Consider the following 460,358-nt stretch of genomic DNA (forward strand, 5'->3'; position numbering starts at 1 on the left):
TTTTTGCATCAGGTGAGCAGGGCTAAGCGGAGTTTTGCCTTCATTTCCGGGTCGGCATCCTTGAGCAATTCCAAAAGAGCCGTCATGGAGATGGTGGGGTCGCCTGCGGCGGGTACAGCCTGCGGGCTGGGGGTGTCGGGCTTGGCATAGAAGCCGCTTTCAAACTTTTTGCCCAGCTCCACACGGGAGGACTGCTGGATGTGCGCGTAGGTGTTCACCAGCATATCCGCACTGGCGTGTCCTGTGGTTCCCTGCACCGCCTTGATGTCGCCGCCGGAGATCATCAGTTGGTAGGTGGCACTGGAATGCCGCAGACCGTGAAAGACGATGTGTGGAAACTCCGGGTGCGCGTCCTGCCATTTCAGGAACTTTTTGCGGATGAGCACCGGCTCCACCGCCAGACCGTTGGGCAGCCGCAGTAGTATCCCACTGTTGCGGTACCGCTCCAGGTCGAGGGCTTCTTCCCTTTTCAGCCGTTCTAGCCACTGCTTCAGCTCCTCCCGCAGGGCAGCGGTCATAAAGATGGTGCGGCAGGAGACCTCGGTCTTGGTGTCTTTCAGGATGAGGGAGGTCTTGCTGCCCTCCAGCTTGTCCGGGAAGATGCGGAGGATGCAGCCCTTGTCCACCTGTGCCAGCGTGTCCTTCCGCACCCGCTGCATGGACTTGTTGATACGGAAGGTTCCGATGCCATCTGCTGCATCAAAATCAAGATCCTCCGGGGTCAGACCCACGATCTCGCCCTCTCGCAGTGCGCCCACCAGTGTGAGGTGGACTGCCAGATGCAGGATGGGGTCCTCCATGCTGTCCAGAGCCGCCCGCATTTCCTTTACCGTCCAGATGGTGCGCTCCTGCGTGGACTTCTTGGGGCTGTCCACGGGAACAGGACTTTTGACGAGAATGCCCCATTCCACGGCATACTGGAACGCAGTACCCAGCAGCCGATGCACCTCGTGGATGGTGGTGCCGGAAAGAAACCGCTGCTTTTGCTTTTCGGTGAGCTCCTGCTTCTTTCCCTCGATATACGAACCGCAGGGCGTTTTGCTCAGGGTCGTGTAGAGGTTCTCCATGTGGTAGGGCTTGAGCTTCTGCATCTCCATGCTGCCGATATAGGGGATAATCAGGTTCTGGATGGTAGATAGATTGGATTCGTAGGTCTTGGGTGCCCACTTGTGTTTGCTGCATTGCTTGGGCAGCCAGTCCATGAGGAACTCTGCCACCGTCACCGAGGACGGAATCAGGAATGTGCCAGCGGCCAGTTCATGTTCGATCTGCTTCTTTCGGTTCGTTGCCTCCTCTTTGGTGGGAAAGCTCTCCCATTTGTCGCAGCTCTTGCCGTGCTCGTCCTGATAGGTGTAGCGGACACTGTAAGAACTGCCGCGTTTCGTGATATATGCCATAGATTTGCCTCCTTATCAAGCTGCCCGGTGGAGCCACGCATCGAAGCTGTCTTTCGGGATGCGGATGCTTCCGCCTGCCCGCAGGACACGGAACTCGGTGGTGCTGTTGCACAGGTTATAGGCAGAGCGCAGGCTGATGGCCAGCATTCGTGCGATCTCTTCCACCGTGTACACCAGCTTCGTGGTTGCTGGGCTGTCAGTCGGAGACTTGACGGCATTGGTTTGAGTGACCACCTCCATTGTAGCCGGATCAGAGTCCGACTGCAAGAACTTTTTCGTATAATCTAAAGATTTCACATTCTCGTACATTTTATTACACATAAGCATTGCTCCTTACTTATCGTGGCGCATCGCAGGCTCCTGCGTGCGGTTCTCATAAAAACGAATGACCTCCGGCGGAATGCTGTCCAGCGTTTTCAGGGCAGCTTCATAGTCCTGCCGCAGCTTGGCATCCTCCAGACGCTTCAAGACGCTCCCTTCCTTCGCTTTGTCCAGCGAGGCAGAGAGCGTCTTGTTTTTCTTTTTCAGTTGTCTGTTTTCGATAGCCGTCTCCGTAAAAGCGACCTGATAGCGGTTCAGCTCGGTGCGCATTTTGGACACTGCCGGGATATAGCTGTCCAGCACCTTGCTGATCTCCGCCGCACGGCTCTTGCCGTTGAAGGGGGTGATGCCCACCAGCAGAGCATCCAGCTGCTCCTTCTGCTTGGTCAGTTGGGTCATCTCCTTGAAGATGCGGGGCGGGATGTGCTCCAGTCCGGTCTGGCTGGCACTTTCGCCACGCTCCAGCTCCGGGTACTGCTTGACCATGTGCTGCCAGAACTCGTCCTGCCACTTCACAAGATTCTTGCGGTTGCCGACGATTTCCTTGGCGCTCAACCGTCCATCAGCAGTCAGCGGCACAAAGCAGAGGTGCAGGTGGGACGTTTTCTCGTCCATGTGGACAACAGCCGAGATGAAGGTTTTGGAATCCTGCTTGCTTCTCAGGAACTCCAAGGCGTACTCGAAATACGCCTTGATCTCGCTGCGCGACTTGCCCTTGAAAAACTCCGGGCTGACGGTGACAAGAGCCTCCACCACCCGCACGCTGTCCTTGCGGACACGGCAGTGGGCGGCAGCTATCATGCGGTCGGCTTCTTCCCGGTACCTGCCCTGCGGCTGCACCAGATGGAGGTTGTAGCGGCTCCGGCTCACATCAATATCCGGGTTGCTGGCGTACTGCTCCTTGGTGCGCTCGTTGTGGGCTTCGATGGGGCTGATGGCAGGCCCCTTGTACTTTTTGAACCTTAAAATGCCATATTGGGCTTTCATAGACCACGCTCCTTCTTGGGGTGTACAAAAAATCTGTACGGACTTCAAATAACCTGTACGGTTCGTACGGCGTGCAGAAATTCAAAATACAAACGATAACACGTTTTAATTTGATTCTGCTTGCCGTACGGGTGCGTACGGGTACAGACCGTACAGGTTGTACGAACTTCTTCCGTAAAAAAATGCACTTTTTACGGACAGGGGTGGACAAGCGGCTCGATGCCCACAAAGCCACGCACCCTGCGGCCACCGGGCAGGTAGATGTTGTTGGTGGCTTCAAGGTTATAGCGGCGGTCATTCTGGCGCAGCTCTGCGCTGAAGCGGATGGCCGATACGCTGTGGCAGGCGTTGTCCTCGCACCACTGCTTGTAAATGTCGTAGAACTCCTTGGAACTGATGGAGTAGTCCGCCTTGAAACGGAAGTAGCCCTCGGACTCCATGAAGTCGATGACATTGTTGCTGCTGCGCTTGATGGTGTCCACATTGGCAGCGGCACGTTCGCTGACGGTAAAGCGGAAGTTGTTCTGCACCAGCCGGTGTAGCCCTTCCAGACACCACAGCAGAATGCCCTCCAACTCGGCGCACATCTTCTCGACCAGAAATGGGTCGTCCGTGCGGTCGGCGGGCTTGTCCTTGGTGGTCAGGATGAGCTGACGGCGAAAGAAGCCGTCCGAATGGTCATACAGCGAGGTCAACGCACCGTTGCCGAAGCAGAGAAACCGGGCGTAGATGTCCCGCTGGTAGCTCTGGACACCTTTGCGCTCCAAGTCCAGCTTGGCTTCGGCGGTCACGATGGTCTTGATATAGTTGGTCTTGGGCAGGGCGTTCATGTCCATGTCGTCGTCGATCATCAGCAGGCGGCGTTCCAGATCGGCACGGGCAAAGCGATTGTTCTCCACTTTCTGGACGCTGCCGTTGCTGGCGGCATCTCCCATGAGCCGCTTGAGCACCAGCCCAATGCGGGATTTGCCCTCGCCGCCCTTGCCAACGATGAGCATCATCTTCTGGCCTTTGGTGCTGGGGATCAGGCAGTAGCCCAGATATTCCTGCAAGGTAGGAATGTCGGCATCGTCCAGCAGTTCGTGCAGGAAGGTCAGCCAGCGGTCAGGGGTGGGGGCTTTTGGGGCATACTTCACAGGCAGGCGGTTCTGGCAGAACAGGCGGCTCTCCTGAAAGGTGCCGTCCGGCAGATGGTACACGCCGTTCTGGAGGTGGATGCAGTCCTGTTCGATGGGGAACGGGTCGGAAAAGGCCAGCAGTTTGATGGTCTCCAGAATGTTGGTGACCTTTTTGGACAGGCCGGAGGTGACATATTCCTCGATGTTCTCCAAGATGCGCTGCTTGATCTCGCTCTCGTCCTCCACCGGACCGTCCAGCGTGTACAGCGTACCGTTGACGCATTTCAGCGGCCACTGTTCCAGAAAGGCACGTCCAAACTGGACTTCGTCAATTTTCTTGCCGTTGTACCAGTCCGGCCATAAGGGGTTGCGGGAAATGTTTTTCTTCATAGGGTGGTTCTCCTTTAGAAAAGTGAAGTGGTGGGTCTCACGGTGAGACCCACCACTTCGGGTGAATAAATTATCAGGCACACTTTGCCAGAGCAAGGCGGTCGGTGCGCTCCTCAAGCATCAGCAGGTACGACCCGGACAGCAGCTGTGCGGCGGCAGCGGCCTTCTGCTGGGGCGTCCCAAATGCAACGCAGTCCGTCAGGTGCTCGATGGTCTCGGTCATGTGGAGGGCTTCCACGAACCGCTCGTCCAGCGGTTCTTCCGGGCTGGCGGGCTTGTAACGCTCTCGCCAGTCGTGCAGCAGGTCGAGATAATCGGTCAGCACCCGCAGGCAGTAGGCGATGTCTGCCCACTGCTCGTCCGTCAGGCCACGCCTTGGCGGCGTCAGGGCGATGGCATTGGCGGGCGGTTTGTCCGGGTCAAGCCCGAAGTCGTGTATCAGCTTCTCGGCGGCTTGCCGGGGGTTCAGGTCGAACAGCTTGGCGGTGAGGTCGATGGCATCTCCATTGGCCCCACAGCCAAAACAGTAATAATAGGTGTCGTTCAGCTTCATGCTGGGGTCGCTGTCAGAATGGAACGGACAGCACACCATGCCATGGCGGTCGGGCTCCATGCCGTACATCTCTCCCACCTGCCGAACGGTGATGGCGGACTTGATCTTTTGATATAAACTCAAAATTTCTCCTTTGGTCAAAGGTTTTGGTACGAATCAATTTGATCCCTGCCACGTTCAAAGCCGGTCTCCCTTGCTGCCTCCCGACAGGAAATCTTTTTGGACTCTGTGTCGGCCCCATGCAGGGCGCTCGCTCCCCCGATGGGAGGTCTTGGCGGTCTGGGCAGTTCGGACGGTCATTCTGTTCTCAAGGTTCGGTTATATGATTCGGGAGGGCTTTTACGGGAAGCCCTTAATATGTTCGCTGCTGGGGAGTGATATGTTTTCCTTCTGTCTATAGGATAGCACCTCCATGGCTGCTGTGCCGTATATCCATAATGTCGGAAAACAGGTGCAGAAACTGCAAAATTCCACGCTTATGGACAGGAACCGCCGGAAGTGGTATACTGTGCAAAAAACATCGGAGGTGCGACCATGAACATCAAGCTGACACTGGGAGAACGGCTCAAAGACCTGCGTGTGGAGCGGAGTCTGAAGCTGGAAACGCTGGCAGAGCAGACGGGTCTGTCCAAATCGGCATTGTCGAAATACGAGAGTGACGATGTGACCGACCTCAGCATTTATGCGGTGACAACGCTGGCTGAGTTCTATGGCGTGACCACGGATTACCTGCTGGGCGTGACAGAAAACAAAAAACGCCCAGATGCAGTCCTTTCGGACTTGCATCTGAGCGACGGCGCAGTGGACGTATTAAGGAATGGAAAATTCAATCATCGGCTGCTGTGTGAGCTGATCGTGCATGAGAATTTCCAGCGGTTCATGACCGATCTGGAAATCTATGTGGATGGATATGTCAGCGCAAACATTCAAAACCTCAATGCCGGTCTGGAAGCAACGCGGCAAATGCTGAAAAAGAAGTATGCAGCAGATGAAAATGATCTGTACATGAGCACCTTGAAGCTGGGGCAGATTGATGAAGATGAGTACTTTGGCCGGGTCCTGTATGATGAACTGGTGGATATCCTGAAGAACATCAAGACGGAACACCGCAAGGACAAGACCACTTCGGATGGTGCAATGGTCGATAACTTGATGAAGGAACTGGAGGATGCACAGAAACTTGAAGGGTCTGCGGATGAAAAGAAGATCCGAACAGCATTGAAGGCAATCGGCATCAACTACGATAAGCTGACAGAGGATGAAAAAAGCTGATAAAGAAGATTCTTTATAAAACGGCAATGCTAAAACCGGGGACACTTGCAGGCAACCGGGGCAAGCACAGACGCTGATCATTTGCCCTGCGCCTTATAGGGGAAACGCTGCTGCGGCAGGACGGGAGAACGTACACCATTGGTTCCTCCGCAAGTCTGCGCTGGGTGGGCAAAGACCGTCAACTGCCACGCCCATCCGCGCATCCTTCTGCCGCAGAACAGGTGCTTGCCGGAGCCTCTCGCAGCCCCTTTTCCGCGTCAGCCGGAACCAAGGTGTAACACACTAGACTTTGCAAGCAAAGTCGTGTGCCAAAGGGGTGCTGCGGCCCCTTTGGAAACCCAAGAGAAACGCCCATCAACTGCGCTGCTCATACTCGGCCAGTGCGCTGATCCGCTTGCCCATGGCTTTGACCAGAGGAACGACAAGCGCATTTCCCATCGTGAAATCGCGCGTCCGTTCCGGCATCCCGGCTGTCCAATCATCCGGGAAGCCGTTGAGCCGTTCGCATTCGATGGGCGTTAGCGTACGCAGACGTTGGGTCCGGGGGTTTGCGACTACATGGGTGCTGCGGGATACAGAGCCTTCGCTGGTGAGCATCGTGCGGGCAGGAAGGTCGGAACGATCGGGGAATGCCATGGAACCTTCCGAAAAGAAATAAGTAGAACTGTTTCTGCGGTGGCGGGTCTCCTGCACGGAGCGGAGCTGCTTAAATGCAAAACAGACCAAACCTATTTGTATCGGTTTGGTCTGTTTTGTCATAAAATCAGAACGGAGAAAGATTCTGAAAAAGTGGGATCTGTCGGTAAAGATGAAAATCAGAAAGGGTGAGATCTGCCGCAGAGACGTCCTGACGGATGGAGCTGCCAGTATAGCCCAGCACGGTACAGCCGGCGGCCTTTCCGGCACGGATGCCTGCGGGAGAGTCCTCGATGACCAGACAATCGCCGGGGGCAAGCCCCAGAAGCTGCGCTGCCCGCAGATAAGGTTCCGGATCGGGCTTACGCCGAGTGACCATGTCGCCACAGATCACCACATCGAACTGTGAGACCAGATGCAGGCGGTCGAGTGCTGTCAGAATGAGCTGTGACCGGGTGGAGGAGACTACGCCGGTGCGAATGCCCTGTGCGCGAAGCGCAGAGAGAAACTCCCGCAGACCGGGCTGCGGATGCAGGTCGGCACCGTTTTCGTAGTAGTTGCCGCGGCGTGCGCGTTCGGTCTGCAGCTGCTCCAGAGTGACCGGCATTTCTGCCCGCTTCAGCAGTGCCTCAAGCAGAGAGGAATCATTGATGCCGACCAGTGCGCTCCGATCTGCTTCTGTCAGTCGGACCCCGAAGTGTGCAAGAGCGGCGGCAAGATAGTCAGCGTTCCGTCCCTCGGTATCGGCGATCACACCGTCAAAGTCAAAGAGGACACATCGGATCGGCATAAAAAGCTCCTTTTCACTCTGCGAGGATCTTACGTGCACGCTCCTGGATGTCGGCGATCTGAGCAGCGGTCAGGTCGGCAAAGTCGCTGTTTTCCATAGAGCAGTTGGAGTCCTGCACATAGATCACCTTGGTGTCTTTCTGCGTGATGGAGTAGAACCAGCACTCGGCGGGAACATTGTATACCTTGCCCTGCTGCATGGGGGTCAGCTCGATATTCTTGAAGCTGCCGCCCTCGCGCTCGGCGGTGATGAGAATCGCCTTACCGGCGGCAAGGATGAACTGCTCGTCGGTGGAGTGATGGACCTCCAGATGAGCGATGCCAGCAATGTCGTTGTCAGGCTTCCAGTTCTTGATGCAAACCAGCCATTTGGGGTTCTTATAAACGCAGAGGATGCCTTCTGCGTTGTTTTCATACTGATCAGGTCTCATGAAAATGCCTCCTGTTCTATTTTACAGTTCAGTGCGTCCCACGATGGGGGTTCCGTAGCCGAATGCGCCTTCCTTGGCGCACATTTTTGCAGCAAATGCTGCGCCGATCTGCATGGCTTCCTGCAGATGCGCGGCGTTTTCTTCTTCGGTGCCTTCCAGCAGAGCGCCGCTCTTGGAAGACTTCAGCAGCGAGCAGAGGAAAGCAGCAAAGTAGGAGTCGCCGGCGCCCATGGTATCAATGACGTCATCTGCGTGCACGGCGGAGGCGTAGTAGGTCTTGCCGTTGTACAGCACATAAGAGCCGTCCTCACCGATGGTGCCCAGCACGATGGAAACGCCGTGGTCGGCGGCCTTCTGCATCTCGCGGGCGCGGTCCTCGGCACTCAGGTGTGCGCAGGACAGGATGGCCACGGTGACATAGGGGCAGACCTTTTCCAGATAGGCGTCGGTCCATCGGGTGGAAAAGTCATAGGCGATGGGCACGCCGGCCGTGTGCAGGAAGGGAAGATCCTCTTCGATATAGCTGTTGAGGTTGGTGTAGATCAGGTTGAAGCCTTTGATGTACTCCAGATCTTCCTGCGTGAAGTCGAAGCTGTGCTCTTTGGCGACGCCGCCCTTGTTGGAGCCAAGAAAGACGCGGTCGTTGCCCTTGAGCGTGACCATGGCAAAGCCGTTTTCGCCCTCAAAATGGCGGCAGTGGCTGATGTCGATGCCCAGCTCGTGCAGGATCTTCTGGTTGTAGGCGGCGACCTCATCGCTGCCAAACTTGCCCAGATAAGCGGAAGGCACACCATTTGCTGCGGCATAGGCGCAGGTGTTAACGCACTGGCCGCCGGGGTACATCTTCCCACGGGAAAGGTATTTGTCACACACATTATCGCCGATGGCGATGATCTTCACTGCGCTCATCGTATCAGATCCTTTCCGTCTGTATCAGTATGCGACCTTCCACATATAGCGGCGGGTGGTCAGCGGATGCTGGCGGGTCTCAGCGAGGGCGTGGTTGTAGATGGGATAGACATTGTTGAACAGGGAGTGGTTGAAGTAGTCCACGACAGCGGGATCGATGACCGACAGGCCCAGCTCCTTGGCGTCCAGCACCTCGATGCGCTTTGCATAGGTGTGCAGGAACTTGAGGCAGCGCTCGTCCAGCTCACGGGTAGAACCCTCGGACACCTGAATGACGAAGGGGGTGTTGGCGTCGGTGACTTCGAAGGGACCATGGAAGAACTCACCGGTGTGGATGGTGCCGGAGTGGATCCACTGCATCTCCATGAAGATGCAGATGCTCTCCATGTAAGCGGCACCGTAGCCTGCGCCGCTGCCCATGGTGTAGATGACGGAGTCGTTCTTGTACTCCTCGGCAAAGTCCAGAGCACGCTGGGCCACATGAGCGCGGGCCTTGCGGATCACGGTGGTGATCATGCCGGCACCCTGCTGGAACTTATCGTAGTTGCTGTAGCCCTCGGTCTGATTCAGCAGCTCCACGGCGACCTGCAGGGCGCACATGGTCTTTTCACCGGCGTAGTCGATGTCACCGGCGAGGTGATCCGGGCTGGCGTCGAAGGAGTAATGGATGATGTAATCGCCGAACTCGATGATCTCAGACTCTTCCAGCCAAGTCAGGATGATGACAGCAGCGCCCATCTCCTTGCCCAGCTTTGCAGCGGCAATGGTCTCGGGGGTGTTGCCCTTGTGGCAGGCAAGGCAGATGATGGAGTTCTTGCCGAAATCGCGGGGCGTGCTGTGGACGAACTCGTTGCTGCTCACCCAGCCGGACTTCAGCGTCAGGCTCTCGCGCTCCATAAAGGTCTTTGCAGGGTACAGAGCACCCAGAGAGCCGCCGCAGCCCACGAAATAGATGTTCTTGACGCCGCCCTCGTCCTTCTTGTTCTCCAGAATTTCAGCGACGATGGCCTTGATGTCAGTGTACTTGTAATGCATTGTATTACCCTCCTGCATTTCATATTAAACTGTCTCGATTCCTTCCGGTGGTTTCCGGAGGAACTTTCCTTGACATGATGATAATACAAAGCAATACAAATGTCAATACCGAAAATAGGGTAAAAAAAAAAAATTGTGCATTTTTGACAAGGAACGAAATGTGGCGGACTTCCTATATAAATAAGGGGGTGCTGGAAAACGGCCCTGCACAGACGCAAGGGAGAAAAAATTTGTTTTTCCTCTTTACGCACGGATAAAACTTATATATAATAAGTTTGTATTGTAACATATTTGCGGGGCACGCAAAAAAGTAAATTGAAAATAAACCGTATTTCGTGATAAAAATAAGAACGGGAGAATATACCATGAGTTTGGATAATACAATTTCAACACCGCTGTTTCAACAGCTCGCCGCAACACTGCGTGCGGCTATTGATGCGGGCGAGTATCCCCCGGGCAGCCGCCTGCCAACGGAAAATGAACTCTGCGAGCGCTATTCGGTCAGCCGCGTCACGGTGCGTAAAGCACTGGATGAGCTGTCTCAGGGAGAATTTCTGGTGCGCAAGCCCGGCAAGGGCACATTTGTTGCGGAAAAGAAGATCCAGCGAAAGCTGGATGGCGTGCTGAGCTACACCAATATGTGTTATATGATGGGATACCAGCCCGGCGCAAAGACGATCAAGATCACACTGGAACAGCCCACGGAGGAAGAACGGGGGCAGCTTGGGCTGAAAAAGGACGAACAGACGCTGGTTGTGGAGCGTCTGCGCCTTGCGGACGGCAGACCGATGCTGTTGGAGACCAGCAAATTTCCGGAGAGCTTTTTCTTTCTGTTCAATGCAGATCTGACCAATACCTCTCTGTATGAGACGATCCGAAAGGAAACAGGCATCGTATTCACACGCTCAGATAAAGTCCTTGAGATCGTGTTTGCGAACCATCAGGAGGCAAAGTATCTGGGTGTGGTAAAGGGCTACCCGCTGCTGTCCATCAAGAGCGTGGTGCACGATCAGAGCGGGGAACACTGCTATCTGAGCCGTCAGCTCTGCATCGCGGATAAGTTTAAGCTCATGGTCTGAGCTGTCAAAGATGGGTACAACAAAAAGACGTACCTGTGTAAAAAAAAAAAAAAAAATAAAAAGAGAGCGTCCCTGAAGCAGAATTTCAGGGGCGCTCTCTTTTTGTATTATAGAAGTAAGAGACAAAACGGGAGCAAATGAGGGCAGAAGGATACAATAATTTGGTGGTGATTCACAAAACAAGAGCACGTTGATAGGAGGTTTTGACGAAAATGCTTGAATGCTGTTGACAAGGAGATGCTTGCATTATATTATTGCATCATAATACAAAGCATAACATTTCGATGCCTAATACAAAGACAAATCGGGATGGATTGCTTGTAACAGAGAATGTGCGCATCTTTCTGATGAAAACTGACGGAAACGGGCCCGGGGCGGCAGGCAAAGAAAGCGTCATGAACTTGCTGGGTATGCGGTCGCTGGGAAAAATCAAAGAAAAAGGAGAAAAAATCATGTTCTGGATTGAGCTTGTCATCATGCTCCTTCTCATCTTCTGGGGCGTTCGCAAGGGAGGAGTTTTCCTTACGCTTGCCGGTGCGGTCGGCGCGTTTGTCTTTACATTTATCTTTAAGTCACCCATGTCGGATCCCCCGCTCACGGTTTTGCGAATTATTCTGGCCGTGGTTATTGCGGGTGGCGCGATGCAGGCTGCGGGTGGTATTGAGTACCTGGTGGCTCTTGCGGAGAAGATCTTGAGAAAACATCCTAGATCAATCACCATTCTGGCGCCCATGATCAGCTGGCTGTTTGTTTTCTGCTGCGGAACCGGCCACATTCTGTGGAGCCTGCTGCCCATCATCAACGAAATTGCCATCGAGAACGGCGTCCGTCCCGAGCGGCCGATTGCCGCTTCTGTGGTTTCCAGCCAAAATGCGGTCTGCGGCACTCCGCTTGCCGCCGCTACCGCCGCGCTGGTAGGATTTTTGGAGGAGTCGGGCAGCGTAGATATGATTACCGTCCTGATGGTTGTCATTCCTGCTACCCTTCTTGGCTCTCTGGCTTCCGGCCTTATTATGATGAAGCGAGGCAAGGAACTTGCAGATGACCCCGAGTTCCAGCGGCGTGTTGCCGATGGCACCCTTGTACTGCGTGGGCACAAGGAAGAAAAAGTGGTCGACACCTCTTCTTTCAGCAAGCAGTCCAAGATTTCTGTCATCGCCTTCTTGGTTGCGATGGTAGCCGTCGTTCTTCTGGGTGTGGTCAAATCCCTGCGTCCTGTTTTGGCTGACGGCAGCACTATGGGCATGACCGACATCATCCAAATCTTCATGCTCTGCGCCGCTGCGGTAATTTGTCTTGTGATGGACAAAAAGGCCGATGCTATTCTTGAGATGCCCGTTTTTAAGTCCGGTGTGTTTGCGGCCGTCATCTGTCTTGGCCTGTGCTGGATGGTCAATATCTTCATCGGCGCGCAGTCCACCTTCCTGACCGAGACGGTCTCGCAGTTCACCAATAAGTACCCTTGGGTATTCATTATTGCCTGCTATTTGGTGGGTAATATCACTACTTCGCAGGGTTCCACCACCGCAATCGTGATTCCGCTGGGCTTGGCACTCGGCATCAGCACTCCCGTGTTGCTGGCTGGCTGGGTCACCATCGGATCACACTTCCTGATTCCCGCTGCCTCCGAGAGTCTGGCCGCCATCGCTTTTGATACGGCGGGAACGACCAAAATCGGCAAATTCGTATTCAACACCAGCTATCTGTTACCCTCTCTGGTTATGGCCGTCGTGGATGCCGCAGTAGCGTTCCTGTTGGCAAGTGTAATCCTGTAATTTTTATGCCGCGTCGGGATTTGGGCGGTGGGCTGCCCTTGTGCAGATCCACCGCCCAATCCATACGCAGTGATTTTAGGGAGAAAGTATCCATGAAATTTACCCTGATGAGCTATCACTATCTCCGATATCCTATACGAAAGTATCTTGACAAGATGGAACGGGTCGGCTTGGATGGAATCGATATCTATTGCACCGGCCCCCAGCTTAACCCATTTGATTATTCTTTGGGTGCGCTGATTCAGTTGAACCGCGACATTCGGGATCGGCACCTGACCCCCTATGTTCTGACAGCCGAAAATTGCGTCTATCCGGTTAATCTGGCCACATCGGATCTCCTGACATGGGAATCGACTCAGCGATACTATCAGCGCCTGATTGACACGGCTCAGTTTTTGGAATGTCCTCATATCCAGATTTGCCCGGGAACGGGATATTATGATGCTGACAAGGATGAGGCATGGAAACGTCAGGTTGAGGCGGTGCAGCTTCTGGCGGAGTACGCCAAAAAGAAAGGCGTCACCATCTTTATGGAGACCTGTAAGATAACCACCACCAATCTGGTGGTTACCAGCAAGGAGCTTAAACAGTTTATCGATGATGTGGGCGCGGACAATCTGCTGGGTCTTTCCGACACCGACCAGATGTCTCAGGCCGGGGAGCACATCAACGATTACTTTGACAATCTGGGCGATAAGTATGGCTTTGTCCATTTCAGTGACCTGAACCATACGATCCCCGGAACCGGCGGGCTGCCCATGAAGGAGTATTACGACACCCTTGTCCGCAGGGGCTATCAGGGCTGGTGTTCCTGCGAGATGTGTAGCCGAGACTATTATCTGGATCCGGACAAGGCTACCGATGCGTATATCGACTATATCCGGAATGTTTTGAAAGCCTGAACCTATTCGGGGCAGAAGCCCGTAGAAATCGGGCTGCCTGTATGGAAGAGAAAGGAATGGTCTTTTATGAAACTCGCGCCCATGAGTTATCACTATGTACGCTATCCCATTGAGAAGTTTCTGGATAAGGTCGAGCGGTCTCCCTTTGACAGTATCGATCTCTATTGCAGTGCGCCTCAGTTGAACATGTTCGACTATCCGGTCAGCCGTCTTTTAGAGCTGGATAAGAGTATTCGCCGTCATCACCTTTCAGTTATGGCCATGACCCCGGAAAACTGCGTTTATCCAGTGAATTTCTGCACTCAGGATACCCTGACCCGGGAGTCCAGCATCCGCTACTACCAGCGTGCGATTGATACCGCCCAGTTTTTGGAATGCCCCGCGATTCAAATCAGCACCGGGTTTGGATACTTTGATATGCCGCGCGAGGAAGCCTGGAAATTCTGCCGGGAGAGTGTGGGGACTCTGGCTGCCTACGCCGAGCGCAAGGGGGTTACTCTGTTGCTGGAGGAGTTGAAGGTAACCACTACTAACGTCCTCATTACCAGCAAGGATCTGGCAAAGATGATTGCTGAGATCGATTCGCCCGCTGTTGTTGGTATGGTGGATATGGATCAGATGACCTACGCAGGAGAGACCATCGATGACTACTTTGCCAACTTGGGTGATAAGCTGCAACACATTCATTTCAATGACCGGGGCCATACCGTACCGGGAGATGCGGACTTCCCCATGAAAGAGTATTACGACCAGATCAAGGCGCACGGCTATGAGGGAACCTGCTCCTTCGAAATTTGCGACCGCCGCTATTACATCGACCCGGACAAGGCCATTGACGACACCGTGGCGTGGATGCGCGCCAACACGCACGAACTGGATTAAAACGGAAGGATATAAAGGAGAGCAATACCATGTGGACTCAGGAAATGTTTGGTGTTGAAAAACCAATCATTGCGCTTTTGCATCTGGATGCCCTGCCCGGCGACCCCGGCTACTGCGGCAGCATGGACACCGTGCTGGAACACGCCCGGCAGGATCTCGTGGCGCTACAGAACGGCGGCGTGGACGGAATTCTGTTTGCGAATGAATTCAGCCTGCCCTACCAGCCGGTGGCGGATGTGGCGGTGATCTCAGCGATGGCCTATATCATCGGTGCTCTGCGCCCGCTGATCCGGGTGCCTTATGGCGTCAATGTGGTCAAGAATCCGATCGCGACCATCGACCTTGCTGCTGCCACCGGCGCAAGATTTGCCCGGAGCTGCTTCTCAGGTGCATACATGGGAGAATATGGCCTTTATACCTCCAACAGCGGTGAGGCAGTCCGCCACCGCAAGGCGCTGGAGATCCCGGATATGAAGCTGCTGTTCAAGGTGAACCCCGAGGCAGACAGCTATCTGGTGCAGCGGGATATTCAGGTGGTGGCAAAGTCTATCATGTTCGGTGGCTTTGCAGACGGCTTGTGCGTGTCCGGCGCTTCTGCCGGCAGCGAGCCGGATGATTCCATCCTGAACAAGGTCTACGAGGTGGCAAAGCCCCGCAATGTGCCGGTGTTCTGCAATACCGGCTGCCGCCACGAGAATGTGAGAGAGAAGCTGAAATACTGCGATGCCGTCTGCATGGGCACTGCGTTCAAGAAGGACGGCGTGTTCAACGGGCGTGTGGACGAAGAGCGAGTGCGCAGCTTTATGGAGATCGTGTACGACATCCGCGCCCGACTGTGAGAAAGGAGAGCAGGATGAAACGCTATTTTCTGGGCATCGACATCGGTACCTTCGAGTCCCGCGGCATCCTGATCGACGAAAGCTTCCGAGTGGCGGCGGATGCCTCGCTGCCCCATGGGATGAACAACCCGCAGCCCGGGTGGTTCGAGCAGGAGGCCGAGGCGGTCTGGTGGGGCGATTTGTGCAAATTGTGCCGGACCCTGATAAAACAGAGCGGAATCCGGCCGGAGCAGATCGCCTGCGTGGGCACCAGTGCATTGGGCACCGACTGCCTGCCGGTGGACGAACAGTGCCGCCCGCTGCGCCCGGCCATCCTCTACGGCATCGACGCCCGCGCATCAGAGGAAGCGGCGTGGCTGACAGAGCATTACGGACAGGCGCGGGTGCAGGAGCTGTTCGGCCATCCCATCTGCTCCGGCGACACAGCCACAAAGATCCTCTGGCTGCGGCGGCATGAGCCGGAGATCTACGCAAAGACGGCCTATTTCCTCACGGGCAGCTCCTTTTTGACGGCGCGCCTGACCGGGAAATATGTCATCGATCAGTCCCTTGCCAAAGGCTCGTTCCGACCGCTGTACCAAGCGGACGGCGGTGTGAACGAGGCAGAGTGCGGGCTGTACTGCCGCCCGGACCAGATCGCGGCGTGTGCATGGTCCACAGACATCGTGGGCACGGTCACACCGGAGGCTGCGGCACAGACAGGCCTTGCCGCGGGAACGCCGGTCATTACCGGTACCGGTGACTCCACGGCAGAGGCCATCAGCGTGGGTCTGGTGGAGCCGGGCACGGCCTTTTTTCAGTATGGCTCCTCGATGTTCTATTACTATTGTACGGACCACTTCGTGGGCAGCTATGTTTCGCCGCAGGGCAACGGCGCCCTCAAGGGTGGGAAGGCCTTTACCGTGCCGGGCACCTATTGTCTGGGCGACGGCACCAATGCGGCGGGCACATTGACCCGCTGGGTGCGTGACCTGCTGTACAGCAAAGAGCTGGACGCCGAAAAGCAGGGCGGCGAAAACGCCTACGCAGTCATGGCGCGGGAGGCGGCTGCTGTGCCGCCGGGCAGCGACGGACTGATCATGCTGCCGTATATCTACGGTGAGCGAAGCCCCCTGCAGGACGCAGAGGCCACCGGAATGCTCTTCGGGCTGAAAGGAACGCATGGACGGGCGCAGATCAACCGCGCTGCGCTGGAAGCCGTAGGCTATTCCACCTATCAGCACCTGCTGCTGTTTGAGGAACTGGGGGTGCCGCCCCGGCGGATCATCACAGCGGGCGGCGGCACGAAAAACGCTGCATGGATGCAGATCATCTGCGACATGGCGGGAATGCCGCTGACCATTCCGGAGCCGTTCCAGTGCTCCAGCTACGGAGACGCCATGCTGGCGGCATTGGGCGTCGGTGCGCTGGAAAGTTTTGCCGCCCTGCGCGCCGCTTTACCGCAGGGCAGGATCTTGCAGCCGGACCGGAAAAATCATGAATTTTATCAGGAGCATTACCCGATTTTCCGGGATCTCTATCTGGAAAATCGGGACAGGATGCACAGAATGCAAAAATAAGGAGGAGACTATCCTATGGTCATTGATACTCATATCCATCCGGCACTGTTTGCACCGATCTGTGAGGATCAGGAGCGCTTTCGCCGTCGCTGTGATGCCATGAATTATCATCTGATGAAGCCCTCCGACATGGCGCTGCTGCGCAAGCAGTATGCGCTTGCAGACATCGGACGGGTGGTGCTACTGCCGGAGGACTGCTCTGTGGAGTCGGGGATGGTGGAGATCTCCAACGATGAGATCGCAAAGCTGGTGGCGCTGGATGCACAGTTCTATATCGGTATGGCAGCGGTGGACCCCCGCCGCCCCGATGCTGTGCAGGAGCTGGAACGTGCCTTTGCTGAGCTTGGGCTGGCCGGACTTGCAGTGAACACCGCACGGCTCAAAATGTACCCCATGGACGAGCGCCTTGTGCCGCTGTATGATCTGTGCCGCAAATACCACAAGCCGATCATCTTCCACGCCGGCTTCTGTCTGGAAAATAACGCGCTGGCAAAGTATGCCCGCCCGATGGAATTCGAGGAGGTGGCGCTGCGCTGGCCGGAGATCAACCTCTGCCTTGCTCATTTCGGCTGGCCGTGGGTGCAGGAGACGGCGGCTCTGCTGCTCAAGTATCCCAATCTCTACGCAAACACTGCACTGATGAACTTTGATGGTCCCTACCAGCTGTTTCCCAAAGTGTTCAAGCAGGACATGGGCGAATACTGGCTGGATCATAATCTGGCCGATAAGGTCATGTTCGGTTCGGACTCGCCCCGTATTCGCCCGGTGCGCAGCAAGCGGGGAATGGACAGCGTGGAGATGCTGCCCGAGACGAGGGAAAAGATCTACTGGAAAAATGCAATGCGCTTTTTTGGATGGGAGGGCCAGAACAAATGAGATTTGAGCTGAAGGAAGTAAGCATCTGCGCAGAGAAGGAGTTTGAGCTGATCCGCATCACCGACCCGGTGCGTGAATTTGTGGCACAGACCGGAGTAAAGAACGGCGTCGTCTATGTCATCACGGAGCACACGACCACCGGCATCATGGTGAACGAGAGCCTGCCCTGCGTGGAAAAGGATATTATGGAGACGCTGAACCGGATCGCGCCGGAAGACTATCCTTACCATCATAACCACTATCTGCCCACCTACGGCACCATCGGCGGCAATGCACCCGGCCATCTCAAGAGCTTGCTCACGGGGAACCACTGCGTTTTTCCGATCGCAGAGGGCAAGATCAAGCTGGGCAGCGCAGCTGATATTTATTTCTGCGAGTACGATGGCATCAAAAACCGCAAATATATGATCTACGTCATGGGCGAGTAAGGGGGCTGCGGAATGAAAAAAGCAATCGCAATGGCAGACAACTGCATTGATGTCTACTACCGGATGGACCGGTACTATCTGACAGGCAACAGCATCGACTTCGCCCTCAACTACAAGGCGCAGGGCGGCGATGTGACCGAAATGACCGTGCTGGGCAACGATGTCTTTGCGGATGCGCTGGTGGAGCGGCTGAAGCAGCGCGATATTCCGCTGCGGGTGCTCAAAAGGATCGACCGCCCCACCGGTATGGCAAAGATGGACCTCGTAGACGGGGACAAAAAGCATCTGGAATTTCACGGCAACGCCATGGAGGAGATCGAGCTTTCCGCGGAGGATATGGAATTTGTCAAGGGCTTTGACATCGTGTATGCAGAGCGCTGGGCAAAGGCAGAGCGCTATATCGCTGCGCTGCGCCAGCCGGGGCAGATCTGGGTCTACGACTTTTCGAAACGACTGGAGCAGCCCTCCAACGACGCGCTTCTCCCCTATCTGGATTACGCCTTTTTCTCCTACGACAAGGATGATGACTATATCCGGGAATTTATGCGCCGCACGAAAGCGAAGGGCGCAGGCTGTGTGATCGCCATGCTGGGCGAGCATGGAAGCCTTGCCTACGATGGACAGAGATTCTATCATCAGGCGGCGGAAAACGTGCCGGTGGTAAATACGGTGGGAGCAGGCGATTCTTATATTGCGGCATTCACCTATGGCGTGAGCCTTGGGGAGAGCATCCCGCAGTGCATGGCACGGGGCAAGGCCCTCGCGACCCGGATCGTGCAGCAGTTTGAGCCTTATTTACAGGAAAAGGAGCAATAACGATGGAACTTTCACAGTTGTGTGCAGCAAATTATCATTACAAGCGCTATACGTTGGATTATTTTCTGGAATCTGCCGAGCGGCTGGGCTATCAGTCTATCGAACTGTGGGCATCCGGCCCCCACCTCCATCTGGAGGATTTCGACGCTGCCCGTCTGGCTGAGCTGAACCGCAAGATCAAGGCACATCATCTTGCTCTGCGCTGCTTTACGCCGGAGCAGTGCGTGTATGCCATCAGTGTTTCTCATCCGGATAAGGTCTATCGGGACCGCACCGTGGACTTTTTCAACCAGCACATCGAAGCGGCCGTGCAGCTGGACTGCGACCACATGGTGGTATCTACCGGCTTTGCTTATCTGGATGTGGATGCAGAGGACGCGTTTGGCTGGTGTGCAGAGGCAATGGGACGCATTGCCCGCAAGGCAGAGCAGGAGGGCGTGACGCTGGCGGTAGAGCCTTTTACCAAGTACACCACCCACATCTGCAATGAAGCAAGCCAGCTGCGCCGTCTGCTGCGCACGGTCAACAACCCGCGCCTTATGGGCTTGGCGGATACAGATGTCATCGCCACGACGGCGGTGGATACCTTCTCCACCTTCCTTGATGTGATCGGCCCGGAGAATCTGGGACACGTCCATTTTGTTGACGGTAACCCCGGCGGGCATCTGGTGCCCGGCGATGGTGTTCTGGATCTGGACGGGGCACTGGAAAAGCTCAAGGCAATCCATTATACCGGTGCGCTGGGTCTGGAAGTGCTGGACCGCCGCTATGTCTTTGCCCCCGAAGCTGCGATGAAGCAGGCGATGGACTGGTACAAGGAAAGGATATAAACGCGCGCTGCGCGATTAGCATTTTTGCCGCGCGTTTTCTAAGGCTCAATCCTCCAGCCTGCCGTGGTCACACCCCAGCGACAGATAGTGCCCCATCTCCCCTTTCAGCACTATCTGTGCATACTCCAAGGGCTTATTGTACAACAGCCAGTCCAGTTCTGCCCGCTGTGCTAGGGTGTTGCCGTACTCGTCCTCAATGGCGATGCAGTCAATGGCAACGGCAGAACCGTCAGCGAACCGGGCTTCTACACGGTTGGTGTCCATGTTGTAGCGGCAGGAAAGCAGTTTGTTCATAATCGTATCCTCCAAGACTTGATTTTTGATGAGCGGTCACTCAAATCAATGCCGTCAAGTCGTTGTTGGATAGGTCGATTTCATTTGTTCCAGAGTAAGTGCACGGTTTCTGCACGGATTTTGCACGGTCACACAGGATGCACAGGTGGATTTTCGTTGCAAAATCCGACAACAGATGCAAAAATCACACTGTTAAAAATTGCAGTGCATCGAATTAAAATGGCGATATAACGCAACTTCCATAAATTGAGATATGTGCCGGCGTGCGCTACGAATCAGTAGGCCGGGGGTTCGAGTCCCTTCCATCGCACCAGAAAATGCCGTGAAATCGAAAGATTTCATGGCTTTTTTGTTTTGTAAACCATGGCTGCACGGTTTTTGCACGGTCGGTGTTATCCATGTCCGATTATGTAGGGCGCTGTATTGCATTGCAATCAGTGCCCTTTTTTGCATCAGGTGAGCAGTGCCAGGCGCAGCTTTGCCTTCATTTCCGGGTCGGCATGTTCGATCTGCCTCTGACGTTTTACCGCCTCCTCGTTGGTGGGAAAGCTCTCCCATTTGTCGCAGCTCTTGCCGTGCTCGTCCTGATAGGTGTACTATTTTTCAATTTCCTCTTGCAATTTACAATTGCAGTTGTTATGATACGGGCAGGAATAGAATGTGCAAAAAGTATTCTGCACAAGGCAGCAATGCGATTTTTACATGGAGGAGGCAGGCATATCATGTATGTGGATTGGGAGTATTACAAGATCTTCTATTATGTGGCGAAGTATCAGAACTTTACCAAGGCCGCGCGGGTGCTGGGCAACAATCAGCCCAATATCACCCACTCGATGAACCGGCTGGAAAGCCAGCTGAACTGCGTGCTGTTCATCCGCTCCAATCGGGGTGTGACCCTGACACCGGAAGGTGAGATGCTCTACTCCCGCATTGCTTCGGCGGCGGTGCAGATCCAGGATGCCGAGGAGGAGCTGAGCGCCAGTGCCACGCTGGAACACGGAACCATCAGCATCAGCGCCACCGAGACGGCGCTCAACATTTATCTTTCCAAAAAGCTGCGGGATTTCCATACCGAATATCCCGGCATCCGGCTGCGCATCTCGAACCACTCCACCCCGCAGGCGGTGCAGGCCGTGAAGAACGGCGAGGTGGACTTTGCCATTGTGAGCACCCCGGCGGAGATCGAGTCGGGGCTGAAAATGGTGGAGCTGAAGCCGTTTTACGAGGTGCTGGTGGGCGGCAGAACCTTCACCGCGCTGGCAAGTCAGAGCCTGACCCTGAAAGAGCTGCGGAGCTATCCCCTCATCTCCCTCAGCGACGAGAGCGTGACCCGCAGCCTGTACCGGCAGTTCTTCCTGGATCACGGCGCGGTCCTCAAGCCGGATACGGAAGCCGCCACCACCGACCAGATGCTCACGCTGGTCAAAAGCGAGCTGGGCCTTGCCTTTGTGCCGGAACCCATGGCGAGGGATGGCCTGGAGCGTGGCGAGCTGGTGCAGCTCCACCTGCAGGAGATCATCCCGACCCGTTCGATCTGCCTTGTTTACGACCGCCACCGCCCGCTGAACACGGCGGCGCGGAAATTCCAGCAGATGCTGACCAAGGCAGATCCGCCCCGCCCGGCCGAATCGAAGCAGACTGAGAGCATCTCTTTTGTGTCCCAATAAAATGCTGTCAAGATGAGGCCGAGTGTTCGCGGCGCTGCCCCGGCTTCTGCCGGCTTTTCTAAGGCATAAAATGACCCCGGAGCGTTTGCTGTGATGCATCGCTCCGGGGTTTTGTGATGTTATGGGTTACTGGCCGCAGGAGTGCCCGCCGCAATGATGCTCACCGCAATGGTGGCCCTCGCCGTGGTCGTGGTGGTCGCAATGGGCGTTGGGGTCAAAGCGGAGCTTTCCGGCCAGATAATCTGCTACTGCCGCGTCTGCCGGGCCGCTGATCCCGCCGAACAGCCGGATGCCTGCCTGTGCAAGGGCGTTCTGTGCCCCGGGGCCGATGCCGCCGCAGAACACCACATTGGCATTGTGCTGGGCCAGAAAGCCCACCAGTGCGCCGTGGCCCTGCCCGTTGGTGGAGACGACCTCGCTGGCCGTCACCTGTCCGTTTTCGACCTCGTAGAACTTGAACTCTGCCGTGTGGCCGAAGTGCTGGAATACCATACCGCTTTCATAAGGGATTGCGATCTTCATGGGGGATGTCTCCTTTTTTCTTTTATTATAACATAATCCGGGAGACAATAAAACCCCGGAACACGGGGCGATTTTGCGGAGCTTTCCCTCAATTACAGTTCTCCCGTTTTCAGCTTGGCCAGCACCTCGTTCAGGCTGGTGCATTCCATGGTATACAGGCCGCGCATTTCATCGTCGGCGGGGAGCAGATCGGGCACCATGACGGTGACAAAGCCCCCGGCGGCACCGGCGCGGACACCGTTGTAGCTGTCCTCCAGCACCAGCGTGTGGGCGGGGTCGGTGCCCAGCTTTTCCGCCGCCAGCAGGAAGATCTCCGGGTCGGGCTTGGAGTGTTTGACCTGCTGGCCGGATACCAGCGCCTTGAAGTAGTGGGTCAGCCCCCAGTTGTTCAGGTTGCCCTCGATGACATGGACCCGGCTGGAGGAGGCCACTGCCATGGGGATGTGGTTGGCATCCAGCCAGGCCAGCAGCTCGTCCAGCCCCGGCTTTTTGGGCACCGGTTTCTGGAACTCCTCATCGGCCACCCGGTGCAGGCTGTCGATGATGGCGTTGGCATCGCAGTCCTCTCCGTAGAACTGCCGTACGATGTTACGGGAAGTTTCGCCTGCTGTGCCGCGTTCAGCCTCGGCAAGGCCCTCCTTATACTCCAGACCCAGCGCCGCCAGCGCCGGTTTCCAGAAAGTAGCCCACATCCGCTCGGTGTCGAACATCAGGCCGTCCATATCAAAAATCACGCCGTTGATCATAATGGATTGGTTCCCTTCTTGATGAGATAATACTTTGTCTAACCTCTTAGCCATCGCTATCGCTCGGCAGGCCCGGGTTGCGGCTCCCAGCATCCACTTCGTGTTGTAAACAACACTTATGTCTTGCTGGCCGCGGCCCCAACAGCAACGCCCTTTATCCGCCACTGGCGGCGGTTGTTGCTGTTGCTCCTAATAGGGGAGCCTTTGGCAAAACTGGAAACCTGCCCGGACTGCCAAGGCCTCCCCTACTAGGGGAGGTGGCAAAACCGATAGGTTTTGACGGAGAGGTTTAACAGCAGGGGCCGCTGTGGGAGAAGCCCTGCTTACAGCAATAATATCACAATTTGCGACAACTTACAGCCCCCAAACATGAAAGATTTTGCGTTTCCTTGCAAATCCGGCTCATGCTACTATAATAGAAAACAACATTCGGCATTTCAGGTGCGGGCGCGTGCCGCGCAAAATCTGCTGTGTGAGATCAGAAAAGAGGGAAATATATCATGTTGGATATCAAGATCACTCGTACCACTTCTCCCAAGGAGAAGCCCCAGGACGAGACCAAGCTGGGCTTCGGTAAGAAATTTACCGACCACATGTTTGTGATGGATTATACCGAGGGCGAGGGCTGGCACGATGCCCGCATCGTCCCCTATGCACCCTTCCCGCTGGACCCGGCCACGGTGGTGTTCCACTATGCGCAGGAGATCTTTGAGGGCATGAAGGCTTACCGCACCGCGGATGACACCATTCAGCTGTTCCGCCCTGATTGCAACGCAAAGCGTTTCCAGGATTCTGCCGACCGTCTGTGCATCCCCAAGATCCCGGAGGAGGATTTTGTGCAGGCTGTTGAGGCTCTGGTGGATGTGGAGCGCGACTGGGTGCCCCATACCGATGGTGCTTCCCTGTACATCCGTCCCTTCATTTTTGCAAACGATGTGGGTCTGGGCGTGCACGCTTCCAAGCACTATATCTTCTGCATCATCTGTGCTCCCTCCGGCGCTTACTACGCCGAGGGCATCAACCCCGTCCGCATCTACGTTGAGGATGAATACATCCGTGCCGCTCCCGGCCTGACCGGCTTCACCAAGTGCGGCGGCAACTACGCTGCTTCCATCAAGGCCGGTGAGCTGGCCGAGGAGCAAGGCTACGCACAGGTGCTGTGGCTGGACGGTGTGGAGAAGAAGTACGTTGAGGAAGTCGGCAGCATGAACATCATGTTCAAGATCGACGGCAAGGTCTACACCGCTGCAACCGTCGGCACCGTTCTGCCCGGCGTTACCCGCCGCAGCTGCATCGAGCTGCTGAAGGATTGGGGCTATGATGTCATCGAGGGCAAGCTGGCCATTGCGGACATTATGCAGGCCGCCCGCGAGGGCAAGCTGGAAGAGGTCTTCGGCACTGGTACCGCCGCAGTCGTCTCCCCTGTCAAGGAGCTGGTCTGGAAGGGCGAGCACGCCTACATTGGCGATGGCAAGATCGGCCCTGTGACCCAGAAGCTGTACGACACCATGACCGGGATGCAGTGGGGCAAGATCCCCGATACCAAGGGCTGGATCGTTCCGGTTGAGAAGAAGTATTGATCCTTCCCGCGCTTCTCTCTGTTCAGAATTTTTGCAAACGCCGCCGGGTGGGGAATGCCGCCGGGCGGCGTTTGCCGTATCATAGAACCTCTCAGCCGCCTACGGCGGCAGCTCCCCTAGTCAGGGGAGCCAAGTTTACGATACCGTTTTCTTGCCTCTCCTGCTAGGAGAGGTGGCAATGCGAAGCATTGACGGAGAGGTTTTGTTCCCCGATTGCTTTTCCGCCTGCACAGTGCTAGACTATGTGCAGAAAAACAGAAACGAGAGGGAACTGGAATATGGTCAAAAAATGGAGCGTCAGCTATCCTGCGGTGAACGGCGTGGAGCAGCGCCGGGTGTATGTCTACCTGCCCACCATGTACGAAGCCGACCCGGAGCGCCGGTATCCGGTGCTGTATATGTTCGACGGCCAGAATGTGTTCTTTGATGCGGATGCCACCTACGGCAAGAGCTGGGGCGTGGCGGATTATCTGGACTACACCGATACCCCGCTCATCGTGGCGGCAGTGGAGTGCAATGCAGGCCCCAACAACGAGCGCCTTGTGGAGTATTCGCCCTACCGCTTCGATGACCCGACCTATGGCCACTTTGACGGCAAGGGGCAGGCGACCATGAGCTGGTTCATCCACCGGTTCAAGCCCTTCATTGACCACAATTTCCGCACCCTGCCGGACCGGGAGTACACGTTTATTGGCGGCAGCTCCATGGGCGGCCTGATGAGCCTGTATGCTCTGCTGCAGTATAACGATACCTTCAGCCGCGCGGCAGCCCTGTCGCCGTCGATCTGGGTGTCTCCTGAAAAGCTCAGCGGTCTGGTGGGCCGCGCAAAGCTGGAGCCCGGCACGGTGCTCTACATGGACTACGGCTCCCAGGAGATGGGCAGCCACGAGGGGATGCGCAGGGAATTTGCCGAGATGTGCAGCAAGATCATGGTCCGGGGCATCCACCTGACCAGCCGCCTGGTGCCCGGCGGCACCCACAGCGAAGCCAGCTGGGAAAAGCAGCTGCCGTTCGTGTTCCATACTTTGATGTACGAGTTGGACTGAACCTCTCCGTCATCCCTTCGGGATGCCACCTCTCCTGGTAGGAGAGGCGCGGAGCGCCTGAGAGGTTTTTATAGAGGAGGGAACTACATGGAAACACAATACTTCAAGGATTACAGCCCCGCACTGGGCCGGGAGATGGAATGCAAGGTCTACGGCCACGCAGGCCGCCCCATGCTCTTTATCCCCTGTCAGGATGGCCGTTTCTTCGACTTTGAGGACTTCCACATGGCCGGTACGCTGGCACCGTGGATCGAATCCGGGCAGATCATGGTCATCTCCATCGACACCATCGATCAGGAGACCTGGTCCGACACCAACGGCGACCCCTACTGGCGGATCCGCCGCTATGAGCAGTGGATCCGCTACATCGTGGAGGAAGTCGTGCCCAAGATCCAGTATATCGCCAAGGAGCGCAACGGCTGGGACAGCCTCCCCGGCGTGATCGCCTTTGGCTGCAGCCTGGGCGCGACCCATGCCGTCAACCTCTACCTGCGGTTCCCCTATCTTTTTGATGGTTGTCTGGCCCTCAGCGGCATCTACACCGCAAAATACGGCTTTGGCGATTACATGGACGAGGTGGTCTACCAGAACTCCCCCGTGGACTATATGGCCAACTTCCCCACCGACCACCCCTATATGGACCTCTACCGCAGCAGGAAGGCGGTCATCTGCTGCGGTCAGGGCGCTTGGGAGCAGCCCGATACCACCCGGCAGCTCAAGCAGATCTTTGAGCAGAAAGGCATCCCTGTCTGGGTGGACCTGTGGGGCTATGATGTCAAGCATGACTGGGATTGGTGGTATCAGCAGGTCGTGTATTATATGCCTTATATTCTAGGATAAAAGAGGAATCATCAAGCTATGCAGAATTTTATCTTTATCTCCCCCAATTTCCCCACCAACTACTGGCAGTTCTGCCGGGAGCTGAAAAACGACGGCATGAACGTGCTGGGCATCGGTGACCAGCCCTATGATGAGCTGAAGCCGGAGCTGAAAGACAGCCTGAACGAATACTACAAGGTCGGCAGTCTGGAGAATTATGACGAGGTCTACCGTGCGGTGGCGTTCTTCGCCTTCAAGTATGGCCGCATCGACTGGCTGGAATCCAACAACGAGTACTGGCTGGAGCGGGATGCGGCCCTGCGCACGGACTTCAACATCAAGTCCGGCTTCCAGACCGAGGATATGCCCCGCATCAAGTACAAGAGCAAGATGAAGGAGTATTACCAGAAGGCCGGCATCGCCACCGCCCGTTACCACATGGTGGACGACCTGGAAGGCTGCAGGAAGTTCATCGACGAGGTGGGCTATCCAGTGGTGGTCAAGCCGGACAACGGTGTGGGTGCCTCCGATACCCATAAGCTGTCCAGCGATGAGGAGCTGAAGCGCTTCCTGCTCTACAAGAGCACCTATCACCCCGACCTCTCCTACATCATGGAGGAGTTCGTCCACGCCGAGGTCAACAGCTACGATGCTATCATCGACGGCAGCGGCAACCCCATCTTTGAGGCGGGCAACGTCAGCCCGGTGTCCATCATGGACATCGTCAACGACAACGATAACTCCATCTACTATATCATCAAGGACCTGCCCGAGGATACCCGCGCCGCCGGACGTGCCGCCGTCAGGAGCTTTGGCGTGAAGAGCCGGTTCGTCCACTTTGAGTTCTTCCGCATGACCGAGGATCAGGTCGGCATGGGCAAAAAGGGCCAGCTCGTGGCGCTGGAGGTCAATATGCGCCCCTGCGGCGGCTTTACCCCGGATATGATCAACTTTGCCCGCTCCACCAACGTGTACAAGATCTGGGCGGATATGATCGCCTTCGGCGGCACGGATATGCCGGTGGGTGAGCACTACTACTGCCCCTTTGCGGGCCGCCGCGATGGCAAGAACTTTGTGTACAGCCATGAGCAGATCATGCAGAAGTACCAAAAGAATATGCGGATGGTGGACCGCATCCCCGAGGCTCTGTCCGGTGCCATGGGCAACCAGATGTACGTTGCAACCTTCTTCACCCGCGAGGAGATGGAGCAGTTCTACTCCGATGTGTTGGCTGTGAACGACCCTGTCAACGCCAAGGTGCAGAAGGAGCTGGCCGAGGTGCTGGCACTGGGCGAGCCCACCACCACCGCCCTCACCGAAAAGCCGAACCTCTCCCCCGCCGTGAAGCCCACCACGGCTGTGACCAAGACGCGCAGCCGGAAAAAGTAAGTGCATAGAATTTAGCTTGAACCAGGAGCTGCCGGACATTTCTCTGCCCGGCGGCTTTTTGCTACACTTTTTTCACGGTGCACAAAAAACAATACGCTTTTTTGGGTATCGTGCGAATAGACACAGCAAAGAACCTTTGGTATTATAAATTCGTAAAAACAAGACGTTACTCCTCGGAGGCGCTACTTGCATCGAATTCCCTTTCTAAAACAAGGGGAGTAGTGTGAGCTGCTGCATTCGGGGTTTTTCTTTTTGTCCGAAAATTCGATGCAGGGAGTAGAACGGTATGAAAATCATCCGACAGATCAACAACAATGCCGCCCTGGCACTGGACGGAAACGGCAAGGAGCTGGTGGTGCTGGGCCGGGGGGTCGGGTTCCCCAAAATGCCTTACGAGCTGACGGATCTTTCCCGCATCGAGCGAACGTTTTACGACGTGAACCCCAAATATTTTGGCATGGCGGCCGATCTGCCCCGCCCGCTGGTGCTGGCCTGCGCCGAGATCACGGAGCGGGCTGAGATCGAGCTGGACTGTGCGCTGAACCCAAACCTGCCCTTTACCCTGGCCGACCACCTGAACTTTGCGGCGGAGCGGCTGCGCAAGGGCATCGAGATCTCGACCCCGCTGGCTTACGATGTGCGCCACCTGTACCCCAAGGAGACAGAGCTGGCCAAACAGGCACGGGAGCTGCTGGCGCGGGAAGCCGGGCTGAAGCTGCCAGACAGCGAGGTGGTGAACATTGCCCTCCACCTCATCAACGCCGAGGCGGAAGCGGGCGATATGCACTCCATGATGATGACGCTCAAGGCCCTTTCGGACGTGGACGGCATCGTGGAGAAACAGCTTGCTATTACGCTCAACAAAGAGAGCTTTTCGTATTCCCGGTTTTCCATGCATCTGCGCTACCTCATCCAGCGGCTTGCCTCCGGCAGGCAGGTGGAGGAGCGGATCAGCGGGATGCTAGCCCAGATGCGGCGGGACTATCCGCAGGCGTATCAATGTGCCCGCGCTATCGCGGACTATTTCCGGGCCGCCTGGAACTGGCAGTGCAACGATGAGGAGATCGTGTACCTCATGCTGCACATCACCCGCCTGCAGGAGAAGAACGAGGCCTGAACCGGCCCGCTTCCCTGCCCACCTTTTTGCATGAATCCACCCAATGGCGCGCGTTGGGCGGTTCAGAAGATATTGACCGAGAGGGAGGTCCTCTGCCATGGATCGTAAACAGTTCCTGGAGCAGCTGGCTGCTCCGGCCGGCGGAAAAGAAAACATAGGCCTGTGTGATTTCCGCAGCGGTTGTCTGTCCGTTACCGTAAAGGACCGCAGTGTGATCGACCTCAACGCGATCCGCGGGCTGCCCGGTGTGGCTGACGCAGAGCTTCTGCGCAGCAGGCTCCGGATCACCCCGGATCAAACCATCATGGAGGAATTGCAAATGGCAAAAAAAGAAGATTACGGCGCATTGGCAAAACAGATCCTCAGCCTGGTGGGCGGTGCCGAGAATGTGAGCAACGCCACCCATTGTGCCACCCGTCTGCGCTTTAACCTGAAAGATGAATCAAAAGCCGATACCGATGCCATCAAGGGCCTGGCCGGTGTTGTGGGCGTTGCCCAGGCAAACGGCCAGTATCAGGTGATTATTGGTGCCGAGGTCACGCAGGTGTACGAGAAGCTCAGCGGGATGCTGGGCACCGCCCCTGCCGCCGCAGCCCCCGCCCCCAAGGGCAAGTGGTACGACCGTGTCATCGACACCCTGACCGGCATCTTTACCCCTATCCTGCCCCCGCTGACCGCAGCAGGCATGATCAAGGCCGTGCTGGCCATCCTGGTGGCGTTCAAGCTGGTCAGCAATACGTCCAGCACCTACCAGGTCATCAACTTCATGGGCGATGCCACGTTCTATTTCCTGCCTATCCTGCTGGCTAACTCGGCGGCGAAAAAGCTGGGCTGCAACCCCTACCTGGCCATGATGCTGGGTGGCATCCTGATCCACCCCAACTTTGTGAACCTGGTGGCTGCCTCCAAGGAAAGCGGCGAGGCCATCACCATCTTCATGCTGCCCATCTATAACGCCTCCTATTCTTCGTCCGTGATCCCCATCATCCTGGGCGTGCTGCTGATGTCCAAGGTGGAACCCTGGGCTACCCGCATCTCCCCCAAAGCCATCCGCTTCTTTACCGCTCCGCTGCTGACCATGTTCATCTGCGGCATTGCCACCCTGTGTGTGCTGGGCCCGGTGGGCTATGTGGTCTCCAACGCCCTGGCCGCTGTGATCAATGGCCTGAGCACCCTGGCACCCTGGCTGGTGCCCACCATCGTCGGCGTGTTCCTGCCGTTCCTGGTCATGACAGGTACCCACCACGCCCTGACCCCCATTGGCATCAACAACCGTATGACCATCGGCTTTGACACCATCATCTATCCGGGCCAGCTGGCCTCCAACGTGGCACAGGGCGCTGCTGCTCTGGCCGTTTCCATCAAGACCAAGGACCCCGAACTCAAGCAGCTGACCTCCGCCACCGGTATCACCGCCGTCTGCGGCATCACCGAGCCGGTCCTGTTCGGCGTTACCATGAAGATCCGCACCAACATGATCGCAGCCATGGCTGGCGGCGGCGTGAGCGGCTTCTTTATGGGCCTGATGAACACCAAGAACTACTCCGGCGGCTCTCCCGGTCTGCTGACCCTGCCCAGCTACATTGGCCTGGATACCCCCATGACCAACTTCTACTATGCCTGCGCCGGTGCAGCCATTGCCTTTGTGGTGGCCTTTATCGTCTCGTTCGTCCTGTTCCGTGACGAGAAAAAGAACTGATCCCCGGACGCTGCAACATTAGGGAGGAACCTGTATGTATTTCCCGAGAAATTTCCTCTGGGGCGGCGCAACGGCCGCAAATCAGTGCGAGGGTGCCTATCTGGAAGATGGCAAGGGCCTGTCCATCCAGGATGTGCTGCCCAAGGGCTTCAAGGTCATCACCGAGGAGCCGACCCCCGACAACCTCAAGCTGAAAGGCATTGATTACTACCACCGCTACAAAGAGGACATCAAGCTCTTTGCGGGCATGGGGTTCAAGGTCTACCGCTTTTCCATTGCGTGGAGCCGCATTTTCCCCACCGGCGAGGAAGCACAGCCCAACGAGGCGGGCCTGAAGTTCTACGATGATGTCATTGACGAGTGCCACAAGTACGGCATCGAGCCGCTCATCACCATTTCCCACTACGAAACGCCCCTGGCCCTGGCCCGCAAGTACAACGGCTGGAGCAACCGCATCATGATCGACCTGTACCTGAAATACTGCCAGGTCCTGTTTGAGCGGTACAAGGGCAAGGTGAAGTACTGGATCACGTTCAACGAGATCAACTCCATTTTGCACCAGCCCTTTGTCAGCGGTGCCATCCTGACCCCCAAGGCCCAGTTGAGCAACCAGCAGCTGTATCAGGCCATCCACTACGAGCTGGTGGCCAGCGCCAAGGCTGTGCAGCTGGCCCACAGCATCGACCCGGAGTACAAGGTGGGCAGCATGATCCTGGCCGTTACCATCTACCCGCTCACCCCGAACCCCGATGACATCATCGAGGTGATGGAGCTGGACAACGAGGTGTACCTGTTCTCGGACGTGCAGGCCCTGGGTGCCTATCCCTACTACGCCAAGCGCGTGTTTGAGGAAAAGGGCGTGCAACTGGAGATCAGCGATGAGGACCGCGAAGCCTTGACCCACACTGTGGACTTTGTTTCGTTTAGCTACTATTCCAGCAACTGCGCCGCCGCCGACCACTCGCTGGGCGAGCCCACCGGTAGCAACATGGTCCCCACCCTCAAGCGCAATCCGTATTCCAAGGTCAGCGAGTGGGGCTGGCAGATCGACCCCAAGGGCCTGCGTTACACCCTGAACCGGCTGTACAGCCGCTACCACAAGCCCCTGTTCATTGCCGAAAACGGCCTGGGTGCCAACGACACCCTGGTGCCGGACGGCCACGGTAGCTTTACGGTGGAGGATGATTACCGCATCCGCTACATGAACGACCACCTGGTGCAGGTCAGCGAAGCGCTGCACGACGGCGTGGACGTGATGGGCTATACCAGCTGGGGCTGCATTGACCTGATCTCCTGCTCCACGGCGGAGATCAAAAAGCGCTACGGTATGATCTATGTGGACCTGAACAGCGACGGCTCCGGTACGCTGGAACGTTACAAGAAAAAGAGCTACGAGTGGTACCGCCGCGTGATCGAATCCAACGGCGAAAACCTGGAGATCGACCCGGAGAAACCCATCGTCCTGTAACACACGCTTCTCATAAGGTGCCCTGAAACGGCACTTCCTCCTTTCAGACCCGCTGTGTGGCGTATGCTGCCCGGCGGGTCTTTGTTGTGCACAAAAATTTGTCCCCTGCTTCAGAATGTGATATACTGTTCCCAAAGAAAGAGAACGAGGTATTGCTGTTATGAAAATTCCTGCAAATGGATTTACCCACGCCGGCAAGTTCCATGCGGACGACGTGTTTGCAACGGCGCTGCTGCAGATCATCCGGCCGGACATCAGGATCACCCGCGGCTTTGTGGTACCGGACGATTTCGACGGCATCGTGTATGATATCGGCTTTGGCATGTTCGATCACCATCAGGAGCCCCGCGAGTACCGTGCCAACGGCATCCCCTATGCGGCCTTCGGCCTGCTGTGGCGGGTGCTGGGCCCGGGGCTGGTGGGGGAGCGTCAGGCCCGGCTCATCGATGAAAACTTTATCCAGCCCCTTGATCTGAACGATAACACCGGCGAGCAGAACAGCCTGTGCGATGCCATCGGCTTTTTCAACCCGGTGTGGGACTCCAAGGAGGATCAGGACACCTGCTTCTTCAAGGCGGTGGCTGTGGCAAAGCAGATCCTGGAAAACCAGATCGAGAGCGCGAACGCCGTGAACCGCGCCGACGAGAAAGTGCAGCAGGCCTATAAGAATTCCCGGGACGGCATCGTGATCCTGCCCTGCTACCTGCCCTGGAAGAATGGCCTGTACAAGACCGATGCCCTCTTCGTCATCTACCCCAGCCAGCGCGGCGGGTGGAGCGCCCAGTGCGTGACCGACCACAAGACCAAAAAGCCGAAGCTGCCCTTCCCCCAGAGCTGGGCGGGCCAGCCGCAGGAGGTCATTGAGCAGAAGAGCGGCATCGAGGGCATCAGCTTCTGCCACGCCAGCCGGTTCCTCATCACCGCAAAGGATAAGGAAACGGCGCTGGCCGCCTGCCGTCAGGTGCTGAAAAACAACGGGAGACTGTGATATGAGCGGGGAAGCGGAGAAGACGGAGCGGGCCTATGTCTATATGGTGCGCTGCGCAGGCGGCCAGCTCTACACGGGCTGGACAAATGACCCGGCCAGCCGCCTGCACGCCCACAAGAGCGGGAAGGGAGCCAAGTGCACCCGTGCGCTGGGGGCACAGCGGTTCGCGTATCTGGAACGGTGCACAGACAAATCTGCCGCCCTGCGCCGGGAAGCAGCCCTGAAAAAGCTGACCAAGGCGCAGAAGGAAACCCTGTGCGCCGAATGGGCTGAGAAGAACCTGCCCCGGCTCTCGCTGGCCACCCGGGCCGATGCGGCGGAGATCCTGGACATCTACAACTGGTATGTCCTGCACCATACCGCCACCTTTCAGGTAACGCCCTCTTCCCTGCCGGAGTATGAGGACTGGGTGGACAGCACCCGTACGCTGATCCCTCTGCTGCTGGCCCGGGATGGGGAAGGTAAGCTGCTGGGCTACGCCTGTGCCCACCGCTACCACCCCCGTGAGGCCTACGACTGGGCTGTGGAGAGCACCATCTACTGTGCCCCCGATGCCCGGGGCTTTGGTGTGGGGGATACCCTCTACCGCGCCCTGCTGGATATTCTGGACGGGATGGGTTACTGGAATGTCTACGCCCTTGTGGCAGACCCCAACCCCGCCAGTGAGCGTATCCATGCCCGCCTGGGCTTCACCTGTGTGGGCCGTGAGCCCCACACTGCCTATAAGTTCGGCTGGCTGGGCCTGTCCACCTGGTGGCTGCCCCTGCGCAGGGGCAATGAAAAGCCGGAGCCCACCCACCCGCTGACACAGGAACAGGTGGAGGAGATCCTGGGAAGATATCAGGCATAAAGAAAGCGTCCTTCGGGGCGCTTTTTTGCAGTTCATATATACATTTTGAATGCATAAAAATTGAATATAAACAAATGATACTGTATAAACATACAAAGTGTAACAAATCCTGCCGCAAATGCGCGGCATGTTTGGCAGTTTTCAGCATTGACGGAAAAGCCGCGCTGCGTATAATAAAAGCATCAACCGCAAATCAAAGACAGAGGATGCGAAGGGAAAGTGCGCATCAGGATACAAAAGTGTATTTTTATTAAAAGGAGCGCGTTTATTATGAAAAAGGAAAACATCAAAAAAGTCGTTCTGGCCTACTCCGGTGGTCTGGATACCTCCATCATCATTCCCTGGCTGAAGGAAAACTACAACAACTGCGAAGTCGTCGCCGTTTCCGGTGACGTGGGCCAGGGCACCGAGCTGGACGGCCTGGAGGAAAAGGCCAAGGCTACCGGCGCTTCCAAGCTGTACGTTCTGGATCTGAAGAAGGACTTTGTGGAGAACTACATCTTCCCCACCCTGAAGTTCGGTGCAAAGTACGAGGACTACCTGCTGGGCACCAGCTTTGCACGCCCCTGCATTGCAAAGGCTCTGGCCGATATCGCCATCAAGGAAGGCGCAGATGCCATCTGCCACGGCTGCACCGGCAAGGGCAACGATCAGGTGCGTTTTGAGCTGACCCTCAAGGCCCTGTGCCCCGATATGGCCATCATTGCTCCCTGGCGTGAGTGGGACATCAAGAGCCGTGACGAAGAGATCGACTACGCCGAGGCTCACCACATCCCCCTGAAGATCAACCGCGAGACCAACTACTCCAAGGACAAGAACCTGTGGCATCTGAGCCACGAGGGTCTGGATCTGGAGAGCCCCGCCAACGAGCCCCAGTACAACCACCCCGGTTTCCTGGAGCTGGGTGTCAGCCCCGAGCAGGCTCCCGACACCCCGACCTATGTGACCATCCACTTTGAAAAGGGCGTTCCCACTGCTGTTGACGGCAAGGAGATGGGCGCTGTGGAGCTGGTGGAGTACCTGAACAAGCTGGGCGGCGAGAACGGCATCGGCCTGCTGGATATCGTGGAGAACCGTCTGGTGGGCATGAAGAGCCGCGGCGTGTACGAGACCCCCGGCGGTGCCATCCTGTACAAGGCCATCAATGTTCTGGAGACCATCACCCTGGACAAGGAGAGCGCACACCTCAAGGAGCAGCTGGCTCAGAAGTATGCCGACATCGTCTACAATGGCCAGTGGTTCACCCCGCTGCGTGAGGCTCTGGATGCTTTTGCCAACAGCCTGGCAAAGACCGTGACCGGCGATGTGAAGCTGAAGCTGTACAAGGGCAACATGATCAACGCCGGTGTCACCTCTCCGTTCACCCTGTACGATGAGCAGACTGCTTCCTTTGGTGAGGACGAGGATTACAACCAGGCAGATGCAGCAGGCTTCATCAACCTGTTCGGCCTGTCCATCAAGGAGCGCGCAAAGCTGTCCAAGAGCTGGCCGAAGATCGAAGACTAAGCGGCTGATCCACCGGGATCACACAAAGCCAACTTTCTCTCCGGTGTGTTTTCTACACTTTCACAACGGAGTTCCAAAACCGGCATAGTTGCCGGCGGCACCGCCGCAGGAGCGTTTTCCCCTGCGGCGGCTTTGCCGTTTTTAGCTGTTTTTATTTACAAGATAAACATCCTCGCCCTCTCAGGCCGCTTCGCGTCCAGCTCTCCCAAAGGGAGAGCCTCTGGCGAAACCGTAAACTTTGTGTGGATTGCCAAGGCCTCTCCCTTTGGGAGAGGTGGCATTGCGCAAGCAATGACGGAGAGGGTGAGCCGCCTATCAGTAAAGGAAAAAAATATGGCAGAACAATTATGGAAGGGCCGCTTCTCCAAGGCGGTCGATTCGCGCGTCAATGATTTCAACTCCTCCATCCGCTTTGACCAGCGGATGATCGCGCAGGATATGCGCGGCAGCGGGGTCCACGCCGCCATGCTGGCCAAGCAGGGCATCATCTCCGAAAAGGACTGCGAGGATATCCTCAGCGGGCTGGCCTCCATTGCCGACGATCTGGCAAGCGGTGCGCTGGAGATCGACCCCAACGCCGAGGATGTGCATACCTTCGTGGAGCAGACCCTGACCGCCCGCATCGGCGATGCAGGCAAGCGCCTGCACACCGGCCGCAGCCGCAACGATCAGGTGGCGCTGGATATCCGCCTGACCCTGCGGGATTACAGCCACACCCTGCAGGCTTACATTGTGGAGCTCATCAAGGTCATCTGCAGCAAGGCGGCGGAGAATACCACCGCTGTCATGCCCGGCTACACCCACCTGCAGCGCGCCCAGCCCATCACCTTTGGCCATGCGCTGATGGCCTACGCCTCCATGCTTCTGCGCGACCTGCAGCGCTTTGAGGATGCCACCGCCCGCATGGATGCCCAGTGCCCGCTGGGTTCCGGCGCTCTGGCCGGTACCACTTACCCGCTGGACCGTCAGTTCACCGCCGAAAAGCTGGGCTTTGCCGCCCCTTGCGCCAACAGTCTGGACGGCGTTTCTGACCGCGATTTCTGCATTGAGCTGGCCAACGCCATCTCCATCTGCATGATGCATCTGTCCCGCCTTTCCGAGGAGATCATCCTCTGGTGCAGCTGGGAGTTCAAGTTCATCGAGCTGGACGATGCCTTTACCACCGGCTCCTCCATCATGCCCCAGAAGAAGAACCCCGATGTCACCGAGCTGATCCGCGGCAAGACCGGCCGCGTCTACGGTGACCTGAACACCCTGCTGGTGATGATGAAGGGCATTCCTTTGGCTTACAACAAGGATATGCAGGAGGACAAGGAAGCCATCTTCGATGCAGTGGATACGCTGGAGCTGTGCCTCAAAACTGTCACCCCCATGCTGGACACCATGAAGACCCTGCCTGCCAACATGCGCCGCGCCGCCGCCAAGGGCTTTATCAACGCCACCGACTGCGCCGACTACCTGACCAAGAAGGGGATGCCCTTCCGGGATGCCTACAAGCTGACCGGCTGCATGGTCTCCGACTGCATCGCAAAGGATAAGACCCTGGAGGAACTGACCCTTGACGAATTCAAGGGCTACAGCGCCCTGTTCGAGAACGATATCTATGATGCCATCGACCTCATCAAGTGCTGTGAGGGCCGCACCAGCTACGGCGGCCCCAGCGAGGCCAGCGTCAACAACCAGATCCGGCTGGCTATGGACCAGCTGGCCGCATGGGAGGCGAACAACGCATGAGCGTAAAGGTCTTTATCGACGGCTCCGCAGGCACCACGGGTCTGCGCATTGCCGACCGTCTGGCTGCCCGGCCCGAAATTGAACTGCTCTCCATCTCCGAGGAGGGCCGCAAGGACGTGAACGAGCGGGCAAAGGTCATCAATTCGGCTGACCTCGCCTTCCTCTGCCTGCCGGATGCCGCCTCCAGAGAGGTCATGCCCCTGCTCCGCCCGGATGTCAAGGTGCTGGATACTTCTACGGCTTTCCGCACGGATCCCAACTGGGTCTACGGCTTCCCGGAACTCAGGGGCCAGAAGGAAAAGATCAAAAATGCCTGCCGCGTGGCGGTGCCCGGCTGCTATGCCAGCGGGTTTATCAGCATCATGCGGCCTCTGGTGGAGCTGGGCCTTGCCGGAGCGGGTGATTTTTACAGCTGCACCGGTATTTCCGGCTATTCCGGCGGCGGCAAAAAGATGATCGCCGATTACGAAAGCCCCGACCGTCCGGCCCACAGCAAGCTGGATGCACCCAAGAGCTACGGTCTGAGCCTTGCCCATAAGCATCTGCCCGAGATGCAGAAGATCAGTGGGCTGGCAAACCCGCCCGCCTTTGTGCCTGTGGTCTGCGATTATTACAGCGGGATGCAGGTGCTGGTGCCCTTCCAGCCGGTCTGGGGCGGTGCCGAAAAGGTGGCCGCAGGGCTGGCGGAGTATTACAGGGATGCCGCCACCATCAAGGTGCACGCCCTGAACGAGCCTTTGCCCGAGAACGGCCTGTACTCCAACGCCATGGCCGGTACCGACCGCATGGAGCTGTACAGCACCGTGAACGCCGCCGGGGATCAGATGATGCTGGTCTCCCTGTTTGATAATCTGGGCAAGGGCTCTTCCGGTGCGGCAGTCCAGTGTATGAATCTGATGCTGGGGCTGCCGGAGACCCAGGGGTTGGAATAAAAACTCCCTTCGTCTGCTCACGGTGTTCGCATCCACCTCCCTCAAAGAGGGAGGCTTTTGCAGCTGACGGTTACGCAAAGGCTCCCTCCGTGAGGGAGCTGGCACGGCGAATGCCGTGACTGAGGGAGTATTTCTTTGTGGGAAAGGAGAATCTTTATGCAGTATCAAGAAGTTGCGGGCGGCATTTGTGCCCCCAAGGGCTTTGCAGCGGCTGGCGTGCATTGCGGCATCCGCGCAAATCATAATGAAAAATACGATCTGGCACTCATCAAGGCGGAGGTGCGCTGTGCCGCCGCCGGTGTCTACACCACCAATAAGGTCTGCGGTGCGCCCATCAAGGTGGACCGTGCCCACCTGAAGGACGGCTATGCACAGGCCATCCTTGTGAACAGCGGCAACGCCAACACCTGCGCCGCCAACGGCGTGGCTCTGGCCGAGGAGTGCTGTGCGCTGGTGGGCGAGGCACTGCACATCCCCGCCGAGGATGTGCTGCCCGCCTCCACTGGTGTCATTGGCCAGCCCATGGTCATTGACCCCTTTGCCCGGGGAATCCCCGCCGCTGCCGCAAAGCTAGCGGCCACCGCGCAGGGCAGCACCGATGCAGCCACGGCTATTATGACCACCGATACCCACAAAAAGGAGTATGCCATCCAGTTTGAGCTGGGCGGCAAGACCTGCACCGTGGGTGCCATTGGCAAGGGCAGCGGCATGATCGCCCCCAACATGGCCACCATGCTGGCCTTCTACACCACCGATGCCGCTGTTTCCCCCGCTCTGCTGGAAAAGGCTCTCAAGACCGTGGTGCCCGGCACCTACAACCAGATGAGTGTGGATCTGGACACCTCCACCAACGATACCCTGATCATCATGGCCTCCGGTCTGGCCGGAAACCCCGAGATCTGCGAAGAGAACGCCGACTACGATGCCTTTGTGGCGGCCCTGACCGCCATTGCCGAGCACATGTGCGCCGAGCACGCCGGTGACGGCGAGGGTGCCACCCACCTCATCACCTGCGAGGTGACCCACGCCCCCGATCTGAAAACGGCCCGTGCCGTCAGCCGCAGCGTGGTCTGCTCCAACCTGTTCAAGGCTGCTGTCTTTGGCCGCGATGCCAACTGGGGCCGCATCCTCTGCGCCATCGGCTACACCCCCGGCGATTTCTCCATCGACAAGGTCTGTGTCTGGCTGAGCAGTGCCGCCGGTGAGGTCTATGTCTGCGAGAACGCCGCCTACCACCCCTACAGCGAGGACGAGGCTGCCAAAGTTCTGGCGGAGCATGATATCCTTGTCAAGGTGGATATGGGTACCGGCGATGCCAGCGCCAAGGCATGGGGCTGTGATCTGACTTATGATTATGTGAAGATCAACGGGGATTATAGAACTTAATGGAACTCCTCCAGTCGCCTGCGGCGACAGCCCCCCCGAAGGGGGAGCTTTAGGAACGAACGACAAGCAGCAGATTTTAATTTTATGGAGCAAGTGACCCATTCGACAAAAGCTCCCCCTTTCGGGGGAGCTGGCAATGCCGCAAGGCATTGACTGAGAGGGTTCAGAGGAAAGATATGAAAAACGAAGAAATGGCCCTCCTGTTTTCGGAGGCGACCCCTTACATCCAGAAATACCATGGCAAGACCATGGTCATCAAATACGGCGGCAACGCCATGATTAACGAGACGCTGAAAAACGCCGTGATGAACGACCTTGTCACCCTGACCCTGCTGGGGGTGCGGGTGGTGCTGGTGCACGGCGGCGGCCCGGCCATCAACGAGATGCTGAAAAAAGTCGGCGTGGAGAGCCATTTCAACAACGGTCTGCGTGTGACAGATGACGCTACCATGGAGATCGTTCAGCAGGTGCTGGCCGGTAAGGTGAACAAGGACCTTGTGGCAAAGCTGCGCGGCCGCGGCGTGGGCCTGTGCGGCATGGATGGCCAGATGCTCCGCTGCACCGAACTGGACCCTGCTCTGGGCCATGTGGGCGAGATCATCCATGTGGACCCCACCCTGATCTCCACCCTGCTGGACGGCGGCTATATCCCCGTGATCGCAACAGTGGGCATGGACGATCTGGGCCAGGCCTATAATGTCAACGCCGATACCGCCGCCGCACAGATCGCCATTGCCCTCAAGGCCGAGAAGCTGGTTTCCATGACCGATATCGCCGGCCTGCTGCGGGATAAGGACGATGAGACCACCCTTATCCCCGAGGTGGAGGTCAGCGAGATCGAGGGCTACAAGGCTGCCGGCATCATTGCGGGCGGCATGATCCCTAAGATCGGCGGCATGGCCGATGCCATCTATCAGGGAGTCCACGAGGCGGTCATCATCGATGGCCGTGTGCCCCACTCCATCCTGCTGGAGCTGTTCTCCAACCGGGGCTCCGGCACCCGGTTCTACCGCCGCAGCCATCAGGAATAAGGCTTGCTGAAAATTATATCGGGCGATATAATAAAGATGAATAGGCTCCCCCTTTGGGGAAGCTGGCGAGCGAATGCGAGACTGAGAGGGCGAGGACGCTAACCAAGGAGGGTATATCTATGGATTCCGAAAAAGTCATCAAGCGGGACAACGAATATGTCCTGCACACCTATAACCGCAATCCCATTGCTCTGGAAAAGGGCCACGGCCTGTATGCCGAAGGCCCTGAGGGCCAGAAGTATCTGGATTTCACCAGCGGCATCGGCGTGAACAGCCTGGGCTACTGCGACCTGACCTGGGCCGAGGCTGTCTCCGAGCAGGCCCACAAGCTGCAGCACACCTCCAACCTTTACTACACTGCCCCCTGCGGCAAGCTGGCCAAAAAGCTGTGCAAGCGCACCGGCATGAGCAAGGTATTTTTCGGAAATTCCGGTGCCGAGGCCAACGAGGGTGCCATCAAGGCTGCCCGCAAGTACAGCTTTGACCACTACGGCAAAGGCCGCGATGTTGTGATCACGCTGGTCAACAGCTTCCATGGCCGCACCATTGCCACCCTGACCGCCACCGGTCAGGAGGTGTTCCACAACTACTTTGGCCCCTTCAACGAGGGCTTTGTCTATACCACCGCCGGTGACATCGAGGGCCTCCGGGAACTGGTGGACCGCCATACCTGCGCCATTATGCTGGAGCTGATCCAGGGCGAGGGCGGCGTGATGGCGCTGGACCCTGAGTATGTGCAGGCTGTGCGTGCTCTCTGTGATGAAAAGGACCTTGTCCTCATCGTGGACGAGGTGCAGACCGGCGTGGGCCGCACCGGCACCTTCCTGTGCTGTGAGCACTACAACCTCAAGCCCGATATCGTCACGCTGGCCAAGGGCCTGGGCGGCGGCCTGCCCATCGGTGCCGTTCTGCTGAACGAAAAGACCGCCGAGGGCATGGGCCCCGGCAGCCACGGTTCCACCTTTGGCGGCAACCCGGTGGTCTGCGCCGGTGCCAACGTGGTGGTGGATCGGATGGATCAGAGCTTCCTGGCCAATGTCAGTGAACGGGCCGTTCAGCTGCGCGCTGGTCTGGCCAAGCTGCCCATGGTCAAGAACCTTTCCGGCATTGGCCTGATGGTGGGCATCGAGTTCTTTGGCGGCATCCAGGCCGCGGACGTGCTGGCCGCCTGCCGCGAAAAGGGCCTGCTGGTGCTCACGGCCAAGAGCCGCCTGCGCCTGCTGCCCCCGCTGACCCTGACCGCCCACGATGTGGAAAAGGCTCTGGGCATCCTGAACGAGGTGCTGACCGAGATGGAGCAGAAGGCTCCAAAGGAGCAGGCATGAAACATCTGCTGAAAATGAGCGACCTCTCCCCCGCTGAGCTCCATCACATCCTTGATGTGGCGGAGGAGCTCAAGGCAGAGCAGAAGGCCGGGACGACCCCGGCGCTGCTCAAGGGCAGGAGCGTGGCGCTGATGTTCTCCAAAAATTCCACCCGCACCCGCACCAGCTTTGAGGTGGGTGTCTACCAGCTGGGCGGTCTGGGCAATTACATGAACGCCGCCACCGAGCTGCAGTCCGGCCGGGGCGAGCCCCTCAAGGATACCGCCCGGGTGCTGGGCCGCTACTACGACTGCGTGGTCTGGCGCACCTACCGTCAGTGCGATCTGGAAGAGTTTGCCGAGCTGGCCGGTGTGCCCGTGATCAACGGCCTGACCGACTACGCCCATCCCTGCCAGGTGCTGGCCGACCTGATGACCATCCGGGAACGCCGGGGCACGCTGGAGGGCCAGAAGCTCTGCTTTATTGGCGATGGCTGCAGCATGGCAAACAGCCTCATCGTGGGCGGCCTGCTGGCAGGGATGCGTGTGACCTGCGTCTGCCCCGAGGGCTACCGCCCTGCCGCCGACGTGCTGATGTTCGCCCACAAGTATGGCGAAAAGTTTCACCTGCTCACCGACCCCGCCGAGGGTGTGAAGGATGCCGATGTGGTGGTGACCGCCGCATGGAACACGGCCCCCGGTACCCCCGAAAGTGAGCGCCGTCTGCGGGATTTCGCGGGCTTTCAGGTGACCAGCAGGCTGATGGAGGGTGCAAAGCCCGATGCCATGCTCCTCCACTGCCTGCCTGCGCACCGGGGTGAGGAGATTTCCACCGCTGTCTTTGAAGAGCACGCCGACGAGATCTTTGACGAGGCCGAGAACCGTCTCCATGTGCAGAAAGCCGTGTTGGCCATCCTGTTGGCCGGTCTGTAAAAACGAGAAAGAACCCCGGAGCTGCAGGAAACTGCAGCTCCGGGGTTCTTATGGTTTCTCTCAGGGTCTGCGGCTCAGGCCGGGGCCCTCATCAGACCCTGCCAGCGCCCTTGTCCAGGATCTTATTGAACTGGAGGAAGAAGGTGGTGGCGGTCACGGCAGCGGCGATGATGTCACTGACGGGCTCGGCAAGGAACACGCCGAACACGGGGTTCGCGACCACATGGGGCAGGATGAAGATGAGAGGGATGAGCAGGATGAGCTTGCGCAGGCAGGCCAGCAGCAGGCTGACCTTGGCCTGACCCAGCGCCATAAAGCTCTGCTGGCAGGCGATCTGGACACCGGTGGAGAAGATGCCCGCCATGTAGATGCGCATGGCCCAGGTGGTGTAATCGATCAGGGAGGCATCCGAGGTGAAGATGCCAGCCACTGCACCGGGAACCAGCATCATCAGCAGCCAGAAGATGGTGGTGTAGCTCAGGCAGAGGGTCAGCTGGAAGCGGAATGCCTGCTTGACGCGGTCTTTCTTGCCTGCGCCGAAGTTGAAGCTCATCACCGGCTGGCCGCCCTGGCAGATGCCCGAGATGGGCATGGTGCACAGCTGGGAGGCGCTGGTGATCACGGTCATGGCACCCACGGCCACGTCACCGCCGTAGCGGGCCAGGCTGGAGCTGAAGCTGATGGACAGCAGGCTCTCGGTGGAGAGCATGACGAAGGTGGAAATGCCCAGTGCCAGCACGGGCATGATGATCTTCCCTTCCAGCTTCATGTCCTCTTTGCGGATCTTGAGGATGGTCTTGGGGCCGGTGAGGAAGCGGATGACCCAGATGGCACCCACTGCCTGGCTCAGCACGGTGGCAATGGCAGCACCCTTTACGCCCATGCCCAGCCCAAAGATGAGGATGGGGTCCAGCACGATGTTGATGACCGCGCCGATAACGGTGGTCAGCATACTGATCTTGGCAAAGCCCTGCGCAGTGATGAAGGTGTTCATGCCAAGCACGATCAGCACGCAGATGGTGCCCAGAATGTAGATGCGGCTGTAAGCCAGAGCGTAGGGCAGGGTGGTGTCACTGGCACCAAACAGCCGCAGCAGGGTGGGTGCGGCGGCGTAAAAGACGATGGTCAGGACGACCGAGAAGAGCAGCAGCATGGTAAAGCTGTTGCTGACGATCTTTTCTGCCTGCTTCTTGTCGCCCTGGCCCATGGCGATGGCGGTGCGGGGCGCGCCGCCGGAGCCGATGAGCATGGCAAAGGCGTTCAGGAGCATCAGGATGGGGGTAAACAGGCCCACGCCGGTCAGAGCCGCCGCGCCGATCCCCGAGATGTGGCCGATGTAGATGCGGTCCACGATGTTGTACAGCAGGTTGACCACCTGCGCCACAACGGCGGGGATCATCAGCTGGAGCAGGAGCTTTTTCACGTCACCCGTGCCCATATCCTGCTGTTTTTTCTGCGTTTGTGCCATGGAAAGTGTCTCCTTTGGTTTGAGCGAGACGGAGAGGGCTGCCCTCAGAACGTCAGGCCGAAGTTCATCTCGTAGTAGTTGCCCGCGGCATCACGGTAGGCGTAAGCCTTGCCGTTCTCGTCCTTCATGCTGTCGGGCATGTAGGCATCCTTTGCAAAGCCGGGCACGTCGTTGGGGCTGATGCAGACACCGTCCGCGTTCACAGCCAGCACCTCGTCGCCCTTGGGCAGGGTCAGGGGCAGTTTGCCAACGGGAGCAAAGCGGCCGAACATCACATCCAGCGTTGCGGAGGGGTAGGTGTCAAAGCCGACGGTCAGAGCGTCGGAGACCTTCTCCACATTGCCGACCTCCCAGGCCAGCGGGCAGTTGATGTTGGAAACGACCTTGCCGCCGTGTGCGTGGACCGCAGCAGCGATACCGGCCAGACGGTTTGCGCCCACCAGAGTGGTCTCCTTGTGGGTCTCGGTGGTGGGCTTGCCGCTCTCATCCACGTTGCAGACCGTCTTGTCCTCGCAGATGTCCAGCTCCAGGTAGCCCGGGGTGGCGTTGAAGTATGCACCGGACTGGGGGCTGACCATCAGCAGGGCCACCTGGGCCTCATCGGGGGTGTCCACCAGAGTGACATTGCCCAGCATCTCGCGCAGGGCCTTGGTGGCGGCCTCACCGGCCTCGGCGCTCTTGCCAAAGGCCTCAGCGTAGACCTTGGTGCCGTCCTTCAGGGGCAGGGTGCCGTCGTTCTTCAGCAGGACAACGGACTCGCGGTGCACGCGGGAAGCTTCCTCCCAGTCGGCCTTGGTGGCAACGACCTCGGCGGCCTTCCTGGGGTCGGCGTAGGTGTCCTCGAACATGCCCTGACGGAACAGCTCGGTCAGGGTGCGGCTGACAGCGCGGTTCAGGCTGGCATCGGTCAGCACCAGATCTTCCTTCTTGAAGCCGGCGGGCACCGCGTGGGTGTCGTAGTAGTCGTTGGTGCCGCGGGCGTAGCTCTCCTCGCCCAGCTCGTTGTCCAGCAGGCCGGAGATCAGGTCCACGCCGCTCTGGGTGACAGCATAGCCGATGCGCTCGGGCTCGTCCAGCATGTCAACGCCCCAGCACATATTGTGAACAATGCCGGTGTCGGAGTTGATGTAGCCCTTGAAGCCCATCTGGCCGCGCAGCAGGCCGTCGATGAACACCTTGTTGTAGGCAAAGCCGTAGGGCTGGAGCTCGATGGGGTTGCCGTTGAAGTCCTCCTGCGGAGCGCTCTTCTCGGCGCTGGGCTTGGAGTAGTAGGGCATGATGGACTCGGCATTGTGGCGGATGGCTGCACGGAATGCCGGGATGTGGTACTTCTGCAGGGAGCCGGGGGTGGCGTAGATGTTCCACTGGCCTGCTGCATAGTGGGGGTCAAAGCCGTTCTCACGGGCACCGCCGCCGGGGAAGTGCTTCACAGTCATGGAAACACCCTCGGGGGTAACGCCGTTGCTGCCGCCCTGGATGCCGGGGATCAGGTGGTCGAAGATCTCCTCGATCAGTGCGGGGTCCTCGCCAAAGGTGCCGAAGGTGCGCTGCCAACGGGGGTCGGTGACGCAGTCGGCCATGTACATGTAGCCCTTCTTCAGGCCGCAGGCGTTCCACTCGCGGCGGATGGTGTCGGCGAACTTGTCGATGATGTCGATGCGTGCAGTGCCCTTGACGGCAGCAGCAATGCCCAGGGTACCGGGATAGGTGGCAAACACGCCGGTGGCATCGTTCATGCCGAACACGACCTCGCCGTTCTCGTTGCGGCTGTTGGACATGACCTGCATGGGAACAAAGTGATCACAGGTCTCGGTCAGGTACTGCAGCTGGTTCAGGTAATCTGCCAGATCCTCGGGCGTGGGGCTCTCGCGCAGGATGACGTGGCGGTTGAAGCTCTTCTTGACCATGTCAGAGGTGCTGGGCAGGGACTGGGAGCCGAAGATGCTGTCGGAGACGTTCACGGGTGCCTCGTCCAGCAGGCCGCTTTCGTCCGCCACGGGCTTGTGGCCGTTGGCTGCCAGACGGGGGGAAGGATACTTGGGGCCCATGCGCCAGTCGGAGGTGAAGATCTGGCCGATCTTCTCGCTGGTGGTCAGAACCTTGACATAGGCCTCGGCGCGCTCAGCCGGGGTCAAGCGCCAGTCGTTGACTGCGCTGACGGTGCCGGTGCCGTCGATGTCCTTGAAATACAGGCCGTCCTGCTCGATGACCTTGCGCTCCACGGTGCTGATGGTGGGGCCGTTGGGGTTCTGGTAGCGCTTTACACGCTCGGATGCTTTCACTGCCATAGTGTTTTCTCCTTTTCTTTTGAACGCAGCGGCCCATGCCACAGAGCCGCAGATGCTATACCTATTATAATAGGCCGCCGCGCGGAACAACTAGAAAATTTTTTGGATATTTCCGCACTTTCCTTGTATTCTTTTTTTGCGCGCGGTTGGAATACAAGTCTGTTTTGTGGAATGTGCTGTACTAGTATCTTACAATCATGTGCAAAATGACGAACGCTGTTTTTTAAAACTGTTGATTTCGCCCAAGGAGAGTAAAATTGTCCTGTTTTCCCACAAAATTTTACTAACAGAAATTTGAGGGATAGTTCATAATGTATACATAAAAATCCCCCGGTTCGCGATGTGGCAGCCGCAGCCCACGGGGGACCGAATGAAAGGCCGGAGTGAGTGGCAGCACACCGGCCGCAGAATTGAAAGGAGAACCCTTCTATGGCAAAGGTCAAACAGCCGCTTGAAGAAAACGGCATCCACAGAGCGAAAATGTGGGAGATCATGATGTACGCTCTGAATAACACCTCCACCAACACCTACATGATGGTGGTCGGTTACATCAGCTACTTCCTGATCGGTATCGTCGGTCTGGCATCCGTGCTGGCCGGTTCTATTGTTACCATCATGCGTGTCTGGGACGGTGTCACCGACCCGTTCGTTGGTATGATGGTCGATAAGACCAACGGCAAGTTCGGCAAAAACCGTCCGTTCATTGTCATCGGTCAGATCATCATGTTCGTCACCACCTTCGTGATGTTCAACTTCATCCCCAAGATGGGCACTGGTGTCCGCTTTGTTGCGTTCATCATCATCTACATGATCTACATCCTGGGCTACACCTGCCAGTGCGTTGTCACCAAGTCTGCTCAGACCTGCCTGACCAACGATCCCAAGCAGCGCCCCATCTTCGCAATGTGCGATACCGTGTACAACATCATCCTGATGAACATTCTCTTCCCCATCATTGTCACCGATGTCCTGGTGCCCAAGTTCACCCTGACTGCCGAGGCCAACGCTGCCGAGATCGCTTCTCTGGTGGCACAGAACCCTGCTCTGGCAGGCATCGTGGAGAAGTCCGGCGGCAGCCTGTCCGCTTTCTACAACCCCGGCCTGTTCACCACCATGCAGCTGATGTTCGGCGGCCTGTCCGCTGTCTTTGCAGTCTGCGCCATCATCGCCCTGTGGCGTAAGGACAATCCGAAGTACTTCGGTCTGGGCACCACCCAGAAGGTCGGCATCAAGGATTACGTTGACACCCTGGCTCACAACCGCGCCATCCAGATGCTGGTGGTCTCCGCATCTACCGATAAGCTGTTCATGTCCACCAAGAGCAACGCTACCGTTATGATCTGCCTGTTCGGCATCATCTTCGGCAACTATGCCGCATACTCCAGCTACTCTCAGATCACCTCTATCCCCATCTGCCTGATCTCCATCCTGCTGATGAACAAGATCGCACGTCAGATGGGCCAGAAGGCATCCATGCTGGTGGGTACCTGGGGCGGCATCATCGGCTCCATCGCCATCACCCTGTTCCTGTTCTTCTTCAACCCCAAGGGCGATGCTTCCAAGTTCTCTCTGCCCGCATTCCGCCTGATCCGTCCTGACACCTGGGGCACCCTGTTCACCGGCTGGACCACCACCGCTTTGATCTTCGTGCTGCTGGTCATCGCATGGTCCGGCGTGCAGGCACTGTCCTCCTCCATCGTTATCACCATGACCGCTGACTGCGCTGACTACGAGGTCTACCGTACCGGTAAGTACGTTCCCGGCCTGATGGGCACCCTGTTCAGCTTCGTGGATAAGCTGGTCTCCTCTTTGGCTGCTACCGTTGTGGCTCTGTTCTACTCCATGGTCGGCTTCAAGGACGCTCTGCCCGACACCATGACTCCGTACTCTGACGGCATCTTCTGGGCAACCATCGGCTGCTTCGTCCTGCTGCCCATCGTTGGCTGGCTGTGCAACGTTGTTGCCATGCACTTCTATCCCCTGACCAAGGAGAAGATGGAAGAGATCCAGGCTGAGATCGGCCGCATCAAGGCTGAGGCTGCTGCAAAGCAGGCTTAATGCCAACCATCTCCCTGCGGAAATTTTGAATCCGGGACAGCGCCGCTGTCCTGCATCGTAACCGGAAATGTCCTGCGGCGGGCCATCCTCTGCCGCAGGACTTTCTGATACCCTGAGACCCGGAAGGAATACCACTATGGCAGAAGAAAACAAGCTGAACCAGACCCCTGAGATCACCCCGGCCCCCTCCGCTGAGGCCCCGGAAAAGGCCCCCACCACCGGCGAACTGCTGGGCGATGTGGAGCACTACGACGAGGAAAAGGACGATTGGAGCACCGGCTATTACGGCACCGGCAGCCGCCAGCAGGTAACGGACGATGTGTTCCACAAGCTGGAGACCGGCGAAGAGTTCACACGGGATGACTTTATCAAGGCGGAGCTGGCGCTGCAGGATGCCAAGCTGGAAGCCGGCATCGATCTCGAAAAGGAGAAGAGCCCGGGCCTCATTGGTAAGTATCACGATTGGAAAAAGAACCGCGTAAGGCACAAGGTGAACAAAAAGAAGTACCTTCTGCTCTGCCTGTTTCTGGGCTGGTGCGGCGGCCACCGCTACTATGAAAAGCGGTATGCGCTGGCGGCCTTCTACACCCTGTTCTTCTGGAGCATGGTGCCCTTCTTCCTCTGCGTGACCGACCTTCTCATTGCACTGCCCATGCAGGCCGATGAGAACGGCGACATCCTGATCTGACATCTTCCTCTATTCATTCATTTACCTCCTAGCGCCAGAAAGGGCCTGCGGCATTTGCCGTGGGCCCTTTCTGGCGTTTGCAGGCCCGTTCTCCGGCGCAGAACATAGTGGCAGCTAACTGGCGTTGTGCTATACTAGTATATCAATTGATTGTGCAATAAGCACAATAGAATTTTTCACATTCGTGAAACTTTTCCCATAATCGTAAAATTGACCTGTTTCACCTTAAAATATTACTAACAGATAGATCAAAAAGCGTTCATAATATAGACATAAAGTTCCGGACGGGCTGGTACGCAGTGGCAGCTGTAAGCCCCATGGAGAAAACGGAGAATGTTCCTGTGTGAACAAAGGAGAGAATGAAATGGCAAAAACCAGAAGTCTGCCGGATAAGTTCTATGATAAGGACTATGAGCACAACGGCATCCACCGCGTTCCCCTGTGGCGTATCGCAGGCTACGCGCTGAACAACACCGCAACCAACGTTTATCTGATGATGATGAACTACGCTACCTTCTACCTGATGGGCTGGGTCGGCGTTGGCATGATGGTCGCTTCTTCCCTGACCATGATGATGCGTATCTGGGACGGTGTCACTGACCCGTTCGTCGGCTTCATGGTCGATAAGACCAACGGCAAGTTCGGCAAGAACCGCCCGTTCATCGTGATCGGTCAGATCATCCTGTGCGTGACCAGCTACATCGCTTTCCATGTCACCCACAAGCTGCCTCAGGGCGTGCGCTTCCCCTTCTATGTGGTCGTTCTGATGGTCTACTACCTGGGCTACACCTGCCAGTGTGTTGTTACCAAGTCTGCACAGAGCTGCATGACCAATGACCCCAAGCAGCGCCCCATGTTCGCTTCCTTCGACGGCGTGTTCAACACCCTGCTGTTCGCCATTCTGGGCATCATCATTCCCCGTATCGCCAACAGCTACAACGATGTGGGCGGTTACGCATCTCTGGAGTTCTTTGACACCCTGTGGAAGATGACCGCTGTCATGTCTGCGATCTTCACCATCATCGCTGTGATCTCCATCGCTCCCAAGGATCGTTCCGAGTTCTTCGGCACCGGCAAACCTGTCAAGGTCGGCCTGAAGGATTACTGGGATACCCTGAAGAACAACCGCGCCATCCAGATGCTGGTCCTGTCCGCATCTACCGATAAGCTGGGTTCTTCTGCAAAGTCCAGCGCCGTCATGGTCGCCATGTTCGCCTGCATCGCCGGTTCCAACCTGCTGCAGAGTAATGTTACCGGTCTGGTCACCATCCCCAGCACCATCGTGTGCTTCCTGTTCATCAGCTTCTTTGCTACCCGTCTGGGTCAGCGCAAGGCTATGCTGATCGGTTCTGTGGGCGGTCTGATCACCAATGGTATCCTGGCAGCTCTGTGGCTGTTCGGTGATCCTACCACCATGACCTCCAACCCCGAGACTGGTGCTCTGAACTGGGGCTACTTCCTGATCATCTATCTGGTCTTTACCATCGTCACTGCTGGTTTCCAGGGTATCTCCGGTAACATCGTTATCCCCATGACCGCTGACTGCGCTGACTACGAAGTCTACCGTACCGGCAAGTACGTCCCCGGCCTGATGGGCACCCTGTTCAGCTTCGTGGATAAGCTGGTCTCCTCTTTCGCTCCCATGGTCGCCGGTATCATGTTCAGCATGTGCGGCTTCACCGACCACAACCCCGTTATGGGTGACCCTGTTACCCCGGGCCTGCGCGGCGGCGTTGTCTTCTGCGCATACGGCATGATCATGATCGGCCTGGTCTGCAACCTGATCGCTATGAAGTTCTATCCCCTGACCAAGGAGAAGATGGAAGAGATCCAGGATGAGGTCGCTCAGATCAAGATGAAGACCATGGCTGAGAACGCCTAATTGGTACTTGCAATTTTCTGCGGAAACCTGTAAAATCAAATAGGAAAACCGCTCGCCCTTGCGGCGGGCGGTTTTCTGCTTTTGGAACAAAATTCAGACAAGAGGTACATCGTAAATGGAAGAAAAGACACAGTGGGGAAAGGACCCGGACCATGGGTTCATCTGGAACACCATCGACCACCTGTTATACTGGAGAGAACACCGTGAAAAGCACTGTGTCAGCCGTAAGAAGTATATGCGCCTGTGCATTCTGGGCGCGTTTGGTGCGCACCAGTTCTATGCCAAGCGCCCGGTGCTGGGCCTGCTGTATCTGGCAACCTTCTGGAGTGGTTTCTCTGCCGCTATGACCATCGTGGACTTCATCATTGCCGTGCCCATGAAACCGGACGAAAACGGCAACATCTGGCTGTAAAAAGCCCTCTGGCGGCCTGCTGGGCCGGAAAGGAAAACACCCTATGGATAATGTCATGCAGTTTCTGTTCAACACCAACCACGAGCAGCCCAGCATCCTGGTCTGGATCCTGCTGATCGTGATCGCGGTCGTGATTCCCAATTACGTCAGATATCGGATGGAACAGAAGCACTCCAATGATTCTGTTCCCACCCAGAACCCTGCCCGTTCTGCCCCGCGCAAGAAGAAGCGCAGCAAGAAGCGCTGAGCCGCAGGCTGGGGCAGCATAGTAAAGATGCTTTGCTATTTCATGATCTCCCATAACCGAAAGGGCCCTGCAAATGCCGCAGGGCCCTTTTGGTTTGCAAGAGAGTGTGGGAGATGAGAAAATAGATTGACGACTGATAGCAAATGTGCTATCATAAGGCTGAGGGATAAGCCGCACATAGAAGAGGAACATGAATGTATACAGTCGAATTTTACGAGAACGACAGAGGCGTTTCCGAACTGTGGGACTTTTTGGAAGAGCTGCGGATAAAAAGCGCATCCAATAAGGATGCGCGAATACAGTATAAACAGATCGTGTTGTATATCCAGCTGCTGCAGGACAACGGAACACGGCTTTCCGAGAATGTGACGAAGCATCTGATGGATGGCATCTGGGAGCTGCGTCCGGGAAATAACCGGGTATTCTACTTCTGTTGGCGGGGTGACCGGTTTGTGCTGCTGCACCAGTTTCGGAAGAGATCGCAAAAAACACCGCGGCGTGAAATTGAACGAGCAAAAGCGGAACGTGATGATTGGCTTGCAAGAAAGGGTGAATGAATATGAGGACCTGGAACGATTATAAGGAGCATGTGGCAGCTGTTGACCCGGACATTGCAAAGGATATCCGGGAAGCGGAAGCAATGTCTGCAATCGTGAAAGCAATGGTAGAGCAGCGCAATGCGATGGGATTGAGCCAGCGGGAACTGGCAGCGAGGTGCGGTATTCCGCAATCCTCGGTGGCACGGATCGAATCCTTTAAAACGATGCCCAATCTGGATACCCTGCTGAAGATCTTCCAGCAGCTGGGTTTGAAATTGACCATCTCAGCGGCCTGATTCATCTTGCCATTTGCCGCATACAAAAACCGCCCCGGCGGCTGCTTTGTGCAGTGCCGGGGCGGTTCGTTCGCTTTTGGTGTTCAGATATAGGAAGTACTTACTTCTTGATCTTGATCAGCTGTGCGTTCAGGCTCTCGATAAAGCCGTCGGGCATGTTGATCATCTTGGCCATAGCCTCAGGGGTCATGCGCTTCATCATATCCCACATGCCAACGCCGGGCTTGATGTCAAAGTTGGTGGCCAGCTTGACAGCCTTGGTGGCGAGAGCCAGAGCCTCTTCGTTCTTGGAGAGATCCTCCATGCTGTCCTTGATGCTGTAATAGCCCTCGGGGAACTCCATCGGAGCTTTCAGATCCAGGCTGCCGACCTGCTTGAACCAGTTGGCAACGCCCTCCTGACGCTCGTTGAACTCAGGCAGAGTGTAGCAATCAGGCTCCTTCTCGACCTTTTCCAGCGTGATGGAATCCTTCACGTCACCGGCAACGGCCAGGATGGTGTTGAAGCCCTCTTCCAGAGCAACGTTGAACTTGAACACGCGGTGTGCAGTCTGCTGGCCGGCTTCCTTGCCGTTGACGTACAGCACAACGGTGTCCTGGTTGGAGTAGACCTTGATCTCGGTGGTCTCGCCTGCGCGCTGTGCATGGCGGCGGCCAGCGATGTGGACCATGGGCTGCTTGGACCAGTATGCCTGGTAGACAAAGTAGCTGTCCTTCTTGGTCTTGCGGTCAATGGTCATCAGGCCCTTGTTGTTGCGGCCTGCAACGCCGCCCTCGTTGCGGGCAGCACAGCCAAAGTCGAACATGTTCCAGCAGTGGGTAGCCCACACCCAGGGACGATCCTCGAACACCTGAGCCAGATGCTCGTGGTACAGTGCCTGATACTCCTCGGTGTAGTCCTTGCACTGGGGATCGTTGCTGTGCCAGTTGATGATGCCCTCGGTGCCGTACTCGGAGATGCCGATGCAGATGTCGGGGTGCTCGGCGTGGAACTTGTCCAGCCAGGGGCCGTTCTGTTCCATCTTGCCGCCGTACCAGCCGAAGTAGTGGTTGTAGCTCTCTACATCAGTAATGTGATGCATGGGGCCGTCAACAGGGGTGTTGGAGACGTGGGCAATGGTGGTGAGACGGGTGGGATCCAGCTCACGCACCAGCTTCTGCAGGTCGTGGTGGTTGTCCACCAGCTCCTGGCAGATGCCGCCGATCAGGATCTCGTTGGACAGGCCCCAGAACATGATGGAGGGGTGGTTGTAGTTCTGGATGATCAGTTCGGTCATCTGGTGACGGCAGTTCTGGTGAGCGGAGGGGTCCTTCTTAAAGACGCTGATGAAGGGGATCTCAGCCCAGACGGCGAAGCCCAGCTCGTCACATGCGTCGTAGAAGTCCTGGCTGTGCTGATAGTGGGCCAGACGGATGGTGTTGGCACCCAGCTCCTTGATGAGCATGGCATCCTCGTAGTGATCCTCAGCGGTCAGGGCGTTGCCCTTGTACAGACGATCCTGATGGCGAGCCACGCCGCGCAGCGGGGTGGGCACGCCGTTGATGGAGAAGCCGTCGTTCGGGGTCACAGTATAGCTGCGGACACCCACGTTGGCGTAGATCTCATCAAAGGTCTCGTTGTTCTTCTGCAGGCGGGCGGTCACGGTGTACAGGTTGGGCTCGTCCATGCTCCACAGCTGGGCATCGGGAACGTACAGGGTGACCTTGGTGCTGTCGCAGGGGCGCACGCCGGAAGCAACTTCGTTGCCGTAGCAGTCCTCGATGCTGTACATCACGGTATAGGCCTCTTCGCCGTTGGTGACCCAGCTCTCGATCTCAAAGGTGGCACCGCCGTCCTCGGTGGGCTTGGGGGTGACCTTGATGCCGGGGCCGCCGAAGTAGTCCAGGTCAAAGTGGGTGCCGGGCACACTGATCAGGTTCACGCCGCGGTACAGGCCGCCGTAGAAGGTGAAGTCGGCGGAAGCGGGGTACATGGAGGGGGTGTCCTCGTTGGAGACCTCGATGGTCAGCTCGTTGTCGCCCTCGTGGCACAGGTCAGTGACATCGGCACGGAAGATGGAGAAGCCGCCCTCGTGGGTGGTTGCCACCTGGCCGTTGACCTTCACGGTTGCGGCCAGAGCAGCTGCCAGCACCTCAACGTAGGTGCGGCCGCCAGCCAGAGGCTGCTTGGGCTGGGTAAAGGTGCGGGTGTAGACACCGGTGGTGCGCAGATAGCTGCCGTTGCCGTCCATGCCGTCCACAGCATTCCAGGTGTGGGGCAGGGTGACCTGCTCGGTAGGACGCTCGCCCTTGGGGAAGGACAGGGTCCAGTTTTCGTTCAAGGAAATGATCTCTCTCATCGATACTGCTCCTTCTGGTTTTCTTCTTTGTTTCGGCGGCCTGCATGGCAGAAGAAATGCCGGAAACAGGCCGGTTGTTGATTTTAGTATAGCACATCAGAGGGGGGCAGAGTTTGTACAATCTTTTGGCAAAATAGTAATATTTTGTGAAAATCCAGACGATGATTCCACGATTTTACAATCTGGCCCTTGGAAATGACAGCACAGCATGAAAAAGATGCCCTGAAGCAGAGAGGAAAAGGAGGTTGTACCTCTCCGCAGAGGGCGGCAGCGGCTTCCGCTCATCCCTAACCAGAAGGCCTCTTTGGCGCTGTGGGTCCCTCCGGCAGAAAGTGTTGACGGAACGGCGGCTTTTTGCTATAATTATATAGCTATGAATATGGAGATGTATCGAAGTGGTCGTAACGAGAACGACTCGAAATCGTTTTGTCCTTAATCGGGCACGTGGGTTCGAATCCCACCATCTCCGCCAACAAAAGGCACCGGCTCAGGCTGGTGCCTTTTTTGCGGCAAAGATGGTGCGGATGAGAACAGGGCGGCGGCCCGCAGGCCGCAAGCAATCAGCCCTGCGAGCTGTTGCTTAGCCCGCGGGAGAATGCCCACCATCTCCGCCAATAAAAGGCACCGGCTCAGGCTGGTGCCTTTTTTGCGGCAAAGATGGTGCGGATGAGAACAGGGCGGCGGCCCGCAGGCCGCAAGCAATCAGCCCTGCGGGCTGTTGCTTAGCCCGCGGGAGAATGCCCACCATCTCCGCCAATAAATGGTCATGTGCGTTCCTCCATCACCCAGCGAAAAGCCTTTGCCGTACGCAAATCAGCGTCCTTAAAGTGTCCACCGCTGTTCCATTCAAGGGTGCAGTCTGCGCCACGCTCTGTAAGCCGACTGTGCAGAGTGCGGATATTATCCCCTACCGCAGCCATGATGGTGTTTTTCGTGCGCTCTTCCTTGTCGCCAAGGCTCAGATAAATGTGCTGCACCTGTATCGGGTGCTGCTGTTCAAACTCCATCCAGCCCGGAAACCACACAGAGGGAGAAGCGGCGGCGACACCGTAGAACAAATCGGTCTGGGTGGATGCCCACAAAGCGAACAGCCCGGCCAGCGAGTAGCCGCCCAGAATGATTTTGACGTTTTCCGGGAGACGAAACTGCTGCTCCAGTGTGGGAATGACCTGTTCCGTCAGAAAGCGCAGGGTGTCCCCGGCTTTGCCGCCGAAGCCTTGCTTTCCCCACACGGCAGGGGCTTTCCACGGAGAAAGCGCATCGTTCCAGCTTTCCACCGGGATAGCCGCAAACAGAAAATTCCGGCTGCTTTGTGCGATGGCCGCCACTTCATAATCCATACTTTGCAGCTCATGCTCACCTGTCATTTGGAGCAGCAAGTATTCTGCATTAGCCCCGCCGTAAATGCGGCAAGGTCTGTTCCCGATTGGCATTGTCTGTGCTGTCACTGCGGCATCCTCCTGAAAAAAATTTGATAAGCCCAGTATAGCAACTAAAAAATCTTTTTGCAATTCAAACGGTTTTCAGAGCAGGCGCAAGCGGCACAGAGGTACATTCCCCTCTGCTCTCTGGCAAATTACAGCACGGATGTGATATAATGGAGAAAAACCACCGGAGAACGGCACAAAAGAAGGAGGCTGGCATGATGGGGCAGAGGCAGCGAGAACAGGTTCAAAGAGGCTGTGCGGTGGGCACCGTGGTGCTGCTGGCATGGCTGTGCCGGGTGCTCCCGCTGGAGGGCCTGCCCTCCGGCCTGCAGGAAGCCTGCGGCATCCTCCGGCTGTGCAACCGGCAGATGTTCCGGGTCTACCGTGCCCTCTCCGGCCGGGATCTGCAATCGCTGAAGGAGCTGTACCAGCAGGTGTGGGCTCCCGCCCCCGAGGCTCCGGTGCTGCCCGTGGTGCAGGATGCAAGACCTGACCCCGCTCCCGCCCCGGCCCCCGCTCCCGCTCCTGAGACCCCGGTGCTCCCGGCGGTGCAGGATGCCAAGCTGATCCAGACCGGCACCAGCGGCTGGCTGGCAGACCTGATGCTGGGCGCAGGCATGGTGCTGTCTGCAGCGGGATATTGGATGGAGCGCAAGCGCAAGGCCATGTTCTACAAGTCCCAGCACTGAACCCCAACCCCCAAAGGCCCCAGGCAGCCACCCCGCTGACCCTTTGGGCCATGCATCACATTCCTTAACGATTCCCCCAAAAAGTTACTTTCCAGAATCTCCTGCCAATCGCTATTCCCTGAGGCAGCGGGCCCGCACGCCGCTGCCTCGCCCCGGAGGGTCCCGCAAGCCCTCCGGGGCTTTTTTTGTTGGCCGCATGGCCCGTTCCGGCAGAAAAAAACAGGGCTGCTCCACATCTCTGTGGGGCAGCCCTGTCTGGCTGTGCGGGGTCGGCGCACGGGCTTCCGGGGTTTCCGGAAGGGTGCGGCTCAGCGCGCGGTTTTCTTTTCCTCCGGAGCCTCCGGGTTGTTTTCCAGGTTCAGCTCGGGCATCAGCTCGTTGCTGATGATGGTCAGCATCTGTTCCAGCTTCTTCACGTCCTCTTTGGGGAAGCGCTTGTTCACCCGCTGGACCACCGTGCTCAGGTAGGAGTAGCTGATGTTGTAGTAGTCGATATACTTCTGGGTGGGCCGCAGGTGATACTCCCGGCGGTCGGTGGTGGACTGGATCTTTTCCACATAGCCCTTGCGCACCAGCGAGCCGATCTTATACGCCGCGTTGGGGGTGGAGATCTGCATCATCCGGGAAAACTCCGCAATGGTGGGCTCCCCCATGGCCATAATGCCCTCCATGCAAAAGGATTCCACCGTGGTCAGGGTCGCCTCACGGGTGGCAAAGCGCTGGAACACGTTCTGGTAGAAATGGAGCTTGAACTTGGTATAGACATCGTTGAATGCTTTTTCCAGCATGGTACGGTCTCCCTTCGAACACTCAATTTCCTTTAGTATATCACGCTTTGGTCTTTTTGCCCAGCTTTACGCGCAGAATGTTCAGCACCACCAGCTCCAGCACAATGGCAACGCCCAGCAGGATCAGCGAGGTCCACAGGCTGGCGCTGCTGCCCAGGAACATCTGGGTCAGGCCGGTGATCACATAGCACGCGGCAGAGCAGGAAGCGGCGGTAATGGCGTAGGGCAGCTGGGTGGAAACATGGTTCACATGGCTGCAATGCGCACCGGCAGAGGCCATGATGGTGGTGTCGGAAATGGGAGAGCAGTGGTCGCCGCACACAGCGCCGGACAGGCAGGCCGCAATGGAGACCACCAGCATCTCGCCCTGGGGGAAAGCGTGGCAGACAATGGGGATCAGGATGGAGAAGGTGCCCCAGGAGGTGCCGGTGGCAAAGGCCAGGAACACCGCCACCAGGAAGATGATGACCGGCAGCAGGTACTGCAGGGCGGCAGCGGAGCCGCCCAGCAGGTTGGCAACGTAATATTTTGCACCCAGCAGGTTGGTCATGCCGGAAAGCGTCCAGGCCAGGGTCAGGATCAGCATGGGGCTGACCATGGCCTTGAAGCCCTCGGGGATGCAGGCGGCAAAATCCTGGAACGTCATCACGCTGCGGACACGGTAGAACACAAAGGTGAACATCAGGGCAATGCTGCTGCCCAGCACCAGACCGGCGGAGGCGTTGCAGTCGGAGAAGGCGGTGATGAAGTCCACGCCCTCAAAGAAGCCGCCGGTGTAGATCAGGCCAAAGATGCAGGCCGCGATCAGCACCAGCACCGGGGCCACCAGATCAATGACATGGCCGTGGGCATCGTCCTCGGCATCCACATCGTCGCCGTAGGGGCGGTCGGCCGTGGTGAAAAGGTCACCGGCCCGGGCGTTGTCCTCGTGCTGCTTCATGGAGCAGTAGTCCGTGCCCGTGAAGATGAGGAACAGGCTCATCACAATGGTCAGCAGGGCGTAATAGTTATAGGGGATGGTGCGCAGGAACATGGTAAAACCGTTGATGCCGGAGCCCTCGGGCACGCTGGAAGTAACGGCGGCGGCCCAGCTGGACACCGGCGCAATGATGCAGATGGGCGCGGCGGTGGAATCAATGAGGTAGGCCAGCTTTGCGCGGGAGACCTTCTGCCGGTCGGTCACGGGGCGCATCACAGAGCCAACGGTCAGGCAGTTGAAGTAGTCGTCCACAAAAATGAGCATACCCAGAATCAGGGTGGCAAACTGCGCCCCGGCCCGGGTGTGGATGTGGGTGGAAGCCCAGCGGCCAAAGGCGGCGCTGCCGCCGGCCTTGTTCATCAGGGCCACCAGAATGCCCAGCATCACCAGAAAAACCAGAATGCCCACGTTGCTGCTGTCAGAGAGCTTGGCAACCATGCCGCCGTCCTCGTTGAAAAACAGGGTGTTGAGCGCCAGCTCCAGGTTGCCGTTGGCAAAGAGCAGCGCGCCGGTGGCAATGCCCACCAGCAGGGAGGTGTAGACCTCCTTGGTGTTCAGGGCCAGCACAATGGCCACCACCGGCGGCAGCAGGGAAAGCATGGAGCTGTACACCGCGGGGGCGTAGCTGGCCGGGTCGGCAATGGTGCCGGGGGTGGCTGCGGTGCACCACAGCAGCAGGGCAAACACCAGCAGTGCCCCCACCCAGGAGAGATTTGTCTTTTTCATAAATGATTCCTCACTTGATTTTTTGTCCCGGCCCGGGGCAGACTATCCCTATTGCAAACGGAAAGGGGGCCGCCGCCACGCCGGATTATAAAGCGCTGTATTTTGAGCTGTTCCGCGCCAACGAACAGGCCATCCGCCTGCTGACCGCCGCCCAGCAAAAGGCGGAAGCGCAGGTGATGGAAGAGGACAGAGTGCCGCTGTATCTGCACGGTCAGCCTGCCCACAATGCCAAAGGCTCCCCCTTTGGGGGAGCTGGCAGCGCCAACGGCGCTGACTGAGAGGGCGAGGCCGTTACCCCTTTTTGCTCTCTGCCTTTGCGGCAAACTTGGCGTTGTTGATGATGAACCGCTCGTGCACGCCGCCGCCCACAGGGCCTTTCTCGTCGTGCAGGGAGACCTTGAACACCAGCTTGCGGCCCTCCACGGCGGTCAGCTCACTCTCGCAGGTCACGGTCATGCCCACAGGGGTGGGGGCGCTGTGCTCCAGCTCCAGCCGGGTGCCCACGGTGCCGCAGCCCTCGTCCAGCGCGGCGGCAACGCTCATCCAGCAGGTCTTTTCGGCCAGTGCCACCAGCGCGGGGGTGGCAAACACGTCCAGCGTGCCGCTGCCCATGGTCTTTGCGGTGTTCTCGGAAGTAACGGCGACACTCTGCTCGCCGCGGATTCCAGCTTCCAACATAAAAATACGTCCTTTCCAGATGCCCGAAGGCGAAAATTTTGAAAATACATTGTTAGAATACCACACTTTTGGCACAGATGCACCTGTTTGGGCGTTTTTTTCTGCAAATCTCCCTCCGTTTGGGCGTTTTTTGCGGCTTTTTTCGATGATTTTAAGAGGAATGCGGAAATCTTTGCAAAACCCCTTGACAGAAGCTCTTCTGCATGATAATATGAACACATGAGCAGACGTTCATGTAAAACGCAGCAAAAGGAGAACGGACATGATCGGATTGGAGCAAATGACCCCGGCGGGGCAGGAAAACACGGAACCGGTGGTGATGCCGGATGACGAGGTGCTGTATGAGCTGGCCGACCTGTTCCGGGTGTTCGGCGACTCCACCCGCATCAAGATCTTATATGCGCTGCATGACAATGAACTCTGCGTGCAGGACATTGCCAATGCGGTGCAGCTGAGCCAGTCGGCAGTGAGCCACCAGCTCCGGGTGCTCAAGGATACCAAGCTGGTGCGCTTCCGCCGGGATGGCAAAACCGTTTACTATGCACTGGATGATGACCATGTGAGAAGCATCCTCTCGATGGGCATGGACCACATTGAGGAGTAAACGGAAAACGCAGTACAAAGCCTCCGGGCGCACAAGGCGTGCCTGAGAGGTCCATATAAAATAAAGAGAGGTACTTATAATGAAGAAGAGCTACAAGATCGAAGTTGACTGCGCAAACTGCGCCCAGAAGATGGAGGATGCCGCCAACACCGTTGCAGGCGTGGCACAGGCTACCGTCAGCTTTATGACCCAGAAGATGAAGGTTGAGTTTGCTGAGGGTGCAGACCCCCACAACACCATGGTGAATGTTCTGGCTGCCTGCAAAAAGGTCGAGGACGACTGCGAGATCTTTGATATCTGAGGAAACAGGGGTTTGTAACTCCAGTGCGGCTCCCCTGCGGGGGAGCTTTTTGTGACGCATTTTTCGGGCAGAACGGCCCAAAAGCCGGTGTAGGAAACTGTGGAAAAGAAAACGGGTTTTCAACAGTTTCCACCGGGTTTTCAACAGCTTCTGCGAAAAAGTGCAAAAAGAAACGCGAAAAAGCAGGTTTTCTCCGGGAAAAGTCCGTGGAAAACTCAGGGGAAAACGTGGAAAAGTCTATCCCGTGGGGAAAACCTGTTGAATCCACCCCGCCCGCCGCGGCGCATTGCGGCCCAGAACCCAGAAAAAAGGAGAGTACAGATATGAATAAAAAGCAGAAGAAGAACCTGTACCGGATCATTGCTGCTCTGGTGCTGGTGCTCATCCTCAAATTGCTGCCCCAGTTCCCCACGCCGGTGGAGCTGCTGCTCTACTGCATCCCCTATCTGGTGGTCGGCTGGGATGTGCTCCGCAAGGCACTGCTGGGCATCAAGAACCGCCAGCCCTTTGACGAGTGCTTCCTGATGGCCGTTGCCACCGTGGGCGCGTTTGCGCTGGGCGATTATGTGGAGGGCTGTGCCGTTATCATCTTCTACCAGATCGGCGAGCTGTTCCAGAGCGTGGCCGTGGGCAAGAGCCGCCAGAGCATTTCCAGCCTGATGGATATCCGCCCCGATTACGCCAATGTTGAGGGCGAGGACGGCAGGCTGGAGCAGGTGGACCCCGATGATGTGGAGGTGGGCACTGTGATCGTGGTCCAGCCCGGCGAGCGGGTGCCCATTGATGGCATCATCGTGGAGGGAACTTCTGCCCTGAACACCGCCGCCCTGACCGGCGAGAGCCTGCCCCGGGATGTCCGTTCCGGCGATGAGGTCATCAGCGGCTGTGTGAACATGACCGGCCTGCTGAAGGTGCGGACCACCAAGGAGTTCGGCGAATCCACCGTTTCCAAGATCCTCGACCTGGTGGAAAATTCCAGCATGAAAAAGGCCCGCACCGAGAACTTCATCACCCGCTTTGCCCGGGTCTACACCCCCGCCGTCTGCTACGGCGCACTGGCGCTGGCCTTTGTTCCCCCCATCGTTCTGCTGCTGATGGGCCAGCCCGCCCGCTTCGGTGACTGGGTCTACCGCGCCCTGACCTTCCTGGTCATCAGCTGCCCCTGCGCTCTGGTCATCTCCATCCCGCTGAGCTTCTTCGGCGGCATCGGCGGTGCGTCCGCCTGCGGCATCCTGGTCAAGGGCTCCACCTATCTGGAAGAGCTGGCCCGCACCGGCATCGTGGTGTTTGATAAGACCGGCACCCTGACCCAGGGCACCTTCAAGGTGGTGGGCATCCACCCCGAAAACGGCGTGACCGGGGATGCCCTTGTGGAAGCCGCCGCACTGGCCGAGAGCTGGTCCAAGCACCCCATCTCCCTGAGCATCAAGAACGCTTACGGTAAGGACATCGACCCCAGCCGTGTGACCGATGTGCAGGAGCTGGGCGGCCACGGCGTGACCGCAAAGGTGGACGGAAAAACCGTCGCCGCCGGCAACGCCCGCCTGATGGCAAAGCTGGGCCTGACAGTTCCCGAGATCACCGAGCCGGGCACCATCGTTCATGTTGCTATGGAGGGCAGATACGCAGGCTATCTGCTCATCGCCGATGTGGTCAAACCCCACAGTGCTGCTGCCATCAAGGGCCTGAAACAGGCCGGTGTCCGCAAGACGGTCATGCTGACCGGCGACGCAGAGCCTGTGGCAAAGGCCGTTTCCGCCGAGCTGGGGCTGGATGAATACCATGCAGGCCTGCTGCCCGGCGACAAGGTGGACCAGATCGAAACGCTCCTCGCTGCAAAGCAGCCCAAAGAAAACCTCGCTTTTGTGGGCGACGGCATCAACGATGCCCCGGTTTTGTCCCGTGCCGATGTGGGCATCGCCATGGGTGCTCTGGGCTCCGATGCTGCCATCGAGGCCGCTGACGTTGTCCTGATGGACGATGACCCGGCCAAGATCGCGCTGGCCATGCGCATTGCCCGCCGCACCCTGCGCATCGTGTATCAGAACATCGTGTTTGCACTGGCGATCAAGTTTGCCTGCCTGGTGCTGGGCGCGCTGGGTCTGGCCAGCATGTGGACCGCCATCTTCGCCGATGTGGGTGTGATGGTGCTGGCTGTGCTGAACGCCACCCGTGCCCTGTACACCAAAGATCTTGCAAAAAAGAGTGTGCAGTGACCGTGCTTTCTGCCCCCGCCTGAGTGCTGATGCCCCGGCGGGGGCTTTTCGCTGCCGGTGAATTGCATTCTGCCCGGAGTGATGGTACAATAAGACACAGTGACCCCCGCCGCCGGACGTTTTTCCGGCAGATAGATGATAGATGGAAGAAAGAAGGCTTTTTGTTATGAGCATGAACACGGTTCCTGAGCGTCTGGCTGCCCTGCGGGCTGCCATGAAGGCCAACGGCGTGGACGTTTATCTGATTCCGGTGGGTGACCCGCATTCCAGCGAGTACCTGCCCGACCATTACACCTCCCTGACCTATTTCTCCGGCTTCCACGGCGAAAATTCCAACTTCGTCGTCACCCCCACCGAGAGCGCTGTCTGGGCAGACGGCCGCTACTTTGTGCAGGCCGAAAAGGAAATCGCCGGTACCGAGATCCAGCTGATGCGGATGGGCGAGCCGGGCGTGCCCACCGTGGAGGAATACTGCGGCAAGGTGCTGCCTGAGAACGGCGTGCTGGGCCTGTGCGGCCTGACCGCTTCCTGCGGGCTGGTGCGCGGCGTGCAGAAGAAGCTGGATGCCAAGAAGGGCACCATCAAGACCCTGAACCTTGAGGATGAGCTGTGGACCGAGGGCCGCCCCGCCCGGCCTGCCACCCCGGCATGGATCCTGCCCAAGGAGTATGCAGGCTTCTCCCCTGCCGAAAAGCTGGAGCGCCTGCGCGGCAAACTCAAGGAACTGGGCTGCACCGCACAGCTGGTGGGCAAGCTGGATAATCTGGCCTGGCTGCTGAACCTGCGCGCCATGGATATCCAGTGCACCCCCTATGCCATGTCCTACTGCTATGTGACCCCGGAGCGCGCGGTGCTCTTCATCAACACCGCACGTCTGGGCGAGGAAGCTGCCGCAGAGCTCAAGGCCAACGGCGTGGAGATCCAGGAGTACGATGACGTGCTCAAGTTCCTGGCCGCTGAGACCGAGCCCCAGACCGTGCTGGCTGACCCTGCATCCGTGAACTTTGCCGTTTACGAGACCCTGCAGAACAACGCCGCCCTGACCGTGAAGGATGAGGCCGACCCCCTGCTGCCCATGAAGGGCGTGAAGAATGAGGTCGAGCTGGCTCACGACCGCGAAGCCCATCTGCGGGATGCGGTTGCCATGGTGCGGTTCCAGAAGGAGCTGGAAGAGCGTCTGGCTGCCGGGGAAGAGCTGACCGAGCTGACTGTGGACGAGATCCTCCACAAGTACCGCTCCGCACAGGACAAATTCATCGTGGAGAGCTTTGGCACCATTGCCGCCTACGGTGGAAACGCTGCCATGATGCACTACCACGCCACCGAGGAGGACCATGCCAAGCTGGAGCGCAAGGGCTTCCTGCTGGTGGACAGCGGTGCCACCTATCTGGACGGCACCACCGATATCACCCGCACCTACCCGCTGGGTGAACTGACCGAGGACGAAAAGCTGTTCTACACCTGGACCCTGCAGTGCCACATCGACATCGCAAAGGCTATCTGGCTGAACTACTGCGACGGCCACATGCTGGATACCATCGCTCGTGAGCCGCTGTGGCAGCACCTCATCAACTACCGCTGCGGCACCGGCCACAGCGTCAGCTTTGTGGGTAACGTCCACGAGGGTCCCCACGCCCTGAACGGCCGCAACACCACGGTGTTCCAGCCGGGCATGATCATCACCGATGAGCCGGGCGTGTACGAGGCTGGTCAGGTGGGCATCCGCATTGAGAACGAGCTGGAGTGCTACCACAAGGCCGACAACCAGTACGGCACCTTCCTGGCCTTCCGTCCGCTGACCTTTGTGCCCATTGCCACCTCTCCTGTGGTGCCCGGTGTCCTGACCCGGGACGAGCTGGACTGGCTGAACGCCTACCACCGCGAAGTGTTTGAGAAGCTGGCTCCCCGCCTGAATGAAGAAGAGCGGGATTGGCTGGCAAAGAAGTGCGCTGCCATCGGAGCATAACCACAAAAAAGGGAGACCCCGCAGGGGGTCTCCCGATTTTGGTTTATTCTTTCCGGTTTTTCCAATATTCCTTGGCTTCCTCAATGATCTTTTTGAAGGGGCCGGAGGGGTAGGTGCTCTCGGCGATATCCACCAGGAACTTGTACAGCTGGGGCCGCACTTCCTCGTACATCCCAAGACGGGTGTAGAGGTCTTTATAATACCGGAACGTCTGGATCTTGTTCTGCACGATGGAGGCCGGGTTGATCTGGGTGTGGCAGATGCTCTGGGGATTCTGGACGTAGTAGTAACCGGCTTTGTCAATGGAAACAAAGGTCTCGGCATACTGGATATACTGCATGTTGAACACCAGATCCTCGGCCCATTTCAGCTCGCTGGTGAACTGGATGTCATTGCCGGTGAGCAGGATGCGGCGGTAGAGCTTGTTCCAGAGCACACTGTAAAAGTAGGAGGCAGGCTTGTCCATCAGCCGCAGGGCAAAGGTGTCCTTGTCGTAGACCCCGGCGGGCAGGAAACCGTATTCCCGCACCTCAGGGGGCCGGGCAACACTCATCACGCCCAGATTGTCCTCCAGCTTTTCCAGCACCTGCTCGGGCTTTGTGGCCCCGGCAGGGATCACCATCTTGTAGGGCGCAATCACAAGGTCTGCGTGGTGCGTCTCGGCGGCTTCCACCAGATGCTGGGTGAAGTCCGGGTCAATGTAGTCATCGCTGTCCACGAACTGGACATACTCGCCCCCGGCCAGCTTCAGGCCCAGGTTGCGGGTGTCGGACACGCCGGAGTTCTCCTTGTCCACCAGCACGATGCGGCTGTCCTTGGCGCGGAACTCCTCACACACGGGCAGGCTGTGATCCTTGGAGCCATCGTTCAGGATGATGAGTTCAATGTTTTTATAGGTCTGGTTCAGGATGCTGCCGATGCAGCGGCCCAGATGATTCTGAGCGTTGTATACGGGCAGGATGATGCTGACGAGCGGCTGATCCATGGCGGTGTTCCCCATTTCTTTTTTCGTCCATAATACTCCCTCATGGCGCAAAAATCAAGCGCTGTGCAGAGAGAAAGGAGGAGCGGATATGATCTTTCACATTGCGGTGTGCAGCCCGGACCCTGTGCTGCGGGGCCGGGTGCAGCGCCACTGCATGGAATATTATGCCCGCCGGGCCGATGCCTGCATCGTGGAGCAGCTGGAAAGCACGGCGGCCCTGCTGCGGCAGGAGGAAGCTGGCTCCCGGTACGAGCTCTACCTCATCGAGCTGCCCGCCGCCAACCCGTGCAGCGGCCTGCAGGCGGCTGCAGAGCTGCGCCGCCGGGGTGTGCGGGCCCCGCTGGCCTTTCTGGCCCACACCACGGCCTATGCCTACGAAGCGTTCCGGGTGGACGCGATGCAGTACCTGCATATCCCGTTCCGTCCGGAGCAGCTGACAGCCCTGCTGGACCGGGCCACTGAGCCGGAATACGGCCCGGTCATCCCGGTCACCACGGCCATGGGCCTGCGGGCCCTGCCCTTTGCGGACATCGAATATCTGGAGTGCACCCACCATGTGGTGCACTACCACCTTGCCAGCGGCGAGGACGTGGCCTCCCTCTCCCTGCGGGTCCCCTTTTCCGAGGTGGCAAAGCCCCTGCTGGCCGATGCCCGTTTTCTGCAGCCCCACCGCTCCTATGTGGTCAACCTTGCCGCCGCCGCTCAGCTCTCTTCCGGGGAGCTCTGGATGCGCAGCGGTGCCCGGGTGCCCATCCCCCGGGGGCGTGAGCCCGCCGTAAGGGCGGCGTTCCGGGCGTTTCTGGAAGGATAGGTCTATCATACAAAAAGAAAGCGGCCTGCTTCTGCGGGCCGCTTTCTGCATGGTGCAGGGGTCATACTTTGTCCCAGTCCAGCTCCTTCCAGTCGGTCAGGAACTGGTCGCTGACCTCCCGCAGGGCGGGCTCATCGGACTTGCTGGCGGCATCGGCGATGCCGATGACGTGGAAGCCTGCATCGTGGGCGGTGCGGGCGGCGTAGAGGGAATCCTCACAGACAACGCACCGGTCGGGGTCAGTGCCGCCCAGGCGTGTAAGGGTCTGGAAAAATACATCCGGCCTGCTCTTGTGGAGCGCCCCCTGTGCCTCCACATAGAAGTCGAAATATTCATCGATGCCCAAACGGGTGAGCACGGTGCGGCACTGGGCGCTCCAGGTGTTGGAGCAGATGCACATGCGGGCACCCTCGGCCTTCAGGCGGGCCAGCAGCTCCCGCACGCCGGGCTTGAGCTCCACGGTCTCGTAGAGCTTGGTGATAACATCCCACATCACATCGTTGTAGTCTTCCATTTTCAGGGGCAGGTCATACTCCCGGATGAGGTAGGCCGCGCCATCGGCCATGCCCATGGTCAGGAGCGTTTTGTGGAGGTCGGATTTTGGGGTGCGGCCATAGCGGGCCAGCAGGGCATCGGGCGCACCCTCCCATACCACGGTCATGCTGTCGGTCAGGGTGCCGTCCATATCAAAGATCCAGTTGTTGCAGTGCATTGTTTTACCTCCACCATCGTTTCACACAAGTTAACAAAATTATACCATGGATTTTGTTCCAAAAACAGGGAGAATTTTTCCGGAAAATATGGTATACTTTTGACAGATTTCCAAAGAATGACTAGGAGGCGTTCCAGATGGCACAGAATGATACCCCGGTCAAGGCACTGGTGCTGGCAGGCGGCGGTGCGCGCGGCAGCTATCAGGTGGGTGTGTGGCGTGCCCTGACCGAGCTGGGCTGGCGGCCCCAGATCATCACCGGCACCAGTGTGGGCAGCCTGAACGGTGCCATGTTTGCGCTGGATCTGTACGAAACGGCCCGGGATATGTGGATGAGCATCCGCAGCCAGGACGTGATGGAGCTGCCGGAGGAAAACGCCGACCTCTCTGAACTGCACGCCTTCCTGCGGGAAGTGGTGCGGGACGGCGGCATGGACGTGACCCCGCTGGAAGAGATCGTGGAGCGGGTGCTGGATGAGGATGCCCTGCGGGCTTCGCCCATCCGGTTCGGCCTTGTCACCGTGGAAAAGCGGGGGCTGAAGCCCCGGGAGCTGACGCTGGAGGATATCCCGGCGGGCAAGGTGAAGGATTATCTGCTGGCCTCGGCCGCCTGTTTCCCCGCCCTGCGGGCAAAGCAGATCGACGGGGTGCAGTTCCTGGATGGTGGCTACCGGGACAATATGCCCACCGCGCTGGCCCAGAAGATGGGCGCGGAGGAGCTGGTCTGTGTGGATCTGGAAGGGGTGGGCATCACCCTGCCCAACCGCACCGGCCTGCCCACCACCATGATCCGCAGCTACTGGGAGCTGGGGGACATCCTCCACTTTGACCCCGATACCGCCAGACGGAACATGGAGCTGGGCTACTACGATACCCGCCGCGCCATGGGATACCTGCGGGGCTGCGCCTATGCTGTTTCCACCAGCGCCGAGAGCTGTGAGGATGCCGCCGCCTTTGCGTGGAAATTCCAGCAGGTGCAGAAAGCGGTGCGGGAAAAATACCCCGTGACCCTGACAGCGGATGCGGCCCTGCTGCTGGCCAACATGAAGGATGCCCAGCTGGCCCCGCTGGAAGCTGCCGCCGAGGATGCGGGCGTGGACCCCACCGTGTTCTATACCACCCGGACACTGGCGGAAGCCTTTTTGGAAAAATGCGACCGGGAGCGCATCGAGAGCTTTGCGCCCCTGTTTGAGGGCAGCGGCAATGCGGCACAGGCCGCACGGGCCGCTCTGCTGCCCAATACGTTCTTACAGGCATTGGTCTGCCGTGCCCTTACCGGGCCGGTACTGCCGGAGGTGATCAAGGAATGAAGGTCTATCAGGGACGCAGCGCCTCGCCGGGCCTTGTGATGGGAAAGGTGAGCCGGCTGGAGCGCTGGCACGAAAATTTTGCCACCGGGCCGTTCAACGCGGAACGGGAACAGCGCCTGCTGGAAAACGCTGTCCGGACAGCCCAGCGTGAGCTGGACGGCATGGCAGACCGCAGCGGCCCCACGGAGCAGGCCATCTTCCTGTTCCAGAGCATGATGCTGGAAGACGAAGGCTTTATGAACGAGGTCAAATTCCAGATCAAGGCGGGCATCAGCGCTGCCGAGGCCATGTACCGTGCGGGCAACCGCTATGCAGAGCAGCTTGCGGCCATGGAGGACAACGCCTACATGCAGCTGCGCAGTGCGGATATTCTGGATGCCGCCCGCCGCGTGGTGAACGTGCTGACCAACCGTCCCCGGGTCTGGCTGGCGCTGGATCACCCGGTGATCCTGGCGGCAGAGATGCTGATGCCCAGCGATCTGTTCAGCGTTCCGGCGGGGATGATCCTGGGCATCATCACTTCGGAGGGCAATAAGCAGAGCCACGCGGCGATCATTGCGCGGGCCATGCACATTCCCTGTGTGGTGCAGGTGGGGCAGGCGTTTCTGGACGACTGCGATGGCCGTACTGTGGTGCTGGATGCCAACAACGGCGAGTGCATCCTGGACCCGGATGCCAACACCCGCCAGCAGGCGGTCAGCCGCATCTGCGAGCTGCAGTGGGAGAGCGCGGAAGCCGCCCGCATCAGCGTCCTGCCCAACCGGACAAAGGATGATGTGCCGTTTGAGCTCCTGGCCAACTGCTACGGGCAGGAGGATATTGAATCGGCGCTGCAGGCAGGCGCTTCCGGCGTGGGCCTGCTGCGCAGCGGCTATATGATGCTGCCGGGCCGCCCGGTGGACGAGCAGGAGCAGTTCGTGTTCTATCAATCCTGCATTGCCGCCGCAAAGGGCGGTGTGGTGACAGTGCGCACCTTTGATTTTGGTGTGGACCGCGCCATGGCCGATATCCATAGGGGGCTGGAATCCTCCAAGCTGGGCCTGCGGGGCATCCGCAGCAGCCTGCGCCAGACCCATCAGTTTGAAACGCAGATCTGCGCCCTGCTCCGGGCGGCAGCCCACGGCCCCCTGCGGGTCATGTTCCCCATGGTGACCAACCTCGAGGATTGGGATGAGGCCATGCGGCTGGTAGCGCACTGCCGCCAGCTGCTGCGGGAGCGGGGGGAGGAGTTTGACCCGGACACGCCCTTTGGCGTGATGTTCGGGGTGCCCTCGGCCTGCCTGACGGCAGAGGAATTCGTGGAGCACGGGTGCGATTTCTTTGTCATCGAGACGAACGACCTGACCCAGTACACCCACGCGGTGGATCGGGATATCTCCATTGCCGAGCGCTACTACCGCCCGGCCAGCCACGCAATGAAAAAGCTCATCCGCATGGTGGTGGAGGCTGCCCGGGAGGGCGGGATCCCCGTGACCATCTGCGGCAGCGCGGTGGGCAATCCGGCCAACACCCTGCAATATCTGCAGCTGGGCCTGCGGAGCTTCTCGGTCAGCCCGCAAAACCTCATTGAGGTGAAAAAAGCGCTGATGAACGCGAAAATAAAGTAAACAAAAAGGACGGCATGCGCCGTCCTTTTTGTATATGTGGAAATAAAAATTACTCCAAGTTACCCGTCAGGGTCATCACGGCAGAGAGCACCGCCAGCGGGGCGGTCTCGCACCGGAGGATGCGGGGGCCGAGGCCGACCGTTTTCACACCGGCATTGGCGGCCATTTCAGCCTCTTCCACGGCAAAGCCGCCCTCGGCACCGGTGATGAGGGCGATCTTCAGCCGCTGGCCGTCGGCAGGCTGTGCGTCTGCCAGCAGCTGGCGCAGGGGCGCGCCGCCCAGCTCGTAGCAGAAGAGCACGAGATCGTACCCTTCCAGACTGCGACAGAGGGCCCCGAAGTTGGGCAGGGGCAGGGCGACATCCGGCAGCACGCCCCGGCCGCACTGCTTGGCGGCTTCAAAGGCGATGCGGTTGTAGCGCTCGTTTTTCTGCTCCTCCTTTTTGGGGGCGGCCACGCAGTACCGGCTGAAGAAGGGCACAAAGTGGGTGCAGCCCAGCTCCACGCCGTGGCGGATGACCTGTTCCAGCTTGCCCTGCTTGGGGTAACCCACGAACAGGGTCACTTCCACGCTGGGCTCGGCGGCGCTGGGATAGCCCGGCTCCACGCTGAACTCCACCGTCTCCGGCCCAAAGCCGGTGATGGTGGCGGTGTATTCCACGGCGTTGCCGTCACATAAGATGACAGTGTCCCCCAGCTTGCCCCGCATCACGCGGGAAAGATGATGGGCATCGGCCCCCCGCAGGGTGGCGGTGCCATTGGAGATTTCGGTTGTAAAATAACGGTGAGGCATAGTGTTCTCCTTAAACGTCCTCGCCCTCTCAGTCTTTGCTTCGCAAATCCAGCTCCCCCAAAGTGGGAGCCTTTGGCAGTCCACGCAAACTTCATCTTTTTGCCAAGGCCTCTCCCTTTGGGAGAGGTGGCACCGAAGGTGACGGAGAGGGTAAGCCAGCTGAAAGAAATCATGAAAGCTTCTGCAATTACGCTTTTTTGCAGACGATACACTCCCAGCCGCGCTTCTCCTTCACTTCCTGCACGGTCAGGCCGGCGGCTTCCAGAGCGGCGATCACCTCGTCCTTGCGGCTGTCGATGATGCCGCTGGCAATAAAGGTGGCGTTTTCGGCCATCAGGCCGGGCACGGCGGGGGCAAGGCTGATGATGGCGTTTGCCACGATGTTGGCGGTGATGATATCGTACCTGCCGCTGGCCTTGTCGGACAGGTCACCCACCAGAACGGTCAGCTTGTCGGCCACGCCGTTCAGGGCCGCATTCTCGCCTGCGGTGCGCACGGCCACGGGGTCGATGTCCACACCCTCGGCACTGCCTGCGCCCAGCTTGAGGGCGGCAATGGCAAGGATGCCGCTGCCGGTGCCGATGTCCAGCACCCGCTCACCGCCCCTGACCCGCTCGTCCAGCGCTTCCAGGCAGAGGCTGGTGGTCTCGTGGCCGCCGGTGCCAAAGGCAAGGCCGGGGTCAAGGATCAGCTTGACGCGGTCGGTGTCGTACTCCTGCCAGGAGGGCACGATGGCCAGCCGTTTGCCAATGTCCATGGGGTGGTAGTATTTGCGCCAGCCGTTCTGCCAGTCTTCCTGCTCCACGCCCTCGGTCTCCACGGTGTAGGCGATGCCTGCCGCTTCCATCCGGGCCTGAATGAGGGCCAGCGTCTCCACGGGGGAAGCGCCCGGCTCCAGATACATGTGGATGATCACAGTGTCGCGGGGCTTGTCCAGCAGCTCCTGCTCGATCAGATCCACATGGGCGATCTCGGCCACCTGCTGCTCGATGTCGCTGTAATCCTCGATATAGATGCCGCCTTCGGCGATCATGGTGGCAACAGCCTCGGCGTTGTCGGCATCGGCCTTGGCCACGGTCAGGCGGATATCAGTCCATTCCATAAAAAGAACCTCCCTGGGTCTTGTGTTTTCTATTTATAAGTATAGTACCCGATTCCGGCGCGGGATGCAAGCGGTTTGGGGAGAAAGGGCAAAAGAAAAGTTTTTTCAAAATCCTGCTCCGAAATGCGCAATAATTCCAAAAAGTTTTTCACGAAAGATGCAAATTCAAGGATTTTTGGTGCAAAATTGCGAAAACGGGCGTGAACCCTATTTCTTTTTTTCGGAGGATGTGTTAAAATATTGTTACGCAATTATGGACAGCCTGCAACCAGAGGCCTCCATAACAACAACATTCTTTAAGGAGGAATGTGTCTTATGATGAAGTATCTCCAGAAACTGGGCAAAGCTCTGATGCTTCCCGTCGCTGTGCTGCCGATCTGCGGCATCCTGATGGGTCTCGGCTATGCTCTGGCCCCGGGTGTCATGGGTGTCCCCGGTGCTGCAACTTCCGGTGCAGCTTACACCGTTGGCTTCCTGCTGGTCAAGGCAGGCGGCGCTCTGATCGATAACATGGCATGGCTGTTCGCCATCGGCGCAGCTGTGGGCCTGGCTGATGACCACGACGGTACCGCTGGTCTGGCTGGCCTGGTCAGCTACCTGATGATGCAGCAGCTGCTGAGCCCCGGCGTGGTCAGCATGGTGCGCACCCTGGAAGAGGGCACCGCTACCTACATCGCTTTCCAGAAGGTGGCCGGCAACTCTTTCATCGGCATCCTGGCCGCTGTGGTGGGTGCAGCCTGCTACAACAAGTTCAAGAGCACTCAGATGCCTGACTGGCTGGCATTCTTCTCCGGCAAGCGCTTCGTTGCAATCGCCACCGGCCTGATCTCCATCGTTGTTTCTGTCGCTCTGCTGTTCGTCTGGCCCGTCATCTTCGATGCACTGGTCGCCATTGGCAGAGGCATCGAAGGCATGGACGGCATCGGTGCTGGCATCTACGCCTTCCTGAACCGTCTGCTGATCCCCACCGGCCTGCACCACGCTCTGAACAACGTGTTCTGGTTCGACACCATCGGCCTGGGCGACCTGTCCCACTTCTGGGCAGGTGAGACCTCTGCTGATGTGGGCTGGAGCCTGGGTATGTACATGTCCGGCTTCTTCCCCTGCATGATGTTCGGTATCGCCGGTGCTGCACTGGCTATGGTCCGTACCGCCAAGAACAAGAAGGCTGCCATCGGTCTGGTTCTGTCCGCTGCTATCTGCGCCTTCGTCTGCGGCGTTACCGAGCCCTTCGAGTTCGGCTTCATGTTCCTGTGCTTCCCGCTGTACGTTGTGTACTCTGCTCTGTACGGCATCTTCACCATCATCACCTACTACTCCGGTTTCCGTGCTGGCTTCTGCTTCTCCGCAGGTGCTACCGACCTGGTGTTCTCCGCTTCTCTGCCTGCAGCTGCTAAGACCTGGATGATCATTCCTCTGGGCATCGCTGCATTCGTGGTGTTCTACTTCGTGTTCTACTTCGCCATCACCAAGTTCGACCTGAAGACCCCCGGCCGTGAGGACGAGGATGCCGAAGAGGCTGAGAAGAAGGTCGTTCTGGCCAACAACAACTACACTGAGGTTGCTGCTGGCGTGCTGAAGGCCATCGGCGGCAAGGAGAACGTCTCCAGCGTGGACTACTGCGCTACCCGCCTGCGCTTCACCATTAAGGATTACACCGCTGTGGATGAGAAGGCTGTGAAGGCTGCCGGCGCTGCCGGTGTCATCCGCCCCGACAAGACCACCTGCCAGGTCATCATCGGCACCAAGGTGCAGTTCGTGTATGATGAGCTGAAGAAGATGCTGTAAGCATCCTTCTGAGCACGTTTCCGTGCGGAAGGCTGGTTGCTTCCGCATCCATTCCCAAACTGTAAAAATGCCGCTGAGGGCGGGCGTTTACGCCCCGCTTTCGGCGGCATTTTGTTTTGTTCACAAACCGGCTACCCTTTTGGCCGGAAAATATGCTATACTGAAAACAACAAAGCAAAATAACAGGAGGTTCCCCATTATGAAGATCATTCGTGCAAAAGATTACAAGGACATGTCCCGCAAGGCTGCCAACATCATCTCCGCACAGGTCATTATGAAGCCCAACTGCGTGCTGGGTCTGGCGACCGGCGGCACCCCTGTTGGCGCATACGCTCAGCTGGTGGACTGGTACAACAAGGGCGACCTGGATTTCTCTGAGGTCACCACCGTCAATCTGGACGAGTACCGCGGCCTGCCCAAGGAGCACCCCGAAAGCTATTGGAGCTTTATGCACAAGAACCTGTTTGACAAGGTCAACATCCGCCCCGAGGCCATCCACCTGCCCGACGGCACCAACCCCGATGCTGTGGATGCCTGCAAAAAGTACAACGAAATCATCCACAGCGTGGGCGGCATCGACCTGCAGCTGCTGGGCCTTGGCCCCAACGGCCACATCGGCTTCAACGAGCCGGGTGAGGCCTTTGAGCTGGAGACCCACTGCGTGAATCTGACCCCTGCCACCATCGAGGCCAACAAGCGCTTCTTTGACGGCAACGAGGATCTGGTGCCAAAGCAGGCCTACACCATGGGCATCAAGACCATCATGCAGGCCCGCAAGGTGCTGGTGGTGGCCAACGGTCTGGCAAAGGCCAAGGCAGTCAAGGCAGTCGTCTCCGGCCCTGTGACCCCCGAGTGCCCGGGCTCCATCCTGCAGATGCACCCCGACTGCATCCTTGTGGCCGATGAGGAAGCACTGAGCCTGCTGTAAGACAAAACCTCTCCGTCTGCGAAGCAGACGGAGAGGTTTAGGAGGCATTAAAATGATCATCAAAAATGCTCTGATTTATACCCCCCGCCACACCTTTGAGGAGGGGAGCCTGACCATCCGGGAGGGGCGCATCGTGCCCTTTGCACAGCCGGAGGAAGGCGAAGAAATCGTGGATGCCAAGGGCGCTTACGCTCTGCCGGGCCTGGTGGATATCCACTTCCACGGTGCCATGGGCAAGGATTTCTGTGACGGCAATGAAGAAGCCATCCAGACCCTGGCCGATTTTGAGGCCGGTAAGGGTGTGCTGGCCATCTGCCCCGCCACCATGACTTTCTCGGAAGAGATCCTGAACGGCGTGATGGATGCCGCCGCCGCCCATCAAAACGGCAGAGGCGCAGACCTTGTGGGCATCAATATGGAGGGGCCCTTCATCAGCCCCAACAAGGTGGGTGCCCAGAACCCGGAGTATCTCCACAAGGCGGATGTTGCAATGTTCCGCCGCCTGCAGAAGCGGGCAAACGGCCTGATCAAGCTGGTGGATATCGCCCCGGAGGAGCCGGGTGCGCTGGAGTTCATTGCCGCCTGCCATGACGAGGTGCGGATCTCCATTGCCCACACCTGCACCAGCTACGACACCGCCAACGCCGCCTTTGACGCAGGCGCGACCCACATGACCCACCTGTACAACGCCATGCCCGGCATCACCCACCGGGAGCCCGGCCCCATCATTGCGGCGCTGGAACGGGGCGCGGAGGTGGAGCTCATCACCGACAACGTTCACATCCACCCGGCCATGGTGCGGTTCACCTTCAACACCTTCGGGGATGACCATGTCATCCTGATCGCCGACAGCATGATGGCCTGCGGCCTGCCCGACGGCCAGTACAGCTTGGGCGGTCAGGCGGTCACGGTCAGCGGCCCCCGCGCCACCCTGACCGAGCACCCCGGCACCATTGCGGGCAGTGCCACCTGCCTGTACGACTGCATGAAGCGTGCCGTGCTGGAGATGAATGTCCCGCTGGAAAGCGCTGTCCGCGCCGCCAGCGAAAACCCCGCCAAGAGCATTGGCATCGACAATGATTACGGCAGTCTGGCTGCAGGCCGCTACGGCAATGTGATCCTGGCGGACAAGGAACTGAATATTCAGGCTGTCTACCAGAAAGGAACCCGTATCGTATGAACCCCGAGAGCCTGACCTGGCGGCTGCTGACCGCCGAAGAGCTGACGAACGTTTACCTGAACGAGATGCGCCGGGATTTTCCTGCCGGAGAGCTGAAGCCCCTGAGCATGATCCTGAACAGCGAGGCCGCCGGTACCGCCCACACCTGGGGCGTGTATGAGGACGACGCGCTGGTGGCGTATCTGTTGATGGTGCGGCCCGTGGGCTGTGAGGTGAGCCAGCTGGACTACTTTGCCGTTCTGCCCCAGTATCGGGCCGGCGGCATCGGAGCCGCTCTGCTTGCCGCCCTGCCTGACCACGAGAAGGGCGCGCAGGCCATCCTCATTGAAGCGGAGTGCCCCGAAAAAGCCGAGGATGAGGCCATGGCTGTGCGCCGCCTGGGCTTTTACGCCCGGTGCGGGGCCAAGGACACCGGCTGGACAGAGCATCTCTTTGATGCCTGGTTCCGGGTGTTGGTGCTCCCCTGCTGCGGCGGAAAGGTGCGCAGCCCCGAGGAAGCCGTGCGGCAGCTGGCAGACTGCTACCGCCGCACCATGGGCGAGCCCCAGTGGCGCAGGAACGTCACCTTCTACCGCCCCGATGGCGTGGAGGTGCAGTTCTGAGAGGTTGAATTCTGTCCCTTGACAGTCTGGGTAAATATGGTACTATGGTAATAGGAACAAACCAGATCTGAGATGGGAGGAATTTCTGATGCGTAATGTTTTTTCCCGCCGTGATTTTCTGAAAGCATCTGCCGCCGCTGTGCTGGCCGCTTCTGCCGCTGGTGTCCTCACCGGCTGCGATGGGGGCGGCAGCGAGATCCCGTCCGCAACCATCGGGCTGGGTGAGTTTGAAGTGACCATGACCGGCAACATGACCATCACTGGTGATGAGGTCGTGGGCAATGAGAACGCCAACGGCTACCTCTGCAAACCCAATGTGCGGATTCGGTACAATGGTGCAGCCAGCGAGATCAAATACAATTTTGCCGGTGTCTTTGTGGCAAAAATTGATAAGACCGCGCTGGAACTGACCAATGGAAAAGAGGAAATCTCCTCTAAACTGACAAAGACTTATGTGCCGCAGTTCCGTGCAAAGGCCAGTGGGTACGGTTCTTTTAAGCAGGGCGTACCCTTCAAGATGTATGTGACCCTGCAAGGCAAGACAGCCGAGTTTGCTCTGACGAGTGACGGCAAAGTGACAGTCTCCGCTGTCGATAAAGTCTGATATCCCCCAAAAAGCCCGAGGTGCACCCGCACCCCGGGCTTTTTTGCGCCCAAATTTTACATTGGGGCAAAAACATGTCCAAACAATTTACCTCGATTTTTCCCGCTTGTGGTCGAAGCGGCTTACCGACTGGGATACAATAGTGCCGTACCCAAGGAAAACACGAAAACAAGAGCCGGGAACGGAAAGCCCGGATGTTTGGAGGACAAATATTATGAAAAAGATCACACGTCGTTCGTTTCTCACTGTCTGCGGTGCAGTTGCTGCCGCTGCTGCCCTGACCGCCTGCGGCGGTTCTGCTTCCTCTGCTGCAGCTTCTTCCACCTCTACTGCTGCAGGCTCTGCTGCATCTTCCACCGCTGCTGCCCTGTCCGGCAACGTTGCTACCGGTGGTTCCACCTCCATGAAGAACGTCATCGCTGCCCTGACCGAGGGCTTTGCTGAGGTTGAGCCGGGTGTCACCGTCAGCTACGACCCCACCGGTTCCGGCGCAGGCATCACCGGTGCTACCGATAAGACCCTGGACATCGGCCTGTCCTCACGCGCCCTGAAGGACGACGAGAAGGCTGACGTGGATGGCACCACCATCGCTCTGGACGGCATCGCCATCATCGTCAACAATGCAAGCAAGGTCGAGGATCTGACCGTTGACCAGCTCAAGCAGATGTTCACCGGCGAGATCACCAACTGGTCTGAGGTGGGCGGCGACGACGGCGAGATCGTTCTGATCGGCCGTGAGGCTGGCTCCGGCACCCGTGATGGCTTTGAGAGCATCGTGGATGTCAAGGACAGCTGCAAGTACGCGCAGGAGCTGACCGCTACCGGCGCTGTCATCAGCGCTGTGGAGGCCAACCCTCTGGCCATCGGCTACGCTTCCCTGTCCGCTGTGGGCGACACCGTGAAGATGGTCACCGTTGGCGGCGTGGAGTGCAGCGAGGAGACCGTCAAGGACGGCAGCTACGAGGTGCAGCGCCCCTTCGTGTTCGTCACCAACAAGTCTGTCACCCTGTCTGAGCAGGCACAGGCTTTCTTCGACTTTGCCACCAGTGCCGATGCTGCTGACCTGATCCGCACTGCCGGTGCTGTTCCTGTGAATGAGTAATTGCGGAAAGCCATGATGCTATGAACAACAAAAAGATTTCTCTCCCCAGAACCCCTGCTGAGTGGCTGGAAGCGGTGATGAACTTCATCTTCTTCCTCTGCGGCATTCTGGCGGTGGGCTGTGTGCTCCTGATCTCGGTGTACATGGTCCTCTCCGGTGTGCCTGCCATCCAGAAGATCGGGCTGTTCCGGTTCCTGTTCGGCACCCGGTGGGCTTCCACCGCTGCCGACCCGGCCTACGGCATCCTGCCCTTCATCCTGTCCAGCGTTTACGGCACGCTGGGTGCCACCGTGATCGGTGTGCCCATCGGCCTGCTGACGGCGGTGTTCCTCTCCAAGGCCGCAGGCCCGAAGGTGCGCACCGTGGTCGTGACCGCCATTGAGCTGCTGAGCGGCATCCCCAGCGTGGTGTTCGGCCTGCTGGGCATGCAGGTGCTGGTGCCCGCCGTGGCCAGGACCTTTGGCAAGGCCTCCGGTGCCTGCCTGCTGAGCGGCATCGTGGTGCTGGCGGTGATGATCCTGCCCAGCATCGTGTCGGTGTCGGTCACAGCGCTCAACGCTGTGCCGCCGGAGTATGAGCAGGGCAGCCTGGCTCTGGGCGCAACGGATGCCGAGACCTGGTTCAAGGTCAGCGTCCCCGCTGCCAGGAGCGGCATTGCAGCCGGTATCGTGCTGGGCATCGGCCGCGCCATCGGCGAGGCCATGGCCGTGATGATGGTGGCTGGCAACAGCCCCAACATGCCGGACAGCCTGTTCCGCAGCGTCACCTTCCTGACCACCGCCATTGCCAAGGAGATGAGCTACGCCAGCGGCCTGCAGAAACAGGCGCTGTTCAGCATTGCGCTGGTGCTGTTCGTCTTTATCATGGGCATCAATATCCTGCTCAATGTGGTGTTGAAGGGAGGAAAGCGCGATGAATAACAGTGCTTCTGCCTCCCGCCGCACCTGGAACCGCGTGATGAACGCTCTGGTCTGGGCTTCGGCTGTGCTGGTCATCGTACTGGTGGCGGGCATTCTGGGCATGGTGCTGGTGCGCGGCATCCCGCACATCAGCTGGAAATTCCTGACCACCACCGCCAGTGTGCTGAGGGGAACGGACGGCATCCTGCCTGCGATCCTCAACACGCTGTATGTCATCCTGCTGACGCTTTTGATCGTACTGCCGCTGGGTGTGGGCGCGGCCGTTTACCTGACCGAGTACGCCCAGAACCGCAAGGTCATCTCGGTGATCGAGTTCACCAACGAGACGCTGGCGGGCATCCCCAGTATCATTTACGGTCTGGTGGGTATGCTGGTGTTCGCCCAGACGCTGGGCTTCCAGACCTGCCTGCTCTCCGGCAGCCTGACGCTGGTGATCATGAACCTGCCCACCATCATCCGCACCACCCAGGAATCCCTGAAAACGGTGCCCCAGGGCTACCGTGAGGGCGCGCTGGGTCTGGGCGCGGGCAAATGGCACATCATCCGCACCATCGTGCTGCCCTGCAGCATCGACGGCATTGTGACCGGCTGCATCCTGGCCGTGGGCCGCATCGTGGGCGAAAGCGCCGCGCTGCTCTTCACCGCCGGTGCCGCCGAGGTCATTGCCAGCGGCGTGCTCAAGGCCTACACCTCCAACGGTGCCACCCTGTCGGTGCTGCTCTACCTCCGTGCCTTTGAGGACGGCGATTTCGACTCCGCCTGGGCCATTGGTGCAGTGCTGTTGGTGCTGGTGCTTGCCATCAATCTGGCAGCCCGGCTGGCCAAAACCAAACTGAAACAGAAGCAGTAGATAAACCCCACCGTCAATGCTTCGCATTGCCACCGCCCCTAATAGGGGCGGCCCTGGCGCAGCGTGAAGCACTGCAAGTTCCCCTCTATGCCAAGGGCCCCACTACTAGGGGGGCTGTCGAGCGTATGCGAGACTGAGGGGTTTAATACACGAGGAGATCTCGAGGAAAACTATGGAAAACGTATCACCCATTATCACAGCCAGAAACCTGAACCTCTGGTACGGGGATTTCAAGGCGCTGAAAGATATTTCGCTGGACATGGGCGAGCGGGAGATCACGGCCCTCATCGGCCCCTCCGGCTGCGGCAAGTCCACCTTCCTGAAGACCCTGAACCGGATGAACGACCTTGTGCCCGGGATCCGCATCGAGGGCGATGTCCGCCTGAAAGGGCAGGATATCTTTGCCCGCGAGATGCAGCCCACCGAGCTGCGCCGCCGGGTGGGCATGGTGTTCCAGAAGGCCAACCCCTTCCCCATGAGCATCTACGATAACATCACCTACGGCCCCAGGCTGCACGGTGTGCACAACAAGGCAGAGTTGGACGAGCTGGTGGAAAGCTCCCTGAAGGGTGCCGCCCTCTGGAACGAGGTCAAGGACCGCCTGAAAAAGAGCGCTCTGGGCCTTTCCGGCGGCCAGCAGCAGCGCCTGTGCATTGCCCGCGCCCTGGCTGTCAAGCCCGAAGTCCTGCTGATGGATGAGCCCACCAGTGCCCTGGACCCCGGCTCCACCATGAAGGTGGAGGAGCTGATGAGCGAGCTGAAAAAGAACTACACTGTGGTCATTGTGACCCATAACATGCAGCAGGCTGCCCGTATCAGCGACCGCACCGCCTTCTTCCTGCTGGGCGAGCTGGTGGAAGCCGGCCCAACGGCGCAGATCTTCAGCACCCCGCAGGATAAGCGCACCGAGGATTACATTTCGGGCCGGTTCGGCTAAGGAGTAAAACGCAATGAGCAACCGTACACAATACGAAAACGACCTTGCCGCCCTGAAAACGGCCCTGACCGAGATGGGGCAGAGCGCTGCCGATGCCGTGGAAGCTGCAATGGAAGCCCTCTGCACCGCCGATGCCGAGGCTGCCGCCGCCGTGGCGCAGGGCGATGGCCGCATCAACAACATGGAGCGGGACATTGAGCACCGCTGCATGACCCTGCTGCTCCGCCAGCAGCCGGTGGCAGGCGACCTGCGCCGCATCTCCACCGCCATGAAGGTGGTCACGGATGTGGAGCGCATCGGCGACCATGCCTCCGATATCGCGGAGATCATCCCCCATCTGGTCACTGTCCGCAAGGAGGGTGACCCTGCTGTGAGCCAGGCCATCAAGATGGGCCAGAAGGCGCACAAGATGATCCTGGATGCCCTGAATGCCCTGACCTCTGAGGACGAGCAGGCCGCCCTCAGGGTCATTGCCGCCGACGATGAGGTGGACTACGATTTCAACGCCATCAAGCATACGCTGGCGCAGGAGATCGCCGCCGACCCCGGCAAGGTGGATGCCGCCCTGGATCTGCTCATGGTCATCAAATATCTGGAGCGCATCGGCGACCACGCCGTGAACCTGGCCGAGTGGGTGGAGTTTGTCCGCAGCGGGCGTTATCATAACGAAAATATGTTCTGATCTTTTGTTTCTGTAAAAATTTGAGCTATTTGCAATTATTTCTGTGACCCGCCCGTATTATAGGCAGAAAGGCTTCCCCAGAAAGCCTGATGAACTGGCTGCGGCGGGTGTCCGGCATCCCCCTGTCCCCGCCCGCCGCTGCCGCAACGGAGGGTTTTACGCTATGGTACAGACCAAGAATTTTCCGCTGGAAACGCGCGGCGAGGCGGTCAGCCGCGAAGCGCTGGTCCAGGCGGCATTACAGGAGATCACCCAGAATTACCGCGAAGCAAGCCTTTCCAATGTGGCCCGCAGCTACGGCGTTTCGCTGGCGTATGTCAGCGAGTGCGTCCGGGCCCAGACCGGAAAGACCTATAAGGAGCTGCTGCAGAAGCACCGGATGGAGACCGCCGCCCGCCTGCTGCGCCGCAGTGACCTGAACATCCAGCAGATCATCACCCAGGTGGGCTACGAGAACACCAGCTACTTCTACCGCCTGTTCCATGAGCGGTATGGCCAGAGCCCCCGGGAGTACCGCCGGGCACGCAGCCAGCGCACATAAGCGCATCAGTGAACGACCCTCTCCGCCTTTGCAGCAGGCTTTGACGGAGAGGGCCGTTTTGTGTTATATTAAGGCAGAACGATCAGGGCGGGCAGCGGCCTGCCGGAAGAGAGGTTGGATGACGATGTTTCGTGGAGCAAGACGTGCAGATCTGGATGCGATCCTGAAAATTTATGCCCGCGCCCGGCAGGCGATGGCGGATTCCGGCAACCCCACCCAGTGGGGAGATCATTTCCCGCCGCAGGAGCTGCTGGAAGAGGACATTGATTCCAACCGGCTGTTCCTCTACCTTGTCAACGGCGAGCTGGAGGGCGTGTTTGCCTTTATCCTTGGCCCGGACCCCACCTATGCCCGGATCGAGGATGGCAAGTGGCTGAACGATACCCTGCCCTACGGCACCATCCACCGGCTGGCTTCGGCGGGCAGGCACCCCGGCGTTGCCGCCGCTGTGATCACCTGGTGTCTGGAGCACTGCGAGAGCCTGCGGGCCGACACCCACGCCGACAACAAGATCATGCAGCACCTGCTGGAAGAAAACGGCTTTACCAAGTGCGGCATCATCCATGTGGAGGATGGCACGCCCCGCATTGCCTACCAGAAAATGTCCCTTACCCTGCCTTTGCGCCGGGATTGAACCGCAAAAATGCGCCGCCCCACCGGAAACGATGGAGCGGCGCTGTTTTTATGTGGTTCTGTCAGGCGTGGAAGGGAGCGGGTGCGCCTGTGCTCAGGAAGCGGCAGCTGCCGGAGCTTCCGGGGCGGGCTGCTCTGCCGCAGTTTCTTCCGGCGTGGGCTGGAAATACTTCTCGTACAGCTCCATGCCGATGCGGTAGCCCTGCCACACGATGACCGCCGTGCCTGCACCGGCCACGCCGATGATGGCGGCAGTGCCCAGAATGCTGGGCTCGCTCTCGATGGTGGCATCCCGGTACTGGGCTTCCACGGTCACGGTGCTGCCCTTGGCCACGCTGCCCGCCGGGATGGTAAAGCTCTCCTGGTTGTAGGCGACCGCCGGGTTGCCCAGCAGGCTGGCTTCATCCATGGCCCACAGGTCGAACACCATGCCCTCGGGCACGGCGCTCTGGTTCAGCGTCACCTTGACCTCGGCATCCACCGGCACGCTGGCGCTGGTCATGGCTTCGCCGCCGTTGTAGGTGAACGTGCCGCCTTTCACCGTCAGGGTGTAGGTGGGGGCTTCGGGTTCGGGCTCGGGTTTGGGTTCGGGCTTCGGGTCGGGAATCTTTTCCCAGTTGGCGTAAAGGGTGAACTGGCCGGTAGGAGCAACAGTGAAATCATAAGGCTTGCCATCTTTGGTGCGCCAGCCCTTGAACTCATAGCCAACCACGTTGGGAAGCGTGGTGGGAGCTGTCAATGTCCCGCCCGTTTTGACGAACACTTTTATCATTCGCTCTGCTTCAGGCACTTTGTCGCCATAGTCGAAGGTGACGAGAGTGGGGGCATAGCCAGAAAGAGCAGAAATAACGCTTTCACTTGTGCCAGAGTAGCGGATGTCATTCAGGCTAGTACAACCATCGAAAACATACGGGCCAATTGAAGTTACGCTGCCGGGAATCGTGATACTAGTCAGGCTAGAACAATTCTTGAAAGCCTCGAGGTCAATAGTTGTCACACTATCAGGAATCGTGATACTGGTGAGCTTAGTGCAGTTACAAAAAGCAGCCAAGCCAATTGAAGTTACACTGCCGGGAATCGTGATACTGGTGAGGTTGGTGCAATCTTCAAAAGCGCTGCTACCAATGGAAGTTATATTATTTGAAAGTGTGATGCTGCTTAAGTTTGTGCAATGGAAAAAAGCCAAGGGTCCGATATATGTGACACTTTGCGGAATTGTAATGTTAGTAAGGCTGGAGCAATAATAAAAAGCATCCCAGCCAATGGATATTACACTATCTGCAATGTCAACATGAGTTAGCTTAGCAAACCGGCTAAAAGCGCATTGTCCAATCGAAGTTACGCCGGGAGAAACGACAACAGAGGTGATTTGATCGTGGAAGCTGTACCATGGCTGATAGCTACCAAATGGAAAATCTTCCATTGCACCACTGCCGCTAATCGTCAACTTATAAGTACTCGGATCATCTGTGTTTTCGGTCAGCTGCCAAGTGACACCAGACCCATCTCCAGCTGCGCCGCCGGTCAGCTTGGCACCGGATTCAACCACCAACTGGACATTCGGGTTCAGGGGGCGCAGTGCGTTTTCCTCACCGGAAAAATCATAATCTCCGCTTTCCAGCGTCAGCGTGTTATTGCTCGCATCAAACTTCCAGCCGTTGCCGGTATAATTCGCCCGGTTGCCGTTCAAATCCTGTGCAGTGGCCGGGTAACCGTCCTTGTCAATCACCAGCCAGGTCAGTGGGCTGATGGTTACGGTTGAGCCTTTTGCAGGCGGTGCGGTAAAGGTAACGTTATAAGCGTAATGACCATCGAACTCAATCTTGGGATTGCTCTCACACCAGTCGGAAAGAAGCGTAGGCTGTGCATTATCAATGGTTACATCAAGGGGTGGAAGATTTTGGAAATTGATCGCAGGCTCAAAATGATAGCTTATATCAACAGAAACGGATGCCTGATTCGGGATGATATAACATGAATCACGATACTCATTGACCAAAACCCCTTCATAACCGGTGGGTGTTTTTGCTTTGAGGGTATAACCCGGTTCTATGCCACTTCCGGTTAGCTCATCTTTGAAGGTGCCGCCGTTGATCGTGCCGCCATTGTTTGTAACGGTGCACGAAGAAGCCCGATCACCAAACTGACCATTTTCAATCTTGCCGTTAGATTCATTGGAAACGGAAGAAGAAAAAAGCCGCCGGTAATAGTACCATGATTTGTAACAGCACCCCAAAAAAAACCATCGGTTACGGTTGCATGTTGACCGATTATGAGGTTGCAGTCTGTGTTATTACCCGGTCCGGTGTGAATGCCATTATTGGAAAAATCATAGTTTGTTGGGGTGCTGGGGCTTAATGTCAAAGTTCGGGTGTCCTTATCATAGCTCCAGTCTGTTCCGGAGCAGGACTGACTACCGCTATTAGAGCCTTCTGGGTAGCCGCCCTTTACAATTTTTAATTGGCCGCCTCCCTCCGCCCACGCTGTGATTGCCGACACAGGCAGGAGCGTTACCGCCATGCACAGCGCCACCAGAAGGCTGATAAGTCGTTTCTTCATAGGGGGTCCCTCACTTTCTTTGGGCCGGAAGTGGAGCTCCGGCAAAAATGGATGCTCTTACTTCCTTAAATACACGCCGCGCGAAATCCTTTCACCCTTTTTCAAAAAAATTTGAAAAAAAAAAAAACAGACGGCAGTCTGACAGTGGTGGATATCCCTTGACAAATCGTTTAAAATTGACTATACTACAAATAGAAAAGGTGCTGACGAGCAATGTTTGGTCAGCTTCCCGTTTCTAGTGGATCAAAAAAGATTGACCGTTTGAGTTGGGGAACTGTGGCGGTCAATCTTCTTTGTTTTTATCGCTCTTCTCGTGAGAAATCTTCCAGCCAGCATCAAATGCGGCTTTCGCAACCGTGACAAGCAGGCTGATCGAGCGCTCCCGGATACTTCTGATGAAGTATGCGGGGGCGTTTTTTCGTGGAACTGGGGGCTTGTGGAGCGGGGGCAATCGTTCTATAATACAAGCTGTGAAATGAATCACAAAAGGGGTGGAACGTATGGACAAAAAACTGAACGAGGCCGTGGCGGCGCTGCGGCCCCAGATGGTGGCGGCGCTCCAGCGGCTGGTGCGCAGGCGCAGTGTGGAGGCCGACCCGCTGCCGGGCAAGCCCTTTGGCGAGGAGGTGGATGCCTGCTTTGCCGAGGCGCTGGCCCTCTGCCATGAGCTGGGCTTTGAGACCACCGATATGGATCGGTACATCGGCTGGTGCGAGATCGGCACCGGGGATGAGATGGTGGCGGTGCTGGGGCATCTGGACGTGGTGCCCGAGGGCGAGGGCTGGCATCACCCGCCCTACGCCGCCGAGATCGAGGGCGGCAGACTGTATGGCCGGGGTGCCATTGACGACAAAGGCCCGGTGGTGGCCAGCCTGTTCGCGCTGAAGGCCATCCGGGATCTGGGCATTCCGCTCAACCGCCGTGTCCGGCTGCTGTTCGGCCTGAACGAGGAGACCAACGACCGGGACGTGCTGTACTACAAGGCCCACGGCGGGGAGATCCCGGTGCTGGGCTTCACCCCGGACGGCGAGTATCCGCTCATCAACGGCGAAAAAGGCATCCTGAACGAAAGCTATGCCGTGCAGCTGCACCAGACCGGTGCCTGGCAGCTGAGCAGGGTGCAGGGCGGCGTGGCCGGCAATGTGGTGCCGGACTACGCCTGCGCTGTGCTGACCGCCCCGGCGGGGGCCGCCCTGCCGGATGCGGAGCACATCACCGTGACGGCCGTCCCCGGCGGCTATCAGGTGGAAGCGGTGGGCGTTTCGGCCCACGGCAGCCACCCGGAGCAGGGCGAAAACGCCATTGGGCGGCTGGTGTGCTACCTTGACCGGCTGCCGCTGGAGGGGGATGCAAAACAGGCCGTGCACTTTCTGGCGGAGAAGCTGGGCACCGACCCCTACGGCGAGCGCCTGCTGGGCCACCGGCTGGAGGATGCGCTCTCCGGCCCCATGAGCTGCAACTGGGGGCTGATCGAGGGCGACGCGCAGCATCTGTGGGTCAAGCTGAACTACCGCTATCCCGTGACCATGGAACGGGCAGACTGCCAGCCCGCTGTGCAGGCCGCCTTTGAGGCCGCAGGCTGGGCGCTGGATGGGCAGGTGCACAAGGAAAAGCTCTACTACCCTGCCGAGACCCCGCTGGTCAGCGCCCTGCTGGAGGTTTACCGGGATGCCACCGGCGACAATGCCCCGCCCAAGTGCATCGGCGGCGGCACCTACGCCAAGATGCTGCCCAACGTGGTGGCTTTTGGCCCCCTGTTCGCGGGTGACCCGGTCACAGAGCATCAGCCCGATGAATGCATCGATCTGGAACGTCTGGTGCAGAACGCCCAGATCATTGCAAACGCCATTGTCAAGCTGGCAAACCTGCCGCTGGAATAAGAAGGAGGACGGGACTATGAAGATCACACAGGTGCGGCTGGGCCGCATTTCCACCCCGCTGCGGGTGCCGTTCAAAACGGCACTGCGCACTGTGAACAGCGTTGAGGATGTTATCGTGGAGCTCCACACCGATACCGGTGCGGTGGGCTACGGCGAAGCACCCCCGACCGGTGTTATCACCGGCGACACCACCGGGGCCATCCTCGGTGCCATTCAGGATCATATCGCCCCTGCCCTGCTGGGCCGCGACCTCGATGAATTTGAGGATCTGACCGCCGCTGTGCAGAAGGCGCTTGTCCACAACACCAGCGCCAAGGCCGCTGTGGACATGGCCCTGTGGGATCTGCTGGGCCAGAAGTACAGCGCCCCTGTTTACCGGATGCTGGGCGGTGCCCGCAAAAACATCGTGACCGATATCACCATCAGCGTCAACCCGCCCGAGGAGATGGCCCGGGATGCCCGCACCGCCGTCCAGCGCGGCTACGACTGCCTGAAGGTCAAGGTTGGTATCGACCCTGAGCTGGATGTGGCCCGCCTTGCCGCAGTGCGGCAGGCCGTGGGCCGGGACATCAAGCTCCGCATCGATGCCAATCAGGCCTGGAACGCCAAGCAGGCGGTCCGCATCCTAAACCAGATGCAGGAGAAGGGGCTGGATATCGAGTTCGTGGAGCAGCCCGTGCCCGCCGCAGACCTTGAGGGGATGCAGTATGTCACCCGCCATGCCGATGTGCCCGTGCTGGCCGACGAGAGCGTGTTCAGCCCGGCAGATGCCCTGCGGATCATGCAGACCGGCGCGGCCGACCTTGTGAACATCAAGCTGATGAAGTGCGGAGGCATCACCAATGCCCTGCGCATTGCCGCCGCCGCTGAGGTGTACGGCGTGGAGTGCATGATCGGCTGTATGCTGGAAGCAAAGATCTCGGTCAACGCCGCCGTGGAGCTGGCCTGCGCCAAGAAGATCATCACCAAGATCGACCTCGACGGCCCGGTGCTCTGCAGCGAGGACCACATCCTCGGCGGTGCCGTGTTCGACGAAAAGAACATCACCGTCTCCGACGCGCCCGGCATGGGAATTCAGGGCTTTGTGCCCGGCAAGGTGTCCTATCTCGACTAAAACAGGAACAGACCGCATCCCGAAACACACGGGGTGCGGTCTCTTTTTGTGAATCTGTATTTCATATACGGACAGTGAAAAAAGCTCGTGTCTGTATATGTTGAAATGAAAAACAAAAAAAGCGGGTAAAATCTTTGACTTTTCGGCCTGCGAGGCGTATAATCGTACTTGTTCCGTGTAGAGGAATGGGAAAACTGTGCGCAATAGGCGCACAATCTGGATAGGGGAGTAGAAAAGTTATGAAAACGTTGAAAGCGGTTGCGGCAAGGTACAACGCCACCAGCCTGATCCTGCGTATCGTCATCGGCCTTGCGGTCGGTGCGGTGCTGGCACTGGCGGTGCCCGGTGCGGGCTGGGTGGAAGAGTTCGGCAGCCTGTTCGTGGGTGCCCTGAAGGGCATTGCCCCGGTGCTGGTGTTCATTATCGTGGCCAGTGCGCTGGCGCAGGGCACGTCCAGGCTGGACCGGCGCTTTGGCACGGTCATCTGGCTGTACATGCTCACCACCTTCCTGGCCGCCGCCATTGCGGCGGCGACCAGCTTCCTGTTCCCTCAGACCATCGTTCTGGCCGAGGCGGCAGAATCCGAGGTGGTGCCCCAGGGTCTGGGCGAGGTGATGAACACCCTGCTCACCAACTTTGTGGCAAACCCCGTCAGTGCCCTGCTGAACGGCAATTACATCGGCATCCTGTTCTGGGCCTGCCTGTTCGGTCTGGCCATGAAGAAGTACGGCGCGGACAGCACCAAGCTGTTCCTGGCAAACACAGCGGATGCAGTCTCCCAGATCGTCCGCTGGATCATCAATCTGGCACCCTTCGGCATCATGGGCCTTGTGTACACCAACGTGTCCAGCAACGGTCTGTCCATCTTTACCCAGTACGGCAGGCTGCTGCTCCTGCTGGTGGGCACCATGCTCTTTATGGCACTGGTCGTCTCGCCCTTTATCATCTTTGTGTATCTGCACTGCAACCCGTATCCGCTGGTGCTCCGCTGCCTGCGTGAATCCGGCCTGACCGCCTTCTTCACCCGCAGCTCTGCCGCCAACATCCCGGTCAATATGGATCTGTGCGAAAAGCTGGGGCTGGATAAGGATATGTATTCCGTCTCCATCCCGCTGGGCGCTACCATCAATATGGATGGTGCCGCCATCACCATTACCATTATGACGCTGGCTGCGGCCAATACGCTGGGCATTCAGGTGTCCCTGCCCGCCGCCATCCTTCTTTCGGTGATGAGCGCTCTGGGTGCCTGCGGTGCTTCCGGCGTGGCTGGCGGCTCCCTGCTGCTGATCCCCATGGCCTGCTCCCTGTTTGGCATCTCCAATGATATCGCCATGCAGGTGGTTGGTGTCGGCTTTATCATCGGCGTGGTGCAGGATTCCGTGGAAACTGCCCTGAACTCCGCCGGTGACGTGGAATTTGCCGCCACTGCGGAATATCACCAGTGGCGCAAGGAGGGCAAGCCCCTGCCGGCGTTCCTGTGCAAGTAATGCAAAACTGAAATGGCTTTTCAAAGGCTGCTGTGCTGCTGGCACGGCGGCCTTTTTGTTTGGAACTTTTTTCTGGGCATTTTGCACAGGAAAGACCTCGTCCTGTTTGAAATTGACGGATTCTGACGGATTTTGCATGAGAGCATCCCCTTTTTCAGAAGAAATTCTGGGCAAAACGGAGAGAAAATCTGAAAAAACTTTCCAAACAAGGTTTCAATCGTCCATGTATACAAGAACTTTATTTTTCATAAAAAACGTTTTGTGCTAGTTGCGCAAAGAACGAAAGAACGTTAAAAATGTATCACTAAATTCATAGTTTGTTCATAGAATTTATAAAACGATTTCATAATTGAGTGGCATAATATGGCCGTCCTCAGAGAGGGGAACAAAAGAACGAAGGGTTCTGAAAGGTTCCGCTCTGAGGATGCAGGGAGATAGAGGCCCTGCCCAAAAACACAATGACATTTACCGATATACGGAGGATATTTATTATGATGAACAAGAACACTGCTATTCTGGACAACACTATGATGGACGCTTACCTGACTGTCACCGAGGGCGTGTCCGATAACTGCGGCATTGGCCTGGCTTTTGCAAGCCTGCTCGAGAGCGCAAAGAAGAACTTTGTCAACCAGAGCAACCGCCGCGCTGTCAATGCAAGCTTTGCCGGCTGATCTTCTCCAATTTGCCGGTTGAAGATTCTCCTTCTTTTTTGTTACAGCTGCTGCCACACTGTAATATGAACTGAAAAGCCCGGAACCACCTGCCGCCATAGCAGGTACGGTTCCGGGCTTTTTTGCTGTGCGGGTTCGGTCAGCGCAGGGATTTTAAGCCGTCAGCTTTGCTTTCTGCAGCGCGGCCACGATCAGCGGAATGAGGATGAGCTGTGCCACGATACCGGGCACGGCAGTGAGCACCGCACCGGACAGGAACGCGCTGAACGGGAAGCTGGAGCCGGACAGACCGGCCAGCACAAAGCGCACCGCACCCCAGACAAGGCGGCCTGCCACCATCGAGGTGACAAGGGTGGCGTAGATCATGGGCAGGGTGTGCTGCACCTTGCGGTACATGAAACCGGCCACAGCGCCGTATGTGGCCAGCTCAAAGGCCATGGCGATGGCAATGGGGTACATGGGGGGCATCCCGAACAGCACCGAGCGGAGCAGCGGGGCGGCAAAGCCCAGTGCCAGGCCCCAGGGGCCGCCCAGCACAAAGCCTGCCAGCAGCACCGGGAAGTGCATGGGGCAGAGCATGTTGCCGATCTGAGGCACATGGCCGGTGATCATGGGCAGCACAAAGGCCAGTGCCAGAAACAGTGCGGCCAGCACCAGATCACGGGTGGTGGAACGGGTCTTGGTATTCATCAATGATTCCTCCTGAAAATGCACAGACAAAAAGGGCCTGCCGCCAGCACGCGCGCCAGCGGCAGACCCCTTCATGGTGTCTGTTTCAAAATAATGTTTGCGGGGAGAAACACGGGCTTCGGCCCGCAAAGCCCCGGCTTCAGCCGGGAATTGTGCAAAAAGTATAGCAGATGCAAAGCCGCCTTGTCAAGCTCAGCGGATGAGGATGGTTACGGGGTGGTGTTTGCGGATTTTTGAAATTTGTAGATGTAATAAAAGGAATCTTCACCGGGGCCTTCTGCAAATGTACTGTTACAGACATTGACGTGAGAATAACCATTGTCGGAGGCTGCATTCAATTCGGCATCAGAAAGCGCATGTTCCATAAAGAGCCAGATCTCAGGATCGGAAAAAGTGAAGCACTGAGAAGTATTGGAGGATTCGATTTGAGCATGGACACGTCCCGGAAAGTAATAATCAAAGAGTGTCCAGTCTAGGAAGTAGTTCGTTGTATAAAGAACTGCATCCTGAGAGGGGGTAATAACTTCCAGACACTGGGTGGTCGCAAGGTCGATGCGCTTTTCCCGCTGATAGGTTTGGTAGAAATCCGGTAGACTGCACACCAGCGTGCCCAAAATCAGAATACTGGACAGAATGGTTCTCCAACGGACTTTAGACAGAAGAAAGCCAAAAACTAGGTAAACGACTGCGGTGAGCGGATAAAGGTATCGAACGAGAAAAAGCGGGCGAAAGGCATGTGAAACGATCAGCCCGACTGCGGAGGTGCCGGCGGCAGAAAGCAAGCCGGTCAAAAGCCAGATCGTATCAGGGGCGAAGAGCCAGTTAGAGGACGATTTGGCCTGTGCTGTGAAATAAAGAAGGAATGCAAGACCGAAAATGAGGACTGTCCAAGAAGGGTTGAAGAAGAATCCGATACAATTGATCGGAGAAGGAATGAAGGTGGACCACCAGTCTGCCGCAGCACGTTTGAAAGTGGGAAGCAATACCAGAAGCCAGGGAAGGTAGACGACCACTGCGGCACAATAAGTGATAAGGATTTTTTTGAAGCTGCTCTTATCCTGCGGAAGCAGAGAAAGCAGAGCCAGATAGAAAAATGCAACGGAAATCAGGGCATAGTAGTGCGTATAAGCGGCACAAAGAGAGGCGACGCTGAAAATAACCCAATCGGAGGTTTTACCGGAATGAAGAATGTTATGGAGTGCCAGATAGGCCGCTAACACAAAGAAAGCGCCGAGTGAATACATTCGGGCCTCGACATTGAACATGATAGCGGTATCAGTCAAAGAGGCAAAAGTGGAAACAACAACTGCGGGAATCAATCCGAACTGTCTGAAAATCACTGTACAGGCAAGAATCAGAATGAGTCCATAAGGAATCAGAGCCGACAGATGATAGACATATCCGTGATTGCCCAGAAGATGATATAGGAGTTGCGTGAAAAGATAGTACAGCGGCGGATGGTTATCTGCCGCTGTGACTTGGAGCATTTCAAAAACATTCATTTGGGCAAGGCCGATGCTGAACCCCTCATCTCCCCAGAAGGAGTTGTCAAAAATGCGGACAAAGTGCATGGCGAACAGCACAAGGGCATACAGGTACAGCAGCCAGGGCAAAATCCTGCGGCTGCGCTGTGCCCGGGATGTGGGTGCGGAAAAAGACATAGGAACCTCCCAAAATGATAAAAAAAGCAAACAAATTCATCTTATTATATCATACAGCGGCAAAAGATGATATTGCAAAGCAGCCAAAAGCTGCAAAAATGTTTTGCGGGGGCAAAATGAACCTGCATTTTCAACAAAAACGGGAACATTTACAAGCGATTTTGCCAAGGGATGTACATTTTGACGAAAGAACCTTGACGTTTTTGCATAGAATAGATAATATAGACTTGAGAAATAGCGCATCGGGGCGTACGGCCCGGGTGCGTACCATATCCGATGCAAACGCTGAGGTTCATACGGGAGGACCAAAGATGACAAATGCAGAAAAGCTTACCCTGGCAAAACACGCCTGCCACATCCGCATGGGCGTGATCGAGGGCACTCACAGCGCCAAGTGCGGCCATCCGGGCGGCAGCCTGGATATCGCCGAGGTGCTGGCGTACCTCTATTTCGTAGAGATGAAGGTGGATCCGAAGGAGCCCAAGAACCCTGACCGCGACCGTCTGGTGCTCTCCAAGGGCCATGCGGCCCCGGCGCTGTACGCCGCGCTGGCTGAGCGTGGGTTCTTCCCGGTGGAGGACCTCAAGACCCTGCGCAAGATCGGCAGCTACCTGCAGGGCCACCCCAACATGAACAGTGTGCCGGGCGTGGATATGTCCACCGGCAGTCTGGGTCAGGGCGTGAGCGCCGCCTGCGGCATGGCACTGGGTGCCAAGCACGCCGGTAAGCCCATCAATGTTTACACCATCCTGGGTGACGGCGAGGTGGAAGAGGGTGAGTGCTGGGAGGCCTTTATGTTTGCTTCTCACTACGGCCTGTCCAACCTCTGCGTTATGCTGGACCGCAACCATCTGCAGATCGACGGCACCACCGAGACCGTGATGAACAGCGCCCCGCTGGAGGAGAAGCTGAAGGCCTTCAACTTCAACGTGCTGACCATCAACGGCCACGATCTTGATGCCATTGAGAGCGCCATCGCCGCTTTCCACGCTGAGAACGAAAAGCCCACCTGCATCATTCTGGATACCCTCAAGGGCAAGGGTGTTTCCTTTATGGAGAACTCCGTTGACTGGCACGGCAAGGGCCCCAACGATGAGGAATACGCACAGGCCATGCAGGAGCTGAATGCAGCTTACGCCGCGCTGGAAGAGGAGGACAAGTAAGATGGCAGAAGTGAAGAAGATCGCTACCCGTGACAGCTACGGCAACACCCTGAAGGAGCTGGCCGCCGAGGGCCACGACGACCTGGTGGTGCTGGATGCTGACCTGGCTGCCGCCACCAAGACCGGCATGTTCCGCAAGGCGCACCCGGACCGTCACTTCGACTGCGGCATTGCCGAGGGCAACATGATGGGCGTAGCCGCAGGTCTGGCCACCATGGGTTATGTTCCCTTTGTTTCCAGCTTTGCCATGTTTGCCGCAGGCCGTGCCTTTGAGCAGATCCGCAACTCGATCGCCTACCCCCGCCTGAACGTCAAGATCGGTGCCACCCACGGCGGCATCTCTGTGGGCGAGGACGGTGCTTCCCACCAGTGCTGCGAGGACTTTGCCCTGATGCGCAGCCTGCCTGGCATGACCGTGATCTGCCCCGCAGACGATGTGGAGGCCCGCGCCGCTGTGCGTGCCGCTTACGCCATGCAGGGCCCTGTTTACCTGCGCTTCGGCCGTCTGGCTGTGCCTGTGTTCCACGATGAGGCTACCTACCACTTTGAGCTGGGCAAGGGCGAGCAGATCACCGAGGGCAGCGACATTGCCATCATCGCCACCGGTCTGATGGTCAACGAGGCCCGTCTGGCTGCCGAGCAGCTGGCTGCCGAGGGCATCCACGCCCGGGTCATCAACATCCACACCATCAAGCCTCTGGACGAGGAGATCGTCCTCAAGGCCGCCAAGGAGTGCGGCAAGGTCATCACCGCCGAGGAGCACAGCGTCATCGGCGGCCTGGGCGAGGCCGTCTGCGCCGTCCTGAGCGAGAAGCTGCCCACCCCTGTCCGCCGCGTGGGCGTGCAGGACAAGTTCGGCTGCTCCGGCCCCGCATGGGACCTGCTCAAGCTGTACGGTCTGGATGCAGCGACCATCTGCAAGACCGCTCACGAGATGCTGGGCTGATCCAGAAAGTCAATAAAAGCCGGTCGGCGTATGCCGACCGGCTTTTTGCGTGCAATTACCGTAAAAATTCGTGATTTTTCCGCACGATATCCGGGGAAACGTGCTGGCTGCTTGCACCCGGCGGCAAAGTGTGTTAAAGTGGGACCAGATAAAAATTTTGAGAGAAGGAGCACCGCTATGAAATACGATTTCACTTCCATCATGGACCGCCACGGCAAGGATGCCATTGCAGTGGATGGCCTTGGCACCGGCTTTGCCCCCGCCGCCCCCAAGGAGGGCTTTGATGCCATCCCCATGTGGGTGGCCGATATGAACTTCCCCACCGTGCCCACCATCCAGGAAGCCATTATCGAGCGCACCAACCACCCCGCGTTTGGCTACTTCAACCCCACCGATGAATACTTCGATTCCATCATCCGGTGGCAGGCAAAGCGCAACGGCGTGCAGGGTCTGACCAAGGAGTGCATCGGCTACGAGAACGGCGTGCTGGGCGGCGTGATCAGCGCCCTGAACTGCGTCTGCTCCAAGGGCGACAAGATCCTGATCCACAGCCCCACCTACATCGGTTTCACCATGAGCCTGAAGAACAACGGCTACGAGGCTGTCCACAGCCCGCTGGTCAAGGATGAAAACGGCGTGTGGCGGATGGACTTTGAGGACATGGAAAAGCACCTGAAAGAGGAAAAGATCCATGCCGCCATCATGTGCAACCCCCACAACCCCTGCGGCCGTGTGTGGGAGCGCTGGGAGCTGGAAAAGGCCATGGAGCTGTACAAGAAGTACGATGTGTATGTGGTCTCCGATGAGATCTGGTCGGACATCATCCTGAGCGGAAACAAGCACATCCCCACCCAGTCTGTGAGCGAGGATGCCCGCCAGCGCACCGCCGCTTTCTATGCCCCCTCCAAGACCTTCAATCTGGCTGGTCTGGTGGGCAGCTACCATATCGTTTACAACAGCTGGTGGCGTGACCGCATGGAAAAAGAGTCCAGCCTGAGCCACTACAACATGATGAACGTTCTCTCCATGCACGCCCTGATCGGTGCTTACAAGCCCGAGGGCTACGAGTGGACCGACGAGCTCTGCGAGGTGCTGACCGGCAACATCGACTTTGCCTGCGATTACATCGAGAAGCACTTCGAGGGCGTGACCGTCTCCAAGCCGCAGGGCACCTACATGCTGTTCGTGGACTGCACCGACTGGTGCAAGGCCCACGGCAAGACCATTGAGGATGTGGAGCACGCCTGCTGGGATGTGGGCGCTGCCATCCAGGATGGCACCATGTTCTTTGGCCCCTGCCACCTGCGCATGAATCTGGCTTCTCCCCGTTCCCGCATCGAGGAGGCGTTCCACCGCATGGACAAGTACGTTTTTAACGCATGATCGCTTAAACACAGCAAAAAGTCCCGACCAGAACGGCCGGGACTTTTTTGCGTTTAATTCAGATCGAAATTGCCCACCAGCAGGTAGTAGAGCGCCTCTACCACCAGCGCTGCCGAAAGCTGGGAAGGCATCATATCGCTGGCAATGCGCTGGATACGGTTGGAGGCCAGCAGGGTATAGCTGGCGTGGCCTGCCAGCGCCGAGCGCTTGTCGCAGGTGATGAGGATGACCGGTGTGCCGTTCTTCTTGGCGGCACGGGCGGCCGTCTCCAGCGCCTCGCAGCGGCCTGCGCTGGAAATGAGCAGCAGGGCATCTTTTGGGGTCAGTGCCGAAGCGAAAGACCGTGCCTTTTCTGGCACCGGGCTGATCATGCAGCGCTTGCCCAGACTGCCCAGCTTGAGCGAAGCATCCATGGCAACGGGCAGGCTGCTGCCGTTGGCTTCGATCTCAATGATCTCTGCCGCCCGCAGAATGGAAAGCACCTTTCTCAGCTGGACAAGGTTCAAGGCCTGAATGGTGGCCTGAACCTCCTCCTGACGGTTGTTCTGAAGATCGAGCAGGGCCTGATGCAGCGGGTCATTGGGGGGCCTTTTGCGGGCCTCCGTTTCCTGTTGCTCCAGCACATCTCGCGCAAGCTCCAGTTGGAATTTGCGGTAATTTGCGTAGCCGAGCTTGTGGCACAGCCGGGTGACCGTGGCTTCGGACGAGTGGCTGGCCTTTGCAAGCTCCGCAGAGGTGGCGACCGAGGCCCACTTTACATCTGCAAGAATGCAGTCCGCAATGCGCCGTTCGGCGCTGTAAAGCTGAAGCCCGGAGCACAGCTGGGTGACGACACTTCCCGGGGAATCGTGCATAGCAATACCTCCCTGTGCGCGCTGTGCATTGGGCACAACGCACAGTACTCTGGAAATAGTATACCGATTTTTTGTTGAAAAATCAATTGAATCTGGCAAGAAAATGCATATCATTCCAAAATAAACCGGGATCCCGCCAGAACCCGCTGCCTGTCAAATTCTCCAAACCGGAATAAGCTGCGCTGAAATTACAAAAAAGGACTGCTCCGCTGGAGCAGTCCTTTTTACGTTTTGAGGGGCGGGAAGGTGCGATCAGCACCCTTCCTTTTCGGCCAGCTTCCGGCCCATGAGCACGCCCATGACGGAGGCCATCATCAGGCCGCGGGTCCAGCCGGAGGAGTCACCCAGGCAGTGCAGGCCCCGGATGTTGGTGTCGAGGTTCTCGTCCATCTTGACCTTGTTGGAGTAGAACTTCAGCTCGGGGCTGTAAAGCAGGGTCTCGTTGGCGGCAAAGCCGGGCACGACCATATCCAGCATCTTGATGAATTCGATGATGTTGGTCATGGCGCGGTAAGGCATGGCGGCGGTGATATCACCGGCCACGGCATCCTTCAGGGTGGGCTTGACGTTGGATTGCGCCAGCTCCTTGGGCCAGGTGCGCTTGCCGTCCAGAATGTCGCCGTAGCGCTGGACCAGGATGTGGCCCGCGCCCAGCATGTTGGTCAGCTCACCCACCTTCTGGGCGTAGGCGATGGGCTGGTTGAAGGGTTCGGTGAAGTTGTGGGAAACGAGGATGGCCAGGTTGGTGTTCTCGCTCTTCTTCTCCTTGAAGCTGTGGCCATTGACCACGGCCAGGTCGTTGTCGTAGTTCTCCTGAGCCACAAAGCCGCCGGGGTTCTGGCAGAAGGTGCGCACCTTGTTCTTCCAGGGCTTGGGGTAGCCGATGAGTTTGGACTCGTACAGCACCTTGTTCACCTTTTCCATGACCTCGTTGCGGCACTCCACGCGCACGCCGATGTCAACGGTGCCGGGCTTGTGGGCGATGTGGTGCTCGGCGCAGATCTTCTCCAGCCAGTCGGCACCGCGGCGGCCCGTGCCGATGACCACAGTATCGGCATAAACAGCATGGGCTTCCTCGTCCTTGGGTCCCCTGATGAGCACGCCCTTGCACTCCTCGTTCTCCAGAATGATGTTCTCGCACTCGGTGCTGAACAGCATCTCCACGCCGTTGTCGGCCAGATAGTTCTGGATGGCCAGATACAGCTGCTGGGCCTTCTCGGTACCCAGATGACGGATGGGGCAGTCCACCAGCTTCAAACCGGCGTGGATGGCGTTCTTGCGGATCTCCTTGATGTCCTCGCCGGTGTAGATGCCCTCCACATGGGGGTCGGCACCGAACTCGAGGTAGATCTTATCGGTGTAATGGATGAGCTCCTGTGCGAACTCCTCGCCGATCAGGCTGGGCAGGTCGCCGCCCACCTCATAGGAGAGGCTCAGCTTGCCGTCCGAGAACGCGCCTGCACCGGAGAAGCCGGTGGTGATGGCGCAGGTGGGGCGGCAGTTGACGCAGTGGCCCAGCTCGGCCTTGGGGCAGTGGCGCTTTTCCACCGGCTTGCCCTTTTCCACCAGCAGGATCTTTTTCTTGCTGCCGTGGCGCAGCAGCTCTACAGCGGTGAAGATGCCGGCCGGACCGGCACCCACAATGATCAGATCGTATTTTTCCATCTCTAGTTTTATCCTTTGCTATTAGTTACAAACTCCCTCAGTCGCCTGTCGGCGACAGCTCCCTCGGAGAGGGAGCCTTTTCTCGGAGGGAAGCTTTATGGGGGTGGCCAAAGCCTCCCTCATGGAGGGAGGTGGCATCGCGCAGCGATGACGGAGGGAGTTTAATCCTCTTCCTGCTCCACTTCCGCGCTCTCATCCACATGATCCAGCTCCACGGCGGAGGCTTCCACGTCGGCAGGGGCGATGTCCGGGGCGATCACGCCGTCACCGTTCAGATCCTGACCGGTCAGGGATTCCAGCATGGACTGGGTCTCGGGGTGGAGCTTGGCAAAGCGGCGGATGGCCAGCACGGTGTACAGGGCACTGAGCAGGTTGATGGCACCCTCGATGATGAGGATGATGCCAATGGCCATGACCAGCGTCTCCATGGTGCCGAAGGGGTTCAGGATCATCACCACGCCCAGCACCACGCTGAGCACCGGCAGCAGAAGGAAGCCCTTCCAGCTGGGGTACTCACAGCGGCGCAGGTCCAGAGCGTTCTGGATGCGGCCCAGACTGTCGAAGATGACGAACAGGCCGAACACGATGGGCAGGATGCGCACCACGATGTCGCTGCGGAGGATCAGGAACGCGCCCAGGCCCAGGCAGATGATGCCCGAGATGAGGGTGAGCTGGCTCTGAAAGATGCCGCGCTCCACGGCAAAGTAGCGCACCAGCTGAACGGCGGCGCACACCAGCACCACGCCGCCCAGGGCGTAGCAGACCACGTTGAGGGCGGTGGAGGGCCGCATGAGCAGGAAGATGCCCAGCCCCAGGTAGAGCACGCTCATCAGGATCAGATTCCATTTCAACTTCTTTGCCATAAGAGGTCACGTTCCTTTCTTGTGCCGGACGGGTTTTGAAACGGTTTACTGTGCAGCGGCAGCGTTGTCGTACATGGGCTCGATGATCTTCTTGTCCAGGCGGGCAAAGAACACAAAGCTCAGGGTCACACTGACCAGCTCTGCAATGACGAAGGACCACCACACCATATTCACGTTGCCGGTCTTACTCAGCAGCCAGGCGGCGGGCAGCAGGACCACCAGCTGGCGGCAGACCGAGATGATCAGGCTGAACATGCCGTTGCCCAGCGCCTGGAAGGTGGAGGACAGGATGATGCTCATGCCGGCCAGCAGGAAGTGGAAGCAGATGATGCGCAGGGCAGGCTTGCCGATGGCCAGCATGGCCTCGCTGGCGGAGAACAGGCCCAGCAGCTTGTCGGGCAGGAACTGGAACAGCAGGAAGCCGACCAGCATGATGGCCTCGGAATAGAACATGGCGCACTTGATGGTCTTTTTGACGCGGTCGGGCTTGCGGGCACCGTAGTTGTAGCCGATGATAGGCACCATGCCGTTGTTCATGCCGAAGATGGGCATGAACACGAAGCTCTGCAGCTTGAAGTAAACGCCGAACACGGCCACGGCGGTGGCGGTAAAGGCCATCAGGATCTGGTTCATCAGGAAGGTCATCACGCTGCCCACGCACTGCATGGCGATGCTGGGCAGGCCGACAACGTAGATCCGTTTGATGGCTTCGGCGCTGGGGCGGAAGCCCTTGAAATCCAGCTGGATATCGGGGTTCTTGCGGAGGTTGAGGTAGAAGGAGACCCCTGCGCCGCAGAACTGGCCGATGACGGTGGCCAAAGCTGCACCGGTGGTGCCGGACAGAGCCTCGCCGCAGTAGCCGAAGATGAAGATGGGGTCAAGGATGATGTTGACGATGGCACCCACCAGCTGGCTGATCATGCTCAGGGTGGTGCGGCTGGTAGCGGCCAGCAGTTTTTCGTTCATCACCTGCATGAACATGCCCAGGCTGAGCACGCAGCAGATGGTCAGGTAGCGGATGCCCTGCTCGGCGATGTCGGCATCGGCAGTCTGGGCGTAGAAGTAGGGGCGCACAACGGTCAGGCCCAGCACCAGAAAGACCAGGTAGCTGCACAGTGCCAGGAACAGGCCGTTCTCGGCGGTCTTGTTGGCGCGGTACTGGTTCTTTTCGCCCAGGCTCTTGGAGAGCAGGGCGTTGACACCCACGCCGGTGCCGATGCCCACGGCGAACATCATGTTCTGCAGCGAAAAGGCCAGAGAGACGGCGGTCAGAGCGTTCTCACTGACACGGGCGACAAAGATCGAGTCCACCACGTTGTACAGTGCCTGCACCAGCATGGAGATCATCATCGGGATGCTGAGCTTGATCAGCAGCGGGTTGACATCCATGGTGCCCATGATGTTTTCGGGTTCGGAAAGATTGAGCTGTTTGTTTTCCACGATTTCTCCTTTTGACGTTGAATGATAGACGAGGGTTTATGCTTGAACAGGAGGGCGTTGCCGTTGCCCAAAACGTGGGCAGAGCACAAAAGCACCCTACCCACGAAGCAGCATTGTTTTTTGGGCCGTCCGGCCCGGCGGGGATCACTCAGCCATGGTCTTTTCCTTGGCGGCGACAGCGTCCAGGATCATCTTGACGCAGGTCTCGCGGCCCAGGGCGGCGTTGATGGCCAGATCATAGTTGTGGGCATCGCCCCAGCGGTTCTGGGTGTAGTAGTTGTAGTAGGCAGCACGGTTGCGGTCGGTCTTTTCGATCTCTTCCTTGATGCCCTTCTCATCGTGTGCTTTGACCAACGGGTCGGTCTTGGCCAGCTCACGCCGCCATTCCACCGGTGCGTAGATGAACACGCGCAGCACATCCTTGCGCTCCCGCAGCACATAGTCACCGCAGCGGCCCAGAATGACGCAGGGGCCTTCCTCGGCCAGCTGCTTGATGATGCGGCTCTGCAGGATGAACACCTGATCACCCAGCGGGAGCTCGTTGCCCATGGTATACAGGCTGTACAGCAGGCTGTGGGTGCGGCGTTTTTCGCTGGCGGCTACGGCTTCCTCCGAGAGGCCGGAGTGCTTTGCGGCCATGGTGATCAGCTCCTTGTCGTAGAGCTTGATGCCCAGTGCGTTTGCAACATCCTCTGCGATGTAGTTGCCGCCGGTGCAGTACTCACGTCCAATGGTGATGATCGTTTTTGCCATAATGTGTTCCTCCCTATGTTGTGGTTTCTATCCCGAAAAGCGCTTTGCGCTGCCGGCTCAGAGGCCGGGCTGCACGGTGCTTGGGTCCTGTTGGGGTGCGGCAGGCTCTGCCGCGGGCTTGGGGGGCGCGGGGAGACGGACTTCCGCCACCCGCATCCGCCCGGTCTGGTCCACCGCGTACACGCTGCAGCGGCCGCCTGCGGCCAGCTGTTCGGGCGGGAAGAGCAGCCCGCCCTCGGGCGTGCGCTCCATCCGGCGGAAGGTGCGGTGGGCGGTGGTGGCGTGGGCCACGCCATCGTGGACGGCATAAGCCGCCCAGCCGGAAAAATCCTCCGGCAGCGGGTCCTGCTGGCCCCGCTGCTCAAAGAAATAGCTGCCATCCTCGGCGCGGGTCAGGTCGCATCGCACCCGGTTGGGCAGGTCGGCGGCCACTTCCCGCAGCTTGGGCCGCAGGGCAATGGCCCGGCCCGTGAAGTATCGCATAAAATCCGACAGCGCCATGGTGCAGTTCACGGCACCGTCGCTGTCGGCAGTGGGGTCGTTCAGCAGCACGAAATCTGCCAGAACGGCATCATCGTGCCCAAAGCCCCGCAGGCCCATCCAGACCCCCACGGGGTCCCGCTGGCCCCGGATGCGGCGCTCCACCCGGACTGCGATGGAGCAGTCATCGTGGATCTGGGCGCGCAGGTCGGCCAGATCCATCCAGGCCTGCCAGCAGGGGTAGCCGCAGCAGCCCGCCGCCGCAGCCGCAAAGGCGGCGTTGCCGGTGGAGCTGGTGGCTTTGTCCTCCATGGCGTAGGCAACTTCTTCGGGCAGGATATCCTCGCCGTAGCGGTTCATCAGGGCCGCCATCACAAGGGGCAGGTCCATCTCACGGCCAAAGCTGGGGTCGTGGGCGCTCAGACAATATTCCGGCAGGTAGAGCCGCCGGTTCAGCGGGTGGCCGTTGTGCTTCTCCCAGGCAAGGGGGCGTGCGGCGGCGGCCAGCAGCCGGACAGCCGGGGTTGCCTTGTCATCGTTGGTGGAAAGGTTCACCTGCAGCTGGATGCCGGTGCCGCCGCCCGGTGTGGCAACGGTGACGGTGTCCCCCATCAGGAACACCAGCCCGTCCTCGCTCTGGGCTTTGATGCTGCAGCGAGGGTAATCCGGTGCCCACTTGCCAAAGCTGAGCCAGCCGGTCCAGGTGTTCCCGGCATAGACCCGGCAGCGCACCTCGACCATGGTGTTGTGGGGGGCGCTGGCGTTCCAGCTGACATTCAGGTTGCAGAAGGCCGGCATGGCGAACTCCGGGGTGGTATAGCTGCCGTAGGGCAGATAGCGGCCGGCGGAGGAATCCAGCACCACCGCGCCGCTTTCCAGCGCCACATTGTCCAGTGCGCCCCGGGAGAAGGTCTCGGTGCCGTGCAGCACCAGATTGTTCCGTTGTTCCATCCGCACTTCTCTCCTTTGCGCGCTGTGGACGGCGCAGTGTTATTCTTCGGGGGTGTCCTGGCCGCGCTCGGCGCGCAGCTCCTTTTCCAGCTGGGCATCGTGGAGCTTCTGGATGCTCTCCTCAATGTGGAACACCCGGTTCAGGTCGCCGTAGACGATCTGGCAGCAGATCTCGCACTGGAACCAGAAGCCGAACACCAGCATTAGCAGCAGGCCCAGCGGCATGCACAGGATCACCAGGCCCCAGAACAGGATGGTGACCAGCGCTGCGGCCAGCGCGTGGGGCAGGAACGCGATCATGCAGTTCAGGCTGTTTTTCAGCGTCAGGCGCAGGGGCTGATCCAGCAGCACGATCTGGGGCCACATGTAGGAAAACAGCATGTGGAACAGCACAAGGTTCAGCACCGTGGCCACCCACATGGGAACGCCCACGTTGGTGCCGTGGTACAGCATGTTGAAGCAGAAATAGACCAGGAAGATCTGCACCGTGACGACCACGCAGTACAGGATGCCGGGCAGGATGCTGGCCTTGAAGTTCTGCCGGAAGGCCCGGCGGTAGGTTGTCCACCAGTAACCGGCCTCGTCACGCAGGGCGCGCAGCACCGTATCATATACGCCGGCCAGCGCGGGGCCTGCAAGGATGCCGCCCGCAATGGCGCTGACGATCATCACGGTCAGGTTGTTCATCAGGAAGCCGATGTACACCAGGCAGATCACCGGCAGAAAGCCGATGCAGGTGAGCAGGTTTGCAAGGAACATGCTGCTCATATCGCGGCCCACCAGCTCAAAAAAGCGGCCTATGCCCGTTTTGCGGGGCGTGTCCTTTTCAACGCCCGGCCCGTCCTTGAAATCTTTAGAAGAAGGAAATAAACCCATTTGTTCCGGAATACCTCTCTTTTGTAATGGGCAGCAATGCCATTGTGCTACCTTTCTGCTTATAAATATACCCGGATTTTGTGGATTTTGCAAGCTAAAAAGCACGTATTTGTAAAAAAAGTGTGTTCTCTCCCATTTTGTCCCAAAGTATGTTACAATGATACTGGCCTTTTTGGCCGGAAGGAGGAAAGGAATTTGAGCATTTTACGCACCATTGCGTTATTCGTTTATCTGTTTGGCTATATGATCGTGCACTATGCCACCCTGCGCCGGGCCGAGCGTGCCCTGGCTGCCGGGGATCTGGACACGGTGGAGCAGATCGTCAAGGCCAACATCCCCCGTTGGAGCCGGGGCATCCTGCGTGTTACGGGGGCCCGGATGACGGTGGAAGGGCAGAAGAATATCCCGGCGGGGCCCTGCGTGTTCGTGGGCAACCACCGCAGCTACTATGATATCCCCATCCTGCTGACCGCGCTGGACGCGCCCCACGGCATTCTGGCAAAGGAGGAGCTGGAAAAGATCCCCCTGCTCAACCGCTGGATGAAGCTGCTGGGCTGTGTGTTCGTCAAGCGGGATGACATCCGCGCTTCCGTCAAGGCCCTGAACGATGCCACCGCCATCGTGGAGAGCGGCCGGAGCTTCGTCATCTTCCCCGAGGGCACCCGCTACAAGGGCGAAGAGGGCGGCGCGGGCGAGTTCAAGGCCGGTGCCTTCCGCATTGCCATCAAGACGGGGGTGCCCGTGGTGCCGGTGGCCATCTCCGGTGCGCGGGGCCTGTTTGAGGGCCACGGCCTGCGGGCCACGCCCGGCGATATCCGGGTGCGCATCCTGCCCGCCATCCAGACCGCAGGCATGAGCAAGGCGGAACAGAAGCAGCTGCCCGATGCCGTGCGCCAGACCATTCTGGCCCAACTGTAAGGAGAACTATGGCAAGCTATCGTTACGAGCGGGACATCGACCCCGCAGACCTTGCCCCGCGGGCGGAAAAACAGTATACCCGCAAAGAGCGCTGGGCCAACTGGTGGGATTATAACCTCAAGTGGGTCCTCCTGATCGGCATTGCAGCGGCCTTTGTGGCTTACAGCTTCATCGGGCAGTATTTCTTTACCACCAAGCCCGATTATAATGTGGCAGCGGTGGCCCCCTACTACCTGCCGGATGACACCGTGACCGCCCTGCAGGAGCAGCTGGCCCGGTACGGCGAGGACCTGAACGGCGACGGCAAAACGGTCGTGACCCTGAATGTCTACACGCTGGATTATTCTGCCGGGGATACCCAGACCGAGAGCGATGCCTACCTGACCATGGCGGGCACCACCAAGCTGGCCACAGATGTGGCGGGCGGCCTGAGTTCGGTGTTCCTGCTGTATGACCCGGCAGGCTTTCAGGAGAGCACCGGCTCCCTGCGGTATCTGGACGGCACCCTGCCCGAAGCCGGAAGCGACAGCGACTGGTGGAACATGGTCTACCGCTGGACGGACTGCCCGGTGCTGACCGGGCTGGACCTGGGCGAGTACCGCGCCGACACCACCCACGCCCAGGGCGGCGACAGCCAGACCTATCTTGCGGATTTCTACGTCGGGATGCGCGGAGCCTGGAACACCGGCACCGAGGAGAACCTTGCGGGAGGCGAGGAGCTCTGGCAGGCACTGACCGCCGGGGCAGTCTCCACCGTGGAAGCGGAGAGGTGAGCCGATGCGGTTTCGTATCCTGCGCCGGGAAAAAGGCGCGCCCCGCCGCCCGGCCCCCGCGCCGGAACCGCCTGCCGCGGCTGTTCCGCCCCGTGCCGCTGAGCTGGAAAACCCCTATGGGAGATACTATGGAACGGCGCGAAGCCGGGAAGATCTGAAACGCTGAAGAGGTGCTGCCACGGGCGGCACCTCTTCAATTCTATTCGCTTTTTACAGGTGCTAGTTGAAAAGTTGTCCACCCTGAAACCGTGCGCCCTTTGTTGTTTCCGTGTCCGAGTTATGGTATACTAATCCAGTATCACGAAATGCAAAGGATGTGGAATGATGGACGCACTGGAACAGGCCCGCCGGGAGATCGACACGGTGGATGCCCAGCTGGCTGCCCTGTTTGAGCGGCGGATGAAGGCGGTGCTCAGCGTGGCGGAATACAAAAAGGCCCACGGCCTGCCCATCTTTGATGCCGCCCGCGAAAAGGTGGTGCTGGACAAGGCCGAAGCGCGGATCGGGGACCCGGCCCTGCGCCCCTATTACCGGGACCATGTGCAGAACATGATGGACGTGGCCAAGCAGTACGAGGCCGAGGTGCTGGGCCGCAACCGCGCCGCCTATCAGGGCGTGGAAGGTGCTTTTGCCCACATCGCGCTCCGGGCGCTCTTTCCCCATGCCGAGGCTGTGAGCTGCCCCACCTGGGATGAGGTGTTCGATGCCGTGGAAAAGGGCGATGCCGCCCACGGCGTGGTGCCCTTTGAGAACAGCCACGCGGGGGATGTGTCGGCGGTGCTGGACCTGTGCTATAACCACCCCGGGTTGTGGGTGGTGGATGTCTACGACCTGCCCATCTCCCAGAACCTGCTGGTGCTGCCCGGCACCCAGCTTTCCGACCTGACCCGTGTGTACAGCCACCAGCAGGCCATTGCCCAGAGCGAGACCTTCCTGAAGCAGTTCGGCCTGCCCGCCACGGCCATGCCCAACACGGCCATGGCGGCAAAGTTCGTGGCGGAGAGCGGCGACCGGACCAAGGCGGCCATTGCCAGTGTGGAAACTGCCGCCCTGTACGGGCTGGAGGTGCTGGTGCCCAGCATCAACACTGACGGCGACAACACCACCCGCTTCATCGTCCTCAGCCGCGAAAAGCCCACGGCGGGCAACCGGTTCTCCCTGCTGTTTACGCTGGACAACAAGCCCGGCAAGCTGGCCGAGGTCATTCAGGTCATCGGTGCCAGCGGCTACGATATGGAGTCCATCAAGAGCCGCCCGCTGCCCCACGTTCCCTTTGATTATTATTTTTATGTCGAGCTGGTGGGAGACCCCGCCGCCGAAAAGACCGCCGCGCTGCTGCGCGAGCTGAATCATGTCTGCCGCACGGTACGGCTGTTAGGAGTGTATACGAAATGAGCGATTTCATCGGGACAAAGCTCACCATGAATCTGGGCGAGCGCAGTTATGATATCATCCTGAAAAACGGTGCACTGGAAAATCTGTACCAGTTTGCCCGGCTGGACCGCAAGGTGGCCGTTGTCACCGACAGCGGCGTGCCTGCCGAATATGCCCAGCGCGTGGCCGACCAGTGCCGGGAATCCACCATCATCACGGTGCCGCAGGGCGAGGCCAGCAAGAGCTTCAAGATCCTGGAAACGGTGCTCCGGCAGATGCTGGAGTTCAACATGGGCCGCGGCGACCTGGTGGTGGCCGTGGGCGGCGGCGTGGTCGGTGATCTGGCCGGATTTGCCGCTGCCACCTACATGCGGGGCATCGATTTCATCAACTGCCCCACCACTACCCTTTCCATGATCGATTCCTCCATCGGCGGCAAGACCGCTGTGGATCTGGGTGATACCAAAAACATCGTGGGCGCGTTCTGGCAGCCCAAGCTGGTCATCGTGGACCCGGCCACCCTTTCCACCCTGCCCCGCCGCCACTACATCAACGGTCTGGCAGAGGCGGTCAAGGCGGGCCTGCTGGCCGACCCCGAGCTGTTCGCCATCTTTGAAAAGGGCGACATCGACACCCAGATCAGCGAGATCATCTACCGCAGCCTGCGGTTCAAGAAGAACGTTGTGGAGCAGGATGAGACCGAGCGCGGGATGCGCAAGGCCCTGAACTTCGGCCACACCATCGGTCACGGCATCGAGGCTGTCAAGGGCATCAAGGGCCGCCGCACCGTGGGCCTGTTCCACGGCGAGTGCGTGGCGCTGGGCATGCTGCCCATGATCGAATCCAAGGCGCTGCAGAAGCGGGTGCGGGCGGTCTACCGCCGCATCGGCCTGCCCACCCGCACCACCTATAACAAGGAAAAGGTGCTGGCCGAGATGCTGCACGATAAAAAGGCCCAGGGCGGCCAGATTACGGTGATCAAGGTGCCGGGTCTGGGCTGCTGGCGGGCCGAGACCATCCCCGTGGAGGGCCTGCGCCCCCTGCTGGGTGTGGAGGAGTAAGCCATGAAAAACACCTTTGGCAGCGACCTTTCGCTGACCATTTTTGGCGAGAGCCACGGCAGGGCCATCGGCGCGGTGCTGGACGGCATGGCGGCGGGCGTGCCTGTGGACGAAGCCTTTCTTGCTGCCTGCATGGACAAGCGCCGTGCCCGGGGCGACGGCCTTTCCACTCCCCGTGTGGAGGGGGATGCGGTGCAGTTTTTGTCCGGCGTGGTCAACGGCCGCACCACCGGCACCGCCATTGCTCTGATGATCGAAAACCAGAACACCCGCAGCGGCGACTATGCCAAAACGGCTGACCTGCTGCGGCCCGGCCATGCGGATTACACCGCCTACGCCAAGTACCACGGCTATCAGGATGCCCGGGGCGGCGGCCACTTTTCGGGCCGCGTCACCGCCGCGCTGGTGGCGGGCGGCGCTCTGGTGCTGGGCGCTCTGAACCGGGCCGGGATCGAGATCGTGACGCACATCGGGCGGTGTGCCGGGATCAGCGATGCCCCCTTTGCGCTGGATGATCCCGCCGCGCTGGCGGCGCAGGCCGAGGCACTGCTGAACAAGTTCGAGGGCTTTGCCCTGTTGGACGGCAGTGTGGAGGAACCCATGAAAGCTGCCATCCGTGCCGCCGGTTCCGAGGGCGACAGTGTGGGCGGCGTGCTGGAGACCGCCATTCTGGGCCTGCCCGCAGGCGTGGGCGAACCCTATTTTGACAGCGTGGAGAGCAAGCTCGCTCACCTGGCTTTCTCCATCCCGGCGGTCAAGGGCATCGAGTTCGGTTCCGGCTTCGGCTTTGCGGACCAGAAGGGCTCGGAGGCCAACGATGCCTTCCGGATGCAGGGGGAGCGCATCGTCACCGCCACCAACCACAATGCGGGCCTGAACGGCGGCATCTCCAACGGGATGCCCGTGGTGTTCCGCACGGCGGTCAAGCCTACCCCCAGCATCTACAAAACGCAGGACACGGTGGATTATATCGCAAAGAAGGACGCGGAGCTGTCCATTCAGGGCCGCCACGACCCCTGCATCGTGCCCCGGGCCGCCATTGTGCAGACCTGCGCCGCCGCGCTGGCCGTGGGCGACCTGCTCACCGCAAAATACGGCATGGCCTGGATGGAGGACCCCACCGGCTACCGCAAGGAGGTGCTGTAAATGGAATACGGACTCATCGGCGGGCGGCTGGGCCACTCCTACTCCAAGGTCATCCACGAGATGCTCTGCGGCTACCGGTACGACCTGTGCCCCCTGCCCACGGAAGAGGAAGTCCGGGCCTTTATGACCCGGCGGCAGTTCAGGGCCATCAATGTCACCATCCCCTATAAGCTGGTGGTCATGGAGTACTGCTCCTACATCGACCCCCACGCCAAGGCCATCAACGCCGTGAACACCATCGTCAACAGGAACGGCCTGCTCTACGGCTACAACACCGATTACCCCGGCTTCTCCTACCTGTGCGATGCACACGGTGTGGAGTTCAAGGACAGGACCGTGCTCATTCTGGGCACCGGCGGCACCCACAACACCACCTGGGCCGTGGCCCATGACCGGGGCGCGAAACAGATCTATACCGTCAGCCGCCATCCCGACCCCGAAAAGGGAGAGCTGACTTATGCTCAGGCCCTGACCACCGGGGCGCAGATCATCATCAACACCACGCCGGTGGGCATGTACCCCAATGTGGGCGTGAGCGCCCTGGATATCACCTCCATGCCCGGGCTGGAAGCCGTGATCGATGTCATCTATAATCCCGATAAGACCGAGCTCATCCTCCGGGCCGAGGAGCTGGGGGTGCCCGTTGCCGTCGGCGGTCTGGAAATGCTGGTGGCGCAGGCAGTGTACGCGGCAGAATTTTTCCTCGACCGCAAGTTTGAGGATGCCGGTGCCGAGATCGCCCGTGTGACCAGCGAGCTGCGGCGGGAACAGCTGAACATTGCCCTCATCGGGATGCCCTCCTCGGGCAAATCCACCCTGGGCCGCGCTCTGGCGGAACGGCTGGGCAAGCGGTTCGTGGATCTGGACGAGGAGATCGTCAAGGCCGACGGCCGGAGCATCCCGGACATCTTTGCCGCTGAGGGGGAGGCAGGCTTCCGGAAGCTGGAGGCCGCGCAGACCGCCCGCTTTGCCAGGGAGAACCGGCAGGTCATCTCCTGCGGCGGCGGCGTGGTCAAAGACCCGGCAAACCTCCGGGCGCTCCACGCCAACGGCATCGTGCTCTTTATCGACCGGCCGCTGGAAGATCTGCTGGTGGGCGGCGGAAGGCCCCTTTCCACCAGCCCTGAGGCCCTGAAAACCATGGAAGCCCAGCGCCGCCCGCTCTATCTGGCGGCAGCGGATGCTGTGATCCCCAACAAGACCACCCCTGCGGATGCCGTGACGGCGGCAATGGAGGCGCTGGATGAAATTTTTAGTCATTAACGGTCCCAACCTCAACCTGACCCAGTTCACGGAGCCGGGCATGGAGGGGCAGATCGATTTCAATACACTGCTGGATTATATCGAGGCGGGCTGTGCCCAGATGGATGTTCAGGTGGACTTTTTTCAGTCCAACCACGAGGGTGACCTCATCGATGAGATCCAGTCGGCGGCAGGCCGGGCCGATGGCATCATCCTCAACCCGGGCGGCTACGCCTATTACAGCGTGGCCATTCTGGAAGCGCTGCAGGTGTGCGGCGTGCCCGCCGTGGAAGTGATGCTGGCCGACCCCAGCGGCAAGGAGCCCTTCCGCAGCGTGGATGTGGTCTCCTTTGGCTGTCAGGGCCGTTTTGCAGGCGAGGGGGTCAGCGGATATCTCCATGCCTGCGCCTACCTTGTGCAGCTGCTCCGGCTGGATGGCGGCGCACAGACGCACCTGGTGCAGTAACAACCCTCTCAGTCTCGCATTCGCTCGCCAGCTCCCCCGAAGGGGGAGCCCTTGGCAAGTAGGGCAGGCTGTGCAGCAAAACTGAAAGCATAGAGACAAAACAGAAGGGAAAAGAAACAAGATGATCATTTCGACCAAAAAAGGCACCCCCAAGGAAGAGCTGGAAAAGATCGTAGACAAATTCGAGAAGCAGGGCCTGGATGTGACCCTGATCACCGGCAAGGATTACAATGTGTTCGGTCTGGTGGGCGATACCACCAAGATCGATGAGCGCGACGTGCTGGCCAACCCCTGGATCGACAACGTCACCCGCGTGTCCGCCCCCTATAAGCGGGCCAACCGCCTGTTCCACCCCGCCGATTCCATCATCGACTGCGGCGGCGTGAAGATCGGCAGGGGCGAGAAGATCGCCGTGATGGCAGGCCCCTGCAGCATTGAGGGCGAGGAGCAGGCACTGCGCATTGCCAACGGCGTAAAGGCGGGCGGTGCAAGCCTGTTCCGCGGCGGCGCTTATAAGCCCCGCACCTCTCCCTACTCCTTCCAGGGTCTGGAGACCGAGGGCATCCTCGATATGGTCAAGGCACGGGAGGCCACCGGAATGCCCATCGTGTCCGAGCTGATGAGCGAGGACCGGATCCCGGAGTTTGAGGAATATGTGGACGTGGTACAGATCGGTGCCCGCAACATGCAGAATTTCCAGCTGCTCAAGGCCGTGGGTAAGATGCACAAGCCTGTTCTGCTCAAGCGCGGCCTGTGCAACACCATCGAGGAGTGGATCATGTCCGCAGAGTATATCATGGCCGGCGGCAACGAGCAGGTCATTCTCTGCGAGCGGGGCATCCGCACCTTTGAGAAGTACACCCGCAACACCCTCGACCTCTCCGCTGTGCCTATCATCCACGAAAAGACCCATCTGCCCATCATCGTGGACCCCAGCCACGCCACCGGCAAGGCCAATCTGGTTGAGCCGATGATGATCGCCGCTGTGGCCGCCGGTGCCGACGGTCTGGAGGTGGAAGTCCACTATGATCCCCGCCACGCATGGAGCGATGGCGCACAGTGCCTGACCCCGGATGCCTTTGCACAGGCCATGGCAAAGTGCCGTCAGGTCGCATGGGCCATTGGCCGGGATATGTAAGATGGATGTGGTGGTAAAACGCGCCCGCGCAGTGGCGGGCAGGATCGCCGCGCCGCCCAGCAAAAGCATGGCTCACCGGGCGGTGCTCTGCGCGGCGCTGGCAAAGGGAACCTCCCATCTCCATCATCTTGCTTTCAGCAAGGATATCTCCGCCACGCTGGGCGCGGCGGCCCGGCTGTGCGCCCGTGTTACCACCGGTGAAAACGACGCGGTGGTGGAGGGGCTGGGCCGCTTTCTGCCGGTTGATGCCCCCGTGGACTGCTGTGAGAGCGGCAGTACCCTGCGCTTCCTCATCCCACTGGCCGGCCTGACCGGGCAGGAAGTGACTTTTACAGGCCGTGGGCGGCTGATGGAGCGGCCCCAGTCGGTCTACAAAACGCTGTATGAGCAGCAGGGCCTGCGTTTTGAGCAGGGCGCGGACCGCCTGACTGTGGAAGGTGCCCTGACCCCGGGCGAATACGAGCTGGCGGGCAACGTGTCCAGCCAGTTCATCAGCGGGCTGCTGTTTGCCCTGCCCCTGCTGGGCGGCACCAGCGCCCTGCACCTCATCCCGCCCGTGGAGAGCCGGAGCTACATCGATATGACCCGCGCGGTGCAGCACGCCTTTGGCGTGGAGAGCCGCTGGCTGGATGAAAACACGCTGGAAATTCCCGGCGGGCAGCACTATCTTCCCGGTGATTACACCGTGGAGGGCGATTACAGCCAGGCGGCTTTTCCTGCCGTGCTGGGCGCTGTGACCGGCGGTGTGGCCATCACCGGCCTGTCTGAGGAGACCCTGCAGGGCGATGCGGCCATTCTGGAGATCCTCCGGCGGTGCGGCGCAAGATTCACCCGCACCGGGCAGGGCGTGGTGTTTGAAAAGACCCCGCTCCACGGAACGGACATCGACCTTGCCGACTGCCCCGACCTGGGCCCTGTGCTGATGGTGCTGGGCCTGCTGTGTGAGGGAACCACGGTCATCCGCAACGCCGAGCGTCTCCGCATCAAGGAGAGTGACCGCATCGAGGCCATGGAGACCGAGCTGCGGGCCTGCGGTGGGCAGCTGGAGAGCGAGGGCGGCACCATTACCATCCATGGCTGTGCCGGCGCGCTCCATGCCCCGGAGCAGCCGCTTTCCGGCCACAACGACCACCGCGTGGTGATGAGCCTTGCGGTGCTGGCGCTGGCCGCCGGGCTGGCCCTGCCCATCAGCGGGGCCGAGGCCGTTGCCAAGAGCTGGCCGGATTTTCTGGAAGCCATCAAGCCTTTGGGCGCGGAGGTGGAACATGTTGGATAAATCAAAGCGTTATCTCATTGTGGGCCTGGGCCTGCTGGGCGGCAAGTACGCCTTGGAGCTGAGCAGGGCCGGGTTCCATGTGGACGGCATCAACCGCAGCGAGGGCCATCTGCAGTATGCCCTCGACCACGGCTATATCGCCAGCGGCAAGACCCACGATTTTGAGGATCTGGTGCGTCAGGCCGATCATATCATCTTTGGCTTGTACCCCACGGCCCTGATCGAGTGGTTCCGGACCTATGGCCACCTGCTGAAGGAGGGCTGCATCTTTACCGATGTGTCGGGCGTAAAGACCGGTCTGGTGGAGCCGATCCAGGCCATGTGCAGGCCGGGCGTGGAGTTCATTGCCAGCCACCCCATGGCGGGCCGTGAGACCTCCAGCGTGGAGCACGCCGCCGAGGTGAATTTTGCCCCGGCCAACTTCATTGTGACCCCCACGGAAAAGAACACCCCGGAGGCCATTCAGTGGGCCAGGGAGCTGGCCGAAGTGCTGGGCTTCAAGCATATCTGCACCCTGACCGTGCAGGAGCATGACAGGATGATCGGCTATGTCAGCCAGCTCTGCCATGCCATCGCCGTCAGCCTGATGTGCGCCAACGACAATACCTCGCTGTGCGAGTACACCGGCGATTCCTTCCGGGACCTGACCCGCATTGCACGCATCAACGATAAGATGTGGGCGGAGCTGTTCCTCTGGAACAAGGAAAACCTCATCTCCGAGATCGACCAGTTCAGCGGGGCGCTGAACGAGATGCGCAACGCCCTTGTGGCCGATGACCGGGAAAAGCTGGAGGAGATGTTCCGCCTGTCCACCCAGCGCCGCGCGGCGTTTGATAAGAAAGCGCCGTAACCTTTTCAGCACACAGCACTGCTGTTTTTTCTGGCTCCCCTGCTGGGGAGCTGGAATCGAGACTGAGAGGTTTGGCACAACACGAAAAAATGAGGTGTACCGAATGCCCAAACAGGAAGGCCAGAAATCCAAGCTGCTGGCGCTATTGCGCATTTTTGAGCAGCAGACCGATGAAAACCACCTGCTGAACGTGCCGCAGCTGGTGGAGCTGCTGGAGGCGCAGGGCATCCGCTGCGAGCGCAAGAGCGTGTACAGCGATATTGAGGCACTGGGTGCGCTGGGCTATGACATCAAGCTGCGCCGGGGCCGGGGCGGCGGGTATTTCCTTGCCAGCCGCACCTTTGATCTGGCGGAGCTCAAGCTGCTGGTGGATGCCGTGCAGGCAAGCCGGGTGGTATCCGGCACCACGAGCAGGCGGCTGATCCACAAGCTGGAAAAGCTCTGCTCCAACTACGAGGGCAGCCAGCTGCAGCGTCAGGTCTATGTGGAGGGCCGTCCCAAGACCGACAGCAAGAGCCTGCTGTACAGCATCGATGCCCTGCACGAGGCCATCAACAACGGTAAAATGGTGGAGTTCCTCTACAGAAAAGCCGACAGCCGCGAGAAAGAGAAAAGGACCGTCAGCCCGTGGCAGTTGGCCTGGGAGAACGGGTGTTACTACCTCATTGCCTTTGCCGATGAAAAGGGCATCCGCCATTACCGGGTGGACAAGATGAGCGGGGTCCGGGTGCTGGATGCGCCCCGGCGGGGTCAGGAGCAGTTTGCGGATCTTGACCTGCCTGCCTATCTGCGCAAGCACTTTGGAATGTACGGCGGGCCGGAGCATCGCGTTACCCTGCAGTGCACCGCGGATCTGGAAGGTGCCATGCGGGAGCGCTTTGGCGCAACGCCCGTGTTCCTGCCCGAGGAGAATGGCTGCTTCCATTTCGATGTCCCCATCTGCGTCAGTGACCAGTTCTATGGCTGGGTCTGCGGCTTTGGCGGCAAGATAGAAGTGGTTGCCCCGCCCGAAGTGCGGCAGGGAATGCGGGAGATGACCGCCCGGCTGGCAGAACAGCATCAATAACAAAAAAGGACTGCGAAAGCAGTCCTTTTTTGCGTGTTTACGGTTCTTTCAATTCCAGATCACTGGGCAGGATCAGATCCAGGGCAGCGGCGGGCTCGGCCACAAGGCGGCGGCTCTGGTGGAAGATGGCCTTTTCCAGTGTGTTCCGGGCAAGGCGGCCATTGCCGGCGGTGCGGGCATCGGCTGTCTGCCAGCGGGCATAATAGCCCAGCAGGGGTTCGGTACAGGCTTCGGCCAGGGTGTAGCCCTTGTTTTTGGCAAGGACCTGGGTGATCTGCAGCAGCTCCACGGCGGTGTAGTCCGGGAACTCGATCCGGTTGGGAAAACGGCTGGCAAGGCCGCTGTTGGCGGTGAGGAAGGTCTCCATCTCCCTGGTGTAACCTGCCAGAATGACCACCAGCTCATCCCGATGATCCTCCATCCCCTTCACCAGCGTGTCGATGGCTTCCAGCCCGAAGCTGTCCTGTTCGCCGCGGTAAAGGCTGTATGCCTCGTCAATGAAGAGCACGCCGCCCAGGGCGCTCTCGATGACGCTGTTGGTCAGGGGGGCGGTGTGGCCGGTGTAGCGGCCCACCAGATCGGCACGGGTCACCTCCACCAACTGGCCGCCCTTGAGGGCACCGATGGCTTTCAGGTATTTCGCCACCAGCCGGGCAATGGTGGTCTTGCCGGTGCCGGGGTTTCCGGTGAAGATCATGTGCATCGAAAGGCTGGCAGTCTTGAGCCCGGCGGCGGCCCGGCGCTGCTGCACCTGCAGGTTGTCGGCCAGACCGAACACATATTCCTTGACCGGGGCAAGGCCCACCAGCTCGTTGATCTCGGCGCGGATGGCATCCAGCGCACCGGTGTAGGCGGCGGGCAGCAGGTCGAACAGGGGCTGGTCTGCGTCGTCGTTCAGGCGGAACAGCACCCCTTCCGGCCCGGCGGTCAGGGTCACGGTGCCGGTAAGGGTTTCATCGGTCCGCAGGCAGTATTCGCTCAGGGCGCGGAAGATGCGGTCAGTGCACGCGGAAAGGCCTGCCGCACCCTTCTGTGCGGTGCACTGAGCTGCGACATAGTCCCGCACGTCGGCCCCGGCGGAAAGGGTCAGCCCCAGCCGGGTGCGGATCTTCTGGGCCAGCCCGTTGAGCTGCTGTGCGGCAAGGGCGGCCAGATCCTCCCGGGTGTAGGAGGCCGTCTCGCAGACATCCCCCAGTGCCGACACCAGCGCCGCACCGAATTTGTCAGCCAGTGCCTCCCGGCCCTTGTGGGAGTAGAAGATGAGGTATTTGCCGCAGGGGTCGATACGGCTGACGGCTCCCGGGGCCAGCGCCGTGCCTGCATCCACAAGGATGCCCTCTTTGTTCACGAGATACCGGCTGGACAGGGGGGCGCTGCCCTTGACGGCCAGATCAGACAGGGTCTTCAGAAAGCCGGGATAACAGCTCTCGTAGTGCTCAAAGGCAAGGATCTCCCCGGGTGCGTGCAGGGCGGCGTAGAGGTCCTGCAGGAAGAGCTTCTCGGCTCCGGAATTGGGGTAAAGGGCCAGATCCAGCGTGGCGATCCTGTCGCTCTGCAAAAGACCCCGGGCCGCCATGCAGCGGGCGGTTTCTTCCAGTGCAAAATGCCTGCCTGTGCCTGCCCCGCCTGTGAGCAGAATGACGTTGCGGGCAGCGGGGGCTTCGGTGCCAAGCACAAAGGGGCGGCGCATGGCCCGCACCACGCTGTCCACAAAAGCATCCTGCCCCAGCACCGTCTGCTTGACCTCGGCGGCAAGGCCTTCAAAGCTGCCCAGGTGCTCCGGCTTCACGTCGGTGGTGCCCCTGGCCAGCAGGCCTTCGTCCTCCATGTCCCGCAGCATCTGGCGGCTGCTTTCCAGCGCGGCGGCGGTGGCATCGCTCTGGGTCCTGAGCTGGGCGTTCTGCTGCTTCAACAGCTCGTCCAGCCGTTTCTGCTGTTCCAGAAGCGCCGCGTTCAGGTCAGGCAGGGCGGCGCTGCCGCCTGTTTTGGGTGCAGAAGTGCCGGGGGCGGCCTTGAATCTGCCCCCCGGGCCGAACACGCCGTTCATCAGACTTTCCCAATCATCGGTGTATGCCATAAAACTTCCCTCCGTGCAGTGCTTTTTCTTTCAGTATAGTGGAGTCTGGTACGTTTTGCAAGGAAAGGGTTGAAATAAAGGACAAAGTTCGTTACACTATTGTCAAATGAAAGGATGAATTGCCATGGAGCCAAGAACACCTGCTGAATGGAAGACGCTGTTTGAGAGCGAAGCCTTTGCCCGCCAGACGGAATACTACGGCCCGCTGGGGGTGGAGTATACCCCCGCCGGGACACACCTGCGCCTGTGGGCTCCCACGGCAAAACAGGCAGCAGTGAACCTGTACCGCCGGGGCACCGGCGGGGCCTGTGTGGGCACCCTGCCCCTGCAGCAGCAGGACAAGGGTGTGTGGAGCATCTATCTGCCCGGCGACCAGCACGGAAAATACTACGATTTCACCCTTACCACCCCGTTTGGCACCTGCAATGCAGCGGACCCCTACGCCCGCGCGGCTGGGGTGAACGGGGTGCGCAGCATGATCTTTGACCCGGCCCGGGTAGACCCGCAGGGCTGGGAGCGGGATGTGCGGCCAGTGATCCCACCGGCCCGCCGCAGTGTGTGGGAGGTCAGCGTCCGGGATTTCTCGCAAGACCCGGCCAGCGGTGTGCACACAGCCTGGCGGGGCAAATTTCTGGCCTTTACCCAGCAGGGCACGACCCTGAGCAGCGACGGCATCCACCCTACCTGCCTGAATTACCTCAAACGGCTGGGGGTGAGCTATGTTCAGCTCATGCCAATCTTCGATTTTGGCAGCGTGGATGAGAGCCGCCCCCTGACCCGGCAGTATAACTGGGGCTACGACCCCACCAACTTCAATGTGCCCGATGGCAGCTACTCCACCGACCCCACCCGGGGTGAGGTGCGGGTGCGGGAGTGCAAGCAGATGATCGCGGCCCTCCATGCGGCGGGCATCGGCGTTGTAATGGACGTGGTGTATAACCACATGTACCGCTCCGACAATGTGCTGAACCGGGTGGTGCCCCTCTACTACTTCCGCCAGAACGACGACGGTTCCCTCTCCAACGGCAGCGGCTGCGGCAACGAGTTTGCCTCCGAGCGGCCCATGGCCCGGCGCTATCTCATTGATTCGGTGCTCTACTGGGCACGGGAATATCACATCGACGGCTTCCGGTTTGACCTGATGGGCCTGTATGACGTGGAGACCATGAACCTCCTCCGGGCTGAACTGGACAAACTGCCCGGCGGGCGGGATATCCTGATGTACGGTGAGCCGTGGCAGGGCGGCTGCAGCGCCCTGCACCGGTACGAGGCCAACAAGAACAACCTGAATATGCTGAACGAGCGCATCGGCATCTTTTGCGACAACACCCGGGATGCCATCAAGGGCGGCTGCTTCGATGCCCGGGAGCCGGGCTTTGTGGAGGGCAAGCCCGGGAGTTTCTGGGATATCGGTGCTTCGGTGGCAGCGTGGTGCCGCAGTGAAAAGCTGCCGCCTCACGCCCCGGGGCAGATCATCAGCTACGTTTCGGCCCACGACAACTTCACCCTGTGGGATAAGCTCCTGATGGTGCGCTACGCCCGCCCGGAGTTTGCCGCTGTGGACAAGACCGCGCTGGCCCAGAACCGGCTGGCAGCGGGCATCTACCTGACCAGCATGGGCCTGCCTTTCTGGCAGGCGGGCGAGGAGTTTGCCCGCACCAAGAAGGGGCAGGGCAACAGCTACCGCTCCAGCCCGGCCCTCAACCGGCTGGACTGGCACCGGGCCGAGCAGTTCCACAGCCTTGTGGATTACTACCGCGGGCTCATTGGTCTGCGGGCGGCGTTCCCCCGGCTGGGCGCGCTGGACAAGGCCAGCCCTGCCGCCATCGAGTTCTTCCCGCTGGAACAGCCTCTTGTGGGCTGGCGGCTCCCTGCCCAGTGGGGCGACGGCGCGGCATGGAGCGCCCTGTGCGTCTACTATAACCCCACCGAAACGGCGCAGGTCGTCACCCTGCCCGGCGGCAGCTGGAAGCTGCTGAGCGACGGCATCTCCTCCAGCCTGTGGCGGGGCAGCAGCCGCATCTGCACCGGCCAGACCGTCCTCCTGCCCCTGAGCGCCACCGTGTTCGGGCAGGTATAAAAATACGGTCTGCCGTTGCTTGACAAACCGTTAAAAAATGACTATACTACAAATAGAAAAGGCGCTGGCCCGCAAACGACTAGCTCCTTACCTGGTGATCAAGAAAAATGACCGTTCAAGTTGGGGAACTGTGAGGCGGTCATTTTTTCTTGCGTTTTTTATCGCTTGTGGCGATTTTCCATGTGATCTGAAACGTTACGAAGATGGTTCCGCCGATCAGCGTTAGCAACACTGCAACATCCGAAAAACTCATGGCTCTCACCCCCTTTCTGCCCGTAAGCGTCCGGGGAGTGGCAACTTCTCAAGAAAAATGCCTTACCCGGCGTTTGGGCCGGTAAGGAGCAGCCGCCTGCGTTGTGGACACAGCGCCTTTGCTGTCATCTCTGACAGCGAGTTTAGTATACCATAACTTTCGACAACCTGCAATTGAAAATCCCCTGACTAGTTCAACGCCGGTCAGGGGATTTTTGATTTATTGATCAGGAAAAAGATTGGGGAGAATCAGGAGTTTTTCTGTGCCTGCTGGGTCTGGGCATTCTTCTCGCCCAGAGTCAGGCTGACAGTCTGCATCTGGCCTTCCCGGGCCACGGTGATGGAAAGGGTATCACCGGCGGCATGCTGCTGGATCAGGGTGCCAAGGTCGTCCTTCTGGGCGATCTCAGTGCCGTCGATGCTTACGATGCGGTCACCGGTCTTCAGACCGGCCTTGTCGGCGGGGCCGCCCTGCACAACATCCACAACGTAAACGCCGTAGGCAGTGACGTTGAGCTGTGCGGCGGTCTGGGCATCGGTCACAGCCAGATAGGTGATGCCCATGTAGGGGCGGCCGGAGACATAGCCATTCTCCAGCAGATCTTGTGCCACCTTGATGGCATCGTTGATGGGGATGGCGAAGCCCAGACCCTCCGCATCGCTGGAGGAAGACTTTGCGTTGACCAGACCGATGAGCTCACCGTTCATGTTGAACAGGCCGCCGCCGGAGTTGCCGGGACTGACAGAGGCATCCATCTGGATCAGGGACATGGTGTTGGTGGAGCTGGTGCCCTGGATGGTCACGCTGCGGTTCAGGGCGCTGACGATGCCGCTGGTCACGGTGCCGCCCAGCTCACCCAGCGGGTTGCCCACGGCCAGCACGCTCTCGCCCACGGCAAGGCTGTCGCTGTTGCCAACGGTGGCGGGGGTCAGGTCAGTGGCATCGATCTTGAGGACAGCCACGTCGCTGGTGTCATCCTCGCCTACCACGGTGGCGGGGTAATCGGTATCGCCGATGGTTACGGTGATGTTAGATGCGCCGGACACAACGTGTGCACAGGTCAGGATATAGCCGTCGGAGCTGATCACGACACCGCTGCCTGCGCCGCTCTCCACCTGGTTCTGGCCGTACCAGGACCACTGGGAGTAGACCACCTGCTCGGTGGTGATGACCACAACGCTGGGGCTGACCATCTCAGAGACCTGAGCGGTGGTCATGCCGGAAGCGGTGTTCACCGCAGAGGCAGAGCCGGAATCACTGCTGGACGTGGAGGAAGGTGCCACCTGCTGAATGACCACCTTGCCGCCTGTGTTGCCCACCCGGGCTCCCACAAAGCCGCCGACAAAGCCCATGGCTGCGGCCAGCACCAGCGCAACTGCACTGCGGGCGATATCGCCGTTTTTCCGGCGGCGCTTCTTGGGGGGCTGTTTGGGGCTTCCCTGTGCGGCCTGATACCGGGGGCCTTCCGGAGGCGGCACCGCGCCGCCATCGCTGCCGCTGTTCGGCTCGGCCTGGGGGGCAGCCTGTGCGGCCTCGCCGTAGGTGCCTGCCGTGTTGGCGGTGTTCATGCCGGAGGAGCCAACGTTGGGGTAGCCGGTCTCGCCGGTCTGGCTATGTTCAGAGGAATAATCGTATTCCCACTTGTTCTCGTTATCCATACTGGTTACTTCCTTTCTCAAAGGGAATGGTTCGGAGGGGGCGCTTCTGCCGCACCTCCTTGGAACTGTTTCTATTGTATCCGGTAATTGTGAAAAGGAATCGCTGACCGGGTGAAGAATATGTGAAATAAGGTCGCAGCGGGAAGCCTTGACAGCGGCGCGGGGGCTTGGTATTTTAAGAACGACCCTCTCAGTCATCGCTGCGCGATGCCAGCTCCCCCGAAGGGGGGAGCCAACACATCTGACAGGCGAGCAATCGCTGATTTGCAGGGGCCTTATTCGGAGCCACAATAGGCTCTCCCTTTGGGAGAGCTGTCTGCGAAAGCAGACTGAGAGGGCAAGCTCGCGAAAGGAGCAAATTATGAAACTGGAAAAGACCCCGGGCGGTTATGCCCTGTATAAAGAGAAAACCATCATTGGCACCTGCCAGGCCCGGCCCACGGAGCAGGGCGCGGACATCGCTGCCCTGACCATTGTGCCGGAATGGCGGCGCAAGGGCTACGGCTCCTACCTGTTAAAAGAGGTATTGCGCAGCCTGGGCGGCTATGACAAAGAGAGCGCCACGGTGTTCACGGCTCCTCTGCCTGCCGATGCGGGGGAGCGGGCCTTCTGGGCAAAGTTCGGTTTTGCGGCAGAGGGCAGCGGGCTGTGCCGCCGCCGCACCCCCGACCTGACGGCCGTGAAGCTTGTGCAGGACTTCCTCGCCGCGCGGCTGGCTGACCCCAGGCTCTGCATCGATGCCACCTGCGGCAACGGGGGCGACACGGCCTTTCTCTGCCGCCTTGTGGGCGAAGGGGGCCGGGTGCTGGGCTTTGACATCCAGCCTGAAGCCATTGCCTCCACCCGGCAGAACCTTGCACGGAAGGGCTTTGCGGCAGAGCTTCACTGCGACAGCCACGCCAACCTCTTACAATATGTGCAGCCCGGCACCGTTGATGCCGTGATGTTCAACTTCGGCTGGCTGCCCGGTGCCGACCACGGGGTGTTCTCCCACGCCCAAAGCAGCATCCCGGCGCTGGAAGCTGCCCTCGAGGCCCTGCGGCCCGGCGGGGTGCTCAGCGCCATCCTGTACAGCGGCAAGGTCATCGGCTCCGACGAAAAGACCGAGATCCTCCAGTGGATGCGCTCCCGGCCCCTGAAACAGTGCACCGCCCTTGTCTGCGGCTTTGCCAATTGGGCCGATACCGCCCCCTTGCCCTGCTTCCTCCTGAAAAAATAACAAAAACTCTTGCATCTAGGTGGAATTGCTGGTAAAATATAAGTTGTGTGTAATTTTGGCATCCTTGCCCTCTCAGCCAAAGCCTGTCGGCTTTGCCAGCTCCCCCGAAGGGGGAGCTAACGCATCTGGAAGGAGAAGTGCTGCAGATCTGCAGGGCCTGTACCTGGAGCAGCAACCGGCTCTCCCTTTGGGAGAGCTGGCTGCGAAGCAGACTGAGAGGGCAAGCCAGTTTACGGAGAATCACCAATGTAACGTGAGATTGACCGAATAAAGAGCCATTCTGATTCAGGAGAAATCAATATATGACAAATCGTGAAGAGATCGAGCGCCGCCGGACGTTTGCGATCATCAGCCACCCCGATGCCGGCAAAACGACCCTGACCGAAAAGCTGCTGCTGTACGGTGGAGCCATCAATCAGGCCGGTTCCGTTAAGGGCAAGCAGAGCGCCAAGCACGCTGTGTCCGACTGGATGGATATCGAGAAGCAGCGCGGTATTTCTGTCACTTCCTCTGTCCTGCAGTTCAACTATGCAGGCAAGTGCGTGAACATTCTGGATACCCCGGGCCATCAGGACTTCTCGGAGGATACCTACCGCACCCTGATGGCAGCGGACTCCGCTGTCATGGTCATCGATGCGGCAAAGGGCGTTGAGGCCCAGACCATCAAGCTGTTCAAGGTCTGCACCCTGCGTCACATCCCCATCTTCACCTTCATCAACAAGATGGACCGCGAAGCCCGCGACCCCTTTGAGCTGATGGAAAACATCGAGGAGATCCTGGGCATCAAGACCTACCCCATGAACTGGCCCATCGGCTGCGGCAAGGAGTTCAAGGGCGTGTTTGACCGCAACACCCGCAAGGTGCTGGCTTTCTCCAGCGACGGCCGCGCCAACGGCGTGAAGAAGGTCAACGAGACCGAGGCCGAACTGGGCGATGCCGCACTGGACGAGCTGCTGACCCCCTACCTGCACCAGCAGCTGGTGGACGAGATCGAGCTGCTGGACGGCGCTGCCGAGGAATTTGACCTCGACAAGGTGCTGCGCGGTGAGTTGAGCCCTGTGTTCTTTGGCTCTGCATTGACCAACTTCGGCGTGGAGCCCTTCCTGGAAAACTTCCTGCGGCTCACCCCCACCCCGCTGGCCCGTGTGGACAGCCTGACCGGCGAGCCGGTGGATCCCTGCCGCGACGAGTTCTCGGCCTTCATCTTCAAGATCCAGGCCAACATGAACAAGGCCCACCGTGACCGCATCGCCTTTATGCGCATCTGCTCCGGCAAGTTCGAGCGCGGCATGGAGGCTTACCATGTGCAGGAGGGCAAGAACATCAAGCTTGCCACCGGCACCCAGCTGATGGCGCAGGATCGCGCCATCGTGGATGAGGCCTACGCGGGCGATATCATCGGCCTGTTTGACCCGGGCATCTTCTCCATCGGCGACACCCTGTGCACCGGCAAAAAGAAGGTCGAATTTGCGGGCATCCCCACCTTCTCACCGGAGCATTTTGCCCGCATCGAGCAGAAGGACACCATGAAGCGCAAGCAGTTCGTGAAGGGTATGGAGCAGATCGCCCAGGAGGGTGCCATCCAGATCTTCCGCGAAGTGGGCGGCGGCATGGAGGAGGTCGTGGTCGGCGTGGTCGGTGTGCTGCAGCTGGAAGTGCTGGAGTACCGCCTGAACACCGAGTACAATGTGGAGATCCGGATGCAGCAGCTGCCGTTCGAGCAGCTGCGCTGGGTGAAGAACGACCCCGACACCTACAACCTGCGCGACCTGGATCTGACCAGCGATACCAAGGCTGTGGAGGATATGAAGGGCAACCGTCTGCTGCTGTTCACCTCTGATTGGGCCGTCCGCTGGGCCGAGACCCACAACGACACGCTGGAATTGAGCGAGTTCGGCAATATCTGATTGGAAAAAAGAGAGCTGCTGTGCGGAGCTGACTCGCACCGCAGTTCTCTTTTTTATAAAAAAGCAAAAAATACAACAAAAGATGCCAGCCTCTGTATGAATGGTTCCCATTGCGGGGAACACTGCTGGCATGGAGGGAAACGTATATGGAAAACTTGAACATTGGCCGCAGCGGCATCGAAGTGCCTTTTCTGGGCATGGGCACCTGGGCCATCGGCGGCGGCAGCTGGTGGGGCGACAACGATGATGCCCTTTCGGTCAAAGCCATCCAGACTGCTGTGGAGCAGGGCATCCGGTGGATCGATACCGCGCCCATCTACGGCCTGTACCACAGCGAGACCGTGGTGGGCGAGGCCCTGAAGCACATCGACCGGGACAAGGTGGTGCTCTCCACCAAATGCGGCCTGGAGTGGCGGCATGAAACGCCGGTGCTCCACAAGGTCGTGGACGGCACCGCTGTCTACCGGGACCTCTCGGCGCAGAGCATCATTGAGGACGTGGAGGACAGCCTGCGCCGCCTGGGCACCGACCACCTGGATGTGCTGTACACCCACTGGCAGAGCCCGGACCTCGGCCTCTATCCGCTGGAGGAGACCGTGGAGGCCATGATGAAGCTGAAGGAGCAGGGCAAGATCCGCGCCATTGGTGCGTCCAACGTGACGGCGGATCTCATCCGGGGCTACTGCCGGTACGGCCAGCTGGATGTCATTCAGGAGAAGTACAGCCTGCTGACCCGCCGCATCGAAAAGCAGCTCCTGCCCACCTGCAGGGAGCTGGGCGTTTCGGTGCAGGCATACTCCCCGCTGGAGCAGGGTCTGCTCACCGGCAAGGTCACCATGGAGACCACTTTCCCCGAGGGCAGCACCCGGAACAGCAACCCCAGCTTCCAGCCCGCCCGCCGGAAGCAGGCGCTGGACCTGCTGGCCAAGTGGGACGACCTGACCGGGAAATACGACTGCACCATGGCCCAGCTGGTCATTGCCCTGACGGCCCGGATGATCCCCGGCCTGCATGTGCTGTGCGGTGCCCGCACCCCGGAGCAGGTGCTGGACAATGTCGGTGCACTGAATATCAAACTGGATGGCGCGGATGCCGTCCGCATGAAGTGGGACGTGGATGCCATTTCCTGAGCCGGTGCTTCAGAACAAAAGCAGATAACCAAAAAGGGACGATGCCGCAAAAGCATCGTCCCTTTTTGGTTATTTGTGCTCCTTCAGCTGGCAGAGGAAGTCATCGGCTTCGATGGCCTCCGGGGTGAAGGAATTGTTCTTCCACCAGCTGACCAGCGCGGTGGCAATGGTCAGGCCGGTGGAGACCAGCTGCTCCAGCTCTGCCGATTCAATGGGCAGGACACGGTGGCCGGTGGCGCTGAGCACCTGATTGGTCAGCGCCAGTGCCAGCGCCGCCGTGCGGGCCAGCGTGGCGGGAGAGATCTTGCATTTCTTCATGGGGAACTCCTTTCTTTTATAAAATGGTACGGTCGAGCCCCGCCCGGTGGAGCAGGGCGGGATAATCCTTTTCGGTGCGGCTCAGGTCTACGGGGCCGGAGATGCCAGGCACCCTGCCCCTGCTGGTGTACTGCCACATCCCGTGCCTGCGGGCCGGGCGTTTGCCCCGGTAGTCCGCCAGCCAGAGGTCGAAGGGAGCCAGTGTGTCCATGTGCAGGGCAGTATCTGCAAAATGGGTGTAGGTGTATACCATGGCGTACAGGCCCCAGTGCTCCAGCTGCCGTGCCGCCCCGGCAGCAAGGGCGGAGAGCGCGTCCGGTGTCAGGGCACGCAGACAGGCATCCTCCACGTCGATGGCAGTAGGCAGCTGAAGCCGCTTTCCCCTGAGGGCATCGTGCAGGAGGGCCAGCTCGGCATCCCGCTGTGGGGCGGTAACGGCACAGCTGTAATAGTAGACCCCCACCGGGATGCCCAGCCGGGTGCAGGCAGAGTAGTTTGTTTCAAACATGGGGTCGATGTAGGGCGTGCCGTTCCTGCTGCCCAGTGCGCGCAGCATCACGCCGTGGACCCTGCCGCTGGCTTTTACGGTATCCCAGTCTATGCGGCCCTGCCAGCGGGAGACATCCAGCACCGTGAACATCAGGTGGCCTCCAGCAGGGTCTTGAGGGCGGCGGGAGTGACGGTGTCCACCACCAGACTGCCATCGCTGCGGATGGACAGCACCCGCAGGAGGGCACCGGCCTGCGGGGCCACCGGGGCAGGCAGCGCGCCTACGTCCTGCGCGTCCAGCACCACCGCGCCGCCCTTGCCGTTGACACTGAGCAGGGTGCCGTCCTCGGGCGCAAAGGATTCGGCGCGCAGGGCGGCGCTCTCGGCGCGGGAAGCCGAGGTCGCGGCACGGCTGCCATTCAGTGCTGCCCGCTCGGCAGCGTCGGCAGCGGCCTGCGCCTGCCGGGCGGCATTGGCCTCACTGGCGGCACTGTTCTGGGCCGCCTGTACCGCCGCATCGGCCTGCCCCGATACCTGGGCGATGAACTGTTCGTACACCGAGGGACTGGGCTCCTCCTCGGTGCCGTCGGTGGGCAGAATGTCGTAGACATCGTACCGGCCCGGGCGGGTGTAAGCGGTATAGCCGCTGCCGTCGGTGGCGGCCAGCATCCATTGCCCGGCGGGCCAGCCGGTGAAGCTGCGGCCCACGGGCGCGCTGTGCGCTGCATCCAGCACAAGGGGTGCGGCAAGGGTGCCGTCGCTGTGGCGGATGTGCAGGGTGACGCTGCACCCGGCCCATTCCGCAGGCAGCTGGAACACCAGCCGGTCCACGCCCTCGGCGTTCTGTGCGCCCAGGTGCAGCCGGGCGGGCTGGGCTGTGAATTCGGTGCCGCCCAGCGTGCGGGGAGTGATCTTGATCTGCATAAAAACCTTCCTTTCTTCTTTTTGACCCCATTGTACCGGTTTGCGGCAGGGCGCGGAAGTGTGGTCTTTTTTTATGGCTTTTTTTACCTTTCGGCATTTTGCTGGAAGCCGTTTTTTGACAGAAACTGCGGAGAAACTCCCCGTTATTTCCGGCAGGAAAACAGCGGGGAATTTGTGCCGCAAAATGTTGGATTATGCATGATTGATGCGCCGGAATGTGCAAAAGAGCCCGGCGATTTCTCCCCGGGAAACAGACTTGAAATGTTAAAAAATTATGAACGAATACGACCAATTTTTTGGGAAAATTTCAGAAGGAAACGCCCGAAATCATTCTGAATCAGGGAAAACAATGTACAGATTGCACAAAAAACTATGTGAAACAATTGTCAAGCAGAAGCGCACAGATTTGACAAATGGGCCGTCGTCTGCTAAAATAGTGCCCGCTCAACGGATCATACACACGTTGGAGCGTCTAAATTTTATTTCTCAGGAAGTAAAATGCCGTATAAAAAGACGGCCCTTTGCAGGGAAAAATGCCCTGCGCTATGCGGGCAAAGGAAGAGCCCGCCGCATTCCAAAATGATGAAAAGAGAGGAGTTGTCTCGTATCGCTTCCGTCAAATTTCAAAAAGCATTGTCTGACCGCGCTCGTGCGGTCACACCCCGTGTGCTGGCGTTCTGCGTCATGGCAGTGAGCCTTGTGTTCACTTTGGCCGTGACCGCCGCGAATCTGCGGCTGACCTACGTCACCGACTCCGATGGTGCGCGTCAGCTGGTGGTCAGCAGTGAGACTGACCCTGCCCGCGTCATGAGCCTTTCCGGCATTGAGGCCGAAGAGGGCGACCACGTTTACTACACCGCGTTCAGCGGCAATCTTGCCACCCTGAACATTGAGCGGGCCTTCACCGTGAACATCCAGGCCGACGGCCAGGAGTACCCGGTGAAGATGGCCTTTGGCACCGTTGCCGATGCGCTGGAGCGCGCCGGCATCACCCTGGAGGCAGATGACTACACCGAGCCTGCGCTGGATCAGCTGGTCACTGCGGGCAGTGAAATCACGGTGCACCGGGTGGACTACCAGGACAAGGTGGAGACCCAGACCATCCCCTACGACACCCAGTATGTCTACACCAGCCTGTACTTCCGCAACACCGGCCGGGCCACCACCCTGCAGCATGGGGCGGAGGGTCAGCAGACTGTGACCACCCGCGAAAAGTATGTGGACGGCGAGCTGGAAAACAGCATGGTGGTGGATGTGACCACCACGGTGGAGCCCACCGACCATGTCATCAAGACCTATGGTGCCGGTGCGCCCGTTTCTCCCCTGACCGGGCCGGACGGCACCACCAACGCCCCCGCCTCGTACAGCCAGGTCCTCACCGGCAAGGCCACGGGCTATTATTCCCGCACGGGCAAGGGCTCGTCGGGCCTGGGCCTGGGCTACGGCACCGTTGCCGTTGACCCCAGCGTCATTCCCTATGGCACGCTGCTGTACATCACTTCCACGGACGGCAGCTTTGTTTACGGTTATGCCGTTGCCACCGACACCGGTATCGCGGTGCAGAAGGGCCAGATCCTGGTGGATCTGTTCTATGAGACCTACGCAGAGTCGGTCATCAACGGAGCCATTCAGGTCAACGTTTACGTTGTAGGCTGAACCGCATAGCACACGGAAAAATTTGAAAAAGCACCCGCTTCAGTTTCCTGGATTTGCAGGAAAAATGAGGCGGGTTTTTCTTTTTGCCCTATATTCTGTAAAGTTTGCCGAGAATTCTTGTGTAAAATTGGATAAGTTGACCACAATGAAAAAATATTGACGAAAAGATTATAGTAGATTTTGACGGAAAGCCCTTGAAAAATTGGACAAAATTCTTTAATATAAGAGAGTACAAAGGTATAGGCTCACTGCGGCCTGTACGGGGAGGAGCTGTTTATGAGACCGACGGAAGAAAAGATCCAGAAAGATCCCTCGGATCTGCCGATTTATCTGTTCAAGCAGGGCAACAACTGCGAAGCATACCGTTACTTTGGTGCACACCTTGAGACCCGCGCCGGAGAGTCCGGTGTGGTGTTCCGTGTTTGGGCACCCCATGCAGCCGCCATCAGTGTGGTGGGCGATTTCAACAGCTGGAAGCCGGGCAGCCACCCGATGCGCAAAGTGGATGGGGATTCTGTCTGGGAGCTGTTCATCCCCGGCGTAAAGGAATACGATGTCTACAAGTACTGTGTGACCACCCGGGGCGGCGACCTGATCTACAAGGCCGACCCCTATGCGTTCCACGCGGAGACCCGGCCCTCCAACGGCAGCAAGGTCTACGATATCACCGGCTTTGCCTGGCACGATGATGCCTGGCAGACTGCTCAGAAAAAGGCGGACGTGATCAACGGCCCGATGAACATCTACGAGATGCACGCGGGCAGCTGGAAGTTGAAGGACGAGAAGGTTCCCTATAATTATTCCGAGCTGGCCGACGAGCTGATCCCCTACATCCGGGAGATGGGCTACACCCATGTGGAGCTTCTGCCCGTGATGGAGTATCCCTTCGACGGCAGCTGGGGCTACCAGGTCACGGGCTATTTTGCCCCCACCAGCCGCTACGGCACCCCCAAGGATTTCATGGCCTTTGTGGACAAGATGCATGAGGCCGGCATCGGTGTCATCATGGACTGGGTGCCCGCCCACTTCCCGAAGGATGGCTTCGGCCTGTACAACTTTGATGGAGAAGCCTGCTACGAGGACCCCAACCCCAAGCGCGGCGAGCACAAGGAGTGGGGCACTATGGTGTTCGACTTCGGCCGCAGCGAGGTGCAGAGCTTCCTGATCTCCAGCGCCCTGTACTGGCTGGAGCAGTACCACATCGACGGTCTGCGCGTGGATGCCGTGGCCTCCATGCTGTATCTGGATTACAACCGCAAGCAGGGCGAATGGGAGCCCAATAAGAATGGCGGCAAGGAGAACCTGGAAGCAGTGGCTTTCCTGCGCAAGCTGAACGATACGGTTCTGGGCCGCCACCCCCACAAGTGCATGATCGCGGAGGAGTCCACCGCATGGCCCATGGTCACCAAACCGGCCAGCGACGGCGGCCTGGGCTTCAACTTCAAGTGGAACATGGGCTGGATGAACGACATGCTCAGCTACATGAAGACCGACCCGCTCTTCCGCGCGGGCAACCACAACAAGGTCACCTTCAGCTTCTTCTATGCCTTCAGCGAAAATTTTGTGCTGCCCATCAGCCACGATGAAGTGGTGCACGGCAAGGGCAGCCTGATCAACAAGATGCCCGGCGAGTACGATGCCAAGTTTGCAAACCTGCGCACCTTCTTCGGCTACATGATGGCCCACCCCGGCAAGAAGCTGCTGTTCATGGGGCAGGAGTTTGGCCAGTTCACGGAGTGGAACGAGGAAAAGCAGCTGGATTGGATGCTGCTGGACTACGACAAGCACACTGAGCTGCAGAACTACGTCAAGACCCTGAACGCCTTCTATAAAGAACACCCCGCCTTCTGGCAGATCGATTACAGCTGGGAGGGCTTCCAGTGGATCGTGCCCGATGACTCCAAGCAGAGCGTGATCGCCTTCCTGCGCAAGGACGCAAACGGCAAGCAGATCCTGGTGGTCTGCAACTTCAACCCCGTCCTGCGCGAGGGCTATGCCCTGGGCGCACCCGTGGCAGGTACATACAAGGAAGTGCTGAACAGCGATGACGAGGCCTTCGGCGGTTCCGGCGCGGTCCATAACAAGTCCGTGCGCACCCACAAGAAGCCCCTGCATGGCTTTGAGCAGAGCATTACCATCACCCTGCCGCCCATGAGCACCCTGTATTTTGAGGTGCCCACCAAGCGCACCCGCAAGGCGGCAGATCCGGCCAAGACCGTGAAAAAGACCGCTGCCAAAAAGACAGCCGCCAAGACCACGAAGACCGCCAAGGCTGAGCCTGCCGTGAAGGGGGAAAAGCCCAAAAAGACCTCCACCCGCAAGGCAAAGGCAGAAACGGAACCTGCACCGGAAAAGGCCCCGGCCAAGCGCGGCCGGAAGCCCAAGGCAGAAGCCGCTGCCGCACCCGCCAAGCGGGGCCGCAAACCCAAAGCCGAGCCCGCTGAAGCTGCCCCCGCGGCAGCCGAAAAGCCTGCCCGCAAGCCCCGCGCCAAAAAGGCCGCCAAGACCGAGGAGTGACCGGGGCGCATCCGCACAACACAGTCAAACCATTTCCAAATCCAATAAATCCGGAAATGTGTAAAAGGGGAGAATAAAGCTATGGCAAAAGAAATTGTGGCAATGATCCTTGCCGGCGGACGTGGCTCGCGCTTGTACGCGCTGACACAGAAAACGGCAAAACCTGCAGTGGGGTTCGGCGGCAAATACCGCATTGTGGACTTCCCGCTGTCCAACTGCGTCAACTCCAACATTGATACTGTGGGCATCGCAACCCAGTATCAGCCCCAGAAGCTGAACGAGTACATCGGCAACGGCCAGCCTTGGGATCTGGACCGCCTGTACGGCGGCGTGCACACCCTGCCTCCCTACGAGCAGGCAAAGGGCACCGACTGGTACAAGGGCACTGCAAACGCCATCTACCAGAACATCAGCTTCATCGACAGCTATGATCCCGAGTACGTCATCATCCTGTCCGGTGACCAGATCTGCAAGCAGGACTACGCCGACTTCCTGCGCTTCCACAAGGAAAAGGGCGCGGAGTTCTCCGTGGCTGTCATGGAGGTCGATTGGAAGGAAGCTTCCCGCTTCGGCCTGATGGTGGCAGACGAGAACGATAAGATCACCGAGTTCCAGGAGAAGCCCCCGGTTCCCAAGTCCAACCTGGCTTCCATGGGCATCTACATCTTCAACTGGGATGTGCTGAAGAAGTACCTGGAAGAGGACGAGGCTGATCCCAACTCCAAGAACGACTTTGGCATGAACATCATCCCCGCTCTGCTGCGGGATGGCCGCAAGATGTATGCTTACCACTTCAACGGCTACTGGCGTGACGTGGGCACCATCGACAGCCTGTGGGAAGCCAACATGGAAGTGCTGGACCCCGAGAACTCCGGCATTGATATCTTCGACAAGAAGTGGAAGATCTACAGCCGCAACCCCGTGCTGCCCGCCCAGAAGATCGGCCCCCGCGCCGTGGTGCAGGATTCCCTCATCACCGAGGGCTGCCAGATCTATGGCCGCGTCAAGCACTCTGTCCTGAGCGCAGGCGTTACCGTGGAAGAGGGCGCTACCGTTGAGGATGCTGTCCTGATGGATGGCGTTGTGGTCAAGGCAGGTGCCGTGGTCAAGCGCTGCATCCTGGCTGAGGACGTTGTGGTGGGTGCCGGTGCCAAGATCGGCGGCGAGGGCCCCATTGCACATGTGGGTACCGGCCTTACCGTTGGCGCAGGCGCTACCGTAAAAGAGGGTGCCAAAGTATTTGAATCCGTCAAGGAGGGCGAGGAAGTATGCTGAGCCAGAACAACAATGCGTTGGGCATCATTTTCCCCAACAGCTATGATAACACCGTACCGGAGCTTGTGACTGAGCGCACCATGGCTTCGATCCCCTTTGCAGGCCGTTACCGCATGGTGGACTTTATGCTGTCCAGCATGGCAAACTGCGGCATCTCCAATGTCTCCATCGTGGTGCGCAAGAACTACCACTCCCTGATGGATCATCTGGGCACCGGCCGTGAGTGGGATATGGCCCGCCGTCACGGCGGCCTGAACATCGTGCCTCCCTTTGCAGAAAAGGGCGTGCGCATTTATTCCGGCCGTGTGGAGGCTCTGGGCTCCATCCTGAGCTACCTGGAGAACCAGAAGGAGAAGTACGTTGTGATGAGCGATGCCAACATCGCCATCAACTACGATTTCAACGCCCTGCTGGCTGCCCATCAGGCAAGCGGTGCAGATGTGACCATCGCCTACCAGAAGACTGAGATCCCCGAGGGCCGCAAGAACGACAACTACACCCTGACTGTGGATGCCGATGGCCGTGTGACCGAGCTGCTGTTCAACGATTACCGCCCCGGTGTCCAGAACCTGGACCTGAACATCTACGTTCTGGAGCGCGAGACCCTGATCAAGCTGGTCAAGGATGCGACCTCCCGCGGTCTGATCTACTTTGAGCGTGACATCCTGGCCCACAACGTCAACATCCTGAACATCCGTGCTCTGGAGTACACCGGCTATGTGGCCCATGTCTGCGACATGAAGAGCTACTTTGATGAGAACCTCAAGCTCATCGATGAGAAGAACCTGAACGCTCTGTTCCCCAAGGAGAGCCCTGTCTACACCAAGATCCGTGATGACAACCCCGTGCGCTACGTCAACGGCTCTTCCGTCAGCAATTCCCTGCTGGCCGATGGCTGTGTCATCGAGGGCACCGTGGAGAACTGCGTGCTGTTCCGCGGCGTTCGCGTCAAGAAGGGTGCTGTGGTCAGAAACTGTGTCCTGATGCAGGATACCGTTGTGGAACCAGGCGCTCAGCTGGACTGCGTTGTCACCGATAAGAACGTGCGTGTGACCGCCGACAAGAAGCTCTCCGGTACCGAGAGCTTCCCGGTCTATGTTCAGAAGAACCACACCGTCTGAGCCTGATACACTGAAACTTTCACAGGGGCGGCTCCCCTCCCCGGTAGCCCCTCTCAAAGAGGGGCGGGGGCCTTTGCGCCCCCGCCCGCTCTTTGTGTATCCGCCCTTTTTTCTGGAAAGGAGAAATACTATGAAGATCCTGTATGCCGCTTCGGAAGCGACCCCCTTTGCCAAGTCCGGCGGTCTGGCCGACGTGGCAGGCTCCCTGCCCAAGGCTCTGGTCAAGGACGGCGTGGATGCCCGCGTCATCATGCCGCTGTACGGCGACCTGAAAATGCGCGACAAGCTGGAGTATGTCACCAACTACTCGGTGCCTGTGGGCTGGCGCAGCCAGTACTGCGGCCTGTTCAAGGCTGAGGTCAACGGCGTGACCTACTACTTCCTGGACAACGAGTATTACTTCAAGCGCCGCGGCCTGTACGGCTTCTACGATGACGGCGAGCGCTTCGCCTTCTTCTCCCGCGCTGTGCTGGAGACCCTGTTCTACATCGACTTCACCCCCGATATCATCAACTGCAACGACTGGCAGACCGCACTGGTTCCCGTTTACCTGAACCTGTACTACCGCCATCTGGATAAGTTCAACCGGATCAAGACCATCTTCACCATCCACAACATCGCATATCAGGGCAAGTACGGCACCGATATCCTGGAGGATACCTGCGGCATCGGCCACCGCGACCAGCACATCGTGGAGTACGATGGCTGCGCCAACTTTATGAAGGGTGCCTTTGAGACGGCAGATAAGATCACCACCGTAAGCCCCACCTACGCACAGGAGATCCTGGACCCCTGGTTCAGCTACGGTCTGGATGCCCTGCTGCGGGAAAAGCAGTATAAGCTCTGCGGCATCCTGAACGGCATCGATATGGAGGCCAATAACCCTGCCACCGACCCCAAGATCCCCTTCAACTACGATGTGACCAACGTTGAAGAGGGCAAGGCAAAGTGCAAGGAGGCCCTGCAGGACAAGTTTGGCCTGCACAAGGATGGCAGCCCCGTCTTTGCCATGGTCAGCCGCATGGTCGGCATGAAGGGCTTTGACCTGGTGCAGAGCATTGCTGACGGTCTGGTGGATCGCGGTATCGAGCTGGTCATTCTGGGCAGCGGTGAGAACCAGTACGAGACCTTCTTCTCTGACCTGTGCGCCCGTCACCCGGGCCGCGTGGGCACCTACATCGGCTTTGAGCCGGCCCTCTCTCAGGAGATCTACGCTGGTGCAGATGTGTTCATCATGCCTTCCAAGAGTGAGCCCTGCGGCCTGGCACAGATGGTGGCCTGCCGCTACGGCACGCCTCCCATCGTCCGCGAGACCGGCGGCCTGCGGGATTCCATCCATGACTGCACGCTGGGCGAGGGCAACGGCTTTACCTTTGCCGGTTACAGCGCCCATGAGCTGTACGATGCCTGCTGCCGTGCACAGGATCGCTACTACAACAAAGAGGACTGGAACAACCTTGTCAAGCACGACATGGAATGCGATTTCAGCTGGGACCTCTCTGCCAAGAGCTACGAGGGCCTGTATAACGAGACCGCAAACCTCTGGTAAATCATTTTCAAAAGTCTGCCTTTTGCCGCCCGGTTCGCAGGAGCCGGGCGGCTTTTTTGCGGACTTCCACACATATTTTACAAGAATCATCCGCAAAAAGCAGCAAGGCACCTTTGCACTTCCGACAGGGCTGTGCTACAATGAAAAACATTGACAGCTCTTTCCTGTTTTTGAAAAAATGGCAGAGTAGATAAGGAGAACGATATGAACTGGAAACGTGTCATCAGCGGCGTGCTGGCAGCAGCGATGCTGTCCGCTCTGCCGGTGCAGCTTCTGGTGTCGGCGGAAGGCACGGAGGCGGTCGGGCAGACCGATGGTTGGGAGGAACTGACCACTCTGGAACCTCTTGACGAAAGCAACACTTTCTTTTACAGCAAGGACGACCAGACGTTTGAGAAAATCACCCACCCGGAAAAGGATGTCAAAACCGCAGACGGCATCGTGGATTATCTGGGAGACGGTGCGGTGGCGGTGGTGACTGACCCGGAGGATGCTGCCTACAACGCCGGTGACCGGGGTCAGAACTACGCATGGTCGGCGGTCGGCTACGGCGACTGGCTGTATGTGGGCACCTGCTACGCCGCCATCGGCAACACCCTCTCCCTGATGAAGAGCAGTCTGGGCGACGAATACGACGACAAGGTGCTTGCCGCCACCTTCGATGCCCTTTACAACGGCACCTTCTTTCTGACCGAGGAGGATGGCGGCCGGCCCAAGGGCGTGCTGGTGAAGATCAACACCAAGACCGGCGAGACCAAGGTGTTGATGTCCGGCTCCTACAACGGTTACACACCCCTGTTCCGCAACGCATTGGAGTATAACGGCAAGCTGTACTTCTGCGGCAGTGTGGGTGGCGGCGGCATCGGCTTTCTGCCCAGCATCTGGCAGGTGGACCCGGCCACCGATGAGTGCAAGCCGGTGTATATCGGTCTGAACAGTGTGCAGGATTATGCCGCGGCCTACCAGCAGGGCATCTCCGTGGGCATCCGCGGTATGTGCGTCTACAAGGATCAGCTGGTCGTCAGCAACGTGACCATGGATGCCGCCACCGGCAAGAGCAGCGCCGCCCTGCTGATCTCCTCCGATCCGGAAAAGGGCTTTACCCAGATCGCGGATTCCGACAGCCTGTTCAACTACCCCGCCTATCACTACGCCGACAGCATCTACGGCGGCAGCATCTGGGATATGGCTGAGTTCAACGGCCGCCTGTATGTTTCCATCTGCACCGGCACCGAGGACAATATGCCGGACGACAACACCATGCAGTCCTTTGCACTGGTGCGGGGCAATCAGAACCCTGACGGCACCTTCACATGGACACCCGTGGCAGGCGATCAGGAAAAAGATGGTGCCCGTTACACCTTCGGCATCGACCCGGAACGCACCCGCTCCGGTGCGGCGAACCTGATCGTGTACAACGACCACCTCTATATTGGTGAGTACAACGACGAAGAGATCGCACTGGAGCGCATCCTCTTTGCCAAGACCGGCAAGAATGCCGACGGTCAGTTTGGCGGCGGGCTGGACTGTCGGTTCATCAACGCCAATCTGGAACAGTCAGTGAACCTGTACCGCATGGACAGGGACGAGAACATGGAGCTTGTGGTGGGCAATGCCACCAAGATGTTCCCCTCCGGCAGCCTTTCTGGCTTAAAGTCCGGCTTTGGGCGCAGCGAGAACCAGTACATCTGGCGGATGCAGGTGTACGATGGCAAGCTGTATGTGGGCACCTTTGACACCAGCAGCATGCTGGAGTGCGTTGGTCAGTTCGTCAACGGCAACCTGCTGACGCGCACCCCCGCGCAGTGGAAGACCCAGTGGGAATATCTCAAGACCCTGATGAAGGCACTGCAGGCGACGGACCCCGACGGCAACGGGAACCCCGACACGCTGGCCCAGACCATCAAGTTTTCCTACAAATTCGTGTTCGAGAACATCACGGTCAGCAACATTGCCAGTGCCATCCGGCTGCTCAACTACATGCGCAAGGCAAAGCAGGGCTTTGACCTGTATGTTTCGGAGGACGGCGTGAACTTTCAGACCATCACCGTGGACGGTTTTGGAGACCCCTACAACCATGGTCTGCGGGCATTCGCCACCACCGACCAGGGCCTGTGCCTTGGCACTGCCAATCCCTTCTACGGCACGCAGGTGTGGATCAAGCGCAAGGACAGCTGACCCCCGTACTTCCAGGATAACGCCGCCCGGCTCTCAAATGAGCTGGGCGGTTTTTGCGTTTTGCACAAGAAACCTATCATATTTTTGGTATGGATGCTGCCGGAGACGGACATACTCCACCGTGGACGTACAATTATGGCGTTAGTGTGAACGAACTATGAAGTTTTACCAAAAATCGGTGGAAAATTGATTGAAAAGTTCAGTGAATTGAATTATACTATCCATATGAGCTTCTTTACTGGAGCGAAACCATTGCGAAAGGGTGCGGCGGGCTGCTGGTTCGGGCCTGCGCACAGAGGGAGGGCGACACCGCATGAAGGGCTGGTACAAGGCGCTGGAAGATCTTGTCTGGCTGACCCAGCTGGGCCTGAATATGCTGCTGCCGCTGGTCATGTGCCTGGGCGGTGCCTGGTGGGCGGTGAACAGCTGGAGCTGGCCGGAATGGGTGTTCCTGCCGGCCATCCTGCTGGGCCTTGCCTCCGGGGCGCAGAACTTCTGGTATTTTGCCAAGGAGCACCTGGACCGCGCCAAAAAGGAAAAACCGAAGCGGGTGGGGTTCAACTCACATCAGTAAACATCACAGGAGGTTCCCCTTTATGAAACTACAGCCGGAATCCAAAAAGGAGCTGACGCGCATCGCCTGCGGCACGGCCATCTGCACCGCTGCCCTGTGGGTGGCCTTTGCGGCGCTGCACCTGGTTGGCTGGGTGAAATTTGATTACACTGTCGTTCTGGGCAGTCTCATCGGCGCGGCCGTGGCCATCGGCAACTTTGCGGGCATCTGCATCGTGTGTCAGAAGGTCATCGACGAGCAGGATGAGAAGCGGCGCAAAGCCACATTACAAGCTTCCTACAACGTCAGAATGCTTTTGCAGGCGGTGTGGATCATCGTGTCCATCGGGGCACCCTGCTTCCAGCCCTTTGCCAGCGTTCTGCCCTTGCTGTTCCCGCGTGTTACGATCTACTACCTGCAAATAACCGGCAAGTACAAGCCCCTTGCACCGGCCGGGCCCTCGGTGGATGTCTCTGTGGAGGACGACCCCGAACCCGCCCCGGAGCCGGAGGCTGAACCCCGTGACGAAGGGGGTGAAACGTAACAAATGGAACTGAACGGCGCAAAGATCCTGTATACCATCCATACCGATATCCCCCTGCTGGGCGATCTCAAGATCACCCAGACCCTAGTCACTACCTGGATCGTCATGGCGCTGCTTTCGGGCCTGGCCATCTGGCTGGGCAGCAACCTCAAGCTGGAAAATGTCTCAAAGCGGCAGGCCGCGGCCGAGTTCATCGTGGAGCGGCTGGATCAGTTCGTGCACGACAACATGGGGTATCACTTTGACAAGTATATCCCCCTGATCGGCTCGATCTTCGCTCTGAGCATCGGCTGCAACCTCATCAGTGTCATTGGCCTGTGGAGCCCCACGGCCGACCTGAACACCGAGGCTGCGTGGGCCATTGTGGTGTTTGTGCTGATCATGTACTACAAAATCAAGACCAACGGCATCTTTTCCTATCTGAAGGGCCTGCTGGACCCGATCTTCATCATGGCACCCATCAATGTGCTGTCGGAGATCTCGACCCCCGTCAGCATGGCGTTCCGTCACTTTGGCAACATCCTGTCCGGTACTGTCATTTCCACACTGCTGTACTGGGCGCTGGCAAGCCTGAGCCATGTCATCTTCGGCTGGCTGCCCGGCTTCCTGAGCCAGATCCAGCTGTTCCAGATCGGCATCCCGGCCTTTACGGGCCTGTATTTCGACTGGTTCGGCGGCTGCATTCAGGCGTTCATCTTCTGTACCCTGACCGCAATTTTCATCAAACGTGCTGCCGGTGAGGATTAAGCCCTCACAACGGCATCTCCCAAAACAAAAACTTTTTTGGAGGACAAAACTTATGACTGACTTTCAGTACCTTGCTCGTGGTATCGCCCTGGCAGGCTGCGGCATCGGCGCAGGCTGCGCACTGATCGCAGGTATCGGCCCCGGTATCGGCGAAGGCAACGCTGCCGCCGCTGCCTGTGAGGCCGTGGGCCGCCAGCCTGAGTGCAAGAGCGACGTGACCAGCACCCTGATCCTGGGCGTTGCACTTTCCGAGACCACCGGTATTTACGGCTTTGTTACCGGCCTGTTGCTGATCTTCCTGGCACCCGGCATGTTTATGAAGTTCCTGGCATAAGCGGAACCTTTTACAAAAGAACGAAAGGAGACGCTTATGGAACTGTACCAGGCGTTGATCACGCTGGACGGCTGGACCTTTCTGGCCCAGATCTGCAACCTGATGATCCAGCTGCTCATCTTCAAAAAGTTCCTGCTGAATCCGGTCAAAAAGGTGATCGCCGAGCGCAAGGCCAAGGCGGACAGCCAGATCGCCGATGCTGCAAAGCTGCGCACGGAGGCTGAGGCCATGAAAGCGGAGTACGAGCAGAACCTGCAGAATGCCCGCGCCGAGGCCAACCAGATCGTTGCCCGTGCCCAGAAAACGGCCACCGCCCGCAGTGAAGAGATCGTGGGCGAGGCCCGTGCACAGGCCGCTGCCCTGAAGCAGAAGGCGGAGGCTGACATTGCGCAGGAGCGCAAGAAGGCCGTGAACGAGGCAAAGGACGAGATCGGCGGCATGGCCATGGAGATCGCCTCCAAGGTGGTCGAGCGTGAGATCAAGGAAGCCGACCACAAGGACCTGATCGACGAATTTATCAAAAACGTGGGTGAAGCATCATGACCGAGACAGCAAGGATGTACGGCGGAAGCCTGTATGACCTGGCAGCGGAGGAAGGGCTGGAGACCCGCATTCTGGGCGAACTGGACGAGGCCGTGGCGCTTTTTAAGGCAAGCCCGGAGTACCTGCATCTGCTCAGCACCCCCAGCATCCCCAAAAAGGAGCGCTGCGGCCTGCTGGACGAAGCGCTGCGGGATCGGGTCCACCTCTATGTGCTGAACTTTTTGAAGATCCTGTGCGAGAAGGGCACCCTGCGGGAACTGCCCGGCTGCGCCCGGGCCTACCGGGTGCGCTACAATCAGGCACACGGTATTCTGGAAGCAGCGGCAACCACTGCAGTGGCAATGACGGAGCAGCAGGTGAAGAGCCTGCACGAAAAGCTGGAAAAGCTCACCGGCAAGACCATCGATCTGAAAACAAAGGTCGATCCGGCTGTGCTGGGCGGCATCCGGCTGGATATCGAGGGCACCGAGCTGGACGGAACGGTTCAGAACCGTCTGGCGGCGCTGCGCAGGGATATCGCTTCCGTGACACTGTGATCCATCGAATTTCCACCCGAAAGATTTTAAGAATTGAGTGGTGAATACAAGACAATGCAACTGAAACCTGAAGAGATCTCCAAGATCATCCGTGCCCAGATCAAGCACTACGAGAATGTCATCGAGCAGAGCGAAGTCGGCACGGTCATCATGGTAGGCGACGGCATCGCCCGGGCCAGCGGCCTGGAAAAGTGCATGGCAGGTGAGCTGCTTCAGTTTGACAACGGCGAATACGGTATGGCCCAGAACCTGGAGGAAAACACGGTCTCCATCGTTCTGCTGGGCTCCGATGTCGGCATCAAGGAAGGCAGCACCGTCAAGCGCACCGGCAAGGTCGTTTCCGTGCCCGTGGGCGAGGCAATGATCGGCCGCGTGGTCAATGCACTGGGCCAGCCCATCGACGGCGCAGGCCCCATTGAGACCACCGAGTTCCGGGCCATCGAGAGCCCGGCCCCCGGCATCATCGACCGCCAGCCGGTCAAGGAACCCCTGCAGACCGGCATCAAGGCCATCGACTCCATGATCCCCATCGGCCGCGGCCAGCGTGAGCTGATCATCGGCGACCGCCAGACCGGCAAGACCACCATTGCATCGGATACCATCATCAACCAGAAGGGCAAGGATGTCATCTGCATCTATGTCGCCATCGGCCAGAAGCGCTCCACCGTGGCAAACCTGGTGCAGAGCCTGACCGAGGCCGGTGCCATGAGCTACACCATCGTGGTGTCCGCCACGGCCTCCGAGCTGTCCCCCCTGCAGTATATCGCCCCCTACTCCGGCTGTGCCATGGGCGAATATTTCATGCACCAGGGCAAGCATGTCCTCATCATCTATGATGACCTTTCCAAGCACGCGGTGGCCTACCGTGCCCTCTCGCTGCTGATCCGCCGTCCCCCGGGACGTGAGGCTTACCCCGGCGATGTTTTCTACCTGCACTCCCGTCTGCTGGAGCGCGCGGCCAAGCTCTCCAATGAGCTGGGCGGCGGCAGCCTGACGGCTCTGCCCATCATCGAGACCCAGGCGGGTGACGTTTCGGCCTACATCCCCACCAACGTCATCTCCATCACCGATGGTCAGATCTTCCTGGAAACGGAGCTGTTCCACTCGGGCGTTATGCCCGCTGTCAACCCCGGCATCTCGGTGTCCCGTGTTGGCGGCAACGCCCAGATCAAGGCCATGAAGAAGGTGGCCGGCACCCTGAAGCTGATCTACTCCCAGTACCGCGAGCTGCAGTCCTTTGCCCAGTTCGGTTCCGATCTGGACGCGGACACCAAGGCCCGCTTGGCACAGGGCGAGCGCATTGTGGAAGTGCTCAAGCAGAACCGCTCGGCCCCCGTGCCCGTGGAAAAGCAGGTGGCGATCCTGTATGCCACCATCCATGATCTTCTGGTCAAGGTCAAGGTGGCTGATGTGGCCGAATACGAAAAGGGTCTGTACGAATATCTCGAGAATGATGCCGCCGGTGCCGCTGTGATGGAGACCATCCGCACCACCGGCAATCTGGACAAGGACACCGAGGAAGCACTCAAGGGCGTTCTGTCCGCTTACACCGAGAGCTTCGTCAAGGCGCACTGAGGGAAGGAGGCGTAACGCATGGCAGGTTCCATGAAGGACATCAAGCTGCGCATCAAAAGCGTAGAGAGTACCATGCAGATCACCAAGGCCATGGAGCTGGTGGCTTCCTCCAAAATGCGCCGTGCCAAGGAGCGGGTGGAACACAGCCGCCCCTACTTTGAAACGCTGCACGACACACTGACCGGCATTGCGGCTGCAGACCCCCGGGCCCGCAGCCCCTACCTGCGCCGGGCAGAGATCAAACGCACCCTGCTGGTTGTGATTGCAGGCGACCGCGGCCTGGCCGGTGGATATAACTCCAACGTGCTCAAGCAGGCGGAGGCCCAGCAGGGCCCGGTCACGGTGCTGCCCATTGGCAAAAGAAGTCAGGAGTACTTCGCACACCACGAAGCCGACCTGTTCACCGAAGAGGTGCTGCTGGCGGCGGATGTTTCGGTGGGTGAGTGCTTTGCCCTCTCCCGGAAGATCACCGAGGGCTACCTGAAGGGCGATTACGACGCAGTGAAACTCTGCTACACCCGGTTTGACTCGATGATGACCCAGACCGCTGTCACCATGGAGGTGCTGCCCCTGACCATTGAGCCCACCGAGGAGCAGAAGGCCGCTGCCCGCCGCAGTCAGATCCTGTACAAGCCCAGCAGCGAGGAAGTGTTCCGCGCCATCATCCCCGAGTATGTGGCCGGTATCGTTTATGGTGCCGTGTGCGAGAGCGTGGCCAGTGAGCTGGCCGCCCGCCGCACCGCCATGGATGCTGCCACCAAGAACGCGGGCGAAATGATCGACCATCTGAATCTGTATTACAACCGCGCCCGTCAGGCTGCCATCACGCAGGAGATCACCGAGATCGTGGCAGGCGCAGAAATCTAAAAAAGGAGTTGTAGCCTATGTCCGAAAAACACATCGGCAAGGTGATCCAGGTCATCGGCCCGGTGCTGGACATCCAGTTCAAGGATGGCGAGCTGCCGGACCTGCTCAACGCCATTGAGATCGACAACCACGGCCAGAAGCTGGTGGTGGAGGTCGCTCAGCTCACCGGCGACAATGTGGCCCGCTGCATTGCCATGAGCAGCACCGATGGCCTGGTGCGCGGCACGGATGCCGTGGACACCGGCGAGTCCATCCGGGTGCCTGTGGGTGACCAGTGCCTGGGCCGCGTGTTCAACCTGCTGGGTGAGCCGGTGGACAACAAGCCTGCCCCCACCCCGGAGGCCTACTGGCCCATCCACCGCCCTGCCCCCAGCTATGAGGAGCAGCAGTCCACCACAGAGATCCTGGAGACCGGCATCAAGGTCGTTGACCTGATCTGCCCCTACGCAAAGGGCGGCAAGATCGGTCTGTTCGGCGGTGCCGGTGTCGGCAAGACCGTCCTGATCCAGGAGCTGATCTATAACATTGCCACCGAGCACAACGGCTACTCGGTGTTCACCGGCGTTGGCGAGCGCACCCGCGAGGGCAACGACCTGTACGGTGAAATGACCGAGAGCGGCGTTATCAACAAGACCGCTCTGGTCTACGGCCAGATGAACGAGCCTCCCGGAGCCCGTATGCGCGTGGCTCTGTCCGGCCTGACCATGGCGGAGTACTTCCGCGATGTCAAGAATCAGGACGTGCTGCTCTTCATCGATAACATCTTCCGTTTCACGCAGGCAGGCTCTGAGGTTTCGGCTCTGCTGGGCCGTATGCCCTCTGCCGTGGGTTACCAGCCCACCCTGGCCACTGAGATGGGCGCTCTGCAGGAGCGCATCACCTCCACCCGCAAGGGTTCCATCACCTCGGTGCAGGCTGTCTACGTTCCCGCCGACGACCTGACCGACCCGGCCCCTGCCACCACCTTCACCCATCTGGATGCCACCACGGTCCTGAGCCGTGACATTGCATCTCAGGGCATCTACCCCGCTGTGGACCCGCTGGATTCCACGAGCCGGATCCTCAGCCCCGAGGTCGTGGGTCAGGAGCACTACGAGATCGCCCGCGATGTCCAGAAGGTGCTGCAGCGCTACAAGGAGCTGCAGGATATCATTGCCATCATGGGTATGGACGAACTGAGCGAAGAGGACAAGCTGACCGTCAGCCGCGCCCGCAAGGTGCAGCGCTTCCTGAGCCAGAGCTTCCATGTTGCGGAGCAGTTCACCGGTATGCCCGGTCAGTATGTGCCGCTGAAGGAGACCCTGCGCGGCTTCAGGATGATCCTGAACGGCGAGTGCGATGACCTGCCCGAGAGCGCCTTCCTGTTCGCGGGCACCATCGACGATGTGTTCGCCAAGGCGAAGAAAGGGTAAACCATGACGACCTTTCATCTGACGGTGGTCACGCCGGACGGCTGTGCCTTTGACGGTCAGGCGGAACGGGTGGTCTGCCGTGCCATCGACGGCGACCTTGCCATTCTGGCAAAGCATGGTGATTACTGCACCGCGCTGGGTATGGGCGAAGCCCATATCGTGGACGCGGACGGCCAGCGCCGCCGCGCCGCCTGCATGGGCGGGATGCTCACCGTGCTGAACGGGGATGTCCATCTGGTCGCTACCACCTGGGAGTGGGCCGAGGAGATCGACCAGGCCCGCGCCGAGGCCTCCAAGAAGCGCGCCGAAGAGATCCTGGCCCGGAAGGACCTGGATGAGCGCGAATATGAGCTGGCCCAGGCCCGCCTCAAGCGCGCCCTCGTCCGCACCTCTGTCCACTGACCCCGGAGCGCTGGACAAATCAGCGCCGCTGTGGTATTCTGGTATCAGAAAAATCAAATCAACAAAGGCTCCTTTGGAGTGCTGCAAACAGGGACCCCCCTGAAACCGGGGTTACGTGCTTGCGGGCATTCTGAAGGAGCTTTTTTGATGCAAAGGAGGATGTGCATGAAGAAAAATCTGGATATGACAGAGGGAAAGCCGATCTCCCTGCTGTGGGCCTTTACCTTTCCTACATTGATGGGCAACCTGTTGAATCAGGTCTACTCCATCACCGACAGCATCGTGGTGGGGCGGTATCTCGGTCAGACAGCTCTTGCGGCGGTGGGTAGCACCATGCCGGTGATCCTGCTGCTGGCAGCTCTGATGATCGGCATCAATGTGGGCGTGGGGATTATCATCAGCCGGTACTTTGGCCAAAAGAACGAGGAGCTGATGCGGAGGGCCTTTGTGAACAGCCTGTATCTGGGGCTGTTCCTGTCGGCAGGGATGATGGTTCTGGGCCTGACCTTCTCCGGTACCATCCTGCGGTGGATGGGGACCCCGGAAGGCCCCCTGCAGGAAGCCACCGCTTATCTGGAGATCAGTTTCATCACCATGATCTGCCCCCTGATGTATTATTTGTTTTCCAGTGCATTCCGGGGGCTGGGAGACAGCCGGACAGCGCTGTACTGCCTGATCGTCTCCGTTCTGAGCAATATTGGCCTGGATGTGCTGTTTGTGGCTGTGTTCCGCTGGGGAGTGGCCGGGTCTGCCTGGGCCACGGCACTGGCGCAGGCCCTGTCGGCGGTGGTGGCGGCGGTGCTGCTGTTCCGCAAATATCCCATGATGCGGATGCGGCGGCAGGACCTCCGGCTCCATGGAAAGCTGCTGCGGCAGATCACGGTGCTGGCCATTCCCATTGCGGTGCAGTCTGCCTTCAACAATCTGGGCAATCTGGTGGCACAGAGTGCCGTCAATCTGTTCGGCGAGGCCACCATGGCGGCCTACACTGCCGCCAGCCGCATCGGAACGCTGGCCCTGATGCCGGTGGAGACCATCGGTTCCTCCCTCAGCGTCTATGCCTCCCAGAACCACGGAGCCGGCAAGCCGCAGCGCATCCGGCAAGGGGTACGGGCCTCCCTGCAGCTGTCTCTGGTGGTCAGCACCGTGCTGGGAGTGTTTCTGCTGCTCTGCGGCCGCCAGATGGCGGGGCTGTTCCTCGCAGAACCGTCTGCGGAGATCCTGACTGTGGTGCAGCGGTTTCTGCTGATCACGGCGGTGCCGGGGATCCTGGCCGGTGTGATGCAGGTGTATCAGCAGGTGCTCCGCGGCATTGACAGGGCAAATCAGGCACTGATGGGCGGCGTGATGCAGCTCATTACAAAAATTGCGGTGGTGGCTGTGGGCGCATGGGGAATGCAGAATCTGGATGTGGTCTGGCTTGGCTGGCCTGCCTCCTTTGTGGCCGGAACCGTGATCCCGTACTTCTGCTTTCAGAAGATCGCGCGGGAAATGGAAACAGAATAAAACAGAAAGCGCCCCCGGAAGGCAGATCGCTCTCCGGGGGCGCTGTGTATTGATAGATCAGTTGAGCCGCAGGCTGTCCAGCACAGCGTTGACCACATCCAGCCCTACCTGACCGGGGGCGCTGGCCGTGCCGGGATTGGCAAAGGTCATGGCAGAGCCAAAGGCCTCGCCGCAAAGGCGGCTCACGGCACCCAGTGGGCCCATGCTCATGGTAATGACGGGCGTTTCAGGGTGGTGGTCGGTCATCTCGGCGGTGGCGGCCAGCAGCTCCAGCACATCGGCACGGCTCTGGGGCATCACGGCCAGCTTGGGCAGGTCGGCCCCCGCCTGCTGCATGGCCACCATCCGGGAGAGCATCTCGGCCTTGGGCGGGGTCTTGGCAAAGTCGTGGTTGGAGCACACGACCTTGACCCCGGCGGTGTGCGCGTCCTGAACCAGCGCGGGTAGGTCTGCACCCGCGGTGAAGAACTCAATATCAATGAGGTCAGCGCAATCGGTATCCAGAACCGTGCGGAGAAAACGGAGATATCCCTCATGGCTGACCGGTATGCTGCCGCCCTCTTCCTTCGTGCGCAGGGTCACAAGCAGCAGCTTTTCCTTTAAGAGGACCCGCAGCTTCGCCAGGCAGTGCACCACTGCCCCGGGGTCAGCGGCTGCTTCAAACAGATCGACACGCCATTCCACACAATCGGCGCACAGTGTGGAAAACACAGCGGCCTTTTCCAGGATCGCAGCCTCGGTGCGCTCTACGATGGGCAGAATGACTTTGGGGCGGCCTTCGCCGATACGGCAGCCGCGGACAGGAACACAGGACATGGCGCTTCTCCTTTATATTAAAGTATAGCTATCTCATACAGGATACGGGATGACTCCATGATACGTTCTGCCCGCCGCCTTGTCAAGAAAAGGCGGCTATTATAATAAGAGAAAAACAGGGGGATTTTTGCCTTGCGCAAAGAATTTGGAAAAAAGATGTCAGAAAGTGTTGACAAGAGCACCGGGGTGTGGTATTATACTTGAGCGCCAAGCGCTGAGACAAAAGAATGACTTCTGAAAGCTCGGCAGGAAGCCCTTGAAAAGAACCAATAGACGCTGAAAAGTTCCGGCTGATACCGAGAAACTTAAAGTGCTCCAAGTTCGCAAAACTTCAAAAGCTTCTCAAAAATAAAGCTTGACAAAAAATCACTTCTGTGGTAAAATAATCAAGTCGTCAGCCGCTAAGGTTGAGGCGCACAGGACCTTGAAAATTGAACAATATCGAAAAACTTGTAACGGAACCTATTTTCGTGTTGGAAAAACACGTTAAACAATTCCAAACAAAGTAATTCACACAGGACGCAAGCGATTGCGTGCTGAGCGAAACAAGATTTAACACTTTTTAAGTGATAAATATCATTTATAAAGAGTTTGATCCTGGCTCAGGACGAACGCTGGCGGCGCGCATAACACATGCAAGTCGAACGAGCGAGAGAGAGCTTGCTTTCTCGAGCGAGTGGCGAACGGGTGAGTAACGCGTGAGGAACCTGCCTCAAAGAGGGGGACAACAGTTGGAAACGACTGCTAATACCGCATAAGCCCACGGGTCGGCATCGACCAGAGGGAAAAGGAGCAATCCGCTTTGAGATGGCCTCGCGTCCGATTAGCTAGTTGGTGAGGTAATGGCCCACCAAGGCGACGATCGGTAGCCGGACTGAGAGGTTGAACGGCCACATTGGGACTGAGACACGGCCCAGACTCCTACGGGAGGCAGCAGTGGGGAATATTGCACAATGGGGGAAACCCTGATGCAGCGACGCCGCGTGGAGGAAGAAGGTCTTCGGATTGTAAACTCCTGTTGTTGAGGAAGATAATGACGGTACTCAACAAGGAAGTGACGGCTAACTACGTGCCAGCAGCCGCGGTAAAACGTAGGTCACAAGCGTTGTCCGGAATTACTGGGTGTAAAGGGAGCGCAGGCGGGAAGACAAGTTGGAAGTGAAATCTATGGGCTCAACCCATAAACTGCTTTCAAAACTGTTTTTCTTGAGTAGTGCAGAGGTAGGCGGAATTCCCGGTGTAGCGGTGGAATGCGTAGATATCGGGAGGAACACCAGTGGCGAAGGCGGCCTACTGGGCACCAACTGACGCTGAGGCTCGAAAGTGTGGGTAGCAAACAGGATTAGATACCCTGGTAGTCCACACCGTAAACGATGATTACTAGGTGTTGGAGGATTGACCCCTTCAGTGCCGCAGTTAACACAATAAGTAATCCACCTGGGGAGTACGACCGCAAGGTTGAAACTCAAAGGAATTGACGGGGGCCCGCACAAGCAGTGGAGTATGTGGTTTAATTCGACGCAACGCGAAGAACCTTACCAAGTCTTGACATCCTGCGACGATGCTGGAAACAGTATTTTCCTTCGGGACGCAGAGACAGGTGGTGCATGGTTGTCGTCAGCTCGTGTCGTGAGATGTTGGGTTAAGTCCCGCAACGAGCGCAACCCTTACTGTCAGTTACTACGCAAGAGGACTCTGGCAGGACTGCCGTTGACAAAACGGAGGAAGGTGGGGATGACGTCAAATCATCATGCCCTTTATGACTTGGGCTACACACGTACTACAATGGCGTTAAACAAAGAGAAGCAAGACCGCGAGGTGGAGCAAAACTCAGAAACAACGTCCCAGTTCGGACTGCAGGCTGCAACTCGCCTGCACGAAGTCGGAATTGCTAGTAATCGTGGATCAGCATGCCACGGTGAATACGTTCCCGGGCCTTGTACACACCGCCCGTCACACCATGAGAGCCGGGGGGACCCGAAGTCGGTAGTCTAACCGCAAGGAGGACGCCGCCGAAGGTAAAACTGGTGATTGGGGTGAAGTCGTAACAAGGTAGCCGTAGGAGAACCTGCGGCTGGATCACCTCCTTTCTAAGGAGTCAGGCAGATGGAAGAACATCGAAGATGGTCGACATCTGGAACAGGTGACAGATACAAGCAGAGTAGATATTGTTCGATTTTGAGGGCCCTGAAAAGGACACTCAAAGACGTACCTTGAAAACTGAATAATAACTGCGAAACAAAGATTATAGTAAGTTCTTTTAAGAAATATTGCAATTTCAAAAGGAAGGGTAACAATAATCTTCGTTGGCAAAAGAGAATCAAGAGGAAATACAAGCCATTCTCGAAAGAGAATAGTTTGAATGGTCAAGCGAACAAGGGCGCAGGGCGAATGCCTTGGCACTGGGAGCCGATGAAAGACGTGATAAGCTGCGATAAGCTTCGGGGAGCTGCAAATAAGCATTGATCCGGAGATCTCTGAATGAGGAAACTCACCTGGGTTCATACTCAGGTACAATACACTGAAATTTAAAATAGGTGTATTGAGGGAACCGCCTGAACTGAAACATCTAAGTAGGGCGAGGAAGAGACATCAAACGAGATTCCGTAAGTAGTGGCGAGCGAACGCGGAAGAGGGCAAACCGAGAGTAGAAATACTTTCGGGGTACGGACTGCTTTTAAGACTCAATCTGTTAACCGAACGGCATGGGAAGGCCGGTCAGAGAGTGTGAGAACCACGTAGGTGAAAACGGAGAGAGCTGCGCAGGATCCAGAGTACGGCCAGACACGTGAAACCTGGTCGGAATACGGGGGGACCACCCTCCAACCCTAAATACTACCCAGTGACCGATAGCGTATAGTACTGTGAAGGAAAGGTGAAAAGCACCCCGGGAGGGGAGTGAAATAGAACCTGAAACCCTGTGCCTACAAGCACCTAGAGCACGTCAAAGTGTGATAGGGTACTTTTTGTAGAACGGTCCGGCGAGCGATTGTATGCAGCAAGGTTAAGGACTTAAGGTCTGGAGCCGAAGCGAAAGCGAGTTTGAAAAGGGCGTTAAGTTGCATATAATGGGCCCGAAACCGGGTGACCTACCCATGGTCAGGTTGAAGTGGAAGTAAAATTCCATGGAGGACCGAACCGACCTCCGTTGAAAAGGCGGCGGATGAACTGTGGGTAGCGGAGAAATTCCAATCGAACCCGGAGATAGCTGGTTCTCCCCGAAATAGTTTTAGGACTAGCCTCAAGTTAGATACCTGGAGGTAAAGCACTGAATAGCCTAGCGGCCGAGAGGTTAGCGAAGCTTATCAAACTCAGAATGCCAGAGTATTGATGCTTGGGAGTCAGACAGTGTCAGATAAATGTCATTGTCAAAAGGGAAACAGCCCAGATCTACAGCTAAGGTCCCAAAGTCAGGTTAAGTGGAAAACGATGTGAAGATACGCAGACAACCAGGATGTTGGCTCAGAAGCAGCCACTCATTCAAAGAGTGCGTAATAGCTCACTGGTCGAGCGTCTTTGCGCGGAGAATTTAACGGGGCTAAACCTGACACCGAAGCTTAGGCAATACAGTAATGTATTGGGTAGGGGAGCGTTGTATACGCGGAGAAACAGTAGCGCAAGCGGCTGTGGAGTGTATAGAAGTGAGAATGCCGGAATGAGTAGCGCGAATGCAGTGAGAATCTGCATGGCCGAAAGCCTCAGGTTTCTGGAGGAAGGTTCGTCCGCTCCAGGTTAGTCGGGAGCTAAGGTGAGGCCGAAAGGCGTAGCCGATGCACAGACGGTAGAGATTCCGTCACCACCAAAAGAGTTAAGCACAGGGACACATATGAAGTCTCAGAGCCGGGTGTTGGTTCCGGTAGAGATCGAGGGAAATTAGTACCGAAGTCTGAGATGGAAGATGGCGAGAAAAGCTGTGTGTATTTCTGAGGTGCCCGTACCGCAAACCGACACAGGTAGGTAGGAAGAAGATTCTAAGGCCAACGGGAGAAGGGTTGTTAAGGAACTCGGCAAATTGACCCCGTAACTTCGGGAGAAGGGGTGCTCCAGAGATGGAGCCGCAGAGAATCGGCCCAAGCAACTGTTTACCAAAAACACAGGTTTGTGCTAAATCGAAAGATGACGTATACGAGCTGACGCCTGCCCGGTGCTGGAAGGTTAAGAGGAGATGTGCAAGCATTGAATCGAAGCCCCAGTGAACGGCGGCCGTAACTATAACGGTCCTAAGGTAGCGAAATTCCTTGTCAGGTAAGTTCTGACCCGCATGAAAGGCGTAATGATTTGGGCACTGTCTCAACAGCCCGCCCGGCGAAATTGTAGTACCGGTGAAGATGCCGGTTACCCGCGACAAGACGGAAAGACCCCATGGAGCTTTACTGTAGCCTAATATTGGGTTTCGATGTTGCATGCACAGGATAGATGGGACTCTTGGAAACCAAGGCTTTGGCTTTGGCGGAGAGGCCGTTGGGATACCATCCTTGCGATATTGGAATTCTAACCTGCGGCTCTGAATCGAGTCGGGGGACATTGTTAGGTGGGCAGTTTGACTGGGGCGGTCGCCTCCTAAAGAGTAACGGAGGCGTTCAAAGGTTCGCTCAGCTTGAACGGAAATCAAGCAAAAGAGTGCAAACGCAGAAGCGAGCCTAACTGCGAGACTGACGGGTCGAGCAGTAACGAAAGTTGGAGTTAGTGATCCGGTGGTATGTGAGTGGAAATGCCATCGCTCAACGGATAAAAGTTACCCTGGGGATAACAGGCTGATCTCCCCCAAGAGTCCACATCGACGGGGAGGTTTGGCACCTCGATGTCGGCTCATCGCATCCTGGGGCTGTATTCGGTCCCAAGGGTTTGGCTGTTCGCCAATTAAAGCGGTACGCGAGCTGGGTTCAGAACGTCGTGAGACAGTTCGGTCCCTATCTGTCGTGGGCGCAGGATATTTGATGGGAGCTGTCCCTAGTACGAGAGGACCGGGACGGACGTACCTCTGGCGCACCAGTTGTTCCGCCAGGAGCATAGCTGGGCAACTACGTACGGATCGGATAAACGCTGAAAGCATCTAAGCGTGAAGCCGACCCAAAGATAAGATATCCCACTGATTCAATCAGGTAAGATCCCTTGTAGACTACGAGGTTGATAGGCACGATGTGTAAGTGGAGCGATCCATTCAGCAAGTGTGTACTAATAGATCGAGGGCTTGACCACAATTCGCTTGAATTCTCAAGTCAATGATAAAATGTTAGCAGTGATTATTCAGTTTTGAAGGCACGTCCTTCTAAAAACACTGGACAAAGTAAAACAGAAATGTTATACTGAACCAGTCATATTGGTCGGTGACGATGACGGTGAGGTTCCACCTGTTCCCATTCCGAACACAGAAGTTAAGCTCACTCGTGCCCAAGATAGTTCGCTGGAAACGGCGCGTGAAAATAGGTAGTCGCCGACTTGAACAGAACGCTTCAGGATTTTTCCTGAGGCGTTTTTTGTTTCGTAAATTTGACGAAGTGCACTGAAATAACATTCGGATTCGTGTTCTATACAAAGGGAGGAATGTGCCGTGAGATGTGGAGCAGTGGCAGGGCGGTGACATCGTGATCTTTGAAAAGCATATCGGCATCGTTTCTGATCGGCGGAACTGGGACGGTGTGCCCTATGTGATCCATCATAACGATCCGTGGCAGACTGCTTACGAACAGGACATTCTGGAAAAGCGAACGGACATTGTGGGACATTACCGTATCTCCCAATAACGGCATAAAAAGCGGCTCCACCGCGCTGGGAAAACCAGCGTAAGCGGGGCCGCTGTGTTTATGTCGGAATATCAGTGCGCGTTTGTTGCACTTTTGCACGGCTTCCGGTATAATGAAAGAAACTACCGCGAGGGAGATGAAACGATGGACTGGGTCATGTGTCTGCTGCCAATGGCAGTGTGCTTTGTGGGCGTTCTTTTTTCGGTGAAAGTGAGCAAAAAGCACAAGCGCATTCTGGCGGCTGCCGGGGTGATGCTGTTTCTGTGCGTGGCATTCGGCTCCCTTGCAGTGTACCGGGTGCAGAAGATTACCAAGCCCATCCGGGAAAGCGATACGCTTGCCGTGGCGGAAATGAACCTGAATTCGTTCCGGGGCGATGTGGAGATGAACGATCTCCAGACCGATGCTTCGACGGAGCTGTATCAGGCGCTCGAAGAATATCTAGGAAAGAAACTCTACCTGCCCTGCATCAATCAGGATACCTTCGATGCGGGTGGGCAGGATGTGGTCCTTCAATTCGGCGGCGACGACGAGGCGAAGGTCTGGCTTGCGTTTTATGCGGACAGCCGAATCTGTTTGGTCAACGGGAAAAAGGCATACGTTTTTCCGGGAGGAAAGGCAGTTTATCAGGAAATCGAGGAAATTCTAGCGTCAGTCAGCACCTATACGGCAGTTACCGTCACTGCAATTGACGAGAAAAATGATTTTCTGATGGCGGAAGAAAAAAACGGGAAGCTATATGCGTTCCACAAGGTTTCAGAAAAGCTGCGGACAAAAAGTGGAAAGCAAGCAAAGCTGGAAGACCTTGCGGTAGGGGATGAACTTACGGTGTTGTCGGATGGCAGGGTGTTGCTGAGTGACCCGTATCAAATTGAAAATATCTATCAGATTTATACATAAGGCTTCCTTCCGCTGTCCCTGCAAAAGAGGCGGCGGATTTTTTCTGCAAAAGCCTTGCATCCCGCCCGCCGGTGCGGTATGCTTAACCAATAGAGCATTGCAGAGGGAGGGAGACCCCGGATGGACATGGAAGAGATCCGCTACCTGCTGGGCGGCACGGTATTCGCGCGGGCCAAAGCCTACACGGACCGGATACAGGATCTGAACTGCGAAGTGGCCGGGAACGGCGTGCGCCACCTGAGCGCCGACGTGCGCGGCGGCGGGCGGAGCCTGTACCAGACCCAGGTCTGGCTGCGGGAAAATGGCAGCTTTGTCAGCGCCAGCTGCTCCTGCCCTTACAACGAAAACGGCGAGGGGCCCTGCTGCAAGCACATCGGCGCGCTGCTGATGTGGGACAGCGAGAGTCAGGGCCTTTCCGGCAGAGCGCCGCAGAAGTCCTCGGAGAGCCCGGAGAGCATCCCGGGCGTGGTGCGGGGCACGGCCAACCTGCAAACGCCCCAGCCTGAGGAGCCGCCCCGCAAGGACAGCTATGCCTCCAGCCTGGAAATGCTGTTCGGCAAGAAGTGGCGGGGCGAGGAACCGGAATCTGACTACGAGGCACGGCGGCTGCTCCGGGCCTATCAGGAGGGAGCACTGGCCGAGGTGGACGGCGGGACCGGCCACGCAGAGCTGCGCCCCCACTCCGCAGAGCTGGAGCCGGAGCTGACCCTGCTGCCCGGGGAGCTGCCCTGGCTGCGGCTGCGCATCTCGGCAGACGGCGGGCGGCAGTATGTGGTAAAGAGCATCCCGGACCTGCTGCGGGCCGTGGAGAAGCACGGTTTCATCAGTTACGGCAAGACGCTGGAATTCCAGCACAGCTGGGAGGCCTTTGCCCCGGAGGCACAGCAGCTGCTCCGCCTGCTGCGGCGGCAGCTCAGCGCAAAGGAAGGAGCCGAGGCGGCCCTGCGCAGCTACGGCAATGCGCCCCGCAGCGGGCCTGCCGGGGGCATCCCGCTGAACGGCGAGATCTTTGACGGTCTGGTGGCCCTCTATGCCCCCACCGGCAATCTGGGCGGCTACACCCTCAAGACCGGCATCCCGGCCCTGACCATGCGGGTGGAAAAGCGCCGGGGCGGCGTGGAGGTGTCCGTGACCCCCGCGTTGGGATGGAAAACGGGTTTAGACAACGACTATTTATACAGTGAGGATACGATTTGGCAGCTGGACCGGGCCGAAAGCGCCCGGATGCGGCCCGCCCTTGAGGCATTGTGCGGCAAGAGCCTGTTCTTTACCACCGGGGATGCCACCGCCTTTTGCAGCTACGTCCTGCCGGAGCTGGGCAGCAGGGTGACCATTGAGGACCCCGAACGCCTGCTGCTGAACCAGATTCCGCTGGAGCCGGTGGTGCAGTTTTACCTTGACGCGCCCACGCGGGAAACGGTGCGGGCGCACCTTGAATTTTTGTACGGCGAGGACCGCGTCACACCGGAGGAACCGGGGCCTGCCGGTCTGCTGCGGGATGCCCGTGCCGAACAGCGGGCCGGGCGGCTGCTGGGGCGGTACCTGGAGCCGGGGCCGGACACCATGGGCAACGGCCTTGCCGCCCACTACGATGCCTATGAGGAGGATGAAGTCTACCGCTTCCTCGATGAGGGCATCCCGGCCCTGCTGGCCGAGGGCGAGGTCTACCTGACCGATGCCTTCCGCAGTATGCAGGCCGCACCGCCGAAGATCTCGGTGGGGGTGTCGGTGCACGGCAGCGTGCTCGACCTGGAGGTGGACACGGGGGAGTTCCCGGTGGGGGAGCTGAAAGCCCTGCTGAAATCGCTCCACCAGAAAAAGCGCTACCACCGCCTGCGCGATGGCCGTCTGCTCCGGCTGGACGATTCCATGGAGGCGCTGGACGAGCTGAACGAGACGCTGGAGCTTTCCGGGGCCAAACTGGGCCAGGCCCACGCCCGGCTGCCCCTGTACCGGGCCCCCAGTCTGGACTGGGCGCTTTCGGGGCAGAACGGCATCCGCTTCAACCGGGACGATGCCTTCCGCCAGCTCAGCCGGAGCTTCCACGCGGTGAAGGACAGCGAGTATACACCGCCCACGTCTCTACAAAAAGTTTTGCGAAAATACCAGCGGGACGGCTACCGCTGGCTCCGCACGCTGGATGGCTACGGCATGGGCGGCATCCTTGCGGATGATATGGGTCTGGGCAAGACGGTGCAGGTGCTCAGCTATCTGCTGGCCCTCCGGGAGCAGGGCGGGAACCCCCTGCCCAGCCTCATCGTCTGCCCGGCCTCGCTGGTGCTGAACTGGGCCGAGGAATGCCAGAAGTTCACGCCGGAGCTGAACTGCGTTGTGGTGGACGGGGACGCCGCCCACCGGGCCCAGCTGGCTGAGCAGTGGGACGGGGCCGACGTGGTGGTGACCAGCTACGACCTGCTCCGCCGCGACGAGACCCTGTACGAGAACCAGAAATTCTACGCCTGCATCCTGGACGAGGCCCAGGCCATCAAGAACCACACCACCCAGAAATACAAGGCGGTGTGCGGGGTGAACAGCCGTGTCCGTTTTGCACTGACCGGCACCCCCGTGGAGAACCGCCTGGGCGAGCTGTGGAGCATCTTCTCCTTCCTGATGCCGGGCTACCTGCCGCCCTACAAGAGCTTCTGCAGCCGGTTTGAAAAGCCCATCACGCAGGAAAATGACCCGGCGGCGGTGCGGCGGCTGAACCAGCTCACCGGGCCGTTCATCCTGCGCCGGATGAAGTCCGAGGTGCTGAAGGAGCTGCCCCCCAAGACAGAGAATGTCTACCGCATCGAGCTGGAGGAGGAGCAGCGCAAGCTCTACCTTGCCGCCGTGGTGGATGCCCGGGAGAAGCTGCGGGCCGCCAAGCCCGAGGACAAGATGGCGGTGTTCGCCGTCCTCATGCGGCTGCGGGAGATCTGCTGCGACCCCCGGCTCATTGCCGACAACTGGACAGGCGGCAGCGCCAAGCTGGATGCCTGCATTGAGCTGGTCACCAGTGCCGTGGAGAGTGGGCACCGCATCCTGCTGTTCAGCCAGTTCACCTCCATGCTTGAGCTGCTGGCCAAGCGGCTGGACGCAGAGGGTGTGAGCCACTTCACCCTGCAGGGCTCCACCCCCAAGCCGGTGCGTGCCGAGCTGGTGCGCCGCTTCAACGGCGGCGAGGCCAGCGTGTTCCTGATCTCCCTGCGGGCAGGCGGCACCGGCCTGAACCTGACCGCCGCCGATATCGTCATCCACTACGACCCGTGGTGGAACGTGGCAGCCCAGAATCAGGCCACCGACCGTGCCTACCGCATCGGCCAGCAGAACCCGGTGCAGGTGTACAAGCTCATCGCCCAGGACACCATTGAGGAAAAGATCGTGGAGCTGCAGCAGGCCAAGCAGGATCTGGCCGAGACCGTCACCGGCAGCGCGGATGGTGCCATCCTGCGCATGAAGCCGGAGGAGCTGCTGAATTTGTTGGAGGGAACCGAATGATGCAATACGCCATATTTGCCCGGCCTGTCGTGACCATTTACGACCTGCCCCAGACCACCAAACAGAGCGAGGCGGGCCTTGTTTCCACCATCGGGGACGAGGGCCTGTACGGTCAGGCCTGTCAGGTGCGCACCGCCCCCGGCGGCGTGACTGCCGAGGGAGTGCCCCTCTCCCCGGAGGTGGCCGAGGTGGTCACCTTTTACGGCTACCACGGCTTTGTCCGGCAGGATGCGCTGAAATTTGTCCATGAGGATACACTGCGGGACTACCTGTCCCAGCCGCTGGTGCTGGTGGGCCGTGCCACCGATGTGCTCAGCCTGCCCAAGGTGCAGGGGGTGCGGATGCTGGAGCTGGAGCGGGGCTGCCTGCTCTGCCGCCTGCCCGAGCCGTCCGAGGAGGCCGAAGCCCACACCGGCTGGGCCAGGGTTGCCCTGCTGGATGGCCGCACCGGCTATGTCCGGGACGTGGCGCTGGAGCCGGTGCGGTTTGAGATGACCGCCGTGTTCTCCCAGCGGGAGGGGCTGGCCTTTGATGACGCGCTGGCCGAGGCCCGGAATGTCACCGCCGGGGAGCTGGTGCCGCAGGCACTGCAGGCGTGGTACGACGGCAGCGAGGAAGCGTTCCGGGATGCCGTCTGTGCGCAGGCGAAAAAATATCTGGGCACCGAGTACCGCTGGGGCGGCAAGTCGGGCCGTGGCATTGATTGTTCCGGCCTTGTCAGCAGCGCCTATATGCAGTGCGGCGTGCTCATCTACCGGGATGCCAGGATCGTGGAGGGCTGGCCCATGCACCAGATCCCCTTTGCAGACAAAAAGCGGGGCGATGCCCTCTATTTCCCCGGCCATATCGCCCTTTACCTTGGCGAGGGCCGCTACATCCACTCCACCGGCGCGTCCGCCAGCGGCGGCGTGGTCATCAACAGCCTTGACCCCGCCGACCCGCTGTACCGGGAAGATCTGGTCAAGAGTCTGTATGCGGTGGGGAGTGTGTTCTGATAAAGTAACTCACCCTCTCCGTCATCCCTGCGGGATGCCACCTCTCCCAAAGGGAGAGGCACTGGCAATTCCCCCGCAAGGTTTCGGGAAACCGCCAGAGGCTCCCCCTTTGGGGGAGCTGGCAAAGCCGTCAGGCTTTGACTGAGAGGGCGAGGATGTTATAGGAGGAAGAACGATCCATGAAAGTTTTTGATCTACATTGTGACACCCTGAGTGAGCTGCGGCGCGCGGAGATGCGGGGCGACGGGCAGACCTTTGCCCACAACAACGGCCACATCGATCTGGAAAAGCTGGAGAAGGGCGACTACATGCTCCAGTGCTTTGCTGCCTTTGTGAATCTGGCTGACCCCACCCCGGGCGCGGACCCGCTGGTGACGGCGCTGGAAGAGATCGACGTGTTCAAGCGGATGATGGAGCGGTATTCCGACAGGATCGCCCCTGTCTACCGCCCCGAGGATATCCGCAAAAACGCCGAGGCGGGCAAGATCAGCGGAATGCTGACCATAGAGGAAGCAGGCTGCTGCAAGGGCAGTCTGGGTGTGCTGCGCCGGATGTACGAGCTGGGCGTGCGGATGATGACCCTGACCTGGAACCACGAAAACGAGCTGGCCAGCCCCAACGTGGTGCCCGGCAACGGCCCCATCTGGCCCTGTATGCCCAACACCGAGACCGGCCTGAAGGAGAAGGGCTTTGAGTTCCTGGCCGAGATGGAGCGCCTGCACATCATTGCCGATGTGAGCCACCTGTCCGATAAAGGCTTCTGGGACATTGCGGAGCACAGCACCCGCCCCTTTGCGGCCAGCCACTCCAACTGCCGCGCCCTGGCCCCCCACTGCCGCAACCTGACCGATGAGATGATCCGGGTCATGGCGGAAAAAGGCGGTCTGGTGGGCCTGAACTACTGCGCGGGCTTTCTGGATGACCAGCCCAGCCCCGACCTGTGCCGCAGCACCACGGCCCTGATGGCCAAACACGCCGCCCATTTCAAGCAGGTGGGCGGCATTGAGATCATCGGTCTGGGCAGTGACTTTGACGGCATCGGCGGCAAGCTGGAACTGAGCGACTGCTCCAAAATGCCTCTGCTGGCCGATGCCCTGCGGAAAGAGGGCTTCACCGAGGATGAGGTGGAAGCCATCTTCTTCCGCAACGCACAGCGTTTCTTTGAAAACAACCTGTAATCACCGTTGGTATCTCAGAATTTGTTGAATTTGTTGATTTTGTTGTAGTTGAGAGAACACATGCAACAAAAACAACAGAATCAACAAAAATAATGTCTTAACGGTAAGGATAAAGTATAACGGAAAGTATAGAAAAGTTGAGGGATTCCAGATGGATCAGAATATGACATTGGAAAAGCGCATTGCCGCAGAGCTCTATTCCTATCAGGGCAGGATGAGCGTTTTTGTGGATGACCTGCGCGGCAGCACGGTGGAGATCGGTGCCGACGAGGAATTTGAGACGGCCTCCACCATCAAGGCATTCATTCTGGCGGTGCTGTATCTGCAGGCCAGCCGGGGCAGGGCTGACCTGGAAGAGGAGATCACCTACGAAGCCAGCCAGTTCGTGGACGGCTCCGGGATGCTCCGGGCCCTGGGCGTGGGGGCAAAGCTCAAGGTGAAGGACACCGCCACCATGATGATCATCTGCTCGGACAACATCGCCACCAATATGATCATCGATTACCTGGGGCTGGACACCATCAATGCCTGCATCCGGGAATTGGGCTTTGGGCACACCGTCCTGCACAATCCCCTCCACTTTGACCGCTACGACAAGCTGGGCACCACCACGCCCCGGGACTACGCCGCCCTGTTTGCGCAGGTGGCAAAGGGCACGCTGGTCAGCAGGGAAGCCAGTGCTGCCATGCTGGGCATCTTCCGCCAGCAGCACTACAACACCATGCTGACCCACGATTTCCCCCAGTTCTATCTGGACTGCGAGGAGACCGGCGAGCCGGAGCTTATCTGGGTGGCCAGCAAGAGCGGCAGCATGAACGCCTGCCGCAATGACGGCGGCATCATCCACACCCCCTACGGCGAGTATGTGATCGTTTTGATGAACAAGGAGTTCCATGACATCATCGAGTACAACGACCACCCCGCAATGGTCTATGGTGCCCGGGTGTCCCGGATGATCCTGGATCAGATCCTGGCCTGCGAGGGAAAGCTGTATCTGAAGTAAACGAAAGAGTGGGAAAGTAGAACGAATGGAAATTACATTATCATTGCCAATGCTGCTGTTTCTGATGCTGATGACCGGGTTTGCGGGTTTTGTGGACTCGGCGGCGGGGGGCGGCGGTCTGATCAGCCTGCCCGCCTACCTGTTTGCGGGCCTGCCGGTGCATTACACCTACGGCACCAATAAATTCAGCGCGGCCTGCGGCACCACCTTTGCCACGGCGCAGTTCTTCCAGAAGGGTGCCATGAACATCCGGGTCGGCCTGCTGGCGGCTGTGGGCAGCTTTGCAGGCAGCGCGCTGGGCTCCCACATCGTGCTCCTGCTCAGCGATCAGGTGCTGCGCACCATGATGCTCATCATCCTGCCGGTGGCGGCGGTGCTCATCCTCTGGCGGCGGGACCTGCCCGACGAGAACCGGGACGACGGCACCCTGAACGCCAAAAAGGCGGTGCTGGCCCTTGCCATCGGGCTGGGCATCGGCCTGTACGACGGCATCTTTGGCCCGGGCACCGGCACCTTTGCCATCATTGCCTTTACCACCCTGATGGGCTTTGATCTGCGCACGGCGGGCGGCAACGCCAAGGTGCTCAACCTTGCCAGCAACTACGCCAGCCTTGTAACGTATCTTTCCAGCGGGCTGGTGGTGTTCTCCATCGGCATCCCCTGTGCCATCAGCGGCATTGTGGGCAACCTGCTGGGCTCCCACTTCGCCCTCAAGAACGGCGCAAAATTCATCCGCCCCATGATGCTTGTGGTGCTGGTGCTCCTGCTGGGCAAGATCGTCTCGGACGCGGTGCTGTAATGAACGGATCTTCGGCAAAAAACAATTGACGTTTGCAGGAGAATGGACTATAATAGGGCCAGAAACCCGCAAGAAAACGAGCACTGAGGATGATGTTATGAAGATCCGCTACTCGAAGAACGCCATGAAGTTCCTGAACAAGCTGGACAAAAAGTCCGTGCTTCGCATCGTTGCAGGCATTGAGGGGCTGACCCTGAAACCGCCGGCAGGTGATATCAAGGTGATGCAGGGACTGAAGGATGGAACGATGCGGCTTCGGGTCGGAAGCTGGCGCGTGCTTTACCGGTACGGTGAGGAAAACGCGCTGGAAATTCTGTTGGTGCTGGATATCGGGAATCGTGGCGATATCTATAAATAAGGAGGTGGCAGGATGTCTGAAATTGCAATGAATGCAGCACATATGATCGATATGCTGCCGGACCCGGACAAGAACCTTGCCTACGAGCTGATCAAAAAGCTGGTACTGGCATGGGATCCGGATTTCACCAAGCTGACCACAGAGGAAGCAAAGCAGCTGGAGGAAGCGAAGGACAGCGGCTTTGTGGATGCCGAAGAAATTGACTGGTCGAAGATCGGACACGAATGACCAACAAAAAAGAGGAACTGCCGGGAAAGCAGTTCCTCTTTTTGATTGGGTAAGATCAGAAGGTGAAGCCTTCATCGAGGAAGGCCAGGCCGAACGCGCCGGGGCCGGCGTGGGTGCCGATGACGCAGCCGATCTGGCGCACAAGGGCCTCGCTCCGGCCCAGATTCTCCTGCAGGTAGGTCTGGATGGGCTGCACCTCGCGGGGGGCGAGGGTGTAGCCGGCCAGCGCGTCGACGTAGGTGCTGATGCCGCCCAGCTCCTCGATCTTCTTGAACAGGGCAACGTAAGCGCCGGGCAGGCCCCGGGCCTTGCCCGCCATAACGACCTTGCCCTCCTTGATGGTGATGAGGGGCTTGATGCCCAGCATCCCACCGGCCACGGCCACGGCGGCGGGCAGGCGGCCGCCCTTGCGCAGATACTTCAGGTCGTCGATGACAGCCACCAGATGCAGATGCTCCTTGGCGTGCTCAAGGGTGGCGGCGATCTGCCCGGCAGTCTTCCCGGCATCCCGCAGCTGAACAGCCAGCCGCACCAGCAGGCTCTCGCCCAGGCAGACGCTCTCGGAATCCACAAAGAGGACATTGTCCACATTGGCCATGTCTGCGGCCAGCCGGGCGCACTGGCAGGTGCCGGACAGCTCATGGGAGAGGAAGATGCCCACCACCTCGTCCCCGGCGGCAGCCGCCTCAAGGAAGAAGCGCTGGAACAGCTCGGGGCTGGGCTGGCTGGTGGTGGGCAGCTTGTGGCAGCGGGCCATCACGCCGTAATACACGGTGGGGGTCATGTCCACACCGTCCCGGAGCACGGTGCCGTCCTCCAGGGTGACGTTCAGGGGGATGACGGTCACACCCAGCTGCTCGGCTTCAGCGGGCAGGATGTCGGATGCGGAATCGGTAAGAATGCGGATCATAGTAATACCTCCAACGGGGCCAAGAACGGATAACCCGACCAAATCAATCAAAAAGTCGTATAGGAATATACCAGAGACGACGGGAAATGTCAATTGTTTGAATCAATATTTCTTCGTATTTTCGCAATTCCGCTCCGTTTTCTTGCACAAACGGGCCGGAACATGATACAATGGGCATCAGGCATTGCGGGGCGGTGCGCTGTGCGCCCGAAGCAGCGGGACAGCGCGGCCCCAAACGGAGAGGGGACGGAGAAGATGTCAGAGCGGAACCGCCGCCTGCGGGCGGCAGGCATCGCGGCACTGGCCTGGGCCGGGCTGGCGGCGGTCTGGTGTGTGCTGGTCCCCGGCGGGGCGGCAGAGCTGCCGCAGGGCGTGCCCGGTACGCTGCGCAGCCTGCTGGTGCTGCCGCTGGCCGAGGAGCTGGTGTTCCGGGGGGCGCTGCTGCGCCTGCTGCGGCCGCTGGGGGAGCACCCGGCAAACCTCTGCCAGGCTGTGCTCTTTGCGGCCCTGCACGGAACGCTGACCGAAAAGTGCTACGCGCTGGGCATGGGGCTCATTTTCGGATGGGCCGCAGAGCAGACCGACAGTCCTGCACCCGGGGTGGTGCTGCATATCCTGAACAATGGGCTGGTGCTGGCCCGGGCGCTGGCAGAAAGGGGATTGGGATGACCGACTATGAGCTGATGGGCGCGGCGCTGGAGGAGGCCGCACGGGCCGCCGCGCTGGGCGAAGTGCCCGTGGGCGCGGTGGTGGCCCGGAACGGCGAGATCATCGCTGCTGCCCACAACACCCGCGAGACCGAGAAAAACGCCCTCCACCACGCCGAGCTGCTGGCCATTGACGCGGCCTGCAAAAAGCTGGGCGGCTGGCGGCTGTGGCAGTGTGAGCTGTTCGTTACGCTGGAGCCCTGCCCCATGTGCAGCGGCGGCATCATCAACAGCCGGATCAGGCGGGTGGTGTACGGCGCGGCGGATACCAAGGCCGGATGCTGCGGCAGCGTGACCGACCTGTTCGCCCTGCCCTTCAACCACCATCCGGTGGTGGAACGCGGTCTGCGGGCGGAGGAGGCGCAGGCGCTGCTGCAGGCGTTTTTCCTCCGGCTGCGGGAGCAGCGGGCCGCAAAGCCCCGCTGGAAACCGCCCGTGACCCCCTGAGAACGTGAAAAAAAGTGGGAACTGCGTGAAAAGACGGCGGTTCCCACTTTCTTTTTTCGTCGAATTGTGTTATATTATTTAATGGTATCTTGTCGAAACCACTCGCACAGACCAGCGGGCTCGCCGCAGGACCGGCCTTGACCGGAAAGAGGAGCAGAGCGCAGCCCATGGGTGCGGTGGAGGGCGGGACCTTCCTGCCTGCGGGATTTTTTGCAGGCAGAGAACAAACGGCAGGAGGGCTGACTCTTGTACGATGATGAATTTGAATTGACCTTTGACCTGAGCGATGAGGACGAGGCATCCCGGGCCCCTGCGCCGGAACAGGAGCCGGTGCAGGAAGCTGCGCCGGAACCGGCCGCGGAAACAGAACCGGCTGCGGAAACGGAACCACCGGTGGAGGCTGTACCGGAACCGGCAGCCCCTGCGGCCAATGGGCGCTGCGTGCTGATCTCGGGCGGCGACCGGGGCATCGGAGCCGCGGCGGCCCGCGCCTTCTGGCAGGCGGGCTACCGGGTGGCGGTGCTCTACCACACCCACGCCGAGGCGGCGGCGGCGCTGGAAAAGGCGCTGCCGGGCCTGCTGGCGGTCCAGTGCGACGTGGCCTCCCGCGCCAGCTGTGAGGTGGCGTTCCACACCGTGGAGCAGGCCGTGGGCCATGTGGATGTGCTGGTGAGCAACGCGGGCATTGCCCAGCAGAAGCTGTTCACCGATATCACCCCGGAGGAGTGGCAGCACATGCTGGACGTGAACCTGAGCGGCGCGTTCCACCTGTGCCAGTTGGCCCTGCCGGGCATGATCCGCCGCAAGGCGGGCCGCATCCTGACCGTGAGCAGCATGTGGGGCCAGACCGGCGGCAGCTGCGAGGTGCATTACTCCGCTGCCAAGGCGGGCCTGATCGGCCTGACCAAGGCCCTTGCCAAAGAGGAGGGGCCCAGCGGCATCACTGTGAACTGCGTGGCTCCGGGTGTCATCGACACCGATATGATGGCTGCCTTTACGGCAGAGGATAAGGCTGCGCTGGCCGAGGAGACCCCCGTGGGCCGCCTGGGCAGCGCGGACGAGGTGGCGCAGCTGCTGGTGTTCCTGGCAGGCGAAAGCGCCGGTTACATCACCGGGCAGGTGTTCGGTGTGAACGGCGGCCTGGTGATTTGAACCATCCCGCAGCGGCAAAACTTATGATACGATATCACTTACGGCGCAGCCAGCGCCGCGGTGAAAAGGAGAGAGCGAAATGGGCATGACTTTGAAGGAACTGTTGACGAAGGGCGAAGGCACCCTGACGGCGGGCGAGGCCAAGACACTGGCTTCCCAGTGCCGGATGGATGTGGAAACGCTTTACACGCTTCTGGAGGAGCGCGGCATCAAAATTCTGGATGACGAGGCCGACGGTGACACCAGCCTGGATGTGGAAGGCATCATGGCAGAGGTGGAAAGTGCCGAGGCAAACAGCGATGAGCTGGGCCTGGGCGATGAAAATGAGGACGACCCGGCAGAGGAGAACCCCGCAGACCTGAAGGCTGCCATGGATGAGCTGCTGGATGATCCTGTGAAGAACTACCTCAAGCAGATCGGTCAGATCCCGCTGCTGAGCGCGGAGCAGGAAGTGGACCTGAGCAAGCGCATCCACGCCGGTGCCGAGGCTGCCCACATCCTTCAGGCCGACCGCCAGAAGTACGGCGCGCCTGAGTACATCAAAAAGAACAGCGCCCGCTTCTCGTTCGAGGAGGACGAGAACAGCCGGAGCTATACCGAGGATCTGGACGAGGACGGCAACACCAAGTCCAGCGAGGACGACGAGGAAAAGGCTGCCGAAGAAGAAGCCATGGAGGCCGTGGAGAACGGCCCCCTGACGGAGGAGCGCCGCCAGGAGCTGCTCAAGATCCGCCGCGACGGCCTGAACGCCCGCCGCAGCCTGAGCGAGGCCAACCTGCGTCTGGTGGTCTCCATCGCCAAGAAGCATGTCGGCCACAACCTGGCGTTCCTGGATCTGATCCAGGAGGGCAACATCGGCCTGATCAAGGCCGCCGAGAAGTTTGACTGTGACCGTGGCTTCCGCTTCTCCACCTATGCCACCTGGTGGATCCGTCAGGCCATCACCCGCGCCATTGCGGATCAGGCCCGCACCATCCGCATCCCGGTGCACATGGTCGAGACCATCAACCGGATGCGTCAGGCCACCAACCAGCTGGTCTACCAGAATGGCCACGAGCCCACCCCCGAGGAGCTGGCAAAGGCCATGGATATGAGCGTGGAGCGCGTGCGGGAGATCCAGCGCATGGCGCAGGAACCCGCCAGCCTGGAAAGCCCCGTGGGCGAGGAAGAAGATTCCTCCCTGGGCGATTTCGTGGCCGACGAGAACGCCGAGGCCCCCGGCAAGGCAGCAGACCGCGCCATGGTGGCCCAGCAGATCAATCAGGCCCTCAAGAGCCTGACCCCCCGTGAGGAAAAGGTCATCCGCCTGCGCTTTGGTCTGGACGATGGCCGCCCCCGCACGCTGGAGGAGGTGGGCCGCGACTTCGGTGTTACCCGTGAGCGTGTCCGCCAGATCGAGGCCAAGGCCATCCGCAAGCTGCACAGCCGCAAGTGCCTGGCCCTGCTGAACGGCCTGATCGAGTGATCCTGAACTTACCGCTATGAGAAAGAGCCCCCGCCGGTCTATTCCGGCGGGGGCTCTTTTGGTGGTGTACAGGTCAGCAGCTGCGCAGCAGAAAGGCCATATAGAGGGGAAGGGTCAGGAGCGGCCCGGTTTTCCCGATATTATAGTCTCCGAGCTTGATCGCATGGGATACATGATATTTTTCAGGGTGGTTGAGGATCGTCTTTGTGCGTTTGACATTTCCGGAGCGGGCCTTTACCTCTACAAGGGTGCATTCCCCCTGATAACGGATCACAAAATCCACCTCGAGGCCGGAATCCTTGTGGAAATAGTAGAGCTTGCGCCCCATCTTGGTGAAGATATCGGCGATCAGGTTTTCAAAGATAGCGCCTTTGTAGCCATAGAGGTCGCCCTGCAGGATGTCAAACTGCGTTCCGTCCTCCAGCATGCTGACGAACAGGCCGGTGTCGCACATATAGACCTTAAAGGTATCCTCTTCCGCGTTCCCATCCAGAGGCAGCTCGGTAATGGACAGATTGTGGCACCGTGTGATGATGCCAGCATCCTCGATCCATTGCAGGCTTCCGGCATATTTTGCGGAGGTGGAGCCTTTTTTTACAACGGAATACTGGAATTTCTTGTTTTCCTTGGCAAGCTGGCGGGGAATGGACTGGAAACACTCCTTGATGCGGGACTTATCCTTTTTCTCCGCGTACTTTACCATGTCGTCCTCATAGGAACGAACGATGTCCCGCTGGATACGCAGGACCTCATCCATCTGCCTGCTGGTCACAAAGGTCTGGACAGCATCCGGCATTCCTCCCACAACGGTATATTGGAGCAAAAGCTGCCGCATCCGGTTGTGCAGCGCTTCCGGCACAGGGGAACCGGAGTCCAGAGAACTTTGCAGCAGCGCAATGACAGGTTCGGTGATGTCATTGGCCCATAAGAATTCTTCAAAATCCAGTGGGTACATTTCAAGAACCGTCTCCGATCCGACAGGAACGGATCTTGGCTCCTTGCCGTAGCCCTTTACGCCCAACAGGGAGCCGGTGCCGATCACGTCATAGCGGCCGTCGATGCGGAAAAATTTCAGGGCCGTCCGGGCTTCCGGGCAATCCTGGATCTCGTCCAGGATCAGGATCGTCTGGCCCGGCTCAAAAACAGCATCCTTGCCAAGAAGGGCAGAGAGCATCATCACAATGTTGTCGATCTCCAGAGAACCGGAAAAGACAGAAGCATAATCCGGATTCTCGAAGAAATTGAGGTACACTGTGTGTTTGTAATTCTTTCTGGCAAATTCCAATACAGAAAAGGTCTTGCCGCACTGACGGCAGCCCTTGATGATAAGCGGCTTCCGGCCGGGCGTGTTTTTCCATGCAAGCAGCTGGTCTGTGATCTTTCGCCTTAACATACCGTTTCACTCTCCCGAAAATAAATGATGCTGCATCTATTATAAAAGATAAAGATAACTTTTTCAAGGGACTTCTTTGTAAGGATTGCAACTTTTTCAAGCGACTTTTTAGCAGAAGAAACAACTTTTTCAAATGACTTCTGCGCGGGAAAGTGGATCTGCCGCAGCGCGGTTATAATTCCTCTGCCCGCCCCATATATTCTTTTCAGAACAAAACGGGTGGGAGGGAACGGCATGTTTGTGGTAACGCTGAACAAGACGAGCTTGAAAAAGGTGGGGGCCGGTGCGCTCTGCTGTGCGCTGGTGATCTTCAGCGCCTTTCTGGGGCGGTACATCAGCACCCGCACGGTGGCGGTAGCGGCCGGGGTGAACCGGATCGAGAGCGCGCAGGACATCCAGACATGGTTCACGGGCTACGGGCTGGATGTGGACGGCACGTCCATCACGGCGGATAAGGTCAAGATCCCCCGCAAGTGGGACGACAGCTTTTCGGCCTTCAACGGGGTGGTGCAGCAAAGCGGGATGGATCTTACCCGCTACAAAGGGAAAACCGTGGAAAAGTGGACCGCCCTGATCCCGGCGGCCAGCAGCGGAGAGACCAGCCGCTATGGCGTGCTGCTGGTCTACCGTAAAAAGGCTGTGGGGGCCTACCTGCTGGAAAAGCCGTCGGGCACGGTGATCGGCCTGAAGGATGCCCAGACCGCAATGGCGCAGGCTGAGCAGCAGGATGCCCAGCAGGTGTCCGGTGAGGATTACAGCGGCGACTGGGGAGAGCGCCATGATGAGGAGCTGGGCGCGGCCGGGCAGAGCCAGCAGACCAGCGGAGAGCCGGACTCCGTGGTGCCCGAGGAGGCGCAGTACACCGACCTGCCCCTGGATGCCGAGGGGTACCCTGTTGAATGAATCTGGTGGAAAAATGGGGGCAAAACTTCTGTTCAATAGCACCAAAATTTCTGGCTAAAAATCAGCAATATGGGATGATGAAAAAATAACGAAGCGGGTTTATAATAATAGTAGCATCCCGCAGCAAAATCGGCTGCGTCCGGAGTGGCAGGACCGTCCGGATCTGAAACGGGATGAAGTAAGGAGAAAATGATCATGAAGGAATTCCAGTATACTGTTAAGGATGCATGCGGCATCCATGCACGTCCGGCCGGTCTGCTCGTGAAGGTGGCCAAGGGCTTTGCCAGCACCGCTACCCTGGAAAAGGACGGCAAGAGCTGCGACCTGCGCAAACTGATGGCTCTGATGGGCATGGGTGTCAAGCAGGGCGACACCGTGACCGTGAAGGTGGAGGGCGACGATGAGGCCGCCGCTGCCGAGGCCATTCAGAAGTTCCTGACCGAGAACGTCTGATCTTTGAATCTGCGGACAAAAGCCCTTGCGGGAGACCCTGCGGGGGCTTTTTCGCACTAAATTCTCAACAAAGGAGAGAGAACGATGCAGGTAGGAACCGGTAAAAGCATTCTGAACGGCATTGCCATCGGCAAACTGAAGATCTACAAGAAAAAAGATACCGTGATCTCCACCGCCCAGGTCGCGGACACGGCGGCAGAGGAAGCCCGCTTTGAAGAGGCCCGGGCCAAGGCCATTGACCAGCAGACTGCCCTGTATGAAAAGGCACTGGCCGAGGCAGGCGAGGACATTGCCGAGGTGTTCAACATCCATGCCATGATGCTGGATGACGACGATTTTGTGGATGCCATCAAGGAGATCATCAACGGCCAGCACATGTGTGCGGAGTATGCCGTCAAGAAAGCGGGCGACAACCAGGCCGCCGTGTTTGCCGCCATGGACGACCCCTATTTACAGGCCCGCAGCGCCGATGTCATCGACATTGCCCAGGCTATGCTGGACATCCTGCAGGGCGTGGACAATGCCACCCTGCAGGGCACGGAGCCCAGCATCCTGGTGGCAGAAGATCTGGCACCCTCGGAGACGGTGCGGATGGACAAGAGCCTGCTGCTGGGCTTCATCACCCGGGAGGGAAGCTCCAACAGCCACACCGCCATCCTGGCCCGCAGCATGAACATCCCCGCCCTGATCCAGTGCAAGGAGATCCAGGAAGATTGGGACGGCAAGATGGCTGTGGTGGACGGCTACAACGCCTGCGTGTATGTGGACCCCACCCCCGATCTGCTGGAGAGCCTGAAAAAGCGCCAGCAGGAGGACCAGAAGAAGCTGGCCCTGCTGGCCGAGCTCAAGGGCAAGCCCAACACCACGCTGGACGGCAAGACCGTGCAGGTCTTTGCCAACATCGGCGGCATGAGCGATGTGGGCGCGGTCCAGCAGAACGACGCGGGCGGCGTGGGCCTGTTCCGCACCGAATTCGTTTACCTGAACTGCACGGATTACCCCACCGAGGAATACCAGTTCGAGGCCTACAAGCAGGTGCTGGAAAGCCTGGCTCCCAAAAAGGTGGTCGTGCGCACCTGTGATATCGGCGCGGACAAGACCGTGGACTACATGAAGCTGGACCACGAGGCAAACCCCGCGCTGGGCTACCGCGCCATCCGCATCTGCCTGACCCGCAGGGATTTCTTCAAGACCCAGCTGCGGGCCCTGCTGCGCGCTTCTGCCTACGGCAACATGAGCATTATGTTCCCCATGATCACCAGTCTGCGGGAGCTGCAGGATGCCAAGGCCGTGCTGGAGGAGTGCAAGGCAGAGCTGACCGCCGAGGGCAAGAAGTTCAGCGACAAGATCGAGGTGGGCACCATGATCGAGACCCCCGCCGCGGTTCTGGTGGCGGACGATTTGGCCCAGGAGTGCGATTTCTTCTCCATCGGCACCAACGACCTGACCCAGTACACCTGCGCGCTGGATCGCCAGAACGCCAAGCTGGAGCCCTTCTTTGATCCCCACCACCCCGCTGTGCTGAAGGCCATCCGGATGACCATTGAGGCGGGCCACCGCCACGGCATCTGGGTGGGCATCTGCGGTGAGCTGGGCGCGGATACCGCCCTCACCGAGACCTTCCTGCGGATGGGCGTGGACGAGCTGTCCATGAACGCCAAGAGCATCCTGCCCGTGCGCAAGATCATCCGCGGTGTGGATCTGAGCAAGCCCTCTGCCAAGAATGTCTGAGTTCCCCTGACGGAACCGTAAAAGGGGCTGCTGCGGCGCTCTCTGCCAACCAAAGTGTTGGCAAAGGCGCGCGGCAGCTCTTTTTTGATTGCAACAAGAAGCAAATTCACAAAACTGCCGCCTGACAAGCCGCAGTTTCATGGGTGAACGCTTCACAACGGTAAAGCTGGGTGCTATACTATACCTAAGTCGTATTTTTTGAACGCACTTCTGGAGATGAAAGATAGATATGACGCAATTCCTGATCCGCCGGTTCATCCGGCATCCCAATGATACCCAGAACCCCGCCACCCGCACGGCCTACGGCAACCTTGCCAGCGGTGTGGGCATGGCCTGCAACCTGCTGCTCTGCCTGGGCAAGCTGCTGGCAGGCACCCTGTTCGGCTCCATTGCCATCATGGCGGATGCTTTGAACAACCTCTCGGACGCTTCGTCCAACGTGGTCAGCCTCATCGGTTTCCGGCTGGCCGCCAAGGCCCCGGATGCCGAGCATCCCTACGGCCACGCCCGCTATGAATATCTGGCCGGTCTGGTGGTCAGTGTGACCATCCTGGGCATCGGCTTTTCCCTGCTCAAGGAATCGGTGGTCAAGGCGTTCCACCCCACCCCCGTGGTGTTCAGCTGGCTGAGCGTGGGTGTGCTGGCCGCATCCATCCTCGTCAAGCTCTGGATGAGCGGCTTCAACCGCACCATCGGCCGCACCATCGGCTCCGAGACCCTGATGGCCACCGCCGCCGACAGCCGCAATGACGTGCTGACCACCGGCGCGGTGCTGATCTCCACCGTGGTCTGCAGCCTGACGGGGTGGGCGCGGCTGGACGGCATCATGGGCGTGGCCGTGGCAGCCTTCATCCTCTGGTCGGGCTGGGGGCTGGTCATGGACACCCTGAGCCCCCTGCTGGGCGAGAGCCCCAGCCCGGAGCTGGTGGAGCACATTGAGCAGACGGTCATGGGCTATCCCGGCGTGCTGGGGATGCACGACCTCATGGTGCACGATTACGGCCCGGGGCATCAGTTCGCCTCCCTCCACATCGAGTTCCCGGCAGAGACCGACCCGCTCAAGGCCCACGATGTCATCGACAACATCGAGAACGATTTTATAAAGCGGGACGGCCTGCAGGTGACCATCCACTATGACCCCATCGTCACCACCGATGCGGCGGTGGGTGTGCTGCGCACCCGCCTGATGGAAAAGGCCCGCCAGCTCGACCCCTGCCTTTCGATCCACGACCTGCGCATCGTGCCGGGGGATACCCATACGAATGTCCTGTTCGATCTGGAGTTCCCGGCGGGCTATACCGGGAACAAGGACGAGATGCTGGCCGCCATGTGCCAGTTCGTCCATGAGCAGGACCCGAAATACAGCTGTGTGGTGAAAGTAGAGCAGAGCTATGCGTCTGCTGCCCACGAAAAATAAATTTGTGTTTTAGAGGGGAAGGAACTTATGCTGAACGAGACTTACCGCGGGATGCTGGCCCACAAGAGTGTCATCCGCGAGACCTTTATGTACGGCAAGCAGCGCGCGGCCCAGATCGGTTACGAGAACGTGTTTGATTACTCGCTGGGCAACCCCAGCGTGCCCTGCCCGGAGCAGTTCACCGCCGCCATGCAGGAGCTGCTGGCACAGGAGGACCCGGTGGCCCTGCATGGCTACTGCCCCAGCCAGGGCGACCCGGAGTTCCGCACCGCCGTGGCGGCCCACCTGAACAGGACCTTCGGCCTGCCCTATGCGCAGAAGGATATCTTTCCTACCACGGGCGCGGCGGGTGCCATTGCCCACGCCCTGCGCGCCGTGACCCGGCCCGGGGATGAGGTGCTGACCTTTGCCCCCTACTTCCCGGAGTACGGCCCCTATGTGGAGGGCACCGGTGCCCATCTCAGGGTGGTGCCGCCCCAGGCCCCGGCCTTCCAGCCCAATCTGGAGGCCTTTGAGCAGATGCTGACCGAGAAGGTCACCTGCGTCCTCATCAACACCCCCAATAACCCCACCGGTGTGGTCTACTCTGCCGACACCCTGACCCGGCTGGCGGAGATTCTGACCGAGAAGAGCAGGGCCTACGGCCACAACATCTTCCTTGTCAGCGACGAGCCCTACCGGGATATCGCCTTTGACGGCAGGGCTGTGCCCTACCCGGCAGCGTTCTACCCCCACACCCTGACCTGCTTCTCCTTCTCCAAGAGCCTGAGCCTGCCCGGTGAGCGCCTGGGCTACGTGGCCGTGCGCCCCGGCTGTGAGGGAGAGGAGGTGCTGGTGGATATGATGGCCCAGATCTCCCGTTTTACCGGCCACAACTGCCCACCCAGCATCATCCAGCGCGCCGTGAGCCGCTGCCTGGATGTGACCAGCGACCTGAGCGTCTACGAGACCAATATGGATCTGCTTTACAACAAGCTGAAAGCGCTGGGCTTTGAGGTCGAGCGGCCCGGCGGCACCTTCTATCTCTTCCCCAAGGCGCTGGAGGAGGATGCCAACGCCTTCTGCCGCAGGGCCCGGGAATTTGACCTGCTGCTGGTGCCCAGCGATACCTTTGGCGTAACGGGCTATGTCCGCCTTGCCTACTGCATCGACACCGAAAAGGTAAAGCGCAGCCTGCCCGCGCTGGAAAAGCTGGCGGCCGCGTATCAATAAAGCCGAACCTCCCGGCAGAGCATCTGGCAGTGCCGCCGGGGGTCACAGTATTTTTTGAAACAGAGGAAAGGGAAACTGTTATGGAAAAGATCAAGATGACCACGCCGCTGGTGGAGATGGATGGCGACGAAATGACCCGTGTGCTCTGGAAGATCATCAAGGAGGAGCTGATCCTGCCCTTTGTGGATCTGAAGACCGAGTACTACGATCTGGGTCTGCCCAACCGGGATGCCACCCAGGATCAGGTGACCATGGATGCCGCCCTTGCCAACAAGAAGTATGGCGTGGCAGTCAAGTGTGCTACCATCACCCCCAACGCCCAGCGCGTGGAGGAATACCACCTGCACCAGATGTGGAAGAGCCCCAACGGCACCATCCGCGCCGTGCTGGACGGCACCGTGTTCCGCGCGCCGATCATGATCGACAGCATCAAACCGGTGGTCAAGAACTGGACAAAGCCCATCACCATTGCCCGCCACGCCTACGGCGACGTGTACAAGTGCACCGAGTTCCGCATCCCCGGCCCCGGCAGGGCGGAGCTGATCTACACCGGCGACGACGGCTCCCGGCAGGCCGCCACGGTCTACAACTTTGAGTGTGCCGGTGTCCTGCAGGGCCAGTATAACAAGGACACCTCCATCTACAGCTTTGCCCGCAGCTGCTTCAACTATGCGCTGGAAAGCAAACAGGATCTCTGGTTCGGTGCCAAGGACACCATTTCCAAGAAGTATGACCACACCTTCAAGGACATCTTCCAGGAGGTGTACGATGCCGAGTACCGGGAAAAGTTCGAAGCCGCAGGCATTACCTATTTCTACAGCCTGATCGATGACATCGTGGCCCGTGTCATCCGCAGCGAGGGCGGCTTTGTCTGGGCCTGCAAGAACTACGACGGCGACGTGATGAGCGATATGGTCTCCACCGCCTTTGGCTCGCTGGCCATGATGACCAGCGTTCTGGTCAGCCCGGACGGCAACTATGAGTACGAGGCTGCCCACGGCACCGTGACCCGCCACTACTACAAGTACCTCAAGGGCGAGGCCACCTCCACCAACCCCATGGCCACCATCTTTGCCTGGAGCGGTGCCCTGAAAAAGCGCGGCGAGCTGGACAGCCTGCCCGCGCTGGTCCGGTTTGGCGAGGCGCTGGAGGCCGCCAGCCTGCAGACCCTCAATGACGGCATTATGACCAAAGACCTCTGCGGCCTGGCGGAGGGCATCACCCCCACCCAGGTGAACAGCGAGGAATTCATCCAGGCCATCCGCACCCGGCTGGAAGCAAAACTGGCATAAGCGCTGCATCACGGCCCCTGCCCCGGAACCCCGGCGGCGGGGGCTTTTTGCGCCTATACAAGGCGGTTGGCCTGTGCTACAATGGGAGCAGAAAAGGCGGTGACAGTATGCAGCATCATCCTCTGCCCGAATACCCCCGCCCGGCCCTGCGGCGGGACAGCTACGAGAACCTGAACGGCCTGTGGCAGTACGCCATCACCAGCTCTGCCGGGCTGCCCGCAAGGTGGGACGGCGACATTCTGGTGCCCTACTCCCCGGAGACGAAAGCCTCCGGCGTGGGGCGCACCCTGCAGCCCGGGGCGTGGCTCCACTACCACCGGAGCTTTGTCCCCCCGGCGGGCACCGGCGGGCGGGTGCTTCTCCACTTCGGGGCCGTGGACTATGCCTGCGCCGTGCAGGTCAACGGCCATCTGGTGGGGGGCCACCGGGGCGGCTACTGGCCCTTTGCGCTGGATATCACCGATGCGCTGAATCCTGCCGGCCATGACCGGCTCTGGGTAGCCGTGCAGGACCCCACCGGCACCGGCGTGCAGGCCCGGGGCAAGCAGACCCTCCGGCCCGGCGGGATGTTCTACCCGGCCCAGAGCGGCATCTGGCAGACCGTCTGGCTGGAGCGGGTGCCGGAGAATTACATCACGGAGCTGACCGTCACCCCGGACTATGATGCCCGCACCGTGACCGTGAAAGCCCATACTTCCCTGCCCGGCGGGGCGGCGAACCTGTGGGCCGTGGTGCGTGCCGGGGGCGTGACCGTTGCCGAGGACTGGGGCAGCGACGAGGCCGACCGGGACGGTGCGGTGACCCTGCACATCCCGGAGGAGCATTTCTTCCCGTGGAGCCCGGACAGCCCGTTTTTGTACGACCTGACCGTGGGCACCACGCAGGGAGAAGAGGAGCAGCGCGACACCGTGCACAGCTACTTTGCCCTGCGCAAGTGGAGCTGTGCGCCGGATGTCCACGGGATCATGCGCTTCTGCCTGAACGGCAAGCCCATCCTGCTCAACGGCCTGCTGGATCAGGGCTACTGGCCCGAGGGCCTGTACACCCCGCCCAGCGATGGGGCAGTGGTGCGGGAACTGCAGACCATAAAAGAGCTGGGCTTCAACCTTCTGCGCAAGCACGCCAAGATCGAGCCGCAGCGCTGGTATTACCACTGCGATAAGCTGGGCCTCATCGTCTGGCAGGACATGGTGAACGGCGGCGGGCCCTACAAGCTCTGGTTCGTGACCTACCTGACCAACGTGTTTCAGCCGCTGCTCCGCCGCCTGCCCGACGCAAGGCCCCTTTGGGGCCTGCTGGGCCGCGAAACGGAAGCGGGCAGGGAAGAATATGCCCGGGAGCTGGAAGCTACGGTAAAGGCCCTGCAGTGCCACCCCTGCGTGGGCTGCTGGGTGCCCTTCAATGAGGGGTGGGGGCAGTTCGATGCCGCCGGGGCCGTGGAGGCCGTCCGCAGGCTGGACGATACCCGCCTTGTGGACGAGGCCAGCGGCTGGTACGATCAGGGCGGGGGAGATGTGGATTCCCTGCACAACTATTTCTATCCGCTCCGGGTCAGGCCCCGGAGCCGGGTGGTGGCCCTGAGCGAATACGGCGGCATTGCCTGGCCCATGCCCGGCCATGAGCCGCCCCGCAGGGCGTATGGCTACGGCACGGCAAAGAGCCGGGCCGAGCTGACCGCCCGCTGGAAAAAGCTGCAATTGGAAACGGTGCTCCCTCAGCTGAAAAAGGGGCTTTCGGCCCTGGTGTACACCCAGGTGAGCGATGTGGAGGACGAGGTGAACGGCCTGTTTACCTACGACCGCGCCGCCATCAAGCCCGACCCCGCCGCTGTGCGTGCCGTGAACCAGGCGCTGGAAGCGGCGTTTGAGAAAGCGACAGAATAAAAATAGAAGGCTGTTACCCTGTAACTCCCTCAGTCACGGCTTCGCCGTGCCAGCTCCCTCTCGAAGGGAGCCTTGGCGTAACGGTGAACTGTGAAAGCCTCCCTCTCAGAGGGAGGTGGCATCGCGTCAGCGATGACGGAAGGAGTTTAGGCAACAGCCTTTTTGCATATCAATAAAAACTTAGTTGGTGCTGCTGTTCACGATCTTGGAAGCGGGCATCCTGTTCATGGCGGAGCTGCTCAGGTTGTGCTCCAGAGAAGCGCCGTAGGCGGTCAGCGCCTCGGAGAGCTCCTCCCCCTTCATATCGTTGAGCACCTGTCCGCGCAGGTCGTCCAGCGCCTTCAGGCTCAGGGGGTCGAGCCGCAGGGCGGCCATCAGGGCGTAGCTGTTGTACTTCACAGCCGCTGCCTGCCCGATGGACAGGCCCCGGATGGTGTCGGCGGCACCCTCTGCGGTAAAGGCAGAGGTCACGGTGCTGTCCCCGATGAGCTCCAGAGAAGGTGCATTGGAATCGGAGGAATAGGTGGAGCCCAGCACGGCGTAGACCTCCGGCAGGGCGGAGGTGACCACGCTGGAGAAGTAGCCCAGCAGGGCGCTGCTGAAATCGGAATCGCTCAGGCCGGTCAAGGAAGCAGCGTAGGCATTGGTCTGATCCACGGCATCCTGTACCAAATCCAACATCTCGCTGGTCTGGTCCTCATCGGCAGAGGCATAGGTGCTGGTGTTGTAGAGCGGGATGGTGTAATAGGCCAGCTCATACATGTTGTTCTCCAGATGGCTGGTCAGGTCGGCATCCGACACCGGGGTCTCGCCGTCCACGCCGTAGACCAGCTCCAGCAGGTCGGTGCTCTTGATGAGGATGCGCTCAAACCGCTGGACGGTGTTCAGGCCGATGCCGTTGGCCTTGTAGGTGTCGCCGTACTGCTCCATCAGCTGGGAGGCGTAGCTGTCGGCCTGTGCTTCCTCTTCTGCGGTCAGCTGGCCGCCCAGCTCCTCAAAGCGGGTCTCGATGGCGGCGTAGGTCTCAAGGTTCTCCATGGTTTTCTGGCTCACATAGTCGCTGACAGTGGCGGTCTCGCCGCTGTCGGCATCCACGGTGATGGTCTGCTTCAGGAAGGCCTTCACATCGGTGGCATCCTGCTCCGAGGTGGCCAGATCAGCGGCCTTCTGGTAAGCGTCGTACTGGGCCAGCAGATACAGGCCCGAGGTGATGTCCACCGTGCCGATGGTGCCCACCGAATCCGGGGTGGAGCCGCAGGCGGCAAGGGAAAATACCATTGCCACGGCGGCAAGAAGTGCGATCAGTTTCTTTTTCATTGTTATGCTCCTGTCGTTCGGATCGCCCGCCCTCTTCGTCAGCGCAAGCGCGCTGCCACCTCTCCCAAGGGGAGAGGCTTTGGCAATTCCCCGCAAGGTCTTGGGGAGCCGCCAGAGGCTCCCCCTTTGGGGGAGCTGGCAAAGCCTATTGGCTTTGACTGAGAGGGTGAGGCCGTTAATCTTTCAAAATATCCTGCATCGCCCGGAGGATGCTCTGCAGCAGCTCCAGCGGCTTTTCCTCTTTTTGCAGGGTGACGGAGAGGTAGGGCTTTGCGCCGGCCCCGGTGACAACGCGGCCGTTGAAGGCCACCAGCAGGCCCTGGATCATCCGGAGGTCCAGCTGCTCCACCTGCAGCACCAGGGTGTCCTTTTTCTGGGTCACCTCGTACACGCCCACAGCGGTGGCCTGCACCCGCGCCAGCGAGACATTGACCAGATCGCTGACTGAGGGCGGCGGGTCGCCGTAGCGGTCGATGAGCTCGTCCAGCACATCGGCGGCATCCTCGGGGGTCTGGATGGCTGCGATCCGCTTGTAGGCTTCAATGCGGCCCGGCCCGTCGGCAATGTACGTTTCGGGGATGTAGGCATCCACCCGCAGGTCGATCAGGCACTCGCTCTTGTCGCGCTGCACAGGCTCGCCCTTGGCCCGGGCGATGGCCTGCCCCAGCATTTTTACATAGAGGTCGTAGCCCACGGCCTCCATGTGGCCGTGCTGGCTGTGGCCCAGCAGACTGCCTGCGCCGCGGATCTGGAGATCGCGCATGGCGATGCGGAAGCCGGAGCCGAAGGCTGTGAACTCCCGGATGGCGGAAAGCCGTTTCTGGGCGATGTCGGTCAGGGTCTTGTCCCGCCGGAAGGTGAAGTAGGCATAGGCCTTGCGGCCGGAGCGGCCCACCCGGCCCCGGATCTGGTACAGCTGGGCAAGGCCCATCCGGTCGGCATCCTCAATGATAAGGGTGTTGCAGTTGCGCACATCAATGCCCGTTTCGATCAGGGTGGTGCAGACCAGAATGTCGATCTCGCCGTTGAGCAGATGCTGCCAGACCGGGTTCAGCTCCTCCTCGGTCATCTTGCCGTGGGCAATGCCCACCCGGGCACCGGGCACCAGCTGGCTGACATGGGCGGCGGTGGACTCGATGTTGTCCACCCGGTTGTGCAGGTAGTACACCTGACCGCCCCGGGCCAGCTCCTTTTTCATGGCTTCGGCAAGGATGACATCGTTGTACTCCAGCACAAAGGTCTCCACGGGCTGGCGCTCAATGGGCGGCTGCTCGATGGTGGACAGGTCGCGGATGCCGCTCATGGCCATGTTCAGGGTGCGGGGGATGGGCGTGGCCGAGAGGGTCAGCATATCCACGCCGATAAAGTTTTCCTTCAGCTTCTCCTTGTGCTTCACGCCGAACCGCTGCTCCTCATCGATGATGACAAGGCCCAGGTCGTGGAAACGCACATCCTTGGAGAGCAGGCGGTGGGTGCCCACCACAATGTCCACACTGCCGGACTGCAGGCCCCGCAGGGTCTCCTTTTGCTGTTTCGCGGTGCGGAAGCGGGAGAGCATCCCGATCTTCACCGGGAAGGCCTCCATCCGGGAGAGCAGGGTGTTGTAGTGCTGCCAGGCCAGCAGGGTGGTGGGGGCCAGAAGGGCGCACTGCTTGCCGCCCATCACGCACTTGAAGGCCGCGCGCAGGGCAACTTCGGTCTTGCCCACGCCCACGTCGCCGCAGAGCAGGCGGTCCATCGGGTAGGGCTTTTCCATGTCCTGCTTGATCTCGGCGGTGGCGTGGAGCTGGTCGTCGGTCTCATCGTACTCAAAGCGGGTCTCAAAATCATTCTGCCAGTCGCCGTCGGGCGGGAAGGCGTATCCCTGTGCCTGCCTGCGCCGGGCGTACAGCTCAATGAGCTCCTGGGCCATCTCCTCGGTGGCTTTTTTCACCTTGGCGCGGGTGCGCTGCCATTCGGTGCCGCCCAGCTTGGCCAGCTTCACCTTTTCCTCATCGCCGGGGGCGGTGTAGCGGCTGAGCAGGTCCAGCTGGGTCACAGGCACATAGAGCACATCGGAGCCGGAATACTGGATCTTCAGGTAATCCTTGATGGCACCCTGCACTTCCAGCCGCTGGATGCCCGCATACATGCCGATGCCGTGGCTCTGGTGCACCACATAGTCCCCGGGCTTGATGTCCGAAAGGCTGGACAGGGCATTTTTGTTCTTTTTGCGCTTTTTGTTCTCGGCGGCGGTTTCCTCGTCCAGCCCGTGCCGCCGGGAGGAGATGACCGCCGCGTGGGCAAAGGGGAAGGTGCAGCCTGCGGTCAGGTGGCCGGGCAGCACCTGCACGATGCCTTTGGCCGGGCGCACGTCCCGGCTCATGCTCACGGAGTAGCCCTTGTCTGTCAGGTCCCGGGTCAGGGCGGCGGCACCCTTGGGGGTGCCGGAGAAGAGGGTGATGGCATAGCCCTGGGCGATCAGCGGGTCAAGATCCTCCCGCAGGGAGGCCAGGTCGCCGCCCCAGTTGGGGGCCGCAAAGGCCTCCACGTTGATGAGGTCTTTCAGCTTGAACTCGTTCATCCCCCGCAGGAAGTTCTCACACAGCAGGGTGCTCTGTTTCTGGGCCGCGATGGCAAGGTCGTCCATGGTCTGGTAGAGCACGTCCAGCCCGGGGCAGAGCACGCCCTCCTCCAGCAGGCCGGTCAGCTCCTCGCCCCGGCGGTACTCGGTGGCCTTCTGGGCATCCCGGATGCCGCCCACCTCGTCCAGCACGAAGATGGGGTTGTCCAGATGGTCCAGCAGGGTGGCGGGCTGCGGGTAGCGGATGCCGTAATACTTGTCCATGGCTTCGGGCATCAGGCCGGAATCCAGCTGAGCAAGGTCGGCCTCTGTGGCCTTTTCCATGGCGGTACGCTTTTTGCCTCGCGCCTTTTTGATGGCTCCGCGCAGAGCCTCAGCCGTCTCGGCGGTGCTGCCGAACAGCACCTCGCGGGCGGGGGAAAGGTAGATCTTTTCCAGACTGCCGTCCCGGCGCTGGGTCAGCAGGTCGAAGGAGGCCAGCGAATCGATCTCATCGTCCCAGTATTCCACACGGGCGGGCTGGTGCATGTCCGGCGCGTAGATGTCCACGATATCGCCGCGCACACTGAACTGGCCCGGGCCGTCCACTTGACTGCGCCGGACGTACCCGGCGGCAAAGAGCCGCGCCACCAGCGCTTCCCGGTTGTAGACCATGCCGGGCTTGAGGGTGAGAGTGTTCCGCAGGAACTCATCCCGGGGCACCGTGTATTGCAGCAGCGCCTCGGCGGGCACGCAGACGGCGTTCAGCCGCCCGCCCGCCAGCGCGCCCAGCACCGAAAGGCGGCGGTACTCGTACTCACGGCCCGCGCCCTCCACCGGCCGCAGCATGAAGTCCCGGGGCGGGAACACCGCCGCGGTCAGGCCCAGCGCCTTGAGGTCGTCTGCAAAGTGGGTAGCCTCGGCCTCGCCGGGGGTCACGATGCACAGCACCCGGTCAAGGTCCTTTTGCAGGGCGGCGTACAGCAGGGCACGGCCCGCAGGCGGCAGGCCGAACAGCGCCGCCGGGCCCGGGGTGTGCAGGCTCTCCGCGATCTTCTGATATTCCGCTGTGCTTTTCAGCAGCGCTTCGTACATCGTAGACCTCCTCTCGTCTAAACCTCTCAGCCTTCGCTGGCGCTCGGCAGCTCCTCTATTAGGGGGGCTTGGCATATCGTCGTGTTTTCGAGCCCCGGCGCTTCGCTTCTGTTTGCCCGCCGGCAGATGTTCGTTTTGGAGCCGCAGGCGATCATATCGAAAAATAAACCCTATGCCAAGGCCTCTCCTACTAGGAGAGGTGGCATTGCGCAGCAATGACGGAGAGATTTATCCTCCCTCACCCATTATACTTGCTCTGCGCCAGACCCAGCTTACCGTCCATGATAAGCTTTGTGGCGGCTTCAAGGTCGGGGGAGCGGTCAGCCATGGCCTTTGCGTCCTCCGGCGGGAACTTGCCCAGCACCCAGTCGGCAAGGTCATAGTCCGGGCGGGGCTTGGCACCCACGCCGATGCGGATGCGGGGAAAGTTCTCCCCGCCCAGCCGGGCAATGATGCTCTTCAGGCCGTTGTGCCCGCCTGCCGAGCCGGAGGGCCGGATGCGCAGCTTGCCGGGGGCCTGGGTGATATCATCGCACAGGACGATGACGTGGTCGGCAGGGATCTTGAAAAAGCCCGCCAGCGGGGCGATGGAATCGCCGGAGAGGTTCATGTAGGTCAGGGGTTTCAGCAGCACCACCTTGTGGCCATCCACCTCGCCCTGGCCCCACAGGCCCTGAAACTTGGTTTTGCTGACGCTGATGCCCCATTTGCCCGCCAGAGAGTCCAGCGCGGCAAAGCCCGCGTTGTGGCGGGTGCCCTCGTATTTTGCTTCGGGGTTGCCAAGGCCCGCGATCAGCCAGATGTCGTTTGCATTCATAGTTGTTGTTTTGCCTTTTCTTTTTTGCTTAAAATAATGTGTGGTACAGTTCTTTAGTATAACATACGCGCGAAGAAAAAGAAATCTGTTTTGCGGGAAAAACACAAAGCCGCCCTATATCAGTACAGATACAGGGCGGTGCTTTTTGTATAATACCTTATAAGGTGGCGGGAGAGTTACTTGTTCTGCTCCTCCTCCAGCTTCTGCTTTTTGGCGATATAGGCCTCCATCTTGGGGGCGGCCCAGCCCTCAAGGTTGGTCTGGCGGTCGCGGGCGATGCCCAGCGCCTGGGCGGGCACATCCTTGGTGATGGTGCTACCGGCGGCGGTGTAGGCACCGTCGCCCACCTTGACCGGAGCCACAAGGTTGGTGTTACAGCCAATGAAGCAGTAATCGCCGATCTGGGTGCGGAACTTATCCTTGCCGTCGTAGTTGCAGGTGACGGTGCCGCAGCCGAAGTTGCAGTACTTGCCCACATCACTATCGCCGATGTAGGTCAGGTGGCTCACGGTGTTGCCCCGGGCAAAGTTGGAGTTCTTGGTCTCCACATAGGCACCCAGATGCACGCCGTAGTCGGTGACAGTGTTCACTCGCACATGGGTGAAGGGGCCGATGTTGTTGTGGGGGCCCAGATGGCTGCCGTAGACCTGGCTGGCGTTGACAGTGGTGCCCTCGTCCACGATGCTGTCCTCGATCAGGCTGTTGGGGCCGATGACGCATCCTGCGCCGATGACCGTCTTGCCGCGCAGGATGGTGCCCGCCAGAATGGTGGCTCCCGGGGCGATGACAACGCCTTCGTCGATCTGGACGGTACGGTTCTCAATGTTCACGCCGTTGGCGATGTGAAAAAGCAGGATGTTCTCGCGCCGGCTTTCGGCAGCGTCCAGTTTGGCGCGTGCTGCGGCCAGAGCTTCGTTGGAAATGGTTTCCATAAATAGTGTCCCTCCTTGGGAAGGTGTGGTATTTTGTTGTATCCATGAGGGAGAAATTCCGGCCCGTTCCGCAGGTGGAATTCCACCGAAAATTTTAATGGATAACAGCATGTATCCCAGATGCGGAAAAATGGCTCTGTAAAACAAAAAACCTCTCGAACTTTCTCCCATTTTATAATAGCGGAAAACTGGGTAAATTTCAAGGGAATTGCACAAAATTTATCAAACAAATTCGGTGTTTTGCCCGGTGGCAATGTGGGAATTTTCTGGTATAATAGTTTAGCATTCACAAGACAATGTTCATCAGCTTTGAGAAAAAAGTGCGATGAGACCGCCGGGCGTGGCACCGGGGGTCACCAAATGGGAGGTAAACACGCATGAGCAAAAAGTATCTGTACTACTTCAGCGAGGGCAACGATGCCTTCGGCGGCGACAAGGTCACCATGAAGAATACTCTGGGCGGCAAGGGTGCCGGTCTGGCAGAGATGACTGCTGCCGGTATGCCGGTTCCCCAGGGCTTCACCATCACTACGGATGCCTGCACCCAGTACTATGCAGACGGCCGTCAGATCAATGACGATATCACTGCTGACATCTTCGAGCATCTCAAGGGTCTGGAAGAGATCACCGGCAAGAAGTTTGGCGACAACACCAACCCCCTGCTGGTCTCTGTCCGTTCCGGTGCCCGTCAGTCCATGCCCGGCATGATGGATACCATCCTGAACCTGGGCCTGAACGATGAGGCTGTGGAAGGTCTGGCCAAGAAGACCGGCAACGCCCGCTTCGCATACGACTGCTACCGCCGCTTCGTGCAGATGTTTGCAGACGTTGTTATGATGGTCCCGAAGAGCCTGTTCGAGGTCGAGATCGACAAGATGAAGGAAGCCAAGGGCGTTAAGAACGACGTGGACCTGACGGCTGACGACCTGAAGGAACTGGTGGGCGTCTTCAAGAAGATCTACGAGGAGAACGAGGGCAAGCCGTTCCCCCAGGATCCCCGTGATCAGCTGATCGAGGCAGTCAAGGCCGTCTTCCGCAGCTGGGACAACCCCCGTGCAAATGTTTACCGCAAGATGAACGAGATCCCCTACGAGTGGGGCACCGCTGTCAACGTGCAGCAGATGGCATTCGGCAACTCCGGCGACCGTTCCGGCACCGGCGTTGCATTCACCCGTGACCCCGCCACCGGTGCAAAGAAGCTGATGGGCGAGTACCTGATCAATGCACAGGGCGAGGACGTCGTCGCAGGCGTGCGCACTCCTTCTCCCATCAGCCACCTGAAGGATCAGATGCCTGAGGTGTACGATCAGTTCGTTGAGATCGCAACCCGTCTGGAGAACTACTTCCGCGATATGCAGGATATGGAGTTCACCATTGAGGACGGCCACCTGTACATGCTGCAGACCCGTAACGGCAAGCGTACCGCTCAGGCCGCTCTGCAGATCGCATGCGACCTGGTGGACGAGGGCATGATCACCGAGCAGGAGGCTGTCCTGCGCGTGGAGCCCAAGCAGCTGGATACCCTGCTGCATCCTCAGTTCGACGCCGCTGCCCTGAAGGCCGCCGAAGTCGTCGGCAAGGGCCTGGCAGCTTCTCCCGGTTCCGCCTGCGGCCAGATCGTCTTTACTGCTGAGGAAGCAGAGGAGATGGTCAAGTCCGGCAAGATGAAGAAGGTCGTTCTGGTCCGTCTGGAGACTTCTCCCGAGGACATCGTGGGCATGCAGGTGTCTCAGGGCATCCTGACCGTCCGCGGCGGCATGACCAGCCACGCAGCCGTTGTTGCCCGTGGTATGGGCACCTGCTGTGTCTCCGGCTGCGGCAATGACAACGAGGTCAAGATCGATGAGGAGGCCAAGACCTTCGAGATCAACGGCCACAAGTTCGTTGAGGGCGACTGGATCTCCATCGATGGCTCCACCGGCAACATCTACGGCGAGCAGGTCGCAACCGTGGCCGCTACCGGCAACAAGAACTTCAACCGCTTCATGGGTTGGGCAGACGCAGCTCGTCAGCTGCTGGTTATGACCAACGCCGATAACCCCCGCGATGCACAGCAGGCCGTTGACCTGGGTGCTGAGGGCATCGGCCTGTGCCGTACCGAGCACATGTTCTTTGCTGAGGACCGCATCAAGGCTGTCCGTGAGATGATCTGCGCCCGTACCGTGGAAGAGCGCGAAGCTGCTCTGGCCAAGGTCGAGCCGTTCCAGCAGGGTGACTTCGAGGCCATGTACCGCATCATGGGTGAGCGCCCGATGACCATCCGCTACCTGGATCCCCCTCTGCACGAGTTCCTGCCCACCAAGGACGAGGACATCAAGGAACTGGCTGCCGATATGGGCATGACCTTCGATGACCTGAAGAACGTGGTTGCTTCTCTGCACGAGTTCAACCCCATGATGGGTCACCGTGGCTGCCGTCTGGCTGTCACCTATCCCGAGATCGCTGCTATGCAGACCCGCGCTGTGATCAAGGCTGCCCTGAACGTCTCCGCTGAGACTGGCTGCATGATCACCCCGCACATCATGATCCCGCTGGTCGGCGAGGTCAAGGAGCTGAAGTTCGTCAAGGATGTTGTCGTCAAGGTCGCTGATGAGCTGATCGCTGCTGCTGGCGTTGACATGAAGTATCAGGTCGGTACCATGATCGAGATCCCCCGTGCAGCCCTGACTGCCGGTGAGATCGCCAAGGAGGCTGAGTTCTTCAGCTTCGGCACCAATGACCTGACCCAGATGACCTTCGGCTTCAGCCGTGATGATGCTGCCAAGTTCCTGGGCGCATACTACGAGAACAAGATCTACGAGAGCGATCCGTTCCAGCACCTGGATCAGATCGGCGTGGGCAAGCTGGTCAAGATGGCCGCACACGATGGCCGTGAGACCCGTCCCGACCTGGGCCTGGGCATCTGCGGTGAGCACGGCGGAGATCCCACGAGCGTGGAGTTCTGCCACAACGTCGGTCTGGACTACGTCAGCTGCTCTCCCTTCCGTGTGCCCATTGCACGTTTGGCTGCTGCTCAGGCTGCGATCAAAAATCCCAGAAAGTGAGATTGTTGCATGAAGATGCACTAATCGCGCAAAACATGGGAAGATAAACGTATGATAAACCCTCCCCGGTGAAACTGAATGGTTTTGCCGGGGAGGGTTTTGGTTTTAGAAACTTAAATAAATTTTAGGAGGACTTAAGTAGGATGAAAGTCGTAGATCATGAAACAAGCAAAGAAGAAAACCAAAAATGGGGCAATATAGCAAGAATAAGGGCTATCGATCCAGATTTTAATGCGGTGATTGAAGCGTTAGAAAAAGAAGCAAACGAAAAAATAGAAGTTAAAAAAGTAGAAGTAGAAGGGTTAATGAGGGATGTTAATAGAGAATATAAAAAAGAAGTGTCTAAAATTGAGTCTCAGTATATGAAAGAAAAGCAAGAAATTGATGAGAAGCACAGGAATAAGGTACTTGAACAGTATGAAGTGTGGATACAGAAAAAACATGGAAATAGCATTTATAAAAAATTGAAGGAGCAAAGGTATTTTATATCGCTTAGACAATATCTGATTTCAAAATGGTTGGAAGAAAAAGGAGTTGACTGGGATCCATTTGAGGAAAAAAAATCAGATGAAAAATTGCGAGAAGATTATAATATAGAAGCAGAAGTTGTTTTGGATGATGCAATAAAACCCCTTAGAGAGAGGTTATACAGAATATTGGATATTTTGCTTGGGAAAGTTATCTCTCTGCAAGAGGGAATTTTAAAAGTTCGAGATATTCTGTCGATTAATAAAGAAATCCAGTTGACAAGAGCAGTTAAAGATTTTTTTGATTTGCTTCTTTTTGAATCAGAGGAAACAACGAGTGAGGAAATCGTGGATGAAGAAATATTGAGTGACTACGATATTATTGGTAATATCAGGTGTGGAAGAACAAATAGATTGGATGAGCGCGTTATTGACCAAGTTAAGACGGGAATGCGGTCATTACTTCAAATTCCTGGAACACAACTTACTGGAGACATCATTGAAGAACGGTTGGGAATTTTGTTTGGAACAAAAAAAGAGGAAGCGATTAGAGTGTATAGTAATATATCTTTCTGCATTACGCAAACGGAAGGTTTTCTAACGGAGCGAGAAAAAGTTGTTTATTTTTCATTGGTGAAAAGGATATTGGATGATGCAGAGAGTGCTATTAGGCAGCTAGATGATGAAATGAAAAAACTTTTGAAGAATGAGGAAAGCAAGCAAATAGACAATGTTGGAAATAAGATAGAAATAGAATACGCACGCATTAAGGCGGAAATGAAAAGCTTCTAAATAACAAAATCCACGGAGAAAGGAAATGATTTTACTTTTCTCCGTGGATTTTTCTGTTTGGAAGAGAATTTTCAACATCAATCAACATCGGTAGTGAGAATGTTAATAAAAATTTAATAATTTTATCCCGAAAATCAAACGAAACTATGATGATTTTCTGAACGCAAATCCTAACGCTGTGAATGCGTGACGTGATATCATACAGCCAGGCCCAAGGGATAAGTCCAAAGGCAATATAAATTATATGGAGGTCATATTATGACACAAATCAAGAACATCAACGCTATGCAGGAATTAACAGAAGTGCAGGAAGACATGGCGGACACCCACGATAAGTTTCACAATAAGAGTCTAAAAGGCAAAAAAGGATACATCACCTTTGCACGAACGAAGGAGGGAATGTTCATCTGCGGTGATGGAGAAAGCAGCGTAATCAAAGGAATCCAAGCCAGAGTTCTAGTTGGCAAAGAAGTCCTTGCAGATTGCTACTGGACTGAAAAAGAGGGGATAAATCTGTGCCCGATTACGTTTAGTACCTACACCGATGATGAAAACGATCAAATCATTGGCAGCGTTTTTATTCAGGGTGGGTCAATGAAATCGCCAGTCATTACAGATTCCTTTAAAGACATCAAACCTGATGCTGAGTACAAAATCATGGTCCATGTCTGGAACAATGATTTTGGCTATCTTTGGACGAATATCAATCGACCCAATGGTTTGACACGGATCGATTACCTAATTATGAGTGGTGGTTGGGGTCAAGAAAACCCCGTCCAAAATCTGGTGGAACAGTGCTACTTCAAGAAAGGCAGCGTGGAGGAAACTAGCCATGAGCAAATCTAAAATCGAGGATAGACTTAACACAATGCGCCATAAACAGGCACAACCGACAGATAGTTTAATCCTTGCAGAATCAGCTGAGGGAAAAGATTTTTCTCAAGAGCTGTCCAAAGCGCAACCTTTTGATGAAATCCCTTCTTTGACTGAGAAGCAGGTAGCGTTTGGAATGTGCAATCCACAAGCACATCTTGATGCAAAACAAGAAAAACTTGAAAGATTTAAGAAAAAACGAGCGGAGAAAAAGTTGGCACTCGCCATCGACAAAAGTTCGTTCCCGAATCCAACGGAAGATTACGATGCACGCTCTGTTGCAGCACCGAACAACCCTAGTTTTGAAGAACTGCTGGAGATCGGGATGAAACTTCAAAATCAGCCTGCTCCGCCCTCTCCTGAAGAACCAATTGTCAAAAAGGGACCCAAAACACAGTCTCTTGTGGGAATGACAAGGGAACTCCAAAAGAAGGTCTCGATCATCTCTTACCATGGCGCACTCTACTTCTTCAATGGGCGTTATTACGAATATCTGGACACAGATCGATTGTTAATGCTGTACCGCGAGTATGTGGACTACGACCTTAACCACGAATCGAGTCTGTATGGGCATAAAGACCTTTATCAGTGCTGTGCTACCGATCCGGAAATCCAGCGCGAGGAGCCGAAAGGTGAGCCGATTTATGCACCACTGAAGAACGGCATTTTCGTCCTTGGAGAGGAAAAACTGTATCCACATAGTCCGGATCAGCTGACATTTACCTGCATCAAGGCCAAATACGATCCACAGGCAAAATGCCCGGTATTTGACCGTTTTCTGTGGCAGATCACACATGGAAACCCGCAGCTTCTGGAACGATTCTGGATGGCAATCGGCTATCTGTTTATCTATCCGGCTCGTGGAAAATTCTTCATCCTCATGGGCTATGCCAGAGATAGCGGCAAGAGTGTTTTGGGAAACTTTATTCAGCGGCTTTATCCTAAGGAGTCAGTCAGTAACCTGCGGCTCAGTGAGATGAAGGGAACGTTTGCGCTGATGCCCTTACTCAGTTCCGTTATCAATTTTGAGCTTGATATGCCAAACACAAAGCTCAATGCGGAGGCCATTTCCCGCCTTAAACAGATCACAGGAGGTGACTCAATCGATGTTCAACGCAAATACCTTAGTTCTGTGGTGCTTACGAGGCGAATCAAGTTCGTCTTTGCCAGCAACCATCCTCCTTGCATCGAAGGCGAGGACGATGCTCTGCTCAAACGTATCGTTTATCTCCCGTTCGACACATCCATTCCAGATGACCAGCAGGACCCGAATCTTGAGGAAAAAATCTGGAAGGAACGAAATGCCATTGTCACAAAGGCACTGCGGTATGCTCAGAAACTGGTGGAGTTAAACTACAGATTTCCTGAAATTCCGCAGGTGGACCGGGCAAAATGTTCGACGAAGGACTCTTACAGCAGGAGCGTGAAGCCATTTGTAGAGGAATGCTGTGAAAGGTGTGATCCGAGTGTATCCACATCACTGGAAGACTTGTACAATGCTTATCTTGGCTACTGCAAGGAGAAGGACGAATGGGCATGCAGCCAATCAGATTTCAGGGAAACCTTGGAAAAGCTTGGTCTGGAGCATCATCGTTCGCGGTGTCCGAACAGCGGTATGACGATATACACGAATCCTGTATCAGCATTCAAGGGCATTCGGCTTCTTCCGTAATGCTGAAATTTTCGATGATATGTTATATCACCGAATCCAAGCATAACAACGAACAGGAGGTGTCACAAATGCTGGAGGTTGACGACAAGGCAATGGCCTACTATCTGATTGAGGCTCTCTTTGCAGGGGGATATATCAACAACCCTACATATCAGAACTTCCTTCAAATGAAGCATGAGCAGGAGGAAGAGGAACCGCCTGCAAAGGCTTCCTAAACCGCAGCGAAAGGCTCTGATGGAGGATTTTCCATCAGAGCCTTTCTTTTTGCCTGAAAAAGCATAAAATCAACGGAGGTATGTATGAGAGCTGTAGTGTATGCGCGTGTTTCAACAGAACACGAGGCACAGATCAATGCACTGGAAAACCAGCTGGAATGGTATAAAATCGAAGCTTCACGCCATTCCGACTGGGAAATTACAGAGGTCTATGTGGATCAGGGCATCACAGGAACGCAGGCGCAGAAAAGGCCGGAGTTCCTACGTATGATGGAGGATGCCAGAAAAGGTAAATTCGACCTGATTATTACAAGAGAAGTAAGCCGTTTTGCACGAAATACGGTGGATGCTCTGTCCTATACCCGTGAACTGAAGGCAATGGGGGTCAATGTGTTTTTCATCAATGACGGCATCAATACGGCAACCAACGATGGAGAACTCCGTCTGACGATCATGTCCTCTATGGCGCAGGATGAAAGCCGGAAGATTTCAGAGCGAGTAAAGGCTGGGCAGAAAATCAGCCGGGAAAAACACGTTTTGTATGGCAGCGGAAACATTTTGGGATACCGCAGGGAGAACGGAACCTACATTCCGGACCCGGATCAGGCCGAAACTGTGAGGCTGATTTTCCAGATGTATTCGGATGGCGAAAAAGGGCTTACTAAAATCGTAAACGAGTTATATCGGTTGGGACGACTGGATGCAGGCGGTCATGTATCATGGGACGCTTCCAAAGTGAGCCGTGTTTTGCACAATGCAACCTACAAAGGCTGCATCTGCTATAACAAATCCCACAGTGACGGCTATCTGACGCAGAAACGTGTGAAAAATCTGGACGAGAGCAGCTACGTCTATGTGAAAGGGGATTTTGAGCCGTTGGTATCAGAAGAGATGTGGGACAGATGCCAACAGATTCTGCTGGCACGGTCTGCACGGGTCATCGATGAGAACGCCAAAAAGCACAAATATATGCGTAATACGCCAAAATCTGTCTGGACAGCAAAGCTGCGGTGTAGCTGTGGAGCGGGCTTTATCCAGTTCAAATGGAGAGTAAACCGTGACGGGGCAGTTGTTCACGGGTTTCAGTGCTACCGCCGTACACGCAGGCCAAGCATCAGCTACTTACAGGAACATGGTCTGGATTTGGGGATCAGCTGCCAAATCAAAGCCATCAGTGAATGGAAGCTGAATCTAATGGCATCTAAGGTATTCCAGAATCTGACGTTTGATAAAGGTAAGACCGTCAAAGAGGTATACCGGATTCTGAACCGCTGCATGGCAGAGGAAAAGACTGTGCGTATTTCCAGAAAGGCAATGCTGGAAAACAGCATCGCCAAACAAAAAGAACGGCTGGACAGGTATATTGACCTGTGTGCTGACGGAGTTATCACGAAGCAGGAGCTGATGGAACGCCGCAAGGGACTGGACGAGCAGATCGCCGAGTTACAATCCCAGTATGAGAGCATCGAACAGGAGGATGAACGCAGTGGGAGTATTGATATGAAGCTGATTTCCCAGAAGCTGGACGAGTGGCAGAAAGCGGCCAAAACGGATGTCAGCAGGGAACTTATTAACAGCTGTGTAGCACAGATCACGCCTGTAAGCAATGAGGAATTTCGGTGGGTACTGGATTTCCAACTGTCCGAGGTAAAAGGCATCAATATGACATCTTGTACGATGGACGGCTTTATGGAGCTGGCTCGCTTCGTGATTCCATTTGAAGATGCCAAAGCGTTCAAGGCTTCGCGGAACCAGAAAATCCATAGAAGGGATTGGACTGATCTCACCGTAGTAGTAGGAATCCGCTCGAAAATTCATCCGTAAGGGAGTGTGCCGGTTGTGTCGAGTGTGTCAGTGTTTTCAAGAAAACTTTATTATACTTTTATCAGACTATCTATCTCTCTTTCTATACAGACTATCGCTTCTGTTAAAAACAAGAGAAAAGTAAAGAAAAAATGGGAAAATATGGATGATGATGATATAAAAAGTTTGTTATGAACTTCTGACACAACTGACACACTCGGCACGAATTAAAGCGTATTTCGTAGGATTTTATTTATATATTATCTTATTGAAAAGACCTGAGGAAAAGTTTCGCACTGTCCTCAGGTCATTTATTTTACTGAAAAATGGGAGGTAATACCAATGGCTGAGATCATCGCAAAAGTATCCTTTGAGGCAGCAAAAGCAATCGGAAAGGCCGCTGCTGCACTCATCATCTGGACCGCACATCAACTCGAAAAGAAATAATTATCCATCAAAAACAGGAGGAACTTATTATGCCTGCAAATGTTGAAATCATGTTTTCTGTCCGTGAGACCCCTTGGCATGGCCTTGGCCGCATCGTTATGGAAGCCCCTGCAAGCCGTGAAGCCTTGGAACTGGCTGGCCTGGATTGGCAGGTCGAGAGTCGTAACATCTACTCTGGCAACGGAGCTGTGATCTCCGGCTATCGTGCCAATGTCCGCAGTACCGATGATGCCGTTCTCGGCGTGGTGTCTGACCGCTATCGCATCGTGCAGAACGAGGAAGCATTCCAGTTCACCGACGATCTGCTGGGCGAGGGTGTTACCTACGAAACCGCAGGCTCCTTGCAGGGTGGCAAGAAGGTTTGGATGCTGGCAAAGCTGCCTGAAAAGTACATCATTGCCGGAGACGAAGTGACCCCATATCTTGTGTTCTTCAACAGCCATGATGGCAGTTCTGGTGTCAAGGTCGCAATGACCCCTGTTCGGGTGGTCTGCCAGAACACCCTGAATTTGGCTCTCGGTTCTGCAAAGCGTATCTGGACGGCAAAGCACACCGAAAACGTCCTGCTCCGGGTGCAGGATGCCCGCGAAACTTTGCAGCTTGCCAACAGCTACATGGCAGAACTTGGAAAGGGAATCTATGACCTGACCAACATCAAACTGTCTGACCGCAAGGTGCAGGAGTTCATCAATGAGTTTTTCCCGATTACAGAGGATTTGTCCGATGGCCAGCGGAAGAATAACCTGCGTTTGCAGGAAGATTTGAAGGCCCGCTATTACAATGCTCCTGACCTGTCCTGGGTCGGCAAGAATGGTTGGCGGTTTGTCAATGCCGTATCGGACTTTGCCACCCATGCAGATCCCATCCGTAAGACCCGGAACTACAACGAGAATCTGTTCCTGCGTACCGCAGAGGGAAATCCCATGATTGACCGCGCCTATAAGATGGTGCTGGCCGCAGCATAAAGGAGGTTTCTATGAACGATGTAAACAACCGCATTTTCTACGAATTTTCTGAGTTCCTGAAAGAAACCGAAAGTGTTCCACCTGAGATGCGGGTTTCTCTGGCTTACGAAATTACAATCAAGAGCACCATTGCAAGTGCGCTGATCGACCTTGCCAGCGAAAACAAGCTGGACGAACGCTATTGGAACCATCTGCGGGTGCAGCGGAATATCTTGGATTTTCTGTATGCTCTGTGGCTGGACGATAATCGCACCTTGGTAGGTGAGTTTTCCACGATTCTGAAAGACTTGGTGGAATACGATTTCTCCATTGCAGACGAACACATGAAAGAGAGGTTGAATATTGCATGAAACGTCTTGTATCTACACTGAATTTGAGCAAAGAAGATTGGCTTCGCTACCGCAAATGCGGCATCACCGGAACGGATGCCGGTGCGATTCTGGGCGTGAATCCCTATCGCTCCGCATTTCAGGTCTACCACGACAAAATCAGCGATACCATTGAGGACATCGACAATGAGGCCATGCGGCAGGGGCGTGACTTGGAGGACTATGTGGCGCAACGATTCTCGGAGGAAACCGGGCTGAAAGCCCGCAGGGCAAATGCCATCTACCAGAGTGAAGAGCATCCGTTGCTTCTCGCTGATTTCGACCGCCTGATCGTCGGGCAGAAGGCTGGCTTGGAGTGTAAAACGGTTTCTCCGTTCTCTGCGGACAAGTGGGCCAACGGCAAGATTCCGGCGCATTATCTGGCACGGGTTGACCATTATCTCGTTGTCAGTGGCTTCGACTGCTGGTATGTGGCAGCTCTGATTCTGGGAAAAGAGCTTATCATCCACAAAATTGTTACTGATAAGCAGGTGCTTGCTGACCTTATCGACAAGGAGGAACTTTTCTGGACACGCTATGTTGTGCCCCAGATTCCGCCTGCACCGAACGGCAGTGAGGGTGACACCCAGCAGATCAACCAACTGTATGAGGTTGACAATCGTGACAAAAATGCAGACCTGACCTCTTTGCGTGGTCTGCTGGACAAGCGGCAGGAGCTTTCCAGTCAGATCGAGCAGTTGGAGCAGGAGAAAACCGCCATTGAGCAGCAGGTCAAGCTGGAAATGCAGGATGCAGCGTATGGAACGGCTCCCGGTTATAAGGTGTCTTGGGTGTCCTCCGAAAGTAAGCGGGTGGATTCCCAGAGGCTTCGGAAAGAACAGCCGGACATCTTCAACCAGTACAGCAAAAATGTGAGCAGCCGCAGGTTCACCATTGTTCATGCGGCATAAATTTGTGGTTTATGGCGGCAGGAAGTGATTTTCCTGCCGTCTTTTTTCATGGAGGTATCTTTATGGTAACCGATAATCCGTTTGTAAAATTATCTGCCGTGGATTTCAAGGATCATCTGGAAGTCAAGAAATCCGGCAACACAGAGTTGAAATATGTGAGCTGGGCCTATGCATGGGCGGAAGTGAAAAAGCTCTATCCTGCGGCAAGTTACGAGGTCAAAAAGTTCAACGGCCTGCCCTATGTCTATGACCCGATCACAGGCTTCATGGTATACACTACCGTTACCATTGAGGGCATTTCGCACGAAATGTGGCTTCCGGTTTTGGACAGTTCCAACAAAGCGATGAAAGCAGTTCCGTATACTTATACTACGCCAAAGTGGGATTACAACCCGCAGACCCGCCGCAGAGAGAAAATCGGCATGGAGGAACGTACAGTAGATGCTGCATCCATGTTTGATGTAAACAAGGCCATTATACGTTGCTTGGTCAAGAATCTTGCTATGTTTGGTCTGGGTTTGTATGTCTATGCCGGAGAGGATTTGCCGGATGATGTTGTGCAGCCTGTGGATGATTCCCAGAAGCCAACCAAACAGAAAGCTGCAACTACTCCCAAACCGGAACAGCCGCCAGTCCCTTGCATCTGCGCCCGCTGCAATCAGCCTATTAAACGGGTCAAGTTGAAAGATGGAACCATCATGCAGGCCGCAGAGTTTGCAGCCACCCATGAGGGAATGTGCGCAGACTGCTATAAGGCCACAAGGTTTAACGTAGCATAAGGAGATTTCAGGATGAAAGAAGCAAAAATCAAAGTCCTTGCGCTCCTGCCAATGGAGCCGCCCAAAGTGGTTGAATTGGATTATACCCTTGAAGCTATGCAGAAATTTGTGGGCGGTAACATCGAATGCCTGCCTCTGTGTGACCTCGGCGCAGAATTCACGTTGGTCTGCAATGATGAAGGCAAACTATTGGAATTGCCGCCGAACCGGATGCTCTGGGGCGGCGCAGATTATCTGGCTGGTTCTGGTTTCATCGCCGGAACAGACAGTGAGGGCAACATGACCTCACTGACAGCAGAAGAGATTGCTTACTATACCGAAAAATACCGGGCATTTTTAATTGCGCTTTAAGGAGGGCGCACACTATGACCCACGATGCTATGACCGAGCACTACGAAGAAATCACTGTCTGCGGCAAGCCCGCACTGTTCACCAGCATCCGCATCAAGAGGGATACCGTACCCGAAGGGCTGTATGCCTATGATGTCCGGCACGATGATGAATGCCGTGGTATCCCCTGCGAAATCGCACCTTTTATCATGGTCAACCAGTGGGGAACCATCATCTTGACTGAACCGCTGGAACTGCCGGACGATGGGCGGCGATATATTGACGAAGAAACTGACTGGAACTATGATCCATTCGGCGGAGCAGAGAAAAAACAGAAGCCCTGCACGACCGTGGCAGAATTTATGAATACATACATGACTCGCAGATAAGAGCAAGCGGTGTCACGACGCAGCACGCTTTTGAATTTGGCTGAAAGGGGGACGGCATATACCGTCCCGCGAAAAGTCAAATTCAAAGGTGGGCGAGGAGCGACACTTAGCTTGCTTGGAGTGTATTAAAAATGCCGTGCGATAATTGCGTATCAATTTTAGGCCAACATGGGCGATTTGCACGGTCAAATCGCCCGATTAAAGATGACGTTCGTCATCTTTGAGACGACGAGGAATTTTATGAGCATTTATGGCTATTGCAGAATTTCGACTGCAAAACAAAGCATCGACCGCCAGATACGAAACATCCAAGCGGAATATCCGACTGCCCATATCGTGCAGGAAGCCTATACCGGGACTTCGATAATGCGCCCGGAGTGGAACAAGCTGTATCGGATTTTGCAGGCGGGGGATATGGTAGTTTTTGATTCCGTGTCCCGAATGTCCAGAAATGCAGAGGAAGGATTTGCCCTATACGAAGACCTCTACCATAAGGGTATCTGTCTTGTATTTCTGAAAGAGCATCACATCGACACAGAAACCTACAAAAAGGCCCTGTCCGGCAGCATTGCCATGACAGGGACAAACGTGGACTTCATCTTAAAGGGCATCAATGAATATTTGATGGTTTTGGCAAAGGAGCAGATCAAGCTGGCATTTGAGCAGTCCGAAAAGGAGGTGGCCGACCTGCACCAGCGTACCCGTGAAGGACTGTTGACTGCCAAGCTAAACGGAAAACAGGTTGGCCACAGAAAAGGTGATGGGTTTGAAACCAAGAAAGCCAGAGAAGCCAAGCGGGTGATAAGCACGCACTGCAAAGCATTTGGCGGAACATTGGACGATGCCGAGTGCATGAAGCTTACAGGGCTGGCTCGCAATACCTATTATAAGTATAAGCGGCAGATTCGGGAGGAACAGGAAGCGGCAAAAAGTATGCGGCCGATGGAGTAATGCCTGCCAAGGAAAGAACATGACGGATCCTGAAAAGGAACCGTCATGTTCTTTTTTGATGAATTTACTGGTATTGGCTCATGTAGTGAATTAGATTCTGCTTGTAAATCTTTCGGATTTTTCCCATCTTGAAAGCAGGAATTTCGTTGCTATTCAGTAGACTCAGAAGGAGGCTCCTGTCAACATGCCTGATTTCGATTACGTCGCAATGTGAAGTGTCTGTTCGATTAAAAACAGAAAGCTGAAGGTATCTAGCCAACGGACCATTACAGAGAAACAATACTGCGTTGGACAGAGACTCGTCGATTGCCATCGTCGTTCCAGTCGGCAATAACGCGACTGATTGGATAAACATCATCAAGTCCTTTATCGACAGAAAGGTTTATTGTTTCCGAGAAAAACCAGTTTCTGGAAAAGGAGTATTGATGCTTTTCTGTTTTAATGATAACTGCCATATCAAAAGTGATAGCGTATTCATCATCGTTTACAATGACAGTATCGCTGACAATGGAGACTCCTGTTATTTTTTCATTAATTGGTACTGTTTTCCACGGTTCCTCACAAAACGGTTCGAATATAGTACCCGCTCTTTTGAAGATACAAGAAAAGCAAGAGACATCTTCAACTTCTGAAAAAAGAGAAAAGGGATGAACCTCGTTTCGAAGTTCTACAGAAAAATGCTCTGTATTAAGCTGTAGATTTCCATAAGCCGTTTGATTCATAATAGCTCCGTCATAACTGACGAAGGATTCACCAATGAGTTTCCTCAAGCAGTCAATCATTTCAGATGTGAATTTGGCCTGTACCATTGTGTTAGTCCTTTCTGATGAAATGGATTTTTTGCTTTTTGACTGGGGATTCAATGTTAACCGTTATATCTACAGCCGGACTATCAGGCGTAGAAGTTATGACCCGGTAGACAATCCGAGTGCCATCTTCAAAAACAGTTTGGACCCCCTTTCCGTTAGACAGCTGAGACTCTTTTCCGCCACAGCTAATAGTTTTGTAAAAGTCCACGGAGGTTTCAATGGGATTGTCACTTACAATCACACGATGGTTCTTTCCCTTTTCTCCAAAATATCCACTTGGATTCAGCGGATATTTTTTGGAAACTTTCTCTACATTTTTAGAAAAGGTACAGAAATCCGTTTTTGTATCACTGGGATTATATGTTCCTATGTACAGTCCGCCCTTTCCACCACCCATTAGCAATCACCTCCATGCATACGGCTCGTCCAATCTGGGAACGAAACAAACTTTGCATAGCGAAGGTAGTCGCCAAATACAGAATCAGGCATAGCACCGTACACAAGTACGACCTTCGGGTTCAAAGCATCCATCATCGCGTCGAGTCCAGCTTTGTATTCGTGCTTGTCTTCACGGCTGCTAATACAGCCATATGTTCCAAGGCACACAATGCTGTGCTTCGGAATACCAAGAAAAGCAATGCGTTCTGGAAAGTACCGGGTCGTATAGGTCAGTTCGTTGCCCCAGCGAACCAGCGGATAAACATTGCAGCCATTGCGCTGGTAATAGCTGCCAAGTGCTCTGCTACGGTAGAGATTCGCTACCTGAACAGCCAGTGGTGCGTCCCGATAGAGAGAACAATCAACCGGCAGCAGAAAGCGGAACCTTCTGAAATCTTCAACATAAGACGAGGGATTAATAAGAACCTTGGAAAATACAGGGTCTTTTTCAAAAAATCCAACGGCCTCATCGGTTCCAATCGCTTTCTCCCGCTTGGAAAATGGCGTGATGCCGGATGGAATTACGATTTCTGCCGGAGCATGAATAACAGGAATTTCGAGTTCTCCGTCAAACACCGCACCTGCAACCAACTCCGGGCTGCAACCATCATCAAGGTTTGCTTTACGCTTTACCATCATTATAACAGATACCTCCTATAATGTCTTGATTTAAGATAAAAATACATTTCGCTTTCACTCCAAAAAAGAAAGAGCCGCAGCAACATGTACGCAGAATCAGACACTGAAAATGTCTAGAAGTTCTGCAATATAGCACGTCACTGCGGCTTATTTGCAAGCAATATCATTTTCTCAAAGCATTAAGGTGGTGGCTTTCCACCGATTGTGACCGGAATATCTTCCTTTTTGGCAACACACTTATGCCAAACAGTAATTGGTTCCTCTAGCATCGCAGCTGTTTTAAGGATAAAACAGCGTTTTCCAATCGGACAACTTTTATTACAACGGTAGACAACTCCATTTGAATTCATAATGTTCTCCTCGATTTTCTATATAAGCGTGTTCGCTTAAACATAACACCTTGCTCTAAAATGAAGGGAGTCGAAACTCCCTGAGTTTTGATTAGGTTAAGTAAGCTGTTGTAGGCGGGACAATGAGCTGAAGATTCCTCAGCCGATACCTCATTGCCTGTCTGGATACCTGATAGACCTGGGCGATTTTCCGAATATAATCTTCCGTCCGATAATCTTCATGTGCTGGCCGATCAAATCCAGAAATCGAGCGCCACACGGTTGGAACCGTTTTCCTTGGCATAAGAAAATCTGCTGCACAGGTATTTGCTTGATACTCGATGTGATCCAGTGCGGTGACTAGTTTTTTCTTCTGCCCGAATAATGTGCACTTGGTCGTCTGGTGTACATAGTCAGGTGGTTCCCGCCGGAAACAGTCTTTGTGCAAAACCTGATGAAAAACTTCGTGCATCACCGTAAAACGTTCACGCCCAATATTGTTTCCCTCGGTCAAAGTGGCATCAATTAAAATCGTGCCCTTTTCAAGGTAGATCCTTTCGGGCTGAATCCCTTCATAAAGATGCGGTGCCGGAGAAACCCAGATATAGCCAGGGTTGAAAGCAGTCAATCCAAGGATCGCTTGATCCGGGCGGATGTACTTCCAATCGTAATCAACACCGAGGCATTCCTCGATCACACGGTACACATCATATTCTTTCGGCTTTTTCAGCAACTCCGGGTCAAACTTCTGAAGCAGCTGTTCTGCTGCGCGTTCCAGTTGTTCCGGTGAATAACGATAGTAAAACATCAGGTACTTTCGCCACGCTCCTTCTTTTCCATCATCTCGATCATCTTCTGCCAGAGATCATCCCCGGCATCCGTATCGCGCGCCATCCTGAGTGCAACACGGACCTGTTCGTTGCCCATGATGTACTCCGGGAGATCCGGAGAAACCGTGTTCTCCTTTGCATTCGCAGCAAGATCGAACATTTTATCCCGATCGTCTTCGGACAAATGTAGCGTTGTAGCAATTGCATAAAGTTTGTCCTTATCCGGTGGGTAACGGTGTCCCTTCTCAATGTCGCTCATATAGGCAGGCGCAATGCCGATTTCAGATGCGAGTCCCCGCAGCGTAATGCCACAGGCTATTCGTTTCTCCTTGATAAATGTCCCGAATTTTTCCTCCGTAGGCATAGGGCTTCCTCCTTTTGTTCAAAATCAGCGTGTTCGCTAATTTCTAACACCATTATACCCCATTTCTGCGCATTGTCAAGAGCATCGCACAAAAATTTTGGAAAGTTCTCTATCTGGAATGTATTCCTATCTGGACGAAAATAATGTATAATCGTTATGTAAAATGAGAGTTACTGTTCTATCCGTGACAGCATAAGAAGGAGATTATACCAATGGAAAACGCAAATTTCAATCAGCTGGTGTCGTTTGTATTCGGCATTGCCAATGACTGTCTGGTTGATGTTTACGATGTAGGCGACTACCGAAAAATTATTCTGCCGATGATCGTGTTACGCCGCTTTGACGCAGTTCTGGAACCGACAAAACAGGCCGTTCTTGCCATGAAACAAAAACTGGATGCCGCAGGCATTATGGAGCAGGATGTTGCATTGTGTTCCGTTGCACACGAGGCGTTCTGCAATAGTTCGCCTTTTACACTGTCCGATTTGAAATCCCGTACAAATCAGCAGCAGTTGAAGCAGGACTTCATTCTATATCTGGATGGATTCAGCAAAAATGTACAGGATATCATCACAAAATTTGAGTTTCGGAACCAGATTGATAAGCTTTCCGAGCATGACATTCTGGGGCTTTTGATTTCCAAGTTTGTTGACCCGTCCATTAACCTCAGCAGCCGTCCTGTGCTCAACCCGGATGGCAGTGTAAAACTGCCGGGATTGGATAACCACACGATGGGGACCGTGTTTGAAGAAGTTATCCGAAAATTCAATGAGGAAACGAATATCACCGATGCCGGACGTCATTTTACGCCCCGTGATATTGTGGAACTGATTGCTGATCTTGCCTTTGTGCCGATTGAAGATCAGATCAAGAGCACGACTTACCGCATTTACGATGGCGCTTGCGGCACCGGCGGTATGCTGACGGTTGCGGAAGAGCGCATTCAGAGGCTTTCCCAAAAGGCCGGTAAAAAAGTTTCCATCCATCTGTATGGTCAGGAGAATGCAGACGAAACCTACGCGATTGCGCGCGCCGATATGCTTGTTAAGGGTGAAGGCTCCCAGGCGAATAATATTTTCTTTGGCTCGACCATTTCTAATGATGGCTTTCCCGGAGAAACTTTCGATTTCTGCCTGTCAAACCCGCCGTTTGGTACGTCATGGAAAAAGGATCTGGCCGCATGGGGTTTTACCAAGAAAGATGATATCACGGACCCACGTTTTCAGGTCACCTATCGTGGGGAGGATTTTTCACTCCTGCCGGACATCGGCGACCCGCAGATGCTGTTTCTTGCAAACAATATCAGCAAAATGAAGCAGGATACCCCTTTGGGCAGCCGTATTGTAGAGGTGCACAACGGCTCTTCACTGTTTACCGGCAAGGCAGGGCAGGGGCCTTCCAATCTGCGTCAATATATCATCGAGCAGGATCTGTTGGAAGCTATCGTGGCGCTGCCGGAGAAGATGTTCTACAATACCGGCATTGGCACCTATCTCTGGGTGCTTTCCAACAAAAAGAGTGCTCAGCGTAAAGGTAAGGTGCAACTGATCGATGCAACCACCATGAAAGCTCCTCTGCGCAAGAACCTTGGTGAGAAAAACGGCGAAGTCAATGCTGCACTGCGCAAAAAGATTCTGGACCTGTATCTTGCATTTGACAAGGCAGACCCGGAATACAGTAAGGTTTTTGAAAATCACGAATTCGGTTATTGGCAGGTGACAATGCAGCAGCCAAAGCGCGATGAAAACGGCAAGATCCTGCTGGACAAAAAGGGCAATCCTGTCATTGACAAGGAGCGCAGCGGTGACACCGAGATCATTCCTTTTACCTACGAGGGCGGGATCGATGCCTTTATTCAGAACGAAGTACACCCCTATGCGCCGGATGCGTTTGTGAAACCGGGCAGTGAAAAAGTGGGCTACGAGCTGAGCTTTACCAAATATTTCTATAAGCCGGTGCAGCTGCGGACGCTGGACGAAATCGCAGCGGATATTCGCGCGATTGAGAAGGAAACCGACGGCCTTCTGGACGAGATCATTGGAGGCTGAGATGAGATACGAAAAATATAAAAAATCAATCTCTCCCTTTTTGGAAGAAATTCCATTTCACTGGAAAGAAACTTATCTATCGCATGCATATAGTTTGTCTAGCGATACAGGACATACTGAAGAGCAACTTTTATCTGTTTTTTTGGATAAGGGCGTTGTAAGTTATTCGAGTACAGATCAAAAGCAGGTTCATAAGCCAAGCGAAGATATGTCTAAATACCAGCTAGTAAATCCAGGAGACTTTGTTATTAACAATCAGCAGGCGTGGCGCGGTTCTGTTGGGATTTCACGTTACAAAGGTATTGTCAGTCCAGCATATTATATTTGGAGACCGAGGAAAGATAACAATCCGTATTATATGAATTATCTATTTCGTGACCACTACATTATAGATCAATTCGTTTTGGCCTCGAAGGGCGTTGGCTCGATTCAGCGTCAGGTCTATGTTCCGTACATGAAACGTATAATTCTCTCCATCCCTCCTCGCGAGGAGCAGAACCAGATTGTGCGGTATCTAGACTGGCAGGTGTCCAAAATCAACAAGCTGATTCACGGCTACCAACGGCAGATCAAATTGCTGGAAGAGCGGCGGCAGACTGTCATTGACCGAGCGGTAACAAAGGGCGTTCGGCATGGTCGTCAAATGCAGAGCATGCAGGCAAACTGGATGGGAGATATTCCTGCCGATTGGAAAATGATTCCGTCAAAACGGCTGTTCCTTGAAAGTAAGGAGCGCAAGCATCCGGATGATAAACCCGCAACTGCAAGTCAAAAATACGGAATTATTTTGCAGGAAGACTACATGAAGAGCGAAAACAAGCGCATTGTGATTGCGACGCAAGGGCTTGATGACTGGAAGCATGTAGAACCAGACAATTTTGTGATTAGCTTGCGTAGCTTTCAAGGTGGCATCGAGCGAAGTGAAATTTTTGGATGTGTGACATGGCACTATATCGTCCTATTGCCGCAGAAATATGTGGTGCCAAGATACTTCAAGTGGTTACTGAAATCCAAGAGTTATATCAAAGCTCTTCAAGGCACTTCTGAATTTATTCGCGATGGACAGGATTTGCGCTATTCAAATTTTGTAAAAGTTGATTTGCCGTTGATTCCCACCAGTGAACAGGAAGAGATTGCAGATTATATTGAACAGGAAACCGCTAAAATCGACCGCGCGGTTCCTGTTCTGGAAAAAGAGATTGAACTCCTCAAAGAATACTGCACTCGTTTGATTTCCGATGTGGTCACCGGGCAGATGGACGTGCGCAATGTTGAGGTGCCGGAGTATACGCCGGAAGAAGATATTGCAGAGGAGGCTCCGGAAGAACAGGAGGTGGAGATGGATGCCGACTAATGTAAAAGAAAACGGCTTTGAATCGTCGATTGTGAGCTGGCTTGTGCAGCACAACGGCTACGAGCAGGGCTCCAATGCGGATTACAATAAAGAAATCGCGATGGATGAAACACGTCTGTTTCGTTTTCTGAATACCACGCAGGCGGACAAAATGAAGCAGCTGCGTCTGGAAAACGACCCTCTGGAAAAGGAAAAATTCTTGCAGCGGCTGGATCAAAGTCTCCATACCAATGGCGTGATCGACCTGCTGCGCAAGGGGTTCCGTTATAAGCACTTGGTATTGGATATGTTTTATGTGCGTCCGTCTCCCGGCAATGAAACTGCCGCCAAACTCTACGCACAGAATATTTTCAGTGTGACCCGGCAGCTCCAGTATTCCCGCCAGAATCCACTGCTGGCACTGGATGTATGCCTGTTTCTGAATGGCTTGCCCATCGCTACCATGGAGCTGAAGAATCAGCTTACGAAGCAGAATGCAGCGGATGCTGTAAAGCAGTATAAAGATGAACGCACTCCGGATGAAGTTCTTTTTGGCTTTAAGCGGTGTATCGTTCACTTTGCTGTAGATGACAATGAAGTGCGGATGTGCACCGAGCTTAAAGGGCAAAAGTCGTGGTTCCTGCCGTTCAATAAAGGTTACAACGATGGTGCGGGCAATCCACCGAATCCGGACGGCATAAAGACAGATTATCTCTGGAAAGAAATCCTTCGCAAAGATGATTTCTCCAACATCATTGAAAATTATGTGCAGATCATTTGCGATGAGGATGAAGAAACGCATAAAAAGAGCTACAAGCAGATATTTCCGCGCTATCACCAGCTGCAACTGGTTACTTCTCTGCTGGCGGATGCCAAGCGAGATGGAGTTGGAAAGCGATACCTGATCCAGCACAGTGCGGGCTCTGGAAAGTCTAATTCCATTGCATGGCTGGCGCACCAGCTGGTTACGTTGAAAGACGCAACCGACCACAATATTTTTGATACTGTGATCGTTGTTACGGATCGCGTTAATCTGGACAAGCAGATTCGGAATACGATCCGGCAGTTTATGCAGGTTTCCTCTACAGTCGGCTGGGCCAAGGACTCATCGGAACTTGGAACACTGCTGGAAAAAGGTACAAAGATCATCATCACCATTGTACATAAGTTCCAGTTCATTCTGGAGGATATCTCCAAGCTCCACACCAACCGGAGCTTTGCAATCTTGATCGACGAAGCTCATTCCAGTCAGAATGGCGACCTTTCCACAAAAATGAACATCGTTCTGTCCGGAAGCGAGTACGACAATGACGATCTTCTGGAAGATAAGATCAACACCCTGATCGATGGCAAAAAGCTTGCAAAAAATGCCAGCTATTTTGCTTTTACTGCCACGCCCAAAAATAAAACGCTGGAAGTGTTTGGCCGGGAAGAAATTCAGCCGGACGGAAGTAAGCGTTTTTTTCCGCATTATGTCTACACGATGAAGCAGGCTATTGAGGAGCACTTCATCATGGATGTCTTACGCTATTATACTCCGATCCAGAGCTTTTATAAGCTCTCCAAAACGGTTGAGGATGATCCGCTCTTTGATAAAAAGAAGGCGCAGCGGTTGCTCCGCTATTATGTGGAATCCAATCAATATGCAATCGAGCAGAAGGCGGGCATCATTGTAGAGCATTTCCACACAGAAGTGATTGGTCGTGGAAAAATTGGCGGTCGAGCCCGTGCCATGGTGATTACCAGTGGAATCCCGCGCGCCATCGAATACTATAAAGCAATCAATGCTCTTCTGGAACAGCGTAAAAGTCCTTATAAGACGATCATTGCCTTCTCTGGCACAACCAAGTATGAGGGCAGGGAAGTTACCGAAGCGGATCTGAATGGTTTTACAAGCTCCAAAATCGAGCGTACCTTTAAGAAAGACCCTTACCGGATTCTGATTGTTGCGAATAAGTTTCAGACCGGTTTTGATGAACCTTTGCTGCATACGATGTATGTGGATAAGGGGCTTTCTGATATTAAAGCAGTTCAGACACTTTCCCGTCTGAACCGCAGTGCACCAGATAAAAATGATACGTTTATTCTGGATTTTGTAAACGATCCGGGTGTGATTAAAGCAGCTTTTGATAAATACTACAAAACAACGATTCTGTCTGGCGAAACAGATGTCAATAAACTGAACGATCAGATTTCGGAAATGGAATCGCTTCAGGTTTACACCCACGAGGATGTGGATTCCTTTGTCGAGGCATATTTGGATAATGCGCCTCGTGAGGAACTTGATCCGATTTTGGACAGATGTACAGAAAACTACAAAGAGCTAATCCCGGAAGAACAGATTCTCTTCAAATCCAATGCCAAAGGATTTGTTCGGACATACAATTTTCTCTCGGCGATTTTGCCCTACGGTAGCGTAGAGTGGGAAAAGCTGTCGATTTTCCTGAAGCTGCTGATCGGCAAACTTCCGTCTCCCGCTGAAGATGACAATATCAGCGGTCTACTGGAAGATATTGATCTGGAAAGCTATCGTGCAGTGGCACAGGATACCATGCGGATTCAGCTGGACAATGAAAATGGTGAATTGAATCCGATCCCCGTCAGCAGGGATGTTGGTATTTCGGTGCCAGAGCTTGATCCTCTGACGCAGATTCTGAAGGAATTCCATGATGCGTTTGGAGGCATTGACTGGACAGACGAAGATAAAGTGAAAAAGCAGGTTGCTGATCTGCCCGCCATCGTCAGTAAAGACGAAGCCTATCAGAATGCTATAAAAAACTCAGATGCACAGAATGCTCGTGTTGAAAGCGACCGTGCAACGATGCAGGCGATTCTCGATTCCATGAGTACGACGATTGAACTGTACAAGGCAGTGAACGAAAACCCGGCACTCTGTAAGTGGATTCAGGATATGGTTTTTGCCAACACGTATCAGACTTCGCCGCCTGCCAAAGAAGATCAGCCTGATTTCGATTGAAACACCAAAAGATATGTGATAAAATCAACTTATGATAGGGGATTATGCCCATCGCCGGGTGCTCGGCCTATCAATTTGCATGAAATCTGGATTTTGGAAGGAAGCAGCTATGCGTATTGACAATCTGACCTTGAAGAATTTCAGGAACTTTGAAAATGCCGAGATTCCGCTGAATCCTAAAATGAATATTGTGATCGGCAACAATGGCAGTGGAAAAAGTTCTCTGCTTATGGGGGCATTGACCGCTGCCAGCACTTTCTTCCTTGGAATTGACTATGCTTCTCCTCGCAGTATCAAAACGGAAGACGTTCGCCATGTGGCGTATGAAACCAATAAAATTTATCAGCAGCGCGAAGTTTATCCGGTTGAGGTGTCCTGTCAGGGTGTTATAAACGGTAATGCTTGTACATGGTCTCGCTCTCTGAGTGGACCAAAATCCAACACTACCTATGGTGCTGCATCGGATCTGAAAAAAATTGCATCTGAACTTCAAAAAGAAGCAGCAATTCCTTCTTCGCAAACGGTACTTCCGCTCATTGCTTACTATGGTACGGGCCGCCTGTGGGCACAAAAGCAGGCGAAACAGAAGGAAAAACAGAAGCTGAAGTCCCGCTTTGAAGGTTATCAGGACTGCATCGCTGAGCAGGCTACGGACAAGCAGCTTATGGAGTGGTTCAGTGACATGACCCTCCTTGTCAGTCAGGAAGGACCTATTCCGCAGGTGAGTGCGGTTCAGCGGGCGTTGGAACGCTGCTTTGCGGATTTGATCGACCACGATGAAACGCAGCATGTTAAGGTGGAATATCGTCAGAGATATCGGGCGATTGTTGTTGAATACGTTAATCGGAATGGCGAACATGAGCTTCATCCGATGTCTGAGATGAGCGATGGATACCGGTCTGTGCTGAATATGGTAGCAGATATTGCGCACCGGATGGCTGTTTTGAATCCTCAGCTCGGCGATTCTGTTTTGGAAACACCTGGTATCATCATCATTGATGAGATTGAATTACACTTGCACCCCGGCTGGCAAAAGCGAATCCTGAATGATTTGACAACGGTTTTTCCCAATATTCAGTTTATTGTATCCACGCATTCTCCGGAAGTGATTACTTCCTATAAGGATGCAAATCTTATTCTGCTGAAACACGAGGGCAGTGCAACACAAATCGATTCTGCCTACGGCAAGGATGTAAACACTGTTCTGCGAAGTATCTTGCTGGTTGGGGATCGTCCGATTGAAATTGAAAAGCTGTTTGATAAATTCTCGGAGCTTCTCCATAAGGAGGATTATGCAAAGGCCAAAGAGGTTCTGGAAAATCTGGAACAGATTTTGGGATATAATGATCCGTCCGTCTATGATGCCAGAAACAGTCTGGAAATTGAGCAAATGGAGTGGCCGGAATGAGGTATATCAAAAAGTCAGAGATTGAACCGCGAGATTTGCGAGAGTATAAAAAGAACTGCCGCAAAGCATCCCCGCCGTTAAAAATTACTTATAAAGATATGCCAAAGGACGGTACACGGCAGCAGTTGGCACGCGACCAAGGTTATCTTTGCGCATATTGTATGCGCCGCATTAGTCTCGATCCGGCGGACCAACTCAACTATCTGAATATTGAACACCTTGACCCGCAAAATCAGTTGCCGGATGAGGCAACTACAGATTTTTCAAATCTTCTGGGCGTGTGTCCCGGAAATCGGAGTTCTACGGAAAATGCAAAAAAGACTTGCGATGCCTACCGTGGAATCTTGGAAGAAGATCAGCAGACAATGCGCTTGAATCCGCTGGATGAAGCTCAGATGGATACAATCTTCTACCAAAGAAATGGTGAGATAGGATCAACCGACACGGAACTTAACAAGGAGCTTTCCGACAAGCTCAACCTGAACAGTGAAGCGGCCTACTTACCGCAAAATCGTGAAACCGCTTACAGTCAGTTGGTAAGATTTCTGAAAGCCAAAAAGCCCATAGGTGAATGGTCAAAGCCATTTCTTCAGCAGGCATGGCAGTTGTTTTGTACGCCGGACAAAACAGGGGCCTATCGGGAATATGTTGGGGTCTATGAATACTGGCTCAAGCATTGGATGAAGAAGTGATTTCGTGCTAAGTGTTAGGCTTATGTGCCGCTGCTTGACGCACAACGTCTGCTGCTAGGTTCAATATCATGTGTTTTATAGCCTGCTTAAAATGCAAACAACGTACCACCGTAAATCCGAATGCCCTGCAATTTTGGCTGCTGCTCAGGCTGCGATCAAGACCCCCGCAAGTGATTGCGTGAGGGCTTGAGAAAGCACAAATAATGCAAGTGAACCGCCCCGGTTTCCGTAACAGGAGATCGGGGCGGTTTTTATATCATGGATTATATTTATTTTACATATTTACACAAAAAGATTTGAAAAGAAGCGGAGGCGGTGACTGGTTGAAAATTTAAGAGCGACTGAGTATAATAAAACTGTAAAATGCTTTATTTAGGAAAAGAGGTCTGTATGGCAAAGTTTGTACCATTTATTATAAAAACAGACGGCAGTCAGAATATCAGTGTGAAAATCGTGCGCATGAAAAAGTCTGATGCGGTACAGACTGAAAAAGAACCCGTCTGGCAAACAAGCTGGTTGTCAGATTATATTCAGGATGATGCCTTTGAAAAGTATGCCTTAAAGACGGGTAATGGCGAATTGGTTGCGCTGGCTGCATACGAAATATTGGAAAATGACGTGATGGTTCATATTACCTACATTGAGAGCCAGCCGGAAAGCAATCCGACAATTGTCGGGCATTCTAAAAAGTATCAGGGCATTGGCCGGGTGTTGATTGCGTACGGAATCAAGCTGTCGATTGACCATGAATGCGGCGGGACGGTTACGTTCGAGGCAAAGGTTCCGGAGCTGGCAGAGCATTATGTCCGGGACTATGGAGCTTGTCCATTGCCGAGTTTTGGTGGAGCACCGCGTTATGAACTTTCTGGTGAGGCAGCAATGAACATCTTTGTAACTTACTTGAAATGAGGTGTGTTTGATGAGTGCAAAAGAATATTTTCAGCGTGATGCAGAGCGAGAGACATTTTATCGCACATTTTATCAAATTTGCAGACGCTTTAATGTCACATGGTCAACAGCAACGCCGGAAGTCCGAGCTTTTATTGAGGAAGTTACCCGTGTGACTTATGAACAGGAAAAAGCAAAGCGTAACGGAGTTTCTCTTAGTACAGTGAAGCCGTTCTTTGGAGATACAGCGTGTTAAAGAAACGGCAGAACACTGTTCCGAACGCCCTGTAATTTTAGCACCCGCTCAGGTTGCGATTAAGTCTCCCCGGAAATAAAATCTGGTAGGGTAAAGAAGATAAAAGCTCTTGGCTTCTGTAATGGAGGCCAAGAGCTTTTTGCATCTTGTTTTGTAAGCGGAAAGAGGTTACAATAATAGAAAAGAAAGCGTATATCAGTCGAATAAGGTGGTAGGCCTATGAAGTTTTTCGAAGTGGTTCCCAGTGAACTTTTCTCGCCGCTGGCTTCGCCCAACCGTATTTTATATGCGGATGCACTGGACGTACTGTACGCAGCATACCAAGAAAACTTGAAAATACGGGAAGATGTCTTGTATTCAATGCTGCGCGGCAGGCTGGAGCAGGAACTGGCGGATGCTACGTTTGAAGATGAAGACATTGACGAAGAGGAACTGAGGGATATCTCTGGCCGCGCCCGTTTTTTGATCCGCAAGCTGTGTAGTAAGGGGTGGTTTGAGAAGGAACGTGGGGATGATTTTGAAGAGTATATCACGATTCCTAATTACAGCAGCCGCTTGCTGGAATTATTCCACCAACTCCGCGATGATAGCCCGGCTCGTGGATATTCCTATGTGTTCGGAACGTTCTCTGCATTAAAGGTCGCTGACGATAGCGACAATGCTTACGAAAAAATGACGGCGCTTTACAGTGCCTACGATAACACAACGGCACTGATTAGTTTGTTGCAAATGGTCTATCATAACGTAAAGCATTACTTTCAGATGCAGATCGATATGCAGGATGTCAACCAGGTGCTGGCTGCACACTTCAATGACTTCGGACAAAAAGTTGTGGAGGCATACATCCGTCCGCTGAAAATCAAAGACTCAGTGCCGAAGTATCGTGTCCCAATTCAATCTATACTGAGACGGTGGGAAGAAGATGACGCGCTGCTGATGACGATGGCAAATGAAGCATTGCGTGATAAGCGGGGCAAGACATTGGAAGACTGCCGTGCCGATCTGCTGAGGAAAATTTTCTGGATCGAAGAACGCTATGACAATTTAGAGAAGGACTATCTTGAAGAAATTGATACGCAGGTCCGGCGCTATACCAGGGCAGCAACACAGAAAATCGAGAACCTGACGAACCGAGATCAAAGCGTGCGCGGCAATTTGAATGTTTTGCTGACGGCACTGTCCAGAAACCGCAGGGCATCTGAGCTGGTGGACCAGATACGACCGGCATTTCAATTGTATGAGCAGTCTTTTTTGTCAGAAAAAAGTCTGTGGTACCGTAAGCGTCCCGAAAAACGGACAAAAACCGCGTCGGTGCTGATACAAGATGATCAGGCACCGAATACGGAAGAACAGGTCAGAGCGGCACAGTTACTGCAATCGAAATATGGCCGGGCAGCAGTAAATGCTTACGTGCAGGGATGGCTGGGAGACGCTGACATTCGTTGCTCGGAGGAGCTCTCGCTTGAAGAGGACAAGGATTATATCATGAGTTTGCTGGCAATCCTTGGAAGCAAGGATACATCTGCCGGTTATGTGGTCCAGGAACTCGATGGCATTTTTTGCAAAAATGGCTATTCGATCCCGAAAATGCAGATCCGGAGGAAGGAGAAGAAGCCGTGAATTTTGATTTTGTTACCAATGCAACGGCAAAAGAACTGGAACAATTCAAATCTGTCTGCAATCAGCTGCTCAGCCGCACATACATTGTGCGAACCATCTACCAGCCGGGAAAAGGCAGGGTGGATAACCCAGACTATCTTTTTCTATCACGGCACTATGAGGCTGTACAGGAGTACCTGAGTCTGCTGGACTGGGATTTGCGCAGGGATGAACTGAACGGATACTTTTATGTGTTGAACACAGACGAGGCTAACCGTTGCAACCTCAATAAAAAAGAAACGGCGATTTTGCTGGCATTACGGCTGATCTACGAAGAAAATATGGAGCGTTTGGGTTTGGAGCAGGATGCCGTATGTACTGTGCGGGATGTGCTGGAAAAAGTGGTGACCGACTATCCAGTTTTTCCGGCTAAGCCGAATATGGAAGAGGTCAAACGCGCGTTTACGGTACTGGAAAACCATTCTGTGATTCAAAGACTGGAAGGAAAATTCAACCAGGGCAGCTGCAGGATCGCAATATTGCCAACCATTCTTTCTGCGGTCTCCAGCGAAAAGCTGAACTTGGTTGTGTCTGTTTTGAAAAAGGAGGAAACAGATGAAGAAGCTGAAGAAGATCCTGCTGATCAACTGGCTCTATTTCAGTAAGGAACTGATTGAAGTGGGCGACATCAATTTCCTGACCGGCAAGAACGGTGCCGGAAAGTCAACGGTCATCGATGCACTGCAGATCGTGCTGCTGGGCGAGACAAATTCCCGCAATTTTAATCAGGCAGCCAACGAAAAATCGCAGCGCACATTGGAAGGCTATCTGCGCGCCGACATGGATGATAACAGCCCGTATTCCCGCCGTGGTAAGGACTTTTCTACCTATATTGTCTGCGAATTTCAGGATGAGATGGAGGGCAGCAACTTTGTGACGGGCGTTACCTTTGACTGCCGTAGCGATGGAAGTTACCGTGATACATTCTTTATTTACACGGGGACACTGCCGGAAAATTGCTTTATTGAACAGGGCGAGGCAATGGAGATTTCTGCACTTCGCCGTTTTTTGAAGCAGAACTATGCACGGGCAGAATTTTACGATACCCAAAAAGAGTATCGCCGCAATATGCTTGCAAAGTGGAACGTTCACAACGAGCAGGTCTTACGGATGATGAAGAAGGCTGTTTCGTTCCGGCCAATTGTGGATATCCAAAAATTTATTACGGAGAACATCTGCGATATTCCGGATAAGCCCAATATTGAGCTGATGCAGCAAAACATCCGGGATTATAAACGGCACGAATTGCTGGCGCAGCGTCAGCAGGAAAAGCTGGATGCGCTGCAGCAAATCAGCAGGCTGTATCAGGAGATGAACCAAGCCATAGACCGCTGCCAAATTCAGAAGTTTCTGGTACGGTGGGCAAAAAAAGAAGCTGCGCAGACAGAGATCGACCAGAGGGAATTGGAACGAACTGAATGCAAGGAGAACCTTGCAAATGTGAATGAGCAACGGGAGGAGCTTGAGCGGCAGATCGAACAGAAAGAAACGCGCCGCAGTGAGCTTGAGCTGGCCTGCAGGCAGAGCAACGTTTTCCAGGAGGAAGAGCGTCTACTCAACATGGAAAAGGCTCTGAGAGATGAGCAGAAAAAGCTGGAACAGGGTCTGCAAAATCTTGAAGTGGAGATTAAGCGGGAAGCACGGCGTTTGCAGAGATTCTGTGGGAAGATACAAGAACTGGAACCGGAAGAACTTCTCATACCGGTGCAGGAAGCGGCGAACACTGCGCAGAAAGCATATGCTGTATTTACTGGTGACGAGAAGGGATTGTTTGCCCGGCCTGTGGAGTTGTTTGAAACGGGGCAGCAGGCAGCGGCCGAATTGTCGGATGCTGTCCGCAGTGCGGCTCATAAAACAGAGGATCGTATTGCAGAGCTGAAGAAGCAAGCCGACCAGAAAAGTGCGGTGCTTGCAAATCTGCGCAGGAACATCAAAGATTATCCCCATGGGCTTCTGCTGTTCAAAGACCGGCTGGAAAAGGATCTGGCGGATAAAACGGGGCATGCGGTTCCCGTTTATATTCTGGCTGATGTGCTGGAAATGGCAGATGAGCGCTGGCGTGGAGCGGTAGAAGGCTACCTAAATAACCAGAAATATTATCTGCTGGTGGAGCCGGGACGTTATCAGGATGCACTCAACATTTACGACCGGCTGAAGCAGGAAGCAGAGTACCGTGCGTTTGGTCTGGTAGATATCGGAAAACTGCGGGAAAAAGAAACACTTCGACCGCTGCCCGGCAGTCTGGCAGAAAAGGTGGAGACAGAAAACAAGCTGGCACGCAGCTATGTGGACTATCTTCTGGGTCGGGTGATATGCTGCGACACGGCAGAACAGTTGCGCTGCTATAAGACGGCAATTACGGCAGAAGGAATGCTGTATCAGGGCTATGTGGCCCGCGCACTTCGGAAGGGCTGGATGGAAGACGCCTTCATCGGGCGGCGTGCGGTGCAGTTCCGCATCGACCATCTGGAAAAGGAACTGACCTGTCTGCAGGAAGAGCTGCGGCATTGGCAGCCGCTCCAGAAGCAGCTGACCGGCCTGCAGGAGCCGCTTTTTACCCAAAGATTCGTCCGAATCGATGTGGCGCAAAAGCAGGAGGACTACCAGCGCGTCCAGACGATCATCAAGGAAATCGCAGAAGTCAAAAATCAGCTTTCCCAGCTGAATCTGTTCTGGTTGGATGAGCAGCGGCGCATCATTGAACAGTTGAAAGAAGAGATCCTTGCATTCAATAAGGAAAAAGATGCGAAAAATGTGCAAAAAGGGAAGTTGGAAGGCCGCATCCATCAGCTGGAATATGAGATTTTGCCGGAAAAATACCAACAGTATGAGGCCATCGAAGATGTTTTGAACGAGGAGTTCACGAAGGAATACCGAGAAACCATCGGCGTTCCCCGCTATCGGCAGGAGCTTGTCCGCTTGAAAAAGGCAGATGTCATCCGCAAGAACTTCGGCGACAGTTTGGCGCAGAGCACAAAGGCGATGGACGGGGCTCAGAAGAAACTGTTTGCAGCACGCAGAGAATATGCAGAACGGTTCAAACCCTGTGCATTCCAGATCGAGGTGATGGATAACACAGAATACGAGGAAGAACGACGTACTCTGCAGGAAAGCGAGCTGCCCCGATACAAAGAAAAAATTCGGGCGGCACGGGAAAGCGCAATGGAGCAATTCCAGAACGATTTCCTTGCCAAACTGAAATCCAGCATCGACCAGGTGCAAGAACAGGTGCACAATCTGAACAAGGCCCTGCGCCAGGCACAATTTGGCACAGACAAGTACCAATTCCGTGTAGGGCCAAACCCGGATTATCTGGATTACTATAACATGATCACGGCAGATGAACTGATGGAAGGCGAATCCGGTCTATTCGCACTGCCCTTTCAGCAAAAATACGGCCCATTGATCGAAAAACTGTTCAGCCAGATCACAATGGCAGACGATACGCAGCTCAATGTCCGCAAACAGAGCGAACTGCAGGAGAATATCGTCCGCTATACAGACTTCCGGACGTATCTGAAGTTTGATTTGGAAACGACTGATCAGAACGGTTCCAAGCAGCTGCTTTCTCAAACACTGAATATGAAGTCCGGTGGCGAAACACAAACGCCATTCTATATTGCGGTGCTGGCCTCGTTTGCCCAGCTGTACCGCGTCAACGATGCTACCCGTTTTGGTAATACGGTGCGTCTGGTGGTGTTCGATGAAGCTTTCAATAAAATGGATAGTGACCGGATCACGGAGAGTGTACTCCTTCTCCGAAAGATGGGGCTGCAGGCGATCATCTGTACGCCGCCGGATAAGGTCTCGGACATTATGCCCATTGCAGACCGCACATTATTAGTGGACAAATCCGGATACCGGATGCATATTATTCCATTTGGAAAGGAGATGCAGAATGAAGGAAGCACAGGTGATCCTGAATCGTCTGCTGGATAAGTTTGAAAACAGTAAGCATCTTTCTGAACCCAACACATCCAGACGTCGGGTAATGCTGCGCATTGATAAAAGGGAGTTGCCGGAGTATCAATACGAAGATGCGGTGGTTCGGGATGCTTACAATATTGCAGCGCGGGAGCTGGAGCAGCAGGCTTTGGTGCGTCTGGAATGGGCGAGAAAGCAGAGCGTTCTCTCCTGCATTGTGCTGGATCTGGAACGGGTCGCACAGTGCTATGAGTGCGCCGACAGAGTGCATCCGCGAAAAAAGGCAGAAGAGGTTGCAAACATCATCATGCAGAAGCTGGCAGACAATCCCGTTCCATGGATCGCGGCATGGAGGGATGCTGTATGTGCTCAGGTGCGGAACAGCATGAAAGTGCCGACGTATTGCAGGGAAAATGACGGTCTGCTGCAGGAGCTTTTGCTCACGTTTCAACGGTATGCGGAGCTGTCCGGCAGTGTGACGATGCGTGCATTCAGCAGCCAGTGTTTTCACGATACCAAGTATTTTGAGCGAAATGTACGGGAGCTGTTTCTTACCATTGCACGAAAGTACAATACCCAACTGGCGGCGGCCTGTACAGAAGCGGAACTTGGTGAGCGGGATCAGCTTGCATTTCTGGGAATCTATGCCCGCCCAGAGCTTTACGAACTCTCGGGCGATTGCGCGATCTGCTTGAAGAAGGGAGAACTACAGCTCAGCGCAGCAGAACCTTATGGATTGGCTTTGCCCAGTACACTTGTGTCAGAGATTGTGGACATTGAACTAAAAAACATCTGCTGCATTACCTTTATCGAAAATAAAACGAACTATGATGAATATTTGCTGGCGGAAAAACAGCCAGAAGAACTTGCTGTTTATCACGGCGGCTTTCTGAGCCCGCAGAAGAAAAAACTTTTTGAAAAACTGGCTGCTGCGGCAGGGGAAACCATGCAAATTCGATTCTGGGCGGATATTGATCTGGGCGGTTTTTGTATGTTTGAAAACCTGCAAACGGTGTTTCCACAGCTTGAACCCATGCGTATGGAAGGGCGCTTTGTGGAACAGTACCACAAAAATGGCCTGAAGCGGCCGGAGCAGTATCTGAAGAAGCTGAAGAAAGAGCGGAATGTGGGAAGATATACGCTGTTTGTTGATGCAATTGATAAGATTTTGCAATATGGGGTCACAATCGAACAAGAAACATTTCTGGAGTAGAATTCATGCGAAGATAAGAACGTACTATCATTCTTCCCAAATGCCCTGAATTTTGGCACTTGCTCAGGCTGCTATTAAAAATCCCCGCAAGCGATTGCGTGAGAGCGTGAGAGAGTACACATAAAACTTCATAAGTAAAATAAACCCGCCCCGGTTTCCGTAACAGGATGATATGAACCCCAAAAGTTAGACAAAAATCAAATTAAGCGACCCCAACGGTCTGAATCCTGTATTGCACAGGGCTCAGGCCGTTTAGTTTTAATTTGATTCGGCGATTGTTGTAATAGTCGATGTAATCGATAATGGCCTTTTCAAGCTGGTCAATGGAATCAAATTTTTCCAAATAGAACAGTTCTGTCTTGAGCAGTCCAAAGAAGTTCTCGGCAACCGCATTGTCCAGACAAGTGGCTTTCCGAGACATACTTTGCGTAATTCCTTTTGCTTTCAGTAGATTCTGGTAGGACTTCATCTGGTATTGCCAGCCCTGATCCGAATGCAGAATCAGATTGTCAACCTTGTCCGGCAGCTTTTGAAAAGCACCTTCCAGCATATCCGTGATCTGTTTGAAATTTGGATGGCGGCTCAGGTTATAGCTGACAACTTCGCCATTGAACAGATCGAGAATTGGAGACAGATAGAGTTTTTGGTCGTTCACTTTGAATTCAGTAACATCTGTGACCCATTTTCGATTTGGCTGGTTTGTCTTGAAGTGCCGTTCCAGCAAGTTTGGCGCAACTTCTCCGACTTCACCCTTGTAGGAGTTGTACTTTCTTTTTGCGCGAACCTGACAGACTAAGCCCAGCTGCTTCATGAGTTTCCGAACCGTCTTGTGATTCACACAAATATCGTTGTTGTGTAGTTCTTGTGTAATTCTGCGATATCCGTATCGCTTCTTGTTCTCATTGAAGATTGTAATGATCTGTTTTTTTACCATCTGGTACTTCGCAGGATTTTGAGACCGATGCAGGTAGTAGTAAAATGTGCTGCGAGGAAGTCCGGCAAGTTGCAGCAATGCTTTCAATGGATATTTCTGCCTTAGCTCCTGAACTACTTGTGCTTTCTGTTTTGGCGTTCCTCTTCCAGTACCAAGGCGTTCAATTTTTTTAAGTAATCGATCTCCATCCGAAGCCGTTGATTTTCTGCAATCAGATCTTCTTCTACTTGCTTATCCAGCTTTGGCTTCCGACCTTTCTGTGTCCCACCGGCGGCACAGGCTCGACCTCGACGTTCTACCAGAAGTGCCTCTTCGCCTTCTTCCAGATAGATGCGCTCCCAATCTTGAAGCGTACGTCTTGGAATTCCATACTTGCTGGATGCTTCATAAAAGCTTAATTTTTCATTGTGAAGCTGTTTGATGATTTCTACCTTTTGAGCTCCGTTGTACTTTCGTTGTCCCTTTGGCATACAAAAACACCCCATTTCCTAAACAGTATACCATACTGTCTAACAAATGGGGTGCAGTTCATTTCCTTTATGGATATTTTTGTGGTACATCCGCTTTCTTCGGAAGGAAAGCCTATTCGCATCGTTAAGTTTCAAATTCCAGCTGCGGTGACAGCAATCCCTACAGGATGGAAAAATCGTTTTTATGGCCGTGTGGGGGAATCTCTTGTTGATTTATCGCAGGAAAAAATCGATAGAATTCGAGGTGAACGCAGAACTGATTGGACTAGAGAAATTATTGACGGGGTTTCTTTATCGCATCTGGACACAAAGGCTGTTTCGATTGCCAGAACCAATTACAGAGAACGCCTTTCCAATGCAGCTAATTCTAACGCAGTAGAAGAACTTGACAAAATGGATGATTACCAATTTTTGTCTAAAATTAAACTTATTCGGAATGGAAAAATAACGAAGGCTGCATTCGTTCTACTTGGAAATAGCGATTATTCGGATTTCTTTGAGGTTCCTCCGCAGATTATGTGGAGACTTTATGATCATAAAGGGAATACAATAGACCATGAAATTTTTGATATTCCGTTTTTGTGCGCTATAGATTCGGTTTACAAAAAGATTCGCAACTTGACGTATCGCTATATGCCTAATCAGCTAAGTTTATTTCCGACTGAAACGCAACAATATGATTCTTGGCTGCTGCGAGAGTTGCTTAACAACTGTATTGCGCATCAGGATTATACTGCGGATCGAAGGATATATGTAGATGAATTTGAAGATCGTATTGTAATATCAAACGCAGGACAATTTCTACCAGGAAATATTAAGACTGTATTAGAGCCGGCATATGCACCGCCATATTATCGAAATCCGCTTCTTGCACAAGCGATGGTCAATTTTAAGATGATTGATACTGCCTCGATGGGAATTCGCCGTGTTTATTCTATCCAAAAAGAAAAGCTGATCCCTATGCCAGACTATGACTTGTCAAGATACGATCAGGTTCGTGTTACGGTTTACGGAAAGGTTTTGAACGACAACTACACAAAAATTCTTTTTGAAAATCCCAATATGGATTTAGATACAGTGTATTTACTTGATAGAGTTCAGAAGGGAGAAAATATTAGCAGAATGGAAGCCGCTGCATTGAGAAAGCTTGGATTGATAGAGGGGAAAATTCCAAAGCTGTTTGTTTCTGCAACGGTGGCAGAAGCCCTGGACCAAAAAGCTCAATATATAAAAAATAAGGGATTTGATGATCAATATTATAAGCAATTGATTGTTGACTATTTGAACAAATGGGGCAAAGGGCAAAAAAGTGACTTTGATAAATTGCTGTTCGATAAATTGCCTGATTCCCTAACAGCCGTACAAAAAAACACTAAGATTCGAAATTTACTGGCATCACTTAGGATGGGCGGCATTATTGAAACCGATTCTGAAAACCATCAGCGTTCCAATTGGGTGTTGACGAAAAAATGAGATTTTTCATCATCTAATCAAGCTCTAATCAAGCGCGAACGCTGAAAAGTACAGTAGTACGTCGATTTTATTAAGCTGTTATATGGTGTAATTAAAGGTCTATGAACTGCCTGTTAAAATAGAACCGCATGAATGATACAAAAAGGAGTTCCACAGTACAGCCTATTGTAATCGTTTTCCGAACGCTCTGTAATTTTGGCACCCGCGCAGGCTGCGATCAAGAACCCCCGCAAGTAATTGCGTGAGGGCTTGAAAAAGCACAAATAAAGTATATGACCGCCCCGGTTTCTGTGATAGGAAACCGGGGCGGTTTTTTGCGCTCACGGAGGGGTAGATGAAAAACGCAGTATGAATATATACTATATAAAAATGAATATATGCTAAAATTTCGGGGAAATACTTGCATTTTCATTAAAATGGGTGTATTATGACACCTGCCGACGAAATGCCGACAATCAACAAGAGAGGGATCGATACTATTATGTCTTTGAAGAAGAAAATTGCTGCGGCTTTCATCTCCTGTGCGATGACGCTTGCCGTGGTTCCTTCCGCCTTCGCCTGCACGGCACTCTATGTCGGCAGCGACCTCACCGAGGATGGCACCACCATGTTTGGCCGGATCGAGGATCTGGGCACCAACGATTACAACAAGCTGTTCAACGTCAGCCCTGCCGGGAAGCACACCGCAGGCGAGGTGTACGAGGGCTGCTACGGCTTTACCTACACCTTCACCCACGACAGCTACCGCTACACCGCCCGCCGGGACGACAATGGTCTGGGTGTCTGCCCGGACTGCGACAGCACCCACGAGCACACTCCCTATGAGGAGGCTGGCACCAACGAGAAGGGCGTCATGGTCTCTGCCACCGAGTCTCTCTACGGCACCGACGCCGTGCTGAGCGTAGACCCCTATGTGGACAACGGCATTGAGGAAGCCGAGATCACCACGGTGCTGCTGAGCGAAGCTTCCACGGCCCGCGAGGGTGTTGCCCTGCTGACCTCCATCTACGACAACGCCGGTGCAGCCGGCGGCTCCGGCGTGTTCATTGCCGACCAGAACGAGACCTGGTTCGTGGAGAACCTGACGGGCCACACCTACCTTGCCCTGAAGCTCTCCTCCAGCGTGGTCTTCATGCAGCCCAACATCGCCGCTATGGGCAAGATCGATCTGGATGACACCGACCATGTGGTGGCCTCTGCCAACCTGATCTCCGTGGCCCAGAAGGCCGGTACCTTTGTGGGCGATGCCGCTGCCAATGTCATCGATCTGGATGCCTCCTACAACGGCGACATCGCATCGGACCGCATGGCAGCCGGCCTGAACTACCTGTACGGCACCGACACCTTTACGAAGGACAACTACAGTGAGACCGACTTTGCCATCAGCAATGTCGGCGAGAACGGTGCCATCGTCCCGGTCTACTCCAACATCCAGCTGACCAAGAAGTTCTCGGTGGAGGATTCCATCCACTTCTTTCAGACCGAGCCCATCGGCAAGACGGGCAATGTGGAGACTCATCTGTTCCAGGTGAGCGCCACCGGCGATCTGAACACCGCCATTACCGAGTGGACCGCTTTTGACGACGACGTGTACAACGCCTTCGTCCCTTACTATCCGATGCTGACCACCGACACTGCAGATGTCTACAAGGTCTCGGTCCATAAGGTCACCCGTTCCGACGAGCAGCCCACCGAGGGCGTCTGGTATCAGGATGCCAAGGGCCGCTACTACACCTACCCGGACGACTGGACCGACTCCTTCTACGGCGTGCGTGACGCCCTCTCCAACCTGCTGACCTACGGCAGCAATGGCAATCAGGTCACCGCAAAGGATCAGGTTGCAGCCAAGGCCAGTTATGCCGCGCTCCAGCAGGAGATCATGGCCGACTACGCCGATATGAAGGCCGCCGTTGCCGCCGCCGACACGCTTGAGGCCAAGCAGGCTGCCGCCACCAACGCCAGCAATGCCATGAGCCAGAAGGTGTACAACACCACCCTGAAGATGTACAATAAGCTCCAGGCCAAGACGGCCGCCCGGGCATGGGTCAGCTCCCTGCTGCACTGAGGCTTTGCAGCGCCTGAGGCGTTTCCCATAAAACCGCAGCGCCCCCGGTTTCCATGACAGGAAGCCGGGGGCGTTTTGTGTATGACTGCTCCTTGCAAACGCCGCCCATTCGTTCTATATGACAAGGCAAAACTGCCGGAATTCTATTTGCAGGAAGAAAATTTGGAGAAGATCATTGCGGAGATGGGGTAAAACACACTGGAAATTCACAAATAACGTATCATCGTTGCTCCGAACGCTCTGTAATTTTGGCACCCGCCCAGGCTGCGATCAAGAACCCCCGCAAGGTTTTGCGTGAGCGCTTGAAAAAGTACAAATAATGCAAGTGAACCGCTCCGGTTTCCGTAACAGAAAATCGGGGCGGTTTTTGTGTCATTTGCTGAATCGGAAGGATCCGCTTGTAAAGTTGGGAAAAAAGGTGTAATATTGGTGTACAGAGATTTCGAACAATGCATGATATGTAATGTCTCTGGAATCCGCATCAGCGGATGTGCTCCGAATGCTTGATAGGGAGCAACACTTTCCCCGCCTTGCGGGGGTAATAGCCGGAAAACGGCAGACATCAAAAAAACTGAAAAAACCATGAGAAAAGCAGCAAACATCCGCTTTATAGGACTTTTTGTGTGCTATTCTATCCTCAGAGAAACCCCGATGATGCGGAAAATGCGATTTTCCTGACTGCAGTGGAGGTGGAACAGGATGAGACGACGAACGCTTTCTTACGAGGTGCGGCTGTTTGCAGGCAAAACAGACCCGGTGAACAGCGGCTTCTGGCTGCCGCTCTGGATGCACCTGCGGGATACGGCGGGTATTATGGTATATCTGGTGCAGAGGTGGCTGCCGGATAGCGTCCGTCAGCATATCGGATTGGACGAGGACCAGCTGACACAGACCGCCTGCTTTCTGGGGTGGGTTCACGACCTGGGGAAGATATCCGCGGCTTTCCAGGGGCCAATGATGGCACATTTGCCGGAGCCCAGACAGCGCTTGGAAAAATACACAACGCTTCGGTACCGGGAACAGAACCGCAAGTATTCACGTCACGCGCTGGCGAGTGAGGCCATCTTGCGGTGGCTGAAATGCCCCAACGGGCTTGCATCGGTAGCAGGCGCACACCACGGCAAGCCACAAACCGGGAAGAATGTGCTTGACCAGCTGGGCGATGAGGAAGAAGAAGGCAGCTGGGAATCCAACTATTGGCCCGAGGGCGAGCAGAAATTCTGGGAGAGCTGCTGGCGGGAACTGTTTGACTACGCCTTGCAGGAAAGCGGCTTTTCCAGCGTGGACGAGCTGCCGCAGCTGACCATCCCGGCTGAGATCCTGCTGACCGGCCTGCTCATCATGGCGGACTGGATCGCCAGCAATACCCGATACTTTCCGCTCATCCCTGTGGAAGAGGTGGGCAGCGATACCCTGTATCCTGCCCGTGTCAATCGGGCGTGGGAAGCGCTGGACCTGACCTCTCCGTGGGAGGTGCAGTCGGATGTGACGGAACCGGGGGCGTTTGCGGAACGCTTCGGCTTTCCGCCCAACGAAGTCCAGCGGGCCATGCTGGAAGCCGTCAGCCAGGCCCAGGAACCGGGGATGTTCATTCTGGAAGCACAGATGGGCGTGGGCAAGACGGAGGCCGCGCTGGGTGCGGCAGAGATTTTAGCCAAGCACGGCGGCGAGGGCGGAATCTTCTTTGGTCTGCCCACCCAGGCCACCGCCAACGGCATCTTTGGGCGGCTGCTGGCATGGGCCGAAAAGCAGCCGGATGGGTTGGAGCACTCCATCAAGCTGGCCCACGGCATGGCCGAACTGAACGAGGCCTACCTCCGATTGCAGCAGGACACGGTGTGGGTGGAGGAGGATCTGGAAGCAGACCCCGATGCTGACCCGGAGAGCCGGGTGATGGTGCATCAGTGGTTTCGCGGCAATAAGCAGGGGCTGCTGGCTGATTTTGTCATCGGCACGGTGGATCAGCTGTTACTGGCGGCGCTCAAGCAAAAACATGTGATGCTGCGCCACCTCGGCCTTGCGGGCAAAGTGGCGGTCATTGACGAGTGCCACGCCTACGATGCCTATATGAACTGCTATCTTGACCGGGCGCTGACCTGGCTGGGCCGGTACAAAGTACCGGTGATCCTGCTTTCCGCTACCCTGCCCGCCAAGCGCCGGGTCGAGCTGGTCAGGGCCTACCTGAATGGAAGAACCGCCCCGGACGGCTTATGGCAGACCTGCCGGGGCTATCCGCTGCTGACCTGGACGGACGGCAAACAGGTGGAGCAGACGACTATCCCACTGGAAACCGAACCACGCAGAGTGGAGACATTCCCGCTGACCGAGGAACAGCTGACTGACACTCTGCGCAGTGCCTTGCGGGAGGGCGGCTGTGCGGGCGTGATCGTCAATACCGTGAAAAAGGCGCAGGCCATTGCGGCCCGTCTGCGGGCAGAACTGCCGGAGTTTGAGGTGGTGGTATTCCACGCTCAGTTCCTCATGCCCGACCGTGCCGCCAAAGAAGAGGCGCTGATGAAGCGCATCGGCAAGCACTCCACCCCGGAACAGCGGGATAAGCTCATTGTGGTGGGCACGCAGGTGCTCGAGCAATCCCTTGATATCGATCTGGATCTTCTGGTCACAGAGCTCTGCCCCATGGATCTGCTTTTACAGCGCATCGGACGACTGCACCGCCACGAGGGGCGGGCTCGTTCCCGGCCGGTGGCGCAGGCCCGCTGTGCCGTGCTGGACACTGGGACGGAGGACTTCGACGAGGGCAGCAGGGCGGTTTACGGGGAATGGCTGCTCTGGCGCACCCGCAAGCTCCTGCCCACCGCCATCACCCTGCCCCATGACATTGCCCCGCTGGTGCAGGATGTCTATGGCTGGGAGCCCGACCCTTTGCCCGCCAGCCCGCAGAGCACTGCGGCCCGGGTGGAGTACGAAAAGGCCCAACAAATCAAAATGGGCAAGGCGAAGACTTTTACCATCCTGCCGCCAGAAGAGCACAGAAAGCGCTCTTCCCGGAATACGCTGGATAATTGGATGGATGATGTGGGTGCTGTCAGTGACAACGGTGCCCGCGCGGCGGTGCGTGACGGAGACCCTTCTGTTGACGTGCTGGTGCTGATGCGGGATGCGGCGGGAAATGTCCGCTTCCTGCCCGATGAAACGGGGCAGCCCGGTGCCTGCGTGCCCACGGACGAGCCGCCTCAGCCGGAGATGGCGCTTCAAATTGCACGGCAGAAGCTGCGCCTGCCCGGATATTTCAGCAAACGGTGGTCGGTGGAACAGACCATCGACGCACTGGAAACCCGGAACCGGGAAGTGTTCGGGTTGTGGCAGCAGTCACCGCTGCTGCGGGGAGAACTGATCTTACTGCTGGATGATCACCTGACCGCACAGCTTGCCGGGCAGGTGCTGCAATACGACCGTGAAAATGGTCTGACCTACCGGAAGGAGGAAGAGAATGAAGCAAATTGAGTATAATTTGCTGGAGGAACGCTGGGTGCGGGTGCGCGGGCAGGATTACACCGTGCAGGAAGTTTCTCTGTCGGATGCCCTGCTGCACGCCCACGAATACCGTGACCTGGCCGGAGAACTGCCCACGCAGGATGCCGCCATGCTGCGGCTGCTGTTGGCGGTTCTGCACACGGTGTTTTCCCGGGTGGATGAAAACGGTACGCCGGCCCCCTTTGAGGAAACGGACGATGCCCTGATCCGCTGGGAGGAGCTGTACCGGCTGGGGCATTTTCCGGAAGCGCCCATCCGGGCCTATCTGGAGCAGTGGCGAGACCGCTTCTGGCTTTTCCACCCGGAACGCCCCTTCTGGCAGGTGCCGGAAGCGAAGATCGGCACAGAATACACCGCTTCCAAGCTGAACGGGGAGCTTTCTGAGAGCAGCAACAAGCTGCGGTTATTCTCGTCCTATGCGGGCGAAGGAAAAGAGGGCCTGACTTATGCCCAGGCAGCGCGGTGGCTGCTGAGTGTGAATGGCTACGATGACACCTCTGCAAAGCCCAAGGGCAAGGGTCTGCCCTCGGTGGGCGCTGGCTGGCTGGGAAAGCTGGGGTACATTCAGGCGCAGGGCAGCAACCTGTTCGAGACTTTGATGCTGAACCTCACTCTGCTCAAGGATGGCGTAGAACTGTGGGGGGAGAATCATCCCTGCTGGGAACTGGAACAGCCCCACAGTGCAGAGCGCACAGAAATCGCCCTGCCGGACAATCCTGCGCAGCTGCTGACCCTGCAATCCCGGCGGCTCCTGCTCGACCGAGAGGGGGAAATCGTGACCGGATTTTCTCTGCTGGGCGGCGATTTCTTCGCAAGAGAGAATGCATTTGCGGAACAGATGACCGTCTGGCGTGACCCGGATGCCCAAAAGAGCAAAAAGACCGGGCAGGTCACCTTTGTACCCAGCCGTCACGACCCGGCCAAGCAGTTCTGGCGGGAGTTTCCGGCAGTGTTCTGTGAGGAAGGGGAAAGCGTCCGCAGGCCCGGCGTTGTCCGCTGGGTGGAAATGCTTCAAAATGACCCGGACTGCCCGCTGGAACGCAAGCGGCTGATCCGCTTTGCCATCAGCGGCATGAAGTATGGCGATAAGGATTTCTTTGTGAACGATTCCTTCAGTGACAGCCTGACCTTTCAGGCCGCGCTGCTGGGAGAACTGGGACGGCGCTGGACAGTGCCCATCCGGGATGAGATCGGGCGCTGCGAGCGGGCCGCGCAATGCGTCGGCCGCCTTGCCTGGGAGCTCTCCCTTGCGGCGGGAGATAAGAACGATACGACCGCGGAATCCGCCCGCACCCAGTTCTACTTTACCATCGACCAGCCGTTCCGGCTTTGGCTGCAGAGCATTGACCCCGAAACGGACAAGCTGGACGAAAAAGCCGATGAATGGCAGGAGAAAGCCCGCAAACTGGCCGCAGAGCTGGGCCGCCAGATGGTGGAGCGGGCCGGGAATGCCGCCTTTGTGGGCCATAGGGTCGAGGTGAAAACAGGCGGTAAAAAGGACGAAAAGAAAACCGTTCTGTATACGGCCCCCAAGGCCTACAATAGCTTCCTGTACAATCTGCGGAAGCTCTACCCGAAGAAAGAAGGAGGAACAGCATGATAACGGATGCGATCCATGATTATGTGGCCGGACAGCTGAGCGGGCTGTGGAGCCTGCCCAAACCCCAGCGGCGTGCCCGGCTGGCAGAGCTGCGCCGGGGCGTTGGGCATCAGCCCGGCGACCTGCCGGCGCTGTGGGGCAGCTTCCTGCAGGAACTGCCCAAAGAGCTCTGGGGCAGGGAAACGGCGGCAGGAGAGTGCCGGGAACCATCGGAAGCCGAGTGGGCGGTCTACCTTGCCCTGACTCTCTACGCCCTGCACCAGCAGGGAGAAGAGAACGTTTCCATGAATGAAAAGGGCTGCACGCTGGGCAGGGCGGTGCGCCTGCTGGCCCAGAATTCCGCAGCTGCCGCGCAGGACTGGACCGAGAGCAGCGTCCTGCGCCGGTTCAACGCACTGGCCACAGCGGATTCCATGCCCGAGGTGTCCCACTACCTCCGGGGGATGGTGCAGCTGTTCCGGGGAAATGAACCGAAGCTGAAACTGGATTACCCCCGGCTGGCTGTGGAGCTGTACCGGTTCCAGCTCCCGGATCAGGCAGCCAATGTCCGCCTGCAGTGGGGCCGGGACCTCTACCAGATGAATGCCGACACACCTGAAACCGAAGAAAAGGAGAATTGAAATGGATACCAAGCGTCTGTATGTTGATTTTCATGTGCTGCAAACGGTGCCGCCCAGCTGTGTGAACCGCGACGATACCGGCAGCCCCAAGACGGCTGTCTATGGCGGTGCCACCCGCGCCCGGGTATCCTCTCAGGCGTGGAAGCACGCGATCCGCAAAATGTTTGCCGAAGAAATGGCCGACATGGTCGAGACCGGAAAACGTACCCTGAAAGCAACTGACCTTGTGGCCGGGGAACTGGCCGCACTGGCTCCTGAACTGGACGATGCCAGACTGAAAAAGGATGCAAAAAAGGCACTGGAAAATGCAGGCATCAAGCTGAAAGATGACAACAACGCCGCCCTGCTCTTTTTGAGCACGGCCCAGGCCCGGGCGCTGGCCCGGCTGGCCGCCGAGGACTGCGAGGAGAAGGATGACTACAAAAAGGCCCTGAAGGAGAACCCTTCGGTGGATATGGCTCTGTTTGGCCGGATGGTCGCCAGCGATCCTTCCCTGAATTACGATGCCGCCGCTCAGGTGGCCCACAGCATCTCCACCCATGCCGTACAGAACGAGTTTGATTACTTCACCGCCGTGGATGACTGTGCCCCGGAGGATTCGGCAGGTGCGGGCCATCTGGGCACGGTGGAGTACAACTCTTCCACCCTGTATCGCTATGCCACCGTCAACATGGTGGAACTGGTGCACCTGCTTGGGGCTGAAAAGGCAGCCCAGGCTGTCCGGGTGTTCGGCGAGGCCTTCATCCGCTCCATGCCCACCGGAAAGCAGAACAGCTTTGCCAACCGCACCCTGCCGGATGCTGTCTATGTCACCCTGCGGGAGGATCAGCCTGTGAACCTCTGCGGTGCTTTTGAAAAGCCGGTGCGCAAGAGCCCCGAGGGCTATGCGGAACCCTCCAAGACGGCGCTGAAGCAGTATGCGCAGCAGGTGTATGCCTGCTATGCGGATGCTCCGGCCCAGAGCTTTGCTGTGGGCATCGGGCTGGACGAGCTGGCCCCGGCCATGCCCCTGAACCAGATGCTCACCGCGCTGGAACGTGCCGTAAAGGAGAAGCTGCCCGGAAATGAGGTGTGACCATGGCAACGCTGTTGCTTCGGCTGGCCGCGCCCCTGCAATCGTGGGGTGCGGATTCCAAATTTGAGACCCGCAAAACGAACCGGGAACCCACCAAAAGTGGTGTCATTGGCCTGTTGGCGGCGGCACTGGGTCTGCGCCGGGACGATGCCGCAGGCCTTGCCCGGCTGAACGGCCTGCACTTTGCCGTCCGTGCTGACCGGGAGGGCAGCCTGCTGGTGGATTTCCACACAGCCAACCGGGAAGAGGATCGAAAAAAAGGCAAGGCTCCCTATGTGACCTACCGCCATTACCTGCAGGATGCGGTCTTTCTGGTGGGGCTGGAAAGCGAGGACACTGCCCTGTTACAGGAGCTGGAAACGGCCCTGAAACATCCGGTCTACCCGCTGTATCTGGGGCGGCGTTCCTGCCCGCCCACCCTGCCGCTCTGCCTTGGTATCCGGGCCGGGAAACTGCTGGATACCCTGCGGGCCGAACCGCTGCTGGTGAAACAGAGGAATGGGGCCCCCTTGCGCATCGTGGCAGACGCGGACCCGGCGGATGCTGCTGCTGTGCCCCGGCGTGATCTGGCGGTGTCGTTCAGCCCCATCCACCGGCAGTACGGCTTCCGCCCGGTGCGGGAGTGGAACACAAACCCGCCGGAAATGCCCGGCGCGACCGAACATGACGCAATGGCAGAATTGAGGTGAGGAATCATGTATCTATCCCGCGCAGAACTTGACCCGACCCGCCGTGAGACCATGGTGGCGCTGATCTCGCCCCAGAAATTCCATGGTGCGGTGGAAAACGCTTTTCCCGGTGCGCGCCGCCGCAGGCTGTGGCGGCTGGATCAGCTGGGAGAAAAACTGTACCTGCTCCTGCTCAGTGAGGAACGGCCGGACCTGACCGCCCTGTGTGCGCAGTTTGGCACCGGTGCGCCCCCGGAGACCCGGCCCTATGACTCGCTGCTGGAACGGGTGACAGCGGGCAGCTGCTGGCAGTTCCGCCTGACTGCCAACCCCACCCGCAGCAAAAAAGACTCTGCCGACCATACGGCCCGGGGAACCCTGAAACCCTGCTATCTCGAGGTAGAGCAGGAGGAATGGCTGTGGGCGCAGGCCGCAAAGCACGGCTTTGCCGTCTCGGAGGGGTCGTTCGCAGTGACCCGGAAGCAGACCTATCACTTCAAGAAAAACGGCACCCGGCCTGTTACTCTGCTGGCTGTGACCTACGAGGGTGTTCTGCAGGTGACGAACCCGGAGGCCTTCAAGGCCCTGCTGTGCGAGGGCGTTGGCCGGGGCAAGGCCTATGGCCTTGGCCTGATGACCATCATCCACAGGGGAGGAGACCATGGCTGAGATGCCGGTCTTTTCCCCGCCCACGCGGGGGTGATCCCGTGATGAAGGCCATCGAGGCAGGCATCATCACCTTTTCCCCGCCTGCGCGGGGGTGATCCCTCTGCCGCATACAGCACCTACCTGACGAACATCTTTTCCCCGCCCATGCGGGGGTGATCCTCTACGCTTTGCAGTTCGGAGCTGTATCTTTGCCTTTTCCCCGCCCATGCGGGGGTGATCCCACGGAACACCATTGGAAGATGAATTACATGCACTTTTCCCCGCCCACGCGGGGGTGATCCCCAGACCCGGACACACTGGCGATGACCACCAATCTTTTCCCCGCCCACGCGGGGGTGATCCCAAAAAGGACTTCGAGTGGCAGGAACTCGGTGCCTTTTCCCCGCCCACGCGGGGGTGATCCCAAAAAGGACTTCGAGTGGCAGGAACTCGGTGCCTTTTCCCCGCCCACGCGGGGGTGATCCCTGAGTTTGAGCAGGGCTGCGAGTGGGTCTGGACTTTTCCCCGCCCACGCGGGGGTGATCCTGGGCTGCCCTCTGGCAGCACTACGCAGGGACACTTTTCCCCGCCCACGCGGGGGTGATCCGAAGTTGCCCACACCCATGGACGGTTCCAGAATCTTTTCCCCGCCTACGCGGGGGTTCCACGTTGACAACCCTGCGCAAAAAGCAGATAATAGGTTTATCTTGAATGCAGAGCGAGGGAAAGTATATGCTGTATTTTGAAAACGATTACTGCGAGGGTGCGCATCCGGCGATCTTACAGAAGCTGGTGGAGACCAACTTTGAAAAGGTCTCCGGCTACGGCACCGATCCCTATTGCGCCAGTGCGCGGGAGAAGATCCGCGCGGCGTGCGGCGCACCGGATGCCGATGTCTGGTTCATTTCGGGCGGCACCCAGAGCAACGCCATCGTCATTGCATCGATGCTGCGCCGCTGGGAGGGTGTGCTGGCCGCATCCACCGGCCATGTGGCTGCCCACGAGGCCGGTGCCATTGAGTTCACGGGCCACAAGGTCATCGGCCTGCCGCACACCAACGGCAAGCTGGATGCCGGGACGGTTGAGGACTGGTGCAGGACCTTCTATGCCGATGGCAATGTGGACCACCTCGTGTTCCCGGGCATGGTGTACATCTCCCACCCGTCGGAGTACGGCACCCTGTACACCAAGGCAGAGCTGGAAGCGCTGTCCGCTGTCTGCCATAAGTACCATATGCCGCTGTTTATGGACGGTGCCCGTCTGGGCTATGGTCTGACCGCCGAGGGCACCGATGTGACGCTGGCCGATGTGGCCCGCCTGACCGATGTGTTCTACATCGGCGGCACCAAAGTGGGTGCGCTCTGCGGCGAGGCAGTTGTGTTCCCCCACGGCGCACCGGCTCACTTTATGACCATGGTCAAGCAGCAGGGCGCTCTGCTGGCAAAGGGCCGTCTGCTGGGCATCCAGTTCGATGTGCTGTTCACCGATGACCTGTACCAGACCATCAGCAAAAATGCCATTGAGACCGCCGCCGTGCTCAAGAAGGGACTGGCCGAAAAGGGCTATTCGTTCTTCATGGATTCGCCCACGAATCAGGTGTTCATCGTGCTGTCCAACGAGCAGCTGGCCGCGCTGGAAGGCAAGGCCAAGTTCGGCTTCTGGGAGAAGTACGATGATACCCACACCGTTGTCCGCATTGCCACCAGCTGGGCCACCCGGATGGAAGAGGTGGAGCAGCTGCTGGAGCTGATGTAAGGGCACACCTGCCAAATGGCGGCGCGGCTCTTTGTGCAGGATGCAGATTGTATTTTCTGCGCGGATATGCTATTCTTAACTGGATAAAGGCTGCACTTTGTGCACCGTGGAAGGATGGTTTATATTATGGGCTTTTTTGACAAGCTTTTTGGCGGCAAGGCCGCATCCGAGACGAAATTTTCCGGCCAGAAGATGACGGTCATGCTTCCCATTGACGGTAAGGTGATCCCGCTGGAGCAGCTGCCTGACGAGACCTTTGCCTCTGCGATCCTGGGCCCCGGCTGCGGCGTGGAGCCCACCGGCGACACCGTTTATGCTCCCTTTGACGGTACTGTTACGCAGGTGCCCGAAAGCCTGCACGCCGTTGGTATGATGAGCGATGACGGCATTGAGCTGCTGATCCATGTCGGCATGGACACGGTGGAGATGAAGGGACAGGGCTTTACCTCCCTGACCAAAGAAGGGGCCAAGGTCAAGGCCGGCACCCCGCTGCTGAAGGTGGATCTGGAAGCCATCCGCGCCGCAGGCCACCCCACCGCAACGGCTCTCATCGTGACCAACAGTGATGACCTGCCGGAGATCAGTGTTGTTGCAAACGGCGATGCTGCCGCTGGCACGCCGGTGTTCAAGTTCAAGAAATAAGTAAGCAGATCCCCCGGAGGCAGAGTGCTTTCGGGGGATTTTTGCGGAGAAAAGTCGTACTTATTTGCAAAAAAGCTGTATTTTGCGTGATTTTCTCTTGCATTGCAGGGGGAGTTGTGCTAGAGTAGGCAAAGTGTGAGCCAAAAACCGGTACTGTGAGAGGAAAAGGATATGGAAACAAAAAAGAAGCACGAATTATCCCTTGCAAAACGCATGGCGATCTCTCTGGTCTGCGGCCTGGTGGCCGGTCTGGCCTTTATGTTCCTGCGGGAGCATTTGAACGCCAGCGGTCAGGCACAGACCTGGACCACCATCAACAACCTGCTGTTCCAGGATATCACCGCCGATGGCGCTGAGCGTGCCTTTGGCATCTTCTACATCATCGGCCAGCTCTTCATCAAGGCGCTGCAGCTGGTGATCATCCCCATGGTCTTTACCTCCATTTCGCTGGCCATTGGCAGCATTGCAGACATCCGCACCATGGGCCGCATTTCCGCAAAGACCCTGTTCTGGTTCCTGCTGTGCTCCTTCCTGGCGCTGCTGCTGGCAGGCTGTGTGGGCTACGGCACCTACTCCATGGGCCTGTTCAACACCCACATCGAGGGTCTGGCAGAAGCCAGCGGTTCCACCGGTTCCAACCCCCTGAACGTGGTGCTGAACATCATCCCCTCCAACATCATCACTGCCTTTGGCAGCAATGGCGCTGTGCTTTCCAGCGTGTTCCTGGCAGTGGCCATCGGCCTGAGCATGAACACCCTGGGCGAGAGCCGCACCGCGACCCTGCGCCGCCTGCTGGGCGAGGTCAACGATGTGGTGGTCGTGTTCCTGAACTTCATCATCAGCAACTTTGCCCCCTTTGCAGTCTTTGTGCTGCTGACCCGAACCTTCGCCATCTACGGCATCGATTACCTCAAGCCCGCGCTGGTCTATGTGGTGATCACGGTGGTCCTGCTGCTGGCCTTTCTGATCATTGCCTACCCGCTGGTCATTGCACTGGGTGCCAAGCTGGACCCTTTCACCTTCATCCGCAAGATCGCCAACGTGGCAGTGTTTGGCTTCTCCACCTCCTCCAGCGCCGCCACCCTGCCCCTGAACATCAAGGTGTGCGAGGAAGAGTTCGGCGTGGATGAGAGCATTGCTTCCTTCGTCCTGCCGCTGGGCATGACCATCAACATGGACGGCACCGCCATCATGCAGGTCATTGCCACCGTGTTCATTGCAGGCTGTGCCGGTTACACCGTCACCCCCGGCCAGCTGGTCGTGGTCGCCCTGCTGGCCCTGCTGGCATCTGTGGGCACCCCCGCCGCTCCCGGCGCTGGGGCTGTCATCCTGTTCACCATCTTGTCCGGCATGGGCTTCGTCAACGACGGCGCTCTGCTGGCCTACTCCCTGATCCTGGCCATCAACCGCCCCATCGAGATGCTGGTCACCTCCCTGAACGTGGTGGGTGATGCAGTTGCCAGCATCTGCGTTGCCAAGAGCGAGGGCCTGCTGAACGAGAAGACCTTCAATAAGTAACAATACGCCGTAACAGGCGCAGCAAAAACTCCCATGCACAGCATCTTCCGATGTGAGCATGGGAGTTTTTTGCGTGGTAGTATTTGTGGGAAGAGTGTGGTATACTCGGCTCAGTTCAACAACTCAGAAGTCGTGAAAGCAAATGAAGCGGATACTACAATACAAGTACTAAGGAGGAATATGAGAATGTCGAAAGATGAGTATTTGATAACCGATGCGCCCCTCAAAGCGTTGACGGTTTTTGCAATGCCGATGATTCTTGGGAGTTTTTTTCAGCAAATATACAATATGGCCGACTCCATTATTGTCGGCCAGTTTGTTGGTTCTTCCGCACTTGCAGCTGTCGGTGCCTGTGCAGCATTGACCAATGTGTTCATTTGTGTGGCACTGGGAGCCGGCGTAGGTGCCGGTGTGCTGGTGAGCCGCTATTTCGGTGCCAAAGAATATGGCAAAATGAAAACCATTGTGTCAACGTCCTTGCTCAGCTTTTTGATTCTGAGCATTGTCCTTGGCGTTTTTGGCTTATGCTTTTCCCTTCCGATGATGCGGGACTTGCAAACCCCTCCCGACATTCTGGATGAGGCGGTGCTGTATCTGCGGGTCTATTTTGCGGGCTTTCCGTTCTTGTTTATGTATAACATTCTCTCCAACATGTTCACCTCCATCGGTGAATCAAGAATTCCCTTGGCACTCCTGATTTTTTCTTCTGTCCTGAATATTTTTATGGACCTTTGGATGGTTGCTGGGCTTGGTCTGGGCGTGTTCGGTGCCGCTCTTGCAACCTTGATTGCCCAAGGCATTTCCGCCATATTTTCCCTTCTGATTTTTCTTCATCGGATGCGGCGATACGAGAGCCCATTTCAACGATTTGACTGGCAGGGGCTGCAATCCATGCTGCAAATTGCCGTGCCGTCGATTCTTCAGCAGTCTACGGTGTCCATCGGTATGCTGATTGTGCAGGCAGTTGTAAATCCATTCGGCACACAGGCGCTGGCAGGCTATTCGGCGACGATGCGAGTAGAGAATGTGTTCTCTTTGATTTTTGTCTCCATCGGCAATGCGGTTTCGCCGTTTGTTTCCCAAAACCTTGGCGCAGGCAAGCCCCAACGCATCAAAAAAGGGTACCACGCTGCACTGGTGCTGGATCTGTGCTTTGCAGCCATTGCGTTTGTGGTCATTGAAGCGCTGCACACGCAGATTTCCTCGCTGTTCTTGGGAAAAGACGGAACGGCGTTGGCCTATCAGGTGTCTGGTGATTATATGAGATGGCTTGGTTACTTTTTCATCTTCATGGGTATCAAGATGGCAACCGATGGAGTCCTTCGCGGTCTCGGAATTATGCGTCCGTTCCTCGTTGCAAACATGGTGAACCTTGCGATTCGTCTGTCCGTTGCCCTGATCTGTGCACCGCGTTTCGGCATTGCCTTTGTCTGGCTTGCTGTACCAGCTGGTTGGCTTGCGAACTTCTTAATCTCCTATGGGGCTCTCAGGAGATCATGGCCGACTGATAAAATGGCATCAACCAGATAACTTCGCGTTTGTGGAGCGAAGCAGAACAATGAAAGCCCCAGTGGGGCTTTTAAGCGACAGAACGGTCTTGCGTAGCAAGATGGAGGGGCTTTGCCCCGACAAGTTCCAGTTTGCCGTACTCGGTTCCAGCAGGTTTTGGGGCAGACGCTCTCCAACAAGAGCACTATCGAAGTCCATCCTGCCTTTTGTGCTATATCCGCCTGTTCTTTCATGGGAGAGTGTGGTATACTCGTCTTGGGTCAATAAATCGGAAGTTGTGAACTTAGAATTAGAGGTGTTGAAAATGAAAATAATAATTATACTTATTGATTTACTGATGGCAACTGTTCTCTTTTTTGTTGGAAGATTTTTATCAAATCAAGGAATACAGAAAGAAGTGTGCTGTTTTTATCAGGAGATTATACTGGATTAAATACAGAGAAAATATGCAGAGTTACTGGAAAACGGATTAAGACATGGGCAATGCTCTTTTGTCTTGGCGGTATCATTGATTTTATCAAGCCGGGCGCAGGAATAATAATAGTTTCCGTTTTTTTTATTATCTTACTTGTATTTCATTTGGTTGATATGACTATAAATCGAGACAAGTACCGGGTATAAATTCGCGTTTGTGGAGCAAAGCGGAACAATAAAAGAGCAGTGCTTCCGGTGGGTGGAAACCCATTGGAGAGCACTGCTCTTTCTTTGTGGGAAAATTCAGCTGGCAGGAGCGTTACAGTGTGCCGTAGGGTGCAATGCCGATCATGTACTCAACACCAATGGCGACCAGAACGACCAATGTGGAGATGATGAAGCCGTGCAGCATGGGCTTTGCGCCGGAACGGCAGAGAGATTTGAAGTTCGTGTTCAGACCAATGGCCGCCAGAGCCGCGACCATCAGAAACTTGCTGATGGTCTTCAGGCCGGAAACCAGCCCGGCGGGCAGAAGGCCCAGACTGGTCAGCAGGGACATGGCAAGGAACGCAAGGATGAACCAGGGGAAAATGGAACGGATGCTCACCTTGACACCGTTGGCCTGGGCGCTCTCTTTCTTTTTCAGGTGCAGGTTGATGGCGGCAAAGACCAGAACAGCCGGAATGATCGCCAGCGTGCGGGTCAGCTTGACCATCGTTGCAAAGTCACCGGCTGCTTCACTGAAAGCGTAACCGGTGGCTACGACGCTGGAGGTATCGTTGACCGCCGTACCGGCCCAGAGACCGAATGCGGCATCGGAAAGCCCGAGCCACCGGCCAAGGAGCGGGAACACAACGATCATCACCGTATCGAACAGGAAGGTGGCGGACATACCGTAGGCGATGTCCATGTCATCGGCCTCGATCACCGGTGCAATGGCGGCAATGGCAGAGCCGCCGCAGATGCCGGTTCCGGCGTTGATCAGGCTGCTGGTTTTCCAGTTGAGCCCGAGCGCTCTGCCGATCAGCGCGCCCAGCCCAAAGCAGGTGGCCAGGGTGAAGAGCATGACCGTCAGCGAAAAACGGCCCACGGTCAGCACGGTGCGGATGTTCAGGCTGGCACCCAGAAGGACGATGGCGAATTTCAGGACCTTCTTAGAGGTGAATTTGATGCCCGGCGCGGTTGTTTTGTTGGGCTGGAAAAACGCATTGATGGCCATGCCGATAAACAGGGCGATGACCGATGCGCCAATGAGACGGAGCCCGGCGCTGCTTTCCAGCGTTTCCAGCCACTTGGCGATGCAGGCGATGCCCAATGCCAGTGCGGCTCCGGGGATCAGGGCGGTGATCTTCTTTGACATTCGTTGGGTTTCCTTTCTTTTGCATGTTACGCGGAAATAAAAACAAGCGAAAACCACCGGCAGAACCGGTGGTTTATTGCTGGAGAAAAGGGCGCTCAGAACGAGCCGCCGGAGGAGCCGCCAAAGCCGTCGCTGTCCACGGAGGAGCCGCCGGAGCTGCTGCTCTCCTCGTGGGGCGGGTCGTAGACCTGCACACGGTCGGTGTGGGTGTAGTTGTCCACCTGCACCCGCAGCTTTAAGCCTGCACCGATGTAATCGTTGGCCTCGGTCTTGAGCCGGGCTGTTTTCATCTGGCTGTACAGCACGCCGCAGACGATACCGGCAATGATCATGGGCACACCGATGACGATGAGGAGCAGGATGGGCCAGCCGCTGGTATCGTTGTCAACATCCAGCGGCTCGCCGTGCTCGGCGTAGAAATCCAGTGTGTCGGCGCACATGGAGAGGTACTCGGAGGCGGCCTCGGCCCAGTCGTCGTCCGAGAGATAGGGAACAACGGCATCTTCGATCTGCTCAATGCGGTAATCGGTAAAGGCTGTCACGCCGCCGCCGTAGGTGATGGTGACATACTTGCGGGAGCCGACTGCCAGCAGGAAAAGGATGCCGCTTTGTTCAGGGCCGCTGCCCAGACCGTTGGCAAGGTAGTAATCTTTGGCGTACTGGCGCTGGTCGGCATCGCCGATGCTGTCCACTACCAGAAAATATACGTCGCAGTCGTGGCCGTCGCTGGCGGCTTCGGCGGAAGCTTCCAGCTGGCTGTAAGTATCCGCATCGAACAGGCCCATCTCGTCCCGCACCAGCGGTGCGGCGGCAAAGGCGGGGATGCTCAGGCAGAGCGCCAGCACCAGTGCGGCCAGCAGGGCGGCAAAGCGTTTCGCAGTGTGTTTCATTCTGCCACCCCCTTATAACAACAGCAGGAACGCCAGCACTGCCATCAGGGGCAGGCTGATGCCCGCAAACCACGCGGCCACCCGGCTCTTGTCCACCGGCAGGTCGCCGATGAGCCGCCCGGTCTGCCCGTTCATGGCGAACAGGAAGTCCTTGTCCTTCCACCGGGTGTGGAGCATCCAGACCGGCAGCAGGGCGTAGTGGGCGTGGGTCATATCCACGTTGATGTTCTCGGAAATGGGGTGGATCTCGCTGTAGCCGCCGGTGGTGGCGTGGAGCGCATCGGCCGTGGAGTTGTACATCCGGCGGTAGGCGCGCTCGGCGCAGGCATCGGCATCCTCGTCATACCGGTCGGCCAGATAGCCGGGCAGGTAGGCCGTGGAGAAGGGCATCAGGTCACCGTAATCAAAGGGCTCAATGGCATCCATGTGGGTGTTGGGCATCTTGCTGGAGCCATCCACCGGCACCTTGGCAAAGGCGGCCGAGCCCTCGCGGCGCACATCGTAGTGCTGGGTGGTGGTCACCATGTAATCGCCCTCGCGGTGGCTCTCGGAGTTCTGGCCCTCGTACCGGCCGCGCGCGTCGGCCTTGGCATCGTAGAGCCAGAAGGGAACATATACGCCCTGGATCTCTGCGATGTGGTTCTGGCTCTTGAACGCCTTGGGCAGGAAAGCCTTGCCCTTGTAATATCTGGTCAGCTGGGCAATGGCGGTCTTTTTGTCCAGCTTGAAGGGCAGGATGTATTCCGGCTTCAGCTTGCCGGAGAGCTTGCCGCCCAGCACTGTGGGGTTGCCGCAGTAGGGGCAGGTGGTGGCGGCGGTGGTCTCATCACAGACCAGCTCGGCCCCGCAGGTGGGGCAGGAGTAGCTGTTCAGGCCCTCCGCCTCGGCCTCGCTCCACACCGGGCTGTCCTGCCGGGGCAGGCGGGCGGCTTTTTTGGCATCGCCCTCGGCGGCAGTGTCGGCAGCGGCCTGCTTTTTGGCGTAGCGGGCCTCGATGTCCTTTACGTCGTAGGCCGAGCCGCAGTAATCGCAGACCAGCTTGCCGCTGGCACCATCGTAGTGCAGGGGGCCGGTACAGGCCGGGCACTGATAATTCGTTGTCTTTTCAGCCATGCGTCAGACCCCTCTCAGGCCCCAAAGGGCTTGCCGCACTCGGGGCAGAACTTGGGCGGGTTGGCCGGGTCGGCGGGCACAAAGCCGCAGTTGGCGCACTTGGCGGCGGGCCGGGGTCTGCCGCACTCCGAGCAGAATTTGCCGCTGTTCTTTGCACCGCAGCTGCACACCCAGACAGCCGGGGCTTCGGGCCGGGGCTTGCCGCATTCGGCACAGAACTTGCCCGTGTTGCCGGTGTGGCCGCAGCTGCAGGTCCAGCCAGCGGCCGGTGCGGCCTGAGGCTGCGCGGCGGTCTGCTGGCCGCCCATCTGGTAGAGATCCCGGGCGTTGACACCGCCCGCTGCAGCAGCCTGGTTCATCCCCATAAAGGCCATGGCGGGACCGGCGGCGGTGTTGGAGGCGGCAGCCTGCATGGCGGAGGCCTGTGCGCCAACCAGATGCGCGGCGGCGCGGGTGGGGTCCATAAAGGCCGCACTGCGCTGCAGCTCCTTGATCATCTGCTCGTCCTCTTCGCTGGCCTTGACACCGGAAACGCCCAGAGAGACGATCTCGATGCCGCGCAGCCTGCTCCACTTGGCGCTCAGCTCCTGATTCAGGGCCTCGGCCAGCTCGGCGGTGTGGCCGGGCAGGGCGGAGTAGCGGATGCCCTGCTCGCTGATCCGGGCAAAGGCGGGCTGCAGGGCGGTCATCAGCTCGGTCTTGAGCTGGCTGTCCAGCGCGTCGCGGGTGTAGGCGTTTTCCACATTGCCGCAGACATTGGTGTAAAACAGGATGGGGTTGACCACCCGGTAGCTGTATTCGCCGAAGCACCGGATGCCGATGTCGATATCGATACCGGCGCGCTGGTCCACCACCCGGAAAGGCACCGGGTTGGGGGTGCCGTACTTGTTGCCGGTGAGCTCCCGGGTATTGATATAGTAGATGCGCTGGTCGGAACCGGCCTGCCCGCCAAAGCTGAACCGCTTGCCCAGCTCGGCAAACACGCTGTCGATGTTCTTCAGCCCGTCGCTGAGCAGGGAGGGCTGGGTGCCGGTGCTGTAGGTGTACTCGCCGGGCTCAGCACAGAGGTCCACCACCTTGCCCTGCTCCACGATCAGCACGCACTGGCCGTCGGCCACGGCGATCACAGAGCCGTCCGAGATGACGTTTTCGCTGCCGTGCCGGTTGGCGGAGCGGCCATTGGTCCGTTTCTGGCCCTTGACGGCCAGCACCTCCGCAGGCAGAGCGTCACAATAAAAATATTCCTTCCACTGGTCGCCCATCACGCCGGATGCCGCGCCCATGGCTGCTTTGATGAGACCCATAACTTCAATCTCCTTTTGTGCCGGGCAGTGCCCCAAAGCGGGGAATGGCTCCCCCGGGCGCTGCGAAATTTGGGACAAGTATAACATAATCCGGGAAATTGTAAAAGCGATTTGGCAAAAAGGCGAAAGAAAAACTTATTCTTGCTTTTTTGCCCCGGCGGGTGTACAATACCCTACGAGAAACAAAACACAGGGGAGCTCGTGAGGCGGGCTGAGAGGAAGTAACCAAACTTCGACCCTTGACCTGATGCGGATAATGCCGCCGTAGGAAGTCATAGGAAAATGATTTTTTGCAGGAGGCACCGCTGTGGTGTCTCCTGTTTTTTGTTGCCGCAAGCCGCCGCAACGGGCGGCTCCGGGCTGAGGGGGAGCGCCCTGAGCCTTGAAATGACTGCGATGGGAAGCCGTGTTCCGGCGTGAGAGGAGGCCAGCAAGCCTCGACCGCTTTTTGAGAAAGAGGAGTTTCCAATGAAAAAATTCTCTGTGAAAAAGCTGGCTCTCGCTGGAATGTTCTGCGCCCTGTGCGTGGTGGGCAGTGTGTTCAGCTTCCCGATGTTCGGCAGCAAGTGCGCCCCCGTGCAGCACATGGTCAATGTGCTCTGCGCCGTGCTGCTGGGCCCCTGGTGGGGCGTGGGCGTGGCCTTTGTGGCCTCGCTGCTCCGCAATATCCTGGGTCTGGGCAGCCTGATGGCCTTCCCGGGCAGCATGTTTGGTGCCCTGCTCTGCGGCCTGGTCTACGCAAAGACCAAAAACCTGATCGCCACCCTGGTGGGCGAGGTGTTCGGCACCAGCATTCTGGGCGGCCTGTGCGCTTACCCGGTGGCCATCTGCCTGATGGGCAAGAGCGCCGGTGACATCGCGTTCTACGCCTACATCGTGCCCTTCCTCATCTCCACCGCTGTGGGTGCGGTCATTGCGGGCGTGCTGGTGTACAGCCTACAGCACTCCGGTGCCCTGCGCTCCATGCAGAGCAGCCTTTCCTGACGGGGGTGCGTCATGTTTGCAGAGCAGTTTGCCAATGTCCGCACCAAAAGCCCCCTGATTCATAATATCACCAACTACGTCACCGTGAACGACTGCGCCAACATGGTGCTGGCCTGCGGTGCTTCGCCCATTATGGCCGACGATGCTGCAGAGGTAGAGGATATCACCACCATCTGCGGCGGGCTGAACATCAACATCGGCACCCTGAACAGCCGCACCATTGAATCCATGCTCAGGGCAGGCAAAAAGGCCAATGCACTGGGCCACCCCGTGGTGCTGGACCCTGTGGGCGCGGGCGCTTCCGCCCTGCGCACCGAGACGGCCTACCGCCTGCTGGACGAGGTGCGGTTCACGGTCATCCGGGGCAATATCTCCGAGGTAAAGACGCTGGCTTCCGGCGCGGGCACCACCAAGGGCGTGGATGCCGATGTGGCCGACAAGGTCACCGAGGAAAATCTGGACGGCGCGGTGGCCTTTGCCAAGGCATTTGCCGCAAAGACCGGTGCCGTTGTGGCCATCACCGGTGCCATTGACATCGTGGCCGATGGGGCAAAAGCCTACTGCATCCGCAACGGCCACCCAATGATGAGTGCCATCACCGGCACGGGCTGCCAGCTCTCTGCCCTGACGGCGGCCTTTCTCACTGCCAACCCCGGCCAGCCGCTGGAGGCTGCGGCTGCCGCCGTCTGCGCCATGGGCCTTGCGGGCGAGATCGCCCATGCACGGCTGACCCCGCTGGACGGCAACGCCACCTACCGCAATTACATCATTGATGCCATTTATCATATGACTCCGGCTCAGCTGGAAGAGGGTGCCAAGTATGAAGTGCGCTGAAGAATATATGCGGCTCTACGCCGTCACCGACCGTGCCTGGGTGGGCGGTCAGACCCTCTATCAGCAGGTGGAGAGCGCCCTGAAGGGCGGTGTGACCTGCGTTCAGCTGCGGGAAAAGGAGCTGGACGAGGAAGCCTTCCTGAAGGAGGCATTTGAGCTCCACGACCTGTGCAAAAAGTACAACGTGCCCTTTTTCATCAACGATAACGTGGACATTGCCATCCGCTGCCACGCCGAGGGCATCCATGTGGGGCAGGAAGATATGGCCGCTGCTCAGGTGCGCCAGCGCGTGGGCGATGAGATGATGATCGGCGTATCCGTCCACAGCGTGGAGGAGGCCCTGGAGGCCGTCCGGCACGGTGCCGACTGTCTGGGCGTGGGTGCAGCCTTCTCTACCCACACCAAGGCAGACGTGGACGTTCTGCCCGAGGGCATGATGAAAGCCATCTGCGATGCCGTGGACATCCCCGTTGTGGCCATCGGCGGCATCCACAAGGAGAACCTGCTCCGGCTCAAGGGCACCGGCGTGAACGGTGTGGCCCTTGTCAGTGCGATCTTCGGCGCGGAGGACATCGAGGCCGAGTGCAGGGAGCTGAAGGCACTGGCGGAGCAGCTGTAAGGCGGCTCGCCCTCTCAGTCATCGCTGGCGCGATGCCAGATCCCCCAAAGGGGGAGCCAATTGCGCACAGAGGAAAGGCTGCGCAAAAACCTATTTCCGGTACGTTCAGCGCGCAAAGCGCTGTTCAAGATAAAAGAAACATTTGGAGGAAAGTACCATGCAGAACTACACCACACAGATGGACGCTGCCCGCAAGGGCATCGTCACGCCGGAAATGGAGATCGTGGCCAAAAAGGAATACCGCACCACGGAGGAGATCCGTCAGCTGGTGGCTGAGGGCAAGGTGGCCATTCCCGCCAACAAGCACCACACCTGCCTGAACCCCGAGGGCATCGGCTCCATGCTGCGCACCAAGATCAACGTGAACCTGGGCGTTTCCCGCGACTGCAAGGATTACAACGTGGAGATGGAAAAGGTGATGAGCGCTGTCAATATGGGCGCGGAAGCCATCATGGACCTGTCCAGCCACGGCAACACCCAGCCCTTCCGCCAGAAGCTGACCCACGAGTGCCCCGTGATGATCGGCACTGTGCCCGTGTACGATTCCGTCATCCACTATCAGCGCGACCTTGCCACCCTGACCGCGCAGGACTTCATCGACGTGGTGCGCCTGCACGCTGAGGACGGCGTGGACTTTGTCACCCTGCACTGCGGCATCACCCGCAAGACCATTGACCAGATCCGCACCCACAAGCGGAAGATGAACATTGTCAGCCGCGGCGGCTCTCTGGTGTTCGCCTGGATGAGCATGACCGGCAACGAGAACCCCTTCTACGAGCACTTTGACGAGATCTGTGAGATCTGCGCCGAGCACGACGTGACCATCTCGCTGGGTGATGCCTGCCGCCCCGGCTGCCTGGCCGATGCCACCGATGTCTGCCAGATCGAAGAGCTGGTGCGTCTGGGCGAGCTGACCAAGCGCGCCTGGGCACACAACGTGCAGGTCATGGTGGAGGGCCCGGGCCATGTGCCCCTGAATCAGGTGGCCGCCAACATGGAGGTGCAGAAGAGCATCTGCATGGGCGCTCCCTTCTATGTGCTGGGACCCCTCGTCACCGACATTGCCCCCGGTTATGACCACATCACGGCTGCCATCGGCGGTGCCGTTGCCGCCATGAGCGGTGCAGCCTTCCTGTGCTATGTCACCCCCGCCGAGCATCTGGCTCTGCCCAACGTGGACGATGTGAAGCAGGGCATCGTGGCCTCCAAGATCGCCGCCCATGCGGCCGATATCGCCAAGGGCATCCCCCATGCCCGGGATATCGACGACAAGATGGGCGATGCCCGCCGCGTGCTGGACTGGGATGCCCAGTTCGCCTGCGCTCTCGACCCCGAGACCGCCAAGGCCATCCGGGATGCCCGCCTGCCTGAGGATGACCACAGCGACACCTGCTCCATGTGCGGCAAGTTCTGCGCCGTCCGCAGCATGAACAAGGCGCTGGCCGGGGAATACATCGACATCCTGTAACACAGCGTTTTCTTCCTTCTCAGCCGTCCGGTTTTGCTCGCCGGGCGGCTTTTTTGCTTGTCCCTGGGCGGGGAACGGGTTTCCTGCTTTACAGAAAAGGGAAAGCATTGTAAAATAGATGGGTAAGTAATAAAATATCCGGCGGGAAGCCCCTGCCTGAGAACGAGGAATAAAATTCATGGCAAGATCGAATATCCGGGTGCTGGCTCTGGACTTGGACGGCACCCTGACCAATGACGAAAAGATCGTTACCCCTCGCACCCGCGCGGCGCTGGATGCCGCCGCACAGGGTGTGACCATCGTGCTGGCCTCCGGCCGCCCCACGGCGGGCATTCTGCCGCTGGCAAAGGCGCTGGGGCTGGACAAAAAGGGCGGCTGTGTGCTGGCCTACAACGGCGGCAAGATCGTGGACTGCGTGACCGGCGAGGCCCTGTATCAGGTGCAGCTGGGGGCGGAGTTCGTCCCGGAGCTCTGCGAATTTGCAGCCCGGCAGGATGTGGCCATCCTGACCTATAACAGCGAGGGCATCGTGTGTGAGCGGGATCAGGACGTGTGGGCAAACAAGGAGTGCTTTACCACAAAGCTGCCGATGATCCATGTGGATGATCTGGCCTCCTATGTGGACTATCCGATCTGCAAAATGCTCATCACTCTTGACCCTGCCCGGCGGGATGCTGTCTGCGCCGCCGGAAAGGAGCAGTTTGCGGGCCGGATCGACCTGTACCCCTCCAGCCCCTTCTTCATCGAGGCCGTGCCGCTGGGCGTGGCAAAGGACAGGAGCCTTGCCGCTCTGCTGGAGCGGATGGGCCTGACCCGGGAGAACCTGATGGCCTGCGGCGACGGCCTGAACGACCGCTCCATGATCTCCTATGCCGGGGTGGGCGTTGCCATGCAGAATGCCGAGGATGCCGTCAAGGCTGTGGCCGATTACGTCACCGCCGCCGACAACAACCACGACGGCGTGGCCGAGGCCATCGAAAAATTTATCCTGAACTGAGAGGAACACAAACAACAATGCCACGCAATCTGGTTTTATTTGATCTGGAATGGAACATCGGCTATAAGCCGTACATCTTTAATTATCATGGCGTGCAGCAGACCTTCCGGGGCGAGATCATCGAGATCGGCGCAGTGAAGATCGACGAGGATGCCAACGTGCTGGATACCTTCTCCATCCACCTGCGTCCCCGCATTTTCCGCACCCTGCAGCACCACATCGCCAAGGTGACGGGCCTGACCCAGGCCGACCTGGACCGGGGCGAGCCCATCGTGCAGGGCCTGCGCCGCTTTATGCAGTGGTGCGGCCCGGATGCCGAGTTTGCCGAGTGGGGCATGGATGACGTGCCGGTGCTCAAGCAGAACCTTTTCCTCTGCAATCTGGACGAGAGCCGCCCCACCCAGTGGTATGATCTGCAGCAGATCTTCCTGCGGGAGCACCCCCGCAAGGAGGGCGAGGGCATGACGCTGGAAAGCGTTGTGACCCGGATGGGCATCCCGATGGAGCGCCCGTTCCACGATGCCCTGTCCGATACCCTTTACACCGCCGATGTCTGCCGTAAGCTTGACCTGCGGGCGGGTCTGGCGGCCTACCCCACCGAGGAGGAATCTCTGCGGGCAAGTCTCTGCCCCGCCCCCGGCGATTACCGGGACTTCCGGGTGTTCCGCGGCTATGTGGAGCAGTCCACCTGGCGCAGCGACCCAAAGATCATCACTGCCAGCTGCCCGGTGTGCGGCGGGGATCTGCAGCCGGATGATATCTGGCTGAAAAAGGGCAACAGCGGCTGGTATACTCTGTCTGTCTGCCCTGCCTGCGCCGGTACCGGCAATGAGGTTGGAAAGGGCGTATTCCAGCGCTATAAGCTGGCCCGGCGGGACGGCCTGCACTGGAGCTTTGCCCGCTGCGTCCAGATCCCGGACGAAGCCGGGCTTGCCCGCTGGGAACGGATGCGCGCCCAGCAGATCGAGCGGATGCAGGCCCGGGCCGAAAAGGCCGCCGCTGAAGCCGCCGGAAAAGCATAAAAATCCCCGCCCTGTGCAGGAAAGGCCCCCGCAGTCTCGTAGTATAGGTGATAGGACAAAAAAAGCTCGTATTTTGTTCACGGGCGTGTCATAGAAACCGGATATACTAAAGAAAAATGAGAGGGAAGGAACACGCGGGATGGAAATGACGATGATAGGCTGGCTCCACCAGCTGGGAACGCTGGAATTCTGGGAGGCCCTGCTGGAAGGCTTTGGCGACCTTGGCCCCATTGCGCCCGTGATCCTTGCGATGGTGGAATCCTTTTTTCCACCGCTGCCGCTCATCGCCATTGTGGCGCTGAATGTTGCGGCCCACGGCGGGCTTCTGGGCTTTGTGTACAGCTGGGCCGGGGTGATGCTGGGCGGCACTGTGATGTTCCTGCTCTGGCGGCGTGTCGTCAAGCGTTTTTTCTGGAAATTTGCCCGCCGCTCGGCCAAGCTGCAAAAGGCGGAGCAATGGGTCAGCCGGTTCGACACAGCGTCCCTGTTCATGCTGTCGCTCCTGCCCTTTACGCCCTCGTCCTTTATGCACTTTGCCTTTGGCATCTCTGATTTTGACGAGAAGCGCTACCTTGTCACCATGCTGCTGGGCAAGGGCGTGATGGTGGCCATGATGGCCCTTTTCGGGCAGTCGCTGGTGTCTGCCATGAAGAACCCGTTCTACCTCGTGCTTGCCATCGCCATCTGGGCGGGAATGTACTTTGCCAGCAAGCACTTCTGTAAAAAGCACGAGATCGATTGAATCGGCGCAGAGCTGCCGCTGAAATGCCAGCGCCTGCGTTCTGCTTGACTTCTCCCCCCGGCCCGGCTATAATACAGATGTATCAGGAAAAATGCGTTTACCCGGGCAGAGTAGCGCAAAGGTGAGCTGGACAGAGAGAACGGGCCGTTGGCTGGGAGCCTGTTTGCAGCAGCGTGTGTGAAGTGCGCCCGGGCAGCACGCCGCGGGAAACCTGCTGGGGAGTATCGCAGCGCGGCAGCCGCCGTTATCGGCTTTGAGCGACAAACAGAAGTGGAACCGCGATTTTGAAAACCGCCTTCGAAGTGATATGCGATATCATATTGCTTTGAGGGCTTTTGTTTTTTCAGGCAGATTCGCAGGAGCTGCCCTCTTTGCCAAGGGCTCCCCTATTAGGGGAGCTGGCGAGTGAAGCGAGACTGAGAGGTTCTGCTGCGGCTTTTGTTTGCCCTACAAGAAGGAGAGTTCTTATGCAGATTTTCAACACCCTGACCCGCCAGAAGGAAGAGTTTGTGCCGCAGGTGCCCGGCGAATACCGCATCTATGTCTGCGGCCCCACCGTTTACAACTATATCCACATCGGCAATGCCCGCCCGCTGATCGTGTTCGATACCCTGCGCCGCTATCTGGAATACCGCGGCAACAAGGTCATCTATGTCTCCAACATCACCGATATTGATGACAAGCTCATCAAGAAGGGCCAGGAGGAGGGCACCTCCATGAAGGAAGTGGCCCAGCGCTTTGAGGCCGAGTACCTCAAGGATGCCGCCGGTCTGAACTGCAAAAAGCCCACCGTCCAGCCCCGTGCAACGGAGCACATCCAGCAGATCCTGGACATCGTCAAGGACCTGATCGATTCCGGCCACGCCTATGTCGCCAAGAACGGGGATGTCTACTTCCGCGTCAAGAGCGACCCGGAATACGGCAAGCTGAGCCACCTCAAGCTGGACGATCTGGAGAGCGGCAACCGCGAGCTGCGCAGCCAGATGGAGGATGACCTGAAGGAAGACCCCGCCGACTTTGCCGTCTGGAAGGCTGCCAAGCCCGGCGAGCCCGCCTGGGAAAGCCCCTATGGTATGGGCCGCCCCGGCTGGCATATCGAGTGCAGCGCCATGAGCCGCACCCATCTGGGCAAGACCATCGACCTGCACTGCGGCGGTCAGGATCTGATCTTCCCCCACCACGAGAACGAGATCGCCCAGAGCGAGTGCGCCAACGGCTGCGAGTTTGCCCACTACTGGATGCACAACGGCTTCATCAACGTGGATAACCAGAAGATGTCCAAGAGCCTGCACAACTTCTTCACCGTCCGCGATGTGGCAGACCTCTACGGTTACGAGCCCATCCGCTACTTTATGCTGACCGCAGGCTACCGGATGCCCCTGAACTACACCGTGGACCTCATCGAGAGCTGCAAGAACAGCCTGGAGCGCCTTTACACCTGCCGCGAGAACCTCGATTTTGCCCTGAGCAAGACCGCGTTCGGCACCGATGAGACCCTGACCACCAAGGCAGACGAGGCCCGCGCCAAGTTCTGCAAGGCCATGGACGATGACCTGAACACCCCCGATGCGCTGGCTGCCGTGTTCGATCTGGTCAAGGAGATCAACACCCTGTCCGCTGCCTCCTCCAAGGCTGCGCTGGAGGCTGCCGCCAAGGCGTTCGATGAGATCACCGGTGTGCTGGGCCTGATGTACAACCGCAAGAAGGACGAGGTGCCCGCTGAGGTGACGGAGCTGGTGGAAAAGCGTGCCGCCGCCAAGAAGGCCAAGGACTGGGCCGCTGCGGATGCCATCCGTGCGCAGCTCACCGAGATGGGCTGGGCTGTCAAAGATACCGCCCAGGGCCCGCAACTGAGCAAAATTTAACTTGAATCCCGTTATTGACCTGTACGGTACAATGCGGTAAAATGAGGGTGCGGGAACACTGTGCTGTGTGTTCCACGCACCCTTATTTTTGCATGATACAAGAACCTATATAAAAGGAGGTCTTTGGCTGATGAAAATCAAACGGCTGATCTCATTGCTGCTGGCGGCAGTGTTCGCCCTGAGTGCGGCGGCCACACCGGCGCTGGCGGCTTCGGCGGGCAGCGCACTGCCTGACCTGACCACCGCAGGCGTGGGTGAGACCAACAGCGTTGTCTCGATCCGCCTGACCGCAGACGGGGATCTGACCTATGGCTCCCCCTTTACCCTGAGCGTCCAGACCACCCCGGCAGATACCCAGTATATCGGCGTGGTGATGGGCACCAGCGGCGAAGCGCAGGGCTATGTGACCCTGATCCTTTCGGGCAAGATCCGCACCCTGCTCAAGATGATCCCCCTGCCGAAAAAGATGTCGGCGAACCCTGAGCAGGAAGAGGAGTTCAACATCTACGCCTACATTAAGCAGCTGATCGACGGCAACGACGTGAGCGTGCTGCTGCGGGTGGCTGATGAAGTGGTCTCTGTGATGGATGTCCTGAAATTCTACATCCCCACGCTGAAGGATGTCTCCACCGGCATGAAGCTGGCGCTGGAGCTCATCCGCAAATATCTGCCCGAGGGCGTGTTCAGCCGCATCTATCTGGACGAGCAGCCCACGGAAGCCGGCAGCTATGTGGGCGGTGCTGTGGCGCTGGAATCCGGTGATGTGAACACCGCCGGTATGGCGTTCTTCCGCATCAAGCCCAAGAGTGCAGGGGTGCGTGTCTACTGGGCACAGGAGCTCCCCGCCAGCATGACTGCGGCAGAGGCCCAGAACTACAACGTTGCCGCAGTGGTCGAAAGCGACGGTCAGGTGGTCGAGGGCGGCAAGGTGACCTACACCTATAAAAAGAAGAGCGGTCTCTTCGATTTCCTGGGCACGACCCAGAGCGGATTCCCCACCGAGCCCGGCGAGTATGTCCAGACGGCCAAGGCCGCCGGAAACTACTCCAGCAGCGAGATCAGCCGGACCATCGTGATCCGATAACTGAATCAGCAAAAAACCTCCCTGCCACGCCGGCAGGGAGGTTTTTTTGTTTGTTCTTACATCCTTATTGGCGCTTACATCCGGAACCGCCAGCCCCAGCCGCCGCCACAGCAGCAGTTGCACAGCAGGTTGAGCAGGATCATGCTCCAGCACCAGCGCATCAGGCCGCCGGGCTGGGCGTAGGTGGTCTGGGTGCGGTAGGTGCGGCCCGGGTCCTGCAGATTGCGCAGGTTCATCTGGTACTCGGTGTTGCCAGGCTCCATCTGGGCGGCGCGGCGGGCATCCTGCAGGGCATCGATGCTGTTGCCCAGGCCCTGATTGGCCAGCGAGGAGAGATAGTACCACCGGGCGGTGCGCACGGTGATGCCGTCCAGCACGCGGCGGGCCTCGGGGTAGCGCTGGTTGACGATGAAGTTGCGTGCGGCCTGCATCTCAGGCGTGTCTGCACCGTTGTAGCCGGGGCCGCGCTGCTGCTGATAATTGCCGCCAAAGCCGAATCCGAACCCGAAGGGGTCATAACCGAAGCCGAAGTCTCCGAAATCCCCGTTGGAGTAACCGTTCTGCTGGTACCCCTGCTGATAGCCGCCGTAGGAGGGGCCGCTCTGCTGGCCGTAGCCGCCGCCGTAGCCGCCGCCCATCTGGGGGCCGGTCTCGCCCTTGGTGATGGCATCGTATGCCGCCTGCACCTCCTTGAAGTGCTCTTCGGCGGTGGGGTCGTTGGGGTTCAGGTCAGGGTGCCAGCGCTTGCACTTGGCACGGTAAGCCTTTTTGATCTCGTCTTCACTGGCACCGCGCTGGATGCCCAGAACCTCATAGGGGTCTCTCATCGGTCTACTTCCTCACGTCTCTATTACCATCTGTGCGGCCATTGTGCCGCACAAGCAATCTCTAGTGTACAGGACTGGAACGGAAAAATCAAGGAAAACCGCCGGGATCAGGCGGTTTTGTCCTTCTTTTTTGCGTTTTTGCAGTGATATTTGAGCCACACGCCCGAATACAGGATGTTGCGCAGAAGGTCAACGTCCTCCACACAGGGCAGGCGCTCAAAGCTGCGGGCGCAATTGGCCAGCAGCAGCTCAAAGATCTCCCGCATCTCTTCCTCGTACCCGGGTTCTCTGCTCAGGGTACGCAGGGGATTGTATGCGCCCTTGCGCTCATCCCGGGCCAGGTCGTCATAGGCATCCAGCAGGTAGATATACTTGCCCAGGTTGAAGCCGATGCTGCGCAGTTCCGGGGACCAGTGGTCCTGCCTGTAATCGAACAGCTCGGCCATCAGTTCCCCAAAGCAACCGGAAACGGCATCCAGATCCTCGCTGCCCTCGGCTTCGTACCGGGCCAGCCGATCCAGACAGGTGCGGATGGCGCTGCACTGGCGGGGCCAGCGGGCGGCGGCCTGCTGCGTGGGGGCAGCAAGCATCTTTTCAAAGCCCAGGCCCAGCAGGCTGTGGTCATCGTTCCACTTGTCCTGCGCGTTGTAGTAGTGCAGGGCCACGCTCAGGTCTGCACAGTAATCGGTGGGGCCGCTGGAACGCCACTCCACCTTCCGGATGGGGTGGATGGGGCAGTGGTCACAGCCTGTCGCACAGGCGCTTTCGCCCTCGTACAGGCTGCACAGCAGCAGATCCAGAAAGGTCAGGTCATAGCTCAGGGTCAGCCGCCCCCGGGTGCCGTGCAGCGCGCCGATGCGGCGGCAGAGCCCGCAGTAGGCCGCGCGGTACCGCGCCTGTGCCTCCGGGCTGAGCGCGGCCTGATTCGGGATAACATATCCGAACATGGCTCAGCTCTTCTTGATGAACTGGGTGCCGCAGCGGGGGCAGGAGATCTGGATGCGGCCGCGGCCGCGGGGCACGCGCAGCTTCTGGCGGCACTGGGGGCAGCGGTAGTAGTGATAGACCTTGCGGTTGGCCCACTGCTCCTTCCAGCCCTTGAACTTGTTGTCCACCCGGTCCTTCAGGGTGTAGAACTTGTAGTTCTCCTCGGTGCGCTTGGAGATGTTCCGGCTGAAGGTGCGATAGTAGCAGAAGATCAGCAGGGCCGCGCCCAGATAGGTGAACAGGCTGACCCGGCTGATGATGGCGATGAGGAGCAGCACCAGCGAGGCAATGCTCAGGAATTGGTTCAGGCCATCGGTGCCATAGCGGCCGATCATAAACTGACGAAGTTTCTCTCTCATAGATTTCCGGTCCTTTGTCCTCAAGAATAACCCTCTCAGCCACGCAGACGCATGGACAGAGAGGGCGTTTGATTGTTCACAACAATAGAATATCAGCCAACCATGATAAAACTTTGAACAGATTGCAAATCTACCATGAAAGGACGAAATTTAATTGGCATTCTCTGCACCGGAGCGCTTGCGCACGGTCAGGGCGGCCTCCACATCCAGCGCGCCCTCCATCCGGCAGTGCAGCACGGCACGGCCTGCTTCACCGGTGGTGGCAAGATAGGTGCCCGCCATGCCGCCCCGCAGGGGGACGATGGCCGGGCCCAGGATCTTTACCGGGCCTTCCACGCTGAGCTGAACGGCCTCGCCGCAGTAGGGCAGCAGGTTGCCGTTCTGGTCAATGGCCCGCAGGCTGACCGCCGCGCAGTCCCAGGTGGGGCCGTCGGTCAGGATGGGGTTGTGCACCACGCATTCCAGCCGCACCGACTGCACCGGCTCCTTGACCACGGTGCGGACGGTACGCCCGTGCCAGACTGCCTCAAACCGGTAGACGCTGGACGGCCCGCCCAGCACGCCGATGTATTTGTAGTACATCCGGAGCAGGTCGTTTGCGCTCAACCGCAGGGAGAGCATCCGCGCCCGGGAGAGGGGCGAAAGGTTCAGCGCGTCCCGGCGCATCTCGTTGAGGATGGCCGCCACCTGCGGGGCCGTGCTCTGGTCAAGGCCCTCATACTTTTCCAGCAGGGAGCCGACGAAATCCTGGATCTCGATGGGCGGGTGGGGCAGGGCGGCAAAGCGGCCCCGGCGGTCGGGGGTGAACTCGGCAATGAAATCGTTGCCCCGGTAGAGGCGGACGCTCTCGGCGTTGGTGAACACCCAGCAGGCCCCGGCAAAGCCGCCGGGGTGGTCGCCCAGTGCCATGCTGGAAGAGACCTCGAACACCACGTCCGAAGGGGAGCGGGGCGTTTTCTGGCTGGCGTAGACGGCGGCGGAGAGCTTCGGGTTGCGGAACAGATCTGTCACGCCGTGGTAGCAGATGCGGTCGCCGCTGCCGAACTCGCGGTGGGTGTTGTAATCGGCCATGCACCAGCCAAGGGCACCGGCCACGCCCTGCTGGGCAATGGCATCGTTGAGGACGGCGGCGTGGCGCAGAGCCTGTGCCAGCCGGTGCGGCTCGTCGTCAAAGGCTTTGGCCGGGAACTGCTGGCCCCCGAACTCGCTGATGAGGTAACCCTTGCGCAGGTCAGGCGTAACGGCAGACCGAGGCTCGCAGCCCGGGCCGCGGCCGGAGTAGGAGTAATCGTTGTAGGCGTAAACATCCTCGAGCAGCTGGCTCTTGCGGGCGATCCGCACGCCGCCGGTGGGGCGGGTGGGGTCCAGCCGATGGACGGCTTCGTTGGTGCGCTTGTAAAAGGCCTCGTTGTCGGAACTGCCGTTCACCCGCACGCCCCACAGGAACACGCTGGGGTGGTTGCGGCACTGGCAGACCATCTCGCGGCAGTTCTGCAATGCCTGAGCCTGCCAGGCGTCATCCCCGATGTGCTGCCAGCCGGGCATCTCCACGAACACCAGCAGGCCCAGCTCATCGCAGGCATCCAGAAAAGCCGGGCTCTGGGGGTAGTGGCTGGTGCGCACTGCATTGCAGCCCAGCTGCTTTTTCAACAATTGGGCATCCAGCTGTTGAATGCTGTCCGGCATGGCATAGCCCTGATAGGCGTAGCTCTGATGACGGTTCAGGCCCCGCAGCTCCACCCGCTGGCCGTTCAGATAAAAGCCCCCGGCCACGAACTGGATGGTGCGGAAGCCGAACCGGGTGCTCTTTTCGTCCAGCACCCGGTCGGGCAGGCCGCTGGTGCCGGGCCGGATGAGCCGGACGGTCAGGGTATAGAGGAAGGGGTGCTCCACGCTCCAGGGATGCACGCCGTTCAGGGTGCCCACAATGGGCAGGCTGAGTTCACCGCTGTACAGGGCTCTGCTCCCGGCGGGGCTGCGGATCTCGGCCTGCAGGGTGCAGCCGATGGTTTCGCCCACTGTGGAGGAATAGATGCGGAAATCGCCCTCGGCCTGCGCCTCGATGAAGATGTCGCGCAGGTAGGCGGGCTCCTTCACGTCCAGACTGACGGCCCGGTAGATGCCGCCGTAGGTCAGAAAATCGATCTGCCCGCCGAAGGGAGGAATGTTCAGGTCCTCCCGGCTGTCGCACCGGACAGCCACCACATTTTTTTGGCCCAGCAGCAGCGATTCGGTCAGGTCCACAGTAAAGGCGGTGTAGCCGCACCCGTGGTGGAACACCCGCCGCCCGTTGCAGAACACGGTGGCATCGTGGGCCACGGCTCCAAAGGTCAGCAGTACCGTGCGGCCCTGCCACTCTTTGGGCGCAAAAAACTCCCGCCGGTAGCCGGACACCCGCTGGTATTCGTTCTCGTTGCAATAGTTGTAGGGCAGCGTTTTGACCGTGTGGGGCAAGCGCACCGGCTCCAGCTCCACCCCGGTGCATTCGGGGCGGACGATGGCGGGATCAAAGGTGGGGGCAAACAGCCAGCCGTCGTTCCAATCGTAGTGTTCCATAGCCTGTCTCCATCGCTCTGCACAAAATAATTCTTACCCTTATGCTACCACAAAGTTGTGAACGAAAAAAGCACTCCGTCCCTTATTTTTTCCGTTTTTGCAGAAAAAGCTGTTAAAATCAAAAACGCCCCCGCCGGCAAGGGCAGAGGCGCAAGGGAAATATCAGAATCTGGGAAGGTCGTAGGCACGCATGGCGGGGTGCTTGTGGGAAATCTGCTCTTCCGTAGAAACTACGCTGGTGCCAAACTTACAGGATTGACATTGATAAATTTCAACATGAGTGCGATTCTCGACCGAATCATTATATCGGGGGTCGCGTCCCTGACAAGGAATAAAATTGACTGTATACCAGGAAGCATAATACTCATCCACACAAATCATATCGCTCTGTCCGCAATATTCACAGACGAGGACCGCAGGTTCGGCAGTTGTTGCAGCATTTGTGGAACGAACCTGAGACGCTGCGAATGTGGGAAGAGCACATAGACTTGCCAGAAGAAAAGCGGCGAAAAATGCGGAAAGAATCTTTTTCATGGTAAACGCCTCCTTTTTGAGAAAGTATGGGGGTGAACTTCTCTGATCTCATCTTCATTATAGCATGGATCGCAGAAAGAGAAAATTGTGAGAGGAACAGAAAAAAGAGAGCTCCTTTTATGCGGATTGACGACAAAAAAACGCTCCCGCCGGAAAGGCGGGAGCAGAATGCAAGGATTATAAAGTACTATAAGTGAATAAGCAAAAGCTAATTACCAGCCGTGTTCATGCTCAACCTTCGTTTCACGGACAGCGTCGCCAAAGCCGCTTCCACAATGATCACAGAGATAGTACTTGGTTAAATCGCGATAATACTCCTTATCACGATATTGAGGATCGCCGGAAAGGCATTCGACATACCGATTGAAAATCCAAGGACCTTCTGTTTTGGTATTGTACCGGACTTGACCAATGCCACATTCGTCGCAAAGAGAAGCATAAGGAACAACGCTAGAGTTGTCGATAGAAGGGTCATCAGAAATGACAGAAGTTGTTGTAGCTGATGCGGGAGCGAGCAACATGGAACCAACTAAAACTCCAGAAAGTAAACAGGTGATAAGCTTTCTCATAGTGATGGCCTCCTTTGATAAAATAATAATTCAACCCTCACTGGATTGTGAATACAGTATATCATAAAATCCTTTTAATGGGAATTGAGGAGGTAAATGAAAAAAGATAATAGATATTGTGCGATTTGTCAACGAAAAAGCCCCCGCCGGGCAGGCGGGAGCGAGGGGAAACTCAGCGGATGAAATTGGTCATGGGGCGGCGGGGATTTTCAGGGTGGGTGATGCCGTTTGCTTTGCCCAGTTCGATGCACTTGAGCAGCCAGGCCATGTTGCGGCCCAGCTCCCGCATCACGGCACAGCCCTCTTCATCCTCCAGCACCTGCTCGGGCTTGGAGCCGTGGACCATGGGCCAGTAGGAGCCGCTGACCAGCGGCATGTGGAAGAACTCGGGGTACTTTACCAGCTGGTCCAGCGTGGTGGTGGTGCCGGCGCGGCGGGCCGAAGCGCAGATGGCGGCGGGCTTGTAGGCCAGATACTTGCCGCCCGCGTAGGCCAGACGGTCCATGAAGCTGGTCATGTTGCCGGAGGCGGACGCATAGTGGACAGGTGTGCCGAACACAAAGGCATCGGCGGTCTTGGCCTTTTCGATGGCCTCGTTGACCACGCCGCCGAACACGCAGCCCTTACCGGCGGCACAGCCGCCGCAGCCGATGCAGCCGCCCACCGGCTTTGTGCCGACGTTCAGGATCTCGGTCTCGATGCCGCTGGCGTTCAGCTCCCCGGCGATCAGGGACAGGGCGGTATAGGTGCAGCCCTTCTCGTGGGGGCTGCCGTTGATGAGCAGGACTTTCATAAGCAGATACTCTCCTTTTTTGGCAAAACGCGCCGCACATGGGGCGCTTTGCCCTGATTTTAGCACAATTGCACCCTGAGTGCAACGCGTGCCCTTGACAAAGAGTTGCGTTTTGACGATAATATGGAGATACGAAAATACGAAACAGCTGCTGGCCGGGCAGGGGGCCCGGACAGCGGGAGAAGGAGGCAGATACATGCGCGTTATTGCAGGAGAAGCACGGGGCCGCAGGCTGGAAGCCCTGCCCGGCACCGAGATCACCCGCCCGACGATGGATCAGGTCAAGGAGGCCATGTTCAGCATCGTCCAGTTCGACCTGCCCGGTGCCCGGGTGCTCGACCTCTACGCAGGCAGCGGCCAGCTGGGCATCGAGGCCCTGAGCCGGGGTGCGGCCCGGTGCGTGTTCCTGGACGAGAACCGGGAGGCCGTGAACATCGTGATGAAGAACTGCAAGAACTGCGGCGTGTTTGACCGCAGCCGGGTCAACATCGGCGAGGCGGCACGGTATCTCTCCGCCTGCCATGAGCAGTTCGACATCGTGCTGCTGGACCCGCCCTTCCACACCGGCACGCTGGAAAAGATCCTGCCCGGCGTGGACAAATGCCTGGCTCCGGGCGGCATCGTGATCTGCGAGAGTGAGACCGGCCTGGTGCTGCCTGCCGAGGTGGGCGGCATGACCCTGAAAAAACAGTATAAATACGGCAAAGTCCTGCTGTGGAAGTATGGTAAGCCCCTGCAGAGCGCCGGAGAGGGAGATGCGGAATGAACGTAAACGAGCTTTTGGATACCATTGAGGATACGCTGGAGGAGAGCGCCGGAATGCCCCTTTCGGGCGGCAAGCGCATCGTGGATGTGGAGCAGATCCGGGATTATCTGGACGAGATCCGCCAGAACCTGCCTGTGGAGCTGCGGCAGGCCCAGTCCATTGTCAGCGACCGTGCCCAGCTCATCGAATCGGCCAACGCACAGGCGCAGGCCATTGTAAAAAAGGCCGAGGAGCGCGCCCGTGTGCTGGTGAGCGAGGCCGAGATCGTCAAGGCGGCCCAGCAGCGCGCCGGAGAGATCGTCTCCGCCGCCCAAGCCGAGGCCCGCACTGTCCGCCAGACCGTGACCGACTACTGTGATAATATGCTCAAGACCACGGAAGAGACGATGGCGGAAAACGCCGCACAGGTCAAAAATGTCCGTGCAAACCTGCGCCAGAGCCCCCGGAAACAGCTCTGATGCGGGAATGTGAAATTTCCCGGTGAGAGCTTCCGGCCCCTGCAAGCAAAAACGACGGCTTGCAGGGGCTTTTTTTGGTACATTTTGAGAGAAAAAACAAAAGGGAAACTCTTGCAATCAGGGGCCTGTTTTGTTACAATAAAATTGTATCCTCAAGGCTGACCGGGCCACAAACTCCCGGCAGGCCGCAGGCCGCTTTCCCGGGCAGCAGCTCCGGGCAGAAAAGGGCGGCAGATGCAGGATCTTATCTGAGTTTTGAAAGGAGGCTGGGAACATGGACACAGTAAAAACGGCACAGCCCTTTGACCCGGCCTCGTTTGAGCATGTCCCGGTGCTGCTGAACGAGTGCCTGGACGGCCTGAAGATCGACCCGGCAGGCACCTATCTGGACGGCACGGCGGGCGGCGCAGGGCACTCCCGCCAGATCGCTCTGCGGCTGAACGGCGAGCAGGGCGGCAGGCTCATCTCGCTGGATCAGGACCCCGATGCCGTGCAGACGGCCCGGGCCCGGCTGGCGGGCCTGCCTGCCACCGTGGTGCAGATCAACTTCCGCTATGCCGGACAAGCTCTGGAGCAGCTGGGCATTGAAACGATCAACGGCGCGCTGCTGGATCTGGGGGTGTCCAGCCATCAGCTGGATGACGCGGCCCGGGGCTTTTCCTACCGGGCGGATGCCCCGCTGGACATGCGGATGAGCCAGGAGGGGGAGACGGCCGCCGATCTCGTGAACAGCGAGAGCCGGGAGGAGCTGGCCCGCATCCTGCGGGATTACGGCGAGGAGCCCTTCGCTTGGCAGATCGCGGGCAGGATCGTGGAAGCCCGGGAAACTGCCCCCATTGAAACGACCTTGCAGCTGGCGGATATCGTGGCCAGCGCCATGCCCCCGGCGGAGCGCCGGAAGAACAAAAACCCCTCCCGCCGCACCTTCCAGGCATTGCGCATTGCGGTAAACCATGAGCTGGACGCGCTGGAAGAGGGGCTGGACACCATTTTTGCGCATCTCGCACCGGGTGGAAGACTTTGTGTGATCACCTTCCACTCGCTGGAGGACCGGCTGGTCAAGAACAAGTTCCGCCGCTGGTCCACCGCCTGTACCTGCCCGCCGGAGTTCCCGGTGTGCGTCTGCGGCGGCAAAGCCAAAGCAAAGCTGATCACACGCAAACCCATTGAAGCCAACACGCAGGAGCTGGAAGAGAACCGGCGCAGCCGCTCGGCCCACCTGCGGGTTTTGGAAAAGATCTGAGGGCGGCACAGCCCCGGAGATGTGAGGAGGAGATCACCATGGGTCAGGCAGCATACGATATGACAGAGGTTCGGCGCAGAAGAGCGCCGCAGGCACAGCCCAAAGTCCCGCTGCGGGTAGAAAAGGGCGGCAAAAAGCGGCTGAACCCCGTGCGGGCCGCCATGCAGCACGCGCTGCAGCTGGTGGGCGCGGCTTTGCTGGTGGGCTTTGCGGTGAGCCTGCTGTGGAGCGAGGCACAGCTGGTGGAGCTGAACTCTCAGATCCAGAGCGCCAAGGCAGAGCTTGTGAGCGAGCAGAGCCAGTATACATACTACAACAGTGCCCTGAACAGCCGCACCAACATCACAAGTGTTGAGGAGACTGCCACACGCCTGGGGCTGATGAAGATCGACCAGAGCCAGATCACCTACATCCGGCTGGATGAGGGCAGCGTTCTGGTGCGCAAGGCATCCGCTGTGCGGCAGTGGTCGGATCTGCTCCACGATGGGGCAATGACCATTCTTGCCTCTGTCAGAACGGCAAAATAAACCAAACAACGAAAAGCGTGCGGCAGCGCACGCTTTTTCGGTTTTCTTCGGGAGTACGCAATGCAAACACCATCCTCCAATCCCAAAAAGAACAGTACCCGCCGCCGCAGTGCGGACCCGCACGCACGGCTCAGTGCCCGGCTGCGCCATATCAGCTTTGGTGCCGCCGTGCTTCTTGTGGTGGCCGCCGCGCTGACCGTGATCTACAGCCTGTACAAGATCCAGATCCGCGACGGTGCCACCTACCGCCAGTACGCCGCCGAGCAGCAGCTGCTGGACAGCACCATTCAGGCCACCCGCGGTGAGATCTACGACACCAGCGGCATCACGCTGGCCTCCACCAGCGTGGTCTGGACCATCTGGGCCGACCCCTCCTACAGCACGGCCCTGTATACCACCACCACCGATCAGGATACCAAGGCGGAGACCCGCACCATCGATGAAGCCGCCATGAAGGAGGTCTGCACCCAGATCACCCTCCGCCTGCTTTCGGGCGACGGCGAGAGTCTGGACAGCGTGGACACCACTTCGGCGGAGTACCAGACCCAGTATCAGGCGGTCTGCGATGCCCTCTCCCAAAACGAAAGCTCCTATCAGGTGCTGGCCACCAAGGTCAACAACGCCATCAAGCTCTCCATTGAGGAATACGTCAAGACCTACAACAAGGCCCACAGCAAGAGCGGAAAATCCGCTGGTGCGCTGGAAAAGATCCTGGCCAAGCTGGGCCTGGGCCAGCAGGAGAGCGACGACGGCACCCCCACTGTCCGCAAGGGGCGGGTGTCGGTGTCGGCCTCCAAGGGCTTCCAGCGGGATTACCCCTACGGCCGCTTTGCCGCTGCCGTGCTGGGCTTCTGCAATGCGGATGGTCAGGGCGTGTACGGTTTGGAAAACTCCTATGAGTCCACGCTGGCCGGTGTGAATGGCCGCACCATCACCCTGCGCAACGCCTACGGCAATGCCATTGCCGATGAAAACGCCACCACCTACGCCGCCAAGGACGGCTCCAATCTGGTGCTCTCGCTGGATGTGAACATTCAGGAGGTGGTGGAGCGCTACCTGAACGAGGCCGTGGCGGCCAACACCGTTGAGAACCGCGGCTGCGCCATTGTGATGAATGTCAAGACCGGTGCCATCCTTGCCATGGCCTCCAAGCCGGACTTTGACCCCAATGACCCGCAGGATTTCAGCGCCAATCTGGCCTACCTGACGGAGCAGGTGCAGGCCGAGCCGGAGCTGTACACCATCTACAAAAAAGACGAGAACGGCAACTACCTGCGGGACGAGAACGGCCAGAAGATCGCGGATGCGGAGGCTGACTACACCGGCACCTACCGGGATATCCAGTGGAAGAACAAGACCATCACCGAGCTGTACTACCCCGGAAGCGTGTTCAAGGTCATCACCGCCGCCATGGGTGTGGACAGCGGCAAGGCGACCTATTACACCACCCTGAACTGCTCCGGCGCGTACAGCGTGGCAAAGCAGACCTACCACTGCGCCGGCAGAAAGTCGCACGGGGTCCAGAATCTGGCCGAGGCCCTGCGCAACAGCTGCAACATCTACTTTGTCCAGCTGGGCCAGCGCGTGGGTTCCAGCCTGTTCTATGATTACTTTGATGCCTTCGGATTCACCGAGCGCACCGGTGTGGACCTGCCCAATGAGACCAGCTTCATGCAGTATTACAGCAAAAGCCGTCTGGGCGAGGTGGAGCTGGCCTCCTCCGCCTTTGGTCAGGCCATGGCCGTGACCCCGCTGCAGGTGTGCACTGCCATCTCGGCGGCAGTCAACGGCGGCTATCTGGTCACCCCCCATGTGGTGGATAAGATCACGGACCAGAACGGCAATGTGGTGCAGGAGATCGGCACCAACATCCGCCGTCAGGTCATCAGCGAGAGCGCCAGCGAGACCATCCGCCAGATCATGGAGTTTGAGGTGGGCGATGGCACCCAGGGCGGCGGCGGCAACGCCTACGTTGCAGGCTACCGCATCGGCGGCAAATCCGGCACTTCCGAGCAGCTGAACATGGACCGCCGCGCCGACGGCGACTACAAGAAGGTGGCATCCTTTGCGGCTGTCCTGCCCGCCAACGACCCGGAGATCCTGGTCTATGTCATGCTGGACGACCCCAACAATGCCCGCACCGACTATTCGTCCATTCTAGCGGCTCCGGTGGTGGGCAACATCATCAGCGAGATCGCGCCCTATCTGGGCATCGCCACCGACGGCGTGGACCGCAGCGGCACCACCGTCAAGGTGCCCAACCTGACGGGCAAGGAGTGGAGCAACGCGCAGGTGCAGCTGAACATCAAGGGTTTGAAGCATCACCTGGCCGAGAGCGAATCCGACCAGACCGCCGCCCTTGTTACCTACCAGTACCCCCGTGCGGGGGCAGAGGTGCCCTACGGCACCACCGTTTATCTGTATACCGATACCTATGAGGGCAAACACGCCGAGGTGCCGGACGTGACCGGCAAGAGCGCGGACTTTGCCCGGCAGATGCTGAACGCCGCAGGGCTCAACTGCACAGTCGAAGGCTCCGGCACGGTCCAGAGCCAGAGTGAGGCACCCGGCTCCAGCGTCCAGCGAGGAACCATCGTACATCTGATCTGTGGATAAAGGGGAATGAGAGTATGGAAGCAATTGCAGCAAACATCCTGTTGGAGGGCCTGGCCGTCAACGCGCTGGCCCAGTGCGAGACCCCGGTCACGCTGGTGACCACCGACAGCCGTGAGGTCTGCCCCGGGTGCATCTTTGTGGCGTTCCCGGGCGAAAAATTCGACGGCCATGATTTTGCCGCCAAGGCGCTGGAAAACGGCGCGCTCTGCGTGGTGCTGAACCACCCCGTGGAAGGCGTGCCGGAGGAGAAGAGCGTGATCTGCCCGGACAGCTACCACGCCATGATGGTGCTGGGTGCCAATTATCGCAGCCAGTTCCACCCCAAAGTGGTGGGCGTGACCGGCAGCGTGGGCAAGACCACCACCAAACAGATGACCTACGCCGCCATTGCAGGCTTTGGCAGTACCATCAAGACCGAGGGCAACCAGAACAATGAGCTGGGCCTGCCCCGCACCATGTTCCGCATCGGCAAAGAGACCCAGTACGCCGTGGTGGAGATGGGAATGAGCCACGCCGGGGAGATCGAGCGCCTGAGCAAGTGCGCCCGCCCGGATGTGGGCATCATCACCTGCATCGGGGTGTCCCACATCGGCAATCTGGGCAGTCAGGAGAACATCTGCAAGGCAAAGCTGGAGATCTGCGCCGGTCTGCCGGAGGGTGCTCCGCTGGTGCTGAACGGGGACGACCCCTTCCTGCGCAAGGCCGTCCTGCCCGACCATGTCCGCCCGGTCTGGTTCAGCCTGGGCGATGAGAACGCTGATGTCTGTGCCCTGTCCATCCAGCAGGATGAAAAGGGCATGAGCTTTGTGCTGGAGGATCACGAGGAGGGGACTTTCCTCGTAAAGATCCCCGCCATGGGCCGGCACAACGTGGCCAACGCACTGGCTGCCTACTGCGCCGCCACCCGTCTGGGGCTGAATGCCCGCCGGGTCATTGCCGGTCTGGCCGACTTTGAGCAGACCGGAATGCGCCAGAAGGTGGTGCACGTCAGAGGCGTGGATGTCATTGAGGATTGTTACAACGCCAACCCCGACAGCATGAAGGCCGCGCTGGCCATGTTCAGGGAGTATCCCTGCAAGCGCCGCTTTGCCCTGCTGGGCGATATGCTGGAGCTGGGCGATATCAGCCGCGCCGCCCACGAGGAGGTGGGCCGTCAGGCCGTGGAGAACAAGGTGGACTACCTCGTCACCTATGGCGAGCAGGCCAAGCGCATTGCCGTGGTGGCTGCTGCCAAGGGGCTGCCCACCCTCCATGCCGACACCTACGCTCAGGCCGCCGAGACCCTGCTGAACAAAATGCAGCCCGGCGATGCCCTGCTGGTCAAGGCAAGCCGCGGTATGGCACTGGAAAAAGTGCTGGAGATCTTTTACAAGGAGTAACATCAAGCTATGATTCGTTTCGCCTTGATCGCCGCCTCAACGCTGGGGTTCTTCCTCACGGCGGCGCTCGGGAATCTGATGGTGCCGCTGCTGCGGGCGTTCCAGGGACGTTGGGATGAGCCCAAGGCCCGGCAGGCACCATCACCCAAGCAGGAAGCGCCGGATGCCGAGCCGGAGCGCCCGCCGCAGGCCCCCACCATGGGCGGGCTCTGCCTGATGGTGGGGGTGCTGGCTGCTGTGGGCGTGGGCTGGACTGCCGCCTGTGTGGCTCAGCCTGAGCTGCTGGGGGCCGAGAGCCTGTTCTCGGTCCGGCTGCTCACAGCGCTGTTGGGGGCTCTGCTCTTTGGCGGCGTGGGCCTGCTGGAGGATCTGGCCCGCATCCGCAGCCGTTCTGTGCTGGGCCAGCGGCGGCACACCCGCCTTGGGCTGGAAGCCGCTGCCGGTGCCGTGGTGCTGGTGCTGCTGGGAGCCAGAGGCTGCCTTGCAGCCGGGATCACCCTGCCGGGCGTGGGCTATGTCGATCTGGGCATTGCTGCCCCGCTGCTGTGGGAAGGGCTGCTGGTCGCACTGGCCGAGTGTGCCCGCATTGCCGATGGCATGGACGGCATCGTCTGCGGCACGTCCTTTGCGGCCATGCTGGGCCTGATGGGGGTGATGACCCTGCTGGGCTGGTTCCCGCTGGGCGTTCTGCCCGCCGCGCTGGCCGGTGCTCTGATGGCCTTCCTGCTCTGGAACTTCCCGCCCGCAAAGCTGCGGCTGGGTAGCGTGGGCAGCCTGTTTCTGGCCGGGATGCTGGGGTGCGTTCCCCTGTGCATCGGCTGGCCTGACCTCACCCTGCCGCTGGCCCTGCCCTTCTGGCTGGAGGGCGGCATGGTGGCCCTGCAGATCCTGGTCTGCAAGGCCAGCCGGGGCCGCAGGCAGCTGTTCCGCTCGGCACCGCTCCACCGCTGGCTGGAGCTGCGGGGCCAGAGCACGGAACAGATCTTCTATACCTTTTGTATCATTGCCATGCTGGGCGTGGCGCTGACCGTTCAGCTGGCAAAAATCAGTTAAGGAGGGGTGCAGTTTGGCAACACTCCGCAGAAAAAAAGCAGAGCCTTTTTCCGTCTTTCAGCGGGACCCCGGCCCCTGGCCGCCCATCCTGCTCAACTGGATGGCGACCCTGGCCATCATCATGGTGTTCGGGCTGGTCATGCTGTTCAGTGCAAGCTATACCACGGGCTATCTCCGCTTTGGGGACAGCTTCCATTACATCAAATCCCAGCTGCTCTGCACGGTGCTGGGCCTGGGTATGATGTTCCTGTTCTCCTATTTTGACCACCGCTTCCTGCGCAGAATGGTCAAGCTGGGCTATATCGTCTGCCTGATCCTGCTGGTGCTGGTGCTGTTCAGCAGCCCCATCAACGGCTGCCGCCGGTGGATCAGCTTCGGAGGCCTGACCCTGCAGGCCTCCGAGGTGGCAAAGTTTGAGATGATCCTGCTCACGGCAGACATTGCCGCCAGGACCCCGCAGATCAAATTCGGCGAGCTGCCCCTGCGCAAGTGGGTCTACCACAGCATCGTGGTGGAACTCATCCGGCCCATCCTGTGGCTGGTGCCTGTCCTGATCCTGCTGGTGCTGGAGCCCCACATGTCGGGCATCCTGCTGACCACAGCCATCGTGGGCACCATCCTGCTGTTGGGCGGCAGCGGCGGCATCATTACCTGGGGCTGTGCCGGTGCCGCGCTGTTCCTGCTGGAGACTTTGCTGAAGCACGTGGACTCCATCGACTACCTGCAGAGCCGTCTGGACGGCTGGACGCAGGATCTTGACCGGATGACCAGCCAGACCAAGCAGAGCCTGTACGCCATCGGCTCAGGCGGTGCCACGGGGCTGGGGCTGGGCAACAGCATCGAAAAGCAGCTCTGGCTGCCGGAGAGCACCAACGACTTTATCTTCAGTGTCGTGTGCGAGGAACTGGGCTTCGTCGGTGCGGTGATCGTCATCGTGCTGTTCGTCCTCTTTCTGGTGCAGGGCTTCTGGATCGCTTTCCATGCCGAAAACCGGTTCTGCACGCTGGTGGGCATCGGCATCATGGCGCAGATCGCCTGGCAGGTGTTCTGCAACATCGCCGTTGTCACCAACACCCTGCCCAACACCGGCATTTCGCTGCCCTTCTTCTCCTCCGGCGGCACCAGCCTGATCCTGCTGCTGGCCGAGATGGGCGTTATGGTCAATATCGGACGCAACGGCGAACGGGCCCGTCTGGAACGGGAGGAAGCCCACGCCGAGCGGGAGCGCCAGCGCAAGGCAAAGACCATTGTGCTGGATACCGCGCGCAGAGCGCAGACAGAACAGTAAGGAGGAACCAAGATGCGTGTACTCATTGCAGCCGGCGGCACTGCCGGTCATATCAACCCGGCTCTGGCCATTGCGGGAGCCATCAAAAAAGCCGACCCCACCGCCGAGATCTATTTTGCGGGCCGGAAGGAGGGCATGGAGTACCGTCTGGTCACACAGGCGGGCTATCCCTTCCATCACATCGAGATCACCGGCTTTCAGCGGAAGCTGAGCCTGAACAATATCAAGCGGAATTTCATTACCCTGTGGAATCTGGCACTCTCCGGCCCCAAGGCCAAAAAGATGATGAAGGATATCCAGCCCGACCTGGTCATTGGCTGCGGCGGCTATGTGTCCGGCCCGGTGGTGCGCTGCGCCGCCAGACAGGGCATCAAGACCGCCCTGCATGAGCAGAACGCTTTTCCCGGTGTGACCAACAAGCTGCTGGCCCCGGATGTGGACATCGTGTTCGCCGCTGTGCCCGCCGCCGTGGAAAAGCTGGGCGCACCCGAAAAGACCATCGTGGTGGGCAACCCCGTCCGGCCGGAGGTGTTCACCCAGGCGAAGAACCGGGAAGCCATCCGTGCCGAACTGGGCGCGGGCGACCGCACCGTGATCCTCTCCTTCGGCGGCAGTCTGGGTGCCCGCCGCGTGAACGAGGTGGTGGCCGACCTCTGCGCCTGGGAGCAGAAGAACAAAAAGCCTGTCCTCCATCTCCATGCCACCGGCCAGTACGGCGTGCAGCTGTTTCAGGATCTGGAAAAGAAAAAGGGCTTTGCCCCCGGCGAGAGCCTTGTAGTGAAGGAATACATCAACAATATGCCCGAGCTGCTGGCCGCAGCGGACCTTGTCATCAGCCGCGCCGGTGCCCTGACACTGGCCGAGCTGGAGGCTGTGGGTCGTGCCGCTGTGCTTATCCCCAGCCCTAACGTGGCCGAGAACCACCAGTATTACAACGCCATGGAGCTGCAGAAGGCCGGCGCTGCTGTGGTCATTGAGGAAAAAGACCTGACCGGCGAAAAGCTGGTGCAGACCGTTTCCGGGATGCTGGCCCAGCCCGGCAAGCTGGCTGAGATGGGCCGCAATGCCCGGAGCCTGTCGGTGGACGACAGCCTGGATCGCATTGCGGATGCCCTGCTCAAGCTGGTCAAGACCCCGTAACGGAAGGAAAAAACAGAGGAAAGGAGGTGCAGCCGGATGCCGCAGAATGATCGGAACAGCCGGAACCGCAAGCGCCGCCGGGCCTACGATCAGGCCCGGGATGACCGGCGCGGCGGGCAGAGCACCCAGCGCCGCAGCAGCGCGGGTGCAGGCAGTGACCTGGGGTACAGCGGGTACGCAGGATATTCCTCCGGCGGCCACCCCATCACGAACCCCAATTATGACCCCGATGCGCCCCGCCCCAGCCGGTATACGGAGCGCACGGTGAACTACGGCTCCTACCCGGATAACAGCATCACCTTTCCCACCGGCGGGCGGAGCAGCCAGAGCGGCGCACAGCGCCCCCGCAGCGGGCAGAACGGCCAGCGGCGCACCTCCGGGGGCAATCAGCGGAACCGCCGCCCGGCCAACGGCCAGAACCGGAACGCCCAGCGCCGCCCACAGAACGCCCAGAATCGCAGCGGCCAGCGGATGCGGCCGGTGCAGGGGCAGAACGCCCGGCGTGACCCCGTCCGGCGGGAGGGCAGGAAAAAGCGGAAGCTGACCCGGGCCGCCATCCGGCGGCGCAGGCTCATGCGGCGGCTCACGGCCCTTGTCATGCTGCTCTGTGTCATCGGCGCGGGGGTCTACCTCACCGTGACGATGCTGTTCAAGATCAGCTCCATTCAGGTGCAGACAGCGGACGGTGTGGTGCAGGAGGCCGGCGGCTATACCAGCGAACAGATCCTGCAGGCGCTGGATGTCCATCCGGAAGAGAATATCTTCAGTTTTGACCCCGGCAGCAAGGCCGCCGCGCTGGAAAAGGTGTTCCCCATGCTGGAGGATATCCGGGTGGAGCGGGATTACCCCGGCACCGTGGTGGTGCGGGTAACAGAAGCCCGGCCTGCCTGGGCCATGCAGACCTCCTCCGGCTGGCTGACCCTCTCGGGCGGCCTGAAGATCCTGGAGAAGGATTCTGCCCAGCCTGCCGGTCTGCCCACTCTGTACGGCGGCGAACCGGTCTCTGCCGAGCCCGGCGAACAGCTGACCTTTGCGGCGGAGCCCAAGGCCGACAGCACCCCGGACAGCACCCCGGACAGCGCCGCCGACAGCAGCGCCTCCGGCACTGTTGAGGAGGCGGCGGACCAGCGGCTGGAAAGCCTGAACACCCTGCTGGCCGCGCTGGATGCCGCAGGCATGAGCGCCGACGTGACCCGCATCGAGTTTGCGGATGTGGACGAGATGGCCTTCCTCTATCAGGACCGCATCAGCGTCTGGCTGGGCACCTTGAACGAGCTGGAATATAAGCTCAAGCTGGCAAAGCACGTCCTGCTGAATGAGGACGGCAAGGGCTGTGCCGCGACCGACACCGGAAAGCTGGACTTCACCCATATCAGCATGTCCAGCACCCGCAAGTTTACCTTTGCACAGGGTGAGCCGGAGCTGCCCTCCGGCTACATCGTGCCTGAACCGGTGGAGGAAACTCCTACGGAAGAGGGTGTGACCGGTGAAACGGCAGAAGGCACGGCCACAGACGGCACTGCCCCGGCAGAGGGCGAAGCCGCTGCAGATGCCGCTGCCGAAACACCAACGGATACCGCCGCGGCCCCGGCAGGACCCGAAGCCGGACAGACTGTACAGCCGACTCCCGCCGAAGGAACGACCCCGGCGGCGGGCGATGCAAACCAACCCAAAACCACCCAATGAGGAGCGTGTAATGTTATGAAGCTGGAACAATTACTGGAAGGCGTGCCCTTTACCCTGGTGCAGGGCAGCCTGGATACCGAAGTGCAGGACATCATCTACGACAGCCGGAAGGCGGCCCCGGGCCTTGCCTTTGTCTGCATCGTGGGCACCCAGCGTGACAGCCACGAGTTTGCCACGGACTGCGCCGCCAAGGGCGTGAGCGTGCTGGTCATCCAGCATGACATTGAGCTTTCTGCCATGCCCGGTGTGACCGTGGTCAAGGTGGAGAGCAGCCGCTATGCCATGGCGCTGATGAGCGGCAACCTCTTTGGCAACCCCTCCCGCCAGATGACCATGATCGGCGTGACCGGTACCAAGGGCAAGACCACCACCACCCACATGATCAAGAGCGTGCTGGAAGCTGCCGGGAAAAAGGTCGGCATGATCGGCACCAACGGCATCTATTTCATGGGCCGCCATCAGGAGACCGCCAACACCACCCCTGAGAGCTACGAGCTGCAAAAGACCTTCCGCCAGTTTCTGGACGCAGGCTGCGATGTGGCCCTGATGGAGGTGTCCAGCCAAGGCCTGATGATGGACCGTGTGGCGGGGGTGCACTATGATATCGGTGTGTTCACCAACCTCTCCCCCGACCACATCGGCCCCGGTGAGCACAAGACCTTTGAGGAGTACCGCAGCTGGAAGGGGCAGCTTTTCCGGCGGTGTGATGTGGGCGTGGTGAACATCGATGACGAGAACACCGAAGCCCTGCTGGAAGGCCACACCTGCAAGCTGGTGACCTATGGCCGCAGTGAAAAGGCCGACTACCGCGCCGAGGGCTGTGAGCTGCTGCGCACCCACGATTTTCTGGGCGTGGCGTTCCACGTCTCCGGCAGAGACAATATGGATGTCAGGGTGAATATGCCCGGCGAGTTCAGCGTCTACAACGCGCTGGCCGCCCTGGCTGTGGGCAAGGTGCTTGGCCTGCCCGATGCCGCCATCCACGAGGGTCTGGGCAAGTGCGTGGTCAAGGGCCGCGTGGAGCTGGTGCCCATCAGCAAAAAGTTCACCATCCTGCTGGACTACGCCCACAACGAGGTCTCCACCGAGAGCCTGCTCACCACCCTGCGGGCCTATCACCCTCACCGGCTGGTGGTGGTGTTCGGCTGCGGCGGCAACCGCTCCAAGCTGCGCCGCTACGGCATGGGAGAGACCTGTGCCAAAATGGCGGATTTCTCCATCCTGACCGAGGACAACAACCGCTTTGAGAAAATCGAGGACATCCTCGCCGATATCCGGGTGGGCATGAACAAGGGCAATCCCGATGCCAAGTTTGTGGAGATCCCCGACCGTCTGGACGCGCTCCACTACGCCGTGGATCACGCCCAGGAGGGCGACCTGATCGCCGTCATCGGCAAGGGTCACGAGACCTACCGCGACCGTGAGGGCGTGAAAACCCCCTTCCTGGAGCGGGAGCTGCTGGAGGAATACGCCCAGCAGATCGGGTTAGAATAAACAACAAAAACGCGCTGTGTCGTTTGACACGGCGCGTTTTTCTTTGCTGCTGCTCTGGCACGGCAGCGCTTATGCGCCCCACACCAGCCAGAGATACACATAGCCCGTCAGGACGGCTGCCAGTGTGAACGGGATGCCGATGCGCAGAAAATCACGGGTGCGTACTTGCTCACCCTGCTTGCGCAGGATGCCGATGGCTGCAATGTTGGCCGAAGCGCCAATGGGGGTCAGGTTGCCGCCCAGAGTTGCGCCCGTGAGCAGGCCGAAATAAAACAGCTCAGGCGGGAAGCCTACACCGCCGTTCATCAGCTCGGCAATGCCCTGCACCACCGGCAGCATGGTGGCCACATAGGGGATGTTGTCGATGAAGGCAGAAAGGCCCACCGAGACGAATACCAGCAGGGTATAGAGCCGGAAGGGATCATCACCGGAGAGGGTGTAGAACAGCTGGGCGGCGGCATCGATGACCCCGGCCTTGCGGATGCCCTCGATCAGGATGAACAGCCCGAACAACAGCAGCAGGGTGTCGCAGTCCAGCTCCCGGGCCGCCAGCCGGAACGGCGCGAACGAGTGGCGGCGCAGGCAGGCGCGCAGGATGCCGAACAGGCAGACCCCTGCACAGATCAGACCGCTGCGCAGGCCATAGAGCGCCAGCGGCAGACCGCCCGCAGGCTGGGGCAGGAAGGAGGCCGCGATGAGCAGACCCACCGTCAGCAGCATCAGGGCGGAGGGAACTGTGTCGGTGACCTCGGTCTCCACCGTGGCCGAGATGGGCTGGGTCTCGTGCCGGAAAGTGAACAGCAGCACGCCCAGAGAGGCCAGCGCCCCCAGCTCCACCCCGAAGAAGATGCCGGGCCTGCCCTCCATCCAGAAGAAATTGAAGAAGTTCATCCCCGCAAAGCCGCCCAGCAGGATGCTGGTGGTGTCGCCTACAAGGGTGGCAGCTCCCTGCAGGTTGGAGGAGACCGCAATGGAGATGAGGACGGGCACGGGGGAGATCTTGAGCTTGCGGGCAATGGCAAGGCCCACAGGGGCCACCATGAGCACCGTGGCAACATTGTCCACAAAGGCGCTGATGACCCCGGCAAAAAGGGCCAGCATACACACGGCCCATTTCACGTTGGGCACCCGCACGATGAGCAGCTCGGCCAGCCGGGCGGGCATCCTGCTCTCAATAAAGAGGGAGACCGTGCCCATGGTGCCCGCCATCATCAGCAGGACATTGAAATCCACGGCCCGGGCGGCATCTATCAGGGTGAAGTCCCACAGGCCCGCCGCGCCCAGAGCCAGAAACAGAGCGGCCCCGCCCAGCGCGGCAAAAGGCCGGTACTGCGGCAGGACCAGCATCAGAAGATAGGTCAGCAGAAAAATGATCAGTGCAGGAAGCATACGCAGTCCTCAGCTTTCGGGCCTGGCATCGGTGTCCTCGTCGATCATCCGGTATCCCACGCCCAGCTCGTTCAGAATATAGGTGTTGCGCCCGGGCACGCTGCCCAGTTTTTTGCGGATGTTTGCCATGTTGACCTGCAGCTTTTTGGTGCTGCCGCAGTCGGTATCGCCCCAGATGGCCCGAACGATGGCGGCATAGGTCATCACCCGGCCTGCATGTTCCGAGAGGAAGGCCACGATGTTGTATTCGGTCTGGGTCAGCTTGATCTCGGCACCGTCCACAAAGACCTTGCGGCGCTCGTAGTTGATCTCAAGCCCCTGTGCCCGGAACACGCCGCCGGGCATCCCGCCCAGCACGCCGAAGCGGTTGGTGCGCAGGGCGGCGCGCACCCGGGCCAGCAGCTCGCCGGTGCCAAAGGGTTTGGTGATGTAATCGTTGGCTCCCAGATCCAGCGCCTCGATTTTGTCCTGCTCGGTGGTGCGGGCCGAGAGCACGACGATGGGGGTCAGGAACTTCTGCCGCACAAAACGGATGAGCTCCAGTCCGTCCCGGTCAGGCAGGCCCAGATCCAGGATGATAAGGTCCGGATTGTGGGAGGTGAACAGGGTCTGGCCCATGGCGCAGGTGTTGGCAACAAGGGCCTGATAGCCGTTGGTCTCCAGCAGCGTCTCAATAAAGCTGCAGATGTTGGCCTCATCTTCCACGACCAGAACCTTGAATTTGTTATTGCTCATCTTCGTTTTCCTCCGTCTCGATCGATTCGGTCTCCAGCCAGAAGCGGATGCTGGTGCCCTCGCCCACCTTGCTCTCGGCCTGGATCTCGCCGCCGTGGGCCTTGACGATGGCGGCACAGACCGAAAGGCCGATGCCCATGCCGTGCTTGCCGCTGTCGGCTGCGGCATCGGCGGGCAGCACACCGGTGAACAGGGTGCGCAGGCGCTCCTTCGGAATGCCGCAGCCGTTGTCCGATACCTCAAACACCGCCCGGCTGCCCAGCGTGAACACCCGCAGGGTCAGCTGGGTCATCCCCTCGGCGTGGACGGCGGCATTTTCCAAAAGGTTCGTCAGCACCTGCGAGATCAGCATCGAGTCCATGGGGATCACGATGAAGCTGTCGGGCAGGTAGGTGGTAACGGGCACCTTGGGGTAGCGCTTCTGGAACCGCACCAGCACGGTGTCGATCAGCTCGTCCAGCACGGTGGGGGTCTTTTGCACGGCCACCTGCCCGCCGTCAAAGCGGGTGACGGACAGCAGGTTCTCCACCATCCGGTTCAGCCACTGGGCATCGGAACAGGCTTCGCCAAGAAGTTTTAATTTTTGCTCTTTTTCCAGGCTGTCATAATTTTCAATGACTGTGGAACAGGCCCCGTAAATGGAAGTAAGGGGCGTGCGCAGATCGTGGGAGACCGCCCGCAGCAAGGTGGCCCGCATCTTTTCGGTCTCGCTCTCCATCCGCAGCTGTTCCTGCTTTTTGATGCGGGTGGTCAGGGTGCTGGTCATAATGGACACCACCAGCATCGCCATGCCCGAGAACAGGTTTTCCGGCAGGGTGAAGTTGAAGGCAAAGTAAGGGGAGCGGAACGCAAAATTCACGGCCAGCACGCCGATCAGGGAAGCCACCACGCCCCACGCATAGCCATCTGTATAGATCGAGATCAAAAAAACTGCCAGAACAAACACCATCGATGCAACGCCATCGATCCGGCCGGTGATCTGCTGTGTGCCGGTCACGATGAGAAAGGCGGCGCACAGCACAGCGGCTAGGACCAGCGCGTCGTGCCAGCGGGTCTTCTGCTTCATGGGGATCCCTCCATATCTATTCTACTCCAGATGAAAAGTATACCATACTTTTCCTAAAGATGCAGTAAAGGCTGAAAAAAGAGCTGTTGTTCCAGGGATGGGCTGCACAGAATGCCCAAACCAATGGATTCTTTTCCGGTTTTATGCTATTATAAAGAGTGAGAGCAAGGAGAGAGCGCTCTCAGGGATAAGAGAAACCGTAACGTTGCAATAGAAGGAGAAGAGGACTATGGGAAAATATTTTGGCACCGACGGCTTCCGTGGCGAGGCCGGTGTGAACCTGACCGCCGACCACGCCTACAAGGTGGGCCGTTTTCTGGGCTGGTATTATAATGCACTGCGGGAGCGCAGCGGCAACAACGAGCCTGCCCGCATCGTCATCGGCAAGGATACCCGCCGCAGCTCCTACATGTTCGAGTACAGCCTGGTGGCGGGCCTGACCGCTTCCGGTGCGGATGCCTACCTGCTCCACGTCACCACCACCCCCAGCGTGGCCTACATTGCCCGCGTGGATGATTTTGACTGCGGCATTATGATCTCCGCCAGCCATAACCCGTTCTACGACAACGGCATCAAGCTGATCGACTGCTACGGCGAAAAGATGCCCGAGGAGACCCTGCTGCTGGTGGAGGACTACATCGACGGCAAGCTCCATGTCTTTGATCAGGACTGGCCGGAGCTGCCCTTTGCCCACCGGGAGCACATCGGCTGCACCGTGGACTATGTGGCGGGCCGCAACCGCTACATGGGCTACCTCATCAGCCTGGGCATCTACTCCTTCAAGGGCATCAAGGTGGGTCTGGACTGCGCCAACGGTGCCAGCTGGAACATTGCCAAGAGCGTGTTCGATGCGCTGGGTGCAGACACCTATGTCATCAATAACCAGCCCAACGGCCTGAACATCAACCTGAACGCAGGCTCCACCCACATCGAGGGTCTGCAGAAGTTCGTGGTGGAAAAGGGTCTGGACGTGGGCTTTGCCTATGACGGCGATGCAGACCGTTGCCTCTGCGTGGACGAAAAGGGCAATGTGATCACCGGTGACCACATCCTGTACATCTACGGCTGCTACATGAAGGAGCGCGGCAAGCTGCTGACCAACACCGTTGTCACCACAGTCATGTCCAACTTTGGCCTGTACAAGGCCTTTGACGAGCAGGGCATCGGCTACGCCAAGACTGCCGTGGGCGACAAGTATGTCTACGAGTATATGGCAAAGAACGGCTGCCGCATCGGCGGTGAGCAGAGCGGCCACATCATCTTCTCCAAGTACGCCAGCACCGGTGACGGCATCCTGACCAGCCTGAAGATGATGGAGGTCATGCTGGCCAAGAAGAAGCCCCTGAGTGCGCTGGCCGCCCCGCTGAAGATCTACCCGCAGGTGCTGGAGAATGTCCGTGTGACCGATAAGAAGGCCGCGCAGGACGATGCTGCTGTGCAGGCCGCTGTCAAGGCGGTGGCCGAGGTACTGGGCGATACCGGCCGCATCCTTGTCCGGGAGTCCGGCACCGAGCCGGTGGTCCGCGTGATGGTGGAGGCCCCCGACCACGACACCTGCCAGAAGTATGTTTCTCAGGTGGTGGATGTCATCAAGGCACAGGGCTACAACGTCTGACGCTGAGCCGGAAAGAGAGCGCAGGATGAAGAAGTTCAAACGGATGCTGGCGGGGCTGGCCTGTGTGCTGGCGGTCTGCCTGTGTACCCCCACCGCTTTTGCGGCAAAGGTCATCGTCTATTTTGATGCCAACGGCGGTATCTGTACCTCTGCCGCGGAGCGCACCAATGACGAGGGCAAACTGGGCAGCCTGCCCGGTGCCAGCATGGAGGGCTATACCTTCGATGGCTGGTACACCTCTGGCACAGATGATGTCACCGGTTTTCCCATTGATGTGCAGGTCAAAGCCAACGATACGGCGTTTGGTGCGGATACCACCGTCTATGCCCATTGGTCTGCCAACGGCGGCAGCGCGGAAGTGGTGGAGGAAAAAGAGGTAGACCCGGACACCCTTCTTACAACGATGGGGCTGGCGGCCGGAAGCGTCGTTCTGGTGCTGCTGGCAAGCCTGGCACTTTGAGAGGAGCGGACATGCAGCAGAACTTAAAATTTCCGGCGCAGTGCACCGTCATTCCCGCTGAGGAGCTGGAGCAGATCTCCGGCGGCGCTCCTGCCTGGGTAGGAGCGCTGAAGGATCAGATCCGCTCCCTCTGGCATCAGGTCAAGCCGCTGCTGAGCTATGGCGTGGAGCTTGGAAAAGCCTTTGTGCAGATCGTCGGAGCGGCGTATACCATTTATGTCTATGGAAAGATCATCAAGAATTCCATGGAAGGCATCAAGGATACCATGAACTGGTTCATAAACCTGAACTGAGAAAGTAAGACAATAAATAGAGAGCTCTCTTGCATCGCAGCAAAATGATGCAGGGGGAGCTCTCTGTTTATGTTTTGGGAAATTCCGGATTTTCTATTCGACCAAGAAGATAATCGGTAGAGGTATGGTATAGATCAGCAAGTTGAATTAATGTAACGGTTGGAATGTCTCTTAGTCCTTGTTCATAGCGGTTATACTGAGATTGTGGCATTTTTAGAATGGCGGCAAGTTGACGTTGAGTTAAGTCGTGATCTTCGCGCATGTCACGGATTCGGCGGTAGTAGGCCATAAAAATCCTCCTGATATCTGAATGGATATCTTGATAATACCGCAAGGAGATGCTATGCTGGGTGTATGATATCCAATTGGATATCAAAAATACAGGAATTGCTTGAGGAGGATGCAAAATGAAAGAGATTACACGTCGAAACTTCTTGAGAATGGCCACAATTGCAGTGCTCATAAGTGGAATGGGAATGTTGTCGAGTTGCGGAAAAAGTAAAGAAGAGCTGATGAGTGGGGATTGGTATCTCCAAGGAGATGATCGACTGTCCCTTTCGCTTTATGATGATGGTACTTGTCAGATTCGAGGAGACTACGGACAGGGAAAATGGAGCATTGTAGATGAAGATACCTTGAAACTTACAGATTTCTATGGAGAAACAAGAACCTATCCTATTACAGCTGTCGATGATAATTCGCTTGAACTTGAGTTGCCCAATGGTGAAACTGTCACATATTATCATACGGCTGAAGAAGCGTTAAAACATTAAAGCTTCCGGGAGAGGACAATATGAAAAACTTAAAGAATATTGTGCTTTTTACAATAATATCCTTGTTACTGTTCTGCGGGTGCAGTCAGGAAAATAAAAGCGCTTCGGATACAGTGAATCCGCAAGATGGAAAAAGTGTGTCTGAACAACAAGAAACTATAGTGGATTCTGAAAAAGCAGCGGAAAACGTTACGGATAAGATGAGTTTGTTAGAAGCTGTGGGAGAGGGGCATGTTTACTTGACATTCCCCAATTTTGATGAACTTTCAGTAGGCGAAATCAGAGATGGTCAATCGAACAAAAGCGTTCTTTTTGATGCACAGGGAATGGTTCATCACCTGTTTGAAGACGGAAGCAGGGTTGTGTCTGGATACTATAATGGTATGTGCTTACTTAGTAATGGGATGATGGCAACAGAAGACGGAACGCAGCTGCTGGTATCATGGCTTCCAGAGAATGAAAAAATTATCCGGTTTGCAAAGGATGAAGAGGGCGTTCTTCTATGGTCGATAAAGAGAGAAGATGGAATCGATGGGACAAAAGTTACGTTTACCGCAAGAAAAATGGATAGCTCAATCTGTTTTCAATGCGATACGACACAGCCAGAGTTCTCTGAGCTTAATCCGAATGATCTTTATGAGACACTTGTGAATGCTGGATATGATATGAATGCAGAAGGAATCTCTACTCCGTTCATTTATTGCGGAGGAACGCTTTATCGTGTCCGAGGATGGAATGGATATGTCTTTATAAACATTGCAAATGGAAAACTCCATTATATTTCTGAATTTAATGCATGTCAGATTAGAATGGAAAATGGTGTGATGTTTCAGACAGCACCGAGCATTCGAGTTTTGGACGATGACTTTAATGAACTGCCGGAGTGGAAGAGTATTAAATCACAGCGAAGTGGAACGCCAGTATTGGCAGAGGGGCTGATTTACCTTGATGCAAGAAGAGATACAGGTGAGTTTGAGAAATATCCATCAGGATTTTATGATATTCACTTGAACTGTATCATCGATTTGAGCCAGTATAACATTCAGCCGGTTACAACTGATGAACCACGATTTATGAATGGGTATGCTGCATTGCAAATGCTGAATCCTGATGGGGTTCCTTTTTGGGGAATCATAAGAAAAGACGGGACGTGGAGTGTTGAACCGCAAAAGGGGACAATAAAGAGCATATATCCAACGAAAGATGGATTACTGGTAACAGTGAGTCAAGAAAATGACTATTATACGACAATCAATCAGGTGGGACAGAATCTTAGTGACGTAGAAACGTTTGTATTTGATGGAGCAAACGGATATTGGAATTCGGCCTATGAGATTTATAATGAATCGCTCTATGCAACAATAAATGGAGAAATTGTAAGAATAGATAAAAATGGTTCGGCTGAATTTTTATGCTGATAAGTAAAGAAGGGCAAGAATAATGCAACAGCCCCCACGGTATGCAGCTTTTTGCTGTATCTGGTGGGGGCTGTTGCTGTTATTCTATGATAGAAGGGATAAAGAATCAGTTGTCGTCGCTGTCGAGCTTCAGCACGGCGGTAAAGGCCTCACTGGGCAGGGAGACGCTGCCGAGCTGGCGCATCTTCTTTTTGCCCTCCTTCTGCTTTTCCAGCAGCTTCTTCTTGCGGGAGATATCGCCGCCGTAGCACTTGGCCAGCACGTCCTTGCGCATGGCCTTGACGGTCTCACGGGCGATGATCTTGCCGCCGATGGCGGCCTGCACCGGGATCTCGAACAGGGTGCGGGGAATGTTATCCCGCAGCTTTTCGCAGATGCGGCGGCCCTTGGCGTAGGCGTTGTCCCGGAACACGATCATGGAGAGTGCGTCCACAGGGTCACCATTCAGCAGGAAGTCCAGCTTGACCAGATCGCTCTCGCGGTACTCCTTGAACTCGTAGTCGTAGCTGGCGTAACCGCGGCTGCGGCTCTTGATGGCATCGAAGAAGTCGTAGACGATCTCGCCCAGAGGCAGGGCGTAGTGCAGGTCCACGCGGACATCATCCAGATACTTCATGTCGATGAGCACGCCGCGCTTCTGCTGGCACAGATCCATCAGGGCACCCACGTAATCGTTGGGGGTGTAAAGGTGGACATCCACAAAAGGCTCCTCCTGCTTGACGATGTTGGAGGGGTCTGGGTAGCTGGAGGGGTTGTCGATCATCTCCACAGTGCCGTCTGTCATGGTCAGGCGGTAGCGGACGCTGGGGGTCGTGGTGATGATATCCAGGTCGAACTCCCGCTCGAGACGCTCGGTGATGATCTCCATGTGGAGCAGGCCCAGGAAGCCGCAGCGGAAGCCAAAGCCCAGCGCGGCACTGGTCTCAAGTTCAAAGGTCAGGGAAGCGTCGTTCAGCTGCAGTTTTTCCAGCGCGTCTTTCAGGTCGGGGTACTTGGCACCGTCGGCGGGGTAGATGCCGCAGAACACCATGGGCTTGACCTGACGGTAGCCGGGCAGGGCCTCGGAGGTGGGGCGGTCTGCCAGTGTGACGGTATCGCCCACGCGGGTGTCCTGCACGGTCTTGATGCTGGCGGTCAGGTAGCCGACCTCGCCGGCCTGCAGCTGGCTGCAGGGGGTCAGGCTGGTGGCACCCATGTGGCCCACCTCTACCAGTGTGAACTCGGCCCCGGTGGCCATCATCTTGATGGTGTCGCCGGGCTTCACCGTGCCCTCGAACACGCGGATGTAGACGATAACGCCCTTGTAGCTGTCGTAGATGCTGTCAAAGATCAGGGCCTTGAGGGGAGCGTCCGGGTCACCGGTGGGGGCGGGGATATCGCTGACCACCCGCTCCAGCACCTGATCGATATTCAGGCCGGTCTTGGCGGAGACGCGGGGCGCATCCATGCAGGGCAGGCCGATCACATCCTCCACCTCCTGGGCCACCTCGTCCGGGTGGGCGCTGGGCAGGTCGATCTTGTTCAGGATGGGCACCAGCTCCAGATCGTGCTCCAGCGCCATATAGGTGTTGGCCAGCGTCTGGGCCTCCACACCCTGGGTGGCATCCACCACCAGAATGGCACCCTCACAGGCGGCCAGACTGCGGCTGACCTCGTAGGCGAAGTCCACATGGCCCGGGGTGTCGATGAGGTTGAACTCGTAGGTCTTGCCGTCCTTGGCAGTGTAGTTCAGGGTAACGGCGCGGGCCTTGATGGTGATGCCGCGCTCCCGCTCGATGTCCATGTTATCGAGGATCTGATCCTCCATGGTGCGCTCGTCCACGCTTTTGGTCAGCTCCAGGATGCGGTCCGACAGGGTGGACTTGCCGTGGTCGATGTGTGCAATGATGCAGAAATTTCGGATGTTGTCTCTTGCCATGTAATTCCTCCGGGAGAGTGTGTTAGTCGTTCAGGATCCAGTCCTCTACGGCAGCGGTGGTGCCGTGTTCCAGATAAACGCGGGGCACCCGGCGGGAAACGCCGCAGAGCACCTCGTAGGTGATGGTATCGGTTTTGCGGGCAATGTCCTCTGCACTGTCGCTGACAGTGCCGCCCCACAGGATGGCTTCGTCCCCCTCCTGCACCGTGTCCGGCACAGCGGAGAGATCCACCATCATCTGATCCATACAGACCCGGCCCAGCACCGGGCAGGGCGTGCCGTGGATCTCCACGATGCCCTTGCCGCAGCTGAGCTGGCGGGGGTAGCCATCGGCGTAGCCGGTGCAGAGGGTGGCCACCGGTGTGGGCCGCTCTGCTGTGAACCGGCGGCCATAGCTGGTGGACTGGCCCGGCTGCAGCACCTTGACCATGCTGACCACGGTCTTGAGTTTCATTGCCGGGCGGAACAGCCCGAAGCGGATTTCATCGCTGGGGTCAAAGCCGTACAGGATGATGCCGGGGCGGGCCATGCAGTGTGCCCGGGGCAGGCCCTCGGGCCAGTCCGGGTGGAGCATCACACCGGCAGAGTTGTCGCAGTGGACGATGCCGGGTTCGTGCCCGGTAGCCTTCAGCGCGTGGAACGCCTTCACGAACAGCGCGTGCTGCTCGGCGGTGTAGGCAATGTTTTCCTCAGCGATGTCATCGGCCACCGAGAAGTGCTGGAACAGGCCGGTCATTTCCAGGCCGGGCAGGGTGCAGGCGGCGATGGCCTCGGCAATGGCGGCATCAAAATCGGTGCGCAGAGCAAAGCCGATGCGGCCCATGCCGGTATCCACAGCCAGATGCACTTTGACCCGGCCCCCGGCGGCCTGTGCGGCCTCGCTCAGGGCTTTGGCCTGGGGCAGGGAATAGCAGGCCGCGGTGATATCGTCCCGGATGAGGGCGGCGGCGTACGCGGGCTGCACATGGCCCAGAATGAGGATGGGCAGGGTCTGGCCGCTCCTGCGCAGCTGCAGGGCCTCGGCCAGGCAGCTGACAGCCAGCCAGGAAGCGCCCTCCTGCGCAAAGACCCGGGCGCACTGGACGGCACCGTGGCCGTAGCTGTCGGCCTTGACCACGGCACACAGGGGCAGGCAGCCTGCCCGCTGCTTTACGGTGCGGAAGTTGGCCCGCAGGGCATCGAGGTCGATCTCAGCCCAGACGTGTTTTTCAAAGTTCTGCATCTGCATGATGCATTCCCTCCTTTGGGGATGGATTGGAAGCGCGGCCTGTGTGGACCGGCCGCCAGCCATCAATGCCGCTCTCCTGCAGGGCATGGAGCGTTTTTTGCCGGAAAGCGTGGTCGGTGCGGCAGCGCTCCCGGACAAAATCCTTGGTCTGCTCCCGCACGGTCACACCGTCGGCGGGGCAGCGGCTCTTGACGATGGGGAAGTCCTCCTCCTTTACCGCACAGCGCACCTCGTGTTCGGTGGCCAGCAGCATGGGGCGGATCAGGGTCAGGCCCCGGCGGTCCAGCTGGGTGACCGGGGAGAAGCAGCCAATGCGGCCCTCCCGCCAGAGATTCATGTAAAAGGTCTCGACAGCATCATCAAGGTGGTGACCCAGCGCCACTTTATTGCAGCCCAGCTCCTGCGCCGCCGTGTGCAGCGCGCCCCGGCGCAGCCTGGCGCAGAGGGAACAGGGGTTCTTTTCCTGCCGGTATTCAAACACGATAGGGCCGATCTCGGTGCGGCGCACCTCGTAGGGAACCCCATACCGGGCGAACAGCGCCGCCAGCGGGCTGTAATCCACAGCCTGGTGGTCAAACTGCGGGTCAAGGGTGACGGCCACGACCTCATAATCAAAGCCGAGGTAACGGCGCAGCTGGGCCAACCCGATGGTCAGAGCCACGCTGTCCTTGCCGCCCGAAACGCCCACCATGATCTTATCACCGGGGGAGATCATCTCGTAATCCTGCACGGCCTTGCGCATCAGGCCGCAGAGCCGCTGCATGGCGTGTGGATCGCTCATGTCAGGCTCACGCTTTCCACCAGATTGACGATATCGCTGATGGAGGCCAGTTTGGTCAGGCCGGAGACATAGACCACATCGCCGCTGTCGTATTCGATGGTGGCCAGCACGGCGTAGTAGGCCTGGATATCACAGCGCACGGCAGTGACCGTGGCACCCTCCACCTGCAGCTTGACCTTGCGGGGGCTGATGACACCGTAGGCTGCTTTCAGGTCGGCTTCCGACTGGCCGATGAAATCTTCGTAAGTGGCTTTGTCACCCCGCTGGAACAGCACCACCTGATAGTTGGCGTTGGCGCTGTCCTCACCGGAAGCCAGCTGCAGCGCATGGCCCAGCGCGGCATCCTCGGTCATCTGGCAGACGGGCCAGACGGCACTTTCGTAATCCACCGAGATGCCATTCTCCGCATCAAAGTGGGTGTCGGGGTTGGCGGGAGTGCGGCGGTTGACGGCCAGCGTCAGCCCAAAGTAGGCCAGCGCACCCAAAAGCACGATCACGCCCATGGCGAGCAGCAGCCTGGAGGCCCGCTGCTGGGAGGAATCCTGCGTGTGAATGTCTTTCGGCATGGGAAAAAACTCCTTTTTACAATATCTTATATAGTATAACACACTTAGCGGCAAAATTGTAGCGCCGCCGGGACAAATTTGCCCCCCGGAGGCCGAAAAACTTTTTGAAAATGCGATTTTAGAAATAACGAGATTTCGAGAGGATTCAAGAGATTTTGAGAGGTATAAAAATTTCCACTGAAAAAATCGCAAAAAGATGTTGACAGGCGCTTTTTTGTGTTGTATACTGACACTCGCGCCCCAAAGGCGCCTGAATCGTACCAAACACTTATCAGGAGGAAATAGATATGAGCACTACTCTCGTAAAGCCCGCTGAAGTCGAGCGCAAGTGGTATCTGCTCGACGCAACCGGCAAGAGCCTGGGTCACGTCGCTGCTGAGGCCGCTGTTCTGCTGCGCGGCAAGCAGAAGGTCAACTACACCCCCAATGTCGATTGCGGCGATTACGTCGTTGTCGTCAACTGCGACAAGGCAGTTCTGACCGGCAAGAAGGCTGAGCAGAAGTTCCACATCACCCACAGCAAGTACATTGGCGGCCTGAAGAAGGTCCAGTACAGCAAGCTGATGGCTGAGAACAGCGACCTGGCTATGACCTACGCTATCAAGGGCATGATCCCTTCCAACACCATCGGTGCTAAGGCTCTGACCCGTCTGCACTGCTACCAGGGTGCCGAGCACGCTCACGCAGCTCAGAAGCCCGAGAAGATCGAGTTCTAAGAAGGAGGCAATCGAACATGTACGAAACCAAACCTTATTTCTACGGCACTGGTCGTCGTAAGGATTCCGTTGCCCGCGTTCGCGTTTACACCGGCACCGGCAAGATCACCATCAACGATCGTGATATCGACAACTACTTCGGTCTGGAGACCCTGAAGCTGATCGTCCGTTCTCCGCTGGTCCTGCTGGGCCTGGAGGGCAAGTACGATGTCGTCGTCCGCGTTTCTGGCGGCGGTGTTTCCGGCCAGGCTGGCGCTATCCGCCACGGCCTGTCCCGCGCCCTGCTGCAGCAGAGCGATGAGAATCGTTCTGTTCTGAAGAAGGCTGGCTTCCTGACCCGCGATCCTCGTATGAAGGAGCGTAAGAAGTACGGTCTGAAGGCTGCACGTCGTGCACCCCAGTTCTCCAAGCGCTGATTTATTTCAGATGTATCTTTACGGCTCTGCTTCGGCAGAGCCGTTTTTTGTTGCCTGCTTTCCCGGAGAACTGGGGAGCACGACTGCGCATCTCCGGCGGTTGCCCCGCAAGGGGCGAGCCGGTGGCGCTGAAGATCTTTGCTCAAGCATCGCGTGCAGGGCGCAGCCCTGCCAGCGATGCACCCCAGTTCTCCAAGCGCTAATCTACAGCTTAATAATGCTAAAAAAGCCCGGGAATACACCATTTCCCGGGCTTTTTCTATGCCTGAAATTCTGTTTGGACTAGATGATGGAAGTGTTTGAGAACCAGGAGTTCGGTTCGATCCGCGTGTTGCAGGAGGCAGGCAAGACCTTCTTCTGTGCAAGCGACGTGGCGAAAGCGTTGGGGTATGTGAATCCCTACGCCGCTGTGAAGCGCCATTGCAGAGGCCCCCTAACGAAACGCGAGGGGGTCGTTCAGAAGGTGAATCAGTATGGAAGTGCTGGAGAGCAGGTCGTTGAAATTTCCTTTATCACAGAAGGCGATGTTTATAGGCTGATCGTTCACAGCAAGCTGCCATCGGCAGAACGATTTGAACACTGGGTGTTTGATGAAGTTCTCCCTTCCATCCGCAAACATGGTGTGTATCCCAAACGCTTTTCCCTGCATCCGTCGCAAATGTAAAAAGGCACCGCACCTGCCCCGAAAGGCTGGTGTGACGCTGTGGTGTACTTCTGGGGAAGTGCAGCTGGCTGCCCGGTCTGGGCCCTTTAGCTTTGCGTCGCAGCCTTCCAGCTGGTTTGCCGATTCTTCTGTTTTGTGTGTGGGGGGAGGGCTCTTTTGCATTTTATTATGCCCCCTATATAGGAATCAAGGGGTTTTCCATGAGTTTGTCATTTGTAACAAATGCAGTCTATTTTTTAGTGCGATTTGACGGGGGTGGGGGGCCCTCTCAGTCAAAGACTTTGGCTGAGAGGGTTAAGCCATTACTAAGAAAACGCCGCCGCACAGGTCGCAATTCTGTGCAGCGGCGTTCCTATGGAGGATGATAAAGTATCACTTGGAAATGGCGCAGTTATTCGTACAGGGCATCAAAGTTGGTCAGTTCCACCTCATGCTCATCCAGCCAGCGACGAACCTGCGGGTCACACAGGGTCGCCAGATCACGGCAGCGGGGCAGGGTCAGGGAAGTATTGTCCAGAAGGTACTGATCCAGATAACCCGGATGGAAATGTAGGATATTGTACTCGTAGGGAGAGCTCAGGATGCCGAAGCGGTCTTCCAGCCAGTCCTCCGGGCGGCTGCCCCGGTTCAGAATCTCCATTGCGTTGCTGTTGCCCAAACTGAACAGCTCGCAGGCCGGTTTCATCGGCAGTTCTTCGGCCAGCGTATCGCCCATGTTATGGATGCCCAGCTTCTTTCCGATATCCCGGAACGCCTGCTCCATGGGCCTTGTCATGGCGCTGTGGCCCTCAAAATGCCGGGGATAATGTCCCACAAGTTCTTTGTGCCGGTCCAGCTGGGCCATGGTCTCGGTATACAGGTCCTCATAGCTGGGGTAAACTTCGCCCTTGCATTTGGCATCATTGGGATTCTCGCTCTTCCACAGATAGCTGCGGTAGAACATTCCCTCTTCGTTTACCAGCGTGGGCACCTTTTCCGGGGCGCTGACGGGGCGGTACTGCACAAAATTGGTGTGCTGGACCAGCGGCACCTCCGGGCACTCGCTCTGCCAGAGTTTCACCGCATGGGGGACGGCGGCCATGTTGCTCATCAGCGAGAGGGTGCAGACCACGCCCTCCTTATAGGCTTTGATGACACCATAGTTGTATGCCTCACTGAAGCCGAAATCATCGGCTACTACGATCAACTTCTTGCTCATAGCTGTTTCCTTTGTCCTTATCGGTTCAGATAATCCGCATTGAAGATCTTGCCCTCGGTGCTGCGGTCATAGACCTTCCGGCCCTCGGCGTAGGTGACCTGTGCCTGATAATCGTCGCTGATGACCACCAGATCTGCGTCCTTGCCCACTTCAATGGTACCCTTGCGGTCGGCAAAACCATACTTGATGCAGGGATTGAGGCAGGCCATCTTCAGGCAGGTCTCCAGCGGGATGCCAACATTGTTCACCAGATTTCTGATGTCGAACAGCACCGGCTGGCTGGAACCGCACAGGCGGCCGGTATCGGTCAGAACAAAGCCCTCCGGGGTCACATTCAGGGCCATCCCCTCAAAGATGCCCTCATACTTGCCCACCGGTGCACCGGACAGAGCCGTACAGTCACTGACCATCATGAATTTGTCGGTGCTCTTGACCTTGAAGTAGATGCCCAGCATCTCATCGCAGATGTGCAGGCCGTCGCAGATCACCTCACAGGTAACGTTTTCATTGGTCAGGGCTGCTCCCAGACCGCCGATGTCCCGGTGATGCATATCGGTCATGACGTTGCCGGTATGGGTCGCCACACTGATGCCCTTGGCATAGGCGGCCATGGCCTGCTTATAGTTGTTGTCACTGTGGGCGGCTGCCACTGTGATGCCCTGCGAGAGGAAATACTCGATGATGGGGTCCATCCCGGGGATCTCCGGTGCCAGTGCCACAAGACGCAGCCACCCGCCGCCGGCTTCCACCATGGCATGTGCCGTCTCCATACTTACCTCCGGCCAGCCGGTACGGATGCCTTTTTCACCGGTGCGGTTCAGCCAGGGGCCTTCGCTGTGGATACCCAGAATGGTTGCACCGTCCTGATCACCCTCTTTTGCCACCTCTGCCACCGCACGGATGGAATCCGGGTCGCACACCGTCGGGAAGATGTTCACGGTGCCCTGACTTGCCAGCCCCTTCAGATAACCTTTCACGGATGCGATCTGCTTTTCATGGGGGGCATTCTTATTCATGATATCATAACCGCAGGTGCCGTGGTTATGAGTATCAAAAATGCCGGGGATAATTCGCTGGTCGCCGTATTCAATGGCTTCGGGGTCGGTCGTGTTTTCTGCAAAGGCAGTGATCTTGCCGCCTTCCACAGTCAGCACACCTGCCTTGGGGCCTTCCGGCGTATAAATGCGGTTGGAATGCAGTTTCATAATTCAGTTCTCCTTCTTATTTGCTTCCTGTTTTGCAAAATCGGCCAACGCCCGTTCCATCCGCTCCATCCGGGGCAGATCCAGTACATGGTCCTGTGCACAGCAGGTATTCTCCACAACAAATTCGCCTTTTTCCACTCGTCCACAGCTGAGCATCATCCCTCTGGGAAAGAGCGCCAGCAGATTCCGCTGCCGCTGTTCCTCCGGGTAGTTCCGGTCATAGACCTTATCCTCCGGCAACAAACTGCACAGCTGTTCCGCCGCCTCTTTCCGGTACTCGCCGTGCGCCAGCGCCACTGCCGGGCCGCTGGTCAGATTGTCCAGCAGCAGAACAGTTGCCGCAGTTGGCATCTCCTGCGCCAGAAGCCGGAAGCCGTCATAGTTATCCACTGCATGGTCACAGAAGGCAAAAGCGATGTTCTCCTCACCGCTCAGGTCCTCCGCCAGCTTTACGGCAGTGGCGACCGCACCGGAACAGCGGCTGAAGTTGCAGGGGCTTGCATGGGGCAGCAGCAGCCAGACACCTACCCCTGCCAGCAGCAGTGCCGCCAGCGTCCGGGGCAGCATGGCACCGGTTCCCCGTCCGGACCAGAACATCAGGCAGGCCGCTCCGAAACAGAGCAGTTCCAGCACGCATTGCAGTGCAAGGTCTCTCCCCCGCTGCTGAACATTTTTGTCCGGATGGAACGGATAGTATTTCTGGGGCCGCAGCGCCTTTGCCGGCGTATCAAAGGGGACCGCAATGACGACCTTTGCATTTGCCAGATCCCCGGCGATCAGGTTTTCGATTTTGGAAAACCGTCCTTCCCTCTGTTGAACCCGCACCGGCCAGCCCAGCGGCGGTAGGCTCTCGTTGAGCTGCTGGGCAAAAAGATATTTCTGCTTTGCAGTGCGCCGTTTGCCCAGGGTGACACCATACAGCATCATCAGGTCTTGCAATGTCATATCCGTTCTCCTTCTACAAAAAAGTCCGGCAGGAAGCGTTTTACTCCTGCCGGACTGCGGACCCCTTGCAGGATCAGGCGATCTGATTTTTTTAGAAGATTCCAAGGAATGCGCCCAGCAGACCAAAGATCAGCAGACCGATGATCAGCTGTGTGGGGCGGTTGCCCTTCTTGATTCGCCACATCATGAACAGCACCAGAGCCAAGCTCAGAATGCCCGGATAGATGGCATCAAACAGCTCGGAGACCACGATGGAGGTCTCGCCGATGTTCAGCGTCCAGTTCAGGGGGAAGCCCACGGTGGTTGCCGTCATGGCACCGACCATCATCAGGCCGAGGATGGATGCACAGCGGGTCGCAACGCTCATCAGGCCGCTGTTAAAGACGGTGTCGATGAAGCTTGTGCCCAGTGTGTAGCCCAGTTTCAGCAGGACCCATTTGAGCAGGGACTGCGAAATGCCATACAGCAGGATGAAGATGAAGGTGCCGAGGATGTTGCCCTGCGAGCACAGACCGATTGCAATACCGGCACCGATGACACGCAGGCAGTTGAAGAAGATGGAGTCGAACATACCGGCGGTGGGGCCCATCAGGGAAGCCTTGATGGCATCAATGGTCTCGCCGGGAACTTTACCGTCGTGGCAGTCCTTTTCCAGTGCGTAGCACAGACCTGCGATAAAGTTGAATGCGACTGCATGGGTATTGAAGAAGGACTGATGGCGGGCATAAGCGGCCTTCTTGCCTTCGATATCGTCGCCATAGATACTCTCCACGGCGGGGGCCATGGTCATGGTGAAACCATTGGCTTCCATCTTGGTCATGTTGAAGTTTGCAAAGACCAGATGGCTGTTCCAGAACATCTTTTTGAGGATCTTATTTTCCTCTGCGCTGACAACTTTCTTTTCCATCAGAAGAAATCCTCCTCACTGTTGGCAGGGGCAGCAGCACCCGCAGCGGGGGCAGCAGCCACAGCGTTCTTTGCATCAATGATGCGCTTGTCAATGAAGAACAGGGTCAGGGCGATGGCTGCACCGATGACGGCGATACCAAGGCTGCTCAGGCCCAGGCTCTTGGCGCAGATAAAGCCGACAAAGTAGAACACAGCGATATCGGTGGACCAGATCATGGACAGCAGGATGCCGAAACCGACGGCGGTCATCATGGTACCGGCAGCGGCCAGACCTGTCATGACCCATGCGGGGCAGGCAGCCAGACCAGCCTGCAGACCCTCGATGCCAAAGGCAACGCCCAAGAAGATGATTGCCGCACCGGGCAGGCAGGCGATGAAGTTGACGACCATGGAGATGGCACGGAACTTGTTGGGCTTGCACTCAGAAGCCAGTCTCTCCCAGTAGGGAGCCAGGCCGGCCCACAGAGGCATCAGCATGGTGTTGATGGTAGACATCACGGTACCGATGGTCAGGGACAGAGCCAGACCGGTTTCCATGGCACCGTCGCCGCCCACCACGATGGTATACGCCACAGCGATGATGGAGCCGGACAGGCAGTCGGACGGAATCGAGCCGCCCACAGCAGAGATGCCCATGAAGATTGCTTCCAGCGAAGCACCCATGATGATGCCGGTCTGGAAGTCGCCCAGAAGCAGGCCGACCAGCGGTGCCACCACGATGGGGCGGTTCAGGCACTGCCAGGACAGGGTGTACGGGTCAAGCCAGTTGATGACCGCATACACGACTGCACAGATGATTGCAGCGGTAATTGACATAGCGATTTTTCCTCCTTGTACTTTTTTCTATTTTCAGGCAGAGCACCACGCTCAGCCCAGTACCTTGGAAAGTTCCTGCGGAACATCATCGGGGATGGTCTGCACATTGCAAGGGATCCCGGTTGCCATGACCTGCCGCAGAACCTCGACTTCGTCCTCGTAGGCATACAGATTCTTGGTATAGGTCTTGCGGGCTTCCGTTCCGTGCTTGGGAGCAATGCGGCCATAATTGCCCACATTGATCTGCGGGATATCCTTGACTTCCTTGGCCACACGCAGCAGATTTTCCGGCGTGCTGACGATCAGCAGGATCTTCAGACCGGCTGCACGGGGATCGTTGCAGAGCGAGACCGCCTTATCCACCGTCACGATCGCCGTCTTGCAGGTGGCCGGTGCAGCCATCATCAGGGATTTCTGCATGATATCGCTGGCAGCCGCCGTATCATCTGCCACCACGATGCGGTCAACGCCTAGCGTGCGGCTCCACTTGGTGGCGACCTGGCCATGAATCATGCGCTCATCCAAACGTACCCATTTGATCATAAGTTTTCCATCCTTTCTTTTTATCAGAAGAAGTCGTCGCTGCCTGCCGGTGCCGTGTCCGCAGGAACTTCCGGTTCCACACGGCGCAGATACTCGCGGCTTTCTTCAATGATCTCATCCAGCCGTTCGTCGCTGAGGGTATCCTCGCTCAGAACATTCATCATGAAGCTCATGTTCACACCGCTCACCAGCCGGGTGTTTGGGCGGTCCAGGTAGGTGAACATGGCCTGATTCACGCTGCCGCCGTAAAGGTCGCTGCACAGCAGCACTTCGTCCTCCGGACCGACAGTCTCATAGAACGCATCCAGATGATCCTGCACGCAGCTCTCATCCAGATAGGCATCAAATACGGTCAAATTCTCGCACTCTCCCATCAGGATCTTCAGCGAGCTTTGCATTCCGCTGGCCATTGAGCCATGGGACGAGAGAAAGATTTTCAGCATAACAGGCATCCTCTTTTCGACTACAAGCTAATTATTTTCCTTCGATGTTCACATTTTATCTCTATTTTGCACAGAGTTCAACGCTTTTTGATTTATAGAATAAGTTCAAGTCGTTTTGATTTCATTTTATAAGTTCAAAATGGAGCACAGTTGAACACCCTGTTCAAAACTGTGCGCCATGATTTGGTGATTTTACATAGTCTGCAACGAGCGCCGAAGCCATTCCGCCGCCATCCGGGGCGGGTCCTCCGCAAAGGCTTCCAGTTCTTCCGGATACCGCACAAAAGAGTACAGCAGTGTATTCAGCGCTTTCATCTTCTGCCAGTCGTGAAGTCCGCCGCCGACATACAGCAGCGCCCGGATCTTCTGTTCTCCCCAGAGCGCCCGTTTTTCCAGCGGGTAGAATTCCAGTCGGATCTCTTCCCCTTCTGCGCCCTGTTCCTCCTGAAAGACCACCACGACCTCGCCGCACTGGTACGTCCAGCATTTTTCCCGGGAGATCCACCGATTCAGAAGCGCCTGCCGTTCAGCTTCGTCCCTGCCATGTACCCCCGCCAGATACTGGAAGAACTGCTCCGGCGTGTAATACTGGAAGTTTCGGATTACACGATAATTCTCCGGCGGCGGAAGCTGCTGCCGGTACTGGTATGCTTCCACCAGCAGGGTGTTGTAAACACGGTCAAAGTCCCGTTCGTTCCGGATCAGCAGCAACAGTTCCACCGGGTAATCATACCGGTAGCCGGGCTTTATTCCCTCTTCCTGTTCTGCGCCATTTCCCAGCAGCACTCCGTCGCATTCTGCCGGGTCGATGCGACGCAGCTCGTACAGGTTCATCGGCGTGATCTCTTCGATCAGTTCGGGGTAACGCTCTTTCAGGCCCTCTGTCTGGATCCGGGCATACTCGGTTCCCAGAAAATGGGTGGAGCACAGACGGAGCGGCCGGATGGGATACCGGATTTCGTGCAGCAGGCTGAAGAAATAGCAGCTCAGCATTGCCAGCAGGAACCGATTTGCCCGGACCGGATAAATCGTCTGGATAAATTCGATCACCCGGCGGCTCAGTTCCGCACAGAGCGGGCAATCCAGAAATTGCAGTTCATAAACATAGTCATACTGCATTGCACCATCCATTCCATAGAAATGTTGTGCGATCAGATTGAATAGGATCTGCTGCAGCAGATCCCTTGCCATTGGCAAGAGCGCAAAATCCAGTCCCGTCTCCTGCTTCAGGTAGACCAGCACCCGGTCCCGCAAGCGTCCCGCCTGCCCTGCAAAGCCGGGATGCAGGCTGAACGGGTCCCGCTTCAGGTTCACATCCAGCATACTGAACAGCAGAATGCCCAGAAACGCCACCTCATCCCGGGGCATGGCATAGCCCCCGTATTGTTCCTCCAGTGTGTGGTAAATGGACTGTGCCAGCGGATAGAACATCGTTCCGGAGATGCTTTCCAGCCATGGGTCCGGCAGCCGGATCTCATGGCCGTTCTGCACCCGGTTCCGTGCAATGATCAGGTAGACCGCCACACGCTGGGTCGCACTGTCCCGCAGGGAGATCGGGCTTTCCCGCAGGATCTTCAGAAATGTATGCCGGATATCCTGCCGCTCTTCGTATCCGCAGCTGAGCCAGGATGCACTGTCCGGGTCACTGCAATCCAGCGTTTCCTTGTGGAAATGCACACCGGAGACCTCGGTCAGTGCCAGCCTGCGCTTGTACTCTTCTCCTTCCACCCGCATTCCGGTGCCGGGGCGTGAGACGATCCGCAGGCCAAAGCTCTCGCACAGGCGGGTCGCCATGCTCAGTGGCTCCCGCAATGCCGAAGCCGAGAGAAAAAGCTGATCGGCCAGCTGTTCTTTCTTAATGCCGGTTTCCGTGGAGATGATGCGCCGGGACAGATACCGCACCCGGCTTTCCCGGTCGGCGTTCAGCATACTGCCCGGCATCTGGCGGATGCTGGTCACAGCCGAAAAGGTATCGTATGCTTCCGGGTCCAGAACTTCCACATAGTAGCCCTTATGCCGCCGGGAAACCAGCCGGGCACCATTCTCATTCAGGATCTGCGCCACCTGCGGCATCTCATTCTTGATGGTGTGCGCACTGACACCGATCCGCTCCGCCAGTTCCTGCGAAGTCATCGTCTGTTCGGGGGCATTGCTCAACTGGGTCACGATCTGCAAGGCTCTGCTGGACATAAAACCGCTCCTTTTCCCAATCATTCCTGCCTTTATTGTAGTAAAACACTGCCCGAAATGCAAGCCGGAAACCGGAAATGCCGCTCCGAGCTTTTCAGCCCAGAGCGGCATTTCCGGTTTTGGGATATAATTAGAGAATGGCTTGATTGTTAGCATCCTCACCCTCTCCGTCATTGCTTGCTACACAAAAATTATTTGTGCTGACTGCGGCTCTTTTGCATGACACGCTGTTCTTGGATTTTGTGTATGAAGATAGATAGGAGGAGAATACATAATAAACCTGAGGAATTGAGCAGCATTGTGAATGCAGCATTCGGGCTGCGTTAAACTACACCAAAAATTTCGCGATTTCGTGGGTTTACCTATGGGTTTACTGAGAGAGGAAAGCCCGAAAACCTGCATGAATACTGGACTTTTCGGATCAAGGTCAGGTGAATACGGCCTGAAGGCTGCACGTCGTGCACCTCAGTTCTCCAAGCGCTAATCTACAGCTTAATAATGCTAAAAAAGCCCGGGAATATGCCATTTCCCGGGCTTTTTCTATGCCTGAAATTCTGTTTGGACTAGATGATGGAACATTGTATTATGCGAACTCATTCCTCGAACAGATACAGAAGATATCCGTAGCCCTCTGCTTTCATCTTTGCGTAAGGCACAAAGCGCAGGGCCGCACTGTTGATGCAGTAGCGCACGCCATTGGGGGACTCCGGATCGCCGGTGAACACATGACCAAGGTGAGAATCTCCGGCACGGCTTCTGACCTCCGTGCGGCGCATTCCGTGGCTCAGGTCCTCCAGTTCCACCACGGCAGGCTCCTCGATGGGCTTTGTGAAAGCCGGCCAGCCGCAGCCGCTCTCGTACTTATCCGTGGAGGAAAAGAGCGGCTCGCCGGTGACGACATCCACATAGATGCCCTTTTCAAACTTATCCCAGAACTCGCCTGTGAAAGGGTGCTCTGTGCCGCTCTCCTGCGTAACACGGTACTGCTCCGCCGTCAGCTTGTCCCGGATGGATCCCGCCGAGGGCAAGGCAATGGCGCGCAGCAGGTACTTTTTAAATCTCAGGTCAGCCCATATCGGCGGCAAGAGCCTGGTCGATGAGCTTTTGCAGCGTCTCCGCCTGCTTCTTTTCCGTGATGGCACCTACGATGGGTTCACCCACGATATTGCCACTGCGGTCGACCACATAGGTGGTGGGATAGGCAAAGATGTTGGTAGTAAACTTTCCCGCCTCACCGTCGGAGTCAAAATACACATTCTGATAGGTGGCACCCTTCTTGGCAAGCACATCCTTCGCCTCGGAAATTGCCGTTTCGTCGCCGTCCAGCGTGAAGGTGTTGACACCGATGAGGGAGCCGCCCTTCTCCGCCAGTTCCTTGTTCAGCGCATCCAGCTCGGAAAGCTCGCCTACGCAGGGATTGCAGGTGGTGAACCAGAAATTCACTACGGTGACGGCGTTGGCAGAGAACAGCTCGTCGCTCTTCACCATGTTGCCGTCCAGATCTTTCCCTTCAAAGGCGGGGAACTTCTGCATACTGCCGTCGTCGGGAGGGGTGCTCGTGTCGCTGCCCGCGGGCATGCTCATATCGCCATCCATGGACTTCTGGATGATCTCGGGATACTTCTCTTCCAACTCGGTCAGCCGGTTTTCAATATTGCTGATCTCCGTGGCGGACTCCTTCAGCCACGCATACTCCTTGTCGGTGAACTGCTCTTTAGCGGCCTCGACGGTATCCAGCAGGAAGTCGCCGTAGTTTTTGCCGTCCTCCTGCATGGTCATGCCCTTATCGGCCGCCATGAACACCTTCTCCCAGAGTTCGGCATTTTCCGACAGGAGCGCGTTTTCCCGCTCCAGCAGCTCCTTGTGCAGAGCGAGCGCCTCCTCGGCGGTTTTCGGCTCGCCGGTCATGGCGGAACTGTCTCCGCTCATATCCGCCTGCTTGTCGTTGCCCTTTGCGCCGCAGGCTGCAAGGGAGAGCAGCATCATCGCGCACAGCATCAGAGCCAGTATCTTCTTTACGTTCATATTCGTTTCTCCTTAAGCTTTGTTGTTGTTTTCTCGCAGTGTCGCTGCGTTTTCTTTCTCTTTTCCATCGCCGAAGCCGTAGCGGAAGCACACGGCGTTCGTCGGACAGGCGCGGATGCACATTCCGCAGCGGATGCACTCGGTATGGTTGGGCGTTTTCGTCACATCCACATCCATCTTGCAGGCTCTGGCGCATTTCCCGCAGGAAACGCACTTATTCTTATCCACCTTCATCTGGAAGAGGGACACCCGGTTGAACAGCGCGTAGAACGCGCCCAGCGGGCAGAGCCACTTGCAGAACGGTCGGTAGAACAGTACGCTCAGCGCAATCACCGACAGCAGGATGCTGAATTTCCATGTAAACAGCTTGCCCAGCGCCGCCCGGATGCCGGAATTGGCAAGGGACAGAGGGATGGCTCCCTCCAGCACGCCTTGGGGGCAGAGGTATTTGCAGAAGAACGGGTCTCCCATGCCAACATCGTTCACAAGGAACGCCGGCAGCAGGAAAACCATCACCAGCAGGACAGCGTATTTCAGGTATGTCAGCGGCTTCAGCCTCTTTGTGGAGAGCTTCTTTGTCGGGATTTTGTGCAGCAGCTCCTGAAACCAGCCGAAGGGACATAGAAAGCCGCAGATAAAGCGTCCCAGCAGGACTCCCAGCAAAATGAGAAAGCCTGTGATATAATAGGAAAAACTGAATTTTGACGAGCCTACCACTGCCTGAAACGCACCGATGGGACAGGCACCGGAGGCTGCCGGGCAGGAATAGCAGTTCAGCCCCGGCACGCAGACGGTCTTCCCCGCCCCCTGATACAGTCCGCCCTTGAGAAAGTTCGGCAGATGCAGGTTGGTCAGCAGCGCCGCACCCGCCTGAATCCAGCCCCGGAAGCGGGACATGGTCTGTGAAACGCCTGAAAACTTTTTACCCAATGCCTACACACTCCAGACATAATTTGATTGCTTTGCTCAGCACTGTCGCCGCCTCGCCCCGCCAGACACCGAAGCACAGCATGGCGGCTCCGGCCATCAGCAGCACGATCTGCGCCGCTGCCTTTTTCCCGCAGCTCATTTTTCATCACCCTTTCCGATTTTCTGCCCCCATCATAGCGCGGGAGAGTTAAAGTCTCTGTTAAGAACGAAAACTTAACGCAAACCTTATCTGTTTTTGCTATAATGAAAGCAACACAAAAAACGAAGAAATAAAAAGGAGGGCTATCATGCACCTTTTAGTAATTGAAGATGAACGCGCCCTGTGCGAGACCATCGTCCGCAGCCTGCGGCGGCTGGCCTACAGCGTGGACTACTGTTATGACGGGGAAAAGGCGCTGGCGCTTCTGGGCGTGGAACGATACGATCTGGTGCTTCTGGATCTGAATCTGCCGAAAAAGGACGGCATGACAGTGCTGCGCACCCTGCGGCAGACCGACCGGGAGACGCGGGTGCTGATTCTCTCCGCCCGCAGCGAAGTGGAGGACAAGGTGCAGGGGCTGGATGCCGGGGCGAACGACTATCTGGCAAAGCCTTTCCACTTGGCGGAGCTGGAGGCCCGCATCCGCAGCCTGACATTGCGGCAGTTCACCCAGCAGGATGTGCTGCTAAGCTGCGGAGGCCTGACCTTTGACACCCGCTCCCGTACCGCCGCCGTCAATGGGCAGACGCTGACGCTGACCCGGAAGGAAACGGGGATCCTGGAATACCTGATGGTGCATCAGGGGCGGCCCGTGAGTCAGGAAGAGCTGATGGATCACGTTTGGGACAACAGCGTGGACAACTTCAGCAATTCCATTCGCGTCCACATCTCCGCCCTGCGCAAAAAGCTCCGCGCCGTGCTGGGCTATGACCCCATCCGCAACCGCATCGGCGAGGGCTATCTGATGGGAGGCGAGGAGGAATGAAGCGGCTTTCCCTGCAGTGGCGCATCACGCTGATGACCGTCCTGCTCATCGGCATCACCTGCGTGGCCATGAATTTGCTGCTGTGCTCCTCCGGTGTGTACTATATGGACACCATTGCGGACAGTTTACAAGGCGGCGGCACGGTGATCCTGAATGATGGCGGAGCGGCGAGCTTTGACCCGCAGCTCATAGCGCCCAACGAGGAGTTGACCATCGTCGTCGATGGGGTGCAGGGGCGCTTCCGCACCACCAACTGGTACATCACGGCGGCGGTAACGCTGCTCAGCGGCATCCTCGCCTATTTCGTCAGCGGACGCGCTCTCAAGCCCCTGCGCAGCTTTACCTCGCAGGTGGAGCAGGTGCAGCTGAACAATCTTGCCGATATGAGGATCGATGAAGACACTATTTCGGAGTTCCGGCAGCTGAGCCGCTCGTTCAACCAGATGCTGGAGCGGCTGAACAACGCCTTTTCCGCCCAGCGGCAGTTCACCGGCAACGCCGCCCACGAGCTGCGCACGCCACTGGCACTAATGCAGGCGCAGTTGGAGCTGTTTTCCGCGGAGCATCCTGATGTGCGGCCGGAGACGGCGGAGTTCCTCACGCTTTTGCGCGAGCAGACGGAGCGGCTGGCACAGATGACCAAGACGCTGCTGGAGATGAGCAATCTGCGGCAGGTGGCGCGGAACGAGCGGATCCAGCTCGCTCCCATGATCGAGGAGATCTTCACAGATCTTGCGCCGCTCTCAGATAAGCTCGGTGTCACGCTGACGGCGGAGGGCGACGGCATTATGACCGGCAGCGATGCACTGATCTACCGGCTGATCTTCAACCTGACGGAGAATGCTGTCAAGTACAACCAGCCGGGCGGCTCGGTACGGGTTTCTGTCACTCAGGAGTTGGAAAAGCTCCTGCTCCGCGTCTCCGACACCGGCTGCGGCATCCCGGAGGAGTATCAGCGCAGTATCTTCCAGCCCTTCTTCCGGGTGGACAAGTCTCGCAGCCGGGAATACGGCGGCGCAGGACTGGGGCTCTCACTGGTATGGGAGATCGCCGACCTCCACGGCGGCTCCGTTTGGGTGGAGAAAAGTTCGGAGAAGGGCACTACCATTGCGGTGGAGCTGCCAACGCAACAATCAGCGAAGCCCTAACCCCCTTTTATTTTGGTCAGCTTGAGCAGGCAAAACGGCCTGAGTCCTGCGCACAAAAAGAACACCCCCGCGCCTTTGGGCCGGGGGCGTTCTGCTGTGATAGGGAATGTCAGGTGGAAGAGGAAAGCATCTTTTGCAGCTGGGTCTTGGCCCGGTAGTAGGTCACCCGGGCCCATGCGGCGTTGTGGCCGAAGATCAGCCCGATGCGCTCAAAGGGCAGCTCGCCGAATACCCGGAGGCTGAACACCTCTTTGTAAGGCTCGTCCAGCGTGTGCAGACACTGATGCACGGTGAATGCCGCATCCTGATCGACCAGCAGCTGGGCAATGTCCGGAGTGTCGGCGGGGGCGGTTTCGGCATCTTCCAGCGGGGCAGTGTGCTTTGTCCGGCGGCAGTGGGAATAATAGGCGTTGCGGGCCACCGTGAACAGCCACGCCCGTACATCCTGCCTGTCATCGTAGTCCTTCAGACCGTCCAGTGCCTTGAAGAAAGTTTCCTGCGTCAGCTCCTCGGCCAGCGCTTCGTTGTGGGTCAGGCCCTGCAGGAACAGAAACACATCCCGGAAATAGAGCCGGTAAACGCTGTCGATGTCCATAGGCTCAGCCCTTCTTATAGTCGATGCCGTATTCCTGGTCGGTGCCGTAGGCGTAGTCGAAGGTACCGTCCGGGTTTTCCTGCACGATGTAGCGGTCTACCAGCTGTCCATCGCGGTAGTACAGGGTCTGGTCTGCGCAGTCCACGGTCAGCAGCTGGGTGCGAGACACCATGACCCATACAGTGGATCGATCAGAACCCACCAGGGCTGTCAGTACCCGATGCACGCCCGGAAAGCGGTAGCGCATGGCCCGCACAGTGATCTGCGGCTTGCCCCAGCTGAAGGTGCCCTCCATATCCAGCCAGACACCCTCGCCCTGCACTTCCAGAATGCAGATGTCAGCGCCATTCTCTTTGCGGTTGTATGTCCAGAAATGAGCCTGCTCTGTGGTGGCCGGGACGCGGGCAGTGCCCATCCAGAATATCATTGCCAGAGCGCACAGGGCAGCCAGCACAGAGCCGATTGCTGCACGGATGCTCCTTCTTTGCAGGGCGGCCCTGATCCTGCGCAGGGGCGCATCCGGCTGCGCTTCCGGCCGTACCGGCACCGGCTGCTCCATCTGTTCCAGCTCGGCGCGGCAGGCTTCACATTCGGCCAGATGCTCTTCCACCAGCGCGTTGCTGGCCTCACTGGTGATGTGCTCCGCATACAGCGGCAGCAGGTCACGGATGATATCACAATTCGTTTTCATCGTCTTTTGCCCTCCTTTTTCATGGCCTTTCACCCCAATAACGCAGAAAAGGAGAAAGCGTTACAGGTTTCTGCAAATTTTTTGCAGGATCAGCCCTTCTCCTGCCAGAATAACCCGCCGCTGGTCTGGAACAGGGGCCAGGGGTTCACGCTCTTGCTGCCGAGCTTGAAGTCCATGGTCAGCTCCTCGCCCAGCACGCCGACAGCCTGCCCCCGCTCCACAGTCTGCCCGCGGGTCACGGAGAGCTCCTGCAGGCCGTACAGATAACTGCGCACGCCGCAGCCATGATCGATGACCACGGTGCTGCCGGTGAGGGCCAGATCGCCTGCAAAGACCACCACGCCATTCGCCGGGGCACGGCAGGGCTCACCGGGGATGGTGTAGAGCCGGGTGGAGTTGGAGCGGCTGCCCTGCTGGCCGCCGGTCACCTTGACCTGACCGAAATCCACCAGCGTCATGTAGTTTTCTGCCGGGCAGAGAAAGGCACCGGCCCAGAGCTTTTCCCGCGCGGGCTGCTCGTACAGGGGCCAGATGTTGTTCCGGAACTCGGTGTTGGCGGCCTCGGTGGATGCAGGTTCCGGCTCCACCTCCACGGTGCCGAAATCCTTGGGCAGAACGGTCAGCGTCCGGGCAAAGGTCTCGCCGTTGACGGTAACGTTGACCGTGTGCCCACCCGCCGAAGCGTTGTAGGCGGCGGGGATGTAGGCGCGCCAGCCGCTGCCCAGCCGGACGCACTGAACGCTGCCTAGGTCGGTCTCCACGGTGGGGGCGGTCTCGCCGGTCAGGCCGGTGATGGAAAGCGCCGCCACACCGCCCTGCTCCAGCCGCTCGGTGGAAAGGGCGACCTCCGCACTGGCCTGCAGGGTGAACCGGAAGGAGTAGCTGTACCAGCCCGTGGGTTTGGCCGGGTGCTCCACGCCCAGGTTCTTGCGGATGGCACCGGTGGAGCCGCCCTCAAACTGGGTGGCAAGATAGTCCTGCGGCAGCCGCCAGACCGTCAGCTTTGCCTTGTAATCCCCGTTGGCAGGGAAGAGAAAGTCCTCGTACTGAGAGGCCGACCCCGCAAATACGATGCTGCCGATGTCGGTTTCAATGGTCAGGGTGGTGTAGCTGGCCCAATCGGGCAGGGCGAGGGCCGGGTGTGCGTCATACAGCACGCCCAGTTTCTGCACGGTGAGCGTTTCGGGGCTGGTGAACACCTTATCGAACACGCCGCCCAGCAGCGGCACCTGCCAGCAGGAGCCGTTCACTTCCAGCGCCTGCCCGCCGAACTGCGTGTCTGCCGCCGGGCGGGCCCCTTCGCCGGTAAAGGAATAGCTCACGGTCATCACCGCGCCCAGCAGCACAGCAACGCCCAGAATGACACCAACGACCCACAACAAAAATCGTTTCATGGATATGTACTCCTGTTACAAAGCCGCATCCCTGCACTTGGCTCCCCTGCCAGGGGAGCTGGCCGCGCCGGAGCGGGGACTGAGAGGTTGATTAATCAATGCGGCGTATAAAAAAGCGCACCACAGCTTGCAGGGACAAGCCGGGTGCGTTTTTCGGTGTTTGGTTTATTCTGCGGCATCCTCGGCAGAAGTGTCTTCTGCGGGCTGCTCTGCGGCAGGCTCAACGGTCTCAGCCTTATCCTCGCCAAACAGCAGACGCTCGTACTCGTCCAGCTCCTTCTCACGGCGGTGCAGATAGACAGCCACGGCGGCCAGCGCACCGGCCACAGCGGCCAGCGTGGCGATAACAGCGATCAGACAGGATTTCTTCATAGGACACACTCCTTTTCTGGTGGGGAACGGTGGTTCATGGAACCGGAGTTCATTTTGATAAGGCTATTATACCCGGAAAAGCAAAAAATTACAATCCGAAATGCAGAAATTTCATCAATCCGGGCAATCACAGCAATTTGGTCAGCAGCAGCTTTTTGTAGACCTTGAAGGCACCGGGCAGGGTGTACGCAGCCTCCAGCTGCTCCTTTCCGGCCCAGACGCAGCCTGCGGGGGCGGGCTGCTCCGGCACAGTGAGGAAATAGCCGCTCTGGTGCCACTCGATGTGGGTGAAAATGTGCTTGGCCGCAGGCAGGGGCGTGAAATGTACCCCTGTGCAGTCCAGTCCCAGGGCAGCAAGGCGGGCGGCGGTCTCTGCGGCGGTGAGGGTGGTATCCTCCCACAGCACCGGCTGCCACAGCCCGGCCAGCAGGCCTTTGGCCGGCCGCTGCTGGAGCAGCACCCGGCCCTCGTTCAGCACCAGCACCACCGTGACCGGTGTGATGCGCCGGGCCTTGGGGGGCGTTTTCTGGGGCAGGGAGAGGGCGGTGCCTGCGGCCCGGGCCCGGCAGAGCGTGCCCAGCGGGCACTGCTCACACAGAGGTGCGCCGTTGGGCAGGCAGACCAGCGCGCCCAGCTCCATCAGGGCCTGATTGTAGTCTCCGGCTTTTGCGGGCGGCTGGTGCTCCATGACCCGTGCCGTGAACTCCCGCTTCACCTGCGGGTCGGTGACCAGCCGAGGGTCGTTGTAGAGCCGGGCAAACACCCGCAGGACGTTGCCGTCCACGGCGGGAACCGGGAGACCGAAACTGATGGATGCAATGGCCCCCGCCGTGTACTCCCCGATGCCGGGCAGGGCCAGCAGGGCGTTGTAATCAGCAGGCAGCTGCCCGCCGTATTGAACGCAGACGATCTTCGCTGCCTTCTGCAGGTTGCGCACCCGGCTGTAATAACCCAGCCCCTCCCACAGCTTGTGCAGCTTTTCCTCCTCACATCCGGCCAGCGCGGGGATATCCGGCAGGGCGGCAAGGAAGCGCTCGTAGTAGGGCAGCGCCGCCGAGACCCGGGTCTGCTGCAGCATGATCTCGCTCAGCCAGACATGGTAGGGCGTGGGGTCCTCCCGGAAGGGGAGGATGCGGCGGTTGGCGTAGAACCAGTCCAACAGGGCAGGAGCGATATTTTCCACTTGTATTTATCTCCTTGTTGAAAACAACCCTCTCCGTCATTGCTCCGCAATGCCACCTCTCCCGAGGGGGGAGGCTATGCTGCCTTTATCCAAGAGCCGCAATAGGCTCCCCCTTCGGGGGAGCTGGCAAAGCCGACAGGCTTTGACTGAGAGGGTTGAATTTAATCCTTAGAAACCGTAAGCGGTGCGGGGGAAGGGCAGTACGTCACGGATGTTCTGGATGCCCGTGAGGTACATGATCATCCGCTCGAAGCCCAGGCCGTAACCGGCGTGCTCCACGCCGCCGAACTTGCGCAGGTTCAGGTACCACTCGTAGTTGGTCTTGTCCATGCCCAGCTCGTCCATGCGGGCCACCAGCTTGTCGTAGTTCTCCTCGCGCTGGCTGCCGCCGATCAGCTCGCCGATGCCGGGCACCAGCATATCAGCTGCGGCCACGGTCTTGCCGTCCGCGTTCATCTTCATGTAGAAGCTCTTGATCTCCTTGGGGTAATCGGTGACAAAGACGGGCTTCTTGAACACGACCTCGGTCAGGTAGCGCTCGTGCTCGGTCTGGATATCCACGCCCCACTCCACGGGGAACTGGAACTTCTTGTTGTTCTTCTTCAGGATCTCAATGGCCTCAGTGTAGGTGATGCGGCCGAACTCGCTGTTTGCCACCAGCTCCAGGCGCTCGATCAGGCCCTTGTCGATGAACTGGTTGAAGAAGGCCATCTCATCGGGGCAGTTGTCCAGCACGTAGCGGATGACGAACTTGGTCATGGCCTCGGCGGTGTCCATGTAGCCCTTCAGGTCGCAGAAGGCCATCTCAGGCTCGATCATCCAGAACTCGGCGGCGTGGCGGGTGGTAAAGCTCTTCTCCGCACGGAAGGTAGGGCCGAAGGTGTACACCTTGCCAAAGGCCATGGCCATGGCCTCGGCCTCCAGCTGGCCGGAAACGGTCAGGTTGACGGGCTTCTCAAAGAAGTCCTGGCTGTAATCCACGGTGCCGTCCTCGTTCTTGGGCACGTTCTGCAGATCCAGCGTGGTGACCTGGAACATCTCACCGGCACCCTCGCAGTCGGAAGCGGTCAGCAGGGGAGAGTGGGAGTAGATGAAGCCGTTCTCCTGGAAGAACTTGTGGATGGCGTAGGCAGCCACGCTGCGCACGCGGAATGCGGCGTTGAAGGTGTTGGTGCGGGGGCGCAGGGTGGGCATGGTGCGCAGATACTCCATACTCATCTTCTTTTTCTGCAGGGGGTACTCGTCTGCGGGGCAGTCGCCCAGGATCTCCACGCTGTCGGCGTTCAGCTCAAAGGGCTGCTTTGCCTGCGGGGTCAGGACGATGCGGCCCACGATGCGCAGGCTGCTGTACAGGCCGGTGTGGATGACCTCCTCGTAGTTTGCCAGCTTGCCTGCCTCCAGCACGACCTGCAGGGTCTTGAAGCAGCCGCCGTCCGACAGGGCGATGAAGCCGATGTTCTTGGAATCACGGATGTTCTTGGCCCAGCCGCACACGGTGACCACCGTGCCGTCGGCGGGAGTGTTCTTGTACAGCGAGACGATCTCAGTACGTTCCATCTTTCTTTCCTCCGATATAAAAATAAAAAGACAGCTTTGCCCTGAATTTTCAGGGCGAACAAGCTGTCTTGTAATGTCCGCGGTGCCACCTGAATTACCGGAAGTGTCCGGTCGCTCGCGCGCTCCAATAAGCGCTGCCCTGGTAACGCTGGGCTTTGCGGCGCACCTACTGGCGGCAGAATGCCGTGTTCAGTTTGCAGCTCCCGGGTGTTCGTTCGCGCACTGGCCCGCACGCGGCTCTCAGCTGCTGCCGCGCTCTCTGTAGCGTCCGGGATGCGTTACTTTTCCCGATCCTTGCTTTTCGGTAATTCTAAAAATAGCACAGCAGCACCGGTTTGTCAATCGGCTTTTTGTGGGAAAACGGTTGAATTCTGACGGAAAGGATGCTATTATTTATCCTGTTATAGTATGTGCATTGCACAAAACGGAACAAACATGAAGATTGGCTTTGTCCTGAGGAGTAGAGCATGAACGAAAATCAAACCACTTACCCCACCGGCGCACAGGATGAGGAAGAGATCGACCTCGTCGCGCTCATGGTGACCCTTCTGCACAAGCTCAAGCCTATCCTGCTGACCGCGGTGGTCTGTGCTGTGATCGCTGGCGGCCTTGCCGGGGTAAAAATCCTGCGCGGCGGCGCTGTTTCGGCAGAAGATCAGGTTGCTTATGAAGAGGCTCTGGCTGAGTATCAGCAGAAAGAGAAGGATTATGAGTTTGCTGTGCAGCAGTACGAGCTGACGGCGAAGAGCAACGAGGATGCGCAGTCCAGTGTGCAGGAAGCACTGAAACAGGCACAGGACTATGCAGAAAAGTCGCTGCTAAAAAATCTGGACGTTTATAATGTCTGGACGGCGCAGGCTGACCTTTATATTGACAGCGGCTACAAAATCCAGCCGGGTTCTGCGTATCAGAATGTTGACCCGACCGGTGCGTTGCTGGCTGCATATCAGAAACAGCTGGTCAGCGGTGACTCCATGAATGCTGCCGCTGATGCCGTAGGGGTAGATGTGCGCTACCTGAAGGGCGTGGTCACGGTAGAACTTTCCCAGAACGACAGTGGCGAGTATAACGGCGTGATGACCTTGCAGGCGTATGCTGCAGATCAGCAGACCGCAGAGAAAATTCTGAACGCGCTGCTGGGTCGTCTGGATCTGATCCATGATAAAGCGGCAGCTGCTGTGTGCAGCCACAGTGTACGCGTGATTGATCAGAGCGTGACACAGGGGGTCTCCACGGAACTGCGTGCGTTGCAGCAGACGAGCAATGAAGATGTTCAGAATCTGCAGAGCCAGCTGGTGGAACTGCAGAGTGCCCGTCAGGCGCTGGATGACAATCTGGCTTCTGCTAAGAGTACTTGGGAGAGTGCGGAGGAGCCCGCACTGGGCGGCGGCGCTGCCTCCTCGGTGGCAAAGTACCTGCTCATTGGCTTCCTGCTGGGCGGTGTGCTTGCCTGCGGCGTGGTCGTGGTCAAGTTCCTGCTGGACGGCATGGTCTACTCGGCCAGTGAGCTGAACCGCTCCACCGGCCTGCCCGTGCTGGGCGCGCTGGCCAGCGACCGCACCAAGAAAGCCGGAAAGCTGGATGCGAAGCTCTATCAGATGGAGGGCCGCCCCGATGGCAGCGCGGACGCTGAGATGCTCTGCCTGATGGCTCAGACCATCCGCAGCCGCGCCCCGGAGGCGAAGAATATTCTGGTTACCGGCGATCTGCCTGCGGACCAGCTGGAAGCATTGGCCGCTGCCCTGCAGGCCACGGAACCCCTGCGCGGCCAGAGCGTGACCGCCGCCGAGAGCATCCTCAAGGCCGCTGCCACCGTGCCCCATGTGGTGGCTGCCGATGCCATTGTGCTGGCTGCCGACTGCACGGTCACCCGCACCGATGCCGTGCGGGAGCAGAACGAGAAGATCGTTCGGCTGGGCAAGCAGATCCTGGGCTGCATCGTATACGAATAAGCAGAAATAAAATAAACCTCTCAGTCTCGCATTCGCTCGCCAGCTCCCCTGATAGGGGAGCCCTTGGCAAAGAGGGCAGGTCGTACTTGCCAAAGAAGCAGATGCGGACTGGGAGGTTTTACTGTTTTAATGCAGAAATCAGCCCATTGGCCGCCAGCTGCCCGGCATAGAGGGCCTCGTTCAGGTTGTTGCCGTGCCCGCCGATCTCTATGAGCAGGCTGCCGGGGGTCAGATCCTGATTGTAGAACCGGTAGCTGAACAGGACCGGGCGGGTGAAGCCGGGGTACAGGCCCTCCATGGCGGTTTCCCAGGCGGCGGCAAAGCGGAGGTTGAGCCGGTAGTTGGGCAGGCTGACCGTGGTGCCGTTGTCGCACCCGCAGATGATCATCACCTGCGCTGCCTGCCGCCCGTTGACGGTGCACACCGGGGCCATGCGGGAGCCATTCTCAGTCTCGATGGCATCCCGGTGGACATCCAGCACGATCTTGATGCTGGGATACTGCGATAAGTATTGCTGCACCACCGCGCGGCTGTTGGCGTAGCTTCCAGTGTAGCTGGGGTAGTCGTTCAGGGTCTCATCGTGCAGGGTGTTGAGCCCGGCGGCGTTGAGGGTGTCCGCCATCACCCGGCCCACAGCGCACATGTTGAGGTCCCGGTCGGTGGTGCGGGAACCGTCCCCCGGGCGGTACCACAGCCCTGCTGAGAGCCGGTAATCCTCAGTGGCATGGGTGTGCATGATGAGGATCTGCGGGTCGGGGCTGTTCCACTCCACCGCAAAGGGGAGCGGGTTGGTAATCTCGGCGGCAATGTCGGCGCTGGAGACGCTGGTGTTGTTCTTGATGCTGCCGCTGCCGCAGGGAATGTATTTCTCCCCGCTGCCCTGCGGATAGTTCTTTTCCAGGATGGCACCGGCTCCCTCCGGGCGGGCCTCGTCGCCTTCCAGCGGGACAAGGTAGGCTTCAATGTCACCGGCAGGCAGGGCGGGAGCCTCCTGTGCAGGCTCTGCCTGTGTTTCCTGCGCGGGTTCGCTCACGGCCTGTGCGGCATTCTCGGAGAGGTCTTTCCGGCTCAGGTAAAGGGCGGTCTGCACGGCGGGCAGCGGCCCGATGACCACCGCCGCCAGCGTGAGGAGCAGCTGGTGTGCAAACAGTGCCAGCCCCAGCGCAAGGCCTGCCGCTGCCGCAAAAGGCAGGGGATGCCTGCACCCCGCCATTTCCCGCCTGCGCATGGAACCTCACCCCCTTCTGCAAAATAGATATGAGAGAACCGCTCCATCAATGCGAACGGATTGCTGCCTCTCCCAGTAGGAGAAGCTGGTCAGCAGCAGCATAAATCTGGCCCCTATCAGGGGAGCAGGCGAGCGAAGGCGAGACCGAGAGGGGCTACCCCACCAGCCAGCACAACTGCGCTACACTCAGCTTTGGCTGCAGGGCCCGGTTGATGGCAGCCCCCAGCAGGGCCGCGCCGTGGGCGATGACTCCGTCCAGATCCCGGGGCGTGACGACCAGATCCCGGCCCTCCTCGGCCTGCATCAGGGTGGGGATGCCCGCCGCAAGGACAGGCACACCCAGCCGGGCGGCATCCAGATGCCGGGAGTGGTCGGGCTGGGCCGGGTGGAGCCCGGTGTCTGAAAACTGGAGCGTCCGGCCCAGCCGCTCCGGCTCGGCAGAGCAAAGGCTGTCCACACAAAGCAGGGCGGCGGGGCGCAGCTCCCGCACCAGTGCCCCGGCCAGCTGCTGTAAGCTCAGGCCCGTGGCCGCCGACACCCCCGGAGCCACAGCCGCCACCGGCCGGATGCCCTGCACCGGCACGGTGCGCGGCCCCATGGTCACGAACACCTTCTGCACCGTGCGGGGGCCCAGAGCATCCGCCGTGACCCGGCGGTTGCCCACCCCCAGCACCAGCACCGGGCCTTCGGGCGGCAGCAGGGGCCGCAGCTCTGCGGCGGCGGCTTCGATCACGGCGCTGTCCCGCTCGTCCAGCAGGCTCACGCTGGGGACCTCCAGCGTCACATACCGGCCCCGCGGCCGCGCCAGCCCCTCCCGCGCGATCTCTACCCGGGTGATCGTCACGCCGCCCTGACGGGCCGTTGCCACGCGCACCCCGGCGGGCAGGGCGGTTTTGCCCGGCTGGCCGAACAGTTCATCGGCAAGGTCAGTTTCCCGCATTTTGCATCCCCCATCCGTCTGAATTTCCGTATTTGGGCGCTTTTCCCGCCCAAACGGTACCAGAAGTATGGGAAAATGAAAAAATTCTAAACAAAAATTCAAAAAAGGCTTGCGCTGGTACGGCAAATATGGTATCATAAGGTGCGCTGTTATAGGTAGCCAAGGAGGTGGAACGAATGCCTAACATCAAATCTCAGAAGGACCGCGTCGTGCAGGCTGCTGCAGAGCAGGCTCACAACAAGGCCATTAAGACCAACCTGAAAACAGTCGTCAAGAAGGCAGACGCTGCCATCGATGCTAAAGCCGCTGACAAGGACGCAACTGTCCTGGCTGCTGTTTCCGCGATCGACAAGGCTCGCGCTAAGGGTGTCATCAAGAAGAACACCGCTTCTCGCAAGATCAGCCGTATGGCCAAGCGTGCAAACAAGAACGCCTGATTTACGACAGATCAAGTGATCGACTGACGAACAAAACCTCTGTATCGGGAACCCGATACGGGGGTTTTTGTTTTTCCAGCAGCTGTTCCGGGGGCAGGGGCGCGGGCTGCTCTGCCAGCGCCCAGAACGCCCAGCCTGCAGGCACAGCAGCTGCCAGCACCAGCCCGGGCCAGAGCACGGCGGGATATGTAAGGGCCTCGCTGCCGGGCAGGAACACCGCCGCCGCGCAGAGCACGAGGGCGGTCCAGCCCTCCCATAAGATCGTTGCAAGAGTCTCGCGCATGACTATCATCTCCTTTTCTGGAAAAGTATACCATGCAGAGGGCGCGAATCGGCGCAGAAAAGGACGATACACGAAAAAAGTGTATCGTCCCAGGAAGAGTTCTGCTTCAGTTCTGGTCGTGGCTGCGGCCCACCAGCGAACAGACCACGCCGCAGACAAGGCTGGTGGTGATGCCTGCAGCAGCGGCGGTCAGCCCGCCGGTCAGGATGCCGATGGCTCCCTCTTCGGCAAGGGCGGTGCGCACGCCTTTGGCAAGCAGATGCCCGAAGCCCAGCAGGGGAACGGTGGCACCGCAGCCTGCAAACTCGGCCAGCGGCGCGTACCACCCAAGGGCCGAAAGCACCACGCCCGCCACCACATAGCCTGTCAGGATGCGGGCGGGGGTCAGGGCGGTCAGGTCGAGAAAGAGCTGGCCCACCACGCAGATGGCCCCGCCTGTAACGAATGCCCAGAAATAGTTCATGTGTTCCCTCCGTTCTGTTCCTCCGGGGCAGCAAGCTCCACCAGGTGCGAGATGGCGGGGATGCTCTCCTTCTGCAAAAAGGTGGTCTGGCTCATCAGTGCGCCCGTGGCCAGAAAGAGAACCCGGCGCTGCCCCCGCCGCTCCAGCCGGGGCAGGAGATGCCCGCAGAGCACTGCTGCACAGCACCCCGGCCCAGAAGCGCCGCTGTGCACCGACTGGCCCTCGGCATCATAGAGGAGGGAACCGCAGTCCACATGGTTCTTGAGGAGCAGGCCTTCGGCGGCCAGCAGCTCCCGGAACAGCTGACTGCCCACATGCCCCAGGTCGCCGGTGCAGATGGCATCGAACTCCTGCGGCTGGGTGTTGGTATCGGTGAGGTAGCGCAGTAGCGTTGCCGCCGCAGCAGGAGCCATGGCGGCCCCCATGTTGTTGATGTCCCGGATGCCCAGATCCTGCACCCGGCCAAAGGTCACGGCCCGGATGCCAACCCCCTGCCCGGCGGGGCGGAGCAGGCAGGCCCCTGCCGCCGTGGCAGTCCATTGGGCGGTGGGGGTGCGCACGGCTCCGTAGGAAAGCGGGGTGCGGAACTGCCGCTCGGCGGTGCAGAAGTGGCTGGAGGTCATGGCCAGCAGGCCGTCTGCCATTCCGGCGCTGCACAGGCAGGCCCCAACACCCAGCGCCTCGGCCATGGTGCTGCAGGCTCCGAACAGCCCCGCAAAGGGCAGGCCCAGCGCCCGGGCCGCATAGCCCGAAGCCGTGCACTGGGCCTGCAGGTCTCCGGCCAGCAGGAGGCTCACATCCTTTTCGGTGGCGTGGGCTTTTTTCAGGCAGAGCCGCGCCGTCTGTAATTGCAGCTGCGTTTCAGCGGCCTCCCAGCTGGTCTGCCCGAGGCGGTTGTCACTGTGCAGCTCATCGAACTCTGCCGCCAGCGGGCTTTCGCCCTCCTTTTTGCCGCCGATGCAGGCGTGTGCGGCGATGACAGGCGGTTTTGGGAAGATCAGGGTGTCACCCCGGCGGGTCGCCATGAAAAAATCCCCCTTTCAGGGCTGTTTTTCTTTGGGATTTGTGCTATAATAGCGCTCGTGCGATATTCTGCTCCATCCGCTCTGCCGGAAAACTGCAATTTTTGCATCCCGGCAGGCGTATTGTAGACAGAGCGGTCAGCCGCCCAGCAGCCAGAGCACCCCACCGTAGACCACAGCGGCCAGCGTGCCGTACACGATGACCGGCCCTGCAATGGTGAACATCTTGGCTCCGGTGCCGCAGACCCTGCCCTCGGGCTTGAACTCGATGGCGGCGCTGACCACGGCGTTGGCAAAGCCCGTGATGGGCACCAGCGAGCCTGCCCCGGCTTTGGCGGCAAGCTTCTGGTAGAGCCCCAGCGTGGTCAGCAGGGCCGACAGCACGATGAGGGTGCAGCTGGTCAGGGTACCGGCAAGCTGGGCTTCCAGCCCCATGCCAAGATACCACCCGCGCAGCACCTCGCCCAGCAGGCAGATGCCGCCGCCCACGCAGAAGGCCCACAGGCAGTCGGAGCCCAGAGGGGAGCGGGGGCCGACCTGTTTCACCCGCCGTGCGTATTCTTCCGCTGTCATCTTCATGGCTGTCACCTCGGGTTTAGGATGCCCCCGGAGAAACATAATATACAGAAAATGAACCGAGAAAGAAGGTCTCTTATGAATCAGCAGCAACCCATCCACCGCCGCCGCCTGACCCGGGCAGAGATCCGGCGGCGGCGACGCAACCGCGCCATCCGCCGCATCGCCGGGCTGACCCTTGTGGTCTGCGTGGCCGTTGGCGGTGTGTCCTTCCTGCTTTCCCGCCGCAAGGCTCCGGTGCCTACGGCAGATGCCGCCGGGAGCGCCGCCAATAGTGCGGCCAGCAGCCTGCCGTCGGCTGCGCCGAGCAGCAAGGCGGAGAGCAGTGCCGTGAGCGGAGCCGCCGCCGAGAGCGTGGAGAGCCGGGACAACCTGCTGGGCCTGACTGCCGCCGAGGCGAAGGCCATGCTGGCCGACCCGCTGATGATCCTTGTGAACCACACCAATCAGATGCCGGAAAACTACACCTTTGAGACCGCTGAGTGCGGCTCCAAGACCGCAGTGAACAAGACCCTGCAGACCGTGGCCTGCAATGCCTTTCTGGAGCTGCAGAAGGCTGCTGCTGCGGAAAATGTGACCGTCTGGATGCAGAGCGGCTACCGCAGCGTGTCCTACCAGACCAATCTCTACGAGAAAAAGACCAACTATTATAAGCAGCAGGGCTATGACGATGCCAAGGCAAAGGAAATGGCTGCTGCCATCGTCAACCCGCCGGGCTACTCTGAGCACAACTGCGGCCTGGCTGCAGACCTGAACAGCCCCGAGCACACCGGCCTGGACGAGGGCTTTGAGAACACGGCCGCCTTCCGCTGGCTTTGCCAGCACGCCGGGGAGTACGGGTTCATCCTGCGCTACCCCAAGGGGGCCGAGGAGAAGACCGAGATCACCTACGAGCCCTGGCACTGGCGCTATGTGGGCGTGGAAAATGCCGCAAAGATCAACGCCAGCGGCCTGTGCTTTGAGGACTATATCGCCGCCCTGCAGCAGATCGCGGGCTGAACGGCAAAGCGCTGGTGAAGAAACCGTAAAATCTTCTGCCTGCCGTTTGCAATTCGGGCTTTGATATGGTAAGATAACAATGGTTCGTTGTCGGAAACTCTTCCGCGTGGGCGAACCGGTGTAAAATAGATAAAAGAGGGAATAATCCATGAAACTTCGTGCTAAAATCATTCTGACCGCTGCTTCTCTGGCTCTGAGCTGTGCTCTGCTGGCCGGCTGCGGTTCTTCTTCCGGTTCTACCGCTTCTTCTGCCGCGTCCTCTGAGCCTGCCTCCACTGTGCTGAGCCAGGCCTCCAGCATCCCGCTGGGCGAGGACAACAGCACCGATGCCCTGAACGCACCGTTCGAGACCCTGCTGGATGCCAACCCCATCTCCAACCAGTTTGAGATCGCTGCCATGAACATTGAGTACGATTTCAACCTGCCCGCTGAGGATGTGGTGAGCTACAAGGGCGTGAAGAGCAACGACAACGGCGATGCCGGTATGGTGCTGGTCGTGGAAGCTGCTGACGGCAAGGCTGAGGAGGTTGCAAACCAGCTGACTGCTTACCAGCAGGATCAGGTGGCGTTCTACGGCAACTACGCTGAGTTCGCACAGGCCCAGGAAAATGTGGAGAACGCCGTGATCGCCTTCAAGGACAACACCGTGGTCATGGTCATCGCTTCCAACGAGTGCACTGCCGATCTGGACAGCGCGGTGGACAGCGCACTGGGAGAGTAAAATAAAACTGAATGGGGCTGCTGCAGGCCCTCTCCGTCAATGCTCCGCACTGCCGCCTCTCCCAAAGGGAGAGCTGACGAGCGCAGCGAGTGTGAGAGGGCATTTGCAGCAGCTCTTTTTTTAAAAGGAGGTCGAAGCCTTGGTTTTCAGCACCATCATCTTTCTGTTCCGGTTTCTTCCCATCACGCTGGCGCTGTATTACCTTGCGCCCGCAAAGCTCAAGAATACCGTGCTCTTTGTGTGCAGCCTGGTGTTCTACTGCTGGGGTGAGGTCCGGTTCTTCCCGGTCATGCTGGCCCTGATCCTCATCAACTATCTCTGCGGCCTGGGGTTGGAAGCGTTTGACGCAAAGCCCGGCGTGCGTAAGGTGCTGCTGCTGGTCGCCCTTGCAGCCAGCCTGGGGATGCTGTTCTACTTCAAGTACGCAAACTTTGTCCTGCGCAGCATCAACAGCCTGCTGGGCACCGGATTTGCGGCCATTCAGGGCATCAGCGTCCTGCCGCTGGGCATCAGCTTTTATACCTTCCAGACCCTTTCCTACACCATTGATGTCTACCGCCGGGAGGTAAAGACTGAGCACAACATCATCGACTTCGGCGCTTATGTTGTCATGTTCCCCCAGCTCATCGCGGGTCCCATCGTCAAGTATCGGGATGTCTCGGCCCAGCTGCACGTTTACAAGCATCGTTACAGCTTGCAGCAGATCGAGGAAGGCATGACCCTGTTTACCTTCGGTCTGGCAAAAAAGGTCCTGCTGGCGGATGCCGTCGGCGCGCTCTGGACAGACATCATCGGCATTGCCGACAGCCCTTCCACCACCTTTGTGGGCCTTGCCAATGCGTCCACACCGCTGGTCTGGCTGGGTGTCATCGCCTACTCGCTCCAGCTCTACTTTGATTTTTCCGGTTACTCCCTGATGGCCATCGGTATGGGCAAGATGCTGGGCTTTGATTTCCCCCAGAACTTCAACTTCCCCTATATCTCCCGCTCCATCACCGAGTTCTGGCGGCGCTGGCACATGACCCTTTCCGGCTGGTTCCGCGAGTATGTCTATATCCCGCTGGGCGGCAACCGCAAGGGCCTGAAGCGGCAGATCTTCAACCTGTTCGTGGTGGAGCTGCTCACCGGCATCTGGCACGGTGCAGACTGGAACTTTATCTGCTGGGGCCTGTACTACTTTGTCCTGCTGGCCCTTGAAAAGCTGTTCCTGCTCAAGTATCTGGAAAAAGGCAGGATCTGGCCCCACATCTACACCATGTTCCTTGTGGTGGTGGGCTGGGCCATGTTTGTGGGCAACGAGGCCGGGGTGGGCTTCGGGCTGCTGTTCCGCAAGCTCTTCCTCCCCTCGGGCGGTGCGTCTCCGGTCTACTTCCTGCGCAACTACGGCGTGCTGCTGGCGGTCAGCATCCTGTGCTGCACCCCGCTCATTGAGAAGCTCTGGAACGCCCTGCGCAAACACACCGTGACCCGTGTGGCTGCGGTGCTGGTGCTGCTGGTGCTCTCCACGGCGTATGTGGTGGGCAGCACCAACAGCCCGTTCCTGTATTTCAACTTCTGAGGAGGGGACCTGAATGGACAAGCATACAAAGAAAACTCCCTCTCTGTTCCGGTATCCGGTGCTGGTGGCCTTCGGGCTGTTCTTTATCGGGCTGTTCGTGCTGGATATGGCCACGCCCGACCGCGCATACAGTGAACTGGAAAACACCACCCTGACCCAGCGGCCCAGGCTGACTGCCGTTTCCGCCGACGGGCTGAACAACTACTTCACCAGCTACACCCGGTACGTCAAGGATCAGGTGTTTGGCCGCGACCAGTGGATCAGCCTGCAGAGCGCGGCGGAGACCACCCTCTTCCAAAAGACCCAGAGCGGCGGCATCCTGCTGGGCCGGGAGCACATGATGTTCGCCCGGCATTACAGCATCCTGAAAAATGAGGAAAAGGGGATGGCCAAGAACCTTGCCGCCGTCCAGAGCCTTGCCCAGCGCTACCCGGGCAGGGTGAACCTCATGCTGGTGCCGTCGGCCTCGGTGGTCTACCCTGAGAATGTCCCGGCGGGGGCACCCCAGATCGATGAGAAGGGCATTCTGGAAGGCGTTGCCGCACAGGGGGAGGCCTACGGGCGGGTCATTGATGTCCTGCCCGCCTTGACGGAGCACAAAGGGGAATACCTCTACTACCGCACCGACCACCACTGGACGACGCTGGGGGCCTATTACGCCTACCAGCAGTTCTGTGAGACGCTGGGCCTGACCCCCTTCGACCGGGATGCCCACACGGCCGAGACCTGTGAGGATTTCTACGGCACCCACTACTCCAAGACCCGCACCTGGAATGCCGAACCCGACACCATTACCTGGTATGACCTGCAGAACAGCCTGACGATCTGGAACGTCACCGGCCCGGGCCAGCCCACCGAGGGCACCACCACCGGCCTGTACGATCTGGACAAGCTGGAGGTGTATGATAAGTACGCCATGTTCCTGCACGGCAACAACGGCCTGAGCCGGGTGGAGGGTGACGGCGAGGGAAAGCTCCTGGTCATCAAGGACAGCTATGCCAACAGCTTTGTGCCCTACCTGACAGCCAACTATGCGGCCATCGACGTGGTGGATTTCCGCAACTATAACTATGGGCTGGACCAGCTCATTGCGGCCAACGACTACGACCAGATCCTTGTGCTGTACAGCTATGCCAGCTTTACCACCGACCCGTATCTCTACCGTGCGGGCGTGGCAGGCTGAGTGGGAAATTATTGCAGTGCTTTTCACCAAACTTTCGTTTGTTTTTTCATGCGACTTTCCGATTTTTGATGGTTTTTCACAAAATCCATTGCATGAAACTGTGTGATGTAGTAATATAAGGCTGGAAACCAGATGGTAAATTGGGAAAGAACACCATCGGTTCAAGCTGCTCAAAAAAGGAGTATGAGACCTATGAACAAGAACATGAATCTGCCTGCTGAATACGCAGTGCTTTCCGAAGAAGAGATGACCTATACCCAGGGCGGTTCCGATATTGGCGGCTTTGCAACCACTGCCGCTACGGTCGTGGGTGCTGTGGTGCTGGGTGCCAGCTATATCTGGGGCATTTCCGCTTCCAAGGACTGGCTGAACAAGAAGAGCAACCGTGAGGGCAACCTCTTCACCGTTCTGGGCCGTGCCGCAGATGCTGTCGGCGAGGATATGTCCAAGTCCGCAGCCAACTTTGTCCGGGATGCCGTTTCCAGCACCATGGTGGTGGCTCTGGCTCCCCTGAGCGCTGTTCTGCTGATCCTGTAAGCCGGGATAGTGGGATACCGGGTCTGTTTTCTGTAACTTGCGGTGTATGCTGCACCGTGCAATAAATGCTTTTGTAAAGGAGTATTATTATGGAAAAGAAGCTCATGCTGCCCGCGAACTACAACGTGATGAACGAAGAAGAAATGACCTATACCAGCGGCGGCGACGGTTTTACCGCTCCGTTTGCTGTGGGTTGGACGATTGGCGCAGTCATTTCTGTTGCAAACCTGATCTGGGGTCTGGATCAGACCCGTACCTGGATCAAGAACAACAAGAAGAATGGCGAGAATATCACCGATCTGGCAGCAAAGGGCATCAATGCCGCTGCCGATTACATGGGTAAGTCCATCGGCAACGCAATCGTTGGCGTTTACACCGCTCTGAACCTGACCGGCTGGTGGCCCGTTACCGCGATCGCCTGGGTCACGGCCTGATCGTTCTGACCAGACAGCCCGGAGAACTCCAAAGAACAACACAGGGCGGCGGCTCTCCCCAAGCGGGCGGGCCGTCGCCTTTTTTGTTCACAGATTGTTTCTGGAAAAATCCTGTCGTTTGGGGTATACTAGAGCCATAAGTAAGAATCACTCCTTCTTTTGAGGGAACTGACCGCCCCCGCAGAGGGTGCGGATAAAAAATGGAGGGAACCAATATGGCTGTTGTTACCATTACCAAAGAAAATTTTGAAGCCGAGGTGCTGCACAGCACAAAGCCTGTTCTGCTGGACTTCTGGGCCACTTGGTGCGGCCCCTGCCGGATGCTGAGCCCCATCGTGGACGAGGTGGCCGAGGAGCGCACCGATGTCAAGGTGGGCAAGGTCAATGTGGATGAACAGCCCGAGCTGGCCTCCCAGTTCGGCGTGATGAGCATCCCCACCCTGCTGGTGTTCCGCGACGGCAAGCTTGTGAATCAGGCTGTGGGTGCCCGCCCCAAGGCCGGTGTGCTGGCGCTGCTGGGCTAAAAGACAAAGAATCGAGCTGCATGGCCGCTGCCTGTTTTCGAATGGGCGGCGGCCTTTTTGCATCCCCGGTTTTTGCTCTCCATCATCTGTTTTGGCGCTGGGGTGAAATGATTTCGCCTTTCTGTACAAACGCACAGAAAAACGGTAAGATAGGGCTGAAAAGCCGTCACTTTCGTACTTTACAACTTTATCTCGATAAAGTAAAATAAACAAAAGAAGTGGGAAATACGCAGAGAGGGAACGAGGAGATCGAGATGGAATTCAGTCTGGACAGTTTGCAGCCCAAGGAGCGGGCCTCCTTTGCGCTGCGGGCGCTGTATGAGGCGGCGGGCTGCCGCAAATATCACATGGGCCGCTTTGAGGAGTACGGACTTTATCAGGAGAACCGGAGCTTTTTGTCTTCGGAGCAGGTCATCACCTTCACCGACCTGGATGGCCGTCTGCTGGCGCTCAAGCCGGACGTGACCCTGTCTATCGCCAAGACGGCCCAGCCCGCCCCCGGCGAGACCCTGCGGTATTACTACCATGAGAACGTCTACCGCCCCTCGGCAGAGAGCCACACCTTCCAGGAGATCTCCCAGATGGGCCTTGAGATGCTGGGCGCGGTGGGGGAGGCACAGGTGCAGCAGGCGGTCCGGCTGGCAGCGCAGAGCCTGGCCCAGCTGGGGGCCGCGTGGGTGCTGGAAGTCAGCCACATGGGCTATCTGTTCGGCCTGTTCGACGCACTGGGTGTGCCGGAGAATGCCCGCCCCGGCCTGCTGGAAAAGCTGCGGGAAAAGAATGCGCACGAGCTGCGCCGCGCCGCGCAGGCCGCCGGGCTGGATGCCGCCGGGGCCGATGCCCTGACCGGCCTGCTGGAGCTTTCCGGCAGCTGCGAGGAAACGCTGGCAAAGGCAGAGAGTGCCTGCCGCAACGACCGGATGCGCGCCGCCGCCGCCGAGCTGCGGGCACTGGCCAAAACGCTGGAGGCCTCCGGCGGGGCGGTCCGCCTTGACCTGAGCCTTGCCGGTGAGATGGAATACTACAACGGGCTGGTCTTTCAGGGCTACCTGCAGGGCCTGCCGCGGCCCCTGCTCAAGGGCGGCCGCTACGACCTGCTGATGCAGAAGTTCACCCCCGGGGCCGGGGCCATCGGCTTTGCGGTCTATCTGGACGAGCTTGACCGCCTGAGCGCCCCCACCCCGCCGGTGCAGAGGAACAGCACGGACCGGGTCATGCTGAATGTGGCCCTGCCCAAGGGCCGTCTGGGCGACAAGATGTATGACCTGCTGGCCCGCATCGGCTACGGCTGCACCGAGGACTACAACGCCACCCGAAAGCTGGTGGTGGAGAACCCTGCAGCGGGCATCCGCTACTTCCTTGTCAAGCCCAGCGATGTGGCCATCTACGTTGAGCACGGCGCGGCAGATGTGGGCATCGTGGGCAAGGATATCCTCACCGAAGCCTCTGCCGATGTCTACGAGCTGCTGGATACCGGCCTTGGCAGGTGCCGGATGTGCGTGGCTGCCCCGGCAGATTACAAGGATGACCCCAGCCGCCCGGTGCGGGTGGCGACCAAATTCGTCAACATTGCAAAGAGCTACTATGCGTCCATCGGGCGGGATATCGATATCATCAAGCTGAACGGCTCCATTGAGCTGGCCCCCATTCTGGGCCTTTCCGATGTCATTGTGGATATCGTGGAGACCGGCACCACCCTGCGGGAGAACGGCCTGCGGGTGGTCACCGAGTTCATGCCCATCTCGGCCCGGTTCATTGCCAATAAGGCCAGCTACCAGTTCAAGCACAACGAAATGGATGCCATGCTGGAAGCGCTGCGCAAGACCTTGCAGGAGGAAACAAAATGATCAAGCTGTATAATTTTGATGAGCTCAGGCCCGAGGAGATCCTGAACCGGGACATCCGCGCGGAAAAAAACGTGGAGGATGTGGTGGACGGCATCATTGCCGAGGTCCGCGCCCGGGGCGACGAGGCGCTGAAGGAGTACGCGCTGAAATTTGACGGGGCAAAGATCGACGACCTGCAGGTGACGCAGGCGGAGATCGATGAGGCCTTTGCCAATATGGACCCCTATTTCCTTGAGACCCTGCGGGAGGCTGCCGCCAACATTGAGAGCTTCCACCGCCAGCAGGTGCACAAGAACTTTGTGATCAACGAGAAGCCCGGCATCGTGCTGGGCCAGAAATATACCCCCATTGAAAAGGCGGGCGTGTATGTGCCCGGCGGCACGGCGGCCTATCCCTCCACCGTGCTGATGGATGTCATCCCGGCCAAGGTCGCGGGCGTGTCGGAGATCGTGATGACCACCCCCGCCGGAAAGGACGGCAGAGTGAATCCGGTCATCCTTGCCGCCGCCGCTACCGCCGGTGTGACCAAGATCTTCAAGACCGGCGGTGCACAGGCCGTGGCCGCGCTGGCCTACGGCACCCAGAGCATCCCGGCGGTGGACAAGATCGTCGGCCCCGGCAACATCTACGTTGCTACCGCCAAGCGGAAGGTGTTCGGCAAGGTGGGCATTGATATGATCGCCGGCCCCAGCGAGATCCTGGTGCTGGCCGACGGCGGCTGCAACCCCGCCTGGGTGGCGGCAGACCTGCTGAGCCAGGCCGAGCACGACAAGCTGGCCAGCCCTGTTCTTGTCACCGACAGTCCGGCGCTGGCCAGGGCCGTGCAGGCAGAGCTGGAGGTGCAGATCCCCCAGCTGCCCCGTGCCGCCATTGCCCGCGCCAGCGTGGACGACAACGGGAAGATCATCGTCTGCACCGACCTGCACAAGGCCATTGAGGCCTGCAACATCATTGCGCCGGAGCATCTGGAGGTCTGCGTGGAGGACCCCTTCGGGGTGCTGAACGAGATCAAAAACGCGGGCAGCATCTTCCTGGGCCGCAATGTGCCCGAGGCCCTGGGCGATTACTTTGCAGGCCCCAACCACACCCTGCCCACCAGCGGCACGGCCCGCTTCTCCAGCCCGCTGGGTGTGGACGACTTTGTGAAGAAGTCCAGCTTTCTCTACTACACCCGCGAGGCGCTGGGCGAGGTGGCACCCCGCATTGCCGATTTTGCCGAGCGCGAGGGCCTGCACGCCCATGCGAAGAGTGTGACGATAAGATATGAAGAGGACTAAAGGCGGCTCGCTCTCTCCGTCATTGCTTTGCAATGCCACCTCTCCCAAAGGGAGAGGCTTTGGCAATTTCCCGCAAGGTTATGGAAAACCGCCAGAGGCTCCCCCTTTGGGGGAGCTGGCGCGAAGCGCCTGAGAGGGCGAGGACGCTGACAGTGAGGAAATTGCTATGAGTAAATATCTCTCTCCGAAACTTGAAACAGTCACCCCCTACACCCCAGGGGAGCAGCCGCAGGACCAGCAATACATCAAGCTGAACACCAACGAGAGCCCCTATCTGCCCAGCCCGGCGGTGGTGGCGGCGGTGAGCGAGCATGAGGTGGAAAAACTCCGTCTCTACTCCGACCCCGCCTGCACCGACCTGCTGAAAACGGCGGCGGCGCACTTTGGCCTGCAGCCGGATCAGATCATGCCCGGCAACGGCAGTGACGAGAACCTCTTTTTCGCCCTGCGGGCCTTCTGTGACGAGACCCACCCGCTGGCCTATGCCGACATCACCTATGGCTGTTACAGCGTCTGGTGCGGGCTGATGCACATTCCCGGCCATATCATTCCGCTGAAGGAGGATTTCACCCTTGACCCCGCCGATTACTACGGCCTGAATGAGACCATCGTCATCGCAAACCCCAACGCCCCCACCGGCTTGGCCCTGCCCCGCAGTGCCATCGAGGGCATCCTGAAAGCGAACCCTGATAATGTGGTCATTGTGGATGAGGCCTATGTGGACTTTGGCGGCGAGAGCTGCGTGCCGCTCATTGACCGGTACGACAACCTGCTGGTGGTGCAGACCTTCTCGAAATCCCGCCAGCTGGCCGGTGCGCGGCTGGGCCTTGCCATGGGAAGCGCCAGCCTCATCGCGGATCTGAACCGGGTCAAGTTCAGCCTGAACCCCTATAACATCAACCGCCTGACCTTGAAGGCAGGGCAGGCCGCGCTGGAAGATACCGTTTATTTTGAAAAGACCCGTGCCGCCATCGTGGACACCCGCACATGGACAAAACAGCAGCTGGAAGCCCGGGGCTTTGCGGTGCTGGACAGCCGCTCCAACTTCCTGTTTGCCTCTACACAAAAGAAAAACGGCGGCGAATTGTACCGGAAGTTGAAGAAAAAAGGCGTTCTGGTGCGCCACTTTGATGCCCCACGCATTGAAAACTGGCTGCGCATCACGATCGGCACGCCGGAGCAGATGCAGATCTTCCTGAACACCCTTGACAAAATAATGGAGGAATGACCCATGCGGGAAGTGACACTGGAACGCAACACCAACGAGACCCAGATCGAGCTGACCCTGAATCTGGACGGTGCGGGCCGCTATGAGGTGGACACCGGCTGTGGGTTCCTGAACCACATGCTGGAGCTGTTTGCCCGCCATGGCCGGTTTGACCTGGTGCTCACCTGCCACGGGGATGTGGAGGTGGATTACCACCACACGGCTGAGGATATCGGCATTGCGCTGGGGCAGGCCTTTGCCCGGGCGCTGGGCGAGATGCGGGGCATCCAGCGGTATGGCAGCTTCTACCTGCCCATGGATGAAGCGCTGGTGCTCTGTGCGGTAGACCTTTCGGGCCGGTGCACCCTGAACTGGGATGTTCACTGCAAGACCGAAAAGGTGGGCGATTTCGATGTGGAATGCGCCTCGGAGTTCTGGCTGGGCTTTGCCCGCAATGTGCCCGCTACGCTCCACTTTGTACAATTTGCAGGGGAAAATACCCACCACATTCTCGAAGCCTGCTTCAAGGGGGCAGGCCACGCACTGGCTGCGGCAGTCGCCATTGATGCCGCCCACCGGGACGAGATCCCCTCCACGAAAGGACTGCTGGTATGATCGCGATCATCGATTACGGCGTGGGCAACCTGTTCAGCCTGCGCTCCAGCCTGACGCATCTGGGGCTGGAGGCCGTTGTGACCGCCGATGCACAGACCATCCGCAAGGCTGACCGGCTCATCCTGCCGGGGGTGGGGGCCTTTGGCGATGCCATGGACAAGCTCTCGGCCACCGGTCTGGTGCCGGTCATCCGGGAGCAGGCGGCGCAAAAGCCCCTGCTGGGCATCTGCCTGGGAATGCAGCTGCTCTTTGAAAAAAGCTATGAGTACGGTGAGCATGGGGGCCTGGGCTTTGTCAAAGGTGAGGTCTGCCCGCTGGAACCTGACCTGAAAGACAAAACCCTCAAGGTGCCGCAGATCGGCTGGAACGCCCTGCACATCGTACGGGATGACCCGCTTTTCCGATACATCCGTGAGGGCGAGTATGTCTATTACGTCCACAGCTACTACGGCAAAAATTGTACCGAAAGTACACTTGCTGTCAGCGATTACTCCATCCCCGTGACCGGCGTGGTCAGGGCGGGCAGGGTGTACGGCACCCAGTTCCACCCCGAAAAGAGCGGGGAGACGGGGCTGCGGATATTGAAGGCGTTTGCAGAATTGTAAACTGGCTCGCCCTCTCAGTCAAAGCCTGACGGTTTTGCGAAGCAAAGACGGAGAGGGTAAGGCCGCTAAAGGAGAAACTATGAATCTATTCACAGCCATTGACCTGCGGGGCGGCAAAGTTGTCCGCCTGACGCAGGGAGATTACGACCGTATGACCGTTTACGGGGAGGACCCCTGTGCACAGGCCCGGCAGTTTGTGGAGGCCGGGGCCAGGTATCTCCACGTTGTGGATCTGGACGGCGCAAAGGACGGCACCCTTTCCAACTACGGATCCATTGCCGCGCTGGCAGAGCAGGGCGGCTTGTACATTGAGGTGGGCGGCGGCATCCGCACGGAGGAGCGCATTGAAAAATACCTTTCTCTGGGCGTGGATCGCTGCATCCTGGGCAGCGCGGCCGTGACGGATTTTGATTTCACGGCCAGGATGCTGAAACGCTACGGCGAACGGATCGCCGTGGGGGTGGATGCCAAAGATGGATTTGTTGCCATCCACGGGTGGAAGGAGGTCAGCGCCGAAAAGGGCGTGGACTTCTGCAGGCGGCTGGCAGATGCGGGGTGCACGGCCATCATCTACACCGACATTGCCTGTGATGGTGCCATGCAGGGCACGAATCTGGCGCTGTACCGCCAGCTGGCGGCAGAGGTGCCGGGCGTGGCCTTCACGGCCAGCGGCGGCATCTCGTCGGAAGCCGAGCTGTTGGAACTGAAAAAGATGGGCACCGCTGCCGCGATCCTGGGCAAGAGCCTGTATACCGGGGCGCTGGATCTGAAACGTTGTGTAGAACTGGTGCAGAATTAAACGGAGGGGAACGAAAATGATCACAAAACGCATCATTCCCTGTCTGGATGTCCGGAATGGCCGGGTGGTCAAGGGCACGAACTTTGAGGGCATCCGGGACGTGGCCGACCCGGTGGAGATGGCCCGGATGTACAACGCTGCCGGTGCCGACGAGCTGGTGTTCTACGATATCACCGCCAGCTTTGAGGGCCGTGCTCTGTTCACCGATATCCTGACCCGGGTGGCAAGCGAGATCTTCATCCCGCTGACCGTAGGCGGCGGCATCAACACGCTGGAGGATTTTGACCGGGTGCTGAAATGCGGTGCCGATAAGGTCAGCGTCAACTCGGGCGCTCTGCGGGACCCCGGCCTCATCCCGGCGGCGGCCCAGAAATACGGCGATCAGTGCGTGGTGCTCTCGGCGGACGTGAAGCGGGTGAACGGCCAGTTCCGGGTGTTCGCCAAGGGTGGGCGCGAGGATACCGGCCGGGACGCGCTGGACTGGATCAGCTGGTGCGTGGCGCATGGCGCGGGGGAGATCTGCCTGAACAGCATTGACACCGATGGTGTCCGCACCGGCTTCGATCTCGAGATGCTGGACGCGGTCGCTGCCCGGGTGAATGTGCCCATCATCGCCAGCGGCGGCGCGGGCAAAAAGGAAGATTTCCTTGAGCTGTTCCACCACAAGGGCATCGACGCGGGCCTTGCGGCGGGCATTTTCCACCAGAAACTGCTGACCATCCACGACCTGAAAACCTATCTGAATGAAAATGGTGTCGAAATGCGGCTGTAAGCTCTTGCGTTTCGGACAACTTTAGGATAAACTGTAAGTATCCCCTTTGGGGAGGGAGTATGGACCATGGAACTGAAATTTGATGAAAAGGGCCTCATTCCTGCCATCGTGCAGGATCACTACACCAAAGAGGTGCTCACCCTTGCCTACATGAACGCCGAGACGCTGGCACTGACTATTGCCGAGGGGCGTACGGTGTTCTGGAGCCGGAGCCGTCAGGAGATCTGGCGCAAGGGCGATACCAGCGGCAATGTCCAGCATGTGGTGTCCATCACCGCAGACTGCGACAAGGACGCACTGGTGGTGGAGGTGGTCAAGGATGGCCCTGCCTGCCATACCGGTGCCGAGAGCTGCTTCTTCAACGAAGTGTATGTCTCGCCGGAGCTCAAACAGTTCAGCTGGCAGGGGCTTTACGAACTCATCCAGGGCCGCAGGGATCGTCCCCAGGAAGGCAGCTACACCACCTACCTGTTCGAGAAGGGCAAGGAGAAGATCCTGAAAAAGGTGGGCGAGGAGTGCACCGAGGTCATCATTGCGGGAGAAAAAGAGGACAAGGCCGAGACCATCTATGAGATCAGCGACCTGGCATACCATGTGCTGGTGCTGATGGTGCAGGCAGGCATCACGGTGGAAGAGATCACCCGTGAGCTGGAAAAACGACACGTCATTGACCACAAGGTCAAACAGGAAAGGATGCAGTGATTTAGTTATGGCAGATTATAAGAAGTCCAGTGTTCATTGCCACTCGACGATGTGCGATGGCAGAAATACCTTGCAGGAAATGGCCAGTGCCGCCTGTGCACAGGGCCTGACGACCCTGGGCTTCTCCGGCCATAGCTATACTCAGCGGGACCGCGAGTACTGCATGAGCCCCAGCCGCACCGCCCAGTACAAGGCCACCATTGCAAAGCTCAAGGCAGAGTACAAGGGCAAGGTGGACATCCTCTGCGGCATCGAGTGGGACAGCCTGAGCGAGGACAAGCCCGAGAGCTACGATTACTGGATCGGTGCGGCCCATCACCTGTACGGCAAGAACACTGGTAAGTACTACGAGATCGACTTCCGCCCGCAGGATCTGCACGACTGCATCTTTGATGATTTCGACGGTGACCCGCTGGCCGCGGTGGAGGCCTACTTTGCAGAGGTAGAGAAGGTTGCCGCCAAGGGACCGGACATTCTGGCCCACATCGACCTCATCAAGAAGCTGAACGGCGAGGGTGAGTTCTTTGATGAAGAGGCTCCCCGCTACCGGGCCGCTGCCCTCAAGGCCCTGAGCGCAGCAAAAGAGCACAACTGCCTGCTGGAAGTGAACACCGGCGGCGTTTACCGCGGCTACCGCAAGGACTTCTACCCCAGTGCATGGATGCTGGAGGAGTGGAACAAGATGGGCGGCAAGGTCATCATCACCTCCGACTCCCACGATGTTTCCAGCCTGACCTTCGGCTTTGAGGAAGCCGCCGCCGCCATCAAGGCAGCTGGTTTCACCAGCGTGGAGGTGCTGACCGGCCACGGCTTTGAGACCCAGGAGCTGTAAAAGAAAAATAAAGCACAACCCTCTCCGTTTTTGCTGTGCAATGCCGGGGAGGGTTGTTTTCCGTAAACTGTGAGGAACCTTATGACCCAAACTGCGAAAAAATCCCCCTTCAGCATGAATGTGGACCTGATGCACGGGCCCATTTTCAAAAACCTGCTGCTGTTCATGCTGCCCATCTTCATCTCCAACCTGTTCCAGCAGCTCTATAACACCGTGGACACCATGATCGTGGGCAATGTGCTGGGCGATACCGCCCTTGCCGCCATTGGCTCCTGCGGCTCGATTTACGAGCTTCTGGTCGGTTTTGGCCTAGGCATCGGCAACGGTCTTGCAATCGTTGCAGCGCGCTCCTACGGGGCGCAGGATCACGATCTGCTCAAAAAGACCGTGGCAGGCTCACTGGTCATCGGTCTGGTGGCTTCCCTCTGCATTACGCTGGCAGGTGTGCTGGGCCTGCACCCGCTGCTCCTCATGCTGGACACCCCGGCGGAGATCCTGGACGATGCGTACCGCTACATTTTGACCATCGATCTGGGCGTGCTGGTCATGTTCGCCTATAACCTCTGCGCGGGCCTGCTGCGCGCCATTGGCAACAGCGTGATGCCGCTGGTGTTCCTGCTCATCTCATCGGGCCTGAATGTGGTGCTGGATCTCCTGTTCATTGCAAGAATGGGCATGGGGGTGCAGGGGGCGGCTGTGGCAACGGTCATCTCGCAGGGCGTTTCGGTGGTGCTCTGCATCCTGTATATCTTCCTCAGAGTGAAGATCCTGCTGCCGGAAAAACAGCATTTCAGGGTGGGCAGCCACCTTTACTGGGAGTTGTTCAGCCAGAGCATCTCCATGGGCCTGATGAGCAGCATCGTCTCGGCGGGCTCGGTGGTGCTGCAGTACGGCATCAACGGTCTGGGCACGCTGGTCATTGCCGGTCACACCGCCGCCCGGAAGCTGTTCTCCTTTACCAGCATGCCGGTCATGGCCATGGCATCGGCATGCTCCACGTTTGTTTCCCAGAACTGCGGCGCAAACCAGCCGGAGCGTGTCCGCAAGGGCATGAAGGAGATCGCCCTGTACAGCGTGGCAGTGGCCGTGCTGGCGGTCCTTCTGATGCAGCTGGGCGCAGAGTGGATGGTGCAGCTCATCTCTGGCTCCAACGAGTCTGTGGTGCTGGAAAACGGCGCACGGTATCTGCTCTGGAACGCGCCCTTCTACGCGGTGCTGGGTGTCCTGTTGGCCACCCGCTACGCCCTGCAGAGCCTGGGGCAGAAGGTCCTGCCCCTCTTCTCCAGTGTCATCGAGCTGGTGGGCAAGGTAGTATTCGTGCTCTTCTTCATCCCGAAGTTTGCCTATAACGCCGTCATCCTCTGTGAGCCCATCATCTGGTGCTTCATGGCGGCGTACCTCGTGCTGGTCTACCTGCACGACCCGTTTGTGTTCCCGAAAAAAGCAGAATAAGGAAAAGACCCGGCTGCCGATGACAGCCGGGTCTTTGTGTCTGCGGGAAGTGGATGAAACAATCGGGCAAGGAGACTTACAGTGCCGAATAGCCGAAGCTGTTGACCAGTGCATCGATATGCTGGCCCGCCTTGCACATGGGGCACTCGCGGGAATCGAAGCTGGCATAATCGGGCAGGTTGGAGGGGTCAAAAATAGAGGTGACCGGGATGCCCAGGCACTCGGTGGCGGTGGCGAAGATGGCGCTCAGGCCTGCCACAGTGCCGCCGTAGTAGTTGATCGCCTCGATCGCAGCCTGCGCGGTGTAGCCGGTGGTGATGGAAGCAGCCAGGATCAGCACATGCTTGCCCTTGACCATGGGGGCCAGATTGTCGCGCAGGATGATCTGGCTGCCGGTGGTGTACTCCGGGGTGATGACATAGATGGTCTGGTGGGCATTCATGTTGGCAAAGCCGTCCTTGGTCAGCTCGTTGGCAAGGCAGGTGCCGATGACCTGTGTGCCGTCCAGGCAGAGAACGGTATCCACGATGGTGTTGTGCTGGTAGGCAGCCACCAGCTCTTTTGCCACAGCCTTTGCCTCGGAAAGGCGGGACTTCTGGGTGGTGACATCGATATAGTAATTGATGTGGCTGTGGCTGGTTGCGAAATGGCCCTTTGCCACACGCAGGAACAGATTGCTCTTGTTGGTGGGAAGCTTTACCATGTTGATCATAACTGCAACACTCCTGTTCTGTCAAACTACGGCCCATGGTCTTTTTGAGCGGAAACACAAACAGCGCGGCGGCCCCTGCCGCTGCGCTCCCATTCTTTTCCATGAATCTATGGTATCAGAAAATGCGGGTGTGCACAAGATACAGAATTGCTGAAAATTTAAAGAAAAATTGAGATACTTTGCCAATACGACGGCGCAAAAAAGCCGCCCGGCTTTCCCGGACGGCTTAGGATGTACGTTGGGGAGATTACTTGCTGGAGGTGGAACCGGAGCTGGCGCTTGCGGCACGAGCCAGAACCCAGTTCATGGAATACTCGGCATACTGCAGGTCGGGGCAGTAGGTAAAGACCAGCTTTTCGCCCTCATCCAGAGAGGCATTGAGCGTAATCTTGCCGGAGTTGGTAACGCTGTTTGCCAGGTTGGTGTCCAGCAGGGAAGCATCGATCAAAAGCTGGCTGCTGGTTCCACCAACATACTTTGCCTTTTGCTTGCCGTCCTTACCGTAGACGATCGCCTTGAAGTTGCTGGGCTGGATGGGCAGATTGTTGGTGCGGCCAACGGTGATCTGGAAGGGGAAGGAAATCGAAGCGCCGGTCAGGTCAATGTCCTTGTACTTCTTGGCATCATTATCATAGGTGCCCAGAACAGCATTGATCTGCAGAACAGTGATGGAACCGGCACCATCGCAGTACAGGTTCTTGGTATCGGTCTGATCACAGCCGGAGAAGAGGCTGGCACCCGCAACGGCTACAGCTGCAACAGCGGAGTATTTCAGGAAAGAGCGGCGAGAAAATGCTAACGACATAATCGTTCCTCCTTATAATGTGCAAAGCGCACGAAAATGCCAAAAGGCTCTGCCTATACAATAGGCGAAACGGGGGCGAATGTCAATGGTTTTCACAAATATTTTGTGAAATTTTCCCACCGCCGCCGTGCAAATCATACGAAATTTCGTCCTGCTTGATCAGGCTTTGGTCAGGTCAGAGGCGTTGATGGTAAAGTTCAGAGTCTTGCCGGAAACAAAGGTCGGGGTGTAGGTCACACCGATCTGCTGCCAGGTGGTGGGCACCATGCAGACCAGCTCAATGTAGCCTGCACCCTGCGGGGGAATGGCAGAGGCCGTGGTAAAGCTCTCGGTGGTGCTGTCGTACAGCTGGACATAAGCGCCGCCCTCGGCTGCCTGACCGTCGCAGGTGAAGGAGAAGTCGGTGGTGGAAGCGGACAAAGCGTGGAAGTAACCGGCAGTGTTGGCTGCGATCTGCTCCGGGGTATCCAGAGGATAGGCCTCGCCGATCTCCAGAATGTTCTGTGCGCCAATGGCAAAGGTGTCGCGGCTGGAACGGTTTGCAGAGGTGATCAGCATGGCAATGTACTCATAGCCCTCGGCATCGGGGGCACTTGCCAGAGTAAAGACGCTGGTCAGCTGGACCGCCAGATTGTTCCAATTGCTGATCTTATCGCCGACCTTGACCTCGATGGAAGAGTTATCGTCGGCCTGGCAGCCGCCCAGCACAGCAGCAGCGCCCAGAGCAGCGGCAGAAGCACCGGTGACCTTGAGGAAGGTGCGGCGGGAAATCTTGTTCGACATAAAGCTTGCCTCCTTAATCAATGGCAGAAATCTTTTTCTTCGCTGATTCGTTTATAGCATTTTTTACCGGAAATTGCAAGGCCCTGGGCACAGAATTAACAGGAGTTTCACACAGAAGCTTACTGGTTGGGGTCCAGGCCGCGCACATGGGTCTCGCTGGTCTTGACCAGATTCAGCAGGCTGGGGGTGTACAGCGGGTATTCCCGGGTCAGGCTCTCGGTGGTCATGGCAAGGCAGGAGGGGTCTTTCACGCCCTCGGCACCGTTCAGGTCCTCACCGGCCAGCAGGTCCTCCACGTTGCTCTCGCTCATCCGCATCACGGCATCGGAGTAGCCGGGCCAGCGGCGGGCCTCCACGCTGAACAGGCTCTGGGCGTTGTGGGGTTCGGCGGAATAGAGCAGGCGGAACATCTTGGCCACGGCCATCATCAGGTAGGTGCTGACCTCGGTGGTCAGGGCCTTGCTGTGGCACTCGGCGATCTTGGCGTACAGCACGTTCAGGCTGTTGGAGATCAGCTTTTTGTTCATGGTGGGCAGAACGCTGCCGTGGTAGACGTTGTCCTTCATCTTATCGGGGTTGGGCAGGTCATCGGCGTTCAGCATCATGCCGTTGCGCTCAGCCGAGCGGCCCAGCAGGTAATCGCAGGACACATTATAGTAATCCGCTACCCGGACAACAAAGTCCAGACCGCACTCGCGGATGCCCTTTTCGTAGTGGGAGAGCAGTGCCTGGGACACCCCAAGGTCCTCCGCGGCCTGCTTCTGGGTGATGCCGCGCTCCTTGCGCAGCAGCTTGATGATACGGTTGAATTCCATGATTTTGGACTCCTCAGTAGTGGAAATTGAACTTCTTTGAGTTTTGGTTTACAACATGTTGATTATACACAGTGGAAAACCAAAAGTAAAGCAAGAAAAGTAACGGAAATTCTCGTCATTTTTCGTCATTTTTGTCAAAAGGCTTGCCCCGGATACCATATCTATGCTAAACTAAAGACAATCAACGCATATTTTGTGGCGCACGGCCCGGGCAGGTTGCCCACTGCCGGTGCGAAATTTTACAGCAAAGAGGAACTCTTTGCCAGATAGAGGTGTTTTTCCATGAAAACGTTCAAACTTCATCTCATCCGCCACGGCATGACGGCCGGTAATCTGCAGGGCCTGTACATCGGCAGCGGTACGGACATCCCCCTGTGTGATGAGGGACGCGCCCAGCTGAAGGAGCTGAAGGAGCGGTTCGAGTATCCGCAGGTGGACACGGTGTTCTCCTCCCCGCTGGTGCGCGCTGTGGAGACAGCGAACATTCTGTTCCCCAATGCAGGCCACCAGTTCACGGTGCACGACCTGCGGGAAGCAGGCTTCGGCGTGTTTGAGAACCGGCCCGTGAAGGATCTGGTCAAGGAAGAGGATTTCAAGAAGTGGATCACCCCCGGCTCCGGCTTTGTGCCCGAGGGAGCAGAGCCCACCGAGCAGTTCCATGCCCGCTGCGCCGAGACCCTGCTCAAGCTGTTTGAGTATATGATCCGGATGGATGTGACCGAGGCTGCCTGCGTGACCCATGGCGGCGTGATCATGAGTATGCTGAGCCAGCGCGCGCTGCCCTCCCGCCACCCGGAACAGTGGATGGCCGACCCCGGCTGCGGCTATACTGTCCAGACCGACGTGCAGCTCTGGATGCGCGACCGTCTGGTGGAGGCCATCGACATCGTCCCCTTTGGCTACGCCGATACCCTGCGCGGGCAGGCAGAAGCCGAGGAAAACGAGGCGTTTGAGTAAGAATCTTTGCCGCGCCGCTCTGAAAATATCCAAAACACGTAAAAACGCGGAAGAACAGGTAAAATTCCGGGCAAATCTCTTGACAGAAAGCCCGGAATTTACTATTGTATAAAGAGAACTTATTTTCCCGTTAGGAGGAATCCCCGATGTCACAATCCCTGTCCCGCCGCTCGTTCCTGAAATATGCCGGTTCCGGTGCAGTCAGTCTGGCTGCAGCTCTGCTCACAGGTGTTTCGGGCGCGGCTCTGGCCCCCTGCTATGAGGGCGAACCTGCTCTGCTGGACGGCAAGGCGGCAGTGGAGCTGCTGGGCTATGCACCGGCCCCGGAGCTGGACAGCACGCTGGTCTATCTGTCGGTGGAGAACCTCTCGGCCCGGCCGCTGGCTGTGGGTGCCAGCTACCTGCAGAGCCGCGGGCTGGACAGCAGGAACGCCCTGTACAGCCTGGGCACCGGCCTGACTGCCCTGTGTGACGGCAGACAGGTGCGGGTGGGCAGCTTTGCAGCTCCCCTCTACGGTGAGAATGCGGCAGATGCCTCTGCCTTTACCCTGAATCTTTCCGCAGGGCGCGGGGCGATGCTCCACTGCTTCTGCGAGACCCCGGCGGACTGGCAGACGCTGGAGCTGATCTATCAGCCTGACTTTGCCGCAGGCCAGACCGTCCATTTTGTGGTGCGCCGGGATGCCGATGAAGTCCATCTGGGCGCGGTGCCTGCCACCCTTGCCGAGGTGGGCAGCGTGGTCGATCTGTAAATAGCATAGCGTAAAAAGAGACGGTTCTGCATCGGATTGCAGGACCGTCTCTTTTGCTTATAACAGGCTTTCCCCGGTGGAGTTCTGCACAGTGAGCTCCTGCCCGGTCAGGCTGGACACCAGCGCCAGATAGCTGCGGCCTGCCGTCAGGGTCAGGGGGCGGCCGTTGGAATCATACAGGAAGAAGGTGGTCTCGCTGCCCTGCGTCCAGGTGATGTTCCACAGGTGGCCCTCGTTGAGCCAGACCCCGCCGCCCATGGTCAGGTCGTAATCCAGCGTCACACCATCGTCACGCAGGGTGGAGGCACTGAACAGGATGAGCAGGTTGTCGAAATCTGCCTGCTGGCCGTTGTTGGCATCCAGCTGCGGTGTGCCGTCCGCGTGGAGCATCCGATAGGTTTTGCTGTCGGCATCGTAGGAGAAGCCGGTGGCGTTCTGTGCGTCAAACTGGACCCGGACACTCATTGCGTCCGAAGCATCTGCATCGGGCAGCTTGCCGTTTTCCTGCATGGGCAGCAGATTGGGCACGGAGAGGAGGGTTCCGCTCTCGCTGTCGGAGCTGCTGGAAGAGGTGTCCGTGACGCGGGATTCTGTCAGGGCCGGGGAGATGTTCAGGCTGCCCAGCACACCCGAAAGTGCTGCACCGCTGGTATGCCACAGCGGGACATTCTGCCAATTGGTCTCACAGGAAAAGGCATTGGTGCCCACCTCCAGCGCGTCTACCGCGCGCAGAGAGTAGTAATCAAGGTAGTTCTGGTCAAACTGCCCACCGCCCCGCTGCACCGGCAGTACCTGCTGGCCCACCAGCAGCCGCCAGTAAAGATCCTGCCCGGCAGAAACAGGCCCGACCTGCGGCACGGCCCCCACGGCAGGGTAGACCAGGCAGAGCCGGGTGGACTGCTGCTGTGCGGTCAGGGCTTCCAGCACCAGCGAGGCTGTGGAAAGCCCCCACTGAGTGGTGCTGGCGGCCGCGTTGTCAATGGTGATGGCGACCGGCCGCTGGCCCGGCCAGACAAGCTCCTGCCCGGTGAGCGGGTCAGTGGGACTTTCGGCGGGCTGGGAGCTGGGGCTGAGCGCACAGCCTGTCAGCAGTGCGGCGCAGAGCGCAAAACAGAGCAAAGCGCGCATCCAAAAGCGTTTCATCGGTTTCCCTCTTCTGCCCCGGAGGGCGGGTGATTTAGTAGCTGAAATTGCTCCACTCATCATTGTCCACCAGTGCCAGATAGGTCTTGCCCCGGTTCAGGGTCATCTCCTCGCCGGTTTCGGTGTAGAGCTTGAGCGGATGGGTGGGATGCGGCTTCTCCCAGCGGCCCACCTGCACGCCGCCCCGTGTGAAGAGGTACGCCTGCCCACCGGCCACATAGTTGACCGACTGGACATCGTGAGAATCGCCCGCATAGGCGGCGATATCGGCAAAGCAGACCACCACGTTGTCAAAGGTCAGCTGCTTGCCGGTCAGCTCGTCCACGGTGTTCTCATAGGCTTTTTTGGAGCGGTTGTACATTTCCAGCTTGTAGCTGCGGCCCCAGCTGTTGTAGGTCAGGCGGGTCCTGTAGCTCTCGGAGTGGGTGATGCTGATGGTTTTGGCCGCAGGGGCACCGGGAAGGTCATTGGAGGCCGCGGTGCGGTAATCGGCAAAGTGGAAGAAAGGCGTTTCGTTGGCGTAGGTCAGGCCGATGCCGGCATTACCGGCTGCCTGTTTGATCTCCTTGCCGGAGGTGAACTCGGTGTGTTCATAGGCTACATTGCGGCCGCGGCTGTCACGGTGGGCAACGTGGGGGTGAACCGGCGTGTTGAAGTAGCTCTTGCCGCCGATGTTCAGGCCGGAGTAATCGTATACATTGATGAACTGGGTGCAGAAAATGCTCTCGCCATCGTGGTAATAGAGGGCCTGATGGGGCATGAGCAGCTGCAAGAACTGGTCGCGGCCGGAGCGCAGCGGCCCGACCTCCGGGATGGTGTCCGCATCCCGGAACACGGCACACAGGCGGGTGATGCCGCCCTCCACCTTGCTCTCGATGAGCAGGTCTGCCGAGCCGATGCCGCGCTGGGGGCGTGCGTTCTGCTTTTCGGAGTTGGCGATGTTGTTGACCATCACACCCACCATCCGGCCGGTGCTCTTGCGGGCTTCGCCGGTCAGAGGGTCAGCGTCGTAGGCAGGCAGAAGGCTGAACGCAGAGCTTGCGGCTTCGCTGGACGCTGCCGAGGAGGCGGCTGCCTCACCAGCTGCGGCCTCACCGGCTGAGGCCGCAGAGGATGCAGCGGCCTCAGAAGAAGCAGAAGAGGATGCCGCCGAGCCGCAGAACAGGCTCTTCATCCAGTCGGGCAGGTCACCGCCCAGAATGGCACTGCCGGGGCTTGCAGAGCAGCCGGTGAGCGCCAGCAGCGCCGCCGTCAGCCCGGAATAGCGAAGTACGGACCGTCGAGAAATTTTCATGGAAAAAGCCCTCCTATCGGATCGGCTTGCCAGGCGCGGAAGTGCGCCCGGCAGGTCGGTTGCAGTTTTGTAATGAACTGCTTTGATTGTACTGGTTCTTGCCCGGTTTGTAAAGGGGCAGTTCATGGCAAAATCTGCCCGATGACGGCTTTGGGAAAGTTTTTTGTGCAGAAAGCTTGCTTTTTGCCCGGGAGTATGGTAATATTATTCGGCAGTATCGTGTTATACTGCGCTTTATAATGTATGCGCTCGTAGCTCAGCCGGTAGAGCATCTGACTTTTAATCAGAGGGCCAGGGATTCGAGTTCCCTCGAGCGCACCAAAATCCCACGAAGAATCGTAAGATTCCTCGTGGGATTTTCCATTTTCTGGGGCTCTGCACACTTTTGCACACTTTTTGCACACCGGCGGGAAAGCCGTGTTTTTCCTTGCATTGTCTGCATTCTGTGCATCGTGAGCGTTTTTTCCATACTTTTTTCAGACGAACAGCAGGCGGGTGAACTCACGCCGCTGCTCGGGGTTCATCTGCCGGACAACTTTCAGCATCCCTTCCGGGGTGATCTGGATGCTGTCCGGCAGATTTTCTTTTACCGGCGCAGAGCCGGATTTGGGGGAACCGATGTCCTGTGAATAGAAGTCTGTTTCCAGCTTCTCAGCCAGCTCCAACCGGGGCTTGTCCTGCGTGTGGGCGTAGGTGTCCATCAGGATGCCGGTGGTGGCGTGACCGGTGTTGCCCTGCACGGCTTTGATGTTGCCGCCGGATTCAATCAACTGGTAAGTGGCACTGGAGTGGCGCAGACCGTGGAACACGATCTTCTCAAACTCCGGGTGCTCTGCACGCCAAGTGCGGTACCATTTAGAAAGGGCTTCCGGGGCAACAGGCATACCGTTGGGCAGGCGGAAGAGCTGGCCACAGTTGCGATATCTGCCATCCATGGCAAGCTCGTCCTGACGGAGCTTTTCCAGCCAAGCCAGCAGTTCCTCTTTCAAGGGTCTCGTCAGATAAAGGGTGCGGCTGGATTTCTTGGTTTTCGGCTTCTTCAGCACCAGTGCGGAGCTGCTGCCCTCACGCTGGTCGGGGAAGATGTGGTAGATCTGATTCGGATCGGTCTTTTCCAGTGCAGCCTTTTCGGTGCGCTGTAAGCTCCTGCCGACCGTGATGGTCCCACGTCCATCCGCTGCATCAAAGTCGATGTCTCCCGGCTGCAAGCCAAGGATCTCTCCGACACGCAGCGAGAGAATCATGCTCAGATGAACAGCAAGGTGGAGCGTAGGGTCGGTCATGGTCTGCAACGCAGCAAGCATGGTCTTTTCGTCCCAGATGGCACGTTCTTCCGAGGTCGATTTCGGGGCTTCTCTCGGAATCGGTGACTTGAGGAGCAGACCCCACTCAACGGCATAGGAAAAAGCAGTCTTGAGCATGGCATGGACTTCCCGGATGGAAGCACCCGTCAGAAACTGCCGCTTCTGTTTGTCGGTGAGCGTTTGCTTGACACCCTGCTTATACAGTCCGCGCGGTGTCCGGCTCAAAGTGGCGTAGAACTGTTCGAGGTCATACGTCTGAACCTTCTGAATCTGCTTCTTGCCGAGATAGGGCACGACAAGATTCTGAATCATGGCTACCGTGTGGGTGTAGGTTTTGGGTGCCCACTTGTGCTTGCTGGACTGGATGGGGAGCCACTTGTACAGCATTTCCGCTACCGTCATTGCATCAGGTATGAGGAACGTACCGTCCAAGAGTTCTTTCTCTACCGAGATCTTGCGGTCTTGCGCTTCCTTCTTGGTTTTGAAACTCTCCCAGCCTTCACAGATCCGGCCAGCATGGTCTTTGTATTTGAAACGAACGGAGTAGGAATCTCCGCGCCTGAGAATAGATGCCATAGATGTTCCCTCCCTCAGACCGCTGCAAACCAATCATCGAAGCTCTGCTTGCTTACCCGGATGCTGGTACCAAGGCGGATCACCTTGAAATCTTTCGTGGTGTTGCACAGATTGTACGCAGCACGGTTGGAGATCGCCAAAAGCTGGGCAATCTCCTCCACCCGGTAGACAAGCGGGGCGTGTCGGACGGTTTTTCTGGTCTGGTCAGAAGGTTCTACGGCAGGGGTTTCGGACAATTCCATTGTAGGGAATTTGGGCGCGATTTTCAAGTCCTCACGGGTCAGTTTAGCGGAATTTTTGCGGACATTCGTCATAGGCATGTCTCCTTTGCACTTCTCCAGACCCGGCGCAGTTCCGGTTGAGCTGCACCCTGTGGGCCGGTAAATATGTAAGGGCCTGCCGCTCCTGACCCGAAGCAGCAGCCCAAAAAAGTGCGAGAACTTGAATTTACGCGCCCTACGCGCCCCAAACCACACAAAAGTGCCTTTCTGCGTGAATTTTACAGGGCGCATGGCTGGGATGGACGCGCCCTTTTGGGGCGCATCCGGGTTTCTTTCCCGCCCCGAAGGGCGCGTTGCCGCCCTGCATCCGCCCGGAAAGGGCAGATACGCGCCCGGAGAAAACAGCGATAACAAGTCAAAACCATGGCTTTAGGGCGCGTAGGGCGGGAGTTTTTCACTTTTCGTGTGTTTTATGCCGCAGCAAAGGCGGGGTGGACGCATACGCCCCGGAAGCCGCGGTACTTTCCCTCGATGTGCTTGGAGAAGGTCAGGCCATACTTCCCTGCATTTTTCAGCAGGAACTGGCTGAACTTCTTTTGCGGAACAGGCGATTCCAGATTATCCTCGCACCACTTGGTGTAGGCGCGGTAGAGGTAGGTGGAGCGTTCCTCGGTGTCGGGCTTGAAGCGGACATACGCCGTTGCCTGCATGAACTGGGTCAGGTTGTCGCTGTCCGCCATGGCTGCTTCGAGGTTCTGGATGGAGCGCTCGCTGATGGTGAACTGATAGCGGTTCGCCAGCAGACGGTGCAACCCTTCCAGCATCCACAGCAGGATGCCGGGACGCTCCTCGGACAGCTCTTCGATAAGGAACGGGTTATCCACTCGGGCAGGGTCACGGTCTTTCACCGTGATGAGGATCTGCCTGCGCCAGAAGCCGTCGCTGTCATCGTGAGCAGCCACAAGGTTGCCATTGCCGAAGCAGATGAAACGAACGTACAGCAAGCCTTGCACAGCCTGCTTATTCTTTCGCTCAATGCACAAACGGTCCTCGGCGGTGACGATGGACTTGATGTTCCGTGTTTCGGGCAGCGCCACCATGTTCAGGTCGTCATCGACCATGACCAGCTTGTACTCCAGATTTGCACTGGCAAAGCGGTTCGTCTCGATGCGGAGGATGGATTCGGAGTGAGAGGCTTCCCCGAACAGCTTCTTCAGCAGCAAGCCGATGCGGGATTTTCCCTCGCCGCCCTTGCCGGTCATGACCAGCATCTTCTGCGCCTTGGTAGACGGGATCAGAAGATAGCCGAGATATTCCTGCAAGGTCAGAATGTCCTCCGGGATCAGCAGACCGTCCAGAAATTCCAGCCACTTGGTCGGTGCAGGGGCATCGGGCTGGTATTCCACGGGGAGCCGGTTCAGGCAGAGTTCCTTTTCCGGCACAAAGCCCCGCTCGTCCAGAAAGTAGGTTCCGTTCTGGAGATGGATGCGGTCAAGCTGGGGTTTCCATTCAGGGGTATAGGTTTCGATACGGAGTGCGTCCAGAACCTGCTTCTCCTTCTTGGCAAGGTTGTCGAGCACAAAGTCACGGAGGTCGCTGTGGACTTCGTAGAGCAGTGCGTCCTCGTCCACCTCGCCGTTCTGGTCAAACAGCTTCTGTTTCAGGCACATCATGGGGTGTTTCTCTAAAAGGTACTGGCAGTAAGCGGTTTCACGCACTTTGCCCTTACTGTCTACCCAAGGGCATTCGCATTCTTCCTCTTCTTCCAGTTCGTCCTCATCACGCCAATCGTCGTTCCTCTTTTTCCAGTCGCTCATGCAATCCCTCCCGATACTTCCGTAGCTCGTTTTCGGTCTGCGGGTCCGGGAGCACCGAACAGTCCAGATAATATTCAACGATGTCAAGGTTCTTTATCGCTTCAAGGAAGCAGGGGTGAAGTTCTTCTGTGGGTGACTGCGGTGCATATCGGACCCGCCAACGCTGCAGACAGCGGTAATAGTCCAGCAGCTGCTGCCGGACGGTGGGCGGTCTGCGGGGAGCAAGCCGCACCTTGCCGTCGGCAAGTGCCATGCCGAAGTCCTCCTTCAACTTTTCCACAGCCTTATAGGGAGAAAGTTGAAAAAGTCTGCCGACAAAATCGATCACATCGCCATCTGCCTGACAGGCGAAACAGTGGAAACGGCTGTCCACCTTCATGCTGGGGTGTTTATCCTCGTGGAAGGGACAGCACATCATGCCGTTCCGGTTTACAGCGAAGCCGTATAGCTCCGCTGCCTGCCGGGTCGAGATGGCGTTTTTTACGTCCGAAAAGACAGAGGTGCTACCCTCCGTCCCAATGGGCGGGGTACAGGCGAAAGGACGAAGCCCGGTGAGGGGCGTGGGTGAGGTTGGGTTTATTCACACATCGATCCGTCAGAGTGTTGTTCATTTGACCTCCTGCTGCGGTACGGCATGGCTGCGCTCTTCCTTGCGGAAGAAGGCTTCCACGTTCTGTTGTGCGGTGCGGAGTTCACGCAGTTCGATCTGCGCTTTCTTGTAGCGGGTGTAGAAACCGTTTTTCTCCGAGGAAAGGGTCTGGTATTCGGCATCCAGTTTTTTGAGGTCCGGCAGCGTCCTGAGCCCATTGGCCTTGAAATAGGCGCAAGCTGCCTCGTACACAGCAAACTCTGCACGGTGCTGCTCCTTGAACTTGGCGGGATTCCGCACAGTCTGGAGCTTCTGTGCAAGAGGTTTGTACTGCCGATAGACCACAAGATGCCCGCGCAGCTCCTTGAGGGAGACCATGCGGGCATCCATGTCTTTGACCACCGCCAGTGCATCGTCGTGCTGGGTTTGCAGTTCGGCAATGCGCTGGTTCAGGGCATCTTCGCTGAGCAACTTTTTCTCCTGCAGGAGACACAAGGTTTGCGACCAGCGTTTGAGGTTGAACTTTTTCGCCCAACGCTCATAGCCGATGCCCTTGCCCGCAGCAACGTTCGCCTGAATGTCAACCAGTTTCCTGATCTTATCCGGCTTCTTTTCGCTGCTGGGCTGGATGATGGCGGCAAGCTGGATGTTCTGGGAGAGGGCGGTCAGCACCTGCTCCTTTTCCAGCTTCTTGCTCAGTTTCTTGGCGGTGATGAACTTTGTCCGGCCGGGTGGGCAGTAGCTCAACCGACCTCGGTTCTCTTTCACGGCGATGCCGTGTTCCTGCATGAGCAATGCAGAAAATTCCTCGAAGGTGGTAGTCTTGTTCAGCACAGCGTAGATCTGCTTTCGCAGCTTGTCCAGCTCGGTCTGGTAGACGGTCTGGGTGGGCTGCTGCCCTTCGGCGGCAAGTTTGGCGTTGGCATGGTCGAGGCGGCGTTGTCCGCGCCGCTGCGCCCAATACTCGCGCTCCGAAACATGGTCGCCTTGGGCTTCCAGCAGATTGATCTGGTTCAGATCGGCTTGCTCGCACATCTCCATGACTGCGACACGAAGGTGCCGGAGCATGGCAGAGGTGCAGCGGTGCTTCTTGCCCGCTTCCCAGTCGCACGGCTTGTCCATGAAGGGCTGCCGTTCCACGGTGCGGACGCGCAAGCTGCCGATGACGATGTGGACGTGGATGTTCCCGGCACTGTTGTGACCGTCCGGGTGGGTGCAGACGATGGCGGGATGACCGGGGAAGTTGTCCTTGCAGAACTGCAAGCCAAGGGCTTGTGCCTTCTCCATGGTTAGGCCGTTCTCTACTGCGTCCTTCGGGTCGAAGCTCACAATGTAGTGATGGGTCTTCACGTCCTCCCGCCCGCCGTTCTTGCCGTACTTGCGGTTGGCAATCAGGCAGGCCATAGCAAACGAAGATTCGCCGCACTCAAGGGTGTCGAGCAGGTACGAATCCCGCAGCTTGGGTCTGCCCTTCTCGTCCAGAATGGGCAGACCAGTGTACTCGTTGTGCTGAAAGGTGAGATAGCTTTCGGCGGCGGCATAGTTAGAGTTCTTCGAGCTTAAATGCTTGATGGTTGCCATACAGTTCACCAACCGTTTCTTCGGCTTTCAGCCGAAAGTTCGTGAGTGCGGACAGTTCCTCCAGAATTTGCGCCCGGAGCTGCTCGGTGTCTTTGCCGCCGGAGTTGAAGTGCCGTGCAAGCTGGTTGAGGTTGCTTCCCACCTTGCTGCACTGAGCAGACAAGGCGGCAAGCACCGCCAGTGCATCCTCGCCGCCCTGCGCCACCACAACGGTGTGCTTGACGTTCACGCCGTACAGGACGCGGCGGACGAGTTCGGATTGGGTGAGGTGGAGTTCTTTGCAGGCGTATGCGATCCGCAGTTTTTCTTCTGCGGTCACCCTGACTTTGATGATGTGTGTCTTTCGTTTTCGCGGCGTGTCATTGCGGTTCTTCTTTGCGTGTACGTTCGGACTTTTCATTTCAGCCATATTCGACCTCCTGTGAAAATGATAAATGCCCGCTCCGGGATGGAGAGGGCTATGTAATGCGACACGCCGCATTCGCACCAACGGTGCGAAGCTAGAGCAGGGTTTGGGGCAGGCACGCCCCAACAAGGATGACTGAGTGGACAGCAATTTTTCAAGCATTGAAAATTTGTGGCCACAGGTCGATACTTGCTTTCGCCCTTTCCGTGCAACACTGAAAATTTCAGAAGTCGAACCGCAATGCACGTTGAAAATTTTGCAGAGCAAAACGTGTGAAAAGGCAAAGCCCCTGCTCATGGTCACCGTTCACACCGAACGCAGTTCCTACCCCTGTTTTGCAGCGGCGTTGTCCGGCTCGCCCACAGAAAGTGTGAGGTCATGGCGCAGTATCTCGTTCAGACGGCTTATGTAAGATTCAAGGTACAGTATGAAGAAAGCCGGACGCAGTGCGGACACTACAACCTGCTTCTTTCAAGCACAAGAATAACACTTTTCGGTTGTGCGGTCAACAACCAAAAACAAATTTTGGAAGATTGAACAACTACATAAGATTTTATTTGTGAAGAAGAAAAATACCGCCCACGCAGCGCAGCGATGATTTTGTCGGGTGAAACGGCGGCAAAATAGATCGGGTGTGTTGCGGGGCGGTAAAAATCTTCATGGGGAATAAATCCTCGCCGCTCTGTACTTTTCTACAAAATTGGTGGGATTTGCGATAAAGGGTATCACGGATTGCGGCGAGCGTCAAGATGGTTTTGCAAATTTTATTGCAGTAAAGCAGTGATAGTAGGACTTATACAAATCAAAACACCGCCCGATTCTGGTGAAGGAGAACCAGAATTGAACGGTGCAAATGGAAGAAGGAGAAAAGCGTAGAAAATCAGACGATGCAATCTGGGAGCAGCGCATGGAGCTGTGTCAGCAGTTCTTCGCAGGAATCGGAATAAATCACAAGGGTAAGCGGATTGCTCAGGTCGAGACTGTAAATGCCAAGCAGGGATTTGGCATCAATGGTATATCGCCCGGAGACTAAGTCCATCTCATAGGGATATTTGGACAGCAAATCTACAAAGTCCTTGACCTGATCGACCTGCCGCATTCTGATCTGTAATTTTGTCATAGGGTATCCTTTCTTTTACATCAGTGGGATAGAGGCAATGCAGTTCTGAATTTCCACCATGGAGGGCATTGCAGGGATTGCGCCGCCCTTTGTCGTGGTCAGACTGCCCGCTGCATTGCCGAAGCGGACGATTTCTTCAAGCTCAAATGCAGGGAGGGTACGCAAATCCTCCGCAGCTTTTCTCCGCAGCTGGTAGTGAATTGCGCCCATGAAAGCATCGCCTGCACCCGTCGTGTCCACGGTAGGCACATCATAGGTGGGAAGATGCCCTGCGCCCACAGCGTTCCGGTAATAAGCACCCTTTGCACCCAGCGATACCAGCACAAGAGATGGCCCCATTTCGAGCAGGGCTTGTGAGCCGCGGGCAAGGTCGCTTTCGTTTGTGATAAGCTGCATTTCTTCCTCGGAAACTTTCAGAAGATCCGCCAGCTTGACACCTTCCTGCATCTGGACAACGGCATCTGCCGGGTGCTCCCACAGAAGCGGACGGTAATTGGGGTCAAAGCTGACCAGCTTGCCCTGCTGCCGTGCATACCGCGCAGCTTCCAACGTGGCGGTGCGGCTCGGGTCGGCGGTCAGAGAGACAGAGCCGAAATGGAAGATGGCAGCATCGTCGATCAGATTCCTGTTGACTTCTGCCGAAGTCAGCATCACATCGGCACCGGGGTTCCGGTAAAAGGTAAAGGAGCGGTCTCCCTTGCTGTCAAGCTGTACGAAGGCAAGGGTCGTGGGAATCTTTTCGTCAATCACCAGACCGGACACATCAATGCTGCTTTCCACAAGGGTCTGGCGGAGAAAATCGCCAAATCCGTCTTTGCCGACTTTTCCGATGAATGCTGTTTTGCCGCCCAGACGGGCATTCATGGCAAGGACATTGGCGGGTGCACCGCCGGGATTCCGGGCAAACAATTCGATGCCCTGTGCATTGGTTCCGTTCGGGGTAAAGTCGATCAGGCTTTCTCCCAAAGCTACAACATCAAACATGGTATCACCTCAACCTGTTTTTTTAGCGTTCAGTTCGGACATAATCTGGTTATACGAACGCTTACTGATTCGGTAGAAGAACAGGACAATCGCTGTTATCAGCCACAGCACACCGGGAAGCAGCGAGAATGCATAGTGCATCGCATTCTGCACGGCAGCATTCTGCACCTGATTGGGGGCAAAACTCAATGCACTCAGCACACCAGCCAGCGCAGAGGTGCCAATCGCCATGCCCAGTTTGTTCCCCAGTGAAACGAATGCGTACTGGAAACCATCGTTGCGGACACCGGTTTTCCACTCGCCATACTCCACGCAGTCGGGAACGATGGCGTAGATGGCGGTATTGAATCCGCAGAAGAAGAACTGGGACAGTGCAGCGAATGTATAGAACGGAATGGGAGAAGAAACTGCACTGAAGAAATAGAGCGCAATCAGGGAAACGCCGGTTCCGGCAGCGAAAAGGGAAGCGGTGTGCCCTTTGTTGCCCAGCTTTTCAAACACGAAGGGGAATGCCGCAGCACCCAGAATGGAGGGAACGATCAGGATCATCGAGTAGATGGTAAACAGATTCTCGTTGCCTTCCACATATTTGAAGTAATAGAGCAGGTCGGCATTGCGGCCATACAGCGTTACACCGAACAGGAACTGACCCGCCAGTGCAATCAGGTAGGGCTTGTTCTGAAGCGCTGCATCCAACTGCTTTTTCAGTGAGACTTTTTTCCGCTCCGGGGGCTGGACGACCTCTTTGGTTTTGGCAAAACAGAACCAGTGACAGAGGGTGAAGATACCGCCGTAAAGGACGGTCACCAGAAGATATCCCCGTGCTGCATTATCACCGCCAAAAGCAGAGATCAAAGGCAGGGTGATGATGTTGATGATATTGATGGCGATCATGGCACAGACGGAGCGAGAGGTGTTGATTTTCGCACGCTCCTCGATGTTCTGGGTCAGGGTGCCGCAGAGCGTACCATAAGGGATGTTCACGCAAGTATAGCCCAGAACCAGTACACAGTAAGTAATGTACATATACAGGCTCTTAGCACTGTCTGACCATGTGGGGTGCGCCCAGAATGTCAGCACGAGCACCACAGCAGTTGCCGGCGCGCCGAACAACAGCCATGGACGGTAGCGTCCCCAGCGGGAACGGGTACGGTCGCTCAGCGAACCGATCACGGGGTCATTGATGGCATCCCAGAAGCGGGAGACCAGCATCAGGAGGGACACTGCCGCCATGCTGATGCCGCAGACATCGGTGTAAAAAATCATCAAGAAGTTGCCAACGAACATCCAGCTGAAGTTGCAGCCCACATCGCCCATGCCGTAAGCGATTTTACTGATCAGAGGGACTTTGATGTTCGTATCCTGCTGTTTCGGCTCTGCTGTGTAACTCATACGACGCGCTCCTTTCTCCTCTTGACGCGATGCTTATAATTTCTGGCAGAACTCTATTCTCTCTTTATTCGGGCCTTCGACCATGAAAAAGCGAACACCGTTTTCCCAGAACGGCAGTGACTGGATGCTGGAATGCAGCAGGTGCATCCCTGCCTCTTTTGCCGCAGCAAAGGCGGCTTCGATATCGGTCGTTGCCAGAGCTACATGGTCGATTGCTCCGGCCTTTTCCGCCGCACGATGGTTTTCATAGGTTTCGATCATCAGATCGCCAAGCTGAAGAAACGCAACGCGCTCCCCGGCGGCTTTGTTCACCGTTTCCAGCGCAGAAACAAACCCCAGCTTCTTGTAAAATGCAATGGTCTTGTCGAGATCATTTGTTGGGATGCCAATGTGCGCCACACCGGTCAGAACCTGCGGAAAGCTCATACCTTCGTTTCCTCCGCAATCTTCACCACTGCTTTGACGATGTTGGCCTTGTCCGAAATGCTCTTGTCCATGGCATTCTGGATGTCGTCAAAGTCAAAGATGTTGGTCACAATGCCCTTCAGATTGATTTTGCCGGAAGCAACGGCATCGATCGCCATGGGGTAAATGTGGCGATAACGGAACACGGTCTTGAAGGTCAGTTCCTTGTCCAGTGCAAGGCTCATAGGCAGGGTCATCTCGCCGGATTTGGAGTAACCAACCAGAACGATGTTTGCGCCCTTCTGCGCCATCTCAATGGCCTGACGGGTAGTGATTTCTGTGCCAGCAGTCTCGATAACGAGGTCGCAGCCCAGACCATCGGTCAGGTCGAGAATCGTCTGGACAGCATCCTTTTCGCGGCTGTTGATCACACCGTCTGCACCCAGTTCAAGAGCCTTATCCAGACGCTTCTGCATGATATCTACAACGTAAACACGGGAAACACCCTCGGCTTTCAGCGCCATCATGGAGACCAGACCAATGCAGCCTGCACCCATGACCACCGCAGTCTGACCGGCATGAGCACCGCCCTGATTGGCTGCGTGGAAACCAACAGCCAGAGGCTCGATCAGCGCACCTTCCATGGTGCTTACGTTGTCCGGCAGCTTGAAGCAGAGGTTTGCTTCATGGGCCACATACTCCTGAAAAACACCGTCTACCGGCGGAGTAGCGAAGAACACGACATCCGGGCAGAGGTTGTATTTGCCCTCACGGCAGAACTTGCAGTGACCGCAGGTCTTGCCCGGCTCCAGCGCAACGCGGTCGCCGACTTTCAGATGCTTGACAGCACTGCCAACTTCCACGACTGTGCCGCCCGGCTCGTGGCCCAGCACGAACGGCGGCTTGACTACATAATTGCCGATCGCACCCGTTTCATAGTAGTGCATATCGCTGCCGCAGATGCCAACGTATTCCAGCTTGACCAGAACTTCGTCCTCTTTGGGTGTGGGGATCGGGCGGGTGGTGTAGCCCATCTTGCCGATGCCGTTCATGACTGCAACTTTCATTGTGCCTTTCATAAGATGACCTCCGTTTTTGTTTGTTTATTAACTTTTATAAAGTGTTTATGAATGTGACTACAAATTAACACACCGCACAACCAAAGTCAAGCCCTTTTTCGCGGATTCGGAGAACTGCACAAGGAAAAAGCGGCGGAATTGTGCAAAAAATCGAGGACGGCAGGTGCCGTCCTCGATGGGAAGGTTTATAGGTTCTGAATGAAGGCTTCGATATGGAGCAGAGCGGCTCCCAGCGCAGAGGCTTCCAGCTTATAGCGGCTGAACTTCAGGTAGGAACTGTCCGGCTCAAACGTATTACGCTCGACCAGCATTTCCCGGAGCGGTTCGCCAAACTCTGCCAGAAATCCGCCAACGTAGCCGCCAACAATTACATCACAGTCGAAGGTCATGCGCAGATTATTGACTGCTACAGCAAGGTAAGAAAGGTATTCATTCCATGCCGTTTGCAAAGCTGCATCGCCAGAGCGCAACCCATCAAAGAATAGTGCAAGATTTCCGTCAGTCAGTCGGGAGAGGACTTTTGCAGAGCAATAGGCATCCAGACAGCCCTTTTTTCCGCAGTAGCAGGGGCGGCCATCGGGAACGAGCGTGTTGTGCCCGAACTCTCCGGCACGAAGATGGTCGCCGCCATAGAGCGCTCCACCGGTCAGAATCGCACCACCGACACTGTTGCTCAGAGAAAGGTAGACAAGGCTGCGGGGGGATTCGAGGTCGCGCACTTCAGCAAGTCCGGCAGCGTTCGCGTCATTGATGAACCGGCAGGAGAACGGGATGTAACGGCTGAATTCTTCGGTAGGAACATTCCGCAGACCCAAGGCATGAGAGTAAACCAATGTCTGCCCCTCTTTGTCCAGAATACCGGGCAGCGAAATGCCGACACCCAGAATTTTTTCCACCGGGTAGCCCTCTTTTTCGATCAGCCCCTGCACGATTCCGGCAAGCATTTCCGCATAGGTGTCCGACCGCTCATAAAGACGCTTTTTACGCTCATAGCGGAGAAGGTTACCGGACAGATCGACCAGAACTGCTCCGACATGATTCTGGGTAATCTCCAGTCCGACCGCAAGTCTGGCATCCCGTACAGGAGCGAATGCTCTCGCCTTGCGCCCGCCGGTGGATTCAAAGGTGCCGACCTCCTGCACCAGTCCCATCGCCATCAGTTCTTTGACATTCTGCAATACGGTCGGCCAGCTGTTGTTGACTTTTGCCGCAAGCTCCGGCTGCGAGATTCGGTCGCAGGAAAAAATGCTGCGAATCGTTCGGATGCGGTTGATTTTTTTAACATCGCGGTTATTTGCTCCGCTGCCGGTCATGGGCTCACTCACCTCCAAGAGCAGATTCAACATTTGAAAGAAGATTTATAAAGCTCTTTCTTATTATAGAGAATCTGGAGAGATTCTGCAAGGGAAACATTTACAAAAAAGCGTTAGCCGAAAAGAGCGAGTTGCTTATGGATAAGAAGCGATGCTACCAGCTTATGGCAAACCATAGGTCGGTGGGCACCGTGTTCTTTATAGGGACTTAATCTTCCAGCCTGCCGTGGTCGCATCCCAGCGAGAGATAGTGCTCCATCTCTCCTCCCAGCACAAGCTGTGCGTACTCCAGCGGCCTGTTGCACAGCAGCCAGTCCAGCTCTGCCCGCTGTGCGGGGGTGCTGCCGTACTCGTCCTCCACGGCGATGCAGTCGATGGCAAGAGTGGTGCCATCCTCGAACCGAGCTTCCACCCGGTTGGTGTCCATATTGAAGCGGCAGGAAAGCAGTTTGTTCATGGTGAACCTCATTTCTATATCAAACGGTGTCTGTTCGGATGTCCTAAACCCTGCCATAAAACCGGTGGTTGATTTGTCCATTGGGCTTTGTTTTGCCCGTCTGCACATTTTTGCACACTTTTTGCACACCTGAATAGCTGGATAACGGTTGCAAAGTATTACACTGTATGCAAACAATGCGGTGTGTGCAAAGGCGTGTTTTGCGATGATGCGATAAAAACAATGCTTCTTCGAACTTTTGAAATTTGACGAATGATGCACCTTGGATTCTTTTAATCAGAGGGCCAGGGATTCGAGTTCCCTCGAGCGCACCAAAGAAAAGCCCACGATCGACCGTTGAAAACGCGGTGTGAATCGTGGGCTTTTCTGTTTTACAAGGGGTGCGAAACAGCCAGAATGTGCCTTATTTGTGCCTTACTCTTGAAAAAATGCCTTGCCGTGTGCCTTACACTGTGCCTTGCTTCTGATGCCCGGCGGTGTGGGCGGGGCGGTTCAGGCTACGAGATTTGCGGGCGGTCTGGGTGCGGCCGCTGCATATGCCGGGCGGTGTCTGCCGGGGGTTTTCCCATAGCAGGGACGGGGGCAACGTGGGCCGGTCTGATCGTGTGCGTGGTTGCTGCTACTCCCGGCGGGATCTGCGGTCGGCTTCCAGTGCGGGCCGCTGTTCGGTGTGGCTCTTACTGGGCGTGGGGCTGTGGTCGTGCTGGTGGTGCTCTCCCTGCCTGGTCTGTGGATGATCTCCCCGGCGGAATGTGGATGCAGCGGGCAACGTGGGCGGCGGTCTGGCTGTGTGCTGCTGGGCATGGATGCCGCCGGGGCGGGGCTGCTGCTTGTGCTGCCATGTTGGACGCGGTGCAATGTGAACTGAGGTGATACCATGAAAGCAAGCTATCCTGTGATTCTGACACCCGCCGGGCGTGGGTATGTGGTCTTTGTCCCTAATTTGAACATCAACACAGAGGGCGGCACCCTCGCGGAAGCGCTGGACATGGCCCGGGACGCTATCAGCATTTGGGGCATTACGGAACAGGATGCAGGCCGGACAATCCCGGAAGCGTCCGACACGATGCCCACAGCAGTGGGCGGGCAGATTGTGCGGCGGGTTGAGGTGGACTTTGAAGCGTACCGCCGGGGAGCAACGGCATATCCGGCTTGTTTCTACAAAGAGAATGACGGTTATTCGGTAATCTTCCCGGATTTGAATTACCTTGCAACGCAAGGTGACAACTTCGGGGACGCTATGCAAATGGTTCTGGAATGCCTTGTGGGCTATTTGCGCGCTGCACAGCGGGATGGGGATGCAATCCCCGTGCCGTCTGATCTGCGCATGATCTCCCCGGCGGGGTGCGTTGGCTGCGTGCATCAGAGTGCGGGCCGGGTGCGTGCTGCGGCGCTGCCAGAGCGGGGCGGCTATGTGGGTTTGGGATTCTTCCCAACAAGTTCTTGCAACGCAAGGGGCCGTGTATGTACAGGGCCATTGCTTGCAAGAGCAGCGTATTGTATATACGTCTGCCCTGCTTGCAAGCACTAGGCCCTCTGCAAGAGCACACGACTTTCCGTGAAAGTCTAGTGTGTTACACCTCGCCGCCGGGCGGGGTGTACGTTCTCGGTGTGCTCCCGGGTGTGTCCATCATCCAATTTGTCGGATGCCGTGGGCGGTCTGGCTTTGCTCTGCCGGGGCCGGGTCGCCCTGCTCAAAGTACCGGGCTAGGCTGTCCAGATTCACAAGCCAGCCGCGCCCGGCATTCACATACCGGACTTTGCCGGTCCTGCAAAGCCGCCGGATATAGTGGGGTGACAGTCCGTAAATTTCAGCGGCCTGCTTTACGGTTCCCATGTTCGGGTAGCGGATCGTATTGTTCAAGCAATGCACCTCTTTTTCTGCTGGTCGGTTTGTGTCGTTCTCTGTGTGCCTGCATTAAACCATGGGGCGGGCCATTTTGCAAGAGGGCCGAACGCGGGCGGCGGTGCAGCGGAATGTAGCATTGATGAACGGGAATCCTTACGCCTATTGGGAACAACGTGGAATCTCTTTGCATCTGATGCCATGGGGTGCCGTCCTGTGTCGTGGGGTGCCGTGGCTTGCATCAGGTTTTCCCGGCGGGCTATGGACAGATGGGGCGGCGTTCAGTCGGGCCGAATGTTTGATGAAATTAAATCGTTTTTGTAATGAAAGATTCTTGTGTGTAAAATGTGGAAAGTTTCAGCTTGCAATTGTTCAATATGTCAAATAAAAGTACGCGGAAATATTTTTCTTTGCATAGGTGCATTCAGCAGGCAGGGGGCGGGCTATGCGCGCGCAAATGAAACAGCTTCCGCAAGCCCGAAAAGTTCCATGGAAAAACAACTTGCGAATAGATCAGGGCAAAAGAATGTCACAGGCAAAAGGACAAGGCACACAGCCAGAAAACAGGACGGCGCATACTGTACCCGACATGATTACAAAACACCCGGCGGCAAGCAAGGGACAAAGCGTCATTACATAGTGACAATGCAGAGTATATGCGGCTCTATTCAGCGGACTATACACACCACCCGGCGGAACAGATAAACAGGGGCAGCACATTCCAATTGGGGCGATATGCACAGCGGCGGCGGATGATTGCCACAGCCTGCCCGATCATATCCAGCGGCTAGGGGTCAACGGCTACAATGTGCGCATGAAAACCATTTCCGCAAGTGTTGAAACCCCGCCAGAAAAACAAACTTGCGAATACAGCAGAGCAAGGACGCAGTACAAGCAAAAAAGCAAGGCGGGAAGCGAGAAAACAGGCGGGGCCTATCGCGCAAGAATGATAACAAAACCATGCAGAACCGGACGTTTGAGCGTAGCTATAGTGTAACGATGTGAGCGTATTGTGCTATTTGATATCATTTTGTTGATTTTCTGCTCAGCATGGCGGTTGCACTATGGGATGATCTTCCCCAAGGCGTTAAGGTACTGGGGCGCTCTTTTGAAAACTATGCGGGTCCAGAAGCGCGAAATAATTTTAGACGGCAGGGATTTTTTTCACTTCCGCAAAAAATGGCCGTGAAAAATCTGCCGGGGGTCAAAAAAGCCGCCTGCCCTCTATAGCTCAGAGGGGCGGCGGCTTTAGATGTCAATTACTTGAACAGCGGCCCAAGGTCATAAGGGCTATAATCAGCAAGAACGTTGAAAGCATCAGAAAATCCACAAGTCTGATTTGCATAGTCCCCATGGTATGCCTTCCAAGGGCTAGTTGCTGTAATTAACAGGGAGTTGGGCGAAACATCCAGCCCGGCGGCAATGCGATTCAGGGTATCAAGATGGATTTTCCCGGCGGCGCGTAATGGCTTAATTTCCGCTGGGTCAAAGCCTGTACGCTGTTGCAGTTCGGATAGTGTACAATCCTGCTCACAAAGCTGCTGCAACAGGTTGAACGGGTCAACACGCAAGCGGGAACGCTGGTGGCCTTTTTTCTTTTTCATAGGATTCCTTTCTGGATGTTGTGAAAACCTATGCTTTGCCCTCTCTCCCCGATTGTGGTATACTATTGGGGGAAGATAGACACGCAAGTTATTTTCCTTTGTTCCTACGGATGGGACTTTCAAAGTAGCATGAGAGAAGCGGGGCAGCTTGTACCATGCGAAACGAAAGCCCTTTTTATTTTTGCGGGTGATTCATTCGCCAGTTGTTGGCGGCGCGGGTAATGACCAAACGCCGGAAGAAAATGATGTGTCCAGCGCTTGCATATTCCTTTTCAATCATATCGTAGTATTCTGCTACAGAGTGCCGCGTGTCCTCTTTTTCTCTGCGGCTTGATGCTGTGCCGGTTCCGGCTCCCGTTGTCATGCTTTCTTCTCCTTTTCGGCGTTCTCCATCATCTTTGCAAGTATTGCGTCAACTTCCGGCGGGATTGTGACCTGTCGGCCTTTCTGTGTCCGTGCCGGGGCAAGATGAATGGTGTTCCGGCGTTCCTGATCGTAATAGTCGCATTCTTCCAGAACGACAGACAAACGGTTGGTGATGCTTTCGCAAAGATGCTGACAGGACTTCAACTGCATTTCCAGTGTAACGCAATTTTCATTCAGCCATTCGCCGGACTCAAGTTCGGCAAGGGTCTTTCTGTGGAAAGGGATATTCAAGATAGATTCGGTATACTGAATCCGGCGCATAGCGTATTCCGTTATTTCGCCCTTTTTCATGAAAAGCTGGTAAGTTGCTTCCGCCCAACGCTCGGCGGCTTTCGCTTCCTCGAGAACAGACTTCAAAAAGTCCGCGTCAACTGTACAGCGTGGCATGATTCTTCACCACTCCTTTTCAAAAATGATTGATGGTAAGTTGCTCTTTGTGGTTACAGCGCGGCAAGTTCGGCTTTCAGGCGTTCCAATTCTTCCCGCTGATCTGCAAGAATGGCGGTGCGGATTCGGGTTTCCTGCTCTGTGCTGGGCTTCTAGTCAAACCCACGCACCTTTACTTCCTCAATGCTGTTCTTCTCGAAGATGGTCAAAAGCTGCTCGATCTTCTGGATTGTGGTGTAAAGGTCAGTTGCGTGTAAAAGTGTTTCTTTTGTCATAATGGTTCTTTCCTTTGGTTTTGTTTGTGCATAGACACACAGAATGATATTTTCATCAGGTGATTTATGTGCATCCAGCAGGCCGGGGCAAAATGCACTTTTATGCGGCCTGCCAGAGTTTGACCATGCTGCCGTCTGCGTTCAGCAACACCCGGCGGGCTTCATCGGTATCAAGGCGGCGGCACTCTACCACACAGGACACCCGGCGGACAGCGGCATAGGCTCGGGCGGTGCGCATGGCCTGCTCAAGCAAGGGCGTTTGGCCTAAAGTCTCGCCGGTGAGTGTATAGAGGGTGTAAATAAACATGGGGCATACTCCTTTCTTTTGGCTGTGAGGTCTGGCCGCTTGCTCTATCGGCGGAGAATCAGCCCGGCGGGGGCTGGGCATATTCCGCCGGGGTGGGCTGTTCTTCCGTTGCTCTGTCCTGTCGAAACGCCTTTTTCAATTCGGCGGTCTCTGTGTCCTCTTGTTGTGTCTGCGGCTGGGCGGCTATTTGCTCTGCTGCCTTTTCAATCTTTGGTATCTGCCGCTTTTTCAACTCTTCCGTTCCAGCGTAGCCGATTCTATTTGTGCCGCTAGGCAGGCTTGAAAAGACTGCCGTTTGCGGCTTTTTCTCATTCCGCGCTTGGCGCGTTCTCCTTTCTCCTTTACCTTCTCTTTTATCTTTCTCCTTTTCTTTATCCTCAGATATATTCTTGAGGGAATCGGAACCAGTGGTTATATCATCATCAAAACCAGTGGTTTTTTGTGGTCTGCCGCCTTTTGACCCATCTGCGTACTTTTTGTTATTGGAATCAATCAAAGGCTTTGCAAACTCCCAACATATTGCGGCATTATGGGGCAAGGAAGTTTCTTGACCGGTGAACGCATACTGCGCAAGTGCGTCATAAAATGCAAGCCTTTCACGAGGTTTTAGCTTACTTCCTCCACTCCAAAACGACCGATAGAACAAAAAACTTTTACGTTCTTCCATGTGTTCCCCCTCAATTCATCAGGGGCACACCCGGCGGACGCTGGGAGCTGCGGGGGTCAGCTCCACCGGGGCAGGGTCGCCCTGCTCGAAGTACCGGGCAAGGCTGTCCAGATTTACAAGCCAGCCGCGCCCGGCATTTACGAACCGAATCTTACCGGCTTTGCACAGGCGGCGGATGTAATAGGGCGATAGGCCGTAAAGCTGGGCGGCTTGTTTGACCGGGGCCATGTTGGGCAAACGGGGATAGCTAATGCACTCGCCCATGGTCAATGCTCCTTTCCATCTTCCAACAGGCTTTCCACAGTCACGCCCAAAGCGGAAGCAACACGGCGAACGGAGTTTGCGTTACAACTTTTTCCGCCACGCAATGCCGTTATAGTGGCGCGGGAAACAGTGGCCCTTTGGGACAGGTCTGCAACGCCCACATCCTGCCGGGCCATTTCAGCGATCAGTTTTACACGGTCGATTCTCATACAATCAAGCTTCCTTTCATATTCATTTGCTTCATTTTAACATAAGCGTTTGAATAAATCAAGCCGAAAGATTATTCTTTTGCTTTTTTTCTTGTGAGAACTGTGTTATACTAAAAAAGAAAGGTGGTGCGGCTGGTGTCAATAGGCGATAACATCCGGACTGTGAGAAAACTTCAAGGGCTGACACAAAAAGAACTTGCAAGGCGATTAGGAATTTCCCCGGTTGGTGTTGCACAATGGGAAAACGGCTTAAGAAACCCAAAACACGAAACCATAAAGCGAATTGCAAGTGCTCTAGGGGTAAGTGTGACAGTATTATACGGACTTCCTGCAAAGGAAACAGCAGATCAACAAGAAGCATTGGAAAAGTTTTTGGATGAATCTGTTGATAATCAAGGTAATATCGACCCGAATAGATTTGCAGATGCAAAATACGGTGATCTCGGAAAGCTGGCGAATATGACAGATGAATTATATCTTAGTAGTCTAAAAGGCTGGACGGATTTTGATTTGCTGAATGTAATAGCCGGGAGCTTTAATGCACTAAATCGGGTTGGAAAAATTGAAGCAGTAAAACGCATTGCAGATTTAGAAACCAATCCACGATACTATAAAATACCGCCATATGATTCGGAAAACTCGCAGGATGCCGCCGGGGACACTCCCAAAGATACACCTCCCAAGAACGACTAAAGCCGTCCATCGGGGCTTATGTGCCGCTGTGAGTGCGGATATAGCCCCATAGAGCGCACACAACGATTGTGACAGGTGAGAACATGGAAGAACTTTATAATCAGCTTGCGACACTGGCCCGGCGGTATGGCGCAAAGCGGCTTGTGCTGTTTGGCTCCCGTGCCCGGGGCGACAACCGGCCAAACAGTGACATTGATTTGGCTGTGTACGGGATGCCAGAGGATAACCGGGCGGAGTTCTGGATGCACTGCGAGGAACTGCCCACGCTGCTGAAATTTGATATTGTGCACATTCAGGACGGCATGGAGCCGGTATTTCTTGCGAACATCGAAAGGGATGGTGTTGAACTGATGGACAAGCTGCATGAAAAATACGACCGCTTTACCGCTGCGGTGGCCCGGCTGCGGGAAGCGCTGGACGATTACAAGAAGTTCCCATTGGATTCTGTACGGGATGGAACCATTCAGCGGTTTGAGTTCTGCACGGAACTGGCATGGAAAACCATGCGGGAATACCTGCTTGACCAAGGCTATACCAACATCAACAGCCCGAAAGAGGTTATCAAACAGGCGTTTGCCTTTGGCATGATAGACGATCAAAAGGCATGGGTGGAGCTGCTGAACGACCGCAATTTGACTTCCCACGTTTACGATGAAGCCACAGCGGCGGCTATCTTTGCACGGATAGAGGGCCAGTATCTGCCCCTGTTCGACAGCGTGACCGCCTACATGAAGGACGAATGAAGCCCGGCGGGATAGCAGAAAGCGGGGTGGACGGATGGCAAAGATAACAAAGCGGATGAAGAAAGACGGCACTTGCTCCTACTGCATCCGGGTCTCCAATGGCTACGACCGGCGGGGCCGTCAAGTGATGGTGAACCGGACGTTTACCCCGCCGCCGGGCATGACCGGGAAGAAGCTGGAAAAGGAATTGCAGCGGCAGGCGGATGCCTTTGAACAGGAAGTGCATGCCGGTGTGCTGCTGGATGCGTCCATGAAGGTGGACGACCTGATAGAACGATGGTTCACCGAGTACGCAGAAAAGAAGCTCAAGCCCAAGACGGTTTACAACTACCGGCGTTTGGTGCCGCGTATTTCCGCCGGGCTGGGGCAACTGAAAGTGTGCCAAGTGAAACCGGCGCACCTGATGGCTTTTTACTCGAACCTAGAGGAACAGGGTGTGCGGGAAGATAGTACCTATACCGCAACGCCTGCCCTGCTGGAACGTCTGCCCCATGGCAAGCGGGGCCAGATCGCCAAGGCAGCAGGCATTGGGGACGATACCATGCGGAACGTGTATCGGGGCGCAAACGTAAGCCAGAGCACAGCCGAAAAGGTTGTCCGGGTGGTGGGGCTTCCCCTCTCCAAGGCGTTCACAGAGCACGTCAAGGACGGCGGAAGGCTCAACGGGAATACGGTGCAGCACTATCACCGGATGCTGTCCAGCGTATTCACAAAGGCTGTGCAGTGGGGTCTTGTACCGGAAAACCCTTGCAAGCGGGCAGAAGCACCCAAGGCCGAAGAGATAGACGTGCAGGCGCTGGAAGAAAAGGACGTTGCCCGGCTGCTGGAAGCCTTACAGGATGCACCGGCGCAGTTCAGTGTTATCACACAGCTTGCCTTGTTCACCGGTGCCCGGCGGAGTGAGATTTGCGGGCTGCGCTGGTGTGATGTGGATTTGGACGCGGGTACACTGTCCATTGAGCGGAACGTGCAGTACATCCCGGGCAAGGGCACTGTATTCACCACGCCCAAAACAAAACGCTCCCGGCGGTGCATCAAGATAGGCCCGGAGTGTGTGCAGCTGCTGCGGGAATACCGCCAGCACCAACGGGCGGAACGGCTCAGGATGGGCACGGCATGGGTTCGGCGTGTGGAGATCGCCGGGAAAATGGTGGAGAATGATTTGCTATTCACCAAATGGAACGGTGCACCCATTGACCCCAAGACGGTAACAACGTGGTTCCCGGGCTTCCTCGCTGCCCATGATCTCCCGCCGGTACACTTCCACAGCCTGCGGCACACCAACGCAAGCTTGCTGATAGCCGCCCATGTTCCTGTTACGGCGGTGTCGGGCCGTCTGGGTCACGCCAAGACCAGCACCACAACAGATATCTATGCCGGGTTCATCCGGTCGGCGGACGCTGCTGCATCGGATGCCCTGACAGATGTGTTTACCCGGATTCGGGACGAAAACCACGCATAAAAACAGAGCAGCCCACAGGGGGCGGGGATGATTCCGCCGGGCCTGTGGGCTGCTTTCTCTATGATGGGCTGTGTGTTGTCCTGTTTATCGGATGCAAGGCACACCGGAATGTGCCTTATTTGTGCCTTATCTGTCGCAAACAATTGGAAATGAATACGCACGAACGCGAATAAAAATGACGATGATTCTATATAAAACGGAACAAACACAAACGGTCGTTTCCCAATTGGCTCATTCTTTTAATCAGAGGGCCAGGGATTCGAGTTCCCTCGAGCGCACCAAAATCCCACGAAGAATCGTAAGATTCCTCGTGGGATTTTCCATTTTCTGGGGCTCTGCACACTTTTGCACACTTTTTGCACACCGGCGGGAAAGCCGTGTTTTTCCTTGCATTGTCTGCATTCTGTGCATCGTGAGCGTTTTTTCCATACTTTTTTCAGGCGAACAGCAGGCGGGTGAACTCACGCCGCTGCTCGGGGTTCATCTGTCGGACAACTTTCAGCATCCCTTCCGGGGTAATCTGGATGCCGTCCGGCAGATTTTCTTTTACCGGCGCAGAGCCGGACTTGGGGGAGCCGATGTCCTGTGAATAGAAGTCTGCTTCCAGCTTCTCAGCCAGCTCCAACCGGGGCTTGTCCTGCGTGTGGGCGTAGGTGTCCATCAGGATGCCGGTGGTGGCGTGACCGGTGTTGCCCTGCACAGCCTTGATGTTGCCGCCGGATTCAATCAACTGGTAAGTAGCACTGGAGTGGCGCAGACCGTGGAACACGATCTTCTCAAACTCCGGGTGCTCTGCACGCCAAGTGCGGTACCATTTAGAAAGGGCTTCTGGAGCAACAGGCATACCGTTGGGCAGGCGGAAAAGCTGGCCGCAGTTGCGATACCTACCATCCATGGCAAGCTCGTCCTGCCGGAGCTTTTCCAGCCAAGCCAGCAACTCTTCCTTCAAGGGTTTCGTCAGATAAAGGGTACGGCTGGATTTCTTGGTTTTCGGCTTCTTCAGCACCAGTGCGGAGCTGCTGCCCTCACGCTGGTCGGGGAAGATGTGGTAGATCTGGTTCGGATCGGTCTTTTCCAGTGCAGCCTTTTCGGTGCGCTGTAAGCTCCTGCCGACCGTGATGGTCCCACGTCCATCCGCTGCATCGAAGTCGATGTCTCCCGGCTGCAAGCCGAGGATCTCTCCGACACGCAGCGAGAGGATCATGCTCAGATGAACAGCAAGGTGGAGCGTAGGGTCGGTCATGGTCTGCAACGCAGCAAGCATGGTCTTTTCGTCCCAGATGGCACGTTCTTCCGAGGTCGATTTCGGGGCTTCTCTCGGAATCGGTGACTTGAGGAGCAGACCCCACTCAACGGCATAGGAAAAAGCAGTCTTGAGCATGGCGTGGACTTCCCGGATGGAAGCACCCGTCAGAAACCGCCGCTTCTGCTTGTCGGTGAGCGTTTGCTTGACACCCTGCTTATACAGTCCGCGCGGTGTCCGGCTCAGCGTAGCGTAAAACTGTTCGAGGTCATACGTCTGAACCTTCTGAATCTGCTTCTTGCCGAGATAGGGCACGACAAGATTCTGAATCATGGCTACCGTGTGGGTGTAGGTTTTGGGTGCCCACTTATGCTTGCTGGACTGGATGGGGAGCCACTTGTACAGCATTTCCGCTACCGTCATTGCATCGGGTATGAGGAACGTACCGTCCAAGAGTTCTTTCTCTACCGAGATCTTGCGGTCTTGCGCTTCCTTCTTGGTTTTGAAGCTCTCCCAGCCTTCACAGATCCGGCCAGCATGGTCTTTGTATTTGAAACGAACGGAGTAAGAATCTCCGCGCCTGAGAATAGATGCCATAGATGTTCCCTCCCTCAGACCGCTGCAAACCAATCATCGAAGCTCTGCTTGCTTACCCGGATGCTGGTACCGAGGCGGATCACCTTGAAGTCTTTCGTGGTGTTGCACAGATTGTACGCAGCACGGTTGGAGATCGCCAATAGTTGGGCGATCTCCTCCACCCGGTAAACGAGCGGGGCGTGTCGGACGGTTTTGCTGGTCTGGTCAGAAGGTTCTACGGCAGGGGTTTCGGACAATTTCATTGTAGGGGATTCGGGCGCGATTTTCAAGTCCTCACGGGTCAGTTTAGTGGAATTTTTGCGGACATTCGTCATAGGCATGTCTCCTTTGCACTTCTCCAGACCCGGCGCAGTTCCGGTTGAGCTGCACCCTGTAGGCCGGTAAATATGTAAGGGCCTGCCGCTCCTGACCCGAAGCAGCAGCCCAAAAAAGTGCGAGAACTTGAATTTACGCGCCCTACGCGCCCCAAACCACACAAAAGTACCTTTCTGTGTTGATTTTATGGGGCGCATGGCTGGGATGGACGCGCCCTTTTGGGGCGCATCTTGGTTTTTCTCCCGCCCCGAAGGGCGTGTTGCCGCCCTGCATCCGCCCGAAAGGGCGAACACGCGCCACGAGAAAACAGCGATAACAAGTCAAAACCACTGCTTTGGGGCGCGTGGGGCGGGAGTTTTTTACTTTTCGTGTGTTTTATGCCGCAGCAAAGGCGGGGTGGACGCATACGCCCCGGAAGCCGCGGTACTTTCCCTCGATGTGCTTGGAAAAGGTCAGGCCATACTTCCCTGCATTTTTCAGCAGGAACTGGCTGAACTTCTTTTGCGGAACGGGTGATTCCAGATTATCCTCGCACCACTTGGTGTAGGCGCGGTAGAGATAGGTGGAGCGTTCCTCGGTGTCGGGCTTGAAGCGGACATACGCCGTTGCCTGCATGAACTGGGTCAGGTTGTCGCTGTCCGCCATGGCTGCTTCAAGGTTCTGGATGGAGCGCTCGCTGATGGTAAACTGATAGCGGTTCGCCAGCAGACGGTGTAACCCCTCCAGCATCCACAGCAGGATGCCGGGACGCTCCTCGGACAACTCTTCGATGAGGAAGGGATTATCCACCCGGGCAGGGTCACGGTCTTTCACCGTGATAAGAATCTGTCTGCGCCAGAAGCCGTCGCTGTCATCGTGAGCGGCCACAAGGTTGCCATTGCCGAAGCAGATGAAACGAACGTACAGCAAGCCTTGCACAGCCTGCTTATTCTTCCGCTCGATGCACAAACGGTCCTCGGCGGTGACGATGGACTTGATGTTCCGTGTTTCGGGCAAAGCCACCATGTTCAGATCGTCATCGACCATGACCAGCTTATACTCCAGATTTGCACTGGCAAAGCGGTTCGTTTCGATGCGGAGGATGGATTCGGAGTGAGAGGCTTCCCCGAACAGCTTCTTCAGCAGCAAGCCGATGCGGGATTTTCCCTCGCCGCCCTTGCCGGTCATGACCAGCATTTTCTGCGCCTTGGTAGACGGGATCAGAAGATAGCCGAGATATTCCTGCAAGGTCAGAATGTCCTCCGGGATCAGCAGACCGTCCAGAAATTCCAGCCACTTGGTCGGTGCGGGGGCATCGGGCTGGTATTCCACGGGGAGCCGGTTCAGGCAGAGTTCCTTTTCCGGCACAAATCCCCGCTCGTCCAGAAAGTAAGTCCCATTCTGGAGATGGATGCGGTCAAGCTGGGGTTTCCATTCAGGGGTATAGGTTTCGATACGGAGTGCGTCCAGAACCTGCTTCTCCTTCTTGGCAAGGTTGTCGAGCACAAAGTCACGGAGGTCGCTGTGGACTTCGTAGAGCAGTGCGTCCTCGTCTACCTCGCCGTTCTGGTCGAACAGCTTCTGTTTCAGGCACATCATGGGGTGTTTCTCTAAAAGGTACTGGCAGTAAGCGGTTTCACGCACTTTGCCCTTGCTGTCTACCCAAGGGCATTCGCATTCTTCCTCTTCTTCCAGTTCGTCCTCATCACGCCAATCGTCGTTCCTCTTTTTCCAGTCGCTCATGCAATCCCTCCCAATACTTCCGTAGTTCGTTTTCGGTCTGCGGGTCCGGGAGCACCGAACAGTCCAGATAATATTCAACGATGTCAAGGTTCTTTATCGCTTCAAGAAAGCAGGGGTGAAGTTCTTCTGTGGGTGACTGCGGTGCGTATCGGACCCGCCAACGCTGCAGACAGCGGTAATAGTCCAGCAGCTGCTGCCGGACGGTGGGCGGTCTGCGGGGAGCAAGCCGCACCTTGCCGTCGGCAAGTGCCATGCCGAAGTCCTCCTTCAACTTTTCCACAGCCTTGTAGGGAGAAAGTTGAAAAAGTCTGCCGACAAAATCGATCACATCGCCATCCGCCTGACAGGCGAAACAGTGGAAACGGCTGTCCACCTTCATGCTGGGGTGTTTATCCTCGTGGAAGGGGCAGCACATCATACCGTTCCGGTTTACGGCGAAGCCGTATAGCTCCGCTGCCTGCCGGGTCGAGATGGTGTTCTTTACGTCCGAAAAGACAGAGGTGCTACCCTCCGGCCCAATGGGTGGGGTACAGGCGAAAGGACGAAGCCCGGTGAGGGGCGTGGGTGAGGTTGGGTTTATTCACACATCGATCCGTCAGAGTGTTGTTCATTTGACCTCCTGCTGCGGTACGGCGTGGCTGCACTCCTCCTTGCGGAAGAAGGCTTCCACGTTCTGTTGTGCGGTGCGGAGTTCACGCAGTTCGATCTGCGCTTTCTTGTAGCGGGTGTAGAACCCGTTTTTCTCCGAGGAAAGGGTCTGGTATTCGGCATCCAGCTTTTTGAGGTCCGGCAGCGTCCTGAGCCCGTTGGCCTTGAAATAGGCGCAAGCGGCCTCGTACACGGCAAGCTCTGCACGGTGCTGCTCCTTGAACTTGGCGGGATTCCGCACAGTCTGGAGCTTCTGTGCAAGAGGCTTGTACTGCCGATAGACCACAAGATGCCCGCGCAGCTCCTTGAGGGAGACCATGCGGGCATCCATGTCTTTGACCACCGTCAGTGCATCGTCGTGCTGGGTTTGCAGTTCGGCAATGCGCTGGTGCAGGGCATCTTCACTGAGCAGCTTTTTCTCCTGCAGGAGACACAAGGTCTGCGACCAGCGTTTGAGGTTGAACTTTTTCGCCCAACGCTCATAGCCGATGCCCTTGCCCGCAGCAACGTTCGCCTGAATGTCAACCAGTTTCCTGATCTTATCCGGTTTCTTCTCGCTGCTGGGCTGGATGATGGCGGCAAGCTGGATGTTCTGGGAGAGGGCGGTCAGCACCTGTTCCTTTTCCAGCTTCTTGCTCAGTTTCTTGGCGGTGATGAACTTTGTCCGACCGGGCGGGCAGTAGCTCAACCGCCCTCGGCTCTCTTTCACGGCGATGCCGTGTTCCTGCATGAGCAATGCAGAAAATTCCTCGAAGGTGGTGGTCTTGTTCAGCACAGCGTAGATCTGCTTTCGCAGCTTGTCCAGCTCGGTCTGGTAGACGGTCTGGGTGGGCTGCTGCCCTTCGGCGGCAAGTTTGGCGTTGGCATGGTCGAGGCGGCGTTGTCCGCGCCGCTGCGCCCAATACTCGCGCTCCGAAACATGGTCGCCTTGGGCTTCCAGCAAATTGATCTGGTTCAGATCGGCTTGCTTGCACATCTCCATGACAGCGACACGGAGGTGCCGGAGCATGGCAGAGGTGCAGCGGTGCTTCTTGCCCGCTTCCCAGTCGCACGGCTTGTCCATGAAGGTCTGCCGTTCCACGGTGCGGACACGCAAGCTGCCGATGACGATGTGGACGTGGATGTTCCCGGCACTGTTGTGACCGTCCGGGTGGGTGCAGACGATGGCGGGATGACCGGGGAAGTTGTCCTTGCAGAACTGCAAGCCAAGGGCTTGTGCCTTCTCCATGGTCAGGCCGTTCTCTACTGCGTCCTTCGGGTCGAAGCTCACAATGTAGTGATGGGTCTTCACGTCCTCCCGCCCGCCGTTCTTGCCGTACTTGCGGTTGGCAATCAGGCAGGCCATAGCAAACGAAGATTCGCCGCACTCAAGGGTGTCGAGCAGGTACGAATCCCGCAGCTTGGGTCTGCCCTTCTCATCCAGAATGGGCAGACCGGTGTACTCGTTGTGCTGAAAGGTGAGATAGCTTTCGGCGGCGGCATAGTTAGAGTTTTTCGAGGTCAAATGCTTGATGGTTGCCATACAGTTCACCAACCGTTTCTTCGGCTTTCAGCCGAAAGTTCGTGAGTGCGGACAGTTCCTCCAGAATCTGCGCCCGGAGCTGCTCGGTGTCTTTGCCGCCGGAGTTAAAGTGCCGTGCAAGCTGGTTGAGGTTGCTTCCCACCTTGCTGCACTGGGCAGACAAGGTAGCAAGCGCCGCCAGTGCATCCTCGCCGCCCTGCGCCACCACAACGGTGTGCTTGACGTTCACGCCGTACAGGACGCGGCGGACGAGTTCGGACTGGGTGAGGTGGAGTTCTTTGCAGGCGTATGCGATCCGCAGTTTTTCTTCTGCGGTCACCCTGACTTTGATGATGTGTGTCTTTCGTTTTCGCGGCGTGTCATTGCGGTTCTTCTTTGCGTGTACATTCGGACTTTTCATTTCAGCCATATTCGACCTCCTGTGAAAATGATAAATGCCCGCTCCGGGATGGAGAGGGCTATGTAATGCGACACGCCGCATTCGCACCAACGGTGCGAAGCTAGAGCAGGGTTTGGGGAAGGCACTCCCCAACAAGGATGACTGAGTGGACAGCAATTTTTCAAGCATTGAAAATTTGTGGCCACAGGTCGATACTTGCTTTCGCCCTTTCCGTGCAACACTGAAAATTTCAGAAGTCGAACCGCAATGCACGTTGAAAATTTTGCAGAGCAAAACGTGTGAAAAGGCAAAGCCCCTGCTCGTGGTCACCGTTCACGCCGAACGCAGTTCCTACCCCTGTTTTGCAGCGGCGTTGTCCGGCTCGCCCACAGAAAGTGTGAGGTCATGGCGCAGTATCTCGTTCAGACGGCTTATGTAAGATTCAAGGTTCAGTATGAAGAAAGCTGGGCGCAGTGCAGACACTACAGCCTGCTTCTTTCAAGCATCAGAATAACACTTTGAGGTTGTGCAGTCAACAACTAAAAACAAATTTTGGAAGATTGAACAACTACATAAGATTTTATTTGTGAAAAAGAAAAATACCGCCCATGCAGCGCAGCGATGGATTTTGTCGGGTGAATCGGCGGCAAAATGAATCGGGTGTGTTGCGGGGCGGTAAAAATCTTCATGGGGAATAAATCCTCGCCGCTCTGTACTTTTCTACAAAATTGGTGGGATTTGCGATAAAGGGCATCACGGATTGCGACGAGCGTCAAGATGGTTTTGCAAATTTTATTGCAGTAAAGCAGTGATAGTAAGACTTATACAAATCAAAACACCGCCCGATTCTGGTGAAGGAGAACCAGAATTGAACGGTGCAAATGGAAGAAGGAGAAAAGCGTAGAAAATCAGACGATGCAATCTGGGAGCAGCGCATGGAGCTGTGTCAGCAGTTCTTCGCAGGAATCGGAATAAATCACAAGGGTAAGCGGATTGCTCAGGTCGAGACTGTAAATGCCAAGCAGGGATTTGGCATCAATGGTATATCGCCCGGAGACTAAGTCCATCTCATAGGGATATTTGGACAGCAAATCTACAAAGTCCTTGACCTGATCGACCTGCCGCATTCTGATCTGTAATTTTGTCATAGGGTATCCTTTCTTTTACATCAGTGGGATAGAGGCAATGCAGTTCTGAATTTCCACCATGGAGGGCATTGCAGGGATTGCGCCGCCCTTTGTCGTGGTCAGACTGCCCGCTGCATTGCCGAAGCGGACGATTTCTTCAAGCTCAAATGCAGGGAGGGTACGCAAATCCTCCGCAGCTTTTCTCCGCAGCTGGTAGTGAATTGCGCCCATGAAAGCATCGCCTGCACCCGTCGTGTCCACGGTAGGCACATCATAGGTGGGAAGATGCCCTGCTCCCACAGCGTTCCGGTAATAAGCACCCTTTGCACCCAGCGATACCAGCACAAGAGATGGCCCCATTTCGAGCAGGGCTTGTGAGCCGCGGGCAAGGTCGCTTTCGTTTGTGATAAGCTGCATTTCTTCCTCGGAAACTTTCAGAAGATCCGCCAGCTTGACACCTTCCTGCATCTGGACAACGGCATCTGCCGGGTGCTCCCACAGAAGCGGACGGTAATTGGGGTCAAAGCTGACCAGCTTGCCCTGCTGCCGTGCATACCGCGCAGCTTCCAACGTGGCGGTGCGGCTCGGGTCGGCGGTCAGAGAGACAGAGCCGAAATGGAAGATGGCAGCATCGTCAATCAGATTCCTGTTGACTTCTGCCGAAGTCAGCATCACATCGGCACCGGGGTTCCGGTAAAAGGTAAAGGAGCGGTCTCCCTTGCTGTCAAGCTGTACGAAGGCAAGGGTCGTGGGAATCTTTTCGTCAATCACCAGACCGGACACATCAATGCTGCTTTCCACAAGGGTCTGGCGGAGAAAATCGCCAAATCCGTCTTTGCCGACTTTTCCGATGAATGCTGTTTTGCCGCCCAGACGGGCATTCATGGCAAGGACATTGGCGGGTGCACCGCCGGGATTCCGGGCAAACAATTCGATGCCCTGTGCATTGGTTCCGTTCGGGGTAAAGTCGATCAGGCTTTCTCCCAAAGCTACAACATCAAACATGGTATCACCTCAACCTGTTTTTTTAGCGTTCAGTTCGGACATAATCTGGTTATACGAACGCTTACTGATTCGGTAGAAGAACAGGACAATCGCTGTTATCAGCCACAGCACACCGGGAAGCAGCGAGAATGCATAGTGCATCGCATTCTGCACGGCAGCATTCTGCACCTGATTGGGGGCAAAACTCAATGCACTCAGCACACCAGCCAGCGCAGAGGTGCCAATCGCCATGCCCAGTTTGTTCCCCAGTGAAACGAATGCGTACTGGAAACCATCGTTGCGGACACCGGTTTTCCACTCGCCATACTCCACGCAGTCGGGAACGATGGCGTAGATGGCGGTATTGAATCCGCAGAAGAAGAACTGGGACAGTGCAGCGAATGTATAGAACGGAATGGGAGAAGAAACTGCACTGAAGAAATAGAGCGCAATCAGGGAAACGCCGGTTCCGGCAGCGAAAAGGGAAGCGGTGTGCCCTTTGTTGCCCAGCTTTTCAAACACGAAGGGGAATGCCGCAGCACCCAGAATGGAGGGAACGATCAGGATCATCGAGTAGATGGTAAACAGATTCTCGTTGCCTTCCACATATTTGAAGTAATAGAGCAGGTCGGCATTGCGGCCATACAGCGTTACACCGAACAGGAACTGACCCGCCAGTGCAATCAGGTAGGGCTTGTTCTGAAGCGCTGCATCCAACTGCTTTTTCAGTGAGACTTTTTTCCGCTCCGGGGGCTGGACGACCTCTTTGGTTTTGGCAAAACAGAACCAGTGACAGAGGGTGAAGATACCGCCGTAAAGGACGGTCACCAGAAGATATCCCCGTGCTGCATTATCACCGCCAAAAGCAGAGATCAAAGGCAGGGTGATGATGTTGATGATATTGATGGCGATCATGGCACAGACGGAGCGAGAGGTGTTGATTTTCGCACGCTCCTCGATGTTCTGGGTCAGGGTGCCGCAGAGCGTACCATAAGGGATGTTCACGCAAGTATAGCCCAGAACCAGTACACAGTAAGTAATGTACATATACAGGCTCTTAGCACTGTCTGACCATGTGGGGTGCGCCCAGAACGTCAGCACGAGCACCACAGCAGTTGCCGGCGCGCCGAACAACAGCCATGGACGGTAGCGTCCCCAGCGGGAACGGGTACGGTCGCTCAGCGAACCGATCACGGGGTCATTGATGGCATCCCAGAAGCGGGAGACCAGCATCAGGAGGGACACTGCCGCCATGCTGATGCCGCAGACATCGGTGTAAAAAATCATCAAGAAGTTGCCAACGAACATCCAGCTGAAGTTGCAGCCCACATCGCCCATGCCGTAAGCGATTTTACTGATCAGAGGGACTTTGATGTTCGTATCCTGCTGTTTCGGCTCTGCTGTGTAACTCATACGGCGCGCTCCTTTCTCCTCTTGACGCGATGCTTATAATTTCTGGCAGAACTCTATTCTCTCTTTATTCGGGCCTTCGACCATGAAAAAGCGAACACCGTTTTCCCAGAACGGCAGTGACTGGATGCTGGAATGCAGCAGGTGCATCCCTGCCTCTTTTGCCGCAGCAAAGGCGGCTTCGATATCGGTCGTTGCCAGAGCTACATGGTCGATTGCTCCGGCCTTTTCCGCCGCACGATGGTTTTCATAGGTTTCGATCATCAGATCGCCAAGCTGAAGAAACGCAACGCGCTCCCCGGCGGCTTTGTTCACCGTTTCCAGCGCAGAAACAAACCCCAGCTTCTTGTAAAATACAATGGTCTTGTCGAGATCATTTGTTGGGATGCCAATGTGCGCCACACCGGTCAGAACCTGCGGAAAACTCATACCTTCGTTGCCTCCGCAATCTTCACCACTGCTTTGACGATGTTGGCCTTGTCCGAAATGCTCTTGTCCATGGCATTCTGGATGTCGTCAAAGTCAAAGATGTTGGTCACAATGCCCTTCAGGTTGATTTTGCCGGAAGCAACGGCATCGATCGCCATGGGGTAAATGTGGCGATAACGGAACACGGTCTTGAAGGTCAGTTCCTTGTCCAGTGCAAGGCTCATAGGCAGGGTCATCTCGCCGGATTTAGAGTAACCAACCAGAACGATGTTTGCGCCCTTCTGCGCCATCTCAATGGCCTGACGGGTAGTGATTTCTGTGCCAGCAGTCTCGATAACGAGGTCGCAGCCCAGACCATCGGTCAGGTCGAGAATCGTCTGGACAGCATCCTTTTCGCGGCTGTTGATCACACCGTCTGCACCCAGTTCAAGAGCCTTATCCAGACGCTTCTGCATGATATCTACAACGTAAACACGGGAAACACCCTCGGCTTTCAGCGCCATCATGGAGACCAGACCAATGCAGCCTGCACCCATGACCACCGCAGTCTGACCGGCATGAGCACCGCCCTGATTGGCTGCGTGGAAACCAACAGCCAGAGGCTCGATCAGCGCACCTTCCATGGTGCTTACGTTGTCCGGCAGCTTGAAGCAGAGGTTTGCTTCATGGGCCACATACTCCTGAAAAACACCGTCTACCGGCGGAGTAGCGAAGAACACGACATCCGGGCAGAGGTTGTATTTGCCCTCACGGCAGAACTTGCAGTGACCGCAGGTCTTGCCCGGCTCCAGCGCAACGCGGTCGCCGACTTTCAGATGCTTGACAGCACTGCCAACTTCCACGACTGTGCCGCCCGGCTCGTGGCCCAGCACGAACGGCGGCTTGACTACATAATTGCCGATCGCACCCGTTTCATAGTAGTGCATATCGCTGCCGCAGATGCCAACGTATTCCAGCTTGACCAGAACTTCGTCCTCTTTGGGTGTGGGGATCGGGCGGGTGGTGTAGCCCATCTTGCCGATGCCGTTCATGACTGCAACTTTCATTGTGCCTTTCATAAGATGACCTCCGTTTTTGTTTGTTTATTAACTTTTATAAAGTGTTTATGAATGTGACTACAAATTAACACACCGCACAACCAAAGTCAAGCCCTTTTTCGCGGATTCGGAGAACTGCACAAGGAAAAAGCGGCGGAATTGTGCAAAAAATCGAGGACGGCAGGTGCCGTCCTCGATGGGAAGGTTTATAGGTTCTGAATGAAGGCTTCGATATGGAGCAGAGCGGCTCCCAGCGCAGAGGCTTCCAGCTTATAGCGGCTGAACTTCAGGTAGGAACTGTCCGGCTCAAACGTATTACGCTCGACCAGCATTTCCCGGAGCGGTTCGCCAAACTCTGCCAGAAATCCGCCAACGTAGCCGCCAACAATTACATCACAGTCGAAGGTCATGCGCAGATTATTGACTGCTACAGCAAGGTAAGAAAGGTATTCATTCCATGCCGTTTGCAAAGCTGCATCGCCAGAGCGCAACCCATCAAAGAATAGTGCAAGATTTCCGTCAGTCAGTCGGGAGAGGACTTTTGCAGAGCAATAGGCATCCAGACAGCCCTTTTTTCCGCAGTAGCAGGGGCGGCCATCGGGAACGAGCGTGTTGTGCCCGAACTCTCCGGCACGAAGATGGTCGCCGCCATAGAGCGCTCCACCGGTCAGAATCGCACCACCGACACTGTTGCTCAGAGAAAGGTAGACAAGGCTGCGGGGGGATTCGAGGTCGCGCACTTCAGCAAGTCCGGCAGCGTTCGCGTCATTGATGAACCGGCAGGAGAACGGGATGTAACGGCTGAATTCTTCGGTAGGAACATTCCGCAGACCCAAGGCATGAGAGTAAACCAATGTCTGCCCCTCTTTGTCCAGAATACCGGGCAGCGAAATGCCGACACCCAGAATTTTTTCCACCGGGTAGCCCTCTTTTTCGATCAGCCCCTGCACGATTCCGGCAAGCATTTCCGCATAGGTGTCCGACCGCTCATAAAGACGCTTTTTACGCTCATAGCGGAGAAGGTTACCGGACAGATCGACCAGAACTGCTCCGACATGATTCTGGGTAATCTCCAGTCCGACCGCAAGTCTGGCATCCCGTACAGGAGCGAATGCTCTCGCCTTGCGCCCGCCGGTGGATTCAAAGGTGCCGACCTCCTGCACCAGTCCCATCGCCATCAGTTCTTTGACATTCTGCAATACGGTCGGCCAGCTGTTGTTGACTTTTGCCGCAAGCTCCGGCTGCGAGATTCGGTCGCAGGAAAAAATGCTGCGAATCGTTCGGATGCGGTTGATTTTTTTAACATCGCGGTTATTTGCTCCGCTGCCGGTCATGGGCTCACTCACCTCCAAGAGCAGATTCAACATTTGAAAGAAGATTTATAAAGCTCTTTCTTATTATAGAGAATCTGGAGAGATTCTGCAAGGGAAACATTTACAAAAAAGCGTTAGCCGAAAAGAGCGAGTTGCTTATGGATAAGAAGCGATGCTACCAGCTTATGGCAAACCATAGGTCGGTGGGCACCGTGTTCTTTATAGGGACTTAATCTTCCAGCCTGCCGTGCTCACAGCCAAGCGAGAGATAGTGTTCCATCTCGCCACTCAGCACAAGCTGTGCATATTCCAGTGGTTTGTTGTACAGCAGCCAGTCTAGTTCTGCCCGCTGTGCAGGGGTGTTGCCGTACTCGTCCTCCACGGCGATGCAGTCGATGGCAAGAGTGGTGCCATCCTCGAACCGAGCTTCCACCCGGTTGGTGTCCATATTGAAGCGGCAGGAAAGCAGTTTGTTCATGGTGAACCTCATTTCTATATCAAACGGTGTCTGTTCGGATGTCCTAAACCCTGCCATAAAACCGGTGGTTGATTTGTCCATTGGGCTTTGTTTTGCCCGTCTGCACATTTTTGCACACTTTTTGCACACCTGAATAGCTGGATAACGGTTGCAAAGTATTACACTGTATGCAAACAATGCGGTGTGTGCAAAGGCGTGTTTTGCGATGATGCGATAAAAATAATGCTTCTTCGAACTTTTGAAATTTGACGAATGATGCACCTTGGATTCTTTTAATCAGAGGGCCAGGGATTCGAGTTCCCTCGAGCGCACCAAAATCCCACGAAGAATCGTAAGATTCCTCGTGGGATTTTCTTTTTATTCTCAAGCTGCACGGTCTCTGCACGGTTTTTGCACACCGGCGGGAAAGCCGTGTTTTTCCTTGCATTGTCTGCATTCTGTGCATCGTGGCGGAACTTGTCGGGCCTCGCCCCGACAAGCTCAGTGGAATTTGTGACAGAGAGTGTCAAGGTTTACAAGGTGCGTCAAGATGGTTTTGCAAATTTTATTGTGATAAAGCGGTGATCGTAGGACTTATAGCATGGCGTTCAAGTGCTTTCCCGTTCAATCAATGTATTTCTGCATTTTGACAACCTGCCTATAAATCCCACATGAACGTTGTGGAATCTTCCAAAGCATCCATGGATGGTTTCTTGTTACGCATCAAACGTTCAGCTTATTACAACGAAATTCCATATAGCTGCATTGCATCTTGCGGAGGTTCTTGCTATACTTTGTATCGAACGTCACTTTATCCGATAAAAATGTTGCGCAATTTGCGCAACCAAAGGAGGCCGCTATCATGCAGCAGCTCAGATTACTTCATGGCGGAGACTACAACCCGGAACAGTGGCTGGACCGGCCCGATATTCTGGCGCAGGACATCGAACTGATGAAAAAGGCACACGTTAATACTGTGACGCTGGGTGTGTTCTCATGGTCCACGTTGGAACCGCAGGAGGGGGTATTTGAGCTGGATTGGCTGGCTGACATCATCCATAACCTGTATGCCAATGGAATCTATACGATCCTTGCAACGCCCAGTGCGGCCCGCCCTGCTTGGATGGCACACAAATACCCCGAGGTGCGCCGAGTCCGGGCAGACCGGGTCCGGGAGCTGTACAACCGGCGGCAGAATTACTGCTATACATCGCCGGTCTACCGGGAAAAAGTCCGCATTATCGACCAGAAGCTGGCACAGCGGTTCGGCAATGACCCGGCTGTCCTGCTCTGGCATATTTCCAACGAGATGAGCGGCGACTGCCATTGCGAGCTGTGTCAGGCTGCGTTCCGCCGCTGGCTCAAGGCACGGTACAACTCTTTGGAAGCCTTGAACAAGGCGTGGAACGCCCGGTTCTGGAGTCACGACTATACCACTTGGGAACAAATCGAAAGCCCTGCCCCGCAGGGGGAAAATGCCGTGCAGGGTCTTGCGCTGGACTGGAAGCGCTTTGTCAGTGACCGGCATATTGATTTTTTGAAATTTGAGCGTGATACCGTGAAAGAATTTGCGCCGGTTGCAAAGTTCACCGTGAATATGATGTACCGGTTTGATGGCATCGACTATTTCAAAATGTCCAAGGAGATCGACGTGGCCAGTTGGGACAACTACCCCACATGGCACAAGCCCAGCGAAACGGTGGAAGAAACGGCGTTGGATACGGCCCTGATGCACGACCTGTATTACTCCATGAAGGGCAGGCCCTTCCTGCTGATGGAATCCAGCCCCAGCTTTACCAACTGGCAGCCGATCTCCAAACAGAAGCGCCCCGGCATTGCGGAGCTTGCGGCTCTGCAGACGGTTGCACATGGTTCGGACAGTGTGCTTTACTTCCAGTGGCGGGCCAGCCGGGGTGCGGAAGAAAAGCTCCACGGTGCAGTCATTGGCCACGATGGGCGGGAGGATGCCCGCCCCTTCCGGGAAACAGTCGGTGTGGGCCAAAAGCTGGAAGTGCTCTCAGAGATTGCAACAGTCTGCCGCACAAAACAGGCAGCGATCGTCCACGATTGGGAAAACAAGTGGGCATTGGAAGGTTCCTGCGGCCCTCGAAATGCCGGGATGGGCTACTGGGACGAGCTGAAGCTGCACTACAATGCTCTTGCGCGGGAAGGCATTGCGGTGGAGTTCGTGAATCAGGAATCCGACCTGACGGGTTATGGTCTGGTCGTTGTTCCGATGGTTTATTTGCTGACCGATGCCTTTGCCCAAAAACTCTGTGATTTTGCGCAGAATGGCGGTACGGTCGTGGTTACATACTGGACCGGTGTGGTGGATGAAAGCGATTTGTGCCGTCTGGGTGACACGCCCTACGGCTTGACCGACCTGCTGGGCCTGCGCCGCACTGAGATCGACGGAATGTATGACGGCGAAACCCGCCGCTGCACCCCGATGGACGATTCCACTTTGCCGGAAACGCAGGCTTCGGTCCTATGCGAGGTCGCAAGTCTGAACGGCACAGACCCTGCCACACCGCTGAGCGTCTATGCCGAGGACTATTATGCAAACTGCCCGGCGGTGGCTGTCCACTCCTACGGGGAGGGCCGTGCCTATTATCTGGCAAGCCGGTTCGATGAAGCGTTCTATCGCGCATTTTATCGTGCCGCTGTAAAGGAAGTCGGCCTGAACCCGGCCTGGCCGGAGGCACTGCCGGACGGCGTTCTGGCCGCGCGGCGCGGTACGTTCGTCTTTGTACAGAACTGCAATGAACATCCGGTTGAAGTAGGCGGTGTTGCGCTGAACCGTTACGGAACGGCCGTCTGGAAAAACGGCGAGCAGGTTCTGTAAAAAGTAAAAGTTTCCCCTTTGAGCGTTCTGCCGAAAAAGCAGAACGCTTTTTGTTTGCTTTCATACTTGACAAAGCGGGCTTACCCCGGTATGCTGGGGTGGCGCATTGTTGCGCAGTTCTGTGAAAAGGAGAGGATATCCTGTGGCTGCAAAGGAAACCGAAAAAATGACGATCGAGCAGGTGGCTGATGCGCTTGGCGTTTCTAAAACAACGGTATCGCGTGCACTTTCCGGAAAGGGACGCATCAGCGAGGAGACCCGCACCAAGGTGTACGCCTATATGGGGCGTACCCGCTCCGAGCCTATTTCTGCACAGAGCGGCGAAAAACTGCGCACCAACAATATTGCCATGGTCGTACCGCAGCGGTTTATTGCGCTGGATCTGCCCTTTTTGCGCAAGTGCATGGGCGGCATCTGCACCATGGCAGACCAGCGCGGCTATGACCTGATGCTTTGCTACGCCTCCAACACCGAGTATTCACAGCTGCAGCGGCAGCTGGCCAACCACAAGGTGGACGGCGTGATCCTGACCTACGCCATGGCGGATGATCCCTGCATCGAACTTTTGCGGCAATACAAGACACCTTTTGTGCTCATCGGACGCAGCGAGGACAAGACCATCCCGCAGGCAGACAACGATCAGGTCGCGGCTGCCTGCGAGATGACACGCATCCTTTTGCAGCTGGGCGCCAAGCGGATCGCGCTGCTGGTGGGCAGTACCATCTACGCCGTCAACACCGACCGCATACGCGGTTATCTGCGTGGATTCGCGGAATTTGGTGTGCCAGTAGACCAGCGGCTCGTTCATTCCGGTGTGGAATCTGCCGGGCAGACGCTCGATGCACTGGAGGCTGCGCTGGAGCAGAAGGCAGATTGCATCCTTTGCGGCGATGATGAGATCGCCTTTGAGGTCATGCGGGAGCTGCGGACGCGGCATATCCTCGTGCCCAACGATCTGCGAGTGGCCAGCCTGTACGACAGTTCCATGCTTGCCAGCATCACGCCCTCAGTCTCGGCGGTACAGTACGATGCAGAGCAGCTGGGTAAGACCGCCTGCCGGATGCTGCTGGACCGGCTGGCCGGAAAAGAGATCGTCATGCGGCAGCTGGAAGGCCATCAGGTCATCCTGCGGGATTCTACCAAGTGGAGGGAACGCTCCCACAGCATCAAATAACGCGCTTTTTGTGCCTGCTCCTTTCCCGGAGCGGGCATTTTTGCTCTTTGCATGGCAAAGGTTGCGCTAAAGTTGCGCACTTTTGCCCATGTATCCTGATTTTACCGTCACTTTTTCCAGTTTCGACTCAACAATACCGTGAATTTCGTCCATTGACGTGAGCAAAAGAATGCGGTATCCTATGGGTACAGAAAAACAGCTGCTTGGATGCGCGCAACTTATAAGCGCAACAAAGAGCAGTCGAAGATTTCAGATTGAGAACGAAGGAGAACTGGATCATGAAAAAGCTGATTTCCCGCCGTAACTTCCTTGCAGCCATGGGTACGATGGCTGCTGCCGGTGTGCTGACCGCCTGCGGCGGTTCTTCCTCTGGCACTGCTTCCTCTGCTGCCGCTTCCAGTACGGCTGCCTCTGCTGCGGAGAGCTGGGGTGATGTGAAGCTGACCATGTGGGGCGCAGAAGAGGATCAGACCATGCTGCGCGAGATGGCAGATGCTTTCATCGAGCAGAATGCAGATAAGGGCAACGTGACCATCGAAATCGGCGTGCAGTCCGAGTCCAGCGCAAAGGACACTGTTCTGGCCGACCCGGAGTCTGCCGCAGACGTTTTCGCCTTTGCCGATGACCAGCTGAACGAGCTGGTGAACGCCGGTGCGCTGCAGGAGGTTCTGCTGAACCCGGACGACGTGAAGAGCCGCAACCTGCCTGGCTCTGTGAGTGCTGCCACCATGAACGACAAGCTTTACGCCTACCCCATGACCGCCGACAACGGCTACTTCCTGTACTATGATGCAAGCGTTCTGAGCGCCGAGGACGTGCAGAGCATGGACACCATGCTGGAAAAGGCTGCAGCTGCCGGCAAAAAGTTTATGATGAGCGTGAACGACGCATGGTACATTTACAGCTTCTACGCCGGTGCCGGTCTGGTGGCTACGCTGGCAGATGACGGTATCAACACCGTCTGCAACTGGAACGAGGCTCCCGGCGCAGACGTAACGCAGGCCATTCTGGATATCGCCGTAAACCCCGGCTTCAAGTCCGGTGCGGATGCCGACATTGTTTCCGCCATCAAGGACGGCAGCTGCTGCGCCGCTATCTCCGGCACATGGAACGCCAGCACCGCCGAGGAGGCTTGGGGCGAGGGCTACGCCGCCACCAAGCTGCCAACCTACACCCTGAACGGCGAGCAGGTCCAGATGGGCTCCTTCTCCGGCTACAAGCTGGTGGGCGTCAACCCCCACAGCGCCAACGTGGGCGTTGCCATGATGCTGGCCGACTTCATCACCAACGAGGACAACCAGATCAAGCGCTTCAACGACCGCAAGCTGGGCCCCTCTAACATCAACGCAAACTCCACCGAGGCTGTGCAGTCCGCACCCGCCATTGCCGCACTGGCTGAGCAGAGCTCCTACGCTACCCTGCAGCGGGTAGGCGCAAACTACTGGAGCTCCGCCGCAAGTCTGGGCGAGATCCTCGCCTCCGGCGACACGCAGGGCAAGACCACGCAGCAGCTGATGGATGACGCTGTGGCCGGCATCACCGCACCTGTGGCACAGTAAGTTCCGGTTTTTCCCGGCGGGCACGCAGCAGAATGCGGTGTGCCCGCTTTTTATCGCAATACAAGAAATCGGCGTCAACCTAACATCCTGTTTGCTATAACCCCCTCTGTATACCAAGAAAGGAGTTGACTTCTGTGGCAGAAATGGTCCTTACACCACCCTTGCGGGCAGATGGCCGGGAGCCGAATTTCCTTCAGAAGTTCGGTCACGCATTTGTTCACGGAGATATTTTTACAAAGCTGTCCCTCTTTGTCTGGGGTCTGGGCTACATTGGCCACGGCCATCTTATCAAGGCACTGCTGGTAACGCTGGTGCAGGGGCTGGGACTGTATTTTCTGGGTACTTCCGGCATTCCTGCGCTGAAAAAGTTCGGCACGTTGGGCACGGTGCAGATGGAGATGCAGTTCAACCCCCTTACCTTAAAGAACGAGGTCAACAACTACGACAACTCGTTTGCCATCCTGCTGCTCAGCGTGATCGCACTGGTGGTCATTGTAACGCTGATCGCTGCTGCCATGCTGGTGGTGCAGAGCAATTACGCGTTACAGGCGCAGAAGGCCGCTGGCAAAAAGCCCAACAATTTCCGGCAGGATATCACCTTGTACCTGAACGAAAAGTTCTACGTTACCCTGCTCACCCTTCCGGTGCTGGGTGTGGTGGTGTTCACCATCATCCCGCTGTTCATTTTGATCGCTGTTGCCTTTACCAACTACGATCAGCAGCATATGCCTCCCGCCGCCCTGTTTACATGGGTGGGGCTGGCTAACTTTGCTTCTCTGTTTGGCGGGCAGTCGCTGAGCCTGACCTTCAGCTACGCCTTTGGCCGGGTGCTCAGCTGGACGTTGGTGTGGGCCTTCTTTGCCACCTTCACCAACTTCTTCGGCGGCGTATTTCTGGCCATGCTCATCAACAATAAAAAGACCAAGTGCCAAAAGCTCTGGCGCACATTGTTCATCATCACCATTGCGGTGCCGCAGTTCGTCACCCTGCTGCTGGTGCGCAACTTCTTCTCGGACGCCGGCATCTTCAACACCATGATGGCCAATGCAGGCGTGACCGATTTTTTAAAGGCCATCGGTCTGCTGGGGCAGAACATGAACCACATTCCCTTCCTGACCGACCAGCACTGGGCAAAGTTCATGATCATCCTCATCAACATCTGGGTGGGCGTGCCCTACCAGATGCTCATTGCCACCGGTGTGCTGATGAACATTCCCACCGATATGCTGGAAGCCTCCACTATCGACGGTGCCTCGCCGTGGCAGAGCTTCATCCACATCAAGCTGCCCTATCTGTTCAGTGTGCAGGGGCCGGCGCTGGTAACGGATTTTGTGCGCAACGTCAACAATTTTAACGTCATCTACCTGCTCACACAGGACGTTTATATCACCAAGGATCAGGCGCTGGCTTCCTCCAGCGCAAAAGAGGTGGACCTGCTGGTCACATGGCTGTTCCGCCTGACGCAGGAGCAGTACAACTACAAGATGGCCGCCGTCATTGGCATTATGGTGTTCATCATCTGTGCCGTGTTCACGCTGGTATGCTTCCGGTTCCTCAATAAAAAGGAGGCGACGTTCTCTTGACACAGACAACTGTTTCTCCGGCACGCCGGGCAGAGACCGCAGCGCAGCTGCGCCGCGGGCGTATCCTCCGCACAGTCCGCAGCATCCTGCGGCATCTGCTGCTGGCCCTGCTGTCAGCTATCTGGCTGGTACCCATTCTGTGGCTTCTGGTCACTTCCTTCTCCACAGACCGGGGCATCAATGTGCGACAGTTCTTCCCGGCCAGTTACACACTGCGCAACTATGTCAACATTCTGTTCCACCCGGACTCTGTGGCGCAGTTCCCGCGCTGGTTTACCAACACCCTTGTGGTGGCCTGTTTCAACTGCGTTATCTCCACCTGCTTTGTGCTGATGGTAGCCTACGCGCTGAGCTGCTGCCGCTTCAAGGGGCGCAAGCTGATCCAGAACCTTTCTGTCAGCGTCAACCTGTTCCCCGGCGTGCTGGCAATGATCGCCGTCTATTTCGTCCTGAAATATCTGAATCTGACCAACTCCTATGCCGGTCTTATCATGGTCTATGCCGGTTCGTCCGGTCTGGGCTATCTGATCTGCAAGGGCTTCTTTGATACCATCCCCATCTCCCTGCGGGAAGCCGCCAAGCTGGACGGCGCATCCGATGCCCGTGTGTTCTTTCAGGTCGTTCTGCCCATGTCCAAGCCGATCCTGGTCTATACCATCATCAGCTCTTTCATGGTTCCATGGACCGATTTCGTGATGGCAAAAATGATCCTGAATTCGGGCGTCTCTGCCGACTGGACAGTGGCTATCGGTCTGTATAATATGCTGCAAAAGACCCTGATCAACAATTACTTTGCGCTTTTCTGTGCAGGCGGTGTGCTGGTGTCTATCCCCATCTCCATTCTGTTTGTCATCATGCAGAAGTTCTACGTCGAGGGCATCACCTCCGGCGCGGACAAGGGTTAACACGTTATTCTCTTTCTCCTTCACCATAAAAGCAATCCCCACAGTCCTTTTTGTGGCTGTGGGGATTTTTTTCTCAATGGCGGCAGGAAAGCAGTTTGTTCATGGTGAACCTCATTTCTATATCAAACGGTGTCTGTTCGGATGTCCTAAACCTTGCCATAAAACCAGTGGTTGATTTGTCCATTGGGCTTTGTTTTGCCCGTCTGCACATTTTTGCACGCTTTTTGCACACCTGAATAGCTGGATAACGGTTGCAAAGCATTACACTGTATGCAAATAATGCGGTGTGTGCAAAGGCGTGTTTTACGATGATACGATAAAAATAGCGCTTCTTCGAACTTTTGGAATTTGACGAATGATGCACCTTGGATTCTTTTAATCAGAGAGCCAGGGATTCGAGTTCCCTCGAGCGCACCAAAGGAAAACCCACGATTCACCGTTTCAAATGCGGCTTGGATCGTGGGTTTCTTTTTGTTATATCCGCCCGGCGGGGCTTGAAAAGTGCGACAGAAATGCGACAGCTTCAAAGGGGCTTTGTGCGCATACCGGAGCACCTGCCGGAGGATTTAATTAAAAATGAATGACGTGGGGGCATCTGGCGGGCTGAGGGGACTCTAAACTGTTCTGAACCCTTATCCCACTATGGCCAGCGTGAAAAACGCCGCCGCACGGTTCAACGTGACACCCGAATATGTCCGCAAGCTCTGCCGAACGGGCAAGATCTGCTATACGGCCATCTCAAGCCGAAAGTGGTTGGTCAACATGGACACGCTGGCCCAGTTCTTCGCACAGGGAGAGCCGGTCAGAGAGGATTCGCAGCAGGTCACGAACGGCCTCGTGCTGGACTCAGACATGCTGCTGGATGACCTGATCGACCGCTGGTTTGAGGAATACGCCAACAAGCAGCTGAAGGCCAAGACGCTCTACGATTATAGAAGGATGCGTGGCCGGATCAGCGCCGGACTCGGGCATCTCAAGGTGTCCAAGATCAAGCCGGCGCATGTGATGGCGTTCTACAACAATCTGGAGGAGAGGGGAGTCCGCCGGGACAGTACCTACACTGCCACGAAAGCCCTTCTGAACCTGCTCCCGCGTGGAACTCGGGGTGAACTGGCGAAAAAGGCCGGGATCGGTCAGGACACCATGCGGATGGTCTATGCGGGTAAGAGTGTGAGCCGAAAGACGGCGGAAAAGGTGTCCGCTGCAGTGGGGCTGGCCTTCTCAAAGGCGTTTGTGGAGCATACCAAAAAGGACGGGAAGCTGAACAACAACAGCGTCATTCGATACCAGGCCATGCTCTCCAGCATCTTTAAGAAAGGGGTTCAGTGGGGGTTGATCAACGAAAATCCGTGCTCCCGTGCAGAACACCCCAAAGCCGAGGAAATCGATGTTCGGGTGCTGACCGAGGAAGAGATCCCAAAGCTGTTGGATGCCCTCTTGGATGCACCGCCGCAGTACAGCGTGATCACTCAGCTGGCCTTGCTGCTTGGTGCCCGGCGGGGTGAGATCTGTGCCCTTCGCTGGTCGGACATTGACTTTGAGAAGGGGACGCTTTCCATCAAGCGGACAGTCCAGTCCATCCCCGGGATATGCCTTGTGTTCAATGCACCGAAAACCAGACGAGGCAAGAGATGCCTGCGCATAGGAGCGGATTGCGTGGAACTGCTGCAGGAGTACCGGCGATACCAAAAAGTAGAGAGGTTCCGGATCGGCTCAGTGTGGGTGCGCAAGGTCACACTGGAAAATGGCAAAGTGGTGGATAACGATATGCTATTCACGAAATGGAATGGAGAGCCGATGGACCCGGATATCATCTCGTCCTGGTTTCCGAAGTTTCTGGAAGCACACGATCTCCCATCAATTCACTTCCACAGCCTCCGCCATTCGAATGTCAGCATCCTGATTGCGGCACATGTACCGATCACAACGGTCTCCGGGCGGCTTGGACATGCACAGACCTCAACCACGCTGAACTACTATGCATCGGCCCTCCAACTCGGCACACATCTTCTCCACAAGGAAGGGGTCGTCCGTGCAATCGGCAGGCTTGTCCTTGGTGGTCAGGATATGAGCAGCCTTGTGGAGCGTTTCGGTTTCACTGCAAAAGGCCCCACACACCGGCACTGGTCGGCATGCAGGGCGTATTTATGATTTGAGGGGAAATTACAGGGCGATCATTGTGTTACAGGTGCCAGCTCATACACACGGTCGAACTGCGCACGGCGCGCTGCCGACAGGTGGTGGCTGATGAGGATCAGTGTCAGGTCGGGATTGGTAAGCAGGCTCTTTTCCACAAGGTCGGCGTTTTTCTGATCCAGCGCACTAGTGCCCTCGTCTACCAGCAGGATGGAGCGATTGTGAATCAGGGCACGGGCAATGGCGACACGCTGCTTCTGACCGCCGGAAAGATTACTGCCATTCTCACCTACAACGGTGTCAAGGCCATCGGGCATGGCGGCCAAATCTGCGGCAAGGGCACTGCCCTGAATGGCCGCATGCAGCTGCTCTTCCGAGAAATCTTCACCCAGTGTGATGTTCTCCCGAATCGTAGTATTGAACAGGAACACATTCTGCTCAATGTAACTCATCTGTTGCTGGAGCTGAGCGGGTGTAATGGTGTGAATGTCCACATCGTCAAACGAAATCGTACCGGTGTAGTCCGGCAGCCAGCCCAAAAGCAGCTTGAGCAGAGTGGATTTTCCACAGCCGGAGGGTCCTGTCAGGGCATACTTTTTGCCCTTTTCAAAGTGGAAGGAGGCATCTTTCAGGATGGGCTTTTTCTCATCATAGCAGAAAGAAACTCTATCTACCGTAATGGAGTCTTTCAGCGGTGACATAGGAGCAATCTCTTCCGATTTGGAATCAGTATCGACCGTTGGCAGCTTGCAAAAGTAGGGCTTGCTGGCTGAGAGGGAGAGACGCAAACCGGCCAAACTGTTAAAGCCGTTTGCCACGCCTCCGATCAGATTGACACCACCTGCAAGTGTGCCTGTGGTGACAAGCCCCATGCTGGTCAGCACAGCAATCAGCACAAGCGAACCGAGCTGAAGTGCGACGTTGATAAAGCCAATCAACGCCTCCATGCGAGATTTGCCATAGCTCAGCTGGCAACTGGGCTTTTCGATGTCATCGCTGATCCTATTTCCCTGCTGGAGAAAGAGATTTCCTCTGCCAAAAAACTGGAGTACGTCAAAGCCTGTCAGAAGGTCTTTCAAATGGTTGATGGCGGCAGTCTGCTGTACACCGCAGCTTTGCCCCAGTAGTTCCAGCTTCTTCTGGAACAGTTTTGGGGAGAGCCAAAGGACAACTGCTGTGATCACGGAAAAAACAACCAACGACCAATGCAAAAAGGCAAGTCCCAAAATGCTGAACACGATCTGCGCAATTCTGCCTACACAGCCGAAGAAGGGGATCCACGCAAGCTGTTCTAATTGCTTCATATCATTGGTCAGCCGGGCGAGATATTCTCCGGTGTCGGACTGATGAAAATCGGTATGGCTCTTGCGCAGGAAGGAGTGATACAGCCCATCTCGCACCGTATTGTTCAAAGCGCGAATTGTTTTGGTCTGACAATGCTCCTGTAAAGCAGTAAAAAGAAAATAGCCTCCCCAGCAGGTCAGATCAACTGCCGTCCAAAAGATAGTACTCCGCAGATCCAGCAATACCACGGCATCAAAAATCTTCATCAAGGCAAGCTGAATCAGAGCCTGAGCACCATAGGCGATGATGGCAAACAAGCAGGTGAGGGTACTGAGCCTCCATTGCTTTTTCAGATAGTGTATCATTGTTTCCTCCATGCGTATGTCAAAGAGCTTAGAATGCATTTCATCTGCTGTTTCTGTATTTTATCACAAAAGATTTCAATTGACCATATCGTCTGGTGTAATAAAAAATTACATGGGACGACAGGTTTTCATAAGAGACGCTTGCACACATGTACAAAATCTAGTATATTACAATTATGGCAATACTAAAGTTTGGAGGGAATTGCTAAATGCAGAATTACAAATTGGGGGAGTATATCCGCCAGCGGCGTTTGGATCTCGGGTTGACACAGGAGCAGGTTTGTGCAGGCATTTGTGAATCTGTTACATTGTCCAGATTTGAAAACGGAAAACAGACCCCCAGCCGAAATCGAATCAATGCGATTCTGCAGCGCCTTGGTCTGCCGGATGACCGATATTATGCGCTGGTAACACCGGAAGAACTGGAAATAGAAGCACTCAAGAAGGAAATTGTTTCCTGTAATGCGCTAAAGTGCGTTGAGGAAGGCTTTGACAAAATAAGTCGGCTTGAGAAAATTGCAAAGCCGGATGATCAAATCACACAACAGTTTATTCTTCGATCGAAAGTCCTTTTGGGAGGATTGGATAAAAGATATTCAAATGACGAACGGATTCAAATGTTGTTGCAAGCCATTCGGATGACCATACCGGATTTTCAACTGGACAAAATTGAAGACTTTCTCTTTACATTGGATGAAATGAAACTGGTCAATCAAATTGGAAATGCGTATTCTTTGAGCGGTGACAATGAAAAAGCAGCCGATATTTTCTATCGACTGCTTCAATATATAAGAAAGCATCTTCCGGAAACGGTTACTTCAAACAGGATGCTTCCCTTGGTTTTGTATAATTTTGCCAGATCGTTGGATTTGTCGCAAAAGTATGAGGAAGGCGCAAAGGTGGCAAGATACGGAAAAGAAGCATGTATAAAATATGGACATTATCAGGTGCTTCACTCGTGTTTGGAAATCGAAGCTGAATGCGACTTCTTTCTTGGAAAAAAGGAGGAGAGTGTCGAACGCTATCGGGAAGCTTTTTACATTTGCAAAGTCATGGGATATGAAGATGATTTGCAGATTATCCGCACAGAAGCAGAAAAGTATCTGAACATCTTATTTTGAATATCATGTAATGTCGTTCTGCGGTGTGGCGGCATCTGCGGATGGAGTAGGACATTCCGGTTTAGTCCTGTATGTAAACGGTGAATATCGGGATGACTCTGACATTGGCAAGCTGATGCACGACTTCAACTGTACCAGCGCCGATGATATGAATTTTGAGATCCTTGCCGAGAAGACCCGGTATCTGAAGGAAAATCCGAAGGGAGTGAGCGAAATGTGTAAAGTGATGGAAGATCTGCGAGATGAAAGCTATGCAGAAGGCCGTGCAGAAGGTCATGCAGAGGGTCGGGAAGAACAGGCTCAGATGACGGCGAAGAACCTCTATGAGCAGGGTCTGACGATAGAGCAGATTGCAAGAGCGATTGACTTCAGCATGGAGACAGTGGAAAAGTGGCTCACGCAGAAAGCCGGATAAGAGAATAACCGGAATGGCCAGTGTATTGTACGATTTGCGTATGATATGCTGGCTTTTTGTTTGGCGGAAGTCAGAGGTAGTCAGAAGTGGGGTGGGGGTGGTTGAAAATCTGGAGCCGGGGGTCATTCCGGCTGAAGGGAAGAGTTATCTGTTCTCCCCAGTCCAGGACAAAATATGGTGGCTGTTCAGAGAAAACACGTTGCCACAAAGAAAAAAGGCACCCGACGTTTAAATCGGATGCCCCATTTTGGTTGTTATGCAAAGTTTTTCCAGACGAGATTTCCCCAAGGCTGCATCTGCTTGAGGCGCTCCGGGTGGGTCAAAATCGCTATATCCGGCAGATGTCCAAATCGAATGCCACCCGGCATTACAACCCCCAATGTTAAAAAGCATGTGGTTTCGTTAGGTGGGCACTTATTTTCGTTTTAGAGTGAGGGTCAAGCTTGTGACAATTTGAAGAAATTGTTCCTTTTCGGAACGGTCTGCCACGATTTTAAGCATGACGATGCCGTAGAGTGTGGTGTAAAGAATAACTTCCAACCCGAACGTCAGGAAGGAACCAGCGCTCTCAGATACCAGAAAATGCTTGAGCAGGAGCGCCCCAGTGGTCAGCAAAAGTGTGGCGATGATAATGGGCAGAGTCTCCTTCCAGAATTTCCGGATGTCGAGACCGGCTCGTTTTTGAAAGTACCAGTTCATGATCAGGCCGCTGGTCAGGAACATCGAAATGCTAGTGGAAAGTGCGGCACCTACAATTCCAATCAATTTTGTAAACAAGACAGTTGTTACAATATTCAGGACAGCGCTCAGGAAATAAATCTTTGCACGAAAGCCATACTGTCCCTTGATCTGTAGAATGCAAAGCCCGAGATTCTGCGCAAGATCGATGGAAAATGGAAGCATGACGATGATCGCAACCCAATAGGCTTCTTCGTAGCCTTCTCCGACCCACAGCAGCAGAAATTCACGTCCGAAAATGATGAAGCCGGATAAAACCAGAAGAATGATGTAGAAGGTGATCCGTCCTATCCGGATGAACAAATCCGATACTTTCTGCAGACCGTTTTCTTCTTGATACAAGGCGCTGACTCTGGGATAGAAAACACCTGAGACCTGTGTGCCAAACTGCATATACATCATGTAAATCTGAGCACCGACAGAATAAACTGCAACGACTGCGGTGTTGAACATTCGTCCCAGAATGATCTGATCTGTTTTCCAGAAAATCTGATCCGCAATGCTTCCGAGCAGGATGGCCGCAGAAAGGCCGAGGATGCTCTTCACGATCCGGGAATCTTTGGGCTGTTTTGTGATCTGGATTTTTAGTTTTCGGGTCACATAGCCATACCGAATTCCAATGGTCAGGAGGTTCAGAAGGACGATCACCACCGAGACTGTGATCGCATACGGGATCCGGCTGACGCACAAAATGACCAGAAGCGGTTGTATGATCTGCATCAGGATGGATAATATCCGCAAAAAGGTGTACTTCTCATGCCCGGTAAGCACAGTCAGATAAACCGAACCCTGCAAGGTGAAGGTCATATTTACGAACAGCAGGATCAGAATGGCAACGCTTTCGTTCAGTTCCGAGGTACTGAATGAACCGGCGTAGAAGCTCCGGAAGGCAAACACCACGGCGATTCCGACCAGATCCAGAATGAGAGCCAGAAAACGATAGATGTTTCTTGCCATCGACAGAGTCACAGCGGCTTCTTCATGGTCGCTGCGCCCCAATGCATTACAGTAGTTTCTTAGAATACCGGCCGACACACAGGATTCAAAAACGGTGACATAGGAAAAGAATGAGCCGACGATCTGATATAATCCGTACTCACTCTGTCCAAGAAAGTGAAGAAGAACCGGGACGTAGATCATGCTGACAACTACGCTTAGGAACACTTGTATGTAGGATAATGCTGCGCCTTTTTTTCGTTCGTTCATGATTTCGAAGAATCTTTCTGAAATATTTTTTCTAAAGAAAAGAAATCAACTCTTTTTGCCTAAGAAAAAATTCAATATGTATACGGTTGAACATAAAAAGGTTATATTCTTGTGTCGAATCAAGTAACAGATAACACGTTCTTTGATATCTTCTGGATTGCAAAAAAGTGCACCGGTTTGAATATTTTTATCCGATATGAGTTTTGTAAAGGCCTGCTTGATATCGGAATATTTTACTCTTTCTCCATATGCAGTATTTCGGATAGACCACCAAAGAGCTATATATGTTCCATGATATATTTGAGGATAGTCATCTAAAATACCTTTTTCCAGTAAAAGCGATACTTTTTTTGCATAAAGCCTTCGTTGGCTTTCAATGGTCATTTCCATCCCCACTGTACCTTTAGAAGATAGTGAGCCTGAATTAGATATTATATGATATAAATATAAGTGCTCATGTACAATAACGATCTTATCGCAGTGGCTGTAACATTCATAAATAAAAAGAGTATCCTCACCCAAAGAAAGATCTTCTGGAAAGAAAATATTGTTTTCAACTACAATTTTTTTAGGGATAAGTTTCGCCCAAGGACCTGCAAATGCGATCCTATAATTCATCGGGTATGGAATCATGCCAATTCCAATGGCTAGGCCATCTTTTGGCTCATAAATTTCTGTAGGCATTTTTATTCCATCGAGAATTTTACCGTCTCGCACTTCTTTGAACCCGGAAATAACAATACTACTAGGTGAAACTGCATTTTTTATTAATGTTTCAATGTGCGTATTTAAAATAGTATCGTCTGAATCAACAAAAAGAAGCCAATCCCCATGAGCCACATGTATTCCAAGATTTCTTGCAGATGATACACCACCATTTTCTTTTCTAATTAAAAGAATACGACTGTCTCTATCTGAATAAGTTTGAATGATTTCACTGGTTTTGTCTGTGGAACCATCATCTACAGTAATAACCTCAATATCAGAATATGTTTGATTTAAAATACTCTCAAGGCAGGAGCCAATTGTTTTTTCGCTATTGTAGCATGGAATGATGACTGAGACCATATTTTCCTCCAGTAGTTAATTCCAGTTAAATTGGTATATTTTCAGGAATGTTGCATTTACATTTGCAAATCGCACAAAAACCATGAAGAAGAAAGCAAAACATAATATCGCAGCAAGCTTCCGACTTTTTGATTCAAAAAGTTCTGGGAACTTGGCAATGGAATAGTGATTTGCAATCACAAAATATTCCGTCATCCGTACTGCCAGTGCCTGCGGAATAGAACCAATTAAAAAGCAGAAAGCACTGATATAAAGATATTTTCTTCCCTCCGGAGAAGCGTTCTTCCGGTATTCCAGGTACAGCAGAACCAGAAAAAAACCTCTCAATGCAAAATTGACGATGTTGGAACGCTCACCGGAAGCGTTAAGATACATGCCGTACCGCGGATCAAGTGCAGCCATAAAAGCGAGCATAAATGAGATGATTTTTGTTCCGGCAAAGAATAAAATTGTTCCCAGAAGCAGTGCCCCGGAGACAACTTTTTTGATCGGGAACCGTTTTATGATTTTCAAGGCAAGAATAACAGCGATTGCAATATAGGCAGAAGTATGCAGTAAGGTGGCAAGATAGAGGAGCAGAATTTTTTTCAACCATGGGTGGCGTTTGAATGGATGTTCCAAAACATACCAGACCAGCAGGTCTGCAAGATTTTGCCGAAGCAGGACACAGAAAAACCACACCATCTGCTGCGACAGATAGGAAAACATGAACAGCGATTTTTCCTGCACAGTGAGTTCCATATCATGGAGAATCACAGCCAGAAGGAGGAAGCTCAGTGTCACATAAAAGACCTGAAATACGATGTAATCAACTGCAAAGGTTTTGATGAAGGAAGCAAGCAATGTGAAAAGCCAGCCGAAACCCCACTCAGCCTGAATGTCTCGTTGAAACACAAACGGATTGAACTCAAATTGTGATAATTTTGGAACCGCAGTATAAAACCACTGCTGATACACATAGGCATCACTTCCGCCAAGATTTACATTACGGAATGCCATCACAAACCACAATATGAAAATTGATGCCCCAAACAGAATTTTTGACTGTTTCGGCTTGCACCATGCGGAAAGAAACAATACCGCATCAATGACCAGAAAATAAACCACCGCACACCCTCATTATTTCAAATATTTTTTCTTCCAGTAAAAGTACAGCATCCAACCGGGGATTGCTGTTAAAGTCATCCCGACGGGTCTGCCGCTTGTTGATAGTGCTTTTGCAAACGAATAGCCGGCGCACCTTGCGTACACCCAATAGAGCAACATCTCTTTGACCCGGACTTTCAGGCAGACTTCATCGTTCAGGTAGCTGCGGCAGTCATCCATCATTCCAAGGGGGCTTTTCATTCGCAGTGCACGGCCGCTTTTTGTCAGTCCGCCTTCCAGATATTCGCAGATGTAAATGGTTTTATTGCGATACACCGTCTTGTAGTTCAGGGCCATCGTATTCCAAAGCCAGCTTTCCGCCATAAAGCGCTCGTTCGGATAAACTGGGAATGGATATTTCTTGAATAGGTCAGCTCGCACGATTTCACAATGATCGCCCCTGATGCCCTGATTTACCCGGTAATGAAGATGGTCAGCTACATAAAAATCTGCTGGGTTTGCAACACCTAAATGTGTGCCATCTTCCTTGCCTATGAAATAGCTCATGCCGCAAAGATCGGGTCGATTCCGATAACAGGGCCATTCCCGCTCGACTGTTTCAACTGCATCCGGTGTCAGGTAGTCGTCGCTGTCCAGAATGAGGACAACATCACCCTTGATATAAGGATGAGCTGCATTCAGAGCGGTATGCTTTCCGCCGTTTTCCTTTTTGTGGTATTCCCACTCAAACGGAAGATTCTGCTGCTTTAACGTTTCCATATACGCTTCGGTATCATCTGTGCTGCCATCATCGATGACAAGCCACTGGAAATCCGTTCTGGTCTGTCTGCAAAGGCTGTCGACAAGTTTGGGCAATGTATTGACACGATTATAGGTCGGGGTCAGCACCGTTACCATCAAACAATTAAGCATTTCTGCTTCCCTCCAGAGTTGATTCATAAATGGACTTTATGGCTACGGTATAGCGCTGCATATCCGTATATTGCATGCTCTTTCCAACCGCATTTGCGGAACAGCGGCAATAAGCATTTTCATCCTGCAGCAGTTTCAGGATAGCGCTGCAGTACTCGTCGATCGTTTTGCAAACCGCTCCACAGGTTTCGTCCACAATATCTGCCAGCCCGCCGACACCGCTGCACACAACAGGCTTGCCAAGGCACATGCCTTCCACGGCAGCCAGACCAAAGCCTTCCCATGCAGAGGGCATGACCATGACTTTGCCGGCATTCAGATAGGGGTAAGGGTTGCTTTGGAAACCTGCCAGTTCAACATTGCTTTTCAGTCCGTTTTGTCGGACATAGTCATTTACCTGGGGCATCAGCTCGCCGTCACCGATCATGCGTGCGGTGATCTGTGGCCGCTTCTCCCGGAGCCTCTGCACAATCTGGCAAAACAGGAGGGGGCACTTCGGATCGGTCATCCGCCCGAGAAAAACCAGATCGACCTGTGCACAATTGCACGTTTCCTGCGCCTTTTGCCGGACGTCGGCACAGTTTACCACATTGCCGACCACGGTGTTTTTTTGTTTTAGAAGCCCCCGGAAGATGTATTCCGCTTCAATGGAATTCGATACGCTGATTACATTTCGGATGCGGGGCAGTGACAGTGCCAGCGCAACAGACTGCGGACAGACCTTCTTCAGCCAGAGCGGGTTGTTATGAAAATGTGCCACCACCGGAGTTTTTCCGGCCGCCCATGCGGCACAGGTCGCCATACTGAAATCATGTGCATGGATCAGGTCGGGTTTCAAGTCCCGGATTGCCCTCCGGACGGCACCGACAGAGGTGTTTTCCAGCGGATAAAACTTCAGACCTCTGGCTTCCACAACTTTACGGATCGGGCCATCCGGAGAGGCATAGATCATCTCTGCTTCCGGGAAGAGCGACATAATCGTAAGCACTACATTCTCGGCACCAGAATATTTTGTGCTTTTCAATAAGTGAAGAACCCTCATTTTTCTTTCAGTCTCCCAGCAGTTCCGTATAGATCTTCTTCATCTGCTCACTGACGTTCCGTACATCGTACTGTTCCAATATCTTTTTGTTCCGGGTACACTCCTGCCTGACCTGAACGCCATCCACAACATCGCACATCAGCTGACATAATGCGGCCTCATCCGATGACTCAAACAGATAACGGCTGTCTGGCAGCAGGTCTACATTTCCACGGATGCGGCTTGCAATGCAGGGCAGGCCCGCCGCCATGGCTTCCATCAGGGAGACAGACAGCCCTTCCCGGAAGGACGGAAAAACGAAACAGTCGCAGGATCGCAAGATTTCGCTGACATCCGTTCGAAAGCCAAGAAAACGGACTCTGTCCGATACTCCAAGCTCTTCTGTCAGTTTCAAATGTTCCTGCTTCAGCTCTCCCTCTCCGCAAATGAGGTAGTAGCTGTTTGCCATATCCGTCTTTGCAAAAGCCCGAATCACAGTTCTATGATTTTTGTTTTCATTCAGCTCCCCAACGGACACAAACACAAACGCATCTTCCGGGATGCCCAGTTCTTTCCGCTTTGTGGCTCGGTCCACCTGCATGGAAGAGATCTTCTTCACATCCACGCCGATTCCGGGTACATAGTACGCCTTGCCACGCAGGGGGAATTTCTGTGCGGCAGCGTAATCCTCCTGATTGATGGTGATCTGGGCATCGGTATAGCGGGCCAAAAAAGTCTCAGCGGTCTGGTAGATCAGCCGGTTTTTCAACGGACAGCCTTTGTAGAAGTGGAAGCCATGGGCCGTATAGAGTACCGGTGCCGTGTGTGCGGCATTAGCAGCCAGACGCGCCAGTGCACCTGCCATCGGAGTATGACAGTGAACTCCGGCAAACATCTCGGTCTGCATCAGATGCTTTAGTTGTTTGTATGCTTTGATATTTGCTGAAATGTTGTAAGGAGAACGGACAAAATCCACCTGGTGCAGAATGACACCATGCTCACGGATTACCTGAACTGCATCCGCATACATATCTTCATGCTCAAAATTTGTTGCATAATGGACCTCATATCCCATGCCCTGCAGCAACTTCACATCGTTCAACTCAAACTGCACCAGAAACCGGCTATAATGGGCTACAATTAAAACTTTTTTCATTTGTTTGTATCCCCCATCGCCGTAGTCTGACCCTCTGCCACACCTTCCGTGCTTTCCGGCATAAACAAGATCTTCACGGTCGCCAGCATAATTTTTAGATCCTCAATCAAGCTGGGATGGGCGATGTACATCAGATCCATCTGCAGTTTATCGTAAGGAGTCGTATTGTACTTGCCGTACACCTGCGCGTAACCGGTCAAGCCAGCCTTGGCCTGAAGCCGCAGTGCAAACTCCGGCATCTCTTCACAGTACTGGGCAGCAATCTCAGGCCGTTCCGGGCGGGGGCCGACGATGGACAAGTCACCCTTTAGGATATTCAGAAGCTGGGGAAGTTCATCCAAACGGCAGGCACGAATAATATGGCCGACCTTCGTGATACGGTCGTCCTTATCGCCGGTGGAAAGGCGGGCCACGCCGTCTTTTTCTGCATCCACCCGCATGGAACGGAACTTGAGGATCTCGAACTGCTTGCCGTCTTCGGTCAGGCGCACCTGCTTGTAAAATGCAGGACCACCATCAGATTTGACTGCAATAGCCGTAATCAGAAACACCGGACTCAGGATAACCAGTGCCACCAGCGAGATCACAATATCCATGGCACGCTTGACAAACAAGAACTCCGGGCTTGCCATGTAGCGGCCCACACGCAGCATAGGCAGATGGAACATATGCATCGGCTGGGCACCGCTCATAATCACATCGCCCACACGAGGGATCACGAACACATTGATACCCTGTCCCACACAGTATTTCAGGATGATATTGCGCTCATGGCTGTGGACACCGCTGATGAACACGCTCTGCATTCCATCCAGCAGGCTCAGGTCGTTCAGGCATTCCTCAACGTTCAAGGTCATCTTGACATCGTATTTTTTTGAAAGACCGTACTCATTGATGAGCTTTTCCAATCCATGACGAACATCATAAACGACTGCAGTCGGCTGGGCCTGGAATGTATTAAAGTACCATCCATGCGCCAACTTCGCCCAGATTGAGGCCATCAGGATCTGTCCGGCAATCGCTGCGATGCCCGGCAGAAGATTGCAGAGCCGCCGGGCCATCAGGCAGATGACAATGTACAGAATGCCATCGGTTGCCATGGCTGCCAGTACCTGTCCGTAAATCAGCTCTGAGATGCGCTGCAAAGACATCCAGAACGCATCGTAGACTTTACCTAACAGAAAGAACAACACCGCAAACAGACCGATCATGGCCCAGTTGCCCTTCCAACCAAACTTTGCATAGACCTGATACGAATAATACAGCTCCCAACAAAGTGCAAACGGAATTGTGATCATTACCAAATCGATGATTTTTACGATCTTCAACATCACATCATGCTGAAATTTTGACATAATACCCCAATAACTCCTTCAATTGTTTTCTTTGGTTCTCACTCAGCCATCCTGGTGCTGCCATGAGTCGAGCTTTTTCCACTGCATTTCAACAGCATCCAACAAAGCCTCATGCTCCTCTTGCCGCAATCAAGGAGTATCTTCCATTTGAATCGTTGAGGGCATAGTCTGATTTTTTCTGCGACATCGTGATTTATTTCAACCTGTAACTCCTGTCCGACCCTTTATAAAGCCTGCGTGTAATGCGCTCCAGCTCCTGTCTCTTACGGCCTAAGTCAGAGTGAACATATCGCTGTAGCGTGATCGTTGCATTGGAATGGCCTAACAGTTCGCTCAAGGTTTTGATATCACATCCAGCCTGCAGGCAGGTCGTAGCGAACGTATGACGCAGAACATGTGGGTGAATTTTTCGGATCCTGGCCTGATTCAGGTAACATTGGATGCTCTTGCGGTAACAGCGTGGTTCTACAGGCCGTTCCTCGTTCCCGGAGAGAAACCATGTGGTATCGCTGTATTTTCTGTGCAACTTGCGTAGAGTTCTCAGCAACGGCTTCGGAAGCGGAAGTTCACGGTTAGAATGCTGTGTTTTGGGGGTCTGGATCACAACTTTTGTATGACCATTCCCACAACAGATTCGACAGACAGTGCGCCGGATTATTACTGTGCCTTCATCAAAATCAAAATCCCCCCACTGCAGGCCGCAGACCTCCCCGATTCGCAATCCAAGTTCCATTTGCAGAAGCATCCCGATTTTACGGGTGGTTGGTTCTGACAAAAGAAATTCCCGGAGAGAATCCTGTTCTGTCCGGGTCAAGGGTTGTGGTTCTGGTTTCTGTGTGTGTGGCAGTTTGACGCATATCTCGATGGGCGGCATGAGGTGCAGATGTGCAGCATACTTGCAGATTCGCCGCAGCATCCCAAGACATTCCTGTGCCGAGGATGCGCCAAGTGGCTTGTGGCTCCGGTCTGTGGGCGATAGAATTTGAAGAAAAAGACGTTCCAGCAAAGAATCCGTCATACTTGAGACCGGCAGACTGCCTAAAACAGGAAGAAAATATTTGTGCAGAGTGTACTGATAATGAACATATGTGGATTCTTTGACACTCTGCCTGATAGCCGTAAGCCAAAGCGCTGCCAGTTCTGAAAAATGCATCGACTTCCCGGAGAGCTGATAGAATCCGGACAGAGCTTTCTGCTTGATCAGTTCTTCCCGGACTTCGCTGTACGCATATCCATACAGGTACCCCCATACGGGTTTTCCTTCGGCGGTGCGCCCTTTGATATAACGCCCCTCCCAGCGGCCGTCCTTTCGCTTATGGATATTTTCTCCTCGTTTTGCCATCTGAATGCCTCCCTTTACTTGACCCTTGTTTGACTCCTTGTGAGCAAAGAAACGCTTCCGCAATTTCCATAAATTGCATTTCTTGTCTAAAATCGGATGAAATCGCATTAGAATGTTGTTTTTTCTCCGTCAATTTGGAATGATACAAGGTATTTCTATTGAAGTGCTGGTAAATTCATGATAAAATAAGGCGAGAATTGGTACAAGGCGAAAAATAAGAGGTATCTTCCATGATTCAAATGGAGGATACTCCTTGATTGCGATAGGAGGAGTATGAGGCTTTGTTGGATGCTGTTGAAATGCAGTGGAAAAAGCTTGACCCACGGCAGCATCAGGAAGGCTGATGAGAACCAAAGAAAACAATTGAAGGAGTTATTGGGGTACTATGTCAAAATTTCAGCACGATGTAATGCTAAAGTTCGTGAAAGTGATTGATCTGATTATGATCACGATTCCGTTTGCACTTTGTTGGGAGCTGTATTATTCGTATCAGGTCTATGCAAAGTTTGGTTGGAAGGGCAACTGGGCTATGATCGGTCTGTTTGCGGTGTTGTTCTTCCTGCTGGGAAAAGTCTACGATGCGTTCTGGATGTCTTTGCAGCGTATTTCGGAGTTGATTTATGGGCAAGTGCTGGCGGCAATGGCGACAGACGGCATCCTGTATATCGTGATCTGCCTGATGTCTCGACGGCTCTGCAATATTCTGCCGGGCATCGCGGCGATTGCAGGACAGGTCGTGATGGCAACCCTGTGGGCAAGATGCGCCCATACCTGGTATTTCCGGACTTTTCCGCCTCAACCCACCGCAGTGGTCTACGATGTCCGGCATGGACTGGAAAAGCTCATCAATGAATACGGCCTCTCGAAAAAGTACGATGTCAAGATGACATTGAACGTTGAAGAGTGCCTGAATGATCTGAGCCTGCTGGATGGAATGCAGAGCGTGTTCATCAGCGGTGTTCACAGCCATGAGCGCAATATCATCCTGAAATACTGTGTGGGACAGGGCATCAATGTGTTTGTGATCCCTCGTGTGGGCGATGTGATCATGAGCGGTTCACAGCCGATGCACATGTTCCATCTGCCGGTTCTGCGGGTGGGGCGCTATATGGCAAGCCCGGAGTATCTGTTTGTGAAACGGGCAATGGATATTGTGATCTCCCTGATTGCACTGATCGTTCTTAGCCCGCTCCTCCTGATTACAGCCATTGCGGTGAAATCCGATGGTGGCCCCGCGTTCTATAAGCAGGTTCGTCTGACCAAAGATGGTAAGCAGTTTGAGATTCTGAAGTTCCGCTCGATGCGTGTGGATGCCGAAAAAGATGGTGTGGCGCGTCTTTCCACCGGTGATAAAGATGACCGTATTACCAAGGTGGGCCATATTATCCGTGCCTGCCGTTTGGATGAACTTCCTCAGTTGCTGAATATCCTAAAGGGTGACTTGTCCATCGTCGGCCCCCGCCCGGAGCGTCCGGAGATCGCAGCCCAGTACTGTGAGGAGATGCCAGAGTTTGCGCTCCGCCTGCAGGCCAAGGCCGGCTTGACCGGTTACGCGCAGGTGTACGGCAAATACAACACCACCCCCTACGATAAGCTGCAGATGGATCTGATGTATATTGCGCATCCCAGCATTGTGGAAGATCTGAAGATTATGCTGGCTACCATCAAGATCCTGTTTATGCCGGAGAGCACGGAAGGCGTGGCAGAGGGGCAGACTACGGCGATGGGACAGGAGACGAAGTGATGCAGGTGGATTTTGGGCTGATAAGTATTATTATGGCGGCCTACAATGCCGAAAAAACGATTGAACAGGCAATAAATTCTGTGTTGAACCAGACCTATCCCAACTTTGAGCTGCTTGTTGTTAATGACTGCTCGACAGATAAAACTGCAGCACTGGTTGAAGCGGTTGCGAAAAAAGACAATCGGGTTCGATTGATTTCAAATAAAAAGAACAGCGGCGTTTCTTACACCCGGAAACATGGATTGGAAGAAACCAGAGGTGAGTGGATTGCTATTTTGGACAGTGATGATGCATGGAAACCGGAAAAGCTTGAAAAGCAGATTGCTCTTCAAGAAAAAACGAATGCTGATCTGCTGTTCACAGGTTCCGCTTTTATGGATGCAGATGGCAAGCCAATCGACTGGTATCTAGCTGCTCCTGCAGAAGTTACCTACCGGCAGCTGTTGAAACAGAATGTGTTGTCCAATTCCTCTGCGCTTGTCCGTAAAGAGCTATATACAAAGTACTATGCGGTAGGCGATGGAATGCATGAAGACTTTGCAATTTGGCTCAGCATCCTGAAGGATGGACGAAAGGCCTATGGCGTAGATGAGCCGCTACTCATTTATAGAATTGCAAAGTCATCGAAGTCGGGCAACAAGTTCAAGGCTGCAAAGATGAATTGGAATACATATCGGTATATCGGATTGAACCCGATAGAGGCCGCTTATTATGAGTGCTGGTATATGGTGAATGGATTCCTTAAATATAGAAACATCAGGGATTCAAAAAAGAAATGAGGATATAATGAAAATTGCAATCTTGATTCAATGTCATAAAAATCCAAAACAAATCAATTTATTGCTTGAACGTTTAAATCATCCGGATATTGATTGCTATCTTCATATTGATAAAAAGGCTGACTTTACAGATAAAATTATTCATAGGGAAAATGTGTTTGTGCTTCCGGATGAACAGCGTGTTTCGGTGGAATGGGCACAGATTTCGCAGGTTACGGCAACGCTAAATCTTTTGAATACAGCTGTTGCTGGTATAAGGGGGGGCTATGATTACTATTGGTTGATTAGTGGACAAGATTGGCCGCTTCGTTCAGCAGATAAAATTGTAAAGTTTTTTGAAGAACACAATGGCACGAATTTTGTTCAGTATTGGAATAGTAAAAACCATGGAAGTCATCAACAAAACAATTTGGATAAACGGAATCAAATCTATTTTCCAATTAAACTTATTGGCAGAAAACCGTGGCAAAAGATCATCAAGAGGGGGTGGGTTGAATTCACCGGAGGATACAATCAGACGTGGAAAATTTTCGAGAGAAAACAGCTAGGGATAGAATTCTATTTTGGAAGTTCATGGTGGGCATTAAAGAGAGAAACAATTGATTGGATTATGCAGTACATTACTACTCATCCGGAGTATTACAAATTCTATGAGAATGCAACCTGTCCGGATGAATCATTCTTTCAAACATTGGTGATGATATCGCCTTATGCAGATGAAAATACGGATTATTTGACATATTTACATTTTCAAAAAGGTGCGAACAGTCCGGATATTTTAACAGAAGATAATTTGCAGAGAGCGAGAGAAAGCAAATATCTGATTATGAGAAAAGTTGACATGAATGTGGATGACTCGTTCTTACAGATATAAGAGAATTGTATGAAAAAAATAAAAGTGTTAATGCTTGTTCCTAATCTTTTTGTTGCAAACGGTGTGGCAAGCTTTGTGATGAATTACCTGCGTAATCTCAATCATGATGAGGTGCAGGTGGATATTGCATCTTACAAAGAGGGCGACTCTGTTTATTATGCTGAGGTAGAGGCTGCAGGTGGAAAAATGTTTTTTCTGCCGGGCATAAAAAACCTTCCTGAGCATGTTAAAGTCTGTAATAAAATTTTGTCAGAGGGTCAGTATGATATTGTCCATGATAATACCTTGCATATTTCTATTCCAATGATGTGGTGCGCAAAAAAGGCAGGTGTTCCGGTACGGATTTTGCACAGCCATAATTCAAAAATGGGAGAGACACCTGCTAAAGCGTTCCGAAATCGGTTTTTTCTTCCAGTGCTGCGTTCGCTGGCGACAAATTATGCGGCATGTTCACAGCTGGCAGGCCGTGCAATGTTCGAAGATCAAGGGTTTACGGTGATTCCGAATGTGATTCAAACAGAAAAATACCGCTTTGATCCAACGATGCGTAAATCTGTGCGGCAAAAGATGAATGCTACAGACAAGTTTGTAGTAGGAACGGTAGGACGATTGGCAGAGCAAAAAAATCCATTTTTTGCAATTGACGTTTTTAAATGCTTATTAAAAAATGTTCCGAGTGTAGAATACTGGTGGGTTGGAAATGGGCCACTTGAGGAACGGGTGAAAACTTATATAGAAGAGAAAAAGCTTACAAAATATATAAAGCTTCTGGGAAGCCGGAACGATACGGTGGAATTGTATCAGGGCATGGATGCATTTTTTCTACCCAGCTTTTTTGAAGGACTTCCAGTAACAGGCGTTGAAGCACAGGCGATGGGATTGTCGATGATAGTATCTGATACAGTTACGCGTGAGATGGTATATACAGATCTTGTTGATTATGTGAGTTTGAACGATACGCCGGAGGCTTGGGCAAGTCGGCTTGAAATAGCGTTACGAAAAAATGTAAAGAGGGAGCAATATGCCGATCGCCTAAAATTAAGCAACTTCTCTAATATAGGGTGCGGAAATCGGTTAGAACAAGTCTATTGTTGGTGGATAAATGGTTAATTATGGAGGAAAGTGTGCTTGCAACAGTAGAATTTCTCGGCTTAGTGGGCTATGAAGTTTTGATAGCTTATGCTATGAAAGCATTTTGGCCAATGAATCAGAAAAAGAAGATAATTTACCTCTTTTGGGCGTTGCTTCCGTTGGCGTTAATGACAATGTTTCATAGCGAAAGCATTGGTAATGATACGCAGGCATATACAGAGTTATTTGATGCTGTATGTAATATGACATTGAAGCAAGCTCTGTCGAATGGCCGCTTCGAGAAGGGATATATGCTATTTACATATGTCCTGACAAGGTTGTTTTCAAGTCGACAATGTGTTCTAATTGCAGAAGGAGCTATTGTATATCTGTCTCTCGCTCGGTGGCTAAATAAGTGGTGTAAAGCACCGGGATTATTTGTCTGTCTAATCGTTGAGATGCTGGAAATTGATGGCTGGATGAGCATACAGCGGCAGGCACTTGCGATGGCAATATTGTTCTTTGCATATGATGTGCTGATTGAAAAGAAATTGCTTCGCTTTGTTGTTCTTGTGATTCTGGCAGCGCAATTCCATGCTGTAGCATATGTTTTTTTGTTGACATGGCCGATGCTTTGGTGGTTTGAAGAGCATCGAGTGAACTCGTTGAAAAAGAAGTGGAAGTTTGAAAGACTGATGGCAGTTTGTGCTGTTGGAATTGTTCTGCTGATGTGGCCGATGATAAACTTTCTATTGAGGATATTTCCTAAATACCAATATTACGTGGCAGGTGCGTATATGGACGGACAGGCACGACTGGCAATTGTTCTGAAAATTATTGTCTACGCACTGATGTTGATGGTTCCACGATGGATCAAAAATCAAAAATGGGAAGCAGGGCAGAGCGTAGTTGAGTTGTCGCTATATCGCATGGCACTTGTAAATATTGTAATTTTGATTGCGGCGAATCAGGCAACAATTTTAACGCGATTTTCAGGGATATTTTCTGTTTATGCTGTGGCGGAATTTTCGGAACAAGCTTCAAAGCTGAAACGTGGAAAAAATAGAAAGATCGTAACAGTTGCAGCATTGATTCTGTTTGCGCTGTATGGAGTCATTATCACAATCTATCGGACTCCAGAATGGCAGACAACATATCCGTTTGAGTGGTGTTTCTGATAAAATGTGGAGGAAGTTACGTATTGTCGAGACTCCTCTTTAGATATAACTCAACAACGATTTTGGCGGTATCGGCACTTTTATTTTGATATTAAGATTCGTTGAGACTTAGAGCTTTTCCAATTGCAAAAGAATGTTGAAATTCAGGAAAAATGAAGTTTTCTGCATCTTAGCCTGAGATTGAGCAGAGAGAAAAGAATGCGGAGGAATATGTAATTTGAAAAAAAAGTATTTGAGCCTGATGAAAGATACTTTGATCTTTTCACTCGGAAGCTTTGGATCAAAGATAATTCTTTTCTTTATGGTTCCTCTGTATACGAACTATTTAACAACAGAGGAATATGGAACAGCAGATTTAGTATTTACTGTAGCACAATTTCTTACACCAATCATGTCGGTAGTAATCCATGATGCAATTATTCGATATGGCCTGTCAAAGGACTTTAAAAGAGAGGATGTCCTTCGGGTGGGCTACTATATTATTGGAGTAGACATCCTGGTTGCTATTGCACTAGGTCCAGTTGTAGGCCTATACAAGCCCTTGACACAATGGAAATGGTATTTGAGCGTATATGCTGTGATTAGTATTGTCGACTCGATTCAATTTAACTACTTGAAGGCTTGTGGAAAAAATAGACTTTATGCGGTGTTAAGTGTCTTAAAGACTGCTTGTATGGCATCTTTGAATGTACTTCTTTTAGCAATTAAACATATTGGAGTACGAGGATACCTGTTAGCGAATATTTTGGCACTGTGTCTCACTGATTTGCTTGTGTTTATATTTGGAAAGTACGCAAGTGAGCTCAAAAGATCTGAGCATGATTCTAAGCTCTTAAAGGAGATGCTTTGGTATTCTACACCACTTATTTTAAATAACATCTCGTGGTGGGTAATACAGTCTTCTGATAAGGTTATGATCGAGTATATATTGGGGCCAGCGATGCTTGGATTATATACTGTCGCTGCAAAAATACCCGCTCTAATTAATGTTGTTATATCGATTTTTTCGCAAGCATGGGGGATATCTTCTATCACGGAATATGAAGATTCAAATGATAGTACATTTTACAGTACAGTACAAAGAATGTATTTGTTCGTTGTATGTGCTGCGTGTATTATCTATATCTCAATTATAAAGGTTTTTATGTCCTTTTATGTTGGGGTGGATTTTCGAGATGCTTGGAGATATGTCCCATTGCTTCTCGTTAGCGCAGTATTTAGTTCTATTTCATCTTTTTATGGTTCTTTATATGGGGCACTCAAAAAAACCGTTAATAACATGCTATCAACGGTATTTTCAGCAGTTGTTAATATTATAATTAATTTTATGCTGATTCCAGTAGTTGGAATATGGGGTGCTGTTATAGGAACAGTAGTAGCATATTTTTTTATTGCAATATATAGGATATTTGACGTGAGACGGTATCTGCATATTGAAATTGATTGGACTAATTATATCATCAATTGCTTTATAGTATTTATACAAGCTATATTGGTTTCGATGAATCTATATGTGTATGCTGTTTCCTTTATAGCATCGATTGCTTTTTTAATTAATAATTTCAAGTACTTTAAGAAAATTAAATTCAAAAACAGCGGATCATCCGCAAATTAACTTGTAAAGTAAATTTATTAGAGATAATACAAGGAGATTTAAACGTGAGAAAATTGACAGTTGAAGAATATAAAGCATGCGTGCTAAATGTTCTTGAAAAAATCGATTATGTTTGTCGTGAAAACGGATATACATATATGATCTGCTATGGTACACTTCTTGGCGCAGTGCGTCACAAGGGTTTTATTCCTTGGGACGATGACATCGATATTGTGATGCCAAGAGAGGATTATTATAAATTAGGAAGTTACATTATTGAGCATCCAGAGTTAGAGCTGAATTATATTGATATCAGTAATCGAAATGATACATTTTACTACTGCGCAAAAGTATGTGATTCGAAAACAATTGTAAAAGAAGGAAGATACAGGGGGTTAAAGGGTTATGGCGCTTTTGTGGATATATTTCCACTTGATTATCTTCCAGAAGAAAAGAAAGAAAGGGAAAGATACTGTCGTGAAGAATTGTTCTGGGAAAGGATTGTTCAGCATTCGGCCGAATTGACGCCCGGAAAAAGTGAAAACTACAAACAAGAGATATTGAAGAAATTGGCTTTTGTATTCTCAAGGCTGTTTAGTTCAGAGCGGATTCTTCGTAAAATGCATCAGAGGTATATCGAATTCGACAAGATTAAAACAGCTTATATTGGAATTCCATGGGATTCGCATTTTTTTAAAACCGAATGGTTTGAACATATAATAGAACTTGAGTTTGAAGGAAAACTGTTTTTTGCACCGAAAGACTACGATAAAGTTCTTAAATCCTCATATGGTGATTATATGAAGTTGCCGCCCGAAAAAGATAGGCGGTACTCACACCATTTGGAGGGGTACCGAATTGATTGATGTAGTACGACATAATCAAAAGAGCATCTTGAAGGCATTCTGTTTGCGAGAAGGATGTTTCTTGGTTTTGTGTTCACTAAACGCAATGGAGGAGTGTACATGAATAAACAAGAAAGCGATATTCTGAACGCTCTGCTACTTGAGCCGTTTATCAATCAGCGTGTTTTAGCGGAGGTTTCGGGTCATTCCTTGGGAGTAGTAAACCGTTCCCTCAAGGAACTCATTAAGGCAGGGTATCTGAACGAAGCAATCAGCCCCACAGCCAAGGCTGTGTCGGAGTACAAGAATAAGACTCCCAAACGAGCAATTATTCTGGCAGCCGGTTTTGGTATGCGGATGGTCCCCATCAACACAGAGATGCCCAAAGGCCTGTTGGAAGTCAATGGGGAGCCTTTGATTGAACGAATCATTAAGCAGCTTCACGAAGTGGGAATTCAGGAAATTTACGTTGTTGTGGGTTTCATGAAGGAAAAATATGAATACCTGATGGATGAATACGGCGTGGAACTGGTGGTCAACCCGGACTATGCCTCCAAGAATAATCTGCATTCGCTAAAACTGGTAAAAGAGCATTTGGAGAATGCATACATTGTTCCTTGCGACATCTGGTGTGACCGCAATCCGTTCCACCGCCATGAACTGTACTCTTGGTATATGGTCAGCGATCTTGTGGAGAATGAAAGCAATGTTCGTGTAAACCGCAAGATGGAACTGGTAACTGTACCAGAAAACGCTGGCGGCAATGCGATGGTCGGAATCAGCTACCTTATAAAAGAGGACGCTGATACAGTTTCCAATCGTATAGAGGAACTTTGCAAGAAGCCGCAGTATGATGGTTCGTTTTGGGAAGAAGCACTCTATAAGAAGGATCGCATGATCGTCGCAGCCCGAGTGGTGCATTCAGCTGATGTTGTGGAGATCAATACCTATGAGCAGCTCCGAGAAATCGACAGCGACTCCAACCAACTAAAAACGGATGCCATCCATCTAATTTGTGAGGCATTGTCTGCGAAACCGGAGGATATCACGGATATTACAGTCCTGAAAAAAGGCATGACCAATCGGTCCTTCCTGTTTACCTGTAAGGGCAAGAAGTACATTATGCGTATTCCGGGAGAGGGCACAGATCAACTTATCAATCGCCGTCAGGAAGCATCGGTATATCATGCCATTGCTGATAAAAACATCTGTGATGATATCGCCTATATTAACCCGGAGAATGGCTATAAGATCACAGAGTTTCTGGAGGGTGCCCATGTATGCGACCCTACCGATTGTGAAGAGGTCAAGAAGTGCATGAGCCGTCTGCGTGACTTCCATGCGATGAAGCTGAAAGTTGCGCATGAGTTTGATATTTTCGGACAGATGGAGTTCTACGAAACATTGTGGGATGGCACTCCTTCTGTTTACAAGGACTATGAGAAAACTAAGGCGAATGTCTGGTCTTTGAAGCCTTATATTGATGCACACGCAGGCGAAAAGATTTTGACGCATATTGACGCAGTACCGGATAACTTCCTGTTTGTCCAGAAAAATGGAAAAGAGGAGATTCGTCTGATTGACTGGGAGTATGCAGGTATGCAGGACCCTCATGTGGATATCGCAATGTTCTGTATTTACTCACTTTACAATAAGCGTCAGGTGGATCGCTTGATTGCAGCATATTTTACAGACGGTTGCGATGATGCGACACGGATCAAGATTTACTGCTACATCGCTGCCTGTGGACTGCTGTGGAGCAACTGGTGTGAGTATAAGCGGAATCTGGGCGTGGAATTTGGCGAGTATTCCCTGCGGCAGTATCGCTACGCAAAAGACTACTACAGAATCGTTCAGGACGAGCTGAAGAAATTAGAGGAAGGTGGAGTGCGGGAAAATGCCTAAAGTAGAAAGAGCCATTATTATGGCGGCAGGGCTGGGAAACCGGATGCACCCGGTCACGCTGACAACACCGAAGCCGCTGGTCAAAGTAAATGGCAAGCGGATGATCGATACGGTAATTGAGGGGCTGCACAAAAACGGCATTTCGGAGATATACATCGTGGTGGGCTATCTGAAAGAACAGTTCGCTCCGCTGGTGACAGAGTATCCCGGCGTTCGACTGATTGAAAACCCCTACTATGATACCTGCAATAATATCGCATCCCTGTATGTAGCAAGAGATCACATCGAGAATGCAATCATTCTGGACGGAGATCAAATTATCTATAACCCAGATATTCTGGCTCCGGAGTTTGAACGCTCCGGTTATAACAGCGTATGGACGGATGAGGAAACGGATGAGTGGCTGCAAACCGTAGAAGATGGCATCGTCACCTCCTGCAGTCGTACAGGCGGCAAAGGTGGCTGGCAGTTGTATAGTATTTCTCGCTGGACGGCTGAGGATGGAAAAAGACTAAAGCATCATCTGGAAGTTGAGTTTGAGCAGAAGCAGAATCGTCAGATTTACTGGGATGATGTGGCACTGTTCTGCTATCCGGAAGAATATCGGCTGGGAGTTCGTCCGATGAATAAGGACGATATTATCGAGGTGGACAACTTTAGTGAGTTGCTTGCCTTGGATTCCAGCTACAAAAAATACGAGGGGGAAGCATGAATGAACAAAAATAGAGAGCGTGGGAAAATTGATTGGATGATAACGCTGCTCCCACTGACCATTATCATTGCCCTGTGTATTCTGTTCTTCTTTGCACCGGAACAGTCCAATGCCGTGCTGAGCCAGATCCGGTTCTTTTTCGGAGATACCTTTGGTACCTATTATCTGGTGATCGGACTGGGTATTTTCATCCTGTCACTGTACATTGCGTGTTCGAAGTATGGGGACATTGTTCTGGGTGAACCCAACGAAAAGCCTCAGTATTCCTTCTTTGCATGGGGCTCCATGATGTTTACTTGCGGTCTTGCTGCGGATATCCTGTTTTACTCTTTTTCGGAATGGGTGCTGTATGCAACCGACCCCCATCTGGCAGAGATGGGCAGCATTCAGGACTGGGCAGGGGTATATCCCTTGTTCCATTGGAGCTTTATCCCGTGGGGCTTCTATCTGGTGCTGGCGGTAGCATTCGGCTTTATGCTGCACGTGAGAAAGAGAACCCGCCAGAAATACTCGGAAGCCTGCCGCCCGATTCTGGGCAAGCACACCGATGGCTGGGCAGGTCGCATCATTGACCTGCTGGCGGTGTTCGCTTTGCTGGCGGGTACAGCCACTACTTTCAGCGTAGCAACACCGCTGATGGCAACCATCATCGGAGAGCTATTCCATGTTGCTGTGAGTCGCACGGTCATCAATATTATCATCCTGTTGATCACTTGCACCGTGTATACTTACTCTTTGCTGCATGGCTTCAAGGGTATCAGCAAATTGGCCAATGTCTGCATCTATCTTTTCTTTGGGTTGCTTGCCTTTGTCCTCCTGTTTGGCGGCGAGACCCGGTATATTATCGAAACAGGTTTTTCCTCGCTGGGACGGATGATGCAGAATTTCATCGACCTTTCCACCTTTACCGACCCGCTGCGTACCTCCAACTTCCCCCAAAACTGGACCATTTATTACTGGGCCTACTGGATGGTTTGGTGTGTGGCTGCGCCGTTCTTCATTGGCAGCATTTCCCGTGGCAGAACGGTACGCCAGACGATTCTGGGCGGCTATGTGTTTGGCGTGGGCTCTACACTGACCAGCTTCATTGTGCTGGGTAACTACTCCATGGGACTGCAGATGACTGACAAGGCGGATTTTATCGCCAAGTATCTGGACAGCGGCGATATGTACGGTATGATCGTGGATATGATCAAAACTATGCCGGGTGCACCGGTCGTTATGGTGGCTGTTCTGATTACGATGATCGCCTTCTACGCAACATCCTTTGATTCTATCGCACTGACGGCATCCTGCTACAGCTACCACACCCTCAAGGATGATGAACAGCCCAATAAGGGCATCCAGTTGATGTGGTGCATCCTGCTGATTCTGTTGCCCATTGCATTGCTGTTTGCCGAAAGTTCCATGAACAACCTGCAATCGGTAAGCATCGTGGCGGCATTCCCGATTGGTGTTGTTATAGTAATGATTACAGTTAGCTTTTTGAAGGACGCAAAGAACTATATGGCCGAATCTACGCAGTAAGTGGTAGGTAACACAGCAATATGCCTAAGCTGTGAAGAATATAGTTGATTGAACAATGAGATAGTGCCTATACTGTAGAGCAAATCAAAGCTGTTGTTGCGCCGATGCTGGCGGGATAAGCATTATGTTACTGGATGAAGAGCGTGGCTATCTTTTTCCACAGATTACATAGACTTGGAGGTATAATCCTACAACTGGAGCTAAAGGAAGTAAGACCGACTTCAATGCATACTGACAAAGCAACAGGAAGAAGGGTACTGCCAAGACAGTCGCTAGATCAAGGAGCTGAAGAATCTGCTGGCCAAAGGCTTGAGTGCAGATGAAATCCTCGCAAAACTGAAATATCCATATCTGGGCGGAACTGCTCAAAAAATAGTGTAACCTACTATGGAAAACTGTTCCATATCGAATGATATTTCTGACCTCTCCCCGTACCCACCTTCAAACTCACTCCGGCGAAATTTCAATGGGCGCAGCATCCGGAAACGGGGCAGGGAAGCCACCCGAGATCATTCTTCCTGTTGCAGCAAACCGTGCAGTTTCCATCTATCCGAAATTATGGATCCTGAACTCTCGTTTATCATGGCTAATGAAAAAAAGTCCCGATTATAGTTCCGCAAAAAAGTGCGACAAAATGCGACAACTCGAAAATGCATGAGGGGCTGCTACAGGGCGGAGTAACGCAAAAAATGCCGTAAAATCGTGTGTTTCGTAACAGCTCGGAGCACAAAAGTCCATCAAAGTAAGCTTTTTAATCAGAGGGCCAGGGATTCGAGTTCCCTCAGACAATCAGGCCCCGGGTGGTGGCTTTGAACGACAACACGGTTTGCGGAGCAAAGTGATTGACCATCTGATAGAGATTTTCAAGCATTGAAAATCATGGTGATAAAGTGGATTTTTGTTACAAATCAATAAAAATGTTGAGGAAAAAATCCTTCTGTGGTAAAATAATTAAAAAGATGCTGCGAAATCGCGGAGGGAGGATCTGTGCTGTATGCACCAGCTCCATAAACGCCTTACAGGTGCAGCCAACAGTTCCATAGAAATCATCATTGCTTGGAGTTTTGCAGATGCGTAAGAGACTGTTTGTTAGAAACTGGATCCGAAGGCTTTTAAGGTATCTTTGTATTCCGGTTGGGTTCTTCCTGGTCGTGTTTCCTCTGTATAGCCTGATGATCCGCCAGACGATCCAGGCGCAGTCCTCCAGCGCGATGGAAATGCTGGCAATCGGCACCACCCAGTTGGAGCGATGCCTGAGCAACATCCGCAGTACAACGAACAAATTGTTCAGCGAAACGGAGTATACTCTGCTTGTCAGCAGTTATGATAACAGTATTCTGGGAGATTATCAGACACTGACGAGAGCCAGCAAATCGTTACAGGATAAGACCTACGATTCCTCTGTGATCACATACAGCTATATTACATTTGAGCGGAATGGCATCATATTGGATGACCGGAGCGCGTATGAAAGCCATAGCAATTTTTACCCGGGAGCACTTGAGTATGAGGATGTGTCTCAGGATGAATGGGATGCACAGAATCAGATCGATGTAACGACGATAAAGCCCGCCCATGTTGTCAAACTGATGCATTCCAGCTATGGCAATTCGTATGTCACAGTATATCAGCCCTATGTGAACACGGCGGGCCGCCTTTGCGGCGCAATGACGGTGCTGATCAAGGAAAAAGATGTCGTTTCGATGTTTCTTTCGCAGCAGCAATGGCGCAAGGAAGGCCTTTTTTGCCTGATTTCCGATGACGGAACGATCCTGGCGGGAAATAACTATGACGGAACGACACTTTCCCTGGCGAGTGATGATACGGGTTGGGAGACCTATCAGGGAAAACGCTATCTGATGGCAACGCGATATGTGGCATCTCTGAATGCAACGGCGGTCATTGGAATGCCGCCGTCGCTCTATGAAGCGGGTCTGTTGGCGGTACAGCGTGCAATTTGTCTGTATCTGATCGTGGGCGTTCTGGGCTGTGTATTGATCAGCGTCTGCATGACACTGGAGGACATGAACAGCCTGCGTCCGATGCTGGATACGCTGGACGAGTCGGATCTGGCATCGCGGAAAGTGCTGAATGAGATCTTTCTCCGAAATGTGAACAGTCAGCATAAACTGGCACAGGAACTGGAGCATTCACGCAGCGAGCTGGAACATGGCAAAATGGAAATTTTGCTGCGTACAGGATCTGTAAGTCAGGAAACCCTTCAGCAGCTGACGGATGCGGTGCAGCTGAAAGCCTATAACTTCCTGCTGCTGATCCCATCTCTTCAGGAAAACGCCGAGTGCTCACTGAAAGAAGAGCTGCGTACTGTGGTGGTGTCAGAGCAGATCCGTCAAATTTACGGGCAGAGATTTTATGTACAGGCAACGGCAGATGACCTGATCCTGGTGATCCTGACGCAGGAAACGGATGAAGCAGAGGAACTGCGGGAGATGTGTTTCCGCACAGAGCGGCTGTATGATGCGCTGCATTTGACGACCCCCCTGATATTGAGCGATCCTTTTGAGAAAATGGAGCAGTTGTCAGATATTTACTGGAAGGCCCGCAACGTAGCGGCCTATGCAGATCCGACACAGAAGATCTGCTATTTGGGGAACAGCAGTGCGCAGCGCGGTACCACGGTCAATGCAACCAATGCAGCGCGGCTTCGGGAGTATCTGCTTTCCGGATGTACGGAAGAGGCGGTTTCGCTTCTGAGTGAACTGTTCTCGGTGGATAATCTGGACCCGGAAAACTTTAAGCAGGATTTTTACACGGCAGGCGGCATTCTGCTGAACACGGCAGAAAGGGTACGCTGTCCGGATATCGCCTATCTGTGCAGTTATGACTCAAAACTGACTGCCCGCCAGATGCTGAGCCGGCTGCAGGACTGCTGTGTGGAGATCTGCAGCCATGTGCAATTCTTGAAGCATAGCCACAATGATGCGCTTCAAAAGAATATTCTGGACTGGCTGGCACAGAATTTCCAGAATCCGGAGATCAATGCGGCGATGACGGCAGAGCAGTTCAAGATCTCGAAAAAGTATCTTTCGCAATTCCTGAAGGAGCAAACCGGAAAGAGCTATACAGAGTATGTGGAAGAATTGCGTCTGGATCATGCGATGCAGCTGCTGAGAACGACAGATCTGAATATTACGGATATTGCAGAACAGTGCGGCTTCTCCACAGCGAATACATTCTATAAGGCATTCCGGCGGAAGTATCAGCTCTCGCCTTCTGCAGTTCGCAAAGGAGACAACTGATTTCAGCGCAGAAAAAACGAACGATGTCATCCGATTCGGACAGACATCGTTCGTTTCTTTTTACAGGTGGATTCAGGGATGGATGCTTATGGTAACAGTGCAGGGAGCATCCAATGCAAAGGTCAGCTCAAGCAGCCCATCATGGCGTGTGGTCACGGTGCAGGGAACAGAGGCTGTAACAGCCTTGGAGCCCGGCTGCAGAACAACCAGAACCGTGCTGCGGCCCGTTGCAGTAAAATCCAGCGTGGCATTTAAGGTGCTGTTGTCCGGTGCCCAATCCGTATGCCGGACAAAGGTATCAAAACCGGTCGTGAGGGTGCCGGGGCGGTAGTAAGCGGAAAACCACTGTACAATGGGAGAAGAAAGCCCGCTGAACTGATGCCAGCCGGCACCACGGCGGCTTTCGATCATAAAGTGTTCAAAACAACAGTAGCTTTCGGCACACTCGTTCTGCCACAGGGTAAGAGCGGTGTCGGCAATGCGGTAAGCAAAATCGGCAAGGCCCGCATCCAGTGCAGATTTGAAGAACATCCACTGATAAGGCATCCATACAGCGCCGTTCCAGTAGCCGTCACGCCGATAGTACGGCGCACTCTGATCCACGGTAGAAAGGCCGCAGGCACACCACAGGTGTTCCGGGCTCTGCAGCTTCTGCCACAGAAGTTCCTTCTGCGGTTCTGTACAGGCACCTGCAAACAACGGCGAAGCGCCATCCATGCCCATATCGTAGTTCAAACCCTGCTCGGTGCGCAGAATATCTGCAGCATCACCAGAAGGATCGTGCAGGAGGTACCCGAAGTAACCGCTTTCATCGTCCCATGCAGTCTGCAGGGAACGCCCCAAGCGAAGCGCATCGGCATCAAAAGCATCTGCGTCGGCTGTCTCGCCCAGCAGGCGGGCGGTGTACGCCAGGATCTTGGCACAGCGTATCGCATGGGCAGTTGTGACCACGGGCGCGCAGCTGGCCTGCAAACGGCGGCGACGGACCTCCTGCTGTGGGGGATAATCGTCCCATCCACCAGAATTATAGAAATAATCCCAGGGACGCAGCAGGCCGCTGTGCAGGTTGGCGGTAGTGGAGCCGCCTTCCTGCCCGGTGAAGAAGCGGTAGTACAGCTTTAGGCGTGGATAGCAGTAGGCGGCAAGTTCTCTGCTGCTGGTGCGATTCAACAGCTCGGCATACAGATAAAACTGCGTTGGCACCATGGAGCCATGGTGCAAAAAAGCAGCATCCACAGAATCCGGGGGCATCAGGTAGGTGTTCAGGCAGTCAAAGGCATTGCGCAGGCTGGTCTGAGCCAGGCCCATTCCAATGAATCCGGAATCCCATGTGTAGACACAGTCCCACCAGCGTCCAGGAGTGTAGTGGCGGATATACTGTCCCCGCGTGTACACCGGATACACAACGTTGGTGCAGAGAACAGCATTCATCAACTGTTGGCCCAAGGCAAGCGATTCGGCAGCCGGTAGAGCGGATGGTGCTGCAAGGGAGGCAGAAGCCTGCTGCCATACATGCTCCCAATCGCTGCGTTGAGCCAGCAGCTCATGGCAGCGCAGCGTGGCGGCAGAAGCATCCGGAGCAGCACAGACCGCTCCATAGATCACTTTTGTCTGTCCTGCCTCCAAGGGGATCGGCCCCATAAAGAGATTGACGTAATGCCCTTTTCCGTTGCCGCACAGCGTGGCATTTACATGGTCGTGTACGGTGTCACGCAGAAAGATATCCAGCTCATCGTTTTCGATCGTGCGAATATGAGTGGTGATATCATCCCACAGGATCCCGTAGCACTCCTGAATGTGGGGATACTGCAGGGTCAGATAGTTCTCATCTGCGGCGGGCTCGGCCTGAGGCCGGGAGCCATCTCCACGCAGGGTAACGGTAAAGTTACCAGCGTCCGCTTGCTCGCACAGAGCGAGACAATCCAGCTTCGCCCCTCCAACACCGGCAGCAGTCAGGGTCAGAGTGAATTCCCCGGCGGGAATGGTGGAAGCATTCAGCGGCAGGATGGCAATAGAAGGCTTCTGACAGGGCGGCAGCCGCAGCGTGTCCTGACCATTGACATCGTACTCGGAACTCTCATCTGCCGGATTCCAATACCGTACACAGAGACAGGGGGTATGCAGGGGCGCGGTAAGGGAAAGCGTAAAGGTAACGGTGTCCCCTTTTCCGCTGGGCATGACCTGCCCAAAAGGTCCTTTGCCTTCGGAACAGCCGAACCCCGTGCCAATGCCGTATCCCTGACCGAAGCCGGGAACGGCTTCTTCGCCCCGGCGCAGACCATCCCAGGTCAGGCATTCATTGGGACGGTGGATGGAAAAATCCAGGGTGTCATAATCCTTTGCCCAGACAAAGGCCGCGTTTTCCGGCAGGGATACCTCACAGCCCGGCAGGGAGAAGCCGCGGTAGGAAGGAACGGGATCCCAGGCGGATGCCATATAATGAAGCACCAGATTCTGCGGAGCATCTGTATTGTTGTGGAGCTCGGCACGGATCAACCGGGCATCCTCCCCCAAGGGAGCAAAAGAGATGTCTGCATACAGCTGATCCTTCCACAGGAGCTCGTGGCGGAACGTGTAGCAGCTCAGATCCGGAGCCGCAGCCCAGGGGTGAAAGCCGCTCTCAAACCGTACATTGGGCACATCGACCCGGCGGCGATACATTCCCGGAAAAACGGACAGGTCAAATCGAACGCCATCGTTGGCCGCAGGAACATGGGAAATGCCGCTGTATCGTTTGGTGTAGGGGCCCCACGCAGGCAAGGAAAGATCATGTGATTGCATGGTGTGGTATCCTCCCATCAGCCCTTGACCGCGCCAATGGTAACACCGGCAACAAAGTACTTCTGCAGGAACGGATACAGGCACATGATCGGCAGGGTGGAAACCACCATGGTGGCATATTTCAGACCATCGCCGATGACCTCGACATCACCGGTGGAACCGGCCATGTTGCCGATGTCGCTTTGGATCAGGACCTCGCGCAGGATCATCTGCAAAGGGTACAGAGAACGATCCCGAATGTACAGCAATGCCGGGAACCAGCTGTTCCACTGCGCAACGCCGTAGAACAGCGCCATAACGGCGAACACTGCACCGGAAAGCGGAAGAACAATGCGGAAGAAGGTCGTGATATCGTTACAGCCGTCTAAGGCTGCGGCCTCGATCAGCTCATTCGGGATGGTGTTTTCAAAGAAGGTGCGCATGATGATCATGTTATAGGTACTGATGGCGGAAGGCAGCACCAGCGCCCAGATCTTATTCAGCATGCCCAGCTTCTGAATGATCAGGTAAGTGGGGATCATGCCGCCGTTGAAAAACATGGTAAAGATGAAAAGGCTGATAAAGATATTGCGACCGAACAGATCCTTGCGAGACAGGGGGTAGGCGGCGCAGGCGGTAAGGGTCACGCTGATCAGGGTGCCCAGCACGGTATACAGGATCGTGTTCAGATAACCCTTCCAGATGCTGGCATCCTTCAGAACCTTCTCATACATGGAGGTCGTAAAGCCTTTGGGCCAGAAGGAAACATTGCCTGTCAGCAGCTGCATGGGATCACTGAACGAGCCGCTGATGATGTGCAGAAGCGGCAGAATGATGGTTGCGCTGATCAGAATCAGCAGCAGATACACAACAATGGTATAGATTCGTTCCCCGATGCTTTCCTTCACTTTCGTGGGGTGATTCATCGCATCAATATTCTTTTTCATCACCACAGGCTCACCTCACTGATCTTTTTGCTGAACTTGTTGAACAGCATGATAATGGTAAAATTGATCACAGAATTGAACAGGCCCACAGCCGCGGAGAAGCTGTAATCGCCGCTCTCAAAGGCACGGCGGTAAACGTAAGTGGAGATCACATCGGCAGTCTCATAGGTTGCAGGGTTGTACATCAGCATGATCTTTTCATAGCCGACCGAGAAAATAGAGCCCATGCGGAGGATCAGCATGATGATGATCGTGGGCAGCAGGCCGGGCAGCGTGATGTGGATCAGCTTGTCCCATTTGGAAGCACCGTCAACGGTGGCGGCCTCGTAGAGAGAGGGGTCGATGCCGGTCAGTGCCGCCATGTACACAATGGAACCGTAGCCGGCGCTTTGCCAGATGTCAGAAAGAACATAGATCGTCTTGAAGTACTTGGGCTCGGCCATAAAGTGGATTGGCGTACCGCCAAAGGCGGTGATCAGCTGGTTGATCAGGCCGCTGGAAGGAGAAAGCAGGGCACTCAGAATACTGACAACGACCACAGCGGAGATGAAGTGGGGCAGATACACCACGGTCTGTACGCTGCGTTTGAAGAATTTACCGCGGACTTCGTTGATCAGCAGAGCCAGAATGATGGGAATGGGAAAGCCCACAATAATTGAATACAGGCTGATGCCAAGTGTGTTTTTGATCAGACGGCCAAAATACTCGGATTTAAAGAACTGGGTGAAATATTTGAAGCCGACCCACTTGCTGCCCGTGATGCCCAGTACGGGAGAGAAATCACGGAAAGCGATCTGCGCGCCGTACATGGGCGCGTACATGAACACGATATACCAGATCAGGGCGGGCAGCAGCATCAAAAGCAGATAGCGGCTGCGCCAGAACTTTTTGCAGGCATGATCAAGGCGATTCGCTGTTGGCAGTGTGATCGGTTTTGCTGCGGTGGCAGTTTTCATGGTGGTATTCTCCTGTTTTCGTTCTGAAGAACCCAGGAAAAAATAGGCCGGGAACAGGGTGTTCCTGCCCCGGCCGTTATTTTACTGGATCAAAAAATAGTTGCCTGCTGAGGCATCAGCCATTCAGAGTTTTCTGGTAGATATCGATGACCTCTGCAATGCCCATGCCATTGACCTTTTCAACGTAGGTGTCCCAGTTGGACAGCGGCTCACGGCCGGAAACAAACTTGATGATCATCTCGTCAACGTAAGTATCCACGTCTGCCATCACTGCACGACGGACGGCATCATCCTCAGAGGAGAAGGAGGTGGAGCCGGGAATGACGTACTTCTTGGATTCTTCCAGGAAGGGAATGATGCAGTCCTGCTTTGCGCGGTTGACAGAATCATCATCCAGCTGCGTGACCTCGTCCTGGCTCAGAATGAACGGGCCGGAGCTCTGTGCAAAGGTGAAGGTGCCGATCGCATTCTTGGGAGACAGGCCGTCAGGGTTCTTCATTACATAATCGGTGAAGATCGGCTTGCCGTTCTCCATGGTGTAGTGAGTGCCCTCAATACCCATGTTGATCAGCAGGGTGCCCTCTTCGCTGTACATGTAATCCAGCAGAGCGACCACGCGGTCAACGTTCTTGCAGCTTGCGGTGATGGTAGCCGCTGCGACTGCACGGGGCTCCTGATCGATATAGGAGTGGATCTGTGCATCGCCCTTGGGGGGCACGGTTGCTTCCACATGGAAGCCGGGGAAGGAAGCAGGCATGGTGGCGTTCTGTGCAGCCAGCATACCGCCCAGCGGGCCGTAGAAGGAAGCCACCGCGTTCTGGGCCAGCTTCGGCACGAAGGAAGCGTAGTCCATGGTGATGATCTCGGGATCAATATAGCCCTTCTCATACATATCGTGCATCCAGGTCACAGCCTTTTTATACTTGGGGTCAATGGGGCCGTAGTGGACCTTGCCGCCATCGTCCGGATCGGTATAAAAATCATCCAGGCAGCCGAATGCGGTGCAGAAATTCCGCAGGCCATCCATGTTGTAGGAGCTGAAGGGGATCTCATCGTTGGTGCCGTTGCCGTTCAGGTCGGTGGTCTTGACCAGATGCCAGTAGTTCTCCCAGTCCTCCAGGGTCACGGGGCTTTCGATGCCCAGCTTTTCCAGCCAGTCGGTGCGGACGATGTAGGGCATATTGCCGGAGACCTTCTCATCCAGCATGGGCATATAATAAATATTGCCGTCGCTGTAAGTCAGTGCTTTTTCGACACCGTCCCGCTTGTCGATCTCCTTCTTCAGGTTGGGCATGTTGTTCTCGATGTAATCGTTCAGGGACAGGATCACGCCGGACTCGCCGTATTTCAGCACCTCGGTGGTGGGCATATCCATAATGATATCCGGCAGCTGTGCATCCATCATCACGAGATTCAGGCGCTCGTTGTAATTGTCCTGCGGGGGGTTATCAAATTCAAAATCCATATTGAATTTTTCGCCCAGGACCTTCCAGACATCCATCTGCTCGGCAGCAACCTCGTTTGCGGCCTTGGATTTCAGGATGCGCACGGTGATGCGCTCGTTGGAAGCAGCTGCTCCGGAACCGGCAGCAGAAGAAGCAGTCGTAGAGGAAGAGCTGCCACAGCCCTCCAGAACACCCAATGCCAGAGAAGCAACCATAGCGCTGCATACGGCGCGTCTGCTGATTTTTCTTTCTTTCATAAAATCTTTTCCTCCTTGATTTATGGAATGGGACGGGGAAGATCCCCGTGCTTCCATAACCTCCGTTCAGCTCGTACGCTGCCGACCAGTGGTTTTTCCTTACTCAGAAGCATAGCATGTTCTTTTTGAAATTGCAACATTTTTTGATACAAAACGCACAAAAGATTTTCTCATTTTTGAGCGTGATTGTTGCACAATATCCACAAAGATGCGATTATTCTTCCTTTCGTCATGGTGCGGGATGAAATGTCATGCTCCTTCACCTTGACGATTCTGGCACAAAAAGATATGCTGAAAACAAAATTGGAATCGGAGATCCATTCAAAAGAAAGGAAGAGAGAAACTATGAGTAAGCAAATCACAGCCATCATCGTGGGCGCGGGCCATCGGGCGATCCTGTACAGCCTGTATGCGCTGGAACACCCGGACGAGCTGAAGATCGTGGGCGTAGCAGATCCGGATCCGATCCGGCGGAAAAAGGTTGCGGAGATGCATGGCTTCGGGGAGGAGATGTGCTTCAAGAACGCTGAGGAGCTGGCAGAAAGGCCCAAGCTGGCAGACGCGGTGATCAATGGAACCATGGACCGCCAGCATGTGCCCACTGCGGTTCCGCTCCTGCGCGCAGGATATGATATGCTGCTGGAAAAGCCCTTCGCGATCAGTGAGGAGGAAGTAAACTATTTATATAAGGTTGTAAAAGAGACCGGGCGGAAGGTGATGATCTGCCACGTTCTGCGGTATGCGCCCTTCTATGTCGCAATCAAGCAGAGACTGCTGAGCGGGGAGATCGGTGACATTATCAATATTCAGGCCACAGAACATGTCAGCTACCATCACCTGGCTGTCTCCTTTGTGCGCGGCAAATGGGGCAACGAGGAAAAATGCGGGGCTCCGATGCTGCTGGCAAAGTGCTGCCATGACATGGATCTCATTATGTGGCTGAAGAGCGGCGTTTCGCCCAAACAGATCGCAAGCTTTGGAAGTGACTTCCAGTTTGATCCTGCCAAAAAGCCCGCAGGGGCAGGCAAGCGCTGCCTGGTGGATTGCCAGTGCGAGGAGACTTGTCTGTACTCTGCTAAAAAGCATTATCTGGATCACCCGGATCGGTGGGCGTTTTATGTATGGGACTGCCTGGAGAATATTGAGAATCCGACGCTGGAGGACAAGCGTAAGTCGCTGATGACAGACAATATCCATGGACGCTGTGTGTGGGATTGTGAACATACGGTGGTGGATCATCAATCGGTGCTGATGAATTTTGCGGATGGTGCAACTGCGACCCTGAACATGATCGGCGGCGCAGCGAAGCCGGAGCGCAATATCCACATCATTGGTACGAAGGGTGAGATCAAGGGTGTGTTTGACGATTCTGTTTTCACTGTGCGCACCATAGATACCGCCAGCGAGAAGGGCTGGAACGAGGAAGTGGTAGACCTGAAGATCGGTGGAGATAAGAGCGGCATGACAGGCTCTCATGGCGGCGGCGACCTGCGGCTGGTGGAGGACTTTGTTCATGTGCTTCAGGGTGAGGAGCCTTCCATCTCCTGCACAACGATCAAAGATTCGATCAATGGGCATCTGGGGGTTTTCTGCGCAGAGCGTGCTCGCAAGGAGAGCGCCGTCATACCGATGCCAGACATCAGATAATGCAGTGCTGACATAGAAAACGTCCCCGTGCAGTTTTGATATCCTGCACGGGGACGTTTTGTGATCTTTTTATTTTCTCATTTCCGCATTCACCCATTCCCGCACGCGGTCAGGCCGGTTCGTGACGATGCAGTCAGGGCCAAGGGGCAGCAGGGAACGGACAGCGTCCTGGGTGTCCACGGTCCAGAACGCGGCCTGGATGCCCATGGCGTGGAGCTGGTTCACAAGATCGGGGTTGGAGTAGGCGGTGTGGTACTCGCAGCTGACGATGTCCACGGGGAAATCCAGCGTTTTGATGTAGGCAGCCACATCCGCCTGCTCCTCCAGATGGCCGATGACCTGCTCCACGGTCTCGCCGGGGAAGTTGGCGCGGAGCATATCGACCTTATCGGCCACAGTGCGGTAGATGAGATTATTCCGCAGGTCGATGCAGTTTTCCTCGCTGAAGGGCTCATCCATGCTGTTCACAAGGCCCAGATCCTTCCACACCACCGGCGGAGGCAGCACCATGCTGAGAAAAGCGCCGTAGGTCAGCGCACCTACCTTCAGCTCAGGCATCAGCTGCTTTGCCTGCCGCAGCTGGGAGTGGTGGAAGGAGATGAGGGTGAGCCGATCGGTGAGCCCGGCGGCGCGGACTGCATCCAGCACCCGGGGCACAAAGTCGGGGTCGTCCTCCAGTGGGCTTTTCAGTTCCAGCTGTACCTGCGTGCCCTCCATGCCGGCGCAGAGCTCCAGCGCTTCCTGCAGCGTGGCGATCCTCTCGTTGGCGTAGATGGCATCTTTCCAGCTGCCGAAATCCAGAGCCTTCAGCTCGCCCATGGTCAGGTCGTAGATCTGGCCGGAGATGTCGGTGTGCATGTCCACCATGTAGTCGTGGTGGATGACCAGCTCGTTGTCGTAGGTCTTCTGTACATCCATTTCCACGCCGTCCGCGCCAATCTCCATCGCCTTGCGGAAGGCGACCAGCGTGTTCTCAGGGGCCAGATAGGATGCACCGCGGTGCGCAATGATTTGGGGTGTCGTCATCTTGTGCTATGATTCCTTTCCTCACAGTTGGCTCAGGCCAGATCTTCGCCGTCGGAGGCGATGACCTTTTTATACCAGTAGAAGCTGTCCTTCCGGCTGCGGGCCAGCGTGCCCTTGCCCTCGTTGTCCTTGTCCACATAGATGAAACCGTACCGCTTCTTCATCTCGCCGGTGGAAGCACTGACCAGGTCGATGGGGCCCCAGGTGGTGTAGCCCAGCAGGGGCAGGCCATCCTCGTTGATGGCCTTTTCCATCTGCTCGATGTGGGCCCGCAGGTAGTCGATGCGGTAGGTGTCGTGGATGGAACCGTCTGCTTCCACCTTGTCCACCGCACCCAGACCGTTCTCCACGATGAAGAGCGGTTTCTGGTAGCAGTCATACAGGCTGTTCATGGTGATGCGCAGGCCCACCGGGTCGATGGCCCAGCCCCAATCGCTGGCCTTGAGGTAGGGGTTCTTGACGGCATCCATGATGGCATTGCCGCTGGCCTTGTTCATCAGTTCGGGGTCCACAGTGGTGCAGCGGCTGGAATAGTAGCTGAAGGAGATGAAGTCCACAGTGCCCTCTTTCAGCAGCTGCTCGTCGCCCGGCTCCGTCTGCAGGGCGATGCCTGCACGCTCCATCCGCTTTTTGGCCCAGACAGGGTATTCGCCGCGGGACTGGACATCAATGAAGAAGTAGTTGTCGCGGTCGGCCTCGGCAGCGGCCTGCACATCGGCAGGGGCGCAGGTGCGGGGGTAGAACTGACCGGCGGCCAGCATACAGCCCACCATGGCATCGGGCATGATGGCATGGGCCAGCTTGACGGCCTTTGCGCTGGCCACCAGCTCGTGGTGAGCGGCCTGATACTTGACCTGCTGTACATTCTCGCCGGGCGCAAAGAGCAGACCGGCTCCCATAAAGGGCATGTGGAGCAACATGTTGATCTCGTTGAAGGTCAGCCAGTACTTGACCTTGCCCCGGAAGCGCTGGAACAGCACCTCACAATAGTGGGCGTAGGCATCCACCATCCGGCGGTCTTTCCAGCCGCCATATTTTTTGATCAGGGCAATGGGGGTATCAAAGTGGCACAGGGTCACCAGCGGCTCAATGCCGTACTTGTGGCACTCATCAAAGAGCTCCTCATAGAAGCGCAGGCCCTCTTCGTTGGGCTGCGCGTCATCGCCGTTGGGCAGGATGCGGGTCCAGGCAATGGACAGGCGGTAGCAGCGGAAGCCCATCTCGGCAAAGAGCTTGATGTCCTCCTTGAAGTGGTGGTACATGTCAATGGCTTCGTGGGAGGGGTAGAAGTGGTCGGCATCGCAGTCCAGCATCTTCAGCTGGCCCAGCGCCACGGGGAAGCGGTCGGGGCCAAAGGGTACCACGTCCACACTGGACAGGCCGCGCCCGCCCTCGTTGTAAGCGCCCTCGCACTGGTTGGCGGCAGTGGCACCGCCCCACAAAAAGTCTTTCGGGAATTTGCCCATAGGTCTTACCTCCTGATGCAGTTGAATTCTGATACTTCAATGATACCATGTTCTGAGCCGCTGTCAACCGGGAAAGTACGACTTTAGCCGTCAATTCGACGAAAAATGTTGCTGATTTTTGACACTTTTCACGAAGAAATCGAAAATTGCGAGCGATTTTCCTTGGAATCTGTTTCTTCCAAACGGACAGTAAGTGTGATAGACTGAATAGGTAAACGGAAAACGGCTCACCCTGCCCTTCATTGCTCTGCAATGCCGGAGCGGGCGAGGACGTTGATGAAAGAGCTATCAGGAAAAATGGAGTGTTTGCTATGACTGAATTCAAGCCCATCAAGGAAGGCAAAGTCCGCGAGATCTATGACAATGGCGACAGCCTCATTATGGTTGCCACCGATCGTATCTCTGCATTTGATGTGATCCTGAAAAATAAAGTGACCAACAAGGGCAAGGTGCTGACCCAGATGAGCAGATTCTGGTTCGACTACACCAAGGATGTTCTGCCCAACCACATGCTGAGCGTGGATACCGCCGATATGCCCGAGTTCTTCCGCACGCCTGCCTTTGAGGGCCGGAGCATGAAGTGCCGCAAGCTGACCATGCTGCCCATCGAGTGCATCGTGCGCGGCTACATCACCGGCAGCGGCTGGGCCAGCTACCAGCAGAACGGCACCGTCTGCGGCATCCACCTGCCCGAGGGCCTGCAGGAATCCCAGCAGCTGCCCGAGCCCATCTACACTCCTTCCACCAAGGCTGAGATCGGCGATCACGATGAGAACATCAGCTACGAAAAGAGCATTGAGGTGCTGGAAAAGCAGTTCCCCGGCCATGGCGAGGACTACGCCACCAAGCTGCGGGATTACACCATTGCCCTGTACAAGAAGTGCGCCGCGTATGCCCTGAGCCGCGGCATCATCATTGCCGACACCAAGTTCGAGTTTGGTCTGGATGAGAACGGCAACGTGGTGCTGGGCGATGAGATGCTCACCCCCGATTCCAGCCGCTTCTGGCCGCTGGAGGGCTATGAGGCCGGCCACGGTCAGCCCTCTTTCGATAAGCAGTTCGTCCGCAACTGGCTCAAGGCCAATCCCGACAGCAACTACGATCTGCCTCAGGATGTCATCGACAAGACCATTGCCAAGTACGAGGAGGCTTATGAGCTCCTGACTGGCAAGAAGCTGTAAACACTCTGATCTTCTTTCTCCCCTCTGCTGTATAACGGCAGGGGGGATTTTTTGTGTCAACGGCTTCCCCCGGAGGGACGGCGGGGCGTTCCACATAAAAAATCCCCCCGCCCATGAACAGATGGGGCGAGGGGAAAGCTAAGGGTTGGCAGTGTTACAGGATGCGCACCCGGATAACGGCAGGGATGGCGGCCAGCTTCTCAGCCAGCCTGCCGTCCACGGCACCGGTTGCGTCCAGCATGGTGTAAGCCATGTTCTTTTTGCTCTTGTTCACCATGTTTTCAATGTTCAGGCCCGCTTCGGTGGTCAGGGCGGTGATCTGGCTGATCATGCCGGGCTCGTTCTTGTGGATGATGCAGATGCGCTTGCCGCCTGCACGGGGCTGATGCACCTCGGGCATGTTCACCGAGTGGGTGATGTTGCCGTTCTTGAGGTAATCGCTGATCTCCTGCACGGCCATTGCGGCACAGTTGTCCTCGGCCTCCGGCGTGGAAGCACCCAGATGCGGGGTGCAGACGATGCCGGGCTTGCCCAGAATGGCCTCAGTGGGGAAATCGGTCATATAGCCGGAGACCTTGCCCGTCTCCATGGCCTCCAGCAGGGCTGCGGTGTTCACCAGCTCACCGCGGGCGTAGTTCAGGATCTTCACGCCGTCCTTGCACAGGGCCAGGGTCTGGGCGTTGATGGTATCCTTGGTGGTGGGCAGGTAGGGAACATGGATGGTGATGTAGTCGCACAGAGGGAGCATGTCGTTCAGGTTCACGCAGTGGTGTACCTGGCTGGAAAGGTTCCAGGCGGCATCAATGGAGATGTAGGGATCGTAGCCGTAGACCTCCATGCCCAGCTCAATGGCGCAGTTGGCCACCCGGGAGCCGATGGCCCCCAGACCGATGACACCCAGCGTCTTGCCCTTGATCTCGTTGCCCACAAACTTTTTCTTGCCCTTTTCCACGGTCTTGGCCATGGCGGGGTCGCCGGTCAGGCCCTGGCACCACTGGGCGGCGGCGGCCACATTGCGGCTGCCTGCGATCAGCATCCCAATGACCAGCTCAGCCACGGCGTTGGCGTTGGCACCGGGGGTATTGAACACCACGATGCCCTGCTCCGAGCAGCGATCCAGCGGGATGTTATTCACGCCGGCACCGGCACGGGCGATGGCCAGCAGGTTGTCGTTGAAGGTGGTGTTCAGCAGGTCGGCGCTGCGCACCAGAATGCCATCGGGGGCATCGGTGCCCACCGAAACATCAAACAGGTTTTTGTTCAGCTTTGCCAGGCCCACCGGGCTGATGGCGTTCAGGGTCTTGATCGTAAACATACTTTCCTATCTCCTATACACAAATCAGGCATTTGCCTTGCGGAATTTCTCCATGAAGTCCACCAGCTTCTCTACACCTTCGGTGGGCATTGCATTATAAATGGAAGCGCGCATACCGCCCACCAGACGGTGGCCCTTCAGGTTGACAAAACCGGCTTCGGCGGCCTCGGCGCAGAACTTCTTGTCCATGTCAGGGTTGGGGCTGGTAAAGGTGACATTCATCGTGCTGCGGTAGCGGTGCTCCACAGGGTTGTGGAAGAACTCCTGACCGTCCAGATAATCGTACAGGATCTTGGCCTTGGCTTCGTTGATCTTCTGCATGTTTTCCAGGCCGCCGATGTCATTTTCCAGATACTTGAGCACCAGACCGGTCATGTAGATGCACCAGCAGGGGGGCGTGTTGTACATGCTGTCTTTAGCCAGCAGGGTGGTGTAGTTCATCATGGTGGGCACGGTGTCAGCGGCGTGGCCCAGCAGGTCGTCCCGGACAATGGCAATGGCCATGCCGGCGGGGGCTACGTTCTTCTGCACGCCAAAGTAGATGCAGCCGTACTTGTTCACGTCCACAGGTTTGGAGAGGATCATCGAGCTCATGTCCGCCACCAGCGGCACACCCTCCACCTGAGGTACCTCAACGTACTGGGTGCCGAAGATGGTGTTGTTCTGGCAGATGTGGATGTAGCTTGCGTCCTTGTCGTAGTCGATGGCGTTGACATCGGGGATGTAGGTGAAGTTCTTGTCCTTGCTGGAAGCAACGATCTTCACCTCGCCGAACTTGGCGGCCTCCTTGGCAGCCAGGTTCGAGAAATTGCCGGTGACCAGATAATCGGCCTTGCCGGTGGTCATAAAGTTCAGGGGCACCATGGCAAACTGCTGGGTGGCACCGCCCTGGAAGAAACCGACCTTGTAGTTGTCAGGGATGTTCATCACCCGGCGCAGGGTGGCTTCGGTTTCAGTGATGATGGCATCGAACCACTTGCTGCGGTGGCTCATCTCCATCACACTCTGGCCGGAATCGCCGTATTCCAGCAGCTCTGCCTGTGCCTGACGGAGCACCTTTTCCGGTAACATGCTGGGGCCTGCGCTGAAGTTGTATACTCGTGCCATATGGAACTCTCCCTTTCCTATCCGTACCGCCGCTCTCATCTGCGGCAGGTGTGTGCTTGATTTGTCCGTAGTATACCGGTTCCGGGGGTGCAAAAACAAGAGCATCTTTGCACAAAGATGGGGCTGCTCTGCCTGCCTTGAACGCACAAAACACACAACTGTCCTTGAATAAGGAACACTTTTTAAGACAAATATAAAAATATGCTGGTTTTACCGCATGGCTCCTTACTTTTACTGCTTGCCTGTTTGTGCTGAGTATGGTATAATCGTGTTGAAATAAGACAAATGTAAAAGCAAAAATCGGAGGTGAAACCGGTGTACGGACTTTCAGACAGACTGAAACCACTCTCTGCCGCCGAGGAGCAGGTGCTGCTGGCGGTCTGGGAATGCCCCGCCCCGGCCACCCGGCGGGATATCAGCGAAAAGCTGACCGCCACCGGCTGGGCTCCGGCCACGGTGCTCAACTTTTTGTACCGTCTGGAGGAAAAGGGCTGGGTCAAGGGGGGCAAGGCGGGGAGCCAGAACACCTATCTGCCCACGGTCACCCGCCGGGCCTACTGCGTTGCGGCCATGCGCCAGCGGATGGACACCCTGTTCGGCGGCAGCCTGCCCGAAGCGGTCCGCGCCCTTGCCAGTGAGAGCGGCGCTTCTCAAAGCCAGCTGGAACAGGCCATCCGGGTGCTGGAGGAGCAGCATCAGGAGGCAGAAGAATACGACCTGTACGATCCCTATGGGTGACGGAAAAACGAAAAAGCTCCCATTACGGGAGCTTTTTCGTTGCATTTGGTCGAAGGATGTGTTAAAATTAAATGCGAAAAGGTACTGCACATAACGGCAGGCGGTTAGCCCACACTTCCGGAAGGAGGTGAGAGCGATGCCTATTACTTTGACGTTCCATATTTTTGGACTGGTATTTACCATCAAGGTGAAAAGCGAAAACCGCCACCCTGGCCGGTGACGGTTTTCTAGTTAAACCTCAAACCTAAAAGGGCTAACCGCTTGTCGCAGTGCCTTTTCTATTTGTAGTATAGTGATTTTTTCTTGTTTTGTCAAGAGGCGGAAGGATATACGATGGAGTGCAGATTGAAAGCAAAAAAATGCGGCGGCTGTCCGATGCTGGGGCTGGATTATGCCGAGCAGCTCAAACAAAAAGAAGCTGCTGTCCGTAAGCTGGTGGGGAAATACGGCCCGGTGGCTCCCATCCGGGGCGCGGAAACCCCCTGCCATTACCGCAATAAGGTGATCTCTACCTTTGCAGCGGGCCCCGGCGGGAAACTGGTGTCCGGCATCTATGCGGCAGGCACGCATAAAGTGCTGCCTGTGGAAAGCTGCCTGCTGCAGGACGAAGTGCTGGACACCGTGATGCAGGCGGTGCGGGCGGCGGCCAGCACCTGCCGCTACCAGCCTTACAATGAGGACAAGGGCACCGGCCTGCTCCGCCACTGCCTGCTGCGGCGCGGCGTGGTGTCCGGGCAGGTGATGGTGGTATTGGTGACCGTCCAGCCGGTTCTGCCCGGGGCGAAAAACTTTGTCCGCGCTCTGCTGGCCGAAGCCGAGAAGCGCCATGTCCCCGTGACCACCGTGGTGCAGAACTACAACCCCCGCCGCACCAGCGTGGTGCTGGGCGAAGAAGAAAATGTGCTCTACGGCAAGGGATTCATTCTGGATACCCTCTGCGGCAAGACCTATGCCCTGAGCCCCCGGAGCTTCTACCAGATCAACCATGACCAAACCGAGGTGCTGTATGGTCTGGCCGTGGAAGCCGCCCGCCTGACTGGCAAAGAGGTGGTGCTGGATGCCTATTGCGGCATTGGCACCATCGGCCTGACCGCCAGCGGCAGGGCAAAGCAGGTGGTGGGCGTGGAGCTGAACCGGGACGCTGTCCGGGATGCCATCGGCAACGCAAGGCACAACGATGTGAAAAACGCCCGCTTCTTTGCCGCCGATGCCACCCAGTGGATCACAGAAGCGGCGGCCGCCGGGCAGAGAGCAGATGTCATTTTCATGGACCCGCCCCGCGAAGGCTCCACCCCCCAGTTCATCGAGAGCGTGGCCCGCATGGCCCCCAAACGGGTGGTCTATGTCAGCTGCAACCCCGAGACCATGGCCCGCGATCTTGCCCTCCTGACCGCCAAAGGCTACCGCGCCGAGGGCTTTACCCCTGTTGATCTCTTCCCCCAGACCGCCCATTGTGAGGTGGTCGGCGCGCTGACCAGATCACAGAAGTCCAAAGGGTGAAACAAGCCACAATGAATGGATATTTTTATGTATTAACGGCCATTGACCTTTTTGTGCTGAGCTTCATGTGCATCCTCACAAAGCTCAGCGAGTCCCTGAACAAAAAGCAGAAGCAGGGATTTTTCCTTGCTTTTGCGCTGATCGCGGCGATCTCGGTGCTGGAGGTGGTGACACTGGCGGTGGATGGCACCCCGGCGGGCTACCGCTGGCTGAACATCCTGTCCAACTATCTGGGGTTCGGCCTGTCCCCGGGAGTGTGTCTCTGTCTTGTGTATGTCATGGACCGGAAAAAGAGGATGAACCGCTGGTTCAGGGCGGCGGTGTGCTGCGAGGCGTGCTACCTGCTGTTCCTTGCTCTGTCCATCCCCGCCGGGCTGGTGTTCTCCGTCAGCGCCGACAACGTTTATTCCCGTGGGCAATACTTCTATATTTATATCATCCTGTATTTTGCGGCCATCGTGTATCTCTCGGTGTCCACCATTGTCACGGCGCGGGAATTTCAGAATCGCAGCCGGGCGCTGATCTACCCCCTGATGATCTTTCTGCTCATTGAGACCATCATTCAGGTGACACTGCCGGACCTCCACGTTACATGGCTGTGCGTTACCCTGTTGTCGGTGCTGTACTTTATCTACTGCAGCGAGATGTGGAACCAGCTGGATGCCCTTACCGGGCTGCTGAATCAGAACAGCTATCTGAACCGCACTGCTGAGATGCGCCGCCGCGGCGGGGTGCTGGTGGTGTTCGATGTGGACGACTTCAAGCAGATCAACGACCGCTACGGCCACCTGCAGGGAGATCTCTGCCTGGCCGAGATCGGCCGCTGCATCAAAAAAGCCTATGCCCGCAGCGGCTACTGCTACCGCACCGGCGGTGACGAGTTCTGTGTGCTGATGGAAAATGCAGACCGGGAGGCCCAGTGCGCGCAGGAGTTTGTGCGCCAGCTGGAACAGCGGCGAAAGGCCGTGGATTTTCTGCCCACGGTGTCCTTTGGTTCAGCTCCCTTTTTGGGGGAGGATGTGCTGGCTGTGAAGAATCGGGCCGACCGGGAGATGTACCGCTACAAAAAGGCCCGGAAACCCGATGCCGCTCATTGTTCTCCAAATCATACCCTCCTATGAAAAGGGACTGCTGCACTGGGGTCTCCCCCTGTGCGGCAGTCCCTTTCCTTGTTCTGGCAGGGCACGGTGCGCAATGGCGTGATTTGTACTGGCTTTTTTGCATTTCCTGTACTATAATAAAGAGCTGTGAAGTTTACACCCGCTATCACTGGGAAAGGAGAATCACCCCTTGAATAAAATGCTTACCCACCTGAACGGCTACAAGCGCGAGGCTGTGCTTGCACCGCTGTTCAAGATGCTGGAAGCCACGTTCGACCTGTTTGTGCCGCTGGTCATGGCAGACATCGTCAACGTGGGCATTACAGCACATGATTTCCACTATATCCTTGTGCGGTGCGGCATCCTGCTGCTGCTGGCCGTTGTGGGCCTTGCCTGCAGCCTGACGGCCCAGTATTTCTCGGCCAAGGCGGCGGTGGGCTACTCCACCTCCCTGCGCCATGCCCTGTTTGAGCACATCCAGAGGCTTGGCTTTACCGAGATGGACACCATGGGCACCAGCACCCTCATCACCCGCATGACCAGTGACATCAATCAGGTGCAGAGCGGTCTGAACCTCTTCCTGCGCCTGTTCCTGCGCAGCCCGTTCGTGGTGGTTGGTGCCATGATCATGGCGTTCACCGTGAATGTGCGGGCCGCCTGGATCTTTGTGGTCGCCATCCCGCTGCTGAGCGTGGTGGTGTTCGGGGTCATGGTCATCACCAACCCGCTGTACAAAACGGCCCAGGCCCGGCTGGACCGTGTGCTGGGCCTGACCCGCGAGAACCTGACCGGTGTGCGCGTGGTCCGCGCCTTTGATAAGGAGCAGAGCGAGATCGACCGCTTTGAGTCGGCCAACGACCTGCTGACCCGGATGCAGCTCCATGTGGGCCACATCTCCTCCCTGATGAGCCCGCTGACCTACGTCATCATCAATCTGGCCATTGTGGCTCTGCTCTATGTGGGCAGCATCGAGATCAATGTGGGCGGCATGGCCTCCGGTGATGTGATCGCGCTGGTGAACTACATGAACCAGATCCTGGTGGAGCTGGTCAAACTGGCAAACCTCATCGTGCAGGTGAGCAAGGCGCTGGCCTGTGCCGGCCGTGTGCAGGCTGTGCTGGACACCGAACCGGGCATGGAATTCCCCGCTGCGCTCAAGGGGGAGGCACCTGCAGACAAGGCCGGGGATGCTGTGCGGTTCGACCATGTCAGCCTGACCTACGCCGGTGCCGGTGCCCCCAGCCTGACCGATATCAGTTTTACCGCAAAGCGCGGCCAGACCATTGGTGTCATCGGCGGCACGGGCAGCGGCAAATCCAGCCTCATCAACCTGATCCCCCGCTTCTATGATGCCACGGAGGGCACCGTGGAGATCCTGGGCCGTCCGGCGCAGGAGTACCCCCGCGCGGCTCTGCGCGGCAGTGTGGCAGTCGTGATGCAGAAAGCCCAGCTGTTTGGCGGCACCATCCGCTCCAACCTGCTGTGGGGCAACAAAAACGCGGCGGACGCTGATCTGTGGGCCGCACTGGAGACTGCGCAGGCTGCGGATTTTGTCAGGGCAAAGCCCCTTGGGCTGGACGAGCCTGTGGAGCAGGGCGGCCGGAACCTGTCCGGCGGCCAGAAGCAGCGCCTGACCATTGCCCGTGCGCTGGTGGGCAAGCCCGAGATCCTGATCCTGGACGACAGCGCCAGCGCGCTGGATTACGCCACCGATGCGGCCCTGCGCAAGGCGCTGGCCGCTCTGCCCGGTGACCTGACCGTGTTCATCGTGAGCCAGCGTGCCGCCAGCCTGCAGCACGCCGACCAGATCATTGTGCTGGATGACGGCAGGATGGTGGGTCTGGGCAGGCACGCCGATCTGCTGAAGACCTGCCCCGTTTACGAGGAGATCTACGCCAGCCAGTTCAAGAAAGGGGATGCGCAGAAATGAGTGCAAAAGCAAAGAGTAAGCTGACCCCGGAACAGCGCAACGCAACGCTTCGGCGGGTGCTGGAAAAGATCCGCCCTTACGGCTTTTTTGTGGTGTGCAGTCTGATCGTGGCCGCTGTGAGCGTGGCTGCCCAGCTGTATATCCCCATCCTCTGCGGCAGTGCCATTGATATGATGCTGGGCAAGGGGAATGTGGACTTCAACGGTGTTCTGCGCATCGTGGTGGAAATCGTGATCGTGGCCGTGGTGGCTGCATTGGCCCAGTGGCTGCTGAGTGTCTGCAACAACCGCATCACCTTCTCGGTCAGCCGGGACCTGCGCAACGCCGCGCTCCGTAAGATCCAGACCCTGCCGCTCTCTTATCTGGACAGCCACCCCTCCGGCGATATCGTCAGCCGCATGGTCGCCGATGTGGACACCTTTGCGGACGGCCTGCTCATGGGCTTTACCCAGCTGTTCAGCGGCGTGCTGACCATCCTTGGTACCCTGCTGTTCATGCTCAGTGAGAATGTGCCCATCACGCTGGTGGTGGTCTGCATCACCCCGCTGAGCCTGGTGGTGGCAAGCTTCCTTGCCAAGCGTAGCTACAAGTATTTCCAGGGCCAGAGCACCGTGCGCGGTGAGCAGACCGCCCTGGTCAACGAGATGATCGAGGGGCAGAAAGTCGTGCAGGCCTTTGGCCATGAGGCCGAGAGCCTTGCCGCCTTTGACGAGGTGAATGGCCGCCTGCAGAGCGTGAGCCTGAAGGCCATCTTCTTCTCCAGCATGACCAACCCCGCTACCCGCTTTGTGAACAACATCGTTTATGCAGGTGTCGGTCTGGTGGGTGCCGTTTACGCTGTGGCGGGCGGCATCACCATCGGCCAGCTGAGCATCTTCCTGAACTATGCCAACCAGTACACCAAGCCCTTCAACGAGATCTCCGGCGTGGTCACCGAGCTGCAGAACGCACTGGCCTGCGCGGCCCGTGTGTTCGAGCTGCTGGATGCCGAGGACCAGGTGCCCGAGGCGGAGAACGCCAAGGTGCTGGAGACCGACGGCCATGTGGAGCTGAAGGACGTTTCCTTCCGCTACCTGCCGGACCGCCCCCTCATCGAGGGCCTGGATCTGGATGTGAAGCCCGGCCAGCGCATCGCCATCGTCGGCCCCACCGGCTGCGGCAAGACCACCCTCATCAACCTGCTCATGCGGTTCTACGATGTCAACGGCGGCTCCATTGAGGTGGCCGGGAACGATATCCGCAGCCTGACCCGCGCCTCCCTGCGCGGCAGCTACGGCATGGTGCTGCAGGAGACCTGGCTGCGTGCCGGTACTGTGCGGGAGAACATTGCCTACGGCAAGCCCGATGCCACTGAGGAAGAGATCGTTGCCGCCGCCAAAGCGGCCCACGCCGACAGCTTCATCCGCCGCCTGCCCAAGGGTTACGATACCGTCATTGCTGAGGACGGCGGCAACATCAGTCAGGGTCAGAAGCAGCTGCTCTGCATCGCCCGCGTGATGCTCTGCCTGCCCCCCATGCTGATTTTGGACGAGGCGACCTCCTCCATCGACACCCGCACCGAGGTGCGCATCCAGGCTGCCTTTGCCCGGATGATGCAGGGCCGCACCAGCTTTATCGTGGCCCACCGCCTGTCCACCATCCGTGAGGCCGATGTCATCCTTGTGATGAAGGATGGCCACATCGTGGAGCAGGGCGACCACGACACCCTGCTGGCGCAGGGCGGCTTCTATGCCAAGCTCTATAACAGCCAGTTCGAGGGCGTGGAGACCTGAAAAAACCAAAATGGGAGATGTCGGTACACGGCATCTCCCATTTTTTATGCGATGGTTTCCAGCACCGGTTCCTCCGGCGGGGGAAGCAGGGTGGAGTGGGCTTCCACGAACTCTGCCGCCCGCTGGCTGGCGATGCCCTGCCGCACCTTGCGGAAATCGTTGGCAGGGAAGGTGCGCTCACCCTTCCAGTGTGCCAGTGCGGCCTCCACCTCGGCATCGGTGGGCCAGAGGTGTTCCCGCTCGGCCACCATCAGAAGGCCCAGACTGCCCCGCAGCTTCTGCTCTGCCTGTGCGTGGAGCTCAGTGCGGAACTGTTCCACAGTCTGGCCCCGCACTTTGAGGTACTGGTCAAAGTTGACGTTGTTGGCCTGCAGCCGCAGGTTGAAGTTCCGCTGTTCAGCAAAATAGTTGCCAGAGACCAGGTCCTTGGGCAGGGTGCCCTTGACACAGCCGCCCAGCTGGAAGATAAGCTCCCGGCGGGCCAGTGCCTTGGCCTGCGCACAGCGCTGGGCATAGAGCTCCCGTGCAACCTGCTGGCGCAGGGCCGCCTTGCCTGCGGCATCGGCGGCGCGGTCTTCATCACCGTGCCGGGTGTTCACTTCCAACTCAATGCTCACCTGCCGGATGGGCCGGGGCTGGATGGGCTGGGTGAAGCCGGTGTAACGTTCCAGCTCCAGCGGCGGCAGGCAGTAGAACTCTGCCCCCGCCCGGAAGCCCTCGGCCCGGTTGACGGCCAGCAACTCAAAATCCGGATCGGTCACGGGCACCAGATGCTCTTTTTCCACAAGCTCCTGATATAATGTGGAAAAACCGGTCAGGATAGCCCGGTTCACGGCGGCGGTCAGCAGGTCCTCTTCCGTCTGCGGCGGGTTCTCTGTGGCCTGCTCGGCCTGAATGGACGCTTCCAGCTCTTCGGCGCTGGCGGAGAATACCACCCGGCAGTCCCCGGGCTGGGGCATTCCTACATGTTCCAATACCATTGCGGTGACCTCCTTTCAGCGGCTAAAGCTGACCATCAGTGCCAGCAGCACAACGGCCAGACAGAAATAGAGGATCTCGGCCCCCAGAACGGAGCGGTCGCCCTCCACATACATCTTCTCGGGATCTTCGGGGTCGTAGTACAGCGTGACCGTTTCCCCGCTGGCAAAGCCCTTGCCCTTGGCGGCTTTGGGGTAGTGCAGGCGGTGGCTGCCGCCCTCGGTCTCGAACTCAAGCAGATAAGCCGCGCCGTCCCGGCTCTGAACGGTGCCGGCCACCCGGGCCTCCACACGCTGGCCCTTCTGCTGTAAGCGGCGGCGCTGCTGCACACTGCGCAGGCCCATGTAGAACATGATGCCCGCGCCGATGATGAAGATCAGAACATTGAACATTCGGTTTCCCTCATTCCGTCATTACTCGCCCGGCGGCATACAGGCCGGACGGTCAGCTTTTATTGTACCATATTCCGGCCCAAATGCCCCTGTACGGAGTGCCCGAAATTTAGAACATTTTTTTGTCGAACAATTTTGAAAATAGTGCTTGACTTTTCTTGTGGCTGTGGTATAATAACTAACGTTCCGAGCCGAACGGCCCGCGAACAAAACAGAATATGCGGATATGGCGGAATTGGCAGACGCGTTAGATTCAGGTTCTAATCGGGGCAACTCGGTGGAGGTTCAAGTCCTCTTATCCGCACCAAACGATGAAAATCCGAACTTTTTTCCAATAGGAGAAGGGTTCGGATTTTTTGTTTTCCTTGCGCTGGAATTTTCTGATTTACAAACCTGAAGTGCTGTATTATAATAAAGTAATCACACAACAGGAGGCTCCTCAGAATGTCCCATTTGATCGAAACGGTATACAACCTGCTCTGGGGTGATCTGTTCACCCTGCCGGTGGGCGGCGGCATCGGCATTTCGCTGATGGCGGTGCTGCTGCTCACGGCAGGCGTGTTCTTCACCCTGCGCACCCGGCTGCTGCCCGTGCGGCTGTTCCGGGATATGATCGCCGCTGTCTGCGAAAAGAACCAGAGCAGGGACAGCCTTTCCTCTTTTCAGACGCTCATCGTCTCCACGGCCACCCGGGTAGGCATGGGCAATCTGGTGGGCGTGGTGGCGGCAGTGTCTGCCGGTGGTGCCGGTGCGGTGTTCTGGATGTGGGTCACGGCCCTGCTGGGGGCCTCCACCTCCTTTGTGGAATCCACACTGGCCCAGAAGTACCGGCAGCCCGACCCGCTCTATGGCGGTCAGCGCGGCGGCCCGGCCTACTACATCCATGTGCTGGCCGAGCGCAAGCGGGGCAAAAAGCTGCGTCATTCCATCATCGCGGTGTTGTTTGCCATTTCGGGCCTCATCTGCTGGTGCGGCATCAGCCAGGTCATCAGCAACTCGGTCAGCTCTGCCTTTGCCAATGCGTTCTCCATCCCGCCCATCGTGACCACGGTGGTGCTGGTGGTGCTCTCGGCGGTCATTGTCCTGCGCAAAGATGCCACCGTGAAAAGCCTGGATGTTATCGTGCCGATCATGGCGGTCTGCTATTTCGTGATGACGGTCATCATCATTGCGGTAAATTTCCGCCAGCTGCCCGCTGTGCTGGGCCGCATCTTCTCGGAAGCCTTCGGCCTGCGGCAGGTGGCCGCGGGCGGCTTTGGCGCGGTGCTGATGAACGGTGTCAAGCGCGGCCTGTTCTCCAATGAGGCAGGCAGCGGTTCGGCCCCCTGTGCGGCAGCGGCTGCCTCCTGCGATGATCCCGTGAAGATGGGCTTTGTGCAGGCACTGGGTGTCCTGATCGACACGGTGGTCATCTGCAGCTGCACTGCCTTTATGATGCTGCTGGCTCCCGCAAATGTCACCACTGGGCTGACCGGCATGGACCTGCTGCAGGCAGCGGCACAGTACCATCTGGGCAGCTTTGGCGTGGTGTTCATTGCCGTCACGCTGGCGCTGTTCAGCTTCTCCACCTTCATCGGCATCCTGTTCTATGCCCGCTCCAATGTGGCGTACCTCTTTGGCGACCGCTGGGGCTGGCAGACGGCCTATAAAGTGCTGGCCCTTGTCATGCTGATGGTGGGCGGTCTGGAAGCCTATACCGTGGTGTGGGACCTGGGCGACGTGGGCATCGGCCTGATGACCATATTCAATCTCATTGCCCTCTACCCCATGTCCGGCGAAGCCATTGCCGCCTTGCGGGATTACGAGCGCCGGAAACATCTGACCCAAAACTGACCCTGCCGACAGCTTCCGCAGAAAAGCTGCAAAAATCCGAAAAAAGTAGTTGACAAATCGCCCGCAGTCTGATAAAATAAACAAGTCGTCCGGCAACGGACGTGAACAGAATCTGGGCGTGTTCCCGAGTGGCCAATGGGGACAGACTGTAAATCTGCTGCTTTTCAGCTTCGGTGGTTCGAATCCACCCGCGCCCACCAAACAAGAAAAATCCGAACCTGTTTCCGATTGGAGAAGGGTTCGGATTTTTCGTTTTCTTCGGGTACAACAACGAAGGCTCCCGTGGACGGCGCAAAACTCCGATGCCTTGTCATAGACCGTAACCACACAACAAGAGTTTGGAGGACACGATGATGAAGTACGATGCAAGAGCTTGTTCGTTTAACATGGATACCGGGTGCGTGGAACTGCTGCTCCAAGATGGGCGCAAAATCTCCATCGACTGCACCGGGGTCGAGGATGCACTGGATGTTACCATGGCGCAGCAAACAGAACTGGACTACCTCATCTACAATGACCCGCTGGGCTACGCCGATTTGATTCTGAACGGTGACCCAGAGGAATATTTGAAAAATGCAGCCGGGAGCCATGGGTTAGAAGATTAAGGACAAAAAAATAAGAGGTGTGCCCAACTGGACACACCTCGGTGAGATACATCTATGTAAGGCAGGGCGTTCCTTTCATCGGGAGCGTCCTGCTGTTTTTATGCTGCAACAGGCAAGGCTTGTAGTGCTTTCTGCTCTTTCAGCCATTCCTCATATTCACGCTGGCCTTCCTCACTGTTGAAAAACTCAACCATGGAGGGATAAAAGCAACGCGCAAGGGTCTTGATCGCTTCATCCGGGTAGCCGGATTTGTTCGACTTCTTCTTTTTGTTCAAATGGTATCCTCCGAAAATCAAAGTTCCATATTCTGTCCACGCTTGTGGTTTCGCTGCGGCACATTCATGGTGCGCTCCTGCTTGGGGGCAAGAATCTTTTCCAGAAAGCTGCGCACCAGTTCAGGAGCACGGTGGAGAGCATCCAGATAGGGTTTCACGTCGTACCACAGGTCGTGGTACTTGTTACTCCAACGAACGGCCTCCTTCTTGGCGGTGGAAAGTTCTTCTTTCAAGCGGCGGTTCTCTACGTCCATCATATAGCCGTGGTCGGCTTGCTTTTTCAGCTTGGAAAATTCTTCTTCGGTCAGCGAGTAGTTACCGAGAAAGGTGCGCTTGCCGATATAATCCAGATCACGCGCATGAATGAGGGCTTCTTTCGTGAGCGTGGTCTTTTTCTGAATGGAGGCAAGTTCTTTCTCCTTTTGGGAGAGGGTCTGACTGGTTTTAGCAAGCGATTGTACCTGCTGATTGGCTTGAGCGGTCAGGGCGTCCAGCCGCTCCTGCTCCCGCTGGACTTTGAACTGAGTGACAGTCAGGTGTTCTTCGGTGCTGCCACGTTCGCCGCGCTCCACATCGGTGTACCCGGCAGAGCGCATATAGTTGAAGAAATCGTCTTGCAGGATGCTGTACGACTTCTTCAGGACTGGCTTGCCGTTCTTTTGCAGGATAGGCTTTCCGGCATCGTCCAGCAGAGGTTTGGATGCCCACTTCTTGCTCCGGCTGACCTGCATGACAGTCTCCTTGACGGTGCCGACCAGTGCCTTGTCCTTGCAGCGTTTCGACCAGAGGATCTGCTTTTCCACGACAGGTACATAGACCACATGGAGATGGTAGTGGTAGACCTCCCGGCCTAGTGCTTCGGTCATGGCACGGTTGATCTCGTCGGCGTGCATGACTGCCGAGAGGATATACTGCTCACCACCCACGATCTGAACGGCTGCTTTGTAGGCATCCTCATAGAACTGCTTGGCGAACTCGTAGCCACCGTGATTGTCAAAATAGGCCGAGTTGACATCAAAGACAAGTTCGCAGTAGTGGGTGGCATCCGGCTTCAGGCCGCGCGTGAAAATCGTACCAGCGGTTTCCAGTTGGGCGAATAGGTCAGTGTAGCTGGCGGTTGGCTTTTTGAAGTGGACGTTCCATGCAGCGCGCTGGGGGATAATATCGGGGTTCCGATAGCTGTCCTTTTCACGCTCATTGTGCTGCTGGGTGTTGCCAACGGCCTTATCCGAAACGGCGAGATTTCGGACACTGGTGCGGTCAACGCCATCGTTTCTTGCCAAAGGGCATCCCTCCTTTCGGGGTTCAGAGGAAGGTGACGGGGACGGAGATGCACTTCTTTGGAAGTGTAATAACCCACTATGACACTTTCATCCCTGCGGTCTGCAAAGTGTAGTGGGCTCTCCGAGGGGGAACGTCTCCTGCGGGAGAGCTACAATCAAGTTCGCACAATGCGAACTTGATTGCTCCGTACGCATCTGAAAAAATTGCGTACGGACTTCAAATAACCTGTACGGTTCGTACGACGTACAGAAATCCGAAATATAAACGATAATTCGTTTTAATTTGTTTCAATTCGCCGTACAGATGCGTACAAGTACAGACCGTACAGGTTGTACGAAATTCTTCCGTAAAAAATACACTTTTTACGGGCAGGGGTGGACAAGCGGCTCGATGCCTACAAAATCCCGCACCCTGCGGCCACCGGGCAGGGCGGTGTTATGTGTTGCACCAGAGTACCCAGCGTGGGAACTCTGGTGTTTTTTGCTTCCTGCCTGAATATACGGAAAATTTTGCAGGAAAGGCGAAAAAGCGGCAGAACTGCAACGGAAAAAGAAAAAAGCCCTTACTGGTTGCAGATTTGCAACAGCAAGGGCAGAGGGGAAACCGTATATTGAACAAAACGGCAGAGCGTATTATAATGAGGAAAAAGCTCAAAAAGGAGGGCCGACCACATGGCACAGGAATATCTGCCCGCACCATCCAACATCCGTCTTGCGGACTTGATGAAAGAACACAACATCAGCCAACCAGAGCTTGCCAAGGAGATCGGCTGCTCCAAGAGCACCATCAGCCGCTTCATCAGCGGTGCGAAAGGAACCCTGACCCATGAGCAGGTGCTGAGGATTGCAAGGCTGTTCAACGTGTCCACGGATTTTCTGCTGGGAGAAACCAACATCCCCGACCGCAAAAATTACGACATTGCCGAACTGGGCTTGTCCGTAGAAGCCGCAAAGAACCTCTACACAGGGCGCATCAATGCAGAGGTGGTCAACCTGCTGCTGGAAAACGCCCGCTTTGCAGAGCTTACTTACCGCATAGCGCAGTATTTTGATGATACCTTTGCATCCGGCATCGCAGCACAGAACGCTATGCTCACGACATTGAGTACCCTTCTGCGCACAAAGGTCAAGACCCCGGAAGCAGCCAAGGCTGCAAAGGACATCAGCCTTCGGAGAAAGCCTGTGTACCAAGGCGACCTTGATGACATTGAGATGTATTTCATGGCAGCGGTCAAGGAGATCAAAAAGGGTATCGGGAGCCATTACGCCGAACAGGAAGCTATGAGTAAGAAAGTGGCAGAGAAGGTGTTCACCGAATTGACCAAGGGGCAGGATGTACAGCACCCAACGATTACAGCAGAGCAGCTGACGGATGCAATGTTGGACAGTGTTTCGGGCATGGAGGGAGCTACGCCGGAAGCACTGGAACAGCTGCGGAACGGTCTGCTGGGAATCTTGCAGTCTGCCGCAGAGCAGGAAAACGCCCATGAAGCAGACGAATGAACGGCTTTGTGCGCTGGCGCAGAAAGGCGATGCTGCCGCGCTGGACAGCCTGATCGACAACAACAAGTCCTTTATTGGCAAGGTGGCAAATGACCTTTTCCGCAGCATGAATCTGGCACAGTCCGGCCTGAACCTTGACACGGACGATTTGAAACAAGCGGGCAATCTGGGGTTGTGGAAGGCCGTGCCGAAGTTCGATGCGGCGCGCGGCATGAAGTTCCTGACCTATGCGGCTCCTGCCATTCGCAACGCCATGATGGACATGGTTCGGGATGCCTTTACTGCTTTTGAGCAGCGGATGGTGACGGAGGATAAGGACGGTATCTGCTACCAGCGCGTTTCGCTGGACGATGTTCTGCCGGGAGAGGAACAACTGCGGCGCATCGAAGCCATAGCCGACCCTTATGCCATGCAGCCGCAGAGTATTATGGAAGAGCAGGAATCGCGCCGGGAACTGTACGATGGCCTGAAACGGCTGCCCCAACGGGAGCAGACCTATCTGCTGTACCGCTATGGCTTCACCGATGGCGAGGAACATCCGCTGATCGGCACGGCGATATACTTTCACCTGACAAAAGGCCGCGCCAAAAAGACCGAGGAACAGGCCATGGATAACCTGTGGCTGGAACTGCCGTGGTGGTTTGATTGAATGAAAAGAAAAATCGTGATTGTGCTACAAGTTTTCTGGAAATTTATGTGCAGCTATACGATTTTGAAAAATTTTGTGGACAAACGAAATAAAATAGGCTTGAATTTCGTTATCTAAACAAAAAGCAAGGAGGGTAGGTTTGATGATTTGTAAAAATTGAGAGCATAAAAATAAAGTAGGAATTCGATATTGCCAGCGATGTGGGCAGTAGTGAAAGAAGGTATAGACAATGAAGAAAACTTTATATACATTTTTGGTTTGGAATTTTCTGTTGTTTGTAGCTGGTTTAAGTGATATTGTTTTTTATAGAAATCTTACATCGGTAGAAGGTATGACAATAAGCTGGACCCAGCCAGCGCTTGTAAGTATTACTTCATTTTTAATATTGCTTTCAATATATTATGGGATGCACCAGCTCCTTTTCGGGAAAAATTTTTATTTGAAACTGGAAATCAAGCAGGAAGACATAGATAAATTGCGAAATTCAATTTATGATTTTCTGAAAAAAGGCGAAATTGACCCCGAAAAATTGCAGCAACACTTGAAGTGTTTGATAATTGCTGAAGTTGTTTTGTGGGGTGGATTCATCGTTTACTTATTTATATCAAAGGGCTACTAATTTTCAATTCTAATAATGGGGTAAAGTGGTACGAATGAAAAAGATACAGAACTTTTTCTCGACGATTTTGCAAAAGCTGTGGAAAAGTTCGATAACTATCGTTTAGCATTAAAAACTACGGAAGCTTTACGCTGAAAGCTGTAACTTTAAGCAGACCGGAAAGCTTATAATGAGGGTAGAACAGAAATATGACCAACGAAGATACCACTGATTTTGACGAGCACTTCGCTAAAATTTCGTCCTATATTGTGGACACATTGCACGGCGTTCCACTTGAGATGACCGAGGATGAAAAAGAACAATTTCGCATACAGGTTATTTCAAATCAGTATGCAGAACGGTTGCTAAGTGAAGCCGAAAAGACAGAAACGTATAGAGGTTTATCAAAAATTGATATTCTTCATACAGTTTCTATCCCTCAACTGGCTAGAACAATCCCACTTAAAGGTTTGAATCTCAGTTTAGAAAAATACAGAATGCCGGATGGTGTAATAATAGAGGTTGAGAGTTCGTCACATTATTTGGGGTCATTTAGTGAGAAAAATGATTCTTCCACAAATTGGATAGAAAAGATCATGGAGGGTGTCGGTATTCACTAGATGGATTCTCAAGAAGCATAAACAGCCCGCTATTTGCAGAGAATTCTGGAAGAAAATTGAAGAAAGCATCCTTCCGGCAACAGCACCCCGGACGTTTGTGAACTCTCACAACAGAGATCAAGAACCAATCCCTGCTTTGCGCTTACACCGTTTTGGTGACATTTTTTCTCCGTCTTGCTACAATATTGTGGTTTTTTTCTATTTGTGCTTTGTTATTATCAACATCTAAAATGAAAACCGTGATGGAGGTGCTTCCAATGCAGATAATTTCCTTGAAAACAAATTGAATGCTTTGGCAAACGGTGGCCAGTTCTCCATTTCCTACGACATCACGATTCCGTAATAAAAGCATTAGATAATGGGTATAAAAGCCACGATTCTTTAGAGTCGAAAGAAAAGAATCGTGGCTTTGTACGTTTGAATTATGGAGCAAGCCAAATGAATAAGAAATTGGAATTTTTTAGCAGTATGGCGGTTGCCTTTATAGTTTTGATATTGGTCTTTCTTTGCATTCGTTTTTCAGGTCAGGGAAAATTTGCTACACATGGAGGAACCAATCCGTCTGATGTAAAATGTATTTATACTTCAGTTTGGCCGGATAATGAATACACTAGGCTTATTTGTGAGCCGGAAAGTGGAACGATAGAATATATATTGGATGGTTCTAATGCTGGGTATTATGCAATCTTTTATAATAATATCTCTGAAGAAGAAATACAAAAATATATTGACCAATTGAAAACCTTAGGATACGCTGAAGAGGCATCGGCTTCAGAAAGCGTTTCGACAGGCGTTTTGCTAAGAAAAGATGAAACATGGATAAGCATTGCATACTCAGAGGGAGGATTTGGAATCCGGATTTCAGTAGAAAAATCCTGAATAAAAGAGATGCTGGGGAATTCCGGTTATCCCTATGATGCAGTGGAAAGAAAATGGATTGCTCAATATGCGAGCCTCCATGACTTGATTTTGATGTTCGGTCACTCAAACCAATGCCGTCAAGCCGGTGGGGGATATGGATAACCTGTGGCTGGAACTGCCGTGGTGGTTTATCTGAGTGAAAAGAAAAATTGTGATTGTGCTACAAGTTTTCTGGAAATTTATGTGCAGCTATACGATTTTGAAAAGAATTGTGGACAGATGAAATAAAGCAGGCTTAAAATTCGTTATTCAAACAGAGAAGCCAATAATCATGATACCATTGATGTGATTCTTATAGCTGCAATCGTTCGGAAAAAATGTGACGTTCAGAAAATTCAAATGGAGCTATGATGAAGAGGTGCTTAAAATGACGAAATCAAGTAAGAAATTGACTGCTTTTGGTATAGCTTTGGCCCTAGCAATTCTTATAGGCGGTTTCCTGTTGCATCCGTGGGAGAGGACAAAATCGGAACTTACTGTAACAAAGGTGGATTTAAGCGATAATTCTATCTATGCAACCGCTCCCAATCAACTGTACGGTACAAATGATTACTATCTCATTCAGGGAGCTTCGGAATACTTAAAAGGAAATATTCAGCTATCGCAAATTGAAGAAGGCGAAAATATTGTGGTAGTTTCCAATGGAAAGGTTTTGTTATCTGACCCCTATCAGTTTGATACGATATACAGTATTCGATTGCAGTAATCCTATTTTCATTAAAGGTCAATCTTCTAGTCTGCCATGGTCGCAGCCAAGAGAGATAATATTCAAACTTACTACTCAGCAAAAGCTAGGCACACTCCAAGAATTTATTATAGAGGGTGAATATCCCGCGCTTTGAACAATTTAACGATGAATATATTGTGCGATATGGAGAATTTCATTTGCGCGTTCACCTCGAATTGACTTGCAACGCAAAATACGTTACAATAAACTTGAGGTGATAACCATGGAAAAAACGATGACGCTCAATCTTCGTGTCAACCCTACCGTCAAGCAGCAAGCCGAGGATGTGTTGAAGCAGCTCGGCATCCCGATGGCAACAGCTATTGATATGTACCTGCGCCAGATTACCCTGACTGGCGGCATTCCGTTCTCGCTGTCCCTGCCGAAGGCTCCTGCGGCTCTGAACGCTGACACCATGACCGATGATCAGCTTCACGCAGCCTTGCAGGTGGGTATTAAGGAGATTCAGAACGGTGATACCGTGGATGCCGCAAGCGCATTCGCACAGTTCAGGGAACAGCACAGATGAAGCAGTATGACGTAAAAATTTCCCATGCAGCCCTCAGTGATATGGAGCAGATTTACAGCTACATTGCTGACCGCCTGCTGGAGCCTGACACGGCCATGGGGCAGTATAACCGCATTGCAGAAGCCATTCAGTCGCTGAACATCCTGCCGGAACGCTGTGCGCTGGTAGAGAGCGAGCCGGAGCGCACCCAAGGGCTGCGGCAGATGCTGGTGGATAACTACTCGGTGTTCTACATTGTGGGCGAGGATACCGTGTCGGTGGCTCGTGTGCTGTACAGTGCATCCGACCTTGTGCGCCGCCTGCGGAGAATGAAGTGAAAGGGGTATTCGCATGACCGCCGTAATCTACGCTCGCTATTCCAGCGATAATCAGCGCGAAGAATCCATCGAAGGTCAGATTCGTGAATGTACGGCCTACGCCGAAAAGAACGGCATCACTGTGGTCAAACACTACATTGACCGTGCCCTTTCCGCCAAAACCGACAACCGCCCGGATTTCCAGCAGATGATCAAGGACAGCGAGAAACGGTTGTTTGACATTGTGCTGGTCTGGAAGCTTGACCGCTTTGCCCGAAACCGCTATGATTCAGCGCACTATGAGTACCAGTTGGAACGAAATCATGTCAAGCTGGTATCTGCCACGGAGCCTATCTCTGACAGCCCTGCGGGTATCATGGTCAAGAGTATGCTCACCGGCATGGCTGAATACTACTCGGCAGAACTTTCTGAAAAAGTTGTGCGCGGCATGACCGAGAATGTTTTGAAGGGGAAGTACAACGGCGGCACGATTCCCATTGGTTTTAAGGTGGATGAGGAGAAGTTCTTTCAAGTCGACCCGCTGAAAGCTCCCTTTGTGGTAGAAGCCTTTCAGCGGTACAACGATGGCGCGACCATGAAAGAATTGATGAACTGGCTGAACGACAGTGGTGTGACCACCAACCGCAATCAGAAGCTCACCTATAACAGTATTCAGACCTTGCTGACAAACCACCGTTATATCGGCGAGAACCGTTTTAAGGACATTGTGATGCCCGACAGCATCCCAGCCATCGTGGACAAGGACTTGTTTGAAGAAGTGCAGCAAAAAATCAAGAAGAACAGCCGCGCTCCTGCCCGTCACAAGGCCGAGGATGATTATCTGCTCACCACCAAGCTGTTCTGCGGAATGTGTGGTGCCATGATGTTCGGCGAGTGCGGTACGGGTAGAAACAAGGTCGTTCATCATTATTATAAGTGCGCCACCGCTAAGCGTTTCAAGACCTGTAAGAAAAAGACCGTTCGTAAGGAATGGCTGGAAGATTTGGTCGTGGCTGAAACCATGAAGCTGATTCAGGACGATGCCGTGATTGATGCCATCGTTGCGGAAGTGATGGAGTTGCAGGATCAGGAAAACACCACGCTCCCTTTACTGGAAAAGCAGATGCGTGAGGTAGAGAATGGCATTGAGAATATGCTGAACGCCATTCAAGCAGGTGTGCTGACCAACTCCACCAAATCGCGTTTGGAAAAGCTGGAAGCCCAGCAGAAAGAACTTGAGGTTCGGATCACCGAAGAAAAAATTGCTCGGCCACGGTTGAGCGAAAATCAAGTTCGGTTCTGGCTGACCCGGTTCCGCAAGCTCGACCCGAACGTGAAAAGCCACCGGGAGACGCTTATCAACACGTTCGTGAACGTCGTTTATCTTTATGATGAAAAAGTTTTGATTACATTCAACTACAAAGACGGCACAAAAACCATCACTTTCGATGAAATCGCCGCCAAAGATGCCTCGGAGGGCAATGGTTCGGATTTTGGTTGCTTCGCTCCACCAAGAACTCCAGCGTTGTGATGACGCTGGAGTTTCTGTTTTATTTGAATTTCTACAAAGCACCGCAAGGGTGGATTCGAACAGCTGCGGCGCTGTCGTGGAAGACAGCGCAAAAACAGCCCAGTGGGCTGTTTTTAGCAGCGCGGCTTGCGTAATCCACCCGCGCCCATAAAAAAACCGCCGACGTATCTCTATGTCGGCGGTTTTCTGTTTGCAGAGGATGGCGTGGCTGCTCTCGGGGGCGGGCAGGATGTCCTCTCGCTGGTTTGGCGGGGTTTTATCACGTCACTGTCCTGAAGTCAAGAGGGGGATTTTGATCTTCAAAAAAAAAACTACGCCCCCGGCAGAAACAGCAGCGTGCCCCGGGCGGCCAGTACGGGCTGGAACAGGCAGCCCGCCAGCCCGGCGGTGAGCGCCACAACGAGAAACAGCAGTGCCAGGACCAAAACAAGCCGGGCCAGCCCGAAGCGGTGGTGCCCGGCGGGGACTTTTTTGCGCTGCATGGTCAAACCTCCCTTTGTATCAGAGCTCTGCGCCATCCTATGCCGGGCTGTGCCGATTGTGTGCGGGCGCAAAATGTGGTACACTGTTACCGACAAATCACGGAGGAACTGTTATGCTGACCATTACACTGCTGGGTACGGCGGCCACCATGCCCCTGCCGGACCGTGCCCTGACCGCCGCGCTGGCCGAATGCGGGGGCCATGCCCTGCTGTTTGACTGCGGCGAGGGCACGCAGGCGGCGGCCCGCCGCGCCGGGGTCAACCTGATGAAGCTGGATGCCATCTGCCTGACCCACTATCACGGCGACCATATCTTCGGCCTGCCGGGCCTGCTGCAGACGCTGGGCTGTCAGGGCCGGGAGCGCCCGCTGACCCTTTACGGCCCCGAGGGGCTGGGGGAAATCTGGCCCGCCCTGCGCACCCTGACCGGGCCGCTGCCGTATCCGGTCAGGGCTGTGCAGCTGGACACAGACCCCATCGACCTGACCACCCTTTCCTCCGGCTGGCCTGCGGGGGCGCAGCTTACGCCTTTCCGCACCCGGCACCGGGTGCCCAGCCGGGGCTACCGGCTCGACCTGCCCCGGGCGGGCCGCTTTGACCCTGCAAAGGCCCGGGCGCTGAACGTTCCGGTGCCTGCATGGAAACTGCTCCAGCGGGGCCAGAGCATCCCGCTGGAAAGCGGGGCTGTGGTCGCTCCCGCGGATGTGCTGGGCCCGGCACGCCGGGGTCTGCGGTTCGTGTTCTCGGGTGATACCGCCCCCTGCCCGGCACTGGAACAGGCCGCGCAGAACGCCGACCTTTTCCTCTGCGATGCCACCTACCCCGACAACGAGCAGGAGGCGCAGGCAAAGCAGTGGGGGCACAGCACTTTTGCGCAGGGTGCGGCCATTGCAAAAAAGGCTGACGTGCGCCGGTTCTGGCTGATGCATTATTCGCCCATGATCCTTGAACCGGAAGCCGCCCTGCCCAATGCGCAGGCGGTATTCCCGGCGGCGGAGTGCGGCTTTGACGGCAAACAGATCATCCTGCAATATGACGAGGAAGCAACATGACAACGATCAAACTTGACCCGGGTGCAGCCCTGCTGCTGGATGCGCTCCATGGGGCGGGCCATGCGGCCTACGCTGTGGGCGGCTGTGTCCGGGACAGCCTGCTGGGGCTGGACCCCCACGATTGGGACCTTTGCACCAGCGCCCGCCCGGAGCAGGTGATGGCGCTGTTCGGGGAGGAGAAGTGCATCCCCACCGGCCTGCAGCACGGCACCGTGACGGTGAAGCAGGGCGGCAGGCTCTATGAGACAACGACCTTCCGCACCGAGGGGGCCTATTCCGATGGCCGCCACCCGGATGCCGTTTGCTTTGTGCCGGATGTGCGGGAGGATCTTGCCCGGCGGGATTTCACCATCAACGCCATGGCATACAGCGCCGAGGAAGGGCTCATCGACCCCTTTGGCGGGCGGGACGACCTTGCCGCCCATCTCGTGCGGGCGGTGGGGGAGCCGGAACGCCGCTTTGAGGAGGACGCGCTGCGCATCCTGCGGCTCTACCGGTTCGCGGCCCGGTTCGGCTTTGCCATCGACCCAGCTACCGGTGCTGCTGCCCGGGCACTGGGGCCGCATCTGGACTGCGTTTCGGCGGAGCGCATCCAGGAAGAACTGCTCAAGCTGTTGGCGGCACCCCGGCCCGGAAGCTATCTGGAACCCGCCGTTCTGGCCGTTATCCTGCCGGAGCTGGAACCGGAAAAACAGCCGGAACGGTTTGCGGAACTCTGCCGTACCATCGACCGGATCGAACCAACAGCGGAGAATGTGCCCGCCCGGCTGGCGGCCCTTCTCTGCCCGCTGGGTGAAGCCGGCGCCCGCAAAGCTCTGCGCAAACTGAAATGCTCCAACGCGCTCACAGATGAGGTGACAGCGTTGGAAAGGGAAGCTGGAGGGGGTGCCGGGAGCTTTCTCCTCGGACACGAATCGGGCCATTCCATCGCCCGCCCTATTGCCTGCGGCAACAGGGTCCCACCCCAGCGGACGGTCCTTGGAGAAACTCCCGGCACCCCCAACACCACGCTGACCGTACAGGCCAAACGTCTTTTAGGCCGCTATGAGCTGCCGACCATAAAACGCCTGACCGCCCTTTGCAGTGCCCGGCATCCGGAACAGACCAGGGCCTTTGCTGCCCTGCGGGCCGAGGCGGAGCGGCTGACAGCAGAAAATGCCTGCTGCCGGGTGAGCCAGCTGGCCGTGAATGGCCGTGACCTGATGGCGGCGGGGGTCAGACCCGGCCCGGGTCTGCGGCAGGTGCTGAACGCCCTGCTGGAGGCTGTCATCACCGGGCAGACACCCAATGAAAAAGATGCGCTGTTGGCAGCGGCGGCCCGATTTTCTGCGTCTTGACAAGAGAAAGAAGCTGCGGTAGTATTATACTACTGTTTTAGTGTGTTATTGAATGAGGAACGATATGACAGAAGCACAGAACACGAAGCGCCCCGGGGCACTCATCGCCATGAGCGGCGGTGTGGACAGCTCGGTGGCGGCATGGCTGATGCAGCAGGCGGGGTACGACTGCACCGGCATCACCATGCGGCTCACCCGCAACGAGACGCTGGGGCAGTCCGGTTTCCACACCTGCTGCTCCGAAAAGGATATCGAGGATGCCGCCGAGGTGGCCTTTGCGATGGATATCCCCTATGAGGTGCTGGATTTCACCGCCGACTTCCGGGAGAAGATCATCGAAAAATTCATCCGGGTATACGAGATGGGCGGCACGCCCAACCCCTGCATCGACTGCAACCGGTATATGAAGTTCGACCACCTGCTCCGCTGGGCTGAGAGCCATGGCATGGAGTATGTGGTCACGGGCCATTACGCCCGGGTGGAGCAGGACGAGGCCACCGGCCGCTGGCTGCTGAAAAAGGGGCTGGACGAGGGTAAGGATCAGAGCTATGTGCTCTATAACCTGACCCAGGAGCAGCTGGCCCATGTGCGCCTGCCGCTGGGGGGGCTGCACAAGGCCGAAGTGCGTGAGATCGCGGAAAAGCAGCATTTCATCAACGCCCGCAAGCATGACAGCCAGGATATCTGCTTTGTGCCGGACGGCGACTACGCCCGCTTCATGGAGGACTTCACCGGCAAGCACTACCCGGCAGGTGATTTTCTGGACGAGAACGGCAAAAAGGTGGGCACTCACAATGGCGCGGTGCGGTATACCATCGGCCAGCGCAAGGGCCTGGGCCTTGCCATGGGTGCGCCGGTGTATGTCTGCGCCAAGGATATGCAGGCCAACACCGTCACGGTGGGCCCGGAGGAGAACCTGTTTGACCGCATCGTCTATGCCGACGAGGTGAACTGGATCACCATCCCGGAGCTGACCGTGCCCTTGCGGGTCACGGCCCGCACCCGCTACCACCAGACCGAGCAGGCGGCCACCGTCTACCCGGCAGGAGAGGGGCAGTTCCGGCTGGAATTTGACCAGCCCCAGCGTGCCCCCACGCCCGGTCAGGCTGTGGTGCTGTATCAGGGGGATGTTGTGCTGGGGGGCGGCACCATCGTTGCGGTGGAATAAACCGCTCAGGCGCTTTGCAGGAAAGTGATAAAGTAAAACAAAAGCAACTGCGTCGAACTGATAAAACAATAGGCGTAGTGTAAGATGGAGGAGCAAGTATCTATGCAGGATCAATATTCCCGCACCCAGCTGCTGCTGGGCAAGGAAGCAATGGAAAAGCTGCACAATTCCCGTGTGGCGGTGTTTGGCATTGGCGGCGTGGGCGGCTACACGGTGGAAGCGCTGGCACGCAGCGGTGTGGGTGCGCTGGACCTCATTGATGATGACAAGGTCTGCCTGACCAACCTGAACCGCCAGATCGTGGCCACCCGCAAGACCGTGGGCCAGTACAAGGTGGATGTGGCCGAACAGCGTATCCACGAGATCGACCCCAACATCAAGGTCACCACCTACAAGATCTTTTTCACCCCGGAAACGCAGGATCAGTTCGACTTCACCCAGTACGACTATGTGGTGGATGCCATCGACACCGTCACCGGCAAGATCGCGCTGGTGGTCAAGGCCAAGGAGGCCGGCACCCCCATCATCTGCGCCATGGGTGCAGGCAACAAGATGGACCCCACCCGCTTTGAGGTGACGGATATCTACAAGACCTCCGTCTGCCCGCTGGCCAAGGTGATGCGCACCGAGTGCCGCAAGCGGCGGATCAAGCACCTGAAGGTCGTCTACTCCAAGGAGCCTGCCATGACCCCCATTGAGGATGATTCCATCAGCTGTAAGAACCACTGCATCTGCCCTCCGGGCACCCAGCGCAAGTGCACCATCCGGCGCTCGGTCCCCGGCTCCAACGCCTTTGTGCCCTCGGTGGCCGGGCTCATCATCGGCGGCGAGGTCGTGAAGGATCTGGTCGGATTTGTGCCGATGAAAGGTTAAAAACGAGAACGCCCCTCTCCGGTCTCACAGATGTCGGAGAGGGGCGTTTTGGGTCAGGGGAAACCGCTCTCACGGCATGGGAACAGGTGGAGCGCGCATCGGGCCGCAGGGCTGCCGCCTGCCCGGGCGTAGCCATTGGCGGTCACCCCAGCAAACAAAATGTTGAAATACGTTCATTTGACAAAATACTTTTGCTAATTTATACTGGGATGCATATTCACATGCAAAAATTAAGGATAGAAGATAGGAAGTATCGTCATGCTGACTCTGGATAAGATCTACCACGCCGCCTTTGTGCTCAAGGACGTTGCCCGCAAGACCGACCTGATCGAAGCGCCCAAGCTCTCCAAGGACTGCCGCCTCTACCTCAAGACCGAGAACCTGCAGGTGACCGGCAGCTTCAAGGTGCGGGGAGCCTATTATAAGATCAGCCAGCTCTCCAGGGAGGAGAGCGAAAAGGGCGTGATCGCCTGCTCTGCCGGAAACCACGCACAGGGCGTGGCTCTGGCCGCCACCCGCCGGGGCATCAGGAGCATCGTCTGTATGCCGGACGGTGCCCCCATTATGAAGGTGGAAAATACCAAGAGCTTGGGCGCGGAGGTCTGTCTGGTGCCCGGCACCTATGATGATGCCCACGACAAGGCCGTGGAGCTGCAGGCCGAGACCGGCATGACCTTCATCCACCCCTACGATGACGAACAGGTCATCGCAGGTCAGGGCACCATTGGTCTGGAGATCCTTGACCAGCTGCCCGATCTGGATGCCGTCATCGTGCCCGTGGGCGGCGGCGGCCTGATCTCCGGCGTGGCCTTTGCCATCAAGAGCCTGCGCCCCGAGGTCAAGGTCTATGGTGTGCAGGCCGAGGGTGCCCCCAGCATGTACCGCAGCCTGCATGAGCACAAGTATCAGACCCTGAAAAATGTGGCCACCTTTGCGGACGGCATTCAGGTCAAGACCCCCGGCGAGCTGACCTATCAGCTCTGCGAGGAATATGTGGACGACATCGTGACCGTCAGCGAGGACGAGACCGCCGCCGCCATCCTCTCCCTGATGGAGAACCAGAAGCTGGTGGCTGAGGGGGCCGGTGCGGTGCCTGTGGCAGCGGCGCTGTTCCACAAGCTGCCCATCGAGGGCAAAAAGGTGGTCTGCCTGATCTCCGGCGGCAACATCGATGTGAACATCCTCAACCGCGTCATCACCCGTGGTCTGGTGATGAGTGGCCGCAAGGCCAACCTGACCATTGCGCTGGAGGATAAGCCCGGCCAGCTGGAGCGGGTGGCTGCCATCGTTTCCCGCTGCGGCAGCAATGTGGTCTCTGTCCTGCATGACGGCTCTGACCCCAATATGCCCATCTCCAGCTGCTTCCTCAAGCTGGTGCTGGAGACCCGCGACCATGCCCAGATCGAGCAGATCCGGCAGGAGCTCACCAAAGAGGGCTTCCAGCTGGTGGCCGAGCGCGTGTGATTTTCTGACCGCCTCATCTGCCGCCTGCGGCGGCAGTTTTCTTTCAAAACAGCAAAAAGCGCCGTGCAGTCATTTCACTGCACAGCGCTTTTTCTTATCCATAAAAACGAAAAAGCAAACATTATTTCTGCACGCCGCTCTCGCACTGTTCGATGAACTGTTTGGCCACGCGGGGGCTGCGGCCGCCGGCGCGGATGGCGAAGGCCTCGGCTTTGACCAGCAGCTCTTCCATGGGCATCTGGATGTGGTGCTGTTTTGCCAGCTCTTCCAGAATGGCGGCAAAGCGGGCTTTCTCGGGCCGCTGGAAGGTGACAGTCAGGCCGAACCGGGCGGAAAGGCTCATCAGCTCCTGCCGGGTGTCGGCTTCGTGGATGTCGTCGCCGGTGCGGTCGGTCAGGGTCTCCTTGATGAGGTGGCGGCGGTTGGAGGTGGCGTACACCGCAATGTTCCGGGCCCGGCCGCCCACGCTGCCCTCAAGGATGGCTTTCAGGGCGGCAAAGTTGTCGTCGTTGGAGGAGAAGCTCAGGTCATCGATGAAGAGGATGAACTTGAGGGGGTTGGCCGCCAGCTGATCCATCAGGTCGGGGATCTGGTAGAGCTGGTTCTTCTTGACCTCCACCAGCCGCAGGCCGTCGGCGGCATACTCATTGGCAATGGCCTTGACCGTGCTGGATTTGCCGGTGCCTGCATCGCCGTAGAGCAGGACATTGTTGGCGGGGGAACCGGCCAGCAGGGCGCGGGTGTTGGCAATGACCTTTTCCCGCTCCTTCTCGTAGCCCGGCAGCTCGCTGAGCTTCTGGGGGTCGGGGTACTTCACGGGCACCAGCTGGCCATTCTCCACTGTGAACACGTGGTGCTTGGCAAACATGCCGTAGCCCTTCTTCCCGGCTTCCCGCATCCGCTGGTTGTAGGCGGCGGTCAGGTCGAGCTGCCTTGCCTCCCAACGGGGCAGGAACGCCAGCTCCCGGCTCTGCCGGTCGGCGGCTTCCAGCAGCGCGTCCAGCGTCAGGCCGCAGAGCTTCTGCAAAAAGTTCAGCTCACTGTTCAGGGCGGCTTCCATCACAGGGGAGAGCTGGCCCGCGGCGGCCTGCCGCACACAGAAGGTCTCGGTCTCCAGCACGGCGTTGGAAAGATAATCGCCCAGATTGGTGGTGTGGGCAAACAGGGCAGCTTCAAAGGCGGCCACAGCATCGCACAGGGGGGCGATGCTGTCGTCAGCCGCTTCCAGCCGGTCGGTCAGCGCCGCCAGCTTTGCCACAACGGGGTCGCCCAGCAGGGCACGGAAAACAACAAGCCCGTGGAGCCGGGCGTTCCATTCACGAAGTTGCATAGGAAAATCCTCTCTTTTTAACGGCCTTGCCCTCTCAGGCGCGCCGCGCCAGCTCCCCCAAAGGGGGAGCCATTGGCAGGCCGGTCAGAAGGCTGTTTATTTTTATAACAGTGTAGAATTGATTATACTCTTGGAAAAGGCGCTTAGCAAGGGTGTGTTCAATTATCTTCATCTTTCGGCTGATTCACTTTACAAATCGTCGATTGACAAAGGCCCGATTTATAGTATAATTGACCCAACGTTCAAATCGGAATGCAAGATGCGAAAAGTAACGTGTCTGAGGGAAAATTTTGTTGAGAGTGTAAGAGGAAAAGGAACAGGAGCAACTTACCATGCAGTTAAATGGTTCGCAAATTTTTGTTGAAGTCCTCTGCGAACAGGGCGTGGACACCATCTTCGGCTATCCCGGCGGTGCTGTGCTGAACCTGTACGACGAGCTGTATAAGAATTCTGACCGCATCCACCATGTGCTGACCGCCCACGAGCAGGGCGCTTCTCATGCGGCCGATGGCTATGCCCGCGCAACGGGCCGCACCGGCGTGGTGTTGGCCACCAGCGGCCCGGGTGCCACCAATCTGGTCACCGGCATTGCCACTGCCTACATGGACTCCGTGCCCATGGTCGCCTTTACCGGAAATGTGCCGACCCCCGGTCTGGGCAAGGACGGCTTTCAGGAGGCGTACATCGAGGGCATCACGATGCCCATCACCAAGCACAACTTCACGGTGCGCAAGGTAGAAGAGCTGGCCGATACCATGCGTGCGGCGTTCCGCATTGCGCAGAGCGGCCGCAAGGGCCCGGTGCTGGTGGATATCCCCAAGGATGTCACCGCTGCTGTCTGCGAGTTCACCCCCAAGCAGCCGGAGCCGATCCGCACCGTGACCACCTACGACGAACAGCAGGTCAAGTGGGCCGCCGATATCATCAACGCGGCCAAGCGCCCGCTGGTCTATTTTGGCGGCGGCGTGCGGAGCGCGGCTTCCTGCCAGCCCCTGCGTGACCTGATCCACAAGGCGGAGATCCCCGCCACCTATACTCTGATGGCCGCAGGCGTTGTGCCCTACGGTGACCCGATGAACATCGGCATGGTTGGAATGCACGGCTGCTACACCTCCAACCGGGCGGTCGCGGATTGTGACGTGCTGATTGCACTGGGTACCCGATTTTCTGACCGCGTGGCCCTGAACCCCAAGACCTTTGCCAAGAACGCCACCATCATCCAGATCGATATCGACCCCAGTGAGCTGGGCAAGAATGTGGATGTGGATCTTGCCATTGCCGGTGATGTCTGCTATGTCCTGAGCGGGATGCTCCCCCTTATTGAGGAGAAGAAGCACCCCGACTGGTTGAAGATGATCCACGAGTGGCAGGCACAGGATTACCACCCCGTGTCCGACCCCACCCGCCTGATGCCCCATCAGGTCATCGGCGAGGTGTGCAGCCAGTGCGGCCCTGAGGCCGTGTATGTCACCGACGTGGGCCAGCACCAGATGTGGGCGGCCCAGTACATCCGCCACACCAAGAGCCGCGGCTTTATCACCAGCGGCGGCCTGGGCACCATGGGCTTTGGCTATGGCGCGGCCATCGGCGCGCAGATGGCGCTGGGCCGGGAGCAGCGGGTGGTCATGTTCACGGGCGACGGTTCCTTCCACATGAACCTCAACGAGGCCTGCACCGCTGTCAGCTATGAGCTGCCCATCATCACGGTCATCTTCAACAACTCTGTGCTGGGCATGGTGCGCCAGTGGCAGACCACTTTCTACGAAAAGCGCTACTCCCAGACCGACCCCCACCGTCGCACTGACTTTGTCAAGCTGGCCGAGGGCTTTGGCCTGAAGGGCTACCGCTGCACCAACCTCCCCGAGTTCCAGGCCGCATTTGCCGATGCCCTCAAGCAGAAGGGCCCCACCTGGATCGAGTGCATCATCGACAAGGACGAAAAGGTCCTGCCCATGATCCCTGGCGGCGGCGACATCAATGATATCATCATGGAATAAGGAGGACTGACCCATGGAATCCAAACGCAGAGTCATCAGTCTGCTGGTGGACAACCAGAGCGGTGTTCTGGCCCGGGTGTCCAACCTGTTCTGCCGCCGCGGCTTCAACATCGACAGCCTGACGGTGTCCGCCACCAACGACCCGGCAGTCAGCCGCATCACCGTGACCATCACCAGCGATGAAAAGGCGCTGAGCCAGCTCATCCTCCAGACCGAGCGGCTGGAAGTGACCCGGCAGGTGTTCGTGCTGGATCACGAGAACTCGCTGGAACGGGAGCTGCTGCTGCTCAAGGTGGCTGCCGATGTCCACAACCGCAGTGAGCTGCGGGAGATCGCCAGCATCTACAAGGCAAAGATCATTGATCTTTCGCCCGACAGCATGGTGCTGGAACTGACCGGCCGCCCTGAAAAGGTGGACGCGTTCCTCAAGATCCTGGCAGATTACAAGATCCTTGAGCAGTGCCGCACCGGCGTGACTGCCCTGGAGCGCGGCGGGATGCACCAGCACATGCAGAAACCCCCGCAGGAGGTGCGGGCAGCCCAGCTGCCCCTGCCCGGGACCCATTGCCCGCAGTAAGGGGAGAAACCCCACCGTCAATGCTTCGCATTGCCACCGCCCCTAGTAGGGGCGGCTCTGGCGTTGCATAAAGCCCTGCAAGTTCCCCTTTCTGCCAAGGGCTCCCCTAATAGGGGAGCTGGCGAGCAGATGCGAGCCTGAGGGGTTCAACTCAGTTTTCCATAAAAATCAAAATATAAAAATAAAACAGGAAAGAGTAAAAGGAGACTACTACCATGGCGATCAAGAAATACTACGATTCCGACTGCAACCTCGGCGTGCTGGACGGCAAGACCGTTGCTGTCATCGGCTTCGGCAGCCAGGGCCACGCCCATTCCGAGAACCTGGCCGAGAGCGGCGTGAACGTTGTTGTCGGTCTGCGCAAGGGCTCTGCCCACTGGGCAAAGGCCTCCGAGTTCGCTGCCACCCACGACAACTTCAAGGTCATGGAGGTCGAAGAGGCTGCCAAGGCTGGCGATGTTGTGATGATGCTGGTGCCCGATGAGCTGTGCGCCGATATCTACAACACGCAGGTCGCACCTTACATGACCGAGGGCAAGGCTCTGGCCTTTGCACACGGCTTCAACATCCACTTCAAGACCATCACCGCTCCCAAGAATGTTGACGTGATCATGATCGCTCCCAAGGGCCCCGGCCACATCGTCCGCCGCCTGTACACCGAGGGCGAGGGCTGCCCCTCTCTGATCTGTGTGGAGCAGGATTACACCGGCAAGGCAAAGGACATCGCTCTGGCTTACGCTTCCGGTATCGGCGCTGGCCGTGCAGGCATCCTGCAGACCACCTTCAAGGAGGAGACCGAGACCGACCTGTTCGGCGAGCAGGCAGTTCTGTGCGGCGGTGTCTGCGAGCTGATCCACGCAGGCTTCGATACGCTGGTGGAGGCTGGCTACGAGCCCGAGATGGCATACTTTGAGACCTGCCACGAGATGAAGCTGATCGTTGACCTGATCAACGAGGGCGGCTTCTCCAAGATGCGCTACTCCATCTCCAACACCGCTGAGTACGGCGATTACCGCACCGGCAAGCGCCTGATCACCGAGGAGACCCGCAAGGAGATGAAGAAGGTCCTGACCGAGATTCAGGACGGCACCTTTGCTTCCGAGTTCCTGACCGAGATGAGCCCCAAGGGCGGCCGCAAGGTTCACTTCCTGGCTGAGCGCCGGATGCAGGCCGAACACCCCATCGAGAAGGTGGGCGCAGAGCTGCGCAGCATGATGAGCTGGCTGAAGAAGTAATTAACTCCCCCAGTCGCCTGCGGCGACAGCCCCCTCAAAGAAGGAGCCTTTTGTCTGACCGCAGCGTGAAGCCTCCCTCCGTGAGGGAGGTGGCATCGCGCAAGCGATGACGGAAGGAGTTCAGCCAAAAGCTGCTTTTAAAACTAAGAAAGGCTCCCTCCTTTGGGAGGGGGTCTTTTGTTATAAGGAAAAGAGGAATAAACCATGAGAAGCGATAATGTGACCAAGGGTTCGGAGCGGGCCCCCAACCGAAGCTTATTCTACGCACTGGGTTACACCCCCGAGGAGCTGGAGCGCCCGCTGATCGGCGTGGTCAGCGCTTACAGCGAGATTGTGCCCGGCCACATGAATCTGGATAAGATCGCCGATGCCGTCAAGGCCGGTGTGGAGATGGCGGGCGGCACCCCCATCCTGATCCCTGCCATCGGTGTCTGCGATGGCATCGCCATGGGCCATGTGGGCATGAAATACTCCCTGGCCTCCCGCGAGCTGATCTGCGACAGCGTGGAGACCATGCTGATGGCCCATCAGCTGGACGGTCTGGTGCTGGTGCCCAACTGCGATAAGATCGTGCCCGGCATGGTCATGGCCGCGGTCCGCATGGATGTGCCCGCGGTGGTCTGCTCCGGCGGCCCCATGCTGGCTGGCAGCTACGGCGGCGAGGAAGTCAGCCTTTCCAAGATGTTCGAGGCCGTGGGTGCTTACAAGGCCGGTATGATCACCGACGAGCAGCTGGAAGACTGCACCTGCAACTGCTGCCCCAGCTGCGGCAGCTGCTCCGGCATGTACACCGCCAACAGCATGAACTGCCTGTGCGAGGCCATCGGCATTGCCCTGCCCGGCAACGGCACCATCCCGGCGGTCTACTCCAAGCGCCTGCAGCTGGCCAAGCACGCCGGTATGGCCATCATGGACATGGTCAACAAGGGCATCACCGCCCGCCAGATCATCAACGAGCGCTCCATCCGCAACGCACTGACCTGCGATATGGCGCTGGGCTGCTCCACCAATACTGTCCTGCATCTGCTGGCCATTGCCTACGAGGCCGGTGTGCCCATTGACCTGAAGCTCTTCAACGAGATCAGCGCCAGGACCCCCAACCTCTGCCATCTGGCCCCCGCAGGCCCCACCCACATGCCCGACCTCTACGCCGCAGGCGGCATCCCCGCCGTGCAGGCAGAGCTGGCCAAGAAGGGCCTGCTGGATCTGGATGTGCCCACCGTGACTGGCAAGACCCTGGGCGAGAACATCAAGGGTGCCCATATCCTGAACGAAAAGGCCATCCGCCCCATCGAGAACCCCTATTCCCAGACCGGCGGCCTGCAGATCCTGTGGGGCAACATTGCTCCGGACGGCTGCGTGGTCAAGCGCAGCGCCGTGGCCCCCGAGATGCAGCAGCACTCCGGCCCGGCCCGCGTGTTCAACAGCGAGGAGACCGCCATTGCGGCCATCTACGCAGGCCAGATCGTCCCGGGCGACGTGGTGGTCATCCGCTACGAGGGCCCCAAGGGCGGCCCCGGTATGCGCGAGATGCTCAACCCCACCTCCGCTCTGGCCGGTATGAAGCTGGATAAGACCGTGGCCCTCATCACCGACGGCCGCTTCTCCGGCGCATCCCGCGGCGCGGCCATCGGCCACGTCAGCCCCGAGGCTGCTTCCGGCGGCCCCATCGGCCTGATCGAGGAGGGCGATACCATCAGTATCGATATCCCCAACGCAAAGATCACGCTGGAGGTCAGCGACGAGGTGCTGGCCGAGCGCAAGGCAAAGTACGTTGCGCCCGAGCCCAACATCAAGACCGGCTGGCTCAGCCGCTATGCCCGCATGGTCACCAGTGCAAACCTGGGTGCGGTGCTGAAGTGACCCGGAAGACCGTATAACAGCAAAAGCTCCCGACGCGCAGAACGTCGGGAGCTTTTTTTGTGTCAGGAAACAGCGGGATACAGAAAATTGGACAAAAGAAAAGCATCCTGAATCACTTCAAGATGCTTGGTGGTTGCGGGGGCCGGATTTGAACCAACGACCTTCGGGTTATGAGCCCGACGAGCTACCAGACTGCTCCACCCCGCGATATTTACTTGTCTGCATCAGCTGTTCGCTGACTGCTCAAGTATAATACCACAGAGGCGGGTGGATGTCAAGGGTTTTGGAAAAGTTTTTTACTTTTTCTTTCTGGGGTGGCGGACACGGTAGTAGATCACGCCGCAGACCGCGCCAATGAGGATGGCGGGCCATGCGCCCACAAGGAACACCACCACGGCCTGTGCGCCGGACACGAAGCCGGTCCAGCCATTGCGCAGGGCGGCCAGCAGCTTTGCGCCGAAGCTGGTGCTGGTGGGGGTCAGGGTCTCCACCTCGTTCAGGGTGATATAGACGGTGCAGCAGGAGACCTGATTGCTGTACCAGTCCAGCTGGCTCTGCCAGCTCTCGATCTGGTACTGCACATCGCTCAGGCTGGACTCGATCTCCAGCAGGTCGGCCAGGGTGTCGGCCTGGGCCTGCAGCTCCTGCAGGCGGGTGCGCTGGGCGGTCAGGCTGGCCAGCCGGGCCTCGGTGTCCATATACCGGGTGGTGATATCCTCCGCCTGCTGGTTCTGGTAGGTCACGCTGCCGGACTGGGCAGCGGCGGCCAGAAAGCTCTTGTAGCTGTCCTGGGGCACCCGCAAAGTCAGGCTGACGCTTCGGGTGCTGTCGGTGTTGGTGTACTCGCTGCTGGATTCCATATAGCCGTCCGCGTCAGAAAGGGCCGCATCCAGTGCTGCACGGGCGGTATCGTAATCCCGGGTCTCCAGCGTGAGGTTGGCAGTATAGATGATCTTGGCGCTGTCGGCGGTGCGGGTGGAAGCACCGCTCTCCGCTTCGCCGGAGGTCAGCAGGGAACCGCCGGTAGCAGTGTCTGCTGACCGGTTGCCGTCCTCTGCGCTGAAGGAAGAGATACCGTTGTCCGCAGAACCGTAGGTGGCGTTTTCGGTGTCCTCCATGGAGTAAACAGCGGCCTGCGGGGCGGCTGCCTTGGTGGCGGCGGCAGAGTAGTTGGAGGAAGAGCCGCCGCCCAGCAGGGTGACCCCCTCCCATTCGTAGGCATGCACGGCACCGTACAGGCAGACCCCGCAGACTGCCACGCAGGCGGCCAGCTGGGCCCAGCGCCGGGCGGGGAAGCAGAGGGGCTTTTTCTGTTTTTTGGGGGTCGGGGAAGGCGCGGACATGGCGATGCTCTTGGCACCGGGTGTCTCGGCGGCATTGGCCTGCATGGCAAGCAGCTTTGCCTTCAGGTCATCGGAAGCGTGCAGATCGTCCACTTCCATCTTGTATTCATACCACCTCATCTTCGATCTCCTCCTTCAGCAGCGTATGTAACTGGGCGCGTGCCCGCCGCAGCCAGCTGAGCACCGTGTTGGTGGGCGCACCCAGCATCCGGCCTACCTCAGCGGCGGTGTAGCCCTCGTAATAATGGAGGTACACGGCGTTGCGGTAGTTTTCCGGCAGAGTGCGCACCGCATCGAGCACACTGCCGTCATTTCCGGATTCCGGGGCAGGAATGTTTTCGTCCAGTTCGGTGTCCTTCTGGCGCGCGGCCCGGGTGATATCCCGGCAGCGATTGATGGCGACCCGCAGCAGCCAGGCTTTGAGGTGCTCCTCACTCTCAAAGCGGCCTTCGTAGCGCAGGAGCTTTTCAAACACATCCTGCACCACGTCCTCCGCGTCGGCGGTGCAGCTGCAATTGTGCATCGCGGCGCGGAACACGGTGTCGCTGTATCGCTGTACAGCCAGCGCAAAAACTTCGTCTTTGGTCAACTGTCCCATAAGTCTCTTTCTCTCCTTTGCGGCCCCGGGCGGGGCTGGTGGAAACAACTGTTTCAAAGGGACGTTTCACCCCATATACGGGTGAAGCGCACGGATTATTGCATTAACGATATAGCCTTTGGAAAAGGGCAATTTTCTCCGCAAGATACAGATCTGCTTTGGGGTGGGCCAGCCAGTGCTTCTGCCGGGTGGTCTGGCACAGGCGGCGGGCAAGGGCGGCAGGGTCGGTGTCGATGGCCTCCACATCCTGCAGGGTCAATTGCAGGGTCAGAGCGGCCGGGACATCCGGCAGGGGCGGCAGCGGGTCCTCCCAGACAAAGGGAGGCAGGAGCTGCACCGCGCAGACAGCGCGGGAACACTCCTCGGTGAGCAGCAGGGCGGCGGGGGAGCCATCCGGCTCCACATGCAGGCTGCTGTAAAGCAGCTGGAGGTTCCGGGGAGCAGAGAGCAGAACAGCACCCTCGTCCGCCGTTTCGCTGAGGGTGAGGCACCCGGCGGCCTCGTCGGCATAGATGCGCCGGGCCGGTGCCCGGAAGCTGGCATAGAGCGCAGGCAGGTGGAACACACCCGCCTTGTCCAGCCCGTGCTGCAGCAGCAGATAGAATTCGGTCAGCGGGTGGTCCGGGTCCGGCTGCGGCATCCCGAAGTCCGGCCGGGAAAGATGTCCTCCGCCCATAGTCTCCCTCCTTTTCCAGTGCATTACCCTTTTAGTATATGGGTTTTGCAACGGATTTTCAACTGTAATTGCAACGCTTTCGGAGAATGGGAAATTTTCCCGCGCGGCCAGGACCCTTTGCGGTGGAGCCTCCGGCAGACCAAAACGGGAGACAGAAACAAAAAGCCCGATCGTTCGGAAACGACCGGGCCTGTGCATATTGTGCTGAGAGAGACGCAGTTACTTCTGATAACCCAGCGTAGCCGCCATCACGGCTTTGATGGTGTGCATCCGGTTTTCGGCCTCGTCAAAGACGATGCTCTGGGGGCCCTCGAATACCTCATCGGTCACCTCCATGGCATCGCGGCCAAAGCGCTCGCCCATCTCTTTGCCCACAGCGGTCTTGTGGTCGTGGTAGGCGGGCAGGCAGTGCATAAACACGGCCTTGGAGCCTGCAATATTCATCAGCTCCTGATTGATCTGATAGGGGGCCAGGTCGTGGATGCGCTCGGCCCAGACCTCGATGGGCTCACCCATGGAGACCCACACATCGGTGTAAAGGACATCGGCACCCTGGGCAGCCTTGGCGGGATCCTCCTCAAAGGTCAGGGTGGCACCGGTCTCGGCGGCAATGGCCTGACACTGTGCGATCAGGGCGGCATCCGGCTGATACTTTTTGGGGGCGCAGGCGGTGAAGTGCAGACCCATCTTGGCACAGCCCACCATCAGGCTGTTGCCCATGTTGTAGCGGGCATCGCCGAAGTAGACGAAATGGATGCCCTTCAGGCTGCCGAAGTGCTCCCGGATGGTCAGGAAGTCGGCAAGGATCTGGGTGGGGTGGAACTCGTTGGTCAGGCCGTTCCAGACCGGAACACCGGCGTAATGGGCCAGGTCTTCCACGATCTCCTGCCCATAGCCGCGGTACTCGATGCCGTCAAACATCCGGCCCAGCACCCGGGCGGTGTCGGCAATGGATTC

421 protein-coding genes, 5 tRNA genes, 3 rRNA genes, 2 pseudogenes, 1 CRISPR repeat array, 2 riboswitches and 1 other annotated feature (1 of these 435 only partly in view) are annotated in these 460,358 nt (G+C 56.6%); of the genes and pseudogenes, 264 read left to right on the forward strand and 167 right to left on the reverse strand.

The annotated features are described in order from the left end of the window. Positions 1-8: 8 nt before the first annotated feature. The 5 genes from MTP40_RS00250 to MTP40_RS00270 all read right to left on the reverse strand — a co-directional run bounded on the left by MTP40_RS00250 (position 9) and on the right by MTP40_RS00270 (position 4,889). The gene (locus tag MTP40_RS00250) at positions 9-1,397 is read right to left on the reverse strand and encodes a site-specific integrase (protein ID WP_249259620.1); all 1,389 of its coding nucleotides are present in this window, start codon (positions 1,395-1,397) and stop codon (positions 9-11) included. A gap of 15 nt (positions 1,398-1,412) precedes the next feature. Next, complete coding sequence (locus MTP40_RS00255; protein WP_112146647.1) at positions 1,413-1,706, reverse strand: helix-turn-helix domain-containing protein; 294 nt, start codon at positions 1,704-1,706, stop codon at positions 1,413-1,415. Between the two features lie 24 nt (positions 1,707-1,730). After that, positions 1,731-2,705 carry a MobV family relaxase gene (mobV, locus tag MTP40_RS00260; protein ID WP_158401143.1) on the reverse strand — a complete coding sequence of 325 codons (975 nt, stop codon included), beginning with the start codon at positions 2,703-2,705 and terminating at the stop codon, positions 1,731-1,733. A 191-nt stretch (positions 2,706-2,896) separates the two neighbouring features. Continuing rightward, on the reverse strand, positions 2,897-4,213 hold the full coding sequence (locus tag MTP40_RS00265; protein ID WP_207686962.1) for a DNA primase family protein: 1,317 nt from the start codon (positions 4,211-4,213) through the stop codon (positions 2,897-2,899). Between the two features lie 73 nt (positions 4,214-4,286). Then, positions 4,287-4,889: a CHC2 zinc finger domain-containing protein gene (locus MTP40_RS00270; protein WP_249259621.1), complete on the reverse strand. Its 603-nt coding sequence runs from the start codon at positions 4,887-4,889 to the stop codon at positions 4,287-4,289. 411 nt (positions 4,890-5,300) lie between these two features. On the opposite strand from MTP40_RS00270, the gene MTP40_RS00275 reads away from it, so the two are divergent. Then, positions 5,301-6,038 (forward strand): helix-turn-helix domain-containing protein, encoded by a 738-nt coding sequence (locus MTP40_RS00275; protein ID WP_249259622.1) that lies wholly within the window; start codon positions 5,301-5,303, stop codon positions 6,036-6,038. A 354-nt stretch (positions 6,039-6,392) separates the two neighbouring features. Here MTP40_RS00275 and MTP40_RS00280 read toward each other — a convergent pair whose 3' ends face one another. From MTP40_RS00280 to MTP40_RS00300, 5 genes are read right to left on the reverse strand one after another with little or no spacing between them, the layout of a single operon-like run. Then, positions 6,393-6,764 carry a DNA cytosine methyltransferase gene (locus MTP40_RS00280; RefSeq protein ID WP_249259623.1) on the reverse strand — a complete coding sequence of 124 codons (372 nt, stop codon included), beginning with the start codon at positions 6,762-6,764 and terminating at the stop codon, positions 6,393-6,395. A 37-nt stretch (positions 6,765-6,801) separates the two neighbouring features. Continuing rightward, on the reverse strand, positions 6,802-7,464 hold the full coding sequence (locus tag MTP40_RS00285; protein ID WP_249259624.1) for an HAD family hydrolase: 663 nt from the start codon (positions 7,462-7,464) through the stop codon (positions 6,802-6,804). A 13-nt stretch (positions 7,465-7,477) separates the two neighbouring features. Further along, the gene (locus tag MTP40_RS00290; RefSeq protein ID WP_249259625.1) at positions 7,478-7,894 is read right to left on the reverse strand and encodes a cupin; all 417 of its coding nucleotides are present in this window, start codon (positions 7,892-7,894) and stop codon (positions 7,478-7,480) included. A 21-nt stretch (positions 7,895-7,915) separates the two neighbouring features. Beyond that, positions 7,916-8,803 (reverse strand): fructoselysine 6-kinase, encoded by an 888-nt coding sequence (locus MTP40_RS00295; protein WP_156074196.1) that lies wholly within the window; start codon positions 8,801-8,803, stop codon positions 7,916-7,918. Positions 8,804-8,827: 24 nt separating this feature from the next. Then, positions 8,828-9,838, reverse strand: a complete 1,011-nt coding sequence (locus MTP40_RS00300) for an SIS domain-containing protein (protein ID WP_087369004.1) — start codon at positions 9,836-9,838, stop codon at positions 8,828-8,830. 365 nt (positions 9,839-10,203) lie between these two features. On the opposite strand from MTP40_RS00300, the gene MTP40_RS00305 reads away from it, so the two are divergent. From MTP40_RS00305 to MTP40_RS00350, 10 genes are all read left to right on the forward strand, one after another. Then, on the forward strand, positions 10,204-10,917 hold the full coding sequence (locus tag MTP40_RS00305) for a GntR family transcriptional regulator (protein WP_249259626.1): 714 nt from the start codon (positions 10,204-10,206) through the stop codon (positions 10,915-10,917). A 284-nt stretch (positions 10,918-11,201) separates the two neighbouring features. After that, positions 11,202-12,692, forward strand: coding sequence for an anaerobic C4-dicarboxylate transporter family protein (locus tag MTP40_RS00310; protein WP_249259627.1), 1,491 nt, complete (start codon positions 11,202-11,204; stop codon positions 12,690-12,692). A gap of 92 nt (positions 12,693-12,784) precedes the next feature. Continuing rightward, a complete protein-coding gene (locus tag MTP40_RS00315; RefSeq protein WP_097839498.1) occupies positions 12,785-13,594 on the forward strand; it encodes a sugar phosphate isomerase/epimerase family protein in 810 nt (269 codons plus the stop codon). 66 nt (positions 13,595-13,660) lie between these two features. Next, positions 13,661-14,476 carry a sugar phosphate isomerase/epimerase family protein gene (locus tag MTP40_RS00320; RefSeq protein ID WP_097839497.1) on the forward strand — a complete coding sequence of 272 codons (816 nt, stop codon included), beginning with the start codon at positions 13,661-13,663 and terminating at the stop codon, positions 14,474-14,476. Between the two features lie 29 nt (positions 14,477-14,505). Further along, positions 14,506-15,315, forward strand: a complete 810-nt coding sequence (locus MTP40_RS00325) for a BtpA/SgcQ family protein (protein ID WP_055188973.1) — start codon at positions 14,506-14,508, stop codon at positions 15,313-15,315. 14 nt (positions 15,316-15,329) lie between these two features. Then, positions 15,330-16,874 (forward strand): FGGY-family carbohydrate kinase, encoded by a 1,545-nt coding sequence (locus tag MTP40_RS00330; protein WP_249259628.1) that lies wholly within the window; start codon positions 15,330-15,332, stop codon positions 16,872-16,874. A gap of 15 nt (positions 16,875-16,889) precedes the next feature. After that, positions 16,890-17,750 (forward strand): amidohydrolase family protein, encoded by an 861-nt coding sequence (locus MTP40_RS00335; RefSeq protein WP_156074186.1) that lies wholly within the window; start codon positions 16,890-16,892, stop codon positions 17,748-17,750. After that, positions 17,747-18,178 (forward strand): secondary thiamine-phosphate synthase enzyme YjbQ, encoded by a 432-nt coding sequence (locus tag MTP40_RS00340; RefSeq protein ID WP_249259629.1) that lies wholly within the window; start codon positions 17,747-17,749, stop codon positions 18,176-18,178. The genes MTP40_RS00335 and MTP40_RS00340 overlap by 4 nt, the downstream gene beginning before the upstream one ends. A 12-nt stretch (positions 18,179-18,190) precedes the next feature. Continuing rightward, positions 18,191-18,994, forward strand: a complete 804-nt coding sequence (locus MTP40_RS00345) for a PfkB family carbohydrate kinase (RefSeq protein ID WP_156074183.1) — start codon at positions 18,191-18,193, stop codon at positions 18,992-18,994. Positions 18,995-18,996: 2 nt separating this feature from the next. Next, positions 18,997-19,824 carry a sugar phosphate isomerase/epimerase family protein gene (locus MTP40_RS00350; protein ID WP_249259630.1) on the forward strand — a complete coding sequence of 276 codons (828 nt, stop codon included), beginning with the start codon at positions 18,997-18,999 and terminating at the stop codon, positions 19,822-19,824. Between the two features lie 45 nt (positions 19,825-19,869). Here the strand turns inward: MTP40_RS00350 and MTP40_RS00355 are convergent, their stop codons facing one another. Further along, entirely contained in the window at positions 19,870-20,118 is a 249-nt protein-coding gene (locus MTP40_RS00355; protein WP_249259631.1) for a DUF6061 family protein, read from the reverse strand. Positions 20,119-20,840: 722 nt separating this feature from the next. Between MTP40_RS00355 and MTP40_RS00360 the strand changes: the two genes are divergently transcribed. Beyond that, positions 20,841-21,785 (forward strand): LysR family transcriptional regulator, encoded by a 945-nt coding sequence (locus MTP40_RS00360; RefSeq protein ID WP_156059165.1) that lies wholly within the window; start codon positions 20,841-20,843, stop codon positions 21,783-21,785. A 126-nt stretch (positions 21,786-21,911) separates the two neighbouring features. On the opposite strand, the gene MTP40_RS00365 is transcribed toward MTP40_RS00360, so the two are convergent. Further along, on the reverse strand, positions 21,912-22,307 hold the full coding sequence (locus MTP40_RS00365) for a NifB/NifX family molybdenum-iron cluster-binding protein (RefSeq protein WP_249259632.1): 396 nt from the start codon (positions 22,305-22,307) through the stop codon (positions 21,912-21,914). Between the two features lie 92 nt (positions 22,308-22,399). Beyond that, the gene (locus MTP40_RS00370) at positions 22,400-23,053 is read right to left on the reverse strand and encodes an HAD family hydrolase (protein ID WP_154277599.1); all 654 of its coding nucleotides are present in this window, start codon (positions 23,051-23,053) and stop codon (positions 22,400-22,402) included. Positions 23,054-23,553: 500 nt separating this feature from the next. On the opposite strand from MTP40_RS00370, the gene MTP40_RS00375 reads away from it, so the two are divergent. The 16 genes from MTP40_RS00375 to argF (MTP40_RS00450) all read left to right on the forward strand — a co-directional run bounded on the left by MTP40_RS00375 (position 23,554) and on the right by argF (MTP40_RS00450) (position 42,834). Further along, complete coding sequence (locus MTP40_RS00375; protein ID WP_005928914.1) at positions 23,554-24,633, forward strand: branched-chain amino acid aminotransferase; 1,080 nt, start codon at positions 23,554-23,556, stop codon at positions 24,631-24,633. Between the two features lie 278 nt (positions 24,634-24,911). Beyond that, positions 24,912-25,679 carry an alpha/beta hydrolase gene (locus MTP40_RS00380; protein ID WP_249259633.1) on the forward strand — a complete coding sequence of 256 codons (768 nt, stop codon included), beginning with the start codon at positions 24,912-24,914 and terminating at the stop codon, positions 25,677-25,679. 87 nt (positions 25,680-25,766) lie between these two features. After that, positions 25,767-26,519, forward strand: coding sequence for an esterase family protein (locus tag MTP40_RS00385; RefSeq protein WP_097773053.1), 753 nt, complete (start codon positions 25,767-25,769; stop codon positions 26,517-26,519). 18 nt (positions 26,520-26,537) lie between these two features. Then, positions 26,538-27,887, forward strand: a complete 1,350-nt coding sequence (locus tag MTP40_RS00390; protein WP_249259634.1) for an ATP-grasp domain-containing protein — start codon at positions 26,538-26,540, stop codon at positions 27,885-27,887. 286 nt (positions 27,888-28,173) lie between these two features. Further along, positions 28,174-29,004 carry a PRD domain-containing protein gene (locus MTP40_RS00395; RefSeq protein ID WP_249259635.1) on the forward strand — a complete coding sequence of 277 codons (831 nt, stop codon included), beginning with the start codon at positions 28,174-28,176 and terminating at the stop codon, positions 29,002-29,004. Between the two features lie 97 nt (positions 29,005-29,101). Then, a complete protein-coding gene (locus MTP40_RS00400) occupies positions 29,102-30,703 on the forward strand; it encodes a PTS transporter subunit EIIC (RefSeq protein WP_249259636.1) in 1,602 nt (533 codons plus the stop codon). A 34-nt stretch (positions 30,704-30,737) separates the two neighbouring features. Next, positions 30,738-32,171 carry a glycoside hydrolase family 1 protein gene (locus MTP40_RS00405; protein WP_117505629.1) on the forward strand — a complete coding sequence of 478 codons (1,434 nt, stop codon included), beginning with the start codon at positions 30,738-30,740 and terminating at the stop codon, positions 32,169-32,171. A 160-nt stretch (positions 32,172-32,331) separates the two neighbouring features. Then, a complete protein-coding gene (locus MTP40_RS00410; protein WP_005928891.1) occupies positions 32,332-33,159 on the forward strand; it encodes an MYG1 family protein in 828 nt (275 codons plus the stop codon). Between the two features lies 1 nt (position 33,160). Further along, positions 33,161-34,009, forward strand: coding sequence for a GNAT family N-acetyltransferase (locus tag MTP40_RS00415; RefSeq protein ID WP_249259637.1), 849 nt, complete (start codon positions 33,161-33,163; stop codon positions 34,007-34,009). Positions 34,010-34,279: 270 nt separating this feature from the next. After that, complete coding sequence (locus MTP40_RS00420; protein ID WP_005928879.1) at positions 34,280-35,515, forward strand: argininosuccinate synthase; 1,236 nt, start codon at positions 34,280-34,282, stop codon at positions 35,513-35,515. Positions 35,516-35,848: 333 nt separating this feature from the next. Beyond that, positions 35,849-37,249 (forward strand): argininosuccinate lyase, encoded by a 1,401-nt coding sequence (gene argH, locus MTP40_RS00425; RefSeq protein ID WP_242886641.1) that lies wholly within the window; start codon positions 35,849-35,851, stop codon positions 37,247-37,249. Next, positions 37,246-38,181 (forward strand): N-acetyl-gamma-glutamyl-phosphate reductase, encoded by a 936-nt coding sequence (gene argC / locus MTP40_RS00430; RefSeq protein ID WP_156066295.1) that lies wholly within the window; start codon positions 37,246-37,248, stop codon positions 38,179-38,181. The genes argH and argC overlap by 4 nt, the downstream gene beginning before the upstream one ends. Positions 38,182-38,337: 156 nt before the next feature. Next, entirely contained in the window at positions 38,338-39,567 is a 1,230-nt protein-coding gene (argJ, locus tag MTP40_RS00435) for a bifunctional glutamate N-acetyltransferase/amino-acid acetyltransferase ArgJ (protein WP_156076636.1), read from the forward strand. A gap of 176 nt (positions 39,568-39,743) precedes the next feature. Continuing rightward, the gene (gene argB / locus MTP40_RS00440) at positions 39,744-40,598 is read left to right on the forward strand and encodes an acetylglutamate kinase (protein WP_097773048.1); all 855 of its coding nucleotides are present in this window, start codon (positions 39,744-39,746) and stop codon (positions 40,596-40,598) included. A gap of 119 nt (positions 40,599-40,717) precedes the next feature. Next, complete coding sequence (locus MTP40_RS00445) at positions 40,718-41,923, forward strand: acetylornithine/succinylornithine family transaminase (RefSeq protein ID WP_098923905.1); 1,206 nt, start codon at positions 40,718-40,720, stop codon at positions 41,921-41,923. Next, positions 41,920-42,834: an ornithine carbamoyltransferase gene (gene argF, locus MTP40_RS00450; protein WP_005928855.1), complete on the forward strand. Its 915-nt coding sequence runs from the start codon at positions 41,920-41,922 to the stop codon at positions 42,832-42,834. The genes MTP40_RS00445 and argF (MTP40_RS00450) overlap by 4 nt, the downstream gene beginning before the upstream one ends. A gap of 91 nt (positions 42,835-42,925) precedes the next feature. Here argF (MTP40_RS00450) and MTP40_RS00455 read toward each other — a convergent pair whose 3' ends face one another. Both MTP40_RS00455 and MTP40_RS00460 read right to left on the reverse strand, forming a co-directional pair. Continuing rightward, on the reverse strand, positions 42,926-44,302 hold the full coding sequence (locus MTP40_RS00455; RefSeq protein ID WP_098923903.1) for an MATE family efflux transporter: 1,377 nt from the start codon (positions 44,300-44,302) through the stop codon (positions 42,926-42,928). A 44-nt stretch (positions 44,303-44,346) separates the two neighbouring features. Then, the gene (locus MTP40_RS00460) at positions 44,347-46,590 is read right to left on the reverse strand and encodes a glycoside hydrolase family 3 N-terminal domain-containing protein (protein WP_098923902.1); all 2,244 of its coding nucleotides are present in this window, start codon (positions 46,588-46,590) and stop codon (positions 44,347-44,349) included. 429 nt (positions 46,591-47,019) lie between these two features. Here MTP40_RS00460 and MTP40_RS00465 point away from each other — a divergent pair, with 429 nt between their 5' ends. The 7 genes from MTP40_RS00465 to MTP40_RS00495 all read left to right on the forward strand — a co-directional run bounded on the left by MTP40_RS00465 (position 47,020) and on the right by MTP40_RS00495 (position 52,712). After that, a complete protein-coding gene (locus MTP40_RS00465; RefSeq protein WP_156068572.1) occupies positions 47,020-48,648 on the forward strand; it encodes an MFS transporter in 1,629 nt (542 codons plus the stop codon). Between the two features lie 136 nt (positions 48,649-48,784). Further along, positions 48,785-49,336, forward strand: coding sequence for a TM2 domain-containing protein (locus MTP40_RS00470; RefSeq protein WP_197036446.1), 552 nt, complete (start codon positions 48,785-48,787; stop codon positions 49,334-49,336). Positions 49,337-49,700: 364 nt separating this feature from the next. Beyond that, positions 49,701-51,218 (forward strand): MFS transporter, encoded by a 1,518-nt coding sequence (locus tag MTP40_RS00475; RefSeq protein WP_249259638.1) that lies wholly within the window; start codon positions 49,701-49,703, stop codon positions 51,216-51,218. Positions 51,219-51,333: 115 nt separating this feature from the next. Beyond that, positions 51,334-51,630: a TM2 domain-containing protein gene (locus tag MTP40_RS00480; RefSeq protein ID WP_097773042.1), complete on the forward strand. Its 297-nt coding sequence runs from the start codon at positions 51,334-51,336 to the stop codon at positions 51,628-51,630. A 43-nt stretch (positions 51,631-51,673) separates the two neighbouring features. Further along, entirely contained in the window at positions 51,674-51,877 is a 204-nt protein-coding gene (locus MTP40_RS00485; RefSeq protein ID WP_117534361.1) for a hypothetical protein, read from the forward strand. A gap of 194 nt (positions 51,878-52,071) precedes the next feature. Next, entirely contained in the window at positions 52,072-52,434 is a 363-nt protein-coding gene (locus MTP40_RS00490) for a type II toxin-antitoxin system RelE/ParE family toxin (protein ID WP_117534360.1), read from the forward strand. After that, on the forward strand, positions 52,431-52,712 hold the full coding sequence (locus MTP40_RS00495) for a helix-turn-helix domain-containing protein (RefSeq protein WP_347562940.1): 282 nt from the start codon (positions 52,431-52,433) through the stop codon (positions 52,710-52,712). Before MTP40_RS00490 ends, MTP40_RS00495 begins: the two co-directional genes overlap by 4 nt. Positions 52,713-52,812: 100 nt before the next feature. Here MTP40_RS00495 and MTP40_RS00500 read toward each other — a convergent pair whose 3' ends face one another. Beyond that, positions 52,813-55,050, reverse strand: coding sequence for a glycoside hydrolase family 2 protein (locus MTP40_RS00500; protein WP_249259639.1), 2,238 nt, complete (start codon positions 55,048-55,050; stop codon positions 52,813-52,815). Between the two features lie 381 nt (positions 55,051-55,431). On the opposite strand from MTP40_RS00500, the gene MTP40_RS00505 reads away from it, so the two are divergent. Further along, positions 55,432-55,522: transfer RNA gene (locus tag MTP40_RS00505), tRNA-Ser, on the forward strand. Between the two features lie 292 nt (positions 55,523-55,814). Here MTP40_RS00505 and MTP40_RS00510 read toward each other — a convergent pair. After that, positions 55,815-56,483 carry an alpha/beta hydrolase gene (locus MTP40_RS00510; protein ID WP_249260103.1) on the reverse strand — a complete coding sequence of 223 codons (669 nt, stop codon included), beginning with the start codon at positions 56,481-56,483 and terminating at the stop codon, positions 55,815-55,817. Positions 56,484-56,692: 209 nt separating this feature from the next. Here MTP40_RS00510 and MTP40_RS00515 point away from each other — a divergent pair, with 209 nt between their 5' ends. Then, positions 56,693-57,166 (forward strand): hypothetical protein, encoded by a 474-nt coding sequence (locus MTP40_RS00515; protein ID WP_249259640.1) that lies wholly within the window; start codon positions 56,693-56,695, stop codon positions 57,164-57,166. 308 nt (positions 57,167-57,474) lie between these two features. Here MTP40_RS00515 and MTP40_RS00520 read toward each other — a convergent pair whose 3' ends face one another. After that, positions 57,475-57,954, reverse strand: a complete 480-nt coding sequence (locus tag MTP40_RS00520; protein ID WP_005928757.1) for a MarR family winged helix-turn-helix transcriptional regulator — start codon at positions 57,952-57,954, stop codon at positions 57,475-57,477. Between the two features lie 40 nt (positions 57,955-57,994). Continuing rightward, on the reverse strand, positions 57,995-59,659 hold the full coding sequence (locus MTP40_RS00525) for a Na+/H+ antiporter NhaC family protein (RefSeq protein ID WP_117535458.1): 1,665 nt from the start codon (positions 59,657-59,659) through the stop codon (positions 57,995-57,997). Between the two features lie 14 nt (positions 59,660-59,673). On the opposite strand from MTP40_RS00525, the gene MTP40_RS00530 reads away from it, so the two are divergent. Then, positions 59,674-59,937 (forward strand): hypothetical protein, encoded by a 264-nt coding sequence (locus tag MTP40_RS00530; RefSeq protein ID WP_143405622.1) that lies wholly within the window; start codon positions 59,674-59,676, stop codon positions 59,935-59,937. 13 nt (positions 59,938-59,950) lie between these two features. On the opposite strand, the gene MTP40_RS00535 is transcribed toward MTP40_RS00530, so the two are convergent. Further along, positions 59,951-60,337, reverse strand: a complete 387-nt coding sequence (locus MTP40_RS00535; RefSeq protein WP_005928748.1) for a thioesterase family protein — start codon at positions 60,335-60,337, stop codon at positions 59,951-59,953. 262 nt (positions 60,338-60,599) lie between these two features. Here MTP40_RS00535 and MTP40_RS00540 point away from each other — a divergent pair, with 262 nt between their 5' ends. From MTP40_RS00540 to MTP40_RS00555, 4 genes are all read left to right on the forward strand, one after another. Beyond that, complete coding sequence (locus MTP40_RS00540; RefSeq protein WP_005928738.1) at positions 60,600-60,941, forward strand: ArsR/SmtB family transcription factor; 342 nt, start codon at positions 60,600-60,602, stop codon at positions 60,939-60,941. Positions 60,942-61,020: 79 nt separating this feature from the next. Then, entirely contained in the window at positions 61,021-61,242 is a 222-nt protein-coding gene (locus MTP40_RS00545; protein ID WP_117476568.1) for a cation transporter, read from the forward strand. A gap of 323 nt (positions 61,243-61,565) precedes the next feature. Next, positions 61,566-63,458 (forward strand): heavy metal translocating P-type ATPase, encoded by a 1,893-nt coding sequence (locus MTP40_RS00550; RefSeq protein ID WP_249259641.1) that lies wholly within the window; start codon positions 61,566-61,568, stop codon positions 63,456-63,458. A 166-nt stretch (positions 63,459-63,624) separates the two neighbouring features. Further along, a complete protein-coding gene (locus MTP40_RS00555) occupies positions 63,625-65,424 on the forward strand; it encodes an aminopeptidase P family N-terminal domain-containing protein (protein ID WP_249259642.1) in 1,800 nt (599 codons plus the stop codon). Between the two features lie 43 nt (positions 65,425-65,467). Here MTP40_RS00555 and MTP40_RS00560 read toward each other — a convergent pair whose 3' ends face one another. Further along, positions 65,468-66,409 carry a glycosyltransferase family 2 protein gene (locus MTP40_RS00560; RefSeq protein WP_249259643.1) on the reverse strand — a complete coding sequence of 314 codons (942 nt, stop codon included), beginning with the start codon at positions 66,407-66,409 and terminating at the stop codon, positions 65,468-65,470. A gap of 88 nt (positions 66,410-66,497) precedes the next feature. On the opposite strand from MTP40_RS00560, the gene MTP40_RS00565 reads away from it, so the two are divergent. Continuing rightward, the gene (locus MTP40_RS00565) at positions 66,498-67,220 is read left to right on the forward strand and encodes a LytR/AlgR family response regulator transcription factor (RefSeq protein WP_249259644.1); all 723 of its coding nucleotides are present in this window, start codon (positions 66,498-66,500) and stop codon (positions 67,218-67,220) included. A gap of 61 nt (positions 67,221-67,281) precedes the next feature. Here the strand turns inward: MTP40_RS00565 and MTP40_RS00570 are convergent, their stop codons facing one another. Then, on the reverse strand, positions 67,282-67,932 hold the full coding sequence (locus MTP40_RS00570) for an HAD family hydrolase (protein ID WP_249259645.1): 651 nt from the start codon (positions 67,930-67,932) through the stop codon (positions 67,282-67,284). 137 nt (positions 67,933-68,069) lie between these two features. Between MTP40_RS00570 and MTP40_RS00575 the strand changes: the two genes are divergently transcribed. Both MTP40_RS00575 and MTP40_RS00580 read left to right on the forward strand, forming a co-directional pair. Beyond that, complete coding sequence (locus MTP40_RS00575; protein WP_249259646.1) at positions 68,070-69,242, forward strand: patatin-like phospholipase family protein; 1,173 nt, start codon at positions 68,070-68,072, stop codon at positions 69,240-69,242. Next, the gene (locus MTP40_RS00580) at positions 69,239-70,849 is read left to right on the forward strand and encodes a phosphoenolpyruvate--protein phosphotransferase (protein ID WP_249259647.1); all 1,611 of its coding nucleotides are present in this window, start codon (positions 69,239-69,241) and stop codon (positions 70,847-70,849) included. The genes MTP40_RS00575 and MTP40_RS00580 overlap by 4 nt, the downstream gene beginning before the upstream one ends. 49 nt (positions 70,850-70,898) lie before the next feature. On the opposite strand, the gene MTP40_RS00585 is transcribed toward MTP40_RS00580, so the two are convergent. Further along, positions 70,899-71,642, reverse strand: coding sequence for an RsmE family RNA methyltransferase (locus tag MTP40_RS00585; RefSeq protein ID WP_249259648.1), 744 nt, complete (start codon positions 71,640-71,642; stop codon positions 70,899-70,901). Between the two features lie 187 nt (positions 71,643-71,829). Further along, a complete protein-coding gene (gene prmA / locus MTP40_RS00590) occupies positions 71,830-72,744 on the reverse strand; it encodes a 50S ribosomal protein L11 methyltransferase (RefSeq protein WP_154276821.1) in 915 nt (304 codons plus the stop codon). A 315-nt stretch (positions 72,745-73,059) separates the two neighbouring features. Here prmA and MTP40_RS00595 point away from each other — a divergent pair, with 315 nt between their 5' ends. The 12 genes from MTP40_RS00595 (at position 73,060) to MTP40_RS00650 (ending at position 83,512) form a co-directional block, all read left to right on the forward strand. Further along, positions 73,060-74,532: a PTS transporter subunit EIIC gene (locus MTP40_RS00595; protein WP_156066334.1), complete on the forward strand. Its 1,473-nt coding sequence runs from the start codon at positions 73,060-73,062 to the stop codon at positions 74,530-74,532. A gap of 199 nt (positions 74,533-74,731) precedes the next feature. Continuing rightward, entirely contained in the window at positions 74,732-75,460 is a 729-nt protein-coding gene (gene nagB / locus MTP40_RS00600) for a glucosamine-6-phosphate deaminase (protein WP_207697164.1), read from the forward strand. 52 nt (positions 75,461-75,512) lie between these two features. Next, positions 75,513-76,640 carry an N-acetylglucosamine-6-phosphate deacetylase gene (gene nagA / locus MTP40_RS00605; protein WP_005928694.1) on the forward strand — a complete coding sequence of 376 codons (1,128 nt, stop codon included), beginning with the start codon at positions 75,513-75,515 and terminating at the stop codon, positions 76,638-76,640. Then, the gene (locus tag MTP40_RS00610; protein WP_215665997.1) at positions 76,637-77,242 is read left to right on the forward strand and encodes a GNAT family N-acetyltransferase; all 606 of its coding nucleotides are present in this window, start codon (positions 76,637-76,639) and stop codon (positions 77,240-77,242) included. Before nagA ends, MTP40_RS00610 begins: the two co-directional genes overlap by 4 nt. 88 nt (positions 77,243-77,330) lie before the next feature. Then, entirely contained in the window at positions 77,331-77,846 is a 516-nt protein-coding gene (locus tag MTP40_RS00615) for a twin-arginine translocation signal domain-containing protein (protein WP_154276823.1), read from the forward strand. A 214-nt stretch (positions 77,847-78,060) separates the two neighbouring features. Beyond that, complete coding sequence (locus MTP40_RS00620; RefSeq protein WP_249259649.1) at positions 78,061-78,948, forward strand: phosphate ABC transporter substrate-binding protein; 888 nt, start codon at positions 78,061-78,063, stop codon at positions 78,946-78,948. 20 nt (positions 78,949-78,968) lie between these two features. Then, complete coding sequence (gene pstC, locus MTP40_RS00625) at positions 78,969-79,868, forward strand: phosphate ABC transporter permease subunit PstC (RefSeq protein WP_005928677.1); 900 nt, start codon at positions 78,969-78,971, stop codon at positions 79,866-79,868. Then, positions 79,861-80,718, forward strand: a complete 858-nt coding sequence (pstA, locus tag MTP40_RS00630; RefSeq protein WP_207684306.1) for a phosphate ABC transporter permease PstA — start codon at positions 79,861-79,863, stop codon at positions 80,716-80,718. Before pstC ends, pstA begins: the two co-directional genes overlap by 8 nt. A gap of 172 nt (positions 80,719-80,890) precedes the next feature. Further along, entirely contained in the window at positions 80,891-81,655 is a 765-nt protein-coding gene (gene pstB / locus MTP40_RS00635; RefSeq protein ID WP_097769780.1) for a phosphate ABC transporter ATP-binding protein PstB, read from the forward strand. 13 nt (positions 81,656-81,668) lie between these two features. After that, positions 81,669-82,337, forward strand: coding sequence for a phosphate signaling complex protein PhoU (gene phoU, locus MTP40_RS00640; RefSeq protein ID WP_207684307.1), 669 nt, complete (start codon positions 81,669-81,671; stop codon positions 82,335-82,337). Between the two features lie 163 nt (positions 82,338-82,500). Next, positions 82,501-82,878 carry a helix-turn-helix transcriptional regulator gene (locus tag MTP40_RS00645; protein ID WP_035393429.1) on the forward strand — a complete coding sequence of 126 codons (378 nt, stop codon included), beginning with the start codon at positions 82,501-82,503 and terminating at the stop codon, positions 82,876-82,878. A 124-nt stretch (positions 82,879-83,002) separates the two neighbouring features. Next, positions 83,003-83,512, forward strand: a complete 510-nt coding sequence (locus MTP40_RS00650; RefSeq protein WP_097769844.1) for an N-acetyltransferase — start codon at positions 83,003-83,005, stop codon at positions 83,510-83,512. A 93-nt stretch (positions 83,513-83,605) separates the two neighbouring features. On the opposite strand, the gene MTP40_RS14420 is transcribed toward MTP40_RS00650, so the two are convergent. Beyond that, positions 83,606-84,934 (reverse strand): leucine-rich repeat protein, encoded by a 1,329-nt coding sequence (locus MTP40_RS14420; RefSeq protein ID WP_256469202.1) that lies wholly within the window; start codon positions 84,932-84,934, stop codon positions 83,606-83,608. A 641-nt stretch (positions 84,935-85,575) separates the two neighbouring features. Further along, on the reverse strand, positions 85,576-86,070 hold the full coding sequence (locus tag MTP40_RS00665; protein WP_249259650.1) for a hypothetical protein: 495 nt from the start codon (positions 86,068-86,070) through the stop codon (positions 85,576-85,578). A gap of 500 nt (positions 86,071-86,570) precedes the next feature. On the opposite strand from MTP40_RS00665, the gene MTP40_RS00670 reads away from it, so the two are divergent. The 4 genes from MTP40_RS00670 (at position 86,571) to MTP40_RS00685 (ending at position 91,225) form a co-directional block, all read left to right on the forward strand. Further along, complete coding sequence (locus MTP40_RS00670) at positions 86,571-87,950, forward strand: Sapep family Mn(2+)-dependent dipeptidase (protein WP_249259651.1); 1,380 nt, start codon at positions 86,571-86,573, stop codon at positions 87,948-87,950. Positions 87,951-87,966: 16 nt separating this feature from the next. Beyond that, positions 87,967-89,064, forward strand: coding sequence for a dipeptide epimerase (locus tag MTP40_RS00675; RefSeq protein WP_156068597.1), 1,098 nt, complete (start codon positions 87,967-87,969; stop codon positions 89,062-89,064). Between the two features lie 248 nt (positions 89,065-89,312). Next, the gene (gene sstT / locus MTP40_RS00680) at positions 89,313-90,551 is read left to right on the forward strand and encodes a serine/threonine transporter SstT (RefSeq protein WP_442900453.1); all 1,239 of its coding nucleotides are present in this window, start codon (positions 89,313-89,315) and stop codon (positions 90,549-90,551) included. A gap of 491 nt (positions 90,552-91,042) precedes the next feature. Continuing rightward, the gene (locus MTP40_RS00685) at positions 91,043-91,225 is read left to right on the forward strand and encodes a hypothetical protein (protein ID WP_035393180.1); all 183 of its coding nucleotides are present in this window, start codon (positions 91,043-91,045) and stop codon (positions 91,223-91,225) included. A 153-nt stretch (positions 91,226-91,378) separates the two neighbouring features. On the opposite strand, the gene MTP40_RS00690 is transcribed toward MTP40_RS00685, so the two are convergent. Next, positions 91,379-91,915 (reverse strand): ECF transporter S component, encoded by a 537-nt coding sequence (locus MTP40_RS00690; protein WP_117505680.1) that lies wholly within the window; start codon positions 91,913-91,915, stop codon positions 91,379-91,381. Between the two features lie 209 nt (positions 91,916-92,124). After that, positions 92,125-93,576 carry a glycosyltransferase family 39 protein gene (locus tag MTP40_RS00695; RefSeq protein ID WP_249259653.1) on the reverse strand — a complete coding sequence of 484 codons (1,452 nt, stop codon included), beginning with the start codon at positions 93,574-93,576 and terminating at the stop codon, positions 92,125-92,127. 311 nt (positions 93,577-93,887) lie between these two features. On the opposite strand from MTP40_RS00695, the gene MTP40_RS00700 reads away from it, so the two are divergent. From MTP40_RS00700 to MTP40_RS00710, 3 genes are all read left to right on the forward strand, one after another. Further along, entirely contained in the window at positions 93,888-94,739 is an 852-nt protein-coding gene (locus MTP40_RS00700; protein WP_249259654.1) for a transketolase, read from the forward strand. A gap of 1 nt (position 94,740) precedes the next feature. Further along, the gene (locus MTP40_RS00705; RefSeq protein ID WP_098923830.1) at positions 94,741-95,685 is read left to right on the forward strand and encodes a transketolase family protein; all 945 of its coding nucleotides are present in this window, start codon (positions 94,741-94,743) and stop codon (positions 95,683-95,685) included. Positions 95,686-95,862: 177 nt separating this feature from the next. Further along, positions 95,863-97,068, forward strand: a complete 1,206-nt coding sequence (locus MTP40_RS00710) for a MalY/PatB family protein (RefSeq protein ID WP_005928475.1) — start codon at positions 95,863-95,865, stop codon at positions 97,066-97,068. Positions 97,069-97,121: 53 nt separating this feature from the next. On the opposite strand, the gene MTP40_RS00715 is transcribed toward MTP40_RS00710, so the two are convergent. The 7 genes from MTP40_RS00715 to MTP40_RS00745 form a co-directional block, all read right to left on the reverse strand. Next, positions 97,122-97,922, reverse strand: coding sequence for a MurR/RpiR family transcriptional regulator (locus MTP40_RS00715; protein ID WP_249259655.1), 801 nt, complete (start codon positions 97,920-97,922; stop codon positions 97,122-97,124). 252 nt (positions 97,923-98,174) lie between these two features. Further along, complete coding sequence (locus tag MTP40_RS00720; RefSeq protein ID WP_097772992.1) at positions 98,175-99,587, reverse strand: NAD(P)/FAD-dependent oxidoreductase; 1,413 nt, start codon at positions 99,585-99,587, stop codon at positions 98,175-98,177. A gap of 161 nt (positions 99,588-99,748) precedes the next feature. Continuing rightward, the gene (locus MTP40_RS00725; RefSeq protein WP_005928467.1) at positions 99,749-100,450 is read right to left on the reverse strand and encodes an HdeD family acid-resistance protein; all 702 of its coding nucleotides are present in this window, start codon (positions 100,448-100,450) and stop codon (positions 99,749-99,751) included. Between the two features lie 45 nt (positions 100,451-100,495). After that, a complete protein-coding gene (locus tag MTP40_RS00730; RefSeq protein ID WP_249259656.1) occupies positions 100,496-101,890 on the reverse strand; it encodes an MATE family efflux transporter in 1,395 nt (464 codons plus the stop codon). 144 nt (positions 101,891-102,034) lie between these two features. Next, complete coding sequence (locus MTP40_RS00735; protein ID WP_097769755.1) at positions 102,035-102,643, reverse strand: cytidylate kinase-like family protein; 609 nt, start codon at positions 102,641-102,643, stop codon at positions 102,035-102,037. A gap of 57 nt (positions 102,644-102,700) precedes the next feature. After that, the gene (locus MTP40_RS00740; RefSeq protein WP_249259657.1) at positions 102,701-104,074 is read right to left on the reverse strand and encodes a hypothetical protein; all 1,374 of its coding nucleotides are present in this window, start codon (positions 104,072-104,074) and stop codon (positions 102,701-102,703) included. Positions 104,075-104,113: 39 nt separating this feature from the next. Then, the gene (locus MTP40_RS00745) at positions 104,114-104,950 is read right to left on the reverse strand and encodes a DUF624 domain-containing protein (RefSeq protein ID WP_249259658.1); all 837 of its coding nucleotides are present in this window, start codon (positions 104,948-104,950) and stop codon (positions 104,114-104,116) included. A 195-nt stretch (positions 104,951-105,145) separates the two neighbouring features. On the opposite strand from MTP40_RS00745, the gene MTP40_RS00750 reads away from it, so the two are divergent. The 12 genes from MTP40_RS00750 to MTP40_RS00805 all read left to right on the forward strand — a co-directional run bounded on the left by MTP40_RS00750 (position 105,146) and on the right by MTP40_RS00805 (position 116,260). Further along, positions 105,146-105,868, forward strand: a complete 723-nt coding sequence (locus MTP40_RS00750) for a lysophospholipid acyltransferase family protein (protein ID WP_154276838.1) — start codon at positions 105,146-105,148, stop codon at positions 105,866-105,868. 8 nt (positions 105,869-105,876) lie between these two features. Beyond that, positions 105,877-106,641 carry a hypothetical protein gene (locus MTP40_RS00755; RefSeq protein WP_156066348.1) on the forward strand — a complete coding sequence of 255 codons (765 nt, stop codon included), beginning with the start codon at positions 105,877-105,879 and terminating at the stop codon, positions 106,639-106,641. Positions 106,642-106,645: 4 nt separating this feature from the next. Beyond that, positions 106,646-106,807: a hypothetical protein gene (locus MTP40_RS00760; RefSeq protein ID WP_181967289.1), complete on the forward strand. Its 162-nt coding sequence runs from the start codon at positions 106,646-106,648 to the stop codon at positions 106,805-106,807. Between the two features lie 158 nt (positions 106,808-106,965). Continuing rightward, entirely contained in the window at positions 106,966-108,036 is a 1,071-nt protein-coding gene (locus tag MTP40_RS00765) for a chorismate mutase (RefSeq protein WP_035393171.1), read from the forward strand. After that, positions 108,033-109,076 (forward strand): 3-dehydroquinate synthase, encoded by a 1,044-nt coding sequence (gene aroB, locus MTP40_RS00770; protein ID WP_249259659.1) that lies wholly within the window; start codon positions 108,033-108,035, stop codon positions 109,074-109,076. Before MTP40_RS00765 ends, aroB begins: the two co-directional genes overlap by 4 nt. 3 nt (positions 109,077-109,079) lie before the next feature. Next, positions 109,080-110,222: a chorismate synthase gene (aroC, locus tag MTP40_RS00775; protein WP_249259660.1), complete on the forward strand. Its 1,143-nt coding sequence runs from the start codon at positions 109,080-109,082 to the stop codon at positions 110,220-110,222. After that, positions 110,223-111,485, forward strand: a complete 1,263-nt coding sequence (locus MTP40_RS00780) for a shikimate kinase (protein ID WP_154276841.1) — start codon at positions 110,223-110,225, stop codon at positions 111,483-111,485. Further along, positions 111,466-111,930 carry a type II 3-dehydroquinate dehydratase gene (locus MTP40_RS00785; protein WP_005928431.1) on the forward strand — a complete coding sequence of 155 codons (465 nt, stop codon included), beginning with the start codon at positions 111,466-111,468 and terminating at the stop codon, positions 111,928-111,930. The genes MTP40_RS00780 and MTP40_RS00785 overlap by 20 nt, the downstream gene beginning before the upstream one ends. Positions 111,931-112,051: 121 nt before the next feature. Beyond that, positions 112,052-113,068, forward strand: coding sequence for a 3-deoxy-7-phosphoheptulonate synthase (gene aroF / locus MTP40_RS00790; protein WP_005928429.1), 1,017 nt, complete (start codon positions 112,052-112,054; stop codon positions 113,066-113,068). 1 nt (position 113,069) lies between these two features. Then, positions 113,070-114,344: a 3-phosphoshikimate 1-carboxyvinyltransferase gene (gene aroA, locus MTP40_RS00795; protein ID WP_249259661.1), complete on the forward strand. Its 1,275-nt coding sequence runs from the start codon at positions 113,070-113,072 to the stop codon at positions 114,342-114,344. Next, positions 114,334-115,194: a prephenate dehydrogenase gene (locus tag MTP40_RS00800; RefSeq protein WP_097772985.1), complete on the forward strand. Its 861-nt coding sequence runs from the start codon at positions 114,334-114,336 to the stop codon at positions 115,192-115,194. The genes aroA and MTP40_RS00800 overlap by 11 nt, the downstream gene beginning before the upstream one ends. 103 nt (positions 115,195-115,297) lie before the next feature. Continuing rightward, entirely contained in the window at positions 115,298-116,260 is a 963-nt protein-coding gene (locus MTP40_RS00805; RefSeq protein ID WP_207684317.1) for a helix-turn-helix transcriptional regulator, read from the forward strand. A 37-nt stretch (positions 116,261-116,297) separates the two neighbouring features. Here MTP40_RS00805 and MTP40_RS00810 read toward each other — a convergent pair whose 3' ends face one another. After that, positions 116,298-118,337, reverse strand: a complete 2,040-nt coding sequence (locus MTP40_RS00810) for an AAA family ATPase (protein WP_207684318.1) — start codon at positions 118,335-118,337, stop codon at positions 116,298-116,300. Positions 118,338-118,461: 124 nt separating this feature from the next. Here MTP40_RS00810 and pulA point away from each other — a divergent pair, with 124 nt between their 5' ends. Next, complete coding sequence (gene pulA, locus MTP40_RS00815; RefSeq protein ID WP_249259662.1) at positions 118,462-120,417, forward strand: type I pullulanase; 1,956 nt, start codon at positions 118,462-118,464, stop codon at positions 120,415-120,417. Positions 120,418-120,918: 501 nt separating this feature from the next. Here the strand turns inward: pulA and MTP40_RS00820 are convergent. Further along, the gene (locus MTP40_RS00820; RefSeq protein ID WP_249259663.1) at positions 120,919-122,328 is read right to left on the reverse strand and encodes a S1C family serine protease; all 1,410 of its coding nucleotides are present in this window, start codon (positions 122,326-122,328) and stop codon (positions 120,919-120,921) included. 148 nt (positions 122,329-122,476) lie between these two features. Between MTP40_RS00820 and MTP40_RS00825 the strand changes: the two genes are divergently transcribed. The 3 genes from MTP40_RS00825 to MTP40_RS00835 all read left to right on the forward strand — a co-directional run bounded on the left by MTP40_RS00825 (position 122,477) and on the right by MTP40_RS00835 (position 126,584). After that, a complete protein-coding gene (locus tag MTP40_RS00825; RefSeq protein WP_256469149.1) occupies positions 122,477-123,547 on the forward strand; it encodes a GNAT family N-acetyltransferase in 1,071 nt (356 codons plus the stop codon). A 302-nt stretch (positions 123,548-123,849) separates the two neighbouring features. After that, complete coding sequence (locus tag MTP40_RS00830) at positions 123,850-125,454, forward strand: peptide chain release factor 3 (protein ID WP_005928402.1); 1,605 nt, start codon at positions 123,850-123,852, stop codon at positions 125,452-125,454. A gap of 146 nt (positions 125,455-125,600) precedes the next feature. Further along, the gene (locus MTP40_RS00835; RefSeq protein WP_249259665.1) at positions 125,601-126,584 is read left to right on the forward strand and encodes an aldo/keto reductase; all 984 of its coding nucleotides are present in this window, start codon (positions 125,601-125,603) and stop codon (positions 126,582-126,584) included. A gap of 69 nt (positions 126,585-126,653) precedes the next feature. On the opposite strand, the gene MTP40_RS00840 is transcribed toward MTP40_RS00835, so the two are convergent. From MTP40_RS00840 to MTP40_RS00850, 3 genes are read right to left on the reverse strand one after another with little or no spacing between them, the layout of a single operon-like run. Further along, positions 126,654-126,902, reverse strand: coding sequence for a phage holin (locus MTP40_RS00840; protein WP_005928396.1), 249 nt, complete (start codon positions 126,900-126,902; stop codon positions 126,654-126,656). Between the two features lie 16 nt (positions 126,903-126,918). Next, complete coding sequence (locus tag MTP40_RS00845; RefSeq protein WP_249259666.1) at positions 126,919-127,542, reverse strand: GH25 family lysozyme; 624 nt, start codon at positions 127,540-127,542, stop codon at positions 126,919-126,921. Next, a complete protein-coding gene (locus MTP40_RS00850; protein ID WP_099357261.1) occupies positions 127,542-128,315 on the reverse strand; it encodes a hypothetical protein in 774 nt (257 codons plus the stop codon). Before MTP40_RS00850 ends, MTP40_RS00845 begins: the two co-directional genes overlap by 1 nt. A gap of 274 nt (positions 128,316-128,589) precedes the next feature. Here MTP40_RS00850 and MTP40_RS00855 point away from each other — a divergent pair, with 274 nt between their 5' ends. The 18 genes from MTP40_RS00855 to MTP40_RS00940 all read left to right on the forward strand — a co-directional run bounded on the left by MTP40_RS00855 (position 128,590) and on the right by MTP40_RS00940 (position 147,630). Then, positions 128,590-128,898 carry a hypothetical protein gene (locus MTP40_RS00855; protein WP_249259667.1) on the forward strand — a complete coding sequence of 103 codons (309 nt, stop codon included), beginning with the start codon at positions 128,590-128,592 and terminating at the stop codon, positions 128,896-128,898. A 14-nt stretch (positions 128,899-128,912) separates the two neighbouring features. After that, positions 128,913-129,971 (forward strand): 3D domain-containing protein, encoded by a 1,059-nt coding sequence (locus MTP40_RS00860; RefSeq protein ID WP_243138753.1) that lies wholly within the window; start codon positions 128,913-128,915, stop codon positions 129,969-129,971. A gap of 276 nt (positions 129,972-130,247) precedes the next feature. Then, a complete protein-coding gene (gene glgB / locus MTP40_RS00865) occupies positions 130,248-132,488 on the forward strand; it encodes a 1,4-alpha-glucan branching protein GlgB (RefSeq protein WP_249259668.1) in 2,241 nt (746 codons plus the stop codon). A gap of 81 nt (positions 132,489-132,569) precedes the next feature. Beyond that, on the forward strand, positions 132,570-133,763 hold the full coding sequence (locus MTP40_RS00870; RefSeq protein WP_249259669.1) for a glucose-1-phosphate adenylyltransferase: 1,194 nt from the start codon (positions 132,570-132,572) through the stop codon (positions 133,761-133,763). After that, positions 133,757-134,884: a glucose-1-phosphate adenylyltransferase subunit GlgD gene (glgD, locus tag MTP40_RS00875; RefSeq protein ID WP_005930299.1), complete on the forward strand. Its 1,128-nt coding sequence runs from the start codon at positions 133,757-133,759 to the stop codon at positions 134,882-134,884. Before MTP40_RS00870 ends, glgD begins: the two co-directional genes overlap by 7 nt. Before the next feature lie 130 nt (positions 134,885-135,014). Continuing rightward, on the forward strand, positions 135,015-136,433 hold the full coding sequence (locus tag MTP40_RS00880; protein ID WP_005930296.1) for a glycogen synthase: 1,419 nt from the start codon (positions 135,015-135,017) through the stop codon (positions 136,431-136,433). Between the two features lie 204 nt (positions 136,434-136,637). Beyond that, a complete protein-coding gene (locus MTP40_RS00885; RefSeq protein ID WP_249259670.1) occupies positions 136,638-138,611 on the forward strand; it encodes a hypothetical protein in 1,974 nt (657 codons plus the stop codon). 313 nt (positions 138,612-138,924) lie between these two features. Then, positions 138,925-139,185, forward strand: coding sequence for an AtpZ/AtpI family protein (locus MTP40_RS00890; RefSeq protein ID WP_005930287.1), 261 nt, complete (start codon positions 138,925-138,927; stop codon positions 139,183-139,185). A 22-nt stretch (positions 139,186-139,207) separates the two neighbouring features. After that, positions 139,208-139,708: an ATP synthase subunit I gene (locus tag MTP40_RS00895; protein ID WP_098923799.1), complete on the forward strand. Its 501-nt coding sequence runs from the start codon at positions 139,208-139,210 to the stop codon at positions 139,706-139,708. Between the two features lie 3 nt (positions 139,709-139,711). Further along, entirely contained in the window at positions 139,712-140,455 is a 744-nt protein-coding gene (locus MTP40_RS00900; RefSeq protein WP_097772971.1) for a F0F1 ATP synthase subunit A, read from the forward strand. 52 nt (positions 140,456-140,507) lie between these two features. Beyond that, positions 140,508-140,789: an ATP synthase F0 subunit C gene (gene atpE, locus MTP40_RS00905; RefSeq protein WP_005930278.1), complete on the forward strand. Its 282-nt coding sequence runs from the start codon at positions 140,508-140,510 to the stop codon at positions 140,787-140,789. A 36-nt stretch (positions 140,790-140,825) separates the two neighbouring features. Then, positions 140,826-141,332: a F0F1 ATP synthase subunit B gene (gene atpF / locus MTP40_RS00910; RefSeq protein ID WP_249259671.1), complete on the forward strand. Its 507-nt coding sequence runs from the start codon at positions 140,826-140,828 to the stop codon at positions 141,330-141,332. Beyond that, complete coding sequence (atpH, locus tag MTP40_RS00915; protein ID WP_005930273.1) at positions 141,329-141,868, forward strand: ATP synthase F1 subunit delta; 540 nt, start codon at positions 141,329-141,331, stop codon at positions 141,866-141,868. Before atpF ends, atpH begins: the two co-directional genes overlap by 4 nt. 54 nt (positions 141,869-141,922) lie before the next feature. Then, positions 141,923-143,443 carry a F0F1 ATP synthase subunit alpha gene (gene atpA, locus MTP40_RS00920; RefSeq protein ID WP_005930269.1) on the forward strand — a complete coding sequence of 507 codons (1,521 nt, stop codon included), beginning with the start codon at positions 141,923-141,925 and terminating at the stop codon, positions 143,441-143,443. Positions 143,444-143,461: 18 nt separating this feature from the next. Then, entirely contained in the window at positions 143,462-144,310 is an 849-nt protein-coding gene (gene atpG, locus MTP40_RS00925) for an ATP synthase F1 subunit gamma (RefSeq protein ID WP_156074063.1), read from the forward strand. Positions 144,311-144,327: 17 nt separating this feature from the next. Next, entirely contained in the window at positions 144,328-145,722 is a 1,395-nt protein-coding gene (gene atpD / locus MTP40_RS00930; RefSeq protein WP_005930261.1) for a F0F1 ATP synthase subunit beta, read from the forward strand. Positions 145,723-145,725: 3 nt separating this feature from the next. Further along, positions 145,726-146,124 (forward strand): ATP synthase F1 subunit epsilon, encoded by a 399-nt coding sequence (gene atpC, locus MTP40_RS00935; RefSeq protein WP_005930258.1) that lies wholly within the window; start codon positions 145,726-145,728, stop codon positions 146,122-146,124. A gap of 165 nt (positions 146,125-146,289) precedes the next feature. Beyond that, a complete protein-coding gene (locus tag MTP40_RS00940; protein ID WP_249259672.1) occupies positions 146,290-147,630 on the forward strand; it encodes an MATE family efflux transporter in 1,341 nt (446 codons plus the stop codon). A 57-nt stretch (positions 147,631-147,687) separates the two neighbouring features. Here the strand turns inward: MTP40_RS00940 and aroD are convergent, their stop codons facing one another. Then, positions 147,688-148,446, reverse strand: a complete 759-nt coding sequence (aroD, locus tag MTP40_RS00945) for a type I 3-dehydroquinate dehydratase (protein ID WP_227622901.1) — start codon at positions 148,444-148,446, stop codon at positions 147,688-147,690. A gap of 579 nt (positions 148,447-149,025) precedes the next feature. Between aroD and MTP40_RS00950 the strand changes: the two genes are divergently transcribed. From MTP40_RS00950 to MTP40_RS01005, 12 genes are all read left to right on the forward strand, one after another. After that, positions 149,026-150,536: ribosomal RNA gene (locus tag MTP40_RS00950) — 16S ribosomal RNA — on the forward strand. A gap of 274 nt (positions 150,537-150,810) precedes the next feature. After that, positions 150,811-153,645 (forward strand): 23S ribosomal RNA (locus tag MTP40_RS00955). Between the two features lie 124 nt (positions 153,646-153,769). Further along, positions 153,770-153,886, forward strand: a 5S ribosomal RNA gene (gene rrf / locus MTP40_RS00960). The 16S, 23S and 5S rRNA genes sit together here, the layout of an rRNA operon. A gap of 118 nt (positions 153,887-154,004) precedes the next feature. After that, positions 154,005-154,190 (forward strand): DUF1287 domain-containing protein, encoded by a 186-nt coding sequence (locus tag MTP40_RS00965; RefSeq protein ID WP_342760526.1) that lies wholly within the window; start codon positions 154,005-154,007, stop codon positions 154,188-154,190. 144 nt (positions 154,191-154,334) lie between these two features. Further along, entirely contained in the window at positions 154,335-155,090 is a 756-nt protein-coding gene (locus MTP40_RS00970) for a hypothetical protein (protein ID WP_249259673.1), read from the forward strand. A 120-nt stretch (positions 155,091-155,210) separates the two neighbouring features. Then, entirely contained in the window at positions 155,211-158,570 is a 3,360-nt protein-coding gene (locus tag MTP40_RS00975; protein WP_249259674.1) for a DEAD/DEAH box helicase, read from the forward strand. Continuing rightward, positions 158,567-159,565: a C40 family peptidase gene (locus tag MTP40_RS00980; protein ID WP_207684729.1), complete on the forward strand. Its 999-nt coding sequence runs from the start codon at positions 158,567-158,569 to the stop codon at positions 159,563-159,565. The genes MTP40_RS00975 and MTP40_RS00980 overlap by 4 nt, the downstream gene beginning before the upstream one ends. A gap of 179 nt (positions 159,566-159,744) precedes the next feature. Further along, positions 159,745-160,743, forward strand: coding sequence for a dipeptidase (locus tag MTP40_RS00985; RefSeq protein ID WP_117534697.1), 999 nt, complete (start codon positions 159,745-159,747; stop codon positions 160,741-160,743). A 151-nt stretch (positions 160,744-160,894) separates the two neighbouring features. Next, a complete protein-coding gene (locus MTP40_RS00990) occupies positions 160,895-161,746 on the forward strand; it encodes a serine hydrolase (protein ID WP_117476500.1) in 852 nt (283 codons plus the stop codon). A gap of 25 nt (positions 161,747-161,771) precedes the next feature. Next, positions 161,772-162,545, forward strand: a complete 774-nt coding sequence (locus MTP40_RS00995) for a sulfite exporter TauE/SafE family protein (RefSeq protein WP_207684730.1) — start codon at positions 161,772-161,774, stop codon at positions 162,543-162,545. 97 nt (positions 162,546-162,642) lie between these two features. Next, positions 162,643-162,903: a type II toxin-antitoxin system RelE family toxin gene (locus tag MTP40_RS01000; RefSeq protein WP_156066392.1), complete on the forward strand. Its 261-nt coding sequence runs from the start codon at positions 162,643-162,645 to the stop codon at positions 162,901-162,903. Positions 162,904-162,915: 12 nt separating this feature from the next. Further along, positions 162,916-163,131 carry a hypothetical protein gene (locus MTP40_RS01005; protein ID WP_005930220.1) on the forward strand — a complete coding sequence of 72 codons (216 nt, stop codon included), beginning with the start codon at positions 162,916-162,918 and terminating at the stop codon, positions 163,129-163,131. Between the two features lie 55 nt (positions 163,132-163,186). On the opposite strand, the gene MTP40_RS01010 is transcribed toward MTP40_RS01005, so the two are convergent. Then, on the reverse strand, positions 163,187-164,041 hold the full coding sequence (locus MTP40_RS01010; RefSeq protein ID WP_207684731.1) for a DegV family protein: 855 nt from the start codon (positions 164,039-164,041) through the stop codon (positions 163,187-163,189). 255 nt (positions 164,042-164,296) lie between these two features. Here MTP40_RS01010 and MTP40_RS01015 point away from each other — a divergent pair, with 255 nt between their 5' ends. The 4 genes from MTP40_RS01015 to MTP40_RS01030 all read left to right on the forward strand — a co-directional run bounded on the left by MTP40_RS01015 (position 164,297) and on the right by MTP40_RS01030 (position 167,812). Beyond that, positions 164,297-164,710 (forward strand): CPBP family intramembrane glutamic endopeptidase, encoded by a 414-nt coding sequence (locus tag MTP40_RS01015; RefSeq protein WP_207684732.1) that lies wholly within the window; start codon positions 164,297-164,299, stop codon positions 164,708-164,710. Continuing rightward, entirely contained in the window at positions 164,707-165,195 is a 489-nt protein-coding gene (locus MTP40_RS01020; protein WP_005930211.1) for a nucleoside deaminase, read from the forward strand. The genes MTP40_RS01015 and MTP40_RS01020 overlap by 4 nt, the downstream gene beginning before the upstream one ends. 246 nt (positions 165,196-165,441) lie before the next feature. Then, positions 165,442-166,347, forward strand: a complete 906-nt coding sequence (gene ymfI / locus MTP40_RS01025; RefSeq protein WP_207684733.1) for an elongation factor P 5-aminopentanone reductase — start codon at positions 165,442-165,444, stop codon at positions 166,345-166,347. 79 nt (positions 166,348-166,426) lie between these two features. Continuing rightward, positions 166,427-167,812 (forward strand): RNA polymerase sigma factor, encoded by a 1,386-nt coding sequence (locus MTP40_RS01030; protein WP_005930202.1) that lies wholly within the window; start codon positions 166,427-166,429, stop codon positions 167,810-167,812. 73 nt (positions 167,813-167,885) lie between these two features. On the opposite strand, the gene MTP40_RS01035 is transcribed toward MTP40_RS01030, so the two are convergent. Continuing rightward, positions 167,886-169,205, reverse strand: a complete 1,320-nt coding sequence (locus MTP40_RS01035) for an ATP-binding protein (protein WP_249259675.1) — start codon at positions 169,203-169,205, stop codon at positions 167,886-167,888. A gap of 234 nt (positions 169,206-169,439) precedes the next feature. Between MTP40_RS01035 and MTP40_RS01040 the strand changes: the two genes are divergently transcribed. The 7 genes from MTP40_RS01040 to MTP40_RS01070 all read left to right on the forward strand — a co-directional run bounded on the left by MTP40_RS01040 (position 169,440) and on the right by MTP40_RS01070 (position 178,096). After that, positions 169,440-170,108: a DUF4830 domain-containing protein gene (locus tag MTP40_RS01040; protein WP_117535579.1), complete on the forward strand. Its 669-nt coding sequence runs from the start codon at positions 169,440-169,442 to the stop codon at positions 170,106-170,108. A gap of 189 nt (positions 170,109-170,297) precedes the next feature. Next, positions 170,298-170,561, forward strand: a complete 264-nt coding sequence (locus tag MTP40_RS01045; protein ID WP_005930193.1) for an HPr family phosphocarrier protein — start codon at positions 170,298-170,300, stop codon at positions 170,559-170,561. A gap of 84 nt (positions 170,562-170,645) precedes the next feature. Continuing rightward, entirely contained in the window at positions 170,646-172,292 is a 1,647-nt protein-coding gene (ptsP, locus tag MTP40_RS01050; RefSeq protein WP_117534184.1) for a phosphoenolpyruvate--protein phosphotransferase, read from the forward strand. A gap of 229 nt (positions 172,293-172,521) precedes the next feature. Continuing rightward, a complete protein-coding gene (locus tag MTP40_RS01055) occupies positions 172,522-173,709 on the forward strand; it encodes a cation diffusion facilitator family transporter (RefSeq protein ID WP_117534185.1) in 1,188 nt (395 codons plus the stop codon). A 27-nt stretch (positions 173,710-173,736) separates the two neighbouring features. Beyond that, a complete protein-coding gene (locus MTP40_RS01060) occupies positions 173,737-174,921 on the forward strand; it encodes a pyridoxal phosphate-dependent aminotransferase (RefSeq protein ID WP_223453406.1) in 1,185 nt (394 codons plus the stop codon). An 80-nt stretch (positions 174,922-175,001) separates the two neighbouring features. Then, positions 175,002-176,213, forward strand: coding sequence for an NADP-dependent isocitrate dehydrogenase (locus MTP40_RS01065; RefSeq protein ID WP_005930182.1), 1,212 nt, complete (start codon positions 175,002-175,004; stop codon positions 176,211-176,213). Positions 176,214-176,320: 107 nt separating this feature from the next. Further along, complete coding sequence (locus tag MTP40_RS01070; protein WP_207684736.1) at positions 176,321-178,096, forward strand: glycoside hydrolase family 2 protein; 1,776 nt, start codon at positions 176,321-176,323, stop codon at positions 178,094-178,096. Between the two features lie 180 nt (positions 178,097-178,276). Here MTP40_RS01070 and MTP40_RS01075 read toward each other — a convergent pair whose 3' ends face one another. The 4 genes from MTP40_RS01075 to MTP40_RS01090 all read right to left on the reverse strand — a co-directional run bounded on the left by MTP40_RS01075 (position 178,277) and on the right by MTP40_RS01090 (position 184,799). Next, positions 178,277-179,413 (reverse strand): foldase, encoded by a 1,137-nt coding sequence (locus tag MTP40_RS01075; RefSeq protein ID WP_154277531.1) that lies wholly within the window; start codon positions 179,411-179,413, stop codon positions 178,277-178,279. Positions 179,414-179,588: 175 nt separating this feature from the next. Then, positions 179,589-183,050, reverse strand: a complete 3,462-nt coding sequence (gene mfd, locus MTP40_RS01080) for a transcription-repair coupling factor (protein ID WP_207684737.1) — start codon at positions 183,048-183,050, stop codon at positions 179,589-179,591. A 238-nt stretch (positions 183,051-183,288) separates the two neighbouring features. Continuing rightward, entirely contained in the window at positions 183,289-183,867 is a 579-nt protein-coding gene (gene pth, locus MTP40_RS01085; RefSeq protein ID WP_207684738.1) for an aminoacyl-tRNA hydrolase, read from the reverse strand. A 176-nt stretch (positions 183,868-184,043) separates the two neighbouring features. Beyond that, entirely contained in the window at positions 184,044-184,799 is a 756-nt protein-coding gene (locus MTP40_RS01090) for a UDP-N-acetylglucosamine diphosphorylase (RefSeq protein ID WP_207684739.1), read from the reverse strand. Between the two features lie 377 nt (positions 184,800-185,176). On the opposite strand from MTP40_RS01090, the gene ppdK reads away from it, so the two are divergent. The 13 genes from ppdK to MTP40_RS01155 all read left to right on the forward strand — a co-directional run bounded on the left by ppdK (position 185,177) and on the right by MTP40_RS01155 (position 198,805). After that, complete coding sequence (gene ppdK / locus MTP40_RS01095) at positions 185,177-187,843, forward strand: pyruvate, phosphate dikinase (protein ID WP_005930157.1); 2,667 nt, start codon at positions 185,177-185,179, stop codon at positions 187,841-187,843. Between the two features lie 143 nt (positions 187,844-187,986). Next, on the forward strand, positions 187,987-189,102 hold the full coding sequence (locus MTP40_RS01100; protein WP_207684740.1) for a hypothetical protein: 1,116 nt from the start codon (positions 187,987-187,989) through the stop codon (positions 189,100-189,102). Between the two features lie 258 nt (positions 189,103-189,360). Continuing rightward, positions 189,361-189,948 (forward strand): hypothetical protein, encoded by a 588-nt coding sequence (locus tag MTP40_RS01105; protein WP_249259676.1) that lies wholly within the window; start codon positions 189,361-189,363, stop codon positions 189,946-189,948. Further along, positions 189,935-191,647: a DNA primase family protein gene (locus MTP40_RS01110; protein ID WP_249259677.1), complete on the forward strand. Its 1,713-nt coding sequence runs from the start codon at positions 189,935-189,937 to the stop codon at positions 191,645-191,647. Before MTP40_RS01105 ends, MTP40_RS01110 begins: the two co-directional genes overlap by 14 nt. Positions 191,648-191,715: 68 nt before the next feature. Beyond that, positions 191,716-191,862: a hypothetical protein gene (locus tag MTP40_RS01115; protein WP_249259678.1), complete on the forward strand. Its 147-nt coding sequence runs from the start codon at positions 191,716-191,718 to the stop codon at positions 191,860-191,862. A gap of 84 nt (positions 191,863-191,946) precedes the next feature. Further along, a complete protein-coding gene (locus tag MTP40_RS01120; protein ID WP_249259679.1) occupies positions 191,947-193,686 on the forward strand; it encodes a recombinase family protein in 1,740 nt (579 codons plus the stop codon). A 455-nt stretch (positions 193,687-194,141) separates the two neighbouring features. Next, positions 194,142-195,077, forward strand: a complete 936-nt coding sequence (locus MTP40_RS01125; protein WP_207684745.1) for a DUF932 domain-containing protein — start codon at positions 194,142-194,144, stop codon at positions 195,075-195,077. Positions 195,078-195,088: 11 nt separating this feature from the next. Beyond that, positions 195,089-195,427 carry a DUF3848 domain-containing protein gene (locus MTP40_RS01130; protein ID WP_156074434.1) on the forward strand — a complete coding sequence of 113 codons (339 nt, stop codon included), beginning with the start codon at positions 195,089-195,091 and terminating at the stop codon, positions 195,425-195,427. Then, positions 195,424-196,356 carry a YqaJ viral recombinase family nuclease gene (locus MTP40_RS01135; RefSeq protein WP_156074436.1) on the forward strand — a complete coding sequence of 311 codons (933 nt, stop codon included), beginning with the start codon at positions 195,424-195,426 and terminating at the stop codon, positions 196,354-196,356. Before MTP40_RS01130 ends, MTP40_RS01135 begins: the two co-directional genes overlap by 4 nt. A 62-nt stretch (positions 196,357-196,418) precedes the next feature. Beyond that, positions 196,419-197,135 (forward strand): Sak single strand annealing protein, encoded by a 717-nt coding sequence (locus tag MTP40_RS01140; protein WP_249259680.1) that lies wholly within the window; start codon positions 196,419-196,421, stop codon positions 197,133-197,135. A 12-nt stretch (positions 197,136-197,147) separates the two neighbouring features. Next, positions 197,148-197,486 (forward strand): DUF3846 domain-containing protein, encoded by a 339-nt coding sequence (locus MTP40_RS01145; RefSeq protein WP_156074440.1) that lies wholly within the window; start codon positions 197,148-197,150, stop codon positions 197,484-197,486. A 14-nt stretch (positions 197,487-197,500) separates the two neighbouring features. Further along, positions 197,501-197,854, forward strand: coding sequence for an LPD28 domain-containing protein (locus MTP40_RS01150; protein WP_156074442.1), 354 nt, complete (start codon positions 197,501-197,503; stop codon positions 197,852-197,854). A 240-nt stretch (positions 197,855-198,094) separates the two neighbouring features. Continuing rightward, entirely contained in the window at positions 198,095-198,805 is a 711-nt protein-coding gene (locus MTP40_RS01155) for a recombinase family protein (protein WP_197039565.1), read from the forward strand. Between the two features lie 266 nt (positions 198,806-199,071). Here the strand turns inward: MTP40_RS01155 and MTP40_RS01160 are convergent, their stop codons facing one another. From MTP40_RS01160 to MTP40_RS01185, 6 genes are all read right to left on the reverse strand, one after another. Continuing rightward, positions 199,072-199,614, reverse strand: a complete 543-nt coding sequence (locus tag MTP40_RS01160; RefSeq protein WP_156074444.1) for a hypothetical protein — start codon at positions 199,612-199,614, stop codon at positions 199,072-199,074. Positions 199,615-199,618: 4 nt separating this feature from the next. Next, complete coding sequence (locus MTP40_RS01165) at positions 199,619-200,011, reverse strand: hypothetical protein (RefSeq protein ID WP_156074446.1); 393 nt, start codon at positions 200,009-200,011, stop codon at positions 199,619-199,621. After that, entirely contained in the window at positions 200,011-200,691 is a 681-nt protein-coding gene (locus tag MTP40_RS01170) for a DUF4417 domain-containing protein (protein WP_156074448.1), read from the reverse strand. Before MTP40_RS01170 ends, MTP40_RS01165 begins: the two co-directional genes overlap by 1 nt. 179 nt (positions 200,692-200,870) lie before the next feature. Then, a complete protein-coding gene (locus tag MTP40_RS01175; RefSeq protein WP_156074450.1) occupies positions 200,871-201,041 on the reverse strand; it encodes a hypothetical protein in 171 nt (56 codons plus the stop codon). 91 nt (positions 201,042-201,132) lie between these two features. Then, a complete protein-coding gene (locus MTP40_RS01180; RefSeq protein WP_156074451.1) occupies positions 201,133-201,828 on the reverse strand; it encodes an ImmA/IrrE family metallo-endopeptidase in 696 nt (231 codons plus the stop codon). Further along, the gene (locus tag MTP40_RS01185; RefSeq protein ID WP_156074453.1) at positions 201,828-202,214 is read right to left on the reverse strand and encodes a helix-turn-helix domain-containing protein; all 387 of its coding nucleotides are present in this window, start codon (positions 202,212-202,214) and stop codon (positions 201,828-201,830) included. The genes MTP40_RS01180 and MTP40_RS01185 overlap by 1 nt, the downstream gene beginning before the upstream one ends. Positions 202,215-202,426: 212 nt before the next feature. On the opposite strand from MTP40_RS01185, the gene MTP40_RS01190 reads away from it, so the two are divergent. From MTP40_RS01190 to MTP40_RS01240, 11 genes are all read left to right on the forward strand, one after another. Continuing rightward, entirely contained in the window at positions 202,427-204,262 is a 1,836-nt protein-coding gene (locus tag MTP40_RS01190; protein WP_207685109.1) for a type I restriction-modification system subunit M, read from the forward strand. A 1-nt stretch (position 204,263) separates the two neighbouring features. Then, positions 204,264-205,616: a restriction endonuclease subunit S gene (locus MTP40_RS01195; RefSeq protein WP_156074457.1), complete on the forward strand. Its 1,353-nt coding sequence runs from the start codon at positions 204,264-204,266 to the stop codon at positions 205,614-205,616. After that, positions 205,606-208,572 (forward strand): type I restriction endonuclease subunit R, encoded by a 2,967-nt coding sequence (locus MTP40_RS01200; protein WP_156074459.1) that lies wholly within the window; start codon positions 205,606-205,608, stop codon positions 208,570-208,572. The genes MTP40_RS01195 and MTP40_RS01200 overlap by 11 nt, the downstream gene beginning before the upstream one ends. A gap of 109 nt (positions 208,573-208,681) precedes the next feature. Further along, on the forward strand, positions 208,682-209,980 hold the full coding sequence (locus MTP40_RS01205) for an AAA family ATPase (protein WP_207685108.1): 1,299 nt from the start codon (positions 208,682-208,684) through the stop codon (positions 209,978-209,980). Next, entirely contained in the window at positions 209,977-210,672 is a 696-nt protein-coding gene (locus MTP40_RS01210; RefSeq protein ID WP_156074462.1) for a hypothetical protein, read from the forward strand. The genes MTP40_RS01205 and MTP40_RS01210 overlap by 4 nt, the downstream gene beginning before the upstream one ends. Positions 210,673-211,062: 390 nt before the next feature. Next, complete coding sequence (locus tag MTP40_RS01215) at positions 211,063-211,581, forward strand: hypothetical protein (protein WP_097770215.1); 519 nt, start codon at positions 211,063-211,065, stop codon at positions 211,579-211,581. Between the two features lie 10 nt (positions 211,582-211,591). Further along, complete coding sequence (locus MTP40_RS01220) at positions 211,592-211,816, forward strand: hypothetical protein (protein WP_128118643.1); 225 nt, start codon at positions 211,592-211,594, stop codon at positions 211,814-211,816. A 219-nt stretch (positions 211,817-212,035) separates the two neighbouring features. Continuing rightward, positions 212,036-213,436: a Wadjet anti-phage system protein JetA family protein gene (locus tag MTP40_RS01225; RefSeq protein ID WP_097770214.1), complete on the forward strand. Its 1,401-nt coding sequence runs from the start codon at positions 212,036-212,038 to the stop codon at positions 213,434-213,436. Beyond that, entirely contained in the window at positions 213,433-214,080 is a 648-nt protein-coding gene (locus MTP40_RS01230; protein WP_005920847.1) for a DUF4194 domain-containing protein, read from the forward strand. The genes MTP40_RS01225 and MTP40_RS01230 overlap by 4 nt, the downstream gene beginning before the upstream one ends. Beyond that, complete coding sequence (locus MTP40_RS01235) at positions 214,031-217,414, forward strand: ATP-binding protein (RefSeq protein ID WP_156074464.1); 3,384 nt, start codon at positions 214,031-214,033, stop codon at positions 217,412-217,414. The genes MTP40_RS01230 and MTP40_RS01235 overlap by 50 nt, the downstream gene beginning before the upstream one ends. Further along, positions 217,374-218,612 (forward strand): Wadjet anti-phage system protein JetD domain-containing protein, encoded by a 1,239-nt coding sequence (locus MTP40_RS01240; RefSeq protein ID WP_156074466.1) that lies wholly within the window; start codon positions 217,374-217,376, stop codon positions 218,610-218,612. Before MTP40_RS01235 ends, MTP40_RS01240 begins: the two co-directional genes overlap by 41 nt. 202 nt (positions 218,613-218,814) lie before the next feature. Here MTP40_RS01240 and MTP40_RS01245 read toward each other — a convergent pair whose 3' ends face one another. Beyond that, entirely contained in the window at positions 218,815-219,711 is an 897-nt protein-coding gene (locus tag MTP40_RS01245; RefSeq protein WP_249260079.1) for an IS3 family transposase, read from the reverse strand. After that, positions 219,660-220,016 carry a helix-turn-helix domain-containing protein gene (locus tag MTP40_RS01250; protein ID WP_197039581.1) on the reverse strand — a complete coding sequence of 119 codons (357 nt, stop codon included), beginning with the start codon at positions 220,014-220,016 and terminating at the stop codon, positions 219,660-219,662. Before MTP40_RS01250 ends, MTP40_RS01245 begins: the two co-directional genes overlap by 52 nt. A gap of 69 nt (positions 220,017-220,085) precedes the next feature. On the opposite strand from MTP40_RS01250, the gene MTP40_RS01255 reads away from it, so the two are divergent. The 13 genes from MTP40_RS01255 (at position 220,086) to MTP40_RS01315 (ending at position 237,517) form a co-directional block, all read left to right on the forward strand. Beyond that, on the forward strand, positions 220,086-221,489 hold the full coding sequence (locus tag MTP40_RS01255; RefSeq protein WP_156074470.1) for an ATP-binding protein: 1,404 nt from the start codon (positions 220,086-220,088) through the stop codon (positions 221,487-221,489). Between the two features lie 481 nt (positions 221,490-221,970). Continuing rightward, entirely contained in the window at positions 221,971-223,554 is a 1,584-nt protein-coding gene (locus MTP40_RS01260) for a C69 family dipeptidase (RefSeq protein WP_249259681.1), read from the forward strand. Between the two features lie 699 nt (positions 223,555-224,253). Continuing rightward, the gene (cas3, locus tag MTP40_RS01265) at positions 224,254-227,019 is read left to right on the forward strand and encodes a CRISPR-associated helicase Cas3' (protein ID WP_249259682.1); all 2,766 of its coding nucleotides are present in this window, start codon (positions 224,254-224,256) and stop codon (positions 227,017-227,019) included. Then, complete coding sequence (gene casA / locus MTP40_RS01270; RefSeq protein WP_249259683.1) at positions 227,006-228,649, forward strand: type I-E CRISPR-associated protein Cse1/CasA; 1,644 nt, start codon at positions 227,006-227,008, stop codon at positions 228,647-228,649. Before cas3 ends, casA begins: the two co-directional genes overlap by 14 nt. Further along, a complete protein-coding gene (casB, locus tag MTP40_RS01275) occupies positions 228,646-229,269 on the forward strand; it encodes a type I-E CRISPR-associated protein Cse2/CasB (protein ID WP_117535588.1) in 624 nt (207 codons plus the stop codon). The genes casA and casB overlap by 4 nt, the downstream gene beginning before the upstream one ends. A 1-nt stretch (position 229,270) precedes the next feature. Next, positions 229,271-230,344 carry a type I-E CRISPR-associated protein Cas7/Cse4/CasC gene (cas7e, locus tag MTP40_RS01280; protein WP_156068986.1) on the forward strand — a complete coding sequence of 358 codons (1,074 nt, stop codon included), beginning with the start codon at positions 229,271-229,273 and terminating at the stop codon, positions 230,342-230,344. A gap of 2 nt (positions 230,345-230,346) precedes the next feature. Then, positions 230,347-231,033: a type I-E CRISPR-associated protein Cas5/CasD gene (gene cas5e / locus MTP40_RS01285; protein WP_227612661.1), complete on the forward strand. Its 687-nt coding sequence runs from the start codon at positions 230,347-230,349 to the stop codon at positions 231,031-231,033. A gap of 6 nt (positions 231,034-231,039) precedes the next feature. Continuing rightward, entirely contained in the window at positions 231,040-231,681 is a 642-nt protein-coding gene (gene cas6e / locus MTP40_RS01290; RefSeq protein WP_249259684.1) for a type I-E CRISPR-associated protein Cas6/Cse3/CasE, read from the forward strand. A 9-nt stretch (positions 231,682-231,690) separates the two neighbouring features. Beyond that, positions 231,691-232,328: a CRISPR direct-repeat array (repeat unit 28 nt; unit sequence CTTTTCCCCGCCCACGCGGGGGTGATCC). 64 nt (positions 232,329-232,392) lie between these two features. After that, positions 232,393-233,415, forward strand: coding sequence for a threonine aldolase family protein (locus tag MTP40_RS01295; protein WP_249259685.1), 1,023 nt, complete (start codon positions 232,393-232,395; stop codon positions 233,413-233,415). Between the two features lie 126 nt (positions 233,416-233,541). Continuing rightward, the gene (locus MTP40_RS01300) at positions 233,542-234,057 is read left to right on the forward strand and encodes a PTS sugar transporter subunit IIA (protein WP_035393390.1); all 516 of its coding nucleotides are present in this window, start codon (positions 233,542-233,544) and stop codon (positions 234,055-234,057) included. A 171-nt stretch (positions 234,058-234,228) separates the two neighbouring features. Further along, positions 234,229-235,575 (forward strand): dicarboxylate/amino acid:cation symporter, encoded by a 1,347-nt coding sequence (locus tag MTP40_RS01305; RefSeq protein ID WP_249259686.1) that lies wholly within the window; start codon positions 234,229-234,231, stop codon positions 235,573-235,575. A 180-nt stretch (positions 235,576-235,755) separates the two neighbouring features. Beyond that, positions 235,756-237,105 (forward strand): MATE family efflux transporter, encoded by a 1,350-nt coding sequence (locus MTP40_RS01310; RefSeq protein ID WP_442900433.1) that lies wholly within the window; start codon positions 235,756-235,758, stop codon positions 237,103-237,105. Between the two features lie 28 nt (positions 237,106-237,133). Continuing rightward, a complete protein-coding gene (locus MTP40_RS01315) occupies positions 237,134-237,517 on the forward strand; it encodes a hypothetical protein (RefSeq protein ID WP_249259688.1) in 384 nt (127 codons plus the stop codon). A gap of 300 nt (positions 237,518-237,817) precedes the next feature. Here the strand turns inward: MTP40_RS01315 and MTP40_RS01320 are convergent, their stop codons facing one another. The 4 genes from MTP40_RS01320 to MTP40_RS01335 all read right to left on the reverse strand — a co-directional run bounded on the left by MTP40_RS01320 (position 237,818) and on the right by MTP40_RS01335 (position 242,165). Further along, positions 237,818-238,858 (reverse strand): YeiH family protein, encoded by a 1,041-nt coding sequence (locus tag MTP40_RS01320; protein WP_249259689.1) that lies wholly within the window; start codon positions 238,856-238,858, stop codon positions 237,818-237,820. Positions 238,859-238,953: 95 nt separating this feature from the next. Then, entirely contained in the window at positions 238,954-239,748 is a 795-nt protein-coding gene (locus MTP40_RS01325; protein WP_249259690.1) for a TPM domain-containing protein, read from the reverse strand. A gap of 12 nt (positions 239,749-239,760) precedes the next feature. Next, positions 239,761-240,861, reverse strand: coding sequence for a Trm112 family protein (locus MTP40_RS01330; protein WP_249259691.1), 1,101 nt, complete (start codon positions 240,859-240,861; stop codon positions 239,761-239,763). Positions 240,862-240,875: 14 nt separating this feature from the next. After that, complete coding sequence (locus MTP40_RS01335; RefSeq protein WP_249259692.1) at positions 240,876-242,165, reverse strand: SPFH domain-containing protein; 1,290 nt, start codon at positions 242,163-242,165, stop codon at positions 240,876-240,878. A gap of 181 nt (positions 242,166-242,346) precedes the next feature. After that, a riboswitch (TPP riboswitch) is annotated at positions 242,347-242,453 on the forward strand. Between the two features lie 180 nt (positions 242,454-242,633). Here MTP40_RS01335 and thiW point away from each other — a divergent pair. The 9 genes from thiW to MTP40_RS01380 all read left to right on the forward strand — a co-directional run bounded on the left by thiW (position 242,634) and on the right by MTP40_RS01380 (position 251,780). After that, positions 242,634-243,149: an energy coupling factor transporter S component ThiW gene (gene thiW, locus MTP40_RS01340; RefSeq protein WP_005930128.1), complete on the forward strand. Its 516-nt coding sequence runs from the start codon at positions 242,634-242,636 to the stop codon at positions 243,147-243,149. Positions 243,150-243,161: 12 nt separating this feature from the next. Further along, the gene (gene thiM / locus MTP40_RS01345) at positions 243,162-243,983 is read left to right on the forward strand and encodes a hydroxyethylthiazole kinase (protein ID WP_249259693.1); all 822 of its coding nucleotides are present in this window, start codon (positions 243,162-243,164) and stop codon (positions 243,981-243,983) included. Continuing rightward, positions 243,970-244,602 carry a thiamine phosphate synthase gene (gene thiE / locus MTP40_RS01350; RefSeq protein WP_005930122.1) on the forward strand — a complete coding sequence of 211 codons (633 nt, stop codon included), beginning with the start codon at positions 243,970-243,972 and terminating at the stop codon, positions 244,600-244,602. Before thiM ends, thiE begins: the two co-directional genes overlap by 14 nt. A gap of 157 nt (positions 244,603-244,759) precedes the next feature. Continuing rightward, on the forward strand, positions 244,760-246,070 hold the full coding sequence (thiC, locus tag MTP40_RS01355) for a phosphomethylpyrimidine synthase ThiC (protein WP_005930119.1): 1,311 nt from the start codon (positions 244,760-244,762) through the stop codon (positions 246,068-246,070). 178 nt (positions 246,071-246,248) lie between these two features. Then, on the forward strand, positions 246,249-247,067 hold the full coding sequence (locus MTP40_RS01360) for a Cof-type HAD-IIB family hydrolase (protein ID WP_249259694.1): 819 nt from the start codon (positions 246,249-246,251) through the stop codon (positions 247,065-247,067). A 17-nt stretch (positions 247,068-247,084) separates the two neighbouring features. After that, complete coding sequence (locus MTP40_RS01365; protein ID WP_156072710.1) at positions 247,085-248,089, forward strand: 3'-5' exonuclease; 1,005 nt, start codon at positions 247,085-247,087, stop codon at positions 248,087-248,089. 139 nt (positions 248,090-248,228) lie between these two features. Next, on the forward strand, positions 248,229-248,831 hold the full coding sequence (locus MTP40_RS01370) for a TVP38/TMEM64 family protein (protein WP_156062051.1): 603 nt from the start codon (positions 248,229-248,231) through the stop codon (positions 248,829-248,831). A 467-nt stretch (positions 248,832-249,298) separates the two neighbouring features. After that, positions 249,299-250,696 (forward strand): cysteine--tRNA ligase, encoded by a 1,398-nt coding sequence (gene cysS / locus MTP40_RS01375; RefSeq protein WP_207685059.1) that lies wholly within the window; start codon positions 249,299-249,301, stop codon positions 250,694-250,696. Positions 250,697-250,826: 130 nt separating this feature from the next. Beyond that, positions 250,827-251,780, forward strand: coding sequence for a hypothetical protein (locus MTP40_RS01380; protein WP_249259695.1), 954 nt, complete (start codon positions 250,827-250,829; stop codon positions 251,778-251,780). Between the two features lie 74 nt (positions 251,781-251,854). On the opposite strand, the gene MTP40_RS01385 is transcribed toward MTP40_RS01380, so the two are convergent. The 7 genes from MTP40_RS01385 to MTP40_RS01415 all read right to left on the reverse strand — a co-directional run bounded on the left by MTP40_RS01385 (position 251,855) and on the right by MTP40_RS01415 (position 258,405). Continuing rightward, on the reverse strand, positions 251,855-252,607 hold the full coding sequence (locus tag MTP40_RS01385) for a J domain-containing protein (protein WP_097772929.1): 753 nt from the start codon (positions 252,605-252,607) through the stop codon (positions 251,855-251,857). A gap of 107 nt (positions 252,608-252,714) precedes the next feature. Then, a complete protein-coding gene (locus tag MTP40_RS01390; protein WP_098923487.1) occupies positions 252,715-253,554 on the reverse strand; it encodes a DUF5685 family protein in 840 nt (279 codons plus the stop codon). A gap of 3 nt (positions 253,555-253,557) precedes the next feature. Beyond that, positions 253,558-253,953, reverse strand: coding sequence for a hypothetical protein (locus tag MTP40_RS01395; protein WP_098923486.1), 396 nt, complete (start codon positions 253,951-253,953; stop codon positions 253,558-253,560). A 150-nt stretch (positions 253,954-254,103) separates the two neighbouring features. Further along, positions 254,104-256,509: a glycoside hydrolase family 2 protein gene (locus MTP40_RS01400; protein ID WP_156067886.1), complete on the reverse strand. Its 2,406-nt coding sequence runs from the start codon at positions 256,507-256,509 to the stop codon at positions 254,104-254,106. Positions 256,510-256,671: 162 nt separating this feature from the next. Next, a complete protein-coding gene (locus MTP40_RS01405) occupies positions 256,672-257,043 on the reverse strand; it encodes a hypothetical protein (RefSeq protein ID WP_117476446.1) in 372 nt (123 codons plus the stop codon). Positions 257,044-257,255: 212 nt separating this feature from the next. Beyond that, positions 257,256-257,612, reverse strand: a complete 357-nt coding sequence (locus MTP40_RS01410) for a hypothetical protein (RefSeq protein WP_156065495.1) — start codon at positions 257,610-257,612, stop codon at positions 257,256-257,258. Positions 257,613-257,784: 172 nt separating this feature from the next. Next, positions 257,785-258,405: a flavodoxin family protein gene (locus MTP40_RS01415; protein WP_035393384.1), complete on the reverse strand. Its 621-nt coding sequence runs from the start codon at positions 258,403-258,405 to the stop codon at positions 257,785-257,787. 196 nt (positions 258,406-258,601) lie between these two features. Between MTP40_RS01415 and rsmD the strand changes: the two genes are divergently transcribed. The 11 genes from rsmD to MTP40_RS01470 all read left to right on the forward strand — a co-directional run bounded on the left by rsmD (position 258,602) and on the right by MTP40_RS01470 (position 272,055). Continuing rightward, positions 258,602-259,171: a 16S rRNA (guanine(966)-N(2))-methyltransferase RsmD gene (gene rsmD / locus MTP40_RS01420; protein ID WP_249259696.1), complete on the forward strand. Its 570-nt coding sequence runs from the start codon at positions 258,602-258,604 to the stop codon at positions 259,169-259,171. Continuing rightward, the gene (locus tag MTP40_RS01425) at positions 259,168-259,629 is read left to right on the forward strand and encodes an ATPase (RefSeq protein ID WP_249259697.1); all 462 of its coding nucleotides are present in this window, start codon (positions 259,168-259,170) and stop codon (positions 259,627-259,629) included. Before rsmD ends, MTP40_RS01425 begins: the two co-directional genes overlap by 4 nt. 274 nt (positions 259,630-259,903) lie before the next feature. Then, entirely contained in the window at positions 259,904-260,872 is a 969-nt protein-coding gene (gene rsmH / locus MTP40_RS01430; protein WP_249259698.1) for a 16S rRNA (cytosine(1402)-N(4))-methyltransferase RsmH, read from the forward strand. 38 nt (positions 260,873-260,910) lie between these two features. Next, on the forward strand, positions 260,911-261,399 hold the full coding sequence (locus MTP40_RS01435) for a hypothetical protein (protein WP_005930066.1): 489 nt from the start codon (positions 260,911-260,913) through the stop codon (positions 261,397-261,399). Between the two features lie 60 nt (positions 261,400-261,459). Further along, a complete protein-coding gene (locus MTP40_RS01440) occupies positions 261,460-264,015 on the forward strand; it encodes a peptidoglycan D,D-transpeptidase FtsI family protein (RefSeq protein ID WP_249259699.1) in 2,556 nt (851 codons plus the stop codon). A 14-nt stretch (positions 264,016-264,029) separates the two neighbouring features. Further along, complete coding sequence (locus tag MTP40_RS01445; RefSeq protein ID WP_249259700.1) at positions 264,030-265,394, forward strand: UDP-N-acetylmuramoyl-tripeptide--D-alanyl-D-alanine ligase; 1,365 nt, start codon at positions 264,030-264,032, stop codon at positions 265,392-265,394. A 9-nt stretch (positions 265,395-265,403) separates the two neighbouring features. Beyond that, the gene (locus MTP40_RS01450; protein ID WP_249259701.1) at positions 265,404-266,447 is read left to right on the forward strand and encodes a glycosyltransferase family 4 protein; all 1,044 of its coding nucleotides are present in this window, start codon (positions 265,404-265,406) and stop codon (positions 266,445-266,447) included. A gap of 13 nt (positions 266,448-266,460) precedes the next feature. Then, positions 266,461-267,735: an FtsW/RodA/SpoVE family cell cycle protein gene (locus MTP40_RS01455; RefSeq protein WP_249259702.1), complete on the forward strand. Its 1,275-nt coding sequence runs from the start codon at positions 266,461-266,463 to the stop codon at positions 267,733-267,735. A gap of 12 nt (positions 267,736-267,747) precedes the next feature. Continuing rightward, positions 267,748-268,875 (forward strand): undecaprenyldiphospho-muramoylpentapeptide beta-N-acetylglucosaminyltransferase, encoded by a 1,128-nt coding sequence (gene murG / locus MTP40_RS01460; protein WP_249259703.1) that lies wholly within the window; start codon positions 267,748-267,750, stop codon positions 268,873-268,875. A gap of 36 nt (positions 268,876-268,911) precedes the next feature. Then, complete coding sequence (locus MTP40_RS01465) at positions 268,912-270,561, forward strand: cell division protein FtsQ/DivIB (RefSeq protein WP_249259704.1); 1,650 nt, start codon at positions 268,912-268,914, stop codon at positions 270,559-270,561. A 15-nt stretch (positions 270,562-270,576) separates the two neighbouring features. After that, positions 270,577-272,055 carry a UDP-N-acetylmuramoyl-L-alanyl-D-glutamate--2,6-diaminopimelate ligase gene (locus MTP40_RS01470; RefSeq protein ID WP_207684383.1) on the forward strand — a complete coding sequence of 493 codons (1,479 nt, stop codon included), beginning with the start codon at positions 270,577-270,579 and terminating at the stop codon, positions 272,053-272,055. Positions 272,056-272,124: 69 nt separating this feature from the next. Here the strand turns inward: MTP40_RS01470 and MTP40_RS01475 are convergent, their stop codons facing one another. Genes MTP40_RS01475 through MTP40_RS01485 form a run of 3 tightly spaced genes read right to left on the reverse strand, consistent with a single transcriptional unit; the run spans position 272,125 to position 275,245 of the window. Continuing rightward, positions 272,125-273,444, reverse strand: coding sequence for an SLC13 family permease (locus tag MTP40_RS01475; protein WP_249259705.1), 1,320 nt, complete (start codon positions 273,442-273,444; stop codon positions 272,125-272,127). Positions 273,445-273,453: 9 nt separating this feature from the next. Next, positions 273,454-274,179: a response regulator transcription factor gene (locus MTP40_RS01480; protein ID WP_097770172.1), complete on the reverse strand. Its 726-nt coding sequence runs from the start codon at positions 274,177-274,179 to the stop codon at positions 273,454-273,456. Then, positions 274,169-275,245, reverse strand: coding sequence for a sensor histidine kinase (locus tag MTP40_RS01485; protein ID WP_249257820.1), 1,077 nt, complete (start codon positions 275,243-275,245; stop codon positions 274,169-274,171). The genes MTP40_RS01480 and MTP40_RS01485 overlap by 11 nt, the downstream gene beginning before the upstream one ends. 229 nt (positions 275,246-275,474) lie before the next feature. On the opposite strand from MTP40_RS01485, the gene glmM reads away from it, so the two are divergent. The 3 genes from glmM to MTP40_RS01500 are packed head-to-tail and all read left to right on the forward strand — an operon-like array spanning position 275,475 to position 277,613. After that, positions 275,475-276,860 carry a phosphoglucosamine mutase gene (gene glmM, locus MTP40_RS01490; protein ID WP_249257821.1) on the forward strand — a complete coding sequence of 462 codons (1,386 nt, stop codon included), beginning with the start codon at positions 275,475-275,477 and terminating at the stop codon, positions 276,858-276,860. A 25-nt stretch (positions 276,861-276,885) separates the two neighbouring features. Continuing rightward, entirely contained in the window at positions 276,886-277,320 is a 435-nt protein-coding gene (locus MTP40_RS01495; RefSeq protein ID WP_186851636.1) for an InlB B-repeat-containing protein, read from the forward strand. An 11-nt stretch (positions 277,321-277,331) separates the two neighbouring features. Further along, a complete protein-coding gene (locus MTP40_RS01500) occupies positions 277,332-277,613 on the forward strand; it encodes a hypothetical protein (protein ID WP_207684387.1) in 282 nt (93 codons plus the stop codon). A gap of 67 nt (positions 277,614-277,680) precedes the next feature. Here the strand turns inward: MTP40_RS01500 and MTP40_RS01505 are convergent, their stop codons facing one another. Further along, entirely contained in the window at positions 277,681-277,902 is a 222-nt protein-coding gene (locus MTP40_RS01505) for a helix-turn-helix domain-containing protein (protein WP_117534224.1), read from the reverse strand. Positions 277,903-278,020: 118 nt separating this feature from the next. Between MTP40_RS01505 and MTP40_RS01510 the strand changes: the two genes are divergently transcribed. Both MTP40_RS01510 and MTP40_RS01515 read left to right on the forward strand, forming a co-directional pair. Then, positions 278,021-278,386, forward strand: coding sequence for a hypothetical protein (locus tag MTP40_RS01510; protein WP_156058929.1), 366 nt, complete (start codon positions 278,021-278,023; stop codon positions 278,384-278,386). 20 nt (positions 278,387-278,406) lie between these two features. After that, entirely contained in the window at positions 278,407-279,804 is a 1,398-nt protein-coding gene (locus MTP40_RS01515; protein ID WP_186851638.1) for a hypothetical protein, read from the forward strand. 106 nt (positions 279,805-279,910) lie between these two features. Here MTP40_RS01515 and lepA read toward each other — a convergent pair whose 3' ends face one another. Genes lepA through MTP40_RS01535 form a run of 4 tightly spaced genes read right to left on the reverse strand, consistent with a single transcriptional unit; the run spans position 279,911 to position 284,297 of the window. Continuing rightward, positions 279,911-281,722 (reverse strand): translation elongation factor 4, encoded by a 1,812-nt coding sequence (lepA, locus tag MTP40_RS01520; protein WP_207684388.1) that lies wholly within the window; start codon positions 281,720-281,722, stop codon positions 279,911-279,913. A 22-nt stretch (positions 281,723-281,744) separates the two neighbouring features. Next, positions 281,745-282,950: an alanine racemase gene (gene alr / locus MTP40_RS01525; RefSeq protein ID WP_207684389.1), complete on the reverse strand. Its 1,206-nt coding sequence runs from the start codon at positions 282,948-282,950 to the stop codon at positions 281,745-281,747. After that, complete coding sequence (locus MTP40_RS01530; RefSeq protein ID WP_207684390.1) at positions 282,931-283,731, reverse strand: tRNA 2-thiocytidine biosynthesis TtcA family protein; 801 nt, start codon at positions 283,729-283,731, stop codon at positions 282,931-282,933. The genes alr and MTP40_RS01530 overlap by 20 nt, the downstream gene beginning before the upstream one ends. Then, positions 283,728-284,297: a hypothetical protein gene (locus MTP40_RS01535; protein ID WP_097772909.1), complete on the reverse strand. Its 570-nt coding sequence runs from the start codon at positions 284,295-284,297 to the stop codon at positions 283,728-283,730. The genes MTP40_RS01530 and MTP40_RS01535 overlap by 4 nt, the downstream gene beginning before the upstream one ends. Positions 284,298-284,584: 287 nt before the next feature. On the opposite strand from MTP40_RS01535, the gene rplM reads away from it, so the two are divergent. The 3 genes and pseudogenes from rplM to MTP40_RS01550 all read left to right on the forward strand — a co-directional run. Then, positions 284,585-285,013, forward strand: a complete 429-nt coding sequence (rplM, locus tag MTP40_RS01540; protein ID WP_005929998.1) for a 50S ribosomal protein L13 — start codon at positions 284,585-284,587, stop codon at positions 285,011-285,013. Positions 285,014-285,030: 17 nt separating this feature from the next. Beyond that, entirely contained in the window at positions 285,031-285,429 is a 399-nt protein-coding gene (gene rpsI / locus MTP40_RS01545; protein WP_005929995.1) for a 30S ribosomal protein S9, read from the forward strand. A gap of 286 nt (positions 285,430-285,715) precedes the next feature. Beyond that, positions 285,716-286,057, forward strand: a pseudogene (locus MTP40_RS01550) (BRO-N domain-containing protein); the annotation flags it as partial. Between the two features lie 92 nt (positions 286,058-286,149). Continuing rightward, positions 286,150-286,224: riboswitch (cyclic di-GMP riboswitch) on the reverse strand. Positions 286,225-286,484: 260 nt separating this feature from the next. Here MTP40_RS01550 and MTP40_RS01555 read toward each other — a convergent pair. From MTP40_RS01555 to MTP40_RS01610, 12 genes and pseudogenes are all read right to left on the reverse strand, one after another. Then, the gene (locus MTP40_RS01555; RefSeq protein WP_005933023.1) at positions 286,485-287,291 is read right to left on the reverse strand and encodes a ChbG/HpnK family deacetylase; all 807 of its coding nucleotides are present in this window, start codon (positions 287,289-287,291) and stop codon (positions 286,485-286,487) included. Positions 287,292-287,308: 17 nt separating this feature from the next. Beyond that, positions 287,309-288,496, reverse strand: coding sequence for an N-acetylglucosamine-6-phosphate deacetylase (locus MTP40_RS01560; RefSeq protein WP_005933024.1), 1,188 nt, complete (start codon positions 288,494-288,496; stop codon positions 287,309-287,311). Positions 288,497-288,499: 3 nt separating this feature from the next. Beyond that, entirely contained in the window at positions 288,500-289,441 is a 942-nt protein-coding gene (locus tag MTP40_RS01565; RefSeq protein WP_005933025.1) for a hypothetical protein, read from the reverse strand. Positions 289,442-289,532: 91 nt separating this feature from the next. Continuing rightward, positions 289,533-290,348 (reverse strand): PTS system mannose/fructose/sorbose family transporter subunit IID, encoded by an 816-nt coding sequence (locus MTP40_RS01570; RefSeq protein ID WP_207684391.1) that lies wholly within the window; start codon positions 290,346-290,348, stop codon positions 289,533-289,535. Beyond that, positions 290,348-291,166, reverse strand: coding sequence for a PTS mannose/fructose/sorbose/N-acetylgalactosamine transporter subunit IIC (locus tag MTP40_RS01575; protein ID WP_005933029.1), 819 nt, complete (start codon positions 291,164-291,166; stop codon positions 290,348-290,350). The genes MTP40_RS01570 and MTP40_RS01575 overlap by 1 nt, the downstream gene beginning before the upstream one ends. Positions 291,167-291,217: 51 nt before the next feature. Next, positions 291,218-291,709, reverse strand: coding sequence for a PTS system mannose/fructose/N-acetylgalactosamine-transporter subunit IIB (locus MTP40_RS01580; protein ID WP_005933031.1), 492 nt, complete (start codon positions 291,707-291,709; stop codon positions 291,218-291,220). 23 nt (positions 291,710-291,732) lie between these two features. Beyond that, the gene (locus MTP40_RS01585) at positions 291,733-292,152 is read right to left on the reverse strand and encodes a PTS sugar transporter subunit IIA (protein ID WP_099357231.1); all 420 of its coding nucleotides are present in this window, start codon (positions 292,150-292,152) and stop codon (positions 291,733-291,735) included. A 192-nt stretch (positions 292,153-292,344) separates the two neighbouring features. Continuing rightward, positions 292,345-294,342: a BglG family transcription antiterminator gene (locus MTP40_RS01590; RefSeq protein WP_249259706.1), complete on the reverse strand. Its 1,998-nt coding sequence runs from the start codon at positions 294,340-294,342 to the stop codon at positions 292,345-292,347. Positions 294,343-294,935: 593 nt separating this feature from the next. Next, a pseudogene (gene msrB / locus MTP40_RS01595) lies at positions 294,936-295,367 on the reverse strand (peptide-methionine (R)-S-oxide reductase MsrB); the annotation flags it as partial. Positions 295,368-295,407: 40 nt separating this feature from the next. Beyond that, positions 295,408-296,367, reverse strand: a complete 960-nt coding sequence (locus tag MTP40_RS01600) for a TlpA disulfide reductase family protein (RefSeq protein WP_156074524.1) — start codon at positions 296,365-296,367, stop codon at positions 295,408-295,410. 12 nt (positions 296,368-296,379) lie between these two features. After that, the gene (locus tag MTP40_RS01605; RefSeq protein WP_181967145.1) at positions 296,380-297,264 is read right to left on the reverse strand and encodes a 4Fe-4S binding protein; all 885 of its coding nucleotides are present in this window, start codon (positions 297,262-297,264) and stop codon (positions 296,380-296,382) included. Between the two features lie 25 nt (positions 297,265-297,289). Next, on the reverse strand, positions 297,290-297,436 hold the full coding sequence (locus MTP40_RS01610; protein ID WP_165643166.1) for a CD1871A family CXXC motif-containing protein: 147 nt from the start codon (positions 297,434-297,436) through the stop codon (positions 297,290-297,292). A 148-nt stretch (positions 297,437-297,584) separates the two neighbouring features. Between MTP40_RS01610 and MTP40_RS01615 the strand changes: the two genes are divergently transcribed. Both MTP40_RS01615 and MTP40_RS01620 read left to right on the forward strand, forming a co-directional pair. Continuing rightward, positions 297,585-298,262, forward strand: coding sequence for a response regulator transcription factor (locus tag MTP40_RS01615; RefSeq protein ID WP_156072628.1), 678 nt, complete (start codon positions 297,585-297,587; stop codon positions 298,260-298,262). Continuing rightward, positions 298,259-299,410, forward strand: a complete 1,152-nt coding sequence (locus MTP40_RS01620; protein WP_156074526.1) for a sensor histidine kinase — start codon at positions 298,259-298,261, stop codon at positions 299,408-299,410. Before MTP40_RS01615 ends, MTP40_RS01620 begins: the two co-directional genes overlap by 4 nt. A 109-nt stretch (positions 299,411-299,519) precedes the next feature. On the opposite strand, the gene MTP40_RS01625 is transcribed toward MTP40_RS01620, so the two are convergent. The 6 genes from MTP40_RS01625 to asnS form a co-directional block, all read right to left on the reverse strand. After that, positions 299,520-300,005, reverse strand: a complete 486-nt coding sequence (locus MTP40_RS01625) for an RNA polymerase sigma factor (protein ID WP_117535622.1) — start codon at positions 300,003-300,005, stop codon at positions 299,520-299,522. A 4-nt stretch (positions 300,006-300,009) separates the two neighbouring features. Further along, positions 300,010-300,696: an anti-sigma factor family protein gene (locus MTP40_RS01630; RefSeq protein WP_249259707.1), complete on the reverse strand. Its 687-nt coding sequence runs from the start codon at positions 300,694-300,696 to the stop codon at positions 300,010-300,012. Between the two features lie 89 nt (positions 300,697-300,785). Further along, a complete protein-coding gene (locus tag MTP40_RS01635; protein WP_249259708.1) occupies positions 300,786-302,090 on the reverse strand; it encodes a murein hydrolase activator EnvC family protein in 1,305 nt (434 codons plus the stop codon). A gap of 165 nt (positions 302,091-302,255) precedes the next feature. Continuing rightward, the gene (locus MTP40_RS01640) at positions 302,256-302,462 is read right to left on the reverse strand and encodes a phosphatase (protein ID WP_156058963.1); all 207 of its coding nucleotides are present in this window, start codon (positions 302,460-302,462) and stop codon (positions 302,256-302,258) included. A 127-nt stretch (positions 302,463-302,589) separates the two neighbouring features. After that, a complete protein-coding gene (locus tag MTP40_RS01645; protein ID WP_249259709.1) occupies positions 302,590-303,645 on the reverse strand; it encodes an A/G-specific adenine glycosylase in 1,056 nt (351 codons plus the stop codon). A 168-nt stretch (positions 303,646-303,813) separates the two neighbouring features. After that, a complete protein-coding gene (gene asnS, locus MTP40_RS01650) occupies positions 303,814-305,202 on the reverse strand; it encodes an asparagine--tRNA ligase (RefSeq protein WP_097772833.1) in 1,389 nt (462 codons plus the stop codon). Positions 305,203-305,249: 47 nt separating this feature from the next. Beyond that, positions 305,250-305,506: a binding site (T-box leader), on the reverse strand. Positions 305,507-305,669: 163 nt separating this feature from the next. Between asnS and MTP40_RS01655 the strand changes: the two genes are divergently transcribed. Further along, a complete protein-coding gene (locus MTP40_RS01655) occupies positions 305,670-307,154 on the forward strand; it encodes a hypothetical protein (RefSeq protein WP_098923429.1) in 1,485 nt (494 codons plus the stop codon). Between the two features lie 118 nt (positions 307,155-307,272). Here the strand turns inward: MTP40_RS01655 and spoIIP are convergent, their stop codons facing one another. Both spoIIP and gpr read right to left on the reverse strand, forming a co-directional pair. Further along, positions 307,273-308,382: a stage II sporulation protein P gene (gene spoIIP / locus MTP40_RS01660; protein ID WP_242699287.1), complete on the reverse strand. Its 1,110-nt coding sequence runs from the start codon at positions 308,380-308,382 to the stop codon at positions 307,273-307,275. Positions 308,383-308,536: 154 nt separating this feature from the next. Beyond that, positions 308,537-309,322: a GPR endopeptidase gene (gene gpr, locus MTP40_RS01665; RefSeq protein WP_035393352.1), complete on the reverse strand. Its 786-nt coding sequence runs from the start codon at positions 309,320-309,322 to the stop codon at positions 308,537-308,539. A 176-nt stretch (positions 309,323-309,498) separates the two neighbouring features. Here gpr and rpsT point away from each other — a divergent pair, with 176 nt between their 5' ends. Continuing rightward, positions 309,499-309,759, forward strand: coding sequence for a 30S ribosomal protein S20 (rpsT, locus tag MTP40_RS01670; RefSeq protein WP_005929709.1), 261 nt, complete (start codon positions 309,499-309,501; stop codon positions 309,757-309,759). A gap of 1 nt (position 309,760) precedes the next feature. Here the strand turns inward: rpsT and MTP40_RS01675 are convergent, their stop codons facing one another. The 4 genes from MTP40_RS01675 to MTP40_RS01690 all read right to left on the reverse strand — a co-directional run bounded on the left by MTP40_RS01675 (position 309,761) and on the right by MTP40_RS01690 (position 312,106). Further along, the gene (locus tag MTP40_RS01675; protein ID WP_179860347.1) at positions 309,761-310,042 is read right to left on the reverse strand and encodes a peptidoglycan synthetase; all 282 of its coding nucleotides are present in this window, start codon (positions 310,040-310,042) and stop codon (positions 309,761-309,763) included. 106 nt (positions 310,043-310,148) lie between these two features. After that, positions 310,149-310,505, reverse strand: a complete 357-nt coding sequence (locus tag MTP40_RS01680) for a SpoVA/SpoVAEb family sporulation membrane protein (RefSeq protein ID WP_005929703.1) — start codon at positions 310,503-310,505, stop codon at positions 310,149-310,151. Further along, positions 310,502-311,530, reverse strand: a complete 1,029-nt coding sequence (locus MTP40_RS01685) for a stage V sporulation protein AD (RefSeq protein ID WP_207697123.1) — start codon at positions 311,528-311,530, stop codon at positions 310,502-310,504. The genes MTP40_RS01680 and MTP40_RS01685 overlap by 4 nt, the downstream gene beginning before the upstream one ends. Positions 311,531-311,665: 135 nt before the next feature. Beyond that, positions 311,666-312,106: a SpoVA/SpoVAEb family sporulation membrane protein gene (locus MTP40_RS01690; RefSeq protein WP_050762766.1), complete on the reverse strand. Its 441-nt coding sequence runs from the start codon at positions 312,104-312,106 to the stop codon at positions 311,666-311,668. Positions 312,107-312,181: 75 nt separating this feature from the next. Between MTP40_RS01690 and MTP40_RS01695 the strand changes: the two genes are divergently transcribed. The 17 genes from MTP40_RS01695 to MTP40_RS01775 all read left to right on the forward strand — a co-directional run bounded on the left by MTP40_RS01695 (position 312,182) and on the right by MTP40_RS01775 (position 328,167). Next, entirely contained in the window at positions 312,182-313,102 is a 921-nt protein-coding gene (locus tag MTP40_RS01695) for a M15 family metallopeptidase (protein WP_242699937.1), read from the forward strand. A gap of 148 nt (positions 313,103-313,250) precedes the next feature. After that, positions 313,251-313,823: a DUF4358 domain-containing protein gene (locus MTP40_RS01700; RefSeq protein WP_005929688.1), complete on the forward strand. Its 573-nt coding sequence runs from the start codon at positions 313,251-313,253 to the stop codon at positions 313,821-313,823. Between the two features lie 139 nt (positions 313,824-313,962). Next, positions 313,963-315,381, forward strand: a complete 1,419-nt coding sequence (locus tag MTP40_RS01705; RefSeq protein WP_097770097.1) for an MBOAT family O-acyltransferase — start codon at positions 313,963-313,965, stop codon at positions 315,379-315,381. Positions 315,382-315,394: 13 nt separating this feature from the next. Further along, a complete protein-coding gene (locus MTP40_RS01710; protein ID WP_249259710.1) occupies positions 315,395-316,564 on the forward strand; it encodes a DHHW family protein in 1,170 nt (389 codons plus the stop codon). Positions 316,565-316,756: 192 nt separating this feature from the next. Next, positions 316,757-317,101, forward strand: a complete 345-nt coding sequence (locus tag MTP40_RS01715) for a hypothetical protein (RefSeq protein ID WP_005929676.1) — start codon at positions 316,757-316,759, stop codon at positions 317,099-317,101. 89 nt (positions 317,102-317,190) lie between these two features. Beyond that, on the forward strand, positions 317,191-317,535 hold the full coding sequence (locus tag MTP40_RS01720) for a hypothetical protein (RefSeq protein WP_005929673.1): 345 nt from the start codon (positions 317,191-317,193) through the stop codon (positions 317,533-317,535). A gap of 215 nt (positions 317,536-317,750) precedes the next feature. Beyond that, positions 317,751-318,059, forward strand: a complete 309-nt coding sequence (gene trxA / locus MTP40_RS01725) for a thioredoxin (protein WP_035393488.1) — start codon at positions 317,751-317,753, stop codon at positions 318,057-318,059. A gap of 254 nt (positions 318,060-318,313) precedes the next feature. Beyond that, entirely contained in the window at positions 318,314-319,906 is a 1,593-nt protein-coding gene (gene hisG / locus MTP40_RS01730) for an ATP phosphoribosyltransferase (RefSeq protein WP_249259711.1), read from the forward strand. Further along, positions 319,903-321,183 carry a histidinol dehydrogenase gene (hisD, locus tag MTP40_RS01735; protein WP_156068346.1) on the forward strand — a complete coding sequence of 427 codons (1,281 nt, stop codon included), beginning with the start codon at positions 319,903-319,905 and terminating at the stop codon, positions 321,181-321,183. Before hisG ends, hisD begins: the two co-directional genes overlap by 4 nt. A 166-nt stretch (positions 321,184-321,349) precedes the next feature. Then, entirely contained in the window at positions 321,350-322,411 is a 1,062-nt protein-coding gene (hisC, locus tag MTP40_RS01740) for a histidinol-phosphate transaminase (RefSeq protein WP_249259712.1), read from the forward strand. 3 nt (positions 322,412-322,414) lie between these two features. Then, on the forward strand, positions 322,415-323,005 hold the full coding sequence (gene hisB, locus MTP40_RS01745) for an imidazoleglycerol-phosphate dehydratase HisB (RefSeq protein ID WP_005929650.1): 591 nt from the start codon (positions 322,415-322,417) through the stop codon (positions 323,003-323,005). Next, complete coding sequence (hisH, locus tag MTP40_RS01750) at positions 323,002-323,610, forward strand: imidazole glycerol phosphate synthase subunit HisH (RefSeq protein ID WP_156070388.1); 609 nt, start codon at positions 323,002-323,004, stop codon at positions 323,608-323,610. The genes hisB and hisH overlap by 4 nt, the downstream gene beginning before the upstream one ends. Before the next feature lie 79 nt (positions 323,611-323,689). Next, on the forward strand, positions 323,690-324,409 hold the full coding sequence (gene hisA, locus MTP40_RS01755) for a 1-(5-phosphoribosyl)-5-[(5-phosphoribosylamino)methylideneamino]imidazole-4-carboxamide isomerase (protein ID WP_249259713.1): 720 nt from the start codon (positions 323,690-323,692) through the stop codon (positions 324,407-324,409). Between the two features lie 16 nt (positions 324,410-324,425). Then, the gene (gene hisF, locus MTP40_RS01760; RefSeq protein WP_098923415.1) at positions 324,426-325,181 is read left to right on the forward strand and encodes an imidazole glycerol phosphate synthase subunit HisF; all 756 of its coding nucleotides are present in this window, start codon (positions 324,426-324,428) and stop codon (positions 325,179-325,181) included. A gap of 66 nt (positions 325,182-325,247) precedes the next feature. After that, positions 325,248-325,883, forward strand: a complete 636-nt coding sequence (hisIE, locus tag MTP40_RS01765) for a bifunctional phosphoribosyl-AMP cyclohydrolase/phosphoribosyl-ATP diphosphatase HisIE (RefSeq protein WP_097770085.1) — start codon at positions 325,248-325,250, stop codon at positions 325,881-325,883. Positions 325,884-325,890: 7 nt separating this feature from the next. Further along, complete coding sequence (locus MTP40_RS01770) at positions 325,891-326,715, forward strand: histidinol-phosphatase HisJ family protein (protein WP_156072567.1); 825 nt, start codon at positions 325,891-325,893, stop codon at positions 326,713-326,715. A gap of 81 nt (positions 326,716-326,796) precedes the next feature. Further along, a complete protein-coding gene (locus MTP40_RS01775) occupies positions 326,797-328,167 on the forward strand; it encodes an MATE family efflux transporter (RefSeq protein ID WP_249259714.1) in 1,371 nt (456 codons plus the stop codon). A 76-nt stretch (positions 328,168-328,243) separates the two neighbouring features. Here the strand turns inward: MTP40_RS01775 and MTP40_RS01780 are convergent, their stop codons facing one another. From MTP40_RS01780 to MTP40_RS01795, 4 genes are all read right to left on the reverse strand, one after another. Continuing rightward, positions 328,244-328,879 carry an orotate phosphoribosyltransferase gene (locus tag MTP40_RS01780; protein WP_249259715.1) on the reverse strand — a complete coding sequence of 212 codons (636 nt, stop codon included), beginning with the start codon at positions 328,877-328,879 and terminating at the stop codon, positions 328,244-328,246. 247 nt (positions 328,880-329,126) lie between these two features. Further along, entirely contained in the window at positions 329,127-329,684 is a 558-nt protein-coding gene (locus MTP40_RS01785; protein WP_249257869.1) for a twin-arginine translocation signal domain-containing protein, read from the reverse strand. Between the two features lie 159 nt (positions 329,685-329,843). Beyond that, positions 329,844-330,467, reverse strand: a complete 624-nt coding sequence (locus MTP40_RS01790; protein WP_249259716.1) for a twin-arginine translocation signal domain-containing protein — start codon at positions 330,465-330,467, stop codon at positions 329,844-329,846. A gap of 119 nt (positions 330,468-330,586) precedes the next feature. Further along, a complete protein-coding gene (locus tag MTP40_RS01795; protein WP_005929618.1) occupies positions 330,587-331,282 on the reverse strand; it encodes a helix-turn-helix domain-containing protein in 696 nt (231 codons plus the stop codon). A 282-nt stretch (positions 331,283-331,564) separates the two neighbouring features. Between MTP40_RS01795 and MTP40_RS01800 the strand changes: the two genes are divergently transcribed. Together MTP40_RS01800 and MTP40_RS01805 are read left to right on the forward strand one after the other, a co-directional pair. Further along, positions 331,565-332,239, forward strand: coding sequence for a histidine phosphatase family protein (locus MTP40_RS01800; protein ID WP_005929611.1), 675 nt, complete (start codon positions 331,565-331,567; stop codon positions 332,237-332,239). A gap of 146 nt (positions 332,240-332,385) precedes the next feature. Beyond that, positions 332,386-332,991, forward strand: a complete 606-nt coding sequence (locus MTP40_RS01805; protein ID WP_097770080.1) for a twin-arginine translocation signal domain-containing protein — start codon at positions 332,386-332,388, stop codon at positions 332,989-332,991. A 57-nt stretch (positions 332,992-333,048) separates the two neighbouring features. Here MTP40_RS01805 and MTP40_RS01810 read toward each other — a convergent pair whose 3' ends face one another. Further along, positions 333,049-334,134, reverse strand: coding sequence for a DUF3048 domain-containing protein (locus MTP40_RS01810; RefSeq protein WP_249259717.1), 1,086 nt, complete (start codon positions 334,132-334,134; stop codon positions 333,049-333,051). A 34-nt stretch (positions 334,135-334,168) separates the two neighbouring features. Then, positions 334,169-335,428: a DUF3048 domain-containing protein gene (locus MTP40_RS01815; RefSeq protein ID WP_238078072.1), complete on the reverse strand. Its 1,260-nt coding sequence runs from the start codon at positions 335,426-335,428 to the stop codon at positions 334,169-334,171. Between the two features lie 245 nt (positions 335,429-335,673). On the opposite strand from MTP40_RS01815, the gene MTP40_RS01820 reads away from it, so the two are divergent. Continuing rightward, positions 335,674-335,749, forward strand: a tRNA-Lys gene (locus MTP40_RS01820). Between the two features lie 155 nt (positions 335,750-335,904). Here MTP40_RS01820 and MTP40_RS01825 read toward each other — a convergent pair. From MTP40_RS01825 to MTP40_RS01885, 13 genes are all read right to left on the reverse strand, one after another. Continuing rightward, a complete protein-coding gene (locus MTP40_RS01825; protein WP_249259718.1) occupies positions 335,905-337,308 on the reverse strand; it encodes a site-specific integrase in 1,404 nt (467 codons plus the stop codon). Between the two features lie 14 nt (positions 337,309-337,322). Next, positions 337,323-337,628 (reverse strand): helix-turn-helix domain-containing protein, encoded by a 306-nt coding sequence (locus MTP40_RS01830; protein WP_212792280.1) that lies wholly within the window; start codon positions 337,626-337,628, stop codon positions 337,323-337,325. A gap of 371 nt (positions 337,629-337,999) precedes the next feature. Then, a complete protein-coding gene (locus MTP40_RS01835) occupies positions 338,000-339,346 on the reverse strand; it encodes a DNA primase family protein (RefSeq protein WP_005937058.1) in 1,347 nt (448 codons plus the stop codon). After that, positions 339,309-339,764 (reverse strand): CHC2 zinc finger domain-containing protein, encoded by a 456-nt coding sequence (locus MTP40_RS01840; protein WP_256469152.1) that lies wholly within the window; start codon positions 339,762-339,764, stop codon positions 339,309-339,311. The genes MTP40_RS01835 and MTP40_RS01840 overlap by 38 nt, the downstream gene beginning before the upstream one ends. 189 nt (positions 339,765-339,953) lie before the next feature. Continuing rightward, positions 339,954-341,516 carry a relaxase/mobilization nuclease domain-containing protein gene (locus tag MTP40_RS01845; RefSeq protein ID WP_249259720.1) on the reverse strand — a complete coding sequence of 521 codons (1,563 nt, stop codon included), beginning with the start codon at positions 341,514-341,516 and terminating at the stop codon, positions 339,954-339,956. After that, entirely contained in the window at positions 341,479-341,925 is a 447-nt protein-coding gene (locus MTP40_RS01850) for a plasmid mobilization protein (RefSeq protein WP_249259721.1), read from the reverse strand. The genes MTP40_RS01845 and MTP40_RS01850 overlap by 38 nt, the downstream gene beginning before the upstream one ends. Before the next feature lie 877 nt (positions 341,926-342,802). Next, positions 342,803-343,042: an HPr family phosphocarrier protein gene (locus MTP40_RS01855; protein ID WP_015564590.1), complete on the reverse strand. Its 240-nt coding sequence runs from the start codon at positions 343,040-343,042 to the stop codon at positions 342,803-342,805. A gap of 15 nt (positions 343,043-343,057) precedes the next feature. Next, positions 343,058-344,026, reverse strand: a complete 969-nt coding sequence (locus MTP40_RS01860) for a carbohydrate kinase family protein (RefSeq protein ID WP_154252497.1) — start codon at positions 344,024-344,026, stop codon at positions 343,058-343,060. A gap of 9 nt (positions 344,027-344,035) precedes the next feature. Continuing rightward, positions 344,036-345,418, reverse strand: coding sequence for an MFS transporter (locus MTP40_RS01865; protein ID WP_097791229.1), 1,383 nt, complete (start codon positions 345,416-345,418; stop codon positions 344,036-344,038). 33 nt (positions 345,419-345,451) lie between these two features. Further along, entirely contained in the window at positions 345,452-345,844 is a 393-nt protein-coding gene (locus MTP40_RS01870; RefSeq protein ID WP_117476342.1) for a VOC family protein, read from the reverse strand. Continuing rightward, positions 345,841-346,902 carry an NAD(P)-dependent alcohol dehydrogenase gene (locus MTP40_RS01875; protein ID WP_005940978.1) on the reverse strand — a complete coding sequence of 354 codons (1,062 nt, stop codon included), beginning with the start codon at positions 346,900-346,902 and terminating at the stop codon, positions 345,841-345,843. The genes MTP40_RS01870 and MTP40_RS01875 overlap by 4 nt, the downstream gene beginning before the upstream one ends. Before the next feature lie 185 nt (positions 346,903-347,087). Then, positions 347,088-348,215: an ROK family transcriptional regulator gene (locus MTP40_RS01880; RefSeq protein WP_120119684.1), complete on the reverse strand. Its 1,128-nt coding sequence runs from the start codon at positions 348,213-348,215 to the stop codon at positions 347,088-347,090. A gap of 208 nt (positions 348,216-348,423) precedes the next feature. Continuing rightward, a complete protein-coding gene (locus tag MTP40_RS01885) occupies positions 348,424-348,672 on the reverse strand; it encodes a DUF6061 family protein (protein ID WP_112144091.1) in 249 nt (82 codons plus the stop codon). Between the two features lie 670 nt (positions 348,673-349,342). Here MTP40_RS01885 and MTP40_RS01890 point away from each other — a divergent pair. Continuing rightward, on the forward strand, positions 349,343-349,540 hold the full coding sequence (locus tag MTP40_RS01890; protein WP_249259722.1) for a hypothetical protein: 198 nt from the start codon (positions 349,343-349,345) through the stop codon (positions 349,538-349,540). 9 nt (positions 349,541-349,549) lie between these two features. Continuing rightward, entirely contained in the window at positions 349,550-350,203 is a 654-nt protein-coding gene (locus MTP40_RS01895) for a type II toxin-antitoxin system HicB family antitoxin (RefSeq protein ID WP_249259723.1), read from the forward strand. A gap of 99 nt (positions 350,204-350,302) precedes the next feature. Here the strand turns inward: MTP40_RS01895 and MTP40_RS01900 are convergent, their stop codons facing one another. The 9 genes from MTP40_RS01900 to MTP40_RS01935 all read right to left on the reverse strand — a co-directional run bounded on the left by MTP40_RS01900 (position 350,303) and on the right by MTP40_RS01935 (position 354,657). Beyond that, a complete protein-coding gene (locus MTP40_RS01900) occupies positions 350,303-350,536 on the reverse strand; it encodes a helix-turn-helix domain-containing protein (RefSeq protein ID WP_035393342.1) in 234 nt (77 codons plus the stop codon). Between the two features lie 1,241 nt (positions 350,537-351,777). Then, positions 351,778-352,122, reverse strand: coding sequence for a helix-turn-helix domain-containing protein (locus MTP40_RS01905; RefSeq protein ID WP_005929574.1), 345 nt, complete (start codon positions 352,120-352,122; stop codon positions 351,778-351,780). Positions 352,123-352,297: 175 nt separating this feature from the next. Next, a complete protein-coding gene (locus MTP40_RS01910) occupies positions 352,298-352,486 on the reverse strand; it encodes a hypothetical protein (RefSeq protein ID WP_005929571.1) in 189 nt (62 codons plus the stop codon). Beyond that, complete coding sequence (locus MTP40_RS01915) at positions 352,483-352,935, reverse strand: hypothetical protein (RefSeq protein ID WP_005929570.1); 453 nt, start codon at positions 352,933-352,935, stop codon at positions 352,483-352,485. The genes MTP40_RS01910 and MTP40_RS01915 overlap by 4 nt, the downstream gene beginning before the upstream one ends. Before the next feature lie 152 nt (positions 352,936-353,087). After that, positions 353,088-353,210: a hypothetical protein gene (locus MTP40_RS14425; RefSeq protein ID WP_256469155.1), complete on the reverse strand. Its 123-nt coding sequence runs from the start codon at positions 353,208-353,210 to the stop codon at positions 353,088-353,090. A gap of 100 nt (positions 353,211-353,310) precedes the next feature. Then, on the reverse strand, positions 353,311-353,517 hold the full coding sequence (locus MTP40_RS01920; protein WP_005929565.1) for a hypothetical protein: 207 nt from the start codon (positions 353,515-353,517) through the stop codon (positions 353,311-353,313). A 58-nt stretch (positions 353,518-353,575) separates the two neighbouring features. Then, positions 353,576-354,184, reverse strand: a complete 609-nt coding sequence (locus tag MTP40_RS01925; RefSeq protein ID WP_005929562.1) for a DUF6291 domain-containing protein — start codon at positions 354,182-354,184, stop codon at positions 353,576-353,578. A gap of 18 nt (positions 354,185-354,202) precedes the next feature. Then, a complete protein-coding gene (locus MTP40_RS01930; protein ID WP_005929560.1) occupies positions 354,203-354,448 on the reverse strand; it encodes a helix-turn-helix domain-containing protein in 246 nt (81 codons plus the stop codon). 2 nt (positions 354,449-354,450) lie between these two features. Next, positions 354,451-354,657 carry a helix-turn-helix domain-containing protein gene (locus tag MTP40_RS01935; protein ID WP_005929558.1) on the reverse strand — a complete coding sequence of 69 codons (207 nt, stop codon included), beginning with the start codon at positions 354,655-354,657 and terminating at the stop codon, positions 354,451-354,453. Between the two features lie 135 nt (positions 354,658-354,792). On the opposite strand from MTP40_RS01935, the gene MTP40_RS01940 reads away from it, so the two are divergent. The 3 genes from MTP40_RS01940 (at position 354,793) to MTP40_RS01950 (ending at position 357,555) form a co-directional block, all read left to right on the forward strand. Beyond that, on the forward strand, positions 354,793-355,350 hold the full coding sequence (locus MTP40_RS01940) for a helix-turn-helix domain-containing protein (RefSeq protein WP_050762765.1): 558 nt from the start codon (positions 354,793-354,795) through the stop codon (positions 355,348-355,350). 83 nt (positions 355,351-355,433) lie between these two features. Further along, positions 355,434-356,093 carry an HI0074 family nucleotidyltransferase substrate-binding subunit gene (locus MTP40_RS01945; RefSeq protein ID WP_005929550.1) on the forward strand — a complete coding sequence of 220 codons (660 nt, stop codon included), beginning with the start codon at positions 355,434-355,436 and terminating at the stop codon, positions 356,091-356,093. Between the two features lie 34 nt (positions 356,094-356,127). Beyond that, positions 356,128-357,555, forward strand: coding sequence for a site-specific integrase (locus MTP40_RS01950; RefSeq protein ID WP_005929548.1), 1,428 nt, complete (start codon positions 356,128-356,130; stop codon positions 357,553-357,555). 436 nt (positions 357,556-357,991) lie between these two features. Here the strand turns inward: MTP40_RS01950 and MTP40_RS01955 are convergent, their stop codons facing one another. The 13 genes from MTP40_RS01955 to MTP40_RS02015 form a co-directional block, all read right to left on the reverse strand. Next, entirely contained in the window at positions 357,992-359,395 is a 1,404-nt protein-coding gene (locus MTP40_RS01955; RefSeq protein WP_249259724.1) for a site-specific integrase, read from the reverse strand. Between the two features lie 14 nt (positions 359,396-359,409). Continuing rightward, a complete protein-coding gene (locus tag MTP40_RS01960) occupies positions 359,410-359,715 on the reverse strand; it encodes a helix-turn-helix domain-containing protein (protein WP_112143827.1) in 306 nt (101 codons plus the stop codon). 370 nt (positions 359,716-360,085) lie between these two features. Next, entirely contained in the window at positions 360,086-361,432 is a 1,347-nt protein-coding gene (locus MTP40_RS01965; protein ID WP_005937058.1) for a DNA primase family protein, read from the reverse strand. Beyond that, positions 361,395-361,850: a CHC2 zinc finger domain-containing protein gene (locus MTP40_RS01970; protein WP_256469160.1), complete on the reverse strand. Its 456-nt coding sequence runs from the start codon at positions 361,848-361,850 to the stop codon at positions 361,395-361,397. Before MTP40_RS01970 ends, MTP40_RS01965 begins: the two co-directional genes overlap by 38 nt. Before the next feature lie 189 nt (positions 361,851-362,039). Further along, the gene (locus MTP40_RS01975) at positions 362,040-363,602 is read right to left on the reverse strand and encodes a relaxase/mobilization nuclease domain-containing protein (RefSeq protein WP_249259725.1); all 1,563 of its coding nucleotides are present in this window, start codon (positions 363,600-363,602) and stop codon (positions 362,040-362,042) included. Further along, on the reverse strand, positions 363,565-364,011 hold the full coding sequence (locus MTP40_RS01980; protein ID WP_249259726.1) for a plasmid mobilization protein: 447 nt from the start codon (positions 364,009-364,011) through the stop codon (positions 363,565-363,567). The genes MTP40_RS01975 and MTP40_RS01980 overlap by 38 nt, the downstream gene beginning before the upstream one ends. A gap of 878 nt (positions 364,012-364,889) precedes the next feature. Beyond that, on the reverse strand, positions 364,890-365,129 hold the full coding sequence (locus MTP40_RS01985; protein ID WP_015564590.1) for an HPr family phosphocarrier protein: 240 nt from the start codon (positions 365,127-365,129) through the stop codon (positions 364,890-364,892). Positions 365,130-365,144: 15 nt separating this feature from the next. After that, the gene (locus MTP40_RS01990; protein WP_154252497.1) at positions 365,145-366,113 is read right to left on the reverse strand and encodes a carbohydrate kinase family protein; all 969 of its coding nucleotides are present in this window, start codon (positions 366,111-366,113) and stop codon (positions 365,145-365,147) included. A gap of 9 nt (positions 366,114-366,122) precedes the next feature. Next, complete coding sequence (locus MTP40_RS01995; RefSeq protein ID WP_097791229.1) at positions 366,123-367,505, reverse strand: MFS transporter; 1,383 nt, start codon at positions 367,503-367,505, stop codon at positions 366,123-366,125. Between the two features lie 33 nt (positions 367,506-367,538). After that, positions 367,539-367,931 carry a VOC family protein gene (locus MTP40_RS02000; RefSeq protein ID WP_097791228.1) on the reverse strand — a complete coding sequence of 131 codons (393 nt, stop codon included), beginning with the start codon at positions 367,929-367,931 and terminating at the stop codon, positions 367,539-367,541. Continuing rightward, entirely contained in the window at positions 367,928-368,989 is a 1,062-nt protein-coding gene (locus MTP40_RS02005) for an NAD(P)-dependent alcohol dehydrogenase (protein WP_117476341.1), read from the reverse strand. The genes MTP40_RS02000 and MTP40_RS02005 overlap by 4 nt, the downstream gene beginning before the upstream one ends. Positions 368,990-369,174: 185 nt before the next feature. After that, the gene (locus tag MTP40_RS02010) at positions 369,175-370,302 is read right to left on the reverse strand and encodes an ROK family transcriptional regulator (protein ID WP_120119684.1); all 1,128 of its coding nucleotides are present in this window, start codon (positions 370,300-370,302) and stop codon (positions 369,175-369,177) included. A 208-nt stretch (positions 370,303-370,510) separates the two neighbouring features. Next, positions 370,511-370,759: a DUF6061 family protein gene (locus MTP40_RS02015; protein ID WP_249259727.1), complete on the reverse strand. Its 249-nt coding sequence runs from the start codon at positions 370,757-370,759 to the stop codon at positions 370,511-370,513. Between the two features lie 841 nt (positions 370,760-371,600). Between MTP40_RS02015 and MTP40_RS02020 the strand changes: the two genes are divergently transcribed. The 6 genes from MTP40_RS02020 (at position 371,601) to MTP40_RS02045 (ending at position 380,955) form a co-directional block, all read left to right on the forward strand. Then, positions 371,601-373,583, forward strand: coding sequence for a beta-galactosidase (locus MTP40_RS02020; protein ID WP_249259728.1), 1,983 nt, complete (start codon positions 371,601-371,603; stop codon positions 373,581-373,583). Between the two features lie 142 nt (positions 373,584-373,725). Next, positions 373,726-374,757: a LacI family DNA-binding transcriptional regulator gene (locus MTP40_RS02025; RefSeq protein WP_207684966.1), complete on the forward strand. Its 1,032-nt coding sequence runs from the start codon at positions 373,726-373,728 to the stop codon at positions 374,755-374,757. Between the two features lie 278 nt (positions 374,758-375,035). After that, a complete protein-coding gene (locus MTP40_RS02030) occupies positions 375,036-376,316 on the forward strand; it encodes an extracellular solute-binding protein (protein ID WP_207684967.1) in 1,281 nt (426 codons plus the stop codon). A 143-nt stretch (positions 376,317-376,459) separates the two neighbouring features. Then, entirely contained in the window at positions 376,460-377,899 is a 1,440-nt protein-coding gene (locus tag MTP40_RS02035; protein ID WP_249260080.1) for a carbohydrate ABC transporter permease, read from the forward strand. After that, positions 377,896-378,804 carry a sugar ABC transporter permease gene (locus MTP40_RS02040; RefSeq protein WP_370569206.1) on the forward strand — a complete coding sequence of 303 codons (909 nt, stop codon included), beginning with the start codon at positions 377,896-377,898 and terminating at the stop codon, positions 378,802-378,804. Before MTP40_RS02035 ends, MTP40_RS02040 begins: the two co-directional genes overlap by 4 nt. 642 nt (positions 378,805-379,446) lie before the next feature. After that, positions 379,447-380,955, forward strand: a complete 1,509-nt coding sequence (locus tag MTP40_RS02045; RefSeq protein ID WP_207684968.1) for a tyrosine-type recombinase/integrase — start codon at positions 379,447-379,449, stop codon at positions 380,953-380,955. A 23-nt stretch (positions 380,956-380,978) separates the two neighbouring features. Here MTP40_RS02045 and MTP40_RS02050 read toward each other — a convergent pair whose 3' ends face one another. After that, entirely contained in the window at positions 380,979-382,628 is a 1,650-nt protein-coding gene (locus MTP40_RS02050) for an ABC transporter ATP-binding protein (protein WP_249259729.1), read from the reverse strand. Between the two features lie 170 nt (positions 382,629-382,798). Here MTP40_RS02050 and MTP40_RS02055 point away from each other — a divergent pair, with 170 nt between their 5' ends. Together MTP40_RS02055 and MTP40_RS02060 are read left to right on the forward strand one after the other, a co-directional pair. Next, on the forward strand, positions 382,799-383,710 hold the full coding sequence (locus tag MTP40_RS02055) for a helix-turn-helix domain-containing protein (RefSeq protein WP_154277393.1): 912 nt from the start codon (positions 382,799-382,801) through the stop codon (positions 383,708-383,710). A gap of 10 nt (positions 383,711-383,720) precedes the next feature. Then, on the forward strand, positions 383,721-384,125 hold the full coding sequence (locus tag MTP40_RS02060) for a hypothetical protein (RefSeq protein WP_242700955.1): 405 nt from the start codon (positions 383,721-383,723) through the stop codon (positions 384,123-384,125). Positions 384,126-384,539: 414 nt separating this feature from the next. Here the strand turns inward: MTP40_RS02060 and MTP40_RS02065 are convergent, their stop codons facing one another. The 8 genes from MTP40_RS02065 to MTP40_RS02100 all read right to left on the reverse strand — a co-directional run bounded on the left by MTP40_RS02065 (position 384,540) and on the right by MTP40_RS02100 (position 394,030). Beyond that, positions 384,540-386,069, reverse strand: coding sequence for an oligosaccharide flippase family protein (locus MTP40_RS02065; protein ID WP_207684970.1), 1,530 nt, complete (start codon positions 386,067-386,069; stop codon positions 384,540-384,542). Positions 386,070-386,114: 45 nt separating this feature from the next. Continuing rightward, positions 386,115-387,137, reverse strand: a complete 1,023-nt coding sequence (locus MTP40_RS02070; RefSeq protein ID WP_207684971.1) for a glycosyltransferase family 2 protein — start codon at positions 387,135-387,137, stop codon at positions 386,115-386,117. Between the two features lie 15 nt (positions 387,138-387,152). Continuing rightward, the gene (locus MTP40_RS02075) at positions 387,153-388,244 is read right to left on the reverse strand and encodes an EpsG family protein (protein WP_117476391.1); all 1,092 of its coding nucleotides are present in this window, start codon (positions 388,242-388,244) and stop codon (positions 387,153-387,155) included. A 12-nt stretch (positions 388,245-388,256) separates the two neighbouring features. Beyond that, a complete protein-coding gene (locus MTP40_RS02080) occupies positions 388,257-389,156 on the reverse strand; it encodes a glycosyltransferase family 2 protein (protein ID WP_249259730.1) in 900 nt (299 codons plus the stop codon). Beyond that, positions 389,149-390,198 (reverse strand): glycosyltransferase, encoded by a 1,050-nt coding sequence (locus MTP40_RS02085; RefSeq protein ID WP_249259731.1) that lies wholly within the window; start codon positions 390,196-390,198, stop codon positions 389,149-389,151. The genes MTP40_RS02080 and MTP40_RS02085 overlap by 8 nt, the downstream gene beginning before the upstream one ends. A gap of 7 nt (positions 390,199-390,205) precedes the next feature. Beyond that, a complete protein-coding gene (locus MTP40_RS02090) occupies positions 390,206-391,333 on the reverse strand; it encodes a glycosyltransferase (RefSeq protein WP_249259732.1) in 1,128 nt (375 codons plus the stop codon). Next, positions 391,330-392,688 carry a sugar transferase gene (locus MTP40_RS02095; protein ID WP_207684975.1) on the reverse strand — a complete coding sequence of 453 codons (1,359 nt, stop codon included), beginning with the start codon at positions 392,686-392,688 and terminating at the stop codon, positions 391,330-391,332. Before MTP40_RS02095 ends, MTP40_RS02090 begins: the two co-directional genes overlap by 4 nt. A 193-nt stretch (positions 392,689-392,881) precedes the next feature. Beyond that, positions 392,882-394,030, reverse strand: a complete 1,149-nt coding sequence (locus MTP40_RS02100; RefSeq protein ID WP_207684976.1) for a tyrosine-type recombinase/integrase — start codon at positions 394,028-394,030, stop codon at positions 392,882-392,884. Between the two features lie 385 nt (positions 394,031-394,415). Between MTP40_RS02100 and MTP40_RS02105 the strand changes: the two genes are divergently transcribed. The 11 genes from MTP40_RS02105 to MTP40_RS02155 all read left to right on the forward strand — a co-directional run bounded on the left by MTP40_RS02105 (position 394,416) and on the right by MTP40_RS02155 (position 409,519). Next, a complete protein-coding gene (locus tag MTP40_RS02105) occupies positions 394,416-395,774 on the forward strand; it encodes a sugar transferase (protein ID WP_207684977.1) in 1,359 nt (452 codons plus the stop codon). Continuing rightward, the gene (locus tag MTP40_RS02110; protein WP_207684978.1) at positions 395,774-396,553 is read left to right on the forward strand and encodes a glycosyltransferase family 2 protein; all 780 of its coding nucleotides are present in this window, start codon (positions 395,774-395,776) and stop codon (positions 396,551-396,553) included. Before MTP40_RS02105 ends, MTP40_RS02110 begins: the two co-directional genes overlap by 1 nt. Before the next feature lie 7 nt (positions 396,554-396,560). Further along, positions 396,561-397,427 carry a beta-1,6-N-acetylglucosaminyltransferase gene (locus MTP40_RS02115; protein ID WP_249259733.1) on the forward strand — a complete coding sequence of 289 codons (867 nt, stop codon included), beginning with the start codon at positions 396,561-396,563 and terminating at the stop codon, positions 397,425-397,427. A gap of 9 nt (positions 397,428-397,436) precedes the next feature. Beyond that, the gene (locus MTP40_RS02120) at positions 397,437-398,537 is read left to right on the forward strand and encodes a glycosyltransferase family 1 protein (RefSeq protein WP_117476384.1); all 1,101 of its coding nucleotides are present in this window, start codon (positions 397,437-397,439) and stop codon (positions 398,535-398,537) included. Between the two features lie 14 nt (positions 398,538-398,551). Continuing rightward, positions 398,552-399,676 carry an EpsG family protein gene (locus MTP40_RS02125; protein WP_179860357.1) on the forward strand — a complete coding sequence of 375 codons (1,125 nt, stop codon included), beginning with the start codon at positions 398,552-398,554 and terminating at the stop codon, positions 399,674-399,676. Between the two features lie 217 nt (positions 399,677-399,893). Then, positions 399,894-401,291, forward strand: a complete 1,398-nt coding sequence (locus tag MTP40_RS02130; protein WP_249259734.1) for a lipopolysaccharide biosynthesis protein — start codon at positions 399,894-399,896, stop codon at positions 401,289-401,291. Between the two features lie 44 nt (positions 401,292-401,335). Beyond that, positions 401,336-402,136: a LicD family protein gene (locus MTP40_RS02135; protein ID WP_156074597.1), complete on the forward strand. Its 801-nt coding sequence runs from the start codon at positions 401,336-401,338 to the stop codon at positions 402,134-402,136. Between the two features lie 99 nt (positions 402,137-402,235). After that, on the forward strand, positions 402,236-404,020 hold the full coding sequence (locus tag MTP40_RS02140) for an NTP transferase domain-containing protein (RefSeq protein ID WP_249259735.1): 1,785 nt from the start codon (positions 402,236-402,238) through the stop codon (positions 404,018-404,020). Then, on the forward strand, positions 404,013-404,732 hold the full coding sequence (locus MTP40_RS02145) for an NTP transferase domain-containing protein (RefSeq protein ID WP_249257266.1): 720 nt from the start codon (positions 404,013-404,015) through the stop codon (positions 404,730-404,732). The genes MTP40_RS02140 and MTP40_RS02145 overlap by 8 nt, the downstream gene beginning before the upstream one ends. Further along, the gene (locus MTP40_RS02150; protein WP_249259736.1) at positions 404,733-406,259 is read left to right on the forward strand and encodes a BCCT family transporter; all 1,527 of its coding nucleotides are present in this window, start codon (positions 404,733-404,735) and stop codon (positions 406,257-406,259) included. 1,151 nt (positions 406,260-407,410) lie between these two features. After that, a complete protein-coding gene (locus tag MTP40_RS02155; protein ID WP_249259737.1) occupies positions 407,411-409,519 on the forward strand; it encodes an AraC family transcriptional regulator in 2,109 nt (702 codons plus the stop codon). A gap of 72 nt (positions 409,520-409,591) precedes the next feature. Here the strand turns inward: MTP40_RS02155 and MTP40_RS02160 are convergent, their stop codons facing one another. The 4 genes from MTP40_RS02160 to MTP40_RS02175 form a co-directional block, all read right to left on the reverse strand. Continuing rightward, positions 409,592-412,300, reverse strand: a complete 2,709-nt coding sequence (locus tag MTP40_RS02160; RefSeq protein ID WP_249259738.1) for an MGH1-like glycoside hydrolase domain-containing protein — start codon at positions 412,298-412,300, stop codon at positions 409,592-409,594. A 17-nt stretch (positions 412,301-412,317) separates the two neighbouring features. Then, the gene (locus MTP40_RS02165; protein WP_242700934.1) at positions 412,318-413,226 is read right to left on the reverse strand and encodes a carbohydrate ABC transporter permease; all 909 of its coding nucleotides are present in this window, start codon (positions 413,224-413,226) and stop codon (positions 412,318-412,320) included. Beyond that, positions 413,226-414,182, reverse strand: a complete 957-nt coding sequence (locus MTP40_RS02170) for an ABC transporter permease (protein ID WP_098923384.1) — start codon at positions 414,180-414,182, stop codon at positions 413,226-413,228. Before MTP40_RS02170 ends, MTP40_RS02165 begins: the two co-directional genes overlap by 1 nt. Positions 414,183-414,297: 115 nt before the next feature. Then, on the reverse strand, positions 414,298-415,884 hold the full coding sequence (locus MTP40_RS02175) for an extracellular solute-binding protein (RefSeq protein ID WP_249259739.1): 1,587 nt from the start codon (positions 415,882-415,884) through the stop codon (positions 414,298-414,300). A 345-nt stretch (positions 415,885-416,229) separates the two neighbouring features. Between MTP40_RS02175 and MTP40_RS02180 the strand changes: the two genes are divergently transcribed. Continuing rightward, positions 416,230-417,531: a Gfo/Idh/MocA family protein gene (locus tag MTP40_RS02180; protein WP_249259740.1), complete on the forward strand. Its 1,302-nt coding sequence runs from the start codon at positions 416,230-416,232 to the stop codon at positions 417,529-417,531. A 69-nt stretch (positions 417,532-417,600) separates the two neighbouring features. Here MTP40_RS02180 and MTP40_RS02185 read toward each other — a convergent pair whose 3' ends face one another. Beyond that, positions 417,601-418,557: a glycerophosphodiester phosphodiesterase gene (locus MTP40_RS02185; protein ID WP_249259741.1), complete on the reverse strand. Its 957-nt coding sequence runs from the start codon at positions 418,555-418,557 to the stop codon at positions 417,601-417,603. A gap of 32 nt (positions 418,558-418,589) precedes the next feature. Next, complete coding sequence (locus MTP40_RS02190) at positions 418,590-420,023, reverse strand: 6-phospho-beta-glucosidase (protein WP_249259742.1); 1,434 nt, start codon at positions 420,021-420,023, stop codon at positions 418,590-418,592. 311 nt (positions 420,024-420,334) lie between these two features. Between MTP40_RS02190 and MTP40_RS02195 the strand changes: the two genes are divergently transcribed. Beyond that, a complete protein-coding gene (locus tag MTP40_RS02195) occupies positions 420,335-421,204 on the forward strand; it encodes a phosphoribosylaminoimidazolesuccinocarboxamide synthase (protein ID WP_249259743.1) in 870 nt (289 codons plus the stop codon). 154 nt (positions 421,205-421,358) lie between these two features. On the opposite strand, the gene MTP40_RS02200 is transcribed toward MTP40_RS02195, so the two are convergent. Then, the gene (locus MTP40_RS02200; protein WP_156062113.1) at positions 421,359-422,519 is read right to left on the reverse strand and encodes a phosphoglycerate dehydrogenase; all 1,161 of its coding nucleotides are present in this window, start codon (positions 422,517-422,519) and stop codon (positions 421,359-421,361) included. Positions 422,520-422,543: 24 nt separating this feature from the next. Continuing rightward, positions 422,544-423,626, reverse strand: a complete 1,083-nt coding sequence (gene serC, locus MTP40_RS02205) for a 3-phosphoserine/phosphohydroxythreonine transaminase (RefSeq protein ID WP_249259744.1) — start codon at positions 423,624-423,626, stop codon at positions 422,544-422,546. A gap of 315 nt (positions 423,627-423,941) precedes the next feature. Between serC and MTP40_RS02210 the strand changes: the two genes are divergently transcribed. The 5 genes from MTP40_RS02210 to MTP40_RS02230 all read left to right on the forward strand — a co-directional run bounded on the left by MTP40_RS02210 (position 423,942) and on the right by MTP40_RS02230 (position 430,666). After that, the gene (locus tag MTP40_RS02210; protein ID WP_156062115.1) at positions 423,942-424,364 is read left to right on the forward strand and encodes a BlaI/MecI/CopY family transcriptional regulator; all 423 of its coding nucleotides are present in this window, start codon (positions 423,942-423,944) and stop codon (positions 424,362-424,364) included. Between the two features lie 333 nt (positions 424,365-424,697). Further along, positions 424,698-425,864 carry a 23S rRNA (uracil(1939)-C(5))-methyltransferase RlmD gene (rlmD, locus tag MTP40_RS02215; RefSeq protein ID WP_249259745.1) on the forward strand — a complete coding sequence of 389 codons (1,167 nt, stop codon included), beginning with the start codon at positions 424,698-424,700 and terminating at the stop codon, positions 425,862-425,864. An 11-nt stretch (positions 425,865-425,875) separates the two neighbouring features. Beyond that, complete coding sequence (locus tag MTP40_RS02220) at positions 425,876-426,985, forward strand: GGDEF domain-containing protein (RefSeq protein ID WP_249259746.1); 1,110 nt, start codon at positions 425,876-425,878, stop codon at positions 426,983-426,985. Positions 426,986-427,154: 169 nt separating this feature from the next. Next, on the forward strand, positions 427,155-428,894 hold the full coding sequence (locus MTP40_RS02225) for an ABC transporter ATP-binding protein (protein WP_301332400.1): 1,740 nt from the start codon (positions 427,155-427,157) through the stop codon (positions 428,892-428,894). Further along, complete coding sequence (locus tag MTP40_RS02230; protein ID WP_154277424.1) at positions 428,891-430,666, forward strand: ABC transporter ATP-binding protein; 1,776 nt, start codon at positions 428,891-428,893, stop codon at positions 430,664-430,666. Before MTP40_RS02225 ends, MTP40_RS02230 begins: the two co-directional genes overlap by 4 nt. A gap of 44 nt (positions 430,667-430,710) precedes the next feature. Here the strand turns inward: MTP40_RS02230 and MTP40_RS02235 are convergent, their stop codons facing one another. Both MTP40_RS02235 and MTP40_RS02240 read right to left on the reverse strand, forming a co-directional pair. Then, positions 430,711-431,646, reverse strand: a complete 936-nt coding sequence (locus tag MTP40_RS02235; protein WP_207684869.1) for an FKBP-type peptidylprolyl isomerase — start codon at positions 431,644-431,646, stop codon at positions 430,711-430,713. A 15-nt stretch (positions 431,647-431,661) separates the two neighbouring features. Further along, the gene (locus MTP40_RS02240) at positions 431,662-432,036 is read right to left on the reverse strand and encodes a DUF3592 domain-containing protein (RefSeq protein ID WP_207684870.1); all 375 of its coding nucleotides are present in this window, start codon (positions 432,034-432,036) and stop codon (positions 431,662-431,664) included. A 220-nt stretch (positions 432,037-432,256) separates the two neighbouring features. Between MTP40_RS02240 and MTP40_RS02245 the strand changes: the two genes are divergently transcribed. The 4 genes from MTP40_RS02245 (at position 432,257) to MTP40_RS02260 (ending at position 434,474) form a co-directional block, all read left to right on the forward strand. Beyond that, a tRNA-Leu gene (locus MTP40_RS02245) sits at positions 432,257-432,343 on the forward strand. A gap of 137 nt (positions 432,344-432,480) precedes the next feature. Continuing rightward, positions 432,481-433,869 carry an alanine/glycine:cation symporter family protein gene (locus MTP40_RS02250; protein ID WP_156062136.1) on the forward strand — a complete coding sequence of 463 codons (1,389 nt, stop codon included), beginning with the start codon at positions 432,481-432,483 and terminating at the stop codon, positions 433,867-433,869. A 114-nt stretch (positions 433,870-433,983) separates the two neighbouring features. Continuing rightward, a tRNA-Tyr gene (locus tag MTP40_RS02255) sits at positions 433,984-434,069 on the forward strand. A 153-nt stretch (positions 434,070-434,222) separates the two neighbouring features. Further along, positions 434,223-434,474 carry a DUF6061 family protein gene (locus MTP40_RS02260; protein ID WP_207684879.1) on the forward strand — a complete coding sequence of 84 codons (252 nt, stop codon included), beginning with the start codon at positions 434,223-434,225 and terminating at the stop codon, positions 434,472-434,474. Positions 434,475-434,572: 98 nt separating this feature from the next. Here the strand turns inward: MTP40_RS02260 and MTP40_RS02265 are convergent, their stop codons facing one another. Then, positions 434,573-434,749, reverse strand: coding sequence for a hypothetical protein (locus MTP40_RS02265; RefSeq protein ID WP_227611579.1), 177 nt, complete (start codon positions 434,747-434,749; stop codon positions 434,573-434,575). 17 nt (positions 434,750-434,766) lie between these two features. After that, positions 434,767-436,032, reverse strand: coding sequence for a plasmid recombination protein (locus MTP40_RS02270; protein ID WP_249259747.1), 1,266 nt, complete (start codon positions 436,030-436,032; stop codon positions 434,767-434,769). A gap of 672 nt (positions 436,033-436,704) precedes the next feature. Between MTP40_RS02270 and MTP40_RS02275 the strand changes: the two genes are divergently transcribed. The 10 genes from MTP40_RS02275 to MTP40_RS02320 all read left to right on the forward strand — a co-directional run bounded on the left by MTP40_RS02275 (position 436,705) and on the right by MTP40_RS02320 (position 443,540). Continuing rightward, positions 436,705-437,535 carry a helix-turn-helix domain-containing protein gene (locus MTP40_RS02275; RefSeq protein ID WP_249259748.1) on the forward strand — a complete coding sequence of 277 codons (831 nt, stop codon included), beginning with the start codon at positions 436,705-436,707 and terminating at the stop codon, positions 437,533-437,535. Beyond that, complete coding sequence (locus tag MTP40_RS02280; protein WP_249259749.1) at positions 437,519-438,184, forward strand: sigma-70 family RNA polymerase sigma factor; 666 nt, start codon at positions 437,519-437,521, stop codon at positions 438,182-438,184. Before MTP40_RS02275 ends, MTP40_RS02280 begins: the two co-directional genes overlap by 17 nt. 229 nt (positions 438,185-438,413) lie before the next feature. Beyond that, positions 438,414-438,803 carry a hypothetical protein gene (locus MTP40_RS02285; RefSeq protein ID WP_005923150.1) on the forward strand — a complete coding sequence of 130 codons (390 nt, stop codon included), beginning with the start codon at positions 438,414-438,416 and terminating at the stop codon, positions 438,801-438,803. Between the two features lie 188 nt (positions 438,804-438,991). Continuing rightward, positions 438,992-439,402, forward strand: a complete 411-nt coding sequence (locus MTP40_RS02290; protein WP_015564578.1) for a hypothetical protein — start codon at positions 438,992-438,994, stop codon at positions 439,400-439,402. Between the two features lie 438 nt (positions 439,403-439,840). Next, the gene (locus tag MTP40_RS02295; protein WP_005929376.1) at positions 439,841-440,281 is read left to right on the forward strand and encodes a hypothetical protein; all 441 of its coding nucleotides are present in this window, start codon (positions 439,841-439,843) and stop codon (positions 440,279-440,281) included. Between the two features lie 409 nt (positions 440,282-440,690). Next, complete coding sequence (locus MTP40_RS02300) at positions 440,691-441,029, forward strand: hypothetical protein (protein WP_015538141.1); 339 nt, start codon at positions 440,691-440,693, stop codon at positions 441,027-441,029. A 256-nt stretch (positions 441,030-441,285) separates the two neighbouring features. Beyond that, positions 441,286-441,579, forward strand: coding sequence for a type II toxin-antitoxin system RelB/DinJ family antitoxin (locus MTP40_RS02305; RefSeq protein WP_120120645.1), 294 nt, complete (start codon positions 441,286-441,288; stop codon positions 441,577-441,579). Beyond that, positions 441,576-441,896, forward strand: a complete 321-nt coding sequence (locus MTP40_RS02310) for a type II toxin-antitoxin system RelE/ParE family toxin (RefSeq protein WP_112090862.1) — start codon at positions 441,576-441,578, stop codon at positions 441,894-441,896. The genes MTP40_RS02305 and MTP40_RS02310 overlap by 4 nt, the downstream gene beginning before the upstream one ends. A gap of 13 nt (positions 441,897-441,909) precedes the next feature. Then, the gene (locus tag MTP40_RS02315) at positions 441,910-443,406 is read left to right on the forward strand and encodes a recombinase family protein (protein WP_207685196.1); all 1,497 of its coding nucleotides are present in this window, start codon (positions 441,910-441,912) and stop codon (positions 443,404-443,406) included. Continuing rightward, positions 443,403-443,540, forward strand: coding sequence for a hypothetical protein (locus MTP40_RS02320; RefSeq protein WP_156059319.1), 138 nt, complete (start codon positions 443,403-443,405; stop codon positions 443,538-443,540). Before MTP40_RS02315 ends, MTP40_RS02320 begins: the two co-directional genes overlap by 4 nt. A 177-nt stretch (positions 443,541-443,717) precedes the next feature. Here the strand turns inward: MTP40_RS02320 and MTP40_RS02325 are convergent, their stop codons facing one another. Beyond that, positions 443,718-443,888, reverse strand: coding sequence for a hypothetical protein (locus MTP40_RS02325; RefSeq protein WP_154277582.1), 171 nt, complete (start codon positions 443,886-443,888; stop codon positions 443,718-443,720). 113 nt (positions 443,889-444,001) lie between these two features. Here MTP40_RS02325 and MTP40_RS02330 point away from each other — a divergent pair, with 113 nt between their 5' ends. The 5 genes from MTP40_RS02330 (at position 444,002) to ilvA (ending at position 449,782) form a co-directional block, all read left to right on the forward strand. Next, entirely contained in the window at positions 444,002-444,940 is a 939-nt protein-coding gene (locus MTP40_RS02330) for a ribonuclease Z (RefSeq protein WP_207685195.1), read from the forward strand. Next, complete coding sequence (locus tag MTP40_RS02335; RefSeq protein ID WP_249259750.1) at positions 444,937-446,277, forward strand: CCA tRNA nucleotidyltransferase; 1,341 nt, start codon at positions 444,937-444,939, stop codon at positions 446,275-446,277. The genes MTP40_RS02330 and MTP40_RS02335 overlap by 4 nt, the downstream gene beginning before the upstream one ends. Before the next feature lie 64 nt (positions 446,278-446,341). Beyond that, positions 446,342-447,445, forward strand: a complete 1,104-nt coding sequence (gene mnmA / locus MTP40_RS02340; protein WP_117534557.1) for a tRNA 2-thiouridine(34) synthase MnmA — start codon at positions 446,342-446,344, stop codon at positions 447,443-447,445. A gap of 102 nt (positions 447,446-447,547) precedes the next feature. Further along, entirely contained in the window at positions 447,548-448,318 is a 771-nt protein-coding gene (locus tag MTP40_RS02345) for a tRNA threonylcarbamoyladenosine dehydratase (RefSeq protein ID WP_035393308.1), read from the forward strand. A 258-nt stretch (positions 448,319-448,576) separates the two neighbouring features. After that, the gene (gene ilvA, locus MTP40_RS02350) at positions 448,577-449,782 is read left to right on the forward strand and encodes a threonine ammonia-lyase (protein ID WP_156074647.1); all 1,206 of its coding nucleotides are present in this window, start codon (positions 448,577-448,579) and stop codon (positions 449,780-449,782) included. Between the two features lie 121 nt (positions 449,783-449,903). Here the strand turns inward: ilvA and MTP40_RS02355 are convergent, their stop codons facing one another. Beyond that, on the reverse strand, positions 449,904-451,112 hold the full coding sequence (locus MTP40_RS02355) for an ATP-binding protein (protein ID WP_207684770.1): 1,209 nt from the start codon (positions 451,110-451,112) through the stop codon (positions 449,904-449,906). Positions 451,113-451,444: 332 nt separating this feature from the next. On the opposite strand from MTP40_RS02355, the gene ilvB reads away from it, so the two are divergent. The 4 genes from ilvB (at position 451,445) to ilvD (ending at position 456,784) form a co-directional block, all read left to right on the forward strand. Further along, positions 451,445-453,109, forward strand: a complete 1,665-nt coding sequence (gene ilvB, locus MTP40_RS02360; RefSeq protein WP_207684769.1) for a biosynthetic-type acetolactate synthase large subunit — start codon at positions 451,445-451,447, stop codon at positions 453,107-453,109. 13 nt (positions 453,110-453,122) lie between these two features. Continuing rightward, positions 453,123-453,686 (forward strand): acetolactate synthase small subunit, encoded by a 564-nt coding sequence (gene ilvN / locus MTP40_RS02365; RefSeq protein WP_097772776.1) that lies wholly within the window; start codon positions 453,123-453,125, stop codon positions 453,684-453,686. A 215-nt stretch (positions 453,687-453,901) separates the two neighbouring features. Further along, positions 453,902-454,921 carry a ketol-acid reductoisomerase gene (gene ilvC, locus MTP40_RS02370; RefSeq protein ID WP_005929348.1) on the forward strand — a complete coding sequence of 340 codons (1,020 nt, stop codon included), beginning with the start codon at positions 453,902-453,904 and terminating at the stop codon, positions 454,919-454,921. A gap of 204 nt (positions 454,922-455,125) precedes the next feature. Next, entirely contained in the window at positions 455,126-456,784 is a 1,659-nt protein-coding gene (ilvD, locus tag MTP40_RS02375) for a dihydroxy-acid dehydratase (protein WP_005929346.1), read from the forward strand. Positions 456,785-456,914: 130 nt separating this feature from the next. Here the strand turns inward: ilvD and MTP40_RS02380 are convergent. The 5 genes from MTP40_RS02380 to argF (MTP40_RS02400) form a co-directional block, all read right to left on the reverse strand. Beyond that, a tRNA-Met gene (locus MTP40_RS02380) sits at positions 456,915-456,991 on the reverse strand. Positions 456,992-457,080: 89 nt separating this feature from the next. Beyond that, positions 457,081-458,247, reverse strand: a complete 1,167-nt coding sequence (locus MTP40_RS02385; protein WP_249259751.1) for a DUF4349 domain-containing protein — start codon at positions 458,245-458,247, stop codon at positions 457,081-457,083. Further along, positions 458,234-458,725: an RNA polymerase sigma factor gene (locus MTP40_RS02390; protein ID WP_097769967.1), complete on the reverse strand. Its 492-nt coding sequence runs from the start codon at positions 458,723-458,725 to the stop codon at positions 458,234-458,236. The genes MTP40_RS02385 and MTP40_RS02390 overlap by 14 nt, the downstream gene beginning before the upstream one ends. 103 nt (positions 458,726-458,828) lie before the next feature. Then, entirely contained in the window at positions 458,829-459,401 is a 573-nt protein-coding gene (locus MTP40_RS02395) for a hypothetical protein (RefSeq protein ID WP_035393305.1), read from the reverse strand. Between the two features lie 219 nt (positions 459,402-459,620). Then, positions 459,621-460,358 carry the 3' portion of an ornithine carbamoyltransferase gene (gene argF / locus MTP40_RS02400; RefSeq protein ID WP_005929339.1) on the reverse strand. Its footprint extends 261 nt past the window's final position, so 738 of the gene's 999 nt are visible here — the last part of the coding sequence; its start codon lies beyond the right edge, outside the window; the stop codon is at positions 459,621-459,623.

The organism is Faecalibacterium sp. IP-3-29, assembly GCF_023347335.1.
In the GTDB taxonomy this organism is placed as follows: Bacteria; Bacillota; Clostridia; order Oscillospirales; family Ruminococcaceae; genus Faecalibacterium; species Faecalibacterium duncaniae.

What these genes read in the sequence shown, in the direction of transcription:
- MTP40_RS00250 (WP_249259620.1), bottom strand. Translation starts at nt 1,397, where the DNA reads ATGGCATATATCACGAAACGCGGCAGTTCTTACAGTGTCCGCTACACC.
- MTP40_RS00255 (WP_112146647.1), bottom strand. Translation starts at nt 1,706, where the DNA reads ATGTACGAGAATGTGAAATCTTTAGATTATACGAAAAAGTTCTTGCAG.
- mobV (WP_158401143.1), bottom strand. Translation starts at nt 2,705, where the DNA reads ATGAAAGCCCAATATGGCATTTTAAGGTTCAAAAAGTACAAGGGGCCT.
- MTP40_RS00265 (WP_207686962.1), bottom strand. Translation starts at nt 4,213, where the DNA reads ATGAAGAAAAACATTTCCCGCAACCCCTTATGGCCGGACTGGTACAAC.
- MTP40_RS00275 (WP_249259622.1), top strand. Translation starts at nt 5,301, where the DNA reads ATGAACATCAAGCTGACACTGGGAGAACGGCTCAAAGACCTGCGTGTG.
- MTP40_RS00285 (WP_249259624.1), bottom strand. Translation starts at nt 7,464, where the DNA reads ATGCCGATCCGATGTGTCCTCTTTGACTTTGACGGTGTGATCGCCGAT.
- MTP40_RS00290 (WP_249259625.1), bottom strand. Translation starts at nt 7,894, where the DNA reads ATGAGACCTGATCAGTATGAAAACAACGCAGAAGGCATCCTCTGCGTT.
- MTP40_RS00295 (WP_156074196.1), bottom strand. Translation starts at nt 8,803, where the DNA reads ATGAGCGCAGTGAAGATCATCGCCATCGGCGATAATGTGTGTGACAAA.
- MTP40_RS00300 (WP_087369004.1), bottom strand. Translation starts at nt 9,838, where the DNA reads ATGCATTACAAGTACACTGACATCAAGGCCATCGTCGCTGAAATTCTG.
- MTP40_RS00305 (WP_249259626.1), top strand. Translation starts at nt 10,204, where the DNA reads ATGAGTTTGGATAATACAATTTCAACACCGCTGTTTCAACAGCTCGCC.
- MTP40_RS00310 (WP_249259627.1), top strand. Translation starts at nt 11,202, where the DNA reads ATGCCTAATACAAAGACAAATCGGGATGGATTGCTTGTAACAGAGAAT.
- MTP40_RS00315 (WP_097839498.1), top strand. Translation starts at nt 12,785, where the DNA reads ATGAAATTTACCCTGATGAGCTATCACTATCTCCGATATCCTATACGA.
- MTP40_RS00320 (WP_097839497.1), top strand. Translation starts at nt 13,661, where the DNA reads ATGAAACTCGCGCCCATGAGTTATCACTATGTACGCTATCCCATTGAG.
- MTP40_RS00325 (WP_055188973.1), top strand. Translation starts at nt 14,506, where the DNA reads ATGTGGACTCAGGAAATGTTTGGTGTTGAAAAACCAATCATTGCGCTT.
- MTP40_RS00330 (WP_249259628.1), top strand. Translation starts at nt 15,330, where the DNA reads ATGAAACGCTATTTTCTGGGCATCGACATCGGTACCTTCGAGTCCCGC.
- MTP40_RS00335 (WP_156074186.1), top strand. Translation starts at nt 16,890, where the DNA reads ATGGTCATTGATACTCATATCCATCCGGCACTGTTTGCACCGATCTGT.
- MTP40_RS00340 (WP_249259629.1), top strand. Translation starts at nt 17,747, where the DNA reads ATGAGATTTGAGCTGAAGGAAGTAAGCATCTGCGCAGAGAAGGAGTTT.
- MTP40_RS00345 (WP_156074183.1), top strand. Translation starts at nt 18,191, where the DNA reads ATGAAAAAAGCAATCGCAATGGCAGACAACTGCATTGATGTCTACTAC.
- MTP40_RS00350 (WP_249259630.1), top strand. Translation starts at nt 18,997, where the DNA reads ATGGAACTTTCACAGTTGTGTGCAGCAAATTATCATTACAAGCGCTAT.
- MTP40_RS00355 (WP_249259631.1), bottom strand. Translation starts at nt 20,118, where the DNA reads ATGAACAAACTGCTTTCCTGCCGCTACAACATGGACACCAACCGTGTA.
- MTP40_RS00360 (WP_156059165.1), top strand. Translation starts at nt 20,841, where the DNA reads ATGTATGTGGATTGGGAGTATTACAAGATCTTCTATTATGTGGCGAAG.
- MTP40_RS00365 (WP_249259632.1), bottom strand. Translation starts at nt 22,307, where the DNA reads ATGAAGATCGCAATCCCTTATGAAAGCGGTATGGTATTCCAGCACTTC.
- MTP40_RS00370 (WP_154277599.1), bottom strand. Translation starts at nt 23,053, where the DNA reads ATGATCAACGGCGTGATTTTTGATATGGACGGCCTGATGTTCGACACC.
- MTP40_RS00375 (WP_005928914.1), top strand. Translation starts at nt 23,554, where the DNA reads ATGTTGGATATCAAGATCACTCGTACCACTTCTCCCAAGGAGAAGCCC.
- MTP40_RS00380 (WP_249259633.1), top strand. Translation starts at nt 24,912, where the DNA reads ATGGTCAAAAAATGGAGCGTCAGCTATCCTGCGGTGAACGGCGTGGAG.
- MTP40_RS00385 (WP_097773053.1), top strand. Translation starts at nt 25,767, where the DNA reads ATGGAAACACAATACTTCAAGGATTACAGCCCCGCACTGGGCCGGGAG.
- MTP40_RS00390 (WP_249259634.1), top strand. Translation starts at nt 26,538, where the DNA reads ATGCAGAATTTTATCTTTATCTCCCCCAATTTCCCCACCAACTACTGG.
- MTP40_RS00395 (WP_249259635.1), top strand. Translation starts at nt 28,174, where the DNA reads ATGAAAATCATCCGACAGATCAACAACAATGCCGCCCTGGCACTGGAC.
- MTP40_RS00400 (WP_249259636.1), top strand. Translation starts at nt 29,102, where the DNA reads ATGGATCGTAAACAGTTCCTGGAGCAGCTGGCTGCTCCGGCCGGCGGA.
- MTP40_RS00405 (WP_117505629.1), top strand. Translation starts at nt 30,738, where the DNA reads ATGTATTTCCCGAGAAATTTCCTCTGGGGCGGCGCAACGGCCGCAAAT.
- MTP40_RS00410 (WP_005928891.1), top strand. Translation starts at nt 32,332, where the DNA reads ATGAAAATTCCTGCAAATGGATTTACCCACGCCGGCAAGTTCCATGCG.
- MTP40_RS00415 (WP_249259637.1), top strand. Translation starts at nt 33,161, where the DNA reads ATGAGCGGGGAAGCGGAGAAGACGGAGCGGGCCTATGTCTATATGGTG.
- MTP40_RS00420 (WP_005928879.1), top strand. Translation starts at nt 34,280, where the DNA reads ATGAAAAAGGAAAACATCAAAAAAGTCGTTCTGGCCTACTCCGGTGGT.
- argH (WP_242886641.1), top strand. Translation starts at nt 35,849, where the DNA reads ATGGCAGAACAATTATGGAAGGGCCGCTTCTCCAAGGCGGTCGATTCG.
- argC (WP_156066295.1), top strand. Translation starts at nt 37,246, where the DNA reads ATGAGCGTAAAGGTCTTTATCGACGGCTCCGCAGGCACCACGGGTCTG.
- argJ (WP_156076636.1), top strand. Translation starts at nt 38,338, where the DNA reads ATGCAGTATCAAGAAGTTGCGGGCGGCATTTGTGCCCCCAAGGGCTTT.
- argB (WP_097773048.1), top strand. Translation starts at nt 39,744, where the DNA reads ATGAAAAACGAAGAAATGGCCCTCCTGTTTTCGGAGGCGACCCCTTAC.
- MTP40_RS00445 (WP_098923905.1), top strand. Translation starts at nt 40,718, where the DNA reads ATGGATTCCGAAAAAGTCATCAAGCGGGACAACGAATATGTCCTGCAC.
- argF (WP_005928855.1), top strand. Translation starts at nt 41,920, where the DNA reads ATGAAACATCTGCTGAAAATGAGCGACCTCTCCCCCGCTGAGCTCCAT.
- MTP40_RS00455 (WP_098923903.1), bottom strand. Translation starts at nt 44,302, where the DNA reads ATGGCACAAACGCAGAAAAAACAGCAGGATATGGGCACGGGTGACGTG.
- MTP40_RS00460 (WP_098923902.1), bottom strand. Translation starts at nt 46,590, where the DNA reads ATGGCAGTGAAAGCATCCGAGCGTGTAAAGCGCTACCAGAACCCCAAC.
- MTP40_RS00465 (WP_156068572.1), top strand. Translation starts at nt 47,020, where the DNA reads ATGGCAAAGGTCAAACAGCCGCTTGAAGAAAACGGCATCCACAGAGCG.
- MTP40_RS00470 (WP_197036446.1), top strand. Translation starts at nt 48,785, where the DNA reads ATGGCAGAAGAAAACAAGCTGAACCAGACCCCTGAGATCACCCCGGCC.
- MTP40_RS00475 (WP_249259638.1), top strand. Translation starts at nt 49,701, where the DNA reads ATGGCAAAAACCAGAAGTCTGCCGGATAAGTTCTATGATAAGGACTAT.
- MTP40_RS00480 (WP_097773042.1), top strand. Translation starts at nt 51,334, where the DNA reads ATGGAAGAAAAGACACAGTGGGGAAAGGACCCGGACCATGGGTTCATC.
- MTP40_RS00485 (WP_117534361.1), top strand. Translation starts at nt 51,674, where the DNA reads ATGGATAATGTCATGCAGTTTCTGTTCAACACCAACCACGAGCAGCCC.
- MTP40_RS00490 (WP_117534360.1), top strand. Translation starts at nt 52,072, where the DNA reads ATGTATACAGTCGAATTTTACGAGAACGACAGAGGCGTTTCCGAACTG.
- MTP40_RS00495 (WP_347562940.1), top strand. Translation starts at nt 52,431, where the DNA reads ATGAATATGAGGACCTGGAACGATTATAAGGAGCATGTGGCAGCTGTT.
- MTP40_RS00500 (WP_249259639.1), bottom strand. Translation starts at nt 55,050, where the DNA reads ATGAGAGAGATCATTTCCTTGAACGAAAACTGGACCCTGTCCTTCCCC.
- MTP40_RS00510 (WP_249260103.1), bottom strand. Translation starts at nt 56,483, where the DNA reads ATGCCAATCGGGAACAGACCTTGCCGCATTTACGGCGGGGCTAATGCA.
- MTP40_RS00515 (WP_249259640.1), top strand. Translation starts at nt 56,693, where the DNA reads ATGATGGGGCAGAGGCAGCGAGAACAGGTTCAAAGAGGCTGTGCGGTG.
- MTP40_RS00520 (WP_005928757.1), bottom strand. Translation starts at nt 57,954, where the DNA reads ATGCTGGAAAAAGCATTCAACGATGTCTATACCAAGTTCAAGCTCCAT.
- MTP40_RS00525 (WP_117535458.1), bottom strand. Translation starts at nt 59,659, where the DNA reads ATGAAAAAGACAAATCTCTCCTGGGTGGGGGCACTGCTGGTGTTTGCC.
- MTP40_RS00535 (WP_005928748.1), bottom strand. Translation starts at nt 60,337, where the DNA reads ATGTTGGAAGCTGGAATCCGCGGCGAGCAGAGTGTCGCCGTTACTTCC.
- MTP40_RS00540 (WP_005928738.1), top strand. Translation starts at nt 60,600, where the DNA reads ATGATCGGATTGGAGCAAATGACCCCGGCGGGGCAGGAAAACACGGAA.
- MTP40_RS00545 (WP_117476568.1), top strand. Translation starts at nt 61,021, where the DNA reads ATGAAGAAGAGCTACAAGATCGAAGTTGACTGCGCAAACTGCGCCCAG.
- MTP40_RS00550 (WP_249259641.1), top strand. Translation starts at nt 61,566, where the DNA reads ATGAATAAAAAGCAGAAGAAGAACCTGTACCGGATCATTGCTGCTCTG.
- MTP40_RS00555 (WP_249259642.1), top strand. Translation starts at nt 63,625, where the DNA reads ATGAGCATGAACACGGTTCCTGAGCGTCTGGCTGCCCTGCGGGCTGCC.
- MTP40_RS00560 (WP_249259643.1), bottom strand. Translation starts at nt 66,409, where the DNA reads ATGGATCAGCCGCTCGTCAGCATCATCCTGCCCGTATACAACGCTCAG.
- MTP40_RS00565 (WP_249259644.1), top strand. Translation starts at nt 66,498, where the DNA reads ATGATCTTTCACATTGCGGTGTGCAGCCCGGACCCTGTGCTGCGGGGC.
- MTP40_RS00570 (WP_249259645.1), bottom strand. Translation starts at nt 67,932, where the DNA reads ATGCACTGCAACAACTGGATCTTTGATATGGACGGCACCCTGACCGAC.
- MTP40_RS00575 (WP_249259646.1), top strand. Translation starts at nt 68,070, where the DNA reads ATGGCACAGAATGATACCCCGGTCAAGGCACTGGTGCTGGCAGGCGGC.
- MTP40_RS00580 (WP_249259647.1), top strand. Translation starts at nt 69,239, where the DNA reads ATGAAGGTCTATCAGGGACGCAGCGCCTCGCCGGGCCTTGTGATGGGA.
- MTP40_RS00585 (WP_249259648.1), bottom strand. Translation starts at nt 71,642, where the DNA reads ATGCCTCACCGTTATTTTACAACCGAAATCTCCAATGGCACCGCCACC.
- prmA (WP_154276821.1), bottom strand. Translation starts at nt 72,744, where the DNA reads ATGGAATGGACTGATATCCGCCTGACCGTGGCCAAGGCCGATGCCGAC.
- MTP40_RS00595 (WP_156066334.1), top strand. Translation starts at nt 73,060, where the DNA reads ATGATGAAGTATCTCCAGAAACTGGGCAAAGCTCTGATGCTTCCCGTC.
- nagB (WP_207697164.1), top strand. Translation starts at nt 74,732, where the DNA reads ATGAAGATCATTCGTGCAAAAGATTACAAGGACATGTCCCGCAAGGCT.
- nagA (WP_005928694.1), top strand. Translation starts at nt 75,513, where the DNA reads ATGATCATCAAAAATGCTCTGATTTATACCCCCCGCCACACCTTTGAG.
- MTP40_RS00610 (WP_215665997.1), top strand. Translation starts at nt 76,637, where the DNA reads ATGAACCCCGAGAGCCTGACCTGGCGGCTGCTGACCGCCGAAGAGCTG.
- MTP40_RS00615 (WP_154276823.1), top strand. Translation starts at nt 77,331, where the DNA reads ATGCGTAATGTTTTTTCCCGCCGTGATTTTCTGAAAGCATCTGCCGCC.
- MTP40_RS00620 (WP_249259649.1), top strand. Translation starts at nt 78,061, where the DNA reads ATGAAAAAGATCACACGTCGTTCGTTTCTCACTGTCTGCGGTGCAGTT.
- pstC (WP_005928677.1), top strand. Translation starts at nt 78,969, where the DNA reads ATGAACAACAAAAAGATTTCTCTCCCCAGAACCCCTGCTGAGTGGCTG.
- pstA (WP_207684306.1), top strand. Translation starts at nt 79,861, where the DNA reads ATGAATAACAGTGCTTCTGCCTCCCGCCGCACCTGGAACCGCGTGATG.
- pstB (WP_097769780.1), top strand. Translation starts at nt 80,891, where the DNA reads ATGGAAAACGTATCACCCATTATCACAGCCAGAAACCTGAACCTCTGG.
- phoU (WP_207684307.1), top strand. Translation starts at nt 81,669, where the DNA reads ATGAGCAACCGTACACAATACGAAAACGACCTTGCCGCCCTGAAAACG.
- MTP40_RS00645 (WP_035393429.1), top strand. Translation starts at nt 82,501, where the DNA reads ATGGTACAGACCAAGAATTTTCCGCTGGAAACGCGCGGCGAGGCGGTC.
- MTP40_RS00650 (WP_097769844.1), top strand. Translation starts at nt 83,003, where the DNA reads ATGTTTCGTGGAGCAAGACGTGCAGATCTGGATGCGATCCTGAAAATT.
- MTP40_RS14420 (WP_256469202.1), bottom strand. Translation starts at nt 84,934, where the DNA reads ATGGAAGATTTTCCATTTGGTAGCTATCAGCCATGGTACAGCTTCCAC.
- MTP40_RS00665 (WP_249259650.1), bottom strand. Translation starts at nt 86,070, where the DNA reads ATGAAGAAACGACTTATCAGCCTTCTGGTGGCGCTGTGCATGGCGGTA.
- MTP40_RS00670 (WP_249259651.1), top strand. Translation starts at nt 86,571, where the DNA reads ATGGACAAAAAACTGAACGAGGCCGTGGCGGCGCTGCGGCCCCAGATG.
- MTP40_RS00675 (WP_156068597.1), top strand. Translation starts at nt 87,967, where the DNA reads ATGAAGATCACACAGGTGCGGCTGGGCCGCATTTCCACCCCGCTGCGG.
- MTP40_RS00685 (WP_035393180.1), top strand. Translation starts at nt 91,043, where the DNA reads ATGATGAACAAGAACACTGCTATTCTGGACAACACTATGATGGACGCT.
- MTP40_RS00690 (WP_117505680.1), bottom strand. Translation starts at nt 91,915, where the DNA reads ATGAATACCAAGACCCGTTCCACCACCCGTGATCTGGTGCTGGCCGCA.
- MTP40_RS00695 (WP_249259653.1), bottom strand. Translation starts at nt 93,576, where the DNA reads ATGTCTTTTTCCGCACCCACATCCCGGGCACAGCGCAGCCGCAGGATT.
- MTP40_RS00700 (WP_249259654.1), top strand. Translation starts at nt 93,888, where the DNA reads ATGACAAATGCAGAAAAGCTTACCCTGGCAAAACACGCCTGCCACATC.
- MTP40_RS00705 (WP_098923830.1), top strand. Translation starts at nt 94,741, where the DNA reads ATGGCAGAAGTGAAGAAGATCGCTACCCGTGACAGCTACGGCAACACC.
- MTP40_RS00710 (WP_005928475.1), top strand. Translation starts at nt 95,863, where the DNA reads ATGAAATACGATTTCACTTCCATCATGGACCGCCACGGCAAGGATGCC.
- MTP40_RS00715 (WP_249259655.1), bottom strand. Translation starts at nt 97,922, where the DNA reads ATGCACGATTCCCCGGGAAGTGTCGTCACCCAGCTGTGCTCCGGGCTT.
- MTP40_RS00720 (WP_097772992.1), bottom strand. Translation starts at nt 99,587, where the DNA reads ATGGAAAAATACGATCTGATCATTGTGGGTGCCGGTCCGGCCGGCATC.
- MTP40_RS00725 (WP_005928467.1), bottom strand. Translation starts at nt 100,450, where the DNA reads ATGGCAAAGAAGTTGAAATGGAATCTGATCCTGATGAGCGTGCTCTAC.
- MTP40_RS00735 (WP_097769755.1), bottom strand. Translation starts at nt 102,643, where the DNA reads ATGGCAAAAACGATCATCACCATTGGACGTGAGTACTGCACCGGCGGC.
- MTP40_RS00740 (WP_249259657.1), bottom strand. Translation starts at nt 104,074, where the DNA reads ATGGAACAACGGAACAATCTGGTGCTGCACGGCACCGAGACCTTCTCC.
- MTP40_RS00745 (WP_249259658.1), bottom strand. Translation starts at nt 104,950, where the DNA reads ATGGGTTTATTTCCTTCTTCTAAAGATTTCAAGGACGGGCCGGGCGTT.
- MTP40_RS00755 (WP_156066348.1), top strand. Translation starts at nt 105,877, where the DNA reads ATGGCAAGCTATCGTTACGAGCGGGACATCGACCCCGCAGACCTTGCC.
- MTP40_RS00760 (WP_181967289.1), top strand. Translation starts at nt 106,646, where the DNA reads ATGCGGTTTCGTATCCTGCGCCGGGAAAAAGGCGCGCCCCGCCGCCCG.
- MTP40_RS00765 (WP_035393171.1), top strand. Translation starts at nt 106,966, where the DNA reads ATGGACGCACTGGAACAGGCCCGCCGGGAGATCGACACGGTGGATGCC.
- aroB (WP_249259659.1), top strand. Translation starts at nt 108,033, where the DNA reads ATGAGCGATTTCATCGGGACAAAGCTCACCATGAATCTGGGCGAGCGC.
- aroC (WP_249259660.1), top strand. Translation starts at nt 109,080, where the DNA reads ATGAAAAACACCTTTGGCAGCGACCTTTCGCTGACCATTTTTGGCGAG.
- MTP40_RS00780 (WP_154276841.1), top strand. Translation starts at nt 110,223, where the DNA reads ATGGAATACGGACTCATCGGCGGGCGGCTGGGCCACTCCTACTCCAAG.
- MTP40_RS00785 (WP_005928431.1), top strand. Translation starts at nt 111,466, where the DNA reads ATGAAATTTTTAGTCATTAACGGTCCCAACCTCAACCTGACCCAGTTC.
- aroF (WP_005928429.1), top strand. Translation starts at nt 112,052, where the DNA reads ATGATCATTTCGACCAAAAAAGGCACCCCCAAGGAAGAGCTGGAAAAG.
- aroA (WP_249259661.1), top strand. Translation starts at nt 113,070, where the DNA reads ATGGATGTGGTGGTAAAACGCGCCCGCGCAGTGGCGGGCAGGATCGCC.
- MTP40_RS00800 (WP_097772985.1), top strand. Translation starts at nt 114,334, where the DNA reads ATGTTGGATAAATCAAAGCGTTATCTCATTGTGGGCCTGGGCCTGCTG.
- MTP40_RS00805 (WP_207684317.1), top strand. Translation starts at nt 115,298, where the DNA reads ATGCCCAAACAGGAAGGCCAGAAATCCAAGCTGCTGGCGCTATTGCGC.
- MTP40_RS00810 (WP_207684318.1), bottom strand. Translation starts at nt 118,337, where the DNA reads ATGGCATACACCGATGATTGGGAAAGTCTGATGAACGGCGTGTTCGGC.
- pulA (WP_249259662.1), top strand. Translation starts at nt 118,462, where the DNA reads ATGGAGCCAAGAACACCTGCTGAATGGAAGACGCTGTTTGAGAGCGAA.
- MTP40_RS00820 (WP_249259663.1), bottom strand. Translation starts at nt 122,328, where the DNA reads ATGGATAACGAGAACAAGTGGGAATACGATTATTCCTCTGAACATAGC.
- MTP40_RS00830 (WP_005928402.1), top strand. Translation starts at nt 123,850, where the DNA reads ATGACAAATCGTGAAGAGATCGAGCGCCGCCGGACGTTTGCGATCATC.
- MTP40_RS00835 (WP_249259665.1), top strand. Translation starts at nt 125,601, where the DNA reads ATGGAAAACTTGAACATTGGCCGCAGCGGCATCGAAGTGCCTTTTCTG.
- MTP40_RS00840 (WP_005928396.1), bottom strand. Translation starts at nt 126,902, where the DNA reads ATGAAGAAATGCAAGATCTCTCCCGCCACGCTGGCCCGCACGGCGGCG.
- MTP40_RS00845 (WP_249259666.1), bottom strand. Translation starts at nt 127,542, where the DNA reads ATGTTCACGGTGCTGGATGTCTCCCGCTGGCAGGGCCGCATAGACTGG.
- MTP40_RS00850 (WP_099357261.1), bottom strand. Translation starts at nt 128,315, where the DNA reads ATGCAGATCAAGATCACTCCCCGCACGCTGGGCGGCACCGAATTCACA.
- MTP40_RS00855 (WP_249259667.1), top strand. Translation starts at nt 128,590, where the DNA reads ATGAACGAATACGACCAATTTTTTGGGAAAATTTCAGAAGGAAACGCC.
- glgB (WP_249259668.1), top strand. Translation starts at nt 130,248, where the DNA reads ATGAGACCGACGGAAGAAAAGATCCAGAAAGATCCCTCGGATCTGCCG.
- MTP40_RS00870 (WP_249259669.1), top strand. Translation starts at nt 132,570, where the DNA reads ATGGCAAAAGAAATTGTGGCAATGATCCTTGCCGGCGGACGTGGCTCG.
- glgD (WP_005930299.1), top strand. Translation starts at nt 133,757, where the DNA reads ATGCTGAGCCAGAACAACAATGCGTTGGGCATCATTTTCCCCAACAGC.
- MTP40_RS00880 (WP_005930296.1), top strand. Translation starts at nt 135,015, where the DNA reads ATGAAGATCCTGTATGCCGCTTCGGAAGCGACCCCCTTTGCCAAGTCC.
- MTP40_RS00885 (WP_249259670.1), top strand. Translation starts at nt 136,638, where the DNA reads ATGAACTGGAAACGTGTCATCAGCGGCGTGCTGGCAGCAGCGATGCTG.
- MTP40_RS00890 (WP_005930287.1), top strand. Translation starts at nt 138,925, where the DNA reads ATGAAGGGCTGGTACAAGGCGCTGGAAGATCTTGTCTGGCTGACCCAG.
- MTP40_RS00895 (WP_098923799.1), top strand. Translation starts at nt 139,208, where the DNA reads ATGAAACTACAGCCGGAATCCAAAAAGGAGCTGACGCGCATCGCCTGC.
- MTP40_RS00900 (WP_097772971.1), top strand. Translation starts at nt 139,712, where the DNA reads ATGGAACTGAACGGCGCAAAGATCCTGTATACCATCCATACCGATATC.
- atpE (WP_005930278.1), top strand. Translation starts at nt 140,508, where the DNA reads ATGACTGACTTTCAGTACCTTGCTCGTGGTATCGCCCTGGCAGGCTGC.
- atpF (WP_249259671.1), top strand. Translation starts at nt 140,826, where the DNA reads ATGGAACTGTACCAGGCGTTGATCACGCTGGACGGCTGGACCTTTCTG.
- atpH (WP_005930273.1), top strand. Translation starts at nt 141,329, where the DNA reads ATGACCGAGACAGCAAGGATGTACGGCGGAAGCCTGTATGACCTGGCA.
- atpA (WP_005930269.1), top strand. Translation starts at nt 141,923, where the DNA reads ATGCAACTGAAACCTGAAGAGATCTCCAAGATCATCCGTGCCCAGATC.
- atpG (WP_156074063.1), top strand. Translation starts at nt 143,462, where the DNA reads ATGGCAGGTTCCATGAAGGACATCAAGCTGCGCATCAAAAGCGTAGAG.
- atpD (WP_005930261.1), top strand. Translation starts at nt 144,328, where the DNA reads ATGTCCGAAAAACACATCGGCAAGGTGATCCAGGTCATCGGCCCGGTG.
- atpC (WP_005930258.1), top strand. Translation starts at nt 145,726, where the DNA reads ATGACGACCTTTCATCTGACGGTGGTCACGCCGGACGGCTGTGCCTTT.
- MTP40_RS00940 (WP_249259672.1), top strand. Translation starts at nt 146,290, where the DNA reads ATGAAGAAAAATCTGGATATGACAGAGGGAAAGCCGATCTCCCTGCTG.
- aroD (WP_227622901.1), bottom strand. Translation starts at nt 148,446, where the DNA reads ATGTCCTGTGTTCCTGTCCGCGGCTGCCGTATCGGCGAAGGCCGCCCC.
- MTP40_RS00970 (WP_249259673.1), top strand. Translation starts at nt 154,335, where the DNA reads ATGGACTGGGTCATGTGTCTGCTGCCAATGGCAGTGTGCTTTGTGGGC.
- MTP40_RS00975 (WP_249259674.1), top strand. Translation starts at nt 155,211, where the DNA reads ATGGACATGGAAGAGATCCGCTACCTGCTGGGCGGCACGGTATTCGCG.
- MTP40_RS00980 (WP_207684729.1), top strand. Translation starts at nt 158,567, where the DNA reads ATGATGCAATACGCCATATTTGCCCGGCCTGTCGTGACCATTTACGAC.
- MTP40_RS00985 (WP_117534697.1), top strand. Translation starts at nt 159,745, where the DNA reads ATGAAAGTTTTTGATCTACATTGTGACACCCTGAGTGAGCTGCGGCGC.
- MTP40_RS00990 (WP_117476500.1), top strand. Translation starts at nt 160,895, where the DNA reads ATGGATCAGAATATGACATTGGAAAAGCGCATTGCCGCAGAGCTCTAT.
- MTP40_RS00995 (WP_207684730.1), top strand. Translation starts at nt 161,772, where the DNA reads ATGGAAATTACATTATCATTGCCAATGCTGCTGTTTCTGATGCTGATG.
- MTP40_RS01000 (WP_156066392.1), top strand. Translation starts at nt 162,643, where the DNA reads ATGAAGATCCGCTACTCGAAGAACGCCATGAAGTTCCTGAACAAGCTG.
- MTP40_RS01005 (WP_005930220.1), top strand. Translation starts at nt 162,916, where the DNA reads ATGTCTGAAATTGCAATGAATGCAGCACATATGATCGATATGCTGCCG.
- MTP40_RS01010 (WP_207684731.1), bottom strand. Translation starts at nt 164,041, where the DNA reads ATGATCCGCATTCTTACCGATTCCGCATCCGACATCCTGCCCGCTGAA.
- MTP40_RS01015 (WP_207684732.1), top strand. Translation starts at nt 164,297, where the DNA reads ATGTCAGAGCGGAACCGCCGCCTGCGGGCGGCAGGCATCGCGGCACTG.
- MTP40_RS01020 (WP_005930211.1), top strand. Translation starts at nt 164,707, where the DNA reads ATGACCGACTATGAGCTGATGGGCGCGGCGCTGGAGGAGGCCGCACGG.
- MTP40_RS01030 (WP_005930202.1), top strand. Translation starts at nt 166,427, where the DNA reads ATGGGCATGACTTTGAAGGAACTGTTGACGAAGGGCGAAGGCACCCTG.
- MTP40_RS01035 (WP_249259675.1), bottom strand. Translation starts at nt 169,205, where the DNA reads ATGTTAAGGCGAAAGATCACAGACCAGCTGCTTGCATGGAAAAACACG.
- MTP40_RS01040 (WP_117535579.1), top strand. Translation starts at nt 169,440, where the DNA reads ATGTTTGTGGTAACGCTGAACAAGACGAGCTTGAAAAAGGTGGGGGCC.
- MTP40_RS01045 (WP_005930193.1), top strand. Translation starts at nt 170,298, where the DNA reads ATGATCATGAAGGAATTCCAGTATACTGTTAAGGATGCATGCGGCATC.
- ptsP (WP_117534184.1), top strand. Translation starts at nt 170,646, where the DNA reads ATGCAGGTAGGAACCGGTAAAAGCATTCTGAACGGCATTGCCATCGGC.
- MTP40_RS01055 (WP_117534185.1), top strand. Translation starts at nt 172,522, where the DNA reads ATGACGCAATTCCTGATCCGCCGGTTCATCCGGCATCCCAATGATACC.
- MTP40_RS01060 (WP_223453406.1), top strand. Translation starts at nt 173,737, where the DNA reads ATGCTGAACGAGACTTACCGCGGGATGCTGGCCCACAAGAGTGTCATC.
- MTP40_RS01065 (WP_005930182.1), top strand. Translation starts at nt 175,002, where the DNA reads ATGGAAAAGATCAAGATGACCACGCCGCTGGTGGAGATGGATGGCGAC.
- MTP40_RS01070 (WP_207684736.1), top strand. Translation starts at nt 176,321, where the DNA reads ATGCAGCATCATCCTCTGCCCGAATACCCCCGCCCGGCCCTGCGGCGG.
- MTP40_RS01075 (WP_154277531.1), bottom strand. Translation starts at nt 179,413, where the DNA reads ATGAAAAAGAAACTGATCGCACTTCTTGCCGCCGTGGCAATGGTATTT.
- mfd (WP_207684737.1), bottom strand. Translation starts at nt 183,050, where the DNA reads ATGTACGAAGCGCTGCTGAAAAGCACAGCGGAATATCAGAAGATCGCG.
- pth (WP_207684738.1), bottom strand. Translation starts at nt 183,867, where the DNA reads ATGAATGCAAACGACATCTGGCTGATCGCGGGCCTTGGCAACCCCGAA.
- MTP40_RS01090 (WP_207684739.1), bottom strand. Translation starts at nt 184,799, where the DNA reads ATGGAAACCATTTCCAACGAAGCTCTGGCCGCAGCACGCGCCAAACTG.
- ppdK (WP_005930157.1), top strand. Translation starts at nt 185,177, where the DNA reads ATGAGCAAAAAGTATCTGTACTACTTCAGCGAGGGCAACGATGCCTTC.
- MTP40_RS01100 (WP_207684740.1), top strand. Translation starts at nt 187,987, where the DNA reads ATGAAAGTCGTAGATCATGAAACAAGCAAAGAAGAAAACCAAAAATGG.
- MTP40_RS01105 (WP_249259676.1), top strand. Translation starts at nt 189,361, where the DNA reads ATGACACAAATCAAGAACATCAACGCTATGCAGGAATTAACAGAAGTG.
- MTP40_RS01110 (WP_249259677.1), top strand. Translation starts at nt 189,935, where the DNA reads ATGAGCAAATCTAAAATCGAGGATAGACTTAACACAATGCGCCATAAA.
- MTP40_RS01115 (WP_249259678.1), top strand. Translation starts at nt 191,716, where the DNA reads ATGCTGGAGGTTGACGACAAGGCAATGGCCTACTATCTGATTGAGGCT.
- MTP40_RS01120 (WP_249259679.1), top strand. Translation starts at nt 191,947, where the DNA reads ATGAGAGCTGTAGTGTATGCGCGTGTTTCAACAGAACACGAGGCACAG.
- MTP40_RS01125 (WP_207684745.1), top strand. Translation starts at nt 194,142, where the DNA reads ATGCCTGCAAATGTTGAAATCATGTTTTCTGTCCGTGAGACCCCTTGG.
- MTP40_RS01130 (WP_156074434.1), top strand. Translation starts at nt 195,089, where the DNA reads ATGAACGATGTAAACAACCGCATTTTCTACGAATTTTCTGAGTTCCTG.
- MTP40_RS01135 (WP_156074436.1), top strand. Translation starts at nt 195,424, where the DNA reads ATGAAACGTCTTGTATCTACACTGAATTTGAGCAAAGAAGATTGGCTT.
- MTP40_RS01140 (WP_249259680.1), top strand. Translation starts at nt 196,419, where the DNA reads ATGGTAACCGATAATCCGTTTGTAAAATTATCTGCCGTGGATTTCAAG.
- MTP40_RS01145 (WP_156074440.1), top strand. Translation starts at nt 197,148, where the DNA reads ATGAAAGAAGCAAAAATCAAAGTCCTTGCGCTCCTGCCAATGGAGCCG.
- MTP40_RS01150 (WP_156074442.1), top strand. Translation starts at nt 197,501, where the DNA reads ATGACCCACGATGCTATGACCGAGCACTACGAAGAAATCACTGTCTGC.
- MTP40_RS01155 (WP_197039565.1), top strand. Translation starts at nt 198,095, where the DNA reads ATGAGCATTTATGGCTATTGCAGAATTTCGACTGCAAAACAAAGCATC.
- MTP40_RS01160 (WP_156074444.1), bottom strand. Translation starts at nt 199,614, where the DNA reads ATGGTACAGGCCAAATTCACATCTGAAATGATTGACTGCTTGAGGAAA.
- MTP40_RS01165 (WP_156074446.1), bottom strand. Translation starts at nt 200,011, where the DNA reads ATGGGTGGTGGAAAGGGCGGACTGTACATAGGAACATATAATCCCAGT.
- MTP40_RS01170 (WP_156074448.1), bottom strand. Translation starts at nt 200,691, where the DNA reads ATGATGGTAAAGCGTAAAGCAAACCTTGATGATGGTTGCAGCCCGGAG.
- MTP40_RS01175 (WP_156074450.1), bottom strand. Translation starts at nt 201,041, where the DNA reads ATGAATTCAAATGGAGTTGTCTACCGTTGTAATAAAAGTTGTCCGATT.
- MTP40_RS01180 (WP_156074451.1), bottom strand. Translation starts at nt 201,828, where the DNA reads ATGTTTTACTATCGTTATTCACCGGAACAACTGGAACGCGCAGCAGAA.
- MTP40_RS01185 (WP_156074453.1), bottom strand. Translation starts at nt 202,214, where the DNA reads ATGCCTACGGAGGAAAAATTCGGGACATTTATCAAGGAGAAACGAATA.
- MTP40_RS01190 (WP_207685109.1), top strand. Translation starts at nt 202,427, where the DNA reads ATGGAAAACGCAAATTTCAATCAGCTGGTGTCGTTTGTATTCGGCATT.
- MTP40_RS01195 (WP_156074457.1), top strand. Translation starts at nt 204,264, where the DNA reads ATGAGATACGAAAAATATAAAAAATCAATCTCTCCCTTTTTGGAAGAA.
- MTP40_RS01200 (WP_156074459.1), top strand. Translation starts at nt 205,606, where the DNA reads ATGCCGACTAATGTAAAAGAAAACGGCTTTGAATCGTCGATTGTGAGC.
- MTP40_RS01205 (WP_207685108.1), top strand. Translation starts at nt 208,682, where the DNA reads ATGCGTATTGACAATCTGACCTTGAAGAATTTCAGGAACTTTGAAAAT.
- MTP40_RS01210 (WP_156074462.1), top strand. Translation starts at nt 209,977, where the DNA reads ATGAGGTATATCAAAAAGTCAGAGATTGAACCGCGAGATTTGCGAGAG.
- MTP40_RS01215 (WP_097770215.1), top strand. Translation starts at nt 211,063, where the DNA reads ATGGCAAAGTTTGTACCATTTATTATAAAAACAGACGGCAGTCAGAAT.
- MTP40_RS01220 (WP_128118643.1), top strand. Translation starts at nt 211,592, where the DNA reads ATGAGTGCAAAAGAATATTTTCAGCGTGATGCAGAGCGAGAGACATTT.
- MTP40_RS01225 (WP_097770214.1), top strand. Translation starts at nt 212,036, where the DNA reads ATGAAGTTTTTCGAAGTGGTTCCCAGTGAACTTTTCTCGCCGCTGGCT.
- MTP40_RS01235 (WP_156074464.1), top strand. Translation starts at nt 214,031, where the DNA reads ATGAAGAAGCTGAAGAAGATCCTGCTGATCAACTGGCTCTATTTCAGT.
- MTP40_RS01240 (WP_156074466.1), top strand. Translation starts at nt 217,374, where the DNA reads ATGAAGGAAGCACAGGTGATCCTGAATCGTCTGCTGGATAAGTTTGAA.
- MTP40_RS01250 (WP_197039581.1), bottom strand. Translation starts at nt 220,016, where the DNA reads ATGCCAAAGGGACAACGAAAGTACAACGGAGCTCAAAAGGTAGAAATC.
- MTP40_RS01255 (WP_156074470.1), top strand. Translation starts at nt 220,086, where the DNA reads ATGGATATTTTTGTGGTACATCCGCTTTCTTCGGAAGGAAAGCCTATT.
- MTP40_RS01260 (WP_249259681.1), top strand. Translation starts at nt 221,971, where the DNA reads ATGTCTTTGAAGAAGAAAATTGCTGCGGCTTTCATCTCCTGTGCGATG.
- cas3 (WP_249259682.1), top strand. Translation starts at nt 224,254, where the DNA reads ATGAGACGACGAACGCTTTCTTACGAGGTGCGGCTGTTTGCAGGCAAA.
- casA (WP_249259683.1), top strand. Translation starts at nt 227,006, where the DNA reads ATGAAGCAAATTGAGTATAATTTGCTGGAGGAACGCTGGGTGCGGGTG.
- casB (WP_117535588.1), top strand. Translation starts at nt 228,646, where the DNA reads ATGATAACGGATGCGATCCATGATTATGTGGCCGGACAGCTGAGCGGG.
- cas7e (WP_156068986.1), top strand. Translation starts at nt 229,271, where the DNA reads ATGGATACCAAGCGTCTGTATGTTGATTTTCATGTGCTGCAAACGGTG.
- cas5e (WP_227612661.1), top strand. Translation starts at nt 230,347, where the DNA reads ATGGCAACGCTGTTGCTTCGGCTGGCCGCGCCCCTGCAATCGTGGGGT.
- cas6e (WP_249259684.1), top strand. Translation starts at nt 231,040, where the DNA reads ATGTATCTATCCCGCGCAGAACTTGACCCGACCCGCCGTGAGACCATG.
- MTP40_RS01295 (WP_249259685.1), top strand. Translation starts at nt 232,393, where the DNA reads ATGCTGTATTTTGAAAACGATTACTGCGAGGGTGCGCATCCGGCGATC.
- MTP40_RS01300 (WP_035393390.1), top strand. Translation starts at nt 233,542, where the DNA reads ATGGGCTTTTTTGACAAGCTTTTTGGCGGCAAGGCCGCATCCGAGACG.
- MTP40_RS01305 (WP_249259686.1), top strand. Translation starts at nt 234,229, where the DNA reads ATGGAAACAAAAAAGAAGCACGAATTATCCCTTGCAAAACGCATGGCG.
- MTP40_RS01310 (WP_442900433.1), top strand. Translation starts at nt 235,756, where the DNA reads ATGAGAATGTCGAAAGATGAGTATTTGATAACCGATGCGCCCCTCAAA.
- MTP40_RS01315 (WP_249259688.1), top strand. Translation starts at nt 237,134, where the DNA reads ATGAAAGCCCCAGTGGGGCTTTTAAGCGACAGAACGGTCTTGCGTAGC.
- MTP40_RS01320 (WP_249259689.1), bottom strand. Translation starts at nt 238,858, where the DNA reads ATGTCAAAGAAGATCACCGCCCTGATCCCCGGAGCCGCACTGGCATTG.
- MTP40_RS01325 (WP_249259690.1), bottom strand. Translation starts at nt 239,748, where the DNA reads ATGAAACACACTGCGAAACGCTTTGCCGCCCTGCTGGCCGCACTGGTG.
- MTP40_RS01330 (WP_249259691.1), bottom strand. Translation starts at nt 240,861, where the DNA reads ATGGCTGAAAAGACAACGAATTATCAGTGCCCGGCCTGTACCGGCCCC.
- MTP40_RS01335 (WP_249259692.1), bottom strand. Translation starts at nt 242,165, where the DNA reads ATGGGTCTCATCAAAGCAGCCATGGGCGCGGCATCCGGCGTGATGGGC.
- thiW (WP_005930128.1), top strand. Translation starts at nt 242,634, where the DNA reads ATGAAAAAATTCTCTGTGAAAAAGCTGGCTCTCGCTGGAATGTTCTGC.
- thiM (WP_249259693.1), top strand. Translation starts at nt 243,162, where the DNA reads ATGTTTGCAGAGCAGTTTGCCAATGTCCGCACCAAAAGCCCCCTGATT.
- thiE (WP_005930122.1), top strand. Translation starts at nt 243,970, where the DNA reads ATGAAGTGCGCTGAAGAATATATGCGGCTCTACGCCGTCACCGACCGT.
- thiC (WP_005930119.1), top strand. Translation starts at nt 244,760, where the DNA reads ATGCAGAACTACACCACACAGATGGACGCTGCCCGCAAGGGCATCGTC.
- MTP40_RS01360 (WP_249259694.1), top strand. Translation starts at nt 246,249, where the DNA reads ATGGCAAGATCGAATATCCGGGTGCTGGCTCTGGACTTGGACGGCACC.
- MTP40_RS01365 (WP_156072710.1), top strand. Translation starts at nt 247,085, where the DNA reads ATGCCACGCAATCTGGTTTTATTTGATCTGGAATGGAACATCGGCTAT.
- MTP40_RS01370 (WP_156062051.1), top strand. Translation starts at nt 248,229, where the DNA reads ATGGAAATGACGATGATAGGCTGGCTCCACCAGCTGGGAACGCTGGAA.
- cysS (WP_207685059.1), top strand. Translation starts at nt 249,299, where the DNA reads ATGCAGATTTTCAACACCCTGACCCGCCAGAAGGAAGAGTTTGTGCCG.
- MTP40_RS01380 (WP_249259695.1), top strand. Translation starts at nt 250,827, where the DNA reads ATGAAAATCAAACGGCTGATCTCATTGCTGCTGGCGGCAGTGTTCGCC.
- MTP40_RS01385 (WP_097772929.1), bottom strand. Translation starts at nt 252,607, where the DNA reads ATGAGAGACCCCTATGAGGTTCTGGGCATCCAGCGCGGTGCCAGTGAA.
- MTP40_RS01390 (WP_098923487.1), bottom strand. Translation starts at nt 253,554, where the DNA reads ATGTTCGGATATGTTATCCCGAATCAGGCCGCGCTCAGCCCGGAGGCA.
- MTP40_RS01395 (WP_098923486.1), bottom strand. Translation starts at nt 253,953, where the DNA reads ATGAGAGAGAAACTTCGTCAGTTTATGATCGGCCGCTATGGCACCGAT.
- MTP40_RS01400 (WP_156067886.1), bottom strand. Translation starts at nt 256,509, where the DNA reads ATGGAACACTACGATTGGAACGACGGCTGGCTGTTTGCCCCCACCTTT.
- MTP40_RS01405 (WP_117476446.1), bottom strand. Translation starts at nt 257,043, where the DNA reads ATGAAAAAGATTCTTTCCGCATTTTTCGCCGCTTTTCTTCTGGCAAGT.
- MTP40_RS01410 (WP_156065495.1), bottom strand. Translation starts at nt 257,612, where the DNA reads ATGAGAAAGCTTATCACCTGTTTACTTTCTGGAGTTTTAGTTGGTTCC.
- MTP40_RS01415 (WP_035393384.1), bottom strand. Translation starts at nt 258,405, where the DNA reads ATGAAAGTCCTGCTCATCAACGGCAGCCCCCACGAGAAGGGCTGCACC.
- rsmD (WP_249259696.1), top strand. Translation starts at nt 258,602, where the DNA reads ATGCGCGTTATTGCAGGAGAAGCACGGGGCCGCAGGCTGGAAGCCCTG.
- MTP40_RS01425 (WP_249259697.1), top strand. Translation starts at nt 259,168, where the DNA reads ATGAACGTAAACGAGCTTTTGGATACCATTGAGGATACGCTGGAGGAG.
- rsmH (WP_249259698.1), top strand. Translation starts at nt 259,904, where the DNA reads ATGGACACAGTAAAAACGGCACAGCCCTTTGACCCGGCCTCGTTTGAG.
- MTP40_RS01435 (WP_005930066.1), top strand. Translation starts at nt 260,911, where the DNA reads ATGGGTCAGGCAGCATACGATATGACAGAGGTTCGGCGCAGAAGAGCG.
- MTP40_RS01440 (WP_249259699.1), top strand. Translation starts at nt 261,460, where the DNA reads ATGCAAACACCATCCTCCAATCCCAAAAAGAACAGTACCCGCCGCCGC.
- MTP40_RS01445 (WP_249259700.1), top strand. Translation starts at nt 264,030, where the DNA reads ATGGAAGCAATTGCAGCAAACATCCTGTTGGAGGGCCTGGCCGTCAAC.
- MTP40_RS01450 (WP_249259701.1), top strand. Translation starts at nt 265,404, where the DNA reads ATGATTCGTTTCGCCTTGATCGCCGCCTCAACGCTGGGGTTCTTCCTC.
- murG (WP_249259703.1), top strand. Translation starts at nt 267,748, where the DNA reads ATGCGTGTACTCATTGCAGCCGGCGGCACTGCCGGTCATATCAACCCG.
- MTP40_RS01465 (WP_249259704.1), top strand. Translation starts at nt 268,912, where the DNA reads ATGCCGCAGAATGATCGGAACAGCCGGAACCGCAAGCGCCGCCGGGCC.
- MTP40_RS01470 (WP_207684383.1), top strand. Translation starts at nt 270,577, where the DNA reads ATGAAGCTGGAACAATTACTGGAAGGCGTGCCCTTTACCCTGGTGCAG.
- MTP40_RS01475 (WP_249259705.1), bottom strand. Translation starts at nt 273,444, where the DNA reads ATGCTTCCTGCACTGATCATTTTTCTGCTGACCTATCTTCTGATGCTG.
- MTP40_RS01480 (WP_097770172.1), bottom strand. Translation starts at nt 274,179, where the DNA reads ATGAGCAATAACAAATTCAAGGTTCTGGTCGTGGAAGATGAGGCCAAC.
- MTP40_RS01485 (WP_249257820.1), bottom strand. Translation starts at nt 275,245, where the DNA reads ATGAAGCAGAAGACCCGCTGGCACGACGCGCTGGTCCTAGCCGCTGTG.
- glmM (WP_249257821.1), top strand. Translation starts at nt 275,475, where the DNA reads ATGGGAAAATATTTTGGCACCGACGGCTTCCGTGGCGAGGCCGGTGTG.
- MTP40_RS01495 (WP_186851636.1), top strand. Translation starts at nt 276,886, where the DNA reads ATGAAGAAGTTCAAACGGATGCTGGCGGGGCTGGCCTGTGTGCTGGCG.
- MTP40_RS01500 (WP_207684387.1), top strand. Translation starts at nt 277,332, where the DNA reads ATGCAGCAGAACTTAAAATTTCCGGCGCAGTGCACCGTCATTCCCGCT.
- MTP40_RS01505 (WP_117534224.1), bottom strand. Translation starts at nt 277,902, where the DNA reads ATGGCCTACTACCGCCGAATCCGTGACATGCGCGAAGATCACGACTTA.
- MTP40_RS01510 (WP_156058929.1), top strand. Translation starts at nt 278,021, where the DNA reads ATGAAAGAGATTACACGTCGAAACTTCTTGAGAATGGCCACAATTGCA.
- MTP40_RS01515 (WP_186851638.1), top strand. Translation starts at nt 278,407, where the DNA reads ATGAAAAACTTAAAGAATATTGTGCTTTTTACAATAATATCCTTGTTA.
- lepA (WP_207684388.1), bottom strand. Translation starts at nt 281,722, where the DNA reads ATGGCAAGAGACAACATCCGAAATTTCTGCATCATTGCACACATCGAC.
- alr (WP_207684389.1), bottom strand. Translation starts at nt 282,950, where the DNA reads ATGCAGATGCAGAACTTTGAAAAACACGTCTGGGCTGAGATCGACCTC.
- MTP40_RS01530 (WP_207684390.1), bottom strand. Translation starts at nt 283,731, where the DNA reads ATGAGCGATCCACACGCCATGCAGCGGCTCTGCGGCCTGATGCGCAAG.
- MTP40_RS01535 (WP_097772909.1), bottom strand. Translation starts at nt 284,297, where the DNA reads ATGCCGAAAGACATTCACACGCAGGATTCCTCCCAGCAGCGGGCCTCC.
- rplM (WP_005929998.1), top strand. Translation starts at nt 284,585, where the DNA reads ATGAGCACTACTCTCGTAAAGCCCGCTGAAGTCGAGCGCAAGTGGTAT.
- rpsI (WP_005929995.1), top strand. Translation starts at nt 285,031, where the DNA reads ATGTACGAAACCAAACCTTATTTCTACGGCACTGGTCGTCGTAAGGAT.
- MTP40_RS01555 (WP_005933023.1), bottom strand. Translation starts at nt 287,291, where the DNA reads ATGAGCAAGAAGTTGATCGTAGTAGCCGATGATTTCGGCTTCAGTGAG.
- MTP40_RS01560 (WP_005933024.1), bottom strand. Translation starts at nt 288,496, where the DNA reads ATGAAACTGCATTCCAACCGCATTTATACGCCGGAAGGCCCCAAGGCA.
- MTP40_RS01565 (WP_005933025.1), bottom strand. Translation starts at nt 289,441, where the DNA reads ATGACATTGCAAGACCTGATGATGCTGTATGGTGTCACCCTGGGCAAA.
- MTP40_RS01570 (WP_207684391.1), bottom strand. Translation starts at nt 290,348, where the DNA reads ATGGAAAAGAAAGTTGTCAGCGCAGAGGAAAATAAGATCCTCAAAAAG.
- MTP40_RS01575 (WP_005933029.1), bottom strand. Translation starts at nt 291,166, where the DNA reads ATGTCAATTACCGCTGCAATCATCTGTGCAGTCGTGTATGCGGTCATC.
- MTP40_RS01580 (WP_005933031.1), bottom strand. Translation starts at nt 291,709, where the DNA reads ATGATCAAATGGGTACGTTTGGATGAGCGCATGATTCATGGCCAGGTC.
- MTP40_RS01585 (WP_099357231.1), bottom strand. Translation starts at nt 292,152, where the DNA reads ATGCTGAAAATCTTTCTCTCGTCCCATGGCTCAATGGCCAGCGGAATG.
- MTP40_RS01590 (WP_249259706.1), bottom strand. Translation starts at nt 294,342, where the DNA reads ATGTCCAGCAGAGCCTTGCAGATCGTGACCCAGTTGAGCAATGCCCCC.
- MTP40_RS01600 (WP_156074524.1), bottom strand. Translation starts at nt 296,367, where the DNA reads ATGAACGTAAAGAAGATACTGGCTCTGATGCTGTGCGCGATGATGCTG.
- MTP40_RS01605 (WP_181967145.1), bottom strand. Translation starts at nt 297,264, where the DNA reads ATGTCCCGCTTCCGGGGCTGGATTCAGGCGGGTGCGGCGCTGCTGACC.
- MTP40_RS01610 (WP_165643166.1), bottom strand. Translation starts at nt 297,436, where the DNA reads ATGAGCTGCGGGAAAAAGGCAGCGGCGCAGATCGTGCTGCTGATGGCC.
- MTP40_RS01615 (WP_156072628.1), top strand. Translation starts at nt 297,585, where the DNA reads ATGCACCTTTTAGTAATTGAAGATGAACGCGCCCTGTGCGAGACCATC.
- MTP40_RS01620 (WP_156074526.1), top strand. Translation starts at nt 298,259, where the DNA reads ATGAAGCGGCTTTCCCTGCAGTGGCGCATCACGCTGATGACCGTCCTG.
- MTP40_RS01625 (WP_117535622.1), bottom strand. Translation starts at nt 300,005, where the DNA reads ATGGACATCGACAGCGTTTACCGGCTCTATTTCCGGGATGTGTTTCTG.
- MTP40_RS01630 (WP_249259707.1), bottom strand. Translation starts at nt 300,696, where the DNA reads ATGAAAACGAATTGTGATATCATCCGTGACCTGCTGCCGCTGTATGCG.
- MTP40_RS01635 (WP_249259708.1), bottom strand. Translation starts at nt 302,090, where the DNA reads ATGAAACGATTTTTGTTGTGGGTCGTTGGTGTCATTCTGGGCGTTGCT.
- MTP40_RS01640 (WP_156058963.1), bottom strand. Translation starts at nt 302,462, where the DNA reads ATGAAGAAATCCTGTCTGATCGCTGTTATCGCCACGCTGGCCGCTGTG.
- asnS (WP_097772833.1), bottom strand. Translation starts at nt 305,202, where the DNA reads ATGGAACGTACTGAGATCGTCTCGCTGTACAAGAACACTCCCGCCGAC.
- MTP40_RS01655 (WP_098923429.1), top strand. Translation starts at nt 305,670, where the DNA reads ATGAACGAAAATCAAACCACTTACCCCACCGGCGCACAGGATGAGGAA.
- spoIIP (WP_242699287.1), bottom strand. Translation starts at nt 308,382, where the DNA reads ATGCGCAGGCGGGAAATGGCGGGGTGCAGGCATCCCCTGCCTTTTGCG.
- gpr (WP_035393352.1), bottom strand. Translation starts at nt 309,322, where the DNA reads ATGCGGGAAACTGACCTTGCCGATGAACTGTTCGGCCAGCCGGGCAAA.
- rpsT (WP_005929709.1), top strand. Translation starts at nt 309,499, where the DNA reads ATGCCTAACATCAAATCTCAGAAGGACCGCGTCGTGCAGGCTGCTGCA.
- MTP40_RS01675 (WP_179860347.1), bottom strand. Translation starts at nt 310,042, where the DNA reads ATGCGCGAGACTCTTGCAACGATCTTATGGGAGGGCTGGACCGCCCTC.
- MTP40_RS01680 (WP_005929703.1), bottom strand. Translation starts at nt 310,505, where the DNA reads ATGAACTATTTCTGGGCATTCGTTACAGGCGGGGCCATCTGCGTGGTG.
- MTP40_RS01685 (WP_207697123.1), bottom strand. Translation starts at nt 311,530, where the DNA reads ATGGCGACCCGCCGGGGTGACACCCTGATCTTCCCAAAACCGCCTGTC.
- MTP40_RS01690 (WP_050762766.1), bottom strand. Translation starts at nt 312,106, where the DNA reads ATGAAGATGACAGCGGAAGAATACGCACGGCGGGTGAAACAGGTCGGC.
- MTP40_RS01695 (WP_242699937.1), top strand. Translation starts at nt 312,182, where the DNA reads ATGAATCAGCAGCAACCCATCCACCGCCGCCGCCTGACCCGGGCAGAG.
- MTP40_RS01700 (WP_005929688.1), top strand. Translation starts at nt 313,251, where the DNA reads ATGAAACTTCGTGCTAAAATCATTCTGACCGCTGCTTCTCTGGCTCTG.
- MTP40_RS01710 (WP_249259710.1), top strand. Translation starts at nt 315,395, where the DNA reads ATGGACAAGCATACAAAGAAAACTCCCTCTCTGTTCCGGTATCCGGTG.
- MTP40_RS01715 (WP_005929676.1), top strand. Translation starts at nt 316,757, where the DNA reads ATGAACAAGAACATGAATCTGCCTGCTGAATACGCAGTGCTTTCCGAA.
- MTP40_RS01720 (WP_005929673.1), top strand. Translation starts at nt 317,191, where the DNA reads ATGGAAAAGAAGCTCATGCTGCCCGCGAACTACAACGTGATGAACGAA.
- trxA (WP_035393488.1), top strand. Translation starts at nt 317,751, where the DNA reads ATGGCTGTTGTTACCATTACCAAAGAAAATTTTGAAGCCGAGGTGCTG.
- hisG (WP_249259711.1), top strand. Translation starts at nt 318,314, where the DNA reads ATGGAATTCAGTCTGGACAGTTTGCAGCCCAAGGAGCGGGCCTCCTTT.
- hisD (WP_156068346.1), top strand. Translation starts at nt 319,903, where the DNA reads ATGATCAAGCTGTATAATTTTGATGAGCTCAGGCCCGAGGAGATCCTG.
- hisC (WP_249259712.1), top strand. Translation starts at nt 321,350, where the DNA reads ATGAGTAAATATCTCTCTCCGAAACTTGAAACAGTCACCCCCTACACC.
- hisB (WP_005929650.1), top strand. Translation starts at nt 322,415, where the DNA reads ATGCGGGAAGTGACACTGGAACGCAACACCAACGAGACCCAGATCGAG.
- hisH (WP_156070388.1), top strand. Translation starts at nt 323,002, where the DNA reads ATGATCGCGATCATCGATTACGGCGTGGGCAACCTGTTCAGCCTGCGC.
- hisA (WP_249259713.1), top strand. Translation starts at nt 323,690, where the DNA reads ATGAATCTATTCACAGCCATTGACCTGCGGGGCGGCAAAGTTGTCCGC.
- hisF (WP_098923415.1), top strand. Translation starts at nt 324,426, where the DNA reads ATGATCACAAAACGCATCATTCCCTGTCTGGATGTCCGGAATGGCCGG.
- hisIE (WP_097770085.1), top strand. Translation starts at nt 325,248, where the DNA reads ATGGAACTGAAATTTGATGAAAAGGGCCTCATTCCTGCCATCGTGCAG.
- MTP40_RS01770 (WP_156072567.1), top strand. Translation starts at nt 325,891, where the DNA reads ATGGCAGATTATAAGAAGTCCAGTGTTCATTGCCACTCGACGATGTGC.
- MTP40_RS01775 (WP_249259714.1), top strand. Translation starts at nt 326,797, where the DNA reads ATGACCCAAACTGCGAAAAAATCCCCCTTCAGCATGAATGTGGACCTG.
- MTP40_RS01780 (WP_249259715.1), bottom strand. Translation starts at nt 328,879, where the DNA reads ATGATCAACATGGTAAAGCTTCCCACCAACAAGAGCAATCTGTTCCTG.
- MTP40_RS01785 (WP_249257869.1), bottom strand. Translation starts at nt 329,684, where the DNA reads ATGTCGTTAGCATTTTCTCGCCGCTCTTTCCTGAAATACTCCGCTGTT.
- MTP40_RS01790 (WP_249259716.1), bottom strand. Translation starts at nt 330,467, where the DNA reads ATGTCGAACAAGATTTCCCGCCGCACCTTCCTCAAGGTCACCGGTGCT.
- MTP40_RS01795 (WP_005929618.1), bottom strand. Translation starts at nt 331,282, where the DNA reads ATGGAATTCAACCGTATCATCAAGCTGCTGCGCAAGGAGCGCGGCATC.
- MTP40_RS01800 (WP_005929611.1), top strand. Translation starts at nt 331,565, where the DNA reads ATGAAAACGTTCAAACTTCATCTCATCCGCCACGGCATGACGGCCGGT.
- MTP40_RS01805 (WP_097770080.1), top strand. Translation starts at nt 332,386, where the DNA reads ATGTCACAATCCCTGTCCCGCCGCTCGTTCCTGAAATATGCCGGTTCC.
- MTP40_RS01810 (WP_249259717.1), bottom strand. Translation starts at nt 334,134, where the DNA reads ATGAAACGCTTTTGGATGCGCGCTTTGCTCTGTTTTGCGCTCTGCGCC.
- MTP40_RS01815 (WP_238078072.1), bottom strand. Translation starts at nt 335,428, where the DNA reads ATGAAAATTTCTCGACGGTCCGTACTTCGCTATTCCGGGCTGACGGCG.
- MTP40_RS01825 (WP_249259718.1), bottom strand. Translation starts at nt 337,308, where the DNA reads ATGGCATCTATTCTCAGGCGCGGAGATTCCTACTCCGTTCGTTTCAAA.
- MTP40_RS01830 (WP_212792280.1), bottom strand. Translation starts at nt 337,628, where the DNA reads ATGCCTATGACGAATGTCCGCAAAAATTCCGCTAAACTGACCCGTGAG.
- MTP40_RS01835 (WP_005937058.1), bottom strand. Translation starts at nt 339,346, where the DNA reads ATGAGCGACTGGAAAAAGAGGAACGACGATTGGCGTGATGAGGACGAA.
- MTP40_RS01840 (WP_256469152.1), bottom strand. Translation starts at nt 339,764, where the DNA reads ATGATGTGCTGTCCCTTCCACGAGGATAAACACCCCAGCATGAAGGTG.
- MTP40_RS01845 (WP_249259720.1), bottom strand. Translation starts at nt 341,516, where the DNA reads ATGGCAACCATCAAGCATTTAAGCTCGAAGAACTCTAACTATGCCGCC.
- MTP40_RS01850 (WP_249259721.1), bottom strand. Translation starts at nt 341,925, where the DNA reads ATGGCTGAAATGAAAAGTCCGAACGTACACGCAAAGAAGAACCGCAAT.
- MTP40_RS01855 (WP_015564590.1), bottom strand. Translation starts at nt 343,042, where the DNA reads ATGACAAAATTACAGATCAGAATGCGGCAGGTCGATCAGGTCAAGGAC.
- MTP40_RS01860 (WP_154252497.1), bottom strand. Translation starts at nt 344,026, where the DNA reads ATGTTTGATGTTGTAGCTTTGGGAGAAAGCCTGATCGACTTTACCCCG.
- MTP40_RS01865 (WP_097791229.1), bottom strand. Translation starts at nt 345,418, where the DNA reads ATGAGTTACACAGCAGAGCCGAAACAGCAGGATACGAACATCAAAGTC.
- MTP40_RS01870 (WP_117476342.1), bottom strand. Translation starts at nt 345,844, where the DNA reads ATGAGCTTTCCGCAGGTTCTGACCGGTGTGGCGCACATTGGCATCCCA.
- MTP40_RS01875 (WP_005940978.1), bottom strand. Translation starts at nt 346,902, where the DNA reads ATGAAAGGCACAATGAAAGTTGCAGTCATGAACGGCATCGGCAAGATG.
- MTP40_RS01880 (WP_120119684.1), bottom strand. Translation starts at nt 348,215, where the DNA reads ATGACCGGCAGCGGAGCAAATAACCGCGATGTTAAAAAAATCAACCGC.
- MTP40_RS01885 (WP_112144091.1), bottom strand. Translation starts at nt 348,672, where the DNA reads ATGAACAAACTGCTTTCCTGCCGCTTCAATATGGACACCAACCGGGTG.
- MTP40_RS01895 (WP_249259723.1), top strand. Translation starts at nt 349,550, where the DNA reads ATGAAAGCAAGCTATCCTGTGATTCTGACACCCGCCGGGCGTGGGTAT.
- MTP40_RS01905 (WP_005929574.1), bottom strand. Translation starts at nt 352,122, where the DNA reads ATGAAAAAGAAAAAAGGCCACCAGCGTTCCCGCTTGCGTGTTGACCCG.
- MTP40_RS01910 (WP_005929571.1), bottom strand. Translation starts at nt 352,486, where the DNA reads ATGACAACGGGAGCCGGAACCGGCACAGCATCAAGCCGCAGAGAAAAA.
- MTP40_RS01915 (WP_005929570.1), bottom strand. Translation starts at nt 352,935, where the DNA reads ATGCCACGCTGTACAGTTGACGCGGACTTTTTGAAGTCTGTTCTCGAG.
- MTP40_RS14425 (WP_256469155.1), bottom strand. Translation starts at nt 353,210, where the DNA reads ATGACAAAAGAAACACTTTTACACGCAACTGACCTTTACACCACAATC.
- MTP40_RS01920 (WP_005929565.1), bottom strand. Translation starts at nt 353,517, where the DNA reads ATGTTTATTTACACCCTCTATACACTCACCGGCGAGACTTTAGGCCAA.
- MTP40_RS01925 (WP_005929562.1), bottom strand. Translation starts at nt 354,184, where the DNA reads ATGGAAGAACGTAAAAGTTTTTTGTTCTATCGGTCGTTTTGGAGTGGA.
- MTP40_RS01930 (WP_005929560.1), bottom strand. Translation starts at nt 354,448, where the DNA reads ATGGGCGAGTGCATTAGCTATCCCCGTTTGCCCAACATGGCCCCGGTC.
- MTP40_RS01935 (WP_005929558.1), bottom strand. Translation starts at nt 354,657, where the DNA reads ATGAGAATCGACCGTGTAAAACTGATCGCTGAAATGGCCCGGCAGGAT.
- MTP40_RS01945 (WP_005929550.1), top strand. Translation starts at nt 355,434, where the DNA reads ATGGAAGAACTTTATAATCAGCTTGCGACACTGGCCCGGCGGTATGGC.
- MTP40_RS01950 (WP_005929548.1), top strand. Translation starts at nt 356,128, where the DNA reads ATGGCAAAGATAACAAAGCGGATGAAGAAAGACGGCACTTGCTCCTAC.
- MTP40_RS01955 (WP_249259724.1), bottom strand. Translation starts at nt 359,395, where the DNA reads ATGGCATCTATTCTCAGGCGCGGAGATTCTTACTCCGTTCGTTTCAAA.
- MTP40_RS01960 (WP_112143827.1), bottom strand. Translation starts at nt 359,715, where the DNA reads ATGCCTATGACGAATGTCCGCAAAAATTCCACTAAACTGACCCGTGAG.
- MTP40_RS01965 (WP_005937058.1), bottom strand. Translation starts at nt 361,432, where the DNA reads ATGAGCGACTGGAAAAAGAGGAACGACGATTGGCGTGATGAGGACGAA.
- MTP40_RS01970 (WP_256469160.1), bottom strand. Translation starts at nt 361,850, where the DNA reads ATGATGTGCTGCCCCTTCCACGAGGATAAACACCCCAGCATGAAGGTG.
- MTP40_RS01975 (WP_249259725.1), bottom strand. Translation starts at nt 363,602, where the DNA reads ATGGCAACCATCAAGCATTTGACCTCGAAAAACTCTAACTATGCCGCC.
- MTP40_RS01980 (WP_249259726.1), bottom strand. Translation starts at nt 364,011, where the DNA reads ATGGCTGAAATGAAAAGTCCGAATGTACACGCAAAGAAGAACCGCAAT.
- MTP40_RS01985 (WP_015564590.1), bottom strand. Translation starts at nt 365,129, where the DNA reads ATGACAAAATTACAGATCAGAATGCGGCAGGTCGATCAGGTCAAGGAC.
- MTP40_RS01990 (WP_154252497.1), bottom strand. Translation starts at nt 366,113, where the DNA reads ATGTTTGATGTTGTAGCTTTGGGAGAAAGCCTGATCGACTTTACCCCG.
- MTP40_RS01995 (WP_097791229.1), bottom strand. Translation starts at nt 367,505, where the DNA reads ATGAGTTACACAGCAGAGCCGAAACAGCAGGATACGAACATCAAAGTC.
- MTP40_RS02000 (WP_097791228.1), bottom strand. Translation starts at nt 367,931, where the DNA reads ATGAGTTTTCCGCAGGTTCTGACCGGTGTGGCGCACATTGGCATCCCA.
- MTP40_RS02005 (WP_117476341.1), bottom strand. Translation starts at nt 368,989, where the DNA reads ATGAAAGGCACAATGAAAGTTGCAGTCATGAACGGCATCGGCAAGATG.
- MTP40_RS02010 (WP_120119684.1), bottom strand. Translation starts at nt 370,302, where the DNA reads ATGACCGGCAGCGGAGCAAATAACCGCGATGTTAAAAAAATCAACCGC.
- MTP40_RS02015 (WP_249259727.1), bottom strand. Translation starts at nt 370,759, where the DNA reads ATGAACAAACTGCTTTCCTGCCGCTTCAATATGGACACCAACCGGGTG.
- MTP40_RS02020 (WP_249259728.1), top strand. Translation starts at nt 371,601, where the DNA reads ATGCAGCAGCTCAGATTACTTCATGGCGGAGACTACAACCCGGAACAG.
- MTP40_RS02030 (WP_207684967.1), top strand. Translation starts at nt 375,036, where the DNA reads ATGAAAAAGCTGATTTCCCGCCGTAACTTCCTTGCAGCCATGGGTACG.
- MTP40_RS02035 (WP_249260080.1), top strand. Translation starts at nt 376,460, where the DNA reads ATGGTCCTTACACCACCCTTGCGGGCAGATGGCCGGGAGCCGAATTTC.
- MTP40_RS02045 (WP_207684968.1), top strand. Translation starts at nt 379,447, where the DNA reads ATGGCCAGCGTGAAAAACGCCGCCGCACGGTTCAACGTGACACCCGAA.
- MTP40_RS02050 (WP_249259729.1), bottom strand. Translation starts at nt 382,628, where the DNA reads ATGCATTCTAAGCTCTTTGACATACGCATGGAGGAAACAATGATACAC.
- MTP40_RS02055 (WP_154277393.1), top strand. Translation starts at nt 382,799, where the DNA reads ATGCAGAATTACAAATTGGGGGAGTATATCCGCCAGCGGCGTTTGGAT.
- MTP40_RS02060 (WP_242700955.1), top strand. Translation starts at nt 383,721, where the DNA reads ATGTCGTTCTGCGGTGTGGCGGCATCTGCGGATGGAGTAGGACATTCC.
- MTP40_RS02065 (WP_207684970.1), bottom strand. Translation starts at nt 386,069, where the DNA reads ATGAACGAACGAAAAAAAGGCGCAGCATTATCCTACATACAAGTGTTC.
- MTP40_RS02070 (WP_207684971.1), bottom strand. Translation starts at nt 387,137, where the DNA reads ATGGTCTCAGTCATCATTCCATGCTACAATAGCGAAAAAACAATTGGC.
- MTP40_RS02080 (WP_249259730.1), bottom strand. Translation starts at nt 389,156, where the DNA reads ATGCTTAATTGTTTGATGGTAACGGTGCTGACCCCGACCTATAATCGT.
- MTP40_RS02085 (WP_249259731.1), bottom strand. Translation starts at nt 390,198, where the DNA reads ATGAGGGTTCTTCACTTATTGAAAAGCACAAAATATTCTGGTGCCGAG.
- MTP40_RS02090 (WP_249259732.1), bottom strand. Translation starts at nt 391,333, where the DNA reads ATGAAAAAAGTTTTAATTGTAGCCCATTATAGCCGGTTTCTGGTGCAG.
- MTP40_RS02095 (WP_207684975.1), bottom strand. Translation starts at nt 392,688, where the DNA reads ATGTCAAAATTTCAGCATGATGTGATGTTGAAGATCGTAAAAATCATC.
- MTP40_RS02100 (WP_207684976.1), bottom strand. Translation starts at nt 394,030, where the DNA reads ATGGCAAAACGAGGAGAAAATATCCATAAGCGAAAGGACGGCCGCTGG.
- MTP40_RS02105 (WP_207684977.1), top strand. Translation starts at nt 394,416, where the DNA reads ATGTCAAAATTTCAGCACGATGTAATGCTAAAGTTCGTGAAAGTGATT.
- MTP40_RS02110 (WP_207684978.1), top strand. Translation starts at nt 395,774, where the DNA reads ATGCAGGTGGATTTTGGGCTGATAAGTATTATTATGGCGGCCTACAAT.
- MTP40_RS02115 (WP_249259733.1), top strand. Translation starts at nt 396,561, where the DNA reads ATGAAAATTGCAATCTTGATTCAATGTCATAAAAATCCAAAACAAATC.
- MTP40_RS02120 (WP_117476384.1), top strand. Translation starts at nt 397,437, where the DNA reads ATGAAAAAAATAAAAGTGTTAATGCTTGTTCCTAATCTTTTTGTTGCA.
- MTP40_RS02140 (WP_249259735.1), top strand. Translation starts at nt 402,236, where the DNA reads ATGAATAAACAAGAAAGCGATATTCTGAACGCTCTGCTACTTGAGCCG.
- MTP40_RS02145 (WP_249257266.1), top strand. Translation starts at nt 404,013, where the DNA reads ATGCCTAAAGTAGAAAGAGCCATTATTATGGCGGCAGGGCTGGGAAAC.
- MTP40_RS02150 (WP_249259736.1), top strand. Translation starts at nt 404,733, where the DNA reads ATGAACAAAAATAGAGAGCGTGGGAAAATTGATTGGATGATAACGCTG.
- MTP40_RS02160 (WP_249259738.1), bottom strand. Translation starts at nt 412,300, where the DNA reads ATGCAATCACATGATCTTTCCTTGCCTGCGTGGGGCCCCTACACCAAA.
- MTP40_RS02165 (WP_242700934.1), bottom strand. Translation starts at nt 413,226, where the DNA reads ATGAAAAAGAATATTGATGCGATGAATCACCCCACGAAAGTGAAGGAA.
- MTP40_RS02170 (WP_098923384.1), bottom strand. Translation starts at nt 414,182, where the DNA reads ATGAAAACTGCCACCGCAGCAAAACCGATCACACTGCCAACAGCGAAT.
- MTP40_RS02175 (WP_249259739.1), bottom strand. Translation starts at nt 415,884, where the DNA reads ATGAAAGAAAGAAAAATCAGCAGACGCGCCGTATGCAGCGCTATGGTT.
- MTP40_RS02180 (WP_249259740.1), top strand. Translation starts at nt 416,230, where the DNA reads ATGAGTAAGCAAATCACAGCCATCATCGTGGGCGCGGGCCATCGGGCG.
- MTP40_RS02185 (WP_249259741.1), bottom strand. Translation starts at nt 418,557, where the DNA reads ATGACGACACCCCAAATCATTGCGCACCGCGGTGCATCCTATCTGGCC.
- MTP40_RS02190 (WP_249259742.1), bottom strand. Translation starts at nt 420,023, where the DNA reads ATGGGCAAATTCCCGAAAGACTTTTTGTGGGGCGGTGCCACTGCCGCC.
- MTP40_RS02195 (WP_249259743.1), top strand. Translation starts at nt 420,335, where the DNA reads ATGACTGAATTCAAGCCCATCAAGGAAGGCAAAGTCCGCGAGATCTAT.
- MTP40_RS02200 (WP_156062113.1), bottom strand. Translation starts at nt 422,519, where the DNA reads ATGTTTACGATCAAGACCCTGAACGCCATCAGCCCGGTGGGCCTGGCA.
- serC (WP_249259744.1), bottom strand. Translation starts at nt 423,626, where the DNA reads ATGGCACGAGTATACAACTTCAGCGCAGGCCCCAGCATGTTACCGGAA.
- rlmD (WP_249259745.1), top strand. Translation starts at nt 424,698, where the DNA reads ATGGAGTGCAGATTGAAAGCAAAAAAATGCGGCGGCTGTCCGATGCTG.
- MTP40_RS02220 (WP_249259746.1), top strand. Translation starts at nt 425,876, where the DNA reads ATGAATGGATATTTTTATGTATTAACGGCCATTGACCTTTTTGTGCTG.
- MTP40_RS02230 (WP_154277424.1), top strand. Translation starts at nt 428,891, where the DNA reads ATGAGTGCAAAAGCAAAGAGTAAGCTGACCCCGGAACAGCGCAACGCA.
- MTP40_RS02235 (WP_207684869.1), bottom strand. Translation starts at nt 431,646, where the DNA reads ATGGTATTGGAACATGTAGGAATGCCCCAGCCCGGGGACTGCCGGGTG.
- MTP40_RS02240 (WP_207684870.1), bottom strand. Translation starts at nt 432,036, where the DNA reads ATGTTCAATGTTCTGATCTTCATCATCGGCGCGGGCATCATGTTCTAC.
- MTP40_RS02250 (WP_156062136.1), top strand. Translation starts at nt 432,481, where the DNA reads ATGTCCCATTTGATCGAAACGGTATACAACCTGCTCTGGGGTGATCTG.
- MTP40_RS02260 (WP_207684879.1), top strand. Translation starts at nt 434,223, where the DNA reads ATGAAGTACGATGCAAGAGCTTGTTCGTTTAACATGGATACCGGGTGC.
- MTP40_RS02275 (WP_249259748.1), top strand. Translation starts at nt 436,705, where the DNA reads ATGGCACAGGAATATCTGCCCGCACCATCCAACATCCGTCTTGCGGAC.
- MTP40_RS02280 (WP_249259749.1), top strand. Translation starts at nt 437,519, where the DNA reads ATGAAGCAGACGAATGAACGGCTTTGTGCGCTGGCGCAGAAAGGCGAT.
- MTP40_RS02285 (WP_005923150.1), top strand. Translation starts at nt 438,414, where the DNA reads ATGAAGAAAACTTTATATACATTTTTGGTTTGGAATTTTCTGTTGTTT.
- MTP40_RS02290 (WP_015564578.1), top strand. Translation starts at nt 438,992, where the DNA reads ATGACCAACGAAGATACCACTGATTTTGACGAGCACTTCGCTAAAATT.
- MTP40_RS02295 (WP_005929376.1), top strand. Translation starts at nt 439,841, where the DNA reads ATGAATAAGAAATTGGAATTTTTTAGCAGTATGGCGGTTGCCTTTATA.
- MTP40_RS02300 (WP_015538141.1), top strand. Translation starts at nt 440,691, where the DNA reads ATGACGAAATCAAGTAAGAAATTGACTGCTTTTGGTATAGCTTTGGCC.
- MTP40_RS02305 (WP_120120645.1), top strand. Translation starts at nt 441,286, where the DNA reads ATGACGCTCAATCTTCGTGTCAACCCTACCGTCAAGCAGCAAGCCGAG.
- MTP40_RS02310 (WP_112090862.1), top strand. Translation starts at nt 441,576, where the DNA reads ATGAAGCAGTATGACGTAAAAATTTCCCATGCAGCCCTCAGTGATATG.
- MTP40_RS02315 (WP_207685196.1), top strand. Translation starts at nt 441,910, where the DNA reads ATGACCGCCGTAATCTACGCTCGCTATTCCAGCGATAATCAGCGCGAA.
- MTP40_RS02325 (WP_154277582.1), bottom strand. Translation starts at nt 443,888, where the DNA reads ATGCAGCGCAAAAAAGTCCCCGCCGGGCACCACCGCTTCGGGCTGGCC.
- MTP40_RS02330 (WP_207685195.1), top strand. Translation starts at nt 444,002, where the DNA reads ATGCTGACCATTACACTGCTGGGTACGGCGGCCACCATGCCCCTGCCG.
- MTP40_RS02335 (WP_249259750.1), top strand. Translation starts at nt 444,937, where the DNA reads ATGACAACGATCAAACTTGACCCGGGTGCAGCCCTGCTGCTGGATGCG.
- mnmA (WP_117534557.1), top strand. Translation starts at nt 446,342, where the DNA reads ATGACAGAAGCACAGAACACGAAGCGCCCCGGGGCACTCATCGCCATG.
- MTP40_RS02345 (WP_035393308.1), top strand. Translation starts at nt 447,548, where the DNA reads ATGCAGGATCAATATTCCCGCACCCAGCTGCTGCTGGGCAAGGAAGCA.
- ilvA (WP_156074647.1), top strand. Translation starts at nt 448,577, where the DNA reads ATGCTGACTCTGGATAAGATCTACCACGCCGCCTTTGTGCTCAAGGAC.
- MTP40_RS02355 (WP_207684770.1), bottom strand. Translation starts at nt 451,112, where the DNA reads ATGCAACTTCGTGAATGGAACGCCCGGCTCCACGGGCTTGTTGTTTTC.
- ilvB (WP_207684769.1), top strand. Translation starts at nt 451,445, where the DNA reads ATGCAGTTAAATGGTTCGCAAATTTTTGTTGAAGTCCTCTGCGAACAG.
- ilvN (WP_097772776.1), top strand. Translation starts at nt 453,123, where the DNA reads ATGGAATCCAAACGCAGAGTCATCAGTCTGCTGGTGGACAACCAGAGC.
- ilvC (WP_005929348.1), top strand. Translation starts at nt 453,902, where the DNA reads ATGGCGATCAAGAAATACTACGATTCCGACTGCAACCTCGGCGTGCTG.
- ilvD (WP_005929346.1), top strand. Translation starts at nt 455,126, where the DNA reads ATGAGAAGCGATAATGTGACCAAGGGTTCGGAGCGGGCCCCCAACCGA.
- MTP40_RS02385 (WP_249259751.1), bottom strand. Translation starts at nt 458,247, where the DNA reads ATGAGGTGGTATGAATACAAGATGGAAGTGGACGATCTGCACGCTTCC.
- MTP40_RS02390 (WP_097769967.1), bottom strand. Translation starts at nt 458,725, where the DNA reads ATGGGACAGTTGACCAAAGACGAAGTTTTTGCGCTGGCTGTACAGCGA.
- MTP40_RS02395 (WP_035393305.1), bottom strand. Translation starts at nt 459,401, where the DNA reads ATGGGCGGAGGACATCTTTCCCGGCCGGACTTCGGGATGCCGCAGCCG.